This window comes from Asticcacaulis currens, assembly GCF_028550395.1.
GTDB lineage: Bacteria > Pseudomonadota > Alphaproteobacteria > Caulobacterales > Caulobacteraceae > Asticcacaulis > Asticcacaulis currens.
Genome location: NZ_JAQQKW010000001.1, coordinates 400787 through 739878 on the forward strand (window position 1 = coordinate 400787; position 339092 = coordinate 739878).

Annotated in this window: 297 protein-coding genes, 1 rRNA gene and 2 pseudogenes (1 of these 300 cut by a window edge); 163 read left to right on the top strand and 137 right to left on the bottom strand. The window is 60.1% G+C overall.

The features are described from left to right. Both hemH and hemE read right to left on the bottom strand, forming a co-directional pair. Positions 1-22, bottom strand: partial view of a ferrochelatase gene (hemH, locus tag PQU94_RS01715; protein ID WP_409646074.1) — the start only. 1007 nt of this gene lie to the left of the window's left edge; the window shows 22 of its 1029 coding nt (coding positions 1-22); its start codon is at positions 20-22; the stop codon falls past the left edge of the window. After that, the gene (gene hemE, locus PQU94_RS01720) at positions 19-1044 is read right to left on the bottom strand and encodes a uroporphyrinogen decarboxylase (RefSeq protein WP_272739766.1); all 1026 of its coding nucleotides are present in this window, start codon (positions 1042-1044) and stop codon (positions 19-21) included. The genes hemH and hemE overlap by 4 nt, the downstream gene beginning before the upstream one ends. Before the next feature lie 464 nt (positions 1045-1508). Between hemE and PQU94_RS01725 the strand changes: the two genes are divergently transcribed. The 5 genes from PQU94_RS01725 (at position 1509) to dnaQ (ending at position 5260) form a co-directional block, all read left to right on the top strand. Continuing rightward, complete coding sequence (locus PQU94_RS01725) at positions 1509-2372, top strand: pyruvate, water dikinase regulatory protein (RefSeq protein ID WP_272739767.1); 864 nt, start codon at positions 1509-1511, stop codon at positions 2370-2372. A 112-nt stretch (positions 2373-2484) separates the two neighbouring features. Continuing rightward, positions 2485-3093, top strand: a complete 609-nt coding sequence (locus PQU94_RS01730) for a Maf family protein (RefSeq protein ID WP_272739768.1) — start codon at positions 2485-2487, stop codon at positions 3091-3093. Then, complete coding sequence (locus PQU94_RS01735; protein WP_272739769.1) at positions 3090-3935, top strand: shikimate dehydrogenase family protein; 846 nt, start codon at positions 3090-3092, stop codon at positions 3933-3935. Before PQU94_RS01730 ends, PQU94_RS01735 begins: the two co-directional genes overlap by 4 nt. Beyond that, positions 3932-4522 (top strand): dephospho-CoA kinase, encoded by a 591-nt coding sequence (coaE, locus tag PQU94_RS01740; RefSeq protein WP_272739770.1) that lies wholly within the window; start codon positions 3932-3934, stop codon positions 4520-4522. Before PQU94_RS01735 ends, coaE begins: the two co-directional genes overlap by 4 nt. A gap of 39 nt (positions 4523-4561) precedes the next feature. After that, the gene (dnaQ, locus tag PQU94_RS01745; RefSeq protein WP_272739771.1) at positions 4562-5260 is read left to right on the top strand and encodes a DNA polymerase III subunit epsilon; all 699 of its coding nucleotides are present in this window, start codon (positions 4562-4564) and stop codon (positions 5258-5260) included. Between the two features lie 64 nt (positions 5261-5324). On the opposite strand, the gene secB is transcribed toward dnaQ, so the two are convergent. Then, the gene (gene secB / locus PQU94_RS01750; RefSeq protein ID WP_272739772.1) at positions 5325-5831 is read right to left on the bottom strand and encodes a protein-export chaperone SecB; all 507 of its coding nucleotides are present in this window, start codon (positions 5829-5831) and stop codon (positions 5325-5327) included. A gap of 158 nt (positions 5832-5989) precedes the next feature. Here secB and PQU94_RS01755 point away from each other — a divergent pair, with 158 nt between their 5' ends. Continuing rightward, complete coding sequence (locus tag PQU94_RS01755) at positions 5990-6613, top strand: Tim44/TimA family putative adaptor protein (protein WP_272739773.1); 624 nt, start codon at positions 5990-5992, stop codon at positions 6611-6613. Positions 6614-6816: 203 nt separating this feature from the next. Beyond that, positions 6817-7818 (top strand): MltA domain-containing protein, encoded by a 1002-nt coding sequence (locus tag PQU94_RS01760; protein WP_272739774.1) that lies wholly within the window; start codon positions 6817-6819, stop codon positions 7816-7818. Between the two features lie 121 nt (positions 7819-7939). Here the strand turns inward: PQU94_RS01760 and PQU94_RS01765 are convergent, their stop codons facing one another. After that, positions 7940-8350 carry an MAPEG family protein gene (locus PQU94_RS01765; protein WP_272739775.1) on the bottom strand — a complete coding sequence of 137 codons (411 nt, stop codon included), beginning with the start codon at positions 8348-8350 and terminating at the stop codon, positions 7940-7942. 85 nt (positions 8351-8435) lie between these two features. After that, a complete protein-coding gene (locus PQU94_RS01770; RefSeq protein ID WP_272739776.1) occupies positions 8436-9920 on the bottom strand; it encodes a helicase HerA-like domain-containing protein in 1485 nt (494 codons plus the stop codon). Between the two features lie 552 nt (positions 9921-10472). Here PQU94_RS01770 and PQU94_RS01775 point away from each other — a divergent pair. The 6 genes from PQU94_RS01775 to PQU94_RS01800 all read left to right on the top strand — a co-directional run bounded on the left by PQU94_RS01775 (position 10473) and on the right by PQU94_RS01800 (position 18291). Next, a complete protein-coding gene (locus tag PQU94_RS01775; protein WP_368407052.1) occupies positions 10473-15272 on the top strand; it encodes an NAD-glutamate dehydrogenase in 4800 nt (1599 codons plus the stop codon). Then, on the top strand, positions 15269-15733 hold the full coding sequence (locus PQU94_RS01780; RefSeq protein WP_272739777.1) for a universal stress protein: 465 nt from the start codon (positions 15269-15271) through the stop codon (positions 15731-15733). Before PQU94_RS01775 ends, PQU94_RS01780 begins: the two co-directional genes overlap by 4 nt. Before the next feature lie 370 nt (positions 15734-16103). After that, positions 16104-16670: a NifU family protein gene (locus PQU94_RS01785; protein WP_272739778.1), complete on the top strand. Its 567-nt coding sequence runs from the start codon at positions 16104-16106 to the stop codon at positions 16668-16670. Between the two features lies 1 nt (position 16671). Beyond that, positions 16672-17343 (top strand): tRNA (adenosine(37)-N6)-threonylcarbamoyltransferase complex dimerization subunit type 1 TsaB, encoded by a 672-nt coding sequence (gene tsaB, locus PQU94_RS01790; RefSeq protein WP_272739779.1) that lies wholly within the window; start codon positions 16672-16674, stop codon positions 17341-17343. Between the two features lie 21 nt (positions 17344-17364). Beyond that, positions 17365-17808 carry a ribosomal protein S18-alanine N-acetyltransferase gene (gene rimI, locus PQU94_RS01795; protein ID WP_272739780.1) on the top strand — a complete coding sequence of 148 codons (444 nt, stop codon included), beginning with the start codon at positions 17365-17367 and terminating at the stop codon, positions 17806-17808. A 72-nt stretch (positions 17809-17880) separates the two neighbouring features. Continuing rightward, entirely contained in the window at positions 17881-18291 is a 411-nt protein-coding gene (locus PQU94_RS01800; protein WP_013477699.1) for a Fur family transcriptional regulator, read from the top strand. Here the strand turns inward: PQU94_RS01800 and PQU94_RS01805 are convergent, their stop codons facing one another. After that, positions 18292-19692 (bottom strand): glycoside hydrolase family 28 protein, encoded by a 1401-nt coding sequence (locus PQU94_RS01805; RefSeq protein WP_272739781.1) that lies wholly within the window; start codon positions 19690-19692, stop codon positions 18292-18294. It lies immediately after the preceding gene. Positions 19693-19907: 215 nt separating this feature from the next. On the opposite strand from PQU94_RS01805, the gene miaB reads away from it, so the two are divergent. The 16 genes from miaB (at position 19908) to PQU94_RS01885 (ending at position 37447) form a co-directional block, all read left to right on the top strand. Beyond that, positions 19908-21275: a tRNA (N6-isopentenyl adenosine(37)-C2)-methylthiotransferase MiaB gene (gene miaB, locus PQU94_RS01810; RefSeq protein ID WP_272739782.1), complete on the top strand. Its 1368-nt coding sequence runs from the start codon at positions 19908-19910 to the stop codon at positions 21273-21275. After that, positions 21272-22231, top strand: coding sequence for a PhoH family protein (locus tag PQU94_RS01815; protein ID WP_272739783.1), 960 nt, complete (start codon positions 21272-21274; stop codon positions 22229-22231). The genes miaB and PQU94_RS01815 overlap by 4 nt, the downstream gene beginning before the upstream one ends. After that, positions 22224-22694, top strand: a complete 471-nt coding sequence (gene ybeY / locus PQU94_RS01820) for an rRNA maturation RNase YbeY (RefSeq protein WP_272739784.1) — start codon at positions 22224-22226, stop codon at positions 22692-22694. Before PQU94_RS01815 ends, ybeY begins: the two co-directional genes overlap by 8 nt. 12 nt (positions 22695-22706) lie before the next feature. After that, on the top strand, positions 22707-23597 hold the full coding sequence (locus PQU94_RS01825) for a hemolysin family protein (protein ID WP_272739785.1): 891 nt from the start codon (positions 22707-22709) through the stop codon (positions 23595-23597). Then, positions 23594-25345 (top strand): apolipoprotein N-acyltransferase, encoded by a 1752-nt coding sequence (lnt, locus tag PQU94_RS01830; protein ID WP_272739786.1) that lies wholly within the window; start codon positions 23594-23596, stop codon positions 25343-25345. Before PQU94_RS01825 ends, lnt begins: the two co-directional genes overlap by 4 nt. An 18-nt stretch (positions 25346-25363) precedes the next feature. Continuing rightward, positions 25364-25783 carry a helix-turn-helix domain-containing protein gene (locus tag PQU94_RS01835; protein WP_272739787.1) on the top strand — a complete coding sequence of 140 codons (420 nt, stop codon included), beginning with the start codon at positions 25364-25366 and terminating at the stop codon, positions 25781-25783. Positions 25784-25944: 161 nt separating this feature from the next. Beyond that, the gene (metK, locus tag PQU94_RS01840; RefSeq protein ID WP_272739788.1) at positions 25945-27117 is read left to right on the top strand and encodes a methionine adenosyltransferase; all 1173 of its coding nucleotides are present in this window, start codon (positions 25945-25947) and stop codon (positions 27115-27117) included. Between the two features lie 62 nt (positions 27118-27179). After that, positions 27180-27893, top strand: coding sequence for a tRNA (guanosine(46)-N7)-methyltransferase TrmB (gene trmB, locus PQU94_RS01845; protein WP_272739789.1), 714 nt, complete (start codon positions 27180-27182; stop codon positions 27891-27893). Positions 27894-27997: 104 nt separating this feature from the next. Continuing rightward, positions 27998-28618 (top strand): hypothetical protein, encoded by a 621-nt coding sequence (locus tag PQU94_RS01850; protein WP_272739790.1) that lies wholly within the window; start codon positions 27998-28000, stop codon positions 28616-28618. A 165-nt stretch (positions 28619-28783) separates the two neighbouring features. Further along, on the top strand, positions 28784-29452 hold the full coding sequence (gene rimP, locus PQU94_RS01855; RefSeq protein WP_438263724.1) for a ribosome maturation factor RimP: 669 nt from the start codon (positions 28784-28786) through the stop codon (positions 29450-29452). Between the two features lie 15 nt (positions 29453-29467). Continuing rightward, entirely contained in the window at positions 29468-31108 is a 1641-nt protein-coding gene (gene nusA, locus PQU94_RS01860) for a transcription termination factor NusA (protein WP_272739792.1), read from the top strand. After that, the gene (locus tag PQU94_RS01865; protein WP_272739793.1) at positions 31086-31814 is read left to right on the top strand and encodes an RNA-binding protein; all 729 of its coding nucleotides are present in this window, start codon (positions 31086-31088) and stop codon (positions 31812-31814) included. The genes nusA and PQU94_RS01865 overlap by 23 nt, the downstream gene beginning before the upstream one ends. A 163-nt stretch (positions 31815-31977) precedes the next feature. Beyond that, the gene (infB, locus tag PQU94_RS01870; protein ID WP_272739794.1) at positions 31978-35181 is read left to right on the top strand and encodes a translation initiation factor IF-2; all 3204 of its coding nucleotides are present in this window, start codon (positions 31978-31980) and stop codon (positions 35179-35181) included. A 125-nt stretch (positions 35182-35306) separates the two neighbouring features. Beyond that, positions 35307-35768 carry a macro domain-containing protein gene (locus PQU94_RS01875; RefSeq protein ID WP_272739795.1) on the top strand — a complete coding sequence of 154 codons (462 nt, stop codon included), beginning with the start codon at positions 35307-35309 and terminating at the stop codon, positions 35766-35768. Between the two features lie 56 nt (positions 35769-35824). Next, entirely contained in the window at positions 35825-36703 is an 879-nt protein-coding gene (gene purU / locus PQU94_RS01880) for a formyltetrahydrofolate deformylase (protein ID WP_272739796.1), read from the top strand. A 63-nt stretch (positions 36704-36766) separates the two neighbouring features. Further along, positions 36767-37447, top strand: coding sequence for a hypothetical protein (locus tag PQU94_RS01885; protein ID WP_272739797.1), 681 nt, complete (start codon positions 36767-36769; stop codon positions 37445-37447). A 73-nt stretch (positions 37448-37520) separates the two neighbouring features. Here PQU94_RS01885 and PQU94_RS01890 read toward each other — a convergent pair whose 3' ends face one another. After that, entirely contained in the window at positions 37521-38723 is a 1203-nt protein-coding gene (locus PQU94_RS01890) for a DUF418 domain-containing protein (protein ID WP_272739798.1), read from the bottom strand. A gap of 138 nt (positions 38724-38861) precedes the next feature. On the opposite strand from PQU94_RS01890, the gene rbfA reads away from it, so the two are divergent. The 6 genes from rbfA to PQU94_RS01920 all read left to right on the top strand — a co-directional run bounded on the left by rbfA (position 38862) and on the right by PQU94_RS01920 (position 46381). After that, on the top strand, positions 38862-39332 hold the full coding sequence (rbfA, locus tag PQU94_RS01895) for a 30S ribosome-binding factor RbfA (RefSeq protein WP_272739799.1): 471 nt from the start codon (positions 38862-38864) through the stop codon (positions 39330-39332). Between the two features lie 3 nt (positions 39333-39335). Beyond that, a complete protein-coding gene (gene truB / locus PQU94_RS01900) occupies positions 39336-40289 on the top strand; it encodes a tRNA pseudouridine(55) synthase TruB (RefSeq protein ID WP_272739800.1) in 954 nt (317 codons plus the stop codon). A gap of 33 nt (positions 40290-40322) precedes the next feature. Next, on the top strand, positions 40323-40592 hold the full coding sequence (gene rpsO / locus PQU94_RS01905; protein ID WP_013477720.1) for a 30S ribosomal protein S15: 270 nt from the start codon (positions 40323-40325) through the stop codon (positions 40590-40592). Positions 40593-40839: 247 nt separating this feature from the next. Continuing rightward, entirely contained in the window at positions 40840-43092 is a 2253-nt protein-coding gene (gene pnp / locus PQU94_RS01910; protein WP_272739801.1) for a polyribonucleotide nucleotidyltransferase, read from the top strand. Positions 43093-43231: 139 nt separating this feature from the next. Then, positions 43232-43906 (top strand): pentapeptide repeat-containing protein, encoded by a 675-nt coding sequence (locus PQU94_RS01915; protein ID WP_272739802.1) that lies wholly within the window; start codon positions 43232-43234, stop codon positions 43904-43906. 237 nt (positions 43907-44143) lie between these two features. Beyond that, positions 44144-46381 carry a TonB-dependent receptor domain-containing protein gene (locus tag PQU94_RS01920; RefSeq protein WP_272739803.1) on the top strand — a complete coding sequence of 746 codons (2238 nt, stop codon included), beginning with the start codon at positions 44144-44146 and terminating at the stop codon, positions 46379-46381. Between the two features lie 140 nt (positions 46382-46521). On the opposite strand, the gene PQU94_RS01925 is transcribed toward PQU94_RS01920, so the two are convergent. The 5 genes from PQU94_RS01925 to PQU94_RS01945 form a co-directional block, all read right to left on the bottom strand. After that, entirely contained in the window at positions 46522-47652 is a 1131-nt protein-coding gene (locus PQU94_RS01925; RefSeq protein ID WP_272739804.1) for a PQQ-dependent sugar dehydrogenase, read from the bottom strand. A 150-nt stretch (positions 47653-47802) separates the two neighbouring features. After that, complete coding sequence (gene rplS, locus PQU94_RS01930; protein ID WP_013477725.1) at positions 47803-48231, bottom strand: 50S ribosomal protein L19; 429 nt, start codon at positions 48229-48231, stop codon at positions 47803-47805. 21 nt (positions 48232-48252) lie between these two features. Further along, positions 48253-49011 carry a tRNA (guanosine(37)-N1)-methyltransferase TrmD gene (gene trmD, locus PQU94_RS01935; protein ID WP_272739805.1) on the bottom strand — a complete coding sequence of 253 codons (759 nt, stop codon included), beginning with the start codon at positions 49009-49011 and terminating at the stop codon, positions 48253-48255. Positions 49012-49079: 68 nt separating this feature from the next. Then, positions 49080-51440, bottom strand: coding sequence for a TonB-dependent receptor (locus tag PQU94_RS01940; RefSeq protein ID WP_272739806.1), 2361 nt, complete (start codon positions 51438-51440; stop codon positions 49080-49082). Positions 51441-51760: 320 nt separating this feature from the next. Continuing rightward, entirely contained in the window at positions 51761-52261 is a 501-nt protein-coding gene (locus PQU94_RS01945) for a response regulator (RefSeq protein ID WP_272739807.1), read from the bottom strand. Positions 52262-52462: 201 nt separating this feature from the next. On the opposite strand from PQU94_RS01945, the gene PQU94_RS01950 reads away from it, so the two are divergent. Then, positions 52463-57430 (top strand): alpha-2-macroglobulin family protein, encoded by a 4968-nt coding sequence (locus PQU94_RS01950; RefSeq protein WP_272739808.1) that lies wholly within the window; start codon positions 52463-52465, stop codon positions 57428-57430. 140 nt (positions 57431-57570) lie between these two features. Then, the gene (gene pbpC / locus PQU94_RS01955; RefSeq protein WP_272739809.1) at positions 57571-59661 is read left to right on the top strand and encodes a penicillin-binding protein 1C; all 2091 of its coding nucleotides are present in this window, start codon (positions 57571-57573) and stop codon (positions 59659-59661) included. On the opposite strand, the gene PQU94_RS01960 is transcribed toward pbpC, so the two are convergent. From PQU94_RS01960 to PQU94_RS01975, 4 genes are all read right to left on the bottom strand, one after another. Further along, positions 59658-60323 (bottom strand): LolA family protein, encoded by a 666-nt coding sequence (locus PQU94_RS01960; protein ID WP_272739810.1) that lies wholly within the window; start codon positions 60321-60323, stop codon positions 59658-59660. The genes pbpC and PQU94_RS01960 overlap by 4 nt on opposite strands. Positions 60324-60510: 187 nt before the next feature. Next, complete coding sequence (locus PQU94_RS01965; RefSeq protein WP_272739811.1) at positions 60511-61269, bottom strand: sulfite exporter TauE/SafE family protein; 759 nt, start codon at positions 61267-61269, stop codon at positions 60511-60513. Further along, a complete protein-coding gene (locus PQU94_RS01970; protein ID WP_272739812.1) occupies positions 61253-61624 on the bottom strand; it encodes a RidA family protein in 372 nt (123 codons plus the stop codon). The genes PQU94_RS01965 and PQU94_RS01970 overlap by 17 nt, the downstream gene beginning before the upstream one ends. A gap of 232 nt (positions 61625-61856) precedes the next feature. Continuing rightward, positions 61857-64343 carry an FtsK/SpoIIIE family DNA translocase gene (locus PQU94_RS01975; RefSeq protein ID WP_272739813.1) on the bottom strand — a complete coding sequence of 829 codons (2487 nt, stop codon included), beginning with the start codon at positions 64341-64343 and terminating at the stop codon, positions 61857-61859. Positions 64344-64529: 186 nt separating this feature from the next. Here PQU94_RS01975 and PQU94_RS01980 point away from each other — a divergent pair, with 186 nt between their 5' ends. Beyond that, positions 64530-64835: a hypothetical protein gene (locus tag PQU94_RS01980; protein WP_272739814.1), complete on the top strand. Its 306-nt coding sequence runs from the start codon at positions 64530-64532 to the stop codon at positions 64833-64835. Positions 64836-65121: 286 nt separating this feature from the next. Here PQU94_RS01980 and PQU94_RS01985 read toward each other — a convergent pair whose 3' ends face one another. From PQU94_RS01985 to PQU94_RS02030, 10 genes are all read right to left on the bottom strand, one after another. Continuing rightward, entirely contained in the window at positions 65122-65796 is a 675-nt protein-coding gene (locus tag PQU94_RS01985; RefSeq protein ID WP_272739815.1) for a LysE family translocator, read from the bottom strand. Between the two features lie 99 nt (positions 65797-65895). Then, on the bottom strand, positions 65896-66669 hold the full coding sequence (locus PQU94_RS01990; protein WP_272739816.1) for a metallophosphoesterase family protein: 774 nt from the start codon (positions 66667-66669) through the stop codon (positions 65896-65898). Next, complete coding sequence (locus PQU94_RS01995; protein ID WP_272739817.1) at positions 66670-67578, bottom strand: diacylglycerol/lipid kinase family protein; 909 nt, start codon at positions 67576-67578, stop codon at positions 66670-66672. Positions 67579-67669: 91 nt separating this feature from the next. After that, entirely contained in the window at positions 67670-68002 is a 333-nt protein-coding gene (trxA, locus tag PQU94_RS02000; protein WP_126422138.1) for a thioredoxin TrxA, read from the bottom strand. 76 nt (positions 68003-68078) lie between these two features. Beyond that, positions 68079-71585, bottom strand: coding sequence for a double-strand break repair helicase AddA (addA, locus tag PQU94_RS02005; RefSeq protein WP_272739818.1), 3507 nt, complete (start codon positions 71583-71585; stop codon positions 68079-68081). Beyond that, entirely contained in the window at positions 71582-74602 is a 3021-nt protein-coding gene (addB, locus tag PQU94_RS02010) for a double-strand break repair protein AddB (RefSeq protein ID WP_272739819.1), read from the bottom strand. Before addB ends, addA begins: the two co-directional genes overlap by 4 nt. Then, positions 74599-75318: an N-acetylmuramate alpha-1-phosphate uridylyltransferase MurU gene (gene murU / locus PQU94_RS02015; RefSeq protein ID WP_272739820.1), complete on the bottom strand. Its 720-nt coding sequence runs from the start codon at positions 75316-75318 to the stop codon at positions 74599-74601. Before murU ends, addB begins: the two co-directional genes overlap by 4 nt. After that, positions 75315-76388, bottom strand: a complete 1074-nt coding sequence (gene amgK / locus PQU94_RS02020; protein ID WP_272739821.1) for an N-acetylmuramate/N-acetylglucosamine kinase AmgK — start codon at positions 76386-76388, stop codon at positions 75315-75317. Before amgK ends, murU begins: the two co-directional genes overlap by 4 nt. 21 nt (positions 76389-76409) lie before the next feature. Further along, a complete protein-coding gene (gene tsaE, locus PQU94_RS02025) occupies positions 76410-76841 on the bottom strand; it encodes a tRNA (adenosine(37)-N6)-threonylcarbamoyltransferase complex ATPase subunit type 1 TsaE (protein ID WP_272739822.1) in 432 nt (143 codons plus the stop codon). Further along, a complete protein-coding gene (locus tag PQU94_RS02030) occupies positions 76838-77680 on the bottom strand; it encodes a GNAT family N-acetyltransferase (RefSeq protein WP_272739823.1) in 843 nt (280 codons plus the stop codon). Before PQU94_RS02030 ends, tsaE begins: the two co-directional genes overlap by 4 nt. 281 nt (positions 77681-77961) lie before the next feature. Here PQU94_RS02030 and PQU94_RS02035 point away from each other — a divergent pair, with 281 nt between their 5' ends. From PQU94_RS02035 to PQU94_RS02080, 10 genes and pseudogenes are all read left to right on the top strand, one after another. Next, positions 77962-78720, top strand: coding sequence for a hypothetical protein (locus tag PQU94_RS02035; RefSeq protein ID WP_272739824.1), 759 nt, complete (start codon positions 77962-77964; stop codon positions 78718-78720). Positions 78721-78749: 29 nt separating this feature from the next. Beyond that, positions 78750-79439: pseudogene (locus PQU94_RS02040) on the top strand (RHS repeat-associated core domain-containing protein); the annotation flags it as partial. A 405-nt stretch (positions 79440-79844) separates the two neighbouring features. Beyond that, a pseudogene (locus PQU94_RS02045) lies at positions 79845-80420 on the top strand (IS110 family transposase); the annotation flags it as partial. Positions 80421-80780: 360 nt separating this feature from the next. Next, the gene (locus tag PQU94_RS02050) at positions 80781-81185 is read left to right on the top strand and encodes a type II toxin-antitoxin system RelE/ParE family toxin (RefSeq protein WP_272739825.1); all 405 of its coding nucleotides are present in this window, start codon (positions 80781-80783) and stop codon (positions 81183-81185) included. After that, complete coding sequence (locus PQU94_RS02055) at positions 81169-81486, top strand: helix-turn-helix domain-containing protein (RefSeq protein WP_272739826.1); 318 nt, start codon at positions 81169-81171, stop codon at positions 81484-81486. The genes PQU94_RS02050 and PQU94_RS02055 overlap by 17 nt, the downstream gene beginning before the upstream one ends. Positions 81487-81994: 508 nt before the next feature. Beyond that, a complete protein-coding gene (locus tag PQU94_RS02060; protein ID WP_272739827.1) occupies positions 81995-82366 on the top strand; it encodes an EF-hand domain-containing protein in 372 nt (123 codons plus the stop codon). 48 nt (positions 82367-82414) lie between these two features. Further along, the gene (locus PQU94_RS02065; protein WP_438263725.1) at positions 82415-83194 is read left to right on the top strand and encodes a class I SAM-dependent methyltransferase; all 780 of its coding nucleotides are present in this window, start codon (positions 82415-82417) and stop codon (positions 83192-83194) included. A gap of 12 nt (positions 83195-83206) precedes the next feature. After that, positions 83207-84724: a 2-polyprenylphenol 6-hydroxylase gene (gene ubiB / locus PQU94_RS02070; RefSeq protein ID WP_272740052.1), complete on the top strand. Its 1518-nt coding sequence runs from the start codon at positions 83207-83209 to the stop codon at positions 84722-84724. A gap of 172 nt (positions 84725-84896) precedes the next feature. Beyond that, positions 84897-86567, top strand: a complete 1671-nt coding sequence (locus tag PQU94_RS02075; protein ID WP_272739828.1) for a methyl-accepting chemotaxis protein — start codon at positions 84897-84899, stop codon at positions 86565-86567. A gap of 65 nt (positions 86568-86632) precedes the next feature. Beyond that, complete coding sequence (locus tag PQU94_RS02080) at positions 86633-87610, top strand: magnesium transporter CorA family protein (RefSeq protein ID WP_272739829.1); 978 nt, start codon at positions 86633-86635, stop codon at positions 87608-87610. Here the strand turns inward: PQU94_RS02080 and PQU94_RS02085 are convergent. Then, on the bottom strand, positions 87588-89567 hold the full coding sequence (locus PQU94_RS02085) for a putative bifunctional diguanylate cyclase/phosphodiesterase (RefSeq protein ID WP_272739830.1): 1980 nt from the start codon (positions 89565-89567) through the stop codon (positions 87588-87590). The two genes, PQU94_RS02080 and PQU94_RS02085, sit on opposite strands and share 23 nt — an antisense overlap. A 250-nt stretch (positions 89568-89817) precedes the next feature. On the opposite strand from PQU94_RS02085, the gene coaBC reads away from it, so the two are divergent. The 3 genes from coaBC (at position 89818) to PQU94_RS02100 (ending at position 91917) form a co-directional block, all read left to right on the top strand. After that, on the top strand, positions 89818-91017 hold the full coding sequence (coaBC, locus tag PQU94_RS02090; protein ID WP_272739831.1) for a bifunctional phosphopantothenoylcysteine decarboxylase/phosphopantothenate--cysteine ligase CoaBC: 1200 nt from the start codon (positions 89818-89820) through the stop codon (positions 91015-91017). Then, positions 91014-91475, top strand: coding sequence for a dUTP diphosphatase (dut, locus tag PQU94_RS02095; RefSeq protein ID WP_272739832.1), 462 nt, complete (start codon positions 91014-91016; stop codon positions 91473-91475). The genes coaBC and dut overlap by 4 nt, the downstream gene beginning before the upstream one ends. 94 nt (positions 91476-91569) lie before the next feature. Then, positions 91570-91917: a hypothetical protein gene (locus PQU94_RS02100; protein WP_272739833.1), complete on the top strand. Its 348-nt coding sequence runs from the start codon at positions 91570-91572 to the stop codon at positions 91915-91917. On the opposite strand, the gene dapB is transcribed toward PQU94_RS02100, so the two are convergent. The 3 genes from dapB to dnaK form a co-directional block, all read right to left on the bottom strand. Next, the gene (gene dapB / locus PQU94_RS02105) at positions 91884-92636 is read right to left on the bottom strand and encodes a 4-hydroxy-tetrahydrodipicolinate reductase (protein ID WP_272739834.1); all 753 of its coding nucleotides are present in this window, start codon (positions 92634-92636) and stop codon (positions 91884-91886) included. The genes PQU94_RS02100 and dapB overlap by 34 nt on opposite strands. A 146-nt stretch (positions 92637-92782) precedes the next feature. Beyond that, positions 92783-93949 carry a molecular chaperone DnaJ gene (dnaJ, locus tag PQU94_RS02110; RefSeq protein ID WP_272739835.1) on the bottom strand — a complete coding sequence of 389 codons (1167 nt, stop codon included), beginning with the start codon at positions 93947-93949 and terminating at the stop codon, positions 92783-92785. A 201-nt stretch (positions 93950-94150) separates the two neighbouring features. Continuing rightward, a complete protein-coding gene (dnaK, locus tag PQU94_RS02115; protein ID WP_272739836.1) occupies positions 94151-96049 on the bottom strand; it encodes a molecular chaperone DnaK in 1899 nt (632 codons plus the stop codon). 302 nt (positions 96050-96351) lie between these two features. On the opposite strand from dnaK, the gene PQU94_RS02120 reads away from it, so the two are divergent. After that, complete coding sequence (locus tag PQU94_RS02120; protein ID WP_272739837.1) at positions 96352-97287, top strand: dienelactone hydrolase family protein; 936 nt, start codon at positions 96352-96354, stop codon at positions 97285-97287. Positions 97288-97305: 18 nt separating this feature from the next. Here PQU94_RS02120 and PQU94_RS02125 read toward each other — a convergent pair whose 3' ends face one another. The 3 genes from PQU94_RS02125 to hrcA form a co-directional block, all read right to left on the bottom strand. Next, entirely contained in the window at positions 97306-98655 is a 1350-nt protein-coding gene (locus PQU94_RS02125; protein ID WP_272739838.1) for a M28 family metallopeptidase, read from the bottom strand. Positions 98656-98723: 68 nt separating this feature from the next. Beyond that, a complete protein-coding gene (grpE, locus tag PQU94_RS02130; RefSeq protein ID WP_272739839.1) occupies positions 98724-99320 on the bottom strand; it encodes a nucleotide exchange factor GrpE in 597 nt (198 codons plus the stop codon). Between the two features lie 20 nt (positions 99321-99340). After that, the gene (gene hrcA / locus PQU94_RS02135; protein WP_272739840.1) at positions 99341-100429 is read right to left on the bottom strand and encodes a heat-inducible transcriptional repressor HrcA; all 1089 of its coding nucleotides are present in this window, start codon (positions 100427-100429) and stop codon (positions 99341-99343) included. A 120-nt stretch (positions 100430-100549) separates the two neighbouring features. Between hrcA and PQU94_RS02140 the strand changes: the two genes are divergently transcribed. Further along, positions 100550-100870: a hypothetical protein gene (locus tag PQU94_RS02140; RefSeq protein ID WP_272739841.1), complete on the top strand. Its 321-nt coding sequence runs from the start codon at positions 100550-100552 to the stop codon at positions 100868-100870. On the opposite strand, the gene PQU94_RS02145 is transcribed toward PQU94_RS02140, so the two are convergent. Further along, positions 100867-101460, bottom strand: coding sequence for a hypothetical protein (locus tag PQU94_RS02145; protein WP_272739842.1), 594 nt, complete (start codon positions 101458-101460; stop codon positions 100867-100869). The two genes, PQU94_RS02140 and PQU94_RS02145, sit on opposite strands and share 4 nt — an antisense overlap. A 26-nt stretch (positions 101461-101486) precedes the next feature. Here PQU94_RS02145 and rph point away from each other — a divergent pair, with 26 nt between their 5' ends. Then, a complete protein-coding gene (gene rph / locus PQU94_RS02150) occupies positions 101487-102239 on the top strand; it encodes a ribonuclease PH (RefSeq protein ID WP_272739843.1) in 753 nt (250 codons plus the stop codon). A 3-nt stretch (positions 102240-102242) separates the two neighbouring features. On the opposite strand, the gene PQU94_RS02155 is transcribed toward rph, so the two are convergent. Both PQU94_RS02155 and PQU94_RS02160 read right to left on the bottom strand, forming a co-directional pair. Next, the gene (locus PQU94_RS02155; RefSeq protein ID WP_272739844.1) at positions 102243-102452 is read right to left on the bottom strand and encodes a helix-turn-helix domain-containing protein; all 210 of its coding nucleotides are present in this window, start codon (positions 102450-102452) and stop codon (positions 102243-102245) included. After that, positions 102449-102970 (bottom strand): DUF2975 domain-containing protein, encoded by a 522-nt coding sequence (locus tag PQU94_RS02160; RefSeq protein WP_272739845.1) that lies wholly within the window; start codon positions 102968-102970, stop codon positions 102449-102451. The genes PQU94_RS02155 and PQU94_RS02160 overlap by 4 nt, the downstream gene beginning before the upstream one ends. A gap of 117 nt (positions 102971-103087) precedes the next feature. On the opposite strand from PQU94_RS02160, the gene rdgB reads away from it, so the two are divergent. The 7 genes from rdgB to PQU94_RS02195 all read left to right on the top strand — a co-directional run bounded on the left by rdgB (position 103088) and on the right by PQU94_RS02195 (position 111348). Beyond that, positions 103088-103699: an RdgB/HAM1 family non-canonical purine NTP pyrophosphatase gene (gene rdgB, locus PQU94_RS02165; RefSeq protein ID WP_272739846.1), complete on the top strand. Its 612-nt coding sequence runs from the start codon at positions 103088-103090 to the stop codon at positions 103697-103699. Beyond that, positions 103687-104829 (top strand): radical SAM family heme chaperone HemW, encoded by a 1143-nt coding sequence (hemW, locus tag PQU94_RS02170; RefSeq protein ID WP_272739847.1) that lies wholly within the window; start codon positions 103687-103689, stop codon positions 104827-104829. Before rdgB ends, hemW begins: the two co-directional genes overlap by 13 nt. 46 nt (positions 104830-104875) lie before the next feature. Further along, on the top strand, positions 104876-105478 hold the full coding sequence (locus tag PQU94_RS02175; protein ID WP_272739848.1) for a hypothetical protein: 603 nt from the start codon (positions 104876-104878) through the stop codon (positions 105476-105478). 36 nt (positions 105479-105514) lie between these two features. Beyond that, positions 105515-106369, top strand: a complete 855-nt coding sequence (rsmI, locus tag PQU94_RS02180) for a 16S rRNA (cytidine(1402)-2'-O)-methyltransferase (protein WP_272739849.1) — start codon at positions 105515-105517, stop codon at positions 106367-106369. Between the two features lie 115 nt (positions 106370-106484). Further along, positions 106485-107441 carry a glutathione synthase gene (gshB, locus tag PQU94_RS02185; protein WP_272739850.1) on the top strand — a complete coding sequence of 319 codons (957 nt, stop codon included), beginning with the start codon at positions 106485-106487 and terminating at the stop codon, positions 107439-107441. Between the two features lie 578 nt (positions 107442-108019). Next, the gene (locus PQU94_RS02190; protein WP_272739851.1) at positions 108020-109525 is read left to right on the top strand and encodes a response regulator; all 1506 of its coding nucleotides are present in this window, start codon (positions 108020-108022) and stop codon (positions 109523-109525) included. A gap of 128 nt (positions 109526-109653) precedes the next feature. Continuing rightward, positions 109654-111348 carry an AmpG family muropeptide MFS transporter gene (locus tag PQU94_RS02195; RefSeq protein ID WP_272739852.1) on the top strand — a complete coding sequence of 565 codons (1695 nt, stop codon included), beginning with the start codon at positions 109654-109656 and terminating at the stop codon, positions 111346-111348. Between the two features lie 38 nt (positions 111349-111386). Here PQU94_RS02195 and PQU94_RS02200 read toward each other — a convergent pair whose 3' ends face one another. Further along, a complete protein-coding gene (locus tag PQU94_RS02200) occupies positions 111387-113669 on the bottom strand; it encodes an NADP-dependent malic enzyme (protein WP_272739853.1) in 2283 nt (760 codons plus the stop codon). 257 nt (positions 113670-113926) lie between these two features. On the opposite strand from PQU94_RS02200, the gene mutS reads away from it, so the two are divergent. The 3 genes from mutS to PQU94_RS02215 all read left to right on the top strand — a co-directional run bounded on the left by mutS (position 113927) and on the right by PQU94_RS02215 (position 121306). Beyond that, a complete protein-coding gene (gene mutS, locus PQU94_RS02205) occupies positions 113927-116632 on the top strand; it encodes a DNA mismatch repair protein MutS (protein WP_272739854.1) in 2706 nt (901 codons plus the stop codon). Between the two features lie 15 nt (positions 116633-116647). Further along, complete coding sequence (locus PQU94_RS02210) at positions 116648-119527, top strand: [protein-PII] uridylyltransferase (protein WP_272739855.1); 2880 nt, start codon at positions 116648-116650, stop codon at positions 119525-119527. Between the two features lie 81 nt (positions 119528-119608). Further along, positions 119609-121306, top strand: a complete 1698-nt coding sequence (locus PQU94_RS02215) for a methyl-accepting chemotaxis protein (RefSeq protein WP_272739856.1) — start codon at positions 119609-119611, stop codon at positions 121304-121306. A gap of 276 nt (positions 121307-121582) precedes the next feature. Here the strand turns inward: PQU94_RS02215 and glmS are convergent, their stop codons facing one another. Beyond that, a complete protein-coding gene (gene glmS / locus PQU94_RS02220) occupies positions 121583-123421 on the bottom strand; it encodes a glutamine--fructose-6-phosphate transaminase (isomerizing) (RefSeq protein WP_272739857.1) in 1839 nt (612 codons plus the stop codon). A gap of 223 nt (positions 123422-123644) precedes the next feature. Between glmS and glmM the strand changes: the two genes are divergently transcribed. Continuing rightward, positions 123645-125270, top strand: coding sequence for a phosphoglucosamine mutase (gene glmM, locus PQU94_RS02225; protein ID WP_368407053.1), 1626 nt, complete (start codon positions 123645-123647; stop codon positions 125268-125270). 217 nt (positions 125271-125487) lie between these two features. On the opposite strand, the gene rpsP is transcribed toward glmM, so the two are convergent. From rpsP to PQU94_RS02250, 5 genes are all read right to left on the bottom strand, one after another. Beyond that, entirely contained in the window at positions 125488-125922 is a 435-nt protein-coding gene (rpsP, locus tag PQU94_RS02230) for a 30S ribosomal protein S16 (RefSeq protein WP_272739858.1), read from the bottom strand. 38 nt (positions 125923-125960) lie between these two features. Then, complete coding sequence (gene ffh / locus PQU94_RS02235; RefSeq protein ID WP_272739859.1) at positions 125961-127526, bottom strand: signal recognition particle protein; 1566 nt, start codon at positions 127524-127526, stop codon at positions 125961-125963. A 191-nt stretch (positions 127527-127717) separates the two neighbouring features. Further along, entirely contained in the window at positions 127718-128947 is a 1230-nt protein-coding gene (locus PQU94_RS02240) for a glycosyltransferase (RefSeq protein WP_272739860.1), read from the bottom strand. Positions 128948-128977: 30 nt separating this feature from the next. Beyond that, on the bottom strand, positions 128978-129205 hold the full coding sequence (locus tag PQU94_RS02245; RefSeq protein ID WP_272739861.1) for a hypothetical protein: 228 nt from the start codon (positions 129203-129205) through the stop codon (positions 128978-128980). A 265-nt stretch (positions 129206-129470) separates the two neighbouring features. Further along, positions 129471-130670 carry an LL-diaminopimelate aminotransferase gene (locus tag PQU94_RS02250; protein WP_272740054.1) on the bottom strand — a complete coding sequence of 400 codons (1200 nt, stop codon included), beginning with the start codon at positions 130668-130670 and terminating at the stop codon, positions 129471-129473. Between the two features lie 208 nt (positions 130671-130878). On the opposite strand from PQU94_RS02250, the gene PQU94_RS02255 reads away from it, so the two are divergent. Continuing rightward, positions 130879-131817, top strand: a complete 939-nt coding sequence (locus tag PQU94_RS02255) for a metallophosphoesterase (protein WP_272739862.1) — start codon at positions 130879-130881, stop codon at positions 131815-131817. 5 nt (positions 131818-131822) lie between these two features. Here PQU94_RS02255 and PQU94_RS02260 read toward each other — a convergent pair whose 3' ends face one another. From PQU94_RS02260 to mdh, 3 genes are all read right to left on the bottom strand, one after another. Further along, positions 131823-132392 (bottom strand): GNAT family N-acetyltransferase, encoded by a 570-nt coding sequence (locus PQU94_RS02260; protein WP_272739863.1) that lies wholly within the window; start codon positions 132390-132392, stop codon positions 131823-131825. A 47-nt stretch (positions 132393-132439) separates the two neighbouring features. Continuing rightward, the gene (locus tag PQU94_RS02265) at positions 132440-133156 is read right to left on the bottom strand and encodes a lysozyme inhibitor LprI family protein (RefSeq protein ID WP_272739864.1); all 717 of its coding nucleotides are present in this window, start codon (positions 133154-133156) and stop codon (positions 132440-132442) included. A gap of 94 nt (positions 133157-133250) precedes the next feature. After that, positions 133251-134213 (bottom strand): malate dehydrogenase, encoded by a 963-nt coding sequence (gene mdh / locus PQU94_RS02270; protein ID WP_126421986.1) that lies wholly within the window; start codon positions 134211-134213, stop codon positions 133251-133253. Between the two features lie 183 nt (positions 134214-134396). Here mdh and PQU94_RS02275 point away from each other — a divergent pair, with 183 nt between their 5' ends. Continuing rightward, positions 134397-134825, top strand: a complete 429-nt coding sequence (locus PQU94_RS02275) for an HIT domain-containing protein (RefSeq protein ID WP_272739865.1) — start codon at positions 134397-134399, stop codon at positions 134823-134825. Here PQU94_RS02275 and PQU94_RS02280 read toward each other — a convergent pair. After that, complete coding sequence (locus PQU94_RS02280; RefSeq protein WP_272739866.1) at positions 134809-136410, bottom strand: hypothetical protein; 1602 nt, start codon at positions 136408-136410, stop codon at positions 134809-134811. The two genes, PQU94_RS02275 and PQU94_RS02280, sit on opposite strands and share 17 nt — an antisense overlap. A gap of 392 nt (positions 136411-136802) precedes the next feature. On the opposite strand from PQU94_RS02280, the gene sdhC reads away from it, so the two are divergent. The 7 genes from sdhC (at position 136803) to creD (ending at position 143280) form a co-directional block, all read left to right on the top strand. Further along, positions 136803-137234, top strand: coding sequence for a succinate dehydrogenase, cytochrome b556 subunit (sdhC, locus tag PQU94_RS02285; protein ID WP_272739867.1), 432 nt, complete (start codon positions 136803-136805; stop codon positions 137232-137234). Continuing rightward, on the top strand, positions 137234-137608 hold the full coding sequence (gene sdhD, locus PQU94_RS02290; RefSeq protein ID WP_272739868.1) for a succinate dehydrogenase, hydrophobic membrane anchor protein: 375 nt from the start codon (positions 137234-137236) through the stop codon (positions 137606-137608). The genes sdhC and sdhD overlap by 1 nt, the downstream gene beginning before the upstream one ends. A 3-nt stretch (positions 137609-137611) precedes the next feature. Beyond that, a complete protein-coding gene (sdhA, locus tag PQU94_RS02295; protein WP_272739869.1) occupies positions 137612-139396 on the top strand; it encodes a succinate dehydrogenase flavoprotein subunit in 1785 nt (594 codons plus the stop codon). A gap of 14 nt (positions 139397-139410) precedes the next feature. Beyond that, a complete protein-coding gene (locus PQU94_RS02300) occupies positions 139411-140187 on the top strand; it encodes a succinate dehydrogenase iron-sulfur subunit (protein WP_272739870.1) in 777 nt (258 codons plus the stop codon). Between the two features lie 151 nt (positions 140188-140338). Further along, positions 140339-140659: a 2Fe-2S iron-sulfur cluster-binding protein gene (locus PQU94_RS02305; RefSeq protein WP_272739871.1), complete on the top strand. Its 321-nt coding sequence runs from the start codon at positions 140339-140341 to the stop codon at positions 140657-140659. 54 nt (positions 140660-140713) lie between these two features. Further along, positions 140714-141847: an HPP family protein gene (locus PQU94_RS02310; RefSeq protein ID WP_272739872.1), complete on the top strand. Its 1134-nt coding sequence runs from the start codon at positions 140714-140716 to the stop codon at positions 141845-141847. Between the two features lie 56 nt (positions 141848-141903). Further along, positions 141904-143280 carry a cell envelope integrity protein CreD gene (gene creD / locus PQU94_RS02315; protein WP_272739873.1) on the top strand — a complete coding sequence of 459 codons (1377 nt, stop codon included), beginning with the start codon at positions 141904-141906 and terminating at the stop codon, positions 143278-143280. A gap of 35 nt (positions 143281-143315) precedes the next feature. Here the strand turns inward: creD and PQU94_RS02320 are convergent, their stop codons facing one another. The 3 genes from PQU94_RS02320 to PQU94_RS02330 form a co-directional block, all read right to left on the bottom strand. After that, positions 143316-145868 (bottom strand): PAS domain-containing sensor histidine kinase, encoded by a 2553-nt coding sequence (locus PQU94_RS02320; protein ID WP_272739874.1) that lies wholly within the window; start codon positions 145866-145868, stop codon positions 143316-143318. 81 nt (positions 145869-145949) lie between these two features. Continuing rightward, complete coding sequence (locus PQU94_RS02325; RefSeq protein WP_272739875.1) at positions 145950-146612, bottom strand: SdpI family protein; 663 nt, start codon at positions 146610-146612, stop codon at positions 145950-145952. Next, positions 146609-146914 (bottom strand): autorepressor SdpR family transcription factor, encoded by a 306-nt coding sequence (locus tag PQU94_RS02330; protein WP_272739876.1) that lies wholly within the window; start codon positions 146912-146914, stop codon positions 146609-146611. The genes PQU94_RS02325 and PQU94_RS02330 overlap by 4 nt, the downstream gene beginning before the upstream one ends. A gap of 139 nt (positions 146915-147053) precedes the next feature. On the opposite strand from PQU94_RS02330, the gene PQU94_RS02335 reads away from it, so the two are divergent. Further along, positions 147054-147623 carry a hypothetical protein gene (locus tag PQU94_RS02335; protein WP_272739877.1) on the top strand — a complete coding sequence of 190 codons (570 nt, stop codon included), beginning with the start codon at positions 147054-147056 and terminating at the stop codon, positions 147621-147623. A 25-nt stretch (positions 147624-147648) separates the two neighbouring features. Here PQU94_RS02335 and PQU94_RS02340 read toward each other — a convergent pair whose 3' ends face one another. Beyond that, entirely contained in the window at positions 147649-148218 is a 570-nt protein-coding gene (locus PQU94_RS02340; RefSeq protein ID WP_272739878.1) for an ActR/PrrA/RegA family redox response regulator transcription factor, read from the bottom strand. A 36-nt stretch (positions 148219-148254) separates the two neighbouring features. Then, positions 148255-149574 carry an ActS/PrrB/RegB family redox-sensitive histidine kinase gene (locus PQU94_RS02345; RefSeq protein WP_272739879.1) on the bottom strand — a complete coding sequence of 440 codons (1320 nt, stop codon included), beginning with the start codon at positions 149572-149574 and terminating at the stop codon, positions 148255-148257. Between the two features lie 229 nt (positions 149575-149803). Between PQU94_RS02345 and PQU94_RS02350 the strand changes: the two genes are divergently transcribed. Beyond that, complete coding sequence (locus PQU94_RS02350) at positions 149804-150415, top strand: SCO family protein (protein ID WP_272739880.1); 612 nt, start codon at positions 149804-149806, stop codon at positions 150413-150415. A gap of 8 nt (positions 150416-150423) precedes the next feature. Here the strand turns inward: PQU94_RS02350 and PQU94_RS02355 are convergent, their stop codons facing one another. After that, positions 150424-151014, bottom strand: a complete 591-nt coding sequence (locus PQU94_RS02355; RefSeq protein ID WP_272739881.1) for a YdeI/OmpD-associated family protein — start codon at positions 151012-151014, stop codon at positions 150424-150426. A gap of 180 nt (positions 151015-151194) precedes the next feature. Between PQU94_RS02355 and PQU94_RS02360 the strand changes: the two genes are divergently transcribed. The 9 genes from PQU94_RS02360 to PQU94_RS02400 all read left to right on the top strand — a co-directional run bounded on the left by PQU94_RS02360 (position 151195) and on the right by PQU94_RS02400 (position 157346). Then, positions 151195-152445: a polyhydroxyalkanoate depolymerase gene (locus PQU94_RS02360; protein WP_272739882.1), complete on the top strand. Its 1251-nt coding sequence runs from the start codon at positions 151195-151197 to the stop codon at positions 152443-152445. Next, positions 152446-153168, top strand: coding sequence for a M48 family metallopeptidase (locus tag PQU94_RS02365; protein WP_272739883.1), 723 nt, complete (start codon positions 152446-152448; stop codon positions 153166-153168). Between the two features lie 58 nt (positions 153169-153226). Then, complete coding sequence (locus tag PQU94_RS02370) at positions 153227-153622, top strand: ArsR/SmtB family transcription factor (RefSeq protein ID WP_272739884.1); 396 nt, start codon at positions 153227-153229, stop codon at positions 153620-153622. After that, positions 153619-154569: an SRPBCC family protein gene (locus PQU94_RS02375; RefSeq protein ID WP_272739885.1), complete on the top strand. Its 951-nt coding sequence runs from the start codon at positions 153619-153621 to the stop codon at positions 154567-154569. Before PQU94_RS02370 ends, PQU94_RS02375 begins: the two co-directional genes overlap by 4 nt. A gap of 10 nt (positions 154570-154579) precedes the next feature. Further along, positions 154580-155113, top strand: coding sequence for an SRPBCC family protein (locus PQU94_RS02380; RefSeq protein WP_272739886.1), 534 nt, complete (start codon positions 154580-154582; stop codon positions 155111-155113). A 22-nt stretch (positions 155114-155135) separates the two neighbouring features. Continuing rightward, entirely contained in the window at positions 155136-155573 is a 438-nt protein-coding gene (locus PQU94_RS02385) for a VOC family protein (protein ID WP_272739887.1), read from the top strand. An 88-nt stretch (positions 155574-155661) separates the two neighbouring features. Further along, complete coding sequence (locus PQU94_RS02390; protein ID WP_272739888.1) at positions 155662-156150, top strand: SRPBCC family protein; 489 nt, start codon at positions 155662-155664, stop codon at positions 156148-156150. A 7-nt stretch (positions 156151-156157) separates the two neighbouring features. Then, the gene (locus tag PQU94_RS02395) at positions 156158-156853 is read left to right on the top strand and encodes a YceI family protein (protein ID WP_272739889.1); all 696 of its coding nucleotides are present in this window, start codon (positions 156158-156160) and stop codon (positions 156851-156853) included. A 10-nt stretch (positions 156854-156863) separates the two neighbouring features. Beyond that, positions 156864-157346, top strand: a complete 483-nt coding sequence (locus PQU94_RS02400; RefSeq protein WP_272739890.1) for an SRPBCC family protein — start codon at positions 156864-156866, stop codon at positions 157344-157346. A gap of 143 nt (positions 157347-157489) precedes the next feature. On the opposite strand, the gene PQU94_RS02405 is transcribed toward PQU94_RS02400, so the two are convergent. Further along, positions 157490-158347 (bottom strand): LytTR family DNA-binding domain-containing protein, encoded by an 858-nt coding sequence (locus PQU94_RS02405; RefSeq protein ID WP_272739891.1) that lies wholly within the window; start codon positions 158345-158347, stop codon positions 157490-157492. Positions 158348-158428: 81 nt separating this feature from the next. On the opposite strand from PQU94_RS02405, the gene PQU94_RS02410 reads away from it, so the two are divergent. From PQU94_RS02410 to lpdA, 10 genes are all read left to right on the top strand, one after another. Next, positions 158429-158989 (top strand): DUF2306 domain-containing protein, encoded by a 561-nt coding sequence (locus PQU94_RS02410; protein ID WP_272739892.1) that lies wholly within the window; start codon positions 158429-158431, stop codon positions 158987-158989. Positions 158990-159071: 82 nt separating this feature from the next. Then, positions 159072-160358 (top strand): spinster family MFS transporter, encoded by a 1287-nt coding sequence (locus PQU94_RS02415; protein WP_272739893.1) that lies wholly within the window; start codon positions 159072-159074, stop codon positions 160356-160358. A gap of 192 nt (positions 160359-160550) precedes the next feature. Then, positions 160551-161753, top strand: coding sequence for an ADP-forming succinate--CoA ligase subunit beta (gene sucC, locus PQU94_RS02420; RefSeq protein WP_126421900.1), 1203 nt, complete (start codon positions 160551-160553; stop codon positions 161751-161753). A 10-nt stretch (positions 161754-161763) separates the two neighbouring features. After that, complete coding sequence (sucD, locus tag PQU94_RS02425; RefSeq protein ID WP_013477770.1) at positions 161764-162648, top strand: succinate--CoA ligase subunit alpha; 885 nt, start codon at positions 161764-161766, stop codon at positions 162646-162648. Positions 162649-162943: 295 nt separating this feature from the next. Next, complete coding sequence (locus tag PQU94_RS02430; RefSeq protein WP_126421898.1) at positions 162944-165925, top strand: 2-oxoglutarate dehydrogenase E1 component; 2982 nt, start codon at positions 162944-162946, stop codon at positions 165923-165925. 80 nt (positions 165926-166005) lie between these two features. Continuing rightward, entirely contained in the window at positions 166006-167544 is a 1539-nt protein-coding gene (odhB, locus tag PQU94_RS02440; protein ID WP_438263726.1) for a 2-oxoglutarate dehydrogenase complex dihydrolipoyllysine-residue succinyltransferase, read from the top strand. Between the two features lie 95 nt (positions 167545-167639). Next, a complete protein-coding gene (locus PQU94_RS02445) occupies positions 167640-168830 on the top strand; it encodes a patatin-like phospholipase family protein (RefSeq protein ID WP_272739894.1) in 1191 nt (396 codons plus the stop codon). Positions 168831-168892: 62 nt separating this feature from the next. Next, positions 168893-169774, top strand: coding sequence for a hypothetical protein (locus PQU94_RS02450; RefSeq protein ID WP_272739895.1), 882 nt, complete (start codon positions 168893-168895; stop codon positions 169772-169774). A gap of 58 nt (positions 169775-169832) precedes the next feature. Next, positions 169833-170384 (top strand): hypothetical protein, encoded by a 552-nt coding sequence (locus tag PQU94_RS02455; RefSeq protein ID WP_272739896.1) that lies wholly within the window; start codon positions 169833-169835, stop codon positions 170382-170384. 99 nt (positions 170385-170483) lie between these two features. Continuing rightward, positions 170484-171893 carry a dihydrolipoyl dehydrogenase gene (gene lpdA / locus PQU94_RS02460; RefSeq protein WP_272739897.1) on the top strand — a complete coding sequence of 470 codons (1410 nt, stop codon included), beginning with the start codon at positions 170484-170486 and terminating at the stop codon, positions 171891-171893. A gap of 137 nt (positions 171894-172030) precedes the next feature. Here the strand turns inward: lpdA and PQU94_RS02465 are convergent, their stop codons facing one another. Continuing rightward, positions 172031-172945: a tyrosine recombinase XerC gene (locus PQU94_RS02465; protein WP_272739898.1), complete on the bottom strand. Its 915-nt coding sequence runs from the start codon at positions 172943-172945 to the stop codon at positions 172031-172033. Positions 172946-172980: 35 nt separating this feature from the next. Continuing rightward, the gene (locus PQU94_RS02470) at positions 172981-173679 is read right to left on the bottom strand and encodes a DUF484 family protein (RefSeq protein WP_272739899.1); all 699 of its coding nucleotides are present in this window, start codon (positions 173677-173679) and stop codon (positions 172981-172983) included. Positions 173680-173788: 109 nt separating this feature from the next. Between PQU94_RS02470 and PQU94_RS02475 the strand changes: the two genes are divergently transcribed. Next, positions 173789-175984 (top strand): primosomal protein N', encoded by a 2196-nt coding sequence (locus PQU94_RS02475; protein WP_272739900.1) that lies wholly within the window; start codon positions 173789-173791, stop codon positions 175982-175984. Between the two features lie 126 nt (positions 175985-176110). Here PQU94_RS02475 and PQU94_RS02480 read toward each other — a convergent pair whose 3' ends face one another. Then, positions 176111-176944 (bottom strand): hypothetical protein, encoded by an 834-nt coding sequence (locus PQU94_RS02480; protein WP_272739901.1) that lies wholly within the window; start codon positions 176942-176944, stop codon positions 176111-176113. 119 nt (positions 176945-177063) lie between these two features. Then, on the bottom strand, positions 177064-177864 hold the full coding sequence (locus PQU94_RS02485) for a TerC family protein (protein ID WP_272739902.1): 801 nt from the start codon (positions 177862-177864) through the stop codon (positions 177064-177066). A gap of 339 nt (positions 177865-178203) precedes the next feature. On the opposite strand from PQU94_RS02485, the gene PQU94_RS02490 reads away from it, so the two are divergent. From PQU94_RS02490 to PQU94_RS02510, 5 genes are all read left to right on the top strand, one after another. Continuing rightward, positions 178204-178758, top strand: coding sequence for a F0F1 ATP synthase subunit delta (locus PQU94_RS02490; RefSeq protein ID WP_272739903.1), 555 nt, complete (start codon positions 178204-178206; stop codon positions 178756-178758). Between the two features lie 21 nt (positions 178759-178779). Continuing rightward, complete coding sequence (gene atpA, locus PQU94_RS02495) at positions 178780-180312, top strand: F0F1 ATP synthase subunit alpha (RefSeq protein ID WP_126421875.1); 1533 nt, start codon at positions 178780-178782, stop codon at positions 180310-180312. A 98-nt stretch (positions 180313-180410) separates the two neighbouring features. After that, entirely contained in the window at positions 180411-181280 is an 870-nt protein-coding gene (locus PQU94_RS02500) for a F0F1 ATP synthase subunit gamma (RefSeq protein ID WP_272739904.1), read from the top strand. Positions 181281-181290: 10 nt separating this feature from the next. Continuing rightward, positions 181291-182736, top strand: coding sequence for a F0F1 ATP synthase subunit beta (gene atpD / locus PQU94_RS02505; protein WP_126421871.1), 1446 nt, complete (start codon positions 181291-181293; stop codon positions 182734-182736). A 150-nt stretch (positions 182737-182886) separates the two neighbouring features. Then, positions 182887-183162: an ATP synthase F1 subunit epsilon gene (locus PQU94_RS02510; protein WP_272739905.1), complete on the top strand. Its 276-nt coding sequence runs from the start codon at positions 182887-182889 to the stop codon at positions 183160-183162. 59 nt (positions 183163-183221) lie between these two features. Here PQU94_RS02510 and PQU94_RS02515 read toward each other — a convergent pair whose 3' ends face one another. After that, positions 183222-185249 (bottom strand): methyl-accepting chemotaxis protein, encoded by a 2028-nt coding sequence (locus tag PQU94_RS02515; RefSeq protein WP_272739906.1) that lies wholly within the window; start codon positions 185247-185249, stop codon positions 183222-183224. Between the two features lie 193 nt (positions 185250-185442). Next, positions 185443-185733, bottom strand: a complete 291-nt coding sequence (locus tag PQU94_RS02520; RefSeq protein WP_272739907.1) for a DUF1330 domain-containing protein — start codon at positions 185731-185733, stop codon at positions 185443-185445. A 157-nt stretch (positions 185734-185890) separates the two neighbouring features. Here PQU94_RS02520 and dapF point away from each other — a divergent pair, with 157 nt between their 5' ends. From dapF to PQU94_RS02545, 5 genes are all read left to right on the top strand, one after another. After that, entirely contained in the window at positions 185891-186733 is an 843-nt protein-coding gene (gene dapF / locus PQU94_RS02525) for a diaminopimelate epimerase (protein ID WP_272739908.1), read from the top strand. Further along, positions 186726-188054, top strand: coding sequence for a tRNA (N(6)-L-threonylcarbamoyladenosine(37)-C(2))-methylthiotransferase MtaB (mtaB, locus tag PQU94_RS02530; RefSeq protein WP_272739909.1), 1329 nt, complete (start codon positions 186726-186728; stop codon positions 188052-188054). Before dapF ends, mtaB begins: the two co-directional genes overlap by 8 nt. 47 nt (positions 188055-188101) lie before the next feature. Then, a complete protein-coding gene (ftsY, locus tag PQU94_RS02535) occupies positions 188102-189043 on the top strand; it encodes a signal recognition particle-docking protein FtsY (RefSeq protein WP_272739910.1) in 942 nt (313 codons plus the stop codon). A 1-nt stretch (position 189044) separates the two neighbouring features. Next, positions 189045-189734: an inner membrane-spanning protein YciB gene (locus PQU94_RS02540; RefSeq protein WP_272739911.1), complete on the top strand. Its 690-nt coding sequence runs from the start codon at positions 189045-189047 to the stop codon at positions 189732-189734. 87 nt (positions 189735-189821) lie between these two features. Beyond that, positions 189822-190424, top strand: coding sequence for a MarR family winged helix-turn-helix transcriptional regulator (locus PQU94_RS02545; RefSeq protein ID WP_272739912.1), 603 nt, complete (start codon positions 189822-189824; stop codon positions 190422-190424). 95 nt (positions 190425-190519) lie between these two features. Here PQU94_RS02545 and PQU94_RS02550 read toward each other — a convergent pair whose 3' ends face one another. The 6 genes from PQU94_RS02550 to PQU94_RS02575 form a co-directional block, all read right to left on the bottom strand. Next, on the bottom strand, positions 190520-190810 hold the full coding sequence (locus PQU94_RS02550; protein ID WP_272739913.1) for a hypothetical protein: 291 nt from the start codon (positions 190808-190810) through the stop codon (positions 190520-190522). Positions 190811-190864: 54 nt separating this feature from the next. Next, on the bottom strand, positions 190865-191563 hold the full coding sequence (locus PQU94_RS02555; RefSeq protein WP_272739914.1) for an SDR family oxidoreductase: 699 nt from the start codon (positions 191561-191563) through the stop codon (positions 190865-190867). Positions 191564-191605: 42 nt separating this feature from the next. Then, positions 191606-192421: a phosphonate ABC transporter, permease protein PhnE gene (phnE, locus tag PQU94_RS02560; protein ID WP_272739915.1), complete on the bottom strand. Its 816-nt coding sequence runs from the start codon at positions 192419-192421 to the stop codon at positions 191606-191608. Then, positions 192421-193476, bottom strand: coding sequence for a phosphate/phosphite/phosphonate ABC transporter substrate-binding protein (phnD, locus tag PQU94_RS02565; protein WP_272739916.1), 1056 nt, complete (start codon positions 193474-193476; stop codon positions 192421-192423). The genes phnE and phnD overlap by 1 nt, the downstream gene beginning before the upstream one ends. Then, complete coding sequence (locus PQU94_RS02570) at positions 193473-194288, bottom strand: phosphonate ABC transporter ATP-binding protein (protein ID WP_272739917.1); 816 nt, start codon at positions 194286-194288, stop codon at positions 193473-193475. The genes phnD and PQU94_RS02570 overlap by 4 nt, the downstream gene beginning before the upstream one ends. Positions 194289-194433: 145 nt before the next feature. Then, positions 194434-196638, bottom strand: coding sequence for a methyl-accepting chemotaxis protein (locus PQU94_RS02575; RefSeq protein WP_272739918.1), 2205 nt, complete (start codon positions 196636-196638; stop codon positions 194434-194436). A gap of 281 nt (positions 196639-196919) precedes the next feature. Here PQU94_RS02575 and PQU94_RS02580 point away from each other — a divergent pair, with 281 nt between their 5' ends. Both PQU94_RS02580 and PQU94_RS02585 read left to right on the top strand, forming a co-directional pair. Then, on the top strand, positions 196920-198188 hold the full coding sequence (locus PQU94_RS02580) for a type III PLP-dependent enzyme (RefSeq protein WP_272739919.1): 1269 nt from the start codon (positions 196920-196922) through the stop codon (positions 198186-198188). A gap of 475 nt (positions 198189-198663) precedes the next feature. Continuing rightward, complete coding sequence (locus PQU94_RS02585) at positions 198664-199716, top strand: 1,9-bis(guanidino)-5-aza-nonane synthase (protein ID WP_272739920.1); 1053 nt, start codon at positions 198664-198666, stop codon at positions 199714-199716. A 368-nt stretch (positions 199717-200084) separates the two neighbouring features. Here the strand turns inward: PQU94_RS02585 and PQU94_RS02590 are convergent, their stop codons facing one another. Together PQU94_RS02590 and PQU94_RS02595 are read right to left on the bottom strand one after the other, a co-directional pair. Further along, positions 200085-201017 carry an alpha/beta hydrolase gene (locus PQU94_RS02590; protein WP_272739921.1) on the bottom strand — a complete coding sequence of 311 codons (933 nt, stop codon included), beginning with the start codon at positions 201015-201017 and terminating at the stop codon, positions 200085-200087. A gap of 4 nt (positions 201018-201021) precedes the next feature. Then, complete coding sequence (locus tag PQU94_RS02595; RefSeq protein ID WP_272739922.1) at positions 201022-202089, bottom strand: glycosyltransferase family 4 protein; 1068 nt, start codon at positions 202087-202089, stop codon at positions 201022-201024. Positions 202090-202499: 410 nt separating this feature from the next. Here PQU94_RS02595 and PQU94_RS02600 point away from each other — a divergent pair, with 410 nt between their 5' ends. The 5 genes from PQU94_RS02600 (at position 202500) to PQU94_RS02620 (ending at position 206811) form a co-directional block, all read left to right on the top strand. Next, entirely contained in the window at positions 202500-203123 is a 624-nt protein-coding gene (locus tag PQU94_RS02600; protein WP_272739923.1) for a TetR/AcrR family transcriptional regulator, read from the top strand. Position 203124: 1 nt separating this feature from the next. Beyond that, positions 203125-203535 (top strand): DUF5990 family protein, encoded by a 411-nt coding sequence (locus PQU94_RS02605; protein WP_272739924.1) that lies wholly within the window; start codon positions 203125-203127, stop codon positions 203533-203535. Between the two features lie 213 nt (positions 203536-203748). Then, complete coding sequence (gene panD / locus PQU94_RS02610) at positions 203749-204114, top strand: aspartate 1-decarboxylase (protein ID WP_126421834.1); 366 nt, start codon at positions 203749-203751, stop codon at positions 204112-204114. Positions 204115-204368: 254 nt separating this feature from the next. Beyond that, entirely contained in the window at positions 204369-206246 is a 1878-nt protein-coding gene (locus tag PQU94_RS02615) for a ribonucleoside-diphosphate reductase subunit alpha (protein ID WP_272739925.1), read from the top strand. A gap of 85 nt (positions 206247-206331) precedes the next feature. Next, positions 206332-206811, top strand: a complete 480-nt coding sequence (locus PQU94_RS02620) for a GNAT family N-acetyltransferase (protein ID WP_272739926.1) — start codon at positions 206332-206334, stop codon at positions 206809-206811. On the opposite strand, the gene PQU94_RS02625 is transcribed toward PQU94_RS02620, so the two are convergent. Beyond that, positions 206808-208232 carry an HD-GYP domain-containing protein gene (locus PQU94_RS02625; protein WP_272739927.1) on the bottom strand — a complete coding sequence of 475 codons (1425 nt, stop codon included), beginning with the start codon at positions 208230-208232 and terminating at the stop codon, positions 206808-206810. The two genes, PQU94_RS02620 and PQU94_RS02625, sit on opposite strands and share 4 nt — an antisense overlap. Before the next feature lie 119 nt (positions 208233-208351). Here PQU94_RS02625 and PQU94_RS02630 point away from each other — a divergent pair, with 119 nt between their 5' ends. Then, a complete protein-coding gene (locus PQU94_RS02630; protein ID WP_272739928.1) occupies positions 208352-209311 on the top strand; it encodes a class 1 fructose-bisphosphatase in 960 nt (319 codons plus the stop codon). 126 nt (positions 209312-209437) lie between these two features. Here PQU94_RS02630 and PQU94_RS02635 read toward each other — a convergent pair whose 3' ends face one another. The 6 genes from PQU94_RS02635 to PQU94_RS02660 form a co-directional block, all read right to left on the bottom strand. After that, entirely contained in the window at positions 209438-209800 is a 363-nt protein-coding gene (locus PQU94_RS02635) for a DUF1428 domain-containing protein (RefSeq protein ID WP_272739929.1), read from the bottom strand. Between the two features lie 63 nt (positions 209801-209863). Further along, complete coding sequence (locus tag PQU94_RS02640) at positions 209864-210217, bottom strand: DUF1428 domain-containing protein (protein ID WP_272739930.1); 354 nt, start codon at positions 210215-210217, stop codon at positions 209864-209866. 2 nt (positions 210218-210219) lie between these two features. After that, positions 210220-210705 carry an RNA pyrophosphohydrolase gene (locus PQU94_RS02645; RefSeq protein WP_126421820.1) on the bottom strand — a complete coding sequence of 162 codons (486 nt, stop codon included), beginning with the start codon at positions 210703-210705 and terminating at the stop codon, positions 210220-210222. Next, positions 210702-211934 carry a divergent polysaccharide deacetylase family protein gene (locus PQU94_RS02650; RefSeq protein WP_272739931.1) on the bottom strand — a complete coding sequence of 411 codons (1233 nt, stop codon included), beginning with the start codon at positions 211932-211934 and terminating at the stop codon, positions 210702-210704. The genes PQU94_RS02645 and PQU94_RS02650 overlap by 4 nt, the downstream gene beginning before the upstream one ends. Before the next feature lie 169 nt (positions 211935-212103). Continuing rightward, a complete protein-coding gene (locus PQU94_RS02655; RefSeq protein WP_272740056.1) occupies positions 212104-213627 on the bottom strand; it encodes an AMP nucleosidase in 1524 nt (507 codons plus the stop codon). Between the two features lie 88 nt (positions 213628-213715). Beyond that, complete coding sequence (locus PQU94_RS02660; protein WP_272739932.1) at positions 213716-214600, bottom strand: alpha/beta hydrolase; 885 nt, start codon at positions 214598-214600, stop codon at positions 213716-213718. A 125-nt stretch (positions 214601-214725) separates the two neighbouring features. On the opposite strand from PQU94_RS02660, the gene PQU94_RS02665 reads away from it, so the two are divergent. Continuing rightward, complete coding sequence (locus tag PQU94_RS02665) at positions 214726-216048, top strand: oligogalacturonate lyase family protein (protein ID WP_272739933.1); 1323 nt, start codon at positions 214726-214728, stop codon at positions 216046-216048. Positions 216049-216081: 33 nt separating this feature from the next. On the opposite strand, the gene PQU94_RS02670 is transcribed toward PQU94_RS02665, so the two are convergent. The 3 genes from PQU94_RS02670 to PQU94_RS02680 form a co-directional block, all read right to left on the bottom strand. After that, complete coding sequence (locus tag PQU94_RS02670; protein WP_272739934.1) at positions 216082-216477, bottom strand: GreA/GreB family elongation factor; 396 nt, start codon at positions 216475-216477, stop codon at positions 216082-216084. A 268-nt stretch (positions 216478-216745) separates the two neighbouring features. Next, a complete protein-coding gene (locus PQU94_RS02675; RefSeq protein WP_272739935.1) occupies positions 216746-216970 on the bottom strand; it encodes a hypothetical protein in 225 nt (74 codons plus the stop codon). A 47-nt stretch (positions 216971-217017) separates the two neighbouring features. Continuing rightward, entirely contained in the window at positions 217018-218253 is a 1236-nt protein-coding gene (locus PQU94_RS02680; RefSeq protein ID WP_272739936.1) for a cytochrome P450, read from the bottom strand. A 130-nt stretch (positions 218254-218383) separates the two neighbouring features. On the opposite strand from PQU94_RS02680, the gene PQU94_RS02685 reads away from it, so the two are divergent. Further along, positions 218384-218851 carry a response regulator gene (locus PQU94_RS02685; RefSeq protein WP_272739937.1) on the top strand — a complete coding sequence of 156 codons (468 nt, stop codon included), beginning with the start codon at positions 218384-218386 and terminating at the stop codon, positions 218849-218851. Between the two features lie 10 nt (positions 218852-218861). Here the strand turns inward: PQU94_RS02685 and PQU94_RS02690 are convergent, their stop codons facing one another. Continuing rightward, complete coding sequence (locus tag PQU94_RS02690) at positions 218862-219572, bottom strand: sensor histidine kinase (protein WP_272739938.1); 711 nt, start codon at positions 219570-219572, stop codon at positions 218862-218864. Positions 219573-219854: 282 nt separating this feature from the next. Continuing rightward, the gene (locus PQU94_RS02695; RefSeq protein ID WP_272739939.1) at positions 219855-221813 is read right to left on the bottom strand and encodes a rhamnogalacturonan lyase; all 1959 of its coding nucleotides are present in this window, start codon (positions 221811-221813) and stop codon (positions 219855-219857) included. 721 nt (positions 221814-222534) lie between these two features. Here PQU94_RS02695 and PQU94_RS02700 point away from each other — a divergent pair. From PQU94_RS02700 to PQU94_RS02710, 3 genes are all read left to right on the top strand, one after another. Next, a complete protein-coding gene (locus tag PQU94_RS02700; protein ID WP_272739940.1) occupies positions 222535-226170 on the top strand; it encodes a TonB-dependent receptor in 3636 nt (1211 codons plus the stop codon). 164 nt (positions 226171-226334) lie between these two features. Further along, entirely contained in the window at positions 226335-229058 is a 2724-nt protein-coding gene (locus tag PQU94_RS02705; RefSeq protein WP_272739941.1) for an exo-rhamnogalacturonan lyase family protein, read from the top strand. Positions 229059-229432: 374 nt separating this feature from the next. Continuing rightward, entirely contained in the window at positions 229433-229777 is a 345-nt protein-coding gene (locus PQU94_RS02710) for a DUF2794 domain-containing protein (protein WP_272739942.1), read from the top strand. A gap of 136 nt (positions 229778-229913) precedes the next feature. On the opposite strand, the gene PQU94_RS02715 is transcribed toward PQU94_RS02710, so the two are convergent. After that, on the bottom strand, positions 229914-230663 hold the full coding sequence (locus PQU94_RS02715) for a Bax inhibitor-1/YccA family protein (RefSeq protein ID WP_272739943.1): 750 nt from the start codon (positions 230661-230663) through the stop codon (positions 229914-229916). A gap of 191 nt (positions 230664-230854) precedes the next feature. Between PQU94_RS02715 and PQU94_RS02720 the strand changes: the two genes are divergently transcribed. Then, entirely contained in the window at positions 230855-231673 is an 819-nt protein-coding gene (locus PQU94_RS02720; protein ID WP_272739944.1) for an HpcH/HpaI aldolase/citrate lyase family protein, read from the top strand. Here the strand turns inward: PQU94_RS02720 and PQU94_RS02725 are convergent. The 3 genes from PQU94_RS02725 to PQU94_RS02735 all read right to left on the bottom strand — a co-directional run bounded on the left by PQU94_RS02725 (position 231657) and on the right by PQU94_RS02735 (position 235420). After that, a complete protein-coding gene (locus PQU94_RS02725; protein ID WP_272739945.1) occupies positions 231657-233120 on the bottom strand; it encodes an alkaline phosphatase in 1464 nt (487 codons plus the stop codon). The two genes, PQU94_RS02720 and PQU94_RS02725, sit on opposite strands and share 17 nt — an antisense overlap. A 230-nt stretch (positions 233121-233350) precedes the next feature. Continuing rightward, positions 233351-234463 carry a cell division protein ZapE gene (zapE, locus tag PQU94_RS02730; RefSeq protein WP_272739946.1) on the bottom strand — a complete coding sequence of 371 codons (1113 nt, stop codon included), beginning with the start codon at positions 234461-234463 and terminating at the stop codon, positions 233351-233353. An 84-nt stretch (positions 234464-234547) separates the two neighbouring features. Then, positions 234548-235420, bottom strand: coding sequence for an NAD(P)/FAD-dependent oxidoreductase (locus PQU94_RS02735; protein ID WP_272739947.1), 873 nt, complete (start codon positions 235418-235420; stop codon positions 234548-234550). Positions 235421-235578: 158 nt separating this feature from the next. Here PQU94_RS02735 and PQU94_RS02740 point away from each other — a divergent pair, with 158 nt between their 5' ends. The 3 genes from PQU94_RS02740 (at position 235579) to rarD (ending at position 238246) form a co-directional block, all read left to right on the top strand. Beyond that, the gene (locus PQU94_RS02740; RefSeq protein WP_272739948.1) at positions 235579-235992 is read left to right on the top strand and encodes a response regulator; all 414 of its coding nucleotides are present in this window, start codon (positions 235579-235581) and stop codon (positions 235990-235992) included. Between the two features lie 173 nt (positions 235993-236165). Then, positions 236166-237194 (top strand): aspartate-semialdehyde dehydrogenase, encoded by a 1029-nt coding sequence (locus PQU94_RS02745; RefSeq protein WP_272739949.1) that lies wholly within the window; start codon positions 236166-236168, stop codon positions 237192-237194. A gap of 134 nt (positions 237195-237328) precedes the next feature. Beyond that, a complete protein-coding gene (gene rarD, locus PQU94_RS02750) occupies positions 237329-238246 on the top strand; it encodes an EamA family transporter RarD (RefSeq protein WP_272739950.1) in 918 nt (305 codons plus the stop codon). A 58-nt stretch (positions 238247-238304) separates the two neighbouring features. Here the strand turns inward: rarD and PQU94_RS02755 are convergent, their stop codons facing one another. After that, the gene (locus PQU94_RS02755; protein ID WP_272739951.1) at positions 238305-239444 is read right to left on the bottom strand and encodes a serine hydrolase domain-containing protein; all 1140 of its coding nucleotides are present in this window, start codon (positions 239442-239444) and stop codon (positions 238305-238307) included. 155 nt (positions 239445-239599) lie between these two features. Here PQU94_RS02755 and PQU94_RS02760 point away from each other — a divergent pair, with 155 nt between their 5' ends. Then, complete coding sequence (locus tag PQU94_RS02760; protein ID WP_272739952.1) at positions 239600-240427, top strand: class I SAM-dependent methyltransferase; 828 nt, start codon at positions 239600-239602, stop codon at positions 240425-240427. Here the strand turns inward: PQU94_RS02760 and PQU94_RS02765 are convergent. From PQU94_RS02765 to PQU94_RS02810, 10 genes are all read right to left on the bottom strand, one after another. Beyond that, complete coding sequence (locus PQU94_RS02765; protein WP_272739953.1) at positions 240414-242558, bottom strand: exonuclease domain-containing protein; 2145 nt, start codon at positions 242556-242558, stop codon at positions 240414-240416. The two genes, PQU94_RS02760 and PQU94_RS02765, sit on opposite strands and share 14 nt — an antisense overlap. Positions 242559-242631: 73 nt before the next feature. Continuing rightward, positions 242632-243615, bottom strand: a complete 984-nt coding sequence (locus tag PQU94_RS02770) for a type II secretion system F family protein (protein WP_272739954.1) — start codon at positions 243613-243615, stop codon at positions 242632-242634. 72 nt (positions 243616-243687) lie between these two features. Continuing rightward, positions 243688-244668, bottom strand: a complete 981-nt coding sequence (locus PQU94_RS02775) for a type II secretion system F family protein (protein WP_272739955.1) — start codon at positions 244666-244668, stop codon at positions 243688-243690. Between the two features lie 36 nt (positions 244669-244704). Then, positions 244705-246324, bottom strand: a complete 1620-nt coding sequence (locus PQU94_RS02780) for a TadA family conjugal transfer-associated ATPase (protein WP_272739956.1) — start codon at positions 246322-246324, stop codon at positions 244705-244707. A 9-nt stretch (positions 246325-246333) separates the two neighbouring features. After that, positions 246334-247779: a CpaE/TadZ family protein gene (locus tag PQU94_RS02785; RefSeq protein WP_272739957.1), complete on the bottom strand. Its 1446-nt coding sequence runs from the start codon at positions 247777-247779 to the stop codon at positions 246334-246336. Positions 247780-247787: 8 nt separating this feature from the next. After that, the gene (locus PQU94_RS02790) at positions 247788-248474 is read right to left on the bottom strand and encodes a CpaD family pilus assembly protein (RefSeq protein ID WP_272739958.1); all 687 of its coding nucleotides are present in this window, start codon (positions 248472-248474) and stop codon (positions 247788-247790) included. A gap of 11 nt (positions 248475-248485) precedes the next feature. Continuing rightward, on the bottom strand, positions 248486-249916 hold the full coding sequence (locus tag PQU94_RS02795; RefSeq protein ID WP_272739959.1) for a type II and III secretion system protein family protein: 1431 nt from the start codon (positions 249914-249916) through the stop codon (positions 248486-248488). A 26-nt stretch (positions 249917-249942) separates the two neighbouring features. Then, on the bottom strand, positions 249943-250854 hold the full coding sequence (cpaB, locus tag PQU94_RS02800) for a Flp pilus assembly protein CpaB (protein WP_272739960.1): 912 nt from the start codon (positions 250852-250854) through the stop codon (positions 249943-249945). A gap of 154 nt (positions 250855-251008) precedes the next feature. Further along, positions 251009-251533 (bottom strand): A24 family peptidase, encoded by a 525-nt coding sequence (locus PQU94_RS02805; RefSeq protein WP_368407054.1) that lies wholly within the window; start codon positions 251531-251533, stop codon positions 251009-251011. Between the two features lie 354 nt (positions 251534-251887). Continuing rightward, entirely contained in the window at positions 251888-252055 is a 168-nt protein-coding gene (locus PQU94_RS02810) for a Flp family type IVb pilin (protein ID WP_272739961.1), read from the bottom strand. A 376-nt stretch (positions 252056-252431) separates the two neighbouring features. On the opposite strand from PQU94_RS02810, the gene PQU94_RS02815 reads away from it, so the two are divergent. The 3 genes from PQU94_RS02815 to PQU94_RS02825 all read left to right on the top strand — a co-directional run bounded on the left by PQU94_RS02815 (position 252432) and on the right by PQU94_RS02825 (position 254026). After that, on the top strand, positions 252432-252860 hold the full coding sequence (locus tag PQU94_RS02815) for a pilus assembly protein N-terminal domain-containing protein (RefSeq protein ID WP_272739962.1): 429 nt from the start codon (positions 252432-252434) through the stop codon (positions 252858-252860). 129 nt (positions 252861-252989) lie between these two features. Beyond that, positions 252990-253481, top strand: a complete 492-nt coding sequence (locus PQU94_RS02820) for a TadE/TadG family type IV pilus assembly protein (RefSeq protein WP_272739963.1) — start codon at positions 252990-252992, stop codon at positions 253479-253481. Beyond that, on the top strand, positions 253481-254026 hold the full coding sequence (locus PQU94_RS02825) for a TadE/TadG family type IV pilus assembly protein (protein WP_272739964.1): 546 nt from the start codon (positions 253481-253483) through the stop codon (positions 254024-254026). The genes PQU94_RS02820 and PQU94_RS02825 overlap by 1 nt, the downstream gene beginning before the upstream one ends. A 3-nt stretch (positions 254027-254029) precedes the next feature. Here the strand turns inward: PQU94_RS02825 and PQU94_RS02830 are convergent, their stop codons facing one another. The 3 genes from PQU94_RS02830 to PQU94_RS02840 form a co-directional block, all read right to left on the bottom strand. Further along, positions 254030-255427, bottom strand: coding sequence for an anthranilate synthase component I family protein (locus tag PQU94_RS02830; RefSeq protein ID WP_272739965.1), 1398 nt, complete (start codon positions 255425-255427; stop codon positions 254030-254032). A gap of 263 nt (positions 255428-255690) precedes the next feature. After that, positions 255691-257148 carry a S41 family peptidase gene (locus PQU94_RS02835; protein WP_272739966.1) on the bottom strand — a complete coding sequence of 486 codons (1458 nt, stop codon included), beginning with the start codon at positions 257146-257148 and terminating at the stop codon, positions 255691-255693. Positions 257149-257258: 110 nt separating this feature from the next. Further along, entirely contained in the window at positions 257259-258398 is a 1140-nt protein-coding gene (locus tag PQU94_RS02840; protein WP_272739967.1) for a murein hydrolase activator EnvC family protein, read from the bottom strand. A gap of 125 nt (positions 258399-258523) precedes the next feature. On the opposite strand from PQU94_RS02840, the gene PQU94_RS02845 reads away from it, so the two are divergent. Both PQU94_RS02845 and PQU94_RS02850 read left to right on the top strand, forming a co-directional pair. Continuing rightward, on the top strand, positions 258524-260701 hold the full coding sequence (locus PQU94_RS02845; RefSeq protein WP_272739968.1) for an FdhF/YdeP family oxidoreductase: 2178 nt from the start codon (positions 258524-258526) through the stop codon (positions 260699-260701). Positions 260702-260770: 69 nt separating this feature from the next. Then, the gene (locus PQU94_RS02850) at positions 260771-261598 is read left to right on the top strand and encodes an alpha/beta hydrolase (RefSeq protein ID WP_272739969.1); all 828 of its coding nucleotides are present in this window, start codon (positions 260771-260773) and stop codon (positions 261596-261598) included. On the opposite strand, the gene PQU94_RS02855 is transcribed toward PQU94_RS02850, so the two are convergent. The 8 genes from PQU94_RS02855 to PQU94_RS02890 all read right to left on the bottom strand — a co-directional run bounded on the left by PQU94_RS02855 (position 261587) and on the right by PQU94_RS02890 (position 270131). Further along, the gene (locus PQU94_RS02855) at positions 261587-262762 is read right to left on the bottom strand and encodes a Yip1 family protein (protein WP_272739970.1); all 1176 of its coding nucleotides are present in this window, start codon (positions 262760-262762) and stop codon (positions 261587-261589) included. The genes PQU94_RS02850 and PQU94_RS02855 overlap by 12 nt on opposite strands. Positions 262763-262833: 71 nt before the next feature. Further along, positions 262834-264057: a molybdopterin molybdotransferase MoeA gene (locus tag PQU94_RS02860; RefSeq protein WP_272739971.1), complete on the bottom strand. Its 1224-nt coding sequence runs from the start codon at positions 264055-264057 to the stop codon at positions 262834-262836. Then, positions 264054-264620, bottom strand: a complete 567-nt coding sequence (moaB, locus tag PQU94_RS02865; RefSeq protein WP_272739972.1) for a molybdenum cofactor biosynthesis protein B — start codon at positions 264618-264620, stop codon at positions 264054-264056. The genes PQU94_RS02860 and moaB overlap by 4 nt, the downstream gene beginning before the upstream one ends. Before the next feature lies 1 nt (position 264621). Beyond that, positions 264622-265635, bottom strand: a complete 1014-nt coding sequence (gene moaA / locus PQU94_RS02870) for a GTP 3',8-cyclase MoaA (protein WP_272739973.1) — start codon at positions 265633-265635, stop codon at positions 264622-264624. Between the two features lie 108 nt (positions 265636-265743). Continuing rightward, complete coding sequence (locus PQU94_RS02875) at positions 265744-266169, bottom strand: GNAT family N-acetyltransferase (RefSeq protein WP_272739974.1); 426 nt, start codon at positions 266167-266169, stop codon at positions 265744-265746. Then, the gene (locus tag PQU94_RS02880) at positions 266166-267002 is read right to left on the bottom strand and encodes an alpha/beta hydrolase family protein (RefSeq protein WP_272739975.1); all 837 of its coding nucleotides are present in this window, start codon (positions 267000-267002) and stop codon (positions 266166-266168) included. The genes PQU94_RS02875 and PQU94_RS02880 overlap by 4 nt, the downstream gene beginning before the upstream one ends. 80 nt (positions 267003-267082) lie before the next feature. Next, the gene (locus PQU94_RS02885) at positions 267083-268522 is read right to left on the bottom strand and encodes a mannitol dehydrogenase family protein (protein ID WP_272739976.1); all 1440 of its coding nucleotides are present in this window, start codon (positions 268520-268522) and stop codon (positions 267083-267085) included. 121 nt (positions 268523-268643) lie between these two features. Continuing rightward, a complete protein-coding gene (locus PQU94_RS02890; RefSeq protein WP_272740058.1) occupies positions 268644-270131 on the bottom strand; it encodes a UxaA family hydrolase in 1488 nt (495 codons plus the stop codon). Between the two features lie 303 nt (positions 270132-270434). Here PQU94_RS02890 and PQU94_RS02895 point away from each other — a divergent pair, with 303 nt between their 5' ends. Together PQU94_RS02895 and uxaC are read left to right on the top strand one after the other, a co-directional pair. After that, on the top strand, positions 270435-271523 hold the full coding sequence (locus tag PQU94_RS02895; RefSeq protein WP_272739977.1) for a LacI family DNA-binding transcriptional regulator: 1089 nt from the start codon (positions 270435-270437) through the stop codon (positions 271521-271523). A gap of 147 nt (positions 271524-271670) precedes the next feature. Continuing rightward, complete coding sequence (gene uxaC / locus PQU94_RS02900; RefSeq protein WP_272739978.1) at positions 271671-273083, top strand: glucuronate isomerase; 1413 nt, start codon at positions 271671-271673, stop codon at positions 273081-273083. A 129-nt stretch (positions 273084-273212) separates the two neighbouring features. Here uxaC and acnB read toward each other — a convergent pair whose 3' ends face one another. Both acnB and PQU94_RS02910 read right to left on the bottom strand, forming a co-directional pair. Then, on the bottom strand, positions 273213-275801 hold the full coding sequence (acnB, locus tag PQU94_RS02905) for a bifunctional aconitate hydratase 2/2-methylisocitrate dehydratase (RefSeq protein WP_272739979.1): 2589 nt from the start codon (positions 275799-275801) through the stop codon (positions 273213-273215). A gap of 180 nt (positions 275802-275981) precedes the next feature. Continuing rightward, entirely contained in the window at positions 275982-276548 is a 567-nt protein-coding gene (locus tag PQU94_RS02910; RefSeq protein ID WP_272739980.1) for a DUF2239 family protein, read from the bottom strand. Positions 276549-276618: 70 nt separating this feature from the next. On the opposite strand from PQU94_RS02910, the gene PQU94_RS02915 reads away from it, so the two are divergent. Continuing rightward, positions 276619-276957 (top strand): GIY-YIG nuclease family protein, encoded by a 339-nt coding sequence (locus tag PQU94_RS02915; protein WP_272739981.1) that lies wholly within the window; start codon positions 276619-276621, stop codon positions 276955-276957. A 75-nt stretch (positions 276958-277032) separates the two neighbouring features. Here PQU94_RS02915 and acnA read toward each other — a convergent pair whose 3' ends face one another. Further along, positions 277033-279711 (bottom strand): aconitate hydratase AcnA, encoded by a 2679-nt coding sequence (gene acnA, locus PQU94_RS02920; protein WP_272739982.1) that lies wholly within the window; start codon positions 279709-279711, stop codon positions 277033-277035. Between the two features lie 220 nt (positions 279712-279931). Between acnA and ccmA the strand changes: the two genes are divergently transcribed. The 5 genes from ccmA (at position 279932) to PQU94_RS02945 (ending at position 282869) form a co-directional block, all read left to right on the top strand. Then, positions 279932-280561 carry a heme ABC exporter ATP-binding protein CcmA gene (ccmA, locus tag PQU94_RS02925; protein WP_272739983.1) on the top strand — a complete coding sequence of 210 codons (630 nt, stop codon included), beginning with the start codon at positions 279932-279934 and terminating at the stop codon, positions 280559-280561. 147 nt (positions 280562-280708) lie between these two features. Further along, on the top strand, positions 280709-281380 hold the full coding sequence (gene ccmB / locus PQU94_RS02930) for a heme exporter protein CcmB (RefSeq protein WP_272739984.1): 672 nt from the start codon (positions 280709-280711) through the stop codon (positions 281378-281380). Positions 281381-281422: 42 nt separating this feature from the next. Next, on the top strand, positions 281423-282157 hold the full coding sequence (locus PQU94_RS02935) for a heme ABC transporter permease (RefSeq protein ID WP_272739985.1): 735 nt from the start codon (positions 281423-281425) through the stop codon (positions 282155-282157). Then, entirely contained in the window at positions 282157-282333 is a 177-nt protein-coding gene (ccmD, locus tag PQU94_RS02940; RefSeq protein ID WP_272739986.1) for a heme exporter protein CcmD, read from the top strand. Before PQU94_RS02935 ends, ccmD begins: the two co-directional genes overlap by 1 nt. Beyond that, positions 282330-282869, top strand: coding sequence for a DsbE family thiol:disulfide interchange protein (locus PQU94_RS02945; RefSeq protein ID WP_272739987.1), 540 nt, complete (start codon positions 282330-282332; stop codon positions 282867-282869). The genes ccmD and PQU94_RS02945 overlap by 4 nt, the downstream gene beginning before the upstream one ends. Positions 282870-282967: 98 nt before the next feature. On the opposite strand, the gene PQU94_RS02950 is transcribed toward PQU94_RS02945, so the two are convergent. Beyond that, positions 282968-283822, bottom strand: coding sequence for a prephenate dehydratase (locus tag PQU94_RS02950; protein WP_272739988.1), 855 nt, complete (start codon positions 283820-283822; stop codon positions 282968-282970). 421 nt (positions 283823-284243) lie between these two features. Between PQU94_RS02950 and PQU94_RS02955 the strand changes: the two genes are divergently transcribed. Continuing rightward, positions 284244-284954, top strand: coding sequence for a c-type cytochrome (locus tag PQU94_RS02955; RefSeq protein ID WP_272739989.1), 711 nt, complete (start codon positions 284244-284246; stop codon positions 284952-284954). A 60-nt stretch (positions 284955-285014) separates the two neighbouring features. Here the strand turns inward: PQU94_RS02955 and PQU94_RS02960 are convergent, their stop codons facing one another. Together PQU94_RS02960 and PQU94_RS02965 are read right to left on the bottom strand one after the other, a co-directional pair. Further along, positions 285015-285869 (bottom strand): C40 family peptidase, encoded by an 855-nt coding sequence (locus tag PQU94_RS02960; RefSeq protein ID WP_272739990.1) that lies wholly within the window; start codon positions 285867-285869, stop codon positions 285015-285017. A 142-nt stretch (positions 285870-286011) separates the two neighbouring features. Beyond that, the gene (locus tag PQU94_RS02965; protein ID WP_272739991.1) at positions 286012-287424 is read right to left on the bottom strand and encodes a leucyl aminopeptidase family protein; all 1413 of its coding nucleotides are present in this window, start codon (positions 287422-287424) and stop codon (positions 286012-286014) included. A gap of 119 nt (positions 287425-287543) precedes the next feature. Between PQU94_RS02965 and PQU94_RS02970 the strand changes: the two genes are divergently transcribed. Both PQU94_RS02970 and PQU94_RS02975 read left to right on the top strand, forming a co-directional pair. Beyond that, complete coding sequence (locus tag PQU94_RS02970) at positions 287544-288377, top strand: tetratricopeptide repeat protein (protein ID WP_272739992.1); 834 nt, start codon at positions 287544-287546, stop codon at positions 288375-288377. 232 nt (positions 288378-288609) lie between these two features. Further along, on the top strand, positions 288610-289662 hold the full coding sequence (locus PQU94_RS02975; RefSeq protein ID WP_272739993.1) for a ribonucleotide-diphosphate reductase subunit beta: 1053 nt from the start codon (positions 288610-288612) through the stop codon (positions 289660-289662). Positions 289663-289766: 104 nt separating this feature from the next. On the opposite strand, the gene ppk2 is transcribed toward PQU94_RS02975, so the two are convergent. After that, positions 289767-290525: a polyphosphate kinase 2 gene (ppk2, locus tag PQU94_RS02980; RefSeq protein ID WP_272739994.1), complete on the bottom strand. Its 759-nt coding sequence runs from the start codon at positions 290523-290525 to the stop codon at positions 289767-289769. Between the two features lie 136 nt (positions 290526-290661). Then, a complete protein-coding gene (locus PQU94_RS02985; RefSeq protein WP_272739995.1) occupies positions 290662-291234 on the bottom strand; it encodes a PAS domain-containing protein in 573 nt (190 codons plus the stop codon). A 436-nt stretch (positions 291235-291670) separates the two neighbouring features. Here PQU94_RS02985 and PQU94_RS02990 point away from each other — a divergent pair, with 436 nt between their 5' ends. After that, positions 291671-292495 carry a hypothetical protein gene (locus PQU94_RS02990; protein ID WP_272739996.1) on the top strand — a complete coding sequence of 275 codons (825 nt, stop codon included), beginning with the start codon at positions 291671-291673 and terminating at the stop codon, positions 292493-292495. An 88-nt stretch (positions 292496-292583) separates the two neighbouring features. On the opposite strand, the gene PQU94_RS02995 is transcribed toward PQU94_RS02990, so the two are convergent. Further along, positions 292584-292928 (bottom strand): hypothetical protein, encoded by a 345-nt coding sequence (locus PQU94_RS02995; protein WP_272739997.1) that lies wholly within the window; start codon positions 292926-292928, stop codon positions 292584-292586. 98 nt (positions 292929-293026) lie between these two features. On the opposite strand from PQU94_RS02995, the gene PQU94_RS03000 reads away from it, so the two are divergent. The 8 genes from PQU94_RS03000 to hisC all read left to right on the top strand — a co-directional run bounded on the left by PQU94_RS03000 (position 293027) and on the right by hisC (position 306085). Beyond that, positions 293027-296116 carry an SEL1-like repeat protein gene (locus PQU94_RS03000; RefSeq protein WP_272739998.1) on the top strand — a complete coding sequence of 1030 codons (3090 nt, stop codon included), beginning with the start codon at positions 293027-293029 and terminating at the stop codon, positions 296114-296116. Positions 296117-296206: 90 nt separating this feature from the next. After that, positions 296207-297127 carry a sulfite exporter TauE/SafE family protein gene (locus PQU94_RS03005; RefSeq protein ID WP_272739999.1) on the top strand — a complete coding sequence of 307 codons (921 nt, stop codon included), beginning with the start codon at positions 296207-296209 and terminating at the stop codon, positions 297125-297127. A gap of 9 nt (positions 297128-297136) precedes the next feature. Beyond that, positions 297137-297958, top strand: coding sequence for a TIGR02186 family protein (locus PQU94_RS03010; RefSeq protein WP_272740000.1), 822 nt, complete (start codon positions 297137-297139; stop codon positions 297956-297958). A gap of 50 nt (positions 297959-298008) precedes the next feature. Next, entirely contained in the window at positions 298009-300951 is a 2943-nt protein-coding gene (locus PQU94_RS03015) for an ATP-dependent DNA helicase (protein ID WP_272740001.1), read from the top strand. 185 nt (positions 300952-301136) lie between these two features. After that, a complete protein-coding gene (gene leuA, locus PQU94_RS03020) occupies positions 301137-302810 on the top strand; it encodes a 2-isopropylmalate synthase (protein WP_272740002.1) in 1674 nt (557 codons plus the stop codon). Positions 302811-302874: 64 nt separating this feature from the next. Continuing rightward, positions 302875-303924, top strand: a complete 1050-nt coding sequence (locus tag PQU94_RS03025) for a DUF2125 domain-containing protein (protein ID WP_272740003.1) — start codon at positions 302875-302877, stop codon at positions 303922-303924. Positions 303925-304071: 147 nt separating this feature from the next. After that, on the top strand, positions 304072-304905 hold the full coding sequence (locus PQU94_RS03030) for a chorismate mutase (protein ID WP_272740004.1): 834 nt from the start codon (positions 304072-304074) through the stop codon (positions 304903-304905). A gap of 76 nt (positions 304906-304981) precedes the next feature. Next, positions 304982-306085, top strand: a complete 1104-nt coding sequence (gene hisC / locus PQU94_RS03035; RefSeq protein WP_272740005.1) for a histidinol-phosphate transaminase — start codon at positions 304982-304984, stop codon at positions 306083-306085. A gap of 157 nt (positions 306086-306242) precedes the next feature. Here hisC and argF read toward each other — a convergent pair whose 3' ends face one another. From argF to PQU94_RS03065, 6 genes are all read right to left on the bottom strand, one after another. After that, a complete protein-coding gene (argF, locus tag PQU94_RS03040) occupies positions 306243-307163 on the bottom strand; it encodes an ornithine carbamoyltransferase (protein WP_272740006.1) in 921 nt (306 codons plus the stop codon). After that, on the bottom strand, positions 307163-308386 hold the full coding sequence (locus PQU94_RS03045; protein WP_272740007.1) for an aspartate aminotransferase family protein: 1224 nt from the start codon (positions 308384-308386) through the stop codon (positions 307163-307165). Before PQU94_RS03045 ends, argF begins: the two co-directional genes overlap by 1 nt. A 164-nt stretch (positions 308387-308550) precedes the next feature. Continuing rightward, entirely contained in the window at positions 308551-309468 is a 918-nt protein-coding gene (locus PQU94_RS03050) for a TraB/GumN family protein (protein ID WP_272740008.1), read from the bottom strand. A gap of 32 nt (positions 309469-309500) precedes the next feature. Then, on the bottom strand, positions 309501-309689 hold the full coding sequence (locus tag PQU94_RS03055) for a helix-turn-helix transcriptional regulator (RefSeq protein ID WP_272740009.1): 189 nt from the start codon (positions 309687-309689) through the stop codon (positions 309501-309503). A gap of 15 nt (positions 309690-309704) precedes the next feature. Then, positions 309705-310163, bottom strand: a complete 459-nt coding sequence (locus tag PQU94_RS03060; RefSeq protein ID WP_272740010.1) for a hypothetical protein — start codon at positions 310161-310163, stop codon at positions 309705-309707. A gap of 19 nt (positions 310164-310182) precedes the next feature. Beyond that, positions 310183-310620, bottom strand: a complete 438-nt coding sequence (locus PQU94_RS03065) for a hypothetical protein (protein WP_272740011.1) — start codon at positions 310618-310620, stop codon at positions 310183-310185. 286 nt (positions 310621-310906) lie between these two features. Between PQU94_RS03065 and PQU94_RS03070 the strand changes: the two genes are divergently transcribed. Genes PQU94_RS03070 through PQU94_RS03080 form a run of 3 tightly spaced genes read left to right on the top strand, consistent with a single transcriptional unit; the run spans position 310907 to position 313936 of the window. Further along, positions 310907-312052 (top strand): GNAT family N-acetyltransferase, encoded by a 1146-nt coding sequence (locus tag PQU94_RS03070; protein ID WP_272740012.1) that lies wholly within the window; start codon positions 310907-310909, stop codon positions 312050-312052. A gap of 4 nt (positions 312053-312056) precedes the next feature. Next, positions 312057-312986, top strand: coding sequence for a glycosyltransferase family 2 protein (locus tag PQU94_RS03075; protein WP_272740013.1), 930 nt, complete (start codon positions 312057-312059; stop codon positions 312984-312986). Further along, positions 312986-313936, top strand: coding sequence for a hypothetical protein (locus PQU94_RS03080; RefSeq protein WP_272740014.1), 951 nt, complete (start codon positions 312986-312988; stop codon positions 313934-313936). Before PQU94_RS03075 ends, PQU94_RS03080 begins: the two co-directional genes overlap by 1 nt. Positions 313937-313975: 39 nt before the next feature. Here PQU94_RS03080 and PQU94_RS03085 read toward each other — a convergent pair whose 3' ends face one another. Both PQU94_RS03085 and PQU94_RS03090 read right to left on the bottom strand, forming a co-directional pair. Further along, positions 313976-314188 (bottom strand): YodC family protein, encoded by a 213-nt coding sequence (locus tag PQU94_RS03085; protein WP_013478040.1) that lies wholly within the window; start codon positions 314186-314188, stop codon positions 313976-313978. 175 nt (positions 314189-314363) lie between these two features. Then, positions 314364-315371 carry a 2'-deoxycytidine 5'-triphosphate deaminase gene (locus PQU94_RS03090; RefSeq protein ID WP_272740015.1) on the bottom strand — a complete coding sequence of 336 codons (1008 nt, stop codon included), beginning with the start codon at positions 315369-315371 and terminating at the stop codon, positions 314364-314366. A gap of 105 nt (positions 315372-315476) precedes the next feature. On the opposite strand from PQU94_RS03090, the gene apaG reads away from it, so the two are divergent. Then, positions 315477-315875 carry a Co2+/Mg2+ efflux facilitator ApaG/CorD gene (gene apaG, locus PQU94_RS03095; protein ID WP_272740016.1) on the top strand — a complete coding sequence of 133 codons (399 nt, stop codon included), beginning with the start codon at positions 315477-315479 and terminating at the stop codon, positions 315873-315875. Positions 315876-316036: 161 nt separating this feature from the next. Beyond that, positions 316037-317824 (top strand): bifunctional protein-serine/threonine kinase/phosphatase, encoded by a 1788-nt coding sequence (locus PQU94_RS03100; RefSeq protein WP_272740017.1) that lies wholly within the window; start codon positions 316037-316039, stop codon positions 317822-317824. A 246-nt stretch (positions 317825-318070) separates the two neighbouring features. Here the strand turns inward: PQU94_RS03100 and PQU94_RS03105 are convergent, their stop codons facing one another. The 5 genes from PQU94_RS03105 to argH form a co-directional block, all read right to left on the bottom strand. Then, complete coding sequence (locus PQU94_RS03105; RefSeq protein WP_272740018.1) at positions 318071-318262, bottom strand: hypothetical protein; 192 nt, start codon at positions 318260-318262, stop codon at positions 318071-318073. A 295-nt stretch (positions 318263-318557) separates the two neighbouring features. Beyond that, entirely contained in the window at positions 318558-319094 is a 537-nt protein-coding gene (locus PQU94_RS03110) for a DUF4175 family protein (RefSeq protein WP_272740019.1), read from the bottom strand. 24 nt (positions 319095-319118) lie between these two features. Further along, positions 319119-320435: a diaminopimelate decarboxylase gene (gene lysA, locus PQU94_RS03115; protein ID WP_272740020.1), complete on the bottom strand. Its 1317-nt coding sequence runs from the start codon at positions 320433-320435 to the stop codon at positions 319119-319121. Positions 320436-320564: 129 nt separating this feature from the next. After that, on the bottom strand, positions 320565-320861 hold the full coding sequence (locus PQU94_RS03120) for a hypothetical protein (RefSeq protein WP_272740021.1): 297 nt from the start codon (positions 320859-320861) through the stop codon (positions 320565-320567). Then, the gene (gene argH, locus PQU94_RS03125) at positions 320858-322225 is read right to left on the bottom strand and encodes an argininosuccinate lyase (protein WP_438263731.1); all 1368 of its coding nucleotides are present in this window, start codon (positions 322223-322225) and stop codon (positions 320858-320860) included. Before argH ends, PQU94_RS03120 begins: the two co-directional genes overlap by 4 nt. A 40-nt stretch (positions 322226-322265) precedes the next feature. Between argH and PQU94_RS03130 the strand changes: the two genes are divergently transcribed. Further along, positions 322266-322958: a TlpA family protein disulfide reductase gene (locus PQU94_RS03130; protein ID WP_272740023.1), complete on the top strand. Its 693-nt coding sequence runs from the start codon at positions 322266-322268 to the stop codon at positions 322956-322958. Positions 322959-323082: 124 nt separating this feature from the next. On the opposite strand, the gene PQU94_RS03135 is transcribed toward PQU94_RS03130, so the two are convergent. The 3 genes from PQU94_RS03135 to PQU94_RS03145 are packed head-to-tail and all read right to left on the bottom strand — an operon-like array spanning position 323083 to position 325602. Further along, a complete protein-coding gene (locus tag PQU94_RS03135; RefSeq protein ID WP_272740024.1) occupies positions 323083-324261 on the bottom strand; it encodes a DUF418 domain-containing protein in 1179 nt (392 codons plus the stop codon). After that, the gene (locus PQU94_RS03140; protein ID WP_272740025.1) at positions 324258-324716 is read right to left on the bottom strand and encodes a hypothetical protein; all 459 of its coding nucleotides are present in this window, start codon (positions 324714-324716) and stop codon (positions 324258-324260) included. Before PQU94_RS03140 ends, PQU94_RS03135 begins: the two co-directional genes overlap by 4 nt. Positions 324717-324723: 7 nt before the next feature. Continuing rightward, positions 324724-325602, bottom strand: a complete 879-nt coding sequence (locus PQU94_RS03145; RefSeq protein ID WP_272740026.1) for a 3-hydroxybutyryl-CoA dehydrogenase — start codon at positions 325600-325602, stop codon at positions 324724-324726. A gap of 297 nt (positions 325603-325899) precedes the next feature. Here PQU94_RS03145 and PQU94_RS03150 point away from each other — a divergent pair, with 297 nt between their 5' ends. Then, positions 325900-327003 carry a Rieske 2Fe-2S domain-containing protein gene (locus tag PQU94_RS03150; RefSeq protein ID WP_272740027.1) on the top strand — a complete coding sequence of 368 codons (1104 nt, stop codon included), beginning with the start codon at positions 325900-325902 and terminating at the stop codon, positions 327001-327003. Between the two features lie 76 nt (positions 327004-327079). Here the strand turns inward: PQU94_RS03150 and PQU94_RS03155 are convergent, their stop codons facing one another. Then, the gene (locus tag PQU94_RS03155) at positions 327080-327760 is read right to left on the bottom strand and encodes a TetR/AcrR family transcriptional regulator (protein WP_272740028.1); all 681 of its coding nucleotides are present in this window, start codon (positions 327758-327760) and stop codon (positions 327080-327082) included. A 437-nt stretch (positions 327761-328197) separates the two neighbouring features. Between PQU94_RS03155 and PQU94_RS03160 the strand changes: the two genes are divergently transcribed. Further along, on the top strand, positions 328198-328398 hold the full coding sequence (locus PQU94_RS03160; RefSeq protein WP_272740029.1) for a twin transmembrane helix small protein: 201 nt from the start codon (positions 328198-328200) through the stop codon (positions 328396-328398). Between the two features lie 7 nt (positions 328399-328405). Next, positions 328406-328975, top strand: a complete 570-nt coding sequence (locus PQU94_RS03165; RefSeq protein WP_272740030.1) for a cob(I)yrinic acid a,c-diamide adenosyltransferase — start codon at positions 328406-328408, stop codon at positions 328973-328975. A gap of 2 nt (positions 328976-328977) precedes the next feature. Here PQU94_RS03165 and PQU94_RS03170 read toward each other — a convergent pair whose 3' ends face one another. After that, entirely contained in the window at positions 328978-329307 is a 330-nt protein-coding gene (locus tag PQU94_RS03170) for a hypothetical protein (RefSeq protein WP_272740031.1), read from the bottom strand. A gap of 192 nt (positions 329308-329499) precedes the next feature. Between PQU94_RS03170 and PQU94_RS03175 the strand changes: the two genes are divergently transcribed. Both PQU94_RS03175 and PQU94_RS03180 read left to right on the top strand, forming a co-directional pair. Beyond that, a complete protein-coding gene (locus tag PQU94_RS03175; RefSeq protein ID WP_272740032.1) occupies positions 329500-330246 on the top strand; it encodes an electron transfer flavoprotein subunit beta/FixA family protein in 747 nt (248 codons plus the stop codon). After that, positions 330246-331178 (top strand): electron transfer flavoprotein subunit alpha/FixB family protein, encoded by a 933-nt coding sequence (locus tag PQU94_RS03180; protein WP_272740033.1) that lies wholly within the window; start codon positions 330246-330248, stop codon positions 331176-331178. Before PQU94_RS03175 ends, PQU94_RS03180 begins: the two co-directional genes overlap by 1 nt. Before the next feature lie 160 nt (positions 331179-331338). On the opposite strand, the gene PQU94_RS03185 is transcribed toward PQU94_RS03180, so the two are convergent. The 4 genes from PQU94_RS03185 to hfaA all read right to left on the bottom strand — a co-directional run bounded on the left by PQU94_RS03185 (position 331339) and on the right by hfaA (position 337040). After that, entirely contained in the window at positions 331339-334248 is a 2910-nt protein-coding gene (locus tag PQU94_RS03185; RefSeq protein ID WP_272740034.1) for a M16 family metallopeptidase, read from the bottom strand. A 114-nt stretch (positions 334249-334362) separates the two neighbouring features. Beyond that, positions 334363-335637, bottom strand: a complete 1275-nt coding sequence (gene hfaD, locus PQU94_RS03190; protein WP_272740035.1) for a holdfast anchor protein HfaD — start codon at positions 335635-335637, stop codon at positions 334363-334365. Beyond that, a complete protein-coding gene (gene hfaB, locus PQU94_RS03195; protein ID WP_272740036.1) occupies positions 335564-336598 on the bottom strand; it encodes a holdfast anchoring protein HfaB in 1035 nt (344 codons plus the stop codon). The genes hfaD and hfaB overlap by 74 nt, the downstream gene beginning before the upstream one ends. Beyond that, positions 336588-337040: a holdfast anchoring protein HfaA gene (gene hfaA / locus PQU94_RS03200; RefSeq protein ID WP_272740037.1), complete on the bottom strand. Its 453-nt coding sequence runs from the start codon at positions 337038-337040 to the stop codon at positions 336588-336590. Before hfaA ends, hfaB begins: the two co-directional genes overlap by 11 nt. Positions 337041-337253: 213 nt before the next feature. Here hfaA and PQU94_RS03205 point away from each other — a divergent pair, with 213 nt between their 5' ends. The 3 genes from PQU94_RS03205 to PQU94_RS03215 all read left to right on the top strand — a co-directional run. Then, a complete protein-coding gene (locus PQU94_RS03205) occupies positions 337254-337892 on the top strand; it encodes a rhomboid family intramembrane serine protease (protein ID WP_272740038.1) in 639 nt (212 codons plus the stop codon). 137 nt (positions 337893-338029) lie between these two features. Then, complete coding sequence (locus PQU94_RS03210) at positions 338030-338461, top strand: CBS domain-containing protein (RefSeq protein WP_272740039.1); 432 nt, start codon at positions 338030-338032, stop codon at positions 338459-338461. 550 nt (positions 338462-339011) lie between these two features. Continuing rightward, positions 339012-339092: ribosomal RNA gene (locus tag PQU94_RS03215) — 16S ribosomal RNA — on the top strand; the annotation flags it as partial.

Genomic DNA, 339092 nt, shown 5'->3' on the forward strand with positions numbered 1-339092 from the left:
CGACAGCGACTTTTTTCATCAGCTTCTTATGAGATGTAGCGTGCGCTCAACATGAGCGATCGGAGTGTCGGGGAAGATGCCATGCCCAAGATTAAAAATATACGGCCCCTGCCCCCAGGCGGATTTCATTTTCAGCACCATATCGTCCAGTGCGGTGCCACCTGAACGCAGAACGACGGGATCGAGCGCGCCTTGTATCGGCCGCTTTTTCTGGATCGCCTGGCCAAGCGCCAGCGGCGTCGCCGTCCCCAGCGCCATGCCCTGCACCTCTACCTGTTCGACATAGTCGATACAACGTGCCTCAGCACCCCGTGGAAAGCCTATAACAGGCAGGGTGACACCCAGTTCACGCACACGCCGCACCAGTCTTTGATGCGGTTCGATCACCAGTTGGTCAAACAAAGGATCGGGGAAACCTTCGGCCCAGCTTTCAAAGATTTTAAGAACCTGCGCACCACAATCCGCCTGCATCTTCAGGTACTGCGCCGACGCCTCGATGACCACGTCCATCACCTGCGCTACCAGTTGGGGCTGCTCATAGACAAAGGCACGTATCAATGAGCGGTCATGAGCTTTGCGCCCATTGAGCATATAGGTCATCACCGTCCACGGCCCGCCACAGAAGCCAATAAGCGTCACCTCCTTGGGCAGTTCCGAACGCAGGATTTTCAGGGTCTCACCAACGGCCTTCAAGGCTTCTCCTGCCGAGCCAGCCAAATCAGCCATCTGCGCCACAGGTGGTAATTCTCCAAGAACAGGCCCCTCACCCGCTTCAAAGCGAACGTCCTGACCGAGCGCCATGGGAATGACCAGAATATCCGAAAACAAGATGGCCCCGTCCATGCCATAGCGACGCACCGGTTGCAGCGTCGCTTCAGCGGCCTTTTCCGGGGTCAGGCAAAAGCTCAGAAAATCTGGGGTCGTCGCGCGAAGCTCTCGATACTCCGGGAGATGGCGACCTGCCTGACGCATGAACCAGACGGGCGGCGTTTTCAGTGTCTGCCCATGAAGGACCGAGACTATGGATGGCGTGTGTGAGGTCATGAGTCAATCCATAGGCTTCGGACGGTATTCCCTCAATCCCTCTAAAAGATTTTTAGAAAGATAGAAGGGGTAGTTAGGCCGTGGATGCTGCGCAAAAAGGTCGCATTGGTGGAAAATAAGGGCCGTTTTCCCGGCCTTTGCACAGAGCAACGTTAATGAATTTTTAATCTTTCACAGCCTGTGGGAATCCGGGATAATTAACCAAATCCTAACACTGATTAAGAAAATCCTAACGGCATGAGGGAGGGACCATACACGGTTAATTTTTTGTTAAGATTTACACACAAAGCCGTCACAAAAGAGTCACCGATGCCCGCGATTGGGGAAAACCGGTGACCGAATCCGCCCGGTTTTTCACCTTTTCCCCGCTTTGGCGGCTTGGCACGGCGAAGGCGAAGGTTTATCCCGATAGAGACGCAAAACATCCCCCGTTTTTCCCCAGAAAGCGTGCACAGATAAATTTTATGACCACATCCGGCGCGAAAATCGGTATCCATTTTCACGTTCATCTGGTGTCCGACTCCACCGGTGAAACCCTCAATGCTCTGGCCAAAGCGGCCGCGGCGCGCTTCGAAGGCATCTTCCCTATCGAACACATCTATGTACTGATCCGTTCGGACAAACAGATGGACCGCGCCCTGACGGAGATTGAGTCCTATCCGGGGATTGTTTTGCACACCCTGGTCGATGCAGAATTGCGGCAAAAGCTCGAAACCTTCTGCCGCGAACGTGACATCCCGACCATTGGGGTACTCGATTCGGTGGTTCTGGCCTATTCGCGCTATCTGGGGGCTGCCGAGTTTTCCAAGCGGTCCGGCGCGCAGCACAATCTCGACAGCGACTATTTCGACCGCATCGAAGCGCTTAACTACGCTATTGCCCACGATGACGGCGCCCTGGCCGATAAGCTTCGTCAGGCGGAAATCATCCTCATCGGTGTGTCGCGAACCTCAAAGACGCCCACGTGCATCTATTTGGCCCACCGGGGCTATAAGGCCGCTAATATCCCCCTCGTCCCCGGCCGTGAGCTGCCGCCGGAACTGGACGAATTGAATGAACCGCTGATCGTGGGCCTGATCGCTTCCCCCGATCGACTGATCCAGATCCGCAAGGCCCGCGTTCTGGCCTATACTACCGCCGGGGATGAGCGCCCCTCCACCTATACCGACGCTGAAGCGGTGCGTGAGGAGATCATCGCTGCCCGCCGCCTGTTTGAGCGCAAAGGCTGGCCCGTGATCGACGTCACCCGCCGCTCGGTCGAAGAAACCTCGGCCTCGATCATCAGCCTGCTTAATGAAAAACGCACAGGGCGCCTGGGAGGGATTTAACCTGTGAGTCGCCAACCCGGCACTCGATCAAGTAAGCGTTGACTGTCCGTTCCAAATCGGAAAAAGCTCCCCGCGTTTTAAATAAAGCCTTAAGGCGGCTTCGCGAAGACACATGACCCCATCGGCTCCCCCTCCCCTGATCTTGGCCTCCGGCTCCAAGATTCGCGCCACACTGCTCACCAATTGTGGTCTTAGCTTCACGAAGAGCCCCGCTGATTTGGACGAAGACGTCATCAAGGATGACTGCCTGTTGCGCGGGTTTACGCCCAAGGCGGTGGCCTTGCGTCTGGCACAGGAAAAGGCCTTGCACGTGTCGCGTGGACAGACCGGCCTGGTCATAGGTGCAGACTCCGTGCTTCAACTCGACAATGACCTGATTTCCAAACAGAAGACACTGGCTGATGCAGCAAACCTGCTGCGGCGCTTTTCCGGAAAAACCCATTATCTGCACTCCGCCGTCGCTGTGGCGCAAGACGGTCAGCTTCTGTGGTCGCACGCCGATACAGCCGACCTAAGCGTGCGCCGGCTGAGCGAGGAGTTTATCGCCCAGTATATTGAGACGGCGGGTGAGGAAATCCTCTCCAGCGTCGGCTGCTACATGCTCGAAGCGCATGGCGTCCACCTGTTTGACTCGATCAAGGGCGATTATTTCACCGTTCTGGGCCTGCCCTTGTTACCCTTGCTGGCGCAACTCAGACATTACGAGATTATAGCGGCATGAAACACCTCCCCACAGGCGCGGCCATGGTCGCCGGCGTCGTCGGTCAGCCGATCCGCCAGTCTCTCTCCCCCTTTTTGCATACAGCCTGGCTGAGGCATATGGGTCTAAACGGTGTCTATGCACCCTTTTCGCCCGCAGATGACCACGCGTTTGAGCGGCTGGTCCTGTCGTGTCGCACCAATGGCATTAAGGGGTTGAATATCACGGCCCCGTTCAAGGAACTGGCGCTGAAGCTGGCCGACACCTCGAGCGATCTGGCGCGGCGCTGTGGCTCGGCCAATCTTTTGACCTTTGATGAAGACGGCAGTGTGCACGCCCATTCCACCGACGGCCACGGGCTTATTCAGGCCTTTCATCTACAGGCGCCTGAGTGTGACCTGACTTCGGGTGCGGTCACCCTCCTCGGCGCTGGTGGGGCATCGCGCGCCGTGGTCGCAGCCCTGTTGGATAAGGGGTGTCGGGATGTGCGCATCGTCAATCGCACCGTAGCGCGCGCTGAAGAGATTGTTTTTGCCTTCAAAGAAGGCGTTAATGCCTATGCGCTCAGTGATATCGATCGTGCCTTTGCCGGTTCGGTGGCGGTGATCAATGCCGCGTCAGGCGGCCCCCTGCCACTGTTTGACGCGCTCGATTCGTCAGCAACCGCCATGGACATGACCTACCGGCCTTTAAAAACCAACTGGTTACAGGCGGCCGAAGCGCATGGGCTGAAGACGGTCGATGGGCTGATGATGCTGATTGAACAGGCTCGCCCGTCCTTTACCGCCTTCTATGGTCAGGCTCCGGATACGGATTTCGATGTGCGCGCCCTGGCGCTGAAATTTCTGGGTGAGACGAAGTGATCCGTCTGGGTCTCACCGGCTCCATCGGCATGGGCAAATCGACCATAGCCCGCATGTTCGCCGACGAAGGCGTGCCGGTCTGGGATGCCGATGAGACGGTGCACCGGCTTTACGCCACCTCTGAACCGCTGAAAGCGGCGCTGGTAAAAGCCTTTGGCGAGGTTGTGAAAGATGGCGTGGTCGATCGCGCCAGCCTATCACTCGCCCTCAGGCAGAAGCCGGACGGTTTTGCGCGGCTGAATGCGATTGTCCATCCGGCGACGGTCGCGGATCGTGAGACTTTTCTGGCCCATCACGCTGCCGCAGGCACGCCCCTCACCTTGTGCGACATTCCGCTCTTGTTTGAAACCAACGCGCAAACAACTTTCGACAAGGTGATCGTCGTATCCGCCCCGCCGGAGGTTCAGGCTGCCCGCGTTCTGGCGCGTCCAGGCATGACAGAGGAAAAGTATGCGGAGATTGTGGCGCATCAGATGCCCGACGCCGAAAAGCGCCGCCGAGCGGATTTTATCATCGACACCTCGCAAACCCAGGAGGCCAATCGTCAACAGGTGCGTGAGATTATCCGCGACCTGCACACCCCCTGACTCTGGACAAGCCCGGCAAACGAGAGTCAAATTGCGCCTATGCGTCAGATCGTCCTCGATACCGAAACCACCGGCATTGACCCCAAAAAAGGCCATCGCCTGATCGAAGTCGGCTGCATCGAAATCGACGATCTGCTGCCGACAGGTAAGACCTTTCACCACTATTTCAACCCGGAACGGCTGATCGAGCCGGACGCTATCCGCGTCCACGGCATCACCGATGAGATGGTGGCTGATAAACCCAAATTTGGCGATTTGGCTCAGGCCTTTATCGACTTTGTCGGTGACGCGCCGATCATCGCCCACAATGCCTCGTTTGACCGTGGCTTTATCAATATGGAGCTGGAGCGGCTGGGTCTCGTCCCGACCGATCCCGACCGTTGGGTCGATACGCTGGAGCTGGCGCGTTACAAGTTTCCGGGCATGGCCAATTCGCTCGATGCCCTGTGTAAACGCTATAATATCTCACTGGCCGAACGCGACAAACACGGGGCCCTGCTCGATGCGCGTCTGCTGGCCAGTGTCTATCTGGAGCTATCGGGCGGCAAGGAACGCGGCCTTGATCTCAAGATGCACGGGATGGTGTCGGAGGACGGCACGGAAATCCGTGTGATGAACCACGGCCAGCGTCCCCGTCCCCTACCCTCACATATTCATCCGCAAGAGGCCGAAGCGCATAAGGCCTTCTGCCTCAAATATCTGAAAGACCAGAATATGTGGGGTTATACGGCCTCATAGGATTTGAAACAAAAAGACCCGCAGCCACAGACTGCGGGTCTTTTTATTTGATAGGTTTTGCTCTTTAGGCTTGGCCCGCGGTTTCGCCGATCTGACCTTTTTGCTGCATATAGAGCGCGGCAAAGTCGATGGGTTCGACCAGGAAGGGCGGGAAGAAACCGCCGTCCGAAGTCGCATCGGCGATGATGCGGCGGGCGAACGGGAAGAGGTAGCGCGGGCATTCGACCAGCAGGGTCGGCTCGATCGCCGCTTGCGGAACATTGGCGAGCTGGAACAGGCCACCATAGACCAGTTCGATGGCGAACATTGGGCCTTCGGGGTTAGACGCCTTGACCGACAGCTTCAGATCGACTTCGAACAGGCCGTCCGGGCGGCCTTTGGCATTCATTTCCACGCCCATGTCGATTTCCGGGCGCTGATCCATGCGCAGCGAATTGGGCGCGCGGGGATTTTCGAACGAGAAATCGCGAATGAACTGGGCCAGAACCTGCATATTGGCAGGTAGCTGGCCGTTCTGGGCCTCTGTGGCCGGGGCAGTGCCGTTTTCGGCAGGGATCGAATCGTCAGCCATTAAACTTGAAAACTCCGTGGCGCGTATAATAATTCGGTTGAAAACGGCCCTAGCACGCACAAAATCGATTGGCAATCAAACGAATGGTTCCGTTTACCTCAACTTTGCCTATATAGGGAACACTAGCCCTTGTTGTACCCCTGTTCGGAGACGTTTTGATGCCCTGGGAGCTGTTGTTTCTGGCCTTGATCGCGGTGGTCGTGCTGTTTCAGCTCTATAATGTGCTGGGCCGCCGCGTCGGATTCAAGGCTGATGACAAGCCCACTGTCCCCAAGACCGACGATGCTGAGGGCCCGTTCAGTCGCCCCGGACAGGAGGCTAAGCCTCAGCCAGAGCGCTTGCGTATGCCCAATCTCGATGCGCTGAAGGCACGTGACAGTCACTTCAATGAAGTCAATTTCGTTGAAAAAGCGCGCGAAGCCTATGAGCAGATCGTTCTGGCCTTTAATCGCGGCGAGATCGAAGGCCTGAAAGACCGTTTGTCCGAAAGCGTCTATGGCGTTTTTGCCAAAGCTGTTGAAGCGCGTGGTGAGCAGAAGGCGATTAATGTGTCGTTTGTCGATGCACCGAAAACCGATCTGGATCAGATCGAGTTGAAAGAGGACCGCGCTATGGTGCGCGTCCGCTTCCTGTCGGAACTTCTATATGAGCTGACCGACCCCGAAGGGGGCGAACCCAAGAAAGCCCATCGCCGCACAGCGGAATTCTGGACCTTTCAGAAAAACCTCAAATCGCCGACCAATCCGTGGATTCTGTCCCGCGTCGAGGCCGCCAAGGCATGAGCCTGAGGGGGAGGGTAGGGGTATTGATCGCCGGGCGGCGTCTTTTTGCCTATGGCTGCGTCTGCATCGCGGCGTTAAGTCTCGTTGCCTGCGTTGAAACACCTAAAGCGCCGGTTGGTCCTGTGTCCATACCGACGCAGCCTGCGCCTCACTCTCAACCTCAGCCCCTGCCGACTTCACCGCCGTCTGAACCCGCGCGACCAGTGCAGAGCCTTTCGACCCTGCCGGGATGGGAGGCTACAGACCCCTTTATCGCCCTCGAAGCCGTGCGCGGGGCCTGCGCCTATCGACAAGGGCGGCAATATGCCAGGGTCTGTGACGCGCTCAAAGCCCAGTCTTTTGAGCAGCCGGACGAGATCAAGCACTGGCTTGAGGCGCGCTTTCGCGTGGAACGCATCGAAGGCGAGGGGCTCCTCACGGCCTATTTTGTGCCGGAATATCCAGCCACGACTGTCCCTTCGGCGGAGTTCTCGCAACCCGTCCGCACTAAACCCGCCGATCTGGTTTTGGTCGATGGGGCCCAGATGACGCCGCCGCAGCCGGCGGGTAAGCGTTTTGCGGCCCGCCGGGTGGGAGAGCTTTATGTGCCCTATTACACGCGCGCGGAAATCGAGGCCCAAACAGTAACGGGCCCGGCCTATTACATGCGGCCCGAAGACTATTTCTTCATGCAGATTCAGGGCTCTGGTTATCTTACGCTCGAAGATGGCACGCGCTTTATGGCGGCCTATGCCGCCGATAACGGCCTGCCCTTTGTCGGTATTGCCAAGACCCTAACCGAGCGCGGTTTGCTGAAACGGGAGCAAACCTCCGGCGAGGTTATCCGCCAGTGGCTAGCCGATAATCGTGGGCCGGTGGCGCAGGAGGTGATGAACCAAAACCCGCGCTATGCCTTCTTTTCCATCGACATGACCAAGATGGAGCCGCTGGGTGCGGCAGCGATCCCGTTGCCGGCCGGGGCCGCCATTGCCGTTGATCCGTCCTTCCACAGCTATGGCGACCTTTACTGGGTCGATGCTGATACAGGTTCTCTGACCGGGGCTTTTCCGGCCTATCGCCGTATGGTGGCCGCCCTTGATACAGGGGGTGCCATTCGCGGTCAGATACGCGCCGACCTCTATATGGGGCATGGCGACCGGGCCGGACGCGAAGCCGGGCGTGTCAAGCACAGGCTGCGTCTGTGGCGTATCGTTCCGGCTGAATGAAGAGAGTCTACTTTTTCAGGCTGAATCGAAATGTCTTCCTAAATATTTGTTTTATCTCACATTTTGATTCAAAATTGACCGTGTGGAAGCCAAAACGGTTGCACACTTTTCGAAATGCGCTCTAAAAATCAAACACCAGCCTGATGGCGCGCAGCGTCATATAGGCGAGTATCCCGGTTCCCGCGGCGAAGACGCAAAAGCGCAGAATGACGTGGTTGCCGATCCCCTGCACCAGGCTGTGGACAATTCGCAAAAGCACATAAATCCACGCCAGCACAATGAACAACTGATCCGCCAGCCCCGATACCTGAATACCCAGGCTGAGGGCGTAAAACAGCGTCGGCTGTTCGGTTAGGTGCGTATAGTTGTCGGCCACGGCGCGCACATCGGCGGGCAGGCGGAACAGGTGGCGCTTATCGGCAAATAGCTGAAAATCCTGCCCTAATTGCAGCATGGCGGGTATGCGTCGGGCATAGAGCCAGACGAGGACAATCAGCGACCAGGCAATGAGGGCAAGGAGCGGCGCAACCATGCCTCCACTCTTGCCGCTGGAACCGGTAAAAAAGCGTTAACCATAATTCTAGCTCGCCTAATGAATCGGGCGAGGCGCTTGTGGCCTATCGGCGACGCGTCGAACGGGAAGGTTTTTGCATCGACCCCAGAATTCCGCGCACCAGTTCACGGCCCAGCGTCACACCGATGGTGCGGATGACGGAAACGGCCACCGAGGTGACGGCTTTTTCCGTAGCCGAGGGCTTATGCACCTCTGGCTTCTCGTTCTTTTCGGGGCGCCGGGCTTCGACCTCAGCCTCCTCGCTCTCTTCGGCCTTGGTGCGCGCGGTCAGCAACTCAAAAGCCGATTCCCGGTCCCGTAGCGTGTCGTAAACGCCTGATACCGGCGATTTGGCGATGATCGCAGCGCGCTCCGTCTCGTTTGCTGGTCCCAGGCGAGAGACGGGCGGGCGGATCTTTGATTTGGCCGTTACCGTTGGCGAGGCTTTTTCGTCAAGTACCGAGATCAGGGCCTCGCCTACTCCGAGACCCTGAATGGCCTCAATCGTGTCAAACGCGGGATTGGGGCGGAAGGATTGCGCGGCGGCTTTCAGACCCTTCTGCTCGGCGGGGGTATAGGCGCGCAGCGCGTGCTGGATACGGTTACCGAGTTGCGCCAATACAGAGTCCGGTACATCCGCCGGATTTTGCGTGACGAAATAGATGCCAACGCCCTTGGAGCGGATCAGGCGCACCACCTGTTCGATCTTTTCCAGCAACGGCTTCGGCGCTTCGTCAAACAGAAGATGCGCTTCGTCGAAGAAGAAGACCATACGCGGTTTTTCAGGGTCGCCCACTTCAGGCATGACTTCGAACAGTTCGGACAAGAGCCATAGCAGGAAGGTCGAATAGAGGCGGGGACTGCCTATCAGCTTGTCCGCGGCCAGCACATTGACATAGCCCTTACCAGAAATATCGGTGCGCATCAGGTCTTCGAGACGCAGAGCCGGCTCACCAAAAAACTGCTCACCGCCCTGACTTTCGAGCGCCAGCACCTGGCGCTGGATGGCACCGATGGAGGCGGCGGACACCTGACCGTATTGGGCGCTGATCTCCTTGGCGTTGTCCGCCACGTGGTTGAGCATGGCGCGCAGGTCCTTGAGGTCGAGCAGCAGCAACCCTTCTTTGTCGGCCACATGGAAGACGATGTTGAGAACGCCTTCCTGGACTTCATTGAGCTGAAACAGGCGCGCCAGCAGCAGAGGACCCATATCCGAAATCGTGGTGCGGATCGGATGACCTTTCTGACCGAACAGGTCCCAGAAGACCACCGGTGCGGCGGCGGGCGTAAGCGCGATCCCCATCTCCTGCGCCCGGGCCAGAAGCTTCTCGTTTGGATTGCCCGGCAGGGCGATCCCGGACAGATCCCCCTTCACATCGGCGGCAAAGACAGGCACCCCGGCGTCGGACAGGGCCTGCGCCAGCACCTGAAGCGTCACCGTCTTGCCCGTTCCGGTGGCTCCCGCCACAATGCCGTGACGGTTGGCGCGGTTGAGCAAAAGCGTCTGATGGCCGTCGGTCGAAAAGCCGATGTCGATTCCCTGGGTCATGTCGTTATCCTGTGTCACTACACTCTGCATAAAACCACCGACAGAGCTTTGGCAAAGGGTATTTGAGCTGCGCTGCACCAACACCAAAGAACACGGTTCTCTCACACAGATGTGATGCCCGCGCGATCAGGCCTGATTAGGGTAAGCCGGCCTGCGTGCTACTATCAAAACAGCTCAGCGATGAGTCGTGGTTTGCGCTGGTTCCCCCCATAAGCCGCGCAGCCATTTCCGGGGCGGCCCTTCCCCCCATAAAGGGTGGCTCCGAAGAAGCCGCTCACCCGCCAGACCGGGTGAGCGGCTTATCCTTTTATGCTTGGCCTTAGGCATGACCTTATTCCGTTTCCTCAGAAACTTTATTTTCCCCAAGCCGTTGTCTTCGCCTGTGCTTTTGGCGGATAATTCACCTATTATATAGGTGTGACGCTTAGCGTTGCCCTATTAAGCGCATTCCGAAAAGTATGAAGCGGTTTTCGGGTCCAGATGCGCGACGAACAAAAGTTAGAGCGGCATTTCGCTTCATTCGGAGCGAAGCCCCGCTCTAAAGTGCAGTGGATGGAAACTATGGACGACCTCAGCCTTTCGACCGAACTCGACGCCCTTGTCGCCCAGACGCGGGCAGGCATAGAGGCTGCCTTCAGTGCCGCGCTGGAGGGCCCGGTGGATGAGGCTACCCGCAGTTTCCTTGCCCAGTGTCTGGAAGACTATGATCCGGAAGAAATGCCGGAACTGACCCTCGAAGACATCGGTCGGTTGTTCGCCGAGGCCTGGGGCCGCGCGGCAGTGCGCGAAGGGGCGGGGGCGCTGAAGGCCATCACTCCGGTCAACAATATCTATGATGTCGTTGAGATCGTTCAGCCAGACGCCCCGTTCATCGTCGAAAGCGTCATGGGCGAGCTGATTGATCAGGGCCTGATCGTCCGTTCGATGTTCCACCCGGTCGTCGCCGTAAACCGCGACAGTACGGGGCAGCGCGGCAGTGGCAAGGCGGTTGCTGAATCCCTGATGCTGGTCTTTGTGGGGCGTCAGCCCGCTGAAAAGCATGCTGCCATTCTGTCGGGCGTAGAGACGACGCTCAACGATCTGCGCGCAGCTGTGCACGACTTCCCGCGTATGCAGGCCCTGCTGGCCGAAGAGATGACTGCTCTTGAGGCCCTGACCCTGCACCCGGTCGTACAGATCGACCCGGCCGTGCTTCAGGAAGAACTGGCGTTCCTGCGCTGGGTGTCGGAAAATCATTTCGTCCTTCTGGGGGCGCGCACCTACGTTTATCCGCGCAGCGCCGATGGCAATTACGTCGCCGAGGAACCGCTGAACCTGTTACAGGAAGAATATGGCATTCTGCGCGACAAGCGCGCCATCTTACGTCGCGGGTCGGAACCGGCCATCCTAAGCCGGGAGCTTCTCAGCCATCTGGCCAGCTCCGAGCCCGTGACGGTGGCCAAGGGCAACCTGAAGTCGCGCGTCCATCGCCGCGTTTACATGGACTATATCTCGATCAAGCATTACGGCGCGGACGGCAAGCCATCGGGGGAAACGCGCTTTGTCGGTCTGTTTACCTCGGACGCCTATGACCGTCCTGCCTTCGAAGTGCCACTGATCCGCAAAAAATGCGAGCACGTCTTGAGCGAGTCGCGGCGGCTGGGCTTCAACAATGGCGGCTATGCCGAAAAGCGCCTGAAGAATATTCTCGAAACCTATCCGCGCGATGAACTGTTTCAGATTCAGGAAAGCGACCTGCTGCGTATTACGCGCGGCGTGCTGCATATTTCCGACCGGCCGCGTGTGCGTCTGTTTGCGCGCCGTGATCCGTTCGACCGCTTCATATCTGTACTTCTCTATCTCCCGCGCGATACCTATAGCGTCTCCGTGCAGGAACGCGCCGGGCGGTTGCTGGCCGAAGGTTTTGGCGGCCGCGTCAGTGCGCTTTACCCGTTTGTTACCGGCGGGGCGCTGTCGAGCATCCACTACATTATCGGTGTGACGCCGGGCGGGCATCCGGATCCCAATCTGGCCGATATCGAAGACCGCGTGACCGATCTGACGCTCGATTGGGCACATCGGGTTGAGGATGCCGCTCTGGAGGCGGGCCAGACGCAATCCGATTATTTGAAATGGGCGCGCGCCATTCCGGTCGCCTATCAGGAACGCTATGGTATCGAAGAAGCGATCACCGATACCACCATTCTGGCCGGGCTAGACCCGAAGCACCCCTTAAGCGTGCGTGCCTGGCAGCCGGAAGGCGTCAACGATCGCTTTTCGCTCAAACTCTATGTCCAGGCCGAAAACGCCATTCCGCTGTCCGACATCTTGCCGGTTCTGGAGCGCATGGGGCTGAAAACGCTGGAAGAGTTCGGGCATCGTATTGAATCGGCCGATGTGCAGCGACACTTCATTCACGAATTTATCGTGCAGCTTCCCACCGCGCACCCGACGGCCTTTGCCGATTTCCGCGAGGATTTTGAAGGGGCGCTGATGGCCCTGTGGCGTGGCGAAACCGAGATCGACGGCTTCAACGCGCTTACCCTTCTGGGCCTGAGCTGGCGCGAAGCCGCCTTGTTGCGCGCCCTGTGCAAGTATCGCGGTCAGTCGGGTCTTGATCCCAGCGCCATTGTTCAGCAACAGGCCCTGCGCGCCTATCCGGATGTGGCGGCGGCGCTGGTCTATCTGTTTGATCTGAAATTTGCCGTTAATGACACGCCCATCGACACGCGCAAGGTCGAGGTCGAGGCGGCACTATTGCGTATCAATACGCTCTTGCAAGGCGTGACCTCGCTGGAACACGACCGTGTCCTGCGACGCATCGCGGCCCTGATCGGTGCCATTCAGCGCACCAACTATTACCAGAACAAGGGCTATATTTCGTTCAAGATCGCCTCGCGCGAGCTGGCAGACCTGCCTGATCCCAAACCCTACCGCGAAATCTTCGTCTGGTCGCCGGTGGTCGAAGGCGTGCATCTGCGCTTCGGGCCTGTGGCGCGCGGGGGCCTGCGCTGGTCTGACCGCAAGGAGGATTTCCGCACCGAGGTGCTGGGCCTCGTCAAGGCGCAGCAGGTAAAGAACGCCGTCATTGTGCCTGTTGGCTCCAAGGGCGGCTTCTATCCTAAGCAGCTCCCGGCCGGTGGCGCGCCGGATGCCATCCGTGCTGAAGCGGTGCGGGCCTATAAGATGTATCTTTCAGGTCTTCTTGACATCACCGACAATCTCAATGCCGATGGCGGCATTATCGCGCCGAAGGACGTCGTGTGCTGGGACGCGCCGGACCCCTATCTGGTCGTGGCGGCGGATAAGGGCACGGCGACCTTCTCCGACATCGCCAATGGCGTCGCGCGAGAATACGGTTTCTGGCTGGACGACGCCTTCGCGTCGGGAGGCAGCGTCGGCTACGACCACAAGGTTATGGGCATTACGGCACGCGGCGCGTGGGAAGCGGTCAAGCGCCACTTCCGCGAACGCGGCAAGGATATCCAGAGCGAGACCTTCACCACAGTCGGCGTCGGCGACATGTCGGGTGATGTTTTTGGTAACGGCATGTTGCTGTCGAAGCAGACGAAGCTGATCGCGGCCTTTGATCATCGTGACATCTTCATTGACCCGAACCCCGATCCGGCCGTGTCCTTTGCCGAGCGTGAGCGACTGTTCGCCCTGCCGCGTTCCAGCTGGCAGGACTATGACAAGGCGAAGATTTCGGCAGGTGGCGGCGTCTTTTCGCGCGGCCTGAAGTCGATTGAGCTGACGCCGGAAATCCGCGCCGCGCTTGATATTGAGGCCACTAGCCTCACTCCGTTTGAGCTGATGCAGGCCATTCTGCGCGCCCCGGCGGAGCTGCTCTATTTCGGCGGTATCGGCACCTACATCAAGGCGGCGTCGCAGTCGCATCTTGAGGTTGGTGACAAAGCCAATGACGCCATCCGCGTCGATGCTGGCGATATCCGTGCTGCAGTGATCGGAGAGGGGGCCAATCTGGGTATCACTCAGGCCGGTCGCATCGCTTTGGCGGCGCAGGGCGTAAAGCTCAATACCGACGCCATCGACAATTCGGCGGGTGTCGATTGTTCAGACCACGAGGTCAATATCAAGATCCTGCTGGGTCGTCTGGTGCAATCCGGCCGCATGACCGTCGAAGCGCGTGACGTGCTGCTGGCCGAAATGACCGATGAGGTGGGGCATCTGGTGCTGAAGGACAACTATGCCCAGACCCTGGCCCTGACCCTTCTGGAATCGACGGCACTCAGCGACAATGCCTCGATGCAGGCCTTTATGACCGCGCTCGAAAAACGCGGCAAGCTGGACCGTAAGGTCGAAGGCCTGCCGAGCAATGCGCAGTTAGAAACGCGCAAGGCGCAAAATGCCGGGCTCTATCGTCCAGAACTGGCGGTCGTGCTCGCCTATGGCAAGATCGTGCTGTTCGATGACCTGATCGAGACGACCGCTATCGACGATCCGGTGTTTGAAGAGGCCCTGATCGACTATTTCCCCAAGCCGCTGCACGGCTTTATTGACGACATCCGCGCCCACCGTCTGCACCGCGAAATCGTGGCGACGGTGCTGTGCAATGAGATGATCAATATTCTGGGCCCCAGCTTTCCGCTGCGTTTGCAAAAGGCGGCGGCGGTCGATGCCGGGGCTCTGGCCCTGTCGTTCGAAGGCGCGCGGCGGTTATTTGGGACTGATGCCCTGTGGGCCGAGGTCTCGGCGCTCGATACGCAGATTCCAGCAGCGGCGCAGACAGGGCTTTATAACGCTATCGCCACCTTCTTGCGCCGTCAGGTCTATTTTATCGCCCGTCGCTTCGCCGGCCGCCCGGAAACCCTGACCGAGGTGATTAACGCCTATCAGACGGGCATTGCCACCCTGTTGTCGGCGCAGGGTGTGCTCAGCCCGAACGAAGCGGCACGCGTCGAGGGCCGGGCGCAAAAACTGATTAGCGCGGGGGCGCCCGAAGACCTGGCCCGTCGTGTATCGGCCCTCATGTCCTGGACCAGCGCCATCGACATGGTTGATCTGGCCGAAGACGGGGACGTGGTCGCAGCGGCGCGCCTTTATCTGGCGACCGGTGAACGCTTCGGTTTTGACCGTCTGCGCGCCGGAGCGGGGGAGCTTTATTCGGCCGATCCGTGGGACCGCATGGCCATCCGCCGTCTGATCGAAGACATCTATGCTGAACAGAAGTCGGTGGTGGCCGCCGTGCACCGCGACGCTCAGGGGCTTGAGAGCTGGGCCGAGGCGCAGGCGGCTCAGGTGGCGCCGTTGCAGTCTCTTCTAGGTGAAATCGAAGGTTCAGGCACTGGCTGGAGCTTCGCCAAACTTAGCATAGTCAATGCCGCCCTGCGTCAGTGGGTGCAGAAACTATGAGAAAGTTTCTGGTCATCGCCGACGACAGCGCCGAATTCCGCGCCGCACTGAGCTACGCCTCGGTGCGGGCGCGCGTGACGCAAGGCATGGTCACCCTGCTGCGCGTCCTGCCACCTACCGACTATAGCCAGTGGGCGGGCGTGCGTGATGAAATCGAGCGCGAACAGCGCGAAGAGGCCGAGACGCTGTTGTCCACTCTGTCTGACGAAGCGGCGGTCAAGTCCGGGCGTCCGGCGGAGATTATTATCAAGACCGGTCAGATGAAGGATGCCATCCGCGAAGTCCTGATCGCTGACCGTGATATCAAGATCATTGTCATCGGGGCGTCAGGCGGCAATCCCGGCCCGCTGGTCAATCTTCTGGTCCGCGAAGGGGTGGGGACGCTGGGTGGCACGCGGCCGGTGCCGGTCACCGTGGTGCCGGGCGATATCAGCGACGACGCAATCGAAGAGCTGATGTAGGCTTCGTTTCGCTTTTACGGGGAGCGGTGAGAAGCCGCAGAGGCGGAAAGATGGAATGGTCGCGGAGTGAAATTGCCAGCTTAATTGGCATGACCACAATTTTCGTTATTGGGATGTTGATGGTTCGTTATCCAGACCAATTCAACAGCGCAGTCATGCGCGAGGCCCCACGCTCAATAAGGCTTTTTATCTGTTGGCTCTATCTGATTTTTGCGGGAGCAGTCTGGTCGATATTCGTCTCCAATCTTGTGATCATGCGAATTTGGTCTCACTTTCTTGGCCACTGAATGACAACGGGTAACGCATCTACCCCTTGCTATCCTGAGTATTTACGCCCATTTGAGCGGGAGATTTACCCGGAAGGCCGCTCATGTTTATCCAGACCGAAGCCACACCCAATCCCGACGTGTTGAAATTCATCCCCGGCCGCGAGGTTCTGGGCAAGGGGTCGCTGGAGTTCCGCACGCAAACTGAGGCGGAAAAATCACCGCTGGCCTTGTCGCTGTTTCAGATTGACGGCGTAGCGGGCGTCTATTTCGGTTCCGACTTCCTGACCGTGAAGCGCGACCCTGAAGCTGGTCTGATCTGGGCGCAGATCAAGGCACCGATTCTGGCCGCCATTATGGACTTCTACGCGTCAGGTCGTGCGATCCTTAACGAAGACGGTGCCACCAATGAGCGCACCTATGAGGGCGAAGTCGCCCAAATCGTCTTGGAAATCAAAGATTTGCTCGATACGCGTGTACGTCCGGCGGTGGCGCAGGACGGTGGCGATATCGAATTTGAACATTTCGACATTGAGTCCGGCACGCTTTATCTGCACATGCGCGGGGCCTGCTCGGGCTGTCCGTCCTCATCGGCCACCCTGCGTCAAGGCGTGGAATCCCTGATGAAGCACTATGTCCCGGAAGTCAAAACCATCGAACAGGTCCTGTAAGGTGGCGCTGGCCTTCGTCATAGATACGGCTCTGAATGCCTGCCAGGTTGGGCTTTTTTCCCATAAAGACGGGTTCGTCTCTGAGGTGGTGGCACTCAGGGAATACATGACGCGCGGGCATCAGGAATTTATTGGTTCCGCCGCTTTGCAATGTTTCGAGAAAGCTGGAATCAATCCACGCGACGTCGATATTTTGGGCGTGACCTTAGGGCCAGGCTCGTTCACCGGCCTGCGCGTCGGCCTGTCTTTCGCCAAGGGTATGGCGTCGGGACTGGGCATTGGTCTGCGCGGATTTTCGACGCTGGAGCTAATGGGGCGGGCCGCGGATTTTCACCAGCAGCGGCGACTGGTGGTGCACGATGCCGGACGAGGTCAGGTCTACTGTCAGCGGCTTGAAGCCGATAGCGCGGTTTCACCACCTGAGTCGTATGACCTTGTAAATTTGCAGGAAATCGACTTGGGCAGCGACTGGCACTGGCTTATAGGCTCAGGCGCACCGCTTTTGGCCGAACGCTTCCCGCAGGCGCAGATAGCTGCCGAAGTGCTGCCTGATCTGACGGCGATGGCGACCCTGTGTTGTGCTTCAACGACCGCTTATGACGACCTGACCCCTCTCTATATGCGCGAAGCGGATGCAAAGGTCTCGGACAAGTCGGTGGTGCATTTCGCGTGACAATAGACATTTCCGGATATTATGAATAAAATTCGCCAAATTGAAGAATTGGATCAGCGACTGGTGGACATCCACGCGCAGACTTTCGACTTTGGCTGGAATAGTTCTGATTTTATAGAATATTTGAAGGGCGCGGAGTATACCTGTTTTGGCCTCTATGACGAGGACGCGCTTCAGGCGTTTGTGCTCATCTCGGCCGTCCTTGATGAGGCCGAAATCCTGACCCTCGCCACCGATCCACTGGCGCAGAGACGAGGCCATGCACGCGCACTGTTGCAGCACCTGATCGCGCATCTCACCCGTATAAACATCCGCAGTCTGTTCCTGGAAGTGGCTGTCGATAACCCCGCCGCCATCGCCCTTTATGAGGGTCTGGGCTTCCGCCAGGTCGGCCGTCGCCCCCTCTATTACAGCCGTCGCGGCGGCGTGCTGGTGGACGCCCTTATTCTCAGTCTTGCGGTTTGAGACGATTGCCCTTAATTCCATAGGGGTGCGGCGCAACGCCGCGGTGTATAAACGATAATCCGGGAGGGCCGCATGGACCGTATCGAACAGCAATGCGTCGAAAAGGGTATGCGCATGACCGATCAGCGCCGGGTCGTCGCCCGTGTGCTGTCTCAGGCCACCGACCATCCGGATGTTGAAGAGCTTTATCGCCGCGCCGCCGCCGTAGACCCACATATTTCGCTAGCCACCGTCTATCGCACCGTGCGCCTGTTCGAAGAGGCGGGCGTGGTGGAACGCCACGATTTCGGTGACGGTCGCTCGCGCTATGAACAGGCCGGCGAAGACCACCACGACCACCTGATCAATATCAAGTCGGGCGAAGTTATCGAATTTTTCGACGAAGAGATCGAGAAGCTGAAAACCGCTCTGGCCGAAAAGCTGGGCTACAAGCTGGTGGGTCATAAGCTTGAACTGTATGGCGTGCCACTCGACGACAAGTGATCAGGCGCGATTGATCAGGCCTTGAACATTCTGCGTCTGAATAGCAGTGTCCGTCAGGGCTTTGGCACCTAGCCGGTAAAGAGACACGGTTTTCACGGGCATATCCGCTTCGGCCTTGATCAGGCAGAGGTGCTTCGCCTCTTCGACGCGCACGTCGGACAGGTAAAGCCCCTCGATGGGTGTCAGCTTGCGCACATAGGTCGGTAGCAAGGTGCGCCACTGATAAAGGACATCGGTTTCCACCGCGAGAAGACTGCCCTGAATTTTGGTTGCACTGACATTGTGCATGTGGATGTTTTTGACGTAACCGCCACGACGCTCGTTTGTTTTGATATAGAGCAGGTTGTTTATGGGTACCGCCCAGCCGTCTTCACCCCTGCCATCGCCTACGAAATGGCAGTTATCGACAAAGACGTTTTCAATGCCCCCGGATAGCTCGCTGCCGACGGCCATGAGTTGATGGCCGTTCTTGATGCGGCAATTGCGCATGACGACATTCTTTGTCGGCGTATTGAGTCGCCAAGCGTCCATGTCCCGGCCCGATTTGACGGATACGGCGTCATCCCCCTGATCGAACACACAATCCTCGATCAGAACGTTCTGGCTCATCTCCGGATCAACGCCATCATTATTATGGCCATGCGCCCGCACCTTCACGCGGCGGATCACCACGTCCCGGCACATTAGGGGATGAATGGTCCAGAATGGACTGTCTTCGATCGAAATGTCTTCGATCAGGACGTGGCGGCAGCGGTTAAACTGCACAAAATGTGGTCGCAGGTGGTTTTCACCTTCGGCCATCTGACGCGCTTCGACGGGGAGGCCCTGATAGGCGAAATCATACAACCGGATCAGTGCATCCATGTGAGGCTTTGGGCGCTTGTACCAAAGCTGCCAGACATCGAGCTTTGCCTTGAGCTTCCCTCCGCCACTAATCCCCACATTTTCGCAGTCAAACGCGTAGACTAATGGTGAGTAGTTGAAACACTCAATACCCTCCCACGAGGTCTGAACCGGCGGTAGGTAATCTTCCGGCTTTTCGGAAAAGAGCAGGGTTGCGCCCTTCGACAGGTGCAGGTTGACGTGGCTTTTCAGGTGTATCTTGCCGGTGGGCCAGATACCTTCCGGGACGATGACATTGCCTGAACCGGCCCGATGTGCGGCATCAATGGCTTTTGCGATGGCGGCTGAGGTGGCCGTCTGATCATCAGGAGAGGCGCCAAAGTCAGTGATGGGGAAGCGTCGGACGCGTGAAAAATCGGGTACACGAAGAGGCGGCATATCAAAAGGCGCGCTAACCGACAGACGTTTTTGGTTGAGACCCGATGCGGCCTGAGCGTTGCCGGTGAGCAGAGGTGCGGATAAACCCGCATACAGAACCGAGCGGCGTGAAAGGCTCATCTGTCTCTTCCCTAAATATTCGCTGACAACCGGAGTGCATGAGCGCATAGCTTCGCGGGCAGCGGTATTTGCTTGTTATTCGATCAAATTATCATATAAAACGATCAGTAACAATCAAAAAGGATCAGAAATGCCGTTTGGGTTTTGCGACGGCATGTGGATAAAATCCGGTGTTTGGCCTTGAAAAACGAGGCCTGAAACCTCATAAGCACCGCATGAGTGAAACCGCATCCGCCGCCTCCAAAAAGCTGCACATCAAAACCTACGGCTGTCAGATGAACGTCTATGACAGCGAGCGCATGGCTGACCTTTTGCGCCCGCTGGGCTATGCGGTGTCAGATCAGGCCGAAGGCGCCGATCTGGTGCTGCTAAACACCTGCCATATCCGGGAAAAGGCGGCCGAAAAGGTTTATTCCGAGATCGGTCGTCTGAAGGTAATGCGTCAGGAAAAGGAAGCGCGCGGCGAAGGGCGTATGACGATTGCCGTCGCCGGATGCGTAGCGCAGGCCGAGGGCGAAGAGATCATGAACCGCGCGCCGGCCGTCGATCTGGTCGTCGGGCCGCAGGCCTATCATCAGCTACCTGAGCTGATCGCGCGCACCACCCGCGCCAAGGGTGAGCGCCTCAAAGCCGACTTCGCTCCGGAAGACAAGTTCGATGCCCTTTCTACCGAACGTCAGGCAACCGGTCCGACGGCGTTCCTGACCGTACAGGAGGGCTGCGACAAGTTCTGTACCTTCTGTGTCGTGCCCTACACCCGCGGCGCCGAGTGGTCGCGTCCGGTGGCCTCGATCCTTGAAGAAGCCCGTTCGCTGGCTTCGAAAGGTGTGCGTGAAATCACGCTTTTGGGCCAAAACGTAAACGCCTATAACGGCCTTGAGGCCGATGGTCAGGAATCGACCCTGCCTCGCCTGATGCGGGCCCTGTCTGAGATCGAGGGGCTCGATCGTATCCGTTACACCACCTCGCACCCCAATGACATGACCGATGAACTGATCCGTGCCCATGCGGAAAACCCCGCGGTCATGCCCTATCTGCACCTGCCGGTGCAGTCGGGATCGGACAAGATACTGCGCGCGATGAACCGCAAGCACGGGCGTCAGGCCTATATCGACCTGATTGCGCGCCTGAAAGCCGCTGTACCGAACATCGCCCTGTCCGGCGACTTCATCGTCGGTTTCCCGGGCGAGACGGACAAGGATTTCGAAGACACGATGGACCTGATCCGCACGGTCGGCTACGCCTCGGCCTTCTCGTTTAAATACTCCAAGCGTCCGGGCACGCCGGCGGCCGCCATGCCGGGTCAGGTCGATGAGGCCGTGGCCGATGCGCGCCTTCAGGCGCTTCAGGCCCTGATCAATGAACAGGCGCAGACCTTTAAGGCCTCGCTGGTCGGGCAAACCATCGACGTGCTGTTTGAAAAGCCGGGCCGCTATGGTCAGCAGGCCATCGGGCGGTCGCCCTGGCTGCATGCGGTGTTTGCCGAAGACGCGGCGCACCTGATCGGTCAGATCGTGCCGGTGAAGATTGTGGGCGTGGGGAACAATTCTCTGATCGGGGAACTGGAAAAGGTACACGCTTGACCCTTGCCACTGAAGATTTCATCGAACTGAGCGAAGACAAGGTTCTGGCCCTGTCCGGACCGGCGCAGCGCTATCTGGCCCTGATCGAAGGGGCCTATCATGTGCTGATCGAAACCCCCGGTGGCGGATTTCAGGTAACGGGCAAGGTGCGTGACCGTCAGCGCGCCCACGTCATCCTTAACGCACTGTCGGAGCTTTATGACGAAGGGGTGGAGATCAGCGAGGTAGATGTCCGCACCCTGATCCAGAACCCGACCGGCAAGTCACCGGTGTGGGCCGACCACCACGGGCAATCGCATGTGATCGTGATGGGCCGTAAAGGGGCCATTGCGCCCAAGACCGAGGGACAGGCGAAATATTATCAGCAACTGCTGCGCAACGACCTGACTTTCGGGCTGGGGCCGGCAGGGTCTGGCAAGACCTTTATGGCCGTGGCGCACGGAGCGTCACTGTTGCTCAAAGGGGCCGTGGATCGGCTTGTCATCACACGTCCGGCGGTCGAGGCCGGGGAGAAGCTGGGCTTCCTGCCCGGTGATCTGAATGAAAAGGTTGATCCCTACCTGATGCCCATCTGGCAGGCGCTGGATGATATTCTGGGGGCAGAAAGCCTGCGTCGCCGCCGCGAACGCAATGAGATTGAAGTGGCCCCACTTGCCTATATGCGCGGTCGCACCCTGTCCAACGCCTATGTCATTGTCGATGAGGCCCAAAACACCACCAAACAGCAGATGAAGATGGTGCTGACGCGCCTGGGCGAAGGCTCGAAAATGGTCGTCACGGGTGATCCGTCGCAGGTCGATCTTCCCCGCGCTTCGGACTCCGGTCTGGTACATGCTGTGGGCCTTCTGAACGATGTGAAGGGGGTAGGGGTCTCGCGCCTGACCGCTGAAGACGTGGTGCGTCACGAACTGGTCGCGCGCATCGTGCGTGCCTATGACAGCGAAAAACATGACTGAATTTGCCCCCCTGATCGACATTGAAGTCGAACACGACGAGTGGACCAACGCCCTGCCGGAGGTTTCGGCGGTGGTGACCGGCGCGATTGAGGCGACCTTTGCCTATCTGGGGGCGAAAGAGCAGCTTGATCTGGTGGTGCTACTGACCGACGATGCGGAAATGAAGGCGCTCAACAAGGAGTTCCGTCAGAAGAACGCGCCTACCAACGTATTATCCTTTCCCGCGCCGGACATGATGCATCCGCATCTGGGGGATATCGCCTTTGGGTTTGAAACCTGCGTGCGCGAGGCGAAAGAACAAAAAAAAGCGCTCAAGGCCCATGTGGCCCATCTCAGCGTACATGGCGCTTTGCATCTTTTGGGTTATGATCACATCAACGATCCGGAAGCCGAGGAGATGGAAGACCTCGAGCGCAAGATCCTTCAGGGGCTCGGCATTGCCGATCCTTATCTAGACGAATAGGCCACACACACCATGCCGGAGCCTGACAGTCGTAGCGCCAAGCGCCCGACCGGACCCAGAAAGACCCTGTTGAACCTCTTTGGCCTGCTAGGGCCGGATGAGGCGGAAAAGCCGCTCAGTCTGAGCGAGCGTCCCGATGTTTCCAACGACCTGATTGAACACGCCCGTGCGTTTCAGAATCTGCGCGTATCTGACGTGATGACGCCACGCGTCGATATAATAGGCATCGAAGACGCCGCGACCCTGTCTGAACTGGTGCGGGTGTGTGTTGAAAGCGAGCACTCGCGCCTTCCGGTCTATAGCGACAATCTCGATCATCCCGTCGGCGTCATCCACGTCAAGGATGTGTTCAAACTTTTGGCTCCCTCAGAAGACCGGCGTATTCCCGATTGGGACGCTCCCGTGACCGACCGCTTAAAGCGCGAACTGATCTATGTACCGGCGGCCATGTCGGCGACGGACCTGCTGTTAAAAATGCAGACCGAGCGCTCGCACATGGCGCTCGTCATCGACGAACATGGCGGCACCGATGGGCTGGTGACCCTCGAAGACCTGCTTGAGGCCGTGGTCGGCGACATTGCCGACGAGTATGATGATGACGAGGCGGATGAACTGATCGAAACCCCTGACGGGCACATCGAGGTCAGTGGCCGTGTTGAGCTGGAGACGCTTGAGGAACGGCTGGGGCTCCGTTTGTTTCCGGAAGATAGCGAAGACGAGGTCGATACGCTGGGCGGACTGGTGGCCGTGCTGGCCGGCCGGGTGCCGCATCCGGGTGAAATCATCCCTTACGCGGCCGCTGGGATCGATATAGAAGTGCTTGACGCCGACCCGCGCCGCATCAAGCGACTGCGCCTGCATCGTCACGAACGCAAACCCGACCTGATTCCGGAAGACGTATGACCCTGACCGAACTCGGTGCCCTTCTGGCGCCCGCCTTCGCCCTGTACCGTCGCTATATGGGGCCGAAACGGCAGGCGGCGCTGATGGGGTTACTGCTGGGATTGGCCCAGCCGCCGTTCGGTTTTCTTCCAGGGCTCCTGGCCTATTCCGTTCTTCTGTGGAGCCTCGATCAGGACTTAGGGCCCAAGTCTTTGCGTCGGGCGTTTGCCATAGGATGGTGGGCGGGTTTCCTCTATTTCCTCGTCGGGTGTTTCTGGGTGGCCGAGGCCTTTCTGGTCGATGCCAGCAATCAGGGTTGGATGGCCCCGTTTGCCGTTTGCCTTTTGCCCGGTGGCATTGCCCTGTTCTGGGGCGCGGCGTTTGCAGCCTACCGCAAACTGGTGAGCGGGCCACTGACGGGGCACTGGTCACGCTGGCTGGTCTTTGCGGGCCTGTTTTGCCTGTTCGAGTGGCTGCGCGGCACGATCCTGACCGGATTTCCGTGGAATCCCGCCGGCGCAACATGGAAGGCCGGTTCCGCCGTATCGCAACTGGCTGCGCTGTTCGGCATTTATGGGCTAAGCCTGTTTACCGTTACGCTCTTTGCCAGCCCGGCGGTCAGCCGTCGTGAGCAGGGGCTTAAAGGCCTGTGGCCTGTGGCCGTATCCGCCTTAATTCTGGTGGCGGGGCTTGGCTTTGGGGCGGTCCGCCTGGCGACCACTGAGGTTGCTCCGACGCAGACGTGGATACGCATCGTCCAGCCCAATATCGGTCAGCGGGCCAAATGGAGCGAAGGGGCCCTGCTTCGGGTCATGCGCGACTATGTGGCCTATAGCCGGGCACACGCTGGGCGAGAAATATTACAGGCCGTAACAAAACGTGATCGAAAACCCTATCCCGATGTCATCGTGTGGCCGGAGGGCGCACTTCCGGACGCGGCTGAGAACCTGCTTGATCCACAATCTGAGACTGCAAACCTGTTTGCCGGTCTGTTGCAGCCGGATCAGATTTTGCTGTGGGGGGCCTATCACCGCGCGGTAGATGAGGAAAACGCCCTTGTGTGGCGTAACTCCCTGCTCGCCCTGTCGCGCGATGAGAGCGGCACGAACTATCAGGTCGTCTATTCCAAGTTCAAACTGGTACCCTTCGGGGAGTTTCTGCCGTTTGAGAGCGTGCTCGAAAGCCTTGGTGTAAAGGAACTGGCGCATGTAGGTGACGGATTTAGCCCCGGCCCGCGCACCCGCCCGGTCGAGGTTGAAGGACTGCCACCCTTTCTGCCGTTGATCTGTTATGAGGGCCTGTTTCCGGCTTTGGCGAACGGTGAACGCCCGTCGTCTTCGGCGCCATTACGGCCATCATGGATCGTCAATATTTCTAACGATGCCTGGTTCGGTCCAACGACCGGACCGGTGCAGCACCTTAACCTGTCGAGCTACCGTGCGATCGAAGAAGGCCTGCCCATGGTCCGGTCAACCCCTACGGGTGTGTCTGCGATAATCGACCCTTTAGGACGCATTGTCGAAGGGTCGGAAATCCGCATAGGTCAATCAGGTTTTCGTGATGTTCTGTTACCGGAGGCGGTATCATTTGCACCTTATACGCTGTGGCGACATCTGCACCTCATGCTTGTGGCGCTTTTTTGCTTGATTCCATTGATATTTGTGACTTTTGTAAACGTTAGCAAAAACAACCAAGAAAATGATCGTGTCCCAGATCCGGATGGGGCCGGTTTTACGACAAAAAAGCAGCACGGCGACAACGCCGGCTGATAAAGTAAAGAGGCAAAGTTGGACGAAAACACTAAAACGGACCGCAGTCCGAATCCGGTTGATTTGCATGTCGGTGCGCGTGTGCGTATGCGTCGCAAGTTTTTGGGAATGTCGCAGGAAGCTTTGGCTGAAACCATCGCCCTGACCTTCCAACAGGTGCAGAAATACGAGCGCGGATCAAACCGCATCAGCGCTTCCAAACTGCATGAGATATCGCGGGCGCTGAAGGCCCCGGTGTCCTACTTCTTTGAAGGTTATGGCGAGTCCGAAGCCGTCGAAGGCTTTTCGGAATCCGAATCCGAGCAGTTCGTTCACGGCTTTCTGATGACGACCGAGGGCATCGAGCTGGCCGAGGCCTTTCCGCGTATTAAGAATGCCAAGCATCGCCGCCGCATCCTCGAACTGGTGCGCGCCCTGGCGGAAGACAGCGAAGATTAACATTAGCTTCGCGTTAAATACCATTTCCCCGCAAGCCCCGCCCATCCGGCGGGGTTTATTTTTGAAACGCACTGAACTCTGGCTGTCTCATAAACGACTTGATCATATAAAGATATGTTTATATGAGTACGTTCCAGTTGATTAAACAGCGGAGGCCCGCCATGCGCCCGTCCTACATCTTCACTTCCGAAAGCGTGTCCGAAGGCCATCCGGACAAGGTCGCCGACCGGGTTTCCGATGTCGTGGTGGATGCCTTCCTACGCGAAGACCCTGAAGCGCGCGTGGCCTGCGAAACCCTCGTGACGACCGAGCGCGTCATTCTGGCCGGGGAGGTGCGCGCCGAGGATGACAAAATGCGGGAGATCATCGCGGGTCTGGAAGACAAGGTGCGCGCCGCCATTAAGGATATTGGATACGCGCAGAAAGGCTTCCATTGGGCCACGGCCCACTATGCCTGCCACCTGCACGCCCAATCGGCTGACATCGCTATGGGCGTCGATTCCGGTGAGAACAAGGACGAGGGCGCGGGCGATCAGGGTATCATGTTCGGCTATGCGTCGGATGAAACTGAAGAGCTGACCTCCGCGCCGTTGCAATGGTCGCACAACATTCTGCGCCGTCTGGCCGAAGCGCGGCACGGCGGCGACCACCGTCTGGAACCCGATGCCAAGTCGCAGGTTACGGTGCAATATGAAAACGGTGTGCCGTCTCGCATCCTCAAGGTACTGATTTCGCATCAGCATAAGGAAGGCCTGACGCCCAAGGACGTTGAAGCGATCGTCAAGCCCTACGCGATCGAAGTCTTGCCGCAGGGTATGGTGACGGCAGATACCGAATGGCTGGTCAATCCGACCGGCAACTTCGTCATTGGCGGACCGGATGGCGACGCAGGCCTGACCGGGCGCAAGATCATCGTTGATACCTACGGTGGTGCCGCCCCGCATGGCGGCGGGGCTTTTTCGGGCAAGGACCCGACCAAGGTCGATCGTTCGGCGGCCTATGCGTTGCGCTATCTGGCCAAGAACGTGGTGGCTGCGGGCCTCGCCAAGCGCTGTACCCTTCAGGTCTCTTACGCCATTGGTGTGTCGCGTCCCTTAAGCTTCTACGTCAACACCCACGGCACGGGTCAGGTGGATGAAGCGAAGCTCGAAGCCTTGCTGCCGGAACTGATCGGCGGTCTGACGCCGCGCGGCATCCGTCTGCATCTGGGCCTTAACAAACCGATCTATGAGCGTACCGCGGCCTATGGCCATTTCGGCCGCACGCCCGAAGCCGATGGGGGCTTCTCGTGGGAGCGCACCGATCTGGTTGACGCGCTCAAGCGCGAGTTTTAAGAGAGCGGCTTTTCCAGCACCTCCTCTGGCCTCAGGGGAGGTGCTTTTGCAAAAGGCGCTCTATGTCAGACGAAACACCGCCCGCCATTTCGCCGTCGTGGGGGCCCATGCGCTCATTCGGGCGTATCAAGTCGCGCACATTGAAACCGCGTCAGGCTGATCTCTTCGACACGCTCCTGCCGACCATCGAAGTCAATGACGCCCTGATCGCGCAACTGATCGCAGGTGATCTTGGCGGTTACAACGAACTGTGGCTGGAGATTGGTTTCGGCGGCGGGGAGCATCTGGCGGCACAGGCCGAGCGTAATCCGCAGGCCCTAATCCTTGGCTTTGAGCCCTTCCTCAATGGCGTTGGCTCTCTGCTGCGCCACGTGGATGAGCGCGGCCTGACCAATGTGCGCCTTATGCCCGGCGATGCCCGCCCGGTGATCGACCGCCTGAATGCGGCGTCGGTCGATAAGGTGTTCATCCTCTTCCCGGATCCATGGCCGAAGGCCCGCCATCACAAGCGTCGCTTCATTCAGATCGAGACGCTGGACGCTCTGGCGCGCGTGATGAGAGATGAAGCGCGACTGCGCTTTGCGACCGACTGGGCTGATTATGCCGACTGGACTCTGGAACGCGCGACGACGCATCCGGCTTATCATTGGCCGGCCCAGTCCCCGTCTGAATGGAACACGCCCCCCGTGGATCACGTGACGACGCGTTATGAGGAAAAGAAGCTGGGTGATTGCGCCCCGGTCTTCCTCGATTTTTATCGCCGCGCGCGAAACTGAGGCGCATAGTCCTAATTTCACCCCCGTTCGGTGTAAACCTGTAGCCATAACTCCGTTTTGCCCTGTATTAACTATGGTTAATATTTGGGGCATCGGGGTTGTCCATGGAAAGCCTGCATAAGGTTTCGGCGGGGTTCGTCTTCGCGTTTCTGTCTCTGCATATCGCCAACCATCTGGTGGGCTTGCAGGGGCTCGACACCCACCTAGCCTTCATGGCGGTGGCGCGCATGGTCTATCGCCACCCGGTGGTCGAAATGATCGTGCTCCTGGCTTTTCTGATGCAGATCCTGACCGGCTGGGCTCTGGCGCGTGAGATATGGGCCAGGAGAAAAGACTTCGTCCATCAGCTTCAGGCCGCGTCGGGTGTCTATATCGCCTTTTTCGCCATCACCCATGTCGCTTTTCTCTTCTGCGCGCGTCAGGTGCCGGGTCTTGACACGGATATCTATCTGATCGTCGCAGGTATGATGCAAAGCGGCTGGATGTATGTGCTCATCCCCTATTACGGGCTGGCCCTGTTTGCGTTGTTTGTGCACATGGGCTGTATCCTGTTCGACATCTTCAAAAAGACGATGCGGCCCGTCTCCTGGGGGCTTCTGGTCGTGACCGTCGCTATCGGTGGCTATGCCACCTGGCTCATGATGATGTTTTACAGTGGCCATACCGTGGCTCTTCATGTCCCCTCACAGTATTTCGATATCTATCCCCTGATCCATACGAAGTGACGCCGGTCATGTTTTTGAATTAGGCTTGGCAAACGCCGCACAGCGGTCTATAAGCCTCTCAACATCGTCCGAACGGCCTTGCGGCCCCGGCGGCGGCCCTTCAAGAAGGCCAGCCGCTTTTTTGTTGCCCGAAACGCTGCTGACGACACATCTGAGGATTTATTTTTGCGCGCCAAGACCATTGAAGACCGCAAGCTGATCGAAGCCTTCGACCCCATTGCCGAGGCGCTGGGGCTCGACATTGTGCGCGTGCGCCTGATGGGCTCGAACAAGCCTGGTGGTGCGCGCCGTTTGCAGATCATGGCTGAGCGCAAGACCGATGGCGACATCACCGTCAATCAGTGCGCCCGCCTGTCGCGCGCCCTGTCGGCCTGGCTGGAAGAATCTGATCCGATCACGGGCGAGTATATCCTCGAAGTGTCTTCACCCGGTATTGACCGGCCGCTGACGCGCCTGAAGGATTTCGACACCTATGCCGGGCTTGAAGCGCGTCTGGAGCTTGACCGGCTGGCCGAGGGGCGTAAGCGCTTCCGCGGCATTCTGTCCGGTACCGAAGACGGTGAATATGTCGCCATCGACCTAGAAGGCGAGGAAGACACCGCTATGATCCCGTTTGACTGGATCATCGACGCCAAGCTGGTGCTGAATGACGAGCTCCTCAAGATTGGCGCTGAAAAAGCCGCCCTTCGCCGCGAGCAGGGCGAGGACGATGAGGAAGAGGACGAAGACCTCGATTTCGGCGACGACGAGGACGCCGAATTTGACGACGAAGATTTCGACGACGCCGATGACGATTTCGGCGATGACGACGACGATAAACTGACAAAAAATTAAACTGGGAACAGTGACATGAGCTTTACCGGAATCAGCGCCAACCGTCAGGAACTGCTGCAAATCGCCGACGCTGTGGCGCGCGAAAAGCAGATCGACAAGTCGGTCGTGCTCGCCTCCATCGAAGAAGCGGTGCAAAAGGCCGCCCGCTCGCGCTATGGGGCCGACCACGACATCCGCGTGCGCGTCGATCCGCGCACCGGCGAAATGACCATCACCCGATATGTGACGGTGGTCCCGGATGAAGAGCTTGAGAACGAATATGCGCAGCGCGGCCTGACCGAGGCCCTGCGCGAGGACAAAGACGCCTTTGTCGGCAAGACCTACGAAGAAGTCCTGCCGCCGTTTGAGCTGGGTCGCGTGCAGTCGCAGATGGCGCGTCAGGTCGTAACGCACAAGGTGCGTGAAGCCGAGCGTGAGCGCCAGTACGATGAGTTCAAGGACCGCGTCGGCGAAATCGTCAACGGTACGGTCAAGCGCGTCGAATACGGCAATGTCATCGTCGATCTGGGCCGCGGCGAAGGCATTATGCGCCGCGATCAGTCGATCCCGCGCGAAGCGTTCCAGGTCAACGACCGCATCCGCGCCTATATCTATGACGTGCGCCGCGAAACCAAGGGCCCGCAGATCATGCTGTCGCGCGCCCACGGTGGCTTTATGGCCAAGCTGTTCGCGCAGGAAGTGCCGGAAGTCTATGACGGCGTGATCGAAATCAAGTCGGTCGCTCGCGATCCCGGTTCGCGCGCCAAAATGGCCGTGCTGTCCAACGACAACTCGATCGATCCGGTCGGGGCCTGCGTTGGTATGCGCGGGTCGCGCGTGCAGGCCGTGGTCGGTGAACTGCAAGGTGAAAAGATCGACATCATCCAGTGGTCGCCCGACGAAGCCACCTTCATCGTCAACGCTCTCGCCCCGGCCGAAGTGTCGAAAGTGGTTCTGGACGAAGAAGAAGACCGCGTTGAGGTCGTGGTGCCGGACGAGCAACTGTCGCTCGCCATCGGCCGTCGCGGTCAAAATGTGCGTCTGGCCTCGCAACTGACGGGCTGGCAGGTTGATATCATCACCGAGTCGCAGGATTCTGAGCGTCGTCAGAAGGAATTTGCCGAGCGCACCGCTCTGTTCCAGGAAGCGCTGGATGCCGATGAGGTCATTGCGCAGCTTCTGGTCACCGAAGGCTTCTCGACCGTCGAAGACCTCGCCTATGTCGATCAGATGGAAATCGCCGCCATCGAAGGCTTTGACGAAGACACGGCGGCCGAGCTTCAGGCCCGCGCGCGCGACTATCTGGAGCGTTTCGAGGCCGAGCAGAACGCCAAGCGCGTTGAGCTGGGCGTCGAGGATGAGGTGCTGAGCGTGCCGGGCATCACCCTGCCCATGGCGGTCGCTCTGGGTGAAGCCGGGGTGAAGACGGTTGAAGATCTGGCCGATCTGGCCACCGATGAAGTGCGCGGCGGCTTTGAGCAGCGCGGTGCCGAAAAGGTCCGCGTGCCGGGCGCTCTGGAAAGCTTCTCCCTGTCGGTGGCTGATGCCGAGGCCCTGATCCTCAATGCCCGTATCGCTGCGGGCTGGATCGAAGCCCCGGAGCCGGAAGTGGCTTACGAAGAGTCTGAAGAGTCTTACGAAGAGGAGGGCGCGAATGACGCCATCCCTGAACAATGAGACCCTTATCGATCTGAATGACGATCTGGCTGAGGCGGGGGGTACCCCGTCTCAGACCGTTGCCGTGCGCGCATCCAACCGTAGGGACGTCGCTTCACACCAGTCAGTTCCCCGTGACGGCCTGATCCGCTTTGTGGTCGGGCCGGACGGCTTTGTGGTGCCCGATCTCAAGGAAACCTTGCCCGGACGTGGCCTGTGGTTAAAGGCCGATGCCGAAAGTCTGGCCCTGGCCATCAGAAAGAATCTGTTCTCCCGTGCCGCCAAACGCGCAGTCAAAACCCCTGAAGGCCTTGATAGCCTTGTTCCCGCGCTCATCCGCAAGCGCCTTCTCGATCAGCTTGGGCTGGCGCGGCGTGAAGGAAATCTTGTTACGGGGTTTGAAAAAGTCGCCACAGCGCTTAGATTAGGTAAAACCGCGCCTCATGCCGCTGGCCGTGCCGCGTGGCTGATCGAAGCCTCGGACGGGGCCGAAGACGGTCGCAGTAAACTTCTGAACCTGAGTAATGGCCAGACGCCGTCTGTCGGACTGTGCGGCCTGTTTTCCAATGATGAACTGAGCCTCGCTCTGGGGCTCGAAAATGTAATCCATGCCGCCCTGATTGAAGGGCGGCGGGCCGGGGCGTTTTCGCGTGAAGCGGAACGCCTTGGCGGGTTTGAGGCCCTGTTTCCTGCCCAATGGCGCGAAAGACCCTTTAACTCAAACTGAAAAGCGACTATCAGGGCGTGATCTTTTCACGGTCTGATCGTGGCCAGAGCGATGTGTCGAGACTGTATGTGGCGTTTATGACGGCCCTATCGCTCAAACCGAATAACGATTGTCCGAAACGAAGCCGGAATGCCGGTTTCATCATGTGTATGTTGCGAGCTGAATGAGCGATCCGAAAGACGATAAACCCGAAGCCCCCAAAGGCGATAATACCCGCGCTCCGCTGAGCCTGAAGCCGCGCGTCGGTGGCAATGTGTCCACCGGCACCGTGAAGCAGAGCTTCAGCCATGGCCGTTCCAAGACGGTGGTGGTTGAAACCAAGCGCCGCATCGGCACGCCTCCGCAAGGTGCGCCTTCGGGTGGGGCTCAGGGCACCAGTGGCGCGCCGCGTTCCGGTGGTGAAAATCTGGCGCGCCCGCGTCCGGCTGCCCCGCAGGGTTCTCCGTCTGCACCCCGTCCGGCACCATCGGGTGGCAATTCGGGCGGTCTGCGTCAGGATGAGCTGGAGCGTCGAGCCCGCGTGCTGGAGCAGGCGCGCGTTGATCAGGAACGCCGCGAAGCCGAAGCCCGCCGTCAGGCCGAACAGCGCGCCCGCGAAGAGGCAGCCCGCCGTGCGGCGGCAGCCGAAGCCACACCGAAGTCCGAAGCGCCCGCCCCCGCTTCCGCGCCGTCCGAGCCAGCCCCGCAGGCGCCTGCTCCGGTTCAGGCCGAAGCCCCACGTCGCAGCCCCATTGAAGAAGCTCTGTCGCGTCCGGCCCAGCGTGCGCCGCGCGAAGACCGTCGCGATGGCTTCCGTGATGATCGCGCGCCCCGCTCCGATCGTCCGCAAGGCGACCGTCCGCAGGGTCAGTATGGTGATCGTCCCCGCGGCGACCGCCCGCAAGGCGATCGTCCGCCGTTCAACCGTGATGGTAACCGTCCGCAGGGCGACCGCCCGCAAGGACAGTATGGCGATCGTCCCCGCGGTGATCGTCCGCAAGGTGACCGGCCTCAGGGTCAGTACGGAGATCGTCCCCGCGGCGACCGCCCGCAAGGCGATCGTCCGCCGTTCAACCGTGATGGCAATCGCACCCAGGGCGATCGTCCCAACTATGGCGAGCGCACGCCGCGTGGCGACCGTCCGCAAGGCGATCGCCCGCCGTTTAATCGTGATGGCAATCGTCCCCAGGGTGACCGTGGACCCAGAGATCCGAACCGTCCGCAGGGCGATCGTGGTCCGCGTCCGGCCGGTGAAACCGTCCGCTATTCGGCTAATTCCCCGCGTCCGCCGCGTGGTCCGGCCGGTGTGGCCCCGAACGCTCCGGCTGTATCGGAAGTCGATCGTATACGCTCTTCGCGTGGCTCGCCCGCCGGTAAGCCGGGTGACGTTCGCGCCCGTACCGGGGACGATGACGATCGTGGCCGCCGCGGCGGCAAGGCCGGTGCGCCGACCAAGGCCGTCTCGCAAACCCGTGGTGAGCCCAAGCGCCGCGAAGGCCGCCTGACCCTGCAAGCCGTTGTGGGTGACGACGAAGGCGCCGCCGATCGCATGCGTTCGCTGGCCTCGGTTCGCCGGGCCCGTGAGCGTGAACGTGAAAAGCGCAAGGGCGTCACCACCGAACAGGCACGCGTGTCGCGTGACGTGGTCATTCCGGATGTTATCACGGTTCAGGAATTGTCGAACCGTATGGCCGTGCGCGCCGTGGACATCATCAAGATGCTGATGAAGCAGGGGATGATGCTCAAGATCAACGACGTGATCGACTCCGATACCGCCGAGCTGGTGGCCACGGAATTCGGTCACAATGTGAAGCGCGTCTCTGAAGCGGACGTCCTCGAAGGCTTTATTGACGCCGCCGACCATGACGACGATACGGTGGTGCGCCCGCCGGTCGTGGCCGTCATGGGTCACGTTGACCACGGAAAGACCTCGCTGCTCGATGCGTTGCGTAAGGAAGATGTGGCCGCCGGTGAAGCCGGTGGCATCACCCAGCACATCGGTGCCTATCAGATCAAGGTGCCGTCGGGCGAGCGTATCACCTTCCTCGACACGCCGGGTCACGCGGCCTTCTCGGCCATGCGTGCGCGCGGTGCCAATGTGACGGATATCGTGGTGCTGGTCGTGGCGGCGGATGACGGCGTCATGCCGCAGACCATCGAAGCCATCAACCACGCCCGCGCGGCCAAGACGCCGATCATCGTGGCCGTCAACAAGATGGACAAGCACGAAGCCAATCCGCAGCGCGTCATCAACGAACTTCTGCAACACGAAGTCGTCGTCGAAGCGCTGGGCGGTGAAACCCAAATCGTTGAAGTGTCGGCCAAGACCGGCATGGGTCTCGACAATCTGGTCGAAGCCATCCTGCTTCAGGCCGAAGTGTTGGACCTGCGGGCCAATCCGGACCGTACCGCCGAAGGCGTGGTGATTGAGGCCAAGCTCGACAAGGGTCGCGGTCCTGTGGCCACGGTTCTGGTCAAGCGCGGTACGCTGAAGCGCGGCGACATCATCGTGGCCGGGGGTGCCTGGGGCCGCGTGCGCGCGCTCATCGACGAACGCAATGCGCAACTGCCCGAAGCGGGTCCGTCGCAGCCGGTGGAAATCCTCGGCCTCGATCAGGCCCCTGATCCGGGCGAAGCCTTCGCTGTGGTCGAAAACGACGCCCGTGCCCGCGAAATCACTGAGTACCGTCAGCGCGTGAAGCGTGAAAAGATGGTGGCTCCGGTGGGCGTGTCGCTGTCGGACATGATGTCGAAGCTCAAGGACAACAAGGTCAAGGAGCTTCAGCTTATCGTCAAAGCGGACGTGCAGGGTTCGGCCGAAGCCATTATCGGCTCGCTGGAAAAGGTTGGCAACGAAGAGGTTCGCGCGCGGATCATCCATTCGGGTGCTGGCGGTATCACCGAGTCCGACGTGCAACTGGCCAAGGGGTCCAATTCGCCCATCATCGGTTTCAACGTCCGTGCCTCCAAGCAGGCGCGTGATCTGGCCGAACGCGAAGGCGTCGAAATCCGCTACTACGCGATCATTTACGACCTGATCGACGACATTAAGGGCGTGCTGTCGGGCATGTTGGCTCCAATCCAGCGCGAAACCTTCCTCGGCAACGCGGAAGTGCTCGAAGTGTTCGACATCACCAAGGTCGGCAAGGTTGCCGGGTGCCGCGTCACCGAAGGTCGCGTCGAAAAGGGTGCGCGCGTGCGTATCCTGCGCGACGACGTCGTCATTCAGGAAATGGGCGTTCTCACCACGCTCAAGCGCTTCAAGGACGAGGTCAACTCGGTCGTGGTCGGTCAGGAATGCGGTATGTCCTTCGGTCCGTTCCAGGACATCAAGAAGGGCGACTTCATCGAATGCTTCACGGTCGAAGAGATCAAGCGCACACTCTAATCTGTTAAAAGTGTTTGGCCCGGCAGTACGCCGGGCCAAATGCTTTTTAGGGGTTGAGTTTAGCTTGTCTCTGATCCGTTATGGGGTGTGGGGTCCGTGACCCCACGCCTTATGAAAGACCAGCTATGCCCGCCATTATCTATAGGCAAGGTGACCTTCTGAAAGCGCCAGAACGGGTTATTTGCCACGGCTGTAACGCGCAAGGGAAAATGGGTGCGGGCATCGCTACGGCTATCAAGAAAATCTACCCTGAGGCCTTTTCTCTATATCGTGCGACTTACGAAGCCCAAGGAAACCGGCTTGAGCTGGGGCAATCGATATGGGTTGATTGCAGTGACGGTCGTACAGTCATCAACGCTATAACTCAGGAGTTTTTCGGACGTGATCCGAATACGGTTTATGTGAGTTACGATGCCGTACGCCGGGTATTAAGCGAGATTAACGACTGGGCGCAGAAGCGGCACACGCCGCCGTCAGTCGCCTTCCCGAAAATAGGCGCGGGTCTTGCTAATGGCGACTGGCACGTTATTGCAGAGATAATAGAGTCCGAGGCGTCGGCGTTTCAGCCGATAGTCTACTCGCTGTAGCTTCTTTCATTTGAAACCTTTGACTTTCTGAAAGATTTGCCTGCTATAGGCGGATCATGCCCGATACGACCTTTTTCGACCCGTCCCATTACGTTCTGATCATCAAATGCCCGGACACGCGCGGTATCGTCGCGGCGGTCTCTGGCTATCTGAACGACAACGACATCTCCATTGTCGAGTCGAATCAGTTCAACGACAGTCAGGGTGACATGTTCTATGTGCGGGTGGTCTTCAAACAGGCCGGCGCGCGGATGCCGCCCATGTCGATCCTGCGCGAAGGGTTCAAACCCATTGCCCATCGCTTCAGCATGGAATGGGATATCCATAATCTGAGCGTTCGCCCGCGTGCTATCATTGCCGTGTCGAAGTTTGGTCACTGTCTGTACGAGCTGCTGCACCGTTGGCGGTCGGGCCTGTTGCCAGTGGAAATCGCCGCCGTCGTCTCGAACCATGAAGACATGCGTTCGTTTGTCGAATGGAATGGCCTGCCCTTTGTGCACCTGCCTATCACCAAAGACACCAAGGCCGAGCAGGAGGCGCAGTTCCTCAGCCTTATCGAAACCCATCAGGCCGATCTGGTCGTTCTGGCGCGTTACATGCAAATCCTGTCCGATGCGTTTTCGCGCCGCTTAGAAGGTCGCTGCATCAATATCCACCACTCCTTCCTGCCGTCATTCAAGGGGGCCAAGCCCTATCACCAGGCGCATCAGCGCGGGGTGAAAATCATCGGGGCGACGGCGCACTATGTCACGTCGGACCTCGATGAAGGGCCGATCATCGAGCAGGACGTGCAGCGTGTGCACCATGGCCTGACGCCTGAGCAATTGGTGGCCATTGGTCAGGATATCGAGGCACGCGTACTGGCACGCGCCGTAACCTGGCATGCTGAGCGCCGCGTCATCATCAACGGCGGCAAGACCATCGTGTTTAGCTGATTTCGCGCTTGCGAAACCCCCGACCGCGTTGCAATGTTAGTCAACGGATCGGGGAAAAACAGCATGCCAGCGGCCAAGCGGAAACGGACGAAAGCGCCGGTTTCGAACCTTTATATCGTGCAATACGCCGAGGTGACGGGCGTTGGGATGGGACGCCTGAGCGATGGGGCGCTGTACCTGACTCAACGCGGGCTGGCGCGACTGTGCGGCGTGCAAAACGCCCATATCGGCACGATCAGCCGTGACTGGGACAGCGATAAACCGCGCATCCGGGCGATCAAGACGCGACTGTCCGAGATGAACGAAGAACGCGCCGCCGCCCATTCGGTCCTGACCTATCAGGGGCGGCGTCAGTACTGCTATGATGTGGCGGTGTGTCAGGCCATCCTCAGCTATTACGCCAACGATGCCGGACGCCATGTGCAGGATGAGGCGGCCGCGCACGTTTATGACGGTGCGGGCCTGAACGCCTATATTGTCCATGCGCTGGATGGGTTTGTCGCTCCGGTCGAAACGCCGCCAATCCGCTTTCAGCCGGTTGCCGAGACGCCCGCCGATGAGGCCGATATCGTCGTCGGCTATGAGGTCAATGACGCCGTTTCGCGGATGGTTATGGCTTATTACCAGTTGTCGTTTGCCATGGCGCAGGCCTATGTTAACTGGCTGCGCACCCTGATGCAGGCAGCATCGTGGAACCGGCTGGGTCTTTATGTGCCGCTCAATGCCTTTATTTCGCGGGGCTGAACGGGACTTTAAGCGTCAGGTAAGTCGCCCGCGCTCAAAGAGCGAAGCGTTAGCGCAACAAAAAAGCGGTGATCTAAGTCTTGCGTTTGAAAGGTACTTTGAGGGTCAGATAGGTCGCCGCCCGCCATATCCATTCCAGCGGGCCATAGTGGAAATGGCCGAACCACAGGTGCGCCAGACCCATCTGCGCCGTAAAGGCAACGAGGCCGAGCACGACCGCTTCCGACTGGCTCATCGTAGCGTGTAGCCCCAGACCGAAGCTGTAGAAGACCGGCACGAAGACCAGTGACTGCCCTACATAGAGGCTGAGCGTCATGCGGCCGGGGGCGGCAAAGGCGTTCAGCCAACGATGCAGCGGGCCGAAATAGAGGCTGAGGAACCCGAACATAAGGGTCAGCATGATGCTGAGATCTGTCAAACTGGACCAGATACCGGACCACAGGGCATTGGGCATACGCAACGCCCCGGTTACCGGGATCAGACCACTGATCAGGCCCTGACTATGCCACAGAATAAGGGCGGCGATTAGCGACACGAGAAGACCGATCAGGCGCACCCGCCCAAAGCGTTCCGGCTGACTGAAAAAGCCGATACGCCCCAGACAGAGGCCGATGAGCGACAGGCCCAGTATCTGGCTCAGGCGGCCAGATTCGTACATGAACATCCACTTGAACGGATGGCCGTCCACCCAATTCTGACGCACGGTCTCAAGGAGGCTCTTGCCGGTCAAATAGGCATCGGGGATCGTTCCGCCCCAATAACCGAACGGGCGATTGGCCCAGTCGGCCCCGCTTAGCGCGGCCCCCAACTGAATCCACATCAAAGGCTGAAGAAGACAGATCACGCCGATGGTGGCGATCAGAGCGGTGGATTTCAGTCGATAGAAGGGGACCAGCAGCACGCCCATAAGCGCCAGAACCTCCAGTATATCGCCGCGATACCACAGCCCATGCAGCAGGCCGATGATCAGCAGCACCGCCAGCCGCCAGAGAAAGCGTCCGGTGAAATCGACGCCCTTACGCGCCGAATTGTCCATGATGATGAAGAAAGAGACGCCGAAGCACAGGGCCATCAGCGCAAAGGCCTTGCCACCAAACAGGGTGAAGATGACGTTGTGCCACATAAGCTGCACCGGATCAGTGACCGGGTGTGCCCAGTACAGCTCAAACAGTTCCGGCATGTGCACCATGAACAGACCAAACAGCGCAAAACCGCGCAGGGCATCGAGCCCTTCAAGACGCTGCGGCGTCGATGGGACGCTCTCGGGGGTGGCCATATTGTCTCTCCCTGGCTGGCCCGCTCTGTGATCGGGCCTTATAGGGGGACTATAGACAACGTTATCGTAAGCTGGCAAGTGCGCCCCTTACGTGCAGAATCTCATGGAAAATCTGTCAAAAAGGCTTATAGGGGGCGGATGAAAAGACACTCCGATAAAACCCGCGGTCACAAGGCCGAGGCTCAGGGACCAAGCCAGCGCCAGTTGCGCGCCGGCGAACTGGTCCGTCACGCGCTGGTTGAAATCCTACGCGAAGAAGAACTGCACGACGAGGCCCTGCAGGGGGTTTCGATCACCATTACCGAAGTCCGTTGCTCGCCGGACCTGCGCCACGCCACGGTGTTTGTGGAACCGCTTGGGGCTGGTCTCGGGGGCGTGACTATCTCAAAGGACAAGATCGCTCCGGCGATTGAGGCGCTCAACCGTCACGCCAAGTTCCTGCGCGGGATTCTGGGGCGCATGATCGATATGAAGTTTACGCCGGACTTGCGGTTCCTGCATGACGAAAGTTTTAATGAGGCGGCGCGAATCGACGCCCTGTTCATGCGTCCGGACGTGGCCAGAGACCTGAGAAACGATCCGCGTCACGAGGATGAGGACGAGGACTAGGCCTTGGCACGTAAGAAAAAAGGTGATCTGGTCAATGGCTGGGTCTGTCTGGACAAGCCCGTAGGGATGGGCTCGACTCAGGCCGTGAGCTTCGTGCGGCGTCTGTTTAATGCGCAAAAGGCCGGGCACGCCGGTACTCTGGACCCGATGGCGTCGGGCATCTTGCCCATCGCGCTGGGTGAGGCGACCAAGACCGTCCCCTATCTGATGGAAGCGGACAAGGTCTATCGTTTCACGGTTCGCTGGGGGCAGCGCACGGCCAGCTTCGACCTCGAAGGTGAGATCCTTGAACAGGACGATCTGCGCCCGACCGAGGCGGAAATCCGCGAAGTCCTGCCGCAGTTCATCGGCGAGATCGAACAGGCCCCGCCCGCCTTTTCGGCGATCAAGGTCGATGGGCAGCGCGCCTATGATCTGGCGCGCGAAGGTGTGGAAGTCGAGCTGGAGGCGCGGCCGGTGGTCGTGCACGACCTCACTCTGGAGCGTATTCTCTCCGCCGATGAGGCCGAGTTTCGCCTCCATTGCGGCAAGGGCACCTATGTGCGGGCCATTGCGCGCGACCTCGCGTTGGAGTTGGGCGTGCTGGGCGTTGTCAGCGCACTGCGCCGTGAGCGCGTCGGCGGCTTCGACATTAATTTGTCCGCAGGGGTGGAAAAGTTAGAGGATTTGAGGCATAGAGACGCCGCTTTGGACGCTTTGCTTCCCGTAGAGACGGCGCTGGACGACATCCCGGCCCTGCCTGTGACGGAAGACGAGGCCACAAGGCTCAAACAGGGTCGCGAAATTCCCCTGTCCTTCTCCCGCACGCAAACGGCGGAAGACGCTCTGAAAATCCGGTCAAAATCGGGAAAATCGGAGCACGGGCGTACCCTTTGGGCGCACCGGGACGGAGACATCGTTGCCCTGGGCGAATTGCGGCTGGGGCAATTTTACCCCACACGCCTTATCAACCTGTAACCCTGCGGACCTTGTCCGTGAAAGGAGACCCCGATGTCGATCACGCTTGAGCGTAAAGCTGAACTGATCAAGACCCACGCCCGTTCGGAAAACGATACGGGTGGGTCCGAAGTGCAAATCGCCATCCTGTCGGAGCGCATTGCCAACCTGACCGAGCACTTCAAGACGCACAAGAAGGACAACCACTCCCGTCGTGGCCTTCTGAAGCTGGTGTCGCAACGCCGCCGCCTGCTGGACTATCTCAAGGCCACCGACACCGCCCGTTACACGGCGATCGTCGAGACCCTGGGTCTGCGTCGCTAAGACTATCTCTCAGGGCCTGACGCAACGTCAGGCCCTGATTGTATTATGGATACCCGGAACGCGATCCGGGCATAGAATTCGCGTGACGGTCCCATCAAATCGGGACAGATATAGGTTTGCCGGATGATACGGCAGACGTTTTCGGGAAGGGATTCGCCCTTCCTTACACCGGGTCGCCGCCCAGTCAGGCCGCCACCCTTCAGCCACCCCGTCAGGAATGGGCCTGCCGGGTGACAGAAAGACACACATGTTTGACATCAAAAGAAAAACCATCGAGTGGGCCGGGCGCAAACTGACGCTCGAAACCGGACGTATCGCCCGTCAGGCGGACGCCGCCGTGCTGGCTACTTACGGTGAGACCACCGTGCTGGCGACCGTGGTTTATGCCCGCGCGCCGAAGCCGGGTCAGGACTTCTTCCCCCTCACGGTCAACTATCAGGAAAAGACCTTCGCCGCCGGCAAGATTCCGGGCGGCTACTTCAAACGTGAAGGTCGTCCGAGCGAAAAAGAAACGCTCGTTTCGCGCCTGATCGACCGTCCGATCCGCCCCCTGTTCGTCAAGGGTTTCAAGAACGAGGTTCAGGTCGTCGTGACCGTGCTGTCGCACGACATGGAAAACGATCCGGACATCCTCGGCATGGTCGCCGCCTCTGCAGCCCTGACCCTGTCGGGCGTGCCCTTCATGGGGCCCATCGGCGGCGCCCGCGTCGGCGTCATCGATGACGAATATGTCCTAAACCCGACTCTGGATCAGATGAAGCAAAGCGCGCTCGACCTCGTGGTCGCCGGTACGCAGGACGCCCTGATGATGGTCGAGTCTGAAGCGCAGGAACTGTCCGAAGACAAGATGCTCGGCGCGCTGATGTTCGCCCATGCCGGTATGCAGCCGGTCATCGACGCCATCATCGAGCTGGCGGAACACGCCGCCAAGGAACCGTTCGAATTCGAAGCCGAAGACTTCTCGGACGTTGTGGCCAAGATCAAGGAACTGGTGGGTTCCGACATCATCGCTGCCTACGCCCATAAGGGTAAGCACGAGCGTCACGCCGCTGTCGGCGAAGCCAAGAAGAAGGCCGCGGCTGTTCTGGTGAAGTCCGAAGAGAACCCTGAGGGCGTCGAAGCCGCCGTCTTCGGTTCGGCCTTCAAGGAATGTGAAGCCGACGTTCTGCGCCGTGACATCATCGACCACGGCAAGCGCGTGGACGGTCGTGCTGTCGATAAGGTCCGTCAGATCGTGTCGGAAGTCGGCGTCCTGCCGCGCACCCACGGATCGGCCCTGTTCACCCGTGGTGAGACTCAGGCTCTGGTCGTGGCCACGCTCGGCACCGGCGAAGACGAGCAGTTCATCGACGCGCTGGAAGGCACCTATAAGGAACGCTTCCTGCTGCACTATAACTTCCCTCCGTACTCGGTGGGTGAAGCGGGCCGCATGGGCTCGCCTGGCCGCCGCGAAATCGGCCACGGCAAGCTGGCGTGGCGTGCCATCCGTCCGATGCTGCCGTCGGCGGAAGAATTCCCCTACACCCTGCGTGTCGTTTCCGAGATCACCGAGTCGAACGGCTCGTCCTCAATGGCCACCGTCTGCGGCACCTCGCTGTCGCTGATGGACGCCGGCGTGCCGCTGAAGCGTCCGGTGTCGGGTATCGCCATGGGCCTGATCCTCGAAAAGGACGGCTATGCGGTTCTGTCGGACATTCTGGGTGACGAAGACCACCTCGGCGACATGGACTTCAAGGTGGCCGGTACCGAGCTCGGTATCACCTCGCTGCAAATGGACATCAAGGTCCCGGGCATCACCGAAGAGATCATGACCAAGGCGCTGCGTCAGGCCAATGAAGGCCGTCTGCACATCCTCGGTGAAATGAACAAGGCTATTTCGGGCGCCCGCGAAGAGCTGGGTGAATTTGCGCCGAAGATCGAGACGATCAAGATCGCGACCGACAAGATCCGTGAAGTCATCGGGTCGGGTGGTAAGGTCATCCGTGAAATCGTGGAGAAGACCGGTGCCAAGATCGACATCGGCGAAGACGGCACCATAAAGATCGCGGCTTCCGAACAGTCGAAGATCGATGCGGCCCGCGACTGGATCAAGTCCATCGCTTCGGAGCCGGAAATCGGCGCCATCTATAAGGGCAAGGTCGTGAAGGTCGTCGATTTCGGCGCGTTCGTGAACTTCTTCGGTGCCAAGGATGGCCTCGTCCACATCTCGCAGATCAAGAACGAAAAGGTCGCCAAGACCTCGGACGTCCTGAGCGAAGGCGACGAAGTGAAGGTGAAGTTCCTGGGCTTTGACGATCGCGGCAAGACCAAGCTGTCGATGAAGGTCGTCGATCAGGAAACCGGCGAAGACCTCACCGAAAAGCTGGCCGCCGAAAAGGCTGCCCGTGACGAGGCCCGCGCGGCTTCAGGCGAAGCGCCGGAAGCTGACGGCGATGAGGGTGGCGAAGAGCGTTCGGGCGGTGACCGTCCGCGCCGCTCGCGTCGTCCCCGTCGCGACTAATCGGGTCAAGGGGGCTGAGCCCCCTTGCCTTAGGCAAAGGAAAGGGCGGTCCCGTTTGGGGCCGCCTTTTCTTTTTGAATGAAGACGACGGGGCCACAGGCCCCTCGACCCAACGACTGCAAAGCGTTAAAACTCTCCCATGCACACACTTACCGACCAAATCCTAGACCGGGGCGCGATCCTGCTTCTGGCCAACAGGGGTGAGCGCGCACGGCTGGTCGGCTGTGAGGCGGAGGAGCTGGACCTCAGCGATCTTATTCTGAACGGCTGGGTGTTCGAAGACTGTATTCTGCGCAAGACGAAGTTTCGCGGGGCGAAGCTCGAGCAGGCGCACTTTATTTCCTGTAAGGGCGGGCAGGCCGATTTCACTTCTGCCGATCTGACCGAGGCGCACTTTATAGCGTGCGATTTCAACAACACCCCGTTCAAGGGGACCGGTCTGGCGCAGGCGCATTTTATCCGCTGTAAACTGACCGGGGCGGATTTCACCCATAGCCGACATGTCGATATCCGTTTCGAAGACTGCCGCCTCAATGATGCCCGCCTGAGGGGCATCGGTTTTGTCAAACAGACGCTCAAATCGCTTGATCTGACCAATGCCGACCTTCAGGGCTGCGACTTTCGGCAGGTGATGTTTGAGGACTGCAGCCTACGTGATGCGTTGCTCGATCATGCCCGGTTTGAAGGGGCGGACCTGCGCGGTACGGATATTGGTGGCGTGCGTCTGGAGGATGCGCGCCGGTTCAAAGGCGCGACCATTTCGCGTGCCCAGGCCGCAGAACTGCTTTCAGAACTGGGGCTTAAGGTGCGTTAGACTGTCGGACGTTTTTGTTTCCGAGCCGTCGCAGGCCTTTTGAAAACCTATATCCCTGTTACCAACCAAGAAAATATATTTCGCGTCTGCAACAATCGTCCAAAAATTACCCAAAATTACAAACGTTTAACGGGTCATATCTGCAAAATAATGTATGGAGGAAGCAACGGGGGTGGGCCATTGCGTCGTATAAAGACGGCGGGCTTGTCCCGATCATACATATTCAGAGCACCCAACATGTCCTCTTCCAAGCGCCTTGCCGGCACCAGCCTGTCCGTCCTCGCCTCGTTTTTACTTGTATCTGCCGCCGCGGCACAGACGGCTGCGCCCACAGCTGAAAAGCCCGCCGAACAGAAGGCCCCGGAAAAGGCCCCGGAAAAGGCACCTGAAAAGGCTGATGAGCCGACCACCATCACCGTCACGGGGGCCAAGGCTCAGAACCGAATTGACCGTCAGGTCTATGATAACACCAAAAATGCCGATGCGGCCATCGGCACGGCGGCGGACACGCTGAACAAGGTGCCGGGCGTTACGGTCGACGCCAATGGCAATGTCGCTCTGCGCGGCAACACAAATGTCCAAGTCTATATCGATGGCAAGCCTTCGGCCATGATGCAGGGCGACAATCGCGCCGGGGCCATTCAGGCGATGTCGGGCGGTGATATCTCGTCGGTTGAAGTCATGAACAACCCAGGTGCGCAGTTCTCATCGGAAGGCACCGGTGGCATTATCAACCTCGTGATGCGCAAGAACCGCCGTCCAGGTGGCTTTGGTTCCGCCAATGTCGCCGTGGGCGATGGCCGATATAATGGCGGTGTCAATGGTAGCTACACGGCGGGCAAGATTTCGGTCAACGGCGGTATCAACTACCGCGACGAAAGTGGTTTTGGCCGCAATACGCGCCGTCTGATTAATCGCGACACCAATGGCAATGTCATTTCGCGTACGGACTCAAACGGTTCCGGTACAGGTGGTTTCACCAACTTCAACGTCAATGCCGGTATCGACTATAATCTGGACGACACCAATACGCTCAGCGCTCAGGTCACCTATAACAAGCGTGAGTTTACAACAGAAGGCACGGGCGTCACGGCGAGCTATAATGCTCTGGGCGCAGCAACCCGAGCCTTCACGAACGAGACACGTTCTAAGAATCCGGGTGCGGATCAAAGCCTCGCGTTGACCTGGAGCCATACGGGTAACCTGCCCGGCGAAACGCTTAAGGCGGATTTGCGTATCAGTCGGTCAACAGGATCGAGCGAGTACGTCAATATCAACAACTTCACGCTCCCGACTGTCTCCACGACTACAGATACGAAAGTGTCATCGCGCGCCCTCAGCAGCGCCGTGTTCAGCGTGGATTATAACCGCCCGGTGGGAACCGATCAGCTGACCACCGGTATCCAGATCACGCGCGATGACAATACGGTCAATAATGAATCGACCGGTATTGGTGCGGATGGCCTTGGCAATACGCTCCTGTCCAATAGCTTCCAGTATAAGCAGACCCTGAGCGCGGCCTATGCCACCTATCAAAAGCCGTTTGGTGAAAAGTGGGTCGTTTTAGGCGGTGTGCGCGTCGAAAACCTCGATCTCGACACCTTCCTTGCCAACACCGGTACGCAGACGAGCGTAAATTACACTAAGGTGAGCCCCAGCTTCTTCGCCACTTATCTGCTATCGGACACCGCCAAGCTTCGCTTCTCCTATGCGCGTCGTCTGCAGCGTCCGAACCCGCAGGCGCTCAATGCGGCCATCACCTATGTCGATGCGCAGAACGTCAGCCAGGGCAATCCTGACCTCAAGCCGCAGGAGACGGACTCATTCGAACTGGGCTATGAGGTGACAAAGCCCAAGATCAATTATCAGATCCGCGGATACTATCGCGAAAACAACGATGTCATCACGCAAACGAGCCGCTTCATCACCGGCAATGTGCTTTTGACGACGCAGGAGAACGGCGGCTCCAGCACGGCCGGTGGCGTCGAAGTCAACGTCAATGGACAGGTGACGCCTAAGCTGAACCTGTCTCTGGGTGGGGACGTGTCACACACGGAGCTGACCACGCCGGCCAACGGGACGCAAGAGGCTGATTCAGTCAACGGCCGCATGAATTTCACCTACACCCTTACGCCGAAGGATACGCTCCAAGCCTTCTTCTTTGCGCGCGGCAAGACCCTGACCGGCCAGGGCTATACCGAGCCCTTTGGCATGGGGAACATCACCTATGCCCGCAAGCTGACGCCAAAGGCGACGCTGACGGTGACGGTGCGCGACCCGCTGAATACGGGTAAGTCGGTGAGCTATACGGACACTAAGACGGTCTATTCAGAATCTTCCCGCAGCCAGCAGGCAAGCGTCTTCTATGTAGGTCTGCGTTACACCTTTGGTGGTCCTACCCCGGCCAATGCGCAACAAAATCAGTGGCGCATGATGGGTGGCCCGGGCATGGGTCCGCGCCCCGGCGGGATGTAATCCGGATTTATCGGGGTCGAGGGGCCAATGGCCCCTCCTCTTGGAACACTAAGATAGGGCGACCCCTCGAGGGGATCGCCCTTTCTTAATGTTAGATAAGATGAAGCGGTCAGGACGCCTTCACCCCGATACGATCAGTGTCACTTCGGCACCACGCGCACAATGCGCCCTTCGGCATTGTCAAACGCCGCATAAAGCGCACCGTCCGGACCCTGCACGACGTCGCGAATGCGTTCTTTGAAGTCGGTGAGGAGCTTTTCCTCTTTCACCACCTTGCCGTTTTCCAACGTAATCATACCGAGGTAGCGGAATTTCAGCGAGGCGACAAACACCTTGCCCTGCCACTGCTTATAAGGCCCAGTGTAGAAGACCATATTGCCGGGGGCCATTGACGGCGTCCAGTAATAGAGCGGTTGCTCGAGCCCGTCCTTCGCCGTTTCACCGATCTTGCCGCCGCCATATTCTTCGCCATAGGTGATCAGGGGCCAGCCATAATTCTTGCCCGGCTTGACGATATTGATTTCGTCCCCGCCCTGTGGGCCGTGCTCATTGGTCCACAGATCGCCGGTTTTCGGGTGCACAAAGGCCCCCTGCTGATTGCGGTGCCCGACGCTCCAGATTTCGGGCTTGGCCCCGGGAGTCTTCACAAACGGATTGTCGTTGGGGATCGAGCCGTCCGGGCGGATGCGCAGCGTCTTGCCGATCGTGGTATCAAGCCGTTGCACCAGAGGCCGCTGATTGGCGCGGTCGCCGACCGTGATAAACAGATATTGTCCGTCTCTGGAAAAGACGATGCGCGAGCCCCAGTGGTTGGGGCTTTCGACCTTGGGCGTCTGCCGCCAGATGACCTGAATACCGGTAATGGCCGAACCGTCGAGCTTGCCGCGCGCCACCGCCGTGCCCGCCGTATCGTTTTCGCCTTCTTCAGAGAAGCTGAAATAGACGAGGCCATTTTCGCTGAATTTCGGATCAACCGCGACGCCCAGAAGACCGCCCTGACCGTAATCGACCACCGAGGGGCCGCCGGAAATCGACTGAAGGCTCTTGCCGTCCTTGCTGATCAGCTTGATCCCACCGGCTTTTTCCGTAACCAGTAAACGCCCGTCAGGCAGAAAAGCCATGCCCCACGGCTGTTCTATACCTTCGGCAAACACTCGAGCTTCAAAGGCGTTCGACTCAGGCGCAGGGCGGCTGGCCGTCTGGGCGCAGGCGGGGGTGGTCAGGAGCAGCGTCAGGCTCAGACCGGTGAGCATCAGATCTCGGCGTTTCATCAGGGCCTCTTTTCGCAGGGGTTTGCGCGAGATTAGCACCCCCTGATACGGCCGCCAGTTAAAAACCGATTGCATAATGGATTGATAGAGCAAGAAAAAACCCCGCCGGACGAACCAGCGGGGTTTTCAATTCCGACAAGCGGTAGAGAGTTAGCCCTCGGTGGACTCGCTGGCCGCCATCTGGGCGCGCAGTTCGTCGCCCTTCGAGCCGCGCGTCGAGTTTTGCGAACGCTCGACGATACGAGCCGACTTGCCGCGACGATCGCGCAGATAGTACAGCTTGGCGCGACGCACGACGCCGCGACGCTTGACTTCGATCGAGTCGATGTTCGGCGACAGCAGCGGGAACTTACGCTCCACGCCTTCGCCGAAGGAAATCTTGCGGACGGTGAAGGTTTCGTTGATGCCCGTGCCGGCGCGGGCGATCACGACGCCCTCATAGGCCTGAACGCGCTCACGGTCGCCTTCCTTGATCTTCACGTTGACGCGGACGGTGTCGCCCGGTTGGAAAGCCGGAACGGTCTTGCCAGCCTTCAGCTTGGCCACTTCTTCGGCTTCGATCTTTTGAAGCAGGTTCATGATGTAACTCCAATTTTGGGCTTACTCCCCTTTGGGAGCGCCTTTTGCCTGTGATTTGGAAAGATACGCCGCCCAGAGGTCTGGTCTGCGTTCCTTCGTGGTTGCCTCTCTTTGTTTTTGCTTCCATGCGGCCATCTTCTTGTGATCGCCGGACAAAAGCACTTCGGGGATGTCGAGGCCCTCAAACGTCCGCGGTCGCGTGTACTGCGGGTGTTCGAGGAGACCATCCTCAAAACTTTCGGTATCGAGGCTGTCGGCGGCCCCCAGAACCCCTGGGATAAGCCGCACAACTGCCTCTATGGTGACCATCGCCGCCGACTCTCCGCCCGCAAGGACGGCGTCACCGACGCTGATTTCCTCAAAACCGCGCGCATCCAGTACGCGCTGATCAACGCCTTCGAAACGACCGCACAAAACGATCAGGCCCGAAGCCTTCGACCATTCCCTGACCTTGTCCTGGGTGAGCCGCCGTCCCCGGGCGCTCATATAGACTTTGGGCCGGTCATCGGCCCCCAGACTGTCAAGCGCCTTGGCGATCACATCGGCCTTAAGCACCTGTCCGGGACCGCCCCCGGCAGGGGTGTCGTCGAGAAAGCCGCGCTTATCGCTCGAAAATGTCCGAATGTCCACAGGCTCAAGCGCCCAAAGCTGAGATTCTTTGCTGGCATTGCCCAGAACCGATACCCCCAGCGGGCCGGGAAAGGCTTCCGGAAACATGGTCAGTACCGATACGCGATAGGGCGCGGCGGTCTCAGGGGAGTGTTCAGGCAGATCATTCATTGGGCGGGGCCATAGCACAGACCCCTACCGCCCGCAAATCGCCTGTGCCTTAACGATGCCTGAGGCCATCAACGCCGCAAACGCAGCGTCAGGCCAATGGTGCGCGGCTGCCCCAAAAAGGCATTAAACGTGCCCGACTGCAGAGGTGCACCGAACACCACCTGATAATAGGTCTCATCGGTCAGATTCGTGCCCCACAGGTCAAGCGCCACCGTCTCATCGCGGTTCGCTACACTGAGCCGTCCATTCATTAGTGTATAGGCACCTTGGATCTTGATAGGGGCGAGATCAGAACCGGTATTGTAATCGGAATTATAGCGGGCATCGAGCGCCGCGCCCCAATTCAGACCTTGCCATTCGCGGTGATAATCGGCCTGAAGCGTCGCCGACCATTTGGGCGCAAACGACGCGCGTGCCTCGGTGAGGCGCGGCAGGCCAGGCACAGGCTGCGGTCCGAACTGGCTCTCAGACCAGGTAACGCCGCTGACCAGACGCAGGCCGTTCTTCAGCGTCAGGCGCGTTTCTGCCTCTAAACCATGCGAGGTCAACTCCGGCACCGAGGTGACAAGGAAGGTCGCCCCCAGAAAGGTATTGAGCTGAAAATCGTGGAACTGCTGATGGAAGGCGGCGGCATCAAAGGCCAGACGCCCGCGCCACCAGCGGCCTTTCAGCCCGACCTCTAAGGCTGTGACGGTTTCGGGCCGGAACGAGGTGTCGCGGTCAGCGGCAAAGGTACTGGTCTGTTCCCGGTCGAGATTGAAGCCGCCGCCCTTCCAGCCACGCGCCACCGAGGCATAGCTCATCACCGAAGGCGTGGTCTGCCAGCTTAGTTTGAAGGTGCCAGTGACGGCGTCGTCCGATAGCTTCTGCCTCAGATCGAGGCGGTTGAAGGCGGGATTGGAAAAGGACTGACACAACGTGCCGAGGCTCGTTGCACTTCTCGACTGCGCCGCCGCACACCCGACGCCGCCATCCGTATTGCTATAGGCGGAGTTCAGCGTCTTGGTCTGACGGTTGAAGCGCAGTCCAAGTACCGCCGACACGTCGCTCGTCAGCGCCCAGTCGAGATTGGCGAACAGGGCGGCATTGCGCTCCGTCTGACGATGGATGTCGCGCGCGCCGCCCCCGATGGGATAGGCGCTGCCAGCGCTAAGCCCCGTCAGACTGGCGACGCGGGTGGGCGAGGCCCCGGCGGACAGGAGCAGGCTGAGATAAGGCTCATAGTCTTCGCCATAGACGTAGGAATCGCGCCGGGTCACCTTTTCTGATGACAGATAGACGCCGGTCAGCCAGTCGAGCGGGCCGTTTTTCCCCGCTAGCCGCCATTCCTGACTGAGCGTATCGAAGCGCGTGCCGAAATCGGCGGGGATGCGGTAATAGATGTCAGCTCCTGAAAAGTCGGCATCATAACCCTGACGATGATCGAAGCGGCGCACCGCCGTCAGGCTGGTCAGGGTCGGACCGCTGTCGAGCCGCCAGTTGACCTCCGCCGACAGGCCGCCATCCTGGATACGCTGAGCGGTCGAACGGTTGCTGAAGGCGCGTCGGCCATCGATATCGGCGGTGGTGGCCACGCCGTTGCCTGCCGCCAGACTATTGATCCAAGGCGCGGTTGCGCCCACCTGAACCACTGTGCCGGTGCAGCAGTTTTCGTCGCGCGCCGTATAGTCGGCAATCAGCCGCACCCCGAGACGGTCGGCGTCCATGTATAGAAGCTGACCGCGCAGGGAGTCGTAGTTCTGATCGCCGTCGCGGGTCTCGCCGCGCGGACCCTGGCCCGTAGTAACGCGGTACTGGCCATCGCGTTGCCGGTGGACCAGCGACAAGGACCCGGCCCATTTATCGGCCAGCGGCGCTGACACATAGGCAGTGGCCGCGAAGGTGCCACGCTCGCCCGCCGTTAGCTCATAGACCTGTTCGGGTGTAAAGCGCGGAGCCTGTGTGACGGCCTGAATAATGCCCGCTGACGCCCCCTTGCCGAACAGGCTGGTCTGCGGCCCCTTGAGGATCTCGATGCGCTCCACGACCCCCAGATCGCTCATGGCCGTGGCGGTGCGGGCGCGCACTACGCCATCAATCACCACGCCGACTGACGATTCCAGACCGGGATTGTCGCCAACCGTGCCGACACCACGCAGACGGGCTGTGGTCTGGGCTTCGTTGGCGGTGGAGGTGATCAGCAGCGACGGCGTCAGAACCTGTGCGTCGCGCAGGTCGTAAGCGCCGGCACCTCGCATCTGTTCACCGGTGATAACGGCCACCGAAAGCGGGGCGTGGGAAAGGGTTTCGGGCTTCTTGCGTGCGGTGACCACGACCTCGGTCACCTCCTGCGCCCACACGGGACCTGCAATCGCGCTGGTGATTGCAGTCGCGGTCAGTAAGCGAACGGCGAGGGGAAGGGCGCGGTGGCCGCAGAGCGGTAAAAACATGCAGGAGCCTGGCATTGTCATTATATTGAACGCCACCCATTAAAACGTTCAATAAATAAGCGCAAGGCCGAAATGCCGTGAGCTGGAGCCTGTTGTCCTGAATCTGAAATTTGCTGCCGGCTGATATCGCCCGGTGACGAATTACGATACGAGACCTGCCACGGGGCGATGTCAGGGGTGAGACTGTTTGTTTGAAAACGACCGTGGCTAGAGTATTCGTCGGCTAGGTGAGCCGTAGCATGTTTCTAAATTATTGGTTTATAACGCAATTATCAAGAAATGGCCTGGTTTAGTTTTTTGGCGCATTTTCCGATTGTGCTCTAGTTTTTCTCGGTCTTGTCCGTGGCGCGGCGCATGGGGCCACGGTAATCCGGGTTTTTGCGGCGGCGGCGGTCGGGGCCAGTATAACTGGCTGACTTCACCCAGGAGCGCTCGTTGTCGATGACGCTTTTCATGCGGTCGATCAGGGCGCGCGCCGTCAACGGCTTAGCCACAAACTCATTCACCCCTGCGTCGCGCGCCGCCAGTACATGTGAGCGGTCGGTATGACCGGTCATCATGATAATGGGTACATAGGGATGTGGACTGTCTGACCCCGTGCGGATAAGGCGCGTCATCTCAATGCCATCCAGCGTTTCCATAACGAGGTCGGTAATGATGACGTCAGGGCGCCAGTCGCGCACGATTTCCAGCGCTTCGGCGCCATCGGACGCTTCGCGGATATTGGTGATGCCCATGGCGCGCAACATGGTGCAGACAATCACCCGCATATAGTGGTTGTCGTCAACGACCAGCGCCAGAACACGCGAAAAGTTACTCACTCAGTCCTCACAGCCCTAAAGGACACCGGTTTGAACCGTCCGGTCCTCCCCTTTAACGAAAACATTAAACTTAGCGATAGGTTAATAGACGCTTTTTATGACCTGTACCGCCAAAAAAATTTCACATCCTCTTGAACAGAGGGTTTTGACGCCCGCGCGGAACCGGACCATACTCCGCCGCAACATAAAGGGGGATCCCCAATGATCGACTGGCGTAATCGTACCGTCATCAGCGCCGCTGCGGCTGTTTTGATTTCTGGGTTCTGCGTGGGGTTCTTGACGGCCAAAGCGACCGAAGGTGGCTTCAAATCGCCCGCGCCCGGGGGTCAGATTCCCATTACCGAAACCATGGGCAAGCTCTTTGGCAAGGTTCGCGATAAGAACGCTCCCCGCTCCGGCGGCATGAAGCCTGCCGGTTTTGCCGTCTGGAAACAACGGCTTGATACGTCCGGATCCTCACCGCAGGCCTGCGTCGAATTTTCCAGACCGCTGGATGCCTCCAAATCCTATGGCGACTACGTACTGGTGTCACCGGAGCTGCCGTCGGCCCCGGCGGTCACGGTAAAGGGGTCCGAACTGTGCGTTGGTGGGTTCGGCTTTACCGACCGCCGTGTCACGCTGCTCAAGGGCCTGCCTTCAGCGGGTAAGGACACGCTGAAACAGAATGCCGATGTCGATTTCACTTTCGGGGAAAAGCCGCCCTATGTCGGCTTTGCTGGCAACGGTGTCATTTTGCCGCGCGAGGAATCGGACGGGGTGGCTGTAGAAAGCCTTAACGTCTCAACACTGGCGTTTGAGGTCTGGCGTGTCGGCGACCGCAATCTTGTGCGCAAAACGATCAGCGCGCCGGACGCGACCGCTGAGGGCGATTACGATTATGAATGGGGCGAGGACAGCCCCAAGGGCGAAGGCTATAAGATCTGGTCCGGTAAGGTGGCGGTCAAGGGTGGCGCGGGTGAGCGCGTTACCACCGTCTTCCCGCTGGGGGCTGTGCTAAAAGACCTCAAGGCCGGGGCCTATGTGGTGAAAGTGCGTGACGCTTCGGGTGGCCGCGACAAGAAGGAGAGTGATCAGCCGGCACAGGCGCGCCGCTGGATACTGTTCACCGATATGGCCCTGACCACCTATACGGGCACGACGGGTGTCGATGTGGTGGTGCGCTCGCTGAAAACCGCCCGACCGATGGGGTCGGTGCGCGTGGCGCTGGTGGCCCAGAATGGCGAAGAACTGGCCTCGGCCAATTCGACTGCCGATGGCCGTGTGCATTTCGACAAAGCCCTTTTGAAGGGCGAAGATGCCCTGTCGCCCAAGATGATCATGGCCTATGGCCCGGCGGAAGACTTCACCGCTATGGATATTCATGCCTCGCCGATGGACTTCTCGTCCCAGGGCGTGGGCGGACGTTCAGATGAGAAGCTGACCGATGGCCGCACGGCGAATGCGCTGGTGGACGGTTATCTCTATACGGATCGCGGCATCTATCGCCCCGGAGAGACCGTACGTCTGGTGGCGCTGGTGCGCGATCCGGACGGAAAGGCTATTAAGGACCGCAGGGGCGCACTGGTCGTCTATCGCCCGTCGGGTGTCGAAGCCTTCCGCTATCCGTTCGCTCAGACGCCTCAGGGCTTTGCCTATGCCAATATCGCCCTGCCGAAGTCGGCACCGCGCGGGCAATGGCGTGCTAAGCTCCTGATCGAAGGGATTGACGAAGAACAGGGCAGTGCCGGGTTCGCCGTCGAAGATTTTGCGCCACAGCGCCTTGGCGTGGATATGAAGGCCGATGCCGATCGACCGCTGACTGGCGTCAATGAGACGCGCGCCGTACAGGTGGCTGCTCGTTTCCTCTATGGGGCGTCGGGGTCCGGACTGAGCGTTTCGGGTTCCGCGCGTGTACGCGTCGATCGCAATCCCTTCCCCAAATACAAAGACTATCGCTTCGGCAATGAACAGACGCCGTTCGATGAGCAATATTCGGATCTGCCGCAAACGGCGACGGATGCCGACGGCAGGGCCGTTCTGCCGTTTGCCTCGAAATTCGACACGGATCAGCCTCTGACCGCGCTTGTCACCGCCTCGGTGTTCGAACCGGGTGGTCGCCCGGTCAGCGAGGTGGAGACCCTGCGTATTCGAACCAAGCCGGTCTATGTCGGTGTGAAACTCGACACCAAAGATGCCAAGGGCGGCGAAGACCCTATCACGGCCTTCAACCTGATCGCCCTTAATGCGCAAGGGGCACCGGTGACGGCGCGCGGCGTTAAGGTCAAGCTGATCGCGGAAAACTGGAACTACGACTGGTATCAGCAGGATGGACGCTGGCAGTGGCGTCGCACCTCTAAGGACGTGGTGATCTCGGACAAGGACTATGAAATCGCGGCGTCGTCGCCGCTCAGCTTTGAAAAGCGTCTGGGCTGGGGCGATTACCGTCTCGAAATTACACAGGCTTCAACGGGCGCGAAGACCGTAATTCGCTTCGCCGCCGGTTGGGGCGCGCCGTCCGACGGTACCGAGGCGCCGGATTTTGTGCGCCTGACGGCGGGATCGCAGACTTATGCGCAGGGCGACACCATCTCGTTGACGCTCAAATCGCCCTATCGCGGCGAGGCGCAGATTGCGGTGGCCAATGACCGGCTGATCGACCTGAAAACCGTCAGTGTGGGCGATAATGGCACCACCGTGCGGCTCAAGACCGACGCGCGCTGGGGCGGCGGGGCGTATGTGATGGTCAGCGTCGTACAGCCGCGCGACCCGGTTGATGCCTCCAAGCCGCGCCGGGCTATGGGCCTGATCTACGTGCCGCTGGATCCGAAAAACCGCAAGCTGAACGTCACGCTCGATCTTAAAGACAAGGTGTTGCGTCCCGACTTCTCGAAATCGGGTCAGGCCATTATCGACGTGCCGGTAAAGGTCGAAGGCGCCGGCCTCGGCAAGACGGCGCGTGTGTCGCTCGCCGTCGTCGATCAGGGCATTATCAACCTGACCAAGTTCAAGACGCCCGATCCTGCCGGTTTCTATTTCGGCAAGCGGGCGCTGGGGCTGGAATATCGTGACGATTATGGCCGTCTGCTTGATCCCAATCTCGGTGCGGCCGCTGACGTTTTCGGGGGCGATCAGATCGGTGGTGATGGCCTGACCACCACGCCGATCAAGACGGTCGCCCTGTGGTCGGGGGTCGTTAATACCGGCCTCGATGGCAAAGCCCATATCAAGCTGCCGGTCGGCAAGTTCAATGGCGAGCTGAAGATCATGGCCGTTGCCTGGACTGACGATGCGGTCGGTTCGGCCGAGGATAAGCTCACGGTGCGTCAGCCGGTGGTGGCCGAACTGGCCCTGCCGCGCTTCCTTGCACCGGGTGATAAGGCCTATGCTACGCTTGAGCTGAACAACGTCGAGGGCAAGCCAGGCCTATATGAGAGCCTTGTGAAGGGCTTCAACGGTATCGTTACGGCCTTCAAGAAGGCTTTCAATATCGGTCAGGGTCAGCGCGTGCAGGAAGGCATTCTCATTCAGGCCCCGGCGACGGTCGGCGTGTCGAAGATCAATCTGGCTCTGTCGGGTCAGGGCTATGGCTTTGATGAGGATTATCAGATTCAGACCCGCATGGGCTGGGGTGCGCAGACGCGCACCTTCATCGACCAGCAGGCACCGGGGGCGGTTTTTGCCCTGCCTCAGGACCTGCTTAAGGGCTTGCAGCCGGGGTCCGCGACGGTGCAGGTGTCCTACTCACCGTTCCGCGGCATTGACCCGGGGCCGCTCGCGGCGGCGCTCAACCGTTACCCTTATGGTTGCACCGAACAGATCGTTTCGGCAGCCTATCCGTGGCTCTATGTCAGCGGCGCCGATGCGGCGCGGGCCCAGACCATCCTTAAGGGGGCGGTGAACCGTCTTCTGGATCGTCAGTCGGCTGACGGCGCGTTTGGGCTCTGGCGCGCTGGCGACGGCGAAGCCGAAGGCTGGATCGGCGCCTATGCCACAGACTTCCTGATCGAGGCGCGCAAGCGCGGCGTCTATGTGCCGCAGGACGTCATCGACAAGGCGATGAACGCCATGCGCGACATGTCGAAACCGGAAGGATTCACCTCGGTGTCCTACCGCCTCAAGATCGAGGAAGGTCCGTGGTGGAACGCCATGGCCGCCAAGACCGTCTCCGAAGAAATGCGTTCACGCGCCTCGGCCTACGCGCTCTACGTGATGGCCAAGGCCGGATCTGGCGATCTGGCGCGCCTGCGCTGGTATCACGATGTGCAGTTCAAGGCGGAGCGGTCTCCGGTATCGAAGGCGCAGATTGGGGCCGCTTTGGCTCTTATGGGCGACAAGGCGCGGGCCAGATCGGCCTTTCGTCAGGCGGCGCAGGGCATGGGCTATAAGGCCACCTATGACTGGTATCAGTCGCCTCTGCGCGACGTGGCCGCCGTCATTGCTCTGGCCTATGAGGCCGGGGAGCTTGACACGGCTAAGGCCCTCATCCCGCTGCTGGAACGCCACGTCAAAGGCCCGGACGAGATGAACACGCAGGAACAGGCACAGGTGCTTAAGGCGGCCTCCCTGATGCTGGCTCAGTCCGGGCCGCTCAGCATCAAGGGCGAGAATGTCAAGGCGCTGGACGGCAAGTCGAGCCTGCAACGTTTCCAGATCTCTGCGGTGAAGGATGCGAAGTTCACCAATCAGGGCAAGGGAGCGGTGTGGCGCACGATCACCGTCACCGGTGTGCCGGTGGCCCCGCCCCCGGCAGAGGCGAAGGGCTTCACGATCGACAAGGCCTACTATACGCTTCAGGGGCAGCGCATCGACCCGTCTCAGGTCGTGCAGGGCCAGAAGGTGCTGGTGGTCATCAGTGGACGGACGAACTACGCTGAAACCCGTCCGGTCGTAATCGATGACGCCTTGCCGGCTGGATTCGAGATTGAAATGACCCTGTCGCGCGACGACGCTCAGAACGGACCCTTCCGCTTCGTGGGCGACCTTAGCCAGCCGGATGTGCAGGAAGCTCGCGACGACCGCTATGTGGCGGCGCTGGACGTGTCGGCCAATAGCGGCTTTGCCATGGCCTATGTGGCACGTGCGGTCACGCCGGGTGAATACTATTTGCCCGGTGTGGAGGTGAAGGACCTCTATCGTCAGGACCTCTATGCGCGTACAGCCGGTGGTCGTCTGACGGTGGCGCCACGATAAGATAGAAGCCCCTCCCCTGATTTCAGGGGAGGTACCGGCCGTAAAGGCCGGGGGTGGGGTTCGTGTCGCTTTTTGCCCCCCTCCGCTGTCACAGCGGTGTCCCCCCTGTAATGAGGGGGGGGACGCTTTATAGGTAGTCCATGCGCTTTTGTCCCGACGCCCTGATCCCTCGACTGATCAAACCCCTGATCGGCTTTGTGGCCTTTCAGGTGGCGGTTTGCGTAGCCGATCTGGCCCTGCCGCCTGACCTGACCCGCGCTGAAGCCGCATCGGCCGTGGCGCTCGATCACAACGGTTCCTGGCTGAGGGCACTGCCGGTCGAAGGAGGAACGTGGCGTATCCGTGCCGACCTAGACCGCACAGATCCGACCTTTGTCAAACACCTCCTCAAGGTCGAGGACGAGCGCTTCTGGTGGCATCAGGGGGTCGATGCCGTGGCCATTGCGCGCGCATTTGGTTCCAACCTCAGCGCGGGCGGCATCGTTTCCGGTGGCTCGACCCTGTCCATGCAGACGGCGCGATTGCTGGAGCCAAAGCCCCGCAACTACCTGTCGAAGCTGATCGAGGTCTTCCGGGCATGGCAACTGGAGGCGCGCTTTTCCAAGCGCGATATCCTGTCGCTCTATCTCACTCTGGCCCCTTATGGCGGCAATCTGGAGGGGGTGCGCGCGGCGTCTCTGTCCTATTTCGGTCATGAGCCCGAAAGCCTGACGCTCGGTGAACAGGCACTGCTGATTGCCCTGCCGCAAGCCCCTGAAGCGCGCCGCCCCGACCGCCACCCGGAACGCGCCTTGCGGGCGCGCAACCTTGTGCTCGATCGTATGGCGGCCAAGGACGTGCTCAGTGCCGCTCAGGTAGCCGAAGCCAAAACCGAACCCATGGTCGTCAAGCGCTTCGCCTTCCCGGCGCTGGGCTGGCATGCAGCGGGACGCCTCGCTTCAGAGGCCAGGGGCCTTCAGGCGACGGTGGTGACGACCCTTGATGCGCCGTTGCAGGCGCGACTGGAAGCGCTGGCGCGACAAACAGCGGTGGCGCAGGGGTCGAACTCTTCGACGGCCATCCTCGTCATTGAAATCCGTTCGCGGGCTGTGCGGGCCAGCGTTGGGTCGGCGGGCCTCGATCGCACAGGCGGCTGGATCGACATGGTGCAGGCCATACGCTCTCCCGGTTCGACGCTCAAACCCTTCATCTACGGGTTCGGCTTCGAAGAGGGGATCATCGCGCCTGATACGCGCCTGATGGACGCCCCAACACGCTTTGGTGACTATCAGCCGGAAAACTTCGACAAGGTGTTTCACGGTGAGGTGTCGGCCAAGGAAGCCCTGACGCACTCGCTGAATGTGCCCGCAGTGGCGGTGCTCAATCGCATCGGGGCCGGAGCCTTTGAATCGCGTCTGCAAGGTGTGGGGGTACACCTGATCCGCCCCAAGACCGGCCTGCGCGATGCTGGTCTGGCTCTGGCGCTGGGTGGAGCCGGTATAAAGTTGCAGGACGTGGGGGCGCTCTATGCGGCTCTGGGGGACAAGGGGCTGATGAGGCCACTGGCCTGGACGGAAGCCGACGCCAGGGCCAATCTCAGCCGTCCCGGTCAGCGACTGATGGCCGCCGATGCGGCCTCGCGCGTCATCAGCATACTGCGCGAAACCCCGCCGCCGGCTGGACGCCTGCCCGCGCATCTGATGAAGACGGCCAGCCGCCCGGCCTACAAGACCGGCACCTCCTACGGGTTTCGTGACGCCCTGGCGGTCGGGGTGGCGGGTGGCTATGCCGTACTGGTGTGGACCGGCCGCCCCGATGGCGGTTCGCGCGCCGATCAGACCGGGCGCGAAGCCTCGGCACCTCTGCTGTTTGATGTTTTCGATCAGATCAATGCCCCGTCGCAGGCCCCGCAAAGCCTGACGCCTTCGGCGGCGCCGGAAGCATTGAAAGCACTCAAACCCGCTGTGCGCGGGCCGTCCATCCTCTTTCCGCCCGATCAGGCTACCGTCTATGTCGAGGGGCAGGTGACGGAGGGCACGCTGAGCGCGACACGCGGGTTGAAACCCTCTGCGCGGGGCAAGGGCCCACTGAGCTGGTACGTTAATGGCCAGCCGATTGTGGCCGATACGGAGGGCCACGTCGAATGGCGCCCTGACGCTGAAGGCTTTTACGAGGTCAGCGTCGTCGATGCCGACGGCATCACCAGCCGTTCGCGCGTGCGGGTCAAAGCGATTGCGCAGACAAGGCCTTAGTTGGCGCCCTTTGGCTTCTTCAGCACAAACAGGTCCGGGCGTACGGCGGCATTGCGGTCAAAGGTGACGAGCTTGACGCGTGTGCCCTTGCCCTGCTGATCCGTCACCGTCCATTCACCCAGTTGCAGGGCATTGCCGCGCTCGATGAAGGTCATCAGGATCGAGCCTTCCACATCGCGGCGGCGGTCGCGGGCCTTAAGGCGGAAGCCGTCCGTGGTCGGTGTGACCTCAGTGACGATGACGCCCTGATCGAGGCGAATCTGCTTCGACAGGAACAGCGACAGCGGCGTGGCGTTGAGCGGATACTGATTAAAGGCCTTCAGGCGCGGGTCCCAGGTATTGACCGTCTTGCCGTCTGATACGACCACCAGCGAGTAGGGCGCATCGTACTCAAAACGGATCTTGCCGGGGCGTTGAAGCCACCAGTTACCGGCGGTGGTCCGCCCCTTGTAATCGGTTTGCTCAAATCGCCCGCCGCCTGTGCCTAAGGACTGCAGATAGGCGACGGCGCGTTCGATGCGCGCCTGATCCTGCGCACTGAACTTCGGCGGGGTCACGAACTGCTGGATCGTATTGCGCCCCTGCGCCCACGCGGGCGCGGTGGTCAACAGGCTGGCGGCGGTCAGGCCCGTAAGCAGGGCGCGTTTGGTAAGCTCGGTCATGATGTCTTTCATACGGCGTTGTGAAGTCTTGAGAAAGACCCTAACCGGCTATGATGACGGGTTGAGGGCGTCAAAATGACATAAGGACCGCACAAGATGGCCGTAAGCTAAACGGGCGGTGAATAGTCTATTCAAGGTGCCCATCTGATTCCCAGAACCGCTGCGCACTTTTCGGGAGGCGCTTTGCTTAGCGAAACGCTCGCGAAGCCAGCTCCGCGCCCAGAAGCGCCAGACAGACCAGGAAGCCTTTGCGGAACAGGGCCGGGCTAATGCGCTGTCTAAGCCACGTCCCGGCGACCATACCCATCAGAGCCGGGACGACCAGTAGAGCCGACTGCCATAGATTACCGACATTGAACGCGCCGTGCAGGGCCAGACCGGCAGCGAGCGCGATAGTTGAGACGGTGAAGGACAGGCCCAGCGCCTGAATGAGGTCATCACGGCTGAGGCCCAGTGCCTGAAGATAGGGTACGGCGGGGATGACGAAAACGCCGGTGCCGCCGGTAATGACTCCCGTGGTCATCCCGCTCAGCGGCGATAGCCAGAGCTCCAGCCGGGGTGGGACGCAAATCTGTTTGGCGAAAAGGGTATAGAGCGCATAAGCCAGAAGGGCGAACCCCAGCGCGGCGGTGGTCAGGTGCGTATCGCCTCGCGTCAGGAGCGACGCGCTGAGCAAGGTGCCCGCGACTATGCCCAGCATCATCGGCCACAGGCGGCGCATAAGGCTGCGGACATCGGGACCGGTGACGAGTTGCCAGACATTGGTGACGAAGGACGGCACCACCAGAAGTGCTGCGGCGGCCACCGGCGGCATGATGGCCCCTAATACGCCCATGGCGACGGTCGGCAGGCCCATGCCGGTGACGCCTTTGACCAGTCCGGCCACAAAAAAGGTCAGGATGAGCAGGGACCAAAAGAGGGTGTCTGTGTCAGAGATTGGCCACACATTCGATTTCGACCGTCGCGTCGAGCGCCAGTTGCGAGACACCGAAGGCCGAGCAAACCGGGAGGGGTTTATCCCCGAAACAGGCGGCAAACAGGGTGTGGAAACGGTCGAGCTGGCTCATGTCGGTGAGCATGACACGTATGGAGATCAGGGCGTCCAGCTCCAGATCGAAACGGGCCAGCGACGCCGTCACATTGGCCATCATTTGCGCAACTTCGGCGTCGAAGCCCTGTGCGAGATTGCCATCGTCGTCATCGCCGATATGGCCGGACAGGTAAAGAGTGTCGCCGATACGCACGGCCTCGGAAAAGGGTGCGTCAAAGGGATAGGCGTAGAAGGCGGGTTCAGAGCTCATAAGCGATTTATGCCGCGTCAGGACGCGCGCTGTCCAGTGTTCGTGAATGTGGTGCGTAGCGCCTTTGATATGGATGGAGAGAGTTAAGTATCCACACCACCACATCTCACCGCCTATGGCGGGTCGCTCGGTCCCCCTCCCGATTGAACTGGGGAGGGGTGGCAGTTACGTACTAATCGTCATGGGTGCTGAAGGGGCTCTGCCCCTGCCCTGCGGCGCCCTTCAACTAAACCTAAACCCCGGGCGGCGGGCCGACCAGAATATCGCGTTTGCCGACGTGGTTGGCAGGGCCGACGACGCCTTCCTGCTCCATCTTTTCCATCAGGGAGGCGGCGCGGTTATAGCCAATCTGCAGCTTCCGCTGGATGTAGGAGGTCGAGGCCTTACGGTCGATGGTGACGTAGTAGACGGCCTTGTCGTAGAGGTCGTCGCCCGAGCCGCCGCTGTCACCGCCGAAGCCGCCGGACTCGCTGTCGCCATCATCGTCGCCGCCAGCGGTGATGTCTTCGAGGTAGTTGGGCGAACCTTGCGAGCGCAGATATTCGGCCACGGCCTCGACCTCGGAGTCGGCGACGAATGGCCCGTGCAGACGGGTGATGCGCCCACCGCCCGCCATGTAAAGCATGTCACCCTGACCAAGGAGCTGTTCCGCCCCCTGTTCTCCAAGGATGGTGCGCGAGTCGATCTTGGATGTCACCTGGAAGGAGATGCGCGTCGGGAAGTTGGCCTTGATCGTGCCGGTGATGACATCGACCGACGGGCGCTGCGTGGCCATGATCAGGTGGATACCGGCGGCGCGCGCCATCTGCGCGAGGCGTTGAACCGCGCCTTCGATGTCCTTGCCAGCCACCATCATCAGGTCGGCGACCTCGTCGATGATCACGACGATATAGGGCATGGGCTCCGGCACCATTTCCTCGATTTCGAAGATGGGCTGACCCGTTTCGTCAAAGCCCGTCTGGACCTTGCGGATAAAGTTCTTGCCTTCTGCGGCGGTCGCCTTGGCGCGCTCATTAAAGGAGGCGACATTGCGCACGCCGATCTTCGACATGCGCCGATACCGGTCTTCCATTTCCTTAACGACCCATTTCAACGCCACAACGGCCTTTTTTGGGTCGGTCACAACGGGAGCTATCAGGTGTGGGATGCCGTCATAGACGGACAGTTCCAGCATCTTCGGATCGATCATGATGAACTTGCACTGTTCCGGATCGAGCCGGTACAGGATCGACAGGATCATCGCGTTCACGCCGACCGACTTACCCGAACCCGTTGTACCGGCGATCAGGAGGTGGGGCATCTTGGCAAGGTCGGTGACATAGGGCTCACCGCCAATGTTTTCACCCAGCACCATCGGCAGGATGTGGCTTGATTTCTCAAACTCGGCAGAGGCCAGCATGTCGCGCAGGTAAACCGTTTCGCGCACGGCATTTGGCAACTCGATACCGATGGCGTTGCGACCCTGCACGATGGAAACGCGGCAGGAACGGGCCGACATATTGCGGGCGATATCATCGGCCAGCGCCACGACACGCGCGCCCTTCACCCCGGCGGCCGGGGCAAGTTCATAGAGGGTAACGACCGGGCCTGGCCGGATCTGGTCGATCACACCCTTAACGCCAAATTCGGCCAGAACGCTTTCCAGCATCCGCGCGTTCTGGCGCAAGGCCGCCTCGTCATAGCCAGCGGCGCGCGGCTTAGGCTTGGCGAGAATGGACAGCTCAGGGAGCCGGAAATTGCCAGGCTTCAGGAACTCAAAGCTCGACTGACGCTCGTCCTGTTCGCGCGCCGACGGTCTGGAGCGCGGGGCCTCCATGCGAATCTTAGGTTCCGGTGCTGCCTGACGCGGTGCCGGGGCCAACCGCTCCGACTGTGAGTCCAGCTCATCCATATCGAAGGGTGGCGCGTCTTCGTCATAGGCAGGCGAAGCGGCAGGCGCGCGGCTGTTGACCTGGGGTTCGGGAATGGTATCGGGCGTGTAGTCGGCTTCGTCGAGGAAGGGCTGTGGCGCTTTCTGGCCGCGCGCCGCCTTAGGCGCCCGGGGCTCACGCGTTACCGCTGCACTCACCTTTTCCGGCAGCCCGGAGGCCGTCAGAGCGCCCCTGAACCCCCCGAGCACAAAGCCGGCAGCGCGGACATAGCTTTCTGATGTCAGGCGCAAGGCCTGATTGAACGCCCACAAGGCGGCCGCGCCGAAGATAAGGCTTGCGATCAACTCACCCCCGGGCAAACGCATGAAGTCGAATACACTTTTGAGCAGGTGGTGGGTGCCTGTACCCCAGAAGCCGCCAATAGAGGGCGAATTAGCGTCTCCCATATGCAAAGGCGCCAGTGCGGCCGCCAGCATCAGCACGAACAGGGCGCCATAAAGGCTGTGGATGCGTAGGGTGCGACGGCCTTCATCCGGATCAAGCTGCATCAGACGCGCCAGACCGAACCACGTCATCAGCGCGGCCATTGGCCATGCTGCCAGTCCCAGAGATTGCAGGCCGAGATCAGCAATAATCGCACCAAAACCGCCCAGAAAATTATGCACAGGCTCGGCAGTCGCCGTATTCCAGCTCGCGTCTGTCGCGCGATAGGACGCGTAGGCCATCAATGAGGCCAGGCCCAGAAGGCATACCAGCGCGCCACGCAGACGTGCCATTGGCACCGAGCGCCAGATGTAGGTGAAACGGGACTCCAGATGGTTCCAGACGAGGGCGGTAACCGTGCTCATGCGGGGCAGACTCTAGACTTATGGTTAAGTCCGGTTAATCGCATGCAAAGGGTTAAGACCTGTTTACGAAAACCTAAAAAAGTCATCGCACGCTTCAGGCGGCTATTCCTTATGTGTGTAACCCACACTCCGCTTCGATCCTTGTTGTTAAAGAGCGCACACTGAGGCTTTCAAAGGAGAGTCCACGTGATGCAACAGACCCAAATTCCCGCAGACACCGATCCGGCTAACGCTATTGGTCAGGCGGCCGAAGTTACGCCTGATGAGGCCGATATCAATGGGGAAGAAGACCTCACAAACGACGATATCGTCAAGGACGATGGTCTTGGGGAAGACGATACCGAGGATGAGGGCCTTGAGGAAGATGAGGACGGCCTGACACCCCTTGATAAAGACACCGGTCAAGACCTTGATGCTGATGCCCTCACAGGTCAGGACGATGATCGCGAGTATGACGTCAGAGAAACCATCGACAAGACTACGGGTTTGTAATGAAGTAAGCCACGTGCCCAATAAAAAAGAGGACCTCGCCAGCTGCGGGGTCCTCTTTTCCGTCCTTAGCCGTCCCGGCTTTTCGAGCGCTATCATAAAGAAGGCGAAGTCGCTTTCAGATGCGCTACCAGGATAAAGGGTGATTAAATCCTGACGACAGGACTGAGATCCCCTTAAACGCCGTCTTCGGCCTATGACGATTAGACATCGGATCACCTCCCTTCGCTGTTGAACCTGGAAAGAAGGGTCTCATAGACCAAAAGAAAATCAAGCGAAAATGTAGAGGCTACTTAAACATCTCAGTGGCGCTGTGCGTGAGTATAAGAACGGCAATCAGGCCCAAAAGCCCACCGACGAACATCTCGAAGTATTCGCGGTTTCGGCCTCGACTGAGAAAGCGCGTCAGGGCAAGACCACTCAGGCCATAGGTCGTCATGGTAATGACGTCCATACCAATGGCCGTTGCGGCGAACACCGGCATCTGCGTGGCCATCGGGCGGTCGAGTGCCAGAAAGGGCGGCAGGACCGCAGTGAAAAAGAGGGTGACCTTGGGGTTCAGGAACTGCACCATGAAACCGTCTTTCCACGTCGCCCACAGGCCTTCGCGGGCGAGGTTCTGAGCGTCCTCGGGCAGGTCAAGCTCGTGCACGCTGTGCGATTTGCGCGCTCGGATCGTTTTGATGGCGATCCACAAAAGATAGACAGCCCCGGCAACCGTCATTGCATGAAAGACGACCGGCAAGGTGGTGATCAGTATGTGCAGGCCGAAGGCGGCGGCAACAAACCAGATCAGGGTGGCCGTATTAATGCCGAACACACCCATCAGAACCTTTGGGCCGGAACGACCTAAACCAGTTGAGATGCAAAACAGGTTAGCTGGACCCGGTGTAATGGCCATAAGAAACATCGCCCCTAAAAAGGCGGTGTATTTCGAGGGATCAACAGGCAGGGCGGAGAACATAGGGCCTTATTTCGTAGATCCTGCAACTTGTCGAGGCGTAACAACCGCCGCCTTACGCACAGATGCCGGTTTTTAAGGCCCCGCATTCAGATGACGAGACTATACCTTGGTGTGGGTTACAGCCGAATAGGGCAGGAAGCGTTCTCCGCTTAACTGTCGCAGCTCGATACGAACACTTTTGTCGCTGAAATCCAGAAGGTTGAAGCCTTGTGGCTGTTTGCGCACGCGTATCGACATGGCCGTTGAGGCGCACACAAACAAAGTGGTGTGACCGTTCATTACCCGTGTCTCGACATAGGCGTGATGCTGGTGGCCGGATAGGACGATATCGACCTTCTGTTCGCCGAGCGTTTTTAATAGTTCTTCGCTGTTGAACACCGTCACATCAAGCGGAAATTCCGACGGGTTAAGAGGGGGATGGTGCAGTGTCAGGACACGCCATGGCGTCGTTGAGGCGGCAAAAAAACTGGCGATGTCCTGCCTTTGACGGGCGCTGATCGAGCCATAGGCCCAGTTAAGCGCCGGCAGGATCATACGGGCCGAATTGATACCCTTTATGTCCACCAGATCCGCATGCAGTTCGGGTTCGAGGTCTCTGGCAATGTGGTCGCGGTATCGCTTCCATGGCTGGACGAAGCGTCTAAGGTCAAGCCCTGGCAGATCATGATTGCCCGGTATCACGAAAGCCGGCATGGGCAGACGTCTGAAAAAATCCGCTGCTTCGGCAAACTCTGGCACGGTGGCGTCCTGGGTGATGTCGCCGCTGGCCAGCACGAGGTCGGGGTCAAGTTCTATCAGGGTCTGGGTCAGGATTTCGGTCACCAGACGATCATGCGCACCGAAATGCAGGTCGGATATGTGGGCTATGCGCATTCAGGCCTCGCGCGACGGGGTCAGCAGCGGCACATAGCGTGGCTTAAGTTTGATTTCGAGCGGGGTTTTAAGATCTGTCACTTCGCCATCGACCGAGACCTTCTCTTTGCGATGTCGCGTCCATAGCGTCATCTGCGTGCCGGTAAGTTCCGTCAGATCCGGGTCCGATTTCCAGTTGCCGACCAGAAGCCGCGTCAGGAAGCGAAGATGTGATACCCGCGTCTTGGTCGAGGCGATATAGGCCGCCAGTTCGCCCCCTTGAAGGTCGTTGCGTTTAAAGTTGCTCTCATCGATGCGCGTCGTGTCAGCATAGCGATTGGCCGAAATCACCACGGCGGGCGAACGGAAGCGATGCAGCCGCTTGCCGATCTGAAGCCCGACGCGAGCATTTTTGCGCCGTTCCAGATAGTCGGCGACGAACCAGAAAAGATAGGGCACCATTAGCAGGAAGTTGTTGGTGCGGTGCTGTTCGCGAAAGACCGAGGCTTCGGGCATCACCCCCACTGAGGCGCAACATAAGAACAGCTCGCCATTCACCTCACCGGCGTCGATCCGCGTTTGCGTCGCACCTTTCGCATAGGCCTTGAGAGCCTCATCCAGGGTATTCATGCCGAGGTCATGGGCGAGAAGGTTCATCGTGCCAAACGGCAGGATGCCAAAAGCCTTGTTCTTACGGCTCAAGGTATCGGCGCATGACCGTAAAGTGCCATCGCCGCCCCCGACAAGTAAAGGGTTGGGAGATTGCGCAAAGCGGTCGAGAGCGGCTTCCATCTCAGCGGGTTCGGCGAACATGAGTTCGTTCACCGCCATGCCGCTGGCTTCAATCGCTGCGGTTATGGAGTCGCGGCCCAGATTGAGGACCGTGCCCGCCTTGCCATTGATAAGAATGTTATACGCTGTCGCCGCCATATGGCTGATGTGCCGGGGTGAGTGCAAAAAAACAATGCGGGCGTGAAGCCTGAACTCCACGCCCGCACCCTATCAGCATTTGTCTTTAAGACTAGGCGATGCCGGCTTCGGCCAGCCATTCGACGAGCTTCGACTTTGGCATAGCGCCAACCTTCATCGAGGTCATCTTGCCGTCCTTGAATAGCATCATGGTCGGGATGCCGCGCACGCCGAACTTCGACGGCGTCAGGGGGGAATCGTCGATGTTAATCTTCGACACGGTGAGCTTGTCGCCATAGGCTTCTGCCACCTCATCGAGGATGGGCGCGATTTGCTTACACGGGCCGCACCATTCGGCCCAGAAATCGACTAAAACCGGCTTGTCGGATTTAAGGACGTCGTTTTCAAAGGTCTCGTCGGTAACCTTGACGGTGGCGGTGGACATGGGTGCACTTCCTATCTCGCCCGAAATGGGCACAGATTCAAACTTGTCACAAAGGTAAGTAAGCCCGCCTCAGAAATCAATGGCCCTGAATTTCCGCGAGCCTGAGATTTACTAAAGCCTCACTTAAGGGGGTGAGCTTCGGCCCGTCGGTCCATAAAAGCGCGGCCTCAACCGTCTTGTCAGGATAGATCTGACGCAAAAGGGCGACGTAACCGGCCATCTGACGTTGATAATCAGCGGCTGCCTCTTCGGCGCTATCCGGAGCGGGGCGGTTCGATTTGTAATCGATCACTAAAACGCGCTCATCCCCGACCACCAGCCGGTCGATACGTCCGGACATAAAGATCGCTTCGCCGCGTGCATTGATCCCGACCTGCCCGGCAAGAGCGACCTCTGGCCTCGAGTGGGGTCCGAAGGCGTCGGCAAAGCGCGCATCGGTCAGGACTGCCATGACAGACTGGCGGATCTCTTCGCGCTGAGGATCATCAAGATCCGGCTGACGCTTCAGCCAGCGTGTGGCCACATCGTCGCGCTCAGCCACGGGCAGAGCGGGCAGGATTTCAAACAGTTTATGAATTTTCAGTCCGCGGCCAAATCGTCCCTGTCCCTTCTGTAGCGCCAGCGGCGAAGGCGCGCGGTCCTCGGCGGAGCGGTCTTCGTCGCTCAGTTGCGACACCGCGCGCCACACCACATCCGCTTCCGGATCGGGCGTCGGCGCTGCGGTGACAAAAGCAGGTAAATCGGTCTTTGCCTGCAAAGCCTGCGCCTGTGCGGGCATTAAAGGCGCGCGTTTACCAAACAGAACGACCTCGGTCGTTTTCGTGGGTTCCTGATCTTTGGGGGTTCCGAATTCGACGATCATGCCAAGCGCCTCGGCGCTTACATCTTCGCCTGGTAGACGCCTAAACCCGGCTTCAGCCAGATCGTACCAGTCAGGGAAGGGGCCATTAGTGGCCCGGCTGCCGCGATAGCCGCATAGGGTCAGACGGTCGCGTGCCCGTGTCAGCGCCACGTAGAACAGCCGCAACCCCTCCTTGGCTTCGCGCAAACTGCGCGCGGCCTTCAACGCGCTGACGGATTGCGGATCGCCGTCTTTGCCTCGGGCCGACAAGACGAGATCGCCCTCATCAGACATTAGGAGCAAATCGTCATTACGAGTCGATTTAAAACCGGGGGCCATTGGCAAAATAACCCACGGCGCTTCTAAGCCCTTGGAGCCATGGACTGTCATGACCCGCACACGGTCGCCACCCTCCTCCTGTTCGCGCTTAATTTCTGAGGCATTGAATTCGCAAAGGTTGAGGAAGTCGATCAGACCGATCGCACCCACTCCTTCGCCCTTAAGGGCCAGATTCAACGTCTCATCCAGCACGTCTTCGCATTCAACACCAAGGCGTGTGACGAAACGCTGGCGCTGGGTGCGCCCCTGAGCATCGCGGCGATTAAGTACCAGCCCTAGAAAATCGAACGCTGTGCGCTGTGGGGCTTCGGCGAGCGCCCAGCCTATGAAGTTCTGGGCCTCTGAAAATCGCGAATTGTCCTCAGCCAGGCGGTTCAGGGCCTGCCAAAGGTTGGCCTTTTCGATTCGCGTGAGTGCGAAGAGGTCGTCTTCACTCAGGTCGCATAGGGGGCTTCGCAGGACGCAGGCCAGGGACAGGCTATCGCCCGCTTGCAAACACACGCGCATAAGGGCGCGGAGGTCCTGAAAAGCAATATGGTCCGACAGCTTAAGACGGTCAGCCCCGGAGACCGGTACGCCTGCCTGTTTAAGCTCGCGGATCACATGCTCGAACAAAGCGTCTCGCTTGCGCACCAGGACGAGGACATCGCCGGCATGCATCGGGCGCGGTTCGCGTGACGCTTTGTCTATGACACTGCGCCCCTGTCTGATTTCCTGCGCAATATGAAAGGCCAGTTGCTGGGCCAAGCGCTTTGCCGGGGCGGCGCCTGAGGCGTCAACCGGGGCAATCTCGTCATCGTCTTCGTCGTTAAGGTCAGGCACCGGCAGGGGATAGACAGGTGGCCATAACTCCACCGTCGCAGGCCGTTCGCTTCGGCGCGCGTCATGGATGATGGGAACGGCCGTGAAGTTGAGCGCTTCGGAAAGGTCCGGGGCATCAAAGGCGCTATCGACGAAACCCAGAACCTCCGGGAGGGAGCGCCAGCTTTGGACCAGTTGTGGCACTTCAAATCGCTTTTTGGCTGCCTCCGCAAGTTTTTGGTAGTGACGGCGCATGCCAAGGAAAAGGTCAGGCTTGGCCCCCTGGAACCCGTAGATAGATTGCTTTTCATCGCCAACAGCAAAGACGGTGCGATCAGTACGCCCGGAAAGTACAGATGAGCCTGCGCCGGAGAAAAAGTCACCGGTCAGGGCCTTAACGATATCCCACTGGTCCGCGGACGTGTCTTGTCCTTCATCCACCAGCACATGCTCAAGACCGCCATCCATCTTAAACAGCACCCACTGCGACATTGAGGCGCCCGACAGGAGACGCTTGGCGCGGCTGATCAGATCCTGAAAGTCGAGTGCGCCGGTGCGGCGCTTCAGATCCTGATAGATGGCGCTGAAATCTTCAAACAGTCGCAGCGTATAGAGGGTGTTGAGCGCGGTTTCGGCGGCTTTGCGCTTTTCAACCGCATCGGCCAGCGGTTCGCGCCAGCGTTCCAAAGCTTCGCGGTCGGCCGGGTGGCTCTTGACTGAACACACCTCTTTGCGCGGCTCGCCCTTAGCCGTGTAGTAAAGGTTATAAATTTCTTCAAAATCAAACGGTTCGCCGTTACTACGCGCCTCAGAAAGGCGCAGCAGGGTTTCCGACAGGCTCTGATTGCCCTTGGTATTGATGGTGGCCAGTGACCGCGCCATTTCCGGCATAAGGTCCCAGTTCAGCCCCTCGGCGAACGCATCTACCACCTGTTCTGGCGTCATAGGCGGATCGAGATCGAGACGTTTAAACACATGGGCGCTGAAGGACCGATCATATTGTTCGGCTTCGGCCAGAAGGCTATCGAGCGCTTCGCGGATACGATCGTGCTGATAGATGAACTGCGACAGGAGTTGCTCAAACTTCTGGGCTTTCAGCGTGCGGATCAGATGATCACGGTGTGCGCCTTCGGGCAGGGTCAGGAGACCTTCAAGCGCCTTTTGCGCCAGATCACGCGCGATCAGATCGTCTAGCACCTGAAATGAGGGGCTTAAACCCGCCTCCAGTGGAAACCGCCGCAGAAGTTTTTCGCAAAAGGCATGTATGGTCTGGATCTTAAGGCCCCCGGGGGTCTCCAGCGCCTTGGCAAACAGAGCCCGGGCCTTGGCGAGGTCATCGGGATTTTCGTCGATCTTGCGGAGCTCTTCGGCCAGGGCATCGTCTTCGGCCACGGCCCAGCCGCCCAGTCGCTCATAAAGGCGGCCCTGCATTTCGGCGGCAGCGGCCTTGGTATAGGTAACGCACAAAATATGCTCGGGCCTTGCGCCTCGCAACAGAAGGCGCGCCACGCGATTGACAAGCGTTGAGGTTTTTCCCGAGCCCGCATTAGCAGTGAGAAAGCACGAGACTTCCGGGTCGGCGGCGGCGTTTTGCGGGTTCATTCGCCCTCCTCGGTCGCAGGGTCCGCGTCACGGTCGCCCAGGACGTGCCATTCATAGAGGCGTGCCAGCTGGTCGTAATCGCCACCGCGCTCCAGCCGATATTGTGGAGCGCGCCAGGACAGATAGCCCTGTTTTGGATCTTCGTATTGCATAAGGCGGGTTTTAAGCCGCTTCAGAGCGCGTTCAGCCATCTCATCCGCACTCAGCGGGTTCTTTTTATCGAAAACCACCCGAGGCCTAACGACATCCTGTCCTAACCGTACGTAGATAAGCTCCCTAAGACCCTTTTCACGATGCAAGGCCTCAAACCCGCCAAAGGTGCCGTATTTCAATATGGCAGCCGTGAGGGTGAGCTGCGGGTAGAAGCCTGCGATCACTGCCTTAGGCGAGGGGGGTTGACCCGTTTTGAAGTCAATTACGTCCACACCGCGCTCGTGTATCTCTACCCGATCAGCCTTGGCGGTCAACGTGAACGCGCCCCGCGGCAAGTCAATCGTCAGGCTGCCGGACTGTTCGATCAAAAGACGGGGACGCCCCACGCGCCGCTCGGTTTCAAAGGCCACATATTCGCGTGCAAGCAAAGAAAACAGCGGGCGTTGCAGGGCCAGTTGAGCCTCGCTGAGATTTTCAGCGCGCAATTGCGCCTCTAACAGATCGCAAAAGGCCTTTATCCCGGCTTCGCCCAGCGGCATATCGTCGGCAGCGAAGGCTTCGGCAACGGCGTGTATGGCCGTGCCACGGCGCAAGGCTTCAAACGGTTCATTGGGCCGATCAAGCGGTTTAAGGCGCAACACATAACGGGCATAGACCGCATACGGGTCACGTTCCAGCATCTCAACCTGGGTCACCGGCAGTTGCAGTGGGCGGGCTTCAACCGGGGGGGCAGGTTGTGGACGGGTCGCTGGCTTGAGAGCTTCCGGGACTAAAGTTAAAGGGCCATCCATGCGTCTGGCCCAATCGAGCCAATGGGGCTGGGTTGGCAGATGTTCTCCGGCACCGGTCGTCAGGGTTTCCAGTCGCCACAGCCAGCGCGATTTGACCTGCGGCTCGCCTTCCCGGCGCTGACGCGTTACCATCCAAACCTCTGGCTGGCTGGCGCCTTGTACAAAGTCGTGCGCCGACAGGCCGGTGCGACGTTCAGGTGACGGCAGACCGAGCGCCTTTCGCATGGGGCGGGAGAGAAAAGGATCTATCTCCGCAGCCTGCGGCCAAACCCCTTCCTCCAGGCCAGCGAGGATCAACCGGTCAGCCGAAAACATGCGTGCTTCAATGGCGCCCAACACTGTCAAACGCGGATGGGTGTAGCCACCGGTGCGCACCGTGCAGGTGCGCAATGCGCGCCTTAAGATGTCGACGAAGACCTGATCATCCTCAACTCTGAAATCGCGCCCCTCGGTGATGAGATCAGCTAACAGCGCTGAAGCGGCGGCCCCGGCTGCACCGCTCCACAAGGCCTCACCCTCGTGTGTACCTAAGGCTTCGGCCCACTGAGTGAGGGCACGCACATAATCGGACAGGTCTGTCTTTTGAGCGGTCCAGATAGTGTGCGTTTGGATATAGTCTTGCCACAGTGCAGCGGCTTCAAAGGCCTCTGCCTTGGTAAGACGGCTCAGAACTTCGTCGGCATCTCGCGGTTTGGCACCACGCAAGCCTTTGATTTCCAGAGTATTTATTTCTCTTTTTTCGGCGAAGCGAGACAGCGGATGTTTCAGTAAAGACAGAAGTCTCACCGCGTCGAAGGGTTCCAGAACGAGATCAAGCAGACTGTGCAGGAAGCGTCCGACCGGACTATGGACGAGGGCGTCCCCCGCTGAAGAGTCGGGCCTTAGTCCCCAACGCGACAGACGCGCCGTCACCCGCCGTGACAGGGTGATATCAGGCGTAACAAGGGCGGCGGTCTGGCCGGGTCGTTCCAGAGCCTCGCGCATCAAAAGCGCAATGACGGCGGCGACCTCCTCATCATTGCGGCCCTCAATGTGGGTTAGCCCGCTTAAGCCATCCCGGATGGCGTCTTCAGATCCGGCCTTTAGGGCGGCGATCTGGGTGCGCCAATCCTTAGTCGCTTCGGCAGGGCGTAGCGCCTCATTGAGCACCCGTCGGCGCGCATGGCGGGCGCGATCGGCTTCAATGGACGCAGGCCAGGTTCTCACATCCTGGCGAGTGACGCGATGCCGGTCGAGCAGGGACTTCATGGCGCCCTGAGGATGTGAATCACCCACCTGTTCCCAGACCTCTTCGGCCAGTGACAGGTCAAGGCCGGGGAGAACGACTGCGCCTTGCTCGAACCTCGAAACAAGTCCCATTAATCGGGCAGTGGCAGGGGTTGTGCCGGTGGTGCCGGCCACGATAACTGGATGTGTCGGCGGGGTCTTTTCCCATTGGTCGCCCAGGCGATGGATCAGCGTTACGAGCCTCTGGCTCGGATCCATCATGTCGAGCTCCGCCAGACGTTTGGGCCACAGATCAACAGCAATCGCCAGAAACCGTGCCGACACCTGCCAGTGTTCGGCCAGGGCCCCTAGCCCTTCGTGTAACAGATCCGGGTCATGGACAAGACGGTCCAGTCTCTCAGAGGCATCGACCTCTTCCAGTGCCAGGGAATCAAAAAATTTCGCTAATGAATCAGCGAGTTCTAACGCGGTCCGAGCGTTGAGGGCGACATCACTTTCGTAGTGCGCCTTGATAAGTTTCGCAAGCTCAAAGCGGCGCCGCGTGGACGAAAGCGCGGGCGGGAGGTCAAGGCCCAGATGCTCAAGATCAAAGGGGGGTTCACCCTCTTCAAGATCACCCAGAGCACGCACCTGAGGCAGAAGGAGTGCTTTGGCGCGGCACTGGTCCGTAAAGGCGTGCGCCATTTGGCGCGCACCGCGGCGGGTGGGGGTGAGGATGAGCGCGTGTGGTAGCTCTTCGCCGAGTACTTCACAAAGGCCTCTTGCCAGGTCGTCCAGAAACGGCCGTCCCGACGCAATGGAGTACCAGCGTGGAGCGGGCGTGACAAAGAGGTCGCGGCTTTTCATGTCCGTTTTAATCGCGCTTGCGCGGCATCAAGAGCGGCGGGGTCACCGACATGCATCCAGTCGCCCTGCATCCGCTTCCCAAATAGCCGGCCGGCTGTCGCCTTCTGACGCCAGATAGGCGTGAGCGAAAAAGCCTCCTCAGCGACCTCAGCCACGATGTCAGGATGGGTGATGTGCACGCCCATGTAGTTGAAAGGGGCCGACATAGCCTGACCACGGAAGCTTAAGCGCTGATCATCAGCCAGGAAGAAGTCGCCGGCCCCGTCAAAGCCACTGGAACGGTTCATATCGGCAAGGAGAAGGAGGGCATCCATGTTTTGCGGCTGCCACTGGACAAGCATGTCGGCAATAGCACGATCCTGGTTCTCATCCTCAATCCACACACTGTCAATATTAGCGACCAAGACCGGATCATCGCTCAGGAGCGGACGTGCTTTTTTAAGTCCGCCGCCGGTTTCCAGAAGCTTCTCGCGTTCATCGGAAATGATGATCTCGACATCGCTGCGGCATTTAAGGTGAGCCTCCAGCCGGTCGGCGAAATAGTGGACATTGACCACAAAGCGTTCGACACCCGCGCTTTTCAGCCGGTCGATCATATGGTCGATCAGGGTGCGCCCCCCCACTTCGACCAGTGCCTTGGGCCGGTCATCGGTCAGCGGCCGCATCCGCGTGCCCAGCCCTGCGGCTAACACCATTGCGGTTTTAATCTGTGTCATGCGATGCGATTCCCCAGACCGTGGGCCATAAACCAGTTCCGCACCCCCGCCAGTGCGGGTGCCGTGAGATTACGCCCCAGATGTCGCCACATGCGCGGCATGAAGGCCTCATAGCGGGGCTTTTTATCGCGCGTCACCAAACGGGAGAAGACACCCAGAATACGCGCCTGATTGAGCGCCGCCAGCGCCGTGTAGAGCCGCATAAAGGCCTCGCGGTTCTGTTCGGGGCGCAGGCTGAAATAGTGGTCGAGACAAAGCGCCTCCACCTCAGGTGACACATCGCGGCGCGCGTCCTGCAACAGCGAATGCAGGTCCCAGGCCGGATGCGCCTTAAGGCAGTCCTGAAAATCAATCAGGCCGACGCGCGCCACGCCCTCACGATCCCCCAGCCACAAGAGGTTCTCGGCGTGGTAATCGCGGTGGATGAAGACGCTGGCTCCGGCCTCGGCTTCGGCGCGCAAGGGGGCCCACAGCCCGTCCCAATCGGCGCGCGCCTGTTCGGAAAAGCGCAAGCCGGGATCATACTGCGGCAGCCATTCCAGAAATAGGTCTGCCCCGGTTTTCAGCGCCAGCGCGTCATAGGTGAGCAGTGGCCAGTCGCCGACAGTGGAGGGGGGCGAAACCTCATGTAGCCTGGCCAGGACAGACACCGCCGAAAGGTACAAGGGCGCTTCATGTTCGCCCTCTTCAATCAGACGGGCGAAAAGCGCATTGCCCAGGTCTTCATGCAGAATGAGGCCGTTTTCCATGTCGCTTTCGTAGATGGCCGGTGCTGAAAATCCCTGTGCGCGCAGATAGGTGGCGGCCCCCACAAAGGCTGTCAGATTTCCTGCAGACAGACGGGTCTGAGCAAAATAGCCAAGGCGTTGACGTTCCTCTGAATTTGCATCTGGCGGGCAGGGGAGAGCGCCCGTCGGTGGCTGATCCATAAGCATCAGGGTTGTGCCGTCTGTCCGTGTCAGCCGCTCATAACGCCGCGTCGAGGCGTCACCAGGAAGGGGGTGGCGCTTTGCTTCGGTAAGGCCCGCCCGTTGAAGAAAACGAACTCGGAGGTCTTCACGGTCAGTCATGCGAACTTTCAGGCTAAGGTCTTACGAAAGGGGCCGTTCAAGCGTCACGCGTCGGCCCGTATCTTCTTCTTTTAGGCGCACGATCCATGGCGCGTCAAAGGCGAATTGTCCCAACCTCTGGGGCCATTCGATGAGACACAGATGCGTTTCGACTAACTCAAAGAGGCCGATCTCATACACCTCTTCCGGATCTGTCAGGCGGTATAAATCGAAATGCGCCACATCGAGTTCGCGGCCCTCGTAGGTTTGAACGAGCGTGAAGGTCGGCGAGGGCACATCTTCGTCAGGCGTCGTCAGAGACCTGATCAAACCTCGCGCCAGCGTCGATTTTCCGGCCCCAAGATCCCCCAAAAGATAGACAACATCGCCAGATTTAAGCTGTGTGGCAAGCCACGCGCCCCAGTCGGCTGTGGCCGCGTCGTCAGCCAGAAAACAATCATCAGAAAAGCTCATAGGGCAGGCAGGTCCGGATCAAACGGGAGTTGCCGTTCGATATAAGCCTTCAGGCGCTCACACAACAGACCCACTTCGCCCTGAAGCTGTTCGGAAGAGATGACGGGCCCTACCGTCACATCGAAGCGTTTGCCGGCCTTATTCAAGAACTCATGAAACAAGGTGATGTCGCGAAGTTCCTGCGAGAAGCGATTGAAGCTGTGAAACCAAATCGAGTTTGGGCCCGATAGGTGCACGGGGACGAGTGGCGCATCATATTTTTGAGCCAAAGACAAGGCGGTCGTTTGCCAGGCAGGATCGCTGAGTTGTCCGTCCGGGCCTCTCCGCGCCAGACGCCCGGCCGGAAACAGAACGACGCATTTTTCCGCTTCGAATGCGCAACGGGCTGAACTGAGTGTGATGCGGGTCTTTTCCCGAGTGCGCTTTGCTTCCACCCATTCGACTGGGATCAGCACCTCAGAAAAACGCGGATTGACCCGTAGCGCATCAGCATTCGCGAAAAAAATGATATCTGATCTTACACGACGTAGAAGGTCATAGACGGCAATGCCATCAGCGATTCCTGTTGGATGGTTGCAGATAACGACGCAGCGCCCTGTCTTTGGAATGCGCTCACTCCCTCGGGCCTTGAGGACGAGCGATAAGAGTTGTGAGATGTAGTCCAGCGCCTCTGGCCCGGAGAGATCCGCCACAGCCTTAGCCATATCCACGGCCCGCTTGTATCCGAGAAGGCCATAAAGGGCTGGCCGAACCAAAGGCCAGACAATTGAAGAGGCGAAACCTGGGGCGCGTTCGATAATGAGTTCTTCGACAATGTTACGCGGCTTTGGTAGCGCCATTTCGTCTTCCCTCCCCAGTATGCGTGGCTTTCGCGGTGCCCGCATTCTTGCTAAGCCTCACCTTATGACTGCTTCGCATGCCCCGAAACCATCATCCAAAAGTCAGGATTCCCGCCGCTTAAAGGCGCGGGGCCCTTATCTCTGGCTGTGGTTTGCGGCCCTCACCGGCATCATATTCGCTCTTGTGGCCTTGTCATGGGGCTGAATCTGTTAACCAAACCCTTAACAGAAGGCGCATAACGCGCGTATAGTCATCGGGTTCGAGAGGGGCTGAGCGCCGGATGACCAGAAAGCACATACTCTACGCTATAATTTTCCTGATCGTGGCCGCTGTGCTGAGTATTGCCGGCTACTGGCTCTACTGGGATAATTTTGTGCGCTGGCAGCCCGTTACGATCACGCAAAAGCAGAAAGATATTCAGGAACTTCTGGAATCGTCGGGCTATGCGGCTTCGGGTAAGGAGGGCCCTGAAATCTGGGTCATCACCTATCGCAATTGCGCCACCTGCAAGGTATGGGAAGATCAGGAGCTCCCGAAGTTTGAGGCGGCCTCTGCCGACATCCGCATCGTGCCCTTTGCCCCGATGGACGTCGAGGGCAAGGTGACGACCACCGCGTCTGAGCGGTCGACCATCGCTGAGATTTGGCTTAACCGTTCCTATCCTCTCTATAAGCAATGGCGGGCGGCAAATGAAGAGGCGTGGCAACCGACCTTCCGTGCTGCCGACGGCGATCTTGCGCGTTCGGCGGTGGTACAGGCGAGCCGTGATTTCATTGCGAAGCTTGAACCGCTGCTGGGCGATAACGGCGTGCAGATCCGATATCCACTGGTCATCTGGCGTGACGGCACCCAACATATCCGCGTCTGCGCCTGCTCGGATGAACGCATGTACCACTATGTGCGCGACGACCTTCACGCGCCGTCAAAGGTTGAGGCCGCTGCTCCTCAGGCTTTAAAAATCGAGGCCACCGCCACGGCTGCCGCTGAAACCGTAGCGAGCGATAGCGCGGCTACCAATTATGGCCCGGACAGCCGCTAATTTTCTAATCTTGCAGGTACGATCAAGTCTGGGTCCGCTTTTTACAAACCGACCCCATAGGATCAAAAGATGACCTGAACCTGTATGGATACACGGGGGGTGATCCTGTAAATAAAAGCGATCCAGCCGGGACTTGCGGTCGTGATAAGACTACCCCGTGCCAGCCTTCTACAGTTCCACCATCCGGGCGAGGCTATCAACCTCCGCCTCCAGTTGACGCCAATTTGGCGTCAGGACAGACGTTTATCATTGGCGCCTCGGCGGGAGCGTCTAGGGGTGTTGCCGAAGGTAGCTTTAGTATGGGCGTGGCTTTCGACACTAAGGGTAACGCCGGAATTATTGTGGAGGGCGCTACGGCGGCAGGGGCGTCTACTCCAGGACCGGGGGTGACTTTGTATGGAACTGCGGCAAACGGCCTTATGAAAGATCAAGCCGGTGCGTTTTCGACTACAAATCTCAAGGGCGGCGTTATTGGAATAACGAGTGCAAGCGGGACGAGCGATGGTAAAATTGTGAATTCCGCAACAGTTTCTATCGGCGACGTGGGTCTTGGTGCGACTAAAGGTGCTAGTTATTCCATAGTCGACGTTGCAACAGGTGGTAAAGCATCGCCTCCGACATCTCCTTGCACCGGTCGTTCTTGTCTGGCCCCAGATGCTATTCCAGCCGTCGTACCCTCGGCAGGTTGCACGGGTCGATCTTGTACAGCTATACAATAGGGGTTCCAAATGCGCGTCAGAATACTTTGGGTTTGCCGTTTTTTGATCGCATGCTTGGGAATCGCCGCGTTGAGTTGGTGGGTGAACATGACTAGATTCTTGAGCGCCAGAGGTATTCTTCATCCTACTTCTGTCTACACGCAGCCGTTCGATAATCACGGGACCACTGTTTATGTGACCGACGTGGAGCATGCTAAAGTCGTGTTTGGCCTCCCGGCAATTTTTCTGACTCTGGTCGCGCTTGAAGCTTTGTCCTCCTTTCTGTTTAAACAAAAGCGCGGATAACGGTTCGAGACTTTACCGCTGTTTACGCATGCTGATGTAATTGGCGTCAGACAAGCTGCCGATCCGCCTGGCCTTAAAATCAGCGATACTGTTCAGCGCAAACCCCAAAGGAGGCGCGTTATGGACTATTTCTGCGGACTGGACGTATCCATCGACACCACAGCGGTCTGCGTCGTCGACGACAAAGGCACCGTGGTGCTGCAAACCTCGGTGGCGACCGACCCCGATACCTTGTGGCGAACGCTCAAACCCTACCTGCCCAAACTCAAGCGGGTCGGTCACGAAGCCGGGGCCTTGTCGCCGTGGCTGCAGCCCGAACTGGTGGCGCGCGGTCTTCCCGCCATCTGTCTGGAAACCCATCATGTGCGGTCCGCCCTGAGGGCTCAGCGTAACAAAACCGACGCCACGGACGCGCTGGGACTGGCCCATATCGTGCGCACCGGCTGGTTCAAAACCGCCTATATCAAGAGCGAGGCCGTTTACCGGGTACGTCTCCTTCTGATCCAGCGTCGTAACCTCAAGCGTAAGTTTCTCGACCTTGAAAACACCATCCGTCATTCGCTCAAGGCCTTCGGTATCCGTCTGGGAGATACCAGCCGGGGCCGCTTCGATGCTGCCGTACGCGAAGCCGTTAAGGCCGACGAAATGACGTCCGAACTCATGGATTCCATGCTGACGGCGCGCGCGGCACTCTGGAATGTCAAATCGCATTCAAAACACACCCCTTTTCGCGTCCAACATAGTCTTCTAAGACACAGACTTTACAACGGGATTGCATTGCTTAAGGGGGCGAGTTGGACGCGAAAATCGACCTTTAGAGGGCCAGAATTGCGCACGAATTTACACCTCGAGAGCGCTCAGGTCTATACGCGCGTCTCCGTCGCCCAGCTTCAGGCGATCCATGCCCGCACGCCTCCGGGAGCCACAAGCCTGCGCACACCGGGTGACGGCCTGCCGCCGCCCGACTTGCAGGGCCTCGACCTGATCCTGTCGGACGACGATGACGACGACCGGGACGGCGTTTGAAAACTCACACTAGGTGTGATAGAAGGTTACATGACATCCCAGCCTCCCTCCGCGCGCATCTACAAGAATGCCTGGTTCGCGAAGTTTGCGCGGAAAGAGAAAATCGAGGACACGACGCTTGTTGAGGCGATCCGAAATGCCGAAACAGGTCTGATCGACGCTGACCTTGGCGGCGGGGTGATCAAGCAGCGCGTGGCACGGCCTGGTGCCGGGAAATCCGGTGGCTTCCGAACCATCATCCTGTTTAAGGCGCAGGATCGAGCCGTGTTCGTTTATGGCTTCGCCAAGAACGACAAGGCCAATCTTGGGCCGGAGGAACTGAAGGAATATCGTCTGGCCGCCGGGTTTGTGCTGGGCCTGACCGAGGCACAGATAGCCGTCCAGGTGGAGACAGGCAAATGGGTAGAGGTGACGAGCGATGACGAAGACCTATAAGAGCGAAGCCTTTGCGGCCCTGCACGAGATGATGGAAGGGCTGCATGATGAGGGTGCAATCGACAAGCGGACAATGCGTCACTTCGATGAGGCCTGCCTGGCACCGGCACCCATGCTGAGCCCGGAGGACATCCGCGCCATCCGCGAGCATGAGCACGTCTCACAGGGTGTGTTTGCTCGGTATCTGAACGTGTCGGCGAACCTGGTATCGGACTGGGAGCGCGGCCAGAAGCGTCCTGGCGGTCCCGCACTGCGGCTTCTGTCCGTCGTCCGTAAGAACGGCCTCAGCGCCATCGCCTGATATCCGCCCTATCTTCCTCTCAGCCAGCCTGAATCCGGTCTTCCCACGTCCGCCGGTGTGTGCCATCGTGCGTCTGAAGGTCTTTGAAATCTGAAGAAAACCGCCTCAAGGCGATTTTTGGCCAGCGCGTGTATCGCGACGGCGAAAATGCGCCGTAAGCCACGGAAGCAACGCGGGAAATCCATCCCGATACGATCTGCCGCGTCAGAGGTGACAGTTTTTACAAACTGACCCCATCGGTGTCAAATCGCATTCAAAACACACCCCTTTTCGCGTCCAACATAGTCTTCTAAGACGCAGACTTTACAACGGGATTGCATTGCGTGAGGGGGCGAGTTGGACGCGAAAATCAACCTTTAGAGGGCCAGAATTGCGCACGAATTTACAAGTGAAGCTTCACTTTCTCTTTTGAGGGGCAGCTCCGGCGTCCTCATGCCGTATTGCGGCCCCATTGAATAGGCAGCATAAATCCTCATATGTTCTCTGAGCGCCGTTCGGGAGACTCTTCATGCGTGCGACCCTGATTTCACTGGCTCTGTTGTCTGTGCCAGGCGCGGTGGTGGCGCAGGACGTCATCGACCCTAAGCAAAAGCCCAACTTTACCGAGCGCACGGACAAGATGACGCCTGCGCAGCGTGAAGCGGAAATTAAACGAATTTTTTCCGAATTTGACCGTAACCGCGACGGCTTTATCACCGAAGAAGAGGCCCCGCGCCTGCCACATACGGGCAATGACCCAGAGGCGATAAAGGCCGATGCTAAGTTCTTCATCTCGCTCTATGACGACAATGAAGACCATAAGGTGTCGCTTGACGAGTACCGTGCGAAGGCGGCTCTGGCTCTGATCGGGCGGGAAAAAACGACGCAGGCCTCCAAATAAGGACTTTCCTTATCGCCAAAGCCGTGCGGCTGGTCTAAAAACCGTGGCATGAGCGAACAGACGGCCCCTTCCGAAACCCCTAAAATGTCCACCTTCGGCTTCCGCGACGTAGAGGCGAGGGAAAAGGTCAATCTTGTCCACGGCGTTTTCAAAAACGTCGCGGCTAAATATGATCTGATGAATGATGTTATGTCAGTGGGCGTCCATCATCTTTGGAAGGATGCGGCCTGCGCCAAACTAAACCCTCAGCCTGGCGAGGTCATCATCGACTGCGCGGGCGGAACGGGTGATATTGCGCGCCGTCTGTCAAAGCTGGCGCGTGCGGCCAAAGCCCGCAGAGGCGGAAAAGACGCCGAAATCCGCATCATTGACTATAATCAGGCCATGATTGAAGCCGGCATCCAAAAAGGATCTGAACCGGAAATCACGTGGTCGGTAGGTGATGCAATGAACCTCGCGATCGCCGATAATAGCGTTGATGCCTACATCATCTCGTTCGGTATCCGTAACGTCGCTGATGTGCAGGTGGCGTTGAATGAGGCCAAACGGGTTCTGAAGCCTGGTGGGCGCTTCTTCTGTCTGGAGTTCTCGCACCCGACGACCGGTCTCGTTGAAAGCGGCTATGAGTTTTATGCCTTCAACGTCATTCCCTTTATGGGGCAGATGATCGCCAATGACCGCGATTCCTATCAATATCTGGTCGAGAGCATCAAGCGCTTCCCCGACCAGGAGACCTTCCGCGGCATGATGGATAAGGCGGGTTTCCGGCGTACGGGCTATACCAATTTCACGGGCGGGGTGTGCGCCCTGCATTACGGCTGGGCGTAAGTTTTGGCGTCGGTGTTCGCTTCGTTTTTCCGCCTGATCAAGGCCGGGTTCGTCCTGATGCGCGAGGATGTCTTTATCCCGCGCGAACTCAGTTATCAGCTTAATCCGCCGTCGCGTTTCTTTTCCAATGCCTTGCGCTTTTTCTTTGCCCGCCGCGGGCCGCAAGACCGGGTGGGACTGCGCTATGCGCGTGCGTTCGAAAAGCTGGGCCCAGCCTTCATCAAACTTGGCCAGGTCCTCTCAACGCGTGGCGACATCTTCGGCGATCAGTTTATACGCGACCTCAGCCACTTAAAAGATCAGTTACCGCCCTTTGATGCTGCAACCGCGCGGCGTTTGGTTGAAGAGGCTCTGGAAAAGCCGGTCGATGACATCTTCTTTGAATTTGGCGAAGTCATCGGTGCCGCTTCCATCGCGCAGGCGCACCGTGCCATCCTGAAAGACGGACGTCAGGTCGCCGTGAAAATACTGCGGCCCGGCATCGAACAGATTATTGCCGACGATATAGCGATGATGACGCTGGCGGCTAAGATCATCGCTTTCCTGTCGCCTGCCTCCCGGCGTTTAGAACCCGAAGCGTTTGTCGCGACAGTGGCGCAGTCACTCCTTTTGGAGCTCGACCTGCGCCTTGAGGCGTCTGCTGCCGACGAGCTCGGCCAGATTATCAATGCAGAACCCTATATGTCCGCACCCAAAGTGGCATGGCACTATGTGGCTAAGCGCGTTCTGGTTATCGAATGGGCGAAAGGTATTCCTCTCAGCCGGCCTGAGGCGCTTACGCAGCCCGGACTGCAGCCTCAGGCCATGGCCGATAACCTTATCCGCGCTTTCCTGTCTCAGGCCCTGAATCACGGCATGTTCCACGCCGACCTGCACGAGGGCAACCTGTTTGCGCAGGCGCCTGATAAGCTGACGGCGATTGATTTCGGCATCGTCGGGCGGCTTAAGCCCAAAGAACGGCTATATCTCGCCGAAATGCTGTGGGGTTTCCTGCGTCGCAACTATAAGCGGGTGGCTGAGGTGCATTTCGAGGCCGGCTATGTGCCCCGGCACCATGACGTTCAAGCCTTTGCGCAGGCGCTTCGCGCGGTGGGTGAGCCTGTTTTGGGCAGGGCGGCGACGGAGGTTTCGATGGGGCGTTTGCTGACGCAGCTTTTCGAGATCACCGCCCAGTTTGATATGCATCTACGGCCCGAACTCGTCCTTTTGCAGAAGACCATGGTTAGCGTCGAGGGCGTTGCGCGTCGTATATATCCCGAACACGATATCTGGGAGGCGGCACGGCCGGTTGTGCGCGACTTTATTCAGTCCGAACTCTCGCCCGTGGCTGAAGCCCGCCGTCTGATCGACAAGCTGGTGCATAAGCTTAAGCTTGATGATGACGATGCCGAAGACCGTGAACGTGAGCGTCTGGCCCTAATCTCGCTGAGGTCGGACCTTCGCCAGAGTCGAACCGTGACGACCCTTGCATTGATTGCTTCGGTACTCGCCTTAGGCGTCACTCTATGGATCGGCCTTTTTCATTTCTGAACGCGGTACATGTGAGCCCTTTGCGCCGAAGGTTTAGAGGCGTCAGTCTCAGATCCGCGCTGGTCTTTAGGTTTAGGCTTCCGTTAACTAACTTCCGCCACCTTTACATAACGGCAATCCTCTAAAGGTGATCCACCGCTCCCTGAGCGGCGTGTATCTGGGGCAGGAATTTATGCGTACCATCCGCGCGCGCTTGCAAGGCGTGATTATCGTTTTGATTGTCGGCGCTCTGTTAAGCTGTGGCTTGGCGTTTCTGATTGCCGAAGCTGGTCGCAAAGGCCTTCAAACTGTTTACGCCGATCGGGTCATACCGTTAGAGCAGCTTAAGGGCATCAGCGACGATTATGCGGTTTCGATCGTCGATAATGCGCACAAGGTTCGCGCGGGCACAGTGAGCTTTGAAGACGGCGTACGTCGCATGGACGAGGCCTTAAAGCATTCTGATGGGCTCTTTGATGCCTACATGCTGACCTATATGGATGACAACGAGAAGGCCCTTGCTCAGGCGGCCAAAGAGCAAAAGGATAAGGCAAAAGCCTCTATTGCTCAGCTGCGTGACATCATGGTTCGCAAAGATCAGATAGCTTTAGAAACCTATGTGTCTTCAGAGTTATATCCCTCGATTGACCCCGTAACCGCTGCCTTTGATGTTCTCGTTAAGCTGCAGGTGTCTGAAGCCAAGAAGTCATTTGATAAGGCATCCATTTCCCAGACCCGATTTTTGTGGGGTGTAGGCCTTGCCTTACTCATCAATGCGGTTTTAGGCATCATAGGTATCTGGATTGTGCGCCACCGGGTCATTCTGCCCATTAACAGGTTGACCGACGTCATGTCGCGACTGGCGAACGGTGAGTACCAGACCGAGGTCCCGGGTCGGGAGGCGCGTAATGAGATCGGCGAGATGGCGCGTGCGGTTGAGGTGTTCAAGGCGAACGGGCTTGAACGCCAGCGGCTTGAAGCGGCGGAGAAAGAAGAGCTGGCTCAGAGAGAAGCGCGCGCGCGGGTCATAGAGGGGCTCGTCCAGCGTTTTGACGCGCAAACCCGCGAAAGCATCCAGTTTGTCTCTGTGGCGGCGACAGAACTTGAAGCCTCGGCAGAAAGCCTCACCTCAGGGGCCGAGGAGACGACAAGACAGAGCACGACGGTTTCTTCCGCGTCGGAGGAGGCGTCGATGAATGTCCAAACCGTTGCCGCGGCGACGGAAGAAATGTCGGCAACGGTGCAAGAGATCGCGCGCCAGGTACAAGGTTCTGTCCACATTGCCCGCACGGCAATGGCCGAAGCCCGGCGCTCGTCAGAGGTCGTTCATAAACTTTCCGATGGCGCCGAGCGCATCGGAGGCTTTGTGAACTTGATTACGCAGGTCGCGTCGCAGACCAACCTACTCGCCCTGAACGCCACCATTGAGGCCGCCCGGGCAGGCGAGGCGGGTAAGGGCTTCGCTGTAGTGGCCAGTGAAGTCAAAACCCTGGCTCAACAGACTTCAAAAGCCTCGGCCGATATTGAGGCTCAGGTGCTTGAAATTCGCACCGTTGTCGCTGAAGCGGTCGAGGCCATCGATCAGATTCAGGCCACGATTGATCAGATGTCGGAGGTCTCAACGGCTATTTCTGCGGCCGTCGACGAGCAATATGTCACGACGCAGGAGATTGCGAGAAACGTCCAGGAAGCCTCTCAAAGCACAGTGGCGGTTGCCCAGAACATGTCAGGCATTTCCCGGGCCACGGAAGAGACGACGGTGGCGGCCACGCAAGTTTTGAGCGCTTCGGGTGAATTGTCACGCCAGGCCGACACATTGCGCAAGGATGTTCACGAGTTCATTTCCGGCGTCCGCGCCGCTTAAAGCGTCGGACAATCCTTAAGGATTGGGAAAAGCTTTGCGCGCAGCATGGCGGCTAGAGGTGCCCAATGATCACCATTTTCCATCGCATCGGCGAGCGTATCGCTGAAGCCCAGCAAAAGGCGGATCAGAATGTTCCTGACGAGCCGGTCTGGATAGACCTTCTCAATCCTACTGAGGAGGAACTGCGTCATCTGCCGCAAAACCTCAATATCGCCCTGCCTACGCGTGAAGAAACCTGGCGTAACCATGCGCTCAACCGTATGTATACGCGCGACGGGACGACCTACATGACGGCGTCGGTTTTAAGTGATGATCGTGAAGCGCGTGCGTGCGGAACGGTGACCTTTATACTCACTCCGGATTTTCTGATTACGTTGCGCGATATCGATCCGCCGCCCTTTTTGACCCTGCAGGAGCATCTGCTTCTGACACCCAAAGCCTTCCCTAACAGCATAGACGTCCTGACAGGACTTTTAGAGGCCATTGTCCTGCGTACCCTGTCGCATTCGGACGAGGTGATTACGGGGCTGGAGGCCTTGTCGCGACGCATTTTTTCAGATCGGGGGTTCGAAGGTGAGACGGGAACGCCCTCAGATATCATGCACGGCGTGCTGAAGTCGCTGGGGGTGCTGGCAGACCTCAATTCGCGCATCCATGAAAGCATATCGAGTCTTCAACGCGTGGTGGGCTTTGTGCGTAATGGCACACAGGCCGCACAGGAGCGTCACAGCCGCGCCCTTGCGACACTGCTGAAGGACACGCAGTCGATCGCCGAACAGACAGCCTTTTTATCGAATAAGATCAGCTTTCAGCTCGACGCGGCTTTGGGGATGATCAATGTCGAGCAAAACCAGATCGGTAAGATATTCTCGACCACCGCGGTTTTCTTCCTGCCGCCAGCACTGGTCGCAGGTATCTATGGCATGAATTTCGACCATATGCCGGAACTGCACTGGGCGTTTGGTTATCCTTTGGCGGTGGGCCTGATGGTCATTGCCGTGCTGGTGCCCTATTGGGTCTTTAAGCGGCGGGGCTGGCTTTGATGCGGTTTGTGTCCGCCAAGTAGGCGGCGATCATCGACGGATGCATAGGTTTCGCGAACAAATAACCTTGCGCCATATCACACCCCATCTGGCGAAGACGCCCAAGCTGTTCGGGGGTTTCAACCCCTTCGATAATCGACTTTAACCCCATATCCGCGCACAGACCGGTCATGGAGCGCACCACCTTGCTTGCGCTTTCATTTTCAATATCGGTGACGAAGCTCCGATCAACCTTTATGCGGTCGAGCGGCAGGCGATGGACGTAGCTGAGAGACGAATAGCCGGTGCCGAAATCATCGAGCGACAGGTGACACCCCAGCGCCTTTAGGGTCTGCATCGATTGGCGCGCCTTGATGAAATCATGGGCCATAACGGTTTCTGTGATTTCAAAGTCGATGCGCTTGGGATCTATGCCTGAGGCATTGACGATCGCTACAAGTCTCACCACGCCCTCCGCCGCGCATATATCATGCGCCGAGAGATTGAAAGAGAGCCCGATATCTTCCGGCCAATGGCGCATTTCGCGCAACGCTTTTTCCAGAAGGATGCGGGTTACACCGCCAATAAGGCCCGCACGCTCAGCGACGGGGATAAAGACATCAGGCGGTACAAGACCAAGCTGAGGGCTATACCAGCGGGCAAGCGCTTCAAACGACAAGACGCGACCCGTTTCCAGGTCCACTATAGGCTGAAATAGCTGAATGAGTTCCTGCTCCAGATCCGCCGACAGAAGGTGGCGCTCAATCTGGGTTTGGGTACGAATCTCCGCGGCATGTTTCTCACTGAATAGGACGGTTTGACCGCGCAAATTCCGCTTGGCGTAATAGAGGGCGTAATCTGCGTTCTCAAACAGAGTCTCGGCAGAGGCAATTGTTTCGCTCCAGCGCGCCACCCCCACAGAACAGGCCATGTGCGCGTGGGTGCTTCCGACCGCAAAGGGAAGACGTATCGCATCGGTGAGCTGACCGCCCACATCGCTCAGGGTCTCTGAGGCAATCGCGTTATGAACGATCAGCCCGAATTCGTCACCGCCCAGTCGATAGATGTCGGCCGTGACGCCCGTTAAACCTCGGCAAGCTTTTTCCAGACGGCGTGCCGTCTCAGCGAGGACCTTATCTCCGGTCGCATGCCCGTAGGTGTCATTAATGGGTTTGAATCCATCGAGGTCTAGGACACCGACGGCCAGTCCCAAGCGGCCGTCCTTCGCCTCAGTAAACGCCTTTTCGAGATCATGGAAAAAGCGACGACGATTAGGTAGCTCGGTCAGGGCGTCAAGATTGGCTATTCGGAAGTTTTCATCGGACAGCGCTTGTGTTTCTGCCTGTTTTTCCATCAGGTCCCGGCGCGAGCGCACAAGGTCAGCAAAATCCCGATAGTGGGTCATCAAGATCGTGAAGATAGCCCCGCTTACAAGTACGATATTGACGGCAATCGCCTTTTCAGTCTTGTCTCCGGCAATCCCAAAGAAGATGATAAAAGGTACGTTGACGATAAGCGTGACCAAAAGCGCCGCGGCGCGCAGGTGCATCAGACAGAAGATGCAGCCGACAACCGTGATCCCCATATAGAAGATGACATGACCTTGCGCGTGGTCGTTGCCATAGGGGTGCAGACTAAGCCCCCAGGTCATGAAGCCGACGGCGAGTAGGGCGGCCATCCGGGTGGTACGGCGCAGCTGGGCGATCGCCTCGGCAGGCGTGACGTCCTGATGGCGATTGCGCCACCAATGAATGCCACGCACGCCTGCGATCAGGCACAAAAACCCCGGGAGCCACACGGATAACCACAAAGGGGCCTGGTGAGAGAAGGTATAACTCACCGCCAGAGAGCTCACGATGAGCAAGAAATAGAGGAGTGGCACCTGGCGTGACAGGGCGCGAAACTGCGCAACGGCCAGTTCCGGGTCGTCTGCGGGAACGCTGAAAAGGGCACGCAAGGTTTTACTAAACGATTTCACGGCTCGGCCCGTTTGTTGATATTCATCCCAACCTTAACCCATTTTGTCTAAAAAGGATTTAATCGACGCGGGGGTCAAAAAAGTCCTCAAGTTAGAAAATGCGACGACCTCTCTCGATCGCCTGCCGGTAATATAGGATTGTCGCGCGTGCGCACGGCTCACGCGCCAGGGACCGGCGGCGTTGCCAGACGCGAAAAGGCCACCCATATGTCTTGCCAGACCGATCCGAAAGCCAGTAAAGGCTTTGACCATGACCGCTGAAACTCCCCCTCGTATCCTGCTCATCGTCGGCGGCGGCATCGCGGCCTATAAGGCGTTGGAGCTGATCCGTCTCATTAAAAAGGCGGGCTTGAGCGTGCGTGTTGTGCTGACGAAAGCCGCGCAGCAGTTTGTCACGCCTTTAAGTGCGGCCGCCCTTTCGGGAGACAAGGTCTATACGGATCTGTTCGATCTGACCGATGAGACCGAAATGGGTCACATTACGCTGTCTCGTCAGGCCGAGCTGGTGGTGGTGGCCCCTGCAACCGCCAATCTGATGGCCTCTGTGGCCAACGGACTTGCTGATGATCTGGCGACCACGCTCCTTCTGGCTACGGATAAGCGCGTCCTGATGGCTCCAGCCATGAATGTGCGCATGTGGCATCACCCGGCCACGCAACGCAATCTGGCGACGTTGCGCGCGGACAGGGTGCTGTTCACCGGGCCTGACGAAGGCGATATGGCCTGTGGCGAATACGGTCTGGGTCGCATGAGCGAACCCGACGCTATTTTTGCGGCGATTCAGTCCGCCCTTAAACCAAAGGCGCAACCCTTAAAGGGTCGCCACGTACTGATTACCGCGGGGCCGACCTTTGAGCCTCTCGATCCCGTGCGTGGTATCACCAACCGCTCCTCCGGGAAGCAGGGCTATGCCATCGCCGCCGCCGCGGCTGAGGCCGGAGCGCGCGTGACTCTCATCTCTGGCCCCGTCAGTCTGGCAACCCCGGCGGGCGTCACTCGTATCGATGTGGAAACCGCCACCGAAATGCATGATGCGGTGCATGCCGCCCTGCCTGCGGATGTGTTCATCGGCGTGGCGGCGGTGGGCGACTGGCGCGCCAGAGACATAGCCCGGGACAAGCAAAAGAAGGGTGTGGACGGCGAACTGACGATCACCCTCGTCAAAAATCCCGATATCCTCGCGAGTGTCGGACACCACCCGAAACAACGCCCGCAGCTCGTCATCGGCTTCGCGGCGGAAACGCGCAATGTCGAGGTCTATGGCCAGACCAAACTGCGGACAAAGGGAGCGGACGCCATTCTGGCGAATGATGTGTCGAAGGACGTCTTCGACCGTGATACCACCAATATGATCCTTATCGACGCCTCGGGCCCTACGGCGGGCAAGCACCTGACCAAAGCCGAAGTGGCCGCTGATCTTATCCAATATCTGACCACAAGGCTGAAATGACCTATACCCCCACCGCTCACATCATTCAGTTGCCGCATGCGGCCGGTCTTGCCCTGCCTGCCTATGAGACGGAAGGCTCCGCTGGCCTTGACCTGCGTGCGGCCATAGCTGATGGCGAGGTCGTGACGCTCAAGCCCTTAGGGCGCGCACTTATACCGACAGGTCTGAAGGTTGCGGTGCCGCTTGGCTTTGAAGTGCAGGTGCGTCCGCGCTCAGGCCTTGCTTTGAAACACGGCATTACCTGTCTCAACTCGCCAGGGACGGTGGATTCGGATTATCGCGGGGAAATTGGCGTCATACTCATCAATCTTGGGACTGAGGACTTCGAGATCCATCGCGGTGATCGGATTGCCCAGATGGTGGTAGCTCGTCACGCCCGTATCGAATGGGAAGTGGTTGAAAGCCTTGATGATACCGAGCGCGGTGCGGGCGGCTTTGGCTCGACCGGACGGGTTTGAGAAAGCGATTCACGCGAATGTGCAGTATTGCCGGGTTTACCTGACCGGCGAAACATCCCAAACTCGCCTCACGCGCGAATCTGGGTGGTGAGCCATGTCGGATATCCTAGACCTATACGGACTGCTGAGTGATCTGATTGAAGCGGCGGTAAACGGGCTTAACCTGTGGCCCGCCGTGCTTGCGGGCCTTTTGGCCGCCTTTCTTCTTTGGTTACCCGTTGCCGCGCGTCTGTTAATCGCCCTGTGCCTGACCCTTGCTTTAAGCAGTCTTTGGCCTCTTTTGTCTGGTCTGCCGCCCATTGCACCCGACTTCAGTGAGCCGGAATACAGCATTCAGTTTGTTCTGATGGGTGTTGTGGCCATTCTTCCAGTGTGGGTTTCTGAGGCTTTCGGCGTCAGACGCTGGGTTCAGCGAAAGCCTAAGACGTCTTGCATGTCGTAAAGGCCAGGTGATTGCTGTGCGGCCCATAGCGCGGCTTCTATGGCGCCGCGCGCAAACAGGGTGCGGTCACGCGCGGAGTGAGACAAGGTTATCACTTCATCTTCAGCCGCAAACAGTACGCTGTGCTCGCCGATAATGCCACCGCCGCGAATGACCGAGAACCCGATCGTGCCAGGCTCGCGCTGGCCCGTCAGGCCGTCACGAGCGGCAACGCGCACCTCATTCAGATCAACCCCGCGTCCTTCGGCGGCCGCGTCGCCCAGCATCAGTGCTGTGCCTGAAGGGGCATCCACTTTACGCTTATGATGCGCTTCCAAAACTTCGATGTCCCAGGCATCTGCGGCGAGCTTGCTTGCGGCCTGTTTCACCAGTCCCATCAGCATATTGACGCCCAGCGAAAAGTTTCCCGAACGCAGCACGATATTGCGCTCACCATAGGCGTCGAGCGCGATGAGCTGTTGGGGCATGAACCCGGTTGAACCGATGATATGCGCCAGTGCCCTGCCCCGCTTTTCCCCCTCAAGCGCGCAGGCTTCGGCCAGAGCCAGTGTCGAGGACGGGGTCGTGAAATCGATCACCACATCGGCCTGCGACAGATCGATCGTATCACCCTTGTCAAATGTAGTCGCAATCGTCAGGTCGCGCTCAGTCAGCACGCGGATAACCGCCTGACCCATGCGGCCCCTGGCGCCGGCAACGGCAAAACGAATCTGGGTCATTAGAACTCCGGGTTATCAACCTGTTCGCTCCTCTAGGCAGGAGGCGCGCATAAGTCAAATCCGGCTAAGGGCGAACCCGCGCCGGATTTGTCAGTTCCTCATTTCAAAATGGCGGTGCGTTTAAGCGCGCGGCATTTTCTGCGCCACTACGCCGTGCCGGTAATGTCGTCCCAGAAGCGTTTAGCCTTATGCATGAACCCTTGCGACTGCGCGTAAGACTGTGCCTCGGCGATTTCGGCAAATTCCTTCATAAGCTCTTTCTGGCGGGCGCTCAGATGCTTGGGTGTCTCTACAAACAGTTCGACCAGCAGGTCGCCGCGCTGTTTCGAATTGAGGACCGGCATGCCTTTGCCCTTGATCTTGACCTTGTGACCGGTTTGGGCGCCTTCGGGGATGGCGACTTCGAGTTTACAGGTGCCGTCGCACCCTTCGCCCCCCATCAGGCAAGGCACTTCAACCTCCCCCCCTAGAACGGCGGTGGGCATGGGCACAGGGATCTGACAGTGCAGATCGGCACCGTCACGTTCAAAAATCTCGTGCTCGGCGACTGACAGGAAGATGTAGAGGTCACCGCGTGGACCACCATTAGCGCCGGCCTGACCTTCGCCAGACAGCCGGATGCGCGCACCGTCATCAACGCCGGCCGGGATGCGGACGTTAAGCTTGCGATTGGCGCGCACCTGACCGTGGCCGTGACAGTTGGTGCAGGGTTCTTTGATTACCTGGCCCTGACCGTTGCAGGTCGGGCAGGTGCGCTCTACGGCAAAGAAACCGTTGGAAGTGCGCACGCGACCTGCACCGCCGCAGGTATGGCAGGTTGCTGGCTTTGTGCCGGCCTTGGCCCCTGAACCCTTACAAACCTCGCAGGTCAGGGTCGTCGGTATGTTTAGTTCAACATCCGCCCCCTTATAGGCCTGTTCGAGGGTAATTTCGTAATCATAACGCACATCCGGGCCGCGTTGCGGGCCCGAGCGGCGACCGCCGCCCCCGCCGCCGAAGATGTCGCCGAACATTTCAGAGAAGATGTCTTCGACATTGCCAAAGCCCTGGCCGCCGAAACCGCCCTGACCGCCAAAGCCGCCACCTTGTCCATTAACACCGGCGTGTCCGAAGCGGTCATAGGCGGCGCGCTTGTTCGCGTCTGACAGAATCGAATAGGCCTCGTTGACCTCCTTAAAACGCGCCTCGGCCTGATCATCACCCTGATTACGGTCAGGGTGATGCTCCATCGCCTTCTTGCGGAAAGCCGATTTCAGGGTCGCGTCATCCGCATCGCGGGCCACCCCCAGGATTTCGTAGTAATCACGCGCCATTGTACTTAGCAGTCCTTTAAGCGCATCCCGGAAACGGCCTTACGGGTTTCGGAATCAAATGCGCGATAAACCATTCCCAAGCCCCCGCCTGGGTTGCCTGCAACATTCACACCGGCATCATATCCGATGTAATAAAAAACTCAAAAAAAGGGGAGCCCAACCGAAATCAGACTCCCCCCTTTGTCTTGTCAAAGCGTCGGCTTAAGCGCTCTTCTTGCCGTCGCCATCGACTTCTTCGAACTCGGCATCGACAACGCCGTCATCGGCCTGAGCCTCTTCACCGGCTTCGCCTGCACCCTGGGCGGCATACATGGCTTCACCGAGCTTCATCGAAGCCGTCAGAAGCGCCTGATGCTTGCCCTTGATGTCCTCGACGTCTTCACCGTCCTTGGCCGCCTTCAGATCGGCGAGAGCCGTTTCGATGGCCGTCTTGTCTTCGGCGGAGACCTTCGAACCGAAGTCCTTGAGGGCCTTTTCCGTCGAGTGTACCAGAGCGTCCGCCTGGTTGCGGGCTTCGATCAGCGCCTTGCGCTTTTCGTCATCGGCCTTGTTGGCCTCAGCCTGCTTGATCATGTCCTCGATGTCAGAGTCGCTCAAGCCACCATTGGCCTGAATGCGGATCGAGTGCTCCTTGTTGGTCGCCTTGTCCTTCGCATTGACGTTCACGATGCCGTTGGCGTCGATGTCGAAGGTGACTTCGATCTGCGGGACCCCACGCGGTGCGGGGGGGATACCAACGAGGTCGAACTGACCCAGCAACTTGTTGTCGGATGCCATCGGACGCTCGCCCTGGAAGACGCGGATCGTCACGGCCGACTGATTATCATCGGCAGTCGAGAAGACCTGAGACTTCTTCGTCGGGATCGTGGTGTTGCGTTCGATCAGCGGGGTGAACACGCCACCGAGCGTCTCGATGCCGAGCGTCAGCGGGGTGACGTCGAGCAGCAGCACGTCCTTGACGTCGCCTTGCAGAACGCCGGCCTGAATAGCGGCACCGAGCGCCACGACTTCGTCGGGGTTCACACCCTTGTGCGGTTCGCGGCCGAAGAAGGCTTTCACGGCTTCCTGCACCTTCGGCATACGGGTCATGCCGCCGACGAGGACGACTTCGTCAATGTCGGACGCCTTAAGGCCCGCGTCTTTCAGTGCCTGCTGGCACGGAGCGATGGTCTTCTGGATAAGATCTTCAACGAGGCTTTCCAGCTTTGCGCGGGTCAGCTTAAGGTTCAGGTGCAGCGGGCCCGACGCGTTCATCGAGATGAAGGGCAGGTTCAGGTCGTACTGCGCAACCGTCGAAAGCTCCTTCTTAGCCTTTTCAGCCTCTTCCTTGAGGCGTTGCAGGGCCAGTTTGTCGGAACGCAGATCAACGCCGTTTTCCTTCTTGAACTCGTCGGCGAGGTAATCGACGACGCGCATGTCGAAGTCTTCACCACCCAGGAAGGTGTCGCCATTGGTCGACTTCACTTCGAAGACGCCGTCGCCGATTTCGAGAACCGAGACGTCGAACGTACCGCCACCAAGGTCATAGACGGCGATCTTCTTGCCGTCGTTCTTGTCGAGGCCATAGGCCAGAGCGGCGGCAGTCGGCTCGTTGATAATGCGCAGGACTTCAAGGCCGGCAATCTTACCGGCGTCCTTGGTCGCCTGACGCTGTGCGTCATTAAAGTAGGCCGGAACCGTGATGACGGCCTGAGTGACGGTTTCACCCAGATAGGCTTCGGCGTCTTCCTTCAGTTTTTGAAGGATGAAAGCTGAAATTTGTTGCGGCGAATAGTCCTTGCCGTGGGCCTTAACCCAGGCGTCGCCGTTGGGGCCCTTGGAGATTTCGTAGGGCACCATGCCCTTGTCCTTCTGGACCATCGGGTCGTTGTAGGTGCGGCCGATCAGACGCTTGATGGCGAAGAAGGTATTGGAGGGGTTGGTAACCGCCTGACGCTTTGCGGGCTGCCCGATCAGGCGCTCCGAGTCGTCCACGATGGCGACCACCGACGGCGTGGTGCGAACGCCTTCGGCGTTTTCGATGACCTTCGGGTTCTTGCCGTCCATAACGGCGACGCACGAATTGGTCGTACCAAGGTCGATACCGATGATTTTAGCCATGAGTCCAGATTTACTCCGTTTAAGGCAATGGGCTTTTGAGGCCTTTTGAAGATAAGCACCCCGCTTGTCCATCCCCGGTGAGATGAATTTTACCAATTTTGCGAGCCGCCGGTTTTCCGGAACCCCCAAATCTGCAACCGATATAAGGGGCGCGTTTCGGCCTGCAAGAGGGGGGCTTGCAATGCTGGCATTATTTTTAGGGTTTTAGGCGTTACCCGCCTCTGGCGAGACCTTTTGCCGAGGACGAAGATTGTGTAGTTAGTTAACCGCGAACGCAAAAGAAGACGTACGGGAGACCTGCCATGTCACATACTGCCTTGCCTCTGACGCGCCCTGAAGGCAGTGAGCCGCGGGACTTCCATGTCAGTCGCCGCGGCATTGCCGGGCTATTTTTCGCAGGCTATGCTCTGGGGGCTGGCCCGGCGGCGGCCCAATCGCCGATCTCTACGCCTTCCGCCGGGCTGATTGCTAAAGACCTGACCGTGCCGAGTGACAGCGACTATGCCATACCGGCCTATATTGCCTTACCCGAAGATGCCAAGCGACGCCCGGTCGTGCTCGTCGTCCCGGAAATCTTTGGCCTCCACGATTATCTGCGCGATGTCTGCCGACGCCTCGCCCATCAGGGCTATGTCGCATTGACCTTTGATCCCTTTGCCCGCAAGGGTAACGCGGCCGCGCTGAAAGACACTGCCGAAATCCGCAAGCTGGTCGAAACCGCGACCAATGAACAGGTGATGGGCGATCTGAAAACCTTGATTGGGTGGCTGAAGTCCAACCCGGATATTGGCCAGGCAAGAAGTCTCTTTGGCAAGGCGAAGTTCGCCGATACCTCGCGTATTGGCATTACGGGTTTCTGCTGGGGCGGGGCTGTCGTGTGGATGGCTGCGTCGTCCATCCCGGAAATCAAAGCGGGCGTGGCATGGTACGGGCGCCTTGAGCGGCCGGCCGCGACCGATTTTCTGGGCAAGGAAGAGCGCGAATGGCCGATCGATCGGGCGTCAGGTTTGCGTCGTCCGGTGCTCGGTCTCTATGCCGGGCAGGACGGCGGCATCTCTCTTGACAGCGTAGAACGCATGAATGCGGCCCTTAAGGCGTCCGGCAAGACGGCAAGCCATATTGAGGTTTATAAGGACGCCAAGCATGGCTTTCATGCTGACTACCGCGCCCTTTATAACGAAAAGGCCGCCAAGGAAGGCTGGTCGCAGCTCCTCAAATGGTTTTCAACCTATCTCTGACAAAGGCAGTCGCCAGGGTCAGGGTTTCGGGCGTCCGTTTTCGGCCCATTTTGGCTCGAAGTCGCCCGTTACGAGCCAGCGAACAGGCTCAACAAGCGACTGGATGGCTGCGGTCATATAGGGGATATCGATATTGCCAAGCGTATCCTGCGCCGAGTGATAGGTGGGTATTGTGGCCCAGCCTGAGACCGTATGGGCGACAATGCCCTGCAGAGCGAGGGAATAATTATCCGAACGCTCATAGAAGTGCTGCTCCGGATATGGGTCTTTGGCTAAGAGCGCGCCTTTGGCTTTCAGGGCATCGGCCAGGTTTGAACGCTCCCAGCCCGTGATCATCATGGTGCCCTTCGGTAGTTTTGGGTCTTGAGCGCCAATCATTTCAACCTCCAGATTGGCCACAATATGATCGAGCGGGATCGGCGGGTGAGCGGCAAAATGCGCCGAACCTAACAGGCCAGCCTCTTCAGCGCCGTAGCAGACAAACAAGACCCCGCGCCGCGGCGCGGGACCTTGCGACAGCGCGCGTGCCAGTTCGAGTACCGCGGCTACACCGGAAGCGTCATCATTCGCACCAGGCATTATCGTGCCGCTCTTCACGCCGAGGTGGTCGAGGTGTGCGGTGATCAGGACCACGCCCGCCTTTGGATCCGTGCCGGGCAGAAAGCCTATGGCGTTATAGGTAAAAGCTTTTTGCGTATCAGAGCGCTTCACACTTAACCGGGCACTGTCGCCCGATTTGAGAGATCTATAGGCAGACGCGTTGAGAAGAACGACGTCCGGACGTGGGCGCGACGGCGGGGTTTCACTGAGATAGGTGGGGGTTACGGGGCCGCCCCCAATGCCATCCCATAACTTGCTGGCTTCGGTGCCATCCGGGGCCAGCACAAGCTTTACGCCTTTAGAACGGGCCTCGCGCAGCCATTGTGTCAGGGGCGTCTTCCCATCAGAGGGGAGCACAATCACCGCACCCTTGGTCAGGGCCTCGGGCGTAGCCGGGAAGGTCAGTGGCCCCTCTACAGTCTGACCGCTGGCAAACAGAAGGCGAAAATCACGCCCTTCCGCGAAGCTTTGAGGGCCAAGCTGGAGGCTGGCCTGCCCGTCCAGTTGGGGCGACACCACCTCCGCTGCCTGCACAAACCCCGATAGTGTGGGTGCGAACTGAAGGCCGAAGCTCTCATATTGGGCGGCAACATAGGCAGCCGCAATGGCTTCGTCGCGACTAGCGCTTTTTCGGCCCTGGAGAGCATCTGAAGCAAGAAAGGACAGGTGGGCGCGAACCTGCTCGGGTCGTACTGTCTGGGCGTGCACGCCGAATGCGGTAACAGAGAGGCAGAAAGCGGCGGCCAGAGCCGTCAGAGGTTTGGACATTGTTGACCCACAAAAAAAGACGGTGCGCAGAATGCACCGTCTCTTTGGTCTCGTAAAGCGCCGAGCCGTCAGGCTTGGGTGTTGATGGTCCCGCCGGAGGCGTTATCACCCCCGTTATAGGCGCCGTTTGCGGCGCTGGCGGCCTTGGCAGCCGTAACGACCATGGCCGGGCGGATGGTGCGGCCAAACAGTTCATAGCCAGCCTGCATGACCATCAGGACGCTCCCACCTTCGACCTCGGTGGAGGGCTGTTCCATCACAGCCTGATGGAAGTTGGGGTCGAACTTGTCGCCCTTGAGCGGTGCGATCTTCTTGACGCCGTTCTTTTCAAACGCCCCCGCCAGCTCTTTTTCCGTCATCTCGATGCCTGAGACGAAGTTCTTGAACGCCGGGTCTTCGATCTGGGCCGGCACGGCCTGAAGGGCGCGTTGCAGCACGTCGGCTACGCCTAAGAGGTCGCGCGAAAAGCGCTGGATTGCGTAGGCGCGTGCATCATTCATTTCACGCTCAGCACGGCGTTTGACGTTTTCGGCCTCGGCAGCATAGCGCAGGGCCTGTTCCTTGAGTGCGGCGTTTTCGGCCTGAAGCTGTTCCAGCGCCGCGTTCAGCGTGTCGATAGCGTCATTGGCAAACGGGGCGTCTTGTTCAGTATGTTCTTCGCTCATTACTCTATAGACTCTGTGGGTTAGGACCGTTCCTGCTCCAGCAGGCGGCCGAGGATTTTTGCGGTGTAATCCACAAGTGGGATGATGCGCGCATAATTCAACCGGGCGGGCCCGATGACGCCGATGGCGCCGACAACCTTCTGGGCTTGGCCACCCAGCATGTAGGGCGCTGCAATAACAGCGGAGCCCGACAAAGAAAACAGTTTCGATTCCGATCCGATGAAAATTCTTACGCCTTGCGCCGAGCGGACGTTGTCGAGGAGGTTGATCAGCTCTTCCTTCTCTTCCAGATCTTCAAACAGGGCGCGTACACGCTCCAGATCTTCAAGGGCAGAGGCTTCCAGAAGATTGGCTTGCCCGCGGACGATCAGCGCCCTCTTGTCGCTCTCGCCACCGGCCCAGGCCGCCAGACCGCGTGAAATCAGACCGGTTGCCGCCTCATTGAGTTGCTGACGCTCGGCCTCAAGTTCGGCCCGCAGGTCGCGCCCGGCCTCAGTTAAGCTGCGACCGCGAAGCCTTGTGCTGAGATAGTTTGAGGCCTCTATCAGGTCGGAAGGCGTCACCCCAAGATCAAGCGCCATCAGGCGATTTTCGACACGTCCGTCTTCAAAAACCAGAACCGCCAGAGCCTGATCCGGTGCCAGTTTGACAAACTCAACATGGCGTACCCCGGACTCAAATGATGGCGTCATTACAACACCCGCGCCGCCTGCCAGGCCCGATAAAAGGTTAGACGCCTCGCGAAGCGCACTGTCGAAAGTCAGGCCTTTTGCCGTCAGTCGCCCCTCAATCTCGCGCTTGGCATCCTGCGCCACATCGCCCACTTCGAGAAGGCCGTCTACGAACAGGCGAAGCCCCTGATGCGTCGGCATCCGCCCGGCGGAAACATGAGGTGCGCTCAGAAGGCCAAGCTCAGCCAGATCAGACAAGGTGTTACGGATCGAGGCCGGTGACAGCGCTATTCCACCTTTTGACAGGGTGCGCGATCCCACTGGCTCACCGGTTTCAAGATAGGATTCGACGACATGACGAAAGACGTCGCGCGCCCTGGCATCAAGTTCGGTCAATGAGGCCGTGCCACTCATCAAAGTCGAGAGCGATGTTTTCATACGATAAGGATATAGAAGCCTTTGTACGCTTGTGAAGAGGCTTCGTATGGGGCGCCGCTTTTGCCGCCAAATTGCCACGATCTCAGGGCCCCATAGAGGCATATGAACGGGGAGGTTTTAATGCGTAACATAGCATATTCGACGGTCGCGACGATGGTCCTCATGAGCGCCGGTGTGGTTCACGCCAATGAGGTAGTCACTCTAACCAAGCCTCCCGTGTTCAAAGCGCCCACTGATATTGCGGCGACCGAGATCCCCAGCACCTACAAGCCGAAACAAAAGGCTAAAACAAGCGATTTTGAGCCCCTCAGAGGGCCGTGGCGCGTTACCAAATCGCTTAAAGATAAGGGCAAGGAACCGGTTGATGAGAACGGCAACACCTATGCCTGCGTCGACAAGGACTGCAAGGTCTCACGTAAGGTCGATGAAAGGCGGGACTAGGATTTGGCTTTAAGCCATCCGAAATAACCGCTGCTCATCAATATTAACGTAGTGAACCCCCACACCCCCATTACTGCAGCCATAACAAGGAATGCGTTTAAGGTCTTTATTGCGTCGCCTGCGAATTGCCAGAACGTTATGAACGCAGCCCCAAATGAAAACATAGCGTAGATCTTTCCAATGATATGTTTCTTTGGATCTCCGTCAGTTATGACGTTGTTTCGCACATCAGCGACATCCAACGTGTCTGCGCTTATTAATCCCTTCCAGACAAGATAGAAATATATACCTGCATAAATAAAGAACGCTGCTACAGCTGCTTGTGAAGCTGTAAAGTATCGTTGCAGGTCGGGGTTATGATCTACGAAATTATAAACAAAAATTAAAATAATGAAGGGCGCCCACGCCAGAATTTTACCCATATTCCACCTCCAGTGAGTCAAATAATGACTGAAAAATCTTGAACTCTCAATGCAGAGGGTTTCGTCGAGCGCCGCTGAACGAACATTTTCTGAAAGATGCATAATCTTTTCAATAGATTGCTTTTCAATAAAAAGCCTTTGCCGAAGCGGACCTATGCTGATAGGCACGTCCGCATACTCTGGAGGTCCCCGCCATGTCCCAATTCGATGCCCTGAACGCCCTGAAGACCTTTCGTCCGTCCAACCGTCAGGCGGATCAGCTGCGCAAGGTGACACTGGAGACGGGTGTGACGCGCTACGCGGAAGGCTCATGTCTGATTACGGCTGGACACACCAAAGTGTTGGCCACGGCGTCAGTGGAACAGGGCGTGCCGCCTTTTCTGAAGGGTAAGGGGCAAGGTTGGGTGACAGCGGAATACGGCATGTTACCGCGTTCAACCCACACCCGCTCGCGCCGTGAAGCGGCTGCTGGCAAGCAGTCGGGCCGCACACAGGAAATTCAGCGTCTGATCGGCCGGTCCTTGCGCGCTGTCGTCGATCTCAAGGCACTGGGTGAGCGTCAGATTACCCTCGATTGCGATGTGATTCAGGCTGACGGCGGGACGCGCTGCGCCTCCATCACCGCGGCATGGGTGGCCCTGTCTCTCGCCTGCGACAAGCTCCTCGAACAGAAGCTAATTTCCACCAACCCGATTATTGATCAGGTCGCGGCGGTGTCGTGCGGCGTCTATGAAAATGTCCCGGTCCTGGACCTTGATTACGACGAAGATTCGACCGCGGAAACGGACTCGAATTTTGTGCTGACCGGATCAGGGCACATCGTTGAAATTCAGGCCACAGGTGAAAAGCGCGGCTTTACACGCGACGAATTTAACACCCTGTTCGATTTGGCAACGCAAGGCGCAGCGGAACTGTTTGCTCTGCAACGCGCAGCGGCAGGCAAGTAAGACTTATTCCTCGTCTTTGATGACCAGGAGCTCGCCGGGTGTGCAGCTGAGCGCCCGGCATAGCGATTCTAAGGTGCGCAATCGCACCGCTACGGCCTTCTGATCTCGCAGCAATTCAAGATGCCGCACGGCAATTCCTGTCCGATCGGATAATTCGACAAGTGACAGCCGCCGCCTTGCCAGTTGCTCACTCAGGCAGATCGTAACGCTCATATAGTCAGATTGGCTTCGGCTCGTAGCCGCGCCCCTTCCTTAAACACTTCGGCCAGAACGAAAACGACCAGCACTGAAAACCACGCCGTCACCGCCCGCATGCCGTAGACTGGTTCCACCGGCATCCTCAATATGGCTTCGGCAAGGGCGCGCGAGGCGTAGGAATAAAGTTCAACGCCAGCCAGTCCGAAGCCGATCCAGCGCAGGCGTAGTGTATTGTCCGGGTGAAAGACGTCGCCTTCTGCGAGTGTCCGAAACACCTGCCGCGTCCAGCGCATGATCAGCAGATAACCGGACAAAGACAGGCCGAAGGCCAGCATCAATATCGCCTGTTGGGTTCCATTGATCTGCGCCACCATTTTCATGCGTGCCATAACTTCTGCCGCCAGTGTAGGCACCGACAACAGACACAGGGCCGCGATCCCCACCGCCACGATCATGGCAAAAAGGCCGTAATAGACGACATCGAGAGCCGTCTTGAGCAGGCTGGAAATCGAGCGGGGGCCCAGAAAACGCATGAAAGACCCTATACGGCGTAACTGTTACGATCTGTGCCACAAAAAAACGTCATCGCCAAATTACGGCTTTTTCATTGGGCGGCGCTTAGGCTACACAGGGCGCAAACGGAGATCCTCATGTCGATTTCGCTTGTTGCCGGTCAGAAACTGATTGCCGCCACCCACAATCCGGGAAAGGCGCGAGAAATCGACAGTCTGCTCAATGGCCAGTTTGAGATTGTCACGGCGGGCAGCCTCGGCCTGCCGGAGCCCGAAGAGACCGAAAACAGCTTTGTCGGAAACGCGATCCTCAAGGCGCGCCATGCGGCCATGGCAGCAGGCCTGCCGGCTCTGGCTGACGATTCGGGCTTAAGTATCGCTGCGCTGAACGGCGATCCGGGCATTTACAGTGCGCGCTGGGCCGGACCGCAAAAAGATTTTCCTCGCGCCATGGAAATCATCCGTCACAAGATGATCCAAGCCGAGGTTCACAATCCCGAAACCTTTTCGACGCGCGCTTGGTTTACCTCGGCTCTTGCCGTCGCCTGGCCCGAAGGCCATGCGGTCGTTTTCGAAGGCGTGGTACATGGCGATGTCGTCGCGCCGCGTGGTGACAAGGGGTTTGGCTATGACCCTATTTTTCAGCCCGATGGGTATGAGGTCACCTATGCGGAGATGGACGAAGTGTTAAAGGACAGCCTCAGCCATCGCCATCTGGCCTTTGAACAGTTGAAGGCATGGCTGTTCTGAACCCTGCCCCGGTAGCTCTTTATATCCACTGGCCCTACTGTTCGCGCATCTGTCCCTACTGCGATTTTAATGTGACGCGCGATCGCGGTCAGACGGACACGCAGCAATCCCTTTATGAGGCCATCGTTGCCGATCTGAGGACGCAGGCCCAATGGCTGGGTCAGCGGCGTCTGGCGTCAGTGTTTTTTGGCGGCGGAACGCCGTCGCTAATGAAGCCCGACTGGGTAGCGGCTCTGATCGCTGAGGCCAAATGCCTGTTTCCGGTTGAAACGGATATTGAAATTACGCTGGAGGCTAATCCGACCGATGCCGAGGTCGCGCGCTACCGCGCCTTTCGGGCGGCCGGTATCAACCGCCTGTCCATTGGTATCCAGTCGCTAGATGATGCCGCACTGCGCTTTCTCGGGCGCAACCATTCAGCCCGCGAAGCGCTTGCGGGACTTGAGACGGCACTGTCAGCCTTTGAGCGAGTGTCTTTGGATCTTATCTATGCCCTGCCCGATCAGGGCCTTTCAAACTGGGAAGAGGAGCTTCGCCGGGCCGCACGCCTGGGCGTCGAACATATTTCGCCCTACCAGCTCACCATTGAATCCGACACCGCTTTCGGGCGTGCCGCGCGGCGGGGGCAGTTGCGCATTCCCGACCCCGACAGGGGAGAGGCCTTTTACGAGCGAACCCAGACGGTCTTGAGTGAACTGGGCTTTGAGGCCTATGAGGTCTCCAACCACGCGCGTGGCTTGGCGGCGCGTTCGCAGCACAATATCAACGTCTGGGAGGGGATAGACTATATCGGGGTAGGCCCCGGTGCCCATGGTCGCCTGACCTTTGATAATTCACGCCACGCGACCGTGGCTGAGCCTGAACTCAAAACCTATATCGCTCGCGTGCGCCAGGGCGGGCACAGCGTGAGGCCTGAACCCTTGCCACCGGCAGAGGCCGGCGAGGAGGCGCTGATGCTGGGTTTGCGTCTGATCGACGGCGTGAGGCTTGAGCGCATAAGCGGACTGCCCCTGTCCAAACGGGATCTCCTGATTGCTGACGGTTTTCTTGACCTGACACCGGACCGCTTACGCGCCACCCCAAAAGGACGTGTGGTGCTCGACCGGCTGCTTCTCGAACTTCTGTCATAATTTTTGCCGTTTTGGCGCTTAGATAAGGGGTGAAAAGGGGCGTTTCATGCACAAATGGCGCAGAATTCTGATCATAATGACCGTTCTGGTTGGTGTTGTTGGCGGACTTGTCTGTTGGGATGTCTATCGGGCGCAGGCCGTGGCTATTGACACACTGACCTATGCCAGTGCCGGCAAGACGGCTCGAGTGCAGGCTCTGATTGACGGCACGTCCATCACAAATCGTCTCTATAATGACATCGCTCCCTATGAGGTCATACCGGTAGCGACACCTTCGCCTTCGAAAGAAAAGGAAGGCTTCCTGCAACGCATGTGGGATAAAGGGGCCTCTCTGTTCGGGGGCCGCTCCAAATCCACGCCCGAGCCCGAAGCGCAGAAGACCATCGACTTGCATCTGTGCGCCCAGACAGCAGGCGAGGCTCAGGGTTTTGTCACCCTGCTTAAACATCTCAAACCCCAACCGGCCCGGCTCAACTGGAAGCCGGATCCGCGTATTCGTTACGGCAGCTTCGCTGCGCGCCAGTACCGCATCAGCGGTGACGACTATCTGATCGTGTCGCGCAACGGTCTCGACTGGAAGGTGACGGGTGTTGAACTCAGCCAGTCGCGTCGCAAGGAGCTCGCCCGCACCTGCGCCGGCATTATTTAAGCTTCCCAAACGGCGGCCCATGCGCCAGATAGGGGCATGAGCGATTTCTTTGCCCCGCCGCCCCGCCCTGTCGAAGGGGGGCTCTATATCATTGCGACGCCGATCGGCAATTTGCGCGACATCACATTGCGTGCACTGGACGTTTTGCGCGCGGCCGACGTGGTGTTATGCGAGGACACGCGGGTGACCGGCAAGCTATTGTCGGCCTATGACCTCAAAAAGAAGCTCATACGCTACGACGATCATTCAGGCCCCCAGGTTATCCCTGAAATTCTGACCCGCCTGCACGCCGGAGAGGTTGTGGCGCAAGTGTCGGATGCGGGCACACCACTCGTCTCAGACCCTGGCTTTCGACTCGTCAATATGGCGCTCGCGGCGGGGGCTCGCGTGCACCCCATTCCGGGCCCGTCGGCCGTGATGGCCGCCCTTTGCCTCGCGGGATTGCCAACCGATCGCTTTATGTTTGCGGGGTTCCTTCCGAACAAGTCATCTGCCAGAAAGACCTTTCTGTCTGATTTCAAAACACTTCAATCTACAGTGATTTTCTTTGAAACGGGTCCCCGTCTTCACGAGTCCCTGTCAGATATGTGCGCGGTTCTCGGGGACCGGCCGGCGGCGGTTTGCCGTGAGCTGACCAAGCTTTATGAGACCTGTGTGCGAGGTACGCTTAGCGAACTCATTGCGTGTCGCGAACTTCACGAGCCGAAGGGCGAAATTGTCGTGTTGGTCGGTCCAGGGCAGCCGGAAGTTGCCTCCGAAGACGATCTGGATGCCGCCATCATTGATGCCTTGAAAACCTTGCCGCCTTCCGAGGCGGCGGCCTTGCTGGCGCAAAAATACGATTTGCCCCGTAAGGTTATATATAAGCGGGCCCTCGATCTAAAACGATAGCGAGAACCTGTTTATTCTGAGGGCACCGAGGCTGGGATGAGGGGAATATCGGTGCATCCCCTTGTGCTCGGCGTCAGGCGCTATACATAGAGGCCAGGAAACGAGAGATCGACTGATGAGCCTGCGCGTCGCTGTCCAGATGGACCCCATCGAAAATATCAATATCGCCGGGGACACGACCTTCCTCCTGATGATGGCGGCTCAGGCCCGCGGCTTTGAGCTTTGGGTTTATGAACCTCAGCACCTTTCGCTTGAAGATGGAGAAATTTTTGCCCGAGCCCGCAAGGTCACGTTAAAGCCGGTGAAGGGTGACCATGTCACAGCGGGGGCACCCCAAAAACTTAACCTGGCAAGCGATGTCGATGTGGTGCTGATGCGTCAGGATCCGCCATTTGATGTGGCCTACATCACGGCGACCTACCTTTTGGAGATGATCCACCCTAAGACCTTGGTCGTCAATGATCCGCGCAGCGTACGCGATTGCCCTGAAAAGCTGTTCGCCCAGCATTTCAAAGGGCTACAGCCACCGACCCTAATCAGCGCTGACCCTGAGGCGTTGCGCGATTTTCATCATCGCCACGGCGATGTGATACTCAAACCTCTGCATGGAGCGGCGGGCGGCGGCATCATAAAGCTGAAGGCGGAAGACCGAAACCTTGACGCTCTGATCGAACTGCATGCCGCGATTGGTCGGGAGCCTCTGGTTTTGCAAAAGTTTATCCCCGCCGTTTCGGCTGGCGATAAGCGCATTATTCTCGTCGATGGCGATGTAGTCGGTGCAATAAACCGGGTCCCGCAAAAAGATGCTGTGCGCTCCAATCTGCGCGTGGGTGGAACGGCTGCACCAACCGGCCTGACGGAGCGGGATCTTGAAATTTGCGCGGCGGTAGGACCAAGCCTGCGCGAGCGCGGCCTTATGTTCGTAGGGTTAGACGTCATTGGCGACTACTTGACGGAGATCAATGTGACGTCCCCGACGGGGGCTGTGCAACTTAAGGCGTTCGACGGCATTGATGCGGGCGACGCCTTGTGGAACGCGGTAGAACTTAAGCTGTCCACAGCCAAGGCATAGAATATAAAAGAAAATATCCTGCGTTTTTTCGAAACGGAAAGCCAGATATTGCAGTTATATGAATCTGTGCCGTTTTGTTTTATGTTTGTTCCTCATATGTCCGCATTCCTTCCGTGGGGTGTGGATAAGATTCGTGTAAGGAGAGCGCTTTGTAGTCTTCTGATCGGCGGGTCTTAGTTTCTGGCCGTGGTAGCGCCCTGCAAAGCGAGCCGTAATCCACCCTATCGGGCGGGCATGTACGGGGATTTCCTCGAGCAATTTCTGCGATGGGGTTTGCGGCGCGTTCGATTACTCGTCCTGATGTCTGCCAGCCGCCAATCCGTCCTGTCCCAGTCCGAACGCTTAAAGGCGAGAGAGCCTGAGTCTGCGCCCTTGTCGTCGGATCAGATCAATAACGAAACCCCGTCGTGGCGGAACCTTGCGCGCTTTTGACAGCACAAAATGCCCGCCGCTTGAGCGGGCGTTAAGACTTTTCTGCTAAAGTGCGCCCGACTTCAAAATGAGGTTACGGAGACCGACGAAGCGCTATGCCCAAACGCCAGACCTCCCGCGCGACTGATCAGACTGACAACCGTCTGATGACAGAGTCAGAAGCCCGCGAGGCGGCCATAAAGCTGAAGGCCCGCGAGGATTTCTTCAAGCTGATGAGCCATGAAATCCGAACGCCCCTGAATGGCGTCCTCGGTATGTTGTCGCTCCTCAACCGTACGGGACTGACGGCCGAACAGCAGTCCTATCTTCAGACAGCGCGGGAGTCAGGGGAACATCTTCTGACCCTCGTCAATGACCTCCTCGACTACGCCCGTATCGAAGCCGGGCATATTCATCTTGAGAGCCATTCCGTCGAGCTTGAGCCTCTGTTGCAAAGCGTGGCGGAGCTTCTGTCACCGCGCGCTCATTCCGGCGGTATCGAAATCGCCTGGAGCCTCGATCCGAGGCTTGAAGCCATTGAAATCGATGAAGGACGTCTTCGCCAGATTTTGTTCAACCTGGCAGGCAACGCGCTTAAATTCACTGTCAGCGGCGGCGTGCTGATAGATGTTACCCTGACCGAAGCCGGTGCGGTGCGTTTTGGTGTGCGCGATACAGGCGCGGGCATTCCTGAAGAAGCGCGCGTGCGTATCTTTGAGGCCTTTGGACAGGTCGATCCCTCCCACGCCGGCGCGCAATATGGGGGGGCGGGTCTTGGCCTCGTCGTCGTCAAAAAGCTTATCGAGGCGATGAATGCGACGCTTGACCTTCAGTCGGAGCCTGGCAAGGGATCCCTTTTTACCGCCACCTTCCCTGTGCAGTCCACCCTGCGGCCCGCACCGGAACCCAGGTCTTCGCCCGATGTTATCTGCGTCACCTCGAACCCGGTCCTGACTGAGGCGGCGCGCTCACATCTGAAGAGCTTTGGCCTGGATCCTCGCGTGTTGAGCCAGCTAAAAGGTGTAGGCCGTCGTTCGCGCGCCGTGGTGCTGGCCGATCGGCGTCTTCTGGGGACACCGGTGCCCGCGCCGAACAACCGTAGCCTGATCCTGCTGGCCCCCGAAGAACGCGACGAGATCCCGGATTGGCGGGACAAAGGCTGGGCGGGGTACCTGATCAAGCCTCTGCGTCGCAGCTCGCTGCGCGAGCGCATTGAAACGCTGTCCCTCAAGCCCCTGCCCAATGAAGACCCGGCGCTAACGACCGAAGATGACCGGATCGCCCCGGTGGTTGCCCCGGGCGCGCACGTGCTGCTGGTGGAGGATAATCCGGTCAATGCGCTTCTGGCGCAGATCCTTCTGCAACGCGAAGGCTGTCGCGTCGAGCGCGCCGCCTCGGGCGAAGACGCGCTGCGCCTGATGGAGGCTCAGCCCCCTTATGACATCGTCTTTATGGATCTGGGCTTGCCGGGTCTGGACGGCATCGGCACGACAAAGGCCCTACGAGCCAAAGGCGTAAACGTCCCCATCATCGCCCTGACCGCCAATGCCTACGAAGAAGACCGTCGGGCCTGTCTGGCGGCGGGCATGGACGACTTCCTGACCAAGCCCATTGAGCTGCCAGCCCTGCGCCATCGGCTGTCGCAATGGTGCGGTCGCGCCAACGCCGCCTGACAGGCCTCCCTGCAGAGGTGCGGTTTGCGCGCTTGCCAAATCAAGCACTTCGCCCGATGATCCCCGCTTAGAGCATTCGTCGGCCCAGTTGCGCCGATTTGAGGCCTGTATTATGACCGGGGATATGCATGACCACGACGCCGTCCGCCCAGCCTGAGACCAAGACCCTCTGGCGGGCCGTGAAGCCCTTCTTCACGCGCAAGACGCTGGCCATGATTTTTCTGGGGTTCTCGGCAGGCCTGACCCTCAGTCTGATTTTTGATACCCTGTCGATCTGGCTGCGCGACGAAGGTCTGTCGCTTGAGGTCATCGCCTTCTTTTCGCTGGCGACCTTTGCCTACAGCCTGAAATTCATGTGGGCCCCGCTGGTCGATCGGGTCCGTATCCCCGGTCTCACGGCGCTTCTGGGCCACAGGCGGAGCTGGATGCTGATCATGCAGGGGGCGATACTGCTAGGCCTGTGGACCATATCCGGGCTTAATCCGCAGGATCATCTGATGCTGATGGCGCTTATCGCTGTGTTGTTGGGATTTTTGGGGGCAACGCAGGATATTGTCATCGACGCGTGGCGGATTGAAAGCGCGGGCTCTGGTGGGCAGGCGGTATTGACGACGGCCTATACCTGGGGCGCGCGGGTTTCGACCTTTGTGGCCGGTATCCTGCCGCTGATCATTGCCGAACATTATGGTTGGCGGCCGGCCTATGCCCTGATGGCGGCCATGATGCTGATTGGCATCACTGGAACCCTGCTGGCGCGTGAAGGTGAACACATTCTCCGGCCTATTCACTACGGAGATTTGCCACCGCATCCGGTCACTGAGGCGCTCGAATGGGGCGGGCGCGTGCTGCTCATGCTGCTGGCGGCCTCGCTGATGGGGTCGGGGCTGACCGGTAATATCAGCCTGTTTCAGTATCTCTTTCCAACCGCAGACGCCTATGAGGCGGCCAAAGCCGTGTGGACCAGCCGCGAAACCGGTATCTTTCTGCAATTTCCGGCGGTGCTGATCGGGCTGGGCCTGCTGTTTGCCGCTTGCCTGCCCCTGCCGCGCACGCCCACTCGTCCGGGGGCCTATCTGCGCCAGACCTTTGTTGAACCGATGGCTGACTTTCTGGTGCGTTATGAAAACCTCGCCTGGCTGATTCTGGCGGGTATCTGCGTCTATCGTCTGTCGGACTTCTTGCTCAATATCAACGGTGCCTTTTACCGTGATCTGGGTTTTGACCTCTCGGTGATCGGTGAGGTTCGCAAGATTTTCGGCGTCATCATGACCATTATCGGGGTGACGGCCGGGGGGCTTTCCATGACCCGACTGGGCATGAAAAAGAGCCTGATCGTGGGGGCCTTTGCCTGCGCGGCGTCCAACTTCGCCTATGCCTGGCTGGCGACGCAGGGCAACAGCATCCCGGCCTTTTCCATCGCTCTGGCCATCGACAATATCTCCGGTGGCTATGCCGGGGTGGTGCTCGTCGCCTATATGTCGTCCCTGATTTCCGAGCGCTTTGCCGCCCCGCAGTACGCGCTTCTATCCTCGCTTTACGCGCTTCCGGGTAAGCTACTGGCGTCACAGTCGGGGCGCATCGTTGAGGGCGCAGCGCGTGGCGCTGATCAGGGCAATGTCGCGACACCCTTTATGGGCTATCTGCATAATCTGCCCGCCATCAGCTTTGCCAAACCGGCAGAGGCTCTGGGTGTCAGCCGTGAGGCTCTGGGTGCGGGTTACATGCTGTTCTTCACCTATACGGCGCTGGTGGGACTGATTGCCGTCGTGCTGGCGATCTGGCTGATCCGCGTGGGGGCCGTAAAAGAACAGGGCGAAGCCTGACGGCTCCGCCCTGACACGTCTCAGCGAGAGACTTTTACTTAGCTGTTGATATTGGCCCGGATATCATAGGCCGCGAAGGTGGCCATAGTCAGGATTTTAGTGACCGAGTCCGACAACTGACAGATCTGCACGGGCTTAGAGAGGCCGAGCAATAGCGGACCTACGACGGTTGCACCGCCCAGTGCCTGCACCAGCTTCGTCGAAATCGACGCCGAGTGAATGGCCGGCATTACAAGAATATTGGCGGGCGCGGTCAGCCGCTGGAACGGGTAGTTGGCCCAAAGGGTCGGGTCTAGCGCCACGTCGGGCGGCATTTCGCCTTCGAACTCGAAATCAACGCCGCGCTGCTCCAGAAGCTCAACGGCCTTGGCCACGCGATCTGACCGCTCACCGGCAGGATTGCCGAAAGTCGAATAGGACATGAAGGCAACACGCGGCGTATGGCCCATCCCTCGCACCGCCATGGCGGCTTCCACAGCGATTTCGACCAGTTCTTCGGGGTCAGGCAGTTCGGCCACAGTGGTATCGGCGATGAAGACGGTCTTGCCGCGCGCCAGTACGATGGACATACCCATCACGCGCCCGCCAGGCGCCGGATCGACGACACGCAGAACCTCCTCAAAGGCCTGGTCGAAGGAGCGGGTGACGCCCGTCACCATGCCGTCCGCATGGCCAGACAGCACCATGGCGGCCGCAAATGAATTGCGGTCCTGATTGATCAGGCGGTCCACGTCGCGCTTGAGGAAGCCCTTGCGCTGCAAACGACTGTAAAGAAGCTGCGAATAGGCTGCATTGCGGTGGCTTAAGCGCGCATTGACGATTTCGATATCTTCTTCCGCCGGGTCGAGACCTGCCACGCGCATGTTGGCTGTGACCAGGTTTTCGCGGCCGCAAAGGATGGGGGTACCCAGACCCTGAGCCTTGAAAGCGTGAGCGGCGCGGATGACCGAAATGTCTTCGCCTTCAGCAAAGACGATACGCTTCGAAGGACGCGACCGGACGGTGGCGGTGATGTTCTGCAGGAAGCCCGCTGAGGGATCGAGGCGTTTTTCCAGCGTCTTGCGGTAGGCGTCCATATCCTCAATCGGCCTGCGCGCCACCCCGGTATCCATGGCAGCCTGCGCCACGAAAGGCGGGATGTACCAGATCAGGCGCGGGTCGAACGGTGTCGGGATGATATAGTCCTTGCCGAACTTCAGATGGCGACCCTGATAGGCGGCGGCCACTTCGTCGGGTACGTCTTCTCGGGCCAGTTGCGCCAGCGCCTTAGCCGCGGCCAGCTTCATTTCATGATTAACGCGCCGGGCGCGCACGTCGAGCGCGCCCCGGAAAATGTAGGGGAAGCCCAGAACGTTGTTGACCTGATTAGGATAGTCCGAACGGCCCGTGGCGACGATCGCATCGTCGCGAACCTTAGCCACATCTTCCGGCGTGATCTCCGGATCGGGATTGGCCATAGCGAAAATGATAGGCTGCGGGGCCATCGAGGCCACCATTTCCGGCGTGATGACGCCCTTGGCTGACAGACCCAGCACCACATCAGCCCCGACCATCGCTTCAGCCAGAGTACGTTTGTCCGTATCGGTGGCGTGGACCGACTTCCACTGGTCCATCTCAATCGTGCGGCCTTTATAAACCACGCCATGGATATCGACGACCGTGGTGTTTTCCGGCTTTACACCCATCGCCTTGATCAGACCGATGGAGGACAGGCCCGCCGCGCCCGCGCCGCATAGCACGACCTTGGTGTCTTCGATCCTTCGACCCGTGATTTCCAACGCATTAATCAGGCCGGCAGCGGCGATGATGGCTGTGCCATGCTGATCATCGTGGAACACCGGGATGTCGGCGAGGTCCTGAAGCGCAGACTCGATGATGAAGCATTCCGGTGACTTGATGTCTTCGAGATTGATGCCGCCGAAAGACGCGGTGATGTTCTTTACCACCGTGATGAATTCATCCGGGTCTTGAGTAGCCACTTCGATATCGAACGAGTCGATATCGGCAAAGCGCTTGAACAAGACGGCCTTGCCTTCCATCACGGGCTTGGACGCCAGAGCGCCCAGATTGCCGAGACCCAGAATGGCTGTGCCGTTGGAAATGACCGCGACCGTATTGCCCTTTGAGGTGTAATCATATGCGGCATCCGGATTTTCAGCAATCTTGCGTACCGGGACGGCGACGCCTGGCGAATAGGCCAGCGCCAGATCGCGCTGCGTCGCCATAGGCTTGGTCGGCTGAAGTCCGATCTTCCCGGGGGAGGGATACTGGTGGAAATTAAGGGCTTCTTCGTCGCTGACCTTGGTCTTGTCGATGGGCATTCCGGCGTTCCGTCTCGCGGTTTATTTGTCTGACAATTATAGGTTTACCTAGGGTGTTAGTATGGCAGTATAGACCCGGGATAAACACCCTATTCCCCTCAAAACCGTCAAAAAAGGTTTTATTTCATTTCAATATCTGAAACGGAGGGCGGAATTCCGCACATAAGCCACGCCGTCGGGTGGGGTCGGCTGTGGAAATCCCCGCGACGATGCATTTCGCGCTGGTGAGCCTCGTTAACACTGATTAACTTACGCCCATGAACGCGATCCCCCCTTCCGAAAAAGACCTTAAAGCCCAACTCGATGGTGCCACGCCTGTGATGGCCCAATATCTGGAGGTGAAAGCCGCCAATCCGGGTTCGCTTCTGTTCTTTCGCATGGGCGATTTCTACGAACTGTTTTTTGAGGATGCCGAGCAGGCGGCCGGCGCCTTGTCCCTGGCATTGACTAAGCGTGGCAAGCATCAGGGCGAGGACATTCCAATGGCCGGAGTGCCCGCCCATGCTGCGGAAGCCTATATCGCCAAGCTGATCCGAATGGGGTTTCGTGTCGCCATTTGCGACCAACTCGAAGACCCGTCCGAAGCCAAAAAGCGCGGCTACAAGGCGGTGGTTAAGCGGGGCATTACGCGCATCGTCACGCCGGGCACCTTGACTGAGGACAGTCTGCTCGAAGAACGCGGGGCCAATCGTCTGGTGGCGCTCTCGCAAAGGGCGGGGGTGATGGCGTTGGCCTCTCTGGAGCTGTCCACGGGAGAGGTGGAGTGTCTGGAACTGACGCCGGAGACGCTGGGCACGCATCTGTCGGCATTGCGGCCTTCAGAAAGCCTCGTGTCCGACCGCCTGCTTCAGGATGAACACCTCTATGCTTTGCTGAAATATTGCGGCGGTGCGATCCAGCCGCAACCGGCGTCTTTGTCGGATCCCTCGGCGGGCGAGGCGCGGTTGAAGAGGCTCTATGGGGTCGAAACGCTCGACGGGTTCGGAGCGTTCAGCCCGTCTGAACTGTCGGCACTTGGTATGCTCGCGGCCTACATCGACCTGACGCAGGCGGGTAAGGCCCCGGTGCTTAAAGCGCCAAAAAAGGTCGCTTCCCTGGCCTATCTGGCCATCGACCCGTCCACGCGTCTCAGCCTGGAGATCGAACGCACGCAAAAGGGCAGCCGTGAAGGCTCGCTGATGTCGGCCATCGATCGCACAATTACCTCCGGCGGTTCGCGCCTTTTGGCGGCACGTTTGTCGCGACCGCTTAACGCCCCTTTAGAGATCAATCAAAGACTCGATGCGGTGCAATGGTTCCTCGCCCAGCGGCCTCTGCGTCAGGAGGTGCGTCAAAGATTGCGGGGCATGAGCGACATGGCGCGCGCTCTGTCACGCCTGGGTCTGGGGCGGGGTGGGCCCCGCGATCTCAAGGTCGTCCGCGACTGCCTCGATCTGGCCAGAGATATGGTCGCCTTGTTGCAGCCCACTGATCCGGAAAGCCGGCTCGATCCCGACTGGCCCGCTGAAATCCACGCCCATGTTGAGGCTCTGACGGCTGGCGAGACCGTCCTCGATCTGTTGTTCAAGCTCGAAAAGGCCTTGGTCGACGAGCCGCCCCTGTCCACGCGCGATGGTGGTTTTATCAAGCCAGGCTACAATAGCCATCTTCAGGACGCCATCACCCTACGTAACGACTCGCGCCAGATTATTCTGCGCATGGAGGCCGATCTCCAGCAGGAAACCGGCCTGCCGCTGAAGATCAAATACAATGCGGTTCTGGGCTACTTTATCGAACTTACGGCCAAACAGGCCGAAGCCTTAAGTGACGCGCATCGCCAGCGTTTTATCCATCGCCAGACGCTTGCCAATCAGATGCGATTTTCGACGCCTGAGCTGATCGACCTTGATGCGCGCATCGCCCGCGCCGGTTCCGACGCGCTCAACCTCGAGCTGGCCATCTTCGAAGATCTGCGTGAAGAGGTGCGCAGCAATGCGCATCCCTTGCAGGACATGTTCGATGCCTTCTGTGCGCTGGACGTCGCTGCCGCCGCTGCCGAATGGGCCGAAGACCTTGAAGCCACCCGACCTGTTGTCGACGACAGCCTCATCTTCGATGCCAAAGGTGCACGTCACCCCGTGGTTGTCGCAGCGCTTCGGGCTGAAGGCAAACCCTTCACACCCAATGATTGCTGTCTCGATGCGTCAGGACAGACCGGCCCGCGCCTTCATCTTGTGACCGGGCCCAACATGGCGGGTAAATCGACGTTCCTGCGCCAGAACGCATTGCTGGTGATCATGGCGCAGGCTGGCCTGTTCGTTCCGGCAACATCTTTCCGGCTGGGCGTGGTTGATCGTCTCTTTTCGCGTGTCGGGGCCGGTGACGATCTGGCGCAGGGGCGATCTACCTTTATGATGGAGATGGTTGAAACCGCTGCCATCCTCACCCAGGCGACCCATCGCTCGTTCGTTATTCTGGACGAGATCGGGCGTGGCACCGCAACCTTCGACGGTCTGGCCATCGCCTGGGCCTGCGCTGAAAACCTGCACGAGGTGGTCAAGGCGCGTGCCCTGTTTGCCACCCACTATCATGAGCTGGCGCAGCTTGAATCCTTACTTGCCCATACCCACAATATCTCTATGACGGCGCGAGAGTGGAACGGCGAACTGATCTTTCTGCATGAGGCCAGGCGTGGCGCAGCTGATCGGTCTTACGGCGTTCAGGTCGCGCGCCTGGCCGGGATGCCGCCGGTGGTCGTGGCGCGAGCCAAAGACATTCTGGAGAGGCTTGAAACCGACAAAGCCCATCAGCTCAAACTGGACGACCTGCCCCTCTTTGCCACCGTCCAGGCGCAGGTTTCGGTTGCGACGTCGCAAAAACCCGCGGAAACCGAGCTGGAAAAGGCGCTTAAGGGGATCAATCCGGACGACCTCAGTCCCCGCGAGGCCCTGGAAGTTATCTATCGTTTAAGGGGACTGGTGTAAGCTTGGGAGAGTTAAATGCTGCCTGCAGGTGAACCCGCCCTTATGCTGACCAAGACCAGTCCCGCCCTGCTGAGCCACAGCATTGACGGCGCCTTGTTGCGCCGCAAACTGACTGAGGCCTATGAGAACTCAAGCGGCGATGTCGCCGATCTCAGACGCAAGGCCGTTGCGATTCTCAAGCGGGAATGGGACCAGTCGCGCGAAAGTCTCCTGATGCATATTGAAACGCATCGCGGGGGGCTTTCAACGGCGCGCGAATTGTCGAAACTGGCCGACGAGATCATAACCGCTCTGTGGGATTTTACACTGACCCACGTTTATCGCGCGCGCAACCCGACCGAGGGCGAGCGGCTGGCATTGGTGGCGGTGGGCGGCTACGGGCGAGGCGAACTGGCCCCCTTTTCCGATCTTGACCTTTTGTTTTTACGTGCGTGGAAAGAAACGCCGCATTCGGAAAGCGTCATCGAATTTATCCTTTATTCGTTGTGGGATCTGGGCCTGAAGGTCGGTCATGCGTCGCGCACGGTCGATGAAAGCCTCAAGATGGCGCGCGAAGACCACACGGTCATGACCGCACTTCTTGAATACCGGCCTCTGTCTGGCGATCCCGGGCTCGTGCAGTCGCTCAAGGAAAAGCTGGCGGCTGACGTGATGCGTCATGGCGCGTCCGATTTCGTCGCTGCCAAGCTGGAAGAGCGCGATTTCCGCCACGCCAAGGCCGGGACGACGCGTTATGTGGTCGAACCGAATCTCAAAGAAGGTAAGGGGGGCTTACGCGACCTTCACACCTTGTTCTGGATTGCCAAATATCTGGCCGGGGCGATCCAGGCACCGGTCCTGCGTGAAAGCCAGAGGGCGCCGGCGGCGGGGGGGTGGGGCGTTCTTGACCCGCTGCTGACTGAAAAGGAACGCATGGCCTTCGTGCAGGCCTTCGACTTTCTGTGGAAGGTCCGCATTCTGACCCACATGACGGCGGGTCGCGCCGAAGAGCGGCTGAGCTTCGATCTTCAGCCGGAAATCGCCCGCCGAATGGGCTATATTGAGGCCGATGGCGAACCGGCCGTCGAACGATTCATGCGCCGCTATTTTCTTGTGGCCAAGGAGGTGGGGGCTTTGACCCGCATCTTCTGCACCAAGCTCGAGGCGCAACAGACCAAACCGCTGCAGCGCCTGACACATTTCTTGCAGTCAGGGCTTCTGTCCCTGACCAAGCCTGACCATCCCGGCCTCATTATCGACGCGGGAAGACTGAGCGTGCAGAGCCCGGACGTGTTCAAAAAGGCTCCCATTGCCATGTTCAAGCTGTTCCGCATGGCAGATCGGCTGGAGATGGACCTGCATCCGGACGCCTTCACAGCGGTGGCGCGCAATCTGAAACTGGTTAATGCGGCCCTGCGCCGTGACAAGGCCGTGGCAGAGGTCTTCCTCGACATACTCGTACGCGGCAAAAATCCTTATCGCACCCTGTCGCTGATGACCGAGACCGGTCTCCTCGGGCGCTATATACCCGAGTTCGGGCACATCGTGGCCCAGACCCAGTTCAACATGTACCACACCTATACGGTTGATGAGCATACGCTGCGCGCCATTGGCATTATTCGCGATATCGAACTTGGGCAGCATAAGGACGACCATCCGCTGGCGACCTCGCTCATTCCCAATCTGGCCAACAAGGAAACCCTTTACCTAGCTATGCTGCTGCATGATGTCGGCAAGGGCGGTGATCTGGGGCAGGAAATAGAGGGCGAAATCGCTGCGCGGCGCGCCTGTGGGCGACTGGGCCTCGAAAAGTGGCAGATCGATCAGGTCGCGTGGCTGGTGCGTCATCACCTCGTCCTGTCTGACTATGCCCAAAAGCGCGACGTTTCTGACCCCGAAACCGTGGCCTCCTTTGCGCGCATCGTTGAAACACCCGAGCGCCTACGGCAACTTCTGATCCTCACCGTGGCCGATATCCGCGCCGTGGGACCGGGCGTGTGGAATGGCTGGAAGGGCCAGCTGATGCGCGAGCTTCAGGCCGCCACCGAAGCGGCTTTCCGCGGAGGCCGTGGCACCGAAGGTGACGCCGTTACCCAGGTGCGCGAAGAGATCCAAGCGCGCGCCGCCGCCCTTCGCGAGTCGTTGAGCGCCGGGGATGCAAAGATGCACGGTTGGCTTGATACGATGGAAGAGTCCTACCTCTTTGCCTTTTCCGCTGAGGAAATCCTTCATCATGCCCGTCAGGTCTGGAATGGACCCGAAGGCCGCGCCTCTGCGCAGGCCTATATTGATCAAGCGCGCAACGCCGCCCGCTTTTGTATAACGGGCAAGGACCGTCCGGGCCTGTTTGCCGATCTGGCGCGCTGTTTCACCAATATGGGCGCTAACGTTGTGGGGGCTCAGGTCTTTACCTCAACCACCGGTCAGGCGCTCGACATCTTCTATGTGCAGGACGCGCAGGGTAAGCCCTTTGGCCACGATGATCCGGGCCGTCTGCGTCAGATGGAACAGGCTTTGGAAAAGGCGGTTGGCGGCGAAGTGGCCGCGCCTCTGATCCATAAGGCCATCAATGCGCATCGCGCCGCCGCCTTCGCCATCGCGCCGACCGTTGTCTTCGACGATGAATCCAACCCGCAGATGACCATTATCGAGGTATCAGGCCGCGACCGTCCCGGCCTTCTGGCTGATGTGGCTAGCGTGCTGGCCCGCGCACATCTGGATACGGCCTCCGCCCACATCGACTGCTACGGCGAACGCGCAGTCGATGCCTTTTACGTCGTCGATCACTTTACGCGCAAACAACTGACGAAGGCCCAGCGCGAAAAAGTTCACCGCGCCCTGACGGATGTGCTCGATCCGCCGTCGGCACCCACGCGTGCGGCCCCGACGCGGGCACGGGCGTCTGTGGCACGGTAACAGGTGTGCGCGTACAAGACTTAACCTCTTATTGAGGGCCTTGGCTGACAATAGGGGGCGAAGCGTACGGGAGTGCCGCCCATGTGGTCAGCGTTTGGTGGAAAAAAGTCTCATAAGACCGATGGCCTGAGTCAGGACCTCCTGACCGCGATTGAACTTAGTCAAAGTCTTATCGAGTTCGACCTTGAGGGGCGCGTACTTTCAGCCAACGCCAACTTTCTCAATCTGATGGGTTATTCGGCCTCTGAGCTAGTGGGTAAGCATCACTCGGCCTTTGTCGATCCGGCTGAGGTTGAAAAGCCGGGCTATCGGCAATTCTGGGCCGACTTAAAAGGCGGCATCGCGCAAAAGGGAGAGTTCCGGCGTCAGACCAAGGACGGGCGGAATGTCTATCTGGAAGCTGTTTATAACCCCATTCTTGATCGCTCTGGTAAGCCTTATAAAATTGTCAAAATCGCCTCCGACGTGACCGCTCGCAAGCTGCGTGACCTCGATCTGGAAGGTAAGGTCGCGGCAATGTCGCGCTCTCAGGCCGTTATTGAGTTCGCTCTGGATGGCACGGTGATTACGGCCAATGACAACTTTCTGAAGGTTATGGGCTATCGCCTCGAGGAGATAGTGGGTCGGCCCCATCAGGTTTTTGTTATGGAATCCGAACGCAATAGCGCCGCCTACACGGACTTCTGGCGCCGGCTGAAGGCGGGCGAGTTTGTGTCTTCGCAGTTCAAGCGCGTGAATAAGGACGGGCGTGAGGTCATTCTTCAGGCCACCTATAATCCCATACTGGGCATAGACGGCCTACCCCTGAAGATCGTCAAATTTGCCACTGATATCACACCGCAGGCGCAGAAGGATGCTGACCTTTTGAGCCAGGTGGAAGCCATTTCGCGCGCACAGGCCGTCATCGAGTTTGACCTCGAAGGCAAAATTCTCAACGCTAATGACAACTTCCTTAAGGTCATGGGCTATAGGCTGGACGAAATCCGCGGCAAGCACCACCGGATGTTTGTGGATGAGGCCACGGCCAATAGCGACGCCTATCGCGAATTCTGGGTCAAGCTGGTGCAGGGTGAGTTCGTCTCTGCAGAGTTTCAACGTCAGGCCAAGGGCGGGCGATCCGTCTATATTCAGGCCTCCTACAACGCCATTCTTGACATTAACGGCAAGCCCTACAAGGTCATCAAATACGCGACCGACGTTACCGCCCGACGCATGGCGCTCAACCGGACGACCGAGTTGTCCCACTCCCTTCAGGATCTGTCGGCAGCGGTTGAGGAGATGGCGGCCACCGGCCGGTCGATTTCCGATACCATGTCGCAAACCAAGGCGGCAGCCGATCAGGCCAATCAGTCCGTCAACGAGGCCGACGACAGCGCCCGGCAGCTGGCCGTCGCGGCAGCGCAGATGGACGGCATCGTCGAGATGATCAGCAATATCACCAGCCAGATCAATCTTCTGGCGCTAAACGCCACCATAGAATCCGCCCGAGCCGGCGAAGCCGGGCGCGGTTTCGCTGTCGTGGCAACCGAGGTTAAAAATCTGGCGACCCAGGCACGCAGGGCCACCGAACAGATTGTCGGGGAAATCGCAGGCGTGCGCGCCTCCTCTGCCGCGGTGGTCAATGCGCTTGATGCTATTCGTTCCACGGTTTCCAATGTCCAGGAGCAGGTCCTGTTCACGGCGGGCGCGGTCGAAGAGCAAAGCGCCACATCTCAGGACATGGCGCGCAACATGCAGATCGCCTCTTCAGAAGCGGAAAACATTGTCCGGGCGGCCTGATCCATATGCGCCGCGTTTCGCGCCGTTCGACGGGTTCCACGAGACGGAACATTTCGTCACCGGAACCTGCCAGATCCCGATCGACCATAACCGATAGTCAGTCATGGCCATGGCGGCACTACGAACATTGAGCGTGCGCGCCTATGCCGACCCTATCGTTGTCGGCTTCGCCGGGGAGACGATCACATCGACTGTTGAAGACACGAAACGATTTCTTCTGCATCAGCGATATGAGACATCCCAGGGGCTATCGCAAGAGTTGAAAAATCTCTGGAGCTATTCCACCGTTACCGACTTGGCGAGGTTTCGTGGCTGATCGACGTCCGTGCCCTTGTGCACGGCGGTGTGGTAGGCCAGAAGCTGAATCGGTACCGCGTAGATCAGCGGTGCGATAAACGGATCGCAGGTCGGGCCTTTGACGACTTTCAGCGTCTTTGAGGCGTCACCGGACAGGGCCGGGACCTTTTGCGGGGTGTCGGTGATCATCACCACACGACCGCCGCGCGCCGCAACCTCCTGCACGTTGGAGGCCGTCTTTTCAAACAGCTCGTCGTCCGGAGCGATAACCACGACCGGGGTCTTCTCGTCGATGAGAGCGATCGGACCGTGCTTCAGCTCGCCGGCCGCGTAGCCTTCGGCATGGATATAGCTGATTTCCTTGAGCTTCAGCGCACCTTCCAACGCTAGCGGATACATAGCGCCGCGACCCAGATAGATGACGTCGCGCGCCTTCGACAATTCATGGGTAATGCGCTGCAGCTCCGGGTCCATCAGCAGGGCATCGGCGATCAGGCCGGAGGTTTCCAGCAGGCATTGCACCAGACGCGCCTCTTCGGTGGCGTCAATGCGGCCGCGTTGAGCCGACGCCGCGACGGCCAGAGCCAGGAGGGCCGCCACCTGAGCCGTAAAGGCCTTGGTCGAAGCAACCCCTATTTCTGGCCCGGCGTGTGTCGGCCACATCAGATCCGCTTCGCGCGCCATGGTCGAGGTGTGCACATTGACGAGAGCGGCCGTTTTCAGCCCTTCCTCCTTACACCAGCGCAGCGCCGCCAGCGTGTCAGCGGTTTCGCCCGACTGCGACACCGCCAGACCCAGCGTACCGGGTGACATGGCCGGGGTGCGGTAACGAAACTCAGACGCCACCTCGACATCAACGGGCAGGCCCGCGATCTTTTCAAAAGCGTATTTGGCAATGCAGCCGGCATAGTACGCCGTACCGCAGGCAATAATCTGGATACGCGCCACGTTTTTGAAGTCGATAGCGGCCTTAATATCGGCGCGCACCGCCTTGGCTACCGGATCGAGATAGGCCGACAAGGTGCGTTGCACGCTTTCGGGCTGCTCATGCACTTCTTTTTCCATGAAGTGGCGGTAAGACCCCTTTTCCACCAGAGCAGCGGAGGCCGAGACGGTGGTGATGGGGCGGTTGACGCGGAAACCTTTGGCGTCGTGGATATCTGCGGTGTCTTCGGTGAGGATTACCCAGTCACCTTCTTCCAGATAGGTGACGCGGTTGGTAAAGGGCCCGACCGCCAGCGCATCGGAGCCCAGGAACATTTCACCGTCACCCCAGCCGACGACCAGAGGCGAACCCCGCCGCGCCCCGAAGAGGGTGCGATCCTCGCCCTCGACAATGATGGCCAGCGCATAGGCGCCGTTGAGCCGGTCGAGAACCGTCTTGAAAGCGTCTTTGGCCCTAAGGCCACTTTTCAGGGTCGCATCAAACAGGTGGGCGACCACCTCGGTATCCGTATCGGAGCTGAATTGGTGTCCGGCGGCGATCAGTTCGGCCTTCAGCTCGGCAAAATTCTCTATAATACCGTTGTGGACCACGGTGACGGGGCCCGAGGTGTGAGGGTGGGCATTGGCGATGGTCGGTGCGCCGTGTGTCGCCCAGCGTGTATGGCCAATACCAACCTGTCCCGATAGCGGGGTCTCAGCGACTACGGCCTCAAGCTGACGGATCTTACCCGCGGCACGGCGGCGTTCGGTCCCCTTATGCGTAACAACGGCGATACCCGCCGAGTCATAGCCACGATATTCGAGGCGACGCAGACTTTCGATCAGGCGAGGTGCCGCGTCGGAGGTGCCGATAACACCGATAATGCCACACATGTACAAACTCCGTCGGTAGGGAGGGCTATTTTGCGTATTTTTAGTAGCAGAGAGATTTGTAAAATGCTATGAATTTATTTCATATGCCGTTAAGGCCTTTGCCATAAAAGGGTCATTAAGGGCGGGCTTAGGTCGCTTTGCAGCGTCCGGTTACGGCGAATTTGCGATTAACGCATTGCGCTTCGGTGTGTAACCGGGCGCCTACCCCTGTTCAGAGTGGCCAATGAGTGAAAACAAATGGGAAAAGCTTCAGGCGGCGCTTGGGGCCACCGGCATTTCTATCAAGGATGTTGCGGAGGCTGCGGGCATTGCGCCTTCATCACTGTTTCGAGCGCTGAGCGGTCAGACCAAGGCCCCGCGCGCCGATACAGTCGATAAGCTGGAGGCGGCCTTTGTCGCCCTGACGACCGCCCGCATGGCCAGTTTTCGTGACACCCTGGCCCTCTATGGTTTCAACCCGATCAAGAACCCCAACGACCTGATGGCTTCGCACATGACCGCACTGAACCGCACGCGTAAATATTTCGGCACCGATGGCATCCGGGGCCGCGTCAACAGCTTCCCTATGACCGCCGAGGTCGCCTACCGCGTCGGTATGGCAGCGGGCAAAATGTTCATGTCTTCGGACAACCGCCGGCATCTGGCGGTGATCGGCAAGGATACACGTCTGTCGGGCTATATGATCGAACCGGCACTGGTGGCTGGATTTACCTCGGTCGGCATGGATGTGCGCCTGTTCGGCCCCCTGCCCACACCGGGGGTTGCCATGATGACCCGTTCGATGCGCGCCGATCTGGGGGTAATGATCTCCGCCTCGCACAATCCCTATTTCGATAATGGCATCAAGTTGTTTGGGCCGGATGGCTATAAGCTGTCCGATGAGGTGGAACTGGCCATTGAGGCGCGCATGGACGGCAATATTCTCGACGGCATTGCCGACCCGCAGAAACTGGGCCGCGTTCAGCGCGTCGATGATGCGCAGTATCGCTATGTCGAAATCGCCAAGGCGACCTTCGCTAAAAACCTGCTGCTTAAGGGGCTGCGCATCGTTATCGACTGCGCCAATGGTGCGGCCTATAAGGTGGCCCCGACCACGCTTTACGAGCTGGGCGCAGAAATCTTCTGTCTGGGCGTGTCGCCCGACGGCATGAATATCAACGAAAAGTGCGGCTCGACCCAGCCCCAGGCCATGGCCGAAAAGGTCAAGGAACTGCGTGCCGATATCGGTATTGCGCTGGACGGCGATGCGGACCGTCTGGTCATTTGCGATGAAAAGGGCACCATCGTGGATGGCGATCAGATCATGGCCATTATCGCCACCAGTCTTGCGGCTAAGGGTCAATTGAAGGGCGGCGGTCTGGTCGCCACAGTGATGTCGAATCTGGGTCTTGAGCGCCTGATGACGTCGAAGGGCCTGACGCTGGAGCGCACCAAGGTAGGCGACCGCTACGTGATGGAAAAGATGCGCGAGGGCGGTTTCAATCTGGGCGGCGAACAGTCGGGCCACGTCATCATGCTTGATCACGCGACGACCGGCGACGGCCTGATCGCTGCACTTCAAGTGCTGGCGGTGCTGGTCGAAAGCGGCCGCCCGATGAGCGAGCTGGCGCGTCAGTTTGAGCCGGTGCCGCAGCTTCTCAAAAACGTGCGCTTTACAGGCGACAGCCCCCTGAACCGTGAAGACGTGAAACAGGCCATTGCAGATGGTGAGGCGACGCTGAAAGGTACGGGGCGGGTACTGGTGCGGCCGTCGGGCACCGAACCGCTGATCCGCGTTATGGCTGAAGGCGACGATGCCACTCAGGTGCGAGCGGTGGTCGATCAGATTATCGGCGCGATTGCAGGGTGAGCAATCGAACGACCTGGGGGATCGTTCGATATGCGCAAGACGCCATAGGCACGGTGCAGCGAGCGCGATCGGAGACCCCCACCCTCACATCTCGCGGCCTTTCGCGGCTCGCGCGCTCCGCGTCCCCAACGCGTTTGGGAGGTATAAGGTGTGCAAAGACAAAAAAAGGCCGGAGCGTGAAGCTCCGGCCTTTCTCATTTTTGTCGCCAGAAAGGGCTTAGCCTTCCGAAGCTTCCTCAGCGGGGGCTTCTTCAGCGGCCGGAGCGGCAGCAGCGGCTTCGGCTTCCGCCTTGGCAGCGGCTTCGGCGTCCAGACGATCCTGCTCGCGTTGAGCGCGCTCGGCGGCGCGTTCCTGAGCCTTCTTGCCCGGCATGCCCTTTTGCGGGTTGTTGCCGTGTTCCCACTTCACGAGGCCTTCCTTCGACAGGAAGCGCGCGACGCGGTCGGTCGGCTGAGCGCCCTTCTTGAGCCAGTCGGCAATGACTTCGGTCTTCAGGGTGACGCGGTTGGCATCGTCCTTCGACAGCATCGGGTTGTACGAACCGACCTTGGCGATGAACTTACCATCGCGCGGGGCGGCGGCATCAGCGATGACGATGTGGTAGTACGGGCGCTTCTTGGAGCCACCGCGGGCCAGACGAATTTTCAGCATGATAAGATCCTTTGATAGGCTGAGTTTCGAGTGAGGGGTTATTTCTTTTTGGGGTCGAACGGTTTAGCCCCGCCCAGCCCCGGAAGGGAATTGCCGAGACCCGGCAGGCCGGGCAGGCCACCAGGTATATTGGGCAGCTTGCCGGCGCCCAGCTGCTTCAGGCGCTCGAAATCGGCGCCCATATTGTCGCCGATAGCGCCGGGATTGTTGTCGAGCTTTTTGCCCATCTGCTGCATCTGGGCCATGTTGGGCATGTTGCCCAGCCCCAGCATCTTGGCCATATTGCCCATGCCCTTTCCGCCGTTGCGAGCCATCATCTTGAAGACATCGGCCATTTGCCGGTGCTGTTTCAGAAGCCGGTTGATTTCCGCGACATCGACCCCGGCCCCGGCGGCGATACGGCGCTTGCGCGACGCGTTGAGCAAGTCTGGCTTCTTGCGCTCCAGCTTGGTCATGGAAGAGATGATGGCGATCTGACGGTCAAACATCTTGTCCGAGATGTTCATCTCGTCCATCTGCTTCTTGACCTTCTGCACACCGGGAAGCAGGCCCATAATGCCGGTCATGCCGCCCATGCGCTTCATCTGGCCGAGCTGATCGGCGAGGTCGTTCAGGTCAAACTGCCCCTTGGACAGCTTCTTGGCCATCTGCTCGGCCTTAGCCGCGTCCAGCTCCTGTGCCGCCTTTTCGACCAGCGCCACCACGTCGCCCTGACCCAGAATGCGGCCGGCGATCCGGCGGGCGTCAAAGACATCCAGTGCATCGACCTTTTCACCCGAACCGGTGAACTTGATCGGCAGTCCGGTGACGGCGCGCATGCTAAGCATCGCCCCGCCGCGTCCATCGCCGTCCACGCGGGTCAGGATCAGCCCGGTCAGCGGCAGACGGGCATGGAAGGCTTCGGCGGTGCGCACCGCGTCCTGACCGGTCAGCGAGTCGGCTACCAGGAAGGTTTCGATCGGGTTCGAAATGGTGGCGATCTCGGCGGCCTCGGCCATCAGAGCTTCGTCCAGCGTCGTGCGACCGGCGGTATCGAGGATCAGGACGTCATAGCCCTGAAGTTTGGCCGATTGCAGGGCGCGACGGGTGATTTCCACCGCGCTCTGGCCGGCAATAATCGGCAGCACATCAACGCCAACCTGTTCGCCCAGCAGCTTCAACTGCTCCATAGCGGCGGGGCGACGGGTATCAAGCGAGGCCATCATGACCTTCTTGCGCTCGAACTTCGACAGGCGCAGCGCCAGCTTGGCCGAGGTGGTGGTCTTACCCGACCCTTGCAGACCGGCCATCAAGATGACGGCGGGCGGCACGGCCGCGAGATCGATGGGGGTCGGCTCCTCGCCGCCTAACATGTCGATCAGGCCGTCATAGACGATTTTCACTACCTGATCGGCGGGCTTGACGGCCTTGATAATGGCTTCCCCGGCGGCCAGCTCGCGCGCCTTGGTCATGAACTGACGCACCACCGGCAGAGCAACGTCGGCGTCGAGCAAGGCAACGCGGACTTCGCGCAGGGCTTCGTCAACGTCCTTTTCCGAAAGGACGCCGCGGCCACCCAGACGGTCGAACAGACCGGATAAGCGCTCGTTCAGCGAGTCGAACATGCTTCTATTGCCCTATAAATCAATATCGGGACCTGGCTTTTTGCAAAACAAAAAGACCCCGAGAACGCAACGCGTCGTCGGGGAGCCTCCGGTCCCCGTCCGATAGCGATGATCGGGGTCGTGACCTGAGAGGTTTGGTGTGCAAAAGGCGTAGGTCGCCTGAATGTTGCGTTCCTATGACCGCTCAGCCCTTAAGAGTCAAGCCACCTGTTGAAATCATGGGCTTTCAGTGCCTCCAGCGACCACCGCTGATTCAGCCGTGCAGGCGTGGCGCGGGCCGCCGCCATTTTTGAACCGCGAGCGACGGGGTCGGCCACCAGATCCTGCAAAATCCCGGCGGCGGTATCGAGGTCGGGCTCGGCCCACACCTGTGCCGGGTCATGCCGCAGAGCGCTATAGGGTCCATCCGGATCGTGCAGCTGCACCACGCGCGCCGTTACAGGATAGCCGTTGTCGGGAGCGAGAAAATCATTACCGGTGCCCTCAGTGGCGACCACAGCGACACCGGCATTCATCGCCTCCAGAAGGCCGAGGCCGAACCCTTCGGCGCGGTGCAGGGACAGGAAGATATCGACCGAGGCCATCAGCCGGTCCATGTCTTCGTCGCTCAGTCGTTCGGACAACAGGCGAACATCCGGACGGTTAGCGATCCGTTCGCTTAGTCTGGTCTGTGTGGCGCTATCCAGAGACGAGGCTTTCAGCGTCAGGGCCGCCGCTGGCGAGGGGATTGGAAAGGCCTTCAGCCATGCCTCAATCGAAGCCCACGGGTTTTTGCGCGCCGGCGACGAATTGACGTCGAACAGGCTCAACACCTCGCAGCGGTCCGGGCTGAGACCAAACCGTGCGCGGTCGGGTGAAGGGGGGGGCGCCATCAGGGGGTGCGGCATTACACGCAACCGCCCGCACAGATCGTCCAGTCCCTGCGCCCGCAAGCCCGCCGCCAGCGCTTCGGCCACATAGGCACTGGGCGTCCACAGTTCATGCAACCACCGCACCATGCGCGCCCACAAAGGCGGTGCCAGCGGGGTTTCCCACGCCCAGTAGCCGATGCGGTAACGGTGACGCCATTGTTCCGGTCTGTGAGTCATCAGAGCGACCAGGAGTTCCGGGGCATTGGCGTGGATTAGCCAAACACCACCTTCTCCGGGCAAAACGGCTTTCTGGTCAGGAATATGCCGGAAACAGGGTCGCAAATCGTGGCGTCCCACAGCGTAACCGGCACTTTCCAGTGCGTCCGCAGTCATTCGTCCGGCCCGGCCTACTCCCAGACTTTCGTTGAAAAAACCGGATACGATCAGCGGTCCCTGACGCAGATCATCGCTTTTGGGCCAGCGCACCTGGCGCGGGGCGGCGATGGCTTCGAGTCCGCCATGGATCAGTGGCAGGCGGTATTTGAGCGGCAGGCGGCGCAACAGAGACATGCGCCCTGCTTACCTTATGACGACTAATCCTTAAAGCCCAAGCCAGCGACGGCGTTGTTGCCAGTAGGATTCAAACTGATCGGCGAGGCTCTGGTCAGCAAAGTTCACCACCTTGACCATGCCGGTTTCCTTGGTGTCGGAATGGATCGAAATGGAGTCGGCGTCCTGCAACGAAGCCGCTTCGACAAATTTGAAAAAGGCACCGAAGAAGGCATCCTGTTCCGAAGCGCTGGCTATATCGAATTGCAGGCTGACCACGACGAAATTCCCTCTTCACAACACCGCAGATAAAATAGTCAGGCCTTATGACTGGCCTGTATGAAAATATGTGCGCTGCACAATGAGCAAATGAAAGCCCAAAACGCCGGTGGAGTCAAATAAGACAAAGGTAAAAACTTGACGTGTGGCGTCAAGGTGTCATTTACCGCAGGCCTGTGCCAATATGGCCCACAAGGGAAATGGCGGCCCACTTCCCTTGTGAGGCGAAAACTCACGTCTCCGTGAACGGATTATTCGCCGGGATTTATTCCGCGGCCTGGGCCTTACTGCCCGATTGCAGCAGTTTTTTGATGTTGCGAGCCGCTTGTCGGATGCGGTGTTCGTTTTCGACCAGTCCGATACGTACATAGCCTTCGCCGTATTCACCGAAGCCGAGGCCCGGGGCGACGGCGACATGGGCTTCTTCGATGAGCAGCTTGGCAAATTCAATCGACCCCAAGTGCTCGAACTTCGGCGGTATCTTGGCCCAGGCGAACATGGAGGCCGGGGGTGGCGGGATGTCCCATCCGGCGCGTTTCATGGATTCGACCAGAACGTCGCGGCGCGACTTATAGGTGTTGCGGATCTCTTCCACATTGTCCTGCGGGCCGTTGAGCGCGGCGGCGGCCGCCACCTGCATCGGCGTGAAACCGCCGTAATCGAGATAGGACTTCACCCGCGCTAAAGCGGCACAGATTTCCGAATTGCCAACTACCATACCCACGCGCCAGCCCGCCATAGCGTAGGTTTTGGAAAGGGAGTTGATCTCGACAGAGCGCTTGATGGCGCCTTCGACCTGAAGAATAGAGGGCGGCGGGTTGTTCTCGAAGTAGATTTCCGAATAGGCGATATCTGACAGCACTATCAGGTCGTGCTTTTCGGCGATGCGTATGACTTCCTTGTAGAAATCCAGATCGACCCACTGCGCCGTCGGGTTCGACGGATAGGAAACGATCAGCACCGAGGGCGTCGGCACGGAGTGCTTTACCGCGCGCTCAATACCCGACAGATACTGCTCCGGCGACAGGGCAGGGACGTGGCGGATGACACCACCGGCCATCAGGAAGCCGAAGGCGTGAATCGGATAGGCCGGATTGGGGCAGATGACCGTATCGCCGGGGCCGGTAATGGCCATGGCGAGGTTGGCAAAGCCTTCCTTGGAGCCAAGCGTCGCCACGACCTCGGTATCGGGATTGAGCTTCACGCCATAGCGGCGCTCATAATAGCCCGCCATAGCCTTACGCAGGCCCTGTACGCCCTTGGACACTGAATAGCCGTGCGTCTTGGGTTTTTTGACCGTCTCGACCAGCTTTTCCACAATATGCGGCGCAGTATCCATGTCGGGATTGCCCATGCCGAAGTCGATCACATCGGTGCCGGCGGCGCGCAGACGGGCCTTCACCTTGTTGACTTCTTCGAAGACATAAGGCGGCAGACGCCGGATACGGTAAAAATCGCGCATGATTGCACCTGAGAAGAGAACGTGACCTGACGCGGTCTGAGGGGGTGAAAGACAAAAAGCCCGCAAGGTCGCATTGGACCTGCGGGCCAGACCATATGACTCATCAAACCTCGATTGTCATCCCATAAACGGCGTCTTTTTCGGAAATTTTTGCGCTCCGTGGAAAATAATTTTGCAAATACCCTATTAAGCTGATCCCTGGAGGGGCGCTATGCCGACAAAAAGATCAAGCTGGCGGTGGGGTTTAGGGGCCAGTTTTGGCATTGGTGCCATGATGGCAGTTGTTGGCTTCTGGTTTGAACCGCGCAGCTTGGTGGTGTCGGAATTCGAGGTAATCACATCTGGCTGGCCACAGGACACAGCCCCTCTGCGTGTGGCCGTGCTGTCTGATATCCACGTGGATGCGGTTCATATGCCGCCTGAGCGGGTACGTCGCATTGCCGAACAGGTTCGCGCTCTGAGACCGGATGTCATTCTGCTCGCCGGAGACTATGTCGGCGGTTACGGGTTAGAGGCCGGTCTTCCGGGTGCGGCGCGTTCACGGAGAAGTACGCAAGACAATGACTTGCATGAAGACGGTCTGCGGGCGCTGGATGATTTGAACGCGCCGCTGGGCGTTTATGCGGTGATGGGCAATCACGACTGCTGGTGGGATTGCCGGCGAGTGCGAGAGATCCTGGCCGATACGCGGATACATGTTCTGGAAAATCAGGCGGCGCGGGTCGTCCGGCCCGGCGGTAACGTGTGGATAGCTGGTATCGAAGATGGTCAGACGCAAAGACCGGATTTTCAAACGGCCACAAAGACGGTTCCGCAAGGGGCCGCCTCCATTGCGCTTGTCCATAATCCCGAGCTGTTTGACTGGGAGTCCAATGGGTTGCCGCTACAAATATCCGGGCATAGTCACGCAGGTCAGGTGCGTTTCCCCCTCATCGGTGCACCGGTACGTGTCACCCGACATACCGAGGACACGGTGGATGGCTGGACTTCAGCGGGTGAGCGCTTGCTGATCGTGACACGTGGGTTAGGGGAATCGGGTTTGCCCGTGCGTTTTGGCGCACCCCCTCAGATCATGTTGCTTACTATTAAGCCCGGGCGACACTCGATGGTGAAGCCCGTGGCGACATATGCGCCTGAGACGAGGCGGTGAGATAGTCAGTAAAACCTCTGGCGGTTTTCGCCCCATTCGGCAGGGGTCTGGCCCCATATATCGACGGGCACATCCGTAAAGGGTGGCGGCAATTGACCCGGACCTCGGTTGGATGACCCCAGAGCCTGTGCCACGCGCTGAGAGCCGAGATTGTCGGGCGCGATGGTGTGGATCACATCGTCCCAGCCCAGAACCTCGAACACATAGTCGATGCAGGCAGCCGCCGCTTCGGTGGCGTAGCCCTTGCCCTGTGCCGAAGACAACAGGCCCCAGCCGACCTCGCGGGCGGGCCACTGATAGGGATAGAGTGGCCCGATGCGACCGACCCAGTCGCCCGTCGCCTTTTCCAGCACGCTGAACATATGAAAGCCGTCGAGCGCCCACGCCCCCGCAATGGCGCGCGTCACCCGCCAGGTTACGGCATCCGGCGTGACCCCGCCCAGATGTGTCATGACCTTTTCATCGGACTGAAAGGCGCAAAAGGCCGCAAAGTCCTCGGCGACGGGCGGGCGCAGGATCAGGCGCGGGGTTTCCAGCGTTGGGCCGAGAGAGGAGGTGGTGGGTAAAAGAGCCATAGTCCCCGGTTAGCCTCAGAGTTCGGCCCTTGCCAGTGACAAATCGGTTATCCGGCGCGACGGCAGGTGGTCATAGCCATGCCCAGCCGCCCGTACCTGGCTTCCGTCCCTGTCTGCCAGAACTCATACCCGCCTCCGGCATAGCGGCTGCCCGTTGTGCCGTCGGCGCGGGTGAGAAGGACCTGACCCGCATCGGAGTCGAGCAAGACCATCGGTTTGTAGGTATTGATGTGAAGAAGGTTCAGACGGGTGTCATCGGCGCAGACCCATACATCTGGTCCCTGACTGATGCCATCGGGCGTTCGGGCGGCGGCATAGGACACGCGCAGATCATGGATGCGCTCGACATAGGCGGCTTTCAGACACTCCACAGGGCTGCCTGCACCGGCACAGGCATTGCGTCGCTCAAGCCAGTCGCGTTGCAGACCTTTCAACGTGTCCCCGGGCTTTTCGCTTCCCGCGCGGGCATAAAGGCGCGCCATTTCGCGGTCGAGCACCGCCAGATCGGGGTCGGCACAGATCGTCGCCTCTATGCCCGCCTTTGATCGGGCGCAATCGAAGCTGGCCGGACTTATCGAGGGCTTTGCCGATCTGTTGGCATTCGAATCGGCGCGCTCATTGGGTGGCACTTCGGCCAGCGCTGCGGCAGTCGAACGGGCCACAGCCTGAGCCGGCATGGTATCATCACGGACCACGTTTTCGGATTCTGTCCGCTGGCACCCGACAATCCCCAGACAGACAAGCGATACGACGATCCAGCGCATGACGGCCTCCTTCTGTTGCCAGACTAGCCTTGTGGACATAAAAAACCGCTCCGTTTCCACGGAGCGGTTTTCAAGGATGGCCGTTGCGCGAGGTTTAGGCCAGCGACGGGTCGATCGCCTTACAGGCTTCGATCAGGCCCTTCACGCTGTCCACCGACTTCGCAAACATGGCCTTTTCTTCGTCGTTCGTGGTGAACTCGATGACCTTTTCTGCGCCGTCCTTACCGATCAGCACCGGCACGCCGACATAGAGGTCGTTCAGGCCGTACTGACCCGTCAGATAGGCGGCGCAAGGCAGGACGCGCTTCTTGTCCTTCAGGTAGGAGGTGGCCATGGCGATGGCCGATTCCGCCGGAGCGTAGAAGGCCGAGCCGGTCTTCAGCAGGGCCACGATTTCGCCACCACCACCACGGGTGCGCTTCACGATGGCGTCCAGCTCATCCTGCGACAGGAAGCCCGCCTTCACGGCGTCCGGCAGGGGCAGGCCACCAACGGTCGAGTGACGCACCATCGGGACCATGTCGTCACCGTGGCCGCCCAGCGTCCAGGCGTGGATGTCTTCGACCGAGATGCCGGTCTTTTCGGCGAGGAAGTAGGCAAAGCGCGCCGAGTCGAGCACACCCGCCATGCCGATGACCTTCGAGGTCGGCAGACCGGAGAACTTTTGCAGCGCCCAAACCATGGCGTCGAGCGGGTTGGTGATGCAGATAACGAAGGCATTGGGGGCGTATTGCTTGATGCCTTCGCCAACGGCCTTCATGACCTTCAGGTTGATGCCCAAGAGGTCGTCGCGGCTCATGCCCGGCTTGCGCGGCACCCCTGCGGTGACGATGCAGACGTCGGCGCCGGCGATATCGGCATAGTCGTTAGCGCCCTTAAGGGCCACGTCCTTGCCGAACACGGCCGAGGCTTCGGCGATGTCCAGAGCCTTGCCCTGGGGCACACCTTCGGTGATGTCGAACAGGACGACATCGCCCAGTTCCTCACGCGCGGCGATGTGGGCCAGCGTGCCCCCGATCATACCCGAACCGATCAAAGCAATTTTGGCGCGTGCCATATGCATTCCCTTTTCCATCTGAACCCGCAGGGGGTGACAAAGATTAACGGCCCTCTAAACCCGTTAACGAGGCTTCGCAAGACCATGCGCTGCAACATTATGAAATGTGATGCGCAAATCCCGCACGGGCTATACAAAGGAGGCCTTAATATTTTGCCTCATCCGCCTGCGAAAGACCGACCAATGGCTGAGTTTACTGTTGATCCGCGCATCGAAGCCGCCTCCGTGTGGATTGGTGAGCTGAGCCTGTGTCAGGTGCGTTTGCAAAAGGATGCGCGCTTCGCGTGGCTGGTGCTCCTGCCGCGGCGAGCAGGCCTCACGGAACTGACTGAACTGAGCGAGGCCGAACACGCCGAATTGCGCCGCGATCTGCATATGGCCGAACAGATGGTGCGCCGCGCGGCGGATGTGATGGGTCAGCCGGTCACCAAGCTCAATATCGCCAATCTCGGCAATATTGTCTCGCAACTGCATATTCACGTCATCGCCCGCCACCCGCAGGACGTGGCCTGGCCCGGCCCGGTCTGGGGCCATGGCACGCCGGAAGCCTTTGCTCCGGCCAGGAAGGCAGAGGTGGTAGAGGCGCTGAAATCCCTTATTGCGCCTGCATGACCACCGGGGTGGCCGCGCCTTCCGGGTCGATCATCTGACCACGCCAGCGGCCATCGGGTTCGCGGCGCAGGTCGAGACGATAACGCCCTCTGGCCGAGCCTGACTGATAGTCGAGCGTCAGGCGGTCATCGGTTTGCATCGCGCTTTCGATCAGGCCAGAGCGGTTAAGCCCTACGCCCCCTTGCAATGAGCGCCACGCCCCATCTACCTGAGTGCCACCACCGCGCAGGGCCAGCGACACCAGCTTGTCACCCGTCAGCGACGACACCAGCCAGTTGCCTTCCAGATCGCCCGCCCGGCTTTGACGGGCCAGAAGCCCGGAACGGATACTGGAATCGTAGCGCATCTCTGCCCCGGTCTTTTGCCCCTCATAGTCGCGCGCATAGGCATCGACTGTCACCGAAGCGAGGCTGCGCGGTGTCGCGGCTGTGTCCACCGGCTGACGCGCTGTGGGTGGCACGGTCAGGGTGGGCGCATCGGCCGTCGCCGGAGGCGGGGAAACCGGCAGAGCGGTTGAAGCAATCACCTCAGCCGCCTTATCTGGCGTCGGCGGACTCACGGTCAGGGGTTCGATACTCCGGGGTTCGCTGGTCTGGGCGGTCAGGGCCGCTGTGAGGTCAGCCTTGGGGGCGGGAGCGGTTTCCGGCTTCACCGTCGCCTGATAAGGCAGCGGGGCGGCGGGCAGATCAAGCTTTTCGGCCACCTTCGGGGCGGGTTTTGCGGGCTCTGGTTTTGCGACTTCGGTGGGCGTGGAAATCGCGGCCTTGTGCGGAGCAGGTGTGCCCTCCACCTTTATGGCCGCGCCGAACAGGTCATTGACGGCCTTGTCAGCGTCGGTGGTCAGGCCGCCACTCGCTGCGGCATGACCCGCAGCGGTCTGCGGCTTCGGCGCGTCGGCCGTGGCCTCGACCACCGGTTTATCAGCGGGCCTGGCCGCAGGTTTGGCCAGGGGCTTCGACTGGGCCGTCAGGCCGCTGCTCTTGCGGCTATTGTACTTTTCCGCCTTGTTCGGGATCACATAGGGCGTGCCCCTGTTCGAAGCGGTCGCGATGACCTTTTCGTCGTCACCTTCTGCGTCTGTTGCATCGCGCGCCGCCTTGCCGGTCTTTTTGGACCCCTTGGCGGTCTCGGCCTTTTTTGACGCTGCCACGGCGGCCTTGCTCGTCTTCGATTTGTCGCCCTTGGGGGTTTCGCCCTTTTTGGGTTTTCTGTCGCTGGCCTCAGCGGATTTGGATTTTAAGCCCGACTTCTTTTTAACGGGGACGTCGTCGCTGTCCGCATCTGGCTTGGCGGTCGCCGCACTCCCCTTCTTGCCCTTTGAAGTGGGGTCGGCCCTGGTGCTCTTGTTGCTGGCTTTGGACGTTCCCGAGGCCTTTTCGGCAGACTTGGTACTTTTTGATGTCGTTTTCGCTTCAGCCTTCTCTTTCGGCCCGCCTTTTTCCGCGCGGGCGGCTTCGTCAACCCGGGCATTCACGCGGGCGGTCGCGGCGGCCGTTCCGGCATGGGCCGTGGCCAGCGGAAGGGTCAGAGCCGACGACAGGAGCAAGGCCTTGAGAAGGGTATGGCGCATAGGCAAACGGATCACGCTGATAATCACCTGAACTACACTCTGTTACGCTGGGGTGGCGAAAGCCTGTTCGCCTCAAAGGCGAAAATTATCCCCCCTGTTTCTAAATCTAACCGACCAACCGAGGCCGAAATGCGGCAATTTGTCACGATGGCGCTTTTGTGAAGCCCCGCCGATATCGCTATCACGTCTCTTTCTTTTGGGTCATGCGAGCCTTGTTCGTGTCAGAAATGCCTTCGCGGGCGCAAAAAACACCCCCCTGACCATGCGCTATGTTGACACAGGGGCGTCAGGGTCTAAAAAGCCCCCGAAGACGCGGAAACTTAACCTTTTCCGTGCATCCACAAGTGGGGCCTGCGCGTACAAGCCTCGCATTGCACACACCGGGTATAACAGGGCCACGCAAGCACATGTCAAAGCCTCGCTCCACCGAAGCGGCCTATCGACCGCTCTCTCCGCACCTTCAGGTGTGGAAATTCCACATCACCATGTTCACCTCGATCCTGCACCGGGCGACCGGCATCGCCTCGGTCGTCGGCGCAGTCATGGTCGCGGCTTGGCTGCTTGCCATCGGTTTAACGGCGTCGGGCTACTGCCCTGAGGCCTACACCCTCTTCCTGTCGTTTGCCGCCTCGCCGGTTGGCCTGTTTGTGTGGTTCGGCCTGACGCTCGCCGGATTTATCCACCTGACCGGCGGCCTTCGTCACCTGATTTGGGACATGGGGTTGGGCTTTAAGATTTCGTCGGCCAATGCGCTGGCCTGGTGGTCGCTGCTGGGTGGCATTGCGCTGACCCTGGCCTTCTGGGCCGTTTTGTTCGCTACGGGTAAGGTGGTGCTCTGATGGTCGACTCCTATCTGAAACAACGTTCGCCGAAAGAGTGGAAGACGTCCGAAAAGCACGGCGCCGGGGAGTGGCTCGCCGAACGATGGACGTCTGTTGCCCTGTTCTTCCTCACCTTGTGGGCCGCGTGGAGCGCCTTCGGTCTGGCGAGTCAAGGTTATGAGGCGGCGCTTGCCTTTGTAAAAGTGCCGCTCAATGCCGGGCTTCTGGCGGCGACCTTCGTGATCACCATGTGGCACACCTACATGGGCCTGAACGCCAACGTTCTGGACTACTTCCCGAACTCACGCGCGCTGCGCCTTCTCAACCTCCTCTTCTGTCTGGCTGTTCTCGCTTTGGCGTTGGGCGGCATCTATTTGGCTTTTAAGGCGTAACCCATGACCTACAAGATCATTGAACACGAATATGACGTGGTGGTCGTAGGGGCCGGTGGCGCAGGCCTTCGCGCTGCTCTGGGCTGCGGTCAATCGGGCCTGAAGACGGCCTGTATCACCAAGGTTTTCCCAACTCGTTCGCACACTGTCGCTGCACAAGGGGGCGTCGCTGCGTCGCTCGGAAATATGGGCGAGGACAAATGGCAGTGGCACATGTACGACACCGTCAAGGGGTCGGACTGGCTTGGCGATCAGGACGCCATCGAATACCTAGTGCGCAATGCGCCGGACGCGGTCTACGAGCTGGAACACTGGGGCGTGCCCTTCTCGCGCACCGAAGACGGCAAGATCTATCAGCGTCCGTTCGGCGGGATGACCAAGAATTTCGGTGAAGGGCCGGTGCAGCGCACCTGCGCGGCTGCCGACCGGACCGGTCATGCCATGCTGCATACGCTTTACGGTCAGTCACTGAAAGAAGAGGTCGAATTCTTCATTGAGTATTTCGCGCTCGACCTGATCATGGATGACGGCGTCTGCCGGGGTGTCACCTGCTGGAAGCTGGACGACGGCACCATCCACGTCTTCCGTGCTCACCTCGTCATTCTCGCCACGGGTGGCTATGGCCGTGCCTACTTCTCCGCCACCTCGGCCCATACCTGCACCGGTGACGGTGGCGGCATGGTGCTGCGTGCCGGCCTTCCGCTGCAAGATTTGGAGTTCGTGCAGTTCCACCCGACCGGCATCTACGGGTCTGGCTGTCTGATCACCGAAGGCGCGCGCGGCGAAGGCGGTTACCTGACCAATTCGGCGGGTGAACGCTTCATGGAACGCTACGCCCCTTCGGCCAAGGATCTCGCATCTCGCGACGTCGTTTCGCGCTCCATGACCATGGAAATCCGCGAAGGCCGCGGTGTCGGTCCGCACAAGGACCACATCTTCCTGCACCTCGACCACCTGCCGCCCGACCTGCTGCACAAGCGCCTGCCGGGCATCTCGGAATCGGCCAAAATCTTCGCCGGTGTCGATGTGACCAAGGAGCCGATCCCGGTCATCCCGACCGTCCACTACAATATGGGCGGTATCCCGACCAACTATCACGGCGAAGTCGTGACGCTGAAGGACGGCAACCCGGATGCCGTGGTGCCCGGCCTGATGGCCGTGGGCGAAGCCGCCTGCGTCTCGGTGCACGGGGCCAACCGCCTCGGCTCCAACTCGCTGATCGACCTAGTGGTGTTTGGCCGCGCGGCGGGCAAGCGTGCGCCGGAACTGGTCAAGGCCGGTACGCCGCACAAGGACATCGGCAAGTCGGCGGTCGAAGCGCATCTGTCGCGCCTCGACAAGTTCCGCAACGCCAATGGTCAGGCCCCGACCGCCGATCTGCGACTCAAAATGCAGCGCGCCATGCAGGAAGACGCTGCTGTCTTCCGCACCGGTGAGACGCTGGAACAGGGCGTGCGTCGTCTGGACGAAATCTTCAAAGCGTCCAAGGACATCGGCATCAAGGATCGCGGCATGATCTGGAATACCGATCTGCTCGAAGCCCTCGAATACGACAATCTGATCGCTCAGGCCGTCATTACCGTCAATTCGGCACTGAACCGTAAGGAATCGCGCGGCGCGCACGCCCGTGAGGATTATCCGAACCGCGACGACGAAAACTGGATGAAGCACACCCTGATGTGGCTCGACACCGAAACCGGTCAGGTCACAACGGATTACCGCCCGGTCCACACCTACACGATGACCAACGAAATCGCCTATATCGCGCCCAAGGCGCGGGTCTATTAAGGGGAGAATGGAACATGGTTGAACTGGCTCTCCCCAAGCGCTCTCAGATCAAGAACGGCAAGCGTTACAAAGCGCCGTCGGGGTCGAAGAATGTGCGCGTCTACAAGATCTATCGTTACGATCCGGATACGGGCGAAAACCCGCGCTGGGACAAGTATGAGGTTGATTCCAAGGCGCACGGGCCAATGGTGCTTGATGCCCTCATCTACATTAAGAACAGTGTCGATTCCACGCTGAGCTTCCGCCGCTCGTGCCGCGAAGGTATCTGCGGGTCGTGCGCCATGAATATCGGCGGCCGCAACACCCTGGCCTGTACCAAAGGCCATGACGAGTACAATGGTGAGATCACCATTTCGCCGCTGCCGCACATGCCGGTGGTCAAGGACCTTGTACCAGACCTGTCGGGCTTCTATGCGCAGTACGCCTCAATCGAGCCCTATCTGCAATCGACGACGCCCGATCCGGACAAGGAGCGCCTGCAAAGCCCGGCGAACCGCGACAAGCTGGATGGGCTCTATGAGTGCATCCTGTGCGCGTGCTGTTCGACCTCCTGCCCCAGCTACTGGTGGAATCAGGACAAGTATCTGGGCCCGGCGGCTCTGCTCCAGGCCTATCGCTGGATCGCTGACTCGCGCGACGATCACACTAAGAAGCGTCTGGAATCGCTGGAAGACCCTTTCAAGCTGTACCGTTGCCACACGATCATGAACTGTGCGCAGGTCTGCCCAAAGGGCCTCAACCCGGCCAAGGCCATTGCTGAAATCAAAAAGATGATGCCGGCGAAGGGCTAATCTGTTCATGGGGGAAACGACGTTTCCCCCATGTGCCCCGTCCTATATTGAAAAAATTTGCCGGCACCCTCAGAGAACTCGTCGCAAATTTCCACTTTGTCCTGAGAGCCGAAGCAAGGTCTTCGGCTTTACGCTCTTGAAATGGCCCCCAATGCCCAAGATCACCTACATCGAATCCAACGGCAAAACCCACGAGATCGAGGTCAAAACTGGCAACTCGGTCATGGAAGGGGCGATCAAGCACAATATTCCCGGCATCGACGCCGATTGCGGAGGGGCGTGTGCCTGCGCCACCTGCCACGTTTATGTCGATGCGCAGTGGTTTGACAAAACCGGTGGCCCGTCGGTGATGGAAGAGTCCATGCTCGACTTTGCGCAGGACGTCGAGCCGACCTCTCGCCTGTCGTGCCAGATCCGCGTCACCGAAGCGCTGGACGGCCTGATCGTGCGCCTGCCGGAAAGCCAGCACTAGTTTGCCTCGTCATCCTTGATCCGCTATGCGTGAGAAAAAACGCAGGCGGAACAGATGGCTATATCCATAAAACCCTGGCTCGACGCCCTCATGCCTAAACCCTTGCCGGTTTCGGGACTGGAGCGGATGCGCAGCGGTCTGGGGGCGTGTCTCGGCATCGGTTTCACCGCCCTGATCAGTCTGCTGATCGCAAGGCCCCTTGGCCTGTCGCCGTGGCTGGTAGCCCCGCTTGGGGCTTCGGCGGTGCTGGTCTTTGCGGTGCCGGCCTCGCCTTTGGCCCAACCTTGGTCGGTGATCGGCGGCAATACGGTCTCAGCGATCATCGGTCTTATTTGCGCCCGTATGATCCCCGATCCGGTGCTTGCGGCCTCTGTCGCGGTTTCCCTCGCCATCCTTTCCATGTTCGCCACGCGCAGTCTGCACCCGCCCGGCGGGGCCATGGCCTTGCTGGTCGTACTGACCCACACGACTAACCCGTGGTTCGCCCTCTTTCCGGCCTTTACCAATTCCCTGCTGCTGGTCAGCGCCGGGATCGTCTTCAACACGGTAACCAGACGCAATTATCCGCACATCGCCGCACCCGTTCCGAAGACGGCGGACAATAGTCTCAAGCGCGTCGGGGGCGAAGACATCACCGCTGCGCTGAGTCAGATGGACACCCTTATCGACATCGCCCCGGATGATCTGGAAAAGCTGCTGACCCTGTCCGAACGCCACGCTTATCAGCGTCTGATGGACCATATCCGCGCCAGAGACATCATGACGCCAGGTCCTATTCATGTGGAATTTGGCACGCCTCTGGAAGACACCTGGGCGCTGATCCAGAAACACAGGCTAAAACTGCTGCCGGTAACGGACAAAGCGGGGCGGGTCATCGGTGTGATTACCGCAGAGGATATGCTGCGTCAGGCGGGTGGCACGCCTGGCGACATGCATAAACATATCAAAGCGCTGGTCAAACGCACTGCGTCGCCGTATTCGACCAAGCCGGAGGTGGCCGGGCAACTCATGTCCGCCGATTTCAAGACTGCCGATCACGGGGCGGATGTGGCTGCCCTGGTGCCCCTGTTTGCCGATACGGGCCTTCATCATCTGCTGGTGCTGGATGACACCCGGCGACTGTGTGGGATCATCAGCGCGTCGGACCTGATGCGTGCTGTTTATCACGTCCAAAGAGGGGCGGTCTGAAAAATGCCGCAATCCGCATCAATATGAACGTTGTTCAAAATTAGCGGAGCGCTCCAATGGACGACAGTTCAACGCCCTCACCCCGCCCACAAAAGGGCCGATCCAAAGGGGCCAAATTCCTTGTGGTCTGCGCATTGGCCGTGCTGATGGCCATTCCGGCCCTGCTGGTTTTTGCATTGCTGATGGAGCGTACCAACCGGGCCGAGGGTGTGGCGCGCGAGATCGGAGATCAGATGGGCGGCGAACAGGTCTTCCTGGGTCCGGTGATTCAGATTCCTTATGTCATTCCGACGCGGAGCAGCACGGATGAAAAGGGCAATCGCGTCGTACTGGCGCAGGAAAGCGGCAATCTGATCGTCTTCCCGCAGACCGGTAAGGCCAGCGCGGCGACCAAAAGCGATGTGCGTTCGCGTTCGATCTTTCGCGTGCCGGTCTATACGGCGGACCTCACTTTCGATGCAGCCTTTGACCTGAAAGACGTGCAAGCCGCCAGGCCCGGGGCCGTTCTGATTTGGGATAAGGCGCAGCTTGTCACCGGGGCCACCGATTCACGCGGTGCGCGCAAGGATATTGTGGCGCAGATCGACAACCGTTCGGTCATGCTGGCCCCCTCCGGTCCTGGGGTGACGGGACTCAGCCCTGACGGCACGGATTTCGACCTGTTTGCCGCTCCGCTCGCGCTGACTGATACGAGCACTCCACTAAACATCAAGGTGGCCATGACCTTCAGCGGCACCCGCAAGCTGGGCATCCTCGCCTATGGCAAATCGTCCGAGGCGGCCATCACCGGGGACTGGAAACACCCCTCTTTTGGCGGTGGTTTCCTGCCCGTCACGCGACAAACCGATGACTTGGCCCACAAGGGTGGCTTCAACGCCCAATGGTCGGTTCCCTTTATCGCCCGCGGACTTCCCGCCGTCATCGACCAGAGCCAGATGACGACGCTCGGCAAATCCGAACTGTCAGTGACCTTTATCGAGCCTACCAATCCGTATCAGAGCGTGGGACGCTCGCTGAAATACGCCCTGCTGTTCGTCGGTCTAGTTTTCCTGACCTACTTCCTGTTTGAAAGCACCTCGAAGAAGGAGCTGCACCCGGCGCAATATATTTTGGTTGGGCTGGCGCAGATCACCTTCTACCTGCTGCTGTTGTCCTTTGCCGAACGCATCGGCTTTGACGCGGCCTTTGTGGTGGCCGCCGGGGCGACCGTGACGCTGATCGCCGGCTATGCCGGGCTCATCTTCCATTCCCGCTGGCGTTTCATCGCGGCCTTTGCTGTGTTCAGCGCACTTTATGCTTTGATCTATGTGCTGATGCGCATGGAAGACTACGCGCTGCTGGTGGGTGCCTGCTCGGCCTTCCTCGTCATCGCTGCCGTGATGGTGCTGACGCGCAATATCAACTGGTACGGCAATCGGGCAGAAGGGGAATAGGTTTAAGTACTCCCCTGTAGCGAGGGGCGTACCTTTTAAGCCATGCCCAGAATACGGCGGGCCTGTGCCAGCGTCTCGGCGGTCAGGCCCAACGCCTTAACCTCTTCGGGTACGTCCTCCGCAGACGGGGCCGGCTCTGCTGGCACCTCTGGGGCGGGGGTGGCAACGGCGATCGGCGCGACCTCAGCGGGGATGTGAGGCTCTGGTTCCGGCGCGCGAATCTCAGGAGCTTTCACTTCATTTGTCTCAAAGCCGACGCCCATCTGATGCGGCAGGTGCAAGGCAAAGGTCGCCCCGCTCTGGGGTTCGGACTCCAGTGTGATCCAGCCGTCGTGCAATTCGACCAAGGCCTTAACGAGCGCCAGCCCCAGACCCGGCCCGCCGCGTTCGCGGCCAACGAAGCGGTCGAAGATGTGCGCCTGCGTGTGGTAGGGGATGCCGCGCCCCGAATAGCCGATTTCCAGCGTCAGGGTGTCGCCTTCCTTGCGGCTGCGGATGGTAATCTGGCCCTCTGCGGCGGCGTTGCGCAAGGCATAGTCCAGCAGATGATCCAGCACCTGCCCCAAACGTTGCGCGTCGGCACGGATCAGGGCCCGCGTGTCCAGCCCCTGATAGTCGAAGCGGATGCCCTTGGCGCTCAGCGTGTCGGCCTGACGGCCCAGAGCGGCCGCGACCATGCGCGACAGGTTGAAGTCCGATGGCGAAATCGACATTTCTCCGGCGTCGATCTGCGCCATGTCCAGCACGTCGTCGATAGAGCGGGCCAGTTCCTGCGAAGCGGCCTGAATGGCGTTGAGGAAGCCGCGGCGGCGGATTTCTGCCGGGTCAGCCTCGGTGGCGTTGGCTTGTCGTTGCAGCAGGTCGGCATAACCGACAATGGTCGTCAGGGGTGTGCGCAATTCATAGGAGACGTTGGCGACGAAATCGCGCTTAAGACGCACTGATTCCGACAAAGCCACGTCGCGCTGTTCGATGGCTTCTTCGAGCGCGCGGCGGTCGGTGATGTCGCTGAAGGCCACCAGAGTAGCCCCGTCAGGCAGGGGCTGGGTTCGCCACTGGGCCAGACGTCCGTCTGAGGTGCGTACCTCACCCATCTGCGGCGCACGCGCGAGCGGGTCGATATCGGTAACGCGCGCCTTCAGCTCGGCCCAGAAACCGCGATCGTGCACCAGGGGCAGACACAAGGCCGTCAGTTGCCCGAAGTCAGAATTGAGCGCCAGTTCGTCGGGCGTCAGCTTCCAGAAGGCGTCAAACGCCGCATTGCGCAAACGCAGACGACCATCCGAGCCAAATACCGATACGGCATCGGTCAGCTGGTCCAGCGTGGCGCGCTGCACCTGAATTAGCGAATTGAACTGCGCCTTGAGGGTCAGTTCGCCGGTCTTATCCGAAAACAGCAGCAACAGCCCGCCCAACGGGTGCGGCTGACGCACAACGCGCAGCGACCGTCCATTGGGCAGCGACCACATCTCATCCGGCGCGGCCTCGCTCAGACCGTAAAACTCCAGTTCCTGCGCCTTCCATGTCACGAAGTCCGAGGTTTCGGGCAGTTTGCGCTTTTGCCGCAGACGATCGAGCAGTTCGCCATGCGTCGGACGCTCAGCCAGCCAGGCGGGCTCCAGATCCCACAACAATTCGAAAGCGCGGTTATGGAAGGTCAGGCGCTTTTCCGGTCCGAAAATGGCCACGGCGTCTTCGAGGCGGTCCAGCGTGTCGTCGTGCGCTTTGGCATGGCGCTTGAGCGCTTCGCGGCTTTCTTCGGATTCGGTTATATCGACAGCATAGGCGCAGACATAGGCGTCGCCCAGCGGCTCGGCCGTCACCTGAAAGGCGCGGCGTTGCCCGTGAATCGTCAGCCAGCGGAAGCCTTCGCGGCGGACATGCTGTTCGGCGGCTTCGACAACGAGCGCGTCAGCAGACCGGTCGAGCCCAAGATGTTCCGCGCGCGCCTGTTCGACATTTTCGGCATCGACAGCCGTCAGCCAGGCGGCATTGGCCCACACCAGTTGTCCGTCACGCACCACCCAGCACGGGGCGGGAATCAGGTCGGCCATACGTGCAAAGGGACCGGAGGAAAGAGATGTATGCTCGCTGGCTATGGCCAGACGCACCCACGCCGTTGCCCCCGTCGCGCGACCTTCGACCAGCAGGGTCAGGCCGGAGGTTCGGGCACCGACTAGGCTGCGCGGTGCTTCGGTAAACACTTCGAAACGGCAGGGGCGACCTTCGGCAATCAGGCGTTTCAGCGCTTCGGCGGCCTCTTTGGACGAGCCGGCCAGACCTTCGATAACACGCGGGGCGACCTCTTCGGAGAAGGGTATACGAAAGGCATCCGCGACGGTTTTGAGCGTTTCATCGCCCCAGACCAGACGCACCGTCTCCCCTTCGATGGCAACAAAGGCTTCGTCGAAGGCCAGGGTGGCGGCGTCCAGTTCCCCCAGAACCGTATGCTGGACGTCAAGGCGTGACTTATAGCCTTGAGTGAGCTTCGTCAGTCGCGCTCGCAGTCGCCAGGCCAGAACCGTGGTTGAAAAGGCCAGCGCAGTCGCGCCAGCAGCGGCGGCAAAGGCAATGGTGGCAACGGTCATGCGGCGGCCCGGGACGAATCACTTAAAGGCCCATACTAATGCAAAGCGATTCGCCCCCCAAATGAATATGGCAACTCGGAGTCAAGTAAGTTTTAGAGCCCGCGCATAGATATAGGAGGCGACCAACACGATAAGAGCCGACCCGATGCCCGAGATCAGAAAGACCCAAAGCAGATAAACCGGTGGCAGGATGAGCGCTGCGCCGAGCATGATCACGCCGGCCAGCATCATGACCGGTCCGGCCAGGCGATGGGTGCGGTCCCACACCCGTTCATCACTTAGTGTCCAAGGGGTGCGCACCCCCATCACATAGTTGCGGCGCGCTTTGGGCAGGACATTGCCGATCAGGATAAACAAAAGACCTGGGCCCAGCAGCAGGGGTTGGACTGACAGGGTCCATGCCAGGGCGTGGCCGACGATGAACAGATGCCCGAACGCCAGAAGGGCGACAACCCCGATCCAGCTTACCGCATAGACCGAAGCCGAGCGTTCCAGCTTGCCCGTTTTGGGTTGCATATAGGGCAGAACCCATAACAGCAGGGTAATCGCGGCCAGCGTCAGCGGCATGACCATCAGCGCCTGATCCCGCGGCATAAAGCCATTCGCGGTGCCCGAAAGGTCGAAGTGTGTACCGACGGGGCCGTCTGTGATCTGCGGCCGCGCCCACAGGCTCAGGCCCGCTGTGGCGGCGATCATCAGCAGACTGAATATCTTGGACGCCGGCCATTTTGCCTCTGGGGTCATGCTTTGTCCTCCATGGTGCGTGGCAGCGGCGCGGTGGCGTCCTGACCGATACGAAAGGCGCTCATCAGCGACATCATCGCCTCTTCGAGCACAGACAGGTTAAGTCGATAGATGAGCGTGGTGCCTTGCCGCGTCATATCGATGAGGCCGGCGGCTTTCAATTTCGCCAGATGCCCCGACAGGGTGGGTTTGGAGACGTGAACCCGATCGGCAATCTCACCCGCGCTCATTTCCCGCTCGCGAAGCATTTCGAGGATGTGTCGTCGCGTAGGGTCGCTCAGGGACTTGTAAACTTCGGACATGGACACCCTCTTTATTTGTTATTTAGGCAAATACAAAATAAAAAGAGGTCTGTCAATTGCGGCGGCACGTCCCTCTTTGCGTATTCTTTTTGTTCCGGTCAGTCTTTTGTTAAGGGGCGCAAACCTATAGAATGGCCCCATGCCCGCCATAGCCTATCCCATCGCGCATAACGCACTCGATATCGTCCTGAACTGGGGCGAGGGTGTGTTGATGTCAGCCGAACGCGAAAGGGCAGCGAAAGACGCGTGCGGCAAGGACGTGATCTTTGTGCGTGAAACGCTCGATCCGGGCTTTCCGAGCGAAGAGGCAGCGCGAGCCCGGTATGAAACCCTGCTGAGCGAGCCGTTTTCGACCCTGATCTGCACATTTGAGCGGGTGCAGAAACCGCGCCGTATCGAGCCGCAGATGCGCGACGGCCGCCGCTGGCCAAAGCCGGAAGCGGCCCCGGTGGCGCAATGGAAGCTGTGCGTCAGCTACTGGAAGATAGGGACGGTGCGCCCTGTGCCCAGGCCGTCAACGGCGATTACCCCGCACCTTCAGGCCCGCGCCGTGCGCAAGAAGGCACTGGATGTACCGCTGACGCCGGAAGAGGTGCAGGCTCTCGCCCACGCGCCGCTGATGGCCTATCGCCCGCAAAAGGCGCTGGATATGGGCCTGTTCGAATTCGTTCTGCCGGAAAACCCGGATATCATTATCGCAGACGAGTAAGGTTTAGCCCCTCATACCGCCTTACTTACTTAGGGGCTTTTTTGGCCAGAATGCGCTGTAATGTCCGCCGATGCATGTTCAGACGGCGCGCCGTTTCCGAAACATTCTGATTACATAGGGCATAGACGCGCTGAATATGCTCCCAGCGCACGCGGTCGGCGGACATGGGGTTTTCGGGCGGCGCCGGGGCATGGTCTTCGACCGCCAGCAGCGCCTTGACCACATCGTCGGCATCAGCGGGCTTCGACAGATAGTCTACCGCGCCCGATTTCACTGCGGCTACCGCCGTGGCGATATTGCCGTAACCGGTCAGCATGATAGCGCGGGCATCCGGGCGTTTGGCGTGCAGAGCCTCGACCGCTTTCAGACCATTGCCGTCTTCGAGTCGCATATCCATCACGCCGAAAGCCGGCGGGCTGGCCTCGATAACCTTCAACGCCTCGGCGACGCTCTCCACAGCGGTAACGGTGAAGCCGCGTGATTCCAGAGCCCTGGCCAGACGCTGACGAAAGGGCGCATCATCGTCCAGCAGCAGCAGGGTACGGTCGGTCAGGGTGGCGATCTTCTGCTCGATGGCGGTTTTCACATCATCCATTACAAGCTCCTTATTCTACGGGGTAATCTCTGGGGATCAATCTCTGGATAGCGGTGCGATGTCACCGCCAAAATCTCGGGACACGATCACGTCTATCTGCTCGCGCCGCCATAGGGCGCGCACATAGGCGCCCCCGGTGTCGCGATTGCCGTAGGTGACGCTGGCCCCTGTATGCTCCAGCAGGGTTTTGGCGATAAAGAAGCCCAGACCCATGCCACCGTGCATAGATGTCTCCGGTCGCGAATCATTTCCGCGCGTCGAAATATAGGGGTCGCCGACGCGCGACAGGATGTCTGGCGCAAAGCCAGGGCCGTCGTCTTCGATCGACAGCGTTACGTAGGCCTTGCGAATACGCACGCGAACCCAGACGGCGCTGCGCGCAAAATCGACGGCGTTTTCGACAAAGGCCCCCAAGGCATGCAGCCATTCCGGTCGGCGCTTGATCGACACATACTGGCCGGGGTCTTCGCCGTCGGGCACTTCGTCCATCGAAATTTCGATATGGATGGCTTTGCCTTCGTTGCGGAAGGGCTGCACCGCCTCTTCGAAGAACACGCGTAGCGGCAGCTGGTCGTGCACCTGATCACGGGTTTCGGGCCGGCGGGCGAGATTTTTGAGGATATCGCGGCAGCGCTGGCTTTGCGATACCAGCAGCTCGGCATCCTCATAAAGCGCCGTGCCGGGTTTCAGGCTGCGCAGCATTTCGCGCGCTACCACCTGGATGGTGCCCAGCGGCGTCCCCAGCTCATGCGCGGCTGCCGCCGCCAGTCCGCCCAATGCCGACAGGCGGTGTTCCTTTTCCAGAACTGCCTGCGTCGCCGCCAGGGCCTGCGCCATGCGCTTAGATTCCAGCGCCGCCTGCCACGTATAACCCGCTGTGAAGACGATGCCGATGATGATGGCGGCCAGAAAGCCCAGACGATAGATTTGCGGCAGATGAAACGCTTGCCCTTCGGGCCAAGGCAAGGGTAGCGACCAGAAGGCCATGGCGCAGGTGGCCAGCACGGCCACCGCAACCACGCCAAAGCCGTAGCGCGTCGGCAGGTTGGCCGCGGCCACGGTCGCCGGGGCAATCAGCATCAGGCAGAAGGGGTTGTCGAGCCCACCCGTCACGGCCAGAAGGGCCGCCAGTTGCACGCAGTCAAAGCTCAGTTGCAGGGCTGCGTCCCAGTCGTTGAGACGCTGCCGCCGGTCATTGAACATCAGAAGGAGGTTAAGCCACAGACTGGCGGCGATCATGGCCAGACAGGGCCACAGGTTCAGCTCATGACCGAAGCCCAGTGCCACCACGGCGATCATCACACTTTGGCCCAGTATGGCCAGCCAGCGCAGACCGACCAGCGTGCGCAGCCTCAAGCCATCGGCTCCGTGGGACAGCGGTACGGGCGAAAAGTCGGCCCAGGAAAAGGGTGTGCGATCTTTTGCCGCAGCCGGGGGGGCGGTGAAGGAAGACAGGAAGCTGATAATCCGTTGGCGCACGTTGCGGGTTCGCCTATAGAACTTGCGGGTATGGCCCCTTTAGGCGCCTTCGTGCCGCATGACCATGTGACACATTTGCGCATCTGAGACTAAGGATAGGCATAGGATGAATCGCACACGTCTGACAATCATTGCGGTACTGGTGATCGGCCTCGGCGCGCTGGCGGTCGCCATGTGGAGTTCGATGCTGGGGCAAAAGCCGGTGGCGAGCCAAACGATCAAGTCGGCCTACAGCATCGGCGGGCCGTTCGCCCTGACGGATCAGTACGGCAAACCGCAGACGGAAGCGATTTTGAAGGGCAAATGGACCGCCGTCTTCTTCGGTTTCACCTACTGCCCCGACATCTGCCCGCTGACCCTGCAATCGCTCGATCAGACGCGCCAGAAGCTGGGCAAGGACGGCGACAAGCTGCAATTTGTCTTTATCACGGTCGATCCGGAGCGCGACACCCCCGAAGTCATGAAGGCCTATCTGAACTCTGGCGGCTTCCCTAAGGGGGTTATCGGCCTGACCGGCACGCCGGAACAGATCGCGGCGGCCGCGCGCGCCTATCGTGCCACCTATCAGAAGGTTGGCGAAGGCAAGGACTACACGATGAACCACACCTCGGTGGTCTATCTGATGAATCCGCGTGGCGAATTTGCCGTCCCCCTGACCCACGGTTTGCCGCCGGAAAAGGCCGCTGAGGTGGTCCGGCAAGCAATGCGGGATTACTGAAGCGTGTCTCAATCATCCAAACCCAGGCCGTCCATGATCTGCGGGATGCACTTTTCAATCCGTGCGTCCCGCGTTTTTGACTGTTTGGCCGAGGAAAAGTGCAGCAGATAGGCGCGCTGACGCCCCGGCGTCAGGCCCGCAAACGCTTCTTTCAGGGCCGCATCGTCTTCGAGACGCGCGCGAAACTCATCCGGCATCGTAAAGGCTTCGGTCTTTTTAAAATCGACCTTCAATCCCGCCTTTTCCACCGCAATCGCGGCTTCGACATAGGCTTTCAGTGTGGCGGCCTTATCCATGATCTGATCGAGGGAGGTAAAGCGAATCTGGCGCGCCGACTGCACATTTTCGGTCTGCTGGATCAACAGGCCCTGCGGATCGGGCATAAGCGCGCCCTTCATAAACAGCAGGGCGCAATAGTCCTTGAAGCCATGCATCAGCACCACATTGGCCTTGCCGAGCGTGTAGCAGGGCTGCCCCCATTTCAGCTCTTCGTTCAGCGGGGCCTGACGCAGGATGGCGCGCAAGGCTTCAAACTCCGTCCGCCAGCGCTCGGCACGCTGCATAAAGGCGTCCACCTTGGGGTGGGTTGGGTTGTCCATCCTGTCGTCTCCTTCTTTTAGACGGAGACTAACTCCCCCCACCCAAAAACCCAAGCCTGACATCACAACGTCACACCTTCACGGCTTTTTGTTTCGCAGATGCGAAGAGAGGACTCGTAACCTCTTGGCAGCATCCTTATGTTAGCCTTGTCCTCACGACAGACGACACGAGTTTTTGCGATGCTGTACCTGCTGCATGAGATGGCCTATTATTCCGCTGGTCCCTGGCGCGCCGTGGCGCAGGCCAGCCGCGACTTCTGGGGCAATAAGGCCAATCCGATTGCCGAGACCGAATTCGGGCGCAAGATGTACGCCTCGGCTGAGTTGTTCAGCACGGTCACCCGCCGCTATGGCAAGCCCGACTGGCGTCTCGACAGTGTCGAAATCAACGGCACGCCGGTGCGGATTCAGGTGGTTGAGGACTGGGCTTCGCCGTGGTGCAAGCTGATCCGTTTTCAGCGCGACCCGACCGATCTGCGCCGCGCCGGGGTGAAAAAGCCCGCCCCCGCCGTGCTGGTCGTCGCACCCCTGTCCGGCCACTACGCCACCTTGCTGCGCGGTACGGTGCAGGAATTTCTGCTCGATCACGATGTCTATGTTACCGACTGGGTTAATGCGCGTCAGGTACCGGTGCTGGAAGGGCGTTTCGACTTCTACAGCTTTATCGACCATGTGCGCGACATGTTGCGGGCCATCGGCGCGCGCGCGCACGTTGTCGCCGTCTGTCAGCCGGGGCCGCCGGTGCTGGCTGCCGCCTGCCTGATGTCCGAAGACAAGGATCCGCTGCGTCCGGCCTCCATGACCTTTATGGGGTCGCCGATTGACGCTCGCTATAATCCGACCGTGACCAATGATCTGGCGCAGGAAAAGCCGTTCACCTGGTTCAAGTCGAACATGGTCCACACCGTGCCGCCGCCCTATCCGGGCGTAGGCCGTCGCGTCTATCCGGGCTTCGTGCAGCTTTATTCCTTTATGAGCATGAACGAGGAGCGGCACAAAGACGCCCACTGGGCCTATTTCAACTCGCTGGTCGATGATGACGGCGACGGCATCGAAAAGCACCTCGAATTTTATGACGAGTACCTGTCCGTGCTCGATCTGACCGAAGAATTCTACCTTCAGACCATCGATCTGGTGTTCCAGAAGTTCGCCCTTCCCAAGGGGGAGCTGATCCATCATGGCCGCCCGGTCCGCCTTGAGGCCGTGACCGATATCGCCCTGATGACGGTCGAGGGCGAGAAGGACGACATTTCCGGCGTGGGTCAGACTCAGGCCGCCCATGAGATGTGCAAGAACATCCCGCAGGAGATGCGAGAGCTTTATGTGCAGCCGGGGGCGGGCCACTATGGCGTGTTCAATGGCCGCCGTTTCCGTCAGGAAATCTATCCGCGCATCCGCGACTTCATCGCCCGCAGCGAGGCCGCGCTTTAGGTGTTGGGGCTCAAGCGGGCAAAACCGGCCTATGAAGCGGGTCAGGTCATCGACTGCGGTGACTTCCGCCTGCACCTGAAGGTCAATGCCCGCGCGCGACGTATCTCTTTGCGCATCGACAACAAGACGGGCGAGGCGGTGGTGACCGCGCCGCGCCCGCGTGATCTGGCTCAGGCCGTCGATTTTGCCCTCAGCCGCGCCCAGTGGATCATCGAACATCAGGCGGCGCGGCCCGACAGGCTGTTCTTCACGCCCGACAGCGATATTCCCTATCTTGGGGCGCAACTGCGTCTGGTTCACTCAGGCAATGCGGCCGCCGCGCGCATGGTGGGCGGCGTTCTGACCGCGGGCGGCGAGGGCGAGGCCTTCCACCGCCGCATCGAGCGCTTTTTGCGCAAAGAGGCGCTGGAATTTGCCCAGACCCATACGGAGATCTATGCGCAACGGCTCGGCTATGCCGACGTGAAGGTGTCGCTGTTCGACGCCAAGGGCCGCTGGGGATCGTGCACGCCGGGGCGCAAGGCCATCCGCCTGAGCTGGCGGCTGATCCTCGCGCCGGAACCGGTCTTTGCCTATGTCTGCGCCCACGAAGCCGCGCACCTGCGCCATCCCGACCATTCCGATCGCTTCTGGGCCGAGGTCGAAGGGCTTTATGGCGATTACCGCGCGGCCCGTCGCTGGCTGAAGACCGAGGGCGTGCAGCTCTTTGCCTATGGGGCTTGACTCATCGCTTTAACGCGCGTACTTAACCGATAAGTTATTTAACATTTCGGTTAAGTGTATGCCTGCGTCTCCCGACCACCTGTCTGTGACCCTCAATGCTCTGGCCGATCCGACGCGCCGGGCCATTCTGGCGCGGCTGTCGCTGGGCGAAACGACGGTCAATGATCTGGCGGAACCGTTCGATATGAGCCTGCCGGCGGTGTCCAAGCATCTGAAAGTGCTGGAAAAGGCCGGTCTGATCAGCCGGGGTCGCGAAAAGCAGTGGCGGCCCTGCCGGCTGGAACCGGAACCGCTGAAGGAGGTCGATATGTGGCTTGCCAAATATCGCGCCATGTGGGAGGCGCGGCTTGACCGGCTGGAGGCCTATCTGACCCAGCTTCAGGCCGCTGCCGATCCGCCTGCGCCGCCGGTGGTGACTGACAAATCCGATACCCAGAAGGATGACCGCACATGATCACCCTATCCCCCCGCTCGTCGGACATGCAGTCAGGTTTCGAGGTCAGCTTCCCCAGTGACATCGACATCGTGATGTTTCGCACCTTCAAGGCGCCCCGTGCTCTGGTCTGGGAGATGTGGACCAAGCCGGAGCATGTGCGCCAATGGTGGGGTCCGCACGGTTTCCACAACGACACCTGTGAGATGGATGTTCGCCCCGGCGGCCGTTTCCGCCTTGGCATGGCCGCTCCGGACGGTACGCCCTGCCCCTGCGAAGGCATCTTTGTTGAAGTCGTAGCGCCGGAACGCCTGGTCTATGAGGGGAGGCCGCACGTGCATCCGTGCGGTTCCGGTCTGCCGCCTGAATCGCGCGTGACTATAACCTTCAAGGAAGAGGGGGAGGGGACCCGGCTCACCCTGCACGCGCGCCTCCTTTCGCCGGAGCTCAAGGCGGCGGCAATTGAACAGGGCTTTGCCGTCGGCTGGGCCGATGCCTTTGAACGTTTGGAGACTTTGATGTCGGAGCAACCCCCCGGGTTTGAGATCGTCACGTCGCATCGCTATGCCGCGTCCCCGGAGGCCCTGTTTGCGCGGTTTGCCGATCCGCAGCACCTCAAACAGTGGTGGGGACCGGACGGCTTTACCAACACCATCCCGGTGTTTGAGTTTCGCGAAGGCGGGGAGTTCCGCATTATCATGCACGGGCCGGATGGGCGCGATCACGACAATCACAAGCGCTTTGTCGAGATCGTTGAGAACCAGCGCATCGTCTTCGATCACCTTCAGCCGACGCATCAGTTCCGTATGACGGTCGAATATGTCTCGGACGGCGATCATACTGACATGATCTGGCGCATGGATTTTGCACCCTCCGAACAGGAGGAACTGCTCAAGACCTTCATTCCGCAGGCCAATGAACAGAACTTTCTGCGTCTGGAGACCTATCTGAAAACCGGGAAAATTTGAGGGGGAGCAAATGCTGACATTTATTCTGGGCCTGATCGGCCTTGCCATTGCCGGGGTGTTGCTGGTCGCAGCCTTACGGCCCAACCACTTCCGGCTTCAGCGCACCGCGACCATCGCGGCGTCGCCGGAGGCTATCTATGCCGAACTGGAGGACCTGCGCCGCTGGCAGACATGGTCGCCGTGGGAAGACATCGACCCGGTGCTGCGCCGGACCTATAGCGGCCCGGCGGCCGGCACGGGCTCCGTCTATGAATGGGCGTCGGATAATGCCAAGGCCGGTGTAGGCCGCATGACCATCACCGAAGCCCGTGTGCCGAGCAAGCTGGTCATCCAGCTCGACTTCATCAAACCCATCCGCGCCACCAATACCGCAGAATTCACCCTGCAAGCACAGGACAGCGGCACCGTGGTGACCTGGGCCATGTATGGCCCATCGCCCTTTGTCTCGCGTCTGTTCGGTCTGATCTTCAATATGGACAAGATGATCGGAGCGGATTTCGAAAAAGGTCTGTCACGTCTCAAAGCGCTGACGGAAAACCGATAAACCCCACAGAGGAGAAACTGCCGTGCGTATTGATGTCTATCTGAGTTTCAATGGCCAATGCGCCGAAGCCTTCGCGTTTTATCAGTCTGTGCTTGGCGGCGAACTGATGACCTTCCCGTTTTCCGCCGCGCCCGACATGCCCGTTGATCCGGCCTTAAAGGACTGGGTTATGCACGCCACGCTGAACACGGGCGAAGGGATCATTCAAGGCGCGGACTGCCCGCCGGAATACGGCCCATCCAAACCGTCTGGTTTCTGTGTGTCCATTCAGCCCCATACCGTCCAAGAAACGAAGCGCATCTGGGACGGCCTCTCGCAGGATGCCAGAATGGTAAACATGCCGCTTGCGCCCACCTTCTGGTCGCCCCTGTTCGGCATGTTTATCGACAAGTATGGTCAGCCGTGGATGATCAACACGGTCGCTGACGAAGCCTTCGTCGCTGCCAACACCCCACAATAAGAAAACTCACAAAACAATGGTCTGCGCCGCCTCTCCGCGACCCGGAAGGGGAGGGCGGAGCTGTGTCTGAATCTCAAAGGAAACGAAAATGACCCCGCAACCCGATACCCCGATATCCGAGCGTGAACTGGTGCTGGAACGCGTGCTGAAGGCTCCGCGTGCGCTTGTCTGGCGCTGCTGGACCGACCCAATGCTCTTGGCGGAATGGTTCTGCCCGAAGCCGTGGTATATTGATCAGGTCGAACTGGACGTGCGCACGGGCGGCAGCAATGCCTTCGTCATGCACGGACCCAATGGCGAGATCGTTCCCAATCGCGGCGTCTATCTCGAAGTGATCGAAAACGAAAAGCTGGTCCTGACCGACGCCTACGTAAAGGCGTGGGAGCCGTCGGAAGCCCCGTTTATGACCGCCATCATCATGCTGGAAGACACGCCCGAAGGCCATACGCGCTATGTCGCCAAGGCCCTGCACTGGTCGGTCGAGACCCGCAAACAACATGAACAGATGGGCTTTCATGAGGGCTGGGGTATTGCCACCGATCAGCTCGAAACCCTCGCGCAATCCTTAAACGCATAGGTGACCCATGCGCCTTCTGCCTTTTACTTTCGGTCTTTTGGTGATGAGCGCCGGACTGGCGGCCTGTTCGCAGCCGCCGGCGGAGACAACACCCGACGCTTCGGCGCCCAAACCCGCCCCCGCCACTCCGGTGTCCAAAGATTTCCCGGCGGGCCTCTATACACTCGATGCCTCCCACGCCAGCCTGACCTTCATGGTCAGCCATCTCGGCTTTTCGACCTATATGGCGGGTTTTGACCGCTTCGAGGCGACGCTGGAAATAGACCCGGCACATCCGGAAGCGGCCAAACTCAAGGCCACGGTCGATGTCAAATCGATTGACCTGCCCACCCCGCCCAAGGGTTTCCACGACAGCCTGATGTCGGCGCAGTGGTTCGACGCAGCAACGCACCCGCAAATGACCTTTGTGTCTACCAAGATTGAAAAGACCGGCGATTATTCGGCGAAGATTTACGGCGAGCTGACCCTGCGCGGTGTCACCAAGCCCGTGGTGCTTGATGCGGTGCTTAACGGCGGTTATGCTGGGTTTGCACCCTATGACCCCCATGCCCGTATCGGCTTTTCGGCCAGGGGGGAGATCAAGCGATCGGATTTCGGCATGGCCTTTGGCATACCGGAACCAGGCAGCAGTATGGGCGTCGGTGACACGGTCAGCATTGCCATTAACGCCGAATTTTCTGGCCCGCCGCTAAAGGCCAAATAAGAGGACGCTCATGACCCGTTCAATGACCCCGCACACCATGCGCCTGACGCGCGACCTTACCTTTCCGGTCGAAACCGTCTTCAGGGCGTGGTCGGACCCAGTGGCCAAGTCCCAGTGGTTCACCGGCCCGCCGGACTGGGAACGCGACCCGCATGAGCTTGATTTCCGCGTCGGCGGGCATGAGCGCAGCAGCGGCGGCCCCAAGGGGCAGCCGCGCCACATCATGTCGGCCTTCTTTCACGATATTGTGCCGCCCGAAGACGGGCCACAAGGCAGGGTGGCGCGCATTATTTCCAGCTTCACCATGCACGTGGGGGACACCCTGCTCACCGCTTCGCTGCTGACGCTGGAATTCACCGCTACGGCCACCGGCTCACGGTTGGACCTGACCGAACAACTGGCCTTCATTGACGGCTGCGACCACATTGCCGGCCGGGAAGCCGGCACCCAGGCCTTGCTCGACATGCTGGAAGCGTGGCTGAACAGACAGTAGAAGTCTGGATCATTATGATTTCTTGTAGAAACATAATGATCCAGATTTTGTTTACGCCCCCGAGCCGGGTGCGGGCTCCGCCGTCTTGGCGGCCGCCTCAATGGCGGCTTGAGCGGAATGAAGCCAGTGGAAATCATTCCGCTCTATATCCATCCGTCGGCCTTCAGCACCTTCTGATAAGAGCGGCTGACGGGTGCCTCGATATCGCCGCGCAGTGTGAGGCTGACGCGCCCGTCCTGCCGGCGGATGTCTTCGATGGCGTCGCGTGCCACCCACCACGAACGGTGCGTTTGAGAGCCTTCGATCCCTTCCAATTCGCGGATGGCATCATAGAGACGCATCAGGATCAGCGTGTTACCGGCGCTGGTGTGAACCCGCAGATAATGGTCTTCTGCCGACAGGGCGTAGATGTCGGCCTTCTGATGCTTGAAGGGTAAGCGCTCACGAAAGGCGACGCGCGCCGCGTCGGTGCCGTCTGCGGACGATGCGGTCGGTGGTGCCGAAAAAGCGTGGCTTTGCTGCGGTTCGCGGTTGATCAGCACATTGAGCGTTGTCATGGCGGCGGAGATGATGCCAACCGGAGCGAGGAAGCGGGCATATAGGGCAATATCCCAGCGCATATGCCCAAACAAAGGCGTGATGGCCCACACGACCAGCGAGATAGAGGGCGTCAGAAGTGCCGTCAGGACGATGCCGTACAGCCACGGCCGCCCTTCCAGATGCAGGCGATGACGTACGACCTTCAAGCCGACGCGATCAACCCCCACCGCTACCAGCGACCCCGCCAGCATCAGGGCTGACCAATAGACAAAGCGCATCACAAACGGAATGACATCCGTGCCAAAGGCATTAATCAGGCTGAGGAAGAGGGCCATGCCGAGCGCGGCCGCCAGAATGCGCCCGACGCCCGAGGCCGTTTCTGACCAGGCGGGTTGTGTCATTGGCGAAGCGTGAACCGCAGGTGTCTTCGTTTCACGCATGGACGCCTTCTGTTCGCGCATCCGTCTCCCCGTCTCAGATAAGCCCTGTCTAATTGCCGTAAAGCGGTCCTCCCGCACAAGACAATTTTGATGGAATGCCTCATGTCCGCGCCACACGCCCCCACGAAACCCCGTTCCGCCTACGCTTTTGTCTGGAAATTTATCAGCGGTCTGATCCTGACCGGCGGCCTTATCCTTATCACGGTCCTTGCCTCGGGCGGTGACCTCAGCGGTATGAGCCGCGTCCTTGAACGGGCTCATGTGCACGCCCCGAACCTGCGCGCCATTGCCGAGTCGTCACTGGCGACGCAAATCCATCTAAGCGCGGCGATAACGGCCTTTTTCATCGGCCTATATCAGTTGCTGGGGCCAAAAGGGCGCACACCGCACCGTCTGCTGGGCTATATCTGGCTGGCCCTGATGCTGACGGCGGCGATTTCCAGCTTCTGGCTGCGCGGCCTCAACCACGGCATGTTCAGTTTTATCCATATCCTGTCGGGCTGGACGGTGGTGGTCGCGCCGATGATCCTCTATGCGGCGCGCACCAAAAACATCAAACGCCACCGCACGATGGCGACGAGCCTGTTTATGGGCGGACTGGTCGTTGCGGGCCTGTTTGCCTTCATGCCGGGCCGCTTGCTGTGGCACGTCTTTTTCGGATAACCGGAATAACCCGGCTTAAGCGTTTCTGATTTTCAAAACGACGTGCTAGGTTTGGTTTCGTAATCTTGGCGGGACCCACAGCATGACCGATCCGACGAAACGGGCCCCGATCCGACAGGGATGGCGGACTCACGCCTGTCTGGTTTTGTTGCTGGTCGTCTATGTCTTCAACTTTGTGGACCGTCAGATCCTGTCTATCCTTGCGCAGCCGATCAAGGCCGAACTGAATCTCACCGATGCGCAGCTGGGCTGGCTGGGCGGTTTTGCCTTTGCCTTCGTCTATACGGTTCTCGGTATCCCTGCCGCGCTTATGGCGCAGAAGCTGGGAAGGGTCCGGCTGATCACAGCCGCCCTTTTGGTGTGGAGCGCGGCGACAGCGGCCTGTGGTCTGGCCACCTCCTGGTTCAACCTGGCGCTGGGGCGGTTTGGCGTAGGTGTGGGGGAAGCGGGCGGCGTCGCCCCGTCCCAAAGCCTGATTAGCGACCTCTATCCGCCCGCCCACCGCGCCAGAGCCATGGCCGTCTTTTCGCTGGGCGTGCCATTAGGGTCGGGTCTCGGCATCATGTTCGGCGGGCTTCTGGCGGCGACCTTTGACTGGCGGCACGCCTTCGTCACCATTGGTTTGGCGGGTGTCGTGTTTGCGCCGCTGTTCTTCTTCGGCACGCGCCGTCATGACGTTCAGACGCAGACCGATAGAGTTCCGGCGCTGGACCGACTGCATCGCCTGATGCGCAATCGCTCTCTTTGGCTGATTTCCCTGGGCGCTTCGCTGTCGTCCGTGATTGGCTATGGCCTGATGTTCTGGCTGCCCTCGGTCTTTATGCGCTCGTTCAAGGCCACACTGATGTCGGCCTCTTTCAGCTTCGGCCTGATCGTCCTGATCGGCGGGGCCATAGGTATCTTAAGCGGCGGGTTTGTCGCGGATCGTTTAGGCGCAAAGTCGCCGCGCGCTTTTGTGCTGGTGCCTGCGGCGGCCTATCTTCTGTGTATCCCGGCCTATGGGGTGGTGCTCATGATGCCGGGCTTCGCCTTTGACACGGGGGCTGGGTTCGTCCTCCTGATCCTCGCGCAGGCGCTGGGGCTGGTGTGGATGGGGCCAGTGCTGGCCAGCCTGCACCACGTAGTCGAAGCGCCCGATCGTGCGCTGGCCTCGGCGGTGTTTCTGTTTATCACCAACCTGATCGGCCTCGGCTTCGGCTCGTGGATTATGGGGATAATTTCGGATTATTTATCATATAATTATGCGGCAAATGCGTTGAAAATGGCCGTAACGGGCGGGCTGGTCTTCTACGGCCTTGGGGCGGGTTGCTTTCTTCTGACAGCGCTTACCCTTAAGTCAGACTGGAAAACGAGCCCGATTTCTGATTGAGCGGCCCTCCGATGCGGCAAAAATCGGCGATCTTGCGGTTGCACAACGCCGGACGGGTCTTTATAACCCCACCCCGTCGGTGCGGGCGAGACGTCCGTGCCCCAAAGGTCGCCGAGCCGTGCGCCGCATGGCTTGTATTTCCTCGCTGGTACCGCTAACACGGGCCGGCATCCATTTGACAAGACCGGTTCCATGAACATTCACGAGCATCAAGCCAAGGCCGTACTCAAGGAGTTCGGCGTCGCCGTTCCGCGCGGCTATCCCGCCTTCTCGCCCAAGGAAGCCCTTGAGGCCGCCAAGAACCTGAAGGACGATTCCACCAAGGTGTGGGTCGTTAAGTCACAAATCCACGCTGGTGGCCGCGGTAAGGGTCGCTTCGAAGGCCTTGGCCCCGATGCCAAGGGCGGCGTGCGCGTCGTCAAGTCGCCGGCCGACGTCGAAGCCAATGCCGATGAAATGCTGGGCCGCGTGCTCGTGACCCATCAGACGGGTCCGGCGGGCAAGCAGGTCAACCGACTGTACATCGAAGAAGGCGCGGACATCAAAAAGGAGCTGTATCTGTCGCTCCTCGTCGATCGCGTCACTTCGCGCGTGTCGGTGGTCGCCTCGACCGAAGGCGGCATGGATATCGAAGAAGTCGCCCATTCGACTCCGGAAAAGATCCACTCCTTCACCATCGACCCGGCGACCGGCGTGTTCCCGACCCACGGTCGTACCCTGGCGCACGCTCTCGGTCTGAAGGGCGATCTGGCCAAGCAGGGCTTCAAGCTCCTTCAGCAACTGTACGCGGCGTTCAACGCCAAGGACATGGACATGCTGGAAATCAACCCGCTGATCATCACCGGCGACGACCAGCTTCTGGTTCTGGACGCCAAGGTGTCGTTCGATTCCAATTCGCTGTTCCGTCATCCGGACATTCAGGCCCTGCGCGACCTGAGCGAAGAAGATTCGAAGGAAATCGAAGCCTCGAAGTTCGACCTCTCCTATATCGCCCTTGACGGCGAAATCGGCTGCATGGTCAACGGCGCCGGTCTGGCCATGGCTACGCTCGACATCATCAAGCTCTATGGTGCGGAACCGGCCAACTTCCTCGATGTCGGCGGGGGCGCCAACAAGGAAAAGGTCACCGCGGCCTTCAAGATCATCACCTCGGACCCGAACGTGAAGGGCATTCTGGTCAACATCTTTGGTGGCATCATGCGCTGTGACATCATCGCCGAAGGCGTTATCGCTGCGGTGAAGGAAGTCGGCCTGAAGGTGCCTCTGGTGGTGCGCCTCGAAGGCACCAATGTCGAACTCGGCAAGAAAATCATCAACGAAAGCGGCCTGAACGTTATCGCCGCCGACGATCTGGCCGATGCGGCCGCCAAGATCGTCAAGGCTGTGAAGGGCTAAGGTTAGAGCAATGTCTGTACTGATCAATTCGCAAACCAAGGTCATCACGCAGGGCTTCACCGGCGCGCAAGGCACCTTCCACTCCGAACAGGCCATCGCCTACGGCACCAAGGTCGTTGGCGGCGTGACCCCCGGCAAGGGCGGCACCACCCATATCGGCCTGCCGGTGTTCGACTCCGTCGCCGAAGCCAAGGAACGCACGGGTGCCGATGCTTCGGCCATCTACGTGCCGCCGCCCTTCGCGGCTGACGCCATCTTAGAGGCCATCGAAGCCGAAATCCCGCTGATCGTCTGCATCACCGAAGGCATTCCGGTGCTGGACATGGTGAAGGTGAAGCGCGCCCTGTCGGGTTCCAAGTCGCGCCTGATCGGGCCGAACTGCCCCGGCGTCCTGACCCCGAACGAGTGCAAGATCGGCATCATGCCGGGCAACATCTTCTCCAAGGGCTCGGTCGGCGTCGTCTCGCGTTCGGGCACGCTCACCTATGAAGCCGTGTTCCAGACGACCAATGCCGGTCTGGGTCAGACGACCGCCGTCGGCATCGGTGGCGACCCGGTCAAAGGCACCGAGTTCATCGACGTGCTGGAGATGTTCCTGGCGGACGACGAAACCAAGTCGATCATCATGATCGGTGAAATCGGCGGCTCGGCCGAAGAAGACGCCGCTCAGTTCCTGATCGACGAAGCCAAGCGCGGCCGCAAAAAGCCGATGGCGGGCTTCATCGCGGGCCGCACGGCGCCTCCGGGCCGCCGCATGGGCCACGCCGGTGCCATCATCTCCGGCGGCAAGGGCGGCGCGGAAGACAAGATCGCGGCCATGGAAGCGGCGGGCATCAAGGTGTCTCCGTCTCCGGCAGCGCTCGGCGAAACCCTGCTCAGCGTGCTGAAGGGGTAGTCGTTTAAGCTTCTTCCTGAAATCAGGAGGGAGGCCGACCGCCACATACTCGTCACGAAAAGCGCGTAGCCTGCGGGTTACGCGCTTTTTTGTTGCCGCCGCCGCGCTGTGGACGCATAATGTGAGCGCTAACATTTTGCCCAAAAATCGTATACGATTTTTCCGGCTTAAGAGGTTCTCAACACCTCTCAAAGAGAGTATAGACCTTCCTGTCAGGCGGTGTCGTTATTGGCCGCCTCAACCCAAAGTACGAAAGGGAGACGGTGTCGTAGTTGGCCGTCTCGCAAGGTATAAAATGGCGGACGATTCCGGTCGGCTGAACCAGGTTTTCGCGGAAACCTCGTTCCTTTATGGCGGCAACGCCCTGTTCATCGAACAGATTCAGGAGCAGTGGGCTAAAGACCCCAGCTCTGTGACCCCGGCCTGGCGGGCCTTCTTCGATCAGCTCATGGACAACCCGACCAATGTGGCGCAAAACGCCTCGGTGGGTGGCTGGGCGCGCCCGGTTGTGGAAAAGCGCGATGAGCTGACCTCGGCACTGGACGGGTTCTGGCCCGCCGTCGAAGCCAAGGCCGCCAAGGGCATCGCCGAAAAGAACGCCAAGGATGCCGCCGCAGGTAAGGCCGCGCCGGCCTCTGCAGCCGACCTGCAAAACGCCGCACGGGACTCCGTGCGGGCCCTCATGCTGATCCGGGCCTATCGCATCCGTGGCCACCTTCAGGCCAATCTCGACCCGCTGGGTCTGGAGCCGAAGGGCGAGAATCCGGAACTGCTGCCGGAGCACTGGGGCTTTAGCGCCGCCGACATGGACCGCCCGATCTTCATCGACGGCGTGCTTGGTCTGGAAACGGCGACTTTGAAAGAAATCATCCAGATCCTGCGCCGCACCTACTGCGCCAATGTCGGCGTGCAGTACATGCATATCTATGACACGGCGGAAAAGGCGTGGATTCAGGAGCGCATCGAAGGCCGCGACAAGGAAATCACCTTCACCAAGGAAGGCAAGATCGCCATCCTCAAGAAGCTGATCGAGACCGAAGGTCTCGAACGCTTCCTGCATCGCCGCTTCCCCGGCACCAAGCGCTTTGGCCTCGACGGCGGCGAAGCCCTGATCCCGGCCATGGAACAGATTATCAAGCGCGGTGGCAATCTGGGCGTGAAGGATCTCATTTTGGGGATGCCGCACCGTGGCCGCCTCAATGTGCTGACGGCCGTTATGGGTAAGCCCTATCGCGCCCTGTTCCACGAATTCCAGGGCGGTTCGACCGTGCCGCTCGACATCGACTCGACCGGCGACGTGAAATACCACATGGGTGCGTCTTCGGACCGCGCCTTTGACGGCAACAATGTCCACCTGTCGCTGACGGCCAACCCGTCGCACCTTGAAATCGTCAACCCGGTGGTGCTGGGCAAGGCCCGCGCCAAGCAGGCGGCGCACATCAAGGCCAAGGGCGACGGTCAGCTCGACCGCAGCCAGACCATCCCGCTGATCCTGCACGGCGATGCCGCCTTTGCGGGTCAGGGCGTGGTGGCCGAGTGCTTCGCCCTGATGGGGCTGAAGGGGTACAAGACCGGCGGCACGCTGCACATCATCGTCAACAACCAGATCGGCTTTACGACCGCGCCCCGCTTTTCGCGCTCCTCGCCCTATCCGTCGGATCAGGCGCTGGGCGCGCAGGCGCCGATCCTGCACTGTAACGGCGATGATCCCGAAGCCGTGGTCTATTGCGCCAAGGTCGCCACCGAGTTCCGGCAGAAGTTTGCCAAGGACGTGGTCATCGACATGTTCTGCTATCGCCGCTTCGGTCACAACGAAGGCGATGATCCGACGTTCACGCAGCCGATCATGTACGCCAAGATTAAGGACCATCCGTCCACGCGCGAACTGTACGGTCAGCGCCTGATCGCCGAAGGCGTGGCCACGCAGGCCGAAATCGACGGCTGGATCGCCGAATTCGACGCCTTCCTCAACGCTGAGTTCGAGGCGGGTAAGGAATACAAGGCGACCAAGGCCGACTGGCTGGATGGCAAGTGGTCGGGCCTCGGCCTGCCCGAAGATGATGAGCGTCGCGGCTTCACCTCGGTGCCGCGCGCCAAGCTGGAAGAGATCGGTCGCAAGATCACCACCATTCCCAACGAGATCGAGGCGCACAAGACGCTGCGCCGCGTGATCGAAGGCCGCCGTCAGGCGATCGACAGCGGGGAAAATATCGACTGGGCGCTGGCTGAGCATCTGGCCTTCGGGTCGCTGCTCGACGAAGGCTTCGACGTGCGCCTGTCAGGTCAGGACTCGATCCGCGGTACCTTCTCGCAACGCCACTCGGCCTTTATTGACCAGCGCACCGAAGAGCGTTACTTCCCGCTCAACCATCTGCGCGAAGGTCAGGGCGCTTACGAAGTGATCGACTCGGCCCTGTCGGAAGAGGCGGTGCTGGGCTTCGAATACGGCTACTCACTGGCCGATCCCAACACGCTTGTGATGTGGGAAGGTCAGTTCGGCGATTTCGTCAACGGGGCTCAGGTCGTCATCGACCAGTTCATCTCGTCGGGCGAACGCAAGTGGCTGCGCATGTCGGGCCTCGTCATGCTGCTGCCGCACGGTTACGAAGGCCAGGGCCCCGAACACTCGTCGGCGCGTCTCGAACGCTTTCTGCAACTGTGCGCCGAAGACAATATGCAGGTCGCCAACTGCACGACGCCGGCCAACTACTTCCACATCCTGCGCCGTCAGATCCACCGTCCGTTCCGCAAGCCGCTGATCATCATGACGCCGAAGTCGCTTCTGCGTCACAAGAAGGCGGTTTCGACCCTGACCGACATCTCGGAAGGTTCGTCCTTCCACCGCGTGCTGCACGACGACGCCGAGCGCCGTCCGGACGTGGCGGGTGTCAAGCTGGTGGCCGACGACAAGATCCGTCGCGTCGTGCTCTGTTCCGGTAAGGTCTATTACGACCTGCTGGATGAGCGCGAAAAGAAGGGCATCAAGGACGTCTATCTGATGCGTCTGGAACAGTTCTATCCGTGGCCGATGAAGTCCCTGCTGACCGAGCTGGGCCGCTTCAAGAACGCCGAACTGGTGTGGTGTCAGGAAGAGCCGAAGAATATGGGCGGCTGGTCGTTCGTCGATCCGTGGCTTGAACTGACGCTCGACAAGCTGAAGATCAAGGCCAAGCGCGCCCGCTATGTCGGACGCCCGGCCTCGGCCTCGACCGCTGCCGGTGTCATGAGCCGCCACCTGAAAGAGCTGGAAACCTTCCTGAACGAAGCGTTTGCCTGATCCTCTCCCTTAATGGGGCGCGCCCACCTGCGTGCGCGCCCTTCATCCTGAATTTAAAAGATAAATCGGAGCCTATACCCATGGCCGACATCCTTACCCCCGTCCTCGGCGAGTCCGTTTCCGAGGCCACCATTGCCAAGTGGACCAAGAAGCCCGGCGACGCCGTGAAGAAGGACGAAATCCTCGTCGAGCTGGAAACCGACAAGGTTTCGCTCGAAGTGGCCGCCCCTTCTGACGGCACCCTGACCGAAATCCTCGCCGGTGAAGGCGATACCGTCACCCCCGGTGCCGTGCTGGGCCGTATCGGCGCTGCCGGTGCGGCTGTCGCCTCCACGCCGGCGGCTGCGCCTGCTGCGTCTGCGGCCCCCGCTGCGGCGCCGGCGGCTGCCCCTGCGGCGGCGGGCGCGGCCCTGCTCGACGTCAAGACCCCGGTGATGGGCGAGTCGGTCGCCGAAGGCGCCATCTCGCGCTGGGCTAAGAAGGTCGGCGAAGCGGTGAAGAAGGACGAAATCCTCGTCGAGATTGAAACCGATAAGGTCGCCGTCGAAGTGGCCTCTCCGGCCGACGGCGTCATCGCTGAAATCGTCGCCGCAGACGGCGCGACCGTCACGCCGGGTCAGGTCATTGCCCGTATCGCTGCGGGCGCTTCGGCCGGTTCTGTGGCCGCTGCCCCTGCTGCCGCTCCGGCTCCGGCGGCTGCCCCCGCTGCGGCTCCGCAAAAGGCCTCTGAGCACCTGTCGCCTGCCGTTCAGCGCATCGTTTCCGAAACCGGCCTGAACACGGCCGGTATTGCGGGTACGGGCAAGGACGGCCGCATCACCAAGGGTGACGCCCTGGCGGCCCTGTCCACCCCCGCTGCGGTCGCTGTGGCCCCAGTTGCCGCGGCTCCCTCCGCCCCGGTCGCCCCGCGCGAAGTCGGCCCGCGTGAAGAGCGCGTCAAGATGACCCGCCTGCGTCAGACCATTGCCCGTCGCCTGAAGGAGTCGCAAAACACCGCGGCTCAGCTCACCACCTTCAACGAAGTGGACATGTCCACCGTGATGAGCCTTCGCAACGCCTACAAGGACGTCTTCGAAAAGCGCCACGGCGTGAAACTGGGCTTCATGTCCTTCTTCGCCAAGGCCGTCGTCGCCGCCCTGAAGGACATCCCGGCGCTCAACGCGGAAATCGAAGGCACGGACATCATCTACAAGAACCACTACGACCTGGGCGTCGCCGTGGGTACGGAAAAGGGTCTGGTCGTGCCGGTCCTGCGTGACGTCGATGACCTGTCGCTGGCCGGTATCGAAAAGGGCATCGCCGCGCTGGGCAAGCAGGCGCGTGACGGCACCCTGTCGCTGGATCAGCTGCAAGGTGGCACCTTCACCATCACCAATGGCGGCATCTATGGCTCGCTGATGTCTACGCCGATCCTCAACATGCCGCAGGTCGGCATTCTGGGGATGCACGCCATCAAGGAACGCCCGATGGTTGTCAACGGTCAGATCGTCGCCCGCCCGATGATGTACCTGGCCCTTTCCTACGACCACCGCATCGTAGATGGCAAGGAAGCCGTGACCTTCCTCGTCCGCGTTAAGGAAGGCCTCGAAGACCCGCAACGTTTCGTCCTCGATGTGTAGTTTCGCGTCGTGACGTGACTTATTGGAAAGCCGTTCCGTTCAACGGAGCGGCTTTTCTTTTGTCTAGATCCGCAGTTTATCCGCAGGGGAGCCTGATGCTGAAACGTCTTGTCCTGATCGTTATGGCCTTTAGTCTGAGCGGCTGTCTGACGCTTCAGCGCACCGAGACGGAGTACCCGCGCGCTGCGGACTATCAGCCAGTGGGTTTTCCCAATGTGCGCTTTTCGGCCACTGATCCCAACATTCCAGCTCGTCTCGAAGCCGATGCGCGCAAGGACATGCAACTGAACGGGATGCAGCGCTTTGACGTTCTGGCCCTGTCCGGGGGTGGCGCAGACGGGGCCTTCGGGGCTGGGGTTCTGGCGGGCTGGAGCAAGCGCGGGGACCGCCCGCAGTTTCGCATGGTGACAGGGGTTTCAACGGGGGCTCTGATCGCGCCCTTCGCCTATCTCGGCCCCGCCTATGATGAGAAGCTGAAAGACGCCTATACCAGCGGCGTGGCCGACAGCCTGACCAAATCGCGCGGCCTGTTGTCGCTATTCACGCCGGGTGTGCTCGATTCCAAGGCTCTTTACGCGCTGGTCAGCACCTATGTCGATGAGACCATGGTGCGCGATATCGCCCGCGAACACCTTAAAGGGCGGCGCTTGCTGGTCGGCACGACCAATCTAGATGCCCAGACGGGCGTGCTGTGGGATCTGGGGGAAATCTCGGCCATTGCCGTCCGCGACGGCTCACCGCGCAAGATGCGCGACGCCATCGACCTGATCCGTCAGGTGCTGGTTGCCTCGTCTTCGGTCCCGGCCGCCTTCGCGCCCGTGATGATCACGGTCGAACCGGTGCCGGGCGGGCAAAGCGTCCCCACAGGTCCGCGTCCGTTTCAGGAAATGCACGTCGATGGTGGCGTCACCCTGCCCTTCTTCATCCTGCCTGAGTCAATGATGAACTGGACCGTGCCCAAAGGGTTGATCAGTGGCGGGCATATCTATGTCATCATCAATGGCAAGATCACGCCGCAGCCCGCCATCACCCCTTACAATGCGCTGGAAATCATGGGCCGCTCGCTCGACACCCTGACCAAGGCGCAGGCGCGCGGGACCTTGATCAGCCTCTATGCTTTTGCCCAGCGCAGCCAGATGGATGTGTCCGAAGTCGCCCTGCCGGATGAATTTATCGAAGGCGGCCTTTTGGCGTTCGAGAAAGACTCTATGCGCCGCGTCTTCTATTACGGCTATCAGTTGGGGGCGTCTGACAAACTCTGGACGGTCGATACGCCACCCAATTGAACCGGATAGGCAACCGTGCTTTAATAAAACAAATATAATTATTCCTGTCAGGGGGACCTTCCATGTCAGTTCCATTTCGCGCGGCAGTGACCGCCATAACCGCTGTTTGCCTTCTTGTGTCACTGCCGGCCCAGGCTGCCAGCAGCAAGGCCGGCACGTTCAATTCGGCCGCTTCCCGCAAAGCCTGGCCGCATATTCAGCGTGCCATGACGGGTGATATGGCGGAGATGGCCGATAAGGCGACGGAACTGAAGCCGGAATACGTGTTGTCTTATGGACTGGCACTCGAAATGGGCCGCGAACCGGTCAGGCTCAGCGGCCTGCAAAAGTCTCGCATTCAGTCCGTGTTTCAGGACTTCCTGAATATGTACATCCGCAAGTCGGACAATATCAAACTGGACGGTCGCGAAGAGGCCCTGCTTGGTCAACCCGACTTCTGGATTATGGTGGCGCGCGAACTGGGTCGGCCTCAAACGGTCGCCATGATGCGCGATATTCCCCTACCGGGCATGGATGGCATGTCGGGCAGCGGCGGCGCCGCCTTTTTCACCGGAGGCGGTGGCGTGGACAATCCGTTCAGTAAGGAAGATTATACGCTGAAAGGCGATAAGGTACTGAACCGCTATATGGTTTATGCGTCGCAATCCTGCGTCATCTATGCCCGCACGGCGCAGCGCATGAAACGTGTGCTGGCCATCCCCGCATCGGAAGCGCCGCATCTGTCGCCGGCAGCGTACAAGCAAAACTATGACACCGCTCTGGCGCTCTATAAGGACGCCAATCGTCAGGGCCCGCAGGCCTGCGGGTCGCGGGACTTCTACACTCAGGTTCTGACCTATGCCGACCGCAATATGGGCGCTCTGGAAAGGCTGAAAGCCGATCCGACTCTGGCCGCCGCCGCGATTGGCGATAACGGCAGCGCCTCAGACGCGAATAAGCCGTAGGCAAGACACGCCGCATAGGTTAAAACAGCGTTAACCCTGTTATGCGGAGCGCCTGTCGATGAAGTACGTGCGTTGGTTTATCGCCCTGATCGTTGTGGCCTATGTCGGCTGGATCGCTTTTCCGGTCATCAAGTCGGCCCTGACCCCGAGCTATGAACCGCAGGTCTCCATGCGGCAGGCCGATGATGACACCCATGTCGGGGGCGCCAGCATTCTGAGTGCAGACGACTCCTACGGTGCTGACATTGCGCCGGTGCCTGCCGATTCCATTCAGGGCGAAACCGCCGTAGCGGCCATCCAGTCCGACAACAAGCCGGTCATCTGGCTGTGGGGCGGGGTGATCGTCTTTTATCTCATCGCGGCGTTTCTGTTTGCCAAGGGCAATGTGCGCGCAGCACTGGCCTATGGTGCGGCCTTTGTGGCCGATGTGGTGCTGACCTTCCTGACCAAAGGAGAGGCCGGGTCGGGCCTATTTGACCGTATCCTTGAGATCCTCTCTGGCTGGGACCCGCGCTATACACTCACTCTGGTGGCCATGGTGCTGGGCTTCATCATTCTGATGGCGCGCGGTCGTCCGTTGCCGAAGCGCCATCTGGCTTACGAAAACTAGCGTTTCATCTCAAAATACCCACATAGGGCTTGACCCCTGCCGCGTGGAATTTTACGGCAGGGCAGGAAGTCTTATGCGCTAAACTTAAGGGCCAACGCCATGTCTCAGGACCAAAGCTTCGACGTCGTCATCATCGGGGGCGGCCCCGGCGGCTACAATGCCGCTATCCGCGCCGGTCAACTGGGTCTGAAGACCGCCATCGTTGAATCGCGCGGTGTTCTGGGCGGGACGTGCCTTAATGTCGGTTGTATGCCGTCTAAGGCGTTGTTGCACGCTTCGGAACTGTTCGAAGCCGCTCACCACGAATTCAAGACCATCGGCATCGAAGTTCCCGCTCCGACGCTCAACCTCGTCCAGATGATGAAGGCCAAGCAGGACAGCGTGACCGCCCTGACCAAGGGCATCGAATTCCTGATGAAGAAGAACAAGGTCACTTACTTCGTCGGCTTCGGCAAGATCGAAGGTCAGGGCAAGGTGTCGGTCACCGCGCAGGACGGTTCGGTCCAGCACCTGACCACCAAAAACATCGTCATTGCCACGGGCTCAGAGCCGACGCCGCTGCCGGGTGTTACTGTCGATCAGAAGCAGATCGTGGACTCCACCGGCGCCCTGTCGCTGCCGACGGTGCCGAAGCACCTCGTCGTTGTTGGCGCAGGCATTATCGGCCTCGAACTCGGGTCGGTGTGGCGTCGCCTCGGTGCCAAGGTGACGGTCGTGGAATTCCTAGACCGCATCACGCCGGGCATGGATACCGAAGTCGCCACTGGCTTCCAGAAGATTTTGGCCAAGCAGGGCTTCACCTTCAAGCTGGGCACCAAGGTAACCGCCGCCAAGACGGGCGCGACTGGCGTCACCCTGTCGCTGGAAGCGGCCAAGGGGGGCAACCCCGAAACCCTCGAAGCCGATGTGGTGCTGGTCGCCATTGGTCGCCGTCCGTTCACGCAAGGCCTGGGCCTTGAAACTGTTGGGATCACCACTGATCAGCGCGGCTTCATCCCGACCAACCACTTCAAGACCGCGGCACCGGGCGTGTGGGCGATTGGTGACGTGATCACCGGCCCGATGCTGGCGCACAAGGCCGAAGAAGACGCTGTCGCGGCCATCGAGCTGATCGCCGGTAAGGCCGGTCACGTCGATTATGATCTGGTCCCGTCGGTTGTTTATACCTTCCCGGAAGTGGCCTGGGTCGGCAAAACCGAAGACCAGCTTAAGGCGGCGGGCGTTCAGTATAAGGTCGGCAAGTTCCCGTTCATGGCCAACAGCCGCGCCAAGATCAATCACGAGACCGATGGCTTTGTGAAGTTCCTGGCGGATGCCAAGACCGACCGTGTCTATGGCGTGCACATCATGGGTCCTCAGGCCGGTGAAATGATCGGCGAAGCCTGTGTACTTATGGCTTTTGGGGGCGCTTCGGAAGACCTCGCGCGCATCTGTCACCCGCACCCGACCCGTTCGGAAGCCGTGCGTCAGGCGGCTATGGGTGTCGAGGGCTGGACGATGCAGGCCTGATACCTGGCAGGGGGTTTGGGGCCTGCGGCCCCAAGCCTTACCCTTCAAACAAAAAAGCCTCTTCGGGAAAACCGAAGGGGCTTTTTTGTTTAAATAAAGGCTTGTGGGGTCACGGACCCCACGCCCCGAAACAGGTTTCAGCCCTTCGGGTGCGCCGCCGCGTAGGCGCTTAGCAGGCGTTCGGCATCGACCTGCGTATATTTTTGCGTCGTGGATAAAGACGCATGGCCCAGCAGTTCCTGAATCGCGCGCAGGTCTGCGCCTGAGCCCAGCAGGTGCGTGGCGAACGAATGTCTGAGGGCGTGCGGAGTAGCGCGATCCGACAGACCCAGACGTGAGCGCAGATGCTGCACGCTCAGTTGCACATGGCGCGGACTGAGCGGCCCGCCGCGCACAGCGCGAAACAGCGCCTCTTCTGATGTCAGCGTAAAGGGCTGAAGGCGTGTGTAGGTCTCCACCGCCTCACGCACAGCCTCCAGAACGGGCACCAGCCGCGTCTTATTGCCTTTACCGATAATGCGTAGTGTCTCCCCCAGCGGTGTGTCCTTGACCGTCAGCGACAGGGCTTCGGAGATGCGCAGACCGCAGCCATAGAGCAGCAGCAGCACGGCCCGATCGCGCGCCGCCTCCCATTCGGACCTGTCAGCATCCAGCTCGATCTCGGTCAGCAGACCTTGTGCCTGATCCTCATTCAGCGGTCGGGGCAGGCTGGCCTTCAGACGCGGCCCCTGAGTGAGTGCCACCTGCGCATTGGCATAGCCCAGATGCAGATCAAGATAGCTGTGAAACGACTTGATGGCCGACAAATGCTGCGCCAGAGACCGCGCCGACAGGGGCTCATCCTTGCCACGCAGATAGGCCATCCAGCCGCGAATATCGGCAGAAGTCAGATGCGCCAGGTCGGTCGGGTCGATGTCAGCGCCTAACGCTTTACGCAGATGGCCGATATAGAGGGCAAAGGCGTGGCCATAGGCCTCAAGCGTGCGCGGCGAGACGCGCTTTTGCGCTTTGAGATACTGAAGCCATTGCAAACGGGCATCGTCGATAGTCATGCCCGTAAGTTTAAGGTTAATCTCTGACCAAGGGCTTAAGACAATACCGGCCAGCGTTCGGCGACGCGCTCAACCACACGGGCGATAAAGGCGACCAGTTCAGCCCCCATGTCCGGGCTGAAACCTTCCCAATCGGCAGAGCCGAAAGCGACTGCGCCGGGGCGCCCTTCGCGCCACATGGCGGTGCGGATGACCGCGGCGGATTTGATGCGGCGAACCTCGTCTCCGAACAGAGCCCGGCACACCCCATCCGGCCCCAGCAGCGACAGACCGGTCTCACCGATAATATAGTCCACGCCGCCGTAATCGAGTGTCATCCAGCCCAGCGGAATGGGAGCCGTGTCTTCCAGCGCTATGGTGGCACAGACAAGACCGAAACGATTGCGTACCTCGTCGTTGAGGCGGCGGGCCAGATCGGAATGGTTGCGCGCCTCCATCAGTGACAGGGCCATGGCGTGCGCTTGGCCCTGAGCGTCGAAATTGGCGCGGGCCGTCGCCTCGATCTGGCGGCGCATGTCGAAATCGCGTATGGCCTTGGCCTCCAGCCGCGAGAGAGCGGCCGGGCCAAAGTCAATAAGGTTGCGCGTCTTGGGCTGAAGCCCCAACTTGTCCAGCAGCTCGCGATCCTGCTTCAGTTCCTGCACAAAGTCCGGCAGGAGACCGCGCAGGGTCTGATAATCCATCAGGGCGGCGAGGCGCTCGGTCGTCGTCGGGTCGCGAAAATCTGAGGACATGTGGGCTATCGGGTGTGGTAAACGGCCGGTTAAACTTGGCGTTGACACAAGTGATGGCATAAAAAAGGCGTGGGGATGAGTCAATTCTATGGTTAACGCTTAAAATCTTATGGACAGTCCCGCCGACAGCCTGATCGAAGCCCCCGCCGTTGCGACTCGGCGGGCAAAGGTCGTGGTGCTGGCCCCCATGGACACGGCGCTCGACTACCTCATTCCAGACGATCTTGACCTCAGTGTCGGCGATCACGTGTGGGTGCCTCTGGGCCATGCAAAAGTGCGCGGCGTGGTGGTCGAGCTGTACCACAGCGCCGAGGCCGCCAAGCTGAAGCCGGTTGCCACGCGCATCGATGACCCGCGCGTGCCGGAGGCGAGCCTGCGCTTCTGGCTGTGGGCGGCGGCCTGGACCCTGACCGCGCCAGGCACCTTCCTCAAAGGCTGCCTGCAAGCCCTTAAAACCCCAAAGGCGCAAGCGCGACACGGCTATGTGCGGCGTGAGATCGAAGCGCTCAAATTCACGGCCAAACAGGCGCGCGTACTGGAACTGGCCGTTTTGCCCCTGACGGCGGCGCAGCTGGCACAGGCGGCGGGGGTGACACCGGGCGTGGTGCAGACGCTTGAAAAGAAGGGCTGGCTGGAAAAGGTCGAACTGAGCCGCGAAGGTTTCGCCGCCCCCGACCCGGATCATAAGACGCCCAGCCTCAATGCCGATCAGGGGGCGGCTGACCGCCTGCTACAAAACGAATGGGAGCGTCAGGGCTTCGCGCCGGTTCTGCTCGATGGAGTTACGGGTTCGGGCAAGACCGAGGTCTATCTGGAAAGCGTGGCGCGGGCCCTGCGCGATGATCCAACGGCTCAGGTGCTGGTCCTTCTGCCGGAAATCGCCCTGACCACGGCGGTGATGGGGCGTTTGCAAAGCCGCTTTGGCGTGCCGCCGGTGCAGTGGCATTCGGCGGTGTCGGCGTCGCAGCGCCGGCGCATCTGGGATGGCGTGGCCTCAGGCGAGGCGCGCCTGATCGTAGGCGCACGGTCGGCCCTGTTCCTGCCCTATACGAATCTCAAACTTATCGTTATCGACGAAGAACACGACGGCTCCTACAAACAGGAAGAGGGTGTGCGCTATCAGGCCCGCGATCTGGCGGTCATGCGTGCTCATCGAGACGGCTTCATGGTGGTGCTGGCTTCGGCGACCCCGTCGCTGGAAACCCTGACCAATGCGCAGAAGGGCCGCTATCAGTGGGTGCGGCTGGAAAGCCGCCACGGCACCGCGCAACTGCCGGATATTGCGCTGATTGACATGAAGACGCACCCGCCGGAAAAGGGTTTCTGGCTGTCCGACCTGTTGGTGGGGGAGATACTGGCCACCTTGCAACGGCGCGAACAGGTGCTGTTGTTCCTCAATCGTCGCGGGTACGCGCCTCTGGTTCTGTGCCGGGCGTGCGGGGAGCGCATGACCTCGCCCAAGACGGATTCCTGGCTGGTCGAACACAAATCGACGGGGCGGCTGGTCTGTCACCTGACCGGCTTTTCGATGAAAAAGCCCGACCGCTGCCCACATTGTGGCGCGCTCGACAGCCTGACTGCCATCGGGCCGGGGGTTGAGCGCATCCTTGAGGAGGTGCACGAACGCTTCCCGCAAGCGCGGGCCGAAATCTTCTCCTCGGACACCACGCCGGATGCCGACTCGTCGGCAGCTCTGATCAAACGGGTGGAAAATCATGAAATCGACATTCTGATCGCCACGCAGGCCGCCGCCAAGGGGCACAACTTCCTCAATCTCACTCTGGTCGGCATTGTCGATGCCGATCTGGGCCTGAAGGGCGGTGATCTGCGCGCGGCGGAGCGGACGTTTCAGCTTCTGGCGCAGGCCACGGGGCGTGCGGGCCGGGCGACCAAGCCGGGACGCGCGCTACTGCAAACCTACACGCCGGAGCACCCGGTGATGCAGGCCTTACAGGCGCAGGACCGCGACGCCTTCTACGCCTACGAGCAGATGAGCCGCGATATTGCGCAGTTCCCGCCCTTTGGCCGGCTGGGGGCGGTCATCCTGTCGGCCAAGGACAATGGCCTGCTTAACCGCTATGCGCGCGAACTGGCGCTGGCTATTCCCAATACCGAAGGCATCGACGTTTATGGGCCTGCTGATGCGCCGCTGAGCCTTGTGCGCGGTATGTGGCGCAAACGCTTTCTCGTACGGGCCGACCGCAACCGCGACCTTCAGGGCTTTATGAACGCCTGGCTGAAAAGCCTGAAAGCCCCTAATGCCGTGCGCGTAGTGACCGATATCGAGCCGTATAGCTTCCTTTAATTATACCAACGGCCGAAGATGCTCACGGCATCCGGCGGTTAAAAACTCGAGAATTTCTTATATGTGTCAGCGATATGAGAAACTCTCGAAACGCATACCAAGGGTCATTTTCAGTGACGCTTGGTATCAGGCATAAATAGCGGCGCGGGGACCATAGACGGCGCGTTCGTCATCCAGACCCTTGTTGATGTCCAGAAGAACCTTGTCGATCTCTTCCATATCCTTACCCGAGGATTTGAAGGCTTCGACCGTGTCCTTGTCTACCTTCTGAAAGGCCAGTTTGATTTTGGCCGTTTCAAACAGGTCCTTCACCGCCTTCACCAGACCGCGCACCTGCTTCATGAAGTCGTTGACCTCCATCAGCTCGCCCTCAGCGCGCTGACGCTCGGTCTTCACATAGGCTTCGGCGGCACCCCTTATGTCGGCAGCGGTCGGGATATAGGGAGCGGTTGCTTCGCCTGGGGCATTCGTTTCAGCGGTGGGCGTAGCCTCTGCCGCTTTATCCTCCGACATGGGGTCCGATTCGTCTGTGAAACCGGCCTCTTCGGCAGCCTCCGGCGGTTGTGTTTCTGTGTCTGCGTTGGGCACGGGCTGGCTGGCCGCGCTCTGGGCCGCGCTGAAACCGCTCACATCCATGTCATTGCCACCGGCCTTGGCATAGTCCTTCACCGCGGCCTTCAGCTCCTTCATCAGATTGGCCAGCATCTTGGCCATGATTTTCGGGTCGCTCTTGCCCAGTTCCTTGATGATCTTCAGCCGCTCGACCAGTTGCATCACCTTGGCCTTGGCGCGCGCTCGCGCATCGTCGCGCGTTTTTTTAGGCATCTCGTTCAGAGTATCGGCGGCTGTCTTCTGCGCCTCGGCCTTCTGGGCCCTAGCCAGTTTCAGCCGGTCGTTCAGGTCACTCAGGGTGGCGGACGCGGTGTTCTGACCGCTGATGCCAAGGGTGCCAATAGTCATCTGTTGAGCCTTCTGCTAACGCGGTTAGCTTAACGCAACAGGCTTAACCGAGTATTGAAGACGCAAAACGCCCCCGGTGGCGGGCCGGGGGCATCGTTTGCTTTCGATTGCCTTCGCTATCAGATATGCGGATCGGGCGATTGCGCGGCCTTTTTCTTCTGTGCACCGCGCGACAGCATGTTGAGGCCTTCGACCATCGCCGAGAAGGCCATGGCGGCATAGATATAGCCCTTGGGCACATGGACGCCGAAGCCTTCGGCGATCAGCACGGTACCGATCATCAGCAGGAAGCCCAGTGCCAGCATGACCACGGTGGGATTCTTTTCGATAAAGTTTGCCAGCGGGTCCGAGGCCAGCATCATGACCAGAACCGCCACCACTACGGCGACCATCATCACCGGCACGTGTTCAGTCATGCCGACCGCCGTCAGGATAGAATCGACCGAGAAGACCAGATCAAGCAGGATAATCTGCACGATGGCGGCCCCGGCGTTGTTGATCGTGGCGTTCTTTGCGTCCATCACGTCGTGGGTGGGGGCGGGATCGACCGTATGGTGGATTTCCTTGGTCGCCTTCCACACCAGGAACAGGCCCCCGGCGATCAGGATCATGTCCTTCCACGAGAAAGACGTCTCAAACATCGGCTCACCGTGTTCGCCCAGCGGGCCGACCAGCCCCAGGTTGAACACCTCAGCTTTCAGGCCGATGATCCAGCCGATGGTCAGAAGCAGGCCCAGACGCATGATGAGCGCCAGCCCGATACCGATACGGCGGGTTTTCTGACGGTCGTGTTCCGGCAGCTTGTTGGAGAGGATGGAGATAAAGACGAGATTGTCGATGCCGAGCACCACCTCCATCACGATCAGGGTGATAAGGGCCGCCCAGACGGCGGGGTCGGACAAAAGGGCCATAAGGTCCATAAGGGCTTTCTCGGAAAGGGAAGGGACAGACGCCCTCAATAGACGCTATGGCGTAAGCCGACAATGTTTCGGATAACCGCGAAATCGATTGCGCGCGATACCATCTGCATTTTTTGCCGCTAAACAGCCTTGTGGCTGAAAAAAGGCGACACGACCTGTGAAGGGCGCATGGTCACAGAAAAGTGAAAAATGCTTTTTGGTTAGTTGCGGTGGGTCAGACCCCATGCTAAGAGGCGCGCGGCTTGAAAGGCCGGTCGCTTTTGCGCGCCTGTGATTTTAGTGCGCCCCGCCGGCTCCCGGAAAAGCCCATTCCACTTATTTCTTTGGCTGGAAGTTATCGTGAGCGATATTTTTAGAGAGACAGAGGTCGGTGAGCGTTACGCCAAGGCCGTATTCGAACTGGCGGACACCGCCGGTCACCTCGATGCGGTACAGGCGGACCTTAAGACCCTGAAGGCGCTGCTGATCGAAAGCAAGGATCTGCGCCGTCTCGTTACCTCCCATGCCTTCAAATCCGAAGATAAGCTGAAGGGCCTGACCGCCGTTCTCAACACGGCCACGCCGAACGCCCTGACGCTCAAGGCGCTGGGTCTTATGGCGCACAATGGCCGTTTAGATCAGGTCTTCGGCCTCATCACCGCCTTCACCCGCCTATACGATGCCAAGAAGGGTATCGTCTCGGCGGTCGTCACTTCCGCCACGGCCCTGACCGATGAGCAGGTGACCGGTCTTCAGGCCGCGCTGCGTACCGCGCTCGGTCAAGACCCTGTCCTTAGCCAGACGGTCGATCCGTCGCTGCTGGGCGGCCTCAAGGTTCGCGTCGGCTCGCGCCTGTTCGACGCTTCGCTTAAAACCAAACTCGACTCCCTCAAATTTGCCCTCAAGCGGGCGTAAGACGCCAAAAAGAGCATGCCAATGGACATTCGTGCTGCCGAGATTTCGGCCATCCTCAAAGCTCAGATTGCCGGTTTCGGCGAAGAAGCCGACGTTTCGGACGTCGGTTCGGTTCTGTCGGTCGGTGACGGTATCGCCCGCGTGCACGGCCTGGATCAGGTTCAGGCCGGTGAAATGGTCTCCTTCCCCAAGGCGGGCGTGAAGGGCATGGCCCTGAACCTCGAAAAGGACAATGTCGGCGTCGTTATCTTCGGCGAAGACCGTGAAGTGCGCGAAGGCGATGAAGTCCGTCGCCTTGGCGAAATCGTGCAGGTGCCGGTCGGCAAGGGCCTTCTGGGCCGCGTCGTCAACCCGCTGGGTGAGCCGATCGACGGCAAGGGCCCGATCGAAGCGACCGAATTCCGCCGCGTGGACGTCAAGGCCCCCGGCATCATCCCGCGCAAGTCGGTGCACGAGCCCGTGCAGACCGGCATCAAGGCCATCGACACCCTGATCCCCGTCGGCCGTGGCCAGCGCGAGCTGATCATCGGCGACCGTCAGACCGGTAAGACTGCCGTCGCCATCGACGCCATCCTGAACCAGAAGGCTGCCAACGCCGGTACCGACGAGTCGGCCAAGCTCTACTGCATCTACGTCGTCATCGGCCAGAAGCGCTCGACCGTCGCCCAGATCGTCAAGTCGCTGGAAGAAAACGGCGCGCTCGACTACACCATCATCGTCGCCGCCACCGCGTCGGAACCGGCCCCGCTGCAATATCTCGCGCCGTTCGCCGGTTGCGCCATGGGCGAGTTCTTCCGCGACAACGGTATGCATGGCCTGATCATCTATGACGATCTGTCGAAGCAAGCCGTTGCCTATCGCCAGATGTCGCTGCTGCTGCGCCGTCCGCCGGGCCGCGAAGCCTATCCGGGCGACGTCTTCTATCTGCACTCGCGCCTGCTGGAACGCGCCGCGAAGCTGAACGACGAAAACGGCGCCGGTTCGCTGACCGCCCTGCCGATCATCGAGACCCAGGCCAACGACGTGTCGGCCTACATCCCGACCAACGTGATCTCGATCACCGACGGTCAGATCTTCCTCGAAACCGACCTCTTTTATCAGGGCATCCGTCCGGCCGTGAACGTTGGTCTGTCGGTGTCGCGCGTCGGCTCGGCGGCTCAGATCAAGGCGATGAAGCAGGTCGCCGGTTCGATCAAGGGCGACCTGGCCCAGTATCGCGAAATGGCAGCCTTCGCCAAGTTTGGTTCTGACCTCGACGCCGCCACGCAGCGCCTGCTGGCCCGCGGCGCGCGCCTGACCGAGCTTCTGAAGCAGCCGCAATATTCGCCGCTGAAGGTCGAAGAGCAGGTGGCGGTGATCTATGCCGGTACCCGCGGTTACCTCGACAAGGTCGCGGTGGGCGATGTGGGTCGCTTCGAGCGTGAGTTCCTGTCGCTTCTGCGTGGCAAGCACGTCGATCTTCTGACCGCCATCCGCGAGAAGAAGGCCCTGACGCCGGAGCTGGAAGAGCAGCTGAAGGCCATCGTGGCCGACTACGCCGCCAACTTCGCATAATAAACCTCCTCCCCTGCGCGAGCGGGGGAGCGGGGCGGCCCCTGCCGTGGCCAGCTTGTCTGGCCGGAGGGGCTCCCCCCGAAAGATAGGGACTTTTCATGGCAAGTCTTAAGGACATGCGCAATCAGATCGGAAGCGTGAAAGCCACGCAGAAGATCACCAAGGCCATGCAAATGGTCGCCGCCGCCAAGCTCAAGCGGGCTCAGGATGCGGCGGAAAACGCGCGCCCCTATGCCAAGCGCATGGCCTCGGTTATCGCCAACCTCGCCAAGGGTGTGTCGGGCGACGCCGCGCCGCTGCTTCTGGCCGGTACGGGTTCGACCCAAAAGCACCTCGTGGTCGTAGCGACCGCTGACCGTGGTCTGGCCGGTGGCTTCAACTCGGCCATTGCCCGCGCCGCGCGTGACCACATCCGCGCGCTGTTGGCCGAAGGCAAGACGGTGCGCGTGATTACCGTGGGCCGTAAGGGCCGTGATCAGCTCAAGCGTCTGTTCGGCGACCTTTTCGTCGAAAGCTTTGAGCTGGGCAAGGCTTTGGACCTCACGACGGTTCAGCCCATCGCCGAAGCCATCTTCAAGGAATTCGACGAAGGCCGTGCCGATGTCGTGACCCTTTTCTACAGCCAGTTCAAGTCGGTGATCTCTCAGGTCCCGGCAGCGAAGCAACTGATCCCGGCTCAGATCGAAGCCTCTGCCGAAGACACATCCGGTGGCGCGGTCTATAGCTACGAGCCGTCGGAAGAAGAGATCCTCGAAACCCTGCTGCCGCGCAATCTGACGGTACAGATCCTGTCGTCGCTTCTGGAAAACAATGCGGGCTTCTATGCCTCCCAGATGAGCGCCATGGACAATGCGACGCGCAATGCGGGCGAGATGATCAACGCGCTCAATCTTCAATACAACCGTAAACGTCAGGCCCAGATCACGACCGAACTGATCGAGATCATCGCCGGTGCCGAAGCTCTCTAAGGACACTCCCATGACCGCTCATCAGCAAATTACGGCCGGTAAGGGCCGCATCTCTCAGGTCATCGGCGCCGTCGTCGATGTCGAGTTCGACGGCAACCTGCCGGCCATCCTGAACGCGCTTGAAACCACCAACACCGCCTCCGGCGCGCGTCTGGTGCTCGAAGTCGCCCAGCACCTCGGCGAAAACGCTGTGCGCACCATCGCCATGGACGCCACCGAAGGTCTGGTTCGTGGTCAGGAAGTCACCGACCTCGGTGCCCCGATCACCGTGCCGGTCGGCCCGGCGACGCTTGGCCGCATCATGAACGTCATCGGTGAGCCGATCGACGAAGCCGGTCCGATCGAGACCACCTATTTCAACCCGATCCACGCCGACGCCCCGGCCTTCGAAGATCAGGCTACGGCGGCTGAAATCCTCGTCACCGGCATCAAGGTCATCGACCTGATCTGCCCCTATGCCAAGGGCGGCAAGATCGGCCTGTTCGGCGGTGCCGGCGTTGGCAAGACCGTGACCATTCAGGAACTGATCAACAACATCGCCAAGGCCTACGGCGGTTATTCGGTGTTCGCCGGCGTCGGTGAACGTACCCGCGAAGGCAACGACCTCTATCACGAAATGATCGAGTCGAAGGTGAACGAGCACGGCGGTGGCGGCAATTCGCGCTGCACCCTCGTCTATGGTCAGATGAACGAGCCTCCCGGCGCGCGTGCCCGCGTCGCCCTGACCGGCCTGGCTCAGGCCGAGTACTTCCGCGATCAGGAAGGCAAGGACGTGCTGTTCTTCGTGGACAACATCTTCCGCTTCACGCAGGCCGGTTCGGAAGTGTCGGCTCTGCTGGGTCGTATTCCGTCGGCCGTGGGCTATCAGCCGACGCTCGCCACCGAAATGGGCAAGCTGCAAGAGCGCATCACCTCGACCAAGAAGGGCTCGATCACCTCGGTTCAGGCCGTGTACGTGCCCGCCGACGACCTGACCGACCCGGCGCCCGCCACCTCGTTCGCCCACCTCGACGCTACGACCGTTCTGTCGCGTTCGATCGCCGAACAGGGCATCTATCCGGCCGTTGACCCGCTTGACTCGACCTCGCGTATCCTTGATCCGCGCATCGTCGGCGAAGAGCACTATCAGGTTGCCACGCGCGTTCAGGAAATCCTGCAACAGTACAAGGCCCTGAAGGACATCATCGCCATCCTCGGCATGGACGAGCTGTCGGAAGAAGACAAGCTGATCGTGGCCCGCGCCCGCAAGATCCAGCGCTTCCTGTCGCAGCCCTTCCACGTCGCCGAAATCTTCACCGGCACGCCGGGCGTGCTGATGAAGATCGAAGACACCATCAAGGGCTTCAAGGGTCTGTGCAACGGTGACTACGACCACCTGCCGGAAGCGGCCTTCTACATGGTCGGCGGCATCGAAGAAGCCATCGCCAAGGCCGAACGTCTGGCGGCGGAAGCCTAAGCACTTCACTTGAAAGTCACGGGCTTTGCCCGCCGACTTTCAAGTGGGATCAACAAGGTGAAAATTTTCCAGGGCCGGCCCGTCGAAAATTTTCTCATTTGGGTAAAGGGTGAGCCGCTACGGCGGCCCACCGATTAAGGGACGCCGGATATGGCTGACAAACTTCACGTTTCGCTGGTGACCCCGGAAAAGGAACTCTTTGCCGGTGACGTCGATCAGGTCATCGCACCGGGTTCTGAAGGTGAATTCGGCGTTCTCGCGGGCCACGCGCCGCTGATGACGACCCTGACCGAAGGTACGGTGACCATCCTCAACGGCGACCAGAAGCGCATGTTTCAGGTCATCGGCGGCTTCGCGGATGTCAATGCCGAAGGCATAACCATCCTGGCCGAACGCGCCGAGGAGTATATCGAAACGGTCCACTAAACCGTTTTGAAAATGGAATACAAAACCCCGCCGGATTACTCCGGCGGGGTTTTTGTTTCTCAGGCTCGCGCGCGCTGATCGAGATTGCGCAGAAAGTCGATCGAGCGGCTGACCTCGGACATGCCCTCGTGATGTTCCTCGACGACGTGGTTGAGCCCACCCAGGGTGCGTTCGATATGGCCGCTCTGGGCGAAGATGTCCTCGATATGGGCGACCGTATCGCGATAGCGCTGGCTTTCCTCGCCGAACTGCGTGCGCGTCGCTTCGATGATGCCGCCCAGTTGCTGAAGCGAGGCCTCGATGCCGCCGATGGCCGACTGCGTATGGGTCAGGGCCGATTTGGTATCGCTGGCCAGCTTCTTGACCTCGCCCGCCACCACCGAAAAGCCGCGTCCGGCCTCACCGGCGCGCGCCGCCTCGATCGTGGCATTGAGCGCCAGCAGATTGGTCTGCGAGGTGATGGAGTCGATGACCGACAGAACCTGACGCAGGTTCGACAGGGCGGTATTCAGCGTGCTGAACTCCTGCGACAACTGTTCGGTGTGGTTGTCCTGACCGGCCACGGCGCGGCGGTCGCTGTCCATCGCGTGTTTGATGCCGTCCATCACCTTGCCCACGTCCCCGATCTCGGTCAGGGCGGATTCGATCTTGCCAGTTAGTCCGACGTGCTGGGCGATGGTGTCGATAACCCCGCTGCGCAGCTTGTTAAGGATTTCGGCGCGGTTGAGCTTGCAACGGGCGAAATAGTTGACAAAGCGCGCGTAGTGGATCGGGAAGTTGTCGATAAACTCATCCTGATAGCCGGCTTGTTCCACATCGAAAAAGACGATCGCACTGAGGGTCTGGTTGATATTGATGCCGAACAGTTCGCCGAAGGTCGAAAACCCGGCCACGGGGGCGGGCCATATGCCACCCGTCTGGCTGAGGCGGTTGTCATTGGTCACCCGACGCAGAATGCAGTCATTGAGAAGCGCCCCGATGGGCTTGGGTTTGCCACGCAGGAACTGAGCTACATCCTTGCGCGTCTGCTCGACAAAATCCGTGGTTTCCAGCAGGATCAGCTCGTCACCCGATCCGACATCGCAATAGAAGGTCACACTGCCGCACTCGAAGTCGATCCGCGCCACTGAGCGCACGAACAGCTCGCCGTCGATTTCGATACCAAAAGCGCGGCCTTCTAGGGTTTTTTCCAATTCTGACGGTTTGATGCGCAGAGATTGGCACAGGGCGTCAACAAAAGGCACGACCTGATTGCGCTGTGAATCGTAGATGGCGCTGACCGTGCGCCTGTTGGGGTCGGCATCGACCACGACGAAGGCCGGTCCGATCTTGCGGAAATTCTGGCTTTTCAGCACGCCGTAGCGCTTGCCGGGGGCCATGCGGACCAGGGCAAAGACCGCGTGGTTTTCCAGCACGCGCTGCCCGTCAAACAGGCATGTTTTCTGAAAGTCCATCTTGCCGCCGGCCGACCCCCCGACAAACAGGCAGGGGAAGCGCCCGCTCTTATAGACGGCCTCCATGAAATAACTTTCGGACAGCGAGGCGCCGTCCACAAAGGTCAGGGCGAAGGTCTCCTGCGCGCTGATCGGCGTGGTGGGTGGCAAACGGTTCAGGGCCTCCGCGATCTTGTCCACCCGTTCGGCGCGCGACAGGGTGGCGTGCCCCTTACGGATGTCATCGCAGTAGAGTGGTACAGTGTGGAGGCTGACCCCGGCTATCAGTTCTGGCGAAAAGGCCTGGATCACCACATTGTCCCAACCGTCGCCTGCCTGGCAGTAGGGGGCTTCACCGTTCTGGGCACACAGTTCACCGGCGGAGGTGGAAACGATCAGCGGTGCGTCACCGGCAAGGCTTTTGAGGCGGCGGCAGACCTCTTCAAAGGCGATGTGCGGCGACACAAAGGCCAGTACCAGAGCAGCGGGCCGTGCCCCGAAGCGGAACTGTTCGGGGGTGATCTGGCCGAGGCGGCTGTCGCTGCGTAAGATGCGGATGGTCTCAGAGGGCGGCATGGACTGGGGTGGCGGGGCCGCTTCGAAAATCGGCTCAGGGGCACGGACCGTGGCGGCAGTCGTCTTCCTGAAAAACATGAGGCACTTCCCTGATCAGATCGCTTTTGGGCGTATCCTGTGCCTCAGATTATAAACAAAGGTTAACGGCGTTACGCGAAACGGTGCGCCGTCACCCTATCGCAGGGGCGGCGCACCGATTCGGATAAAATATGTTGATATTATTGGCTTATTTTTTTGTGTCGCATTTTGCGACAGAGCGTCGCAGGATGGGCTATTCCACGCCTTCGACGACGACCATGTTGAATTCAGCCGCGTTCAGGCGGTGTTCGCGGGCGGCCTGATATTCCGGCGAGTTGTAATAGCCCAGTGCGGCCTCATAAGACGGGAACTCAAGGATCACCACGCGCGGGAAACCTTCACCTTCCAGCACCTGCGAGCGGCCCCCGCGCGCCAGCGGCGTCATGTTGAACGCTTCGGCGGGCGCTTTCGTCCCAGCGCCGTATCTGGCGTAGGATTCCGGGTCGGTGACCTTGGCCTGTGCGATGATATAGGCTTTGGGCATGGGGGAGGCTCCTCGATTTTTTTGTTGGATGCCTCCCGGTTAGCAAGAATTTCCACAAAAGCCTACATTTTAACGGGCTTTGGGACTATATAGCGGCCAAAGGCTCGCGCCCGAAAGTGGATGTCCGGTTTTGGGCCAACCGCGAGCCGTCTGACACATGACGCGCCCTTTTCTCAAGATGAACGGCCTCGGCAACGATTTCGTGGTCGTCGATGCCCGCCAGACCCCTTTTAGCCCCTCAGCCACTCAGGTGAAGGCGTGGGGGGATCGTGCGTCCGGCATCGGCTTCGATCAGCTTATCGCCATCGAGGGCTCGGCATCGGGTAACGCTTTCATGCGCGTGTGGAATTCCGACGGCGGCACGGTTGAAACGTGTGGCAATGCCTTGCGTTGCGTGAGCTGGTACCTTGACCGCGAAACCCCCGGTGCGGACCTTCACATCGACACCTTGGGGGGCGCGACGACAGCGAAGGTGCTGGAGCGCGATGCGGCAACCGGCATGGCGAGCGTTGATATGGGCGAGCCGCGCCTCGACTGGACGCAGATTCCGTTGTCGGAAGAAATGAATACCGAACGGCTGGAGCTTCAGGTCGGGCCAATCGACGCGCCGCTTTATCACACGCCGTGCGCCGTCTCGATGGGCAATCCGCACGTGGTCTTCTTTGTTGAAGACGTGGCGGCGGTCGATGTCGAACGCACGGGCAGCTTGATCGAAAACCATCCCTTATTTCCGGAAGGGGTGAATGTTGAGTTTGCGCAAGTTATCGACCGCAACACCATCCGTATGCGGGTTTGGGAACGCGGGGCCGGTATTACCAAAGCCTGCGGCACCGGGGCGTGCGCCACCCTGGTCGCCTGCGCGCGACGCGGCCTGAGCGACCGCCACGCCACGGTTATTATGGATGGAGGTCCGCTGCATATACTGTGGCGGCAAGCGGACGACCACGTCATTATGACAGGGCCGGTCGAGGTCGAATTCGAAGGCCAGCTCAATGGCTGACGGTCATGCCCATCTCAACGAAGAGGTTCCTGCAGAACCGCCTGCCACACCCACGGGCCTGACATCGGGTGTCGAGGTGGTGACCTTCGGCTGCCGTCTCAATTCCTACGAGTCAGAACAGATTCGCAAGGTCGCCGCTGAAGACGGGCTCGACGGAGCTATCATTTTCAACACCTGCGCCGTGACGGGCGAGGCCGTGCGTCAGGCACGTCAGGCCATCCGCCGCGCGCGCAAGGAAAACCCGGACGCGCGCCTGATCGTTACCGGCTGCGCGGCTCAAACCGATCCTGACACTTTCGCCACTATGGGAGAAGTTGATTTCATTATCGGCAATGGCAACAAAGCCAAGGCTGGGGCCTACGCGCTGACGCCCGACTCAGCGCGCATTGCGGTCAACGACATCTTTTCGGTGCGTGAAACCGCTGGTCATCTGATTGACGGGTTGAAGGACCGCGCCCGCGCCTATGTCGAGGTCCAGAACGGCTGCGATCACCGCTGCACCTTCTGCATCATCCCCTACGGGCGTGGTAATTCACGCTCTGCGGCGGCGGGTGATGTTGTGGGGCAGATTTCGCGGCTGGTCGCTGAAGGCTATAATGAGGTGGTTCTGACGGGGGTCGATCTCACGTCCTGGGGCAATGATCTGCCGGGTCAGCCGCAACTGGGGCATTTGGTGGCGCGTATTCTCAAGCACGTGCCCGACCTTAACCGTCTGCGTCTGTCGTCTATTGATGCGGCGGAAATCGACGACACCCTGCTGCGCCTGTTTGCCGAAGAAGAGCGTCTGGCCCCCTATCTGCACCTGTCCTTGCAGCACGGCGATGACCTGATCCTCAAGCGCATGAAGCGTCGCCACCTACGCGATGACGCCATCAAACTGGTGCAGCAGGTGCGCGCATTGCGCCCGGACGTGGCCTTCGGGGCCGATATGATTGCGGGGTTTCCGACCGAAAGCGAAGCGCACTTCGCCAATTCGCTGGCTCTGGTCGATGAGTGCGACCTAGCCTTCCTGCACGTCTTCCCCTACAGCCCGCGCCCGCAGACCCCGGCGGCGAAAATTCCGCAACTGCCACGCGCCCTGATCAAGGAGCGCGCCGCGCGTCTGCGCGCTAAGGCGGCGGAGGCCCTGACGCGACATCTCGATAAGCAGGTGGGGCGCGAGGTCTCGGCAGTTGTCGAAAAGCCCGGCTTTGCCCGCGCGGCGGACTTTACCGAGGTGCTTTTTGACGCTGACGCGCCAGAGAAAGTAAATGTCGGGGGTATTGCCTCTTTGCGTATTACCGGCCATGACGGAAAACGCGCGCGGGCTATGCTGAAATAGCCCCTCACCCCGACCCTCTCCCGCCACCGGGCGAGGGGGAGATACTGATGACCGAGAAAAAACCCGGCTGGTTTTCGCGCCTGACGCAGGGCCTGTCGAAGACCTCTCAGCAACTGACCGAGCAGGTGACGAGCGTCTTCGTCGCCAACAAAACGCTGGACGCTGCCGCCGTCGAGGCGCTGGAGGACATGCTGATCGAAAGCGATTTCGGTCCCCATATCGCTGCCTCCATCGCGGGCAAGATGGCCGCCAAAAAATTCGCTTCGACCGATGACCACGCCGTTAAGGAGGCGTTGGCCGAGGCCATTGCCGAGGAACTGAAAGGCCGCGAGGACAGCTTTGACCCGCTGTCGGGCCCCAAGCCCTACATCGTGCTGTTTGTCGGAGTGAACGGGTCGGGCAAGACGACGACTCTTGGCAAGATCGCCGCCTCACTGACGGCGAAGGGCGCGAAGGTGCTGATCGTGGCGGGAGATACTTTCCGCGCCGCTGCCGTCGAGCAGCTCAAGGTATGGGCCGAACGCGCGAAGGCTGACTTTATGGGTCGCAAAACCGGGGCCGATGCGGCCGGTCTGGCCTACGACGCCACGCTGCGCGCCAAGGAAGAGGGCTATGATGTCGTTCTGATCGACACGGCGGGTCGCCTTCAGAACAAGCAGCAACTGATGGATGAGCTGTTGAAGATCGTCCGCGTCATTAAGAAGGTCGATGCGGATGCCCCGCACGAGACGCTTCTGGTGCTCGATGCCACGGTGGGCCGCAACGCGCTCAGTCAGGAACAGATATTCGGGCGTCAGGCCTTTGTGTCGGGCCTTGTCATGACCAAGCTGGACGGCACGGCGCGTGGCGGCATCCTTGTCCCGATCGCCAAGGCCTCTGACGCGCCGATCAAGCTGATCGGCGTGGGGGAAGATATCGACGACCTGCAACCGTTCCGCGCCAATGCTTTTGCCCGCTCGATGGTCGGGCTTGAACCCCTTGGAGAGTAAAATGTCTACCCCCAAGCCTGAACCGCGCATCGAAATCACCGAGGCTCAGGCCGAGGCCCTGCCCGAAGCGATCGTGCCCGACGCCCCGGAACCGGCGGCAACCAACTGGACCAAAACGGCCATTGACTTCGGCCCGGTGGTCGGTTTCGGCCTGAGCTTCTTCATCTTCCGTGCGCTGAAGGTCGGTGGGACGGACGCCACCGCGCCGATGATCTGGGCGACGGGTGTGCTGATCGTCGTTTCGGTGCTGGCGTTGATCGCCGCCTATATTATCGAGAAGCGCGTGGCGTGGATTCCGCTGGTGGCGACCCTGTTCGCGATTCCCATGGGTCTTATGACCATCTTCTTTCACGATCCCGTTTTTATCAAAGTCAAGGTGACCGTGATCAACCTGCTGATCGGCGGCATTCTGGCGATTGCGGCGCTGATGAAAAAATATCCGCTCAAGAGCCTGATCAAAGACACGCTGAAGCTCAAGGAAGAGGCCTGGCCCAAGCTGACCTGGCTCTATGTCGGCTTTTATGCCGTAATGGCGCTGGCCAATGAGATTGTCTGGCGCACGCAGTCGGATAGTGTGTGGGTGACGTGGAAGATGGCGTCACTCTTTGGCGGACCCATTGTCTTTACACTGATACTGACCCCTTTCCTGATGAAGAATATGCTGCCGGAAACGAAGCCGTCCGCCTCCTGAGGACACTCCGTCAGTATGCGGATGGATTTGTCGTAATTTTGTAGTATAGTGGTGCTTAAATAGCGTCGTTCAGCATGGGGACGGCGCATGAAAAAGCACAAGCGTAATCATTTCGAGGGTTCGGACTTGCTGGAAAATTCGCCGTCGCATCTTCTCCATCGGGTGCTGCAAATCGCCCTCGATATCTATACCGAGGAAACCGGCGATAGTGCCCTGACGCAGCGACAATACGCCCTGCTTCTGGCCGCCGACTCGTCTGAGGGCCTGACCCAGACCGATCTGGTCAAGGCCACAGGTATTGACCGTTCTACGTTGGCCGACATGGTGGCGCGGCTGATTGCCAAGGGGCTTCTTGCGCGTGAACGTTCGGCCACTGATGCCCGCGCCAATCTGGTCCGCCTGTCAGACGAAGGTCGTGCGGCCCTGACTGAAATTCGGCCCAAGGTCGAGGCGGCGGATGAGCGCATCTTGTCCCTGCTGTCCCCGCCCAAGCGCGACAGCTTCCTTAAGCTGCTGCGCCGTATCGCCGCTGTGCGCGAAGAGGATGCCGAAGAGGCGCCGCGCAAGGTGAAGGGCGATAAGAAAGCTGACAAGAAAAAGAAGGGCAAGAAGGCCGGTAAAAAGCACAAGGAGCCGCTGCCTTTTCCCGCGCTGAACGAAGGCATTGCCTCGGAAAAGCAGGACGCCTGATCATACCTCCCCGACGCGCCGGGGAGGGGGGGTGCCCGAACCGTGGGCGAGATGCGGTGGCGGGGGTGTTAGAAGCCCCGATCTCATAATTCGTACTAAATCCGGATATTCAGCAGGCTGCCTGGACGCAGCATCTGCATGTCTTCGGGTTTGGTGCCCTGAGCGATCTCGGCGGCCTTGAAGGTGGCTGGCGTAACGCCTGCCGGTTTCGGTGCGGGCTGGTCGATGGACGCAGCCTGACCCGTCGCCTGACGGAAAAAAGCCTTCTGAGCCGACAGGGCGTCGTTGAAACGCGCGGCGGCGTCGGCGGCCGGTTTCTGCGGGGCAGCCGGTGTAGCGGCGCGACCGAGAAGCATCTGGGACAGGGAAGGCGGGATAGTGCTCATACCGCCTTTATGCCGTGATTCAGGTATTTAAATGGTTAATGCCGATTAAGCCTTTTACACTTTCAGCTTGGGGCGCACGCGGCTTAAGCCCCCGTCCACCCCCAACACCTGCCCGGTAATCCAGTCGTTTTGCGGATCGAGCAGGAAGGCAATGGCGCGCGCGACGTCTTCGGGCTTTCCCAGCCGCCCGAGGGCGTGCATCGACTCAGACACGCGACGTCCCGCATCCGATCCGACCAGCCCCGCCGTCAGCGGCGTTTCGACCAGACCGGGGGCGATGGCGTTGATACGCAGGTTTTGCCCCGCATAGGAGGCTGCCGCCGAACGCGTCAGGCCAATGACCCCCGCCTTGGCGGCGGCAATGGCCTCGTGATTGGCCAGCCCTTCGAGCGCGGCGGCTGACGACAGCAACACTACGGAGCCGCCTTCGGTCATGTGCCGGGCGGCGGCGCGCACCGTGGCAAAGGCCGTGGTGAGCGAGGCCGTGATGGTGGCGTCGTACTGGCTGCGGCTAGTCAGGCCTGCGGATTTCAGCAGCAGCGACCCGGCCAGATTGACCGCCCCGTCTAACTTGCCAGCCTTGGCAAACACGGCGTCCACCGCATCGAAATCCGAGGCATCCAGCAGGTAATCCGGGGCGATCGTGCGGTCGCTGCGGGCGGCGGTCATCACCTCGTGCCCGCCCTGCCGCAGATGCTGTACAAGGCTCTGTCCGATGCCGGACCCTGCTGCAATGATCAGATAACGCGCCATAGTCGAACTCCTGTTTGCGCCTTTTACGGCGGACAGGCGGCCTCAGACCAGTCGCTTGCGCAGGGCGGCGGACGTCATGTCGATCAGAATGACGGCGGCAATGATGATCAGGGCGATGGCCGAGACGCGGGCATAGTTGAAGCTGTTGATATTGTCGAACAGCACCTGCCCGATCCCCCCAGCGCCGATCAGCCCCAGCACCGTGGCCGAACGTGCACTCGATTCGAAGCGGTAAAGCGCGAAGGAGGTCCACAAGGGCCCGACCTGAGGCAGCACACCCCAGACGATTTCCTGAAGGCGGGTACCGCCTGTGGCCCGCACGCCTTCGATGGGCGGCTGATCGACGGCTTCGACCGCCTCCGAAAACAGCTTGGCCAGCACCCCCGTATTGTGCAGGGCCAGTGCCAGCACCCCGGCCAGCGGCCCTGGCCCCACGGCCACCAGAAAGGCGGTGCCAAGCACCAACTCGTTGACGGCGCGCAGCATATCCATCGCGCGCCTGACGGGGAAGCTGATCCACGCCGGGGCGATATTGGTGGCACACAAGAGCGAAAAGGGGATCGCCAGCCCTATCGACAGCACCGTACCCCAGATGGCGACCTGTATCGTCACCCACATTTCGCGAACATAGTAGGCGATGGTTGTCCGGTCTGAAAAATCAGGATGCAGATAGTCGCGCAAATAGGTGCTTGTATTTCCCCAGTTACGACCCAGAAGCGGCAGATCGCCGATCTGAGCGCCCTTGAAACTGAGAGCCAGTAAAAGGCCGAACCCCAGCCACAGCCCCCAGGTCAGCAGTTTGTCCCGTAAGGACGTCCGCGGCGGGCGCAGCGCGTCGAGCGAAGCGGTTTCGGCCATTATTGCGCGTCGGGCCGTTTATCGGTCAGGGCATCCGGCAGGGCCTGCGGGGCGGCTCTCTGAGCGGCGGCTTCGCGTGAAATCGCCTGAAGGTCGGACTCAGCCTTGCGGATAGCGGCGGCATCGCCGCCGTTGCGCGCCTTCATCAACGCTTCGGCCGCCTCCATTTCGCGCACGGGCAGAAGGTGCGAATTGTCCGCCGGCTTGAACACGCCAAAGATCAGGTTGTTCAGTATCTTGAGCTGACGCTGGCCTTCGGCGTCTGTGCCGGTGCCGTAGGACAGGAAAAAGGAGCGTATCTTTTCCTTGGTCGCCGGGTCGAGATCCTTGCGATAGATAATGGGGTCTTCGGGTAGGGTTGGAGAGGTCCAGATGATCTTGATCTGCTTCAGCTTTTCCGGAGATACTTCGGCCATTCGCTCGAGCGAGGCATTGTTGTTGGTGGCCGCATCGACCATGCCGTTGGCCACGGCCTGAAAATTGGCCTCGTGACTGCCTGAACGCACGCTCTTGAAGCACTTGGCCGGATCGACCTTGTGCGGCAGGAAGAAGTAGGTCATTGGCGCCAGCGTTCCGGAGGTCGATTTCACATCCCCAAGGCCAAAGCTGCGCTTGCCATCACATTTCAGCAGGTCTTCGGCGGTCAGCGGGGAATCGGCGCGGGCGATGATAACGCTCTGATAGCCATCGACGCCCGATGGGTCGGACGAGCGCGCAAAGACCTCGCCATCGGCTCGCCGCACGGCCTCAAGGCCGGAGGCATTGGAAAACCAGCCGACCTGCACCTGATTGAAGCGCATGGCCTCGATCAGCGCCGTGTAGTTGGAGCCGAAGAAGGGTTTTACCTTCAGCCCGGTCTGCTTTTCCATGTCGGCCAGAAACGGCCGCCACAGGGGTTCCTGATTCTGCGCATTTTCGGTGGAGAGGATGGAGAAGCTGATTTCCGTGCGTGGGCCTCTGGTCTGATCGACCTTACCACAGCCCGACGTCAGGAAGGGCAGGGCGATCGCCGAAGCCGACAAACCTCTCAGCATATCCTTGCGCGACAGGGTCATGACGGGTCTCTCCAATAGGCCTGCTCGATCTCAGGGCCATAGATTTCGCTCAGGCGGTCCGGGTTCAGGCCATCGGCAGGACCGTCATATACGATCTTGCCGTCCTTGAGGGCCAGAATACGGTCGCAATATTTCATAGCATAGTCCACCTGATGTAAGGTGACGATGACCCCGACGCCACGGTCTTCGTTGAGATGAACGAGAAGCTCCATCACCTTGCGCGCCGTCACCGGGTCAAGCGAGGCGACCGGTTCGTCGGCGAGGATAAGGCGGGCATCCTGCACGATGGCCCGCGCAATCGCCCCCCGCTGCTGCTGTCCGCCGGACAGGGTCTTGGCGCGCTGCGATGCCTTGTCAGCTATGCCCACCGTATCGAGCGCCCGCATTACGCGTTGCTTTTCTTCGGGGGTCCACAGACCGAACAGTCCACGCAGGGGGGGGATGCGCCCCAGAAGCCCCAGCGCCGCATTAGTAAACAGGCTGAGCCGTCCGACAAGATTGAATTGCTGCGCTACCATGCCGAGATCGGCGCGCGCGGCCCGTACATCAGCCCCCAGCCGCCCATCCATCTGAACCGTTCGTCCCAGAACGATGACAGGGCCCGAACCGGCATCCCCAAGGATAAGGCCAGACAGGCTACGCAACAGGGTCGACTTGCCCGATCCCGAGGGCCCGATCAGGCCAATGCGTTCAGGACGGGTCATGGTGAAGGAGACCTCATCCAGCGCCTTGAATGTCCGCGCCGCGTCAGGGCTCTGCGCTAGAAGCGCAAAGCTTTTCGACAGTGACTGAACTTCGACCAGGCTCGGCATATGCGTTCACGGGTGCGCCCCGTTCCCCCCTGTGCTGTCGGTCCCTGACCGTTTTGGCGTTAACAAAGATGAACGTCAGAGTCTTGCCGAAATTTGGGGGCTTTGGCAACCATCGGCCGCAGAGTGACGCGAAAGGTCGCAGTCTCTACGCCGCCAGTTGCATCACCTGATGCTGGGTGAAGCGGAAGTCGTTGAGCATATGGACGCCGAAGGAATCCTCGCCGACCCAGATAATGGTCGCATCCACCTCGGCATCGACTAGACGGATCGCCAGATTTTCACCGGGTTTAAGGCCCGATGTGATGCCGATACGCGCCCCTGTTTCGCTGATGTCATAAAGACGCAGGTTGCGGACGGTTCGTCCCTTCACTTCAATATCGACCGTCTCTGTTGAAGCGTAGCGCGCCGCCACCCGCTTATCCACTAGTTCATCGAGAAGGGCAGCCAGTTCCGTTTGCATGTCGCGTGAAGCGCCCGCCATGTCCTGAGAAATAGCCTGCATGTCGTCGGCGGTGCGTTCGGTCCGGCGCGTGACTTCGGGCAAGAGGTTGATGATGCGCTCGGCCTCACGATTGCCCAATGCCGCGCGCTCCAGATTGTGACGGATGGCGTCGGCCGCCTGACTTTGGGTCTTAACCGCGTCGGCGACCGTGCGCGAAGTCTGCGCTACGGAAGCGATGATACCAGTAATTTGTGACACAGAACCGACCATGCTTTCGGCCGCCTGACGCACGTCCTCGATCTGGGCTTCGATTTCGGCGGTGGCACGGCCCGTCTGATTGGCCAGAGATTTGACCTCACCAGCCACAACGGCAAAGCCCTTCCCGGCCTCTCCGGCGCGCGCGGCTTCGATAGTGGCGTTAAGCGCCAGCAAATTGGTCTGGGAGGCAATGCCCTGAATAAGGCGTGAGACCTCGCCGATACGCTCAACGGCCTGTGTCAGGGCCTGCGCCATCTCGCGCGAGCGTTCCAGTTCGCCGGAGACGCGGTCCGTCATCTCGGCGCTCTCATCCGTGCGACGGGCGATCTCTCCGAAGCTTTGCGAGACCTCGGCCATGCCCGCCGATACGCTGTCCACATCGCGCGCCGAGGCGCTCAGCCGGTCAATCGCCGCCGTCAACTCCTCGCGCGTCGTCTTGGCCGTCAGACTGAACTCACCGGTCGAGTCCCCGACCGATGAGGACAGGGTCTGGACAGCATCCATGACGTCCGTAATGGCATTACGGATGCGTTGGGAAAGGGTGTTGATGCGATCCTTTTCCCTGATAATCAGTTCGTTACGTTTCACATCATTGGCGGCATCGGCGATTTTTTCGATAGTGCGCCGGCGGAAGAACTCCAGCGCGCGACCGACCTGACCGATTTCGTCCCGGCGTGTGGCTTCGGGCAGACTGGCGTTGAGATCCTTGTCCGCCAAATGCCTGATATTCTGATCCAGCCCGTTAATGGCTTTCAGAATGGAATGGGCCAGACCCAGCGCCATGAAGACCGCCACCAGAGCCGCTGCAACCGTTACGGCCAGAAGGGTATAGAGGGTCGTAGAAAAGCCGCCGATCCGTTTCTGAAGCAGCGCGTTCAACTGCTGGGCCGAAGCCTGCCACAGATCGTCGCTCACCCTGGCATAGGCGGTTTTAGCGCTGAGGAGTGGCGTCAGATCGACCCCTGCGGCATTGCCCTGAGTCTGCATCTGGTGCGCAAGGCCGAGCGCCTCGGCTTCTACGGCCTGCGCTGCCGCCTGATAGGCGTCACGCTTGGCCTTGAGCGCCGGGGAGAGGCCGCTGTTGGCGGCAATCGCTTTGTCGAGCGAGGTGATCTGTCCCTGCCAGGCCGCGCTGAACTGCCCCAGGCCCACGACCAGACCGGTCGTCTCCTCGGTGGTCAGACTGGCCTTGGCCTGATAGGCCGACATGTCGCGCAACACGACGGAAATACGGTTCAGGGCGTCCGGGGCTTTGAAGGCTACGGCGTCCATCACATAATAGCTGTCGATATCGGGATCGAGCGTCAGATTGGAACGGTCGCTGAGCGTCGTCAGGAGGGCCAGAGCCGCATCAGCGCCGGGGGCCCTGGAGAGGGCGTCAGCCTCAGTCGCCGCAAGCGTCTTCAGCGCGGGGTGTTGCGCATCGAGGGTCGCCATCGGGGCCGTCTCGCCCGAAAGCTGTGCGGTTGCGCCGGTCAGGACGGGCCATACGATGCGCATCGCCTCGACGCCCTGAACCTCTTTCTGACCGAAATGGATGTCTTTCAGGGATTGCTGCACAAACAGGTAGCTCATCAGCACGATGGGCACCATGAACACGCCGGTCATGACAAAAAGTTTGGTACGAATACTGATGGCGGCGAAAGACATGACGCGATCCGGAACAGGCTGACCCACCCCCAAAAGAACAGCGTTTTGGTTTCGGTTTCCTTAATGCCGCCAACGGACTTTCAAATTTAAAAGCGGGGGCCATTGTCACAAAAAACGCCTTTACAGTCAGGATAAAATGCCCGATATAGCGCGCTTCCGGCGGACCCCGACACACAGGTCGGCGCCCTGGGGCCCCTAGAGAACACTCTCGACGGGCTGGGCGTCGTTGAAACGCTGCTAACGCCGGTCTGGGTTTAACTTAACTTTACGGGGTATTGGCAGTGGCAAACTTCCAATCGGCCCTGGACCTGGTCCGCGAGCAGTCACCGGAAAAGCCCGTCGCCCTTGTGCGACGTGAGCCTGTTTCCGTCGCAGCGCAATGGTTCCAGCGCCACTTCAAAGGCGATGTCTTCTACGCGGTCAAGGCGAACCCTTCTTCGTGGGTCATCGAAACCCTGCTCGACGCCGGGATCGGTTCGTTCGACGTGGCCTCGATCAATGAAGTCAAGCTGGTGCGCGGCCTTGCGCCTGAAGCGCGTCTGGCCTTCATGCACCCGGTCAAGTCGCGTCGGGACATCGCCGAAGCCTATTCCGATTTCGGTGTAAAGACCTTCAGCCTTGATACCCACGAAGAATTGCAGAAGATCCTCGACGCCACGGGTGGCGCGAAGGACCTCAATCTGATCGTGCGTCTGGCGACGTCGGGCGAAGGCTCGAACCTGCCCCTGACCAACAAGTTCGGCGCTCAGCCCTATGAGGCGCCAGCACTCTTGCTGGCGGCGCGTCAGGCGACGCAGGACCGCATGGGTGTCTCCTTCCACGTCGGCTCGCAATGTATGCGCCCGACCGCCTATGCGGCAGCCATGTCGGTGGCATCGCGCGCGCTGGTCCGCGCCGGCGTGCTTGCCGATATTGTCGATGTCGGTGGCGGCTTCCCGTCGGTCTATCCGGGCATGGTGCCGCCGTCCCTGCCCGAATATATGGACGTGATCCATCGCGCCTTTGATGAAATGAAGGTGCATGAGGCGACGGAACTGTGGGCCGAGCCGGGGCGTTCGCTGGTGGCGGAATCGACCTCGATCCTCGCCCGCGTCGAGCTGCGCAAGGGCGATGCCCTTTATCTGAACGACGGGGCCTATGGCAACCTGTTCGACGCCACCCACGCCAAGTGGCCCTTCCCGGTGCGCCTGCACCGCGCCGAGGATGGTGACGAGCAACCGGAACTGAAGCCGTTTCGTTTCTATGGCCCGACTTGCGACTCCATCGACCACATGCCGGGGCCGTTCTGGCTTCCGGCGGATGTGGATGAGGGCGATTACGTCGAAATCGGGATGCTGGGGGCCTATGGCGTGGCCATGACGACCGGGTTCAACGGCTATGGTCAGACCGAAACCGTCTTCCTCGATGACGCGCCGATGGCCTCGCTGTTCGGTCTGGGCCCGCGCTCGCTGAACGTGCCGCGCAGCCTTTTCGACAGCGTCGAAGAGAACAAGGTCGTGCGCCTCAACCGCCCCAAGGGCGGCAAGCGCGGCAAGAAGCGGTCGAAGTAATTGGATGGAAGAGGGACAGGCTGAGAAGGACGTTTTCCGTTTTTTCTTCTGGGTTGGTTTCCTTCATGTCGGAATAGGCGCTCTCTTTTGCGCTTTCCTTTCGCTCATGGCATTTCGCAACTGGGCGTTTCAGGGGTTTTCGGCCAGCGATTTGCAGTTAGCCTTAATTTTCTTACTCGCTTTTATCTTTCTCGCGGGGATCCTCTGGCTCAGGTGTCGTAAGTATAAACGTTGGGCACAGGAACCCTCGCCATCGAAAGTGACGGCGGAAGAAATCAACCATGCCCGACGACGTCTTTACGGTGACAGTGACGGATAGTTGACCGCGTCGTTTAATCAAACCTTGATTTGCCAAGGCGCCCCCTATGTCCTATAGGGGCCGCGAGTTTTTTCAGCTTCTCTCCCCATCGCTCCGTCTGGGGGACAAAGAGTGCATGACGGGCGTCCACCTTCTTATCTCCAAAAGGACCAAGAGATGAACGCAACTACCCCCCAATCCAACCAAAAGGCCGCCCTGCTCCAGAACACTGTGGAGCACGTCGATATCACGTCTTATGACGCGCGCCCGATCATCGACTCGATGCGCAAGATGAGCTTCTCAAGCCGTGATACCGCCCGCGCCGCCGACATCTTCAACATGGCGCTGGAAGACAAGGACTGCTCGCCGTGGCTGATCCTCGCCGGTTCGACCTCGGCCGGTGGCTGTATGCACGTCTATCGCGACATGGTGAAGTTCGGCATGATCGACGCCGTGGTCGCCACCGGTGCCTCGATTGTGGATATGGACTTCTTCGAAGCGCTCGGCTTTAAGCACTATCAGGCCGCCGGTCCGGTGGACGATAACGTTCTGCGCGACAATTATATCGACCGCATCTACGACACCTATATCGACGAAGAAGAGCTTCAGGCCTGCGATCACACCATCCTTGAGATCGCCAATCGCCTCGAGCCGCGCGGCTATTCCTCGCGCGAATTCATCTGGGAAATGGGCAAGTGGCTGTCGGAAGGCAATGCCAAGAAGGAGGGCTCGCTGATCCAGACCGCCTATGAGCATGGCGTGCCGATCTTCTGCCCGGCCTTCGTGGACTCGTCTGCCGGTTTCGGCCTCGTTAAGCACCAGAAGGAACGCGCGGCTGCGGGTAAGCCCTATCTGATGCTCGACGCCATTGCTGACTTCCGCGAACTGACCGACATCAAGATTGCGGCGGGCACCACGGGCCTGTTTATGGTCGGCGGCGGCGTGCCGAAGAACTTTGCTCAGGACACGGTTGTCTGCGCCGAAATCCTCGGCGTCGAAGCTGATATGCACAAGTACGCGGTGCAGATCACCGTCGCCGATGTGCGTGACGGTGCCTGTTCCTCCTCGACGCTGAAGGAAGCCGCTTCGTGGGGTAAGGTTTCGACCACCTACGAACAGATGGTCTTTGCCGAAGCCACAACCGTCGTGCCGCTCATCGGCTCCGACGCCTACCACCGTGGCGCGTGGAAGTCGCGTGAGAAGCGCAACTGGGCCAAGCTGTTTGCGTAAACCCTGAGTAAATGACGCCGATTTTTGAGAATAACTCTGGTTAATCGTTTGCTTAACGGTATCAACATGCCATTAACCAAAGATCGGCGTCATAGATCACGAATTTTTTTTACTCAGCCTCTTCCCTTTTTCAAAATAAGGGCTATTTAGGCTTTAACGATAGCGGCTCACGTAATTGAGTCGTCGTCACTCAGTTCGTCGCCGGGATCATCCCCCCCCCCCTCGAATCCGGCGGCATGCGCGGCCCTCCCTGCCCCCCAGGGAGGGCCGTTGTTATTTCGGTGTCCGTGATGGGGCAGGTCGGGTTTTCCTGAAATTTGTGCTCAACCTGCGTTCCGCGCTGGCCTGCCCCCCAGGGAGGGCCGTTGTTATTTGGGCGTCTGCGTCCCTATTACCCCGATCCTCGCCAACCATATCTCGAGGCGTTGCGGCCATTCGGAAATCGGCAGGCCGGTGGGGCGAAGTCCGAACGCATGGCCGCCCCTGGCATAGAGGTGCATCTCGACGGGTATACCCGCCTCTTTAAGTGCCGCTTCGTAAACGAGGGAATGGCGCACATCGTCCACGGGATCGTCTTCGGCATGCAGAAGAAAGGTCGGTGGTGTACCGGGCGTGACCCTGATGTCCGGCTCAAGGGTCAGGTCGGGTTCATGCCACAGATGTCCGGGGTATATAACCACCGCGAAATCCGGGCGCAGGCTTTGCGTGTCCGCGGAATCTACGGGCGAATAGGCGGCTTCGGTGCGCGTGCTGACGGCTGCCGCCAGGTGCCCACCAGCCGAAAAGCCCAGCACGCCGATACGGTTGGGGTCTATACCATAGGTCTCCGCCCCCTGACGCAACAGGCGCAGCGCCCGCTGCGCGTCCTGAAGCGCCATCCATACCTTCGGGTTTTCACGGCAATTGCAGTCGGGATTCCACCACGGTCCGGATGCCGGAACCCGGTATTTCAACACCACGCAGGTAATGCCCCTGGGTGTCAGCCAGTCGCACACCTCGGTTCCTTCGAGGTCCATAGCCAGCACACGATACCCGCCGCCCGGCAGGACCACAACGGTCGCGCCCGTCGGTTCGCCCTGTGCGGGATAGATCGTCAGGCTGGGCTGCGACACATTGCTGATCTGCGTCCACGGCCGTCCACCGACCAGCGACTTGCCCTTGCCCGCCTGTTCGGGGCCCCTGGCTCTGGGGTTGCCCATATGGGCGGAGTTTGGCCACAGAGGAACGCTTACCGGGGCGGCCCCCGCCGATGAAGCGATAACGGAAGCGCAGAACATCGCCGTGAGTGTTCTGCGGGCCATCCGTTTACGCCGCCCTGCGCAGGCGACGCGGCAGGGCGCGTAGCCGCGCCCACAGCTTTTTCTTCTCGGCTTCGGGATAGGGTTCGAGGTTGCGGATAAATTCCTCCGCACAGGCCCGCCACGAAAACTTTTCGGCATGACGGCGCACATGGGCGCGATCCAGCTTCAGCGCCTCGGTAATGGCGACGCTGAGGTCTTCGTCGATGACGCCTGCGCCCGTGCCGGGGATCAGGTCAATGGGCCCGTGCGCCGGGAAGGCGGCGACCGGGGTGCCCGTGGCCATGGCTTCGAGGATAACAAGGCCGAAGGTGTCGGTCAGAGACGGAAAGACGAAAACGTCGGAATCGGCGTAGGAGCGCGCCAGTTCCTCGCCGAAACGCGCGCCCGTAAACACCGCGTCCGGATATTTTTCCCTCAGTTCCTCGAGCTGCGGTCCCTTGCCGACCACCACCTTGGTGCCGGGCAGGTCAAGCGACAGGAAGGCTTCGAGGTTTTTCTCAATGGCCACGCGACCGATATAGGTCATGATTGGGCGGGGCAGGTCGCCGAAGATCGGCTCAAGGCCCGGGCGGAACATCTCGGTATCGACGCCGCGCGTCCACGGCGAAATGTTCTTGAAGCCGCGCGCCTCAAGGTCTTTTTGCAGGGTCGGCGTCGCCACCATTACCCGGCCCGACGGCTTGTGGAACCAGCGCATATAGCCATAGCCCCAGCTCAGGGGGATGGGCAGGCGCGCCGACACATATTCCGGAAACTTGGTGTGGTAGGAGGTGGTGAAGGGCATCTTCCATTCCATGCACACCCGACGCGCCGCCAGACCCACAAAGGCTTCGGTGGCGATATGCACGGCATCCGGCTCATAGTCCTGGATGATTTCACGCACGTCTTCGTAGCAGCCCAGAGCCAGCTTGACCTCCGGATAGTCGGGCCACGATACCGACTTGAACTGGTTATAGTCCACGATCTTGAACTCATGGCCGAGCTTTTCGCATTCGGCGATGACCCGCTTCATCGTCGTGACCACGCCATTGACCTGAGGGTCCCATGCATCGGTCGCCAGTAAGATACGCACAATCGTTTCCGTCTGTTGTCCTGCTCCCCTGTGTAGAGGGCAAAGAGCGGTCTGTGAAGCACGATTTTGTTTCACGCCTGCGACAGTCGCGTGAGCGCTGTGCAGAAACGCGCAAAGGCTTTTGGGCCGGGCCCGCGCGGTCCGGCAAAACACCGCCAGGGGGATTTTCGGCCCTCCGGCAGGGCGGCACAGGCGAGCCGGGCTATATTTTCGCGGTTCACTGCGCCTTTTGTCATGCCGCAGATGTTGCGATGCACAAAAAGGCGCGTATAATTACCGGTATGGAACCCCGTCGCGTCAAAAGCTCCAGCGCCTTGTCAATTGCGACGAAAGACCCGAATGTGAGTAGTGTCCGCGCCCGTACAGAACACACAACGGGAGGCAAGCGCGCGGAGGCTGGAAGGCAGCGTATGAGCGATCGACCGAAAGACACGCCCAAATCCCGCCGCACGCGGGTTCAGATTCTCGACACCGCTATGCGGCTGTTCGCAGAACTGGGCTATGACCGTGCCGGCAATGCCGCCATCGCCGAAGCCTGCGGTCTGACGCGTGGGGCCATGCTCTACCACTTTCCGACCCGTGAAGCGCTGGTCGAAGCCGCCGCCTGGCATATCCACGCCGCCCGTGAAGCCGCTTTCGAGGCCGAAGCGGGGAAGCTGAAACCCGGTCAGGACGCGCTGGACGGTGCGATTGACGCCTACTGGCGTCTGCTCAGTTCGGTGCCGTTTGCCGCCTTTCTGGCCCTGGAACGCGCGGCGCGTCAGGACGAGGACGTGGCCAAGGCGATCCGCCCGGCGCAGGAGGCTTTCGACCGAGGTGCGATGGGACGTGCTACGCCCGGCTTCATCACCGCCGGTGTCGATGCGCGGTTTCAGGCCAGCCGCGATCTGGCTCGCTTTGCGCTGGACGGTCTGCACCGGGCCGCCCTGACGTATGATCAGCCCGAACGCATCGAAAACCTGCTCAATGTCATCAAGCGCGCGGTGCATATGCTGAACCGCAAGGGCGATGTGACGGACCTCTGGGCCGACTGAGATGGCCGACGCGTCGGTAACCCTGCGTCTGACCATCGCTGACCCCGTTCCGGGCGTAGCCTATAGCCTTCAGGACAAGGACAGCCACCCGGTTGATCCGCAAACGGCGGGAGACGGGCCGCTGTCGTTCGATGTGCCGCTGCGCCTCAGCGAAGACGGTCGCTGGCTGGGGCCGTTCGTGCGTCGCGAAGGCCCTGAGCGCCGCTTTGTCTATATCGCCATCGGCACCTCGGCGGGGGACCACGGCAGCGAATGGACGCGCCGCGCCAAGATCGACATTCACGATATGCCCGACACCCTGAAGGCTGCGGCCCGCGCCGGCGGCGTGCCCGAAGCCCTGCTGCCCGGTCGCGGCAAGGACGGCACCCCCGCCTGCGCCACCGTGCGTGTGCGCGAATGGCGTCTGATATGATAAGCCAGAAAACGGCTGACTTTCGGGCGCGTAAAAGATATTAGCCACGAAAAACACGACAAGACACGAACGTCGAGCGCTCACAGGGTTTGTGCCCGAAGGCCTTCTGATCGGTTTCCGGCACCAACGCTATCAGGCGCCTCGCGCCAATCATCGCCGCAGCTTTCGTGTCTTTTCGTGTTTTTCGCGGCCCATCCTTTTCGAAAGCTCACCATGCGCCAGTTGCTGCGTTCCAAGATCCATAACGCCTACGTCACCGAGGCCAATCTGGCCTATATCGGTTCGATCACCATAGACGAGGACCTGATGGATGCCGTCGGCCTGTGGGAAGGCGAGCGCGTGCTGGTCGTTTCCAACACCTCCGGGGCCCGACTGGAAACCTATGTCATTACCGGTGAGCGCGGGTCGGGCAAGATCGCCATGAACGGCGCGGCTGCGCATCTGATCAACGAATCCGAGCAGATCATCATCATGGGTTTCGAGCTGACCGACGCGCCGATTATCCCCAGAGTCGTGCTGGTTGATCGTCAGAATCGGGTTGACCGCTACCTCTCCGAAACCCCCTCGACGATTCTCTAACAGGACTCTTTTTTTGGGGTATTTTCGTCTTCGGGGCCCAACCCCTTGAGCCGCTTGGCATAATGTTTTTTTTAGGATTTTGTTAACGAAAAACTTCGCCTGTGCGGCGACTTGGCCGTTGACGATGCGATCCGATTATGGCCCCATATAGGGGCTGATGGCGGTCTTCGACACTATATCTAGTTGTCTTGGGTCTGACCTTCGGTGCTCCGGGGGCGGAGCGGTTTTCTCAGGCATACCAGGTGAGTGTGACGATGTCGGCAAATGATGCGGCGGCGAAGGTTCAGGGTGCGGCGTCTGTTAAGGGTACGCTCAAGGTGCGTCCCAAGGAGCGTCCGGAGTTCAAGCTGATCAAGACGGTCGTGACCGATCCGTCCAAGGACGACAAGCTCACCGACTTCGGCAAGAAGACGCTCGACGACCGTTATCTGCTGGCCGACGAATCGTATCAGGACATGTTCGCGCGCGTCGCCACGGCCTATGCCGACGACTCCGAACACGCCCAGCGCATCTATAACTACATTTCGAACCTGTGGTTCATGCCGGCGACGCCGGTGCTGTCGAACGGCGGGGCCAAGCGCGGACTGCCCATCTCGTGCTTCCTCAACGCCGTGCCCGATTCGCTCGAAGGCATTGTCAGCGTGTGGAACGAAAACGTGGCGCTGGCCTCAAATGGCGGCGGCATCGGCACCTACTGGGGCGGCGTGCGCTCCATCGGTGAAAAGGTGAAGGGCGCGGGCCAAACCTCTGGTATCATCCCCTTTATCCGCGTGATGGACTCCCTGACGCTGGCCATTTCGCAAGGCTCTCTGCGCCGGGGTTCGGCCGCCGTCTATATCGACATCTTCCATCCGGAAATCGAAGAATTCCTCGAAATCCGCAAGCCGTCGGGCGACTTCAACCGTAAGGCGCTCAACCTGCACCACGGTATCTCGATCACCGATGAGTTCATGGAAGCCGTGCGCGACGGCGCGCAGTTCGGCCTGCGTTCGCCCAAGAATAACGAAATCATCCGCTATGTGGACGCGCGCGCGCTGTGGCAGAAGATCCTCGAAATCCGTATGCAGACGGGTGAGCCTTACCTGATCTTCGCCGACACGGTGAACCGTTCCATGGCGCCGCACCAGCGTGAGCTGGGCCTTAAGGTCAAGCAATCGAACCTGTGCGCCGAAATCATGCTGCACACGGGTAAGGACCATCTGGGGCATGAGCGCACCGCCGTGTGCTGCCTGTCTTCGGTCAATGCCGAAACCTTCCTCGAATGGCGAGACGAACCACGTTTCATCGAAGACATCATGCGCTTCCTCGACAACGTGCTGGAAGACTTCATCCAGTCGGCCCCGGACGCCATGTCCGCCGCGGTCTATTCGGCCCAGCGCGAACGCTCGGTCGGCCTCGGCCTGATGGGCTTCCACTCCTTCCTGCAATCGCAGGGCGTGGCCTTCGAGTCGGCCATGGCCAAATCGTGGAACATGCGCCTGTTCAAGCACCTGCGCCGCGAAGCCGACAAGGCCTCGGTCAAGCTGGCTCAGGAGCGCGGGCCCTGCCTCGACGCGGAAGAACGCGGCGTGATGGAACGCTTCTCGCACAAGCTGGCTATCGCCCCGACCGCCTCGATCTCGATCATCTGCGGCGGTACCTCGGCGGGCATCGAGCCGATCCCGGCCAATATCTATACCCACAAGACCCTGTCGGGCTCGTTTGCGGTGAAAAACCCCTTCCTGCGTACCCTGCTGGCCGAAAAGGGCCTCGACACGCCGGAAACCTGGGACTCCATCGTCGAGCACGAAGGCTCGGTGCAACACATCGACGCCCTCAGCGAAGACGAAAAGGCCATCTTCAAGACCGCCTTCGAAATCGACCAGCGCTGGGTGGTTGAACTGGCTGCCGACCGCGCGCCGGAAATCTGCCAATCGCAATCGCTCAACATCTTCCTGCCGGGTGATGTCGATAAGTGGGACCTGCACATGCTGCACTGGACGGCGTGGGAACAGGGCGTCAAGTCGCTCTATTATCTGCGCTCCAAGTCGGTACAGCGCGCCGCCTTCGCCGGTTCTGAAGGCAAGGCTGCCGCAGTGTCGATGGCCGCTGCGGGCAAGACCGACTACGAGGAATGCCTCGCCTGTCAGTAAGCAGGGCCTCAGGCCCTGCACCCGAAACCGGGAGCAAGTTTCAAAGGCCGGAGCCCACGCTTCGGCCTTTTGCTATGGAATGTTTATGACTGAGATCATTCGCGCCGATTACCTCAACCCGGTCCATGCCAAGGCCATTGTCGCTCTGATGCAGACCTATGCACGCGATATCATGGGCGGTGGTGATGCCCTGCCTCTCGAAGTGACTTCGGTACTGATCGAGCGTTTGGCGGCCACGCCGGGTGCCGTGTCGATTCTGGCTTTTGCCAATGGACAACCGGCAGGCCTGCTCAATGCCTTTGCCGGGTTTTCGACCTTTGCTGCGCGGCCCCTGCTCAACATCCACGATGTCGTGGTCGCCCCGGCGTTTCGTGGGCAGGGCCTGGCGCGCGCCCTGATGGCCGAGGCCGAAACCGTCGCCCGCGAACGCGGCTGCGCCAAGCTGACGCTTGAAGTGCTGGAAGGCAATGCAACAGCGCAACGGCTTTATAGGTCGCTGGGCTATGGTGACTATGTGCTCGATCCGGAAATGGGCCGCGCCCTCTTCTGGCAGAAGAGGCTCTAAGCCACCTTCTGCATCGGGCGTTCAGTGGCATCGAAGCTGACCGTGCCCGCCTTTGCGTCGGTCTCGATACGGTCGATGGCCTGTTTCAACGCCTCAAAACAGGTCGGGTCGATGGCATCGCCGACGCTTTGCCCGATGATCTCCAGCGCCTTCCAGATCGGCAGGGCCGGGCGATAGGGGCGGTCGGCGGTCAGGGCGTCAAAAAAGTCCGCCGTCGAAATGATGCGCGTTTCCAGACTGATCTCGTCGGCACCGAGGCCGTGCGGATAGCCCTTGCCATCCAGGCGCTCATGGTGCGCCCCCGCAATGCGCGCCAGTTCCGAAAAGGCCCCGATGCGCGACAAGATGGTTTCCGTATAGAGGGCGTGGGCCTGCATCTGCGCCCACTCTTCGCCATCCAGCCGCCCCGGCTTGTCGAGAATGGTGTTCGATACGCCCAGCTTACCCACATCGTGCAGCAGGGCGGCGCGTTTCAGCCAGCGCCGCGCGCGGGCGTCGAGCCCCATCACCTCGGCCATCATATCGGTATAGAGGGCGACCCGCGACGAATGACCCGCCGTATAGGGGCTTTTGGAATCGACCACCTGACCAAAAGCAATGGCGATGTCGTCGAGATAGTCTTCATCCAGCGCGACTTCGTGGTGCGCCGGTTCCATCGACTGAATACGCTGCACCAGATCGGGTGCGCACAGCCCCTCCCAGAAGCCATTGCGCGACGCCACCTCAAAGAAGGCATCGGCGGCTTCCGGCTCAAACCAGGTCCCGGCGCGGTTGAGGATTTCACGCAAGGCGGCCGCCATGCCCCGGCTTTTGAAAAACACATCGACGCACTGACACAGAAGCGCGATGCGGGCATAGGGGGATATGGCCTGACGCCGCAGACCCTGCGGCTGACCGCGCCCGTCCCAGTGCTCATCCAGATCGCGGATACCGATGGCGACGGCCTCCGGGAAGCGCAGTTGCCGCGCAATGTCAGCGCCGCGCGTGCAGCGCGTCTCGATCAGTTCGCGCGAAATCTCGCCGCCATTCTTGAAAATATTGACCACGGCGCGGAAGCGTTCGGCCAGATCGGCCTTCAGCCCCGTATGCGCCATGACAAAGCCCAGCACGTCCGAGAGGCCGGTGTCGATATCCTTGAAGTCGCGCTTAAAGGTCCGGTCGTCGGTCAGATAAAGCTGACAGATGCGCGCCGCATTGGATGAACAGCCCAGATCCTTGAGCAGCAGTACATAATAAAGCTCCCACTTCTGATCCGCCGAAAAGCCCAGCTCATCGGCAATGTGCATACCGATATAGCAGCAGCGCACGCAGTGCCCTTCCGGCTGCCCTTCGGTAATGTCGAGCGCATAGGAAAAGGCGCTGATCAGTTCCGACAGTTTCAGCCGGTCAGGTGAGATTTCGGGCAGTTTCGGCGCAGGCATGGGGCCCTCGTTCTGAAGGAAGGCCGATCATGGCACGCCACGCTTAAGACCGCGTTGACGCCGGACGTGTGGAAGGCTAGTCCTGCGGCATCCCAAAATTACAATAAAGCGATTTTCTAATGCCAATGACATTGACCGCCTTCCTCGAAGGCCAGAGCGATCTGCCGCAAAGCCTCAAAACCCTGATCGCCGCCATGGCCGACACCTGCGCCTTGATCGGTCGCACGGTGAACCTCAGCGCCGTCAACGATCTTCAGGGCGCACTGGAACAGGAAAACGTGCAGGGCGAGGTGCAGAAGCAACTCGATGTCATTGCTAACGACATCATGCTCGAAGAGGCGCGCTGGAAGGGCGTGGTGCATGGTCTCGCCTCTGAAGAGATGGACGACTATGTGGCGTTTGATAGAGGTGACTATCTGCTGTTCTTCGACCCCATAGACGGCTCGAGCAATGTCGATGTCAACGGCGTGGTCGGCACCATCTTCTCCGTTCTGCCCGCGCCGAAGGGCGATCTGAGCTTAAGCGACTTCCTGCGTCCGGGCCGCGATCAGGTGGCGGCCGGTTACGCGGCGTATGGCCCGCAGACCATCCTCGTCCTTACCTTGGGTAAGGGCGTCGTGGCCTTTACACCGGATACCAATGGTGTGTGGATACAGACCAAAACAGCGATGACGGTGCCGGCTGCGACGCGCGAATTCGCCATCAACATGTCCAATCACCGCCACTGGTTCCCTGGTATTCAGCGCTATATCGACGAATGCGTGGCGGGTAAGGACGGCCCGCGCGGCGCCGATTTCAACATGCGCTGGCTGGCGTCTATGGTCGGTGACGTCCACCGTATTCTCACGCGCGGGGGGATTTTCATGTATCCGGGCGACACCAAGCGCGCCGAGGGCAAGCTGCGCCTGATGTACGAAGCCAACCCCATCGGCTTCCTGATCGAGCAGGCGGGCGGCAAGGCCACCAACGGCACCACCCGTATCCTCGACCTTCAGCCGACCGGCCTGCATCAGCGCACAGGCGTGGTGCTGGGCTCGGCCGAAGAGGTCGAGCGTGTGGCAGAATATCTTAACGGTTAAGACCAAGATTCATTGAAAATGACTCTTGGTCTTTCATTCGAGACTGTCTCATGTCGCTGAGACATATGAGACAGTCTCGTTTCTTCAACGGCCGGATGCGATCAGCATCTTCGGCCGTTGGTAAAATCAAGCCGTAAAGATCGTCTGAAAGCCGCCATAGATCAGGCGCTTGCCATCAAAGGGCATATCCATCTCGGCCATGCGCGGATCGGCTTCCGCCTTTTCCCAGGCGATATTGCGGACCTCTTTTGATGGCCAGACGACCCACGAAAAGACCACGACCTCGCCCGCTTCCAGCTTTACGGCCATGGGCAGCGAGGTCAGCTTGCCTTCGGGCACGTCATCGCCCCAGTTTTCGACCACGGCCAGCGCGCCCAGTTCCTTGAACAGGGTGGCGGTGACCTGTGCGGATTTCAGATAGGCATCGCGGTTTTCGACTTTGACCGGACAGACAAAGCCATCGACATAGGTGGTTGGGGCTTCAGACATGGAGGGCGTCTCCTCTGTTGGGAGCCACCAGCCTACGGCCCTATGGATAAAATGCCAATGGGTCTATTTTTCGACCAGCACCTGAAACCCGCCATAGACCAGCTTCGCCCCGTCAAACGGCATGTTCTCGCTGGGCTGCATCCGCGGGTCGTCCATGATCTTTTCATTGGCTTCGTCGCGCGCCTCTTTCGACGGCCACATCACCCACGAAAAGACCACGCTGTCCGACAGCTTGCCGCGCGCCGCGTTGCGGAAGGAAACGCCTTCATCGCCTTCGGGCAGGTCGTCGCCCCAGCATTCCACCACCTGAAGCGCGCCGTATTCCTTGAACACTTCGGCAGCGGTTTCGGCCATCTTCTTATAGGCGGCGCGGTTTTCTTTCGGCACCGGGATCAGGAATCCATCGACATAGGACATGCTCAGGCCTTTCCCAGCAGGGTTTTCAGTTCGGCAATAACGCTGCGGTAGGAGTCGCGTTTGAAATGCACCACGCGCTCGATCACCTGATCGAGGTCGCACCATTCCCAGCGGTCAAACTCCTGCTCGCCGTGCGCCTGAAGGTTCACTTCGCTGTCGGGGCCATTAAAGCGCACAAAGTACCAGATCTGCTTCTGGCCCTTGAAATTGCGACCGATCTTCTTTTGCGCCAGCACTTCGGGCGGGAAGTCATAGACGATCCAGTCGGAGGTGCAGCCCAAAATGTCGATGGTGCTCAGGCCGGTTTCCTCATAAAGCTCGCGCCGGGCGGCGGCTTCAAGGTCTTCACCGGCATCGACGCCGCCTTGCGGAAATTGCCAGGCATAGTCGCCGCTCATGCCGAAACGGTGGCCGATCCACACCTTGTCCTGCGCATTGAGGACGACGATGCCCACATTGGGGCGGTACTCAGATAAATCCTTGCTCATCGCCTCATAATAGCGGAAGCGGGGGCCAGTTGAAGCCCTTTTTGTTCAAGGCTCTGCGTCCATTTGATCGCCACAGCGAGGGTCACCGGATAGGCAAAGCCGGACCCCAGGGCGCGGCCGCGCGCCTTGGCCTGCGCTTCGATGGCCGCCAGTTGCGCATTGATACTCTGCGAATTGATCTGGGCGTCGATCACCCGATCGGCCGAAGCGCGCGTCCAGCCGCCGCCGACATCGCGCGCCTGACCGTCGTCAATAAAGGCCACGCCGCGCGCCTTCATCACATTGAGGAAGGCCGTCATCGAGCCTTTGTCGCGCAAATAGGCGCTGCCCTGATAGTTCATGACGCCGAAATAGCCGGTGGCGCGCCCCATCAGCCAGTTGAGGCTGGCGTTCATATCGTCCGGGCGCTGTCCGACCAAAAGCGTGCGCGGGCCGGGATCGGTGTCGGGATAGTTGGTCGGCTGCATCGGAATTTCGATCAGCACCTCATGGCCCTGCGCGCGGGCGGCGTCGATCCAGCCTTGCAGCCCTTCGGCGTGCGGCACGAAGGACAGGGTGACCTCGGCGGGCAGTTGCTCGATGGCGGCCTTGGTGGTGGTCGGGTTGAGCCCCAGCCCGCCGACGATCAGCGACACGGTGGGCTTGCCATTCGACTTGAACGGGCGGGCATAGGCCGAGGCCGGAACGCGACCGTCCGACGCGATGGCGGGCAGCGGACCGTTGGGTCCATTTTGCGACAGACCGGCAATCGGGGCGGGAGCGAGCGGCGAGGCGGGCAGTTTATTGGCGCTGCCGACCGTTACCGGCGCGCCGTCATTAGGCAGGGTGATGACCGCCGTACCGTCGGCGGGCCCGGCCTCGCCATTGGCGTTGAACTGATCGGCGGAGGCGTCCTTGAACAGGCCCAGCGAATCGAGCGTGAAGGCCTGAAGCCCGGAGGCCGCGTCATCGGCGGTGGCCGTGGCGGACGCGTGGGCGTCGGCCTTGGGGGCTGCGGTGGTCGCCGCCGCGATCTGAATGGTCGGGTTGCCGGCTTCCGGATCGGACAGGCTCAAAAACAGCGCCCCGCCGCCGATAAACAGCCCCAGCGCCATCAGCGGCGCGGTATAGGGCTTTTTCAGGACGTCGAGCGCGGCGGGCCCTAAGCCCTTGACGCGGCTCACCAGCCCGCCGTCCTTGCGGAACAGCGGCGAATTGGACAGGGACGGGAGCTTTGGTTTGGCGAACATGGAGCGTGTGTGACCCAAATTTTTGTCGCGCTTCTTGGATCCGAAAACCGGTGTCCACTTTTCGGGAAGCACTAAAAACCCTGCCCGCACCCAAGGCGGACAGGGTTAATATGCGCTAACGGCGGTTAACAAAGCCTAACGAGCGGTAAGAATTATTACCGCATCGGCCTTACCTAAACGGCGGCTCATCGAAGGCGCGGAGCTTGCGCGAGTGCAGCTTTGAGCCGGCCTGACGCAGCAGGTTGATCGTCTCAAAACCGATGTCGATATGCTCGGCTATGGCGCGTTCATAGAAGTGGTTGGCCTGACCCGGCAGTTTCAGTTCGCCGTGCAGCGGCTTATCCGACACGCAGAGCAGCGTCCCGTAGGGCACGCGGAAACGATAGCCCTGAGCGGCCAGCGTCGCCGATTCCATGTCGATGGCTACGGCGCGGCTTTGTGAGAACAAAAGCGCCGACGACGAATAGCGAAGCTCCCAGTTGCGGTCGTCGGTGGTAACCACCGTGCCGGTGCGCAGGCGCTTTTTGAGGGCGTCGCCGTCCTGACCGGTGATGTTGACCGCCGCCTGTTGCAGGGCGACCTGCACTTCAGCGATGGGCGGGATGGGGATTTCGCGCGGCAGCACATTATCCATCACGTGATCGTCGCGTAGGTAAGCGTGGGCCAGCACGTAGTCACCGATGCTTTGCGACGGGCGCAGGCCGCCGCAGTGACCGATCATCAGCCACACATGCGGGCGCATAACGGCAAGGTGGTCAGTGATGTTCTTGGCATTGGCCGGGCCAACGCCGATATTGACCAGAGAGATGCCCTGACGGTCGGGCGACAGCAGGTGATAGGACGGCATCTGGAATTTACGCCAGGGCGAATTGGCGATCAGCTCCAGCGGGTTGGGCGTGTCCTTGGTGATGACTATGCCGCCGCAGCAGGACAGGGCCGTATAGGGGCTGTCCGGGCGCTTAAGCTGCTCCAGCGCGTAGGTGACGAACACATCGACATAGCGATGATAGTTGGTCATCAGGATGTAGGACTGGATATGCTCGGCCGGCGTGCCCGTATAGTGTTTCAGGCGGGCCAGCGAAAAATCGGTGCGCAGGCCATCGAACAGGGCCAGCGGGCGGTGCCCGTCAACATCCAGCAGATCCATGCCGTCAGCGACTTCGTTGCCGATCAGAGCCAGTTCGGTGGTCGGGAAGTGGCGCGCCAGATCGAAGGCTGAGACGCTGTTAAGGTCGAGACCCGCGCCATCCAGCACGTAGGGATAGGGGATTTCCTGATCCGACACGCCGACGCTGATAACGGCATTATAGTCGGTTTGCAGCAGCTCAAGCTGAGTTTCGATTTCTTCGCCAAACAGGTCCGGGCGGGTGATCGAGGAGGAATAGGTACCGGGCCGCGAGAAGCGGGCAAAGGCGCGATTGACGACCGGGTGGCGGTGGTGCAGCGGGGTGTCGTCGTCGTCTTCATCGACGCCCTTCCACACCACGATCAGACGCGGATAACAGTACCGGCCCTGTTCGCGGGCGGTCCTCGACGGTTTGGTACGGTCGGTAAGATAGGCCTGAAGATCGGTTTGCAGCGCCTTAACGGCGGAGATGTAGATGTCTTTCAGACGGGCGACGGCCTCGGCGGCGGTCAGATTTTCGAAACGGTGGCTTTCGGCGCCACGAGCCGCTTTTCTTTGCTTTTCCATATTCCATTGTGCCACGCCTTTTTTCCTGTGAAAAGACCATGGCCCACACATTTTGTAACCCGGTTACAGACGGCGTGAGGAATGTGGATCAGAAATTCGTTTTCAGAAATGCGGCACAGTCAGCGCGCAGCGGGCCCTTGCCACGAAACGGAATGGAATAGGCCGCGGCGCAGTCCGAATGGCTCAGGCCCTCATAGACGATCAGTTGCGACGACGTGCCGACCTTTGTCAGCGCGGCATCGAGATTGGCCGAATTGCTCAGGCGGCACACTGTGTCGGCCCGGCTGTGCTGAAGCAGGAAGCGGGTCGTGCTTTTGGTGGCGTGCTGGATGGGCTGCGTTTCCAGCGGGCGCGGAAAAGTACCGAAGCTGTTGCGGGTGGCGTCCACGTCGAACGGGTAGAAGTCGTAAGGGCCAGACACGCCGATGGCCACCCGGATGGGATTGGAGGCCAGCGGATCGAATCTGAGAAACTGCTCATCCAGCGCCAGCATGATGGCAATGTAGGCGCCGGCGGAATGGCCCATGACGCCCAGACGCGCCGCATCCCCGCCCCACTTCGTTGCGCTGGACTGAACATGGCGCACGGCTGATGCGGCGTCGTGCATAAAGTCAGGGAAGACGACTTCGGGATAGAGGCGATAATCGGCCACGACCACCAGATAACCGAGCGAGGCCAGAGAGCGGCCCATCCACGCGTAATCGGTCTTGCTGCCCGAATCCCAGTTACCGCCGTAGAAGAAGACCAGAACGGGCCAGCCCTTCGGCGGCTTCGTTCCGGAAGTCGGGGCGTAGACGTCGTAGCTTTGGCGCGCCTTATCGCCATAGGCGACATCCTGCGCCACGCGGCGGGAGCCGCCATCCTTGGGCGTCAGGGTGTTGAAGGCCGACAGGGTCGAACAGCCTGATAGCAGCAGGCCCAGACCACTGCCGATCACGAGGCCGCCCAGCAGCCGGCGTTTATTGAGGATCATGCGGAGCCTTTGCGACGGATTTTGCGCACAGTTGCGTGAAGATGCTAAGTTCTGACATTGAGTTCGGCCATGACTATCATAGTATGGCCCTAAACAGACCATACGGATTTCAGGGAGCTTTGGACGTGCATAAGCGAGACTTTCTTCTAGGTGCCGCAGCGGCGGCCTTTGCGGCCCCTGCGCTGGCGCAACCCCCTGCGGCGAAAACCGACATCCCGCGCGAATGGATTGACCCCGATACCGGCCACCGCATTGTGCGGCTGTCCGACGCGGATAATTCCAAATCCCTGTACTTCCATGACAATGCCTTCACGGCGGATGGCAAATGGATGATCTTCGACAGCCCGTCGGGCATCCAAATGGTCGAATTGGGGACGCGCAAAATCCGTCAATTGACGCCGAAAGGCTATGGCAGCCTGATGGTGTCGCGCACGAAGAATATTTGCTATGCGCGCAAATTCCCAGGCGGCGAAAAGAAGAGCGCCGATGACAAGGGGCGTGACGGTATCGAGATCGTCGCCATCGACATGGATACGGGCAAGATCCGCACCATCGCCAAGGATATCAAGGGCTATGTCACGACAGTCAATGCCGACGATACCCTGCTGGCCGGCACCTGGGCAGAGCGCGAATATCAGCTTCAACCGGGGCCGAAGGTCGCCAATACGGACGGCGGCTATAATGCCATTGGCCCGGACGGCAAGCCGCTCAGCTTTCAGGCGGCCAAGGAGGTGCGCATGGCCGAGCGGCTGGCGCAGAACATCCCGATGGAGATTTTCACGCTGGACATCCAGACCGGCGAACGCAAGGTGGTCACCGCCTCGACCGACTGGCTCAACCACGTGCAGTTTTCGCCGACCGATCCGCACCGCCTGATGTATTGCCACGAAGGGCCGTGGCACAGCGTCAATCGCATCTGGACGATCAGGACCGACGGCACGGGCAAGGAAAACGTCCATAAGCGCATGATGAATATGGAAATCGCCGGACACGAATTCTTTGCGTTTGACGGCGAACGCATCCTGTATGACCTGCAAACGCCGCGTGGTGAGGACTTCTGGATGGCCAGCTATGACCTCAAAACGCACAAGCGCATCTGGTATCATATGGAGCGCAACGAATGGTCGGTGCACTTCCAGATCAGCCGCGATGGTAAGCTGTTTGCCGGTGACGGTGGCGATGCGGATATGGTCGCGCGTGCGCCGGATGGCAAATGGCTTTATCTGTTCCAGCCGGAGATTATCGAAGACCTCGGCGTCTCAGCCCCCAATGCGGCGGAGCTGGTGCGGCCGGGCGTGCTGCGCGCCACGAAACTGGTGAACCTCAAGGCGCATAACTATAACACCGAGCCGAACCTGCAATTCACACCGGACGGCAAATGGATCGTCTTCCGCTCCAATATGCACGGCCCTATCCATGTCTATGCAGTGCAGGTGGCGAAGGCTTAAAAGAAGGGCTCCGGTGATTCGGGGCCCTTTTTATTAGCGCTCCACCGCCGTGACACTGAGTTGTTCAATCTCACCGGAGGGCGTTTTGAAGGCGATGGATTGTCCGCTGGACAGGCCGATCAGGGCGGCCCCAACCGGGGTCAGGACCGACAGCCTGCCCTCGGCAATATCGGCATCGTCGGGCAGGACCAGCTTCAGGCGTCGCGTCCCGCGCGCCGTGCGGAACGTCACCCGGTCATTGAGGCGCACGGTATCGTCAGGCAGCTCTGCCTGTGGGCGCCGGGTAGCGCGCGACAACTCCTCAAGCAGTTGCTCTCCGGCTTCGGCCAGAAAGCCGCCGGCCTGTTCGGCCTGTTTCTTCAAAAGCTGAAAGTCGTCTTCGCCAATGAGTAGCTCGGGCAGGATGATGGGTTCGGTGTGGGTCGTCATGGGGTAAACCTGTGCCAAAGCGCGCGGCCTCGGTTTGTGCGGGCCACGCGACGGTAGATGGAAAAATGGAAAAAGAGCGCCGGATTATGGGGAACGGCTGAGATCAGCTCAGCGGTTCGATAGGCCCCGAAACCCGAACGGCGCGCAGGGCCGGGCTTCGGGCTACGATCCCGTTACGGGACGTCCCTTGAGCGAAGCGGTGAGATTGAGCACGGCGCGCATGGTCATGAGGAGTACGTGGGTTCCGCAGGCCTCTTTGTCAAGGTGCCTACCCCCGAACCAGCGTGCACCCGGCGGAATAGACCAGCAGCAGGGACGGGGCCGGGGGTATTGAGGGCAGGGGCGTACCGTTTTCCCGATAGGCAAAGCCTCCGATGCGATAAATGCCGGCCTGAGTCTCATCGCGCTGCGCCGTCTGCGGGCGTACCTGCCCGACGATTTCGACCAGCGCGCGGTCATAGAGCTTAAGGCCTGAAAACTTCGATTTACGCATGGACGCACTCCCTGCACAAACCGTGAACGATCAGGGTTAATGCCGGGTTAACCGACCCGCAAGGGCAGGGCTTTCGGCCCGCGCAGCGACAGGCTGGGTTTGAACTGTGGCTCGGCGCTCAATGCGATGCTCTGAAACCGCGACAGAAGCGTCGCGAAGGTCGCTTCCATATTCATGCGCGACAGGTGGTTACCCAGGCAGAAGTGGGGCCCGGCGGCAAAGGCCAGATGGCGGTTGGGCGTCCGCCCAATGTCGAAGCGGTCGGCGTCGGCAAAGACCTCCGGGTCGCGGTTGGCAGAGGCGTACAGTAGGCCGATCTTCGTGCCCTTGGGTATCTCCCAGCCATTGACTTGCATGTCTTCTGCGGCAAGACGATGGAAGAAGGGCAGCGGCGCGTCATAACGGAACATCTCCTGAATGGCTGTCGGCATCAGGGTGGGATCGCTGCGCAGACGCTGAAGCTGATCCGGGTGGCTCAGCAGCGCCGTCAGGCCGTTGCCCATGGCGTCGATAGTCGAGCCGTGCCCGGCCATCAGGATCAGCATACAGGTCGAGATATATTCATCCTCGCTCAGTTCGCCCGCGTCCCAGCGTCTCAACAGCCGCGAGATCAGGTCATCCTGCGGGCGTTTGCGCCGCTCATGAGACAGGTCGATCAGGTAGTCATAGAAGGTTTTGGTGGTGCGTTCGGCCAGGGCTTTGCGGGCGTCGGTGCGGTCGATATCGAAATACTGCACGATGTCTTCGGACCACACGCGCAACTGCGCACAGTCTGTATCCGGTACGCCCAGAAAGCGGCCGATGACCCGCCCCGGTACATACACGGCCAGATCGTTGATAAAGTCGAACTCTGAGCCCACCGCGTCGAACAGTTCCGACACATAGGCCTCAACCCCGGCTTTCAGCCGCTCGACCTGGGACGGGGTGAATTCACCGAACACCAGCCGGCGCAGCCGTTGATGCCCCGCGCCATCGGAATTCAGCATCGAAAACTGCACGAAGCGCGCATGGTAGGGCATGTCGTGCCAGTTCTGGGCGCGGCGATCGGCTTCGATCCCTTCGGCGCTCAGACGATGATCGAGCGAACGAAGTGACAAGGGATTGAGGGCGGCGGCCTGCACATCCGCAAAGCGAGAGAACAGCCAGATGTCAAAGGGCGCGAAGTAATAGGGCGCATTCAGGGCCCGCAGGCGCGCATAGGTCGGGTAGGGGTTACGGGTGAATTCAGCCCCCAGCGGATCGAAGAGGGCGGGATGGGCGGCAGAAGGATCGGGCAGACGCATGAGGTAAGCCTGTGCGGAGGGCTCTCCCCTGTCAAGCGGCCGCAGGGGCTGAAAATGGAATGGGTTTGCCTTGGGCGCCAAATAACAGCATATTGCGAGACTGAAACGCCTCTCAGGACCCCGTCGGATCATGCCGCCTGAGCTTCATATTCTGATCGTCGATGACAATCGCGGCGACGCGGTGTTGTTGACCCGTGCCCTTAGTGCGGTTCTGAGCGCCACCGTTATCGACGCGGCGGCTTCGGGCGAAGAGGCCTTGCAGCGCCTTCTGGGCGAAGGACCGTTCAGCGGGCACCCCCTGCCGACACTGGTGCTGCTCGATTGCCGCTTGCCGCGACTGAGCGGTTTTCAGGTGCTGGAAAAGGTGCGCACCGATCCGGCCCTTAAAGGGATTCGCGTGGTGCTGATGTCCGGGCTGGTGACGGCGGAGCACGTGGCCGAAGGCGAGCGCTGCGGCTCGGACGGGCATATCGAAAAGCCCGACAGCCCCGCCGCCTTTGATGCGCTGGCTCAGGCTCTGGCGCGGTTTTCAGCGCAGGCCGCCAAGGGTGAATGTTCGCATTTTCGCTTCCCCGACGGCCTGCCACATCGTTTTTAACAAACGGGGTTCAGGCCTTGGGCAGGCTGAAGGAGATGGCCGTGCCGTCGTCCGATGAACCGATGCCGATTTGCCCACCGTGCATCAGGACGATCTTGCGCGCCAGGGTGAGGCCCATGCCGGCGCCGTCATAGACGTCGTCATTATGCAGCTTGCGCAAAGGGCGGAACACGTCGTCGTGGAACATCGGGTCGATGCCGATCCCATTGTCGGTAATCGAAATCCAGTAAGCCTGTTCGGTTTCTTCGCAGCCGATGTCGATGACCAGAGGCTGGTTGCGGCGACGGAATTTGATGGCATTGTCGATCAGCATGTAAAAAAGCTGATAGAGGCGATTGGGGTCGCCACTGACCTCCGGCAGATTGCCGGGGTTCAGCGTGCCACGGATCATGTCGAGATCGGTCTGACGGTTCATGTGCACGCGTGCCACGATCTCTTCCAGATCGACCTTCTGATCCAGACGCGGCACGGTGTTGAGACGCGAAAACTGCAACAGGCCGTGCAAGATTTCCTGAAGTTTTTCGCCGCTTTCCAGAACCATGGACAGGTTGGTACGGGCGTCATCCGTTTCGGGCACCGGGGCCTGTTCCACCAACAGACGGGAAAATTCCACAAGGGACCGTACCGGTCCAGCCAGATCGTGTGAAACGATGTAGGCGAAGTCCTTGAATTCCTCCGCCGGGTCCATTTCGGTCATGCTCCTTATTTGATATTTTTGCATGTTGGGCTCCGTGCCTGAATGGAAGGTTATACCGCTTACTCTTCGTCGCGTACCCTGGCCCCATAGTACGCCTGAACTATTCCCATGATTGGCTTTTGCAATCCCATGAACCTGTTACATATACGCCCGCACAACCTTACAGAGATTTAAACGCAAACAGAAAGCACATAAATTTGATTGTTTTTATTACCTATAAAGCGTCTCAATCTCATTCTCACATCGCGAAAAAGCCCCGACGCTAGGGCCGGGGCTCTGAGCCTATACAGAGGTGATATAGGAATTCTATTGGGCTTTCACGACGGTGACCTTCGCCTTGGGCGGGGCCTTCATGCCTTCGCCGATAAAGTAGGACGGCCACGGCGGCTGATTATAGGCGGTGTTCTGCCAGGCGATGGCCGCCCGATATTGCGGGTCCTGCATGAGCGTAGTGAACTTGTAGGGGGTTGGGATAGGGGTCGAATAGATGCGCAGCGAAAGATTATCCTCGCTGCGTAACACCACTTCTTCGCGCCAGTCACCGAACAGGTCCGCCGACAGGGCCGGAGTCGATTTGGTGCCATTGTTTGACGCCGTGCCCTGAGCGTCGAGGATCACCTTCGATTCGGATGTGTTCCAGTCCCACTTATAAACCTTGGTGCCGTCGAGCAGCTCGCGCAGCAGATCGCCGTCCCACCACACCATGAAGTTTACCTGTCGCGGGTGCTTGTCCGATATGACATTGCCTTTGACGTCGTAGAGATTGGGACTGTTTGAGGCCCAGAACTCCGCGCCCGGATGGCGCGGATCGATGTCGCCCGCCACGCCGCGCCCGGTGTCCTTGTCGGCGGGTACCTTGAAGATGACTTCGCCAGTACGCGCGTCGAGCAGGGCCGCGCCCGTATTACCGGACATCTTCATATTTTCATGTACGCCCCATTTTTCGAGGCCCGGACGGTTCGGATCGAGGTCGGACACGTGCATGGCGTCGCCGTGGCCCATGCCGGTCGTCCACAAAGGCTGGCCATCGTCATTGATGGCCATGGCTCCATAAACGATTTCCTGCTTACCGTCGCCATCGACATCCGCCACGCTGAACTGATGGTTGCCCTGCCCGGAATAGCCCGGCGGCACGCCCGCCGCTTCGGAGTCGAAATACCAGCGCTTGATCAGCTTGCCGCCTTTGTAATCAATGGCGGCAATGGTGGTGCGGGCATAGTAGCCGCGCGCGAAGATGGCGCTGGGGTGTTCGCCATCAAGCCATGCCGTCCCGGCCAGAAAGCGATCGCTGCGGTTGCTGTAGGCATCGCCCCAGCGGGCCGTCGCTTCGGCATCGGTCGGGTTGTCGCCGTTTGGGCCGCGCGGCGACGGATAGGGGATGGTATCGACCACCTTGCCTGTCGTGCCTTCGAAGACGCTGAGATATTCCGGCCCTTTGAGAATGCGTCCGGTCAGACGCGCCATAAGCTTGCCGTCCTCGGTCTGACGCGAGCCGGTCCGGTCTTTGTTTTCGATCTCACCGGCCGGTGTGACCCAGTCGGCAGTGGCGTCACCGATCACCTTACCCTGCGCGTCGATGGTGCCGTCTGCGGTCTTGACGATCAGTTCCGCCTTGCCGTCTCCGTCATAGTCTGCCACCTGAAACTGTGTATAGTGCGCTCCAGCGCGTATGTTACGTCCCAGATTGATGCGCCACAATTGCTTTCCGTCCAGCGTATAGGCATCGAGCAGCACCGGCCCGGTGTAGCCGCCCTGGCTGTTATCCCTGGCATTGGTCGGGTCCCACTTGAGGATGATCTCATAGCGGCCATCGCCGTCCAGATCGCCGACCGAGGCGTCATTGGCCGTATAGCTATAGGCCTGACCGTCGGGTGTGGTGCCGTCAGCGGGCTTGTTGAGCGGTATAGACAGATAGCCGTCAATGCGCAGGGCTTTGGAGGCTGGGCCTTCCTTACCGCCCGCGACTTCGCGCACCTCATAGCTGGCGGCGTTGGTCCCGCTCTCATCCTTGAAACTGGTCGTGCGGGTGACCGGTCTGGCGGTCAGCTTACGGCCGTTACGATAGACGTTGAAGCCCAGTGTGGGGGCATCGGTCACGAGCGCCCGCCAGCTAACCAGCACACCCGTGTCCGCGGTAACGGCGACGGCACCGCGATCGAGATATTCGACCCTGACGCTCGGTGCCTCCGCAGCCAGGGCGTGCGCCGCCCCCAGGGTCAGGGTCGCACTAATCAGAAGAGAGGTCTTGAATGTCGGGATTGTCATATGTGTTCCTCCGAGGCGTGGCTTTTCACCTCTTGCCGCCGCTTTCGGGAACTTCTACGCGCCAGCCGGGCGGACCTGTCGGCAGCGTTAGCACAAATCTGCCTTATTCCAATCGAAAATGATCGAAAATGATCTTTTTCCTCGTGTCTCTACACAAGCCTCTTTCGGTTTTGATGTACAATGGCCTGACGTTCGAAAGGGAACCTGAAAAATCTATAATGCCCTGAAAGAAAAGCGTTAAAGTTGAAATCAAGTTCTGACGAAAAGGCAGCCCGGCTTCAGCGTGCAAATTTCATAACCCCTTTCGGAATATGAATAATTTGGTAGGTCGGCATGAATTGTGTGACATTTGTGTTACTTTTGACCGGGAATGTGGGCCAATTGTCCGACCTAAGGCCAATTATGATCACATTGTGGCTTGACTTATCAGCTTCGATCAATGAGGATCAAGGTTATCCAACAGGTTGTTGCGTCAGAGGCCCGTACAAAAACGAAGGGTCCTGGCAGGGGAGTGAAAAGCCGGAAGGTGTTTTCCGAACTGACGGATATGTGTGTGTGCCTGCGCCTTAACTAGCGGCGGGGCCGGTTCTGTCGTCTGGATTCGTTTTCTGTGAAAGCGGCGCGCCGTCGTGCGTGTCTGCCTGTTTATCCCCCCATGCAGTCTAGGGACCAACACAGTTCTTAAGGGGCATGTCGTTTCGGCGACATATCGGAGGAATAAATGCAGAAGTCACCCTCAAAGTCACCCAGATCATCTTTCGCTAAATATTTGATGGCCGGCTCGGGCATGGTCATGCTTGCGGTCTCCGGCGTGACCTATGCGCAGGAAGCTGCGAAAGGTGATGAGGCCGTAGAGACGGTTATCGTTGTCGGTTCGCGCGCATCGCAACAATCGGCTATTGACCGGAAGAAAAAAGCTAGAACCGCTCAAGACTCCATCGTTGCCGATGACGTTGGTTCTTTCCCCGACCGGAACCTCAATGAAGCCCTGTCACGTATTCCTGGGATGGCCATCACGCGCAACGGTGCAGGTGAGGGCGATGGTGTTTCTCTGCGAGGCAATGGTCCCGACCTGACCCGCGTTGAAATGGATGGTATGGGCGTCATGTCGTCGGGATTTGACGTCGCGGTGAGTGGTGCAAACGGCGGCGGGCGATCGGCCGATCTGCGTGAATTGCCTGCCGATCTGATTAAGAGCGTTGATGTCGTTAAAGGCAATACTCCGGATATGACCGAGGGCGGTCTGGGCGGCAGCGTTCTCATCAAAACGCGTTCGGGCCTGGATTTCAAAAAGCCCTATTTCCAGATGCGTGTTGCAGGTGATCGTAACTCGCTGAGCCAAAAGTGGTCGCCAGATATTAACATTGTGGCGTCTAGAAAGTTCTTTGACAATCGCCTTGGCGTCATATTCAATATTAATAAATCGCGTCGTTTGAACGACAGCCACGCCCTTAATAATGCCGGCACAAACAATCGCGCGGGCTACACGCGGTTTGCTGATTTTGACAATTCACCAGATAAAACCTTTACGTTTAATCCGTCTTTGGTTGCTGGTGATTTGGCGAACATTCCCGTTTTGCAATCGCCATTGGCAGCCGCCCCAACGACTTTCTTTAACTCAGCTACCCCGGTTGAAATCCTAACGAAATCGGCGGCAGCTAAGACCAAGGCGGAATGTCTGGCAGCATTTCCGACCTTAACAGATGCGCAACTCAATACTATTCAGGCGGGTAGTAACAATGCGACCCGACAAGCGGCTCAAGCTCAGCGAATCAATGAGCAAATCACCTGCCTGAACCAGTGGAACGATTACGCGCCGAACCTTGTACGGGATCAGCGCCTGACACAATATGAAGATCGTTTGGCTTGGGATCTCCGTGTCGACTACCGTGTCACGGATCACTTGTCTGTTTACGCGAAGTATCAGGTCACGGATCGGTCGCAACGGGAGGATAACCGTCAGCGCACGCGAGGAGGGGTGACCTCTATTTCCGTGCCCACAGTTGGGTTTGTGACCCAAAGTCTTACCACAAATACCAACATCCCGACGAATTCGTTAAATGTCTTAACGCCTGTCGCGGGCTCAGGTTACTACATTTACAACGGCGGAATGCCGACCACTTCGGCTGTTTTTGACCAAACGCTTGGTGGCTCTGTCGTAAACATGTCCTTCCCGACATCAGGTGTTGCCGTTAATGTTGTCCCCGGATCGATCGTGATGGATAAAAACCATCACCTGACCCAGTTCGATATTACGAATGGCACTGTAAACATCGATCATATTCGAAATGACCAAGTTTGGAAAAACAATTACTTCCTTGCAGGTGGTGAATATAAAAACGGGCCGCTTCTGATTGAATTCCAAGCCAGTCAAGCTGACGCCTCGTATTCGCGTTATGACAAACGTGTTTCACGCTCTTACAACTACGGTAACGCGACTATGCGCGCCCTACCGGCCAGTGGCGTTTGGACCTTTGATCTACCTGCGACATTTGATCAGGACAACATGGCCAACTTTGTGCAGTTGGCCGCCCCAACCGCCGTGGGGCAGCCGGCTTATGCAACCTATGGCATTCAGTACAATCCGCGTCGGACCGAAAGCGAGGAACTCCAAGCCAAGTTTGATTTGACCTATCGTATTGACGATCAGTTACCCTTCTTCAAACGGTTCAAAACCGGCGCAAGCTATCGTGAACTGACGACAGATTATTGGGGTGCAGGGGGGTACCTTCCTAAGCCTGGGGTCTCCGTTCCCACAAACACGCTGCGTGGCGTTGTTCGTGCGTGTGAAAATGTAGCGACCACGACGGCCGCCAATGCCTGTGCCTATGGCTACACGCCCAACGCTGTAACTGGGACCGCGACTAACTGGCTGTTTGGTACAGAAACTCTGACTCGTGACCAGATGATCGCGATCTGGAACAACAGCCTGGAGAAAAACGCCGACACCTTTATGAATGGCTACGAAGGCATCGACGGTCTGACGAACTGGACCAGCATTGACGTCGATAAATTCTATGCTCAGCTCGCCAGCACTGGCAACTACAACTTTAATTGCCTCAAGGTCTGTAAGGGCTCGGATGGAAACCTTTATGAACAGCCTAAGAGCAACTCTGTAGAGACGATTACCGCTGCCTATTACATGATCGACTTCGAACAGAAGTTGCCTTTTAATATGGAATTTGGTGGCAACTTCGGTATGCGTATGGTCAAGTCGGAAGTAACCGGCTCTGGCTATGTTGGCCTGTCCTCGATTCGCAAGACCGCTGCCTATAATCCGGCTAACCCGAACCTTGCCGCCGGGATTACGACGACGACCATTACCAAGCCGGTGTTTATCGATAGATCCTACACCGACTGGCTACCGAGCTATAATGCTTATCTCTGGGTGATCCCCGATCAAGTGGTGATGCGCTACTCATGGTCTAAAACAGTGGCCCGCCCGCCGGTAGGTCGTCTGTGGCCAGCAGGCACTTGTACAAACGATGAGCGAAATGAAGGTGTGTTCGATGCTGATGGATCCGTTAAGGATATGACCTGCACGACCTTCGGCAACCCTGACCTGAAGCCCTATCAGGCGACGAAGAACAACACGTCTCTTGAGTGGTATCCGAATAAAGACACGTCGGTTTCTCTCGCCTATTATCGCCAGAAGGTACGTGTTGGTGCGCCTATTACCGTTCAACGTACCAATATCGCGGTATTCGCAGGTACCGACGAGATTGATCCGGTAACCGGCGCACCTTTGTCCAGCCTCGATTTCACCTATAACACTTACGTTAATGGTCCAGGCTACGTTCAGAGTGGTTGGGAGTTCGCGACCAAAACAGCCTTCACATTCCTGCCATGGAAACTGAAGTACACGGGTTCAGATTTCAACGTCTCGACTACCAAAGCGGGGAACGCGGTCACCTTTATCGATCCCATTACGGGTGAAGGGATGGATCCGCAGAACCAGGCTAAGTACTTCGTTAACTGGACCCTTTGGTATGATGATGGAAAAACAAACGCACGTCTGGCATATCAGGCTCGCGACCAGGTTTTCCTTTGTGTATCAGGCTGCGGCGACACCTCTGTAAATAACTTCCCCAACCTCAATCCGGCGAACCTCGTCAGATTGCCTTACAATCCAGGTGAGCCCTATTATACGAAAGCCTACAAATATCTTGACGCAAAGATCACCCATAAGCTGACTCCCAACATGGAGTTCTACTTCGAAGGGAGGAACTTGTTGAAGGAGGCCAACGTGACCATTGGATCGACTAACCGCGGTTTCTCTGACATCAGTGAAAACCCTTGGTCCGTGGCCTATGGCGGTCGTCGCTTCACGGTTGGCATGATCTATAAAATGAATTAACTCGAAGCTCTGATCTGTTAGCCGCCGTCCGGTTCTCCGGGCGGCGGTTTTTTTATTGACGGAATGGTTTTTGGATCAAGTTTGGACAAAATTGAGCAACACTGCGCCGGAAGCGACCACATCCACCGTTCAAGTCGCTGATTACAAATTAAGGGCTGGGAACCATGAACACTCTCTCTCGTCGCCATCTTCTGCAATCCGCGGTGGCTTTATCGGCCCTGAGCGCTCTGACTACGGTGGCTAGGGCGGCGGCCCCGGCGAAGGTCCGTCCGGTCGCTTCGACCGATCTCAAATGGCTCGACGGAACACCGGCGGCTTTTGAAGGGGCGACGCTGGGGGTGCCGTGGCCGCGCGGTACAGTGAAGCCTGCCAAGGGCAAGGTGCCGGAGTTCAAGCTGGGTGAGGTGCCTGTGCAGTCGTGGCCACTGGCCTATTGGCCTGACGGTTCGCTGAAATGGACGGCGCACGCGGTGCCGGCCGGGACCAAACCCGCCGGCCTATCGCTAGTGCCGGGCAAGGCCACCACACCCGCCAAAGCCGTCAGCGTCAAACAAGAGGCGACCGCCGTGACTGTCACCTCCGGTGATCTGATGTGGGTGGTGCCGACTTCGGGGGAGCATCTGATCGCCACCGCCACCCGTGCTGGCCGCCTAACGCTCAAGGAGATGAAGCTGGTCGCCTTGCGGCAGAATGCGCCCGATCTCGACGCCACGGGCAGCGTCAGCCAGCAAAATTTCACCAGCAAGATCAGCAAGGTCACGGTCGAGCAGACGGGGCCAGTGCGCGCGGTGCTCAAGATCGAGGGCGTGCATTCGGGGAATGGTCGCGACTGGCTGCCCTTTTCGGTGCGGCTCTATTTCTATGCCGGTTCCGAAAGCGTGCGCATCGTGCACTCCTTCATCTATGACGGTGACCCTTTTAAGGACTTTATCCGAGGCCTAGGCGTCACCGCCAAAACCCCGATGACCGAAGAGACGCACAACCGCCATATCCGCCTGACCGGCGACGGGGTGGGTGTGTGGGGTGAGGCGGTGCGTCCGCTGACCGGTCTGCGCCGCACTGTGGGCAAGGGGCTGGGCATTGCTCAGGTCGAAGGCAAGGCCGTGGCCGTCGCCGACATGGCCAAGCCGGTGCAGGACGGTTTGAAATGGATACCCGAGTGGGGTGATTTCACCCTGTCGCAACTGACGCCCGATGGCTACACCATCAAAAAGCGCACGCGGGCGGGTCACGCCTGGATCGACTCCAATGCCGGGACGCGCAGCAAGGGGCTGGCCTATGTCGGTGGCGCGAGCGGCGGCGTGGCGCTGGGCTTCAAGGACTTCTGGCAGCGCTCGCCGACGCAGCTTGATGTGCGCAATGCCCATACGGAGATGGCCGAGATCACCGCGTGGCTGTGGTCGCCGGACGCCCCGGCCATGGATGTGCGTCCCTATCGCTCGGCTGACGGCATGGACACGCATCCGGAAGAGATCGAAGGCCTCAACATCACCTATGAGGACTACGAAAAGGGCTGGGACACGGCGACCGGCGTGGCGCGGACTTCAGAACTGAACCTGTGGGTGCTGGGGGCAACGCCCTCGCATCAGGTGTTCTCGGATATGGCCGAGCAAGTCGCCAATCCGGCGCGTCTGGTGCTTTCGCCGGAACGCATCCACTCATGCGGCGTCTTTGGCGACTGGGACGTGGCCAATTCATCGACGCCGGCGCGCAAAATCCTCGAAGACCGCCTGACCTATCAGATCGACTACTACATGAAGGAGGTCGATCAGCGCCGCTGGTACGGCTTCTGGACCTATGGCGATGTGATGCACACCTACGATGCGGAGCGTCACATGTGGCGCTATGACATTGGCGGTTATGCCTGGGACAATTCTGAACTCTCGACCGATCTGTGGGTCTGGTACAGCTATCTTCGTACGGGCCGCGCCGACGTGTTTAAGTTTGCCGAGGCCATGACGCGGCAGACGGGCGAGGTCGATGTCTATCACCTCGGTCGCTTCAAAGGCTTTGGCACGCGCCATGGCGTGCAGCCGTGGTCGGATTCGTCCAAGCAGCCGCGCGTGTCGAATGTCGCCTATCGCCGCATCTACTATTACCTGACGGCCGATGAGCGCGTCGGTGACCTGATGCGTGATCTGGTCGATTCCGACTATGCGCTGGAAAATGTCGATATTTCGCGCAAGCTTCCGCCTGCACCGGGGCGCGAGCGTCCGAAGGGCGTCGTGGCCTCCGGCTTCGGGACGTCATGGGGCGCGTTTCTGGGCGCGTGGCTGACCGAATGGGAGCGCACGCAGGATACGCGCTGGCGCGACCGTATCGTCAACGGCATGACCACCATTGCTGGCCTCAAACGACGCTGGTTCGCCGGCGAAGCGCCCTATGACCTGAAGACCGGTAAGTTCCTCGGCGACGGCGATTACATCAGCGTCTCACACCTCAATGCCGTCTTCGGTGTGGTCGAAATGACGTCCGAGCTGTGGGAGCTGGTTGATGTGCCCGCTTATCGCAAGGCGTGGCTGGAATATTGCCGCTACTACAATGCGCCGAAGGCCGAGATCGTGGCGCTTCTGGGCAAGGACCCGGGCGGGCGCAATCTGCGCGATGCCCACTCGCGCCTGACGGCTTTTGCCGCCTTCCATGAAAAGGACAAGGCTTTGGCGCTGCGGGCATGGAGCGAGTTCTTCGGCAATGAAGGGCGCGAATCTGATGGTGGGTTGAACCGCCGCACCCAGCATATCGAAGGTCCGGCTGTCCTGCGTCCGCTGGACGAAGACCCAACGCTCTCGACTAACGGCACGGCGCAGTGGGGATTGTCGGCCATTCAGAATCTCGCCCTGATCGGCGACAGTCTGGACGAGGCGGCGAAAACCGCCGGACTTTTGTAGAGACAGAAGCCAGCATAAAAAAACGCACCGGCCGGGGAGGGGGCGGTGCGTTTTTGCTTCATCTTCGGGGGGGGGACAAAGATGGCATGTCGGCCGGAGGGGAACTGCCATAAACTGGCGGTCAGGTCCTGGGCTGGGGGGCTGTTCAGGGGGTGGACCCGACGAACCGATCCGGCCGACACTCATCTTGTATAGGCCAATATAGGCGCCTAAACGGCTGAAATGAGGTCATTTTGGGGTGGGTTCATTTCTTTGGGAAACGTGATCGTGATGCCACCGTTTGCATGGACCCGGTTGTGACGACAGGCGTCAAGCCTCTTGTCTTTTCACAGGATCAGGCGAGTATGAACCGGGATTGATGAGAGGTTCGCCGCATGAGCTTTCAGGATCAGGGCACAGGGTTTGTCGCCGCGCCGAAAGGGCCGGTCTTTTTTGAACGGCGGGAACTGGAGCTGATTCTCAGACTGTATGGGCGTAAGGTGGCGTCGGGAGACTGGCGCGATTATGGCATAGATAGCCTGCCCGATGTGGTGGCTTTCAACATCTTCCGTCGTAGCGGTGAGGCTCCCGTCTATCGCATCGAAAAACGCCCGTCGCTTGCGCGCAAACAGGGGGCGTTTGCCGTGTTCAATCAGAACGGCATGGTGCTCAAACGCGGGCGCGAACTGGAGCCGGTGTTGAGCGTGCTCGACAAGACCAAGCTGGATGTGATCGGGTAAGGATGTTTCGCCACGAAAAACACGAAAAGGCACGAATATTGCGCGCTTGATCCGTCCTTACCCCCGTCGCTTTTGACCAAACAAAAACCCCGCCGGAATGCTCCGACGGGGTTTCAGGTTCAGGCCTGAGCCTCATTTAGTTGCGGTTGCCAAACAGGCGCAGCAGGCTGAGGAACAGGTTGATGAAGTTGATGTAAAGGCCCAGAGCGCCGATATAGGTCATGGCCGCCAGACGGTTCTGCGAAGCGCCGCCCATGTCATAATACATTAGCTTGAGCGACTGAGTCTGGAAGGCGATCAGGCCAGAGAAGACCAGAACGCCAATGGCCGAGATGACCACTTCCATCATGGGCGACTTGAACAGGAAGACGTTGAGCAGGCTCACCCCGATCATGCCGAGCACCGCCATATACAGGAAGGTGCCCCAGCCGGTCATATTGACCTTGGTGGTGTAACCGATCAGCGACAGGCCGCCGAAGGCGATAGCCGTGATCAGGAACATCTGCGCGATGGAGGTACCGGTATAGAGGATGGCGATGGACGAGAGCGACACGCCCATGACGGCCACGAACAACCAGTAGAAGCCCCCCGCCTTGGCGGCGTTCAGTTCCCGCATGAACACGCCGGAGATGAGGCTCAGGCCCAGCGGTGCAAACAGGAACACGTAACCGAGCATAGTGTAGCCGGTGATGTACTGGCCATCGGTCTTGTACAGCAGTTGCAGGATGGCGGGCGTATTGGCCACGGCGTAGGCAATGGCCGCCGTTACGACGAGGCCGAGTGCCATCTTCTGATAGATGCCGAGCAGAAACTTTTTGAGGCCCTGGTCCCTTGCCATATCGCTGGCGGAGGGGGTCGAAACCGAGTAGGTATCTTCGAATTGCATGGTATTCCCTGTGGAAAAGCCTTTCGCTTAGCCCTTAATATGGTCCTAAAACCACAGTCTGACAAGGGAGGCGTGCGCCCCCTGAGCCGCGTGCAACCGATTTAGTTGGTCCGCAACCCTTCACACAGTCTTGCAAAGGTTTGTGGTTTTCCCGTGTTGGAGACTTGGTCGTATGGAGGTAAAATAAAACCATGATGCATTTGCCGCTCCGTTCCGTCCTGTTCGTCCCCGCCGCCAATGACAAGGCGATGTCAAAAGTCGCGACGCTGGCGGCCGACGCCCTGATCCTCGATCTGGAGGACTCTGCTGGTGTGGCGGAGAAAGCCGAGGCGCTGAAGCGCGTGGTTCGCGCCCTTGAGGCCGGTGGATTTGTTGCGCCGGTGGTTCTGGTGCGCGTCGATCCGGAGCTAAAGACGCCGATTTTGCAGGCCCTGACGCGATTTGTCGGGCACGGGCTGCACGGCTATGCCGTGCCCAAGGTGGGTTTGCCGGTGCATCTGCATGGCTATGAAGCGCCGGTCTGGGCGATGATCGAGACGGCGAAGGGCGTGCTGAACCTGCGTGAGATCTGTACGGCACCCGGCCTTCAGGGCCTGATCGCCGGGCCGAATGATCTGCGCGCTGATCTGCGCGTCTCGGCAACGCCTGAACGCACGGAGTTGCAACTGGCCCTGTCCCACATCGTTCTGCATGGCCGCGCCTTTGGCCTCAGCGTCATCGACGGGGTCTATAATGCCTTCCGCGATGAGGAGGGACTGCGGCGCGAATGCGAAAATGGCCGCGGGCTGGGCTTTGACGGCAAGACGCTGATTCATCCGGCGCAGATCGCCGTCGCCAATGCGGTGTTTGCGGCGACGGCGGCGCAGCTCGACTGGGCCCGCGCCGTGGTGGCGGCCTTTGCGCAGCCCGAAAACGCCGACCGCGGTGTGGTGTCGGTCAATGGCGAGATGGTCGAGCGGATGCACCTCGCCACGGCGCAGCGGTGGTTGGCGGCTACGGCTTTGTCTTAGGCGTCTCCGCCCCGAACAGGGCGCGGGCCATGACCTGATAGAGATAGGTCGAATCCACGGTCGAACGCACCAGATAGGCCTGCGGGCCGCGCGCATAGACCGGCACGTCCTCACCGCCGTGCGCCGCGCTCGACATGCCGAAGAGGGCCGGATTGGTGAAGCCCAGCGCCTCGGTCTCCTCAGCCGTATAGCCGCCCGTGTGCGGGTGCTCGCCGCCCGGGCCGGTGGCGTAGCTGAGCAGCGGATAGGCCTTGTCGCCCTGACCCGACACGCCGTCGATGCGCCCGTCGCGCGGTGCATAGCCAGACAGGGTCAGGCCGTGGCTGTGGTCGGCGGTAATCAGGATCAGCGTGTCGCTGGGGTCGGTCTTGGCCAAGGCGATGCTCACCGCCTTGGCCAGTTCATCGACATCGTGCAGGGCGCGGTGGGCGTCATTCTTGTGGTGCCACTTGTCGATCGAGGCGGATTCGACCAGCAGGAAATAGCCCTTGTCATTGCGCGACAGGAGGTCGATGGCCTTTGCGGTCATCTCATCGAGACCCGGCACATCCTGCGGCTTATCGAGCGGCGAGGGCAGGTCGCCTTTGCTGAACAGGCCCAAAACCGGACCGGCGGTTTTGGTGTTCAGCGCCTCAAGCTGCGCCTTGCCGGTCAGGACGGCGGCGTTTTTCTGTGCCTTCCATTCGGCGGTAAGGTCGCGGCCGTCCTTGCGTACGCCGCCAGCGGTCACGGGCAGGAAGTCTTCGAGATCGCCACCCATGGCGACGTCAAGGCGCAGCGCCGCCGGGGCCTGCACCAGTTGCCGCGCCAGATCGGTGCAGCCCGCGGCCACGGCTTCGGGCGGCAGGTCGGCGTCCGAGCGCCAGTTGCGCGTCGAGGTGTGGCCATAGGTGCCGACCGGGGTTGCGTCCGTAATGCCGGAAGTGGTGACGGCACCGGCAGAGCGGCCCGACAATTTGGCCTGTTCGGCGATGGTCATGACGCGTGCCGCTTCGACGCCGTCGCAGCTTTTGCTTTTCACATCCGCATTGACGCCGATGGCACCGTTGATCGTTTTGACGCCGGTGGTGATGGCCGAGATACCGTTGGCAGAGTCGGTAACCAGATTATTGGCCGAGAAGGTCTTGGAGAAGGCCGTATAGGGCAGGGCTTCGAACGACAACACGTAGCTGGCCCCGTCCTGACCGCGCACCTGCCCGGCCATGATGCGTCCGGCGGTGACCGAATTGATGCCCATGCCGTCACCGATAAACAGGATGACGTTCTTGGCGCGGCCCGTATTGGGCATCTGGGCGGCGGCGGCATCAATAGCGGCCTTCTGCGCTTTGAAGCCCGCGTCCTGCGTCAGGTCGCGCGTGGCGGGAAGGGGAGAAGGCGCGGTTTGCGCGATAGCGGAAAGCGGCAGGCTGAGTGTCGCGAAAAGCAGGCTGAGGACGCGGACGGACATGGCGGAGGCCCCTGAAAGCGACGGCCCCTCCACGGGCGGACGGACCGATAATAAATTAGCCTCTAGCGGGCGCAGATGACAGTCAGGTGACAGAAAAAAGGTCGTTCTCTGACCTTGAGCGCATTTCGTTCATTCTGAATCGAAATGTCGCTCTAAATTTCTGTTTTATCGCGTTTTTTCACGCTTTACCGGCATCCACTTGAGCGAAAACGCTCTAAGTTCAGGGGGCGTCAGTCGGCCACCTTTTCCAGATAGGTTTCCGAGCGCATTTCTTCGAGGCGCGACACGGTGCGCTCGAATTCGAACGCGCCATCGCCGGCCGGATAGAGCGCGGCCGGTTCGGCAGCGGCCAGAACGACCAGCTTGGTATTGGCTTCGTAAAGCGCGTCGATCAGGGTGACGAAGCGGCGCGCTTCATTGCGCTTTTCCGGCCCCAGTTGCGGAATGTGGTCGATAAAGACGGTGGTGAAGCGCTCGGCAATGGCCAGATAGTCCGCCGGTCCGTTATTTTCGGCGCACAGTTCGGCAAAGCTGGCGCGCAGCAGCGGGCCACAGGTGCGTTTCAGCGTCAGCTTGCGTTCATTGACGCTCAGCGTGGTGGCGACCGCCTTGCCCGGTCCGACCATGTCGCGCCACAAGGCATCATAGGCCGCTTCGGACGCCGCATCGTCCGGCGTGAAATAGACGCGCGCCCCTCTCAGGCGATCCAGCCGGAAGTCCTTTGGGCCCCTGACTTCGTGCACGGTCATTTTGGTGCGGATCATGTCGATGAAGGGCACGAACAGGTCGCGGTTGAGGCCGTTCTTGTATAGGGCTTCCGGGGCGCGGTTGGACGTGATGACGATGGTCACCTTCTGCGCGAACAGGGCCTCAAACAGCCGCCCGAGAATCATGGCGTCGGCAATATCCGTGACCTGAAGCTCATCGAAACACAGCAGCTTCGACTCTTTGGCGATGAGTCGGGCCACCGGTGCGACCGGGTCATCGCCCTTCGATGTGCCGAAGACCAACTGACGTTCCTTCGCATCGCTCTGACGCCAGACCTGCACCAGTTCGTGCACCTTGGCCATGAAGGCGTGGAAGTGGATGCGGCGTTTGGGCTCAAACGCCACGTGCTCGTAGAAGAGGTCCATCAGCATGGACTTGCCGCGTCCCGGCTGCCCCCACAGGTACAGGCCATAACAATGCGCCCCGCCGAACAGGCCCTGCCAGAAGCCGGTGCTGTCACGCAAGGTGCGTTCCAGCCGTGCCAGAGCCTCCACCGCCTCGGCCTGACCCGGATCGGCGGTAATCTGGCGAGATTTCACCAGGTTTCTATAAGCGGATTTGACGGCACCGGGCATGAAGGACTGAGGGCTGGCTTCGAGGATTTGGCGCCAACTTAGCAGAGAAGCGTGATCGGGCGATTAAAAAATGCTGCAACCGCGTTATTGAAGGCGCAACGAAATCTGTTTGGCGACCTGTATGCCGTGTGCCGCAGAGGTGGTGACGCAGGGATGCCAGTAGTCTGTGACGTCGCCGCAGGCCCACAGGCCGGGGGTGGCCGTTTCGCCGTGGCGATCGACCTCGACATAGCCTTTGGCGTTGCACACCGACAGACCGTGCGGCACATGGGCCTCAAAGCCGTACATTACCCCGAAGGCGTCGAAAGGTTCACCGTTGACGCTCAGTCGGTCCTGATCTGCCGCATAGGGCCCGATGCGGATGTCGGCCTGCGGGATCATCTGTTGCAACAGAGGCTGGGCGCGTAAGCGCGAGCGACTGAAGATCGTCACCTTCGCCGCGCCGCGTTGCAGAACAAAACGCGCCTGATCGAAGGCATTATCCCCGCCGCCCAGAATGGCGATGCGCTGACCCTCGACCCTGAGCGCTTCCATCGGATGCCCCGGACCGATGGCGACATTCGGGGACGGGCGGAAGGGACCGGCGGCGGGTCGGGTACCGGTCGCCAGCACCAGATGACAGGCGCGGAAGCTCTGGTCTTTGGTGATGACCGTGAACCCGTCCGCCGTTTCAACGCGGGTAACGGCGGTGTTCAGCCGATGCGGCACCCCTCCTGCCACGATATGGGCGTGAAGCGCGGCGGCGACCGCTTCGCCGGTGCGGCCCTGCACCCCTGGGATCCAAAGGTTTTCATAAGGGCTCAGTCTTTGCAGCCCGCCCAGCCGGTCTGAGGCCTCGATCAGCAAGGTGTTCACCCCCAGCTTGTGCAGCCACAAGGCGCAGGCGCAGCCTGCCGGGCCACCACCGATAATGAGCGCGGGCAGGGAGGAGCTAGGGGAGGTGGCAGGATCGGACATGTTTCCATAAACCGCTCCGATGTCCCGATGGCAAGCGCCTTGCAAGAAAATTACACGATTGGCCAAAGCGCCGACCGCCCCCATATAGAGGGTGTGTAACAATGGGACATCTTTCGTGAGGCATCGCTGAACCTGTCCCGAAATTTTGAGGAACCGCTATGAGACTTCTTTGCGTAGATGACAATTCCACCGTCTGCCGGATGCTCGATACCCTCCTGACGTCGAGCGGCATGGATGTGGACTTCGCCACCAATGGACGCGAGGCGGTGGAGGCTTACGAAGAGTCCGAATACGACGCCATCCTCATGGATATCGAATTGCCGGTACTGTCCGGCATAGAAGCGGTGCGCGAAATCCGTCAGATTGAACAGGGGCACAACCTGAACCCGACGCCGATACTGTTCCTTACTGGCCATCCACACGGTCAGGTCCGAGAGGCCGGGCAGACCGTCGGCGGTGACGGCGTGCTGGCCAAGCCGTTCACGCCCGAGGCCCTTCTGTCGGCGCTAGACCGTATCCGTCATATGCCGAAAGCGCCCTATTATCCGGGCGGCATGGCGGCGCACGCCTGAAATAATCTCAAAAGAAACCAGCAAATCAGTCAGGCTTCACATAAGTCTGACTGAGTTGAGGGCACAGAAAAAAAGACGTTTTCCCTTCTGGCTTTCTCTGATAAGGCACGCGCCACCGGCGCGATGCCTTTTTGTTTATTTGCGCCAGCCTCACTCAGTTTTGGAGTTTTCCGATGACCTATCGTGTCGCCGTTGTCGGCGCCACCGGCGCTGTTGGCCGTGAGATGCTTGCCATCCTCGAAGAGGTGGATTTTCCGATCAAGGACATCTACGCCGTGGCGTCGCGCAAATCGTTGGGCGTTGAGGTGAGCTTTGCCAACCGCACCCTGCGTTGCGAAGACCTTGAGCAGTTCGATTTCTCCAAGGTCGATATCGTGCTGATGTCGGCCGGTGGTGACGTGTCGAAGGCATGGTCGGAAAAGATCGGCAAGCAAGGTCCGATCGTTATCGATAACTCGTCGGCCTGGCGCATGGACCCGGATGTGCCGCTGATCGTGCCGGAAGTGAACCCGGACGCCGTCTGGGACTGCAAGAAGAAAAACATCATCGCCAACCCCAACTGCTCGACCATTCAGATGGTGGTAGCGCTGAAGCCGTTGCACGACGCGGCTCGAATCAAGCGCGTCGTCGTCTCGACCTATCAGTCGGTGGCCGGGGCCGGTAAGGCCGGTATGGATGAGCTGTGGGATCAGACCAAGGCCGTCTATGGCCTTGGCGAAACGGAGCCTAAAAAGTTCACCAAGCCCATCGCCTTCAACGTCATTCCGCATATTGACGTCTTCATGGAAGACGGTCAGACCAAGGAAGAGTGGAAGATGAAGGTCGAGACGAAGAAAATTCTCGACCCCGATATCGAAGTCTTCGCCACCTGCGTGCGCGTGCCGGTGTTTGTCGGTCACTCCGAATCGATCAATGTCGAGTTCGAAAACCCGCTGGATGAGGCTGAGGCACGCGAAATCCTGCGCGAAGCCCCCGGCATCGCCGTGGTCGATAAGCGCGAAAACGGCGGGTACGTGACGCCGAAGGAGTGTGTCGGGGAATTTGACACCTTCATTTCGCGCCTGCGCAACGATCCGTCCGTGCCGAACGGTCTCGCCTTCTGGTGCGTCTCGGACAATCTGCGCAAAGGTGCGGCGCTGAATGCCGTGCAGATCGCACAGCTTCTCGACGAACGCGGGGTTATCACGCCAGTCACAGCCTAAAGATCACTAACGCAAAGTGATCCTTTTGACCGGCGGACCCCCAGGGTTCCGCCGGTTTTTTCGTTGCTGACACGCCCTGTCGTCTCTATTCCCTGTCCTGTTTCGCACGAAACATCTTTTTGATCGGATATGTCATGTCCACCGCACAGCCCGCGGCCCCGTCACCTTCGTTTTTCGCTTCGCCCATCGGTCTGGCCATACTGTGCTATGCCGTTTGGGGCTTTGCGCCGCTCGTCTATCTGCCGATGAAAGACTTTGGCGCTGGCGCTTTGGAGATCATGGCGCACCGATCGGTATGGGCGCTGATCTGGTCGGGCGGACTGGTGATGATCACCCGACAATTTCCGGAAGTGCTGACCATCTTCCGCACACCGAAGGTGGCGTTGACCCTGCTGGTAGCGGCGCTGATGATCGCTATTAACTGGGGCGTCTTTGTGTGGGCCGTGACCAACCACCACACCATCGAGTCGGCGCTGGGCTATTATCTCAACCCGCTGCTGAACATGGCGGCGGGGGCGATCCTGTTTAAGGAGCGCCTTGATAACTGGGGCAAGGCGGCCATCGGTCTGGCCATCGTCGGGGTAGGGATTCAGGCTTTGGCTCTGGGCCACATTCCCTACATCGCGCTCACTCTGGCCCTGTCCTTTGCCACCTATGGCATCATCCGCAAGCAACTGGCCGTGTCGGCTCTGGCCGGGCTGTTTGTCGAATGCGTCTTCTTGTTTGTGCCGTCGATCATTTATCTGGTGTGGTTCGAAGGGACGGGGCAGGGGCACTTCTTCGGCGGCCTGTCGCACGCCTTTTGGTTCGCCCTGACAGGACCCGTGACGGTCCTGCCGCTGTTTCTGTTTTCCTACGTGGCGCGTCGCCTGCCGCTTTCGACCATGGGCTTTATTCAGTTCATGGCCCCGACCATCGCCTTCATGATCGGCCTGTTTCAGGGCGAGTTGTTCACGCCGTTGCGGGCCCTGTCCTTCGCCTTTATCTGGTTCGGCGCAGGGGTGTTTGCCTTTGGGGCGTGGCGTCGCGCCAGACAGATGCGGGTGGGGTAGAGCGGGAGATCCCCCTCCCCCCATTCCGTCGGTATCCCCCTGATATCAGGGGGGACGCTTAGTTTAGCGCTGCGTACACCTCATTGATCAGCCCGACAGGACGAGGATCGCCGATCAGGTAGTGTGACTGACGGTTCATCACATAGGCGATGCTGAGGCGCTTGTCTGGGTCGGCCATCACGCACGACCCGCCCCAGCCCGAATGACCGACGGCGCGGGCATTGGGGCCATAGATGCCGACGCCACGATTGCGCAGGAAACCCGCGCCCCACGACAGGTCGAACGGCAGGACGCGGTCGCGCCCGAAAACACGCTCCTTGGTGGCGTCGTTCAGCGTCTTTTCCGACAGCAGCGCCTGTCCCATCAGCGTGCCGCCATTGGCCACCACCTGCATCAGCAGGGCCAGAGCCTCCGCCGTGGCGTGGCCATTGGCCGACGGGATTTCCATGCGTCGCCAGTCGGCCGAACCGCGGCCGGCCGGAGAGGAGCCCTTGTCGAGGAAAGCGGCCTGTTTGATCGCATCAAGCGGGCCGAGGTCCGGGGCGCGCGTCGGTTTCCACATTTCCGAGATACGGGAAAATTCGCCGTCCGGCGTGCCGATCATCAGGTCAAGCCCGAACGGCGTGGCGATGTCTTCGCGCAGCGCGGTTCCCAGCGTGCGCCCGTCGGCGCGACGGAAGATTTCCCCCAGCAGATAGCCGATGGTAATGGGATGATAGCCCGAGCCTTCGCCCGGCGTCCATAACGGGGCCTGATCGCACAGGGCCTCAAGCAGGGCTGGAATATCGAACCAGGTGGTGGGGTCAATCGGCGGGCTGAACCCCGATAGGCCGCCCTGATGCGAGATCAGTTGCCCCAGCGTGATGTTCTCCTTGCCCTTACGGCCAAACTCCGGCCACAGCACCGAAACCTTATAGGCGTAGTCGAGCTTCCCCTGATCGACCAGCCGCGCGATCATCAGGGCGGTCACGGCCTTGGTAGAGGAAAAGATCGGCGTCAGGGTAGTGTCCGTAAAGGGCTCAGTGCCTTCGCGGTTTTTCACCCCGCCCCAAAGGTCGAGAATGACCTCATCCGCCTGCACTACCGTAAAACGCGCGCCTTTTTCACTGAGGCCGTCCGGTCCTTCGGCAAAATTCCGGGCAAAGCGGTCCTTGACAGCGGCGAAGCGGGCGGGGGCGGTGCCAAAGATTTCGGTCATGGGCGTGACTCCGGAACAGATGCCGTTCACCTATAGGCGCAGCGCTCTCGCGGGGCAACCGATCTGCAAACGATAGCGTTAACAGCCGTGTGGCCGCTGCCGCAAAAAGGCCACAATTCGCCGCACCCTTGCGCTCACACTCAAGGAGATGCCCCATGTCTGCTCGCCCCTTACTGTTGGCCGCCGCTGCCGCCCTCACCGTAAGCCTGTCGGGTCAGGCCTTCGCCCACGAAGGCCACGACCATCACGAAGCCCACGCCAAGGCCCCGGATGCGGCGCTGAAAGCCGCCATCGACGGCGCGTGGCGCACGCCGGAAAACAAGGCGCGCGATCAGTACCGCCACCCGGCGGAGGCCCTGGCCTTCTGGGGTCTCAAGCCCGGCGCCGATATTGTCGAATTCTATCCCGGTGCCAAAGGCTGGTGGACGGAAATCCTGGCCCCCTACGCCCATAAGACCAAGGGGCGCTACACGGGCGTGATGAACAACACCAATGATGCGGCCTTCTGGGCCGAGGTGGCGGACAAGTCGATTTATGGTGAGGTCAGTGCCTCCACGCTCGACGCCCTGCCGGCGGGTAAGGCCGATCTGGTGCTGATCGCGCGCGCCTTCCACAACTGGGCCCGTCAGGACGGGGCGACCGAGCGTCATCTGGAAGCCGCGTTCAAGGCGCTGAAGCCCGGCGGCATTCTGGCGGTCGAACAGCATCGCGCGACGGAAGGCTCAGACCCCAAGGCCGGGACGGGCTATGTGCCGGAAAGCTATGTCATCGACGCCGCAAAAAAGGCAGGCTTCGTGCTGGTGGGCAAGAGCGAGATCAATGCCAATCCGAAGGACGATCACGACCATCCGTTTGGCGTGTGGACGCTGAAACCCATCCGCAACAGCGGCAAGGGCGACGCCGCCCTGACGCCCGAACAACGCGCCGCGTTTGACGCGATTGGCGAATCCGACCGCATGACGCTGAAATTCAGGAAGCCGTAACGGCAGACAGCCGTTTCTCATTGACCATTTTCAGCAATTCCGCTGCCGCCATCGCGTCCGACAGGGCGCGATGGTGATTTTTTAGTTCAATGCCAAATTCACGCGATAGCGGTGCGAGACCGTAGGCCGCCAGCCCCGGAAAGTGCCGTCGCATTGAGGCGACGGTGCACAGTTTGGGATAGCGGAAAGGTCGTTCCAGCCGCCTGTATTCGGCCGACAGGAAGCCGTAGTCGAAATTGACATTGTGGGCGACGAAGACCGTACCTTTCAGAAAGGCGTCGAAGGCGTCGGCGATGTCGACAAAGCGTGGCGCGTCCCTGACCATCTCATTGCTGATACCGGTCAGTTCGGTAATAAAGGCGGGGATGCGGCGTTCGGGATTGATGAGGCTCTGCCAGGTGTCGATGATCTCGCCATTGCGGATTTTCACCGCGCCGATCTCGGTGACGCGCTCATAGGCCGCCTGTCCCCCGGTGGTTTCGATATCGACCACCGTATAGACCTGATCCGGGTCGGGTCGGAAGGCGACGCGCACTATCCCGGCTTCAAACCCGGCCTGACGCAAAAGGTTGAGCCGCGCCAGTTGATGTCGGCGCACCTGATCGCCTTCGGCCTTGACCTCTATAAATCGGACGCTGTCGGGACCAATCAGCAGCAGGTCGGGAAAGCCGTCGCGTAAGCTTTGAAAATCGCTGCACAAGCCGGCAATGATGTCGCGCACCGCTTTGGACGGCGCAACGTTCAGAAAGTCGTGCATCAAATCACCCAAGCCCGGCCACCAGCCGAAGACACCATTCTCACGGCCTTCACAGCGGGCGAGGGTGGCCGCGATCAGCGGCCAGCTGCGGCCTGTTTCCAGCGCGGCCAGACGCTCGGCCACGACGTGCGGGAACAAGGCTGCGAAGCGATTGTCTTTCAAGGCCTGTGGCATCCAGTCGAATTCCGAGGCCAGTGATCCGGGCTGCTCGAACAGTTCGTCCCAGAACAGCAGACCGAACAGGGCGGGCCACAGGCCGTTTTCGACGTGGTAGGCCGTCCAGCCCTGTGCTTCGTAATGGCGGATGGCCGCCAGTTCCGGCAGGCCGCGATAGAGGTCGTCGGCGCTGATCTCTTCGCCGTCGCGAAGCAGGTCGGTAAACGCACTGGTGCGCTTCTTGCCGAACTTGCGGCGGTAAAAGTCGTCGGCGAACAGGAAGGCCTCATCGTGCGCCGGGGCGTCGAGCATGGACTCCAGCAGGGCCAGCACGCGCTCTGTCTCGCCCCGCCCGTGCAGCAACCGGATGGTGCGTTCCTGACTCTCGAACAGGCCCGATTGCGCGTAAAAGCCAATGGCCTGATCCGTGTCCTTCTGCCGCTCAAAGAAACGCCCCAGATCGTGCATCAGCCGGTCGCGCAGCCCTTCGACGAAGGGCGTCGTCGCTTCTGGCAAAAGGCCCGCCTGTTCGGCCAGTCGCTGATAATCCTCCGGCGTCGCACTTTTCAGAGACTTCAGGGCCTGCGTGTAGGCATGGCCGCCCAGCGCTTCCTCGCGGCTGATGAAGCGCGCCTGATAGGCGGCCTGTCCCCGCACCGACACAACGCCGAGATCACGCAGGGTAAAGGCGGTCAGATTGTCGCTTAGCTTGCCGAAATAGAGGTAGAGCAGAAAGGCGACGGTCTCGCGGTGCCCCGGCACCCACGTCGTGTGCGAAAAAGCGGCGGAAAAATCGTCAAACGGCAGACCCGCTTCGACGGCTCGCGCCACCTGCGCCTTCGACCATTGGCGCGACACAGCGATATCGTGGTCGCGCGCTATCTGCTCCAGCATGGGGCGCGTCAGGGTGTCGAGCCAGGCCCGATAATCCGCGGCGGACGCGTGACGCGCGAAGCCAGACTCCGCCAACTCCTCCAGCCGCCATTCGATCTCGCTAATTTCCGCATAGACCAGGTCGGCAACGCTGAAGACCGGCCGCTTGCGGTTCGACATACGGATAAATAGGCACTGGGCTTCAAGGGTTAGCCCCTCAAAGGCGGCAATAAAGGCGTGCTCGCTTTCGCCCAGCACCGTCGCATAGACCTCCCGCACAAAGGCCAGCATTTCGCTGAAATGGGCGTGGTAATAGGTCGGGGGCAGAACGGGAAAACGCGACATGATTGACCTCTGAAGGCGCTGTCACGTTCCTTATATGTTCCCGTCGTGCGGCGCAAGCCTCGAGGGGCAATGCCTACTTCTTGTGCATCATATCCATGACGTTCAATATCGCCGGACCCAGAATGACGACAAAAAGAACGGGCAAGAAAAAGACGATCATCGGCACGGTCAACTGCGCTGGCAGGGCTGCGGCCTTCTTTTCTGCGGCCGACAGGCGCAGTTCGCGGTTTTCCTTGGCCATAACGCGCAGAGCGGTGCCCAGCGGCGTGCCGTATTTTTCAGCCTGAATCATGGCGGTACAGACTGATTTGATACCCGGATAGTTGGTCCGGCGCGCCAGCCCTTCATAGGCCATGCGGCGTTCGGGCAGATAAGACAGTTCCGCCACCAAAAGCGACAGCTCTTCGGCCAGTTCGATCGACGCCGAACCGATTTCCTGCGACACCTTTTGCAGGGCGGCTTCGATCGACATACCGGCTTCGACGCAGATCAGAAGCAGGTCCAGCGCATCGGGGAAAGCAGTGACGATGGAGGCGCGGCGCTTGGAGGCGGCGTTGCTTATGTAAATGTTGGGCGCATAATAGCCCGCGACGAACATGGCGACGCAGATCAGGATCTTAATATTAGGCGGCTGACCGAAATCGTTGACCACATAGATATAAAAGGTCGCAAACGCCCCCATGACGAAGGGCATCAGGAATCGGAAGAAGTAAAAGGTTGTCACCGGCTTGGGGCCACGAAAACCGGCCATAGCTAGATTATCGACTACCTTAGGGTCTTCGAGCAGGGTCTTCAGATTTAGGCGGTCTACGATGCGCTTATAAAGGCTCTCGTCGGTCTGGCGCAGGCCGCTGTTCTGGCCCGGCTGAGCTAGGGTCTGACGTGCCTGACGTCGCAGTTCTTCACGCCGTTGCGCGACGGCTTTCATGCGTTTGTCGAGTTGCTCACCGGAGACGGAGGAGCGTAGGAGTGTGAGCACTGCAAGAAAAGATAGAACGGCGACCAAGACTGCAATCAAGTTGGCCGGTTGCATCAGAGTGTAGGCAAGCTCTTTCATGATGTTATCACCATGAAAGACTCACTTTTTTTGGCGGGGCGTGTCTGAGTTTTCATGGAAAAATCATTTCGCCTAAATCTTGAAATTAATCATCTTGCGCATCATCAGGATGCCGCAAAGCATCCAAACTGCACCGCCCAGCAGCATAATATTGCCCCTAGGGTCTGTTAGCAGAGTTGACATGTAAACGGGGTTCGTTAGGTAAATCATCAACCCCACGCCGGGTGGAAGTACCCCAATAATGCTCGCAGAAGCTATGGCTTCGCCGGACAAAGCTTTTACCTTCTCCCGCATCATGCGTCTTGAACGTAGGACGTTAGAGAGGTTGCCCAGCGCTTCGGCCAGATTACCCCCGGTTTTTTGCTGAATGGCGATGACGATGGTGAAAAAGCGCAGTTCCGGCGTCGGCATTCGCTCACACATCTTTTCCAACGACAAATCCAATCCCATTCCTATGGAAATATTTTCGTTTAAGCGCTGGAACTCTGGACCCAGCGGCGCCGGAAGTTCTTTGGCGATCACCTTCAAGCCATCATAAACAGGTAAGCCCGACTTTATGCCGCGCACTAGAATGTCGATAGCGTCGGCAAAACTGGCCGTAAATTTTGTCGTCCGCCGTTTTGCTAAAAACGAGAGCCACCAACGTGGAGCACCGTAACCGAAGGCGAACCCAGCGCCGAGCGCGGCTAAAGGCATGCGGCTAAAAATCAAGACGGCAATCGATGCGACCAAGCCTAATGCGATTGACCAAATCCAAAAGGTTTTGACATTTGGGGCTAAACCCGCATGTTGCAGACGAGCGGTAAGAGACAGACGGGCCTTGCGCTCCCGCTGCTCGGACTCTTTCAGTTGCAGCATGATCTGCTTGCGCCGCTCTTCAGGCGTCTTGCTTACGGCGCCGCGCTGGCCCTTGCGACGGGCAGCAGTGCCTGCCCCTACAGCGATAGCCTGAGCGCGTTTGGCCGCGACCTCAGAGCCGCCGCCGCTGGTCAGGACAAAGCCCACCGAGGCTAGAACCACAAAGCTTAGGAATGCGATCAGGATGATCGTCATGGGCGTTCCCCCGAACCCGATGTGTTAAGGCGAGGGCTATTCTGCGGCATCGAGTGCCTCCGCCAGTTCGCGCTCCAGACCATAATAGCGGGCGCGGTCCCAGAAGCGGGGACGACCGATACCGGTCGAACGGTGGCGACCGATGATCTTACCTTCCTTGTTCTCACCCTCGATCTCGTACAGGAACAGGTCCTGGGTGATGATTACATCGCCTTCGAGACCCAGAACCTCGGTAATGTGGGTGATGCGCCGCGAACCGTCGCGAAGACGGGCGGCCTGAACAATGATGTCAACAGACCCCACGATCATTTCGCGGATAGTTCGCGAGGGCAGGCCGTAGCCGCCCATAGTAATCATGGATTCCAGACGCGAAATGGCTTCGCGAGGGGTATTGGCGTGCAGGGTTCCCATCGAACCGTCGTGACCGGTGTTCATGGCCTGCAGGAGGTCGAAGGCCTCCGGGCCACGCACTTCGCCGACGATGATGCGTTCGGGACGCATCCGCAGACAGTTTTTGACCAGATCGCGCATAGTGATCGCGCCCTGACCTTCCAAATTCGGCGGACGGGTTTCCAGACGCACCACATGCGGCTGCTGAAGTTGCAGTTCGGCGGCGTCTTCGCAGGTAATGACGCGCTCGGTGGGGTCGATGAATGCGGTCATTGTGTTGAGCAGCGTCGTCTTGCCCGAACCGGTACCGCCGGAGATCAACACGTTACAGCGAGACGCCCCGATAACGCCCAGCACCCGCGCGCCTTCCGGGCTGATGGAGCCGAACTCCACCAGGTTGCGCATGGTCAGCTTGTCCTTTTTGAACTTCCGGATGGTAAGCGTCGGGCCATCCAGCGCCAATGGCGGCGCGATGACGTTGACGCGCGACCCGTCCGGCAGGCGGGCGTCGCAGATGGGCGAGCTTTCATCAACACGGCGGCCGACCTGAGACACGATGCGCTGACAGATATTCATCAGTTGCGCGTTGTCGCGGAAGCGCACGTTGGTCAGTTGTACCTTGCCGGAGACTTCGATGAAGACGCGGCCCGCGCCGTTGACCATGATATCCGCAATATCATCGCGCGCCAGCAGCGGCTCCAGTGGCCCGTAGCCCAGAACGTCATTGATGATGTCCTGAACGAGCGCGTCCTGCTCGACTATGGACATGGAGACGTTCTTGATCGTCACCAGTTCGGAGACGATATCGCGGATTTCCTCCGCCGCCGCCTTCTGATCCAGTTGCGCGAGTTGCGATAGATCGATTGTATTCAGAAGCGCGTTGAATATTGCCGTTTTGGTGGCGTGGTAATAATCGGACTGCTCACGGACAATCTCGGTAACCGCCTGCGCCTTGTGCATCTGATCAAGCCCGGCAGCCAGTTTGCCTCCCTTGGCGGCAGGCTTGTCGGTACTGCGGCGATCTTCGTTTGCGCGCGGCGCATCCGCTACACCCTGCGGCCGTGTGGCAATATCGCCGCCCGGCTTTGCAGGGGGCGGCGCGCCCTTGATGTCCTTAGCCTTTTCCGCGGACGCACTCGCTCCGCTCAAGGCCTGCGGGCGCATCTGCGCGGCAGCCTGTGCGCCCGGCGAAGGTGCGGTCGCGCGCGGTGCGGCACCGAAGCCTGCGGGCGTACCCGATGAGTCCGTGGGGCGCTTTCCGAACACCTAATGGCCTCACTTCTTCTTCGGGAAAAATTTCCCGATCAAAGAGGAAGAGGCGGCCTTCTTCTTCGTTTCCGGTGCCCGTCCCGTAATGGTGGCCGTCAAGGTCAAAAGCGCCTCGTGGGCCTTGGAGGCGGGGGCGCATTCAGCGATCATCTGACCATTATTGGCCGCCTGGCCGAAGGTCTTGGCATCGAAGGCGATGGTGCAGACCGGGGCGACGCCCAGAGCCGCCGTGAAATCCTTAACCGGTATTTCCGGGCGGCCTGGCATATCGACTTGGTTGAGGACAACGCGCGGCGGATTGTCATTCGGCCGGAAAGACTTGAGTAGTTCGATCAGGTTCTTGGCATTGCGCAGTGACGCCAGATCGGGCGTCGCGACAATCACCACCTCGTCGGCGGCGATCAGGCATTTTTTGAGCCACGGCGTCCATATGTGAGGCAGATCCATCACGATAAACGGTGCAACTGAGCGCACCTTGCGCGTCACCTCTTCAAAGGCTTGCTCGTCTGCTAGATAGTCCTGGTCGAGCGAAGCCGGAGCGGAGAACAATGACAAACGCTCGGTGCAACGCGTCAGCATCCGATCGAGCAGTACCGGATCAAGGCGTTCCGGCTCATTGAGCGCGTCCGCCATGCCTTGCAGCGGGTCCTGATTGAAGTCGAGGCCGGCGGTGCCAAAGGGTAGGTCATAATCAGCGATGACCGTATTAGCCTGCATGACTTCCGACAGGCTGTGCGCGAAATTATGCGCCAACACCGATGAACCCGCCCCGCCGCGTGCGCCGATAAAGGCGATGGCACGACCTACGAAAGGCGTTTCCGGATCGTTGAACAGGGTGGCAATTGACTTGATCAGTTGCAGCGGTTTGACCGGTGCCACCATATACTCCGACACACCCTGACGGATCAGTTCGCGGTACAAAGAAATGTCGTTGTGCGCCCCGATGACCACCACCTTGGTGTTGGTGTCGCACACTTCGGCCAGACGGCCGAGCTGCTCCAGCAGGCCGTGGGCCGTCTGGCTGGACTCCACGATCAGGAGCGAAGGCGTGGGTTCATGCTGATAGGCGGCGATGGCTTCTTCGATGCCGCCGCGACGCACGAGGGATTGGGCACGTGCCATGCGTCGGTCCAGTGCCGCGGTATCGCAGGCCTGGAGCGTCGTGTCATTTTCGGGGAAGAAGTGAATGCCAATGCGCGGGATCGACACCGCGCCCAGTTCGTCGCCCATAAGTTCGGACACACCCACTTCTGCACCCGAGAACCCCGCAGTAGTCAAGGCCTGACGCGTGAGGCCTGAGGGAGGTGTTAGCGGTTGCAGGTCATCATCTGGCAGATCTTCAAAGGGATCGTTGAGGTCAATAGCATCTGCTGCTTCATAGTTCTGTGTGAAGCTGTCGTCGGCATCGTCGAAATCTTCGAATGGATCAGGCTGTCTGGCTTGAGAGGACATGGACGATCTCACTTGAGGGCCTGGGCGATATCGCTCTTGGCGGCTTCATCTTTTGCCGCCGAAGTGACTTCACCCTTGCGATACTTGTCGATGATGACGCTGCGGCGCCCGGCATCGCCCGGAACCGCCGGTTGAGGACCCGCGATGTCGCGTGGATCGTCGATCTGCGAGGCCAAATTGGCATTAAGGGCGCAACCCATATTCTGCGGCATAGCGTTATGTCGGGTGGCCGTCAGGTTTTCCCAGTCGAGATTACATGCCGTCACCGAAGCCCGGTATTCATGCGTGATCAGACTGACCACATCGGCAGGCTGATTGTCGGCGGTTGTTTGTGTCACGACATTGGGGCTGACCTGATGGTCGTTGAGATAGGCGCGAATGGCTGATCCGGCGCGCAGGGCATCGGGCGTATTGGCAGTTAGAATGGTGATGTCCATCGCTCCGCCACCGTTCCAGCTGGCTTTATGCGCCAGTTGCTCAAGTGCGCGTCGCTGACTGTCGGACAGGCCACTTTGGGGGTGAATCTTGAAATGCAGAGAGTCACTGCGCGACTCCGCCGTCATCGGATATTGGTCGAGCGGCGTTACGGCCTGAGATTGCGGTGTCGGAGGTGCGTCGGTGGCGCACCCCGAAAGCAGGGCCGCACCAAGGAGCAGGGCGGTGAGTCGCAAGGGGGCCTGGCGGTTCATGAGCATGTCGCGGGTTCCTATTCGATCACATAGCCAATGGGGGCCTTATAGCTTCCGGCCGGTGGCGGCGCCTCGGCAACTTCTCCGCGCTTGGCGCGTACGGATTTATTCAGGCGGCCGAGAAAGACGGATTCGAGGTCCGAGGCGACCTGGAAGTTGTCGGCGGGCGTCTGGAAGGTATCCGGAGATTTGGCCGAGACAATGTAGGGGGTAACGATGACGACCATTTCCGTCTGCTGATCAAGGAAGTCGCGCGAACGGAACAGTGCCCCCAGCACCGGGATCGTGGTCATACCCGGCAAAGAGTCCACGCTTTGCTTATATTTCGATTGCAACAGGCCGGCAATCATCAGCGCGCCGCCGGACGGTAGTTCGACTGTCGTTTCAGCACGGCGCACCGACAGTCCGGGAATAGTGAAGGTGTTATCAAGCGAGAAGGCACCTGTATTGACGACTTCCGAGACTTCGGTCGAAAGTTTCAGCGAAATCGTGCCATTCGAGAGGACCACAGGGGTAAAGCCCAGACCGACGCCGTAGGTCTTAAATTCTACGGTGATGCGGCCTTGCGCATCCTTGGCAACTGGAACGGGGAACTCCCCCCCGGCCAGAAACTTGGCTGATTCGCCGGAAACGGCGGTGAGATTAGGCTCTGCCAGTGTTCTGACCAGACCGACGCGCTCGAAGGCCTGAAGCGAGGCCGACAAAAGCTTGTCTTTATACCCAATCTGCATGCCGCCTAGGGATTTGCCATTGGTGCCATAGGTCGGAGTGTTTTCAATGCCGTATTGGACTTCACCGGTTTGACCGGACAGGCCGTTGAAGTTGAACCCCAGTTGCTTGATCGAGGATTTCTCGATCTCGACAATGCGCACCTTAAGGCTGACCTGATCCTTACCGGCAATGGCCAGCATGTTAATGATGTTTTCTGGCTTTTCCGCAAAGGCTACGGACAAGCGCTGAATAGCCTCGGATTCGCTGGCGCTCGACACTACACCCGACAGGATGACATAGCCATTAACGCTCTGCACCTCGACATCCGACTGCGGATAGAGCTTGCGCACGGTATCGGACAACTGATCGGTCGATACGCCTACCCGGACCTGAAGGTTGAGAATCTGGCGACCGGCGGAATCAAAGAAGATGGCGTCCGACTGACCGGCCGCGACGCCCAGCACAAAGATGCGGCGTGGCGTGCGCAGAACGGCATCGGCAACCGCGGGATTGGACACGAAGACATCGGCGGCATCCACCGGTAGGTCGATGACCGCTGAGCGCCCCTTGGCCAGATTAAGCACCTGCGTGCGCAGGCCGGAGGTCTGGGTCTGGACCGTCATGCCGCCGCCAACGGCGCTGTAAGGCTTCGGCGCGGCCTGAACGCCGGTAGCCGCCAGAGTGCTGATCAGCAAGCCGGCGGCAAAAGCGGTGAGGGCTGGACGGGGCCGGGCCATGTCAAAATGTCTCTTCATCGAAACTCTCATCGGGTTACCGGCACATCCGTGCCCTGGCCGTTGCGATAGACGACAACCTTGTTACCTGCGCCTGAAGCTGTCCCCGCGCGGCCGGACGGCCCTCCAGCATCGGCATAGGAACGCAACATCAGTGATAGCGGCCCCTGCGCCTTGGCCTGCGCCAGAGCCTCTCCCTCATCCGGGCGGACCTCCAAAGTGGCGGTTGCACCGATGACCGATGGCTGGTCAGACTTGGCTTCGACCGTCTGGTCGACGGCCAAAACCTTGACGTTTCGCAGGACCGGTTTGGCCACGTGAGACGTCTGACCGTTGGTTTGAACTTCTGTCGAAACCACTATATCGACGCGGTCGCCAGGTAGGATAAAGCCACCCGCCGTGCTTTCGACGGTGACCGGCACGGCCATGGCGCGCATGCCGGGCGCCAGCATGACAGCCATAAAGCCTCCAGCGTCAGCGCGCACGACCTTGCGCGCGACGATCGGTTCGTTGGCAAGCATCTCTTCGCGGACAACCCCGCCCAGAACGGCATCCATACCGCGCGTCGGGTTCAGCGCCTTATCGGCGGCCTCGGCCACCTTTGCCGCGCCTGCCTGGACATTTTTTTCGAGCGCCTTGTCTTCAGAAGACTTGGCTTCGATGGGGGCGACAGGCGTCACGGGCTTGTCGGTAAAATATCCCTCGCTGATACCGTCCTGCGGCCACGTCTTCCAGCTCAGATCGGCTTCAGCGATGCGTTCACCGACTTTCAGATGACGCGCCGCGACCAGCACCTTGACCGTTGGTGCCTCGGCGGTGACTTTTTGTGGGGCATTCGCGCCAGCAGAGTTGCTACCGCCGATCATACCGCGCACGACCAGTGCCAGAAGTATCGCCGCAATCGCGGCGATGCCGACTACGACAAAACGTGACGCCTTCATGGAGAGTCCCTTCAATGCCCCGGCGGCGTTCTGGCGCGCGCGGAAAGCCAGTCAATTGGCAATTGCCATGAATCTTGGCTTAACGGTGGTTAACGGGAGCCTAAGGAAACGTGAGAAACGGGTAAAATTGTCCGGATGCCAGGTAGCAATCGGTCTACGTCGCTAGCTTATTTAGAAGCTGCCAAAGATCGCTGCTCGGGATCGACAGTAAGCCGCCCACGCAGATCGCGACACCATAGGGGATATCACCTTTAGGTTCTAAGAGCGTCTGTATCCACTCCGGTAGAGTTGGTGTGTAGATTTGCAGAGACTGTCGCGCGAGTAAAAGTATTAGGGTGAACGCTCCACCTGCTATTGCTGTATATGTGAGAAACGGCACCAGGCCTCCGAGTCCAAACCATAAGGTGCTCGCCGCAAGGAGCTTTGCGTCACCACCACCGATCACTCGAAAAGCGAACCCTGCAAAACCAACGAATAGTGCTGCCACGGCGAGGCCAACGTGAACAAGGATGTCACTAGGGTCGAGGCTTAACAGTACGGCAACAGGGAAAAAGCTCGCCGATAAGATAAGATTTAATCGGTTTGGGATTGTCATAGTCCGTAAATCACTGGCTGCCGCCCAAATAAGGCACACGGGTAGGGCTAAACCAAACAACATCGGAATGGCTGCAGGGTGCATATATATCTCGGAAACTATGGCTTGTGCTGCAGGTTAGCATCAGCTTGGTTAACATTGTCTTCTAGCGGACGCTGAATTGCACTCGTTTGAGCGAAGGGAGGAATGCCCCTTAATTTACGCTTCCGATCTTTTCGGAAATGGTCGTGTAGAGAACTGTGAAGCTATCGCCCCAAGCTTTGAAGGCTGTCAATAGCCCCATCACCAAGAGAGCGCCTAGGAGCGCATACTCGACAGCTGTGGCGCCGGTCTCGTCAGAAATAAAGTCGCGTAGCTTAAGCATTCCTATCTCCAACGAAAAAAGACCACAGGCCGAAGCCTGTGGCCCTGGGTAGATTGAGGGCGAACCCAGAATCTTTATTGCGGCATCGCAGTCGAGATTTTCGTGAAGGTGCCTTGAATCTTGCCCGACAGAGTGGTGAGCACGGTCACGAGTGCGACGGCAATCAGAGCGGCGATCAGGCCGTATTCGATGGCGGTGGCGCCCGACTCGTCGTTGGCAAAGTTCTTGATGAGGTTGGTCATGAGAGTCTCCATTAGAGTAGTATGCTAAGCAAGTGAGTTGTAACTTCGGACCGGGGTGGTGAGTTGCTTGGCTCACTTGCTCCCGAACACGTTTTCAGAATATGGGCTCACAATTAATACGAAGTAAATTTTGCAATCTCTGGGTAATTTTTCTATAGTTAATAGATGTTTACTGTAAATTCTCGTTAAGGTTAATTCTTTTAAACGACATTGAATATTGAATTTTCATATCAATTTTTCCGATTAATATTGCGTTTAGCATTTTTAAACATCTGTTGTTTACCTGTGTTTCTAACCTGAATCTCACATTCCTGAGATAGGCTGGGGGTTGCGCCGGGGGCACAACCGTTCCGGTCTCTTTCAATCGGAGGCAACGATGACCAAAATGATGATGAAAAGCGGTCTTTTGTTTTTGATGGCCCTATGGTCTTCGGGGGCAGCGGAGGCCGCCAGCAGGATTGTGATTGAGAAAAACCATAGTGCCAGAGTGGTTTTGCCGGCATCCGCTGGATCTGTCGTTGTTGGTAATCCTGATATAGCCGATGTGACCGTCGTCGACTCTCGCACGCTTTATATTATAGGGCGAGGATTTGGCAGATCTTCCGTTTCTGTCACCGATGGTGCCGGGCGCAATATTTTCGATGCCGATGTGATGGTCGGCACCCCTGTCGAAGGGGGGGTCACGGTCTTCAAGGGACTGAAGTCAACGACCCTGATCTGCGGGCGTACCTGTATTGAGCAGACTGAAGGCATGCAGTCTTCAACGCAAGCGACCTCTGTTGCGCCGGCTGCTCCTGCCAACTGATAGCAGAAAAACTTAACTGCCTGTTGACTCACATTGTCTAGAATGTACCCAACATTCTTGTATGGGACCAAACAGGTGCGAAATCTACGCAACATTTCTACAAGGTGTTGGCCGCGTCGCCGACCGTGTTTGTGGCGCAATCGAGATGGTGCAACCGCCGTTGAGTTTGCACTGATAGCCTTCCCATTTTTCGGCCTTGTCATGGGTTGCATCGAGCTTGCAATTGTTCTGGTTGCCGGTGTGTCTCTTGATTTGGCTACAGCCAAAGTCTCTCGCGAAATCCGAACGGGTTTGGTGAGCAAGCCTGTTAGCGCGAATGAGTTCATTGCCAAAACGTGCGCGGAAATGGCTTGGCTGGGGTCAGATTGTACGGTGAAACTGCGCGTCGACGTTAGAACCTTCGACTCGTTTAAACTGGTCAATCAGGCGCCCGAAATAATTGTAAACGGCCAATTTCAGAACACATCCTATCAGGCGGGAGATGGCACCAAAATCCAGCTCGTGAGAGCGTACTATCCATGGAAGGTTTTTAGCCCGTTTCTACAACCGGGTTTCACGGCACTCAGCAGCGGAGAAATGGTCATTACCTCGAGTGTTGTTTTTAGGAATGAGCCTTTCTGATGCTGATCCAAATACAAAAACGCTTAAGATCATGTGCCCGTTCAAACCGTGGGACAGCGGCGGTAGAGTTTGCAATACTCGCGCCTCTTCTGATTATCATTTACTGGGGCTTAGCTGACCTTGCCATTGGAATGACTGCGAATAGGAAAGCCGCTCATCTCACGGCCACGATGGGTGATCTGGTTGCGCAATCTGAAAGTGTCACAACCGACAATGTGAATGATATATTTGAATTGGGTAGCAGCTTACTTAAGCCGTTCCCGGCTGGAACTAAGCTTCAGATAAGAATATCAAGTGTCACCCGAGACAGTGTAACGCAGATTATAAAAAAGGATTGGGATCAGCGTCGGAATTGGCAGGGGACTGGTGACGTCGACGTGAGTGGGTTGACTACCGACCAGTTGCCTGTCGGAGAAAGCCTAATAATTACAGAAGTTGTGTACGATTTCACGCCTCCAATTGCACAGTTCTTGCCGGTAAATACGACGTTTAAGAAGAAGGCATTCCACCACCCGCGTTCGGGTTCGTACATCCCGCTAAAGTGAGGGCTAAAGCCCTTGCTCCAGCACGCGCCGGAACAGGGACAGCTTGGTTTCGGTTTCGCGCCGTTCGTCGGCCGGGACGGAATCGGCGACGATGCCGCCGCCGGCACTGACTCTCAACTGCCATTTGCCCTGTGGATTGCGTTCAAAAGCCGCGGTGCGGATCAGCACATTGGAATCCATCGCGCCCGATGCATCGACCCAGAACAGCGACCCACAATAGGGACCGCGCGGCGCTTCCAGCGCCTGAATGACCTTCATCGCCTGCACCTTCGGAGCGCCGGAAATCGACCCGGGCGGGAAGGTGGCCATCAGGACGTCGGCGGGCGTGTATCCTGCCTTCAGTTGCGCTGTCACGACCGACACCAGGTGGTGGACGTTCGGGTAGGATTCCAGCGCATTCAGGGCCTCAACCCGAACTGATCCGACCTTTGCCACTTTCGACAGGTCGTGCCGCATCAGATCGACGATCATCAGGTTTTCAGCGCGGTCCTTGTCACTGTTCATAAGATCCTGACCGAGGGCCGCGTCGGCTTGTGGCGTGTGCCCGCGCGGGCGCGTCCCCTTTATCGGTCGGGTTTCCATGCGTCCGTCGGCGTCTAGTCGGATAAAGCGCTCGGGGCTGTTCGACACGACGGCGCGCTCACCGAAGCGCACGAAGGCTCCGAAGGGACTGGCACCGGCTTCGCTCAAGGCCTGCAAAACCTGCTCAGGGGTCACGCCAGACTTCAATGCCCCACGCCAGCCTCGCGCCAGATTGGCCTGAAACAAATCGCCGGCGTGAATTTTCCCCACCAACGTCCCCACCTTGGTCTCAAAATCTGCGTCCGGCGTTTCGCTGATCAGTGGCGCGTCCATCAGGGCGGCGGGTTGTGGGCCGGAGGCTGCGGTCTCGGTCTGCGCTGCCAGGGCCTCCGCTCGCTGACGCGCCTCCTCCGGTGTCGTCCCGCGTCCCAGAACCAGACACCGCTTCTGATGCAGATCGAAGGCCAGAACCGCAGAAAAGCGCATCAGCACCAGTTCAGGCCACGCGTCCTGTCCCAGATGAAAGGCGCGCTTCGCCAGGTTCTCCAGCCGTGGCCCCAGTTCAAACCCGGCCAGCCCGATCAGGCCGCCAGTGAAGGGCGGCCGGTCTCCCGGATCGTCGGCGTGGATAACTGTATCGCACAGAACCTGCGTGCAGGCGCAGCGAAGCACCTCTTCCGGTCGGCGCGTGTCGTCGAAGGCGAACACCTCCGTCTCATCGGGGGCCAGGCATAGCCACGACCAGCGCCCCAGCGCTCCGCCATCGGACAGGAAACCCGCGCATTGATCCGATGTCAGCACAGTCCCGAAAAAGGTTTCGGGGGGCTGGTAAGGCAGACAGAGACTGTGCAGATACTCAGGCGGGGCGGGGGTCATCATTGTTCACGGCGGGCGGGCTCAACTCTCACGGCAACTTGATTCGCCCGTTAAGCCATTGAGGATCATTATGATTGCAGGTTCCGCCACACAAGCCTGTCTTTTCAGACAATCGTTGGCAAGTAGGGCGACTGGCCTATGGATGGAGGTCCATGAGATGTATCCTGACGCCCGGTGCCAAAGCATCGGGCGTCTTTTTGTCTCTAATACGCTCCCCGCCCATCGCCGGATGCAAAAACCCCCGCCGATGGGCGGGGGCTTAAGGCTTACTTCGGTTTCGACGAGGTAGAGGACGCAGACGATGCACTGCCCGCCGGGGCCGCAGGAGCCGCCGGCGAGACCGGGCCCGCCTTGGTCTTTCCAGCAAAGCGCTGGGTCGGCGCATCGACCAGATCCGACATGGCCAGTTTCAGACCGCGCGGGTGGGCCGCCGCCATCTTCACATCGCCGCCATAGTTCAGCACATCGATGGCGCGCGCCAGTTGGAAATCGCCCGTCTTGACGTCATAGGAGTCGGGCGGCACTTCGGACACGACGTGCGGTTCCTGACGCTTCTTACCTTCGTCGGCATCGAGCGCGTTCTTGTAGTCCGCTTCGGAGAAGGAATAGGCGCGGTTGGCGATCACCCTGGCCTGATCGCGCGACTGAGCCACTTCCAGATCAGGTTCGATACCGGTTTTCTGGATCGAGCGTCCCGACGGCGTGTAATAGCGGGCAATCGTCATCTTCACCGCGCGGTTTTCGCCCAGATTGATGACGCTCTGCACCGAGCCCTTACCAAAGGTGGTCAGACCGACGGTCGAGGCCCGCTTGTGGTCCTGAAGCGCGCCCGCCACGATTTCCGCCGCCGAGGCCGTCCCCGGATTGGTCAGCACCACGATCGGCTTGCCGTTCATGATGTCGCCCTTATGGGCCTGATAACGGGTAATGTCGTCCGGCTTGCGCCCGCGCTGCGACACCACTTCGCCGCCTTCGAGGAAGAGGTCGGCGACGCCCACCGACTGATCGAGCAGGCCGCCCGGATTGTTGCGCAGGTCAAGGATAAGGCCCTTCATCTGCGGGTTCTTGCTGCGCAGATCGCTCAGGGCGTCATAGGATTCGCGCGCCGTATTTTCGTTGAAGTTAGAGATGCGCAGATAGCCGTAATCGCCCTCCATGCGCGTCTTGACCGACTTCACATTTATGACTTCGCGCTTCAGCTTGACGTCGAAGGGTTCGTCCTTGCCTTCGCGATAGATGGTCAGGGTCAGGTCGGTATTGGGCTCGCCCTTCATCTGCGACACGGCCTCAGTCAGGCGCATCCCAAGAATCGAGGTGCCATTGATGGCGGTAATGAAGTCGCCCGACTGGATGCCCGCCTTCATGGCCGGCGTGTCGTCCATCGGGGTGACGACCTTGACCGCGCCGTCTTCGGACTGCACCTCAAGGCCGATGCCGCCGTAGGCGCCCTTCGTGCGTTCCTGAAGATCAGTGAAATCATCCGCCGACAGGTAGTTGGAATGGGGGTCGAGTGAGGACAGCATCCCCTGAAGCGCGGCTTCGATCAGCTTTTTGTCGTCCACCTCAACCACATAGTTCTGCTTGACCAGCGCCACCACGTCGCCAAACAGCTCAAGCATTTCATAGGTATCGGACTTGGGCGAAAAGGCCGGCTGATTGGCGTAGGCCACCGCACCGATGCTCAGGGCCAGAGCGGCGACGCCGCCCAGGAAGTAATTTCTCATATAGTCCTCTTTGGAGCCACCTGGCTCCGTAATGGTCACCGCCCAACGGACGGTGGCACAGACGCTCACTCCCCATACTACAGGCTTTTAATGTGGCGTAAACAGGGCCTTTACAGCTTGCTCAGATCGAAGCCGGTGGCCGGGTTGACAGGGTTCTCGCCCTTGCGCAGCTCCATGTAGAAGACCGTCGGCTTATCGGTCAGATTGGGTGTGCGCCCAAGGGGTTCGCCCCTGGCCACGGTGCGGTTGGGATCGACATAGACGCGCCCCAGCCCAGTCATGACGACCCGATACTCATTGCCGATATCCAGAATGATCACCTGCCCATATCCGTTCAGCGGTCCGGCATATTCGATGCGGCCATTGCCGGGGCTGCGCACCTGTGCCCCCGGCGAGGTTTTCAACCGCAGCCCCCGGCTCGTCTGACCGTCCACCGTCTCGCCATAGCTGGCGGCCTTTTCGCCGACGACGGGCAGTTGCAAGTCCAGCGTGCGGCTCTGGGCCGGGCGCAGGGGTGAGGGCAGGCCCAGCAGGGTCCGCTGCCTGGCCTCGAGCTCCAGATTGCGCGCCTCAATGGCGTCGGCTTCGCGCAGAAGCTGGTCCTCCAGCGCCGCCCGATCGGCCATCAGGGTTTCAAGCTGCTTTTGCTGCTCCGACACGTCGCTTTCGGAAATAAACAGTGCCTCGTTCTGCAAGGCCGCCTCACGACGCACACGGATCAGGTTGCGGTTTTCCTCCGACAGGACAGCCGCGCGCTTTTTCAGCTCCGGCGTAATCTCTTTTAGCAATATGGCCGCGATCACCGCGTCATTGGCCTTGCGCGTCGAAACGAAAATCGTCGGTGGCGGGTTGCGCGAATAGATCTGTAAGGCGCTTAGCAACCGCGCCTGCTTGTTGCGCAACGTCCCCAGCCGTCGTGTCATATCGGCCTCAAGCAAGCTCAGCGTCTCTAACCGTGCCCGATAAATCGCTGCGCGCTTTTCCGACGCGCCCTGCGTGCGGGCAATGTCGATCATCTGCGACCGCAGGCGTTCCATTTCCTGCGCGATCTCCCGCGCCGATTGATGTTTTTGCTCGCGCTTGCGGGCGTTGGTGCGCAACTCCGCCCCCAGCGTGTCCAACTCGGTCTGCGCCTGCTTGCTTAAGGGCTTCTGCACAGGCTGCGCACCCACCGTGCCCGTGCACAACAGCACGAGCAGCGTCAGCGCCGCCGGCTTTGCGGCACGCAGCAGGGCAGGGTAAGGGATCATCGGCTCAGGCTAAAGGGAGAAGGTTAATTCGCCGTTAGGGGAGGTTAACCTAAATCCGTTCTCAGGAAGGATCAGGACCACGGCGGTACATTCCCATATCTCATCGTCGGGTGTAAACTGCCCCCATGAACAGACCGACCCCCAAACCCGTTGTCGGCGGTGGTGCCAAGAAGGTGCTCTACGCCCTGAAGACCGCCACGCGCATCGGCCTCGACAACACGGCCAAGGCCCTGACGGCCAAGAATGCCTGCAAGGCCTGCGCGCTGGGTATGGGCGGGCAGAAGGGCGGCATGACCAATGAGGCGGGTGAATTCCCCTCAGTGTGCAACAAGTCCATTCAGGCGCAATCGACCGATATTCAGCCGGGTATCCCGCCAGAGGTGATTGACCACAGCCTGTCGGACCTGCGCGAGCTGGACGGTCATGAGCTGGAGCATCTGGGGAGGCTGGCCTTTCCCATCTATAAGGCGGCCGGCTCGGACCGCTATGTGCCGGTGGACTGGGACTTTGCGCTCGATCTGGCGGCGCAGCGGTTTGCCGCGACGAAGCCCGAGCGAAGCTTCTTCTACTCATCGGGGCGTTCGTCGAACGAGGCGGGGTTCGTGCTGCAACTGCTGGCGCGTCTTTATGGCACCAACAATGTCAATAACTGCTCCTACTACTGTCATCAGGCGACGGGGGTCGGGCTCGACAGCACCATCGGCACCGGCACGGCGACGGTGGAGATGGAAGACCTCGACCGCTGCGATTTCATTCTGGTTATCGGGGCCAATCCGTCGTCCAATCACCCGCGCTTTATCCACAAACTCAAAGGGGTGCGCGATCGCGGCGGCGAGGTCGTGGTCATCAACCCGGCCAAGGAGCCCGGGCTGGTGCGCTTTGCCCTGCCGAAGAACGTGAAGTCGATGGTATCGGGCGGCGACTGGATCGCCTCTGACTATCTGCAACCCCGCATCGGGTCGGACCTTGCCGTAGTGAAGGGGCTGATCAAGGCGGTCCTGGAGAATGGGGCGCAGGACGACGATTTTATAGCCGATCATACAGAGGGTTTTGCGGCCCTGCGCGCCGATATTGCGGCCACCGCATGGGCGGAAATCGAGGCGCGTACGGGTCTAACTCAGGCGGATATTGAACGTGTAGCGGGTATTTATTCGCGGGCTAAGTCGGCGGTGATCGCCTGGGGCATGGGGATTACGCACCATTTGAACGGCGTCGATAATGTCGAATATATCGCCAATCTGTGCCTGGTGCGCGGGCAGATTGGACGGCCGGGCGCCGGACTCCTGCCTCTACGGGGTCATTCCAATGTACAGGGCATAGGCACTATCGGTGTCAAGCCCGTGCTGGCGGCTGAAGTGATGGCACGCATGGAAGAGACCCTGGGGGTTGCTCTGCCGCGCGAAAAAGGCCTCGACACCATGCGCGGCATGGAGGCGGCGCATCGCGGAGAGATCGACGCCGCCCTTATCATGGGCGGTAACCTGTACGAGGCCAATCCTAACAGCGCCTTTGCCGAGGCGGCCTTTGCGCGCATCGGCTTCAAGCTGTTCCTGACCACCACGCTCAATCGCGGCCACGTCCACGGTCACGACGACAGCGAAGCCCTGATCCTGCCCGTCACCGCGCGCGACGAGGAGTGGCAGCCGACGACCCAGGAATCCATGTTCAACTTCGTGCGCCTAAGTGACGGCGGCATCTGCCGCCTAAAGTCGGTTCGGCCGGAAACGGAGATATTGTGCGAGCTGGCGCGGCGGCTCCTGCCAGACAGTCCGGTCGATTTCGAGGCCTTCAAACAGCACCGCACTATCCGCGAAGCCATTGCGCGCATCGTGCCGGGTCTGGAGGATCTGGCGGATATCGACATCGCCAAACGCGAATTCCATATCCGCGGACGCATTCTGCACGCACCAGAGTTCAAAACCAAATCGGGGCGCGCGCACTTTGTCGTGCGCGACCTGCCTCCGGTGAAGGGGGGACTGCTTCTGACCACGGTGCGCTCAGAAGGGCAGTTCAACTCGATCATCTATGAACGTACCGACAGCTATCGTGGCATGGACCGCCTGGACGTGATGATGAACGCCGAAGACATGGCCGGGCTTGGTCTCAGAGACGGCGACGCCGTGGTGGTGGAGTCCGAACACGGCCTGATGAACGGCGCGCGGGTGCGGGTCTTCGATCTGGCGCGCGGCTCGGTTATGGCCTACTACCCCGAAGCCAATGTGCTGACCGCTACGGCGGTCGACCCGCGTAGCCGCACCCCGTCCTTCAAGGCCACGCCTGTGCAGGTGCGAAAAAACGCCTAACCTTCCCTTGTAATCTCTCTGTCACCATCCCTAATGATAATAGGCGCGGACAGACGGATGGGGGCACAGATGAAAACGCTGATGATGTGGATCAGGCGGTTGCTTATGGCGCTGATCCTGATGGCGGGTCTGGCCTATGCCGGGGCCTGTGGCTACCTGTTTGTGGTGCAACGCGACAAGCTCTACATAACGCCGCACGCCGATATTCGTCCAAACGTCTCTGAAGTGCCCGGCATCCGGGATATTCGCTTGAAAACCCCCGATGGCGAGACGCTTCAGGCCTGGTATCTGCCGCCGGCGCACGGGCGGCCCCTTTATCTTTTCTTCGGCGGACAAGGGCGACCGCTGGACCAACAAAGCCACCGCTATGTCGAAATGCACAAACGCGGTGACGGCTTCCTGGCTCTGGCCTATCGCGGCTTTTCGGCTTCAACGGGAACGCCGACCGAAGACGGTCTGTTCATGGATGGACTGGTCGCCTACGACTGGCTGAAACAGTCAGGCTATCAGCCGCAACAGATCGTCATTCACGGTCATTCACTCGGCTCAGGTGTGGCGACCTACGTGGCAACCCAGCGTCCCGCCAAAGGCCTGATCCTCGAAGCCCCGTTCACGGCGGCGTCCGACGTGGCGCAGGAGCGTTACCCCTACATACCGGTGCAATGGCTGATGCTGGACAAGTTTGCTAACCGCGACCGCATCGGCTTTGTGCATATGCCGATCCTGATTGTGCACGGCGACCGCGACGACATGATCCCCTTTGCGCACGGTGAGCATTTGTACGCGCTGGCCCCGCAACCCAAGACCTTCAAACGTATGGCGGGCGAAGGCCATTCGACCCTCACCCGCACCGGTATCTATGGCGTTTATGACAACTGGCTTAGCTCACTTCACTAAGCTAAGCGCCTGACCCTCGTTGATTGCGGCCACGGCGGCCTTTAACGTTGCCATATCGGCATTGCCGCTGGCCTCTATCACCAGCCGCTCACCAATGACCACCGAATAGCTCCCCGACTGCGAATCCCCATCCCACTTCTCGCTGATAATCTTGCCCTTGTCCGAGTGGACCTTTTCGTAGCTGTTGCCGCTCTGGCTGGACGAAGAGACGTTCATCGCCGTGCCAAAGGCTGCCAGCGCCCCCATTGCCCCGATGTCAGACACCTTCAGCTCAACGCGCTTGTCGCCCTGCGCATAGACGGCGTGTGCCTCCGAGGCCGAATAGCTGCCCGTACCGCCGCCCGAGGCCCCCGCCTCGCTCTTGGCCGCGCCGATGAAGGTGGCAGGCAGCAGGGCATCAAGCTTGGCCGGCTCCACCGCCGGGGTGGCCTTGCCCTCTTCCATGGCCTTGGCCGCGGCCTCCATCTTCTTCGCGGCCGCTTCAAGGTCGTTACCATTAACCTGCACCGAGCCGTTGGGCGTGTCGACCTTCATCTGACCGGTCAGGTTCGGTGCCCCGCCCGCCATCATCCTAGTTGCCATAATTGCTCCGGTGATGCCGCCGATGATCAGTTGAATGACGATCATGACCACGACGACAACCGCCGTGTAACCCATGCTTTTTTCTTTGGGCGACTGCATAAGGCGCGGCAAGCCGGTGTACAGCAGGTAGAGACCATAAAGCCCCAGCAGACCCAATACCCCCAGCATCGGCAGCAGGGCAAAAATCCCCGCCAGCCACCCCGCTGTCATCGCGTAGGACGCGACCTTGAAGGCCTGCACATCGTTTTTGACGCCGCCAAAATTGGGGGCCAGCGCGTTGATAACAAAGGCAGCGATGTAGACCGACACGATCGACAGCACATAGCCCAGCACCGCGATGATCAGGCCGCTGACGACCGGCAGTTTGCTACTAATGCCCATAAAGGACATGCCGACCAGACTGTTGCCGACAAAGCCGGCAATGGCCGGGATGGCCGCCAAAATCATCACATAGCCGGTGGTGAGGGCGGCCTTGCTGGTGGGCTCAGAGGCGATTGTTTCCCACTCTGGCGACGGGCGCAGCAAGATGCCCCTGATGCGGTCCAGGATCGGCGGACGGGTGGTGGCTTCGACGGTCGACATGAAAACTCCCCTGAGAGGTGAAAAAGTGATGCATAGTCGGTCAGCCGATGGCCGGGGTCAATCGCGTGTTTTCAGTATCTGTCCAGGGCCACATAGGCCAGAAGATCGCCGGCTCTCGCTGCCGTTGCGTGCGGCAGGCGACGGATGAGCACGTCGCTTTGGGCGAAGACGGCGATCAGGGCCGAGTCCTGATCGGCAAAGGGCCGCAGGGCCGGGCAACCCTTGTCATCCGTCACAATGCGCCCCCTGAGCCAGGTTTCGCGCGGACCGTTGGCGGCAATATCGACGGCGGCGGGCAAACTTAAAACCGTGTCGCGTCTGACTTGCCCTAACGCGGCTTCGATCCAGGGCTTGAGGAACAGTTGCGCGCAAACCATGCTGGAGGCCGGATTGCCGGGCAGGCCAAGCACGCGACGACCGTCATTGAGCGCACCCGTCCAGGTCGGCTTGCCGGGCCGGATATTGACGCTGCCAAAGTCGATACTGAGCCCCAGCCGCTCCAGCGCCGGTTTGACGAGATCATAGTCGCCGACACTGGCCCCGCCGATGGTGACGATCAGGTCGGCCTCTGTGTCTTTCAGTGCGTCGTGAATACCGTCCAGATCGTCGCTTTCGACACCGACAAAGCTGGCCTTCGCCCCCCACTGACGGCACATGGCCAAAAGCGCAAAAGAGCCGGACTCAAAAATCTGATCCTCGCGCGGCTCGCTTCCCGGCGCGACCAGTTCATCACCGGTCGAGAGGATGGCAATGCGCGGCCGGCGCGCCACCCTCAGTGTCTTTTGACCCGCTGCCGCCGCCAGAGACAGCCGCCAGGCATCGAGCCGCAGCCCCACCGAGAGCAGTTCGTGCCCGGCCTTGAAGTCCTGCCCTCGGGGGCGGATGTGCGTCTTGGGGTCGTTCCAGCCGTCGGGCTCAATAAACACACCCATCTCGGTGACGCGGACATTTTCCTGAATGACTACGGCCTTGGCCCCGTCGGGCACCGGTGCGCCGGTATAGATGCGCACACATTCGCCCCATTCAATGCGACCTTCGAAACGGCGCCCCGCAGCGCTCTCACCTATTAGGCGCAAGGGTGCGCCCTGCGCCACCGGGTCGGTCAGCGACTTACAGATGGCATAGCCGTCCATGGCCGAGGCATCAAACGGCGGCTGGTCGCGTGTGGCGATGACCGGCTCGCTCAGAACACGGCCCAGCGCCTTCGACAAGGCAACCTTGCGCGTCTGCGGCGCCGGAGCGACCTCGCGCATAAACGTGACGGCCTCGTCAACGGGGATACCCTTGCGCGTCATTTTTCCAGAAGCCTCGGCATCAGTTCGACCATGTTGCACGGGCCGTGGCGCGAATCGAGCTGCCAGCGGATGACCTTGTCCCAGCCGTCTTTGCACGCGCCGTTCGACCCCGGCAGGCAGAAGACGAAGACGCCGCGGATGATCCCCGCCAGCGCCCGCGATTGCAGGGTGGACAGGCCCACGGTCTGAAAACTGACCATATGGAAGATGGTCGAAAAGCCGTCGATACGCTTGTCGAACAGAGGCTCGACCGCTTCGGGGGTCACGTCGCGCCCGGTAATGCCGGTGCCGCCGGTCGAGATGATGACATCAACATTGCCTGAGTCGATCCAGTTGGTGATGACGGTGCGAATATGGTCCTTGTCGTCGCGCACCAGTTCCCGTGCCGCCACATGATGACCCGCCGCCGTGATGCGCGCGTCCAGAAGATCACCCGAGGTATCGGTGTTGCGCGTGCGACTGTCCGACACGGTAAGGACGGCGATATTGACCGGCGTAAACGGACGGTCAGGGTCGATGCGCCCCGCGCCGATGTAGGATTTTTCTTTATCCGTTAGTTCCATTCTATCCTCCGGTGACGGACATGGTCCGGCGCGGTGTGTAGGCGGTTGGCGGGGCCTGCCCCCCGATGAAAAAGTCGTGCGCCTTCGGTTTGTGGCGCAGGGCCTCGGACATGGCCGCGCTGAGGGCGGCATTGCTGGTGTCTTCACGCAGCGCGGCCCGAAGGTCGACATGATCGTCCTGCCCGAGACACATGTAGAGCTGACCCGTGCAAGTGACACGCACGCGGTTGCAGGTGTCGCAGAAATTATGGCTCAACGGTGTGATCAGGCCCAGCCGCCCGGCGGTTTCGGCCACGTGGTAATAGCGCGACGGTCCGCCCGTGGTGTCGCTCAAAGGCGTGATGTCCCAGAAGCTTTGCAAATCGGCCATCACGTCGCGTAGCGACACGAACTGGTCTTCGCGCCCGGAAATCTCTTCACCGAGCGGCATGGTCTCGATCAGAGAGATGTCCATACCGTTGGCGTGGGCAAAGCGGATCATCTCCGGCAGAGAGTGGCGATTGTCCTGCTGCAGGGCGACCGTATTCAGCTTGACCTTCAGGCCCACTTTTTGCGCCGCCGCGATGCCATCCAGCACTTTTTTGATATCTCCACCGCGCGTAATGCGGCGGAAGGTGTCGGCGTCCAGACTGTCGAGCGAGACATTGATCCGCCGGATGCCGGCCGCCACCAGATGCGGCGCAGCCTCAGCCAGAAGTGTGCCGTTGGTGGTCAGGGTCAGCTCTTTCAGGTGGCCCTTATGCACCTGCGTGCCCAGACGTTTCAGGAAGTCCAGAATACCCCTGCGCACCAGAGGCTCCCCGCCCGTGATGCGCAAGCGTGTTACCCCCTGCTCGATCAGGAACAGGCAGAGGCGATCAAGCTCTTCAAAACTCAGCAGATTTTCGCGGGGAAGAAACGTCTGTCTCTCCGACATGCAATAGGTACAGCGCAGGTCGCAGCGGTCCGTCACCGAAATCCGCACATAGGAGATGTGGCGGTTGTAAGCGTCGGTCAGGGCGGGTTCAGAACGCATGTCTTTGAATAGCCGGAAAATTGCGGTCAGGACAAGGGCTCAGACGGCAAGGTCCGTTTTCGAACGGGCTATGCGTCCGAATAAGGCGTCCCCGACCCCAGGTACGCCCTATTGCGCCATGTAGATGATCGGATAGGGATTGCCGGCCGCGTCGGTCTGCGACCGCCCCGTCACCGAAAATCCGCATTTTTCATAAAAGAGGACATTGCCTGTCACCTGTTCGTTGACCTCGACGATCAGCGGCCCTTTCAGCGCGCGGGCATGGGCGATCAGGGCGCGCCCCACACCGTGCCGTTGCTGCGCCGGATCGACAAACAGCATGGCCAGCGTGTTTTGACCCGCCAGCACGCAGAAGCCGGCGGGGGCACTGTCCTTTTCTGCCACCCACACTTCGCCATCCATCAGCCCGGCCAGCAGGTAGGGGCGGTAAATGTCGATATCGCCCTCGGCGAGGAAGTCGTAGGCGGCGCGCACCGATTCTTCCCAGATGCGCGTCAGGGCGGCGACGTCGGCGGTGGTTGCGGGGCGGATCACCCCACCAGTACCTTGTCGATCCAGCGGGCCGCCAGCGAGGGCCACTGATCGTGCGTGCCGTCCAGCTCACGCAGGGCAAAGCCATGCGGGGCTTGCGGGAAGATGTGGGCATCGACCTCGCTGCCCGTCTGCTGCATGGCTTTGATCAGGTTCAGCGCGTGATCGACCGGCACGACCTGATCGTGCAGGGCGTAGGCTAAAAATATCGGCATTCGGGGGATACCGTGTGGCTCGGCGGTGATGCCGATGGGCCAGGCGTCGTAAAAGGCCTGCTTTTCGGCAGGCGGATAGTCCGGTTTACCCGCGGGCGCCTTATAGTCGCGGTGATTGGCATTGATCGGGGCATAGGCGATCAATGCCCCTTTGGCCTTTTGGGAATGGTCCTGACAGGCCATGACGCCCGCCAGATGCCCGCCCGACGACAGGCCCACGTGCAGCAGCGGCAGAGGCGCCAGGCTTGCAAGATAATCGAGCGCCTTGAGGCCGTCCGTCAGCGCAATGTCATACGGCCACACACCGCCGTCCGCATCCGCTTGCCCGGGCATCCGGTGCGTCAGCACATAGGCGTCGATGCCCTGCGCATTGAGCCACAGGGCAACCTCTACCCCCTCTTTGTCATGAACAAGATGGATATAACCGCCCCCGCCATAGACAAGGGCCCTGGCCCGTGCGGGAGCTGGAGCCAAAAAAACGCTCATTTCTGCGCGCGTGATGCGCTTATGGATACGGTCTGGCCACGCCCCCTCCGGCGCATTGGCCGCCCCGTCGGATAGTGCAATCACACGATCCGGCAGTGGGGCTTCGACGGGCAAGGCGGGGGTGGCATTTGGCATGGGCTTGTCCTTTTTATATGTGGCAAGCGGTACAGAAGAGGCGGGAAGGGGTCAATCTTCTATGCCTCCCGGCGATGCGATTACGCGGCCACCTGTTCACGCGACAGAAGCGTCTGATAGGCCCCTTCGACGGCGGCGATGACGCGGGAGTCATTCGCCAGCGCTTCCGGAAAGACCTTGCGATAGGCGAGAAAGGTCGCCACGTCCGACAGGTCGTCTTTCAGCCCCTTGCCCATAGCGATCAGCTCATCGGCCAGCGGATCGGTGATCGTCTCACCGGCCACAGCCTTCGCGCGGATAAAGCGCATCCATGCAGCCAGTGGCACGCCAAAGCGGCTCACCTCCTGACCCTTTTCCAGCGCCTCGGACAGCGACGACAAGAGGCGGATCGGCAGCTTCTGCGAGCCGTCCCAGGCGATCTGCGACAGGAGGTGACGGATGGCTGGATTGCGGAAGCGTTTCAGAATTGCTTCGGAATAGGCGGTCAGGTCGAGGCCCTTGGGCGCTTCCAGCAGCGGCACCACGTCGCTCAGCATCAGATCACGCGCCAGTTGGGCCAGCTCAGCGTCCTTCATCGCTTCCGACACGCTCTCGATGCGCTTGTGCAGGCCAGTATAGGCGATCGTCGAGTGCGGCCCATTGAGCAGGCGCAGCTTGGCGCGCTCATAGGCTGGGACATTGTCGGTCAGGATAACGCCGACTGAGGCCCAGTCGGGACCGCCGTCGTGGGCGTGTTCCTCGATCACCCACTGGGTAAAGGCTTCGCGCTGGATCGGCCAGGCGTCTTCGAGGCTGATGGCGGCCTTGACGCGCTCACGCAGGGCGTCGTCGGTGGCCGGAGTGATGGAGTCGACCATGGTGCAAGGGCAGGCGAGATCGGCCTCGATATTCGCCGCCAGCGTGGCGTCGAGTTTGTCCACAAAGGCGACCACAGCGGCCTTCAGGCGGTGGCCATTCTTGGGCAGGTTATCGCACGGGATGAGCACAAAGGGGGGCAGGCCGGCCATATAGCGACGACGCAGGCCTTCGGCCACATAGCCGATATAGGATTTCGGGGTCTGAGGGTGGGCCAGATCGTGGACGATATCTGGATGGGCGAAATCGAGTTCCCAGTTGGGATCGAGACAATAGCCTTTTTCAGTCACGGTCGAAGTGACGATCTGCACTTCGGGGCGTGTCAGGCGCTCCAGCACGCCTTCGATGTCTTCGGGCCCGACCAGCACTTCGCGCATCGAACCGAGGACCTGATATTCGATCTTTTCATCGAGAATAGCCAGCGTGTAGAGACCGTCCTGCGGGGCCAGCGCATCGCGCACGCCCTTCGAATGCAGCGACACGCCGCAGATGCCCCAGCGCGGGTCTGTGGCCAGCAGGGCATCGACGAAGGCCGCCTGATGGGCGCGGTGAAAGGCACCGGGACCGAAATGGACAATCCCGACCGAGACCCCTGCCGGATCATAGGCGGGTTTGATGACATCGGACTTCAGGGCGTCGAGCGTGGCAAGCGACAGGCGGGTCATGCGATTTCTTTCGGGCTATGAAATTAGCTAAACTGTGAAAATTCCGATGGAGCGTCCCAGGGAATTATCTCTGTTATAACGGGCGCGGTGCATAGGGGAAACGCCGTTTTCCCCATGATACCTACAAAGTGACGCCATTCTTCCAGATGGCGATTTCCCGCTCGTCGTTCTTTTCGTTGTTGGACCGTTCGCCCGACGCCACGCGCAGGATGAGATCGATCAGATCATCGGCGGTTTCGTCCAGCGTCTTGCCCTCCAGCGCCTGACCCGCATTAAAGTCGATCCAGTGCGGTTTCTTTTCGGCCAGAGCGGTGTTCGAGGCGATTTTCAGCGTCGGGGCGGGGAAGCCCAGCGGCGTACCGCGGCCAGTGGTGAAAAGCACGATTACGGCCCCGGCTGCCGTAAGGGCGGTCGAGGACACGGCATCATTGCCGGGCGCTTCGAGGAGCGACAGCCCCGGCTGCGTGGCGCGCTCGCCATAGCGCAGCACCTCAGTCAACTGGCTGAGGCCGCCTTTTTGCACGGCCCCCAGCGACTTTTCTTCGAGCGTGGTGATGCCCCCGGCCTTGTTGCCCGGTGACGGGTTTTCAAACACCGGCTGGTTGTTGTCGAGAAAGTATTGTTTGAAGTCGTTGACCACCTCGACGACCTGATGAAACACCCCTTCGTCCTTGGCGCGGGCCATCAGGATGCGTTCTGCCCCGAAGACTTCCGGAATTTCGGTCATGATCGACTGACCGCCCGCCTGCGCCACAATGTCGGCCACCCGCCCAACCAGCGGATTGGCGGTCAGGCCCGAAAAGCCGTCTGAGCCGCCGCACTTGACGCCGATGGCGAGGTCGGAGACGTTGCACAGTTCGCGCTGATCCTTTTCGATCACCTTCACGAGTTCTTCCAGCGCCTCAAGGCCCGCATCGTGCTCGTCCTCAACCATCTGGGCGGCGAAGTATTTGAGGCGGTCAGGGGTGCGGCCTTCAATCTCACCGATCAGGGCGCTGAGCTGATTGTTCTCGCAGCCCAGACCGACGATCAGCACGCCGCCCGCATTGGGATGCGCCGCCAGCGCCGCCAGCAGCTTTCGCGTATGGTTGAGGTCGTCGCCGAGTTGCGAGCAGCCGAGCGGATGGGTCAGGGCATAGACGCCATCGACGCGGCCCCTGAAGCGCTCGCTTGCCACCTTGGCCAGCCGCTCGGAGGTGCGCGCCACACAGCCCACTGTGCACAGTATCCAGATTTCATTGCGGATACCGACGCGCCCGTCCGCACGGCGATAGCCCATAAAGGTGCGCGTGTCGGGGTGCGAGCCCGGCCCTTCGGCGGTCACGGGCGCGTAGTTATAATCCTCAACCCCCGTCAGAGAGGTGGCCAGGTTGTGCGTATGGACGTGTTCTCCCGCCTTGATCGGTGCGATGGCGTGCCCGATGCGAAAACCGAATTTCAGCACCGGCGCGTCCACCGCGATGTCACGCAGGGCGACCTTGTGTCCTTTGGGGATGTCGGTGCGGAGCGTCAGTCGCACATCGCCAAAATCGAGCACCTCCCCGGCGCTCAGCGCTTCGACCGCAATCGCCACATCGTCGGTTGCGTGCACGCGCACATAGCGCACCATAGCCGGGGCTTTGACGTCGTTAGGACCAAGGGCCGCGCAGGCGGAAGAGTCGTCGGGCATAATCGCTGACTTTCTGACGCCCGTCGTGCTCTGACCCGAGCCCGCGAACGCTGTTTTTTATGTTGACGGTTGGTAACCGGTGTCATACCTCTGAAAGCTGTGCAAAGGCAAGAGGCGTAACAGAGCTACGGACGGAAAATCTGCGTGCTTGCCCGAAAGTGCGCTTTACCGCTAAATATAACAGATAAAACGGACTTTTGTATGGGGCCGTTTCGTAATTCAGGCCGGAAGCAAAACTCACACATGACCCCCACCGCTCTTTCCGAAGGCGCTCCCGATCCCGTCGAAGACTTCCTGAAGCGCCGCAAGAAGGCGACTATCAATGACGTGGCCTCTCTGGCGCGGGTGTCGAAGAAGACGGTGTCGCGCGTGATCAACCATTCGCCGTCGGTGCGCGCCGAAACCCGCGATCAGGTCAATGCCATCATCGCCCGCATCGGCTTCAAACCGGACCCGCAGGCGCGCGGCCTGGCCTTTCGCCGCTCCTTCCTGCTGGGCCTTGTCTATGACAACCCCAATGCCCAGTACGTTATCAATATTCAGAACGGTGTCTTGGACTGCATCCGCGGCTCGGGTACCGAGCTGGTGGTTCACCCGTGCGACAAGACCAGCCCGGACTTTATCGACGAAATCCGCGACTTTGTGGAATTGCAGCGACTGTCCGGAGTGATCGTCCTGCCGCCTATCGCCGAGAACCGCCAACTGCTGTCTGCGCTTGATGATCTTGACGTGCCCTATGTGCGCATTACCGCCATGCCGGGCGAAGAAAACACACCGCCTATCGCCTCGACGCAGGTGGTATCAAGAGACCGCATGGGCTGTCGCGCGGCGGCCGAGCATCTGGCCGATCTGGGGCACAGCCGCATCGGCTTCATCTCAGGCCCGGCGGGTTACGCCTCGGCGCGCCAACGTCGCCAGGGCTTCGATGAAGGGCTGACAGGGCGTGGTCTGACGCTTGATCCCGTCCTGATCGTACAGGGGGAATATACCTTCGAGTCGGGCTATCTGGCGGGCAAGGCGCTGTTGTCGCAATCGCCGCGCCCGACCGCCATCTTCAGCTCAAACGACGAAATGGCAGTCGGGGTCTATAAGGCGGCCGCCGAGCAAGGGCTCAGCATCCCCGATGACCTCAGCGTGGTAGGCTATGACGACGCGCCGATCGCCGCCCGCGTCACGCCCGGCCTGACCAGTGTGCGCGCCCCCATCCGCGACATGGGACGAGCCGCCGCCGACGCCCTGATCGCCGAAAACCGCAAGGACAGCACTATTTTTGACACGACGCTGATCGTGCGGCAATCGACCGGCCCAGCAGTGCTGGCGTTCAAGCCGTAAAACGGCTTTCTGCGAACGCGTCTAAATTAGACATTGATAAAAGCCATGACACCGGTTACCTGTTGAGCGGGAGATCATGCACCCGAAGGCCGTCATCAAACTCATCCAGAACGGTCCACGGTTTCGCTTTGTTTCGGTATCTATAACATGTCCAAGCCTTTGATTTTGAACGAAGACCGTCTGTTTTCGGCAGACCCGGCACAGCGCGCGGTGGCCCGCGAGCTGTATGCGCTGATCAAGGATTACCCCATCCTGTCGCCGCACGGTCATACGGACCCGCAATGGTTCGCCGACAACGCCAATTTCGGCAGCGCGACTGAGCTGTTTCTGGCACCTGACCATTACATCTACCGCATGCTCTATTCTCAGGGCTATGACCTGAACGATCTGGGCGTGGGCTCAAAAGCCGGGCCTTCGACCGCCGATCCGCGCAAGGCGTGGAAAATCTTTGCCTCCAATCAGCACCTGTTCCGCGGCACGCCGACCGCCATGTGGATGAACCACGTGTTCGGTCACATCATGGGTTTCGACAAGCGTCTTGATGAGACGACGGCGGATGCGTATTTCGACCGCATCGGTGAGCTTTTGGCGTCAGACGCCTATAAGCCGCGCGCCCTGTTTGAACGCTTCAATATCGAGCTTCTGGCCACCACCGAGTCCCCCACCGACACGCTGGAGCACCATCAGAAAATTCGCGCATCGGGCTGGAAGGGCCGCGTCGTCACCGCCTACCGCCCCGATCCGGTTATTGATGCCGAACACGAGGACTTCCGCGACAAGCTGAAAGTGTTTGCCGAGCTTTCCGGCGAAGACGTCTATAGCTGGAAGGGTTATCTGGCCGCCCACCGCAAACGCCGTGATTTTTTTATGGAGATGGGTGCGACCTCAACCGACCACGGCCACCCGACGGCGAAGACCGCCAATCTGTCGGGTGCGCAGTCCGAGGCCCTGTTCAACCGCATTATCGCCGGGGAAATTACCCCTGCCGATGCCGAGCTGTTCCGCGCCCAGATGCTGACTGAAATGGCGCGCATGAGCCTTGATGACGGGCTAACCATGCAGATTCACCCCGGCTCATTCCGCAACCACAATCAGACGATCTTTGAAACCTTCGGGCGCGACAAGGGCTGCGACATCCCGCTGGCCACCGATTACGTCAATGATCTTAAGCCGCTGCTGGACGCTTTCGGTAACGAAAAGGCCCTGACAGTCATCTTGTTTACGCTGGATGAGACCTCCTATTCGCGCGAACTGGCGCCGTTGGCCGGGCACTATCCGATCCTGAAGCTCGGCCCGTCGTGGTGGTTCCACGACTCGCCTGAAGGCATGACGCGCTTCCGCGAACAGGTCACCGAAACCGCCGGCTTCTACAATACGGTCGGCTTCAACGACGATACGCGCGCCTTCCTTTCGATCCCGGCGCGCCACGACGTCGCCCGCCGCATCGACGCCAACTTCCTGGCGCGACTGGTGGTCGAACACCGCCTCGAACTGGAAGACGCGGCCGAGACGATCAAGGACCTGACCTATAACCTGCCCAAGGCGGCCTATAAGCTGTAGGCTTTTGTGGAAGCAAGACGAAGGGGTCACAGACCCCTTCACCCCATAAAAGAAGAGCCCCGCTTTTGTCAGCGAGGCTCCGTGTATCTGGGTGCAGGGGTCTGCGTCCCCTGCTAGACTTAACGCGTACTATTCAGCCGCAACCGTAGAGGCCACATCGGCATATTCTTCGATCTGGTCGAAGTTCATATAGCGATAGACTTCAGCGCCCTTGGCATTGATGACGCCCATGTCGGAGAGGTATTCCTCGACGGTGGGCAGACGGCCGAGCTTAGAGGCAATGGCCGACAGTTCCGCCGAGGCGAGGAAGACATTGGTGTTCTTGCCCAGACGGTTGGGGAAGTTGCGCGTCGAGGTCGAAACCACGGTGGCACCTTCGCGCACCTGAGCCTGATTGCCCATGCACAGCGAACAGCCCGGCATTTCCATACGTGCCCCGGCGGTGCCCAGCACGTTGTAGTGGCCTTCCTTGGTCAGTTCTGCGGCGTCCATTTTGGTCGGCGGGGCAACCCACAGGCGCGTCGGGATGTCCTTCTTGCCGTTGAGCAGCAGGGAGGCGGCGCGGAAGTGGCCGATATTGGTCATGCACGAGCCGATGAAGACTTCGTCGATGGCTGTGTTCTGCACGTCGGACAGCAGGCGCGCATCGTCCGGATCGTTCGGGGCGCACAGGATTGGCTCTTTGATGTCGTTGAGGTCGATGTCGATGATCGCCGCGTATTCGGCGTCGGCATCGGCTTCCATCAGCACCGGGTTGGCCAGCCAGTCTTCCATCGCCTTGATCCGGCGTTGCAGCGTGCGGGCGTCTTGGTAGCCGTCCGCGATCATGTTCTTCATCAGTACGATGTTCGAGGTCATGTACTCGATGATCGGCTCTTTGTTGAGCTTCACGGTGCAGCCCGCCGCCGACCGCTCTGCCGAGGCGTCGGTCAGTTCAAACGCCTGTTCGACCTTCAGGTCCGGCAGGCCTTCGATTTCGAGGATGCGGCCGGAGAAGGCGTTGACCTTGCCGGCCTTGGCGACGGTCAGCAGGCCCTGCTTGATGGCGTAGTAGGGGATGGCGTGGACGAGGTCACGCAGGGTGATGCCCGGCTGAAGCTGGCCCTTGAAGCGGACAAGGATGGATTCCGGCATGTCGAGCGGCATGACGCCGGTTGCGGCACCGAAGGCCACCAGGCCCGAACCGGCGGGGAAGGATATCCCGATGGGGAAGCGAGTGTGCGAATCGCCGCCGGTGCCGACTGTGTCCGGCAGGAGCAGACGGTTCAGCCACGAGTGGATGACCCCGTCGCCCGGACGCAGGGCCACACCGCCGCGGTTGGAGATAAAGGCCGGCAGTTCGCGATGCGTCTTGACATCGACCGGCTTCGGATAGGCCGCCGTGTGGCAGAAGGACTGCATGACCAGATCGGCCGAGAAGCCTAGGCAAGCGAGGTCTTTCAGCTCGTCGCGGGTCATCGGGCCCGTGGTGTCCTGAGAGCCGACCGTAGTCATCTTGGGCTCGCAGTAGGTGCCCGGACGGATGCCTTGCCCTTCGGCCAGACCGCAGGCCTTGCCGACCATCTTTTGCGCCAGCGTGAAGCCCTTGCCCGAATCGACCGGGGCGACAGGCAGGCGGAAGGCGGTAGAAGCCGGCAGGCCCAGAAACTCACGCGCCTTGGCAGTCAGCGAGCGACCGATGATCAGGTTGATGCGGCCGCCCGCCTGCACTTCGTCCAGAATAACGTGCGACTTGAGCTGGAAGTCGGCGATCTTTTGCCCGGCCTTTTCGACCTTACCCTCATAGGGGTAGATGTCGATGACATCGCCCATATTCATCTGCGACACATCGACTTCGATGGGCAGGGCGCCGGAATCTTCCTGCGTGTTGAAGAAGATCGGGGCAATCTTGCCACCGAGGGTCACGCCGCCAAAGCGCTTGTTCGGCACGTAAGGGATGTCTTCGCCGGTCGCCCAGATGACCGAGTTGGTCGCCGATTTACGCGACGACCCGGTGCCGACCACGTCCCCGACATAGGCGACGAGGTTGCCCTTGGCTTTCAGGTCTTCGATGAACTGGATCGGGCCGCGCTTGCCGTCCTCTTCCGGCGTGATGCCGGGCCGCGCGTTTTTCAGCATGGCCAGATAGTGCAGGGGGATGTCCGGGCGTGACCAGGCGTCCGGCGCGGGCGACAGGTCGTCCGTATTGGTTTCGCCAGTGACCTTGAACACGGTGACGGTGATCTTTTCTGCGACCTTGGGGCGCGAGGTGAACCATTCGGCCTCGGCCCACGACTGGATCACGTCCTTGGCGTTGGCGTTACCGGCCTTGGCCAGTTCCGCCACGTCGTGGAAGAAGTCGAACATCAGAAGCGTCTTTTTCAGCGCTTCGGCGGCGATCTTGCCAACCACAGCATCGCTCAGAAGGTCGATCAGCGGCTTGACGTTATAACCGCCAACCATGGTCCCCAGAAGCTCGGTCGCCTTTTCGCGGCTGATCAGCGCAACCGGGAAGTCGCCATGCGCCACCGCCGACAGAAAGGAGGCCTTGACCTTGGCCGCATCATCAACGCCCGGCGGCACGCGATAGGTGATCAGGTCGAGTAGGAATTCCGCTTCGCCGGCGGGCGGGCTCTTGATCAGTTCGATCACTTCGGCGGTTTGCTGTGCAGTCAGCGGCAGGGGCGGAATGCCAAGCGCGGCGCGCTCGGCCACATGGGCACGATAGGCTTCAAGCATCGGTACACCTTTAGAAAGGGTCTGGGGACGGACTTATGGAGTCCTTGGTTTGGCGCATATCGCAGGCGCGAAGCCTTGCATAGGCCGCAGGGGTAAAATGGGCGTGAAACGGTGCAGAAATTTGCATGGGTGAAGTTTGTTTTTCACCCCTGAACGGCGCTTTTGGCCATGATGCGGGCCTCAGGTGCTGGGCGGGTTGGCGTCGAGACAGGCCAGAACCTCCTGCCCAATATCGGCAGGCCAGACGCCAAGGCGCTGACGAAGCGCAGCACGATCCCCGGCAAACAGGGCGCGCGATGCCTCTTCAAAGCCTTCCCGATCGCCCGCCAAAGTGACCATGACGCGATAGGCGGCATTGACGCGCGCTCTTGGGTCCGGTCCACCTTTGCGCGCCGCGTCAATCAGCTTGCGCAAGGTCACTGACGCGCCCCCCGGCTGCTGCGCCAGCCACTCCCAATGGCGCGGCAAAAGCGTGACTTCGCGCGGCACGACCCCCAGCTTTGGCCGTCCGCGTTTGGCGGTTTCAGGCGCGATTTTAGGGGCGGGGGCATAGCGCGCCTGAACGGCCGCCGCGTCGCCGCGCAGGTCGAGATCGACCACCTGACCCGTGGCGCGATCAAAGACGAAAACAGGGGCGTCGGGTTGCGCCTCAATGGCCTTGTGGGCAGCCAGTGCGGCTTCGGCGGGCGGGCCAACAGACAGACGGCGGGCGGCCTGAAACACGGCATAGAGGGGTTCGGACGTCATCAGGCTCTCAGAATTTATTTTACCCGGATAAAAATATGCGCTATCAGCCCCAATGTCAAAGGAGAAGATCATGGACAGCCATGAAAAGAAGGCGGCGATCGCGGCCTACAAGGAACGCAAGGCGGTGAGCGGGGTCTATGCGGTGATCTGCAACGCCACGGGCGAGACGTGGGTGGGGGCCAGCCGCAATCTGGAGGCGCAGCAGAACGGCCTGTGGTTTGCGTTGCGACTGGGCAGCCATCGCCATGGCAGCCTGCAAGCTGCCTGGAACGCGCATGGTGAGACAGAGTTTCGCTATGAGGCGCTGGATCGCGTGCCGGAGGACTATTCCGACATGGCGCGCAAGGACGATCTGAAACGCCGCAAAGACCTGTGGCAGCAGCGGTTACAAGCTGAGGGGTTGCTATAAAAAAGAGCCCCGCCGAGTGACGACGGGGCTCATGAATCGGGGGCGGGGGGTAACCCTTCGCCTGCTTTACCAGACCTAGCCGCGGGCCAGATTGCGCAAAACGTAAGGCATTACGCCGCCGTTTTTGAAATATTCAAGCTCGGTCGGGGTGTCGATGCGGCAGCGCACGGGGAAGCGGGCCACCTTGCCGTCCGAGGCGCGGAACAGCTCAACGATCAGTTCCTGGCGCGGCTGTACGTTTTCGAGGCCGCGTATGGTGACGATTTCTTCGCCGGTCAGGCCCAGCTTCTGCCAGCCGTCGATCTTGAACTGCAAGGGCAGGACGCCCATGCCGACCAGGTTGGAGCGGTGGATGCGCTCGAACGACTCGGCGATGACGGCGCGCACGCCCTGAAGCTTGGTGCCCTTGGCCGCCCAGTCGCGCGACGAACCTGTACCATATTCCTTACCCGCGAAGATGACCATGCTGCGGCCTTCGGCCTTGTAGCGCATGGCGGCATCGTAGATGGCCATGACGTCACCCGACGGGAAGTGTTTGGTGACCCCGCCTTCGATGTCCGGCGTGATCTTGTTGCGGATGCGGATATTGGCGAAGGTGCCGCGCATCATGACTTCGTGGTGGCCGCGACGCGCGCCGTAGGAGTTGAACTCCGACACCGGCACGTCGTGGTTGGTCAGCCACTGACCGGCGGGCGAGGTCTTCTTGATCGAACCAGCCGGCGAAATGTGGTCGGTGGTGATCGAGTCGCCGAAGATGCCGAGCACGCGCGCTTCGACAACGTCGGTGACCTTTTCCGGCGTCATGCTCATGCCCTCGAAATAGGGCGGGTTGGCGACGTAGGTCGAGGTGGCATCCCACTGATAGGTCTGACCGCCCGACACGGAGATGGCCTGCCAGTGTTCATCGCCCTTGAAGACGTCGGCATAGCGGGCGCTGAACTTGTCGTGGGTGACGTTGGCGCGCTGAATCTCGGCGATCTCGGCATTGGTAGGCCAGATGTCCTTGAGATAGACCGGCTCGCCGTTGCTGCCGGTGCCGAGCGGATCGGTCGTCAGATTGACGTTGAGCGATCCGGCCAGCGCGTAAGCTACAACCAGCGGCGGCGAGGCCAGATAGTTGGCACGCACGTCGGGGTTCACACGGCCTTCGAAGTTGCGGTTGCCCGACAGGACCGAGCAGGCGACGAGATCGGCTTCGTTGACGGCCGCCGAAATGGCTTCGGGAAGCGGGCCGGAATTGCCGATGCAGGTGGTGCAGCCATAGCCGGTCAGGTTGAAGCCCAGGGCATCGAGATCGGCGGTCAGGCCCGCGGCATTGAGGTAATCCGTGACGACCTGAGAACCGGGGGCCAGCGAAGTCTTGACCCACGGTTTGACGCTGAGGCCCAGCGCCTTGGCCTTGCGCGCCACCAGACCGGCGGCGATCAGCACCGACGGGTTGGAGGTGTTGGTGCACGAGGTGATGGCGGCAATGACCACATCGCCGTGCTTGACGCTGTAGTCGGTGCCGGCGACGGCGGCGGAGCGGGTTTCGTCGCCCGCCTTGTTGAATTCACCGCTCAGGGCCTTGGCAAATTCCGATGCCGCGTCGGTCAGCAGCACGCGGTCCTGCGGACGCTTGGGACCGGCCAGAGACGGCAGCACGCCACCAAGGTCAAGCTCCAGCGTATCTGTAAAGACCGGATCGTTTTCCGGATCGAGCCACAGGCCTTGTTGTTTGGCATAGGCTTCGACCAGAGCGACGCGGGCGGGCTCACGGTTGGTGGCCTTCAGATAGTCGATGGTCGCCTGCGACACCGGGAAGAAGCCGCAGGTGGCGCCATATTCCGGAGCCATATTGGCAATGGTCGCCTGGTCTTCGAGCGACAGGGTGGTCAGGCCCTCGCCGAAATATTCGACGAACTTACCCACGACGCCCTTTTTGCGCAGCATCTGGGTGATGGTCAGGACGAGGTCGGTGGCAGTGGCCCCTTCCGGCAGCCTGCCGGTCAGCTTGAAGCCGATAACTTCGGGGATCAGCATGGGGATGGGCTGGCCCAGCATGGCGGCTTCGGCCTCGATGCCGCCGACGCCCCAACCGAGCACACTCAGGCCGTTGACCATGGTGGTGTGTGAATCGGTGCCGACCACCGTGTCCGGATAGGCGACGTCGCCGCCTGCGGCGACGCTGGTCCACACAGTCTGGGCCAGGTATTCCAGATTGACCTGATGGCAGATGCCGGTGCCCGGCGGCACTACGCGAAAATTGTTAAAGGCCGACGAGCCCCAGCGCAGGAAGTTATAGCGCTCCATATTGCGCTCATATTCGCGGTCCACATTCTTTTTGGCCGCATCCGCCGTGCCGAAATAATCGACCATGACCGAATGGTCGATGACTAGGTCCACCGGGTTGAGCGGATTGATCTTGGCCGGATCGGCCCCCAGCTTGACCATGGCGTCGCGCATGGCCGCCAGATCCACGACGGCGGGAACGCCGGTGAAGTCCTGCATCAGGACGCGCGCCGGGCGGAAGGCGATTTCGTGTTCGACCGAGCCCTTGTTGTCGATCCAGTTGGACAGCGCCTGGATGTCGGCCTTGGTCACCGACACGCCGTCTTCGTTTCGCAGCAGGTTTTCCAGCAACACCTTCAGCGAAGCCGGCAGCCGAGAGATGTTGGGCAGGCCGTTGGCTTCGGCGGCCTTCAGGTCAAAATAGGTGTAGGTGTGCTCGCCGACGGTGAGTTCGGCCTTAGAAATAAAGCTGTCGAGGGACATGGTCGCTTTTCCTTCCGACCGCGTAAGGGTGGGAACATCGCGGCCCCCAATGGGCCTGAAACCGGCGTCGCGCGTTCCGCCCTGACGGACGCACAGGGTCCTGTCCGGGGTCGCACGGTTACCGGCCGATGGCGCGGTCAATTGCCTTCTAAACCGCTTCCGGCTACTCGTCTATGAAGAAGCCCCAGCCGTGGGGAATTTGTTCGGAAGTTTTCGCCTGATGGCCCTCTCTCTTGTGGTGGACGCGCTGAGCCTGAAAAAAGGCTACCGCCATCTGATCAATGACTTGTCGTTTTTTGTCGCTCCGGGTGAGTGCGTCGCCCTCACCGGGGCCAATGGGGTGGGCAAGACGACGCTGCTGCGCACACTGGCCGGATTTATCCGCCCCGACGGCGGCCGCGCGCGCTATGTGGACGGCGTTGATCCGGAAGAGTCAGTGGCGGCGCAGGCGCATTATCTCGGTCACGCCGAAGCCCTGTCGCCCGGGCGTCTGGCCGGGGCGGAACTGGACTTTCAGCGCGCCTTTCTGGGGGGCACGGCGGCGGGACAGGCCGAGGCGATCCGGCGGCTGAACCTGTCGCCTCTGCTGGAGCTGGAAACACGGATGCTGTCGGCGGGGCAGAAGCGGCGACTGTCCTGCGCGCGGCTGATCATGGCCAGGCGGCCCGTCTGGCTGCTTGATGAGCCCATGTCGCCGCTCGACACCGAACACCGGGCGAAGCTGGCCGAACTGATGCAGTCGCATCTGAGCGAGGGGGGGCTGATTGTCTGCGCCGTGCATGATCCGCTGCCGTTTGAGGTGCGGGAACTGCGCCTGATGGCACCGGCGATGGAGACGGTCTATGGGTGAGTATGTTATCTCTCCTCCCTTGCAAGCCTTTGGGCGCAGCGGGGGAGGTGGCACAGCTTGTCTGCGCCGGAGGGGGCATTCGATCGGTGACGCCCTCTCCATCCCTTCGGGGTCTCCCTCCCCCGCTACGCAGGGGAGGAGAAACAGATGACGCCCTCTTCTTCCCTTGCCCTGTTGAGGCGCGATCTGGGTCTGTCTCTGGCGCGCGGCGGTGGGCCGGTGCTGGCCGCCGGATTCTTTCTGACCCTGATGGCCATGGTGCCGCTCAGCCTCGGCCCGGAGGCGCAAACCTTGTCGAAGATCGCGCCCGGCCTGACCTGGCTGTGTCTGGCGCTGGCCTCGCTTCTGTCGCTGGAACGGCTGTTTGAGCGCGATTACGAAGACGGGGTGTTCGACCTGTTGCGCACCGGGCCGCTGGCGCTCGAATGGGTGGCCTTTCTCAAATGTCTGGCGCAATGGCTCGGCACAGGTCTGATCCTGTCACTGATGACGCCGGTGGTGATGATCCTGCTGGGTGCGCCCGTGGGCGTGGCCGGTTGGGCGCTGGTGGCGGCCCTGATCGGTTCGTTCAGCTTTGCCCTGATCGGTGGGGCAGGGGCGTCTCTCACTCTGGGGTCGCGTAAAGGCGGTGTGCTGATCGCCCTGCTGGTCCTGCCCTTCTATGTGCCGCCGGTTATTTTCGGCGCGGGCCTGATGCAGGCCTTCGTGACCGGCGCACCCGTGTCCCAGGCGCTCAGCCTACTCTGCGCCTACGGCCTGTTTGCGCTGGCGCTGGGCCCCATCGCCATGGGCGCGGCGCTACGCAGTGCGTTAAATTGACAGACTTGTCGCTCTACGTGAAACCGCCTATGTGAGACACTCATGATCATCAGCTGGCTGGCCAATCCGGAACGTTTCTCGAAGGTGTTTGCGCCCGTGCGCCCGTGGGTGGCGGGGCTTAGCCTCGTCCTGTTTGTGTGGGGGCTTTATCTCTGCTTCGTCTCGCCCGAAGACTATCAGCAGGGCGACACGGTGCGCATCATGTATATCCACGTCCCGGCGGCGTGGATGGCGCTGTTTACCTATCTTGTGATGGGCGTAGCGAGCTTCTTCGGTCTGATCTTCCGTCACGCTCTGGCCGATGCCGCCGCCAAGGCCGCTGCCCCCATCGGTGCGGTGTTTACCGCACTGGCCCTGATCACCGGCTCCTTGTGGGGCAAGCCCATGTGGGGCACCTGGTGGGAATGGGACGGGCGCATGACCTCGGTTCTGGTGCTGTTCCTTTTCTATATCGGCTATATCGCCTTGCACGCCTCGATCGAGGATGAACAGCGGGCGGCCAGATCGACGGCCATTCTGGCCCTGATCGGCCTGATCAACCTGCCCATCATCAAGTTTTCAGTCGATTGGTGGAACACCCTGCATCAGGGGGCCTCGGTCTTCCGGCCGGGCGGCCCCACCGTCGCCCCGGCCATGCTGTGGCCGCTGCTGATGATGGCGCTGGCCTATAAGGCGCTGTTCGTGTGGTTGTGGCTGATCCGCATCGACACGGAAATCCTGAGCCGCAAATATAACGGCCTGCGGGCGCGTCTCGGCTTCCGTGAAGGAGGGGCCTGATGGATCTGAATATGGGCAAATATGCCTTTTTCGTCTGGGGCAGCTACGGCGTGACGGCGCTGGCCCTGCTCAGCCTGACCGTGTTGAGCGTGCGCGCGCATCGTGAACGCGCGAGGAAGCTCAGAGCGTTGCAGGAGACCTTGGCTGCCGAAAAGGCCCAGAAGGTGGACGCATGAAGCGCCTTCTGCTGGCCGCGCCTCTGGTCCTGCTGGTGGGGCTTCTCGCCGTGCTCGGCTGGTACAATTTCCATAAAAAAACCGACTACGCCCCGGCGGAACTGGTCGGCAAGCCGCTGCCGGCGCGCCAACTAACCGATCTTTACGACGGGTCTCTGGTCTCTTTGCCGGCGATCGCGCGCGCGTCGGGGAAGCCGGTACTGGTCAATGTCTTCGCCTCATGGTGTACGCCGTGTCTGGCCGAGCATCCCTATCTGATGGATCTGAAGGCCAAGGGCGTCATCATTATTGGCATCGATCATAAGGACACGCCGATCAACGGGCTGAGCTTTATCGAAAAGCACGGCAACCCCTACGCGCGCATACTGTCCGACGAAGACGGGCAGATGGGGCTTGATCTGGGGATTTCAGGCGTGCCGGAGACCTTTATTGTCGGCGCGAACGGCGTGGTTATTGACAAGATTACCGGCCCCATCGTGCCGGAAACCGTGCCTGCGGTGCATAAGTCTGTCAGCGAAGGGACCAAGCTGCCTTAAACTATACCTCCCCGGCTATGCCGGAGAGGGGGACCGCATGAGACTGCCCCAAGGCAGGCGAGATGTATCTTACCATCACCGGCGCGGTATAGGCAGGCTCACACCCCCTGCGAGGCGCGGAAGGGGTCCATGGCATACACGCCCAGCAGTTCCACCTCTTCGGCGAAGAAGGCCAGTTCCTCAAAGGCCAGTTTCAGCAGACGGTCGCCGGGACGGCCTTCGACCTCGGCATAGAAGAAGGTCGAGGCAAAGATGCCGTCGCGGATATAGCTTTCCAGCCGGATCATATTGATCCCGTTGGTGGCAAAGCCACCCAACGCCTTATACAGCGCCGCCGGGATGTTGCGCACACCAAACACAAAGCTGGTCAGGACGCGCTCGGCCTCTGCGGGGTCAGACACTTCGGCCTGCGCGCTGAGGACCAGAAAGCGCGTGGTGTTATTGTGCGCGTCTTCCAGATTGCGGCGCAGGATTTTCAGGCCATAAAGTTCCGCTGCGATTTCCGGTGCGATGGCGGCACGCTCGCGCTCCTGCGTCTCGCTGAGGCGGCGGGCCGCGCCGGCGGTATCGTGATAGATTTCTGGGCGGATACCCAAAGCGTTCAAAGAGTTGCGGCACTGCATCAGGGCCATGGTGTGCGAAAAGGCCACCTTTATATCCGACAGTTCGGCGTCGGGCGTGCCCATCAGGGTCATTTCGATGGGCAGGAAGCGCTCGCCGATGATCTTCAGACCCGAATGCGGCAGGAGGTGGTGCACGTCGGCCACCCGCCCGGCGAGCGCGTTTTCGACCGGGATCATGCCCAGAGTGCACTCGCCCGCCGCCACCGCTGCAAAGGCCGCCTCAAAGGTCGGGAAGGCGGTCGGCGTATAATCGGGGAACCAGCGGCGGCAGGCTTGATGGCTGAAGGCGCCGGGTTCGCCCTGATAGGCGATCTTTCGGGAAGCGGTCATGGCAGAGAGACCCTGAGCAACAGAAAGCGCTGTCTGTGCCTGTCTTTCCGCCGTTTTTCAAGGGTTCCGGCGTAAAGCCTCATGTCAAAAAGCGAAAGGCAGTTTTTGAAATACAGACGGCGAAACAAGAAATTAGAGCGAAATATCCCTTCACCTTGAAGTCATTTCCATCTAGCGCTGGAAATAGGGCGCGATTTGGCTTAGAGGCAAACGGGTGCGCAGGCGGCTTTGGTCGCTCTGCGACGATTTGACACAGAAGCCCTGAGGACGCTTTGCCGCGCGAAAGGCGGCTTGCCTAATGAGGCCTTTTCGTGTCAGAGAACAGGTATAAAGGGCTGCTACCCGGCATTGACCCCACTGGGTCCTCCGGTCAAATAGGCGGCTGAACGCTGGGATATAGAGTCGGGACGTCAGAGGCGGCATGAGCGGTAATCTTCAGTTTAACAAGATCATGGCAGCGGGCCTTACGGCCGCGCTGGTTATCGTTGTCGCGCGCGTCGGGGTCGATGCGCTTTACCACACCGAGCCGCCGGCAAAGCCTGGCTACGCCGTCGAAGTGGCCGAAGCGCCGGCCGGTGGCGGGGCTGCTGTAGTTGAAGTCGATCCGGACTGGGGCACAGTGCTGCCGACCGCCGATGTGGCCGCCGGTGAAAAGGTCTTCGGCAAGTGCGTATCGTGCCACAATGTCGAGCCGGCCAATGCCAATATGACGGGGCCGGGCCTGTGGGGCGTCGTGGGCCGTGCGACGGCCTCGCATCCGGGCTTTGCCTATTCTGATGGCATGAAGGCGCACGCCGCCGAAGCGCCGACCTGGACCTACGATCAGCTTTATCACTTCCTCGCCAACCCGGCGAAGTGGGTCAAGGGCACCAAGATGGGCTTTGCCGGTATCAAGAAGCCGGAAGAACGCATTGCCCTGATCGCCTATCTGCATTCCAAGGGTTCGACCCTGGCGATCCCCGCCCCCGATCCGTCGCGTCAGCCGGGCGCGGCCCCGGCCGCCGGTACCGCTCCGACTCAGCCCGCGCCCAAAGAAGGCGCGGTGGCGACGCCGCCAAGCGGTTCGACCGCCGGGGGGCCGTTGCCCACAGGGCCGGCTTCGGCCTCTGCGGCAGCCGCCCCGGCGAAGTAATCTGAACATAGAAAAACCCGCCGGAGACGGCGGGTTTTTTTGCATCAGACTTTTGATTTCTTACAGACGGCGGAAGGCGATCGGCCGTCCGACGCCCGCCGCTTCGATACGATTAACCGCTTCACGCAGCGGCTCGATGACCGTCTTCATATGGTGGCCGTTGGCGTGGATGATGTGGTCTTCGTCGCGCATAATGGCGACGTGGCCCTTCCAGAACACCAGATCGCCGCGATAGAGCCCTTTCAGGTCGCTTCCGATCTCCAGTGCCTCGCCCATTTGCGACTGCATATCCGAATCGCGCGGGCAGGCCTGACCGATCGCGTACAGCGCCTGCTGCACCAGACCGGAGCAGTCGAGGCCTTCGCTTTCACGGCCACCCCACTGATAGGGCGCATTGAGATAGGTTTCGGCGACGCTGACATAGTCGTGGCCGAAGTCCGTAAAGTCGGAGAGGTGGGCGCGGTAGATCCAGCCCAGATCATTGACCTGAGCGTAATTGCCGTCTTCGCCGATCACGCTCACCAGCGCGTTGCGGCTAAGCGCGCAGACGATAGGTGATTTGAGGTTCGGCTCGGCAAACACATAGCTGCGCAGGGTCGAAACGTAATGGGTGGGGACGTACCAGTCGCGCGACAGATCGGCTTCGCGCACATAGCCGCAATAGCCGTCACGCAGGGCCTGACCCCACACATAGTCGCGGGAACGTTCGATGACGCGGAAGCGCTCACCGAACAGAATTTGATCCAGTTGCTCGGCGCTGTCGCTGGGAGCGGCGCGGATGGCACTGACCGGTGCGGCGCAGGCTAGAGTTTCGCCAACGACAAAGGTTTCGGCGCGCATCAGCCCCTGAAGGCGCTGATCGGCCTTGCCGTCCTTGAACGGCGTCATGCGCGGGTCGAAATCGTCGTGGGCCATTCTGCTGCCTCTAACTCACCATCATGCCTCTTCACCTGCTTAACCTTCGTAAAAAAGTCTTAACAGAGAAAGGCTTAGAGCAATACCATAGCGCAAAGATGCGAATGTGGAGTTAATGGCACGTGCGTCAGGGCGGAGATTATCAAAGCCCCCTGATCAGGCGGAAGACAGCGCGCAGGGTCTGGGCCTCGGCCCCGACGGGGAAGCCCGGACGCCCGCGCGGGTTCCAGGCATAGAGGTCGAAGTGCACCCACGCTCCGGCCGTAGGCGCGAATTTTTGCAGAAAAAGGGCGGCTGTGACCGAACCGGCCTGCGCCCAGCCCTGCGGATCATTGCGCAGATCGGCGATGTCTGAGTCCAGCGAGTCGCGATACCCGGCCCAAAGCGGCATCCGCCACAGCGGGTCGTGTTCGGCAATGGCTGCTACCTCCAGCCGACGCGCTATCTCTTCGTCATCGGTGTAAAAGGGGATGACTTCAGGCCCCAGCGCTACGCGTGCGGCTCCGGTCAGGGTGGCGAAATCAAGCGTCAGATCGGGCGACAGTTCCGCCGCCCGCGTCAGGGCGTCGGCCAGAATCAACCGCCCTTCGGCATCGGTATTTCCGACCTCAATCGACAGCCCCGCGCGCGAAGCAATAATGTCGCCCGGCCGGAAGGCGTCGCCGGAGATGGCGTTTTCGACGGCGCTGATCAAAACATGCAACCGCACGCGTAGATTGGCCCCCATGATCAGGCGGGCCAGACCAAGCACGTGAGCCGCCCCGCCCATATCCTTTTTCATCAGGGCCATGCCGGCTCCGCCCTTGATGTTCAGACCGCCGGTGTCAAATACCACGCCCTTGCCCACCAGCACGATGACCGGCTTGCGGACATCGGAAATATCCTCGACCTGCGGGGTCCAGTCGATTTCGATAAAGCGCGGGGCGCGGGCCTCGACCGCCGCTCGGCCCACAGCGTGCACCGCCGGGAAGTTTTCGCGCAGTAATGCATCACCGGTAATGACGCTGATCTGCGCGTTGAACTCTAAGGCCAGCGACCTCGCCGCCGCTTCAATCTCCGCGGGGCCCATATCATTGGCGGGCGTGTTGACCAGATCGCGCACCAGATCGTGTGCTGAAACCTCCAGCGCTATGGCGTCGCGCGCCTCAGCGTCGAGGTCGCCGGCATCCAGCCGCACCTCGTCGCGTAAGGCCTTGGCCGCCTTGTAGCGGTCAAAGACGTAAGCACCCAGTTGAAACGCCACATGGATGGACTTGCGATCCAGCCCCGCATCGGCCTTCAGCCGCCACACGCCGGACGGCAACTGTCCGGGCAAAGCGCGGAAGCACAGGGGATTATAGGTCTTGCGCACACCCAGACCGAACCACGCCGCCAGACCGCCCGTTACCGGCAGCACGACCAGCGCGCCCGCCTTGCCCGTAAAGCCGCGCGCTCGAAGGAAGGCTGCCTGCGTGACCTCAAGAGCCGCCAGCGCCGCCTCAACCTCGTCCTCAAACAGGCCAAAAATAACGTTTTGAGACTTGGCGGCGGGCGGGTTGGGCAGGGGTTTGGGCATCGCGATAATCTCGTCAGTACAGATTAGGTTTAACCATATATTTAGGGGTCTGAATCAAAGCTTAAAGTCTTATTTGTTTATGCGAGGCCAGAACGCCTCCGGCCGTCTCAGGGTGTGCCATGACACGTCTCGCCGTTCTGTTGCTTGCCGGCGGTTTGCTGGCCTTTCCCGCGCTCGCTGGCGAAGACACCAAGCCGGCGGACAAGCCGGGCCTGAAATCGGTGAAGGTGGTGGACACACCGGCAGCGCCAAAACCGGTCAGGGCCAGCAAGGCCGACCGCGAAGCCGCCATGCGTATGGACCCGCTGGGGCGGGCCGCCTTCTTCAACCGGGAATTTGCCAACGACCCGACCGACGTCGAGGCTGGACTGGCCCTGTCGGATGCCCAGCGCGCGCTGGGCAACCCCAAGGAAGCCGCCGATACGGCGCACCGCGTCCTGCTGTTCGCGCCGCAAAACTACGACGCCCTGCTGGCCGCGGCGCGTGGCCACATTGCTAACAACGACGCCTTCTACGCTATCGACCCGCTGCAAACCGCCACAACGCTCAAACCCAATGACTGGCGCGCCTGGTCGCTGCTGGGGGTAGCCTATGATCAGACCAAGCGCGGCGAAGAGGCCCTGACCATGTGGGACAAGGCGCTTAGCCTGTCGCCGGACAATCCGGCCGTCCTCACCAATCAGGCCATGTACAAGGCGGGCAACGGTGATCTGGCGCAGGCAGAAACGATCCTGCGCCGCGCCGTCACCCTGCCCGGTGCCTCCGTTCAGGTGCGTCAGAACCTGGCGCTGGTGCTGGGCATGCAGGGCAAGCTGGCCGAGGCGGAAAAACTGCTGCGGCAGGACCTGCCGCCGGATGTGGCGGATAAAAACCTCGCCTGGCTTCAGGCCTCGCTGAAACCCGCCGGTTCCGCCCCCCCGGCCCGCGACTGGAACAGCCTTAAAGGCGGATGATCTGTCAAACCGCGGCGCCCGTAAGAGGGATTGCGGGTTAAAATCCCAGAATGGGACTCCTGCGTCCCCTCTCGCCTGTGTTATGGTACACGCGCGTTGGGCGACTCACCCGCGCGGCCAATTATCCCCAGACGCGACATTGTGCCCACACAAGATGTAGATATTCATCTGGTGTTAACTACAAAGTGTGGTGATATGGCCCTCAGTTCAGTGTCGATTCGGAAGTCATGCCATGAGCCTCATCATCCCCGGTGCCCAGCCCAAGGCGGGCCTGCTTACCCCCTCTATTGCCTATAAGCCCTTTCGCTATCCGTGGGCCTTCGACTTCTGGCAAAAGCAGCAGCAGGTGCACTGGCTTCCCGAAGAAGTGCCGCTGGGTGAGGACGTCAAGGACTGGGCCTCGAAGCTGAACGACAATGAGCGCAACCTGCTGACCCAGATCTTTCGCTTCTTCACGCAGTCGGACATCGAGGTTCAGGACAACTACATGGAAAAATACGGTCGGGTGTTCAAGCCGACCGAAATCAAGATGATGCTGTCGGCCTTCGCCAATATGGAGACTGTGCACATCGCCGCCTACGCCCTGCTGCTTGAAACCATTGGCATGCCCGAAGCCGAATTTGGCGCGTTCATGGAATACGAGGCCATGCGCGACAAGCACAACTTCATGCAGAAGTTTGGCGTCGATACGGATGCCGATATCTGCCGCACGCTCGCCATGTTCGGCGGCTTTACCGAAGGCCTGCAACTGTTTGCCTCCTTCGCCATGCTGATGAACTTCCCGCGCTTCAATAAGATGAAGGGGATGGGGCAGATCGTCTCGTGGTCGGTGCGCGACGAAAGCCTGCACTGCGAAGGCATCATCAAGCTCTACCATGCCTTTAACAAGGAAACCGGCGCGGTGACCAAATCCGTGGCCGACGACATCGTCGATTGCTGCAAGACCGTGGTCGGCCTCGAAGACAAGTTCATCGATCTGTCGTTCGAAATGGGCCCGGTTGAGGGTATGACGCCGGACGATATCAAGCAGTATATCCGCTACATTGCCGACTGGCGTCTGCGCCAGCTGGAACTGCCCGAAGTGTTCGGCGTGCAGGAAAACCCGCTGCCGTGGCTCCAGGTTCTGCTGTCAGGCGTCGAGCACGCCAACTTCTTCGAAGCCCGCGCCACCGAATACTCCAAGGCCGCGACCAAGGGCTCGTGGACCGGCGGCGAAGGCGTTTGGGACGCCTTTGATACCCTGCTCAAAAAGCGCTCGGAAGCCACCCGCGGTGTGAATGTGTAAGGGATAAAGATTTGGGGCCACAGGCCCCAAACCCCATATGTTTAAAGCGCTCCATGGGTTTTCAATGGAGCGTTTTTTTATTGGTGGTGGGGGGACCCACTCGTCTATTTAAACAACTCTCGTTCCCCTGCGATGACCTTGTCATAGCCAAACACGATGTCGGCGTCGGGAGCGGGCACGTCGAGGGAGTAGGCGGGACAGCCGAGGATGTGAAGAATGTGGCGGATCGTGTTAAGGCGGGCATCCTTCTTCTTATCGGTTTTGACGCAGGTCCAGGGACCGCCCGCATGGTGTGAACGGCGCAGCATCTCGTCACGCGCAGCGGAATAGGCGTCCCACTTTTCCTGAGCCACCGCATCGAGTGGTGACACCTTCAGGCGTTTCAGCGGGTCGGCGCGACGGTCGTCCAACCGGGCCTTCTGTTCTTTCTTCGAGATATCCAGCCACAGCTTGATCAGTATGATACCGGCGTCATCGAGCATGGTTTCGAACGGCGTCACATCGCGCAGGAATATCTCCTGCTCCTGTGGCGTGGAAAAGCCCATTACCTTTTCGACCCCCGCGCGATTGTACCAGGAGCGATTGAAGATCACCCACTCCCCCGCGGCCGGCAGGTGTTCGGCATAGCGCTGAAACCACCATTGGCTCTTTTCGCGGTCAGAAGGCTTAGGCAGGGCGATGATACGCGTCTGACGTACCGACAGATGCTCAGTAATGCGCTTGATGGCGCCGTCTTTACCGGCGCTGTCGCGGCCTTCAAAGACGATGCAGATCTTCTTGCCTTCGGCCTGGGCCCAGATCTGGGCATCGACCAGAGCCACCTGTAAGCGGGCTAGCTCGGCTTCGTATTCGTCGTCGGTCATGCGCGCCTCTGCGTAAAGCACAAAGCGTCGCCTGAGACGACTAAAAATTCAATAGACGAAAAGACGCGCTTCAGCGGAATGCTTCCAAACGAAATCATCCCACTCTGAAACTAAGTTTGTCGCTATCGCTCCGGGCTCAGGCTACGCGGCGGTCATTGAGCACGATCAGGCGCGTATGGGCGCTGAGCACCTCGGTCTGCGAGTCCTCGATTTGGGCCGCGTGAAGGCTTAGCGGGCCCGCCAGCGGGGCCTTGATATCGAGCGGGTGGGTTTCGGCGAAGTGGGTTGGCCAGCCGCCGTGCAGGCCATAGATACCCGCGAAGCGATCCACTAGACCGTCGCTTCCACGCAGCGGGACCAGTATAAGTTCGGCGGTAAGGTCGCTCATGTCGAGTGGCACGCCAACTTTCAGACGCAGGGCCCCCTCACGCTGGCGCGCCAGGGTCAGGGCGGCCACGGTCAGGGCCTTGTGCGATTCGCCGAACAGATGGCTAATAGGGAGGCCCTTCAGGTGTGTACCGTGTAATCGTTCGACGCGCTCACCGACCAGACGAAAACGAAACCCGTCGCGCGCCGTGAGCAGGAAGACTGAAGGCAGGAGCGAGGTCAGTTGCACCGGATCGAAGGCCTTGCGCAGCGGCGTTTGACCGGCCTTGCGACGCAGCGCCTGCCAGTAGGAAAGAAACATCCCTGTGTCATTGTGAGCCATCGGGGCCTCCTTTGCGGCTGTCGCAGCAAAAAGTCGGCCTTTGGACGCCTTTGGCCCGGCAATAGGCACCTTTTTTGGAAAAAAGCCGATGACACGCCGCCTTAAGGGGGAAAGAGGTTCCCAGAGATGGGGCTACGCTTAATATTAGGGCAAGGTGGTTGTGCTAGGACACCAGGAACCTATTGTATCTCGTATCGTTTTTAGATTTGAAGGTCGCCCGGCTCCGGGTATTAGACTGAAGCGACCTTCGATTTTGCGATACCAGGGACTTTGGTGATCCGTGGCCTGACCCAGACGGTACGGAATTTGCTTTAGGTCTGACAGAACGGGTTTTCCTTGTGCCAGAGTGGCGCAATACCGGAAATCCTTGCGGACCACAGATCATCGAGCGGCAGCCCTGAACGGGCAGCCTGCCCCAGATATTCAGGAGCGTGATATGCGCGTTAGCTTTGCAAAAACATTTGCCGCCCTGCTGGGGCTCGGCATGATGATGACGGCCAGCGCGGCCCTGGCCGGCGCGGGCTGCAACAGCGGCTGCGCGCCGCCCCCGCCACCAAGCCCCCCGACCCATCCCGGCAAGCCTAACATGCCCTGCGGTGGCGGTTATTGCGGTGGCGGTGGTAATGTCAACGTCAATGTGAACGTGAATGCTAGCGCCAATGCTAATGCGCGCGCCTGGGGCCCCGGTGCCTTCAACGGTGCGGGCTCGGGGGCGGCCTATTATGGAGGCGGCTATGGCAACTGGTCGCAGGCTCAGGGCATTCCTTCGACCATGGGGCTGAACGTCGAAGGTGGCGAAATGCGCGCCATGGAGTCCTATCAGGCGTCGCGCAGCTCGACCCGCGTCATGATCATTGAGGCGGCGTGTATCGACGATAAGGGCGTTCCGCACCCGGCCTCTCAGGTCTTCGGCGGCAAGGACGTCGCCGGTGCCTATGCCGGTGAGGTCTATCGCTGCATAGCTGGGACTAAGATGCGTTACACGCTGCGCGACAAGGAAGGCGGCGAAGGCAAGTCCTATGACTGCCGCAAGGGCGAAGCCCTATGGCACGAAGGCGGCCAAGTGCGCTGCAAGGTGCAACTCGCTGCCCGCGACTGCAATGAACGCTCCTTGCTGCGCAAGTTCGGAGCCGGTATCAAGATACTGATGCTCACCACCACCGAAAACTATATGGCGCAACGCGAAGTCGCAAAGCAGTCCTCGGCTTCGTATTCTTCGACGATGGTGTTTGATGGCGGTGTTGGCGGATTTGTCCAATAAACGGCAGGAAAGACCAAATCGGTTGTAAACCCGGAAAAGCGACTGAAATCTTCAAAGCCCCGGTTCGTCAGAGCCGGGGCTTTTTGCATTAATATCTGGCTTGGGTTTCAGTCTTCAAGCCAAGTACGGTAAGGGCGTGGATAATCAAGAAGATGGTCACCGTCGCTGTCAGGAGCATGATGAAGCGCCACGGAATTAACCGCGGGTTTTCCTTACGCAGATCGGGCGGCTGCGCGCCCAGCCAGCCGGAAGCAACCGTCAGGGCGGCAAACAGGGTCAACAAGGTGAGGGTCAGGGGTAAGGACAGTTCCATGCCTGGCATATGGGGCCTGTTGACGATGGAAGCGCAAGAGGTGTTGCGTTTTTTTGTGGATAAGCGGTATGCAAGGGCTGGCTTCGCCAGAAAAGCGATTCGTTTCGGCGCGTCTTCCACAGAAGAATGGCGTTCTCCAAGATATTGGGGTTAACAAAAGGTTTACACCCCAGATGATGCGTATTAGCCTTTTTCGCAAAGGTTGATAGGGGATTCGGATGAGCGGCACGCCTTGGAGCGTAAAGGGCATCGACGCCAAGGCAAGGGAGGTGGCCAAGGAGCTGGCGCATCGTTCTGGCATGACGCTTGGTGAGTGGCTCAACCAGATGATTCTCAAGGGCGAAGACGTAGATGCCGCCATCCGGCGCGAGCGCCAGCGCACGGCTCGCTCAACAGCGCCGCGTACCCGTCGTGCCTCCGAGCCCGTCTATGCCGAAGATGCTTTCGAGGAAGATGTCTATGAGTTGCGCGATCCCGCGCCTCAGGCGGCGCCTCCTCGTCGTCCGGCGCCCTACTCCATGGCTGCCGAGCGTCAGCGGCGCGCCCCGGTGGCGCCTGCCTATTACGATGACGGCGCCCCTGCGCAAGGTCTGGGTGGGGATATTGGCAAGGTGACGAGAGTGCTGGAAACGCTCGGCTCGCGCATCGAAAACTCCGAAATGCGTTCGGCTTCGGCGGTGCGTGGCGTATCTCAGGCGGTCGAGGCCCTGCTCAATCGTCTGGAGCGTTCAGAAAGCGCTCTGGCGGACACGGTGGCGGAAACCGAAGCGCGTATGAGCGACAAGGCGCGCGAAGTGCTCGATACCGTGGCCGACTCGCGTGAGTGGCTGGCGCGCGGCGAGGCTGACCGGTCCGCCTTGTCTGAGCGTCTGGAAACCGCTGAGCGTCTGGTCGATGCGCAGGCGGAGCGCCTTGAAGGTCTGTCCGGCCATCTGCGCGAGGAGCGCGAGCGCGTCGCCCGACTTGAAAGCGAATTGAAGGCTAATCCGCCACAGGCCGCGTTCGAAAACGTCGAAGCGGCTGTGGGACGGCTGGCCAATCAGCTTTATGAAAATGATGTCCGCTCGCGCGATGCGCTTAAGGATGTGCGCGGCGATCTGGTTGGTCTCTCCCACCGCCTGAGCCAGCTTGAATTGCGCGATCCTGATGCCGCAGCACAGGCTGCAGTCGATCGCGTCGCGACACAGTTGTCGCAGCGTCTAGAGGCGGCTGAAGCGCGCACCGCCACCGCTATGCGCGGACTGGAACGGGCCTTCATGGCGCTGGATGAGCGTCTGAACCGTGCCGAAGCGCAGGGTGATGTTACCGATCCGGACTCCGTACACTCCCTGGGTCGTCTGACGGCGGACCTTACCCGTCGCGTGGAAGAATCGCGTTATGAAGTGATTCGACTGCTCGAAGACAGCCAGCAAAAGTCCGCCGAAGAAACGCTTGCCGCAGTTGAGGCGCGACTGGCGGCAGCCGAGTCCCGTCAGGCCCGCGCCATCGAAACGCTTGGGCAGGACGTCTTGAAGATTGCCGATAACCTCAACCGTAAGGTGGCGGCCGTGCAGAGGTCGGGTAATGACGCCGTTGCGCATGTGGCGGCGGATATGAAGCGTCTCAGCGATCGCGTTGATGCACGTTTTGAGGAGGCGGACACTACCCATGCCCGCGCTCTGGAGCGCCTGAGCGGCGAAATCGCGCGTATCTCCGAAAGTCTGACGCGCAAGATCGTCGAAACGGAAAAGCGCACGGCGCAGGCGCTGGAAGGCGTCGGCGAAGAGATGGATACCCGCCATCAGCGCGTCCATTCCGACATCGCTGAGCGCATCCGTCAGAGCGAGGAGCGCACCCAGAAGCTGCTCGAGGAAGCGCGCAGCAAGATCGACAGCCGTCTGGGGCAGGCCCAGACCCAGAGCCTGCTGCGCGAGGCCGAGCTCGAGGCCCCGCAGGCTCCGATTTATGCCCCGACGGAATTACAGCAAAAGCCGTTTTCGGCCTTTGAGCATGGCTTTGACGATGAGGTTGTTCAAACGCCTGTCGCGCCTGCGAAGGCCCCAGAGACGGCCATCCGAGCCGAGGTGGTGCGCGACATTACGGATTCCGACATTACCGGTCGCCTGCTGGAACCGGTGACGCAGTTCGGTGCTGACCCGTTCGAAGATGATCCCTTTACGGATCTAGTAGAGCCGGCCCGTCCCGCGGATTCCGATCCCTTTGCCGAAGCCCTGATTGCGGAGACTCTCGCTCAGGATGCCTTGACTGAAGATGATGGTCTGGCAATGCAGGCCCCGCTTAAGCCGCGTGCCGAGCGCCAGACTGCGCCGATGGTCGATCCGTTTACAGACGAGTTTGATCTTGATCCGTTTGCCGAGGTCGAAGCTTCGCGAAAGGTCGCACCGGCCACGCTGACGGACGTTCCGGCCTATGAAGACGCCACGCCGCTGTCCACGCGCGATGCACTCGCCGCGGCCCGTGCGGCGGTGCGCGCCTCGATCGAAGGTGCAGACACCAGGAAGCCACTGGGCCTGAAACTGGGTGTGTCGCGCACCCGTGACGCGCTGCCCAAGACCGAAAAAGGCAAGGGAAAGACCTTGCTTAACGCTTTCAAGGCTTCCTCTATCGCCGTTGTTGTGACGGCGGGGGCGGTCGGTGGCTACTATGCGTTCCGCGAAAAGGAAGCCCCGGCACCGCAGAAGCCGGTTCTGGCGGCGACGGCCGTTGCCTCGCCTGCGGCCAAGCCGCTGACCACGCAGGATATGGGCCGCCTCAAGGCTATGTACGATTCCGCCGCTCTGGCGCTGAAATCGAACGACCCGAAGGCGGTTGATGCCATGCGTACAGTGGCTGATTTGGGCTATCCGGCGGCGCAGTACGAGATGAGCGTCCTGTACGACGAAGGCCGTGACGGCTTGGTCGTAACGGATAAGGCGCAGGCTCGTCGTTGGGCCGAACGCGCCGCGCAGGGCGGTCATCCGTCGGCCATGTATAATTTCGGCCTGATGAACTATAATGGTCAGGGCGGCCCGGTCGATTACAATGCGGCGGCCTCCTGGCTGCGCAAATCGGCCGAATATGGCGTTCGCGACGGCCAGTTCGGTATTGGTGTCATGTACATGCAGGGCACGGCTATTCCTGAGAACGCTCCCGAAGCCTATAAGTGGTTGTCGATTGCTGCGCGCAATGGCGACCGAGAGGCCGAATCCATGCTCAAGGATCTGCGCGGGCGTCTGAAGCCTGAGCAATTGGCGGCGGCGCAAGCCGCAGCGCAGGCCTACACGCCGCTGAAACCGAAAACAGACGACACCAGCTTAGCGACGCGTTAACCCTGCGGGGCCAATAAGATATGGCCCCCTCCCATGCGGTGTGACAGACTGTTCGCCGTCGGGCAGGGTGGCTATCAAAGAGGCTGTCACGTGGAAATCTACCTGCCCATCGCCGAGATGTCGGTGAATGTCTGGCTGATGGCTGGGCTGGGGGTGATTGTGGGGTTTTTGTCGGGTCTTTTTGGCGTGGGGGGCGGTTTCCTGATGGCCCCCGTGCTGGTGGCGCTGGGCATTCCGCCTTCGATTGCCGTTGCGTCACAGGCCGGGCACGTGCTGGCCACCTCGACCTCATCGGTTCTGAGCTATGGCCGCGAGGCCAGCGTGGATTACCGCATGGGCGGGGTCATGGCGGGCGGCGGTATCGCCGGGGCGATTGCGGGCGTCGAACTCTTCCGCCTGCTGCGCCTTTTGGGGCAGGCCGACCTAATGGTGGCCATTCTCTACCTGCTGCTACTCGGCACAATCGGCGGCATGATGCTCAATGAAAGCCTGCGAGCCTTGCTGCGGGCGCGCGATGGTCTGCCTGCCGAACGCCCAAAGGTTAAACGCCCCGGCTGGCTCTACGCTCTGCCCTACAAGATGCGATTTCCCGTGTCGGGCCTCTATATTTCGGTGATCCCACCCATAGCCATTGGTTTTGTCGTTGGTCTGCTGGCGGCGTTGATGGGGGTGGGCGGCGGTTTCCTAATTGTGCCGGCCATGATCTATCTGCTACGTATGAAGGCTTCGGCGGTAGTGGGCACCAGCCTGTTTCAGATCGTCATTACGACGCTGGTTACCATGATCCTTCAGGCGGTGCGCAACCATACCGTCGATGCCGTATTGGCGTTTATCCTGCTGATCGGCGGGGTGATCGGCGGGCAACTGGGGATTCGTGCCGCAACGCGCTTTCGGGCCGAACAGATGCGGGTGGTGCTGGCCATCATCATCCTGATGGCTGGTTTGCAAATGGGCTTCACCTTGTTTGTCCCGCCGGAAGACCCTTTCATTCTTGCCCCCACCAACGGATAGGGGCGGGATATGGTCGCCGCTTCCCTGCCCCCCGACATCACCGCCCCCGCACCCCCGGTGCCCTATATCGAGACGCAACAGGCGGCTGGCGTGTCGGCCGACCTCCTGTCAACCGACCTGACTCAGAACCGTATCGAAGTCTCTTCCTCGTTTCAGGGCGCCAAGGTCATTCTCTACGGCGCCGTGTTTCAGCCCGAAGACCAGCCCTCGGACGTGGTGGTCATCATCCGCGGGCCGCAGGCCTCAATGCGCCTGATCCGTAAGGTCAAGGCCGGAGCGGTGTGGCTCAATTCGCGGCCTGTCGTGTTCGAAGGCGCGCCCGGTTATTACATGGCGGCCTCGTCACAGCCGCTTGATCGTATTACCGATTTTTCCCACCGGCGGCTTCTGGGGCTGGGGCTTGAGTATATTGCCATGGACACGTCCCGCGAAAACAAGGTGGTGACCCGCTATGGCGTCAAGGACGTGGTCGTCAACGGCATAGAAGACGACTATCTCGACTGGCGGCGCGCGGTCATCCGGCTGAAATCCAAGGCCGGGCTTTATAATGACAATCCTCTGGGCGTGCGCTTTGTCGATAAGAACCTGTTTCGTGCCGAAGTGACCTTGCCCTCGGAAGCACCGATTGGCGACTATACGGCCGAGGTCTGGCTGTTCCGTGACGGTCAGCCAGTGGGCTATAGCGAGAAAAAGCTGACGGTGGAAAAGGTCGGGTTTGAGCGCTTCGTCTATACGGTCGCACACCGTCATGCCTGGCTTTATGGGCTGGCCTGCGTCTTTATGAGCATGGGCATGGGCGCGCTGGCGTCGCGCCTGTTCCGGCGGGGGTAGGGTGGCATTTAGGTCTTGGGATTGCCGCCTTTAACGACTACATTGCGCCGGTGAGTCCCGAGTTTCCCGACATCGCCGATCAGACGCCGTCCGCCGACACGGAGGCACCCCTGCGCGCGCATTTACCGCAGCAGGGCTTTGCGCTTTTGCCCTCCAGCGGGGCGTTCAGCGACGGGCACGTGTCGCGGCGCATCGGGGCCCCGGAAGCCCGCGAAGCCTGGGGGCGCGAACCCCTGCTGATCGTCAATGCACCGCTGATGCGGCAGCGCCTGTTCGGACAGCGTTCCTTCCGCGAAGCCAGGCATTTCGACCTTCTGGAACTGTTTGCCTTTGTGCGTCCGGCACGTTTTGCCGCCCCGTCCGTGGCCGGGCTGGCGCTGGCCATGGGCTATGGCGAGCCGGAAGGGGCCGAGGCGCAGGCCGCTGTCGTCTATCAGGTGGCGCTGGCGTTGGCGCGGGAGCTGTCCGACGCGCCTCTGGCCTTTCGACTGATGGCGCGCTCGTCGTTGGAGTTCATGCAGCGTCAGGGCTGGGTCTGGGCCCCGTTTGTGGACGCGGCACTCAGCCAGAAGCCGGTGCCGGAGGGCTATGTCGCGCCGCCACCGCTGGAGGTGTGGTCGCTGCTCGAAGAATGGGAGGAGCAGGCCCCTGCCGGTGACGCGCGTCAGGTCAACCTCGGCGAAGACGAGGTGCTGAGAGGCCTGAAGGACAATCTGCACCGCGCCGGTCTTCAAGAAGGCCGTCCCGAACAGCAGGCCTTTGCGCTGAAAACGCGCGAGATGTTTGCGCCGAAGTGGGCCTCAGAACAGCCCAACATGCTGCTGCTGGAGGCCGGGACGGGTACGGGCAAGACGCTCGGCTACCTGTCGCCCGCGCGGCTGTGGGCGGAAAAGGCGCAGGGGCGGGTGTGGGTTTCGACCTATACCAAGGCCCTGCAAAAGCAGATATATAATGACACCCGCGCCCTGTTCGACACTGAGGGTGAGCGCGAAAACAAGGTCGCCATCCGCAAGGGGCGCGAAAACTATCTGTGTCTGCTGAACTGGCAGGAGCGGCTGGCCCCGCTGACGCAAGGGCCGGGCGAGGCGATTGTCGCCGCTCTGGTGGCGCGCTGGATCGTCTATAGCCGCGATGGCGATATTGTCGGCGGCGACTTTCCCACCTGGCTGCCGTCGCTTCTGCCCGCAGGCTCGGCCGCGGCCATGTTCGGGGCGTTGAACCCGGCCAATCTGGTCGATCGGCGCGGCGAATGTATCTACAGCGCCTGCGCCCACTACCGCACCTGTTTCGTCGAAAAGTCGATCCGCAAGGCCAAGTCGGCGCAGATCATCATCGCCAATCACGCGCTGGTCATGGCGCAGGCGGCTTATGATGTGCGCGAGGCCGCCAAAGCCGAACAGGGCGAGGTGACGGTAGAGCCCGAAGCGCCCGGCCTGTCGCGGCTGGTCTTCGACGAAGGCCACCATGTGTTCGAAGCCGCCGACGGGGCCTTTTCGTCGGAGCTATCGGGCTTTGAGGCCTATGAGCTGCGCCGCTGGATACGCGGCAATGAGGGGCGCGGGCGGCGCTCACGCGGGCTGGAACAAAGGCTGGGCGACCTTCTGGCGACGCGCGAAGTGGCGCAAAATGCTCTGAAAGACCTGATCCGCGCCGCGCACCTGCTGCCCTCCGAAGGCTGGTCGCAGCGCCTGACCACGCGCACCCAGTCGGGGGAGATGATGGCCCCGCTTGGCCCGATCGAGACCCTGCTGGCCGCCGCCCTGAAACAGATCGAGGTGAGGGGGCAGGAAAGCGCTAGCAAGAGCCGCTATCGCCCCGAAGCCGATAATGCCGAATGTGAAGCCCATCCCTGCCTGCCCGAAGTGTCCGAGGCGGCCTCGGCGGCGGCCAAGGCGTTGCAAGCCATCGAAGCGCCGTTGCTGGCTCTGGTGCGCGCCATTGAGGACATTCTGACCGGCGAGGAAGAGATTGATCTGGCCGAACGCACGCGGCTTGATGGGGCCCTGCGTGGGCTGGAGCGGCGGGCGCGCATGACGCTGCCGGCGTGGCGCAGCCTGTTGCAGAAACTGGCCTATGCCGAAGACGAAGACCCGACGCAACCCTCACCCTATGTCGATTGGTTCGCCACCATCACGCACGGCGGACGGCTGGTCGATGTGGGGCTGCACCGCCACTTTGTCGATCCGTCCGTGCCGCTGGCTGACTATGTGCTGAAACCGGCGCACGGGGTGTTGATGGCCTCGGCCACCCTTTCAGATAAAGGTTTGGCGGACAAGGCTTTGGCGGAGCAGCCCGACGAAGACCCCTTCGCTCTGGCGCGGCAACGCACCGGCGCGGCGCACCTGTCAATGGGGGCCAAGTCGTTGCGCATCGCCTCGCCGTTTGATTACGAGGCGCAGGCGCGACTGTTCGTCGTCACCGACGTGCCGCGTGATGATCCGCGCGCCGTGGCCACCGCCATGAAGGCACTGTTTCTGGCGGCCGGGGGCGGGGGGCTTGGCCTGTTTACCGCCATTCGCCGCCTCAAGGCCGTCTATGAGCAATTGTTCCGGCCGTTGGGTGAGGCGGGGATTTCGCTCTATGCCCAGCACGTCGATCCACTGGATGTCTCTGACCTGATCAGCGTGTTTCGCTCCGAACGCCATTCGTGCCTGTTGGGGACCGATGCGGTGCGCGACGGGGTCGATGTGCCGGGTCAGGCCCTGCGCCTGATCGCCTTTGACCGCATTCCGTGGCCGCGCCCGGACGCCCTGCACAAGGCGCGGCGGGCGCATTTCGGGGCCAAACTCTATGACGACGCGCTGGTGCGCGCCAAGTTGGCGCAGGCCTTCGGGCGGCTGATCCGCCGCGCCGATGATCGGGGCGTGTTTGTGATGCTCGATTCGGCGGCCCCCACGCGGTTATTTGCGTCCTTGCCCGACGGGGTGGTTGTGCAGCGCTGTACCTTGGCCGAAGCCGTCACGGCGATTGAGGGCTTCCTGCCGAGGGAGTGAAATCTCCCTCGCCCCTCTGGGGAGAGGGTGGTCCGAAGGACCGGGTGACGGGGAAGTAATAAGCTCGGTGTTTCGCCCCCTCACCCCAACCCTCTCCCCAATGGGGGAGAGGGGGGTTAGTCATTGACCCCCCGTCCCGCACGGCCTAAGAGTGCGCGCAAAATCGCCGTGCAGAGTAACCTGACATGATGCTCAAAAATCCCGCCAGCAAGTATCGCCCCTTCGTCTTCCCCTTCGACATGTCCGACCGGACCTGGCCGTCGAAGACCATCGAAAAGGCGCCGCGCTGGCTATCGACCGATCTGCGCGACGGCAATCAGGCGCTGGCCGATCCGATGGACGTCGAAAAGAAGATGCGCTTCTGGAAGACGCTTATGCAGATCGGCGTCAAGGAGGTCGAGGTCGGCTTCCCGTCGGCGTCGCAGATCGAATTCGACTTTGTGCGCAAGCTGATCGAGGAAGATCACGTCCCCGACGATGTGACCATTCAGGTGCTGGTGCAGGCGCGCGAAGACCTGATCCTGCGCACCTTTGAGTCGCTGAAAGGCGCCAAAAAGGCCTGTATCCACTTCTATAACGCCACCTCGCCCTTGTTCCGCCGCGTGGTGTTCGGGCTGGAAAAGTCCGATGTGCTGGCTCTGGCCGTCAAGGCGGCGCAACTGATCAAGGACTGCGCGGCGAAACAGCCAGACACCGAATGGTCGTTTGAATATTCGCCGGAAACCTTCTCGGCCACCGAGCCCGACTTTGCGGTCGAGGTGTGTGAGCGGGTGATGGATGTGTGGGACGCCTCGCCCGAAAAGCCGGTCATCCTCAACCTGCCGGCCACGGTCGAAGTGTCGTCGCCCAACATCTATGCCGATCAGATCGAATGGTTCTGCCGTCAGTTGACCCGCCGCTCGTCGGCCATCATCTCGCTGCACCCGCACAATGACCGGGGCACGGGCATTGCGGCGGCGGAGCTGGGGATTCTGGCCGGGGCCGACCGCATCGAAGGTTGCCTGTTCGGCAATGGCGAGCGCACGGGCAATGTCGATCTGGTGACGCTGGCGCTCAATCTCTATACGCAAGGGGTGAGCCCGGAGCTTGATTTTTCGGACATCCGGTCGGTGGTCAATACGGTCATCCACTGCAACAATATCCCCGTGCACCCGCGCCATCCCTATGCGGGCGAACTGGTCTTCACCGCCTTTTCCGGCTCGCATCAGGACGCCATCAAGAAGGGCTTTGCGGTGCATGAGACGCGCAATGACGGCGTGTGGGAAATGCCCTATCTGCCCATCGACCCGGCCGATCTGGGCGAAAGCTATGAGGCGGTCATCCGCGTCAACTCACAGTCGGGCAAGGGCGGCATCGCCTGGATTCTGGAGCAGGACAAGGGGCTGAAACTGCCGCGTCGCCTTCAGGTCGATTTTTCGCGCAAGGTGCAGGAAATCGCCGATGCGACGGGCAAGGAGATGCAGGCCGCCGACATCTGGCACGCCTTTGAGGACGCCTATTACCTCAAGGGCACGCCGAAATACGAGCTGGTCGAATATATAGATTCCGGGGCGCGCCGGGCGGGCGTCGATCGCCTGTTTGCCGGGCGCATCATCCATGATGGCATCGAAACCCCGGTTACCGGGCGCGGCAATGGCCTGATGGCCGCCGCCGTCGATGCGCTGAATGCCGCCTATGCGCTGGGGATCGAGGTGCTCGACTATCACGAACACGCGCTGAGCCGGGGGACGGACGCCAGGGCTGTGGCCTATGTCGAATGCCGCACCGCCGATGATCGCAAGGTGTTTGGTGTCGGTATGGATGTCGATAGCGCTACGGCCTCGGTCAAGGCTATTTTATCGGCGGCGAATGCGTTGTAGGGTGGGTTAACTACCCCTTACCCCGCCCTCTCCCCTGTTGGGGGAGGGGGGAACGGAGCCCTGAATGACCGACGTCCCCGCGCTCACGACCCCCAAAAAGACACATTCGCGGCTGGGTCTGTTCCTGCCCATCGGGTTGTTCCTGATCGCGGCGCTGCTGTGGAGCGGCTACTGGTTTTATACGGCGCACCAGATTGAAACCCGGCTGGCCGAGCAGGCGAAGACCCTGACGTCAAAAGGCTATCAGGTCGCCCACGCCCCATTTCGGGTGCAGGGCTATCCCTTCCGCATGTTTATTGAGTTAAAAGACGTGCGGCTGATCGCGCCCAACGGCAAGGGGCTGGCCGTTCCCGCGCTGGAGGCCGAGGCCTCGGCCTTCGCGCTCGACAAATGGATGTTTGTCGCCACCAAAGGCCTGACGCTCTATCGCGGCAAGGGCTCAGACCAGAGCGATCTGGGGCAGGTAGCCGTCACCGGTGACGCCCTGCGCGTCAGCGTCTCCGGCTGGACGCAACCCTTACAGACCATCGGCCTCGAAGGGCTGAACGCCACCTTCACGCCGTCGAAGCCCGAACACCCCTTCGTCCTGCAAAGCGCCCAGCGCCTCGAGGGCCGCGTGACGCCGACCAGGGACGGGGTGGATACGGTCGATTTCATCTGGCGCGCGTCGGGGGCTCAGGCCCACCCGCAAAGCCTGCTGGGGCGGCTGGGGCAGGGTCAGAATTTCGATATGGCCTTCCAGGGTCAGATGGCACAGGCCTCCAAATTCCGTGGCGATCTGAACGGCTGGCGCGAGGCCGGCGGGGCCGTGCGTCAGGTACAGGCCTCTCTGCATGTGGGGGAGCTTGAGGTGTTTGGCCGCTCTGAGGCCCTGTTGCTTGACCCCAATCTGGCGCTCAATGGGCCTTTGGGGCTGGAGGTCAAGGGCACGGGCGACCCGTTTGCCTTCCTGCTGGGGGCGGGGTTGATTTCGGCAGAATACGAACCGCTGGCGCGCGCCTTTGTCGGCACAAAAATGACGGCTGACAAGCCGGTGAAGCTCGATTTCGTCTTCCGTGAGGGCGGGGCCTATGTCGGGCCGCTGCGCGTGGCGTCAGCACCGGTTATTCGCTAGATAAGTTATCTATATTGTAAAACCCGTCATTTTGTACTGTAATTGGCAGAGCTACACTTTGGTATCTTTGGAAACCAAAGGGACGGCTGTGTATAGTTTTGAAAAGACCCCACCGGCAATGCCGTCACCGGGTCACGGAGACCGAGCTTGGCCCTCAATGCCCGCGCGCAGACCCCACCGTCACCCCTGTCGCTGACTGAATTGCGACTGCGGATTGACGCGATTGACGCCGAGCTTCTGCGTCTGGTCGATGAGCGCTCATCACTGGCGCGTGACATTGCGGCGGCCAAGGCGCGCGAAGGTGGTGACGCCAACGCCTGCCTGCTGCGCCCTGACCGCGAGGCCATGCTGCTACGCAAGCTGACGGGTAAGCCGCGCGTGGCCGCTTCGGATGCGGCCGTGGTCGCTATCTGGCGCGAACTGATCTCGGAATCGCTGCGCATTCAAGGTGAAGATCAGGGCGGTCTTCACCTTGATTTTTGGGCGGGTGACGCGTCGGGGCAACTGGTCAAATGGAGCCGCGAACGCTTCGGGACCGCGCCCTCTGAGGCCGGTCTGGCCGAGCCGGTGCAGGTCATCGCCGCCGCCCGCGACCCCCGCCATATCGGTATCCTGAGCCTTGATCCGCGCGCCGGGGCGTGGTGGGCGCGCCTGCTGGCCGAGCCACAGGTGCGGGTCATCTGCGCCCTGCCGGAGCGCACACCGGAGCGCCCGAAGGGCTTTGCCATTGCCGCCCTGAAACCCGAACCGACGGGCGATGACGTCAGCTACTGGGTCACGGACAGCCGCCTGTCCGAAGCCGCCCTGACCGAGCTTCTGGGGCAGTGCGGGCTGGCCGCCGAATGGCTGGGCTCGACCGGCGGGATGAAGCTGTTTGGCCTGTCCGGTTTTGTGCAGGAAGACGACAGCCGCCTCGACCCCAAGGCCGAAAAGGCGCTGGGGTCGCTATCCGGCGTGATTGGAACCTCCCCGCGGATTTGATTCCTCGCATTGAACCGGCTGCCCCGTGGTGCTAACCAGCACCCAGTAAAAATTCGCACGCGCAGGAACATCCCCGATGGATACCGTTTCGCCTCCCGCTTCCCAGCCTGAACCAAAATCCGGTATCTGGGAGATTGCCGCCTATGTCGGGGGCAAGTCGAAGATTGAGGGCGTGGCCGAACCGATCAAGCTGTCGTCCAATGAAAACGCGCTGGGCAGTTCGCTGAAGGCCATCGAAGCGTTCGAAGCCGCGCGCGCCAAGCTGTTCCGCTATCCCGATGGCCATGCCGCTCCGCTGCGGGAGGCTGTGGCGGCCTATCACGGCCTTGAGCCGGACCGCCTGATCTTTGGCAATGGCTCGGACGAGGTGTTCGGTGTGCTCAATCAGGCCTGGCTGGAGGCCGGGGACAATATTGTCACTGGCGAACACGGCTTCCTCGCCTATCGTATCAGCGCCGAGGCCTGTCAGGCCGAGGTGCGTCTGGCCCACGAACCGGCCCAGCGCGTAGACATCGAGCGTCTGCTGGAGTTGGTCGATGCGCGCACCAAGATCGTCTATATCTCCAACCCGGCCAATCCGACCGGCACCTGGAACACGCCGGAAGAGATCGCCGATCTGCGCAGCCGTCTGGCCCCGCACATCCTGCTGGTCATCGACGAAGCCTATGCGGAATTTGCCGATGAGCCGACCTATCAGAGCGCCTTTGGGCTGGCGCGCAATTGCGACAACATGATCGTGACGCGCACCTTCTCGAAGATTCACGGACTGGCCGGGTTGCGCGTCGGCTTCGGCTACGCCCCGGTGCGGGTGATCGAAGCACTGGATCGCATTCGGATGCCGTTCAATATCAATCTGCCGGCGCAGTACGCCGCCGTCGCCTCTCTGGCCGATCAGGCGCATCTGGATGCCTCGCGCGCGCAGGTGTTGCAATGGCGGCCGCGCTTTTATCAGGCCGTGCGGGCGATGGGTTATCGCATCGACGTCAGTCAGGGCAACTTCGTCCTGATCCATTTTGCCGATGAAGCGCAGGCCGTGCGCGCCAATGAGCACTTGATGCGTAAGGGCTTTATCGTGCGTCATGTCGCCAATTACGGTCTGCCGCACTGCCTGCGCGTGACCATTGGCAAGGATCACGAAAACGAAGGCGTCCTCGCGGCTTTGGGTGAGTTCGCTGGCTGATACAGGAAGGCCTCCCGGTCGCAGGACAGGGAGGCCTGATGCCTTGAGTTTTTGCTTGGGAAACGGTTTGCGATGCGTGGTGTCGCATCGGATTGCGTTCTAAATTTTTGTTATCACAATATTTTTGTCGAAAACCGTTGCGCTTCGACATATCGCTCTAGCTGAAGCACCAGGCCAGCACGGCCTTCTGGGCGTGGATGCGGTTTTCCGCCTCGTCCCAGACCTGCGATTGCGGGCCGTCGATAACGCCGTCCGTCACCTCTTCACCGCGGTGGGCAGGCAGGCAGTGCAGGAACAGGGCGTCCGGTTTGGCCAGCTTCATCAGCGCCTCATTGACCTGATAGGGTTCAAAGGCTTCAAGGCGTTCCTCGTGATCGAGGTCGCCCATCGACACCCAGGTATCGGCCATCACGACATCGGCGCCACGCACGGCGGCTTCCGGGTCCTGCGTCACCGTCACACGGGCGCGCGATTCCGCCGCAAACACCATGTCGGCGTTCGACGGTTTGTACTTGGCCGGGCAGGCGATATTCAGCGTGAAGTCGAAGCGCGCCGCCGCGTGAATGAACGAGGCGCAAACATTGTTGCCGTCACCGACCCAGGCCAGGGTCTTGCCCTTGATGTCGCCGCGATGTTCTTCGATCGTCTGAAGATCGGCGAGGATCTGGCACGGGTGGCTCTTGTTGGTCAGGCCATTGATCACCGGCACGCTGGCGGCGCGCGCCAGACGCTCGACATCCTCATGGCGGTTGGCACGGATCATGATGGCATCGACCATGCGCGACAGGACTTTGGCCGTGTCTTCGATGGTCTCGCCGCGACCGAGCTGCATGTCGGTCGCCGTCGAGATGATGGCATCGCCGCCCAGTTGCCGAATGGCCGCATCGAACGAGAATCGCGTGCGCGTCGAGTTCTTTTCGAAGATCATGGCCAGTACGCGGTCCTGAGCCGGGGCATCGGCATCGACGCGCCCCTTGGGCCAGCCCAGACGCGCTTTCTTGCGCGCATGAGCGTCATCGAGGATGGCGCGCAGTTCCGCGGCACTCAGGTCGGAAATATCCAGAAAATGCTTCACCATTACGCCTTCTCCTCAACGAGCAGGGTCTCCCGCGCCGCCTGACAGGTCTTTTCGAACAGGGCCAGCGCCTCACGCGCTTCGTCGATGGTCAGGTTGAGCGGGGGCAGCAGACGGATGCAGTTGTCCGACCCTCCGGCGATCAGCAGACCGTTGTCGCGCGCCAGCCCCATCACGTCGCGGTTGGACGGTCTGACCTTGATGCCGATCAGCAGGCCCTTGCCGCGGATTTCGTCGATCACGTCCGGATAGGCGGCCTTCAGGCCCTGAAGCTGCTGACGCAGGAAGCCCGACACCTGATTGACGTGATCGAGCATTTCGGGGCTCGACAGCTCGCTATAGGCGACCAGACCGACCGCCATGGCCAGCGGATTGCCGCCGAAGGTCGAGCCGTGGCTGCCGAAGACCATGCCAGACGCCGCCTCTTTGGTGGCCAGACAGGCGCCGATGGGGAAGCCGCCTCCCAGCGCCTTGGCCGTCATCATGACATCGGGTTCGACGCCCGACCACTGGTGCGCCCACAGCTTGCCCGAACGGCCCATGCCGCACTGGATTTCGTCAAACATCAAAAGCAGGCCGTACTGATCGCACAGATCACGTAAGCCCCGCAGGCACTGTTCCGGCACCTGACGGGTGCCGCCTTCGCCCTGCACCGGCTCGACCAGAATGGCCGCTGCCGTGGGGGCGGCCGCGGCGGCTTTCAGCGCCTCATGGTCGCCGAAGGGCAGGTGGACATAGCCCGGCAGCTTCGGGCCGAACCCGGCCAGATAGGCGTCATTGCCCCCGGCATTGACCGCGCCATAGGAACGGCCGTGGAAGGCCCCGGTGAAGGTAATGATGTCGATGCGCTCAGGATGTCCCTTGGCGTCGTGATATTTACGCGCCAGCTTCAGCGCACATTCGACGGCCTCGGTGCCCGAATTGGTGAAGAAGACCTGATCGGCAAACGAATCTTCGCACAGCCGGGTCGCCAGCGTCTGCTGGTCCGGGATGCGGAAGATGTTGGACACGTGCCACAACTTTTCGGACTGAGCCTTGACCGCTTCGATCAGCTTCGGGGCGCAGTGGCCGAGGCCATTGGTCGCCACGCCCTGTACCAGGTCGATGAACACGCGCCCGTCACGGGCGTAAAGTCGCACGCCTTCGCCGCGTTCAACCTCCATGGCGGCGCGGTTGTAAACGCCGAACAGGTGATCGTCGGGGGCAGTCTCAGGCGTGGTGTTCATCTTTGTGAATCCCTTAAAAAAGAAGCATCCCCAAAGTCGTAAATGACCAGGGGGATCGGTAATTCTAAGCTTTAAGGGGCTTAGGCGCGCCTTGTGTATAAAAACGGGCCTGATGTCAACAAGAACCCCCGTGTGTGAACACACGGGGGCCAGATCATCAGTTATTATTTCGCCGACTGATAGTCGTACAGTTCGACCTTGATGCCTTCTTTTTTCAGCAGGGCCTGCACGCTGTCCGGACCGGCGAGGTGTCCGGCGCCGACGACGATCAGTTGCGTGCCGGAACCGGCCAGCACGTCCTTGATCGGCTGAACCCAGTTGCGGTTACGGTTGACCATGACCGACTCGTACATCTTCGGCGTCTTGACCTTCATTTCATCGACCAGCAGCGCCTCAAGGCCCTTGATGTCTCCGGTCTTCCATGCCGTCAGCATCTTTTCGAACGTGGCCTTGACGTTGGCGTCTTCCTTGACCGTATCGAGCAGCGCCTTCGACTCTTCCCCGAACACATCGCTGGAGATGACCTTCATCTGATCTTCCAGCGTTTCCATGCCCTTGACCGGAAGGTTCTTGGCGCGCGCCGCCGTCAGCAGGGTCTTGTCTACCCCGGCGTTCGGATCGAAGCCTTCGGTCTGCATCTGCTTCATGACCAGCATCAGGCTGGCCAGCCACGGCTTCAGCATGACCAACTGGTCGATATTGAGACCGTACTTGGCATAGGTGTCGCGGATGAGCTTCTGTTCTTCGGGCGTGTAGGGTTTCAAAAGGCTGCCCGTCGGGTCGATGCCGTATTTTTGCACCAGAGCGGCCGCCGCCGCCTGATCGTCAAGATTGGCAACCTCCAGATAGAGGGTGTCGGCACTATTGAACACCTTGTCGAAAGCGGGCGTCTTCCATTGGGTGTCGGCCTTCAGCAGGTGGAAGGAGCCATAGAGATAGATGGTGGAGTCAGCGTCCTTGATGACCCACATTTTCGGGGCGGGCGCAGCCTCTCTGGCCTGAGCCGCCCCCAGCGGCAGCAGGGCGGCGACGCAGACAAAGCCGGCCATCAAGGCACGACGGGTGTGTTTCAGATTGATCATGGGATACCCCCTTTGAAGGTGAGACAAATAGATTAAGGTTGGAAGATGTCTTCGATTTTAAGGGCGAAGACGTCGGCGATCTTGAAGGCCAGCGGCAGGGAGGGATCGTACTTCTCCGTTTCGATGGCGTTCACGGTCTGGCGCGAAACATCGAGCCTCTGGGCCAGCTCGGCCTGAGACAGGTTGTGTTCCGCACGCAGGACTTTCAGACGGTTTTTCATGGCTTTATCTGGAGTTTACCGGTGCCGCAGCCACCAGATACCCCAGGCGATGCCGTAACCGAGCAGCATGGGGATTGTAGCAATTCCCACACCCAGTTCGACTTCGCGGCCGGCAACGTTTAATATCTCGACCAGACGTTGCGGGGCGGCACCTTGGGTAAAAACGGAAACGACGTAAAATATACCGACGAAAGCCAACCCGGAGGAACCGCCCCAGTACCAGGCCCAGCTATGCGCCTGACGGACGGCCTCATCCACGCCGCGCCACCAGCGGATACTGTACAACATGGCGGCCCCCATAATCAGTACACCGGAGATCAGCCCAGCAATGGTCAAAACCTGCGTCTTGTCGCTCTGAGGCTGGATCAGCATAACCACCATAACCAAGGTGAGCGCTGCCAGACTGCCGATCAGACTGAACCCCATGACACGCGCCAGAGTTCCGGCGAACGAGAGCTTTTTTTCCTTGGACACGATATTTTCCCTTCAAACATCAACGATGCCGCAGCCACCAGATACCCCAGGCGATGCCATAACCGAGCATAGCCGGGGCCTGCGCAGTGATGATACCGAGGGCCAGCAGACGGCCCTCGCTGCCCATGAAGTGCGTGTAGCCACTCATCAACTCGTCACCTCCGGCAAACGCGACGACGAAGGCCAGAACCGATAAAAGAAGCCCGAAAGAGCCGCCCCAGTACCATGCCCACTTATGGGCCTCGCGTTGCGCTTCATCTATCGACAGCCACCACAATATGCTGACGCCCATGGTCGCGATCAAAAGGCACCCGACAATGGCGTAGGTCACGCCGGGATTGTTGCGAATGAGCCCCGTACCCGAGGCCATGTCATATCCCATGATGCCCCCCAGGATGAGGGTCATCGCGACAAAGGCCCCCATCATCCATCTGGCGGTGGAACGCAGATTTTTCACGTTTATCTCCCCGTTTAAAGACAAGCATCCTTTACACTGTCTTTTTGAAGCGTGTCAAGCGTCCTTGTCAAAAAGAATATGAAACTTGTCATGACCGTCCCGATGTGAGGCCTGGGGTTGCCATGGCCCGACCTTTGCAAACACCGCTTCGCACGCGCAAAAAAACCCGTTAAGGTTTGAGAGCGTTGAAAAAAGTAACTATCCTGAAATACAGACCCTTTAGGGTTTTGCTGTCAGGAAGACCCTGTAAAAACAAGGGCCACCACAGGCCCTACCCGGAACCGGCATGACGACCTGCGATCTCATTTCTGCGCGCGACCTTAGCGAAATCGACATCGCGGCCTGGCGTGACATGGCGAAACAGACCTTTGCGTTCGGCTCGCCTGTCCTGTCGTGGGACTTCTGTGCCGCCGTGGCGCAGGTGCGCGATGACGTGAAGGTGGCCGTGTTTCGCCGCGAAGGTAAGGCCATCGCCTTCCTGCCCCATCACCGCCGCCCGGGGCAGTTTGCAAGGCCAGTCGGTGCGCCGTTCAACGACTATACGGCCCTGATCAGCTTCCCCGACACGGCGTTTTCGGCGCGTGAGATGTTGGCTTTGGCCGGAATTCGCGCCTTTCAGGTGTCGGGCCTGATCGACCCCTATGGCGCGTTCGCCGGTTTTGAGGGCGAGGCCGAAGATGCTTACGGCATTGACCTCACCCCCAAAAAGGGTGAGACGGGCGAAACGGTCAATAATGTCGATAAGAAGCACCTGAAAAACATCAACCGCCTGCGCCGCCGCCTCGAAGAGGAACATGGCGAGGTGCGCTTTGAACTGCCGGATTTCACGCCTGAACACTTTGAGGCCATGCTGGCCATCAAACGCGCCCAGACGGCGCAGACCGGTATTCATGACTTCCTGTCGGCACCGTGGGTGCAGGCCCTTATGCGCAACCTGTTTACCCGCCCGGCCGACACCGAGATGGAGCTTTATGGTCATCTGACGACCGTCACCGCGGGCGGAAAGCCGATCATCTGGCATTTCGGTCCGCGTCTGGGTGATCGCGTCCATCCGTGGGTCTCGGCCTTCGACCCGGCCTACAGCGCCTATTCGCCGGGGCAGATTTTCCTGCAGGGATGCCAGTCGCCGCTGCGTGAGCTGGGGGTCAACTATTACGATCTCTCAACCGGGCAGCAGCATTATAAGAACGCCTTTTGCAACACCCACTCGGTTGTTCATCATGGCCGCCTTTACGCCGCTTCGGGCGAAGGCCGCACGGCGGAATCCCTGTCGCGCCTGATCGACAGGGGCGGCAAGGTGCTGGGCGTGTCGCATCTGACGCGGCGTTTGGGGCGTCGCCTCGACCATCTGGCCAGCCTCGAACTCGACCTCGGCGGGCGCGTCAACGGCACGATCTACGCCTTCGCCAATGCCCGCAAGCGGTTGAGCTAGTAAGATGCCGGTCAGCCTGATCATACCCACCTTTCGCCGCCCGGAGGCTTTAAAGACCGCGCTGCACTCAGTCTTTGCGCAGACGGGCGTTGAGGTCGCGGTGAACATTATCGTCTGCGATAATTCCCCGGAGGGCTCGGCCCGTGCGATGGTCGAGAGCCTGACGCCCGGCGCGGGGCAGACTCTGATCTATCTGCATGAACCCAATCCCGGCGTTGCCAATGCCCGCAATACGGCGGTAAAGGCCGCCCACGATCCCTTTATCCTCTTCCTTGATGACGATGAAGAAGCCCCGTCCGACTGGGTAGCGAAGATGCTTAGCGCGCAACAGGCCTTTGGCGCCGATGTGGTGTTTGGCCCTGTCACGGCGCGGCTCAAAACCGCAGCCCCCCAATTCCGGCCCTATTTCGAAGCCTTTTTTTCGCGCTTCGGACCGGCCCACAGCGGCCCGATCCCCGACTATTACGGCTGTGGCAATTCGCTGATCCGCCGCGCCCTGCTGAGCGGTGAGCAGCCCTTCGACACTAACCGCAACTCATGCGGAGGTGAGGATGACAAGCTGTTCTACGCTCTCAAACAGGAGGGTGCGCGCATGGTGTGGGCTTCCGATGCCTTTGTGTGGGAAGACGTGCCAGAAAGCCGCGCCACGCTACGCTATACCCTCCCGCGCGCCTTTGCCTATGGTCAGGGCCCTTCGACCTCGGCCATGGCCGGCACGCCGAAAAAGCCGCTGACCTGTGCCTACTGGATGCTCAATGGGCTGGTGCAAGCGTTGCTGTTTGGCGGGGCTGGGCTGGTGCTTTATGCGGCGGGCTCAAAGGCCGCTGCGCGTATCCTCGACAAGGCCGCCCGTGGCCTTGGCAAACTCATCTGGTTTCACAAGATCGGCTTTTACGGCACGGCCTTATTGAAACCCAATCCGGCAGGGCGCTGATGAAAGACATTCTCACCTGGGCCGCCGCGCACAAGGCGGGCTTTGGCCGCGAAAACCTCAAGTTTACCCACAACCTGCACAACAGCCCGCTGTTTACGGATGAAGCGCTGATCGCCCTTATCGACCGCTATCCGCGCGATAAGCTGGAAGTGTTTACCATGGGCTATGACCCGACCAACTGGGGGCAGTGGTTCCTCGGCCGGCGCGGCGCGCACGACGGGCGGGCCCTTATGGAAGGCGTGAAGGCCGGGCGGTTATGGCTCAACCTGCGCAAGGTCAATCATTCGGATGCCGATATCGGTGCCCTTTGTGAGGCCATGTTTGCCGAGATTCGCGCCCAGACGGGTGTCCGCACGCTGAAGGAAGATCTGGGCCTGCTGATCTCCTCGCCCAATGCCCACGTCTTCTACCACCTCGATATCCCGCTCGTGACCCTGTGGCAGATACGCGGCGTCAAGCACGTCTATGTCTATCCGCCCAAAGACCCCTATGTCTCCGATCATGATCTCGAAGGCGTGGCCTTGCGCGAATCGGATGAACAGTTGCGGTTCGATCCGGCATGGGATGCCGAGGCGATGAAAGTCGAGTTCGTGCCTGGGCAGATGCTGACCTGGACACAGAACGCCCCGCACCGCATCGTTAATCAGGACTCGGTGAACGTGTCCTTGTCGATCGAGTTCATGACCCCGGCCGCCATCTGGCGCGCCAATGTCATCTACGCCAATGGTTGCCTGCGGCGCTGGCTGGGCCTGAAACCAACTCTGGCGACGTCACCCAGATGGCTGGAGCCGTTCAAGGTGGTGTTTGCGCGTCTGGTTAAGATGGCGGGTGGCTATAATGGCAATAAGTCGCCGCTCAAGCCGCGCTTTACGCTGGATGACACCCGCCCCGAAGTCCTGCACTTCGATGAGGGTGTCGAAGTCCCGATGCCGTCAAACCGAGCGGCCTGATCTCTATACTTCTCCACCAAAGGCAGGGAGGTATAAGGATTAGAGGCTTGGCGACGCCACCGGTGTGGGTTCGTTCGGTGCGGCTTCAGGCGTGGCGACAATCAGCAGGTCGGCCTTGAACTTGTCTGAATGACGGTCTCCGTGTTCGTCGAACCAGTCACAATAGACGTAGTTATCGAGATCGACATTGTTGACGGTCATCGCCGGGCCGCCGGATTTGAGCTGCACCGTATCGCCAATCATATAGCCCATACTGTCCTCCATAGTCTGAAGGACCATCAGGCCTGCCGCTGCACAAAAAAGCGATACGCCGCGCGCACCGCCTGTAAAAGTCTTCAATTTGGATGAGACGGCAGAAGGCTAGCGCCGCCCATATATAGATACGGGCAAGCGACGCCGACGCCCTATATCGCCAAATTCAAGACTTTTACCACGGTTTGAAGTGTTTGGAGAGCTTCAACCCCTGTTTCTGATAATGCGAGCCGCCCTGTCCATAGAGCTGTTCCGGCTTGGCCACCAGCGGCTCATAGACCAGACGCGCCACGGTCTGCCCGTGTTCCAGCAGGAACGGCGTCTCGTGGCAGCGCACTTCCAGCACGCCTTTGGAACCGATGCCGCCCGCCTCTTCGGTGCCAAAGCCCGGATCGAAGAAACCGGCATAGTGGACGCGGAATTCACCGACACTGGGGTCGATGGGTAGCATTTCGGCAGCCTCGGTCACCGGAATGACCACATCGGTTTGCGACGCGAGGATGTAGAATTCGCCCGGATCGAGCAGCAACTGTCCCTTGTTCTGGTAAAGCGGCTCCCAGAAGTCGCGCGGATTGTGGCCATCGACGTGATCGAGGTCGATGATCCCGGCGTGACGGCGCGCGCGATAGCCGACCAGATCGCCGGTCATCAGGTCCACGCCACAGTCAGCCGTATAGAGCTTGGGTACCTCGCCGGTCTTGAGACGCAACTGGTTCAGACGCGTGCCGGTGCGCGCCAGCACCGAAAAGGTCTGCGGCGCGATCTCGACATAGATAGGGCCCTTGTAGCCTTCGCGCACATCGTCAAACAGGTCACCGAAATCCGACAAAAGGCGCACGAAGACATCGACCCGACCGGTCGAGCTTTTGGGATTGGCGCGCGCCGAAACCCCGTCCGGTAGGCTTAAAAACTCCTGCAATTCGGCAATATAGACGCAGCCCGACTCAAAGACCGCGCCGCGCGTCAGGTCCATCTCGTGCATCATCACGTCGGGCAGGCGGTCCATTACCCGCTTGCCGCGCGGCAGATAGGAGGCGCGCACACGCCAGGCCCGCGCCCCCAGACGCAGATCGATCGACGCCGGCTGAATCTGATCGGCATCCAGTTTGGAAGCGCTCATGATAGCGCTCTGATCAACCAGTTCACGAATGGATTGCAGCGGCAGGATACCGGAAACGGTCATCAGGAATCGCAACTTTCTTAAAGCAGGGGAGGCGCATTTAAGCGGCGAATGCGCAATGCGCAAAGAAAAACTGACACTGGAAGCGAAGCGCTCTATTTTGCGTCCATGATCTATACCGCAACCACCGACGGTGTGACTGTCAGCGTCCGCGTGCAGTTCGTACCCCGTAATGACGATGCCATCCGCGCCCACAAATGGCTGTGGACCTATCACATCACCATCGCCAATGCGTCCAGCCGCGCCGTTCAGCTCAAAACGCGCCACTGGCGCATTACCGATGCCCTGGGTCGCGTGCAGACGGTCGATGGCGAGGGCGTGGTGGGCGAAACCCCGCGCATTGCCCCCGGCGACAGCTACAGTTACGCCTCAGGCTGCCCGCTCGATACGGATTCCGGCACCATGGGCGGGCATTATATGTGCGTGACAGATGAGGGCGAGTGGCTGGCCATACAGGTGCCCCTGTTCTCGCTCGATGCCACCCTGTCTAAGCGGACGCTGAATTAGGTTTAAATATCACAGCAACGGGCTGTCCGCCGCGGTTCTGCGCTTTGGCTTTGCGTTCCAGCGTTCTTTCGTTTTATCGTTCTGTCACAGAAGCATGGACGCCTGGCATGCCTGCCCGCAGGTGAGCGGGAGCAAAGGGCGCCCTAAGCACAGGACACTGCATGGCTACCCTGCCTACCGCCACCCGCCTTAAGGCCGCAGTCGGCTTTGCCAGCCATATCGGCCGGCGCGATGACAATCAGGACTTTGCGGCCTCGTGTCTGGCGGATGACGGATCGCATCACGGGCTGGTGGCGGCACTGGCGGATGGCGTCGGCGGGCGCAGGGGCGGTCGTGTCGCGGCCGAGCTGAGCGTGCGTTCTTTCATCGACGACTATCTCAGCCAGACCGAGGCCCTGTCACCGCAAAAAACCGCTGGGCGGGCGCTGGAAAGCATCAACTATTGGCTCCACCGGCAAGGACAGAAGGATGAAAACGTCCGCGGCATGAGTTGCGCCTTCACCGGCGTGGTGATCAAGGGCAACCGCTTGCACTCCTTCCACGTCGGCGACACGCGTCTCTATCGCTGGCGCGAGGGCTATCTGGGGCAGATGACCCAAGATCACAAGCCCGAAGGCGGCGAGGATTCGCCCTATCTCACCCGCGCTATCGGCTTCGAAGAGGTGGTGCGCATCGACTATCGCATACACGACATCTTCCCGCACGACCGTCTGTTGCTGTGCTCGGACGGCATGCACGCCAAGGTGCCGGAAGCCCAGATCAACGCCATCCTGTCCGAACGCCTGTCGGCAGATGATACGGCACAAAAGCTGGTCGATATGGCCATTAGTAATGGCGGCGATGACAACGCCACCGTGCTGATCATAGACATCTTCGAACTGCCGCCCGCCACCGTTAAAGACCTGGACGCGGCCATTTCGCGCCTGCCCATGCGTGATCCGCCGGAAATGGGCGCAATTATCGACGATTTCAAGCTGGAAACCCTGCTGGCCGACGGTATGTACAGCCGCGTGTTCAAGGCCCGCGACCTGTCGGCCACCGGACCGCTTTCGACCGTCGTGCTCAAATTCCCCAAGCCGCACAATCTGGGGGCCGAAACCCTGGCCCGGCAGGCTTTTGTGCGCGAGACCTGGGTGGCGAGCCGCGTCCAGCACATGTGGATCGGCTCGGTCCTGCAACTGCCGCCTAAGCGCCAGACCTGCCTCTATGTGGCGCAACCCTTCTATGAGGGCGAAACGCTCGAAAAACGCCTGTCGCGCAAGCCTGCCATCGGACTGAGCGAAGGCATCGACATCGCCACAAAACTGGCCAAGGCGCTGGGCTCGCTGCACCGGGCGGGCGTCATCCATCGTGACGTCAAGCCGGATAATGTGATCCTGCTCAAGGACGGCGGGCTGAAACTGGTCGATCTGGGCTTTGCGCGCCTGCCCGCGCTCGACGAAAAGACCGGCGTGCTGCCCCCCGGCACTAATAATTATATGGCCCCCGAGTTGTTCGACGGTCAGTGGGGGGATGAGCGGTCGGACATCTTCGCACTGGGGGTCACCCTGCATCGCATGTTCACCGGCGGCACCTTCCCCTATGGCGAAAGCGAACCCTTCACCAAGCCGAACCTGAAGCGCCCGGACCTTCTGACCCATAAACGCCACGATGCGCCGGGCTGGCTGGAAAGTATCATCCTTCAGGCCCTGGCTCCCAATCCGGACGAGCGCTTTCAGGACGGGTTTGAAATGGCCTTTACGCTGGAAACCGGGTCGTACGGTGTTAATCCCGTGTCGATTCGCAAGGCGACGCGCTTCCATCCTGCGCGCCCGTGGCAGTTCGCTACGGCGGTTTTGACGGCGCTGGTGCTCCTGCTTGGGGCCATGCAACTGGGCTTGATCACTGGACCGGATGCCGAAACAACCAAGGCCTTTTTGCGTGAGCACGGGTTCCCGGAGTTGAAATAATTGTCTTCGGCCTTAGGCGGGCAGAGGTGTCGCGAAAGGCAGCGTTGGCTTTTTAGGTCAAACCACAGACTACACAGATTTCACAGATTAAGATGTTTCAAGCATCAAATCATCGCGATCATATCCGCGACAGCGCGCTGAGCTCATATGTTGAATCTGTGGCGCCTAAACCATAAGGCACCCAGAGACCGCTTTCTTCCCCGCAAAGCACAGCTCTGACGGCTCTATTTCCTATTCGGGGTCAGATTATTGACTGTGCCGGAAATCCTGCGGGGGCTTGAAGTCATTGGCCCAGGCTCCGGCGCGGGTGCGTTTGGAGGTCTTTTCGGCAGCGACAAAGATCAGAATAGCGGCGATAGGCCAGAGCCAGCCCCGCCTGCATCTGCGCCTCACCCAGAACACGGCCTTCGACGGCGCAATCGGCCAGTATGCGTCCATACTTCTCTGCCCTGTAGGTCACAAACGACCTCGGCCCCAGCTACCAGCCTTTTAAGCTGACGACTGGCCGCTTCGCCGCGGGCAATAGTCCCTCAACACTGATCCTATTCAAAGGTATCGACCCCTTCAAAGCGGACCTTCAGACTTTCCTAGCGCAGGAAGTCGCCGTCTAAAGCTTCCGCTTCACCACTGAGGGCGATGGTTTCCGGTCTGGCGGGGAGGGGGGGGGGCGATGGGGGCGGCGCGGGTTAACAAGCCGCCAGTCCAGCCAATGTCCTGAGACAGGCTCAACGCCTCAGCGTGAAGCCTCCAGTTGCGCCAGCACCACCGTCGCGCCCTTGTGCAGGGGCATATAGGCCGAAGCGATCTGGCTTAAGGGCACGGGGCCTTGCAGCAGATAGCCGAAGCCAAACAGGATGAGCATCAGATAGCGCAGGGCCAGCGGGTCGCCCTTGGCCATACCGGCCTTAGCCTTGCCGATCTTCAATGACGGCTGCTTCACCTTGTGGCGCATACCGATCAGCACGTCGGGCTTGACGCCATTGTCGAGCGCGAGTCGTGTGTTGATTTCGGTAAAACTTGGCTGTTTAAACCCGCGCAGGTTGAGAACGGCGGCAATGGCGGCCACGACTGCGCCCGCCGTCAGAACCGCCAGATGGACCATCGGGCTTAACCCCGCGAACAGCCCCCATTGGGCGGCTACAGCAATGGCCCCAGCCAGTAGCAGAAACGGCGTCACAGCGGGCAAAATCTGTTCCCAGATCATCACCACATGCGTCCAGAACAGCGCCCGGCTCAGCTTTGATAAGGGTTTTGTCCGTTGAAGCTTCATGCCGTCCCCCAAAGACGTGCGAGTTTAGTCCGCCCGTACCCTATGCGGTCTTAACCATTCCGGCAAGACCTCGCGGTTCATCATCTCCTCATAGGCGGGACGAGGACGCACCACCGCCCAGTTTGTGTCACGCACCAACACCTCAGGAGCGAGGGGGCGCGAATTATACTCGCTGCCCATCACCGCCCCATAGGCCCCGGCCGACATGAAGGCGACCAGATCACCGGCTTTCAGTGCCGGCATGTCGCGGCCGCGCGTAAAGGTGTCGCCGGTTTCGCAGACCGGGCCGACCACATCATAGATGGCGGTTTCGTTGGTCTGAACCGCCGTCACCGGGCGGATGTCGTGATAGGCGTCGTACATGGCGGGGCGGATCAGGTCGTTCATTGCCGCATCGACGACGAGAAACTTCTGACCAGAGTCTTCGCGTTCATGAATGTGGATGACGCGCGACACCAGAATACCCGCATTGGCAGCGATCAAACGACCCGGCTCAAAGGCATAGCGCACTCCGAGATTTCCGACGGTTAGCGCCACCATCTGGGCAAAATCGTTGGGCGAGGGCGGTTCTGGCATGTTGAAATAGGGCACGCCCAGCCCGCCGCCCAGATCGAGGCGCTCAACGCTCAGGCCACTGGCGCGCAACTCCTGCACCCAGCCCTTCATTTTGGAAAAGGCGGCCTGCATGGGGGCGAGGTCCGTGATCTGGCTGCCGATATGGCAGGCAATGCCCATGGGGGCGATATTGGGATCGGCGGCGGCCTGACCATAGAGGGAGATGGCTTCGCGGGCCGATACGCCGAACTTGTCCTTGGCCCCGCCGGTAGTAATCTTGGCATGACCGCCGGCGCCGACGCCCGGATTAATGCGGATGACGATGGGGGCCACGACGCCCAGAGACGCCGCCACGTGGCTGAGGCGTTCCAGTTCGGGCTTTGATTCGACATTGAGCTGATAGATGCCGGTCTTCAGCGCGAAGGCCATTTCGGCGTCGGTCTTGCCCACGCCCGAAAAGACGATACGCTCCGGCGGAATACCGGCGGTCAGCGCCTTACGGATTTCGCCCTCGGACACCGTATCGGCCCCGGCCCCCTGTTCGGCGAGCGTTTGCAGCACCGCCAGATTGGAGTTGGCTTTGGTGGCATAGGCGATTAGCGGCGCTTCGTTCTTGGGGCTTTGCAGGGCGTCCTGGGCCCACAGTGCCTGAGAGAAGACCTGAAAATGCCGCTCGAACGTGGCGGACGAATAAACGTAGAGCGGGGTGCCGACGCGTTCAGCCAATTCGCGGACCGATACGCCCTCGGCGTGCATCTCGCCGTCACGGATGTCAAAATGATTCATTTACAAACAGGTTCCTGTGAGGCGGAAAGAACCCCCACCATCATCGCCGCTACGCGCGATGGTCCCGACACTTTCGAATGCTAGACGTTCGCCACATCGTACCCCAGTAAACCGGGGAGGTATAAACGATTACTGGCGTTGGGCGTTGCCCGTGCCTTCGAGCGGGGCGTCGGCGACCTTGCTGTTTTGCTGATAAGGGTCCGGCATCTCGTTCTTGAATTCCTTGCGCGGCAGGGCGCGCTCGGTGGCCTTGCCTTCGGCCTGCGCCTTCTTCTTGGCGGCCACCTCTTCCTGCGCGCGCTTGCCCCACAGAGGCGGCGCGCGTTCCAGATCACCCTGCTTGGCACAGGCGGTCAGACCCAGACCAGAGATCGCGGCCAGCACGAGAGCGGCCTTCACAAACGAACGCGATACGGTAGCGGTCATACCAAAATTTCCTTCCAACGCTGGATCTGTTCGCGCACCCGCACAGGTGAGGTGCCACCATAGGACAGGCGCGAAGCCGCTGAGGCTTCGGGCGTCAGAACACTATATACGTCTTCGGTAATCCCCGCCTCCAGTTTTTGCAGATCAGCGAGCGACAGTTGCGAAAGGTCCACACCCTGTCCTTCGGCCAGCTTGACCGCCGCACCGGTAACATGGTGAGCGTCCCGGAACGGCATGTTGAGGGTGCGAACCAGCCAATCGGCCAGGTCCGTCGCCGTCGAAAAGCCCGATGAGGCCGCAGCCTTCATGCGCTCCCGATTGGCGCTCAGATCACGCACCATGCCGGTCATGGCCGCCAAAGCCAGATCGAGCGATTCAAAGGCCTCAAACACGGGCGGCTTGTCCTCCTGCATGTCCTTGGAATAGGCCAGAGGCAGGCCCTTCATCACCGTGGTCAGTGCGATCAGCGCCCCGTTGATGCGACCCGTCTTGGCGCGCACCAGCTCGGCCGCATCGGGGTTGCGCTTTTGCGGCATGATGGAAGAGCCGGTTGAGAAGGCGTCCGAAAGGCGGACGAAGCCGAACTGCGGCGTCGTCCAGATGACGATTTCTTCGGCCAGACGCGACAGGTGCCCGGCGCAGATGGCGGCGTGGCTCAAAGACTCCAGCGCGAAATCCCGGTCGGAGACGCCGTCCAGGCTGTTGGCGGTCGGACCGTCAAAACCCAGGGCTTCGGCGGTCATGTGGCGGTCGATGGGGAAGGGCGACCCGGCCAGAGCAGCGGAGCCCAGCGGATTCTCATTCATGCGCTTGCGCGCGTCTTCAAAGCGCGTGGCGTCGCGGCCGAACATTTCGACATAGGCCATCAGGTGGTGGCCAAAGGTCACGGGCTGCGCCGGTTGCAAGTGGGTGAAGCCCGGCATCAGGGCGTCGGCATAGTCTTCGGCCCGCGTCACCAGCGCCTTTTGCAGGTCACGCAATTGCGCAATCGTATAGTCCACGCGGTCACGCACCCACAGGCGGAAGTCGGTCGCCACCTGATCATTGCGTGAGCGCGCCGTGTGTAGACGACCCGCCGTCGCCCCGATCAGCTCACGCAATCGCGCCTCGACATTCATATGGATGTCTTCGTATTCGGCGCGGAAGGGGAAGTTACCGGCTTCGATCTCACCGATGATGGTTTGCAGGCCGGCGTCGATCTCCTGCGCGGCCTCGGCGCTGATGATGCCTTGTTTGGCCAGCATGGCGGCGTGGGCCCGTGATCCGGCGATGTCCTGCGCCCACAAACGTTTGTCAACCTCGATCGAGACGTTGATGGCTTGCATAATGGCGTCAGGTTGGGCAGAGAATCGTCCACCCCACATTTTCTGCCCGGCGGAATTGGGGGATTGCGAAGGATCGGTCATGAATGAGCCTCTGGACGAAAACACGGACACGGCGAACGCCGAAGCGCAGGCCCCGCAGACAGAGCGGACCAGACCGCCGCGCAAGCTGAAATTCAACCTGATCGTCGCGGCCCTGCTGGTCCTGATAATCGCCGTCTCCGTAGCGGCTGTGGTGCTGTTCCGTCAAGCTGAGACTGACGGAACAGTACCCACCGACAGCGGCCCAGTGGCCGAAGGTCCGCTGAAGGCCTATGCCACCGGCGCTCTGGCCAAGCTGGAAACCCACGCCGCCCCGCGCCCCATCGAAGACATCAGTTTCCTCGATGGCGAGGGCAAGACCGTCAAGCTGTCGGATTTCAAGGGCCGCGTGGTGGTGCTGAACGTCTGGGCGACCTGGTGTGCGCCGTGCAAGGTCGAGATGCCGACCCTGGCCAATCTGCAAAAGGGCTATGACCCGCAAAAGGTGCTGGTCCTGCCGCTCAGCATCGACAAGGCCGAAGACAAGGCCGCCGTCGAGAAGGAACTGAAGCTGAGCGAGGGCCTCCCCGTCTATATGGACTCAGAGATCCAGCCGATGAGCAAGTGGGGCATTGTGGGGATGCCGACGACGATCATCCTCAACACAAACGGTCAGGAAGTGGCGCGCCTCAGCGGCGAAGCCAAATGGGATGCACCGGAGGTCAAGGCGCTCCTCGACGCGCTGGCAAAGTAACCACCGGGCAATTCGCAAGTCACCTTACCACCACATCTCGCCTTTGGCTCGTGCGGTCCAAATTCTGGCGAAAGCTATAGCTTCACTGCGCTATATTCCGCTAAAGGCCGGCAGGTATAAGGGGTCAGCGAATGGCCACCCAGCGCCCGTGGCTCAGGCAGCGCCACACCCATTCGAGCGGGCCGTAACGGAACACGCGCAGCCAAAGACCGCTGGCCACGATCTGCGCCGCCCAGATGCTGGCTACGATCGGCACCATCTGCGACAGCGACACTTGTCCGTAGAGGCCCAAGCCGCGCCCGCCGTAGAAGATCGCCGTCATGATCAGCGACTGGCTGAGATAGTTGGTAAAGGCCATGCGGCCCACCGGGCTCAGCAGTGCCGTGAGGCCATTGGCCACCGGCAGGCGGCTCAGAAGCATCAGGGCGCTGGCATAGCCTAGACTGACGAAGAGACTGAGGAATTCCGCTGCTGCGCGGTGTGAGCCATAGATTTCCGGCTCCGGGAAGTTTTCGCGCAGGATGATCAGGTTCTGCCATCCAATGACTCCAAGCGCCAGCGCGCCGCTGCCGATGGCCACTAGATGCCACAGGGTACGGCGCGGATCGAAATAGCCGGCCTTGAACAGACCGAGCCCGATCATCATCAAGCCGATGACCTTAGGCGCAAAGACGGCGATCTGCGAAAAAATGCTCATCGCCCACATGACGAAATTGGCGTGCAACGACTGCGCAAACGTGCCCTGCATCAGACGCATCGTGTCGGCAAAGCTCAGGCTGTCGCTACCGCTGAGGGCCTCACCCAACTGTTCGCGCGGTAAAAACGTCAGGATGAAACCGGACCCCACTACCATCAGCCCGCCCACAGCCCAGGCGATTAGGCCCCAGCGCAGCAGATGGGGGGTGCGGATGGTCAGGACGAAATAAAGCCCGCACAGGGCGTACATCAGCAGGATATCGCCCACCCAGATCGCCGCCCCATGCACCACTCCGATCACGGCCAGCCACACCAGTCGCCGAAAGCGCACGGTCTGCGTCACCGGTGTGCGAGGTGCGTCTGTCTGCCCCACCAGAAACAGGCTGACGCCGAACAGCATGGCAAACAGGGTCAGGCATTTGGATTCGAAAAAGGTATGGATAACCCACCACGCCTGACGGTCCGCGTCGCTCAACGGGAGGGTGGCATGCGCCGGGTTCATATAAACCTCAAGCGGCCAGCCAAAGGCCGGGGCATTGACGATCAATATGCCCAAGAGCGCAAACCCGCGAATATAGTCGAGGGCGGCATAGCGCGGGGCCGTCATGCGCCCTGTGCCTCAGCGGCGGCCTTCGGCGATGTTTTGAGCAGGATCATCTGAAACAGCACGGCCGACGGCACGGCCAGCAGAACCTGACTGGCGACCATGGGCACGGCCACCAGCGCAAAGACGAGGAGATTGCTGAAACTCAGTTCGAAATTCTGACTGAGGGTCAGGTTGCTGAAGGCCATGAACGAGCCCAGCGAGCAGACGAGGAAGGCGCAGCCCACCACGTGGCCGACGGCGTGCAGTCGGTTTTTCGGGCCCTGAATGAGCCACAGGGCTGCCGCGCATACCATCCAGAACAGCGACAGCCCCATCTGACGCGCCCCTTCAGCGGCGGCCAGAAGCCCCTGAGCGGCAAAAAACCGCGCCGCAAACCACACGCAGGCGTGCAGGACCGATGCAGCCAGAAGCGCCAGTGCAAACCATAGAAAGAGCGGACGGCGGGCCGTAAGCAAGCGGAACTTACCTTGTCGGAACGGGCTTTTCGCCGCGATAGTCATAGAAGCCGCGACCCGTCTTGCGGCCGTACCAGCCCGCTTCGACATACTTTACCAGCAGCGGGCAGGGGCGGTACTTGGAGTCCGACAGACCGTCGTACAGTACGTTCATAATGGCCAGCACCGTATCGAGGCCGATAAAATCGCCCAGCTCCAGCGGTCCCATGGGGTGATTGGCCCCCAGCTTCATGGCCGTGTCGATGGCTTCGACCGTCCCCACCCCTTCATACAGGGTGTAGATGGCCTCGTTGATCATCGGGATCAGGATGCGGTTGACGATGAAGGCCGGATAGTCCTGCGCATTGGCGGTGATCTTGTCGAGGCTCTCGGCAAAACGCACCGCCGCCTCGTAGGTGTCGGTTTCCGTGGCGATCCCGCGGATAATCTCGACCAGCTTCATGATCGGCACCGGGTTCATAAAGTGCAGGCCGATAAAACGGGTCGGACGGTCGGACGCGGCGGCCAGTCGCGTAATGGAGATGGACGAGGTGTTGGACGCCAGAATAGCCTCGGGTTTCAGGTGTTCGGACACCGACTTGAAAATGGCCTTCTTGATCTCTTCATTTTCGGTCGCCGCCTCGATGACCAGCTCGCAGTCGGACAGGTCGGACGCCATGGCCGCCGGCTTGACCAGTTTCACGGCAGTTGCTGCCGTCTCGGCGCTGATGACGCCCTTTTCGACGGAGCGGGCGATGCCCTTGTTGATCTTTTCGATAGATTTGGCGATGGCGGCGGCCTGCTGATCATAGAGGAAGACCTCATAGCCCGCCTGCGCACAGACCTGCGCAATGCCGGACCCCATTTGTCCTGCCCCGATAACGCCGACGACTTTGATCTCTGTCATATGAAACCCGCGGTACTGTTATTATGCAGCGACCTTAAACGCCCCTACCGGGTAATCAAGGGCGGCGCGAAAAATTAGAGGGCCATACGACAATTCGGGCCCCGATTTATGCGAAAATTGCGCAATCAAACAGAAACTTGGGGTGTCATGACGATTCCATTAAAAGTCATTCCGCTTCAGGCGCGGTAAGGCTCAGGCCGCCTGCCGCCGCGGGTGGTGCGACAAATAATCGCTTTCGGGGGCGGGCCGCCCTGACTATAGTCGCCGTTTGCGCCCATTCTGTGATAATATCTGCCCATGCCTGATCAGTCCGCCCCGCCCATCGTCAAAGAGCGTCTTGTCTTCGGGCAGGGCTTCATCCGGGATGCCTGGTACTTCGCGGCGCTGTCGGACGATCTGAAGGCGGGCAAGCTGCAACGCTATGAGATTCTGGGTGAACCGGTGCTGCTGGCGCGCGACACGAACGGCAAGGCCTATGCCATACGTGACATCTGTCCGCACCGCGCCGCGCCGCTGTCGGCAGGCAAGATGATCCCCGACCCCAAGACCGGCCAGCCGGTGGTGCAATGCCCCTATCACGGGTGGACCTTTGGCACGCAGGGGGGCTGCACCGCCGTGCCGTCGCTGACGGCGGATCAGCCGATGGATGTCGAACGCATCCGGGTGCGCTCCTATGCTGTCAAGGAACAGCAGGGCATGGTCTGGATCTACATGACCGCCGATGCGCGTCGCCCGGCTGAGCCTGATCATGAGCCGCCCGTTCTGCCCGGTGTGGTGGGCGGCAAACCCATTATCGTTGAGAGCATGGATTTCGACAGCCACATCGACCACGCGGTGGTGGGGCTTATGGACCCGGCCCACGGCCCCTATGTGCATCAGCAATGGTGGTGGCGTTCGTCCAAGAAGCAGCTTGAAAAAGCCAAGGCCTTTGAGCCGCGCGAACTCGGCTTTGCCATGGTTCGCCACGCGCCGTCGAAAAATTCGCGCGCCTATCGCATTCTGGGCGGGGCCCCGGCGACCGAGATCACCTTCCGCCTGCCCGGCATGCGCTATGAGCATATCGAGATCGGTGAGCGGCAGATTCTGGGCCTAACGTGCCTGACTCCCGTACACACCACCAAAACGCGCATCACGCAGATCTTCTGGTCTGATCACGCCATTTTCCGCGCCATTGCGCCGATCTTCAAATACGGCGCCAAGGCCTTCCTCAAGCAGGACGGTGATATGGTCAATCTGCAAAATGAAGGGCTGAAGTACGATCCGTCGCTTTTGTGGATCGACGACGCCGATACGCAGGCCAAGTGGTATCAGCAGCTTAAAAAAGAATGGGTGGCGCATCGTTCGGAAGAACGTCCCTTTGCCAATCCATTGAAACCTGCCACGCTGAAATGGACGAGTTGATCTTCCTGTGCATCGAAAATGAAAAAGCCGCCGGAGAGACCCCGGCGGCTTTTTCATGGGAGGAAGATAGAAGACATTACGCGGCCTTAAGGCCCGACACGATCAGTTCGATCTGAAAGCGCAGGCGCTCGCCCATAGAGACGAAAGGCTCACTGTCGCGGTGGGCGCGGCGCAGGTTTGAGAAGGCGAGGTCTTCGATGATTTCCGCGCCGTGTGCGATGTCGGCCTTGGCCGGCAATTCGCCTTCGCTTTGGGCGTGACGCAGAGTCTCCAGGATCACCTGACGGGTCATGTCGGTGAGGCTGGCGATTTCCGCCAGACCGGTATTGGTCTCTGGGTCGGCCGTCTGACCGCTCCAGTTCATCACAAAGGCCGACAGGATCAGCCGGGCATTGCCCTCAGCGGCTTCGTAGGCCGCCAGAAGCTGATGGTGCAGCCGGTCGGCCAGCGGGCGCGTCGTGTCGTGCGCGTCGATGGCCGTGGTGATGACACGCGCCGTTTCCTCTTCGACGACCTTCACGAAGATCTCGTTCTTGTCGGCAAAGTTGGCAAACACCGCGCCCGTGGACAGGCCCGCTTCGCGCGCGATGTCGCGTAAGGTGGCCGCTTCATAGCCGCGCTCCCGGAACAGAGCTTTGGCAGAGGCGAGGATTTTGAGGCGGTTCAGTTCTTTGGAACGCGCGCGCGCGCCCAGAGGCAGAGCCGTCTCTTCCTGAGTGAGTTTGTCTTTCAGTTCATACGCCTGATACATGGTCATTTAACAAGCAGGGCTGAGGGCGGTGCGGGCCGCCGGTGGAACCTGTACCCGTAGATGGGATGAGGTTTTAGAAAATTCAACAGGTTGTGCGGTTTAATCCCTATCGGGTCAGCAGGGCAACCCGCAAAAAGGGGTAATCTACGGAATTCGGTGAGGAACGCGTGCTGCACCCGTACGGGTGAAGTCTGACAACTGTTTAACGAGAATGATCGTTCATTCCGTCGTTCATAAACCTTCATTACGCCGAAAAACAGGCAAAAAATAGACCTGACCTCTAAAAAAGTGTAATCGTGTAACAGAGGGTGACCTGACCGGAGAATTCCGCGCCGTGCGTTGTTTTAAACAACACGTATAGCGGGCTGGATTTTTTACGCATGCCATGCTTGGTACAGGCCGTGGTTCCCGATTGTTGGAAGTTTGTTTTAGGGTGAAGCCGGATGAGCCTTTTTCTTCTGATCATCGCCTTGTTGGCCATGTTTGCCGTTCTGGTGGTGCTGGGCGCGGGGGTTTACAGCCTCTATCGCGGCGGCAAGTTCGGTGAACGCTGGTCGAACAAGCTGATGCAATGGCGCGTCATGCTTCAGGCCGTGGCCATCGGTCTGCTTTGCCTGCTGGCCTGGTGGAAGGCAGGGCACTGAACCGTCTATGGTCAAGCTCAACAGGATTTACACGCGTACCGGCGATGACGGGACGACCGGTCTGGGTGACGGGGCGCGGCGGCTGAAGACCGATGCGCGCGTCGTGGCCATGGGCAGCGTCGATGAAGCGAACGCCGCTCTGGGCGTGGCTCGTCTGTTTGCGGAGGGCGCGGTCGATGCCCTTCTGGCGCAGGTGCAGAATGACCTGTTCGATCTGGGGGCCGATCTCGCCGTCCCTGAGGATGGTCAACCCAAAAGCTGGACGCCGCTGCGGCTTGATGCACAGCGTGTGGAGGCGCTGGAACGGGCGATAGACCAGTATAATAGCGAGATGGCCCCCCTCAGTTCCTTCATCCTGCCCGCCGGGTCGCCGTTGAGCGCGCATCTGCATCTGGCCCGCACGATTACGCGACGGGCGGAGCGCGATTGCGTGGCGCTGACGCAGGTGGCCGGCGAGGTGGTGAGCGCGCCGGTTACGACCTATCTCAACCGGCTGTCGGACCTGCTGTTCGTGCTGGCGCGTCACGCCAATGATCAGGGCCGCGCCGATGTGTTGTGGGTGCCGGGCAAGGTTTAAAATTACTTCGATGCAGCCGACGCGCTTGTCGAAGCCGATGAGGCCGCCGGCTGATCCACCGGCTTTGGCGAACCATTGGACGCGCCTCGGGCGTCTTCGGTCGGCCACAGGATCTTCTGCGGCTCGCCCGGTTTGCGCCGGGTCAGCAGTGGCAGATAGACCGGCGTTTTGCACGCCCGGTACTTGTCCGACCACCAGCCGCCATTGGCTTCGCACTTACGACGCGGCATTTCGTACAGCGCGCCATAGACCAGTATGCCGATGCTGGCCACTATGAAGACCCCCAGCGCGATTAACTTGACGCGAAGGATAAGATTTTTGTCGGTTTTCATAAGGGAAGCACCCTCCGTTGAGTGCCTGTTTCCATGCCTTTAAACCGCGCCTCAGGCAAGTGAAATGGTTGCAGATGCGATCGGAAAGCCAATAAAATGCGCGGGTTTCCGCCACGACACCGATTGACTTTGAGGGTCAGCGGCGTCAGTAAACGACATCGAATGTAAAGCTTGCTGCGAGGAAAGCTCACCATGAAGGTACTGGTACCCGTCAAGCGGGTGTTGGACTACAATGTCAAGGTCCGCGTCAAGTCTGACCAGACCGGCGTCGATCTGGCCAATGTCAAGATGGCCATGAACCCCTTTGACGAAATCGCCGTCGAAGAAGCGGTGCGCCTCAAGGAAAAGGGCACGGTGACCGAGATCGTCGCCGTCTCCATCGGCGTCGCGCAGTGCGAGGCGATCCTGCGCACGGCTCTGGCCATGGGCGCCGATCGCGGCCTGCTGATCGAAACCGATCAGGACCTTGAGCCGCTGGCCGTCGCCAAGGTGCTGAAGGCCGTGGTGGCTCAGGAAAGCCCGGACATCGTGCTGATGGGCAAACAGGCCATCGACGGCGACAACAACGCCACGGGTCAGATGCTCTCGGCCCTGCTCGACTGGCCGCAGGCGACCTTCGCCTCGAAGGTAGAGATCGCGGGTTCTGAAGCGCTTGTCACCCGCGAAGTCGATGGCGGTCTGCAAACGCTGGGCGTGCAGCTTCCGGCGGTCATTACCACCGATCTGCGCCTCAATGAGCCGCGCTACGCCTCCCTGCCCAACATCATGAAGGCCAAGAAGAAGCCGCTCGATACCAAGGCCCTGGCCGATTACGGCGTCGATGCGGCGGCGCGCCTGACGGTGGTCAAGGTCACCGAGCCGGCCAAGCGGTCGGCGGGTATCAAGGTCGATAGCGCCGATGCCCTTATCGCTAACCTCAAGACGGCAGGAGTTCTTTGATGGCGGTTCTGGTTATTGCCGATCACGACGGCGCGCACCTGCGCGACACGACGCTGAAGGTCATCACGGCGGCGCAAAAGCTGTCGGGGGATATCGACGTGCTGGTCTATGGCGAAGTGGCTGCCGTGGCCGCTCAGGCCGCTGCGGCGGCGGGCGTGCGCAAGGTGCTGACCGCCGAAAGCGCCGAACTGAAGGCCGACATCGCTGAGGCCGTTTCGGCCCTGATCGTGTCGCTGGCCGCGGGCTATGACACCATCGCCATCCCGGCTACGGCTTCGGGCAAGAATGTCGCGCCGCGTATCGCTGCCGAGCTCGATGTTTCGATCATTTCCGATGTCATCGAGGTGGTGGCGGGCGACACCTTCGTCCACCCCATCTACGCGGGCAATGCGCTCGAAACCGTCAAAACGGCGGACGCCAAAAAGGTGCTGACCGTGCGCCCGACGGCGTTTGCGCCGGTGGCGGCAACGGGCGGTTCTGCGGCGGTGGAACCCGTGGCCGTTGCGGCGGTGACGCTGAAGACGCGCTTTGTGTCGGACGAAAAGGTCGTCTCGGACCGCCCGGAACTGGGTGCGGCCAAGGTGGTGGTGTCCGGTGGCCGGGCGCTGGGTTCGGCCGATGAGTTCAAGGCTGTGCTGGAGCCTCTGGCTGACAAGCTGGGCGCCGCGGTCGGTGCCTCGCGCGCGGCCGTCGATGCGGGCTATGCCCCCAACGACTATCAGGTGGGGCAGACCGGTAAGGTCGTGGCCCCGGAGCTGTATATCGCTGTCGGTATTTCGGGCGCTATCCAGCACCTGGCTGGTATGAAGGACTCCAAGGTCATTGTCGCCATCAACAAGGATCCGGAAGCCCCGATCTTTCAGGTCGCCGATTTCGGTCTGGTTGAAGATTACAAGACGGCGGTCCCGGCTCTGGTCAAGGCCCTGGGCTAGAGTGCATTTCGTTTATTCTGAATCGAAATGTCGCTCTAAATTTCTGTTTTATCGCCTTTTTTTCGCTCAACCGGTATCCACTTGAGCGAAAAACGCGCTAAGGTTAGAGAGATATAAGACTGTAAAAAACCCCTCCGGCACCAACCGGAGGGGTTTTTTCTTACTTCGCCGGGGCGGCGACGGGTTTGTCCGCCGGCTTGACCTGAATGCGCAGCAGCTTCTCCTTGATCAACCATTTCTTGGCCATGGCCTGAATGTCGGCGGGGGTCACCGCCTCGACCTCGGCCTTGCGTGTGCGGATGGCCGTCAGATCGCGCGGATCGGCCTGAATGCCGGGCAGCACGCCCATCCAGTAGCCGTTCGTCTTGACTTGGACGTCGTAACGATCCAGCACCGGCTTGCGTGCCCGCAGCAGTTCGTCGGCTTCCACCGGCTTGGCTTTCAGGTCCTCGGCGATGGTCAGCAGCGAATCGTAGAAGGTCTGATCGACTTCAGGTTTCACGGTGGCCTGCGCCGCAAGATAGCCATAGCCTTTGAAGGTATTGGACATCACGCTGCCCGCCGATGAGCCGTAGGACGCCCCCTGCTTTTCGCGGATTTCGTCGATCAGGCGCAGCGTCATGACTTCGGCCAGCATTTCGGTGGCGCGGGCCTGCTTCGTATCGGCGAAGAAGTCCGTGGTCGGCCAGGCGATGTAGCTGAGGTTCTGATCGGCACGACCGGTGTGGGTCAGGACCTGATGCAGGTTGGTCGTGGGGAAGCTGAGCGTACCCGCCCCCTTGACCGGGGCGACGGTTTCGGCGCGCTTGGGCAGGGTGGCGAAGGTGGTGGCCAGAACCTTTTTCGCCTCTTCGACCGTAATGTCACCGACGATGGTGATTTCGATGGGCGCAGTGGTCAGGATGCCGGTGACCAGCGCCTTGACATCGTCGTTCTTGACCGCCAGCGCGGCATCCTTTTCTGGCAGGCCAAAGCGGGTGTCGCCATTACGCAGCAGGCGCGGGGCTTTGGTTGAAAAGACGCTGTTGGGCGTCGAGGACAGGGTCTGGTAGTAGTTGGGCAGGAAGGATTTAAGACGATCAAGCGCTTCCGGACGATAGGCCGTGTCTGTGACGAAGGCCGTCAGTACCTGCATCTGAAGCGCGAAATCGCTCGGCGTGGTGTTACCGGATAGGACCGCTGCCTCTTCACCGATGCCGAAATTGGCCCCATAGATGCGTCCGGCCAGCGTGTCCTTGATCTCTTCGGAATCGAGCTTGCCCAGACCGCCATCGAAGACGCCGACCCAGTTGGCCGCCTGAAGCGGCAGGGCCTTGTCCTGACCGACGGTGGTCAGGCCGCCGCCAAAGCGGACACTGACCAGAATTTCGTTATCCTTGAAGGTTGTCGGCTTGATATTGACCTTCACGCCGTTGGCGTAGGCCAGTTCGGTTACGCCAATGTCGGACAGCACGTTTTCCTTGCTGATGGCTGCGGCTGTCGTGCCGAAGGTTTCATAGGGCCAGGCCTTTTTGACCGCGACCGCCGGTTTTTCAACGGTTTTGGCCGTGATGGCCTCATACGACGCCAGCATGGCCGGCTTGTCGAAGCCGCCCAGATCGGACGCCATGTGCGTCAGAAGCGGGCCGTCACCGGCAAACAGCGTCCTGGCGCGGGCGCTGACGGCCGCGGCGGTCAGACGGCCTTTGATGGCGTTGAAAAAAGCCAGATTCTGGCTTGGGGTGGTAATGACGTCCTTATCCGCCACAGACCCGACCAGCGCATTGACAATGGCCCCGGTATTGCGCGTCTTTTCGCCCTTGGCCTGCGCCTCAAGGCTGGCGACCATGTCGGCCAGTTCGCGCGTCACTTCGGCCTCGGTCACGCCGTAGGCCTCAAACTGCCGCACCATGGTAAAGGCCTGCTCGAAAGCGTCCTTTTCCTTGCCGGGCTTGGGCGTGATGTTGAGGCTGAGGGTCTCGGCGGTCTTTGACACCGTGTCGTCCCCGGCACCGGCGGCGGCAAAGGCGCTTTCGGGTGACTTGGCCTGACGCTCCAGACGCTGATTGAGAATCGACAGGGTCAGGTTGTCGAGCGTGTCGTCAAAGTCTTTGGCCTGCGTTTCCCATGAGTTGTCGAACGGCTTGAACCAGGTTATCTGGATCGACTTACCCAGACCTGGCTCGACGTAGGTGTAGGCCGACGCCTTTTGTGGTGTATAGGTGCCGAAGCTCAGCTTGTCGAGCGGGCGCTTGGAGCGCGCGGTCAGGTCGGTGAATTTCGCCTTGATCTTGGCTTCGATCTTGTCGGGATCGACATCCCCCGCCACCACAATCGTGGTCAGTTCGGGGCGGTAAAAGTCGTTATAATAGTCGATAAAGGCCTGGGCAGGGGCTTCGGCAATGATCTTGGTCGAACCGATGGGCAGGCGGTGGCCGTAGAGCTGGCCGGGGAAGGCGGCCTTGGCCCATTCGACATAGGCGCGATACGGGGGAGAGTTGCGGGCGCGTTCCTCGCCCAGCACCACGCCGCGTTCACGGTCGATAGCCTTGGGGTCGAGCGTTAGATTGCCGGCCGTTTCGCGGAACAGGAACAGGCCGGTGTCGATGATTTCTTCATCGTTCTTCGGCAGGTCCAGCATATAGACCGTCTCATCGAACGAGGTGTAGGCATTGGTGTCCGGGCCGAACTTCAGGCCGTGACGCTCAAGGATTTTAACCATGTCGCCCTCGGGCACATTCTTTGAGCCGTTGAAAGCCATGTGCTCAAGGAAGTGGGCAAGGCCAAGCTGATGCTCCGATTCCATCAACGAACCGGTGCCAAAACGCATGCGCAGGCTGACGACGCCCGGCGGCGTCTTGTTGGGGTAGATGATGTAGGTCAGGCCATTGGGCAGGCGGCCGAAGCGCGCCTGAGGGTCGGGTGTGATGTCGGAATGGGCCTGCGCGAACTCGATGCCGCCCGGCAGTACGACCGGGGCCTGTTGCGCCGTCTGGGCAAAGGCCGCCGGTGTCAGCGCCGTCGTGGACAGGAGCCCTGTAGACAGGGCCGCTACGGTCGCGGCGGTGAGGAATTGGGTACGTATGGTCATCGAAAGGTCGCCCCTCATTAAAACTGTGGGGCGACCTTTCCAAAGATTTACGGCTGAATAAAGTTACGAAACCGTAATGTCCGCTGGCTCTGGCTGATTTCAGGCAGCCTATTCTTACGGCTTGCCGTTACCCGACACATAATAGGTCGCCGTGTTGCCAATGGCGCGGCTGGTTGAGACAATGGCGCGGCCCGATCCGGTGATGTTCGTCGACGTCGAAGCCGAGACGTCCGCATTATTCACCTGCGTATTGCGCACCGTCATGTCCGCTTCGCATTCGGCGCAGGCATAGCCATAGGCGGAGTTGCCTGTCGCCTCGGCGCTGACATAGGCGTCATAACCCGCGTGGCCCTCAAAGCTGGCCTGCACGTCGATCGGACCGGTGTTGAACTGTTCGGTGTCGATATTGACGTACTTGTCGCCATTCCCGGCGGTCAGGCTGTTGCCGACACCCGTGGCGGTAGAATGCATCTCGCCATATTCATAGCCGCTCAGTACGCTCATCGACTGGACCTGACCGGTATTGTTCTGGCTGGTGTCGGTCACCAGCGAACCACCGGTATTGTACAGGCTGATCGTGTTGGCCGCGGCATCCGATTGGGCCGCCATATGCCAGGCATTGCCGGCATTGGCCGAGACATAGGACTCGGTGCGTCCCGTCGCGCCTTGCGTGACCGTGTGTTCCTGCGACCCCCGGTCGGTCGAGTTTGAACCGTAATAGTTGTTCATGGCGGAGGCGGTGTAGAGGTTTGGTGACGGCGAATAGTGCAGCACCACGCCGGTGCGGGCGCGCGATTCCGCCGCAGATTGCTGATCGGCGGTCGATTCCAGGCGCCCGTTGGTGACCTCATAGGCCTGATGGTTCACGACCGAGGTCGTATTCACTTCGCCCGATCCGTAGATCGAATTGTTGGGTGAATTGACCTGAGTATCTGCATGGACCTTGACGCCGGACACGGCCTGAGCCGTGCGGCTCACCAGCTTGCCCTCGGTGGTGGTGCCCGCGCCGTAATTGCCGACAGCCTGCGTCGTCATATAGAGCGGTGTGCCGAGCGAATTACGGTAGTCTTCGGGGGCGGCGGTGCCGTTAACGGTCGCGCTGGCTGTGACATTGCCCTGAAGCACCTGACGCAAAGACAGGTTTGCATCGACCTGCGTGTTGCCGGCGATGGCGGCATTGCCGTGGCTCGACGTTTCCACTTTCAGCAGGTCGTAATTGTCCACCACGTTCAGGGTCTGACCGGAAAAGATATCGCCGGTCTGGGTCTGATCGTTGGTGATGTCCAGTCCCGATGAAGGACCACTGACCGTCTGACTAGTAGCGGCCGTCGCCAGAACTGCGGTTGCGAGTATTGTGCCAGCGGCTAGGATCTTCGCGCGTACCCGCATTGTTGGTCTCCAGATTATTATAAGCCGGTGTATAGCCGCCGGTCCGGCCCAGCGTGGCGTCGTTGAGGAAGTCGTCCTTGGGGCTCAGGCAGATTTCCGGGCCCTGCACGCCATAGAGATTGGCCATGAATTCCAGCGTGGCGCGCTCAATCAGGGCGCGCACGGCCAGTTGCATCGGCTCAAGCCCGCCTTCGCCCGCCGAAACGTCGAAGATGTTGCCGTTGAAGAAGTCGAACACCCCGGCCTTGATTTCACGACCGATGATCTGCTTCTGGTAGGAGATGACGTCCACCACCTCCAGCGTGCGCGTATCGACCAGACGCAGGTCCAGCGCGACATTCATCACATAGAGGCGCCCGTTGACGATGCCCTTGGGGTCTTTGGCGTCGGCATCGCCGACATAGGCGTCAATGCCCGATGAGCGGATATTGTAATTCAGCTCGGTGATGCCGCCAACGATGTGGAAGTCAGAACCAGCGATCTGACCCGCCATGATGCGGCGGTATTCGCCCGCTTCGGTCGGGTTGGCGACCTCATTGTCGGTAATCAGCTTGTTGTTGGTGTATTTCAGTTCCAGTTCGGACACCGACGTGTCGAAGCGTTCCACCTGACGCGCGCCCGACTTGGCCAGAGCCGTCATCGCCATGAGCGACGCGCCCTGCGTGATCTTGCGACCCCCTTCGTATTCGACCTTCCCGGTATAGTCTGAGATACGGCCCACGGCCATGCGCGGCGAGGCGAGGCCATGCTTGCGGGCATAGGAGCCGAGGCAGACCAGAGCGTCGGAATAGGCGGTCGGATTGGCCGTGACCGGCGCATTGCCGATCGGCTTGGCATAGACGCCCGACGGGCCTGCGACTGGCGACACGCAGGCCGACAAGGTCATCGCCCCCGCAGCCAGAGCGATCAGGCTAAAACCACGGCGCATACGGTGCGACGATTTCTTCGTATCAGAAGCCATTGAGATTTCCTGTAATGTCCGTACCGGTTGCCCCGGTGGCCGTTTGCTTGCCATTGGTGGCGGTGACGTTGCCGTTATTGGTTTGGGTCGAATTGACGATGACCGTGTTGTAATTGCCGTGGACGACGACCGAAAGGTTGTTACCGATCGCGGTTGCGCCCCCTACGGCGCCTGCACCGGAATAGCTGTCGCCTGCGCCATAGGTCATCGACTTGGAATAAATGCTCTGATCGCCGCCGGTAACGATGACGCCGTCCAGAAGGACACGGTTGCCATTGGCATCGCGCGTCGAAGGGTCGATGGCGCGCTCTTCCTGACCGCGAGACCGGCCATAACCGGTTTCAAAACCGGTCGAGGTCGTGTTCATCGTCTGCGCCAGAGCCGGGGCCCCGGTCACGATGAGGAGGCCTGCGGTGGCAGCGGCTATCTTGTAATACGCCATGTTGGGCTCCTGTCCGGCTTGCGCCTTCACTTGAGAGGCGAAAAGCAAATAGGATGCCAATCTGACCGGGAACCTTAAAAATTGAGTATATTTCGCGCTAAAAAGCGCTAATGAGTTTTAAAAATAGGGGTTTAGGGGCTTCGCAAACACCTTTGCGGCCCTATATTCGCGGATCAAAAGGGCCGTCGGCGCTTTGCCGCATAAGGGTTGCGTATGAACGAGACGACAAAAGAGCCGTTTTTCACGGCACCGTGGCCGGCCGTAGTCCTAAGCGGGCTCATTTTGGCACTCTACGCCCTGCAATCTCAATTCGATACAACCGGCGATCTCGTCTATATGTTCGGCCTCAATCCGCGCCTGTTGTGGAAGTACGACACCTTCTACGCCCTATTCACCACACTTTTTCTGCATGGGAGCTGGGCGCATGCGGGCATGAACGCCATGTTTGGGCTGGCCTTCGCCAGTGGGGTCGCGCGAGTTTTCGGCACGCGAATAGGGGGCGCGGCACTCTTCCTTATATACTACCTGCTATGCGGCGTTCTGGCGGGGGCGGTATATTGTGCGATCTTCCCCGACCGCAACGTGCTTATTGTCGGCGCGTCCGGCGCGATTTCCGGCCTGATGGGTGCAGCCATCCGTATAGGCCCCGGCTACATGTTGCCCTTCACCGATAAACGCGTCGTGGGCATGACGCTTGCCTGGACAGTGATCAACATATTATCAGCCTTCGTCAGCATTGTCCCGTCGGCAGGGGCGATTGCTTGGGAGGTGCATCTGATCGGCTATGCCCTGGGCCTCCTCTCCATCGGCACCTGGATGCGCCTGTTCCGGCCGCGCTTTTACAGCGTATAGCATCTAAGCCCTCTCTGCCTCACGCAGAATTGACATCAGGGTCAAATTTTAGCCTTGCCCTCTTAACGACTTCGCATAACCCTGCTCTCTTGGCCCGGATGGCAACAGGTCCGGCTATGGAAAGAGGGAGACAGATTATGCTGATCAATCAGCTTTTGAACACCAAGGGTCATCAGGTCTTCACTGTATCGCCCGAAGATACGGTGGCTGCCGTATCCGCCCTGCTGCATACGCGGAAGGTCGGGGCCTTTGTGGTGGCGGATCGTCTGGGACGCGTGGCGGGCATCGTATCCGAGCGCGACATTATAGGGGCGCTGGCGCAAAAGGGCGCTTTGGCTCTTGATATGCGGGTTCAGGACATCATGACGGCCGATGTGATTGTGGCGCGTTTGGGTGAAACCGTGGACTCTCTGCTTGAGCGCATGACGGATCGCCGTATTCGCCACCTGCCGGTCATGGAAGGTCCCAAACTGACTGGCATTGTCTCTATAGGAGATCTGGTCAAGGCGAAGATTGCCCAGGCCGAACACGAAGCCCAAACCCTCAAGGCCTACATTACGGCCGGATAGAAACGAAAACCACGTAACGGGGATAGAATCCATTTTTGTAATTTTAGGGGTTGCGTCCCGCCGGGCGGTTTGTCTATAAGCCGCCCTCTCGACGGGACGCGCCGCCGACGAAGCAAGCCGGTTGAAAAACAGACTTGCAAATTCGTCTGAGCGGCGATATGTTCCGCACCTTCCGATTCTTCAGGGCCTGCGTGGCCATCTCGCAAAGATGGTCTGAGTGTTTTTGTTGTCTTTAAAATGGCCGCTTAAGCGGTTGTGGAAAAAGAAAAAAATTGGTTGACACGGTTTCGCGGTCCGTTTAAAAGCCGCCCTCCGCTTCGGCGGGTTAGGTCTTTGACATTGTAGAATGGGGAAGGGAAACGCAGGCGGCGGTGGTCTATGACGACTACTGTTGTGAGCGGTCTCTTTTAATAGACAACCATTTGTTGGTTGGGGTTTAGGCCTCAATTGACATGTGGGAACTCGTTAATATGAACGCAGAACTACGCAGTGATTGCCGGTCTTTTGAGAGATTGGTGAGCAAAGAGCGAAGAGCAGCAGAGAGAAGTCTCAACTTGAGAGTTTGATCCTGGCTCAGAGCGAACGCTGGCGGCAGGCCTAACACATGCAAGTCGAACGAAGCCTTCGGGCT

Coding starts and splice junctions, on each gene's coding strand:
- dnaJ (WP_272739835.1), bottom strand. CDS start 93,949: ATGGCGCGTGATTACTACGAAATCCTGGGGGTGGCCCGCGATGCGGAT.
- PQU94_RS02635 (WP_272739929.1), bottom strand. CDS start 209,800: ATGTCTGAAGCCCCAACCACCTATGTCGATGGCTTTGTCTGTCCGGTC.
- trxA (WP_126422138.1), bottom strand. CDS start 68,002: ATGTCCACCGCCACCGTCAAGGTTACCGACGAGACCTTTGAAAACGAC.
- PQU94_RS02830 (WP_272739965.1), bottom strand. CDS start 255,427: ATGATGACCCCCGCCCCGCCTGAGTATCTGCACAGTCTCTGTCTGCCT.
- PQU94_RS02605 (WP_272739924.1), top strand. CDS start 203,125: ATGGCCGACGCGTCGGTAACCCTGCGTCTGACCATCGCTGACCCCGTT.
- PQU94_RS02475 (WP_272739900.1), top strand. CDS start 173,789: ATGGACAGTCCCGCCGACAGCCTGATCGAAGCCCCCGCCGTTGCGACT.
- PQU94_RS02790 (WP_272739958.1), bottom strand. CDS start 248,474: ATGCTCATGAACCGCCAGGCCCCCTTGCGACTCACCGCCCTGCTCCTT.
- PQU94_RS02855 (WP_272739970.1), bottom strand. CDS start 262,762: ATGTCGACCGTCGAAGCCACCACCCGTCCGCCGATCCTGGACCGCATC.
- PQU94_RS02685 (WP_272739937.1), top strand. CDS start 218,384: ATGCCGCCTGAGCTTCATATTCTGATCGTCGATGACAATCGCGGCGAC.
- PQU94_RS01940 (WP_272739806.1), bottom strand. CDS start 51,440: ATGTTTTTACCGCTCTGCGGCCACCGCGCCCTTCCCCTCGCCGTTCGC.
- PQU94_RS02715 (WP_272739943.1), bottom strand. CDS start 230,663: ATGCAATTCGAAGATACCTACTCGGTTTCGACCCCCTCCGCCAGCGAT.
- PQU94_RS02390 (WP_272739888.1), top strand. CDS start 155,662: ATGACCCCGCAACCCGATACCCCGATATCCGAGCGTGAACTGGTGCTG.
- leuA (WP_272740002.1), top strand. CDS start 301,137: ATGATGCTCAAAAATCCCGCCAGCAAGTATCGCCCCTTCGTCTTCCCC.
- PQU94_RS02890 (WP_272740058.1), bottom strand. CDS start 270,131: ATGGTGCGCTATGTGCGCGTGCACGCAACCGACGATGTGGCGATTGCG.
- PQU94_RS03045 (WP_272740007.1), bottom strand. CDS start 308,386: ATGAACACCACGCCTGAGACTGCCCCCGACGATCACCTGTTCGGCGTT.
- sdhD (WP_272739868.1), top strand. CDS start 137,234: ATGGTCGACTCCTATCTGAAACAACGTTCGCCGAAAGAGTGGAAGACG.
- PQU94_RS02700 (WP_272739940.1), top strand. CDS start 222,535: ATGCAGAAGTCACCCTCAAAGTCACCCAGATCATCTTTCGCTAAATAT.
- PQU94_RS02445 (WP_272739894.1), top strand. CDS start 167,640: ATGCTGAAACGTCTTGTCCTGATCGTTATGGCCTTTAGTCTGAGCGGC.
- PQU94_RS01985 (WP_272739815.1), bottom strand. CDS start 65,796: ATGTTCTCCGCCCTGCCTGTTGATCCCTCGAAATACACCGCCTTTTTA.
- rsmI (WP_272739849.1), top strand. CDS start 105,515: ATGAGCGATTTCTTTGCCCCGCCGCCCCGCCCTGTCGAAGGGGGGCTC.
- PQU94_RS02405 (WP_272739891.1), bottom strand. CDS start 158,347: ATGCGCGAACAGAAGGCGTCCATGCGTGAAACGAAGACACCTGCGGTT.
- PQU94_RS01950 (WP_272739808.1), top strand. CDS start 52,463: ATGATCGACTGGCGTAATCGTACCGTCATCAGCGCCGCTGCGGCTGTT.
- PQU94_RS02705 (WP_272739941.1), top strand. CDS start 226,335: ATGAACACTCTCTCTCGTCGCCATCTTCTGCAATCCGCGGTGGCTTTA.
- PQU94_RS02080 (WP_272739829.1), top strand. CDS start 86,633: ATGATCACCATTTTCCATCGCATCGGCGAGCGTATCGCTGAAGCCCAG.
- PQU94_RS01755 (WP_272739773.1), top strand. CDS start 5,990: ATGCCCTGGGAGCTGTTGTTTCTGGCCTTGATCGCGGTGGTCGTGCTG.
- ccmB (WP_272739984.1), top strand. CDS start 280,709: ATGACGCCCTCTTCTTCCCTTGCCCTGTTGAGGCGCGATCTGGGTCTG.
- argH (WP_438263731.1), bottom strand. CDS start 322,225: ATGTGGGGTGGACGATTCTCTGCCCAACCTGACGCCATTATGCAAGCC.
- PQU94_RS02310 (WP_272739872.1), top strand. CDS start 140,714: ATGGCTATATCCATAAAACCCTGGCTCGACGCCCTCATGCCTAAACCC.
- PQU94_RS02210 (WP_272739855.1), top strand. CDS start 116,648: ATGCTGCCTGCAGGTGAACCCGCCCTTATGCTGACCAAGACCAGTCCC.
- PQU94_RS02655 (WP_272740056.1), bottom strand. CDS start 213,627: ATGGAAAAGCAAAGAAAAGCGGCTCGTGGCGCCGAAAGCCACCGTTTC.
- rplS (WP_013477725.1), bottom strand. CDS start 48,231: ATGAACCTGCTTCAAAAGATCGAAGCCGAAGAAGTGGCCAAGCTGAAG.
- PQU94_RS02300 (WP_272739870.1), top strand. CDS start 139,411: ATGGTTGAACTGGCTCTCCCCAAGCGCTCTCAGATCAAGAACGGCAAG.
- panD (WP_126421834.1), top strand. CDS start 203,749: ATGCGCCAGTTGCTGCGTTCCAAGATCCATAACGCCTACGTCACCGAG.
- PQU94_RS02100 (WP_272739833.1), top strand. CDS start 91,570: ATGTCGGATATCCTAGACCTATACGGACTGCTGAGTGATCTGATTGAA.
- apaG (WP_272740016.1), top strand. CDS start 315,477: ATGATCTATACCGCAACCACCGACGGTGTGACTGTCAGCGTCCGCGTG.
- PQU94_RS02320 (WP_272739874.1), bottom strand. CDS start 145,868: ATGACCGTTGCCACCATTGCCTTTGCCGCCGCTGCTGGCGCGACTGCG.
- PQU94_RS02190 (WP_272739851.1), top strand. CDS start 108,020: ATGACAGAGTCAGAAGCCCGCGAGGCGGCCATAAAGCTGAAGGCCCGC.
- PQU94_RS03130 (WP_272740023.1), top strand. CDS start 322,266: ATGAATGAGCCTCTGGACGAAAACACGGACACGGCGAACGCCGAAGCG.
- PQU94_RS01920 (WP_272739803.1), top strand. CDS start 44,144: ATGTCCTCTTCCAAGCGCCTTGCCGGCACCAGCCTGTCCGTCCTCGCC.
- PQU94_RS02470 (WP_272739899.1), bottom strand. CDS start 173,679: ATGTCCTCAGATTTTCGCGACCCGACGACGACCGAGCGCCTCGCCGCC.
- PQU94_RS03080 (WP_272740014.1), top strand. CDS start 312,986: ATGAAAGACATTCTCACCTGGGCCGCCGCGCACAAGGCGGGCTTTGGC.
- trmB (WP_272739789.1), top strand. CDS start 27,180: ATGTCAGACGAAACACCGCCCGCCATTTCGCCGTCGTGGGGGCCCATG.
- PQU94_RS02575 (WP_272739918.1), bottom strand. CDS start 196,638: ATGTCTTTCGCCGCCATCAGTATTCGTACCAAACTTTTTGTCATGACC.
- lnt (WP_272739786.1), top strand. CDS start 23,594: ATGACCCTGACCGAACTCGGTGCCCTTCTGGCGCCCGCCTTCGCCCTG.
- PQU94_RS01770 (WP_272739776.1), bottom strand. CDS start 9,920: ATGACCCAGGGAATCGACATCGGCTTTTCGACCGACGGCCATCAGACG.
- PQU94_RS02620 (WP_272739926.1), top strand. CDS start 206,332: ATGACTGAGATCATTCGCGCCGATTACCTCAACCCGGTCCATGCCAAG.
- PQU94_RS02485 (WP_272739902.1), bottom strand. CDS start 177,864: ATGGACCTTATGGCCCTTTTGTCCGACCCCGCCGTCTGGGCGGCCCTT.
- PQU94_RS02350 (WP_272739880.1), top strand. CDS start 149,804: ATGAATCGCACACGTCTGACAATCATTGCGGTACTGGTGATCGGCCTC.
- PQU94_RS02630 (WP_272739928.1), top strand. CDS start 208,352: ATGCCAATGACATTGACCGCCTTCCTCGAAGGCCAGAGCGATCTGCCG.
- PQU94_RS03145 (WP_272740026.1), bottom strand. CDS start 325,602: ATGACAGAGATCAAAGTCGTCGGCGTTATCGGGGCAGGACAAATGGGG.
- amgK (WP_272739821.1), bottom strand. CDS start 76,388: ATGACTGACCGTGAAGACCTCCGAGTTCGTTTTCTTCAACGGGCGGGC.
- PQU94_RS03105 (WP_272740018.1), bottom strand. CDS start 318,262: ATGGACGCATACTGGCCGATTGCGCCGTCGAAGGCCGTGTTCTGGGTG.
- PQU94_RS02625 (WP_272739927.1), bottom strand. CDS start 208,232: ATGCCTGCGCCGAAACTGCCCGAAATCTCACCTGACCGGCTGAAACTG.
- dapB (WP_272739834.1), bottom strand. CDS start 92,636: ATGACCCAGATTCGTTTTGCCGTTGCCGGCGCCAGGGGCCGCATGGGT.
- dapF (WP_272739908.1), top strand. CDS start 185,891: ATGACGCGCCCTTTTCTCAAGATGAACGGCCTCGGCAACGATTTCGTG.
- PQU94_RS02735 (WP_272739947.1), bottom strand. CDS start 235,420: ATGTCCGATCCTGCCACCTCCCCTAGCTCCTCCCTGCCCGCGCTCATT.
- PQU94_RS02175 (WP_272739848.1), top strand. CDS start 104,876: ATGCACAAATGGCGCAGAATTCTGATCATAATGACCGTTCTGGTTGGT.
- PQU94_RS01780 (WP_272739777.1), top strand. CDS start 15,269: ATGAGAAAGTTTCTGGTCATCGCCGACGACAGCGCCGAATTCCGCGCC.
- PQU94_RS02265 (WP_272739864.1), bottom strand. CDS start 133,156: ATGCGCTGGATCGTCGTATCGCTTGTCTGTCTGGGGATTGTCGGGTGC.
- dnaQ (WP_272739771.1), top strand. CDS start 4,562: ATGCGTCAGATCGTCCTCGATACCGAAACCACCGGCATTGACCCCAAA.
- sucD (WP_013477770.1), top strand. CDS start 161,764: ATGTCTGTACTGATCAATTCGCAAACCAAGGTCATCACGCAGGGCTTC.
- acnB (WP_272739979.1), bottom strand. CDS start 275,801: ATGCTTGAAGCCTATCGTGCCCATGTGGCCGAGCGCGCCGCGCTTGGC.
- PQU94_RS02745 (WP_272739949.1), top strand. CDS start 236,166: ATGACCTATCGTGTCGCCGTTGTCGGCGCCACCGGCGCTGTTGGCCGT.
- PQU94_RS02965 (WP_272739991.1), bottom strand. CDS start 287,424: ATGCCCAAACCCCTGCCCAACCCGCCCGCCGCCAAGTCTCAAAACGTT.
- PQU94_RS01730 (WP_272739768.1), top strand. CDS start 2,485: ATGACCCCATCGGCTCCCCCTCCCCTGATCTTGGCCTCCGGCTCCAAG.
- PQU94_RS02910 (WP_272739980.1), bottom strand. CDS start 276,548: ATGACGTCCGAACCCCTCTATGCCGTGTTTCAGGCCGCCCGCCGTCTG.
- PQU94_RS01875 (WP_272739795.1), top strand. CDS start 35,307: ATGCCCGCCATTATCTATAGGCAAGGTGACCTTCTGAAAGCGCCAGAA.
- PQU94_RS01865 (WP_272739793.1), top strand. CDS start 31,086: ATGACGCCATCCCTGAACAATGAGACCCTTATCGATCTGAATGACGAT.
- PQU94_RS03150 (WP_272740027.1), top strand. CDS start 325,900: ATGCCTGATCAGTCCGCCCCGCCCATCGTCAAAGAGCGTCTTGTCTTC.
- hisC (WP_272740005.1), top strand. CDS start 304,982: ATGGATACCGTTTCGCCTCCCGCTTCCCAGCCTGAACCAAAATCCGGT.
- PQU94_RS02515 (WP_272739906.1), bottom strand. CDS start 185,249: ATGTTTTTCAGGAAGACGACTGCCGCCACGGTCCGTGCCCCTGAGCCG.
- PQU94_RS03180 (WP_272740033.1), top strand. CDS start 330,246: ATGGCGGTTCTGGTTATTGCCGATCACGACGGCGCGCACCTGCGCGAC.
- PQU94_RS02770 (WP_272739954.1), bottom strand. CDS start 243,615: ATGAAAGAGCTTGCCTACACTCTGATGCAACCGGCCAACTTGATTGCA.
- PQU94_RS02760 (WP_272739952.1), top strand. CDS start 239,600: ATGTCTGCTCGCCCCTTACTGTTGGCCGCCGCTGCCGCCCTCACCGTA.
- PQU94_RS03090 (WP_272740015.1), bottom strand. CDS start 315,371: ATGACCGTTTCCGGTATCCTGCCGCTGCAATCCATTCGTGAACTGGTT.
- addB (WP_272739819.1), bottom strand. CDS start 74,602: ATGAAAAGCCGCGACCTCTTTGTCACGCCCGCTCCACGCTGGTACTCC.
- sdhA (WP_272739869.1), top strand. CDS start 137,612: ATGACCTACAAGATCATTGAACACGAATATGACGTGGTGGTCGTAGGG.
- rarD (WP_272739950.1), top strand. CDS start 237,329: ATGTCCACCGCACAGCCCGCGGCCCCGTCACCTTCGTTTTTCGCTTCG.
- PQU94_RS02370 (WP_272739884.1), top strand. CDS start 153,227: ATGCCTGCGTCTCCCGACCACCTGTCTGTGACCCTCAATGCTCTGGCC.
- PQU94_RS02795 (WP_272739959.1), bottom strand. CDS start 249,916: ATGGCCCGGCCCCGTCCAGCCCTCACCGCTTTTGCCGCCGGCTTGCTG.
- PQU94_RS02030 (WP_272739823.1), bottom strand. CDS start 77,680: ATGGCGCTACCAAAGCCGCGTAACATTGTCGAAGAACTCATTATCGAA.
- PQU94_RS02410 (WP_272739892.1), top strand. CDS start 158,429: ATGTCCGCGCCACACGCCCCCACGAAACCCCGTTCCGCCTACGCTTTT.
- PQU94_RS02585 (WP_272739920.1), top strand. CDS start 198,664: ATGAACGCAACTACCCCCCAATCCAACCAAAAGGCCGCCCTGCTCCAG.
- PQU94_RS02035 (WP_272739824.1), top strand. CDS start 77,962: ATGACCAGAAAGCACATACTCTACGCTATAATTTTCCTGATCGTGGCC.
- PQU94_RS02275 (WP_272739865.1), top strand. CDS start 134,397: ATGGCTGAGTTTACTGTTGATCCGCGCATCGAAGCCGCCTCCGTGTGG.
- PQU94_RS03205 (WP_272740038.1), top strand. CDS start 337,254: ATGAACGAGACGACAAAAGAGCCGTTTTTCACGGCACCGTGGCCGGCC.
- PQU94_RS02380 (WP_272739886.1), top strand. CDS start 154,580: ATGCTGACATTTATTCTGGGCCTGATCGGCCTTGCCATTGCCGGGGTG.
- PQU94_RS01850 (WP_272739790.1), top strand. CDS start 27,998: ATGGAAAGCCTGCATAAGGTTTCGGCGGGGTTCGTCTTCGCGTTTCTG.
- moaA (WP_272739973.1), bottom strand. CDS start 265,635: ATGCGTTCTGAACCCGCCCTGACCGACGCTTACAACCGCCACATCTCC.
- PQU94_RS01915 (WP_272739802.1), top strand. CDS start 43,232: ATGCACACACTTACCGACCAAATCCTAGACCGGGGCGCGATCCTGCTT.
- PQU94_RS02430 (WP_126421898.1), top strand. CDS start 162,944: ATGGCGGACGATTCCGGTCGGCTGAACCAGGTTTTCGCGGAAACCTCG.
- coaBC (WP_272739831.1), top strand. CDS start 89,818: ATGACCGCTGAAACTCCCCCTCGTATCCTGCTCATCGTCGGCGGCGGC.
- PQU94_RS02260 (WP_272739863.1), bottom strand. CDS start 132,392: ATGGCTCTTTTACCCACCACCTCCTCTCTCGGCCCAACGCTGGAAACC.
- hrcA (WP_272739840.1), bottom strand. CDS start 100,429: ATGAAAACATCGCTCTCGACTTTGATGAGTGGCACGGCCTCATTGACC.
- PQU94_RS02740 (WP_272739948.1), top strand. CDS start 235,579: ATGAGACTTCTTTGCGTAGATGACAATTCCACCGTCTGCCGGATGCTC.
- rdgB (WP_272739846.1), top strand. CDS start 103,088: ATGTCGATTTCGCTTGTTGCCGGTCAGAAACTGATTGCCGCCACCCAC.
- glmS (WP_272739857.1), bottom strand. CDS start 123,421: ATGTGTGGCATTATCGGTGTTATCGGCACCTCCGACGCGGCACCTCGC.
- PQU94_RS01775 (WP_368407052.1), top strand. CDS start 10,473: ATGGAAACTATGGACGACCTCAGCCTTTCGACCGAACTCGACGCCCTT.
- PQU94_RS01785 (WP_272739778.1), top strand. CDS start 16,104: ATGTTTATCCAGACCGAAGCCACACCCAATCCCGACGTGTTGAAATTC.
- PQU94_RS01800 (WP_013477699.1), top strand. CDS start 17,881: ATGGACCGTATCGAACAGCAATGCGTCGAAAAGGGTATGCGCATGACC.
- PQU94_RS01725 (WP_272739767.1), top strand. CDS start 1,509: ATGACCACATCCGGCGCGAAAATCGGTATCCATTTTCACGTTCATCTG.
- PQU94_RS03085 (WP_013478040.1), bottom strand. CDS start 314,188: ATGGGCTATATGATTGGCGATACGGTGCAGCTCAAATCCGGCGGCCCG.
- PQU94_RS02465 (WP_272739898.1), bottom strand. CDS start 172,945: ATGACTATCGACGATGCCCGTTTGCAATGGCTTCAGTATCTCAAAGCG.
- hemE (WP_272739766.1), bottom strand. CDS start 1,044: ATGACCTCACACACGCCATCCATAGTCTCGGTCCTTCATGGGCAGACA.
- PQU94_RS01925 (WP_272739804.1), bottom strand. CDS start 47,652: ATGAAACGCCGAGATCTGATGCTCACCGGTCTGAGCCTGACGCTGCTC.
- PQU94_RS02810 (WP_272739961.1), bottom strand. CDS start 252,055: ATGACCAACCTCATCAAGAACTTTGCCAACGACGAGTCGGGCGCCACC.
- PQU94_RS02450 (WP_272739895.1), top strand. CDS start 168,893: ATGTCAGTTCCATTTCGCGCGGCAGTGACCGCCATAACCGCTGTTTGC.
- PQU94_RS02850 (WP_272739969.1), top strand. CDS start 260,771: ATGAAAACGCTGATGATGTGGATCAGGCGGTTGCTTATGGCGCTGATC.
- pnp (WP_272739801.1), top strand. CDS start 40,840: ATGTTTGACATCAAAAGAAAAACCATCGAGTGGGCCGGGCGCAAACTG.
- phnE (WP_272739915.1), bottom strand. CDS start 192,421: ATGGCCGAAACCGCTTCGCTCGACGCGCTGCGCCCGCCGCGGACGTCC.
- PQU94_RS02060 (WP_272739827.1), top strand. CDS start 81,995: ATGCGTGCGACCCTGATTTCACTGGCTCTGTTGTCTGTGCCAGGCGCG.
- PQU94_RS02670 (WP_272739934.1), bottom strand. CDS start 216,477: ATGACGACCCACACCGAACCCATCATCCTGCCCGAGCTACTCATTGGC.
- creD (WP_272739873.1), top strand. CDS start 141,904: ATGGACGACAGTTCAACGCCCTCACCCCGCCCACAAAAGGGCCGATCC.
- PQU94_RS02570 (WP_272739917.1), bottom strand. CDS start 194,288: ATGCCGAGCCTGGTCGAAGTTCAGTCACTGTCGAAAAGCTTTGCGCTT.
- PQU94_RS02860 (WP_272739971.1), bottom strand. CDS start 264,057: ATGACGCGCAAGGGTATCCCCGTTGACGAGGCCGTCACGTTTATGCGC.
- PQU94_RS02615 (WP_272739925.1), top strand. CDS start 204,369: ATGTCGGCAAATGATGCGGCGGCGAAGGTTCAGGGTGCGGCGTCTGTT.
- PQU94_RS02215 (WP_272739856.1), top strand. CDS start 119,609: ATGTGGTCAGCGTTTGGTGGAAAAAAGTCTCATAAGACCGATGGCCTG.
- gshB (WP_272739850.1), top strand. CDS start 106,485: ATGAGCCTGCGCGTCGCTGTCCAGATGGACCCCATCGAAAATATCAAT.
- PQU94_RS02985 (WP_272739995.1), bottom strand. CDS start 291,234: ATGGCTCACAATGACACAGGGATGTTTCTTTCCTACTGGCAGGCGCTG.
- PQU94_RS03100 (WP_272740017.1), top strand. CDS start 316,037: ATGGCTACCCTGCCTACCGCCACCCGCCTTAAGGCCGCAGTCGGCTTT.
- PQU94_RS02885 (WP_272739976.1), bottom strand. CDS start 268,522: ATGACCCGCCTGTCGCTTGCCACGCTCGACGCCCTGAAGTCCGATGTC.
- PQU94_RS01995 (WP_272739817.1), bottom strand. CDS start 67,578: ATGGCGGCGACAGCGTATAACATTCTTATCAATGGCAAGGCGGGCACG.
- PQU94_RS02500 (WP_272739904.1), top strand. CDS start 180,411: ATGGCAAGTCTTAAGGACATGCGCAATCAGATCGGAAGCGTGAAAGCC.
- PQU94_RS02520 (WP_272739907.1), bottom strand. CDS start 185,733: ATGCCCAAAGCCTATATCATCGCACAGGCCAAGGTCACCGACCCGGAA.
- PQU94_RS02200 (WP_272739853.1), bottom strand. CDS start 113,669: ATGCCCATCGACAAGACCAAGGTCAGCGACGAAGAAGCCCTTAATTTC.
- PQU94_RS03170 (WP_272740031.1), bottom strand. CDS start 329,307: ATGAAAACCGACAAAAATCTTATCCTTCGCGTCAAGTTAATCGCGCTG.
- PQU94_RS02140 (WP_272739841.1), top strand. CDS start 100,550: ATGCGTAACATAGCATATTCGACGGTCGCGACGATGGTCCTCATGAGC.
- PQU94_RS02195 (WP_272739852.1), top strand. CDS start 109,654: ATGACCACGACGCCGTCCGCCCAGCCTGAGACCAAGACCCTCTGGCGG.
- PQU94_RS01970 (WP_272739812.1), bottom strand. CDS start 61,624: ATGAGCTCTGAACCCGCCTTCTACGCCTATCCCTTTGACGCACCCTTT.
- rimI (WP_272739780.1), top strand. CDS start 17,365: ATGAATAAAATTCGCCAAATTGAAGAATTGGATCAGCGACTGGTGGAC.
- PQU94_RS02360 (WP_272739882.1), top strand. CDS start 151,195: ATGCTGTACCTGCTGCATGAGATGGCCTATTATTCCGCTGGTCCCTGG.
- PQU94_RS02305 (WP_272739871.1), top strand. CDS start 140,339: ATGCCCAAGATCACCTACATCGAATCCAACGGCAAAACCCACGAGATC.
- PQU94_RS02755 (WP_272739951.1), bottom strand. CDS start 239,444: ATGACCGAAATCTTTGGCACCGCCCCCGCCCGCTTCGCCGCTGTCAAG.
- PQU94_RS02255 (WP_272739862.1), top strand. CDS start 130,879: ATGCCGACAAAAAGATCAAGCTGGCGGTGGGGTTTAGGGGCCAGTTTT.
- ccmD (WP_272739986.1), top strand. CDS start 282,157: ATGGATCTGAATATGGGCAAATATGCCTTTTTCGTCTGGGGCAGCTAC.
- PQU94_RS02880 (WP_272739975.1), bottom strand. CDS start 267,002: ATGCCAAATGCCACCCCCGCCTTGCCCGTCGAAGCCCCACTGCCGGAT.
- PQU94_RS03165 (WP_272740030.1), top strand. CDS start 328,406: ATGGTCAAGCTCAACAGGATTTACACGCGTACCGGCGATGACGGGACG.
- glmM (WP_368407053.1), top strand. CDS start 123,645: ATGAGTGAAAACAAATGGGAAAAGCTTCAGGCGGCGCTTGGGGCCACC.
- PQU94_RS02725 (WP_272739945.1), bottom strand. CDS start 233,120: ATGTCCGTCCGCGTCCTCAGCCTGCTTTTCGCGACACTCAGCCTGCCG.
- PQU94_RS02645 (WP_126421820.1), bottom strand. CDS start 210,705: ATGAGCAAGGATTTATCTGAGTACCGCCCCAATGTGGGCATCGTCGTC.
- PQU94_RS02835 (WP_272739966.1), bottom strand. CDS start 257,148: ATGAGAAATTACTTCCTGGGCGGCGTCGCCGCTCTGGCCCTGAGCATC.
- hfaD (WP_272740035.1), bottom strand. CDS start 335,637: ATGCGGGTACGCGCGAAGATCCTAGCCGCTGGCACAATACTCGCAACC.
- PQU94_RS02510 (WP_272739905.1), top strand. CDS start 182,887: ATGGCTGACAAACTTCACGTTTCGCTGGTGACCCCGGAAAAGGAACTC.
- PQU94_RS02950 (WP_272739988.1), bottom strand. CDS start 283,822: ATGACCGCTTCCCGAAAGATCGCCTATCAGGGCGAACCCGGCGCCTTC.
- mtaB (WP_272739909.1), top strand. CDS start 186,726: ATGGCTGACGGTCATGCCCATCTCAACGAAGAGGTTCCTGCAGAACCG.
- zapE (WP_272739946.1), bottom strand. CDS start 234,463: ATGCCCGGTGCCGTCAAATCCGCTTATAGAAACCTGGTGAAATCTCGC.
- PQU94_RS02455 (WP_272739896.1), top strand. CDS start 169,833: ATGAAGTACGTGCGTTGGTTTATCGCCCTGATCGTTGTGGCCTATGTC.
- PQU94_RS01890 (WP_272739798.1), bottom strand. CDS start 38,723: ATGGCCACCCCCGAGAGCGTCCCATCGACGCCGCAGCGTCTTGAAGGG.
- PQU94_RS02160 (WP_272739845.1), bottom strand. CDS start 102,970: ATGCGTTTTCTGGGCCCCCGCTCGATTTCCAGCCTGCTCAAGACGGCT.
- PQU94_RS02545 (WP_272739912.1), top strand. CDS start 189,822: ATGAAAAAGCACAAGCGTAATCATTTCGAGGGTTCGGACTTGCTGGAA.
- PQU94_RS02415 (WP_272739893.1), top strand. CDS start 159,072: ATGACCGATCCGACGAAACGGGCCCCGATCCGACAGGGATGGCGGACT.
- PQU94_RS03055 (WP_272740009.1), bottom strand. CDS start 309,689: ATGAAAAACCGTCTGAAAGTCCTGCGTGCGGAACACAACCTGTCTCAG.
- mdh (WP_126421986.1), bottom strand. CDS start 134,213: ATGGCACGCGCCAAAATTGCTTTGATCGGTTCGGGTATGATCGGGGGC.
- PQU94_RS02125 (WP_272739838.1), bottom strand. CDS start 98,655: ATGTCCAAACCTCTGACGGCTCTGGCCGCCGCTTTCTGCCTCTCTGTT.
- rph (WP_272739843.1), top strand. CDS start 101,487: ATGTCCCAATTCGATGCCCTGAACGCCCTGAAGACCTTTCGTCCGTCC.
- PQU94_RS02845 (WP_272739968.1), top strand. CDS start 258,524: ATGAACAGACCGACCCCCAAACCCGTTGTCGGCGGTGGTGCCAAGAAG.
- PQU94_RS02895 (WP_272739977.1), top strand. CDS start 270,435: ATGACCCCCACCGCTCTTTCCGAAGGCGCTCCCGATCCCGTCGAAGAC.
- PQU94_RS02805 (WP_368407054.1), bottom strand. CDS start 251,533: ATGCACCCTGCAGCCATTCCGATGTTGTTTGGTTTAGCCCTACCCGTG.
- PQU94_RS02765 (WP_272739953.1), bottom strand. CDS start 242,558: ATGTCGCGTTTTCCCGTTCTGCCCCCGACCTATTACCACGCCCATTTC.
- nusA (WP_272739792.1), top strand. CDS start 29,468: ATGAGCTTTACCGGAATCAGCGCCAACCGTCAGGAACTGCTGCAAATC.
- PQU94_RS02720 (WP_272739944.1), top strand. CDS start 230,855: ATGATGCATTTGCCGCTCCGTTCCGTCCTGTTCGTCCCCGCCGCCAAT.
- PQU94_RS02690 (WP_272739938.1), bottom strand. CDS start 219,572: ATGCAAAAATATCAAATAAGGAGCATGACCGAAATGGACCCGGCGGAG.
- phnD (WP_272739916.1), bottom strand. CDS start 193,476: ATGACCCTGTCGCGCAAGGATATGCTGAGAGGTTTGTCGGCTTCGGCG.
- PQU94_RS01885 (WP_272739797.1), top strand. CDS start 36,767: ATGCCAGCGGCCAAGCGGAAACGGACGAAAGCGCCGGTTTCGAACCTT.
- PQU94_RS02970 (WP_272739992.1), top strand. CDS start 287,544: ATGACACGTCTCGCCGTTCTGTTGCTTGCCGGCGGTTTGCTGGCCTTT.
- PQU94_RS02065 (WP_438263725.1), top strand. CDS start 82,415: ATGAGCGAACAGACGGCCCCTTCCGAAACCCCTAAAATGTCCACCTTC.
- PQU94_RS02955 (WP_272739989.1), top strand. CDS start 284,244: ATGAGCGGTAATCTTCAGTTTAACAAGATCATGGCAGCGGGCCTTACG.
- PQU94_RS02550 (WP_272739913.1), bottom strand. CDS start 190,810: ATGAGCACTATCCCGCCTTCCCTGTCCCAGATGCTTCTCGGTCGCGCC.
- grpE (WP_272739839.1), bottom strand. CDS start 99,320: ATGAGCGAAGAACATACTGAACAAGACGCCCCGTTTGCCAATGACGCT.
- metK (WP_272739788.1), top strand. CDS start 25,945: ATGCGCCCGTCCTACATCTTCACTTCCGAAAGCGTGTCCGAAGGCCAT.
- PQU94_RS02395 (WP_272739889.1), top strand. CDS start 156,158: ATGCGCCTTCTGCCTTTTACTTTCGGTCTTTTGGTGATGAGCGCCGGA.
- addA (WP_272739818.1), bottom strand. CDS start 71,585: ATGAACCCGCAAAACGCCGCCGCCGACCCGGAAGTCTCGTGCTTTCTC.
- lysA (WP_272740020.1), bottom strand. CDS start 320,435: ATGAATCATTTTGACATCCGTGACGGCGAGATGCACGCCGAGGGCGTA.
- PQU94_RS02600 (WP_272739923.1), top strand. CDS start 202,500: ATGAGCGATCGACCGAAAGACACGCCCAAATCCCGCCGCACGCGGGTT.
- PQU94_RS02540 (WP_272739911.1), top strand. CDS start 189,045: ATGTCTACCCCCAAGCCTGAACCGCGCATCGAAATCACCGAGGCTCAG.
- miaB (WP_272739782.1), top strand. CDS start 19,908: ATGAGTGAAACCGCATCCGCCGCCTCCAAAAAGCTGCACATCAAAACC.
- PQU94_RS03185 (WP_272740034.1), bottom strand. CDS start 334,248: ATGACCATACGTACCCAATTCCTCACCGCCGCGACCGTAGCGGCCCTG.
- mutS (WP_272739854.1), top strand. CDS start 113,927: ATGAACGCGATCCCCCCTTCCGAAAAAGACCTTAAAGCCCAACTCGAT.
- PQU94_RS02335 (WP_272739877.1), top strand. CDS start 147,054: ATGCCCGCCATAGCCTATCCCATCGCGCATAACGCACTCGATATCGTC.
- PQU94_RS02710 (WP_272739942.1), top strand. CDS start 229,433: ATGAGCTTTCAGGATCAGGGCACAGGGTTTGTCGCCGCGCCGAAAGGG.
- rpsO (WP_013477720.1), top strand. CDS start 40,323: ATGTCGATCACGCTTGAGCGTAAAGCTGAACTGATCAAGACCCACGCC.
- moaB (WP_272739972.1), bottom strand. CDS start 264,620: ATGGAACTAACGGATAAAGAAAAATCCTACATCGGCGCGGGGCGCATC.
- PQU94_RS02785 (WP_272739957.1), bottom strand. CDS start 247,779: ATGTCCTCTCAAGCCAGACAGCCTGATCCATTCGAAGATTTCGACGAT.
- PQU94_RS03070 (WP_272740012.1), top strand. CDS start 310,907: ATGACGACCTGCGATCTCATTTCTGCGCGCGACCTTAGCGAAATCGAC.
- atpA (WP_126421875.1), top strand. CDS start 178,780: ATGGACATTCGTGCTGCCGAGATTTCGGCCATCCTCAAAGCTCAGATT.
- PQU94_RS02695 (WP_272739939.1), bottom strand. CDS start 221,813: ATGACAATCCCGACATTCAAGACCTCTCTTCTGATTAGTGCGACCCTG.
- PQU94_RS02340 (WP_272739878.1), bottom strand. CDS start 148,218: ATGGATGATGTGAAAACCGCCATCGAGCAGAAGATCGCCACCCTGACC.
- lpdA (WP_272739897.1), top strand. CDS start 170,484: ATGTCTCAGGACCAAAGCTTCGACGTCGTCATCATCGGGGGCGGCCCC.
- PQU94_RS02915 (WP_272739981.1), top strand. CDS start 276,619: ATGGACAGCCATGAAAAGAAGGCGGCGATCGCGGCCTACAAGGAACGC.
- murU (WP_272739820.1), bottom strand. CDS start 75,318: ATGACACAGATTAAAACCGCAATGGTGTTAGCCGCAGGGCTGGGCACG.
- PQU94_RS02355 (WP_272739881.1), bottom strand. CDS start 151,014: ATGGACAACCCAACCCACCCCAAGGTGGACGCCTTTATGCAGCGTGCC.
- PQU94_RS02960 (WP_272739990.1), bottom strand. CDS start 285,869: ATGGCCCACGACGATTTCGACCCGCGCATGACGCCGTTCAAGGACGGC.
- PQU94_RS02590 (WP_272739921.1), bottom strand. CDS start 201,017: ATGGCCCGCAGAACACTCACGGCGATGTTCTGCGCTTCCGTTATCGCT.
- ccmA (WP_272739983.1), top strand. CDS start 279,932: ATGGCCCTCTCTCTTGTGGTGGACGCGCTGAGCCTGAAAAAAGGCTAC.
- purU (WP_272739796.1), top strand. CDS start 35,825: ATGCCCGATACGACCTTTTTCGACCCGTCCCATTACGTTCTGATCATC.
- PQU94_RS03210 (WP_272740039.1), top strand. CDS start 338,030: ATGCTGATCAATCAGCTTTTGAACACCAAGGGTCATCAGGTCTTCACT.
- PQU94_RS02055 (WP_272739826.1), top strand. CDS start 81,169: ATGACGAAGACCTATAAGAGCGAAGCCTTTGCGGCCCTGCACGAGATG.
- PQU94_RS02975 (WP_272739993.1), top strand. CDS start 288,610: ATGAGCCTCATCATCCCCGGTGCCCAGCCCAAGGCGGGCCTGCTTACC.
- hemW (WP_272739847.1), top strand. CDS start 103,687: ATGGCTGTTCTGAACCCTGCCCCGGTAGCTCTTTATATCCACTGGCCC.
- hfaA (WP_272740037.1), bottom strand. CDS start 337,040: ATGGCGTATTACAAGATAGCCGCTGCCACCGCAGGCCTCCTCATCGTG.
- PQU94_RS02330 (WP_272739876.1), bottom strand. CDS start 146,914: ATGTCCGAAGTTTACAAGTCCCTGAGCGACCCTACGCGACGACACATC.
- PQU94_RS02555 (WP_272739914.1), bottom strand. CDS start 191,563: ATGGCGCGTTATCTGATCATTGCAGCAGGGTCCGGCATCGGACAGAGC.
- PQU94_RS02325 (WP_272739875.1), bottom strand. CDS start 146,612: ATGACCCCAGAGGCAAAATGGCCGGCGTCCAAGATATTCAGTCTGCTG.
- PQU94_RS02660 (WP_272739932.1), bottom strand. CDS start 214,600: ATGATCCTCAATAAACGCCGGCTGCTGGGCGGCCTCGTGATCGGCAGT.
- PQU94_RS02815 (WP_272739962.1), top strand. CDS start 252,432: ATGACCAAAATGATGATGAAAAGCGGTCTTTTGTTTTTGATGGCCCTA.
- tsaE (WP_272739822.1), bottom strand. CDS start 76,841: ATGAGCTTTTCTGATGATTGTTTTCTGGCTGACGACGCGGCCACAGCC.
- odhB (WP_438263726.1), top strand. CDS start 166,006: ATGGCCGACATCCTTACCCCCGTCCTCGGCGAGTCCGTTTCCGAGGCC.
- acnA (WP_272739982.1), bottom strand. CDS start 279,711: ATGTCCCTCGACAGCTTTATTTCTAAGGCCGAACTCACCGTCGGCGAG.
- PQU94_RS02375 (WP_272739885.1), top strand. CDS start 153,619: ATGATCACCCTATCCCCCCGCTCGTCGGACATGCAGTCAGGTTTCGAG.
- ppk2 (WP_272739994.1), bottom strand. CDS start 290,525: ATGACCGACGACGAATACGAAGCCGAGCTAGCCCGCTTACAGGTGGCT.
- PQU94_RS03110 (WP_272740019.1), bottom strand. CDS start 319,094: ATGAAGCTTCAACGGACAAAACCCTTATCAAAGCTGAGCCGGGCGCTG.
- PQU94_RS01765 (WP_272739775.1), bottom strand. CDS start 8,350: ATGGTTGCGCCGCTCCTTGCCCTCATTGCCTGGTCGCTGATTGTCCTC.
- PQU94_RS03010 (WP_272740000.1), top strand. CDS start 297,137: ATGGTCGCCGCTTCCCTGCCCCCCGACATCACCGCCCCCGCACCCCCG.
- PQU94_RS03025 (WP_272740003.1), top strand. CDS start 302,875: ATGACCGACGTCCCCGCGCTCACGACCCCCAAAAAGACACATTCGCGG.
- PQU94_RS01825 (WP_272739785.1), top strand. CDS start 22,707: ATGCCGGAGCCTGACAGTCGTAGCGCCAAGCGCCCGACCGGACCCAGA.
- PQU94_RS03175 (WP_272740032.1), top strand. CDS start 329,500: ATGAAGGTACTGGTACCCGTCAAGCGGGTGTTGGACTACAATGTCAAG.
- infB (WP_272739794.1), top strand. CDS start 31,978: ATGAGCGATCCGAAAGACGATAAACCCGAAGCCCCCAAAGGCGATAAT.
- PQU94_RS03050 (WP_272740008.1), bottom strand. CDS start 309,468: ATGATCAATCTGAAACACACCCGTCGTGCCTTGATGGCCGGCTTTGTC.
- sucC (WP_126421900.1), top strand. CDS start 160,551: ATGAACATTCACGAGCATCAAGCCAAGGCCGTACTCAAGGAGTTCGGC.
- PQU94_RS02155 (WP_272739844.1), bottom strand. CDS start 102,452: ATGAGCGTTACGATCTGCCTGAGTGAGCAACTGGCAAGGCGGCGGCTG.
- PQU94_RS01960 (WP_272739810.1), bottom strand. CDS start 60,323: ATGACCGAGCTTACCAAACGCGCCCTGCTTACGGGCCTGACCGCCGCC.
- trmD (WP_272739805.1), bottom strand. CDS start 49,011: ATGAATGATCTGCCTGAACACTCCCCTGAGACCGCCGCGCCCTATCGC.
- PQU94_RS02640 (WP_272739930.1), bottom strand. CDS start 210,217: ATGTCCTATGTCGATGGATTCCTGATCCCGGTGCCGAAAGAAAACCGC.
- dnaK (WP_272739836.1), bottom strand. CDS start 96,049: ATGGCTAAAATCATCGGTATCGACCTTGGTACGACCAATTCGTGCGTC.
- PQU94_RS02990 (WP_272739996.1), top strand. CDS start 291,671: ATGCGCGTTAGCTTTGCAAAAACATTTGCCGCCCTGCTGGGGCTCGGC.
- PQU94_RS02935 (WP_272739985.1), top strand. CDS start 281,423: ATGATCATCAGCTGGCTGGCCAATCCGGAACGTTTCTCGAAGGTGTTT.
- hfaB (WP_272740036.1), bottom strand. CDS start 336,598: ATGGCTTCTGATACGAAGAAATCGTCGCACCGTATGCGCCGTGGTTTT.
- PQU94_RS03075 (WP_272740013.1), top strand. CDS start 312,057: ATGCCGGTCAGCCTGATCATACCCACCTTTCGCCGCCCGGAGGCTTTA.
- PQU94_RS02650 (WP_272739931.1), bottom strand. CDS start 211,934: ATGTTCGCCAAACCAAAGCTCCCGTCCCTGTCCAATTCGCCGCTGTTC.
- PQU94_RS02480 (WP_272739901.1), bottom strand. CDS start 176,944: ATGACTATTGGCACCCTTGGCATCAGCGGTCAGAACACCGCGTCCGCC.
- ybeY (WP_272739784.1), top strand. CDS start 22,224: ATGACTGAATTTGCCCCCCTGATCGACATTGAAGTCGAACACGACGAG.
- PQU94_RS02680 (WP_272739936.1), bottom strand. CDS start 218,253: ATGCGTCTGCCCGATCCTTCTGCCGCCCATCCCGCCCTCTTCGATCCG.
- pbpC (WP_272739809.1), top strand. CDS start 57,571: ATGCGCTTTTGTCCCGACGCCCTGATCCCTCGACTGATCAAACCCCTG.
- PQU94_RS02120 (WP_272739837.1), top strand. CDS start 96,352: ATGTCACATACTGCCTTGCCTCTGACGCGCCCTGAAGGCAGTGAGCCG.
- PQU94_RS03120 (WP_272740021.1), bottom strand. CDS start 320,861: ATGACCGCTACCGTATCGCGTTCGTTTGTGAAGGCCGCTCTCGTGCTG.
- ftsY (WP_272739910.1), top strand. CDS start 188,102: ATGACCGAGAAAAAACCCGGCTGGTTTTCGCGCCTGACGCAGGGCCTG.
- PQU94_RS01805 (WP_272739781.1), bottom strand. CDS start 19,692: ATGAGCCTTTCACGCCGCTCGGTTCTGTATGCGGGTTTATCCGCACCT.
- PQU94_RS02400 (WP_272739890.1), top strand. CDS start 156,864: ATGACCCGTTCAATGACCCCGCACACCATGCGCCTGACGCGCGACCTT.
- PQU94_RS03135 (WP_272740024.1), bottom strand. CDS start 324,261: ATGACGGCCCCGCGCTATGCCGCCCTCGACTATATTCGCGGGTTTGCG.
- atpD (WP_126421871.1), top strand. CDS start 181,291: ATGACCGCTCATCAGCAAATTACGGCCGGTAAGGGCCGCATCTCTCAG.
- PQU94_RS02840 (WP_272739967.1), bottom strand. CDS start 258,398: ATGATCCCTTACCCTGCCCTGCTGCGTGCCGCAAAGCCGGCGGCGCTG.
- PQU94_RS02675 (WP_272739935.1), bottom strand. CDS start 216,970: ATGCGTAAATCGAAGTTTTCAGGCCTTAAGCTCTATGACCGCGCGCTG.
- PQU94_RS02775 (WP_272739955.1), bottom strand. CDS start 244,668: ATGACGATCATCCTGATCGCATTCCTAAGCTTTGTGGTTCTAGCCTCG.
- PQU94_RS01975 (WP_272739813.1), bottom strand. CDS start 64,343: ATGAGCACGGTTACCGCCCTCGTCTGGAACCATCTGGAGTCCCGTTTC.
- PQU94_RS01990 (WP_272739816.1), bottom strand. CDS start 66,669: ATGCGCATAGCCCACATATCCGACCTGCATTTCGGTGCGCATGATCGT.
- rpsP (WP_272739858.1), bottom strand. CDS start 125,922: ATGCTGAAAATTCGTCTGGCCCGCGGTGGCTCCAAGAAGCGCCCGTAC.
- cpaB (WP_272739960.1), bottom strand. CDS start 250,854: ATGAAGGCGTCACGTTTTGTCGTAGTCGGCATCGCCGCGATTGCGGCG.
- uxaC (WP_272739978.1), top strand. CDS start 271,671: ATGTCCAAGCCTTTGATTTTGAACGAAGACCGTCTGTTTTCGGCAGAC.
- sdhC (WP_272739867.1), top strand. CDS start 136,803: ATGTCAAAGCCTCGCTCCACCGAAGCGGCCTATCGACCGCTCTCTCCG.
- PQU94_RS03000 (WP_272739998.1), top strand. CDS start 293,027: ATGAGCGGCACGCCTTGGAGCGTAAAGGGCATCGACGCCAAGGCAAGG.
- PQU94_RS02240 (WP_272739860.1), bottom strand. CDS start 128,947: ATGTCTCTGTTGCGCCGCCTGCCGCTCAAATACCGCCTGCCACTGATC.
- PQU94_RS03160 (WP_272740029.1), top strand. CDS start 328,198: ATGAGCCTTTTTCTTCTGATCATCGCCTTGTTGGCCATGTTTGCCGTT.
- PQU94_RS02945 (WP_272739987.1), top strand. CDS start 282,330: ATGAAGCGCCTTCTGCTGGCCGCGCCTCTGGTCCTGCTGGTGGGGCTT.
- secB (WP_272739772.1), bottom strand. CDS start 5,831: ATGGCTGACGATTCGATCCCTGCCGAAAACGGCACTGCCCCGGCCACA.
- dut (WP_272739832.1), top strand. CDS start 91,014: ATGACCTATACCCCCACCGCTCACATCATTCAGTTGCCGCATGCGGCC.
- PQU94_RS01735 (WP_272739769.1), top strand. CDS start 3,090: ATGAAACACCTCCCCACAGGCGCGGCCATGGTCGCCGGCGTCGTCGGT.
- rbfA (WP_272739799.1), top strand. CDS start 38,862: ATGAAAAGACACTCCGATAAAACCCGCGGTCACAAGGCCGAGGCTCAG.
- ffh (WP_272739859.1), bottom strand. CDS start 127,526: ATGTTCGACTCGCTGAACGAGCGCTTATCCGGTCTGTTCGACCGTCTG.
- PQU94_RS02050 (WP_272739825.1), top strand. CDS start 80,781: ATGACATCCCAGCCTCCCTCCGCGCGCATCTACAAGAATGCCTGGTTC.
- PQU94_RS03155 (WP_272740028.1), bottom strand. CDS start 327,760: ATGACCATGTATCAGGCGTATGAACTGAAAGACAAACTCACTCAGGAA.
- PQU94_RS02075 (WP_272739828.1), top strand. CDS start 84,897: ATGCGTACCATCCGCGCGCGCTTGCAAGGCGTGATTATCGTTTTGATT.
- argF (WP_272740006.1), bottom strand. CDS start 307,163: ATGGTGAAGCATTTTCTGGATATTTCCGACCTGAGTGCCGCGGAACTG.
- PQU94_RS02825 (WP_272739964.1), top strand. CDS start 253,481: ATGCTGATCCAAATACAAAAACGCTTAAGATCATGTGCCCGTTCAAAC.